The sequence below is a fragment of the Caulobacter sp. GW821-FHT12F03 genome, assembly GCF_058806855.1.
On record NZ_JBXAQC010000003.1, the window covers coordinates 54,542 to 496,930 of the forward strand.

Sequence of the window (442,389 nt, forward strand, 5' to 3'; positions counted from 1 at the left end):
GGACAGGGCGTTGACCACCGAGGCGCCCACGCCGTGCAGGCCGCCGGAGGTCTCGTAGGCCTTGCCGCTGAACTTTCCGCCCGCGTGCAGGACGGTCATGATCACTTCCAGCGCCGACTTGCCGGGGTGCTTGGGGTGCTCGTCCACGGGCATGCCGCGGCCGTCGTCCTTGACCGTCAGCGAGCCGTCCTCGCTGAAGATCACCTCGATCAGCCGGGCGTGACCGGCGACGGCCTCGTCCATCGAGTTGTCGAGGATTTCCGCGAACAGGTGGTGCAACGCCCGCTCGTCGGTGCCGCCGATGTACATCCCCGGCCGCTTGCGCACCGGCTCCAGGCCTTCGAGCACCTCGATGTCGCTGGCCGTGTAGCCGCCGGCGGCGGGCGCCTTGGCGGCCGGCGCGGGCGCCGGAGCCGGCTTCGCGGCGACAGGCTCGCTGGCTTGGGCCAGCGGCGCGGCCGGCGCCGGGTTCAGGGCGTCGTCGAACAGGGAGGATTGCACGGGGGAAGCGGACATGACGCTGGGGAGTTTCGGTCGATTCGGGGACCGTGAGGTATGCGGCGTTGGGCCTCGCGCGGCAAGGATCAGATGGTCGCCGGCTCCGGCCGGGGCGTGAGTATGCGGGCCAGAGGCCGGCCGAACACCACCAGGAAGACCAGCCCCGCGCCGGCCACCGCCGTGTGCAGCAGCCAGAACTGCGCCGGGGTCATGGCTTCATAGAACCGGCCCAGCCAGCCCAGCAAGAACTGGCAGACGGCCGCGGCCAGGTAGTAGACGCCCATCATCGTCGTGTTCACCGCCGCCGGCGCCGAGCGCGAGAAGGCCGACATCGTCACCGTGTCGACGAAGGGGATCATCAGATCCTGGAAAACGAAGAAGACCACCGGGAAGAACAGCGCCACGGGGTGGGCGCCCGCCAGCCAGGTTCCGGCCGTCAGGATGCCGAAGCCGACCACGCCCAGCAACAGTCCGAACTGGATCTTGCCGATGTCGCCCGGCTCGCGGTTGCGCTTGGCCTGCCAGGCCCAGACGCGGACAGCCACGATCACGGCGACGATGGTCAGGATGCCGTCCAGCGTCGCGAACCAGGTCACCGGCGCGCGGAAGCCGAGGATGTTGAGGTCGACATGGGTGTCGGCCCAGATGGTGAAGATGTTCCAGGCCTGGTTGTAGGCGCTGAAGACCAGAATGTAGGGAATCAGCAGCAGCAGCAGGCCGAGGATGATCCGGCCGTCTCCCGGCTTCAGGCGCGGGGCCGCGACATGGCCGTCGGCAGCCTTGCGCAGGGCGTCGGGCGGCAGGTGTTTCTGGCCGACCAGATAGGTGACCAGCGAGACCAGCATGCCGATGCCGGCCGCGCCGAAGCCCCACTCGAACCCGACCTTCTCGCCGAGCGTCCCGCAGACAAGGGGGGCGGTGAAAGCGCCGACGTTGAGCGCGATCAGATAGATGCCGAAGGCGCGGGTGCGACGTGTGTCGTCCGGGCCGTAGAGCCGGCCGACCTGCACGGCCATGTTGCCCTTGATGAAGCCGGCGCCGCAGATCAGGCTGAGCAGGGCCGGCAGGAACAGCGCCTCCGCCGTCATCATCAGATGGCCGGCGGCCATCAGCAGCGTGCCCAGAACCACCGCCCGCCGCTGACCCAGCACGCGGTCGCCGATCAGGCCGCCCAGGATCGGCGTGGCGTATATGCCGGCGGTGTAGAGGCCGAAGATCTGTGAGGCGAGGGCCAACGGCGTGAGGTGGCCGAAGACGCTTTCCATGCCGGCGCGAAAGGCCGTGAAGCCCAGCACATGCTCCACATGGCCCGGCAGCAGCAGCTGTTTGGTCATGTAGAGGGTCAGCAGACCCATCATGCCGTAGTAGGAGAACCGCTCCCACAACTCGGTCAGAGACAGGGTCGTCAGGCCGAGCGGATGGCCGAGAAACTGTCGCCCGCCGATGCCGCCCGCGCTCGCCGGAGTGTCGGCCGATTCAGACCCCGCCTGCATGTCCGTCCCCCCGGACGGACTCGCCGTCTCAGCGACCCTGACAGCCGGCAGGGCGGACGACAAGCGCGCGACCGCAGGGCGCGATCCGGTAGACCGGCAGCCCGTCTGGCGGGCGCCTACTGATACGCGGGCGGATACCCGCTCGCGGCGGGCTTCAGGTAGCGGTCGCGCAGTTCGAAGGCGCGGGTGCTCCTGGGCTGTTCGACGCCGTCGATGAACACCGTGACCGGCCAGGTCGAGGTTTCCAGCGGATCGCCGGTCCACAGCACCACGTCGGCCTCCTGGCCGGCGGCCAGGGTCCCCACGCCGGTCATGCCCCACATCTTCGCCACGTTGGCGGTCAGGGTGGCCACCGCCTGGTCGCGCGGCAGGCCGTTGGCCACGGCGAGACCGGCGTTGAAGCGTTGCTGGCGCATGTTGTTGAGGTCACGGCTGCCCATGATCGCGACGGTCACGCCGGCGGCCTGCAGCCGGGCGGCGTTGTCCAGCCGCGCGCCGAGGCTCTCGAAGCTGTCCGGCAGGTCGGCCTGGCTGTCGACGATCACGCCGACGCCGGCCGCCGCGATCTGCGGCGCGACCAGCCAGGCCTCCTCGGCCCCCTCGAGGATGACCTTGATCTTCTCCTCGCGGGCAAGGCGCAGCACCTGCAGGATGTCGCTGGCGCGGTGCACGCGGACGAGCAGGGGCGTGCGTCCCTCGACCACCGGGATCAGGGCTTCCAGGTCGATGCGCGACAGGCCGAACTCGCGGCTCTCGCCGCGGTCATAGGCCGAGCGGTTGCGGGCGAAGGCGCGGGCGTCCTCGAAGGCGCCCTTGACCAGCACCAGCGCCGCGCCGCGCGAGCCGCCGGCGTTGCGGGCGCCGGTCTCGCCGAGGTCGAGCGTCACGGCCACGCGGGCGCGGACCACCGGATCCTGGTCGCCGGCCGCGAGGCTGACGATGGCCGCCTGGCCGGCGAACATGGCCGGATCGCCCTCGTCGCCGCCGCCGCCGCCGGCGAAGTCCTCGGCGCCGCTGTCGTCCTTGTGGCCGTCGCCGCCGCCGCGCGAGAGCACGGGCGTGGCCACCACGCGGGTCAGGCCGGTCTGGCGGGCCAGCGGGATCATCGTGCTGTTGGGATTGACGCCGTAGCTGATGTCGAAACCGGCCGAGAGCTTGCCCGAGCGGTCATCGCGCGTGGACGTGACCTGCTCGACCTCGGTGACGGTCAGGCTGGAGGAGGGCGCGATCAGGCCGGGCGTGACAGTGCCGCCATGGGCGTCGATGACCCGGGCGCCGGCCGGGGTCGCGATTCCGGCGCCGACGGCGACGATCTTGCCGTCCCTGAGCACCAGCGCGCCGTTCGGGATGATCCCGGCGGGACCGGCGGTCTCGATCCGGGCGTTGACGATGGCCACGGTCTCGGCGGCGGCCGGGGTGGCGAGCACCACGGCGGCGAAGGCGAAAAGGGCGCGTTTCATGGGTGGAAGGCCCCTTCGCCGGGCTGGCCGAGTTCGAAATCGGATTTGGGCTGATAGCGCGGGTCGTGCCGGTCGTAGATCAGCGCCCCGTCGATGAACACCTTGTCGGCCTGGGCGTAGATGCTGAACGGGTCAGCGCTCCACAGCACCACGTCGGCCCGCTTGCCCGGGACCAGCGAGCCGGTCTGGCCGTCGATGCCCATGGCCTTCGCCGGGTTGGCGGTGATCCAGGTGATGGCCTCGGCGTCGGTGATGTTCAGGCCGATGCGGTTGCCCGCCGCCATGGCGATGGCCGCTTCCTGGTTCAGCCGCTGGGTGATGGTCGCGTCGTCGGAGTGGATCACGACGCAGGCTCCCGAGCGGAACGCGATCGCGGCGTTGGCCTCGATGCCGTCGTAGGACTCCATCTTGAAGCCCGCCCAGTCGGCCCAGGTGGCGATGCAGACGCCTTCCTTGGCCAGCAGCGGCCCGATCTTGTAGGCCTCCGAGGCGTGGTGGAACATGCTGATCTTGTAGCCGAACTCTTTGGCCACATCGAGCATCACGGCCATCTCGTCGGCGCGGTAGCAGTGGTTCTGGACGAGGATCTCGCCGCGCAGCACGCCGACCAGGGTGTCGAGGCCGAGGTCGCGTTTGGGCGGATCGGCCTTCTCGCCCTTGGCGATCTTGGCGCGGTAATCGTCCCAGCGGCGGCCGTAGTCGGCCGCGTCGATCCAGGCGCGGCGGTAACCGGCCACGTTGCCCATGGCCGTGGAGGGCGAGCGGCCCTTGTTGCCGTAGACCCGCTTGGGGTTCTCGCCGCAGGCCATCTTCAGGCCGTAGGGCGCGCCCGGCATCTTCATGCCCTGCATGGTCACCGAGGGCACGTTGCGCAGGGTGATCGAGCGGCCGCCGAACAGGTTGGCCGAGCCCGGGAGGATCTGCAGGGTCGTCACGCCGCCGGCGCGGGCGCGGTTGAAACCGGGGTCCTGCGGCCAGACGCTGTGCTCGGCCCAGACATTGGCCGTGACCGGGTCAGTGGCCTCGTTGCCGTCCGAGCGCGAGGCGACGCCGGGGGAGGGGTAGACGCCCAGGTGGCTGTGGGCGTCGATGATGCCCGGCGTGACCCACTTGCCGCGGCCGTCGATGACCGTGACGCCGTCGGGAATAGCCGTGTCGGCGCCGCCGACGGCGAGGATTTTGCCGCCCTGCAGCACGATGACCCCGTTGTCGATCTGCTGGCCGGTGGCGGTCAGGATGGTCGCGCCGCGGATCGCCGTCGCCCCGGCCGGGAACGGCGCATAGGTCGAGGGGAAGGGGTCCGGCCGCGCCGCCGGATCCAGGCCCGCGGGCACCGGTTTGGCCGGGGTGGAACTGGCGGCCGGTTTGGCCGGCGTCGCCGTCGTCCCGGTCGTGGCGCAGGCGGCCAGCAGCGCCGCCGTCGCGGTGGCGGCGAGCGCCGCCCCGAATCTGAATGTCATGACCCCGTCCCAAACGCGAAGGTCGGGAGATCAGACCAAATGGGCGCGCGGATCAAGGGTGGTTGAACCGGTCTCGACAGTCTGGCGTTGAAGGCACAGATTTGCGGCGAGGGACGCCGACGGAGAAGATCATGACGCGCTTCATCAAGATCGGCCTGGCGGCGGCCCTGCTGTTGGGTCTGGCCGCCGCCTGCGAATCCGCCGGCGACAGCGGACCGACCCCAACCCCGCCGGGCCGTACGCCGGTCGCCGAGGGCGGCATGTGCGGCGGCTTCGCCGGCTTCCAGTGCCAGACGGGCCTCTACTGCGCGATGACGCCGGAAATGCAGCACGTGGCTGACGGCTCGGGAACCTGCCGCAAGCGGCCGCAGATGTGCACGCGCGAGTACCGGCCGGTCTGCGGCGCCGACCGCAAGACCTACGGCAACGCCTGCACGGCCGCCGCCGCGGGCGTCAGTGTCGCCAGCGCAGGCGAATGTCCCGCCGGCTGACCGCGGCGCCGCAAAACCGTTGAAGGCGGACGCCCGGCGAGGCAGTCTTCAACCATGAAACGTGTTGTGCATCCTCTCGTTCTGGCGGCCGGGCTGGCGGCGGCGTCCCTGCCGGGCGCGGCGCTGGCCTCCGGCGTGAAGTCGCCCTGGCAGTTGCATCTGCTCGAGGCCTGCCAGTCCGAGCGCTTCGTCGAGACGACCAAGGCCCAGGCCGCGGCGAAGGATATCGAGGCCATGGCGGCGCTCGGCTACCTCTATTCGGAGGCCTGCGGCGTGCCGTGGGACGCGGAGGAGGCGGTGCGGCTGTGGCGGGCGGCGGCCGAGGCCGGCCAGGCCGACGCCATGGCCTCGCTTGGCTACGTCTACGGCGAGGGCATCGGCGTCGAGGAGGACGCGGCCGAAGCGATCCGCTGGACCCGCGCGGCGGCGGAGAAGGGCAATGTCCGCGGCATCTTCAATCTGGCCGTCAGCTACGACGTCGGCCTGGGCGTCGCCGAGGACAAGGTCGAGGCCGTCCGCTGGTACAAGGCCGCCGTCGCCCAGGGCGACACCGACGCCATGCACAATCTGGCGATCCTCTACATGCGCGGCGAGGGCGTGGAGAAGGACGAGAAGGAAGCCCTGCGCCTGTGGACCCGCGGCGCCGACCTGGGCGACTCCGCCAGCATGGCCCAGCTGGGCACCATGGCCTACTGGGGCAAGGGCGGGGACAAGGACCTGGCCGCCGCCTTGCGCTGGTGGCGCGCGGCCGCCGACAAGGGCGAGTCCTCGGCGATGTTCTTCATCGGCCTGCTCTACGAGACCGGGGAGGGCGTCGCGACCAACGACGCCGAGGCGATGAAGTGGATCCGCAAGGCCGCTGACAAGGACGAGCCCGGCGCCATGGTCAACATGGGCATCCGCTTCATCTCCGGCAAAGGCGTCTCCCGCGACCCGCGCCAGGCCCGCCGCTGGTGGCTGGCCGCGGCCGACAAGGGCGACGGAGACGCCATGTACTACCTGGGCATGCTCTATTCGGACGGCGACGAGGGCATACCCGAAGACCAGGGCGAGGCGGTCAAATGGCTGCGCCAGTCGGCCCAGTCCGGCAACGCCGAAGCCGCCCGCGTCCTGCGCCAGAGCGGCATCGGCGTGGTCGCCCCGGCGGAGGTGATGTAGGGCGCAGGCAAAAGGGCCGGAGCATGCGCGCCGGCCCTTCGCGTTCGTGGCTATGGCCGCCGATCAGGGCAGACGGGCGCTCAGCGAGAGGCCGATGACCCGCGGCTCGTTGACGAAGCCGGTGTTGTTGTTGAAGTCGATGCCGCCCTTGAGGTTGTCCTCGTCGGTGATGTTGCGGGCGAACAGCGCCACTTCCCAGGAGCCGTCGTCGCGGGCGTAGCCCAGCTTCAGACCGCCCTCGAAGTTGCCGTCGGTCTGGAATTCCTTCGTCTCGTAGAGGAACAGGTTGGTCTTGCCCTGGACGTTCCAGTCGGTGAAGGCGAACAGCGAGCCGCCGTTGTTCAGCGGGTAGGCGAAGCGGGCGGTGAAGTCGAAGATCGACTCCGGCGCGTTGGGGAACGGGTTGCCGTCGACGAACACCTTGCCGGCGCCGGCCGAGGGATCGGTCGGGGTGCAGGCGCCGGAACCGCAGGTGGCGACCTTGAGGGCAGAGTCGTTGATCTCTGTGTTGTTGTAGCTGTAGCCGGCGGTCAGAACGAGGTTCTCGTTGACCACCCACTCACCGTCGATCTCGAAGCCCCAGGCGTTGCCCTCGTCGGCGTTGAGCAGGATGGTGTTGTTGCCGGCGCCGCCGATGGCGCTGAACTGCGGGTCGCTGATCGTATAGGTGAACAGCGCGCCGTTGAGGCGGACGCGACGGTCGAACAGCTCGCTCTTCACGCCCGCTTCCCACGACAGGATGGTCTCGGACTGGGCGACCGACGGCGCGCCGAAGAAGGCCACGTCGCGGCCCTGGATCGAGGGGCCGCGGAAGCCGCGGGCGGCGCGGGCGTAGAGGCTGACGTCCGGCGCGACGTCATAGAACAGGCTGACGTCCCAGCTGACCTGCTCGTCCGAGACGCTGACCTTGGCGAACGGGATCGGCGCGACGACGTTGGTCAGGTCCTTGTCGTCGCTGGTCCAGCGCAGGCCGCCGGTCAGGCGCAGGGCGTCGGTGAGCTGGTAGGTCGCCTGGCCGAACACCGCCCAGGAGGTGTTCTCGTGACGCAGGGTGGTCGGGGCGACGAAGCCCGGATCGGTGAACACCACCAGCTTCGACTTGAAGTAGTAGGCGCCGACCTGCCAGGTCAGCGGGCCGCCGGCGTCGCTCGCGAGGCGCAGTTCCTCGCTGTACTGGTCCAGGTCGCGGATGCCGTCGGTGGTGTCGGACGGGAAGGGGATGAAGCCCGGACCCGTGACCATGTTGCCGCCGTCGATGTCGCCGCGGCTGGAACCGTTGGTCGTCTCGTAGGCCGAGATCGAGGTCAGGGTCATGTCGCCGAGGTCATAGTCGATCTTCAGCGAGGAGCCCCAGCCGTCGTAGGCCTGCGGATTGTTACCGCCGCCGTCGTAGTAGACGGTGTCGCGCTTGTAGTTGGCGTTCAGGCTGTTGCTGCCGGTCGTGACGATGTTGGCGCGGAACACGGCCGAGGTGCCGTCCAGCGAGCGGGCGTGGACGTTGAACAGGGCCGACAGCTGTTCGGTGGGGGTGAACAGCAGCTGGAGCCGGGCGGCGGCTTCGTCAAAGCCGCCGAGGACGTCGCTCTTGCCGGTGAAGCCGTTGCTGATCCAGTCGTCGCGGTGCTGCACCAGCAGCGAGGCGCGTGCCGACAGCTTGCCGGGGATCAGCGCCCCGCCGATGCCGCCGTCGAAGGTCAGGGTGTTGTAGCTGGCGATCGTGCCGGTGGCGCGGGCGCTGAAGGTCTCGGACGGCTTGACGCTGTCGAACTTGACGATGCCGGCGGTGGTGTTGCGGCCGAACAGCGTGCCCTGCGGCCCGCGCAGGATCTCGACGCGGTCGAGGTCGAACAGCGGCGAGCTCTTCAGCACGACGTTTTCCAGCACCACGTCGTCCTGGATCACCGAGACCGGCTGCGAGGCGGCGACGTCGAAATCGGTGTTGCCGAGGCCGCGGATGTAGAAGCGCGGCGCGATCCGGCCGTTGGAGGATTCGGTGTAGAGGGCCGGGACCTTGGAGCCGAGGGCCAGGATGTCGTCGCCGGCGGCGAAGATCGCCTGTAGCTGTTCGCCTTCGAAGGTGGCCACCGAGACCGGCACGTCCTGCAGGTTTTCACTGCGCTTCTGGGCGGTCACGATGACCTCGCCTACCGTGGTTTCCTGGGCCGAGGCCGGTGCGGCCGCGGCCAGCGCCGCCGTCAGCGCGGCGACTCCGCAGGACAGGGCGAGCGCATACCGCGCCGCCGATCGGGTCTTGCTCATGAACTATCCTCGTCTTGTCCGCCGCCTGCGCGGCCGCCCGAGCTGAGGCCCCCCAGCCCTTCGAAGCGTGGCCCCAAGCGCTAGGCAGGACAAAACGGGGCATCTATCGCGCGGACACCCGAGCCTGTGGATAAGTTGCCGATTGCGACAATTCTGTTGCCGTGATGCGACATTACGGGCGCCCCGGTCTTCCGGCCGCGGTGAGGCAATCAAGCAAAAGGGCCGGAGATCGCTCTCCGGCCCTTCGTATTTCGGGGACCTGCACCGAAGGCGCCTGTCCGCCATTCAAGCGGTCACGGGTTTGGGGGACACGTACCTGCGGTACATGTCCCCCAACGCCGCTAGCACTTGTAGTACATGTCGAATTCGACGGGGTGCGGGTGCAGTTGCAGGCGCATCACCTCTTCCATCTTCAGCTCGATGTAGCTGTCGATGAAGTCGTCATCCATGACGCCGCCCTTCTTGAGGAAGGCGCGATCCTTGTCGAGGTTCTCGAGAGCCTCGCGGAGCGAGCCGCAGACTTCCGGGATCTTCTTCTGTTCGCGCGGCGGCAGGTCGTAGAGGTTCTTGTCGGCGGGCGCGCCCGGATCGATCTTGTTCTCGATGCCGTCGAGGCCGGCCATCAGCAGGGCCGTGAAGGTCAGGTACGGGTTGCCCATGGGATCGGGGAACCGGCATTCCAGACGCTTGGCCTTGGGGCTGTCGACGTGCGGGATGCGGATCGAGGCGGAGCGGTTGCGGCTGGAGTAGGCCAGCTTCACCGGCGCTTCGTAGCCCGGGACCAGGCGCTTGTAGCTGTTGGTCGTCGAGTTCGAGAAGGCGTTGATCGCCTTGGCGTGCTTGATGATGCCGCCGATGTACCACAGGCACATCTGCGACAGGCCGGCGTACTCGTCGCCGGCGAACAGCGGCTTGCCGTCGCCCCAGATCGACTGGTGCACGTGCATGCCCGAGCCGTTGTCGGCGAACATCGGCTTGGCCATGAAGGTCGCCGTCTTGCCGTAGGCGTGGGCCACGTTGTGGATCACGTACTTGTAGAGCTGCAGGCGGTCGGCCATCACGACCATGGTGTCGAACTTCAGGCCCAGCTCATGCTGCGCGGGCGCCACCTCGTGGTGGTGCTTTTCCGGCTTCATGCCGAGCTCGCCCATCACGGCCAGCATTTCGCCGCGCAGGTCCTGGGCGCTGTCGACCGGGTTCAGCGGGAAGTAGCCGCCCTTGGGGCCCGGGCGGTGGCCCATGTTGCCCTCGGCGTAGCTGCGGCCCGTGTTCACCGGCAGTTCGGTGGAGTCGTAGCTGTAGCCGGTGTTGTGCGGGTCGGTGGACCACTTCACGTCGTCGAAGATGAAGAACTCGGCTTCCGGGCCGAAGTAGACCGTGTCGCCGATGCCCGAGGCCTTCACGTAGGCGAGGGCGGTCTTGGCCATCGAGCGCGGGTCGCGGTTGTAGGGGGTGCCCGTGTCCGGGTTCACCACGTCGCAGAACAGGCACAGGGTGGTCTGCTGGTAGAAGGGGTCGATGTAGGCCGTCGACAGGTCGGGACGCAGCTTCATGTCCGACTCGTTGATCGCCTTCCAGCCGGCGATCGACGAGCCGTCGAACATGGTGCCGTCTTCAAGGAAGTCCTCATCGACCAAGTCGATGTCGAACGTCACGTGCTGCATCTTGCCGCGAATGTCGGTGAAGCGGACGTCGACGTACTTGACGTCCTTGTCCTTGATCATCGCCAGAATGTCTTTGGCCTTGGCCATGTGCCCTATCCCCTGAGCTGGATGGTTCGAAACGTTATTGTTTGAGGTGATCAGACCGCCGCCGCGCCGCTCTCACCCGTGCGGATGCGAACGACGTCCGTGACTTCGGACACGAAAATCTTGCCATCGCCGATGCGGCCGGTGCGGGCCGCGGTCTGGATGGCCTCGAGGGCGCCGGCCAGCTGGTCATCGGAGACCACGACCTCGACCTTGATCTTGGGCAGGAAGTCCACGACGTACTCGGCGCCGCGGTACAGCTCCGTGTGGCCCTTCTGGCGCCCGTAGCCCTTGGCCTCGAGCACGGTCATGCCCTGCACGCCAAGCTCCTGGAGCGCTTCTTTGACTTCATCGAGCTTGAACGGCTTGATGATCGCTTCAATCTTCTTCATGCGGGCCTCTGTGGCGCATTTGTCGCGACGGAGCACGGGGCCTTGCGACGGTTCAAGAGCCGTCGCTCCGCACGTGCGTTGCAGCGCAGCGTAAAGGATGGGGCGCCCATCAAACAGGCGCCCGGCGCCCAAGACAAGAGCAATGCGCCAAAGGCCTTGGATGACCTCGGGGCAGGGCGTTACCGAGACCGAAATGCACGCTGAAGGGAGCCGAACCATGCGCGACGACACACCTGTGATCATCGGAGTGGGTCAATTCACGTACCGGGGTCAGGCCGACACCTCGCCGTCCCCGCTCGACCTGCTCAAGATCGCGGCGGATCGCGCCGTCGCCGACGCGGGACTGCCCGAAGGAACCCTTTCGCAGCTCGACGGCGTGGCCGTGGTCGGCTTCACCATCGACGCGCCGGGCGGTTTCCAGCAGCTGCCGTTCCCGCGCCTGAAGAACCCGCCGGCCAGTTTCGCCAGGTCCGTCGGCGCCGACCCCGCCTTCGAAATCTACACCCACATGGGCGGCAACAGCCCCCAGCAGCTGGTCAACACCCTGTGCGAGCGCATCGCGCGCGGCGAGAACGAGCTGACCATAGCGCTGGGCGCCGAGTTCCTCGGCTCGCTGATGAAGCGGCTCAAGGGCGGCAAGGGCTTCGCCGGCTGGGAAGATCCCTATGCGATCGAGGATGAGCCGAAGCGCATGGGCGACCCGCGCCCCGGCACCACGCCGCAGGAGAACGCCCACGGCCTGAACCGGCCGATCAACGTCTATCCGATGTTCGAGAACGCCCTGCGGGCCCGCGACGGCCGCTCGATCGAGGATCACCAGAAGCGCCTGGGCAAGCTGTTCGCGCCGTTCAGCAAGGTCGCCTCGGCCAACCCGCACGCCTGGTTCCCGACCGAACGCAGCGAATCGGAGCTGATCACGGTCACCGACCAGAACCGGATGATCAGCTTCCCCTATCCCAAGTACCTCAACGCCATCATGGAGGTGGACCAGTCCGCCGGGGTGATCATCGCCAGCGTCCGCAAGGCGCGCGAGCTGGGCGTCCCCGAGAGCAAGTGGGTCTATCTGCACGGCTGCGCTGACGCGTCCGATCTCTGGTATCCGTCGGACCGGCAGGACTTCCACTCCAGCCCGGCCATGCGCCTGACCGGCAAGCGCGCCTTCGAGATGGCCGGCATCGGCCCGGACGACCTTACCTACATCGATCTCTATTCCTGCTTCCCGATCGCGGTCGAGGTTGGCGCCGAAGAGCTGGGCCTGTCGCTCGACGACCCGCGCGGCCTGACCGTCACCGGCGGGCTGCCCTACATGGGCGGGCCGGGCAACAACTACGCCATGCACTCGATCGCCACGATGATCGGCAAGCTGCGCGACCATCCGGGCAGCTGGGGCCTGTGCACCGCCAACGGCTGGTACCTGACCAAGCAGTCGACCGGCATCTATTCGACGACGCCCGTCGAGGGCGTGTGGGAGCGGGAAGACCCGGCGGTCATCCAGCGCCAGATCGACGCCCTGCCGCATCCGGCGCTGGTCGAGCATCCGGAAGGCCCGGCGACCATCGAGGCCTACACCGTGGTGCACACCCGCGACGGCTACCACATGGGCATCGTGTTCGGCCGCGACAGCCACGACCGCCGCTTCATCGCCGTGACCCCGGACGACGAGGCGACCCTGAAGGATCTCGAGGCCCTCGAGGGCGTCGGCCGCTCTGGCACGGTCGGCCGGCATCCGGACGGCAAGCGGAACCTGTTCGTTCCGGACTAGGTGCGGACCGCTCCCTTCGCCGTCATGGCCCGGCTTGTCCGGGCCACCCATGCGCGGCGAGGCGAGACGACCGGCCACAAACGCGGCATCTTGCGGTGTTCTTGGGTGGCCCGGACAAGCCGGGCCATGACGGAGTTTGGTTCACATGCGCACCTACATGATCCGCCACGGCAAGCCCTCGGCCACCTGGGGCGACCAGGACGACGATCCGGGGCTTGACGAGACCGGCCAGGCGCAGGCGCGGGCGGCCGCCGAGGCGCTTCTGGCGCTGCCGGCGGGCGAGCGGCCGACGAAGGTGATCAGCTCGCCGCTGCGGCGCTGCCGCGAGACGGCCATGCCGTTCGCCGAGGCGCTGGGCGTTGAACTGGTCATCGACCCGATGGTCGGCGAGATCCCGACGCCGAAGGCCGTCAGTCACGAGGATCGCGGCGCCTGGCTGCGGGCCGCGTTCGGCGGCCGCTGGCAGGAGATCGAGGGCGATCTCGACTATGATGTCTGGCGTCGCGGCGTCGCCGCGGCGGTGGCCGGCTATCCCGGCGCGGCCGTGTTCAGCCACTATGTGGCGATCAACGCGGCCGTCTCCACGGCCACGGGCGACGACCTGGTCATGGGCTTCCGGCCCGACCATTGTTCCATCCAGGTGTTCGAGGCCGTCGATGACGGCTTGATCCTGATCGCCAAGGGGCGCGAAGCTTCCACCCAGGTTCTCTGAGAGGGCAGGCTTTGGGTTCGGCGCCGGAAATTCTGACGGTCGAGGCGATGACGGCGGCGGACCGGGCCGCGATCACCGACGGGACGTCCGGCGTGAAACTGATGGAACGGGCGGGCAGGGCGGTGGCCGAGGCCATCCGCCGGCGCTACCGCCCCTGCCGCACCGTGGTGCTGTGCGGCCCCGGCAACAACGGCGGCGACGGCTATATGGTCGCGCGCATCCTCAAGCGGCGCGGCTGGCCGGTGTGGGTTGAGGCCCTGTCGCCGCCGACGACCGCTGACGCGAAGGCCGTGGCCGCCCGCTGGCGCGGCGACACCCTGCCGCTGTCGGCGACCGAGCGGCCGGCGGACCTGATCATCGACGCCCTGTTCGGCGCGGGCCTCAGCCGCCCTCTGGAGGGCGCCGCGCTCAGCCAGGCCCGGGCCTCGCACCAGTCGAAGGTCCCTGTCGTGGCCATCGACATTCCGAGCGGCGTCGACGGCGACACCGGCCGGGTGCTGGGCGACGCCGCCTTCCGCGCCGACCTGACCGTCACCTTCCACCGCCGCAAGATCGGCCATGCGCTGGAGCCCGGCCGGTCGGCCTGCGGCGAGCTGGTGGTGGCCGACATCGGCCTCGGCCCCACGACCTCGACCGTGATCGAGAACCGGCCGTCGCTGTGGCTGGACCGGTTCCCCTGGCCGACCGCCGCCTCGCACAAGCACGCCCGCGGGGCGCTGGCGGTGGTCAGCGGCGATACGTTCCATACCGGCGCGGCGCGGCTGGCGGCGCGCGGCGGGCTGCGCATCGGCGCGGGGCTGGTGACCGTGCTGGCCTCGCCCGCCGCGGCGCAGGTCAACGCCGCCCATCTGGAAGCTGTGATGCTGGGCGTGTTCGACACCGAGCAGGCGCTGACCGAAGCCGCCGGCCGGGCCGACGCGGTGATTATCGGCCCGGCCGCCGGCATCACCCCCGCCACCCGGGCCAACCTGTTCGCCCTGGCGCGCACCGGCGCGGCGCTGGTGGTCGACGCCGACGCGCTGACGGTGTTCCGCGACAAGCCGTCGGACCTGTTCAGCGCGCTGGACCGCGACGACGTGCTGACGCCGCATGTCGGGGAGTTTGAGCGGCTGTTCCCCGGCCTGCTGGCGTCCAGCCCGCACAGGATCGCGGCGGCGCGGGAGGCGGCGAAGCGGGCCGGGGCGATCGTGTTGCTCAAGGGACCGGACACGGTCATCGCCGCGCCCGACGAGCGGGCGGCCGTCTGCCTCGACGACGCGCCCTGGCTGGCCACGGCCGGATCGGGCGACGTGCTGGCCGGCTTCATCGGCGGGCTGATCGCCCAGGGCATGGACAGCTTCGAGGCCGCCTGCGCCGGGGCCTGGATCCACGCCGCCTGCGCCCGCCGCTTCGGTCCGGGCCTGATCGCCGAGGACCTGCCGGGGCTGGCGCCCGCCGTGCTGAGCGAGCTCTACGCCAGCCGATAAACCCGCTTCGCCGTGCCCGAGAACAAGGCGGCCTTCTCCGCGTCGGAGGCGCCGGCGGCGATGCGCTTGAACGCGTTCCACAGGGTGGCGTAGTCGCTGCCCCAGCGGTCGACGGGGAAGTTGCTCTCGAACATGCAGCGCTCGGCGCCGAAGGCCTCGATGCAGGGTTCGATGTACGGCCGCCAGAGGTCGGCCAGGGTCTGCGACGACGACCGGCTAACGCCGTCCAGGCCCGCGAAGCCCGGGAAGGGCATGCCCAGCCCGCCCAGCTTGACGCTGACCTTCGGCGACCGGGCCAGGTCGCGGATGTTGGCCAGCCAGACGTCGTAGCGCTCGTCCCGCTTGCCGGCGTGGGCGCCGATGCCGAGCGGCGTGCCGACGTGGTCGAGGATGATGTCGGCGTCCGGGAAGGCGCGGGCCAGATCGATGACCTCCGGCAACTGCGGCTCGAGCACCCAGGCGTCGTAGGTCAGGCCCATGCCCGTCAGTCGGCTAAAGCCTGTCCGGAAGGCGCTGTCGGCCATCAGCCCGGCGGGGGTGTGGGCCATCGGCCCCAGCACGGCCGGATCGGCGTCACGGGCGGTGATGTGCCGGATGCCCTTGAAGCGTCCGCCGCCGGCCCGGAGTTCAGCCTCCAGCACCGGCGCGACGCCGTCGCCGAGCAGCAGGTCCGCGTGGCCGACAATGCCGTCGCAGGCGCGGAACGGACCGTACAGCCCGCTGGCGCTCATCGCCGCGACGCCGTTGACGAACTCGACCTCGCCGACCGGCGCCAGCGCCGGCGCCGCGTCGGCGCGATAGAAGGCCCCGCACTGGACGTAGACCGTGGCCGTGACGTTGTGGCCGCTGCCGGCGTCGGCGCGCAGCTCGTCGAGCAGATAGCGCGGCGTCAGCCGGATCACGTCCTCGAACGGATGGCCGCCCGGGCGGGGCGGCGGCAGGGACGGGCGGTCCCACAGGTGATGGTGCGGATCGACGATCGGCAGGTCCGGCTCGAGAATGGCTTCCGGCGCGGTGTCTGACTGGCTCATCCCGGTTCCTCGACCCGTTTTTCGTTGCCGGCATCGTCGCCAGCGGCGGCAGGGACGACAAGCGCAAATCCTGGCCCGCGCGGGACAATCTCGACTGGATCAAAGCGGGCCGGGCCCGCGCGGCGCAGAGTGGCGGCGCACGAGACCGCGCGCCGGGGCGTCGGAGCGTTGCGCGGACGGTCCCATGACGCAGCAGGTCGACGCCATTTTGGAGAAGATCCAGGCGCTGGAGCTGGAGCTGGAGGTCGAGTTCGCCAAGGCGCGGGCCGGGCTGAGCTATGGCCTCGAGCACGGCAAGGCCCGCTTCGAGGAAGAGGTGAAGCGCCGCCACGAGGCGCTGCGCAAGGGGCTGGGCAAGTATCTCGCCGGGGCCAGTCCGCTGGTCGTGTTGACCGCGCCGGTGATCTATTCGCTGATCATTCCATTCGTGGTGATGGACCTGTGGGTCTCGCTCTACCAGGCCATCTGCTTTCGCGTTTACGGCATCCCGCAGGTCAAGCGCAGCCAGTACATCGTCTTCGACCGGTCGGGGCTGGCCTATCTGAATCTGATCGAGAAGCTCAACTGCGGCTACTGCTCCTACGCCAACGGCGTGGCCGCCTACGTCCGCGAGGTCGCGGCGCGGACCGAGCAGTACTGGTGCCCGATCAAGCACGCCCGCCGTGTGCTCGGCGCCCACGCCCGCTACGTTCATTTCGCCGAATATGGCGACGGCGAGCACTATGCCGACGCGCTGAAACAGGCGCGCGAGCGGCTGCGGGCGCTGGAGGACGACGCGCCGGACCGCGGCGGCGCCTGACGCCCGCGTTGACAGCGCCTCGGTCCGGCGCGTCATGATGGCGGTCATGACAAGGGCGAGGCGATCCGTTCCGCGGGCAGAGCTGTTGGGCCTGGTGTGCGCTCTGGCCTGGGCCCCCGGCGCGGCGCAGGCCTGTTCGATCGCCCTCCTGCCGCCCGGCTACAAGCCGCCGACGCCGGAACAGCTCGTCGCGCAGCAGCTGGCCTATGACCGCGAGGCCCAGCACGACCTCTGGCTCAAGGCCGACCATGTCTTCACCGTCCGGATCGTCGATCCCGACGATGTCCGGGAGCCGCCGCGCCGCCGGGGTCCGATCCCGCCGCCCCGCGCCGTGCGCTTCCATTTGCTCGGCGAAGGCAAGACCCTCATCATGCTGGAGGCTGTCGCGACCTTGAAGGGCGCCCTCCCGACCCGCCGCTTCGACCTGCGCGACGCCGAAGGCTGGACCAGCTGCGGGCCGCCGCGGCAGTTCGATGTCTTTACGCCCGGCCGGGATGACGCGCTGTTCGTGGTCTTCATGTCCGGAGCCTATCCGACGCAGGACGGGATTCTGGAGGCGATGGCCGTCGAGCGCGTCGCCGACCCGGACCTGCGCGCCGCCCTGGAGGCGTCGGGCGCGGGCCGATAACTTGCGTCCCTGACCGCGCTCGCCTAAGCCGCTGCGGAGAACCTGCGGATGTGGCGGAACTGGTAGACGCACTGGATTTAGGTTCCAGCGCCGCGAGGCGTGGAGGTTCGAGTCCTCTCATCCGCACCATTCTGCTTCGCCCTCCGGGCTTCGCAGAACAAGCCCTTCGCCAGCATTCGAAGCAGGATGCCCTCCGAAGCCTTGGCGAAGGAGGGCTATGTCCGCGTCACGCCGTGACTCGCCCTTTCGCAGAACAAGCCCTTCGCCTGCATTCGAAGCAGGATGCCCTCCGAAGCCTCGGCGAAGGAGGGCCGGCTCAGCTACCGCGCCCCTCGGGCCCCGGTTGGCGGCGGTCAGGCGGAGTTCCAAACGGGGGCTTGGCCGGAAATGGCCCGCGTGACATAAGGGCCCCCGCTTTGCGCCGCCCCTGATCCGGGCGGCGATCCCATTTCCATACCTGGCGGATGACTCGGCCCCGGCTGCTCGTCCGAGACTCTTGAGAATGTCGATGCAAATCGTTGAAAAGTCTGTCGAAGGCCTGAGCCGGATTTACGGCGTCACCGTTCCCGCCGGCGAGCTTGCCGCGCGTCTGGACGCCCGGATCACCGAGCTGGCCCCGCAGATGAACCTGAAGGGCTTCCGCAAGGGCAAGGTGCCCGCGTCCCACGTGCGTCGCGTGCACGGCAAGGCCCTGATGCAGGAAGTCATCCAGGAAACGCTCAGCGAGACGACCCAGAAGATCCTCGACGACAACCAGCTGCGTCCGGCCTCGCAGCCCGACCTGAAGCCCGAATCCGACATGAACGCCGTGCTCAACGGCGGCGCCGACCTGGCCTATGAACTGGCGGTCGAGCTGATGCCGGACTTCGAGCCGCTCGACACCTCGACACTGAAGCTGAAGCGCCCGGTCTACACCCCGACCGAGAAGGAAGTGGACGAGGCCTTGGCCGAGCTGGCCAAGCAGGCCGGCACGTTCGCGCCGCGCACCGGCAAGTCGGTGAAGGCCAAGGACGGCGATCAGGTCCTGATCGACTTCCTCGGCAGCGTCGACGGCGTGCCGTTCGACGGCGGCAAGGGCGAGGGCTTCGAGCTGACCCTCGGCTCGGGCCAGTTCATCCCGGGCTTCGAAGCCCAGCTGGTCGGCGCCAAGCCCGGCGACGACGTCGTCGTCAAGGTGACCTTCCCCGAGCCGTACCAGTCGGCCGAGCTGGCCGGCAAGGCCGCCGAATTCGCCGTGAAGGTCCATGAAGTCCGCGCTCCGGTCGAGGCCGAGGCCGACGACGCCCTGGCCCAGCGCCTGGGCCTGTCGGACCTGGCCACGCTGCGCGAGACGGTCACCAAGAACCTCGAGCAGGGCTACGCCAACCAGTCGCGCTTCAAGCTGAAGCGCGCGCTGCTCGACGAGCTGGACAAGGGCCACGACTTCCCGCTGCCGCCGCGCATGGTCGACGCCGAGTTCGCCGGCATCTGGCAACAGGTCGAGGGCGACAAGGCCGCCGGCAACCTGCCGCCGGAAGACGCCGGCAAGAGCGAAGACGAGCTGCGCACCGAGTACCGCAAGATCGCCGAGCGTCGCGTCCGTCTGGGCCTGGTGCTCGCCGAGATCGGCCGCGTCAACAACGTCCAGGTCACCGACCAGGAGCTGACCCAGGCCATGCAGCGCGAAGCGATGCAGTACGGCCAGCAGGCCCAGCAGGTGTTCGACTTCTTCCGCAGCAACCCGCAGGCCCAGGCCCAGCTGCGCGCGCCGCTCTACGAGGACAAGGTGGTCGAGCTGATCTTCAGCAAGGCGACCATCACCGACAAGAAGGTCTCCAAGAAGGAGATCGAGGCTGACGACGATCTCCCGGACGGCTACTAGGGCTAGACGACGTCGCGATAGCGCGGCCTGATTGCGTTTTGGGGGGCGAGTAATGTCCAAGTGGATCGCGGCGGCGGTAGCCGGCCTGGTGCTGACCGTTCAACCGGCGCTGGCCGCGCCGCGCGCGACCACCTCGCCGGAGGGCAACCCCGTCGGTCCCGGCGCCGCCGCGCCGGCGACCATGCCCGCCGCGCCCCGGACGCCGCCGCCGCCTCCGCCGCCGACCCAGGTCGAGGGGCTGGTGATCACCGCCCGCCCGACCGCCCCGCCGGTCGACACCGTCTCGGACTTCGTGGCCCAGGTCTCCGCGCCGACCGCCAACGGCCGTCTGGCCCGCTGGGACCGCAAGATCTGCCCGGGCGTGGTCGGCCTGAAGGCCCCTTACGGCCAGCGGCTGATTGATCGCATCGCCGCCGTGTCCGCCGCCGTCGGTCTCGAGACCGGCGCGCCGGGCTGCCGGCCCAACATGGTCATCATCGCCACCGACGACTCCCAGACGCTGGCCCGGTCGATCGTCGACGCCAACCCGCAGGCCTTCGCCCGCTGGGAGCGCGGCATGAGCCGCGGCGACAGGGCGCTGAAGGCGTTCGCCGAGACGCCCAGCCCGGTCCGCTGGTGGCACGTGACGCGCACGAAGACCGCGGACGGTGAAACCTACACCCAGGGCACCAGCGTCCGCGTCCGGTCGATGGGGCGCCTGCGGGCCACCACCCGCGACGACTTCGACCATGTGATCATCCTGGTCGATGTGAACCGTATCGGCGTGATCCGGTTCGACGCCCTTGCCGACTACATCACCATGGTCGCGCTCGCCCAGATCGAGCCGGACGTCGAGGTGGACGGGGTGCAGTCGATCATCGGCCTGTTCGCGGCCCGCGACCACGGCGCCGAGCCGCCGCAGGGTCTGACCGAATGGGACGCGGCCTATCTGCTCGGGCTCTACGGCACCAACCGCGACGTCGTGCGCGGCAGCGCCCAGGAGCGGGATATCGCCCGCACCATGCTCAAGCAGCTGGGCGCCGCGACGCCGGCCCCGCCGCCGCAGGACTGAAGACCCGCGCCGACAATGGTTCGGCTACTTGCATCCCCTTAACCTCCGCCCGATATCCCGGGGGCGGGGATGGCGCGGCATGATTCGCGACAGACCGTTCCATTTGGAGAAGGGCACTATGAGCAACTACTTCCAGTCGGCGATGTCGGACCCGGTCCAGACCGCCATGAATCTCGTGCCCATGGTGGTCGAGCAGACCAGCCGCGGTGAGCGGGCGTTCGATATTTTCTCCCGCTTGCTGAAGGAGCGGATCATCTTTCTGACCGGTCCGGTCGAGGACGGCATGAGCGCCCTGATCTGCTCGCAGCTGCTGTTCCTGGAGTCCGAGAACCCCAAGAAAGAGATCAGCATGTACATCAACTCGCCGGGCGGCGTGGTGACCAGCGGTCTCGCGATCTACGACACCATGCAGTACATCAAGAGCCCTGTGTCGACCGTCTGCATGGGCATGGCCGCCTCGATGGGCAGCCTGCTGCTGTGCGCCGGCGCCGCCGGCCAGCGCGTCGCCCTGCCCAACGCCCGCATCATGGTGCACCAGCCGTCGGGCGGTTTCCGCGGCCAGGCGTCGGACATCATGCGCCACGCCGAGGACATCCTCGCCACCAAGAAGCGGCTGAACGAGATCTATGTGAAGCACACCGGCCGCACCTACGACGAGGTCGAAACGACCCTCGACCGCGACCACTTCATGGGCGCCGAAGACGCCAAGGCCTGGGGCATCGTCGACCACGTCTACGAAACCCGTGAAAGCGCCGAGGCCGCCGCGGCGACCTAAGAACCTGCCGCCATCAGACGGAAAAGGCCCGGCTCGCGCCGGGCCTTTTTTGTTTTGACGACTACCCGATGGTCCGCTGCCTTCAGGGACGGCCCTTGAACACCCGGTAGCCCTTCTCGTCGGCGATGCGCAGCATTTCGCGGTCGCCAGAGGTGTCGCCGTAGGCGGCGGCGAGGCGCACGTCCTCGCCGTAGACTTCCTTGAGCCGGCGGACCTTTTCCGGGCCCCGGCAGTTGGGGCCGGCCAGCATGCCGAGGACGCGATCGTCCTTGTCGAAGGCGAAGGCGCTGGCGATCAGCTTGTCGCAGCCCAGGCCCCGGGCGAACGGCGCGATGATGATGTCGGGCGAGGCGCTGACGATGATCGTCTTGGCCCCGCTGGCCCGCCAGCGCCGCCAGGTCATCAGGGCGTCGGGGCGGAACAGGCGCGGCGCGGCCACCTCGGCGAAGGTGCGGGCGTCGGCTTCAAGCCGCTCGCGGCTGACGCCCTTGAGGAACTCGCGGATGGCGGCGGACTTCATGCGCCCGCGATTGCTGTGGATCAGATAGGCGATCGCCGACGGCAGCAGGCGGAAACAGCCCCAGGCCCAGCGCAGCGAGCCCGCGCGCCATTTGAGGAAGGCGGTGAAGCTGTCCTCGACCGTCAGCGTGCCGTCGAAATCGAAGGCGACCAGCGCCGGCTCGTCGAGCGGGTCGGCCATGACCGGCCTTGAGGCCGATAGCCCCTGCGCCAGCAGTGATCTGCGTCCCATGCTTTACCAGTCCCGCCCCGCTTGAGCGCCGTTTCGATCACGATTCCGGGAGTCATGACACCGATGTGACGCGGCCGTGACCGTCGCCAACCGGTGCGAGCCCCCGTCTCGCTTGTGCCACAGCGGGTCAATTCCCATCTGTTTGTTCGAGAGCGACGCAATCACCGTGCCGTGTCCTGGGCGTGTTTCATCCCCGTTGTGACGTCTGGACGCTTGTCCCGGAAGGCCGGATCGGGGATTGTCAAGGATTGGAAAACCCCCGGCGCGTATCCTGCATGTTCGATTGCGGGATTGGCCGTACAGGGGTGGGCGAGTTCGGACGTGGTCCGCGGCCGCCGGAGCGTGAGAAGAGCAATGACAAAGGCCGCCAGCGGCGACTCGAAAAGCACCCTGTATTGTTCTTTCTGCGGAAAGAGCCAGCATGAGGTGCGCAAGCTGATCGCCGGACCGACCGTGTTCATCTGTGATGAATGCGTCGAGCTCTGCATGGATATCATTCGCGAAGAGCACAAGATCGCCTTCGTGAAGTCCAAGGACGGCGTTCCGACCCCGAAGGAAATCCGGGAAGTGCTCGACGATTACGTCATCGGGCAGAGCCACGCCAAGAAAGTACTCTCCGTCGCGGTGCACAACCACTACAAGCGGTTGAACCACGCGCAGAAGAACAACGACGTCGAACTGTCAAAATCCAACATCATGCTCGTGGGCCCGACGGGCTCGGGCAAGACGCTGCTGGCCCAGACCCTGGCCCGAATCATCGACGTTCCGTTCACGATGGCCGACGCCACGACCCTGACCGAAGCCGGTTATGTCGGCGAAGACGTCGAAAATATCGTCCTCAAGCTGCTCCAGGCCGCCGACTACAATGTCGAACGGGCCCAGCGCGGCATCGTCTACATCGACGAAATCGACAAGATCAGCCGCAAGTCGGACAACCCCTCGATCACCCGCGACGTGTCGGGCGAGGGCGTCCAGCAGGCGCTTCTGAAGATCATGGAAGGCACCGTCGCCTCCGTGCCGCCGCAGGGCGGGCGCAAGCATCCGCAGCAGGAGTTCCTGCAGGTCGACACGACCAACATCCTGTTCATCGTCGGCGGCGCCTTCGCCGGCCTGGAGAAGATCATCTCCGGCCGCGGCCAGGGCACCTCGATCGGCTTCGGCGCCAAGGTCGCCGATCCGGACGAGCGCCGCACGGGCGAGATCCTGCGCCAGGTTGAGCCGGAAGACATGCTGCGCTTCGGCCTGATCCCGGAATTCATCGGCCGTCTGCCGGTCATCGCGACCCTGGAGGACCTCGACGAGGAAGCCCTGGTCAAGATCCTGACCGAACCGAAGAACGCCCTGATCAAGCAGTACGCCCGTCTGTTCGAGATGGAGAACGTCGGCCTGAAGTTCACCGACGACGCGCTCAACGCGGTCGCCCGCAAGGCCATCCTGCGCCGCACCGGCGCGCGCGGCCTGCGCTCGATCATGGAAGGCATCCTGCTCGAGACCATGTTCGAACTGCCCAGCTACGAGGGCGTCGAGGAAGTGGTGGTCAACGCCGAGGTTGTCGAAGGCCGCGCCCAGCCGCTGGTCATCTACGCCGAGAAGAAGGCGGGCGGCGCGAGCGCCTGACACCTTCCGCCGGAGGGGACTGGAAAGGGCGCGGAGCAATCCGCGCCCTTTTCTTTTGCGCCGAAACCTTGGAAGCGCGGTCGGCGTAAGGTTCTATTCGGCGCGCCTTCCTCCGGGACCCGTCATGCTGCAAACCTTCGCCCAGGACCTCTGGATCGTCGACGGGCCGATCGCGGACGTGGCCGGGTTTCGCTATCCGACGCGCATGGTGATCATCCGGCTGGAAGACGGCGGGCTGTTCGTCTGGTCGCCGACGGCGCTCGATGACGTCCTCAAGGCGGCGGTCGATGCGCTCGGCCCGGTCCGCCACCTCGTCGCGCCCAATTCACTGCATCACATCCATCTCGACGCCTGGCGCTGCGCCTACCCGAACGCCCGCTTCACCGCGCCGCCCGGCCTGCGCCGGAAGCGTCCGGACCTGTGGTTCGACGACGATCTGGCCGACGGGTCGGTCCATGACTGGTCGGCGGAGATCGATCATGTGCTGGTGCACGGCAACCTGATCACCACCGAGGCGGTGTTCTTCCATCGCGCCAGCCGGACGGCGATCTTCACCGACCTGATCCAGCACTTCCGGCCTGACTGGTTCAGCGGCTGGCGGGCGATCATCGCCCGGCTGGACCTGATGACCGCGCCGCTGCCGGAGGTCCCGCGCAAGTTCCGCAACGCCTTCGTCAATCGCCGCGCTGCGCGCGAGTCGCTGCGTCGCATCCTCGCCTGGCCGGCCGAGCGGGTGCTGATGGCCCATGCGCTGCCTGTGGTCCAGGACGGGCAGGCCTTCATACGCCGTGCGTTTCGCTGGCTGGGAGAGGGCGCCTGAAATCAGGGGGCTCGCGGCCGCCTGCATCGAAAAACCACAGGCGCCCCCGATGGTCCTGCACGCGCCCGGGGCGGTATAGAGGGCCAAGGGAGACAGCATCGTCATGCAGGACACGAAGGCCGGAACACGCATTCGCCCCTGGCGGATCGCCGTCTGGGGAGGCGCGGGTCTGCTGCTGCTGGCCCCGCTGGTCGCGATGCAGTTCACCGACGAGGTGGCGTGGACCGGCTCGGATTTCGCGATCATGGGCGTGATGCTGGCGATCGTCTGTGGCGGCCTCGAACTGACGGTGCGCCTGTCGCGCAATCACGCGGCGCGCGCCGGCGCGGCCGTGGCGCTCGCCGCGGGGTTCGTGCTCACCTGGATGAACCTCGCGGTCGGCTTCATCGGCAACGAGAACAATCCGCTGAACCTGATGTTCTTCGGCGTGATCGCCACCGCGGCGGTCGGCGCGGTGGTCGCCCGACTGCGCCCGGCGGGGATGGCGACGGCCATGATCACGACGGCCGCGGCCCAGACCCTCGCCGCGGTTGTCGCCCAGGCGTACGGCCACTTCACCTGGATCCTGACGGCGGGGTTCGTGGCGCTGTGGCTCGGGTCGGCCTGGCTCTTCCGGAAGGCGGCCCGCGAGCAGGCGGCGGCCTGAGGCGTCATCCCGACCGTTGCCCGGTCGCACGTCCTGCGCATAACTGCCCCGTCTTGATCCGGCAGGGGTGTCCATGGCCAGTCGTCGCACGATCCTTTTCGGCCTGACCGCCGCCGCCCTCGCGTCACCGGCCCTCGCCAGGCCACGCTTCAGGCCGCTGTTCAACGGCCGCGATCTCGACGGCTGGACGCCGGTCGGCGACGCGAACTGGACGGTCGGGGGCGGGGTGCTGTCGGCCGACAGGGGCGGCATGAGCTTTCTGGTGTCGCGGGACAGCTTCCGGGACTTCGACCTGCGGGCGGAGATCTGGGTCAGCGACGACGCCAACTCGGGCATCTTCATCCGCTGCGCCGATCGCACGGCGATCACGCCCGCCACCGCCTATGAGGTCAACGTCTTCGACCGGCGGCCCGACCCGACCTACGGCACCGGCGCGATCGTCAATATTGCGCCGGTCTCGCCCATGCCCAAGGCCGGCGGGCGCTGGAGCCGGATGGAGGTCCGGGCGCGGGGCGACGCCTTCACGGTCGTGTTCAATGGCCAGACGACGGTCGACGCCGTCCGCGACGCCGCCCACGCGGAGGGGCCCATCGCCCTGCAATACGGGGCGGGCGTGGTGAAGTTCAGGGCGGTGGAGGTTCGGGCGGTCTAGGGGACATGTACCGGAGGTACGTGTCCCCTAAACCCGCAGCCGCTCGATTGGGGGACACGTACCTGCGGTACATGTCCCCGGGCTTACGCCGCTTCCAGCGGGCAGCCCGCCAGGGTGATGCGGTGCATCAGCCGGTAGTGGCCGTGATAGTCGTTCTTCGCGAAATGCCACGTTGCGCGGTTGTCCCAGATGGCCACTGTGCCCGGCTCCCAGACCAGGGTGTGAACCCGGTCCATGTTCATGGCGTGGGCGTAGAGCTTCATCAGCAGGGGCATGCTCTCCTCGCGGGTCATGCCCTCGAAGCGCAGGGTGAAGCTGGGGTTCACGTACAGCACGCTCTTGCCGCTGCCGGGGTGTCTGATGACCACCGGATGGACCGTTTCCGGCGTCTCGACGCCGCCCTTGGCCAGTTCGGGCTGGTCGGTCTTCGCGTAGACGCCCTTTTCGCCGAACACATGGTCGGAGCCGTGCACGGCGCGCAGGCCGGCGATCTGCGCCTTCGTCCCGGCGTCGAGCGTGTCGTAGGCGGCGTACATGTCGGCGAACAGGGTATCGCCGCCGCTGGGCGGCAGGTCGCGGGCGACCAGCACCGACCCCATGGCCGGCGCGACGTCGTAGCTGTGGTCGGTATGCCAGCCGCCGCCGATGTTGGTCGTCTGCTCGGCGGTCTTCTCCACCTTGGCGATGACCGGATAGCCGGGGGCGGCCGGGAAGAAGCGGTTCACGTCGATCGGCGCGATACGCTCGGCCAGGGCGATGTGCTGTTCCGGCGTCAGGCTCTGGCCGCGGAAGATCAGCACGCCGTGGTCGAACAGCGCCTGGCGCAGGGTGTCGACCTCCGCCGGGGTCAGGCGGGCCAGATCGACGTCCTTCACCTGGGCGCCGCAGCCGGGCAGGGGGTCGATGCGAAGGGCGGTCGTGATCATGGCGGGCTCCGGTTGTCGTCGGGAGTGGGCCACAGGTCTGGCGCCTTGAATGTCACTGAAGTTACAGTGAGCCATGAACGCCGATCCCCTCGACCGCGTCGCGGCTATCCCGTGGTTCGCCCGCCAGCCCGCCGCCCGCCGCGAGGCCCTGTTGCGCGCCGGCCGGCTGTCGCGACGGGGCGCCGGCGAGTGGATGCACGGCGAGGGCGACGAAGAGACCGGCGTGCTGGCTGTCGTCGATGGGGGGCTGAAGGTCTATGGCCAGGCCCCCGGCGGGCGGGAGGCGCTGATCGGCCTGCTGCCGCCGGGCACGGTCATCGGCCAGAGCGCGGCCTTCGGCGGCGGCCCGCGCATCGTCACGGCCATCACGGCGGCGCCGTCGCTGATCTTCACCCTGTCCGACAGCGCCCTGCGCCGGGTCGCGGCGGGTCATCCCGACCTGTGGGAGGCCCTGACCGCGCTGGTCTACGGCCAGCTGCGCATCAACGCCCAGGCGGTGGCGGAGTTCGTGGCGCTGAGGCCGCGCGAGCGGCTGGTCTCGCGCCTGCTGCAGATGGCCGCCCAGACCGTCGGCGACATCCCCGTCTCGCAAGGCGACCTGGCCGAGATGATCGGCGTGACCCGCAAGGCGGTGAACGGCTGGTTGGGGGAGCTCGAGGCGGCCGGGCTGGTGGTGCGGGGCTACGGGGTGATCCGGGTGCTGGATACGGGGCGGCTGGAGCGGATGCTGGAAGGATGATGGCCATGGCGCCCTGCGTCCTTCGAGACGCTGCTCCGCTGCTCCTCAGGATGACGAACAGGGTTTGGTTGCACTAAAGCTCGTCAGGGTGAGGAGCGAGCCATCAGGCGAGCGTCTCGAACCGCGCAGAGACCCATGACCAACCTCTTCGACACCCTGACCGCCAACGGCGCGCCCGCCGCGCCCTTCCTCGAACGGCCCGATGGTGCGGTCGACACCTACGCCGACCTGCAGGCGCACACGGCGCGCTACGCCCACGCCCTGCGCGCGCTGGGGGTGAAGGTCGGCGACCGGGTGGCGGTGCAGATCGAGAAGAGCCCGGAGAACCTCTACCTCTACCTCGCCGTGGTGCGGGCCGGCGCGGTGTTCCTGCCGCTGAACACGGCCTACACGATCCGCGAGCTCGACTACTTCATCGGCGACGCCGGGCCTTCGCTGGTGGTCTGCGATCCGTTGGTCGAGGAGGAGGTGGCGGGGCTGGTCGACGCCCTCGACGCCCGGGTCGTGACGCTGGACGCGGGCGGGGAGGGGAGCCTCGCCGACATCGCCGCCACCCGGCCGACGACGTTCCCGACCGAGCCGCGCGAGGCCGGGGATCTGGCCGCCATCTGCTACACCTCCGGCACAACGGGCCGGTCCAAGGGCGCCATGCTGACCCACGGCAACCTGGCCAGCAACGCCGCGACCCTGGTCGACCTGTGGCGGTTCACGGCGGATGACGTGCTGATCCACGCCCTGCCAATCTATCATGTGCACGGGCTGTTCGTGGCGACCAACGTGACCCTGATGGCCGGGGCCTCGATGCTCTTCCGGCCGAAGTTCGACGCGGCTGAGGCGCTGTCGCTGTTCCCGCGGGCCACGGCCCTGATGGGCGTGCCGACCTTCTACACCCGGCTGCTGGCCCAGCCCGGGCTGACCCGCGAGGCGGTCGCCGGCATGCGGCTGTTCATCAGCGGCTCGGCGCCGCTGCTGGCGGAGACGCATGACCAGTGGCGCGTGCGCACCGGCACGGCGATTCTCGAGCGCTACGGCATGACCGAGACGGGGATGAACACCTCCAACCCCTATGACGGCGACCGCGTGGCCGGCACGGTCGGGCCGCCGCTGCCGGACGTGGCCCTGCGCATCGCCGATCCCGAAACGGGCGCGGCGCTGCCGCCCGGCGAGATCGGCATGATCGAGGTGAAGGGGCCCAACGTCTTCGCCGGTTACTGGAACATGCCGGAGAAGACGGCCGCCGAGTTCCGCACCGATGGCTTCTTCATCACCGGTGACCTGGGGAAGATCGACGAGCGCGGCTACGTCCACATCGTCGGGCGCGGCAAGGACCTGATCATCTCCGGCGGCTTCAACGTCTATCCCAAGGAGGTCGAGGCGGAGATCGACGCCCTGCCGGGGGTGGTCGAGAGCGCGGTCATCGGCCTGCCGCACCCGGACCTGGGGGAGGGCGTCACCGCCGTGGTCGCCACCGGCGGCAAGGGCGCGTTCAGCGAAGCGGCGGTGATCGCCGCGCTGAAGGACAGGCTGGCCCGGTTCAAGCAGCCGAAACGCGTCCTGTTCGTCGACGACCTGCCGCGCAACGCCATGGGCAAGGTGCAGAAGGCGCTGCTGCGCGAGCGGCACGCCGGGCTTTACAAGACCGACGCGTAAGTTTCTATTCGCAACCCAATGCGGAGTTGCCGACATGTCGAAGAAGGTCGTGCTGGTCATCGGGGCCGGGGACGCCACCGGCGGGGCCGTGGCGCGGCGGTTCGCCCGCGAAGGGCATGTCGCCGTGATCGTGCGTCGCGACGCGGACAAGCTGACGGCCCTGACGGAACAGATCACCGCCGAAGGCGGGGAGGTTCACGCGTTCGGCGTCGACGCCCGCAAGGAAGACCAGATCGTCGACCTGTTCGCCAGGATCGAGGCAGAGATCGGCGAGCTGGACGTGGTGGTGTTCAACATCGGCGCGAACGTCAACTTCGGCATCGTCGACACCACGGCCCGCGTCTACACCAAGGTCTGGGAGATGGCCGCCTTCGCCGGCTTCCTGACCGGGCGGGAGGCGGCGAAGCACATGCTGCCGCGCGGGCGGGGCACGATCCTGTTCACCGGGGCCACGGCCTCGCTGCGCGGCGCCAAGGGCTTCTCGGCCTTCGCCGGGGCCAAGTTCGCGCTGCGGGCCCTGGCCCAGTCGATGGCCCGAGAACTGGGCCCGCAGGGCATCCATGTGGCCCATCCGGTCATCGACGGGGCCATCGACACCGCCTGGATCGCCGAGAATTTCCCGCAGCGCTACGCGCTCAAGGACCAGGACGGGATCCTCGACCCCGACCACATCGCCGACGCCTACTGGATGCTGCACAGCCAGCCCCGCGACGCCTGGAGCCATGAGCTGGACCTGCGGCCGTGGATGGAGACCTTCTGATGACCAAGACCGTAGACTTCCTGTTCGATGTCGGCAGCCCGACGACCTACCTGGCCCACAAGCGCATGCCCGGCCTGATCGAGCGGACCGGCGCGACGGTCCACTACGTGCCCGTGCTGCTCGGCGGGATCTTCAAGGCCACCGGCAACGCCTCGCCGGTCACCGTGCCGGCCAAGGGCGTCTGGATGGGCGCCGATATGGCGCGGTTCGCGAAGCGGTTCGACGTCACGCTGAACATGAACCCGCACTTCCCGATCAACACCATCACCATGATGCGCATGGTGGCGGGGCTGGTCGGGGATGAGCGCTACCCGGCCGTGGTAGATACGCTGTTCGACGCCATGTGGAAGGGGCGGAAGAACATGGGCGATCCGGCCGTGCTGGCCGAGGTGCTGACGAAGGCCGGCTTCGACGCGCCGGCGCTGATCGCGCTGGCCGAGACGCCGGCGGCCAGGGACGGGCTGAAAGCCAACACCGAGGCGGCCGTGGCGCGCGGGGTGTTCGGCGCTCCGACCTTCTTTGTCGGCGACGAGATGTACTTCGGCCAGGACCGGCTGGACTGGGTGGAAGAGGCGGTCGTCGCGAGCTGAAGCAGATTGCGTGGTTCGACACGCGCTTCGCGCTGCTCACCATGACTTGGAATAAATGCATGTGATCCTGAGTAGGCCCGAAGGGCCGTGTCGAAGGACGCACCTAATAGGCCTTCCCGTTGACCTTCTTCACCGGCACGGCGTCGAGGTCGAAGTCCTCGATGAGGCGGGCGTTGATCGAGAGGCGCGGGTCGTTGAAGTCCGGCGCGCCGCTGTCGAAGCTGGGGAACTCGCTGTAGGTCCCGCAGCCGCAGACGCCGCAGTGGTGATGCTGGCCGAGGTAGTGACCCCACTGATAGGTCGAGACCCGGTCGCGGGCCGTGGTCAGGCGGAACTGCGCCGGCCGGTAGTAGGCCCACAGCGCGCCTCGCTTCGAGCAGAACGAGCAGTTGCAGCTCGATACCTCGGTCGGCGGGCTGTCGATCTCGAACTGTGTCGCGCCGCAATGGCAGCGGGCCTTGAGGGTCATGGTCATCTCCTGGATCGTCCGGCGTTGAGGGATAGCGCGCCTCTGTTGTCAGCGTCCTGTCAGCACGCTGTCACGGCATGCTGGACTCGGTCGACCGCGTTTTGCGAGGCTCGGGGTCAGGGACCAGGGAGACGGCCATGACGGACACGCTCACCACCACCGATCTCGCGGACGCCACGGCCGGGGAGACCGCGCGGGCGATCGCGGCAGGCGCCATCAGCGCGCTGGAGGCGACCGACGCCGCCATCGCCCGCATCGAGGCGCTCGACGGGGCGATCAACGCGGTGGTCGTGCGCGACTTCGACCGGGCGCGGTCGGCGGCGAAGGCGGCTGATGCGGCGGTAGCGCGGGGCGAGCGCCGGCCGCTGCTCGGCGTGCCGATGACCGTCAAGGAGGCCAACTGGGTCGCCGGCCTGCCGACCACCTGGGGCATGGAGCACTGGGCGAACTGGAAGGCGCCCGTCGACGGCGTCGGCATCGCCCGGCTGAAGGCGGCGGGCGCGATCATCCTCGGCAAGACCAACGTGCCGCCGATGCTGGCCGACTTCCAGAGCGACAACCCGGTCTATGGCCGGACCAACAACCCCTGGGATGTGACGCGCGGACCGGGCGGCTCGTCGGGCGGGAGCGCCGCGGCCCTCGCGGCCGGGATGGTCCCGCTGGAGTTCGCCTCGGACATCGGCGGCTCGATCCGCATTCCGGCAGGCTTCTGCGGCGTCTACGGCCACAAGCCGAGCTACGGCCTCGTGCCGCTGCGCGGCCATACGCCGCCGGGACTGGAGGGCGTCGACGTGCCGGTCGCGGTGGTCGGGCCGATGGCGCGGACGGCGGCGGACCTCGCGCTGGCGCTGGGCGTGCTGGCCGGGCCGGACGCGATGGAAGCGGTCGGCTACCGCCTGGCCTTGCGGCCGCCGCGGCAGGAGCGCCTGGCCGACTTCCGCGTGCTGATCCTTGACCATCATCCGCTGGCGGCGACGGACGACGAGATCGTCGCGGCGCTGAACGGTCTGGGCGACCGGCTGGAAGAGCTCGGCGCGCGGGTCGACCGGCAGACCGAGCTGCTGCCCGACCTGGTCGAGGCGCAGGGCGTCTACGGCGCGATCCTCAATGTCGCCATGACCCGCGGCCAGCCGGGCGCGCGGCCGCCCAGCGCCCACGACTGGATGGGGCTGCTCGACGCACAACTGGGCATCCGCCGCCAATGGGCGCGGTTGTTCGAGGGCTTCGACGTGGTGCTGGCGCCGACGCTGGGCACGCTGGCGTTTCCGCACGACGCCAATCCGGATCCGGGCGCGCGCACCCTGCTGATCAACGGCGAGGAGACGTTCTATTTCAGCCAGATCGCCTGGTCGGGCGTCGCCACCCTGGCGCACCTGCCGGCCACCGCGGCGCCGATGGGCCTTAGCAGGGCCGGCCTGCCGATGGGGGTTCAGATCATCGGGCCCTACCTTGAGGACCGCACGACCATCGCCTTCGCCGGCCTGCTGGAGCAGGTGTTCGGCGGTTTCGTGAAGCCGCCGGGGTACTAGCCGGCGATCAGCGCCGCTCTCTCCTCCGGCGCCAGCGGACGCCAGCGGCCCTCGGGCAGGGCGCGCAGCGTGATCGGGCCGATACGGGTGCGCAGCAGGTCGACGACGCGCAGCTCGACGAGGTCGCACATGCGGCGGATCTGGCGGTTGCGGCCTTCCTTGAGCACGAAGCTCAGGGTCTGCTTGCCCGACAGGTTGACCTGGGCCTGCTTCAGCTGGCGGCCGTCGAGTTCGAGGCCGAAGCGCAGCAACTCGATCTTGTCCTGGGTGATCTCGCCGACGACCTGGACGCGGTATTCCTTCTCCAGGTCGGAGTCGGGGCCGATGACCGCCTTCGCCACCACGCCGTCCTCCGAGAGGATCAGCAGGCCGCGGCTGTCCATGTCGAGCCGCCCGATCGGGGCCAGCCGGCTGTCGCGGCCGGGGATGGCCGTGCCGGGCCCCCAGAGGGTGCTGCGGTTGATCAGCCGCACGGCCGGGATCTGATCGCCCTCGGGCTGGGACGAGACGATGCCGACCGGTTTGTGGAACATCAGGGTCAGGCTGGACGACAGCTCGCCGGTGGCCTTGTCGGCCAGGGTGAGGGTCTGGCCGGGCAGGATCTTGCGCCCCGCGTCCTCGACCACCTCGCCGTCGATCGTCACCAGCCCGCGGCCGATCAGCGCCTCGGCCTCGCGGCGCGAACAGACGCCGCTCTGCGCCAGCCAGCGGTTCACCCGCTGGGGTTCGGGTTCTTCGTAGAGACGGGTCCAGGCCATGGTTGTGTGTCTAGGCCCGGACCCGGGGGCGTCAAGCCGCTTCCGCCGCCGCCTTCATGTCGCGCAGGCCCTGTTCGAACACCGGACCCATCATCTTCTCGGTGTTGAACACCAGGCTCATCAGCTTGGCGATCAAGGGCTGCGGGCCGTACATCGCCCAGGTCACGCGCGTGCCGCCGGCCTCGGGAGTCATGGTGAACTCCGCCATGTTGTGGGCCTCGAACGGCTTGAGGAAGTCGAGCTTGATCAGGACCGTCTGGCCGGGTGCGGCTTTGATGATCTCCATGGCTCCCACCCCGGTCTTGGGGCCCTCCCAGCCGTACTTCGCGCCCAGGCCGCTGGCGGCTCCGCTGTAGCTGCGCTGCAGGGCGCCCTCGGCGTCCATCTTTTCGAACGGCGACCAGACGGTCCAGCGATGGAAGTCGCTGATCAGGGGGTCGATCGCCGTGGCGGGGGCGTTGATGAGGGTGCTGCGCTCCAGCCGGAAGCTGTCGGGGCGTGTCGCGACAAGCACCGCGAGGGCCAGGAGGAGGATGCCGCCGACGAGGGCGACAATGACGGGCAGGCTCATGACATATCTCCGATCAGGCCTGGTCGGCCGGCTGGTTCATCGCCCAGTGGACGCCGAAGCGGTCCTTCAGCGAGCCCCAGCGATCGCCCCAGAACATCAGCGCCACCGGGTTAATGACCTCCAGGCCCGCGTCGGCCGCGCGGTGGAACCAAGCGTCGATGTCGTCGACCACCAGCTGCATGGTGAAGCTGTGGGACGGCTGGTGATCGTAGCCGCTCTCGGGGAAGCAGTCGCTGAGCATCAGCGAGCCGCCGTTGATCTCCAGATGGCAGTGCATCAGGCGCTTGCCGTCCTCGGCCGGCATGCGCCGGTGCTCGATCGCGCCGAAGGCGGCCTTGTAGAGCTCGGCCGCGTCGGCCGCGCCGACGACGTTGAGATAGGGGATGACGCCCTTCATGGGCGGGGCTTGCTCGGACATCTCGGGACTCCGTGGATCGGACTGGTCAGAAGGTCGGCAGGAGGGCGGCCAGCTGGTCGGCGCACTGGCCCCAGCCTTCGAGGAAGCCCATCTGCTCATGCTGGGCCTTGGCCTCGGCCGTCCAGTGGCGGGCGCGGGCGGTGTACTTCGTCCGGCCGTCCTCGAGCGGCTCGAACTCGACGATGGCGACCATGAACGGGCCGGCCGGAACCCAGTCGCCGACGAAGGCGTCGGTGAACACCAGCCGGCGGCCGGGTGCGACCTCGAGATAGACGCCGGGGTTCGGATACTCATTGCCGTCCGGGTCGCGCATGGTCACCGAGGACGAGCCGCCGGGGCGGATGTCCTGCTCGATCTTCGAGATCGTCCAGGGGGCGGGGACGAACCACTGCCTCAGCAGCTCAGGCTCGGTCCAGGCCCGCCAGACCTTCTCCGGGGGCGCGTCGAAGATGCGTTCGAGAACCAGTTCATGCTCGGGCGTCATGGGCGAGGTCTTCCTCTGTGGTGTCGTCCCAAGGACGACCGGGCGGGCGGCGATCCGACAGACCGGCGCGAAAATTCGTCAGTCCGTGGCGCTGCGCTGGAGCAGCTGGTCGAGGTGGCGGCGGATATGGGCGGCCTCGGCGGGCGTGTTGGCCAGCGCGATCGCCTGGTTGAAGGCGACGCGGGCGCCGGCGTCGTCGCCCAGCTGCTGCAGCAGGGCGCCGCGCACGCCGAAGAAGTGGAAGTAGCCGGCGAGACGGGACTCCAGGGGCGCGATCAGGTCGAGCGCCGCCTGCGGGCCGTCAGTCTTGCTGACGGCCACCGCGCGGTTCAGCGTGATCACCGGCGAGGGGGTGAGCCGCTCCAGCGCGCCATAGAGGGCCGAGATCCCGGCCCAGTCGGTATCCGCCGACGTCGGGGCGCGGGCGTGCAGGGCGGCGATGGCGGCCTGGATCTGATAGGGACCGGGCCGCCGGTGGCGCATGGCCTTGTCGACCAGGGCCAGGCCCTCGCTGATCAGCCGCCGGTCCCACAGCGCGCGGTCCTGGTCGTCGAGCAGCACGATCTCGCCCTCGGCGTCGAAACGCGCGGCGGCGCGGGCGTGCTGCAACAGGAGCAGGGCGGTCAGGCCCATGATCTCCGGCTCGGTCTGGTACAGACGCAGCAGCAGCCGGGCCAGGCGGATGGCCTCGTCGGCGAGGCGGGCCCGGTCGTCGTGCCGCCCGCCGGCGGAATAGCCCTCGTTGAAAACGAGATAGATCATCGCCGCCACGGCCGCGACCCGTTCGGCCCGTTCCGCGGGGCCGGGGGTCTCGAACGCCACGCCGGCGCCGGCGATCTTCGCCTTGGCGCGGGTGATCCGCTGTTCCATCGCGCTTTCACCGACCAGGAACGCCCGGGCGATTTGCCGGACCGACAGGCCCGAGACGATCCGCAGGGCGAGCGCGATCTGCTGGGTGGCCGGCAGATCGGGGTGACAGCAGATGAACATCAGCCGCAGCACGTCGTCGCGGTAGTCCGCGCCGTCGAGCCGCTCGGCCATCGGTGTCTCTGCGTCATCGGTGTCGGACAGCACCGTCTCGTCGGGCAGGACGGTCTGCTTCGCGCGGCGACGCGCGCCGTCGATGCCGGCGTTGCGACCGACCATGATCAGCCAGGCCGCCGGATCACGCGGCGGACCGTTGACCGGCCAGGCCTTCAGCGCTCGCAGACAGGCGTCCTGGTAGGCTTCCTCAGCCGTGTCGAGATCGCGGAAATAGCGCAGCAGCGCGCCGACCGCCTGGGGCCGCGCGCCGGTCAGGGCGGCGTCGATCCAGGCGAGGTCGGTCACCCGAGCGCCTTGCCCGGCCGGAAATAGCCGATCGGCCGGATCTCATAGGCGCCGCCCGGGTTGGCGGCCGCCAGCTCCCGCGCGATCGCCAGGCCCTCCTCCAGGCCGTCGATGTCCAGCAGGTAGAAGCCGAGCAGCTGTTCCTTGGTTTCGGCATAGGGACCGTCGATGACCAGGTCCTGATCCTTGCGCAGGGTGGTGGCCGCGGTCGTCGGCAGAAGCCGCAGCGAAGGGCCGAGCTTGCCGGCCTTGTCGAGCGTCTGCTGAACGGCTTCGAGGCGCGCCATGACGGCGGCGTCCTGATCCTGGTCCCAGGCGAACACCTCGGCCTCGTTGTTGTAGCAGAGCAGGGCGTAGAGCATCGGCGCGGTCTCCTTGTGCACGAAGGACGAAGCAGTATGCCGCGCTCCGACAGGGGCGGTTAGATTTTTGCCGGCCGGATGGACGCCCGTCATGGAACTTCGGTCGCCGCGGCGGGTTCCTGCTGCAGAGGTCAGGGCGATACGCCCGACCGGGAGCTCCCCAATGCGAAAACATTTTCTGGCCGCCGGCATCGCCGCGGCCGCGCTGATTCCGTCGTTCGCGATGGCGCAGCAGCAGACCTGTGAACAACAGCGCAGCAACCGCGTCGCCGGCACCGTGGCCGGCGCCGGCATCGGCGCGATCGTCGGCAGCGCCGTCGCGGGCCGCGACGACCGCGGCAAGGGCGCTGTCCTCGGCGGCGTCGCCGGGGCCATCATCGGCGCCCAGGTCGCCAAGTCCCAGGGCGACTGCGCCCATGCCTACGGCTACTACGACAGCAATGGCCTGTGGCACGCCAATGACGTCCAGCGAGCGGACGCAGCCGGCTACTATGACCGCGACGGCGTCTGGATGCAGGGCGCGCCGAACGGCTACTACGACACCAACGGCCGCTGGGTCGCCGCAGCCTCGAACGGTTCGAACGGCTACTACGACGCCAACAACCGCTGGGTTCCCGCGTCTTCGAACGGCTACTACGACAGCCGCGGCCAGTGGGTCGCCGGCGCCGCCAGCGGCTACTACAACACGCGCGGTCAGTGGATCGCCGGGCCCGCGACCGGCCACTATGACCGCGACGGTCGCTGGATGGCCGGCCAGGCCAGGGGCCGCATGAACGCCGACGGCGTCTGGGTCGCCGACGCCCAGCCCGGCTATTACGACGCCAACGGTCGCTGGCGCGCCGGCGACGTGTACGGCTACTACGACAACGCCGGCCGCTGGACGGCCACGCGCGCGACGCCGGTCAGCGATCGCCCGGCCTATGGCCGTTACGACAGCAACGGCGTCTGGCACGCCAGCGACGAGCCTCGCGCCAACGCGGCCGGCTACTATGACCGCAACGGCGACTGGGTCGCCGGCGCGCCGAACGGCCACTACGACGCCTCCGGCCGTTGGGTCATGAACCCGTCGGGGTCCGACGCGAGCGGCTACTATGACACCAGCGGACGCTGGGTCCCGGCTTCCGCCGCCGGCTACTACGACAGCCGCGGCCAGTGGGTCGCCGGCGCCGCCAGCGGCTACTACGACACCCGCGGTCAGTGGATCGCCGGCCCCACGACCGGTCGCTACGATCGCGACGGACGCTGGATGCCAGGCCAGGCTTCGGGTCGCCCCAACGCCGACGGCGTCTGGGTTCCCGACGCCCAGCCGGGTTACTACGACTCGAACGGCCGCTGGCGCGCCGGCGAGGCCTACGGCTACTACGACGCCCGTGGCCGCTGGGTGGCCACCGCGACCCCGCCCGCGCCGCAGATGACCTACAACGCCGACGGCGCCTGGGACGGCGCCCCGGCCGACCTGCGCGGCCGTGAAGTCTGGCTCGACCAGCGCATCCGCTCGGGCATGCGCCAGCGCACGCTCGGCGTCAGCGAAGGCAACGAAGCCCTGCGCCAGCTGTCGATGATCCGTCGCCAGGAACTGCGCATGCCGCACAGGGGCGGCCGGCTGAACCGCAGCGACACGATGCGGATCCAGGAGCGTCTGGACCGTCTGGCCAACAGCCTCCACTGGAAGCGCCCGAGCCAGGGGCCGCGCGGCTACTAGGGTCTGATCGGTCGTTCAGACAAAGGCGCGCCCGCCGGACGGTGTCCGGCGGGCGTCGCTGTATTCAGGGTCTGGCGTCAGGCGGCGGCGCGTTCGGCGCGGCGCAGCTGGCGCAGCTGGCGGAAGGAGATCAGCCGGCGGCTGCCTTCGTCCCACAGGGCCAGCGACACCGTCTTGAAGCTGTCCACCAGGCCGAGACGGCTGACGTCGCGCAGCTCGGGATGGTCCTTCAGCACCTTGGTCAGGCGGTAGTAGGGGATGCGGCTGTTGACGTGGTGCACGTGGTGCACGCCGATGTTGGCCGTCATCCAGCGCAGCGGGGCCGGCAGGTCGTAGTGCGAACTGCCGTGCAGGGCCGCCTCGGTGTGGTCCCACTCGCCCTTGCGGGCCCAGTAGCCGTTCTCGAACTGATGCTGGACGTAGAACAGCCACACGCCGATCGAGGCCGCCAGCAGAATGGTCGGTAGATGGATCAGCAGCAGCCCCTTCCAGCCGCCAGCCCAGATCACCAGTCCCACCAGCACGGCGATGGTCACATTGGTGCCCATGGCGCTGAGCCAGGGCTTCCAGCCTTCCTTCATCAGGCCCATCGGCATGCGCTGCTCAATGACGAACACCCAGGCGGGGCCGATGATGAACAGGACGATCGGGTTGCGATAGAGGCGGTAGCCGATCCGGCGCAGCAGCGGCAGGGCGCGGTACTCGGCGACCGTCAGGGTGGCGATGTCGCCGAGACCCCGGCGGTCCAGGTCGCCGGAGGTGGCGTGGTGGATCGCGTGCGACCGGCGCCAGCAGTGGTAGGGCGTCATGGTCAGCACGCCGATCAGCCGGCCGGTCCAGTCATTGGCGGCGGGGCTGCGGAAGAAGGACTGATGGCTGCAGTCGTGCTGCACCATGAACAGTCGCACCAGGAAGGCCGCCGCCGGGATCGACAGCAGCAGCGCCAGCCACCACAAGCCGAAGATCGCCGCCATCCAGGCGGCGGTCCAGATGGCCAGCAGGGGCGCGGCGCTCAGCACGATCTCGAGGATCGAGCGGCCGTGGCTGGGTTGCTGATAGGCGGTGAGGATCTTGCGCCAGCGGCGCGGCTCGGAGGAATGCGTGGTCAATGTTTCTTCCCGACTCGCGCCAACCGTTTCTGCGAACGGTCTAGCCCGACAATGCGACGGAGATGTTTAAGCCCGCGTGTCGAGTCGCGCGAGGCGTCGTGGCGACGCAGGACGCGGAACAGGGGGGCTGTGCGGGTCTCCGGATACGCCCCGAGTGAGGCTTATTGCGGGCAGACGTGGACCTTCGCCGCTGTCCCTCGGACGTGCAAATGGGCTAGCGCTTGCGGAACGCCTTCGCGTCGCGGGCCAGGCTGCTGGCCCAGTCGTCGCTCGCCTCGGCGGGCGGGGCCTGGAACGGCAGTTCCCCGGCGACGCCGCGGATCGCCAGCCACAGGGGCAGGGCGTAGTGGCCGAGCATGCGCAGCGGACGGCGCTTGTCGGTCACGTCCCAGCCGGCGTCCTCGAAGGCGAACACCTGCTGGGCTGGCGGTTTGCGGTCGACGCCGTCCCAGTCGGCGGGCAGGTCTATCGCCTCCGCCTCGTCCGGCGTCAGCCCGAAACTGCCCCGGCAAACGGCGTCGATCTCCGGAACCTCCGCCCGCGCCTCGGGCTCGGCGAGCGAGGGCTTCATCAGCGCCCGGGATTCCAGGTCGGCGATACCGGGCAGATCGATCAGACGGCGCAGGAGCTGGGTCATGCGGGCAGGGTAGCGGCGGAGCAGGCAGGGCGCCAATGCCGCGTGGTTCGAGACGCCCGCTTTGAGGCTCGCTCCTCACCATGACGGGCTTTGGTGTTTGTCATCCTGAGGAGCGGACCCTCAGGTCCGCGTCTCGAAGGACGCAATCCTGTTCCCGCCGCCCGCTTCGGCGTATCCTGCACGCGCAAACCCCGTGAGGACCCCATGGCCGGCCTGAAAGACAAACGCGGCTTCATCGATCGCGACCGGCTGGACCTCTCCGAGCGTCAGGCTGTCGAGTACTGGATGAAGCGCTGGGGCGTGACCAGGGAGCAGCTGATCGCCGCCCACCGCGCCGCCGGCCGCATGACCAAGGACATCGCCGCCCATCTCGGGAAGAAGCGCTGAGGCCGGAATATCGGGCGATTGCTGGGGAAAACCCCGCTTTTCCCTGCGTCCGTCCGCCGCGCCGGGTCCCGTGCGCTTGAATGCGCCGACGAAGCGGCCACATATCCTTCACAAAGGCCGCTCAGTGTAGGGTTGCCTGCGCGGCGCCGACAGGGCCGCGCGTAGGAGAATGGTATGACCGACATCCGTACGCTTCCGGTGTTGCCGCTGCGGGACATCGTTGTGTTTCCCCATATGGTCGTTCCCCTGTTCGTGGGGCGCGACAAGTCGGTCCGCGCGCTTGAAGAAGTGATGCGCGGCGACAAGCAGATCCTTCTGGCCACCCAGAAGAATTCCGCCGATGACGATCCGGTCACCGACGACATCTACGATGTCGGCGTCGTGGCCACCGTGCTGCAGCTGCTCAAGCTGCCCGACGGCACGGTCAAGGTTCTGGTCGAGGGCAAGCACCGCGCCGCGGTGATCAAGTTCACCGACCGCGAGGACTACTACGAGGCCGAGACCGCCCTCATCGACGAGGACGGCGGCGAGGAGCACGAGGCGGAAGCCCTGTCGCGCGCCGTGGCCGAGCAGTTCGAGAACTACGTCAAGCTCAACAAGAAGATCCCGCCCGAAGCCCTCGCATCGATCCCGCAGATCACCGAGCCGGGCAAGCTGGCCGACAGCATCGCCGCCCACCTGTCCGTCAAGATCGGCGACAAGCAGCAGCTGCTGGAAATCTTCAATGTCGTGAAGCGCCTGGAGAAGGTCTTCTCGCTGATGGAGGGCGAGATTTCCGTCCTGCAGGTCGAGAAGAAGATCCGCTCGCGCGTGAAACGCCAGATGGAGAAGACCCAGCGCGAGTACTATCTGAACGAGCAGATGAAGGCGATCCAGCGCGAGCTGGGCGACCAGGACGACGGTCGCGACGAACTCATCGAGCTGGAAAAGCGCATCAAGAAGACGCGCCTTTCGAAGGAAGCCCGCGCCAAGGCCGAGGGCGAGCTCAAGAAGCTGCGCAACATGAGCCCGATGTCGGCCGAGAGCACGGTCGTGCGCAACTACCTCGACTGGCTGCTGTCCATTCCGTGGGGCAAGGCCAAGCCGAAGAAGATCGACCTCGCCCGCGCCGAAGCGATCCTGGAAGAGGATCACTACGGCCTGGAGAAGGTGAAGGAGCGCATCCTAGAGTACCTGGCTGTCCAGGCCCGGACCAACTCGCTGAAGGGGCCGATCCTGTGCCTCGTCGGCCCTCCGGGCGTCGGCAAGACCTCGCTCGGCAAGTCGATCGCCAAGGCGACCGGCCGTGAGTTCGTGCGTCTGTCGCTCGGCGGCGTGCGTGACGAGGCCGAGATCCGCGGTCACCGCCGCACCTACATCGGCTCGATGCCCGGCAAGGTCATCCAGTCGATGAAGAAGGCCAAGGCGGTCGACCCGTTCTTCCTGCTCGATGAAATCGACAAGATGGGCAGCGACTATCGCGGCGACCCGTCCTCGGCCCTGCTGGAAGTGCTCGACCCGGCCCAGAATTCGACCTTCGCCGACCATTATCTGGAGGTCGACTACGACCTGAGCCAGACGATGTTCGTCACCACGGCCAACAGCCTGAACATGCCCCAGCCGCTGCTGGACCGCATGGAGATCATCCGCATCCCCGGCTACACCGAGGATGAGAAGGTCCAGATCGCCATCCGCCACGTGCTGCCCAAGCTGACCAGGGACCACGGTCTGAAGGACAGCGAGTTCGTGGTGCCCGAGCAGGCGATCCGCGACCTGATCCGCTATTACACCCGGGAAGCCGGCGTGCGGTCGCTGGAGCGGGAGCTGGGCAACCTGGCCCGCAAGGTCGTCCGCGACCTGGCGCGCGAGGGCGTCGAGTCGATCACCATCGATGACGAGCGCCTGGCCAAGTACGCCGGGGTCAAGAAGTACCGCTACGGCGAGACCGACGAGGAAGACCAGGTCGGCATCGTCACCGGACTGGCCTGGACCGAGTTCGGCGGCGACATCCTGACCATCGAGGCCATCCGCATGGCCGGCAAGGGCAGGATGGCGATCACCGGCAACCTCAAGGACGTGATGAAGGAGTCGATCTCGGCGGCGAACAGCTACGTTCGCTCACGGGCCCCGGCCTTCGGCATCAAGCCCTCGGTGTTCGAGAAGACCGACATCCACGTGCACGTGCCTGACGGCGCGACGCCCAAGGACGGTCCCTCGGCCGGCGCGGCCATGGCCACGGCGATGGTCTCGGTGCTGACGGGCATCCCGATCCGCAAGGAAATCGCCATGACCGGCGAGATCACCCTGCGCGGTCGCGTGACGGCCATCGGCGGCCTGAAGGAAAAGCTGCTGGCCGCCCTGCGGTCCGGCGTGAAGACGGTGCTGATCCCTCAGGAGAACGAGAAGGATCTGGCCGACGTACCTGAAAACGTGAAGCGCGATCTGGAGATCATCCCGGTCTCGACGATCGATCAGGTGCTCGCCCTGGCCCTCGTCGGACCGCTGACGCCCATCGAATGGACCGAAGCGGACGAATCGATTGCTGCACCTGCGAAGGTCGATGACGGGCTGGATGACGCGGTAATCACGCACTGATCCCGAACCATCCTGAGTTATCAACGATAATGTGGGCCGTCCGGGTGATTCCCGGGCGGCCTTTCGTTTGACGCAGGGGCGCCATCCGCCATAATCCCTTGCAGGCGCACGGCTCGCCCTTGGGGGGAACGCCGCGCCGCACAACATCTGGCTGGGAGAAATCAATGACCAAGGCCGAACTGGTCGCCGCTATCGCTGATAGCGCGGGTCTCAATAAAACGCAGGCCGCCGCGGCGCTGCAGGCGTTCGTCGACTCGGTGACCGCCTCGCTCAAAAAGGGCGATGACGTTCGCCTGGTGGGCTTCGGCACCTTCAAGGCCGTGAATCGGGCCGCCGGCACCGCGCGCAACCCGCGCACCGGCGAGACCGTCTCGCGTCCGGCCTCCAAGACCGCCCGTTTCCAGGTCGGTGAAGGCCTGAAGACCACCCTGAACGGCTAATCGCCGCTTCAAGGTCACAAGAGATCGCGGGGGGCGGTCGCCGAGAGGCGGCCGCCTCTTTGCTTTTCCGGACCGTCGGGTCCGGCTAGAAGGCCGATAACGGGCGGCTAGCTCAGCTGGTCAGAGCATCTCGTTTACACCGAGAGGGTCGGGGGTTCGAACCCCTCGCCGCCCACCATCCTGCTTCGCCCTCCGGGCTTCGCAGGACAAGCCCTTCGCCTTCATTCGAAGCAGGATGCCCTCCGAAGCCGTGGCGAGGGAGGGCGGTTCGCACGCCGTGGCGATCCAGTCGCGCCCCTCGCGCGTATCTCCTTCCATGATCCTCCTGATCCTCGCCGTTTCGCTCGGTCTGTCGCTGGCCATGATGCTCGTCTGGGCCGTCCAGAGAGCCGTCGGCAACGGCGGCTGGACCGACGTGGGCTGGACCTTCTTCACCGGCGCGGCGGGCGTGGCGTACGCCCTGTGGCCGCTCGATGGCCCGCCGACGGCGCGGCAGATCCTGTGCGCGGTGTTGATCGCGGCCTGGTCGCTGCGCCTGGGCATCCACCTGGCGCGCCGGGTCGGCGGCTCGCCCCATGAGGACGCGCGCTACGCCCGCTTCCGTCAGGACTGGGCCCCCCGGTTCCAGGCGCGGATGTTCAGCTTCCTGCAGACCCAGGCCGTCGCCGGCGCCCTGCTGGCGCTGGCCGTGCTGGCCGCGGCGCGCAACCCGGCGCCCGGCCTCGGCTGGCGCGACGCGGCCGGGGCCGGGCTGATGCTGCTGGCCATCCTCGGCGAGGGCCTCGCCGACGCCCAACTGGCCCGCTGGAAGCGCGATCCGGCCAACCGGGGCGGGATCTGCGAGGCCGGCCTGTGGGGCTGGTCGCGTCATCCCAACTACTTCTTCGAATGGCTGGTCTGGCTCGGCTGGCCGCTGATCGCCATCGCGCCCGGACATCCCTGGGGCTGGAGCGCCCTGATCGGTCCGGCCTTTATCCTGCTGCTGTTGCTTCGGGTGTCCGGCCTGCCGCCGCTGGAGGCAGCCATGCTGCGCTCGCGGGGCGAGGCGTGGCGCGACTACCGGCGGCGCGTTTCCGCCTTCATTCCACTGCCGCCGAAAAAGGACCGCCCATGAGCCTGCTCGCTGCCGCCCTCCACGCCGCCGAAGGCCTCCCGGCGCCCGACGCCCTGCGCCGCGCGGCCATCTCCTGGCTGGTCGAGGGACAGCGCCGCGAACTGCTGGCCCTGCCGGACGGCGCCGCCGCCGAATTCGCACGCGACATGCGGGGCCGGCCGATCGCCGAGCACGTCGACGCCGCCAACGACCAGCACTACGAGCTGCCGCCGGCCTTCTTCCGCCTCGTTCTCGGTCCGCGGCTGAAATACTCAAGCTTCCTGTACCGCGCCGGATCGACCCTCGCCGAGGCCGAGGAGATCGCCCTGGAGGAGACCTGCGTCCACGCCGGCCTGGTCGACGGTCAGCGCATTCTCGAGCTGGGCTGCGGCTGGGGCTCCCTGAGTCTGTGGATGGCCGAGCGCTATCCGCACGCGCGCATCACCGCCGTGTCGAACTCGCACGGCCAGCGCCGTCACATCGAGGCCCAGGCCCGTGATCGCGGTCTGACCAACCTGACGATCGTGACCTGCGACGCCAACCTGTTCGAGCCTGAGGGCCGCTTCGACCGCATCGTCTCGGTGGAGATGTTCGAGCACATGGCCAACTGGGACCAGCTTCTGGGTCGCGCCCGCGGCTGGCTGGAGCCCGACGGCAGGCTGTTCCTGCACGTCTTTTCAAGCCGCACGGCGCCGTATCGCTTCACCCATGAAGATCCCAGCGACTGGATCGGGAAGTACTTCTTCACCGGCGGCTTCATGCCGAGCCACGATCTGATCCGCGACTTCTCCGACCTGTTCACGGTCGAAGCCGACTGGCGCTGGAACGGGCGGCACTATGAGAAGACGGCCCTGGACTGGCTGGCCAACATGGACCGTCACGACCTCGAGATCCGCCGTATCATGCGCGACGTCTACGGCGCGGACGCCGGCTTGTGGCGCCGGCGCTGGCGGCTGTTCTTCCTCGCCACCGCCGGCCTGTTCGGCCATCGCGGCGGCGAGGAGTGGGGCGTCAGCCACTACCGGCTGAAACCCGCCTAGAGCATCGCCTCGAGTTCGCTTTCCGCCGAGCGGCCGGCCAGATCGGCGCCGATCGCCGCACCGAGACGGGCGGCGGCGTCGCGGAAGGCCGGTTCGGCCAGCAGGCGCGCGACGGCCTCGGCGATCTTCTCCGGCGTCGCGTCGCGTTCCAGCATAAGGCCGGCGCCGCGCGCCGTGACCCGCCGGGCGTTGTCGCGCTGGTCGCGCAGCCCGGGCGTCACCAGCAGCGGCAGGCCGGCCATCAGCGGCCGGATCACCGAGCCGTGGCCGCCGTGGGTGATGAACAGGGCCGCGGAGTCGAACAGGGGCCCGTGCGGCGCGCCGGCGACGATCTCGACGTTGTCTGGCGCCGCGAACCGCGCCGGATGCAGCGCGGGGCCGAGGGTCACCAGGGCGCGGACGGGCAGGGCGCCCAGCGCCGCGATCACGCGCTCCAGCAGGGCCTCCTGCGCCTCGTAGAGGCTTGAGGAGGTCACCACCACCAGCGGTCGCGCGTCATCGGCGGGCCAGGGTGACCGCCAGTTGTCGCCGAGGTCCACCGGATCGCCGACGTAGGGGCCGACATAGCGGAACGGCTCGGCCAGCGGCGCGGGCGCGAAGTCGAAGGCCCGGCTGGTCGCCAGCAGGATGCGCCGGGCGACGCCGATCTGGTCGAACAGGTCGGCCAGCGGCGGCAGGCCCAGGTCCTCGCGCGCCGCGTTGACGGCCGGCAGGCCGGCCTGGAACAGAATGCGCGTGGTCTGGCCGACCATCTGGTGCAGCATCACGTCCTGGTCCGTCGCGGCCGGGGCCATGCCCGCGCCGAACGGCGGCAGACCGGGCAGGGTGGGGAAGGGCCAGACGTTGGCGCACAGCAGCGCCAGCGGGACGCCCGCCTTCTCCGCCGCCATCATGGATCCGAACAGCAGTTCCTGGGTCACCACCGCGTCGAAGGCCGCCGAATCGAGCGCCTCCAGCACGTCGCGCGCGTAGAGCGCCGCCGGGCCGGCGATCAGGCGGGCGCAGAGATTCTGGATGCCCTCGGCGGGATTGTCGGCCTCCCAGTCGCGCAGCAGATCGCTGGCGGCGGTCTTGTCCGGCTTGGACGGCGCGTGCCGCCAGGGTCTGAAGGGCAGGTCGAAGGCCGCCGCGTCGGAGGCGTTGCAGGCGTCGCTGAGCACCAGCACCTGATGCCCGCGATCGCGCAGGCCGCGCGCGACCAGCAGCATCGGCTGGACGTGACCGCCGCCTTCCCAGGTGGTGAACAGATATCGCGCCATGGGTCCCTCGCAGGCCTCTGGCCTAGCCGCTCGCGTGGGCGCCCGGCAAGGCCGTTGACGGTGTGGCGAAAAGTGATATCACTTTGATACCAGTCAAGGAGGGGCCGATGGCCGAACATGGAAGCATCAACCGCACGGGCGAACGCCCCGGCGGCGGCGTCAACGGTGGACTGATCCTGCTCGTCATGCTGGGTCTGCTCGGGAGCGGCGTCTGGCTGCTGACGCATCTGAAGCAGGACGGCGGCGAGATGCTCGGCCTCCTGGGGGTGTTCACGATCGCCCTCTCCGCGTTCGGCTTCGCCGGCTTCTATTCGCTGCAGCCGAACGAAGGCGCGGCCATCACCCTGTTCGGCGCCTACAAGGGCACCGATCGCACGACGGGCCTGCGCTGGGTCGTGCCGTGGTACGGCCGCAAGAAGATCAGCCTGCGGGTGCGCAACGTCACCAGCGAGATGCTCAAGGTGAACGACAAGCGCGGCAATCCGATCGAGATCGCCGCCAACGTCGTGTGGCGCGTCGAGGATTCGGCCCAGGCCCTGTTCGACGTCGATGACTATGCCGCCTTCATCAACATCCAGATCGAGACCGCCCTGCGCGAGACGGCGCGGCACTACGCCTATGATCACGCCGAGGACGACGAGCCCACCCTGCGGGCCGACGCCGAGGTGGTCGGCGACAAGCTGAAGGAGGACCTGCAGTCCCGCGTGGCCGTGGCCGGCATCGCCGTCGACGAGACCCACCTGATGCACCTGGCCTACGCGCCGGAGATCGCTGGCGCCATGCTGCGCCGCCAGCAGGCGGAGGCGGTGCTGTCGGCCCGCCGGACCATCGTCATGGGCGCGGTCAGCATGGTCGAAAGCGCCCTGCAGCAGCTCAGCGAGCGCGACGTCGTGCACCTGGACGACGAGCGCAAGGCGGCCATGGTGTCCAACCTGCTGGTGGTGCTCTGCGGCGACCGCGACGCCCAGCCCGTGGTCAACGCCGGCACCCTTTACGGGTGAGGCGTGGCCAGTCCGGGCAAGCGTAATTTTCTGCTGCGGGTGAAGCCCGAGGTGCTCGAAGCCGTCGAGCGCCTCGCGGCGGCCGAACTGCGCAGCGTCAATGCGCAGCTCGAGGTGCTGCTGCGCGAGGCGCTGGCGCGGCGCAATGTCGGTCGGCCCGCGCGGGAACCGGAGGAAGACTGAGGATTTGATCCGGGTGACCTCCCTGTCGCATCCCGGATCACCGCCTTGCCGTCGTCCGATTCCTCCCGGCCCCGCCTCGTCGACACCACGATGCTTTACGCGCCGCGCAGCGGCGGGGTTAAGCGTTACCTCAACGCCAAGCGGGACTGGCTGGCCCGCGCCCGCCCGCGCGTACGTCACACGCTCGTCGCCCCGGGTCCGCGCGACCGGCAGAAGGTGTCGGGCGAGGTGTCGATCTACGCCGCGCCGCTGCCGTTCGGCGACGGCTACCGCTGGCCGATCAGCAAGACCATCTGGATGGACCGCCTGATCCGTCAGCAGCCGGCGATCATAGAGGCCGGCGATCCCTACACCCCCGGCCTCGCCGCCCAGCGGGCGGGCCAGAAGCTCGGCGTTCCGGTGGTCGGCTTCTGTCATACCGATCTGGCCGCCCTGGCCGCCCTGCATATCGGCGACTGGGCCGAGAAGCCCGTCCGGCGACGCTGGGCGGACATCTACGGCCGCTTCGACCTGGCCCTGGCCCCCAGCCGGTACGTGGCGGAAAAGCTGCTCGACGCGGGGGTCGAAGGGGCCGTGGCCGTGCCGCTCGGCGTTGATCTGGAGACCTTCAATCCCGGCCGCGCCGACCGCGCGGCCGTGAGGGCGGAACTGGGTCTGTCGCGCCATCACCGACTGCTGGTGTTCGCCGGCCGGCCGGCCCGCGAGAAGCGCATCGACGTACTGGTCGAGGCGGTTGAGCAGCTGGGCGATCCCTATGTGCTGCTGCTGGTCGGGGCGGGGCAGGGAGCGCCGGCGTCCGACCGCGTCATCGCCTGGCCCTACCAGCGCGACGGCATTGCGCTCGCGCGGCTGCTGGCCAGCGCCGACGCCTTCGTCCACGCCAACGACGCCGAGCCGTTCGGCCTGGCGGTGCTGGAAGCCATGGCCTGCGGCCTGCCGGTGGTCGGGATCGACGCGGGCGGTGTCGCCGAGACGGTCGACGAGGCGGTCGGGCAGCTGGCGCCGCGCTCTGACGGACGGTCGATGGCCGAGGCCGTCACGGCCCTGTTCGCCCGGGGCGCGGCGCAGATCGGTCGCGCCGCCCGGCTGCGGGTCGAGGCCCGGCATGGCTGGAACAGCGTGTTCGAGCCGCTGGCGGCGATCTATGCCCGGCTGACCGGCGACGCGGCCTTTCTCGACGCTAGGCCCGCGACTCCGCGAACCGCTGGATGAGCACGCGCAGTCCGGGCTCCTCGACCATGCGGGCGGCTTCGAGCGCGGGAACCCAGCGGCGCTGACGCTGGCGCTTTTCCGGCCAGTCCTTCGCCTCGGTCTTCACGGACAGCGGGAAGACGTCGACCCGGCACCGCTGCGGCGGACCCATCTTCATCCGCTTGTGATAGCGGAAGGCGCCGATCGGCGTGGCCAGCACCTCGCCGCGCACGCCGGCCTCTTCCCAGGCCTCCTGGGCCGCGGCGTCGTGCGCCGCCAGGGTGATCATCGGCCAGCCCTTGGGGATCACCCAGCGGCGCGTCTCGCGCGATGTAATCAGAAGGATTTCCAGCCCGTCCTTGCCCTTGCGCCAGGGAAGGGCGGCGTACTGTTGCCGGTGGGCGACCCAGGTCAGGCCGCGCAGCCGCTCACGGACCCGGCCGACGAGGCCGCGCCCCCTGCGCAGGCGGGATCTGAGTTGCTGCAACACCTTCCAAGCCTTCGAATCGACTCTTGAACCGCCAAGCATGGGTCCCGCCGGGCGGGGGGTCCATAGGCGACGGGATCGCGGCGGACGCCGGCGGAAACGTCGGTCTCAGCGGAAGAGCTGCGACAGGCCGTAGAACAGGGCGCCCATGGCGGCCGCGGCGGGCAGGGTGATGACCCAGGCCCAGACGATCTGGCGGGCGATGCCCCAGCGCACCGCCGACACCCGGCGGGCCGCGCCGACCCCGACGATGGCCCCGGTGATCGTCTGGGTGGTCGAGACCGGCACGCCGAGGTTGGTCGCCAGGAACAGGGTGATGGCCCCGCCGGTCTCGGCGCAGAAACCCTGCATCGGCGACAGGCGGGTGATCTTGCTGCCCATGGTGTGGACGATCTTCCAGCCGCCCAGCAACGTGCCCATGGCCATGGCCGTGTAGCAGCAGAGGACCACCCAGAACGGGATGATCAGGCCGTGCTCGCCATGGGTCAGGCCGCGGGAGGCGAGCAGGGCGGCGATCACACCCATGGTCTTCTGGGCGTCGTTGCCGCCGTGTCCGAGCGAGTAGAGCGCCGAGGAGAACAGCTGCGCCACGCGGAAGAAACGGTCGGCCCAGGCCGGATTCGACCGGAGGAACAGCCACGACACCAGCAGCACGAGCGCGAGGGCCAGGGCGAAGCCCACCGCCGGCGAGAGCACGATGGCGGTGACGGTCTTGTTCAGGCCGCTCCACAGGATGGCGTGGACCCCGGCTTTGGCGACTCCTGCGCCGACCAGGCCGCCGACCAGGGCGTGCGAGCTGGACGAAGGAATGCCCAGCCACCAGGTCAGGATGTTCCAGACGATGGCCCCCATCAGCGCGCCGAAGATCAGGCCGTCGCTGATCAGCTCGGGCGCGACCAGCCCGCTGCCGACCGTCTTGGCCACATGCGTGCCGAAGAACAGGAAGGCGGCGAAGTTGAAGAAGGCCGCCCAGGCCACGGCGCCGGCCGGCGGCAGAACGCGGGTGGCCACGATGGTGGCGATCGAGTTGGCGGCGTCGTGCAGGCCGTTGAGGAAATCGAACAGCAGCGCGACCGCGACCAGGAAAACCAGGATCAGGAGGGCGGAGTCCACGACCGGGCCCTAGAGGTGTTCGATCAGGATGCCGCTGATGCCGTTGGCGACATCCTCGAACCGGTCGACCACCTTTTCCAGGTGGTCGTAGATCTCGGCGCCGACGATGTAGCCCATCGCGTTGCCGTCGCGGTGCTTGAGGTACAGCGCCTTGAGCCCCGCGTCGCAGACGTGGTCCGACTGGTCCTCGAGCTTGACGATCTGCTCGGCCAGGGCGTTCAGCCGGGCCGCGTTCTGGCGCATCTTCGGCAGCAGGGCGACCATCTCCCCGGTCAGGCCGGCGCACTGCACGATCAGGTCGGCCATCTCGCGCATCTCAGGCTCGAAGCTGGTGGCCTCGAACAGGATGATCGCCTTGGCCGTCTTCTTCATCTGGTCGATCGAATCGTCGAGCGAGCTGAACAGCGCCTGGATGTCGATGCGGTCGAACGGGGTGATGAAGGTCCGGCGCACGGCCAGGATGCCCTCGCGGGCGATCGCGTCCGCCTCGTCCTCATGCCTGAAGATCCGGTCGCAGCAGGCCTGGACGTTGTCGCCCCCGTCGACCAGCTCGCGCAGCGCCGCCGCGCCGAGCGCCAGCGTCGCCGCGTGGCGCTGGAACATGTCGAAGAAGCGGTCCTCCTTGGGCATGATCGCCTGGAACCAGCTCAGCATGGGGGGTCTCCGCGGGGGTGTCGCTTGCGCGCGCTAATAGGGACAGGCGCGCGGAAAGGCGAGCGGTGAATTGACCGCAGGCGGATGAATTGTGGGGAAATGGCGCGAATGACGGGACTCGAACCCGCGACCTCCGGCGTGACAGGCCGGCGCTCTAACCAACTGAGCTACATCCGCTAAGATGCCCGCCTCGCGGCGAGGGGCGTCTGATAGGTGCGTCCCTCGGGCCTGTCAACAGTCAGGATGGGATCAGGTAGTGAAACGGCGCCGCCGGTCCCGTGGCGAGCCCCAGCGCGGCCCAGATCCCCGTCATCGCCAGCCCCGCGACGAAGAAGCCGATGGCGTAGGGCGTCAGCGCCGCGAGCAGCCCGCCGACGCCGAGGCCCGGCCGCCAGCGCTGGGCGAACCCCAGCAGCAGAATGAAGTAGGCGCTCATCGGCGACATGATCACCAGGCTGGAATCGCCCATCCGGTAGGCGGCGGTGGTCATCTCAGGACTGACGCCCAGCAGCATCAGCATCGGCACCAGCACGGGGCCGAGCGCGGCCCATTTGGCCGAGGCGGAGGAGATGAACATGTCCAGCCCGGCGCCGAGAATCGTCACACCCATCAGAATCAGGGCCAGCGGCAGGCCGGCGGACTTCAGGGCGTCGGCGCCGTTGATCGCCGTGATCGCGCCGAGGTTCGACCAGTTGAACATGGCGATGAAGTGCGAGGCGATGAAGGCCAGCACGATGTAGGGAGCCATGGCGGCGATCGACTCGCCCATGTAGCGCACCACGTCGCTGTCCTTGCGGATCAGGCCGGTCTTCATCCCGTAGACGCAGCCGCTGAGCAGGAACAGCAGGAAGAAGCCGGCCACCAGCGAGCGGAAGAACGGCGTCCAGCGGGCGGGGCCCTGCGCCGTGACGTCCTGAAGCGGCGCGCCCGGCGCCAGCGCCAGGGTTGCCCACAGCAGGATCACCGCCAGCGCCGCCAGCCCCGACCACACCAGGGCGCCGCCGGGCGCCGTCGGGGGCGGGGCGTCCTCGTCCGGTGTGGCGGCCATTGGCGGCGTCCAGACGCCCAGGCGCGGCTCGACGATGCGGTCGGTGATCCACCAGCCCACGGCGATGAACACTGCCCCGCCGGCGGCGGTGAAGTACCAGTCGCCGGCCAGGTTGGCGGTCCAGTGCGGGTCGAGCAGCCGCGCGGCCGGTTCGGTGAAGCCGAGAATCAGCGCGTCGAACTGGCCGGGCAGGGGATTGCCCGCGAAGGAGGCGATGGCCGCGGCGTAGGCGCAGGCGAGGCCCGCGATCGGATTGCGACCGGCGGCGGCGAACACCACCGCGGCCAGCGGCGGCAGCACGACAATGCCCGAATCGGCGGCGTGGTTCGACAGCAGCCCGATCAGCAGCACCATCGGCGTCAGCAAGGCCCGGGGGCTGGCCTTCACCAGGGCCTCGATGGCCGCGTTCAGCAGGCCGACCCGTTCCGCGACGCCCGCGCCGAGCATGACCAGCAGCACCAACCCGAGCGGCGCGAAACCGGTGAAGGTCTTGGCCATCTCCGTCAGCAGGGTGCGCAGGTTGTCGGCCGACAGCAGGCTCCTGGCCGTCAGGACTTCGTGCGTCACCGGGTTGGTGGCGCTGACGCCGAGGGCCGCGCAGATCACGCTGGCGACGATCAGCCCGCCGATCAGCCAGACGAAGATGAACACCGGGTCGGGCAGCCGGTCGCCGAACCGCTCCACCGCGTCAAGGAATCGAAGGCCGGTGGATTTGCGGGGCGGGGGCGTGTCCGTCATCCCGGAAGTCTGCACGCGGGGGACCCCGCCGCAAGACCCGCGTTATGTCGCCGTCCGCCGAGCCGGGGCGTTCACACGGCGCCGCGCGCCTGCCGGGGATGACGCGGGTTGGGGCATGTTCCGGCGATTGATCGGTCATCACCCATGGACCTGATCCCGAGCGGCCCGCGAGGCGGGCGTGTCGAACGACACAGCATGCAATACGCCGTTTGAACCCCTCACGGCCTTGAGCTAGAAGGGCCGCGACTCCTTTCCGGGAAGCCCATGAACGCCTTTCTCCTCCAGTACCTGCCGATCGTGATCCTGCTGGGGATCGCGGGGGCGCTCGGCCTGGCCTTTATCCTCGCCGCCGCCGTGTTCGCGCCGAGCGCGCCGGACACCGAGAAGCTGTCCGCCTACGAGTGCGGCTTCAACGCCTTTGACGACGCGCGGATGAAGTTCGACGTGCGGTTCTATCTGGTCTCGATCCTGTTCATCATCTTCGACCTGGAAGTGGCGTTCCTGTTTCCGTGGGCCGTCACGCTGATGAAACTGCCGCACGAGCAGACGATCTTCGCCTTCTGGTCGATGGTGGCCTTCCTCGGCGTGCTGACCGTCGGCTTTGTCTACGAGTGGAAAAAGGGAGCCCTGGAATGGGAGTAATCGTTCCTGCGGGCGCCGCCGGTCGCACGACCGTCGAGGGCTACGACCCCCGCCTCCACGACCCGTATTTCGACGGCGTCTCGCAACAGCTGGCCGACAAGGACTTCGTCACGGCCGCCGCCGACGACCTGATCACCTGGGCGCGCACCGGCTCGCTGATGTGGATGACCTTTGGCCTCGCCTGCTGCGCGGTCGAGATGATGCAGGCCTCGATGCCGCGCTATGACCTGGAACGCTACGGTTTCGCGCCGCGCGCCAGCCCGCGCCAGAGCGATGTGATGATCGTCGCCGGCACCCTGACCAACAAGATGGCTCCGGCCCTGCGCAAGGTCTACGACCAGATGCCGGAGCCGCGCTACGTCATCAGCATGGGCAGCTGCGCCAACGGCGGCGGCTATTACTATTACAGCTACAGCGTCGTGCGCGGCTGCGACCGCGTGGTGCCGGTGGACATCTACGTCCCGGGCTGCCCGCCGACCGCCGAGGCGCTGGTCTACGGCGTGCTGCAGCTGCAGAAGAAGATTCGCCGCACGGGGACCATCGAGCGATGAGCACGGACCTCAACGCGCTCGGCCAGAGCATCGTCGCCAACAGTGCCGGCGCGATCACCACCTTCGAGGTGGCCTTCGGCGAGCTGACCGTCACCGGCCCCGCCGGCCGTGTGGTGGAAGCCCTGACCTTCCTGCGCGACCATCCCGACTACCGTTTCCACCAGTTGGTGGACCTGACCGGCGTCGACTACCCGGAACGGGCGCTGCGCTTCGACGTGGTCTACCACCTGCTGTCGATGGTGAAGAACCACCGCATCCGGCTGAAGGTGCAGACCGACGAGGACACGCCCGTGCCCAGCGTCGCGAGCGAATTCCCGGCGGCCAACTGGTTCGAGCGCGAGGCGTTCGACATGTACGGAATCTTCTTCAGCGATCACCCGGACCTGCGCCGGCTGCTGACCGACTACGGCTTCCACGGCCATCCGCTGCGGAAGGACTTCCCGATGACCGGCTATGTCGAGGTCCGCTACGACGACGAGCTCAAGCGCGTGGTCTACGAACCGGTGAAGATCGCCGAATTCCGCCAGTTCGATTTCCTTTCGCCGTGGGAAGGCGCGACCTACGCGCTGCCGGGCGACGAGAAGGCGGGGAGCTGAGAACCATGGCTGACGACGGCTCGAACGTCCCGACGATCCCGGAAACTCCGGTTCGCAAGTTCAACATCAACTTCGGCCCGCAACACCCGGCCGCGCACGGCGTGCTGCGCCTGGTGCTGGAGCTGGACGGCGAGGTCGTGGAGCGGGTCGACCCGCACATCGGCCTGCTGCATCGCGGCACCGAGAAGTTGATGGAGGCCCGCACCTACCTCCAGAACATCCCGTACTTCGACCGCCTCGACTACGTCGCGCCGATGAACCAGGAGCACGCCTTCTGCCTGGCCATCGAGAAGCTGCTGGGCGTCGAGGTGCCGAAGCGCGGCTCGATCATCCGCGTGCTCTACAGCGAGATCGGCCGGATCCTGAACCATCTGCTCAACGTGACGACCCAGGCCATGGACGTCGGCGCCCTGACGCCGCCGCTCTGGGGCTTCGAGGAGCGCGAGAAGCTGATGATCTTCTACGAGCGCGCCTGCGGCGCTCGTCTGCACAGCAACTACTTCCGTCCGGGCGGCGTCCACCAGGACCTGCCCGAGGCGCTGATCGAGGACATCGACGCCTGGGCGGTCGGCTTCCCGAAGATCTGCGATGACATTGAGACGCTGATCACCGGCAACCGCATCTTCAAGCAGCGCAACGTCGACATCGGCGTGGTGACGAAGGAAGACGCCATCGCCCGCAGCTTCTCCGGCGTGATGGTGCGTGGTTCGGGCATCGCCTGGGACCTGCGCCGCAACCAGCCCTACGAGGGCTACAGCGAGTTCGAGTTCGACATCCCGCTTGGCGTCAACGGCGACTGCTACGACCGCTACCTCTGCCGCATGCAGGAGATGCGCGAATCGACGAAGATCATCCGCCAGGCCTGCGCCATGCTGCGCGGCACGCCCGGTCCGGTGATGACCCTGGACAACAAGGTCACCCCGCCGCGCCGCGCCGAGATGAAGTCGTCGATGGAAGCCCTGATCCATCACTTCAAGCTCTACACCGAGGGCTTCCGCACGCCCGAAGGCGAGGTCTACGCCTGCGTCGAGGCCCCTAAGGGCGAGTTCGGCGTGTTCCTCGTCAGCGACGGCACCAACAAGCCCTACCGCTGCAAGATCCGCGCGCCGGGCTTCCCGCACCTGGCGGCGATGGACTTCCTCAACCGCGGCCACATGCTGGCCGACGTCAGTGCCATCCTCGGCAGCCTCGACATCGTGTTCGGGGAGGTCGACCGGTGACGCCTGCCGAGGTCGCCCAGGCGCAGCTCGACGCCTACAACGTTCAGGATCTCGACGGTCACTGCGCGTGTTTCGCCGATGACATCGCGATCTACGACCTGAACGGCGAGCGGAACCTGCAGGGCATCGACGCCTACCGGGACCGCTACAAGGGCGTGTTCGCGCAGTTTCCGCAGAACCGGGCCGAGCTCGTCGCGCGGATCGCCATCGGCAATACCGTCATCGACCACGAACGCGTCTCGCGCGGCCCCGAAGGTCCGGTGTTCGAGGTCGCCGCCATCTACACCATCGCGGACGGCAAGATCGCCCGCGTCGATTTCGTGAAAGCCTGACGCATGTCCGTTCGCCGTCTCGCCAAAGAGCAGCCCGCCAGCTTCGCGTTCAGCGCCGAGACGCTGAAGACCGCGCAGTGGTGGATCGCCAAGTACCCGCCCGAGCGCAAGCAGTCGGCCGTGCTGCCGATCCTGTGGCTGATCCAGAAGCAGGAAGGCTGGGTGTCCGAACCCTCCATCCGCGCCGTCGCCGAACTGCTCGGCATGCCGGTGATCCGGGTGCTCGAAGTGGCGACCTTCTACACCATGTTCCAGCTGGAACCCGTTGGTAAGGTTGCGTTTGTCCAGCTGTGCGGCACCACGCCCTGCATGCTGTGCGGCGCCAATGACCTGAAGACGGTTCTGTACGAGAAGATCGGCCCGAAGAACCATGTCTCGGCCGACGGCAAGTTCAGCTGGGAAGAGGTCGAGTGCCTGGGCGCCTGTTCCAACGCCCCGATGGCCGCGATCAACGACTACTACTACGAGGACCTGACGCCCGAGAGCCTGGCGACGATCCTCGACGAGTTCGCCGCGGGCAAGTCGCCCAAGCCCGGGTCGCGCATCGGCCGGGGGGCTTCGGAGCCGCACGGCAAGATCCAGACCCTGCTCGATCCGAAGCTGTACGACGGTTCGGCGGCGAAGAAGATCAAGATCCCCAACCTTCCCGAAAAGCCGAAGAAGGCCAAGGCGGAGCCGGCGGCCTGATGGATGACGCCGACCTGAACGCAAAACGGATCGCCTACATCGACCTGCTCCGGTCGCTGTATCGCCGCGAGCGTCTGGCCGGCCTGGTCCTGATCCTGACCGGCTTTCTGCTGATCCTGCCCTCCTGGGGCGTCTACAGCTGGTCCCATACCCTGATCTTCGCCGGTTACGGCCTGATCGCTCTGGGGTGGGTCCTTTTCATCTACGTGATCTGGCGCCGCACCGCCTGGCGGCGCGCCAATCCCTTCGATCCGAAAGCCTAGAGAACCATGGTCGGCATCCTCGAAGACAAGGACCGCATCTTCACCAACCTTTACGGGCTCCACGACTGGGGTCTGGAAGGCGCGAAGCAACGCGGCTGCTGGAACGGCACGAAGGACATGCTCGACGCCGGCCCGGCGTGGATCATCGACAACATCAAGCAGAGCGGCCTGCGCGGCCGCGGCGGCGCCGGCTTCGGCACCGGCCTGAAGTGGTCGTTCATGCCCAAGGAAGTGAAGGACGGCCGTCCGCACTATCTGGTCGTCAACGCCGACGAGTCCGAGCCCGGCACCTGCAAGGACCGGGAGATCATGCGCCATGATCCGCATCTGCTGATCGAGGGCTGCCTGATCGCCTCGTTCGCGATGCAGGCGCACGCCTGCTACATCTACATCCGCGGCGAATATGTGCGCGAGCGCGAGGTGCTCGAGGCGGCGATCAAGCAGGCCTATGAGGCGAAGCTGATCGGCAAGAACAACGTCCATGGCTGGGATTTCGACCTCTACGTCCATCACGGGGGCGGGGCCTATATCTGCGGCGAGGAAACCGCACTGCTCGAGAGCCTCGAGGGCAAGAAGGGCCAGCCGCGCCTGAAGCCGCCGTTCCCGGCCGGCGCAGGCCTCTACGGCTGCCCGACCACGGTCAACAACGTCGAGTCGATCGCTGTCGCCGGCACCATCCTGCGCCGCGGCGCCGGCTGGTTCGCGGGCTTCGGCCGCGCCAACAACACCGGCACCAAGCTGTTCTGCGTTTCCGGGCACGTGAACCTGCCCTGCAACGTCGAGGAGGCGATGAGCATCCCGTTCAAGCAGCTCATCGAGGACCACTGCGGCGGCATTCGCGGCGGCTGGGGCAACCTCAAGGCCGTCATTCCGGGCGGCTCGTCGGTGCGCATGATCCCGGCCCACGAGGCCGAGGATGTGCTGATGGACTTCGACTCCCTGTCGGCCCTGAAGTCGGGTCTCGGCACGGCGGCGGTCATCGTCATGGACAAGTCCACCGACCTGATCCGCGCCATCGCCCGGCTGAGCTACTTCTACAAGCACGAGAGCTGCGGCCAGTGCACCCCGTGCCGTGAAGGCACCGGCTGGATGTGGCGGGTGATGGAGCGCATGGCCACCGGCGAGGCGGACATGAAGGAGATCGACATGCTCCTGGATGTCACCACCCAGGTCGAAGGCCACACCATCTGCGCCCTCGGCGACGCGGCGGCCTGGCCGATCCAGGGCCTGTTCCGCCACTTCCGCCATGAGGTCGAAGAGCGCATCACCAGCTACCGCGCCGGCAAGCCTCACGTTCAGGGGGCCAGCCTGATCGCGGCGGAGTAGCTTCTTGCCCGAGGCCCAGGAACTCGACATCGAGGTTTCCGCGCCCGCTGAAGAGAGGTCGTGGCTGAGGTCGACGGCTCTGTGGTCCGTTCTCGGCGGCCTCGCCACCATCGTGACCGCGATCACAGCGGTGCTCGCCGTCTATGTCGGAATCGACCAGATCAAGGTCGCCCGGCAGGTCCAGGTGATGGACTCGACCTACGCCAGCTGGAACGCCTTCAACCAGGTGACGATCGCCAATCCAGAGCTGGCCTGCCCGAATACCGACAAGGCGTTCAACACCCTGATGTCGACGCCCGATCCGGCGTCGAAGACCGGCGGCACCTACCAGGACCGCTATACCGCCTACAGCTATATGCTGATCACCACCTCCGAGCAGGTGCTGCAGATGGCGCCGGACGATCCGCGCTGGGAGTTCCTCATCGCCGAGCGGATCAAGTGCCATGCACCGGCGTTCCGCCGCCTGCAGACGGAAGGCTCCTACGAGAAGCGCTACTCCTGCCGGCTGCGGGGCGTAATCGCAGGGGCCCTCGACCAGCCGGCTCCCGAGTGCCGCAAGGACGGCCGGTGAGCATCCGCATCCATCCGCTCCACTGCGGCGACGTCACGGCGCCCGGCGAGCTGTTCGAGGTCGGGCTGAGCGGGCCGCGCACGGTCCCCGTGATGGCCTTCCTGATCACCCATCCGACGCGCGGGCAGGCCGTGTTCGACACCGGCCTGCATCCCGACATGGACGGCCGGACGCTGTATCGCGACTATGTCTGCAGCCTGCCGGCCGGGCACGACCTTGCGTCACGCTTGCGGGCGCTGGACATCGATCCAGCCGGGGTCCGGCGGCTGGTCGCCTCGCACAGCCATTTCGACCACATTGGCGCGGCCGACCTGCTCCCCAACGCCGACCTCTACATTCATGCGGCCGAGCTCGACCGGGCGCTGAACAGCCATCCCCGGGACCACGGCCGCCGGGCGCTGGAAGTCGGCCACCGGCGGGTGCTGACCGGCGACTCACACGACCTGTTCGGCGACGGCAGCTGCGAGATCTTCGCCACGCCGGGCCACACCTGCGGCCACCAGTCGCTGCGGGTGAAGCGGGCAGGGGGCCATGACGTGCTGGCCGGCGACGCCTGCTATTTCTGCCAGACGCTGGAAGCCGGGGGCGAACAGCCCCGGCCCGACGACGCCGGCGTTTATCGCGCCACCCTGATGCGGCTGAAGGCCATGGCGGAGGCCGGCGACTTCATCGTTCCGGGCCACGATCTGAGCTTCGCCGACGCGATCCCCGTGGACAGCGCCCTGCATGGCGCGTTTTCCCGCACTTCGGGGGCCCCGGATGGTTGACGCGAGGCGTGAAGCGATAGAGACAGCGCACCAACGCGGCGCCCGCTCCAACGGGCGCTGGCGCGCCCATGCTCAGGTAGTGCAGCCCATATGCCCATAGCCAAGGTCAACGGCGTCGAGGTCGAATTCGAGCCCGGGATGACGGTCCTCCAGGTGGCCGAGCTGGCGGGCGAGGAGATTCCGCGCTTCTGCTATCACGAGCGCCTGTCCATCGCCGGCAACTGCCGCATGTGCCTCGTAGAGGTGAAGCCCGGGCCGCCGAAGCCGCAGGCCTCGTGCGCGCTGCCCGCCGCCGAGAACCAGGAGATCTTCACCAACACGCCGATGGTCAAGAAGGCCCGCGAAGGCGTGATGGAATTCCTGCTGATCAACCACCCGCTGGATTGCCCGATCTGCGACCAGGGCGGCGAGTGCGACCTGCAGGACCAGGCCATGGGCTATGGCCGCGACGACAGCCGCTATTCCGAGAACAAGCGCGCCGTCGAAGAGAAGGAGATGGGCCCGCTCATCAAGACCGTGATGACGCGCTGCATCCAGTGCACTCGCTGCGTGCGGTTCATCACGGAAGTCGCGGGTGTCCCGGCGATCGGCCTGATCTCGCGCGGCGAAGATGTTGAAATCACCACCTATCTCGGCGCGGCCGTGACCAGCGAGCTGTCGGGCAACGTCAACGACCTGTGCCCGGTCGGCGCGCTGACCCACAAGCCCTGGACGTTCAACTACCGGCCCTGGGAACTGAAAAAGACCCAGAGCGTCGATGTGATGGACGCGCTCGGCAGCGCGGTGCGCATCGACAGCCGCGGCGCCCAGGTGATGCGCGCCCTGCCGCGGATCAACGAGGACATCAACGAGGAGTGGCTGAGCGACAAGAGCCGCTACGCCGTCGACGGCCTCGGCCGTCAGCGCCTCGACCGGCCGTACGTCCGTGTGAACGGCAAGCTGGCCCCGGCGACCTGGGGCGAGGCGTTCGCCGCCGTCGCCGGCAGGATCAAGGCGACCAGCCCTGAGAAGATCGGCGTCATCGCCGGCGATCTGCAGGACGCCGAGTCGATGAAGGCCGCGCTGGACCTGTTCGGCGCCCTCGGCGTGAAGAACCTGGACTGCCGCCAGGACGGAACTGCGCTCGGCGCGGGGCCGCGCGAAAGCTGGCTGTTCAACACCACCCTGGCCGGCATCGAGCAGGCCGACGTGGTGCTGCTGGTCGGGACCAACCCGCGCACCGAGGCGCCGGTGTTCAACGCCCGCCTGCGCAAGCTGTGGCTGGCCGGCAAGACCCGCTTCGGCGTGATCGGCCCGCAGGCCGACCTGACCTACGACTACGACTACCTCGGCGCCGGTCCGGCCTCGATCACCGGCCTGGCCAGGAGCAAGTCCGACTTCGTCGCCGCGCTGAAGGCCGCGAAGAACCCCGCCATCATCATCGGCCAGGGCGCCCTGACGCGGGGCGACGGCGGTGCGGTGCTCAAGGCGCTGGCCGGCGTGGCGAAGAGCTTCAACATTGTCCGCGAGGGCTGGAACGGCTGGAACGTGCTGCACAGCGCGGCCGGCCGCGTCGCGGGCCTGGACCTCGGCTTCCTGCCGGGCGAGGGCGGCCTGGCCACGGCGGAGATGCTCAAGCCGGGTGCGCTGGACCTGCTGTTCCTGCTCGGCGCCGACGAGTGCGAGGCCTCGGCCTCGGGCGCCTTCACCGTCTATCTGGGCAGCCACGGCGACCGCGGGGCCCACAAGGCCGACGTGATCCTGCCGGGCGCCGCCTACACCGAGAAGAACGGCCTCTACGCCAACACCGAGGGCCGGGTGCAGATGGGCGAGCGCGCGGTGTTCCCCAAGGGCGACGCCAAGGAAGACTGGTCGATCCTGCGGGCCCTGTCCGAGCATGTCGGCCAGAAGCTGCCCTACGACAGCCTCGACCAGTTGCGGCTGAGGCTGTTCGCCGACCATCCAACCTTCGGCCAGATCGACTTCGCGCCGGGCTCGATCCCGACCGTGTTCGACCTGTCCGCCGTCGGCGACGCCGGCGCGCTGTCCGACGCGCCCTTCGCGGCCGCCGTGACGGCCTTCCACCTGACCAACCCGATCGCGCGGGCCAGCGTGACCATGGCCGAATGCGCGGCCCTGGCCTCCGGCGCCGCCAAGATGGCCGCGGAGTAGGCGAGTGCCCGAGCAAGCCGTCTCCCCCCTTCTCTGGTTCGGTCTGGCCGTCGGCCAGATCGCCCTGGTCCTGATCTGGGTCCTGCTCAGCCTGGCGTTCCTGCTGTGGGGCGACCGGAAGATCTGGGCCGGCGTGCAGATGCGCAAAGGGCCCAACGTGGTCGGGCCGTTCGGCCTGTTCCAGTCGTTCGCCGACTTCCTGAAGTTCGTGCTGAAGGAAATCGTCATCCCGGCCGGCGCCGACAAGGTCGTGTTCCTGCTGGCTCCGCTGCTCAGCTTCGTGCTGGCCTTCGGCGCCTGGGCGGTGATCCCGCTGGCTCCCGGCTGGGTGATCGCCAACCTGAACGTCGGCATCCTGTACCTGCTGGCGATCAGCTCGCTCGGCGTCTACGGCATCATCATGGGCGGCTGGGCGTCCAACTCGAAGTATCCCTTCCTCGGCGCCCTGCGCTCGGCGGCCCAGATGGTCTCCTACGAAGTCTCGATCGGCTTCGTGATCATCACCGTGATCCTGCTGGCCGGCACGATGAACCTCAGCGAGCTGGTGTCGAAGCAGGCCGGCTGGTTCTGGAACTGGAACGTGTTCGGCGGCGGCCTGAAGAACCTGCCGCTGGCGCTGATCATGGTTCCGATGATGGTGGTGTTCTACATCTCCGCCCTGGCCGAGACGAACCGCCCGCCCTTCGACCTGCCCGAAGCCGAGTCCGAACTGGTGGCCGGCTACCAGGTCGAATACAGCTCCACGCCCTACCTGCTGTTCATGATCGGCGAGTACTCGAACATCGTGCTGATGTGCGCGATGCTCAGCGTGCTGTTCTTCGGCGGCTGGAACCCCGGCTTCCCGACGCCCTTCCTCGAGAGCTGGCCGGCGACCGCCGCGAGCGCGTTCCTGTTCCTGGTGTTCTTCGCCAAGATCATCGGCTGGTTCTTCATGTTCGCCATGGCCAAGGCCATTGTGCCCCGCTACCGCTACGACCAGCTGATGCGCCTGGGCTGGAAGGTCTTCCTGCCGATGACCCTGGTCGCCGTGCTGCTGGTGGCCGGCTGGCGGGTCTATGGAGGGGCGCTCTGATGCGCGCCGCCGTCGCCCTTTCCCTGCTGCTGATGCTCGGCGCCTGCGCCAGCCTCGAGGCCAAGGCCCAGAGCTACCCGCTCGGCCGGGGCCTGGTGACCTACGACGAACTGCGCCGCGCCAAGGAGCAGTGCGCGGCCGCCGGCGGCATTGTCCGTCCGGTCGACGCGGGCGGCGACATGTCGCTGCTGTCCAACTACCTGTGCGAAATCCAGCCCAAGAAGGCCGCCAAATCATGATGCAGCGCATCGGACAGGCCATCAAAGGCGCGGCCCTCCTGGACTTCGTGGGCGCCTTCGGGCTGGCCATGAAGTACATGGTCGCCCCGAAGAAGACGGTCATCTATCCCAACGAGCGCGGCCCGCAGTCGCCGCGCTTCCGGGGCGAGCACGCCCTGCGCCGCTATCCCTCCGGGGAAGAGCGCTGCATCGCCTGCAAGCTCTGCGAGGCCGTCTGCCCGGCCCAGGCGATCTATATCGAGGCCGAGCCGCGCGCCGACGGCAGCCGCCGCACGACCCGCTACGACATCGACATGGTCAAGTGCATCTACTGCGGCCTGTGCCAGGAGGCCTGCCCAGTGGACGCCATCGTCGAGGGGCCGAACACCGAGTTCGCCACCGAGACCCGCGAAGAGCTCTACTACGACAAGGAGCGGCTGCTGGATAACGGCGACCGCTGGGAGCGAGAGATCGCGAGGAACCTGGAAATGGACGCGGCCTTCCGATGACCCTGCAGGCGATCGCCTTCTACATCATGGCTGTGACGACGATCACCTCGGCCCTGGCCGTGGTGTTCGCGCGCAACCCCGTGCACTCGGTGCTGTTCCTGATCACGGCCTTCTTCAGCGCCGCCGGCCTCTTCGTCCTGATGGGCGCGGAGTTCCTGGCCATGCTGCTGGTGGTCGTCTACGTCGGCGCGGTCGCGGTGCTGTTCCTGTTCGTCGTCATGATGCTCGACGTCGACTTCACCCAGCTGCGCGAGGGCTTCTCGCGCTACCTGCCGGTCGGCGGGCTGGTCGCCGGCGTGCTGACGGTCGAGATGATCATCGTGGCCACCACCGTGGCGACCCAGGGCGCGGCCGCCGCGTCGCCGGGGCCGAACGCCTCCGCCGGCGCCGACGTGACCAACGCCGAGGCCATCGGCCGGGTGCTCTACACCGACTATGTCTACTTCTTCCAGGCGGCGGGCCTGGTCCTGCTGGTGGCGATGATCGGGGCGATCGTCCTGACCCTGCGCCACAAGCCCGGCGTCAAGCGCCAGGTCATCGCCGCCCAGAACGCGCGCACGCCGGCCACCGGCATGACGATCGTCGACATCAAGCCCGGCGAAGGAATCTCCGAATGATCGGGTTGACCAACTACCTGACCGTCGCCGCGATCCTGTTCACGATCGGCGTCTTCGGCATCTTCGTGAACCGCAAGAACGTCATCATCATCCTGATGTCGATCGAGCTGATCCTGCTGGCGGTGAACATCAACCTGGTCGCCTTCAGCGTCTATCTGCACGACGTGGTCGGGCAGATCTTCGCCATGTTCGTGCTGACCGTCGCCGCGGCCGAGGCCGCCGTCGGCCTGGCCATCCTGGTGACCTTCTTCCGCAACCGCGGCGACATCGCCGTGGACGACGCCTCCGTGATGAAGGGCTGATCCGTTGCAACAGCTCGTCACCGTCCTTCTCTTCGCCCCGCTGCTGGGCGCCCTGGTCGCAGGGCTGTTCGGCCGTCGCCTGGGCGACCTCGTCTCGCAGAGCGTCACCACCGGCCTGCTGCTGCTGACCTGCGGCCTCAGCTGGTACGTCTTCAGCCAGTGGACCTGGGGCGGCCTGGAGCCGTTCACCGTCGCGCTGGCGCCGTTCATCAACGTCGGCGACTTCCACTCGGCCTGGTCGTTCCGGCTCGACGGCCTGAGCGCCGTGATGCTGGTGGTCGTGACCACGGTCTCGGCCCTCGTGCACCTCTACAGCTGGGGCTACATGGCCGAGGACGACAGCCGTCCGCGGTTCTTCGCCTATCTGTCGCTGTTCACCTTCGCCATGCTGGCGCTGGTCACCGCCGCCGACTTCATGCAGCTGTTCTTCGGCTGGGAAGGGGTGGGGCTGGCGTCCTATCTGCTGATCGGCTTCTGGTTCAAGAAGCCCACGGCCAACGCCGCCTCGATCAAGGCCTTCGTGGTCAACCGCGTCGGCGACTTCGGCTTCGCGCTCGGCATCATGACGGTGTTCTGGGCCTACGGCACGATCCAGTTCGCCGACCTGTTCCCGCTGATCGCCGGCAGCGCCCAGAAGACCTGGACCTTCGCCGGCCACACCCTGCCGCTGGTCGATCTGGCCTGCGTGCTGCTGTTCATCGGCGCGATGGGCAAGTCGGCGCAGTTCTTCCTGCACACCTGGCTGCCGGACGCCATGGAAGGCCCGACCCCGGTCTCGGCCCTGATTCACGCCGCGACCATGGTCACCGCCGGCGTCTACATGGTCTGCCTGCTGTCGCCGATGTTCGAGTACGCCCCGGTGGCGCGCAACGTCGTGACCCTGATCGGCGCCATCACGGCGCTGTTCGCGGCGACGGTCGGCCTGGCCCAGAACGACATCAAGCGGGTCATCGCCTATTCGACCTGTTCGCAGCTCGGCTACATGTTCTTCGCCGCCGGCGTGGGCGCCTACCAGGCGGCCATGTTCCACCTGTTCACGCACGCCTTCTTCAAGGCCCTGCTGTTCCTCGGCGCCGGCTCGGTGATCCACGGCATGCACCATGAGCAGGACATGCGGAAGATGGGCGGCCTGTGGAGGTACCTGCCGTTCACCTGGGCGGTCATGACCATCGGCACCCTGGCCATCACCGGCTTCGGCATCCCGGGCGTCGACCTCGGCTTCGCCGGCTTCTACTCCAAGGACACGATCATCGAGGCGGCCTGGGCCGCGGGCCGCGACAACGGCATCGCCAACTTCGCCTTCGTGGTCAGCCTGCTGGCCGCCGGCCTGACCGCCTTCTACAGCTGGCGCCTGGCCTTCATGACCTTCCACGGCACGCCCAAGTGGGGCGAGCACGCCGAACACGGCCATGACGACCACCACGCCGACGCCCATGCGCACGCCGCCCATGACGACCATGGTCACGACGATCACGCGCACGGCCACGCCCACACCCCGCACGAGAGCCCGCTGGTCATGCTGGTCCCGCTGCTGGTGCTGGCGGTCGGCGCGCTGGCGGCCGGCTACGTGTTCGTCGAGAACTTCGTCGGCGAGAAACAGGTCGAGTTCTGGCGCGGGGCCATCTTCAACGGTCCGCACAACCACATCCTGCACGAGATGCACGCGGCGCCGGCCTGGGTCATCTGGGCCCCGCTGGTCGTGTCGATGGCCGGCCTGGCGATCGCCTGGTACGTCTACATCCTCAAGGAAGGCATGGGCGCACGGATCGCGGCCCGCCGCGGCCTGGTGTGGACCTTCCTCTACAACAAGTGGTTCTTCGACGAGCTCTATGACGCCACCTTCGTGCGGGCGGCCCGGTTCCTGGGCGACCTGTTCTGGAAGGGCGGCGACCAGAAGCTGATCGACGGTCTGGGTCCGGACGGCGTCTCGGCCGTCTCCCTGGCGGTGGGCAAGCGCACCGGCCGGCTGCAGACCGGCTACGTCTACCACTACGCCTTTGTCATGCTGCTGGGGGTCGCCGGTCTGTTGTCCTTCGCGCTCTATGCGTTCTCGCGGGGAGGCTGATCGATGACCGGCCTTCTCTCCCTCGTCACCTTCCTGCCGCTGGCCGGCGTCGCCGCCATCCTGGCGCTGCGCTTCTTCGGCCAGCCCGGCGAAGCGCGCGACACCGCCGGCAAGTGGATCGCCCTGGCGACCACGCTTGCGACCTTCGCCCTGTCGGTGAAGCTGACGCTCGACTTCGACCCGGCCAACCCGGGCTTCCAGTTCCTTGAAGAGATCCCCTGGTTCGCCGGGCTCAGCTACCGCATGGGCATCGACGGCATCTCGGTGCTGTTCGTCCTGCTGACGGCCTTCCTGCTGCCGCTGTGCATCATCGCCAGCTGGAAGACGATCGAGAAGCGCGTCCTCGAGTACATGATCGCCTTCCTGATCCTCGAGACCCTGGTCATCGGCGTGTTCTGCGCGCTGGACCTGGTGCTGTTCTACCTGTTCTTCGAAGCCGGCCTGGTGCCGATGTTCCTGATCATCGGCATCTGGGGTGGCAAGAACCGGGTCTACGCGGCCTTCAAGTTCTTCCTCTACACCCTGCTGGGCTCTGTGCTGATGCTGGCGGCGATCCTCGCCATGATCGGCATCTCGGGCACCAGCTCGATCCCCGAGCTGATGCGCTACCACTTTGATCCGGCGATCCAGACCTGGCTGTGGCTGGCCTTCTTCGCCAGCTTCGCGGTGAAGATGCCGATGTGGCCGGTGCACACCTGGCTGCCCGACGCGCACGTCGAGGCGCCCACGGCCGGCTCGGTGATCCTGGCGGGCATCCTGCTGAAGATGGGCGGTTACGGCTTCCTGCGCTTCAGCATCCCGATGTTCCCGCAGGCCAGCCACCTGTTCACGCCGCTGGTCTTCGGCCTGTCGGTCATCGCCATCATCTACACCTCGCTGGTCGCCTTCCGGCAGACCGACATCAAGAAGCTGATCGCCTATTCGTCGGTCGCCCATATGGGCTTCGTGACCATGGGCATCTTCAGCGGCAACGTGCAGGGCGAGCAGGGCGCGATCTTCCAGATGCTGAGCCACGGGGTGATCTCCGGCGCGCTCTTCCTCTGCGTCGGCGTGGTCTATGACCGCATGCACACCCGCGAGATCGCCTTCTACGGCGGCCTGGTGAACCGCATGCCGTTCTACGCGGCGGTGTTCATGCTGTTCACCATGGGCAACGTCGGCCTGCCGGGAACCAGCGGCTTCATCGGCGAGATCCTGACCATGGCCGGGGCCTACGGCGCCTCGACCTGGACGGCGCTGTTCGCGGCCACCGGCGTGATCCTGTCGGCGGTCTATGCGCTGAGCCTCTATCGCCGGGTCATCTTCGGCGAGATCACCAATCCGGCCCTGGCCCAGATCACCGATCTGACCTGGCGCGAGATGGTGGTGTTCGCGCCGCTGATCGTCTCGACCCTCTATCTCGGCGTCCAGCCGGACGTCGTGTTCCACATCACCGGAGCGTCGGTCGACGCCCTGGTCGGCGCCTGGCGCGCCGCGATCGCCGGGTGAGCCGCCGATGACCCTCACCGATCTCAATCTCGTCCGGCCGGAGCTGATCCTCGCGATCGGCGCCCTGGTGTTGCTGCTGGTCGGCGCCTTCCGCAGCAAGGGCGGCCCGGTGTTCGACGGCCTGGCCATGCTGGTGCTGGCGCTCGCCGGCGCGGCGGCCGTGACCGGCGACCATGGCCGCGCCTTCGCGGGCGGCGTGGTGGTCGACAACCTGTCGACCTTCGCCAAGGTGGCCATCTACGCCGCCAGCGCCCTGGCCATTCCGCTGGGCGGCGGCTGGCTGCGCGCCCGCGGCGACGACAAGTTCGAATTCCCGGTCCTGGTCGTGCTGGCCGCGCTCGGCATGGGCATGATGGCCTCGGCCGGCGACCTGATCTCGCTGTACGTCGGCATCGAGCTGCATTCGCTGGCGCTCTATGTGCTGGCCGCCTTCCGCCGCGACGACGCGAAGTCGTCGGAAGCGGGCCTGAAGTACTTTGTGCTCGGCGCGCTTTCGTCCGGCCTGCTGCTGTACGGCGCCTCGCTGATCTACGGCTTCGCCGGCTCGACCCACTTCGACGTCATCGCCGCCTCGATCCAGGGCGGCCAGGCGCACACCGGCGTGCTGTTCGGCCTGGTGTTCCTGATCTGCGGCCTGGCCTTCAAGGTCTCGGCCGCGCCGTTCCACATGTGGACGCCGGACGTCTACGAAGGCGCCCCGACCCCGGTCGTCGGCTTCTTCGCCGGCGCGCCCAAGCTGGCGGCCATGGTGTTGCTGGCCCGGGTGCTGTCGGAAGGCTTCGGCCAGGCCATCGGCCAGTGGCAGCAGGTGATCGTCGTGGTCGCCCTGCTGTCGGTGTTCGTCGGCGCCTTCGCCGGTCTGGCCCAGCGCAATCTCAAGCGCCTGTGGGCCTACAGCTCGATCGCCAACATCGGCTACGCCCTGCTGGGCCTGGCCGCGGGCGGCGAGGCGGGCGTGCAGGCCATGCTGATGTTCATGGTCCTCTACATGGTCGACGTGACCGGCTTTTTCGCCTGCCTCAGCGCCCTGCGGCGCAACGGCCGGCCGATGGAGACGATCGACGACATGGCGGGCCTGTTCAGGGAACAGCCGGGCATCGCCCTGGCCATGACCGCCTTCGCCCTGTCGGCGCTCGGCCTGCCGCCGTTCAGCGGCTTCTTCGCCAAGTACTTCGTGTTCAAGGCGGCGATCGGCGCGCATCTGGAATGGGCGGCCGTGGCCGGCCTGGTCGGCAGCGTGGTGGCGGCCTTCTACTACCTGCGCCTGATCAAGGTGATGTGGTTCGACCCCTCGGTCGGCCCGGTCGAAAAGCCGCCGCTGACGGCGAAGACCATCGCCATGGTCGCAGCGCTGTTCTCCTTCCCGGTCGGCCTGGTGGCCCTGCACTGGCTGGAGCCCCTGGCCCTGGCCGCCGCCGCGGCCTTCGGCTGACGTGACCGCTCCGCGGATCGAGGCGCTGGAGGAAGTCGATTCCACCAACGCCGAGGCGCGTCGCCGGGCCGAGGCAGGGGAGGCGGGTCCCCTGTGGATCACCGCCGCCCGCCAGACCGCCGGTCGCGGCCGCCGGGGTCGCGCCTGGGAAACCGGGCAGGGCAATCTCGCCGCGACCCTGCTGTTCGTCACCGACCGGCCGCCCGCCGAGGCGGCGCAGATCAGCTTCATCGCCGCCCTTGCCGTTGCCGACCTGGCCGACGCCTTCGTGCCGGCCTCGAAGGTCAGCCTGAAATGGCCCAATGACCCGATGATCGACGGCCGCAAGGCCAGCGGCATCCTCGTCGAGTCCGGCCAGCACGCCGGCGGCGGCCTGTGGGTCGCGGTCGGCGTCGGGGTCAATCTGGCCTCGCCGCCGGAAGCGCCCGAGCGGCCGGCGACCGCCTTCGCCGAGCACATGGCCGGCCCGCCGCCGAAGCCGCTCGAAGCGCTGGCCCTTCTGGCCGAGGCCTTCGAACGCTGGCGCCGGGTCTGGCAGACCTCCGGGTTCGCCGTCATCGCCGACGCCTGGACCCGGCGCGCCCATGGCCTGGGCGAGACCTGCGTCGCCCGTCTGGGTCATGAAACGGTCACCGGAACAGCCGAAGGCCTCGACCCTGACGGCGCGCTGCGTCTGCGCTTGCCAGACGGCATGCTGCGGCGCATCACCGCCGGCGACGTCTTTTTCGGGAATATCTGAATGCTTCTCGCTATCGAGCAGGGCAACACCAACACCCTGTTCGCCGTCCATGACGGCGAGACCTGGATCGCGCAGTGGCGCTCGGCGACCGAGAGCACCCGCACGGCCGACGAGTACGCGGTCTGGCTGTCGCAGCTGTTCGAGATGAACGGCCTGAGCATGAAGAGCCTGACCGGCTGCATCATCTCCAGCGTCGTGCCGCAGTCGATCTTCAACCTGCGCAACCTGTCGCGCCGCTACCTGGGCGTCGAGCCGCTGATCATCGGCGAGAACGCCGAGCTGGGCGTCGACGTCCGCATCGACAAGCCGTCCGAGGCGGGGGCCGACCGCCTCGTGAACGCCATCGGCGCGCACATCGTCTATCCGGGACCGTTGATCGTCATCGACAGCGGCACGGCGACCACCTTCGACATCGTCGCCGCCGACGGCGGCTTCGAGGGTGGCGTGATCGCGCCCGGCGTGAACCTGTCCATGCAGGCGCTGCACGACGCGGCCGCCAAGTTGCCGCGCATCGCCATCCAAAGGCCGGAACGCAACCGCGTGGTCGGCACCGACACCGTCTCGGCCATGCAGTCCGGGGTCTTCTGGGGCTATATCGGCCTCATCGAAGGCCTGATCCGGCGGATCAAGGACGAGCGCGGCGAACATTTGACCGTTGTGGCCACCGGCGGCGTTGTATCTCTGTTTGAAGGCGCTACCGACATGATCGACTTCTTCGACCCGGACCTGACGATCCGCGGTCTGCTCGAAATCCACCGCCGCAACACGGCCAAGGGCGCCTGATGGCCGCCGCGAAGAACGACGAGCTCGTCTTCCTGCCGCTCGGCGGGTCTAACGAGATCGGCATGAACTTCAACCTGTACGGCTTCGGTCCGCCGAATGCCCGCAAGTGGATCGTCGTCGACCTGGGCATCACCTTCGGCGACCAGACGACGCCCGGCGTCGAGGTCATTCTGCCCGACCCCGAATTCGCCGAGAGCATCGCCAAAGACATCCTCGGGATCGTGCTGACGCACGCCCACGAGGACCACATCGGCGCGGTCGCCTGGCTGTGGCCGCGGCTCAAGGCGCCCGTGTTCGCCACGCCGTTCACCGCCTTCCTGCTGCGCGAGAAGCTGCGCGACGCCGGGATCCTCGACGAGGTCGACATCACCGAGGTGCCGCTGAGCGGGTCCTTCTCGCTCGGGCCGTTCGATCTCGAGCTGATCACCCTGACCCACTCGATCCCCGAGCCGAACGGTCTGGCGATCCGCACGCCGCTGGGGACGGTGCTGCACACAGGCGACTGGAAGATCGATCCCGATCCGCTGCTCGGCGGCGTGACCGACGAGGACGCCATCCGCAGGCTCGGCGACGAGGGCGTGCTGGCCATGGTCTGCGACAGCACCAACGTGTTCGTCGAGGGCGAGGCCGGGTCCGAAGCCGGCGTGCGCGACGCGCTCGCGGCGCTGATCAAGCCGCTCAAGGGCAAGGTCGCCGTGGCCTGTTTCGCGTCCAACGTCGCGCGCATGGACAGCGTCATCCGCGCCGCCCAGGCCGCCGGACGCCGCGTCTGCCTCGCGGGCCGGTCGATGCATCGCATGACCGCGGCGGCCAAGTCCGTCGGCCTGCTCAAGGGCGTGCCGGACTTCATCAACGACAAGGAGGCCAAGAGCTTCCCGGACGACAAGATCCTGTTCCTCTGCACCGGCAGCCAGGGCGAGGTCCGCGCGGCGCTATCGCGCATCGCCCACGGCGACCATCCGCATGTGAAGCTGGGCAAGGGCGATCACGCGATCTTTTCCTCGCGCGTTATCCCGGGCAACGAGATCCCGATCCGCAACCTGCAGAACGGCTTGGCCGATCGCGGCGTGCGGCTCTACACCGAGCGCGACCACCCGGGCATCCACGTCTCCGGCCACCCCTGCCGGGGTGAGCTGGCGCGGATGTACGCCTGGGCCCGGCCGCAGATCGCCGTGCCGACGCACGGCGAGCGCCGCCACCTGCTGGAACACGCCGCCTTCGCCACCGACCTGCAGGTCAGCCAGACGGTCGCGCCGCGCAACGGCGACATGGTCCGCCTGGCCCCGGGCCGCGCGGCGATCATCGATGAAGTCACCGCCGGACGCCTCTATGTCGACGGCGGGGTGATGACGCCCGAGAACGGCGACGCCCTGCGCGAACGCCGCCACGCCGCGCACAACGGCGTGCTGATCGTGTCCATCGCCCTCGACGGCAAGGGCCGCATCGTCTCCGGGCCGCAGGTGCTGGCGCTGGGTCTGCCCGGCGACCGCGAGAACCCGCTGGAAGACACGCTCGACAGTCTTGCCGAGGAAGCCGAACAGGCGATCAAGCGGCTGCCGGCCGAGGAGCGCGACCACGACGAAGTCGTCGAGACGGCGATCTCCCGCGCGGTCAAGAAGGCGGCCTTCCGCGTCTGGGACCGCAAGCCGGTCGTCGAGACGACGGTGCTGAGGGTCTAGGAGCCAGTGTGCGTCCTTCGACGCGCCTGCTTCGCAGGCCGCTCAGGATGACGTAGAGGGGCTGCGAAAATGGACGTCATGCTGAGCAGCGCCGCAGGCGCGTGTCGAAGCACGCAAGGAGAGGCATTCCCATGATCGGCAAACTCAACCACGTCGGCGTCGCCACGCCCTCCATCGACGAGTCGCTGAAGATGTACCGCGACCTGCTGGGCGCGACGTCGTTCACCGACAAGTGGGCCATGCCCGAGCAGGGCGTGTGGGTCTGCTTCGTCAACCTGCCCAACAGCCAGATCGAGCTGATCGAGCCCTACGGCGAGAAGAGCCCGATCCACGGCTTCCTGGCCAAGAACCCCAAGGGCGGCCAGCACCACATCTGCTTCGAGGTGGAGAACATCTACGAGGCCCGGGATGCGCTGGTGGCCAAGGGCGCGACCGTGCTGGGCGAGCCGCGCATTGGCGCCCACGGCACCCTGATCATTTTCGTGCATCCCAAGGACATGGGGGGCATGCTGGTCGAGCTGATGGAAACGCCCAAAGAGGATCACCACGCATGAGCCTGTTCACCGGAGTCGCCATCTACCTGACCATCTGGTGGACGGCCCTGTTCGCCATTCTGCCGCTGGGCACCAAGACCTACGCGGAATCCGGGATCGTGGTGAAGGACGGCGGCGACCCGGGCGCGCCGGTCAATCCGAACCTGAAGCGCAAGTTCATCACCACGACCTGGGTTTCGGCCCTGCTGTGGGGCGTGCTGTTCCTGGTGGTGAAGTTGCACCTCGTTTCGCTGCCGACCTTCCCGGCGGCCTGAGCAAAATCGCCCACGGTTTCGGCACGCGGCGCACGCGGCGGTCTCACGCGCCCAAAAACTGGGCGATTGTCACTGCGTGACGCGTTCGGCGCCGGTCAACACTGCCCGCCGGGCGAGTCGCGGCTAGCTTCGGGTCATGGCAAACCGGTTCTCCGGTCTTGCTCCGTGGCGTTTTTCCCCGACGATGACTTGCAAGGCCGCCGGCTCCCCCGGCGGCCTTCTTTTCGTCGCCGCGTTGCCAACGCGGGCGACCAGAGGCTAAGTCAGCCCCGTCCATTCAAGGGGTTGCCATGCGCCTGTCGCGCTATTTCCTGCCTGTGCTCAAAGAGGCGCCGTCCGACGCCCAGATCGTCTCCCACCAGCTGATGCTGCGCGCCGGCATGATCCGCCAGGAGGCGGCCGGCATCTACGCCTGGCTGCCGCTGGGCCTGCGAGTGCTGAAGAAGGTCGAGCAGATCGTTCGCGAGGAGATGGATCGCGCCGGCGCCGTCGAGCTGCTGATGCCGACGATCCAGCTGGCCGACCTGTGGCGCGAGAGCGGCCGCTACGACGCCTACGGCGACGAGATGCTGCGCATCACCGACCGCCACAAGCGCGACCTGCTCTACGGGCCCACGGCCGAGGAGGTCGTGACCGACATCTTCCGGGCCTATGTGAAGAGCTACAAGGACCTGCCGCTGAACCTCTACAATATCCAGTGGAAGTTCCGCGACGAGCGCCGCCCGCGCTTCGGCGTGATGCGCGGCCGCGAGTTCCTGATGAAGGACGCCTACAGCTTCGACCTGACCGAGGCCGACGCCCGCAAGGCGTACAACCGCATGTTCATCGCCTATCTGAACCTGTTCGCGCGCATGGGCCTGAAGGCCGTGCCGATGAAGGCCGACACCGGCCCGATCGGCGGCGACCTGTCCCACGAGTTCATCGTGCTGGCCGACACCGGCGAGAGCCAGGTGTTCTGCCACAAGGACCTGGTCGAAATGGGCGCGCCCGGTCCCGACGTCGACTGGTACGGCGACCTGCAGCCGCTGGTCGACCAGCGCACGGCCCTCTATGCGGCCACCGAGGAGATGCACGACGAGGCGGCCTTCGCCGCCGTGCCGGCCGACGACCAGCTTTCCGCCCGCGGGATCGAGGTCGGCCATATTTTCTACTTCGGCCAGAAATACTCCTTGCCGATGAAGGCCAGCGTCACCGGCCAGGACAGCCAGGAGCACACCGTGCACATGGGCAGCTACGGCGTCGGCGTCTCGCGCCTGCTCGGCGCGATCATCGAGGCCAGCCACGACGACGGCGGCATCATCTGGCCCGAGAGCGTGGCGCCGTTCGACGTGGCCCTGATCAACCTGCGGCCGGGCGACGAAGCCTGCGACGCGGCCTGCGAGCAGGCCTACGCGGCGATCCACGCGGCGGGCAAGTCGGCCCTCTACGACGACACCGGCGAACGCCCGGGCGGCAAGTTCGCCAAGGCTGACCTGATCGGCCTGCCCTGGCAGTTGATCATCGGCCCCAAGGGCCTGGCCGAGGGCAATGTCGAGCTGAAGAACCGCGCCACCGGCGAGCGCTCGACCGCGCCGCTGGCCGAGGTGCTGGCCCGCCTGACGGCGAAGGCGGCCGCGTGAGCAAGCCCGCCGGGACCGCCGCGGCGCCCTTCGGGGCCTGGGAGCGCGCCATCGCCGGCCGCTATCTGCGCGCCAAGCGCAAGCACGGCGGCGTCGGCCTGATCTCGGTCATCTCCTACGTCGGCATCACCCTGGCGGTGCTGGCGCTGATCACCGTGATGAGCGTGATGAACGGCTTCCGCACGGAATTGCTCGATCGCATCCTCGGCTTCAACGGCCACGCCTATGTCACGGGCGCGCCGCTCTCCAGCCCGGACCGCGCGGCCGTGGTCAAACGCCTGCGCGCCGTGCCGGGCGTCAGGCAGGTGATCCCGGTGGTCGAGGGCCAGGCCATGGTGCTCGGCCCCAACCAGATCGCCGGCGCCATCGTCCGCGGCGTGACGCCGGAGGATCTGGCGGCGACCACGATCGTGGCCGGCAACATCAAGGCGGGCTCGCGCGACGGCTTCGGCCAGGGCGACTACGGCGGCGAACTGGTGCTGCTGGGCGACCGGCTGGCGGCCAGCCTGGGCGTCGCGCCCGGCGACTCCGTGGCCCTGATCTCGCCCACCGGCGCGGCCACCGCCTTCGGCACCAGCGTGACGCAGAAGGACTACACCGTCGGCGGCGTGTTCTCGGTCGGGATGAGCGAGTACGACCAGGCCTTCATCTATATGCCGCTGCAGCAGGCCCAGCTGTTCTTCGGCCGCGACGACACCGTCGACGCCATCGAGATCATGCTCGACGATCCCGACACGGTCGAGGCGATCAAGCCCATGCTGGCCGGGGCGGCCGGACCCGGCGCGATCGTCACCGACTGGACCCAGAAGAACCAGAGCTTCTTTGAGGCGCTCCAGGTCGAGCGGGCCGCCATGCGACTGATCCTCATGCTGATCGTCGCCATCGCGGCGATGAACATCATCTCCGGCCTGATCATGCTGGTGAAGAACAAGGGCCGCGACATCGGCATCCTGCGCACCATGGGGGCGGGGCAGGGGTCGATCATGCGCATCTTCTTCATGTCGGGTGCGGCCATCGGCGTCGCCGGCACCGCCAGCGGCCTGCTGCTGGGCGTGCTGCTCTGCCTGAACATCGAGGCGGTGCAGAAGGCCGTCGAATGGGTCACCGGCGCCAATGTGTTCAACGCCGACGTCTATTTCCTGACCCACGTCCCGGCGAAAGTCGAATGGAGCGAGGTGGCCCTGATCACCGGCTGGTCGCTGTTCATGAGCTTCGTCGCCACCCTGTTCCCGGCCTGGCGCGCGTCGCGCATCGATCCGGTCGAGGCCCTTCGCTATGAGTAGCCCCGTCCTGTCCCTGCGCGGGGTCACGCGCACCTACGTCACCGACGCCGGCGAGCTGCCGGTGCTCAAGGGCGTCGATCTCGATGTCTCGCCCGGCGAGATCGTCGGCCTGATCGGCCCGTCGGGCTCCGGCAAGTCCTCACTGCTGCACGCCGCCGGCCTGCTGGAAAAGCCCGACGGCGGCACGGTGACCGTCGCCGGCCAGGATTGCACGAAGCTGGGCGAGCGGCCGCGCACGCGCATGCGGCTGGGCACCATCGGCTTCGTCTACCAGTTCCACCATCTCCTGCCCGAGTTCTCGGCGCTGGAGAACGTGGCCATGCCGGCGATGATCGCCGGCCGCAGCCGCGCCTGGGCCGCCGAGCGGGCCGAGACCCTGCTGACCCGCCTGGGGCTGGCCGAACGCCTGCATCACCAGCCCGGGCAACTGTCCGGCGGCGAGCAGCAGCGGGTGGCCATCGCGCGGGCCCTGACCAACGAGCCGCGCCTGCTGCTGGCCGACGAGCCGACCGGCAACCTCGATCCCGAGACGGCGGCTTCCGTGTTCCAGGCGCTCTACGACCTGGCGCGCGACACCGGCGTGGCGGCGCTGATCGCCACCCACAACATGGAGCTGGCGCGCTACATGGACCGCGTGTTCGCCCTCAAGGACGGCCATCTGGAAGCCCGGACACCGGGGTTCTGACCCGCCGCCGGTCACGCTTTCGTCAGCGCCCGACTTTCGCCCAGATCGGCGGGCCTTTCAGCCGCCTGTGTTTAACGGCTGGGAGCGTGCATTGACCCGCCAGATCGATATCGCCGGACAGTCCGGGACCCTCTATCGCTACAAGGCCCTCGAAGAGATGCGTCCGGTGCCCCCGGGCGGGGCCAACTTTCTCTATGTGAAGTGGGACGGCGACGCCCCGAAGATCGTCTACGCCGGCGAGACCGACAGCCTGCATCGCAGCGTCTTCGAGACCTGGGAGGAAGCCCAGGCCCAGTTCGGCGCGACGGAGATCTTCGCGCGGCTGAACATCACCGGCGTGGTCCGCCGCGGCGAGCATGACGACATCATCGCCCAGCACCAGCCGCCGATGAACACCGGCGGCGAGCCGCTGGCCGGCCGGCGCAAGACGGGCCGCACGCCCGTCTGAATTCCCTCTGTATGGAACTGTTGAGGGCGAAAATTCGTTTTGACACGGGCGAACTTACGTTTTGGCACGGCGCAAACCCTTAGCCCGTAAGGGCTAGAGGGGCATTGCGGAACCGATTGGGAAACCACCGAGGTTCCTCAATTTGGACCGGCGGAAAATCTAAAATGATTCAACGCCAGCCGCCACGCTGGCTAGACCGCCAATCGGGCATTGCGGAACCAGATCGGGAACCTAGTCAGCGGTGCTTTTGATCAGAATCTGGATGACCTCGGCTTCGTGCGTTTCCATGGCCTCGACCAGCCGGTCGTAGTCTTGGATGCTCTCGCAGTACCGCTTGCCGAGGTGAATTGTTGTCGAGACCTGAGCGAGGTTCATAAGCAGCATGAGTAGGTTCTCGCGGACCACTCCCAGGCGCTGCGGCCCCGCGCCTGGTGGTGTGGGGAGCATGGCAGGCATAAATGCCAAGCCGGCCATTAGGAAATAGTGGTTCTCATAGCGGCCGAGCAGGTGATGCCGCCAAGCGTTGAATTCGCGGGCGAAGTGAGTCGACGCCCCGCCCGGCTCTAACAGGGCATGGTATTTGGGCGGCACGCCGCCTCGCCTTTTCCATTGAGCAATTGTCGAGCGCTCGATGCCGAGCGCGTTCGCCAGGTCAACGTCGCTCTGGACGCCGAGCGCTTCCTTTAGCGCGCGTATGTCGGACTCGGCCATCACGCCCCGTTGACAAGTGACAACCGTTAAGCGATGTGACAAGTGACATCGCTTAACCGGTTTGATCGAATGGCCACTATCACAAACAAGGCGACAAGTGACGAGTTGCTTCGCGCAGCGCGGGCGGCCTTCGTCAGCAAGGGGCTGACCCTGAACCAGTGGTGCCTCGCCAACGGCGTTCAACATTCCTACGCTCACCGGGCCCTTCGCGGCATGACGAACGGTCCGGCCGCACGCGCATTGCGAGATCGCATCATGCGCGCCGCCACGGAACAGGCGGCGGCGTAAGATGGGGCCGCGCGGCGATTGGCTTTCTGCCGAAGAGTTCGCGGAGGTGGCGGAAATGACCGCCCGCGCCGCGCGGAAGGCACTGGCCCGCGCGGCAGATGGCCACCTTTGGCGCGGGCATCCGCTCAAGGTCCGCGAGCAACGCGGCCGGGGCGGCAAGAACGGCAAGCACTATGAGGTCTCCCTGAGCAGCCTCTCAGAGGCCCTTGGGGACGATCTGAGCGGGCGCGTGACGCCCCTCGATCTCGACGACCTGGCCCCCCACCAACTGATCGACCTGGCGACCGTGGCCGAAAGTCCGGCGGACAGGGTCAAGATCATCGCGGCATGGCGCCAGCAAACCGGGAAGAGCCGAGAGACCGCCTACCGCTTGATCCGGAAGGTTGAGGCCGGCGGGCATGTGGCGACTCTGCGCAAGAAGCCCGCCAACGCGGGTCAGCCGCGCGTCGCGGTGTCTCGGGCGTTTACAAGGGCGTGGCTCGCCGATGGCCGCGACCTGGACGCCGCCTTCGTCCTTCATGAGCAGCTAGAGCAATTGATCGCCGCCATGTGGTGCGACCGCTACGCGAACGCCGGGGCGGGACGGATCGCTAAGGATGCGGCCAAGGCGCTCCGGAAGTGGTGCAGGGAGGTTGATTTCGAGTCTACCGGCAAGGCTGCGCGCCAGGTCTTTGAAGTGCCGCGACGGCTAGCGGAAAGGTCACGCGGCAATGCTGTGGTTCACCGGAAGAACACAGACGCCGCCGCGCATTACAATGCTGGGCCCTACCGTCAGTCTGACCTCAACGCACTCAAGCCCATGGAAATTCTCATGGGTGACGTTCACCATATTGACGTCAAAACTCACCGCGAAGACGGGTCGGCGGCATGGTGCATCAAAATGATCACCTGGATGGACGTGGGAACGCGCCGCGTGTGGGTGAATCTCAAGACGTGCAAGAAGGGCGAGAGCGTCACCAAGGCGGACGTGAACGATTCCCTGGCGGCTCTGTTCATCCATCCGGATTGGGGATCGCCTGACTATCTCCTCGTCGACAACGGCAAGGAATACGCCCTCCGCGACGGATTGCTTGAGCCCATGCGCCTGGCCGCTGAGGCCGGCGGCCGGTCGCCCGTCATTAGGTCCAGGGCGTACAATGCGCGGGGCAAGGGCCTGATTGAAGGCTGGTTCGGACGGTTTGAGAGGGGCTACCTGTCCCTTATGCCCGGCTGGGGCGGCGGCGATCGGATGCGGACCCCGACCGCCAACCAAGGCAAAGAGATAGAGGCCTTCCCCGGCTCTCCCGAGCTTGCGGAAGCCGTGATCCTGCAAGCAGTGGGCGTTTACAATCGGGAGCCACAGAAGCCACTTCACGGACTTTCTCCGGTCGAGGCGCATGACGAGCGGCGGGATGAACGCCCCGCCGTGACGTGGTCTGTTGAGGCCGTCGCCTACGCCCTGGCCGATCGCACCGAGCGGACGAACCGAAAGTGCCGGGTCAGCATCGGAAACCGGTCCTACGAACTGCACGGCGCGGCGATGGCTGCGGATACGGTCACCGTCCTGCACGGTCCCTACATTCAGGGCGGCGTGTTGATCGAGTACGCCGGCGAGCTGGTGTTCGCGGAGGATAGCCCGGTCTTTGATCCGAAGGACAAAGCCGGGGCTCGTTACACGGCGCAGCGGACGCAGGAATTCAACGCCGTGGTCCGAAAGCTCGGCGAAGGCAGGCCCGCCGTTGATCCGCTCATGGACCTGATCGAGCACCATCAGCCGACCATAGACCTGCTGGCGGCACAAAAGGCGACCGTCCAGCGGGCGATCTCGCCGAAGGAGCGCAAGGCGCAAGATCAGCTCGCCGTAGATGCTCAGCGGGCGAAGAACGATGAAGTCACCTCGATATTGAAGCGGTTGCCGGCGCCCCAAAGGGCCAGGGTAGCGTGAGGGACCCGCGATGAACGATCCGCACCCCTTTGCCGAGACAAGCGTCTCTGAACAGGTCATGGCGGCGCTGGGCGCGGCTCAACGCTTGAGGTTCATGGCGTCTATCCAAGGGCCGCCCGGCATCGGTAAGACCACGTCGATCCGCGAATACGAGCGCACCGCTTCCGCGCCAGTTTGGGTATTTACAGCCTCTCGCGCCACGGGGGCGATGGGGCCGCTCATGAGGGCCTTGGCGCGAGAGTTCGCGGGCACCGCGGATGTGCGGCCCGCTGAGAACTTCCGGGCCTTGACGATTGCGGTCAACTGGAGCGCGGGCATCGACCACAGCGTCCTGTTGATCGTTGATGAGGCCCAGCATCTAAATCCCGAAGCCCTTGAGCAACTGCGAGCCCTTTTCGACCAAAAGGACGACCCCGCCGCTGACTGCAAGGGGCTGGGCCTCGCCTTCGTCGGAAATCACAGCTTCGTCGATCGGTTCAATGGCGAGCGGCGGAACGTAGCGACGTCTGAACAATTCCGGTCGCGGATTGCTATCAAGCTCGACCTAGCCCCGGTGAGTCATTCGGACGTCGACCTGGTCGCCCGTTCCCGGGGCATCAATGACCGAGCCCTGATCAATCGACTCGCCCTCATCGCGAACGGCAACCGGGGCCTTCGCGCCGTTGCTGGCGTCTGCGACCTCGCGGCCGACCTCGCCGGAAACTCACCACCTTCGGCGGACCACTTCCGGTCCGCCCTAACAGTCCTTGGACACGGTTGAAGGGAACACCCATGAACGCTCACGCCTCAATTCGCCCCATCCCCGACGCGGAGGCGGTTCGCAGTCGGACGGTCGAAAATTGGAGCCTGAAGGTGATCAAGATCGAACGACTGCTGGAACTGGCGAGCGACCAGGTCGGGGAAGATATCCCCTACAGCGCCACCACGGCGCCCGGCCTTGATCGGCTGGACGCCACGATTGACGGAATCGCGGCGCTGGTCCGCGAGTTGCGGACGGAGCTGGTCGATGGCGCGTCCGATGACCAAGGCTAGGCTCGCCCTATTGAGGGTGGCCAAGTCGCGCCTCGCGCTCAGCGAGGACGACTACCGCGCCACACTCGAGAACTACGGAGGATCTCGCAGCGCTGCGGATCTCGACGACCGGGGCTTTGACGCGGTGATGAACCGCTTCCGCGCCCTGGGCTTTACGAGCGAGCGCCAGAAGCGCTCCTACGGTGAGCGCGGCGGCATGGCGTCGCCGGAACAGGTGGAGCTGGTCCGTTCCCTGTGGCGCGAGGTCGGCGGGAAAGACGAAGGCCACCTGAACGCGTGGTTGGCTGATACCCACAAGATCAGCGCGCTCCGCTTCGCGACCACGGCAAAGGTCGGCCAGGTGATCGCCGCGCTGAAGCACTGGAAGGCTCGATTGAGGAATGCGCCCCATGCCGATTGATCGGAATGACCCTGAAATCCGCGCCTTCGTCGCGGCCAGCAAGGCAGCGACTTTCAGCGCCATGGAAGCCGACTGCCTCGCCCGGTTCGGCGCGGATCGCGCTTGGCCGGCCGCGCTGCTGGCGACCGTGCGACGGGAGGTCCGGCCGACGATTTCGGGTGGTTCTCCCTACGAGGCCGACGCGGACGTGGTGGCCTTCGTTCGCGACAGGGCTGACCTCATGACACTAGACGCCCTGCGCACCGCCGGCCGCGCCGTGTTCGGCGACAGGTTTCCCACCAGGTCGCCATTGCACCGTCTCATCATCAAGCTGCGCAGCCTGGACCGCTTCGCCTGGAGCAAGGCCGGGGAAATCGAAATCGACGACAGCAGGGCCGAAGGCAAGGCCTTCGATTTGCGGGCCGCTGGCGGCCCCGACGGTAACGATGGCGGCTAGCGCCATTGCCGGCCCGCAAAGCGGCTCTCACGCCTCTTACGGCCTCTCACGGGGGCAATCGGCGCGAAGGCTCAAACCTTCCATCCCGACCGTGGGCGGAATACGATCAGCCGACGTTACGCCGCCGGGCCATGGAGACTCGTTTGACCAGCATCCGAATTCACATGCGCGATGAGAAGGGCCTCATCTTCGACTCGGGCCGGGACTTCGATCTTGAGGAGTTCGGCGGGGTCTGTCCGATCATAGGCGACACCATAGTCGATCCGGGCGCGAGGAACGGCGCTGATCGGCACTTGCCCGAAAATCGCACCGTCTGGAAAGTCACGGACCGAATCTTTCAAGCGAAGGGCCATGATGATTACGTGGTCCTGGTCGTGTCAGAGCGGGCGGCGACCGATGCTGAAGTGAACCTGCTGTAGGTCGCGCCTAGCGCCTGCATTGGCTCCCGCCAGGCTCCCTGTTGACCACCCGCCGCGCGCGCCAAGCCCGCCTACCTGAATAGCTTCAGGTTGGATCGCCTGAACAATTTCATCGTGAATGCTGCTCATGGGAGCAGCCTCCGACACACCTGAATTCGACCACAACGACCTCTTGGGCGCGGTGGAACACATCTGCGGAAGTGAAGCGGCCGACGCCCTTTGCGCCGCGATGGGCGGGACGCTGATCTATGTTCCCGAGCGGCCTCGGCCTGACAGCAAGCTCGCTGAAATCCTCGGCTTTGACGGCCTGACAAGGCTCGTGAACGAGTTCGGCTGGGGCAACTTCTCCATTCCCCTCCGCAACCAGAAGCGGCGGGCGGCGATCATTCTTGAACGCACTCTCGCCGGCGTCCCGATCAACACCATCGCCCGCGAACTGCATTGCAGCGTCCGGCATGTGAGCGCGGTTCGCGCGTCGCTTCGCGCGGCCGGCAAAATCGGCCCGGCGCGCCGGGGCACTTCCAAGTCCTCTCCCCATGCCGGCCAGGTGGCCGGCAGAACCATGGAACCATAATGCTCATCACCTCCACCGCCCTCGCCGGCATCTACACCGGCTTCAACGCGAAATTTAACCAGGGCTTCGGCGGTGCGCCGACCCGTTTTGCCGACGTCGCCATGACGGTCCCCTCGTCGACCGGCGAGAACGTCTACGCCTGGCTCGGCCAACTGCCCCGCATTCGGGAATGGCTCGGGGATCGACACATCAAATCGCTCGCCGCTCACGGCTACAGCATCAAGAACCGCAAGTTCGAGCTGACGGTGTCGGTTCCGCGCGAAAGCATCGAAGACGACACTTACGGCGTCATGGCGCCGCTGTTCTCGGAAATGGGCCGCTCCGCCGCGACCCACCCGGACGAACTGCTGTTCGGCCTGCTGAAGGCGGGCTTCGAAACACCCTGCTACGACGGCCAGAATTTCTTCGACGCCGAGCATCCGGCCGATGTCTTCGGCAGCGATGGCTCCGTCGTCTCGAACATGCAGGACGGCGCGGGCGAGCCGTGGTTCCTCCTGGACACCTCGCGCGCCATCAAGCCACTGATTTGGCAAACTCGCACCGAGTACAAGCTGACCACGCTCAACAACGACAGCGACGAAAACGTCTTCTTCAAAGACGAATATATCTATGGCGTGCGGGCGCGCGTGAACGCCGGCTTCGGCCTCTGGCCGCTGGCGTTCGGATCGAAAGCCGCCCTCAACGCCGAGAATTATGCCCTCGCTCGCGCGGCCATGGCGAGCATGAAGGGCGAGGCGGGAACGCCGCTGGGTATCACCGCCGACACCCTCGTCGCCGGGCCGGCGCTGGAAGAGGCGGCGCTTCAGCTTCTCAACGCCGACCGCACGGCGGACGACACGTCAAACGTCTGGAAGGGCACGGCGAAACTCATCCTCACGCCCTGGCTGGCCTGAGCCTCCGATAGCCATGACCGACCTTAGCCTCAAACTGGTCATTCAGACGCTCGACAAGGGCGCTGGGGCGGGCCTTCGCCGGTTCCGCTATGAGGTGAAGGGGCTCACTCAGGAGGTGCGGTCAGCGCCGCCAAGCTGGATCAAGACGGGCGCGGCGATCGACGAGACGACCGCCGCCGCCAAGCGCTTCAGCGAAGCCGGCCGCACCGGCGGCAAGACGCTGGATGCGCTCATTGATCGGCAGCGCCGCCTTCGTCAGGAAGCGTCTCGCACCGAGTCGTCCTGGACCCGGATGACCCGCGCGCTGCGCTTCGGTCGCGGCCCTGGCGCTGGCGTTGCCGGCGGCCTTGGTCGCGCGGGCGCGGGTGTTGGCATGGCCGGCTTGGCTGGCGGTGCTGGCGCTCTTGTCGGGACGGCCGTCGTCGCCGGTGGAGCCGCCGCCGTGGGTGGAGCCACGGCCTTCGGGCGAGGCGTGATCGACACAGGCGCGCAAAACGAAAGCTGGCGCGCCACGCTGAAGGTGCTCGAAGGCAGCGGTGACAAGGCCGAACAGTCGATGGATTGGGTGAAGAAATTCGCCCGCGAGACGCCCTATCAAACCGACCAGGTCATGGATGCGTTCATTCGACTGCGGTCCTACGGCATCGAGCCGACGGACGGCACCTTGCGCTCGCTGGGAGATACGGCGTCGGCGAAAGGTAAGGAGCTGATGGCGGCCGTCGAGATGATGGCCGACGCCCAAACCGGCGAGTTCGAACGCCTGAAAGAGTTTGGCGTTGTCGCCACTCAGCAGGGCGACAAGGTGACCTTCTCCTACGAACGCGGCGGCCGAATGATGACGGCGACCAGCAAGAAGACGGCAGGCGAGATCCGGCGAACCTTGCGAGGCATCTTCGACGGCGGTTTTGCCGGTGCGATGGATGAACAGTCCCGCACCTGGAACGGGATGATGTCGAACCTGGCCGGCAGTTGGAGCGACTTCAAAGGAAAGGTCGCGGATGGCGGGGCGTTCGACGCCGCCAGAGGCCACCTGGCCAAGCTGCTCGAATTCCTCGCCAAGGCTGAGGAAGACGGTCGCATGGACAAGTGGGCTGGCGACCTCTCCAGGAGCCTCACGACGCTCATCAATACCGGCGCGGAACTGGGGAAAGAGGTCAACTGGGTGCAACTGGCGCAGGACGTCGGGACGCTCGCGAACGCCATGCTGAAGCTGGCCGAAGCAGGCAATGCGGTCGGGAAGGCGTTTCACCCCAACGCCTGGAACCCGAACTTCGGTTTGGACTTCGCCGGTCGCAAAACGCCGGTGGCGGCGGCCATGAATTTTACCAGCAACCCTTGGGTCTATGACCGATCCGGCCGGACTGGCGAGGAACGTGCGAGGGCGGCAGCTGCGGCGCGCCCCATCCTGAACGGCAACCGGCCGTTGCCCGGCCTTGGCGGTGGTCCGCTTCCGGGCGCGCCGGCCAAGCTGAAGGGCGATATCAGCATCGGCCTCGCGCCGGGCCTTGAAATCCGCCGGGCGGACTTCGGGGCGGACATCGATTGGCGGCGCGGCAAGCCGGGAGACCGCCCGTAGGGAGATAGATTTGAATTCGGCCCCCTTACAGCATGGGGGGGCCGGCTAGAGGGGCTTCCTCCCCCTCGCCAGGGCGTCCGCTAAGGGGTTGGCGGACAATGGGGAGCGTCGCTGTGATGGGTCGGCGCTCCCCACCCTGAGAACGACATCGAATCGGCCGGCAGATCGCCATGAGCGACCGACCGGCCGCCAGAGGGGTTTCTCCAGTTTCCCCCTCGCTTGGGTGGCCGGTGTGGGAGCCGGTCGGGGGAGCGTCTTTGTGATGATCGGCGCTCCCCACCCTGAGAACGCATTCGGATCGGCGCGCTGTGCAGCGTGCCGTTAGAGGGGCCGACTCCCCCCTCTACTGGGATGGCCGAAGAGACAGCGGCCAAGAGGGACGTCGGGGACTTAGATCACCCCGGCGTCCCTACCCAAGAGGCTTCGCCGGCCAATTTTTTTTAGGGCCTTACGGGTCTCTGAGGGGCCTCTGAATGGTCGATCAGAGCCGGTTCTTATCCCACGGTGGCTCGGCGTATCTCATCGTATCCCGTGTCAAATCGTAGGTTCAGTGTCGGATCGTATGTGCAGGGTCACTGTGGACCGTTCGCCGAAAACCCGGTTGACGGATGAGAACAAAACAGGAATAAGAACAAACAGGCAACTTGAATCGGGAGGCCCGAATGGCCCGCATCGCTCGTGAATCGCTCGCTCTGGCCTCCGTCGCCGGATTTGTGTGGATGATGTGCTCGGTGGCCATGGCCGTGGCCTGATCGCCTCTGGATCGGCAGCGCCCGGCGGGCGATGGTCGGTCCAGGTGACTCGTTGTTGTCCGGCCGCAAGGGCCGGGCCGGGTGAACTCCAGGGAACAGCGCCATGGCGCGGGACAGGGCAGGGAGCGGCGCCGACGGCGGGTTCGTTCACCTGCGGGTCCGGTCGGCCTATTCGCTGCTGGAAGGGGCCATCAAGGCCGAGGCCGTGGGCAAGATGGCCGCCGAGGCGGGCATGCCTGCGGTCGGCGTCACTGACCGGGCGAACCTCTTCGGCGCCCTGGAATTTTCCGTCACGGCCAAGGATGCGGGGGTTCAGCCCCTGATCGGCGTGGCGCTGCCGGTGACCGGCGTGGGCGAGGGGCAGTCCGACCGCTGGGCGCGGACCCCGACCATCGTGCTGATCGCCCAGAACGAAACCGGCTATCTCAATCTCTCGGCCCTCTCGTCGATGGCCTATCTGGACAGCGACGGCATCGCCGAGCCCTGCGTGCCCTGGACGCGGGTGGTCGAACATTCGGACGGGCTGCTGCTGCTGAGCGGCGGCACGGACGGCCCGGTCGATCCGCTGTTCGCCGCCGGCAAGACGGCCGAGGGCGCGGCGGCCCTGGCCGAGATGCACCGGGTGTTCGGCGACCGCTTCTATGTCGAGCTGCAGCGGCACGGCCTGCCCAGCCAGGCGGCGGCCGAGCCGGGTCTGGTGCACTGGGCCTACGATCACGACGTCCCGCTGGTGGCCAGCAATGACGTTTATTTCGCCAAGCCGGACATGTACGCGGCGCATGACGCCCTGCTGTGCATTTCCGACGGCGCGTTCGTCGGCCAGGACGAGCGCCGTCGGGTGACGCCCGAGCACTGGTTCAAGCCGGCCAAGGCCATGCGGGCGCTGTTCTCCGACCTGCCGGAAGCCTGCGACAACACCATCGACATCGCCCGGCGCTGCGCCTTCATGGTGTCCAAGCGCGACCCGATCCTGCCCAGCTTCCCGACCACGGCCGGGCGCGACGAGCCGGCCGAGCTGGCCTGGCAGGCCGCCGAGGGGCTGAAGGCCCGGCTGCAGGGTCTGGAGCTGGCCGCGCCGGAGGCGGACTACTGGGCCCGGCTGGAGCGCGAGATCGGCGTCATCCAGACGATGGGCTTCTCCGGCTACTTCCTGATCGTGTCGGACTTCATCAAATGGGCCAAGGCCCAGGGCATCCCCGTGGGGCCGGGGCGCGGCTCGGGCGCCGGCTCGCTGGTCGCCTGGGTCTTGACCATCACCGACCTGGACCCGCTGCGGTTCGGCCTGCTGTTCGAGCGCTTCCTCAATCCCGAGCGGGTCTCGATGCCCGACTTCGATATCGACTTCTGCCAGGAGCGGCGGGAGGAGGTCATCGAGTACGTGCAGGACAAGTACGGCCGCGGCCGCGTGGCCCAGATCATCACCTTCGGCACCCTGCAGGCGCGGGCCGTGCTGCGCGACGTCGGCCGGGTGATGCAGCTGCCGCTGGGCATGGTCGACCGTCTGGCCAAGATGGTGCCCAACAACCCGGCCCAGCCGGTGACCCTGGCCCAGGCGATCAACCTCGAACCGCGCCTGCGCCAGGCGCGCGACGAGGACGCCTCGGTCGGCCAGCTGCTCGAGGTCGCGCTGCGGCTCGAGGGCCTCTATCGCAACGCCTCGACCCACGCCGCCGGCGTGGTCATCGGCGACCGGCCGCTGGTCGAGCTGACGCCGCTGTACAAGGATCCGCGCTCGGAGCTGCCGGCGACCCAGTTCAACATGAAGTGGGTCGAGTCCGCCGGCCTGGTGAAGTTCGACTTCCTCGGCCTCAAGACGCTCACGGTGCTCGACCGGGCGGTCAAGCACATGGCCAAGCGCGGAGCGGCGGTCGACCTGTCGAAGCTGCCGCTCGACGACACGGCCTCCTACGAGCTGATGGCCTCGGGTCAGACGGTCGGCGTGTTCCAGCTGGAAAGCCAGGGCATGCGCGACACCCTGCGCAAGATGCGCCCGGGCACCATCGAGGAGATCACCGCCCTGATCTCCCTCTACCGGCCGGGCCCGATGGACAACATCGACCTGTTCGTCGACACCAAGTTCGGCCGCCGCCCGATGGACGTGATGCACCCCTCTCTCGAGGAGGTGCTCAAGGAGACTTACGGCGTCATCGTCTACCAGGAACAGGTGATGCGCATCGCCCAGGTCCTGGCCGGCTACAGCCTCGGCGAAGCCGACATGCTGCGCCGGGCGATGGGCAAGAAGAAGAAGGAGGAGATGGACCAGCAGAAGGCCCGGTTCGTCTCCGGGGCCATCGAGCGCGGGGTCGACGGCGACAAGGCCGGGGCCATCTTCGAACACGTCGAGAAGTTCGCAGGCTACGGCTTCAACAAGTCGCACGCCGCCGCCTACGCCCTGATCGCCTACCAGACGGCCTGGCTGAAGGCCAACGCGCCGGTCGAGTTCCTCGCCGGCTCGATGAGCCTGGACCTCTCCAACACCGACAAGCTGGCGGTGTTCTACCAGGACGCGCGCAAGTTCAAGATCACCGTGCGGCCGCCGGACATCAACCGCTCCGGGGCCGACTTCGAGGTCGAGGACGGCGAGGTGCTCTACGCCCTGGGCGCCGTGCGCAACGTCGGCTTCGCGGCGATGGAGCATGTCGTCGCGGTGCGCAACGAGGGCGGACCGTTCCGCGACCTGTTCGACTTCATCGAGCGGGTCGACCCGCGGCAGGTCAACAAGCGCGGCCTAGAGGGCCTGGCCCGCGCCGGGGCGTTCGACAGCCTGCATCCGAACCGCGCCCAGATCATCGCCGCCGCCGACATGCTGATGGCCCATGGCCAGAGCCTGGCCGCCGACCGCGCCAGCGCCCAGGTCAGCCTGTTCGGCGGCGAACAGTCGGACGCCTCGCGTCCGCGCCTGCCGCGCACCGAGCCCTGGGACCAGATCCGCCGGCTCGACGAGGAGCTGGCGGCGGTCGGCTTCTATCTGACCGGCCACCCGCTTGAGGACATGATCGACGTGCTGCGCCGCCGGCGCACGACCATGCTCAGCGACGCCATCGTCCAGGCCGAGGCCGGCACCGAGGCCTTCCGCATGGCCGGCATGGTCCGCCGCCGCCAGGAACGCACCCAGCAGAGCGGCGAGCGGTTCGCCTTCGTCTCCCTGTCCGACCCGACCGGCGAGTACGAGGTGCTGTTCCCGCCCGAGGCGCTCAAGCGCTGCCGCGACATCCTCGAGCCGGGCAAGGCCGTGGCCATCAAGGTGCGCGCCAAGTCCCGCGACGGCGAGGTGCGCTTCTTCGGCGACGACGCCGAGCCGATCGACAAGGCGCTGGAGTCCGTCGCCGCCAGCCTGCGGGTGCATGTCTCGCCCCACTCGATGGAGATCGAGGCGCTGAAGAAGCGCCTGTCCGGCGCCGCGGCCCAGCGGGGCGGGGAGGTGGTCCTCGTCGCCGGCCTCGGCGGCGGCCGCGAGGTCGAGGTCAAGCTGCCGGGGTTCTACACGCTGGACGCCAGCCTGCGCGGCGCGCTGAAGACCGCGCCAGGGGTGGCGTATCTGGAGGATGTGTAGGGGTGCAGAGCCTCGACCAGATCGCCATCGCGGCGGCAGCCAGTTTGTTGCTCGGCTGCGCGCCGGTCGGGTCGCCGCCTCAGTCGAAGGTTAGCTTGGACGGTGAGTTCGGGATCGAATTCGCGAAGAGCTTTCCTTCCCTCGAGCTGGTTGAAACGGGCCGTGGTCCCGATGGTGCGAACTACGAAGTTGTTCGGGGTAATACTCGCCTCCTGTTCGTGGTCGAAGGGTCGGCTCTGGGCTTTCCGCTCGTTTCGGGCGGAACGATCCGGCGTCAATCTGCCAATCCGGTGGCCGTGAATATCGTGAATGGTCGGGTGAAGGAGTATCGCTTCCGATATCACCGCGCCGGTGAGCAGAATATCTATGTGGCGGTGGTGGTGGTTCCGACGGCTGGACCCGATCGCGATCTGGCGGAACAGGTTGCGCGATCCATTCGCGTTGATTGAGCCCAAGCCCGAAGGCGCACCGCCCCTGATGTCATGACGGCCAGTTTTGCTCTGTCGGCGGCCTTGCTCAAGGACCGCCTTCGGCGGCCGCGCAGCGGCTGCCCGCCGGGCCGTACTTGACCAGGGTCGTCGCCAGAGCTCCAACTCCATCAAGGCCTTCAGGGCTCCCTGACATCATTCCTTCCGCCGAGGCCGGGGAGGGGACCGCCCGCAGGGCGGCGGAGGGGGGCGGCGCGGGCCCGGTCCGGAAAGTCCGGATTTCAGAATTTGCCGGCCCGGTGGGCTCTGTCCTCTCCACCATGCTCCGCATGGTCCCCCTCTCCCTGGCGGGAGAGGAAAGTGGGCGAAGGTCCCGCCCCCGCTTGCATTTCCGGCCCTCATCCCCTACATGCCCGCCCATCACGCACGCGGACGTTCGGGCCGACCGGGGAGAAATCCTGGTCAGATCCGTTCCGGTCCCTGGAATTCCAGGGGTTTGTCCGCGGAGGCGATAACCGGAAAAAGGACAAGACCACATGGCTCTCCCCGAGTTCTCCATGCGTCAGCTGCTTGAAGCGGGCGCCCACTTCGGCCACCAGACGCACCGCTGGAACCCGAAGATGGACCGCTACATCTTCGGCTCGCGCTCGAACATCCACATCATCGATCTGTCGCAGTCGATCCCGCTGCTGCACCAGGCCCTCGTGAAGGTCCGCGAAGTCGCGGCCGCCGGCGGTCGCGTGCTGTTCGTCGGCACCAAGCGTCAGGCTTCCGATCCCGTCGCCGTGGCCGCCAAGCGCTGCGCCCAGTACTACGTCAACCACCGCTGGCTCGGCGGCACCCTGACCAACTGGCGCACCATTTCCGGCTCGATCTCGCGCCTGCGCGAACTGGAAGGCGTTCTGGACGGCGGCGGCGAAGGCCGCACCAAGAAGGAACTGCTGCAGCTGACGCGTGAGCGCGACAAGCTGGAGCTGTCGCTGGGCGGCATCAAGAACATGGGCGGCATTCCCGACATCATGTTCGTGATCGACACCAACAAGGAAGCGATCGCGATCCTCGAGGCCCGCAAGCTGAACATCCCGGTCATCGCGATCCTGGACACCAACTGCGACCCCGACGGCATCACCTATCCGATCCCCGGCAACGATGACGCCGCCCGCGCCATCCAGCTGTACTGCGACCTGATCGCCGACTCCGTGCTCGACGGCATGGCCGCCGGCGTGGTCGCCAGCGGTATCGATATCGGCGCCTCGGAAGCCCCGGTCGAGCCCACGCTCGCCCGAGAGCTCACGCCGGAGCCCGCGCCCGTCGCCGCTGAAGCCCCCGCTGAACCGGAGGCCGTCGCGGCCCCCGAGGCGGCTCCGGCCGAAGCCCCCGCGGCCTCGGAGTAATCCGCGGCCGACTGAACGCGCTCCGCCCGGAGCGCCTCAGCGTCACACCGTTTTCGCAGCCCGGTCGTAAGGCCGGGCCGCACCCCTATAAGTCCCAACTCAGGAGGACATGACATGGCGGAAATCACCGCGGCGCTGGTCAAGGACCTGCGCGAAAAGACCGGCGTCGGCATGATGGACTGCAAGCGCGCCCTCGTTGAAAACGACGGCGACATGGACGCGTCCATCGACTGGCTGCGCGCCAAAGGCCTCAGCAAGGCCGCCAAGAAGGCTGACCGCGCCGCCGCCGAAGGCCTCATCGCCATCGCCACCCGCAAGGACGGCGACGGCATGACCGCCGCCGTCATCGAGCTGAACGCCGAAACCGACTTCGTCGCCCGCAACGAACTGTTCCAGACGGCTGCCCGCAAGACTGCGCAGACCGCCCTGGACGTCGCCGGCGGCGTCGAGGACATCGTCGCGGCCAGCACGGCCGACGGCGAGAACATCGGCGAGATGGTCACCCAGCTGATCGCCACGATCGGCGAGAACATGATGGTCCGCCGTTCGGCCTGCTTCACGGTCTCGCCGGGCGCCGTCGGCGCCTATGTGCACAACGCCGTCGCGCCGGACCTCGGCAAGATCGGCGTGCTGGTGGCCATCGAGGGCGCCGGCGACCAGGCCGCGATCCAGGAACTGGGCCGCAAGATCGCCATGCACGTGGCCGCGACCAACCCGATGTCGCTGTCGACCGACGACCTGGACCCGGCCAACGTCGAGCGCGAACGCGCGGTCTTCACTGAACAGGCCCTGGCCTCGGGCAAGCCCGAGTCGGTGGTCGAGAAGATGGTCGAGGGCCGGATCCGCAAGTTCTACGAGGAAGTCGTGCTGCTGAAGCAGGCCTTCGTCATGAACCCGGACCAGACCGTCGAGCAGCTGGTCGAGGCGACCGCCAAGGAACTTGGTTCGCCGCTGAAGGTCGTGGGCTTCGTGCGCCTCGCCCTCGGCGAAGGCGTCGAGAAGGAAGTCTCCGACTTCGCCGCCGAAGTCGCGTCGATGACCGGCGGCGCCTGATCCTGGTTCTGAATACCTGATTGGGGGCGCTCCCGGCTGACGCTGGGGGCGCCCTTGGTCTATGTTGAGCCCGACTGACTCGCCAACCCGCCGGAATCCCATGCCGACCAAACCCTACAAGCGCATTCTGGTGAAGGTGTCCGGCGAAGTGCTGATGGGCGACTCCGCCTTCGGCATCGACATGCCGACGGTCGAGGCGGTGGCCCAGGACCTCAAGCAGGTCGCCGACAGCGGCATCGAGCTGTGCCTGGTGATCGGCGGCGGCAACATCTTCCGCGGCCTGGCCGGGGCGGCCAAGGGCATGGAGCGGGCCAGCGCCGACTACATGGGCATGCTGGCGACGGTGATGAACGCCCTGGCGATGCAGGACGCGCTGGAGCGCATCGGCGTCTCCACCCGCGTGCAGTCGGCGATCCCGATGCCGACCGTCTGCGAACCGCTGATCCGTCGCCGAGCCGAACGCCATCTGGAAAAGGGACGGGTGGTGATCTTCGCCGCCGGGACCGGCAATCCGTTCTTCACCACCGACAGCGGCGCGGCCCTGCGCGCGGCGGAGATGAAGTGCGACGCCCTGTTCAAGGGCACCAGCGTGGACGGCGTCTACACCGCCGACCCCAAGAAGGACAAAAGCGCCGAACGCTTCGACCATCTGACCTATCACGACGTGCTGTCCAGGGACCTCAAGGTCATGGACGCCTCGGCGATCAGTCTGATGCGCGAGAACGGCATTCCGATCGTGGTCTTCTCGATCCGCGAACGGGGCAATCTGATGAACGTGGTGCGCGGCGAAGGCGTACACACCGTCATCTCCGAACCTGCATAGGAAGAAGAGGGAGCCTGCATATGGCCGCCGGCGAAAAACCCGTGCTGAGCAACTACAAGGGGCGGATGGACAAGGCCGTCGCCGCCCTGAAGGACGAATTCGCCAGTCTCCGGACCGGCCGGGCCTCCGCGGGCCTGCTCGACCAGGTGCATGTGGAAGCCTATGGCAACACCGTGCCGCTGAACCAGGTCGGGTCGGTCAGCGTCCCCGAACCGCGCTCGATCAGCGTCAGCGTCTGGGACCGCGCCCTGGTGGTGTCGGTCGAGAAGGCCATCCGCAACTCCGGCCTGGGCTTCAACCCGGTCGTCGAGGGGCAGAACCTGCGCATTCCCGTGCCGCCCCTGACCGAAGAGCGCCGCAAGGACCTGGTCAAGGTCGCCGGCAAGTACGCCGAGCAGCAGAAGATCGCCATCCGCAACGTCCGTCGTGACGCCATGGACGACCTGAAGAAGGCCGAAAAGGCCGCGATCATCACCGAGGACGAGCATCGCCGGATGGACGTCGAGGTGCAGAAGATGACCGACGAGGCCGTCAAGCGCGTGGACGAGACCTTGAAAACCAAAGAGCAAGAGATCATGCAGGTTTGAGCTGTACGTTCCGCGGGGGATGACGCGCGACGGACAGGAGGGAGTGGCGATGACGCCGACGGACGGGCCGCTGCATGTCGCCATCATCATGGATGGCAACGGGCGCTGGGCCAAACAACGCGGCCTGCCACGCACTTTCGGTCATCGGGAGGGCGTGAAGGCCCTTATCCGGACGGTCGAGGCGGCGCCCGCGCTCGGCATCGGGGCCCTGACCGTGTTCGGTTTCTCGACCGAAAACTGGCGCCGGCCGATGGCCGAGGTGTCGGAACTGATGAGCCTGCTCAAGGCCTACGTCGAAACCGATCTCGAGCGGCTGGTCCGCGAAGGCGTGAAGGTCCGTATCATCGGTCGGCGCACGGGCCTGCGCCCCGACGTGCTGGCGGTGATCGACCGGGCCGAGGCGCGCACCGCGCACAATGACCGTTTCCTGCTGCAGGTCGCCTTCAACTACGGCGGCCAGGCCGACATCACCGACGCGGCCCGTCGCTTCGCCGAGGCCGTGGAGCAGGGCAGGGCCCGCGCCGCCGATCTCGATGAGTCGATCTTCGAACAGTATCTGTCGACCGCCCGCACGCCCGCGCCCGACATCATCGTGCGCACCAGCGGCGAGCGGCGGCTCTCCAACTTCCTGCTCTGGGAATGCGCCTACGCCGAGCTGGTGTTCCAGGATGTCTACTGGCCCGACTACGGGGCCGAGCATCTGAAGGCGGCGATCGACGAATACCGGGCCCGTGAGCGGCGTTATGGCGGAGCCGCGTCTGATGACGTCCTCGCCGCCGGCTAGGCGCTTCGACTGGAACAATCTGGGTGTCCGCGTCGCCTCGGCGAGCGTGCTGATTCCGGCTGTCATCCTGGCGCTGTGGTTCGGTGGCTGGGCCTGGCTGTTGCTGGTCTCGATCGGGGTGGCCCTGCTGGCCAACGAATGGGGCGTCATGAGCGCCCCCGTGGCCCCGGTGCGCATCTCCACGGCGGTGACCGTCGGGGTGCTGACTACGGTCTTCGCCATGTACCTGCACCAGCACGCGCTGGCCTGGACGCTGGTCGTGGTCGGCGCGGCCCTGGCGGCCCTGGTGGCGCGCGGCACGGCCGAGCGCCCGGCCGACGCGGCCTATGGCGTCATCTACATCGCGCCCTGCGCCATCGCCCTGCTGTGGCTGCGCGGCGAGGAGCACGGCCGCAGCTGGGCGACCATGCTGTTCGCGGTGACCTGGTCGGCGGACATCTGCGCCTTCCTGGTCGGCAGCGCGCTGAAGGGCCCCAAGCTCTGGCCGCGCTTCTCCCCCAACAAGACCTGGTCGGGCTTCTTCGGCGGGCTGGTCGGGGCGATGATCGCGGCGGTCCTCGTTGCGACGTTTTCCGATGCGACGGTGGTCTGGTACGCGGCGGCCCTCATCGGCCTGGCCGGCGGTCTGGCCACCATGGCCGGCGATCTGTGGGAGTCGGCCTTGAAGCGACGGTTTGGCGTAAAGGATTCCGGAGACCTGATCCCCGGACATGGCGGTCTGCTCGACCGCGTCGACGGTCTGATGTTCGCCTCCGTGGTCATCGCCGGCGCGCGGCTGATCGATCACTGGGGCTGGCCGGTTTGACCGCCGCCCGCACCGTCGTCGTCCTGGGCTCGACCGGCTCCATCGGCGTCTCGACCCTCGACCTGTTCGACAAGTCCGGGGCCGAGGTCGAGATCCTTGCTCTTACGGCCGGCCGCAACGTCGAGAAGCTGGCCGAGCAGGCCCTGCGCTGGCGCCCGCGCGTCGCGGTCATCGAGCAGGAGTCGCTGCTGGGCGAGCTGCGCGAACGTCTGACGGGCAGCGGCATCGCCTGCGCCGGCGGGGCCCGGGCGATCGAGGACGCCGCCGCCATGGGCGCTGACTGGGTGATGTCGGCGATCGTCGGGGCCGCGGGCCTCGCGCCGACCCTGGCCGCCGCCCGCACCGGCTCGGTCATCGCCCTGGCCAACAAGGAAAGCCTCGTCTGCGCCGGGCCGGCCCTGCTGGAAGCCGCGCGGCGGGCCGGCGGCAAGGTGATCCCCGTTGATTCCGAGCATTCGGCGATCTTCCAGGTGCTGCAGCCCGACTGCATCGACCGCGTCGCGCGGCTGATCCTGACGGCGTCCGGCGGGCCGTTCCGCACCTGGACGCTCGACCAGATGCGACTGGCGACCCCGGAGCAGGCCGTCGCCCATCCCAACTGGAGCATGGGCGCCAAGATTTCGATCGATTCCGCGACCATGATGAACAAGGGCCTGGAGATGATCGAGGCCTCGTACCTCTTCGCCACGCCCGCCGAGCGCATCGACGTGCTCATCCATCCCCAGTCGGTGATCCACAGCATGGTCGAGTATCAGGACGGCTCGACGCTCGCCCAGCTGGGACCGCCGGACATGCGCGCGCCCATCGCCTGCGCCTTCTCCTGGCCCGACCGGCTGGCCTGGCCCGCGCCGCGGCTGGATCTGGCCGCCATGGGCCAGCTGACCTTCGAGGCGCCTGACGATGCACGCTTCCCGGCCATCGAAATCGCCCGCGCGGCGCTGCGGGCCGGGGGCGGGGCGCCTGCGGCGATGAACGCCGCCAACGAGATCGCTGTCGCGGCCTTCCTTGACCGCAGGATCGGCTTTCTCGATATTGCCCCGCTGGTCTCGGATACACTCGCCCGCATGAACGGCGCGGGGGATCTGACAGCCAGCGTGGGGGACGGCGCTCTCGAGAGCGCGATGATGGTCGATGCGAGCGCCCGCCGGGTCACGGCGGAAGCGGTTTCGCGGCGGCCCGTTCACCACCGAGCGTAGGGGAGTAGCCGGCGTTGTCGTGGATTCTGCCGTTCCTGTTCGTGCTGACGCTCGTGGTCACGATTCACGAGCTCGGCCACTATTGGGCGGCGCGCGCCTTTGGCACCGTGATCGACAGCTTCTCGATCGGCTTTGGCCGGGCGATCTTCAAATGGCGCGACAAGCGCGGCGTTGAGTGGCGGATCGGCTGGATCCCGCTGGGCGGCTACGTCCGCTTCGCCGGCGACGAGAACGCCGCCAGCATCCCCGACCATGACGATCTGGCCGAGATGAAGGCCAAGATCCTCGAGCACAACCCGGCCTCGGCGCTGAAGAAATTCTTCCATTTCAAGCCGGTCTGGCAGCGGGCGATCATCACCGTCGCGGGCCCGGCCGCCAACTTCATCCTTGCGATCCTGCTGTTCGCCTTCTTCTTCGGCGTGTTCGGCGAGGTGCAGGTGACGCCGCGCATCACCGGCGTGACGCCGGGCAGCGCCGCCGAACAGGCGGGCTTCCAGGCCGGGGACATTCTCCGCACCGTCAACGGCAAGGCGATCAACGACTTCAAGGAAATCATGCCGGTGGTCGCCATCCGGGCCAACCAGCCGATCACCTTCACGGTCGATCGCGGCGGCCGGGCGATCGAGCTGGTCGCGACCCCGGCGCAGAAGCTGATCACCGATCCCACCGGCGCCCGCCAGCGGATCGGCGTCCTGGGGCTCGAGCATGTCGACCGGCGCGAGGACGCGGTCCGGGTGCGCTACAATCCGGTTCAGGCCGTGGCCATGGGGACGGGCCGGACCTGGGAGGTCCTGTCGACCTCCCTCTACTACATGGGCCGTCTGGTCCGCGGCCAGGTTCCCGCCGACCAGCTGGGCAGCTTCATCGGCATCGCCAAGGCGTCTGACGCCGTGGCCAAGGCCGGCGCCCAGGGCGCGCCCAACCCGGCCATGGGTGTCTTTGGATCCTTCCTCGCCCTGCTGCAGCTGTCGGCGATTCTTTCCGTCAGCGTGGGCTTCCTGAATCTTCTGCCGATCCCTGTTCTGGATGGCGGACATCTGCTGTTTTACGGCTATGAAGCCGTTGCGCGCAGGCCACTGGCGGCAAATGTCCAGGCTGTAGGCTATCGCCTTGGTCTTGCCTTGCTGTTGGGATTCATGCTGTTCGCGGTCTGGAACGACCTGCAGCGCTACAACGTGTTCAACTTCCTTGGTGGTCTGTTCTCATGAGCACCCACCGACCGCCAATGGCAGACCTTATGAAGCATGCTCGTGCGCACGGCGCAGCGATTGTTACCCTTGCTGCGCTCCTCATGGGGTCGACAGCGCTAACCGTGCCGACCGCGGCCTACGCCCAGGTCGAGTCCGGGGTGGTCCAGCGCGTTCTCGTTCAGGGGAATGAACGCATCGAGGCGGGTACGGTTCTCTCGTATCTGCCGATCCAGGTCGGCGACCAGGTCGACTCGGCGCGCATCGACGTGGCGCTGAAGACTCTGTTCCGCACCGACCTCTTCGCCGACGTGAAGATCGACCTGCAGCCGAACGGCGATCTCGTCGTGCGCGTGGTCGAGAACCCGATCATCAACCGCGTGATCTTCGAGGGCAACTCGGCCGTCAAGGAAGAGAAGCTGCGCGATGAAGTGACGATCCGCCCGCGCGGCATCTTCACCCGCGCCCGCGTCCAGTCCGACGTCCAGCGCCTGATCGAGCTCTACCGCAAGTCCGGCCGTATCGGCGTGACCGTCACGCCCAAGGTCGTCGAGCTGCCGCAGAAGCGCATCGACCTGATCTTCGAGATCAACGAAGGCCCCAAGAGCGGCGTGCTCGACGTCAACATCCTCGGCAACGTCGCCTTCTCGGACAGCGACCTGAAGGACGTGATCGTCACCGAGGAGTCGCACTGGTACAAATTCCTGTCGAACAACGACAACTACGATCCCGACCGGATCGAGTACGACAAGGAACAGCTGCGCAAGTTCTACCGCAACAAGGGCTACTACGACTTCCGCATCATCTCGGCCGTGGCCGAGCTGTCGCCCGAGCGGAACGGCTTCGTCGTCACCTACACGATCGAGGAAGGCGAGAAGTACAAGTTCGGCAAACTGTCGGTCGAGACCGAGCTGAAGAAGCTCGACGGCACGGTCCTGCAGCAGCTGCTGCCGATCCGCTCGGGCGAGGTTTACCAGGACGAGCGCATCGAACAGGCGACGGACTCGCTGACCTTCGCGGCTGGCGCCGCCGGGTTCGCCTTCGTCGACGTCCGCCCGCGCTATATCCCGAACCGCGAAACCCACACGGTAGACGTGGTCTTCCAGGTCAAGGAAGGCCCGCGCGTCTACATCGACCGCATCGATATCGTCGGCAACACCCGCACGCTGGACGCGGTCATCCGCCGCGAGATGAACGTCACCGAAGGCGACGCCTACAACCGCGTGCTGGTCGACCGCTCCAAGCAGCAGATCCGCGCGCTGGGCTTCTTCAAGGACGTGACCATCGAGGAAGTGCCGAGCGGCGTTCCGGATCGCACGGCCCTGCGGGTTTCGGTCGAGGAGCAGCCGACCGGCGAACTGTCGTTCAGCGCCGGCTACAGCTCGGTCGACCAGCTGATCCTCGACCTCGGCGTCAGCGAGCGCAACTTCCGTGGCCGCGGCCAGAACGTCCGGGCCCGGATCTCGGTCGGTTCGCTGCGCCAGCAGATCGATTTCTCGTTCACCGAGCCCCGCTTCCTCGGCCGCGACCTGCGGGCGGGCGTGGACCTCTATTCCTATCGCTATGACTTCAGCCAGCAGACCGCGTTCGACACGCGCTCGACCGGCATGGGGCTGCGCCTCGGCTTCCCGCTGACGACCAACGCCTCGATGGGGCTGCGCTACACTCTGCGGACCGACGACGTGGTCGTCGACGACTCCTACTGCATCCCCGGGCAGGAGCTCGTTTCGGCGACCCTCTGCGCCCAGCGCGGGTCGAACATCACCTCGCTGGTCGGCTACACCGTGCGGCTGGACCGCCGGAACGACGCCCTCAAGCCGACCCGCGGCTTCTACGTCGAGCTGAACCAGGATCTGGCCGGCGTCGGCGGCGACGTGAACTACCTCAAGACCGAGACCAACGGCGGCTGGTACCACGGCTTCAACAAGGACTTCGTCCTCAGCGCGACCGGCTCCTTCGGCTACATCGACGGCTGGAACGGCGACAACGTCCGCATCAACGACCGCTTCTACAAGGGCGGCAACAGCTTCCGCGGCTTCGAGGTCGCCGGCATCGGTCCGCGCGACATCAAGTACGGCCGCAAGGACGCCCTCGGCGGCAAGCTGTACGCGATCGGCTCGCTGGAGCTGTCCGTGCCGACGTTCCTGCCCGAGCAATACGGCATCAAGGCCGCGCTGTTCAGCGACTTCGGCACCGTCGGCCTGCTCGACGACGCCGACCTGCGGGACCGCTTCGGTGTGATCGACATGACCTGCGGCACGGGCACGGAACAATGTATCCGCGACGACCTCAGCCTGCGCGCATCGGCCGGCCTGTCGATCTTCTGGCGTTCGCCGATGGGTCCGATCCGCTTCGACTTTAGCCAAATTCTGGCCAAAGAAGAGTACGACAAGACGGAAACGTTCCGCTTCTCAACCTCCACAAGGTTCTAGCCTCCATGCACTTCAACAAGACCTTCGCGGTCGCGGCCGGCGCGGCCGCAGCTCTCGCTTTCGCCTCGGCCGTCGCGGCCCAGACGCCTCCGCCGCGTCCGGCCGCCGCGCCCCTGGCCGCCGCGCCCGCCGCCGCCCCGATCAAGCATGGACCGGCCCTGCCGGGCGTCTGCACCTACAACGGCGACCAGGCCGTCCAGGCGTCGGAAGTCGGCAAGTATGTCGCCACCCGCATGCAGCAGATCATCACCGAGGTGAACGCTGAACTGACCGCCGAAGACACGGCGATCAAGAACGAAGCCAAGGCCATCGACGCCGCCCGCGCCGCCGGCCCGACCGACGCGCTGGAGGCCCGCGCGGCCAACCTGCAGGTCCGCTTCAACGCCTTCAAGCGCAAGCAGCAGCTGCGTCAGGCCGAGGTCCAGCAGACCGAACGCAAGGCGCTGATGCGCGTCCTGCAGGAGCTGGATCCGATCGCCGTGGGCGTCTATCAGGCGCGCAACTGCTCGCTCCTGCTGGGCGACGGCGTTCTGCTCGGCAACCCGGCCATGGACATCACCCCGCAGGTGGTTACGGGTCTGAACGCCAAGATCAAGACGTTCACCTTCAACCGCGAGCGCCTGGACACGCCGCCCGCCGGTGGGGCCGCCGCGCCCGCCACGCCGCGCGCGAACTAGACCGACTCGCTTTATCGCGGGTCTGTGCGAGGAATTCATGCCGGACCCGCGATTCTACCTCAGCCGAGGCCCCCTTTCCGTGGGGGACCTGGCCCGTCTGACCGGCGCCGTTGCGGCGCCGGCCGATGCTGACGATCTGCCGATCATCGGCGTGGCCCCCCTCGACCGGGCGGGCCGCGCCGATGTCGCGTTTCTGGGCGACAGGAAGCATCTGGCCGCGCTGCGGACCACCAGGGCGGGCGCCTGCTTTGTCCACGAGGCCCACGCCGCCGACGTCCCGGAGGGCTGCGTCGCCCTGGTGACGCCGCGGCCGCAGGCGGCATGGGCGATGACCGCCGCCGCCCTGCATGAGCCGCGGGGCTACGACTTTGGCGTGGCGGCCATTCATCCCGACGCGGATCTCGAGGACGGCGTGCTGCTGGCGCCCAGCGTGACGATCGGCGCCGGGGCGAAGATCGGACGCGGAACGCGCATCGCGCCTGGCGCCGTCATCGGCCCGGGCGTCGCCATCGGCCGCGACTGCGAGATCGGCCCCAACGCCACGGTGACCTTCGCCCTGCTGGGCGACCGGGTGCGTGTCTACGCCGGCGTACGCATCGGCGAGGCCGGTTTCGGCGCCACGGGCGGCGCCGCCGGCGTCATCGACGTACCGCAGCTGGGCCGGGTGATCCTGCAGGACGGCGTGACCATCGGGGCCAACAGCTGCGTCGACCGGGGCGCCTGGGAGGATACGGTCCTCGGCGAGAACACCAAACTCGACAACATGGTGCACATCGCCCACAACGTGCGCGTTGGACGCAACTGCGTCATGGCGGGGTTCACCGGCATCTCCGGCAGCGTGACCATCGGCGACGGATGCGCCTTTGGCGGCCGGGCCGGAGTCGCCGATCACGTCATCATCGGTGACGGTGCGCAGATCGCCGCCGCCGCCGGCGTGTTCCGCGATGTCCCGGCCGGCGAGACCTGGGGCGGTACGCCGGCCCAGCCGATCAGGAACTGGCTGCGCGAGACGGCGATGCTGTCGCGCATGGCAAAGGAAAAGAAGAAGGACCGGCCATGAGTGATGGCGATACCGCCCTGCCGACGATCGAGATCGGCGAGGTGCTCGCGCGTCTGCCGCACCGCTATCCGTTCCTGCTGGTCGACCGCGCCGAGGATTACCGGCCCAGCGAGTCGCTGGTCGGCATCAAGTGCGTGACGATCAACGAGCCGTTCTTCCCCGGCCACTTCCCGGGCAACCCGGTGATGCCCGGCGTGCTGGTCATCGAGGCCCTGGCCCAGGTCGGCGCCCTGCTGATGTCCAAGACCTGGGACATCGACATCAGCAAGACGACGATCTTCTTCATGTCGGTCGACGGCGCGCGCTTCCGCCTGCCGGTTCGGCCCGGCGACGTGCTCAAGCTGCACGTGGACGTGGTCAAGATCCGGGCGCCGGTGGTCAAGTTCAAGGGCCGCGCCCTGGTCAACGGCAAGCTGGCCGCGGAGTGCGAGTTCTCGGCCATGAAGGCGGACAACCCCCAGTGACGAAGATCCACCCCACGGCCATCGTCGACAGCGCGGCCCAGATCGATTCCAGCGTCGAGATCGGGCCCTACTGCCTGGTCGGACCGGGCGCGACCCTGCACAAGGGCGTGCGGCTTCTGTCGCACGCCATCATCGAGGGCGTCACCGAGGTCGGCGAGGACTGCGTCCTGCACCCGTTCGCCTGTCTCGGCGGTCCGCCGCAGCATTCGGCGCACAAGGGCGAGCCGACCCGCGTGGTCGTCGGCCCGCGCAACATCTTCCGTGAGCACGTCACCGTCCACGCCGGCACGGCGGTCGGCCGCGGCGTGACGACCATCGGCGCGGACGGCCTGTTCATGGTCAGCGTCCACGTCGGCCACGACTGCATCATCGGCGACAAGGTCACGATGGCCCCCAGCGTCGCCGTCGGCGGCCATGTGACGGTCAACGACTTCGTCTTCCTCGGCGGCCTGGCGGCGATCCACCAGTTCACCCGCATCGGCCGCTACGCCTTCGTCGGCGGCGGCGGCATCGTCACCAAGGACGTGATCCCCTACGGCTCGGTGTGGGGCAACCACGCCCACCTCGAGGGCCTGAATCTCATCGGCCTCAAGCGCCGGGGCTTCACCCGCGAGCAGATCGCCACGCTTCGGGCCGCTTACCGCCTGCTGTTCGCGGACGAAGGCACCTTCCAGGAGCGGCTCGAGGACGTCACCGAGACCTATCCGGACGTGCCCGAGATCATGGAGATCGTCGCCTTCATCCGTGACGACGCCACGCGGCCGCTGTGCCTGCCGGAACGCGAGGTCTGAGCGTGAAGAAGCTCGGGATCATCGCCGGGGGCGGGGGCCTGCCGGCTGAAATCGCCGAACGCTGCCGCCGCACGGGCCGGCCCTATTTCGTCGTGCGCCTGCGCGGCTTCGCCGACGACGGCACGCTGGGCCATCCCTCGGCCGACATCGGCCTCGGCGAACTGGGCAAGGTGTTCAAGACCCTGCGCAGCGAGCGCTGCGAGGCCGTCTGCCTCGTCGGCACGGTCGCGCGGCCCGACTTCGGCAAGCTCAAGCCCGACATGCGCGGCATGGCCGCCCTGCCGTCGATCATCGCCGCCGCCCGCAAGGGTGACGACGCCCTGCTGCGGGCCGTGCTCGACGAGTTCAGCAAGGAAGGCTTCGCCATCGAGGGGGCTCATGAGGCCGCCGAGTCGATGACCCTGCCGCTCGGCCGACTCGGGACCATCGCGCCCGACGATCGCCACGCCGAGGACATCCAGCGCGCCCTGATCGCGGCCCGCGCCATCGGCCGGCTCGACATCGGCCAGGGCGCCGTCGTCTGCGACGGCCTGGTGCTGGCCGTCGAGGCCCAGGAGGGCACCGACGCCATGTTGCGCCGGGTGCGCGAGCTGCCCGAAGCCATCCGCGGCGTGCCGGGCGCGACGCGCGGCGTGCTGGCCAAGGCGCCCAAGCCGATCCAGCACGCTGACGTGGACATGCCGACCATCGGCGTCGCCACCGTGCGCGGCGTGGCCCAGGCGGGCCTGGCCGGCATCGTCGGCGAGGCGGGGCGTCTGCTGATCGTCGACCGAGAAGAGACGCTGGCCATGGCCGACGATCTCGGCCTGTTCATCCTCGGCGTCGAGGCGAAGGACGAATGAGCCGCCCCCTGACCGTCATGCTGGTGGCCGCCGAGGCCTCGGGTGACGCTCTGGGAGCCGGCCTCGCCCGCGCCCTGAAGGCCCGGCTGGGCGACAAGGTGCGCCTGGTGGGCGTCGGCGGTCGCCGCATGGCCGCCGAGGGCATAGACAGTCCGTTCGACATCGCCAGCCTGTCGATCCTCGGCATCTTCGAGGCCGTGGCCGCCTACAGGACCGTCGTGCAGCGCGTGGCCGACACGGCCGCGCTGGCGCAGCGCGAGACGCCCGACGTGGCCATCCTGATCGACAGCTGGGGCTTCACGCTCCGCGTCGCCCAGGCCCTGCGCAAGCGTTTCCCGAACATGCTGCTGGTCAAGTACGTCGGGCCGCAGGTCTGGGCCACGCGGCCGGGCCGGGCCAGGACGCTGGCGGCCTCCGTGGACCACCTGCTGTCGATCCACAGCTTCGACGCGCCATGGTTCGAGAAGGAGGGTCTCAAGACCACCTTCGTCGGCAACCCGGCCCTGGCGAAGGACTTCTCCCACGCCGACCCGGCCCGCCTGCGCGCCGCGATCGGGGCGGGGGAGGGCGAGGACATCCTGCTGGTCCTGCCCGGCAGCCGCCCGGCCGAGATCAAGCTCGTCATGCCGGTGTTCGAGGAGACGGTGAAACGGCTCAAGGCCGCGCGTCCCGGCCTGCATGTCGTCATCCCCGCCGCCGGTACGGTGGTGGAGTCGGTGCGCGCCAGGGTCGCCGGCTGGCCGTTCCGCGCCCATGTCATCGAGGACGAGCAGCTCAAGGACGACGCCTTCGTCGCCGGCACGGTGGCGCTGGCCTGCAGCGGCACGGTGACGACGGAGCTGGCCCTGGCCGGCACGCCGATGGTCGTCGCCTATCGCATCGGCGGCGCCACCTACGCCATTCTCAAGCTGATCTTCAAATCCCCTTGGGTGACGATGTTCAACATCGCCGCCAGGGCCTTCGTCGCCCCCGAATTCCTGCAGGCCGACTGCACTCCGGCCAACCTGGAAATGGCTATCGCCGAACGCCTCGACGATCCGGCCCTGCGCACAGGCCAGATCGCCGCCCAGAACGCCGCCCTCGAGATGATGGGGAAGGGCGGGCCCGATCCCTCCGAAGCCGCCGCCGACGCCGTGCTCAGGCTGCTCGCGGAGCGGGGGCTGAAGCCCTCTTGAAGCCCTCAATGCCGGCGGCGGCAGCGCTGCGGATGCTCCCCTCTGGGGGAGCTGTCAGCCCGAAGGGCTGACTGAGGGGGCTTCCCCGATGCCGCGCTGACCCCCTCCGTCTCGGCTTCGCCGAGCCACCTCCCCCAGGGGGGAGGATCTTGCCCTCCAACCGACGCAAAGCTCGCCGAGCAGGCCAGGACGGCGTAGAACCGGCCCATGCGCATCGCCCCCCTCGCCATCCTCCTGCTCGCCCTGGCCGCCTGCACCCCCGTCGCGGGACCTGCGCCCGCGCCGATGTCGCCGACGCCGGTCGCGCTGGCCGCAGATCCGGCCGCCTGCCAGGCCGCCGGCGGGACGATCCGGCCCGTCTGCCGCATGCAGAAGCCGGCCTGCGTCATCGCCTACAGGGACGCCGGCAAGGCCTGCACCGACAGCGGCCAGTGCGACGGCCGCTGCGTGGCCGACGACGGCTACAGCCCCAAGGCGCCGGGCCCGGTCGCCGCCCATTGCGAGGCCGACAGCGACCGCTGCGGCTGCGCCACCGAGGTCATCGGCGGCCAGGCCCAAGCCACCCTCTGTATCGACTGACCATGCAGACCTTCGACGTCGTCATCGTCGGGGCCGGCGCGGCCGGCATGATGTGCGCGGTCGAGGCAGGCCGCCGCGGCCGCTCGGTGCTGGTCGTCGACCACGCGAAGGCGCCCGGCGAGAAGATCCGCATCTCCGGCGGCGGCCGGTGCAACTTCACCAACCTCAACACCGACCCCAAGAGCTTCCTGTCGCAGAACCCACGCTTCGCCCTGTCGGCGCTGCGCCGGTACACCGCACGCGACTTTATCGCCGCCGTCGACGCGCGCGGCATCGCCTGGCATGAGAAGGCGCTGGGCCAGCTGTTCTGCGACGGCTCGGCGATGCAGATCGTCACCATGCTGACCGACCAGATGGCCGAGGCCGGCGTCGAACTGCGCCTCAACACCGGTGTCGAGCGGGTCGACCGGGAGGGGGAGGGATTCGCCCTGACCCTGTCGGACGGCGCTAGGGTCGGCTGCGCCGCGCTGGTCGTGGCCACGGGCGGCAAGTCGATCCCCAAGATGGGCGCGACCGGCTGGGCCTATGACATCGCCCGACAGTTCGGGCTGAACGTCATCGACACCCGTCCCGCGCTCGTTCCCCTGACCTTCGAGGTCGGCCTGCTGGAGCGCTGGAAGGACCTGTCCGGCGTGGCGGTCGACGCCGTGGTGGCCAGCGGCAAGACGAAGTTCGCCGAGGCCATGCTGTTCACCCATCGCGGCCTCAGCGGGCCGTCGATCCTGCAGATCTCGTCCTACTGGCGCGAGGGGCAGGAGATCGCCGTCTCCATGGCCCCGGGGGCCGACATCTTCGCCGCGCTGAAGGCCGCCAAGGGCTCGAACCCGCGCCAGGCGGTCCATACCGCGCTTGGGGCCTTCCTGCCGGACCGGCTGGCCCGGAAGCTGGCCGAGGACGCCGGCGCGCGCGGCAATCTCGCCGACACGCCGGACGCGGTGCTGCGGGCGCTGGATACGGCGGTGAACCACTGGCGGGTCAAACCGGTGGGCTCGGAGGGCTATCGCACGGCCGAGGTGACCCTGGGCGGGGTCGACACCCGCGACCTCAACTCGACCACCATGGCCGCCAACGCTGTTCCGGGGCTCTATTTCATCGGCGAATGCGTCGACGTCACCGGCTGGCTCGGCGGCTACAATTTCCAGTGGGCCTGGTCGAGCGGCTGGGCGGCCGGGCAGGTGGCTTAAGTTCCTCTCCGAACGGGAGAGGGAAAAGAACTACTTAAGCAGCTTGTGGCCTTCGTCCTTGAGCTGGCCGCCGATCTTGCCGGCCAGCATGCCGAGCAGGCCGGGCAGGATCACCTCGATGCGGACGGCTTCGGCCAGCACGTCGAGCGTGCCGCGGATGTCCTGGCCGGCGATGAGGGCGGAGAAGACCAGGCGGTCGCCGTCCCAGCGCTGGTCGATCTTCGCCGCGCTGCCGGGCAGTTTCGCTGTCAGCTCGGCGAAGCCGGTTTCGATGCGCTTGCGGGCCTCGGCGACGCCGAGCTGGTGGGGAATGGAGACGGTGAGTGGTTTGGCCATGATCCTGCAACGAACAGGGACCGGAAATGCTCCCGGTCACAGCGGATTGGAGCCTCCCTTTAGCCCCAAAATCGCGTTCAGTATCCGGCCACGAACAGGGACGGGTGGATATGCGAGTCTTGAGAACGCTGGCGTTGACGGTCGCGGCGCTGATCGCCTGCGGCGGGGCCGCGTCGGGGCCTGCCGACGACCCCGAGGCGACCATCGTCGAGGAACTTGTCGTCCAGGCCGCCGCGCCCGGGCCGGCCTGGTGGCGGGTCAAGGACGGCGACTCCATCGTCTACATTCTCGGCGCGCCGGAGAGCCCGATGCCGCCGGGGGTGACCTGGGACCGGAGCGTGGTCGAACGGCGGCTGACCGGGGCCAATGCCCTGCTGATGGACTCGTCCGTGACCGCCGGCCTGCGGGATCTGCCGGCCCTGCTGAAGATCCGCGCCCAGCTGAAGTCGAAGACCCCGCTTGAGGCCGGTCTGTCGCCGGCCCTGCGGGCGCGGTTCGTGGCCGCGAGGGAACGTCTCGGCCAGACGGCGAGCCGCTACGCCGGCTGGACGCCGCTGGTCGCCGGCGCCCTGGTCTACGGCGACAGCCGGGCGCGCAAGACGGGGTGGACCTACACCCGCGGGGCGGTGGTCCAGGCGGCGAAGAAGCGCCGGGTGAAGGTTGTCTACGCGGCGCAGTACAAGGCCGTGCCGCTCGCCAGAACAGCCATCGCCGGCCTGACGCCGGCGATCCACCAGCAATGTCTCGCCAGCGCCCTGGACGACATCGAGACGCCTGAGTCCCGCGTGCGCGCATCGGCGGCCGGCTGGGCCCGGGGCGACGTCGCCGTCGCCCTGACCGCGCCGCGCAATTTCGATCGCTGCCTGCTGCTGCTGTCCGGCGGCGCCGAGCTCTGGCGGCGACAGGCGCGGGACGACGTCAACGCGATCACCACCGCGCTGCAGAAGCCCGGCAAATCGGTGGCGGTGATCGGCCTGCGCCGCCTGCTGGCCGAGGATGGCGTGCTGCAGCAGCTGCGCGCGAAGGGGTTGACCGTGGCGGGACCCGGCGAGGTGCTGCCTTAACGGGGACACCTACCTTCGGTACATGTCCCCGCGTGATCAGCCGCGCTTGTCGACCGGCGTGTAGTCGCGCTGGGTGGCGCCGGTGTAGAGCTGGCGCGGGCGGCCGATCTTGCGGCCGGGATCCTCGAACATTTCCTTCCACTGGCTGATCCAGCCAACGGTGCGGGCCAGGGCGAACAGCACGGTGAACATGTTGGTCGGGAAGCCCATCGCCCGCAGGGTGATGCCGGAATAGAAGTCGATGTTCGGGTAAAGCTTGCGCTCGATGAAGTAGGGGTCGCTGAGCGCGATCCGCTCCAGCTCCATGGCGACTTCCAGCAGCGGGTCGTTGACGCCCAGCTCGCCGAGCACCTCGTGGCAGGTCTTCTGCATGACCTTCGCCCGCGGGTCGAAGTTCTTGTACACGCGGTGGCCGAAGCCCATCAGCTTGTACTTGCGGGCCTTCACGCCCTCGATGAACTCGGGGATCTTGTCGACCGTCCCGATGGTCTCGAGCATCTCCAGCGCTTCCTGGTTCGCGCCGCCGTGCGACGGGCCCCAGAGGCAGGCGATGCCGGCGGCGATACAGGCGAACGGGTGGGCGCCCGACGAGCCGGCCAGGCGCACCGTCGAGGTCGAGGCGTTCTGCTCGTGGTCGGCGTGCAGGATGAAGATGCGGTCCATGGCCCGCGTCAGCACCGGGTTGGCCTTGTAGTCCTCCGCCGGCACGGCGAAGCACATGCGCAGGAAGTTCTCCGCGTAGGTCAGGTCGTTGCGCGGGCTGATGAACGGCTGGCCGATGGTGTACTTGAACGCCCGGGCCGCGATGGTCGGCATCTTGGCGATCAGGCGATGGGCGGAGATCTCGCGCTCGACCGGGTCATCGACGTTGATGCTGTCGGCGTAGAAGGCCGACAGGGCGCCGACCGCGCCGGTCATCACGGCCATCGGGTGGGCGTCGCGGCGGAAGCCCTCGAAGAAGCGGTCGAACTGGGCGTGCAGCATGGTGTGCCGCGTGATCGTGGTCTCGAACTTTTCGCGCTCGGCCGCCGTGGGCAGCTCGCCGTGCAGCAGCAGGTAGCTGACTTCCAGGAAGCTCGACTTCTCGGCCAGCTGGTCGATCGGGTAGCCGCGGTGCAGCAGGATGCCGGCGTCGCCGTCGATGAAGGTGATCTTGCTTTCGCAGGACGCCGTCGAGGTGAAGCCCGGGTCGAAGGTGAAGGTGTCGGAGTCGGCGTACCACTTGCGTACATCGACCACGTCCGGGCCGGTCGTTCCCTTGATGATCGGCAGCTCGTAGCTGTTGTCGCCGATCGTCAGCATCGCCTTATCGGTCATGCCTGAATCCTCTTGAAGACACACATAGGCCCGAACGGGCGTTTGAAGGGGTTATAGCGGTTCACGCGGCAGGCGAAAGCGCGTCTTCGATCCGGGCCAGACTCTCGTCGCGGCCAAGGGCGGAAAGCGTGCGTCCGAGGTCCGGCGATGCCGCCCCGCCGGTCAGAATCGCCCTCAAAGCGGGGCCAAACTTCCCAAATCCCACAGCTTCCGACTCGGCGAAGGCCTTGAGCAGCGCTTCGAGCGCTTCGGCGCTCCAGTCATTGGCCGCCGTCAGCAGCGCGGTGAGTCGCGCCAGGCGGGCGCGGGTCTCGTCGGTCAGCTGGCCGCGCGCCCTGTCGTCGAGCAGGATCGGGCGGCCGCGGAACAGGAAGGTCAGCTGGTCGGCCAGCTCGACGATGGTCTTGGCGCGCTCCTTGACCAGCGGGATGGCGCGCAGGGCATGGGCGCGGCGGGCCTCGTCCAGCGGATCGCCGCGCGTGGCGAACACCTCGGCGACGAGGCTCGTCAGCCGCGCGTCGTCGGCCAGCCGGATGTAGTGGGCGTTGACGAAGTTCAGCTTGTCCCAGTCGAGCCGCGAGGCGCCCTTGTTGGCGTCGGCGATGTCGAACCAGGCGATGGCCTGCTCGTCGCTGAACAGCTCGTCGTCGCCGTGGCTCCAGCCGAGCCGCGCCAGATAGTTGCGCATGGCCTCGGGCAGGTAGCCGAGGGCGGCGAAGTCGGTCACCGCCGTGGCGCCGTGGCGCTTGCTCAGCTTGGCCCCGTCCTCGCCGTGGATCAGCGGGATGTGGGCGAAGTGCGGAACCTCCCAGCCCATGGCCTGGTAGAGCAGGCTCTGGCGGGCGGCGTTGTTCAGGTGGTCGTCGCCGCGGATGATGTGGGTGATGTCCATGTCGTGGTCATCGACGACCACGGCGAGGTTGTAGGTCGGCGCCCCGTCCGAGCGGAGCAGGACCAGATCGTCCAGATCGCGGTTGCGGAACGTCACCTCGCCCTGGACCAGGTCGTGGACCACGGTGTCGCCGTTCTTCGGGCCGCGGAAGCGGATGGCGTGCGGCTTCGCCAGGTCGGCGGGCGCGGGGTCGCGGTCGCGCCAGGGCGAGCGCAGGGCGTGGCCGGCGGCCTGGGCCTCCTCGCGGGCGGCGGTGAGCTCGTCGCCGCTGAGCCAGCAGCGATACGCCTTGCCGGCCTCCAGCAGTTCCATGACCACGGCGCGGTGACGATCAGCGCGCGACGCCTGGAACACCGGCTCGCCGTCGAACGGCAGGCCCAGCCACTTCAGGCCGTCGAAGATCACCTGCACGGCGGCCTCGGTCGAACGCTCGCGATCGGTGTCTTCCACGCGCAAAAGGAAGCGCCCGCCCGTGTGTTTCGCGTATAGGTAGTTGAACAGCGCGGTGCGCGCGGTCCCGATGTGCATCGAGCCGGTCGGCGAGGGGGCGATACGGGTGACGACGGGCTTGGAGTCGGACATCTCGGTGGGGTCTGCTGGATTGGGGCGGCCTCTTAACACGGTCGCTCGCGCCGCACATAGCCTCGCGGCGCTACGGGCCGAATTCGCCGCGCAGGCCAGTCGCTGGACGCTGTGGACGCCGGTGGCGTTCGGTCTCGGCGCGGCCGGTTACCTGACCCTGCGGGTCGAGCCGCCGTTGTGGCTGGCGCTGGCCCTGGCCGCGCTGGCGATCGGCGGACGGGTGCTCGCCGCCCGGCGCTGGGGCGCGGGCGCGCCGGTGATCGCCGCCACGCTGCTGGCCTTCGCCGCGGCGGGGTTCCTGGCGGGAAAGGGGCGCGCCGATCGCGTCGCTGCGCCGATCGCGCCGGCGGTCCAGACCGCGCGGGTCATCGAGGGCTGGGTGGTCGATGTGCCGAGCCCCGGCGCCGGCGGCATGCGGCTGCTGCTGGCGCCGGTGAGGGTCTCGGGCGTGGCGCCGGCGGAGACGCCGGTGCGGGTGCGGGTCACACTGCGCGACGGCATCGCGCCCGCGCCGCCGGGATCGGCCGTGCGGGTGCTGGCCATGCTCGGCCCGCCGCCGGCGCCGGCCAGCCCGGGGGCCTATGACTTCGCCCGTGACGCCTGGTTCGATCGCGTGGGCGGGGTCGGTTTCAGTCTCGGCGCGCCGTCTGAGGCGACGCTGCCGCGCGCGCCCCTGCGGCTGCGGCTGGCGATGGCCGTCAATGCCGCCCGCTGGCGGCTGGCGCAGCGCATCGTCGCCCGCATGGGCCCGACCAGCGGCGGCATCGGCGCGGCCATGGTCACCGGCCATGAGGCCTGGGTGCCGGCGCAGCAGACGGCCGACATGCGCGCCTCGGGGCTGGCGCACATTCTCTCCATCTCCGGCCTGCACATGGCCATCGTCGGCGGCTTCGTGTTCGCGGCGGTGCGGCTCGGCATCGCCCTCGTGCCCTGGCTGGCGCTGCGCCTGCCGGGCAAGAAGATCGCCGCCCTGGCCGGACTGCTGGCCGTGGGCACCTATCTGGTGATGTCCGGCGCGCCGCCGCCGGCCGAGCGCGCGGCGATCACCGCCGCCGTGGCCTTCGCCGCCGTCCTCGTCGACCGGCAGGCGATCAGCCTGCGCGCGCTGGCCGTGGCGGCGCTGATCATTCTCGCCCTGCAGCCCGAGGCCGCGGCCGCGCCGGGCTTCCAGATGTCGTTCGCCGCCACAACGGCGCTGGTCGCCCTGGCCGAGGCCTGGCCGCGCACCGTGCGCGAGATCTCTGCTCCTTGGTGGATTCGCGCGCCGCAGGCGGCGGCGCTGTGGCTGACGGCGGCCGTCGCGGCCAGCTTCGTCGCCGGCCTGGCGACCGGACCGTTCGCCATGCACCACTTCAACCGCATGGCCAGCTACGGCCTGATCGCCAACCTGCTGGTCTCGCCGCTGTCGAGCTTCGTCATCATGCCGTTCCTGGCGCTCGGCGCGGCGCTGGAGCCGCTGGGGCTGGGCGGGCCGTTCCTGTGGGTCGCCGGGCAGGGCATCGACGCCATGACCGCCGTGGCGCACCAGACCGCCGCCCAGCCCGGCGCCCAGGTGACCATCGCCAGCGGCCCGGCGGCGGCCCTGCCGACAGCTTTCCTCGGCATCATGCTGCTGTGCCTGTGGAAGGGTCGCCTGCGCTGGCTTGGCGCGCCGATGGCGATGGCGGTGCTGGTCTGGCCGAGGCCCGCGCCGCCCGACGTGTGGATCGCCTCGGACGGCGCGGCCGCGGCCGTGCGTGTGGAGCGTCAGGCCGTCCTGTTGCGCCCCGACGCCCGCCGCTTCGCCGCCGATCTGTGGAGCCGGCGACGCGGACTCACGATCGCCGAGGACCCGGAGGCCGCGCGGGACGCCCTGTTCGCCTGCGACCGCTTCGCCTGCCTGCCGGGCAAAGGGCCGGACGTGGCGCTGTGGGCGCGAAAGAAACCGCCGAAGCCGGCTGAATTCGATGAGCTTTGCGCGCCGGGACGGCTGGTCGTGCTGCGCTCGACGGGGCCCTGGCGCGGCTGCGAGGGGGCGTTCCTGCTGACGGCCGACGACTTCGCGGCCGGCGGCGCGGCGGAGCTGTGGCGGACGCGGGACGGGTGGCGGGTGCGCTGGGCGAACGACGTGCGCGGGCGGCGGCCGTGGACAGACAGGTCAGACGACGCGCGGCGGACTCCGCCCTGATGTCTTGACGGCCAGTGTTGCTCCGGCGGACGACCTGCTCAAGGACCGCTTCGCGGCCGCGCAGCGGCGAGCCCGGAGGGCTCGTCCTTGACCAGGACGACCGACCGGAGCTTCAATTCCATCAAGGCCTTAAGGGCGTATCATCATTCCGGATCAGGGCTGATGGCTTCCGGCCTGCGTTCCGCCTAGGCGCCGTACCCCAGCGCCACCCCTCAGTCACGCTCCGCGTGACAGCTCCCCACGACGTGGGGAGCAATATCGGCGGCCGTCAGTGATACTTCCTGATCAGCCCGACCAGCTTGCCCTGGACCTCGACCTGGTCGGGGCCATAGACCCGCGTCTGGTACTTGGGGTTGGCCGCTTCCAGCGCGATCGAGGCGCCCTTGCGGCGCAGGCGCTTGAGGGTGGCTTCCTCGCCCTGGACCAGGGCCACGACGATCTCGCCGCTGTGGGCGGTGTCAGTCTTGCGGATCAGCACGAAGTCGCCGTCGAGGATGCCGGCCTCGATCATCGAGTCGCCCTGGACCTCGAGCACATAGTGTTCGCCGGCGCCGAGCATGCTCTCGGACACCAGCATCTTGTCGCGTTCGACCTGCAGCGCCTCGATCGGCGAGCCGGCGGCGATGCGGCCGAGCAGCGGAATTTCGCGCACATCATTGGCGATGGCCGACGGCGGCGGGGTCGTGAGCTTGTCGCCCGGGACCACCTGCGGCTTGAACGCCTGCCGGCCGCCGGATGGCGCCGAGGTCGTCGCCTGCTGCGGCAGCTTGGTCACTTCCAGCGCCCGGGCCCGGTGCGGCAGGCGGCGCAGGAAGCCGCGTTCCTCCAGCGCCGTGATCAGCCGGTGGATGCCGGACTTGGAGGCAAGATCGAGCGCCTCCTTCATTTCGTCGAACGACGGGGAGACGCCGGTCTCCTTGATCCGCTCGTGGATGAACATGAGCAGTTCGTGCTGCTTGCGGGTGAGCATGACCGGCCTCGCTGGCGAATCTGTCGCGGAACAAACCGCTAACAACCTTGGATGTTCTCTAGGTGTTCTTGGTTTCTGTCAAGTTAACGGCCGGAATGTCGAAAAAAGTCCAAGGAACACGGGCGCTTGCGGATCGTTCTCGAAGGGAACCCCAGCCCCTGAGAGACCATGTCGTTCACCGAACTCCACAGCCCGATTCCCATGACCGTCGAGGGCAAGGGCCCCGGCCAGGCCATCGCCGTCATCGACTACGGCCCCGAACACCATCTGATCTGGGTCGTGGCGCTGGATGACAGCGGCGAGATCTGGAGCGCGCCCAATCCCAAGGTGCGGATGCAGTCCAACTGGACCATGGGCCGGAAGGTCCGCCCGCCCGGCGAGGTGGAATCCCTGCGGCCGGCGGCGGTGAGGGCCGGGTAGGGCGGAAGGTCGGCTGGTGGCCTAACCCAGCAGCGCCCGCGTGGCCGATTCCACGTCGGCCTGACGCATCAGGCTCTCGCCGACCAGCATCGCCCTGGCGCCGCAGGCTTCCAGCCGGGCCGCGTCGGCGGCGGTGAACAGGCCGCTTTCGGTGACCAGCAGGGCCTCCTTCGGCGCCCGCCTGGCGAGGCGCTCGGTGATGGCCAGATCGACGGTGAAGGTGCGCAGGTCGCGGTTGTTCACGCCCACCAGCGTCGCGCCCAGGGCGCCGGCGCGGTTCATCTCGGCATCGTCATGCACCTCGACCAAGGCGTCCATGCCGAAGCGGGCGGCTTCTGACATGAGGTCGGCGGCCAAGTCGTCGTCAATCATCGCCAGGATGACCAGGATGGCGTCGGCGCCGAGTGCCCGGCTTTCGGCCACCTGCCAGGGGTCGACGAGGAAGTCCTTGCGGATGCAGGGCAGGGCGACCGCCGCCCGGGCGGCGACCAGATAGCTGTCGGCGCCCTGGAAGCTCGGGCCGTCGGTCAGCACCGACAGGCAGGCCGCACCGCCGGCCTCGTAGGCGCGGGCGAGGGCCGGCGGGTCGAAATCGGCGCGGATCAGGCCTTTGGACGGGCTGGCCTTCTTGATTTCCGCGATCAGCGCCAGTTTTCCCGGCGCGTGATGGCGCTCCAGCGAGGCCTTGAAGCCGCGCGGCGCGCTCGCGGCCTTCGCGGCCGCCTCGACCTCGCTCAACGGCCGGGCGCGCTTCCGTTCGGCCACCTCGTCGCGCTTGTAGGCGGCGATCGTCGCGAGGATATCGGTCATGCGGTCACCGCGATCAGGGTCTCGAGCGCCTTGAGCGCCCGGCCGTCGTCGATCACCGTCCCGGCCAGCTCGACGCCTTCGCGCAGGGTCTCGACCGTGTCGGCCACGAGGAAGGCCGCGGCGGCGTTGAGCAGCACGATGTCGCGATAGGCCCCGGTCTTGCCGTTCAGCAGGTCGCGCAGGGCGGCGGCGTTGAACGCCGGGTCTCCGCCCGTGAGGTCGGCGAGCGAACCGCGAGGCAATCCAACGGCTTCCGGCGTGATCTGGAAGCGCCGGACGCCGCCGTCGCGCCACTCGGCGACCTCGGTCTCGCCGGTGGTGGTCAGCTCGTCCATGCCCTGGCCGTGCACCGACCAGGCCCGCACGGCGCCGAGCGCGCCCAGCGCCTGGGCGATCGGTTCGACGAAGCGCGGGGCCGAGACCCCGACCACCTGCCGCCGCGCGCCGGCAGGATTGGTCAACGGCCCCAACAGGTTGAAAATCGTACGGAAACCCAGTTGCTGGCGGATCGGCGAGACGTGCTTCATCGCCCCGTGATGGGCTTGGGCGAACAGGAAGCAGATGCCGGCCTGGTCGAGGGCCGCGCGCTGCTTGTCGAGGCCCGGATCGATGTTGACGCCCAGCGCCGCCAGCACATCGGCCGTGCCGGACTTCGAGGTGATCGCCCGGTTGCCGTGCTTGGCCACCTTGAGCCCGCCGCCTGCGGCCACAAAGCCGACCGCGGTGGAGATGTTCAGGGTGTGCAGGCCGTCGCCGCCGGTGCCGCAGACGTCGACCGTCTCGTAGGGCAGGTCGAGATTCACCGCGGCCCGGCGCATGGCCCGGGCGCAGGCGACGATCTCGCCGACCGTCTCGCCGCGCAGGCGGATGGCGGTGACCGCCGCGGCGACCTGGGCCGGGGTCGGCTCGCCGCGCAGGCAGGCGCTGAAGAAGGCCTCGGCGTCGGCCTCGGACAGGGTCGCGCCGTCGGCCAGACGGCTCAGCAGGGGCTTGAAGGCGTCGGACACGGTCTAGACCGTCTCGCCGCGCTTCACGCCGGCCAGGTCGAGGAAGTTGGCCAGCAGATGGTGGCCGCCCTCGGTGGCGATGGACTCGGGATGGAACTGCACGCCGAACACCGGCCGGGTCCTGTGCTGGAAGCCCATGATCTCGCCGTCGTCGGTCCAGGCGGTGACTTCCAGCACGTCGGGCAGGCTCTCTTTCGGCACCGCCAGGCTGTGGTAGCGGGCCGCCGTGAACGGGTTGGGCATGCCCTTGAAGACGCCCTTGTCGGCGTGATGGATCAGGCTGGTCTTGCCGTGCATGATCGACTTGGCCCGCACGACCTCGCCGCCGTAGGCCTGACCGATGGCCTGGTGGCCGAGGCAGACGCCGAGGATCGGCAAATCTTCCGGGGCGCCGCGCAACAGCGGCAGGCAGATCCCCGCCTGGTCCGGCGCGCACGGGCCCGGCGACAGCAGCACCGCCTCGGGCTTTAGCCCCAGCGCCTCCTGCACCGTCAGGGCGTCGTTGCGGTACACAGCCGTCTCCGCCCCCAGTTCGTTCAGGTAGTGAACGAGGTTGTAGGTAAAGCTGTCGTAGTTATCGATGACGAGGATCATGGCGCGGTTGTTCTAGAGCCATTCCCCCCGTCCGTCATCGTTCCAATCTCGCGCCGCTTCCCCTTTTCCGTCATCGTCGGACTTGTTCCGACGACCCATGCACACGGTGCGGACAGTCCGTGGCGCCGCGCCGTCAGCTCACTCCCGGCGAACAGTCAGGCCCTGGGTCGTCGGAACAAGTCCGACGATGACGGGGTTTGAATGCTCGCTAAGGTGGTGATACCGTCTGACGCATGGTTTCGCGCGACGGGATCATCGCGGTCTACATTATGGCCAGCGGCCGGCACGGCACGCTCTACATTGGTGTTACGAGCAATCTCTCGCGCCGTGTCTGGGAGCATCGCGAAGGCCTGATCCCGGGGTTCACCCGCGACCACGGCTGCAAGCGGCTGGTCTGGTATCGTTCGTTCGAGCTGATGACGGGCGCCATCCGCACCGAAAAGACCATGAAGCGCTGGATTCGCGACTGGAAGATCAACCTGATCGAGCGCGAGAACCCGCACTGGGATGATCTGTACGGGGTGTGGCTGTAGGGGCGCGATCCCCAATCTTCCGTCATCGTCGGACTTGTTCCGACGACCCATGGCCTAGCTGTGCAAAGGGGAGTTGCGGTGGACACCGCGTCACGAACTGCACCCACCGCGTGCTTGGGTCGTCGGAACAAGTCCGACGATGACGTTGTGTGGGATAGCGGCGCGCTCCATCTTCCCGTCATGGCGCACGCTGATTCCGTTCTCGACCATGAGGCCCTGGCCTACGCCAAGGGGCTGCTCAAGCCGCCGATCGAGCGGGAGAACCTGCTGGGCGCGCTGGGGGCGGCGCTGTTCGCGGCGGTCTCGGCCCTGGCCTTCGCGGTGGCCATGGTCATGGCCCCGCCGGTGACCACCAGCAAGCTGGCGCTGGAGCCGTCGCCAGCGAGCGTCGAGGTCGTGTCGGCCAGCGAGAACAACTAGCCGAACCGCCACGCCTCCGCCGCCGCCCGCCGCAGGGCGTTCGACTTGTGCAGGGTCTCGTCGTACTCGGCGTCCGGGTCGCTGTCGGCGACCACGCCGCCGCCGGCCTGGACATACATCGTTCCGTCCTTGAGCAGCGCCGTGCGCAGCACGATGCAGGTGTCGACCGAGCCGTCGGCGCCGAAGTAACCGACCGCGCCGGCGTAGCCGATGCCGCGCTTCTCGATCTCCAGCTCGTCGATGATCTCCATCGCCCGCACCTTCGGCGCGCCCGACAGGGTCCCGGCGGGCAGGGCGGCCATCAGCACGTCGACCGGGTCGAGGCCCTCGGGGGCGTCGCCCTCGACGTTGGAGACGATGTGCATCACGTGGCTATAGCGCTCGATGATGAAGCTCTCGGTGACCCGCACGGCCGGGCCGCGGCGGGCCGTCGCCGGTTCGTTGCGGCCGGGCTCGCGCAGGCGGGCGACGCGCCCCACATCGTTGCGGCCAAGGTCCAGCAGCATCAGGTGCTCGGACCGTTCCTTGGGATCGGCGAGCAGCTCCTGTTCCAGCGCCAGGTCCTGCTCGGGCGTGGCGCCGCGCGGGCGGGTGCCGGCGATCGGCCGGATGGTCACCTTGCCGTCGCGCAGCCGCACGAGGATCTCGGGGCTGGAGCCGACCAGCTGGAACGGGCCGAAGTTCAGGTAGAACAGGAACGGCGAGGGATTGGTCCGCCGCAGCGATCGGTAGAGGGCGAACGGGGCGCGCTTGAACGGCGCGCGGAAGCGGTGGCTGGGCACCACCTGGAAGATGTCGCCGGCGCGGATGTAGGCCTTGGCCTTCTCGATGATGTCGGCATAGGCCTTGCGGCTGACGTTTGTCTCGAAGACGTCGGGGCCGGGCGCGCCGTCCGTGGCCGGCGCGGGCAGGGGCAGGCGGAGGTCGGCCATGACGGCGTCGAGCCGCGCGTTGGCCTCGGCGTACGCCGTTTCGGCGCTGACGCCCTTCACCGGCCGGGCCGGGGTGACCAGTACGATCTCCTGGGCGATGGCGTCGAACACCGCCACGATCGACGGACGGATCATCACCGCGTCGGGCAGGCCCAGTTCGTCGGCGTTGACGTTGGGCAGCTTTTCGACCAGCCGGACCATGTCGTAGCCGATGGCGCCGTAGATGCCGGCGGCGGGCGGCGGCAGGCCGGCCGGCAACTCGATGCGCGAGCGGGCGACCAGGTCGCGCAGGCTGTCCAGCGCCCCGCCGGACTGCGGCGTGAAGCGGTCGGCGGCGATGGCCTCGCCTTCGGCCACCTCGGCGGCGTCGCCGCGACAGCGCCAGACCAGGTCCGGCTTCATCGCCACGATGGAGTAGCGGCCGCGCCAGGCGCCGCCTTCGACCGACTCGAACAGGAAGGCGTAGGGCCGCTCCCGGGCGATCTTCAGATAGGCCGAGACCGGCGTCTCCAGATCATCGATCAGGCGACGGAAGACGACCTGGGGCCGTCCCGCCTCCCATGCCGCCCTGAAGCTGTCGAAGGACGGCTCGGTCGTCACTGGCCCTTGCCCGCCGGAGCGGCCGCGCCCTGGGCCGCGTCGGCCGGATCGATGCCGATGGCGATGCGGGCGCGGGTCAGGTCGGTCTTGGCCTTCAGCCGCTTGCGGGCGTAGCCGCGGGCTGACTCGCCGATGTCGCCGAACAGCTCCTGGGTGAACTGTTGCCGGGCCTGTTCGGTGGCCTGGGCGACCTGTTGCGGGTCCCCGGCGCGCACGGCCGTGACCACCGCGACGGCGACGCTGAAGTCGGACGCGGCGGCGGTGAAGGGCTCGCCCTTCTTCGAACCGAGGGCGCCGCCCAGCAGTTCGCGGCCGAGGGCCTGGTGGGCCTGCAGCGTGGCGCGGCTCAGACCGTTGACCCGCACCACCTGGGCGCCGGCCGAGGCGGCGACCGCCTCGATCGTCTCACCCTTGCGGACGCGGGCGGCGAGGCTCTCGGCGCGGGCCTTCATCGCGTCGGCTTCGCGCTTCAGCATGATGGTCTTGACCAGCTGCGGCCGGATCGCGGCCATCGGCGGCAGGGCCGGCGGCACGACGCGGTCGAGGCGAACGGCGAAGTAGGAGCCGTCGCCGGCGTCCTGGATGTCGCTTTCGCCGCCCTGGCTCAGGTCGAAGGCGGCCTTGAGGATCGCCGGGTTGACGCCGGCGACCGGCTTGCCGTCCATGCCGCGACCGTCGCTGGAGACCGGTGCAAAGACCGTCGTGGGGACGCCGGCCTTGACGGCGGCCTCGGGCAGGGTGGCGCCGGCTTCGTGCGCGTCCTCGTAGACCTTGGACAGGTCGGAGACCTTGGCGCCGGCCAGATCGCCGCGGATCTTCTTCTCGATCTCGGCGCGGTGGGCCGCAAGCGTCGCGACCTCGCCGGCGGTGACCTTGCTGACCTTGATCACGGCCAGGCCGAACTGGCCCTTCAGCGGGGCGCTGACGCCGCCCTGGGGCAGGCTGAACGCCGCCGCCGCAATGGCCGGGTCGAAGAAGGCCGAGCGCGGTTTGTCGGCGTAGGTCACGGCCCGCACGCCGAGCGAGGCGGCCACGGCGGCGGGATCCTCACCCTTGTTCAGCCGGGCGACGATGGCGGCGGCCTGGGCGGCGTCCTTGGCCGGGATCTGGGCGACGGTGCGCAGCTCGGGCTTGGACAGGCTGTCCTTCATGAAGTCGAACTGCTTCTGCACCTCGGCCTCGGTTACGGTCACCTGGGACTCGTAGGCCTTGGCGTCGAAGCGCACGACCGTGAAGGCGCGGAATTCCGGCATCGACAGGCGGGCGGCGTTCTCCTTGACGAAGGCGGCGACGTCGGCCTCGGTCGGTTGCGGGACCGGACCGACGCTGGCGGGCGTCACGGTGAAGTAGGCGAGGTCGCGCTGTTCGAGCGCGAACAGGCCGCCGATGGCCGAATAGGCGCGCGGCGCCCGCAGGCCGGAGACGGCCGCGGAGATGAACTGGTTGCGGCGCATCTCGTCGGTCAGGATGCCTTCGAACACCGCCGGGGTGAGGCCCTTCTCGCGCAGCGCCGAGGCGTACTTGGCCTCGTCGAACTGGCCGGTGACCTGGTCGAAGAACACCGGCGCCTTGCGCAGTTCCTCGGTCAGCATCCGGTCGGACGCGCGCAGGCCCATGCGGGACAGCAACTCGTCGAGGGATTCGCGGTAGGCGAGCTCTTCCAGCACGCGGCGGTCGAGACCCTGCTGCTGCGCCAGTTCGGCGGTGATCGGCTGCTGGAAGCGCTGCTCGAGCTGCTCCTTGTAGCTGTCGAATTCACGCTTGAAATCGTAGGCGCTGATGGTCCGCGACCCGACCTTGACGACATAGGTCTGCGGGCCGCCGGACAGGATGTCCTTGTTCACGCCGAACACGGCGAAACCGATCAGCAGCGGAACGAACAGCAGCAGCGCGAGCCAGGATTTGGCGAACTTCCGCATAAAGGCGAGCATGAACAGACGAACCCTCAGGAGCGCGGGGCGTTTGCGCCGCCCCGGCGGTATAGTGGAGGCGTATCCAACCCTGCAAGCGTGGCGCGGATGCGGCGTGACAGGCGTAGCGCCTTCGCGTAGGTCGCCGGACGTCATTTCCTGAACCACGAGGGCTCCCTTCATGACCGCGCCACGTCCGCTGATCGCCGGAAACTGGAAGATGAACGGGCTGGCCGCCTCGCTCGACGAGGCGCGGGCGGTGGCGGCGGCGCTCGATGAGCGGCCGCCGGCGGCGCGGGTGGCCATCTGTCCGCCGGCCACCCTGATCAGCCGTCTGGCCGACGCGATCGGCGGCACGGGCGTCGAGATCGGCGGCCAGGACTGTCGCGCCGAACTGGCCGGCGCCTTCACCGGCGACGTCTCGGCCGAGATGCTGGCCGACGCCGGGGCGGCCCTGGTCATCCTCGGGCATTCCGAACGCCGGGCCGGCTACGGCGAGACCGACGCCCTGGTCGCGGCCAAGGCCGGCGCGGCCCATCGCGCGGGCCTGGAGCCGATCGTCTGTGTCGGCGAGACCCTGGCCGATCGGGAAGCCGGCCGGACGCTGGACGTCGTGACCGGGCAGGTGAGGGGCTCCCTCCCGGAGATTCTCGCCGGCCAGGCCTTCTCGGTCGCCTATGAGCCGGTCTGGGCCATCGGCACCGGCCTGACCCCGACGCTGGACCAGATCGAAGAGGTGCACATGGCCATCCGCGCGGTGCTGGTCGAGCTGTTCGGCGAGCACGGCGAGAGCGTGGCGATTCTCTATGGCGGCTCGGTGAAGCCCTCGAATGCGTCGGACATCCTCAAGCTGAAGGATGTCGGCGGGGCCCTGGTCGGCGGGGCGTCGCTCAAGGCGACCGATTTTCTCGGGATCATCGAGGCGGCCTGATCCCGCGCGGACGTGCGCCTCAGGGCGCGCGCCCATGCCTGCAGGTTCCGTCATCCTCGGGGCAAGCCCGAGGATGACGCGTTGGGGGGCTGTGGGAGCGGGACCTTCCACGGCGTGTTGAGGATCGTTCTTATCCAGCTTGCCCCTCGGCAAACCGGCGTTACCTTGCGGTCAAACGGCTGTTCGAAGGCCTGGGGGAGTGAGTTATGAGCATCTGGCGCAAGAGCCTGACGGCGGCCGCGGCCGTCCTGACGCTGGCGGCGTCCGCGCCGGCGTTCGCCGCGCCGAAACCCGCCGTCGCCGCGGCGCCGTCCGCCCAGGGCCTGCCCACGGCGACGCCGGAATCGGTCGGCTTCTCGTCCGAGCGCCTGCGCCGCCTGCACGGCGTGATGGACGCCTTCGTCGACCGGGGTTACGTCCCGGGCGTCGCCACGGTGGTCATCCGCCACGGGCGGATCGTCGACACCCACATGTACGGCAAGACCGACCTGACCACCGGCGCGCCGGTGGCCCAGGACACGCTGTGGCGCATGTACAGCCAGACCAAGCCGGTCACCGGCGTGGCGATGATGATCCTCTACGAAGAGGGCAAGTGGCGGCTCGACGACCCGGTCACCAAGTACGTCCCCGAGTTCGCCGGCCTGAAGGTGTTCAAGGGGCTCGACAAGGACGGCAAGCCGATCCTCGAGCCGATCGCCCGCTCGGCCACCATGCGCGAGCTGATGACCCATACCGCCGGCTTTGCCTACGGCCTGGTCGCCGACAACTATGTCGACAAGGTCTACCAGGAGTCCGCCCTGCAGCGGCAGGGCTCGCTGAAGGACGCGATGGGGGTGCTGGTCACCCTGCCGATGGCCCATCAGCCGGGCGAGGCCTGGAAGTACAGCGTCGCCGTCGACGTCCAGGGCTACATCGTCGAGAAGCTGTCGGGCCAGACCCTGCCGGACTTCATGCAGAGCCACATCTTCGGCCCGCTGAAGATGAACGACACCGCCTTCTGGGTGCCGGAGGCCAAAAGGGGCCGGCTGGCCAGCCTGTACATGATCGACCGCGAGACCCGGACCCTCAAGCCGGCCGAGGGCTTCATGATCATCCCGATGGACAAGGAGCCCGGCGCGGCCAACGGCGGCGGCGGCCTCGTCTCGACGATGGCCGACTACAGCCGCTTCGCCGCCATGCTGGCGGGGGGCGGTCAGCTGGACGGCGTGCGCATCCTCAGCCCCTCGACGATCAAACTGATGGCGTCCAACCATCTGACCGACGTCACCCTGCCTACCTATCAGGCCAACAACCCCGGACACGGCTTCGGGCTCGACGTCGATGTGATCATGGATCCGGCGCAGGCCGGCGTCACGGCGGGCAAGGGCAGCTTCAGCTGGGGTGGCGCGGCCGGCACCTGGTTCTGGGTCGATCCCGAGAACGATGTGGTCGTGCTCGGCTTCATCCATGTGCTGGGCGGCGGCAGCTACCGGCTCGACGAGCGGTCGGCGCAACTGGTCTACCAGGCGCTGGTTGATCCGTCGAAGTAGTGGAGCGGCGACGGGCGCCTATATCTGATCCACCGCATTCCATCGGCGGTGGAATGGTTCTAGCGTTCGCCGGCTTCCGCAGAGAGATTCCATGGTCCTGATCATCATTCTCGTCGTCGTCGTCGTGCTCGGCCTGATCGCGGTCGGCCTCTACAACCGGCTGGTCGCGCTCAACACCCGGGCGGACCAGGCGTTCGCCGACATCGACGTCCAGCTGAAGCAACGCCGCGACCTGATCCCCAATCTGGTCGAGACCGTGAAGGGTTACGCCACGCACGAGAAGGGCACGCTGGAGGCGGTCATCGCCGCCCGAAACGCCGCCTCGGCCGCCGGCACCGTGGCCGACAAGGTCCAGGCCGAGAACGCCCTGAGCGGGGCCCTGCGCCAGATGTTCGCGGTCGCCGAGGCCTATCCCGACCTCAAGGCCAACACCAACTTCCTCAGTCTGCAGGCCGAACTGTCGGACGTGGAGAACAAGCTGGCCGCGGCCCGCCGCTTCTTCAACAACGCGGTGACCGAGTTCAACGCCGCGCGGCTGTCATTCCCGGCCGTGCTGATGGCCGGCGCCTTCGGTTTCAACGCCCGCACCCTGTTCGACCTCGGCGAGCAGCGGGCGGCGCTCGATGTCGCCCCCGAGGTCAAGTTCTGAACCCCGCGCCGATGAGCGGAGAGTGATCATGGGGGCCGTCGGCCTCTACACCCACATCCAGAGCAACAATGTCCGGTCAGCCGTGTTGCTGGCCGGATTTCCCGTGCTTCTGATGGTCCTGACCTACTGCCTGACGCTCGGGCTGATCGGGTTCGGCATGCTGCCGTCGACGGGCAGCACCGGCGGCGACTTCGCCGAGGCCGCCGGCTTCATGCTGGCCGGAGCGCCGCTGGCGCTGATCGTATCGGGCGTCTGGTTCGTCATCGCCTATTTTGGCAACCAGACGATCATCGACCTGGCCACCGGCGCCCGGCCGGTGACGCGCCAGGAGGAGCCGGAACTCTACAACCTGCTGGAAAACCTGTGCATCTCGCGCGGCATTCCGATGCCCAGCCTGAGGATCATCGACAGCGACGCGCTCAACGCCTTCGCCACGGGCCTGAATGAGAAGCAGTACAGCATCACCGTCACCCGCGGGCTGATGGCCGTGCTCGACCGCGACGAGATGGAGGCGGTGCTCGGCCACGAGCTGACCCACATCCTCAACCGCGACGTCCGCACCATGGTCATCGCCGCCGTGTTCGCCGGGATCATCACCCTGGTCGCCGAGATCCTGTTCCGCTCAGTGCAGTTCGGCGGGCTGGGACGCCGCCGCGACAACGACAAGGGCGGCAACGGCCTGTTCATCGTCATCGCCTTCGCCGCCGCCGCGATCGGCTATCTGCTGGCCATCGTCATCCGCATGGCCCTGTCGCGTACGCGCGAGTTCGTCGCCGACGCGGGCGCGGTGGAGCTGACGAAGAACCCGGATGCGATGATCGGCGCGCTGCGCAAGATCGACGGCCACAGCGCCCTGCAGGCCCCCGAGACGGTGCAGGGCATGTTCATCGACAACCAGGAGACCGGCTTCTACAGCCTGTTCGCCACCCACCCGCCGATCAAGGCGCGCATCGACGCCCTGGTGAAGTTCGCCGGCGGCCGCGACAGTCCCGCGCCGATCATGGAGAGCCTGTCGGCGTCCTCCGCGCCGATCGTCGAGCCGGTCCGCACCGGGCCGTGGTCGAAGAAGGGGCCGTGGGGGTAGGGGCTAGAACCCCAGGTGCAGAAACTGGTTGAAGGGGCTGGCTTCGTAGTCGCTGAACGCCGCCCCGTTCTCGAAGCCGCGCTTGCGATACAGCGTCAGCGCGGGTTCGAAGCTGTCGCCGACGCCGGTCTCCAGACTGACCCGGTGGTAGCCGCGCGTCGCCGCCTCATCGAGGATGTGGTCCAGCAGGGCGGCGGCGACGCCCTTGCGCAGATGGTCGGGATGGGTGCGCATCGACTTGATCTCGCCGGTCCCGTCGCCGAGCGCCTTGAGCGCCCCGATGCCGGCCAGCACGCCGCCGTCGCGCAGGGTCCAGACGGTGATGTCCGGCGTCCGCAGCCCCGAAAGGTCGAGCGCGAACACATGCTCGGGTGGGGTGTTCTCGGCCATGCCGGCCAGGTGGATCGCCAGCAGCGCCCGCACATCCTTGCCGGAGAGATCGTCCTGGCGGATGACGAACACGGCTACGGCGCCTTGCTGCCCAGCTTGACGGTCGCCGGCCCGCGCATGCGGCGCTCGCGGGCGAGACTTTCCTCGGCGTCGGCGCGATCGCGCGAGGACATCAGCATCCAGCCCTGCGGCCGCAGCACCTCCAGCGGCGAGAAGCGCGCCTTGTAGGCCATCTTCTCGCTGCCCGGGACCCAGTAGCCCAGATAGACGTAGGCCAGCCCGTTGAGGCCCGCCTGGACCACATGATCGAGGATGATGAAGGTGCCGAGGCTGCGCTTCTCCAGGCGCGGATCGTAGAAGCTGTAGACCATGCTCAGGCCGTCGCTCATCACGTCGATCAGCACGCAGGCGATCAGGTCGCCGGGGCCGTCGTCGGTCGAGGCCAGCCGGTATTCGATGAGGTGGGTGCGGACCGCCGTGTCCTCGACCATGGCGACATAGTCGGGCCAGGTCATTTCGGCCATGCCGCCGTCGGCGTGGCGGGCCAGCAGGTAGCGGCGCAGCAGGTCGAACTGCTCCATCGTCGCCTCGGCCTCGACCAGGTGGCGGCGCAGGTCGCCGTTGCGGGCCAGGACCTTCCGTTCCGACCGGGAGAAGGCGTAGTCCATCACCGGCAGCCGCGCCGAGGTGCAGGACGAGCAGGCTTCGCAGGCCGGGCGGTAGGCGATGTGCTGGGAGCGGCGGAAGCCCGACTGGGTCAGGCTGTCGTTGACCGACGGGCCGTCCGAGGCCGGCAGATGGGCGAACACCTTCCGCTCTTCGCGGCCCGGCAGGTACGGGCAGGGCGACGGCGCGGTCAGGAAAAAGCGCATCCGTCGCGATGTGAAGTGATGCGTCACCTGCCCCTATGCCTTGCGGCTCTCCTCTTCCCCACAAGGATTAGGAAGCAGGATGCGCTCCCGTGCAAGCAGGGTTTGATCGATCATCGTTCACCGATCCGGTGGAAGAACAGGGGCTTCGCGCAGCAGGATAATCGAGATGCGGCGATTTCCCGCCAGCATCGGGTCATCCGGATAGAGGGGGTCGGAATTGGCCTTGCCGGCGACCTGGTAGACCCGGTCCGGACTGACGCCGGCGCCCTGCAGCAGCTGGCGGGCCACGTCGGCGCGGGCCGAGGACAGGGCCCAGTCGCTCGACTGGGTGCGGCCGTCGGCGCTGATGCTCGTGTGGCCGCTGATCGAGATGCGGTTGGGCAGCTGGTTGATGATCCGGGCGACCGCGCGCAGCAGGATGCGGGCCCGGTCGTTGGGCATGGCTGCGCCGTCCTTGAACATCGAGCGGCCATCCTGGTCGACCAGCTGGATGCGCAGGCCTTCGGGCGTCTGGTCGATGAGGATCTGCTTCGACAGCTCGGCCAGTTCCGGCATGTCCTGCAGGGCCTGGCGCAGGGACTGGGCGGCGGAGGCGAAAGACGCGTCCTCGCGGGCCTGCAGCTCCTTGCGCAGGGCCTGTTCGCTGGCTGATTCGAGGTCGGTGGAGCCCGGCATGCTGTCGCTCTGGCCGGACACCTGGGCGTCGGTCGGCGACTCCGGAGCCATCTGCTCGACGGAGCTGACCGAGCCGGACGACTTGGCCCCGTCGTCGCCGAGCGCCGTGCCGCCGAGGATGCCGCCGGAGCCGCTGGTGGTCTCCGAAACGCTGGCCGGGGCGAAATAGTCGGCGATGCCGCGCTTCTGCTCCGGGCTGGTGGTGTTGATCAGCCACATCAGCAGGAAGAAGGCCATCATGGCGGTCACGAAGTCGGCGTAGGCGACCTTCCAGGCGCCGCCGTGGTGTCCGCCACCGACGACCTTCTTGACCTTCTTGATCATGATGGGCTGGTCGCTGCCCAAAGCCATGGTGAATCCCCGCTTAACCTGACTGCGAACCTCGCCTGCGGTCGTTAAGATGGCGTTGCAGCGCGGCGCTGGATTCGGAGTTCGGACATGAAAATCGCCTTTGTCGGTCTTGGCGTCATGGGTTTCCCCATGGCGGGGCATCTGGCGAAGGCCGGTCATGCGGTCAGCGTGTTCAACCGCAGTCCCGCCAAGGCGGCCCGCTGGGTCGAGACTCACGGCGGGAAAGCCGGCGCGACGGTGGCCGAGGCCGCCGCCGGATGCGAGGTCGTGGCCCTCTGCGTCGGCAATGACGACGATGTCCGCGGAGTGGTTCCCGAAGCGCTGGCGGCCATGGCCCCGGGCGGGATCATCGTCGATCACACCACGACCTCGGCCGTGGTCGCCCGAGAGATGGCGGAATTGGCCCGCGCGTCCGGCCGGTGGTTCGTCGACGCCCCGGTCAGCGGCGGCCAGGCGGGGGCCGAGAACGGCCAGCTGACGGTCATGGCCGGCGGCGACGCGGACGCCGTGGCGCGGCTGGAGCCGGTGCTGGCGGCCTACGCCAGGGCCATCAGGCGCATCGGCGAGGCCGGCAGCGGCCAGCTGGCCAAGATGGTCAACCAGATCTGCATCGCCGGCGTGGTCCAGGGCCTTGCCGAGGCGGTCCATTTCAGCAAGCGGGCGGGCATCGATCCGCAGCTGGTGTTCGAGGCCATCAGCAAGGGCGCGGCCCAGTCCTGGCAGATGGACAACCGCTGGGCGACGATGGTCCAGGGCAAGTTCGACTTCGGCTTTGCCGTCGACTGGATGCGCAAGGATCTCGGTCTCGTGCTCGACGAGGCCAGGGCCAACGGCGCCCGGCTGGACATGACCGCGCTGGTCGACGGCTACTACGCCGAGGTCCAGGCCATGGGCGGCAACCGCTGGGACACCTCGAGCCTGGCGGCCCGTCTCGACAGGCCGGACTGATCCAGCGCGTGGCGCGCCTCGCCCTGACCTAGGCCGCGGCCGTCCAGGTCACGATGGCGGTGATCAGGGCCCGGGCGTCGATCGGCTTGGGCACATGGCCGTCGAAGCCCGCGCCCATCAGGCGTTCGGTCGCCTGACCGTCGACATCGGCGGTGAAGGCCAGGATGGGGACGTCTGCGTTCGGCCCGCCGCCGGCGCGGATCTGGCCCATGGCTGCTTCGCCGCCCATGCCGGGCATGCGGATGTCCATCAGGATCAGGTCGAACGGACCCTTGCCGGCCACCTCCACGGCCTGTTCGCCGCTGGTGGCGAAGGTCATGTCCATGTCGAGCGGCGCGAGCAGGTGCGAGACCAGCTCCCGGTTGGCCTCGTTGTCATCGACGATCAGCAGCCGCGCCCGCTCGCCCGCGGCCTGGTTCTGTGAGGCGGGCAGGGCGTCGACCGCCGCGGGCGCTTCGGCCCGGGGGGCGGGCAGGCGGAACCAGAAACGGCTGCCCTGGCCGACCGCGCTCTCGACGCCGATCTCTCCGCCCATGGCCTCGACCAGGCCGCTGCAGATGGCCAGGCCGAGTCCGGTGCCGCCCTCCAGGCGGTTGGAGGCCTGGTCGACCTGGGAAAAACGGCGGAACAGCCGGGCCTGACCGTCCTCGGAAATGCCGGGACCCGTGTCCTGGACGCTGACCTTCAGGCCGGCGGTCTGGGACCAGTCGGCCCGCACCATGACCGATCCGGCGGCGGTGAACTTCACGGCGTTGCCGGTCAGGTTCAGCAGGATCTGACGCAGCCGGTCCGGATCGACCATCGCCCAGTCGACCAGACTGTCCGACAGCTCGACGCCCAGGTTCACGCCCTTTTCGGCCGCCTGGGCCTCGAACAGGCCGGCGACGTCGAGGATCAGCGCGCGCAGGGCCGTCGGCCGCGGCTCGATGCGCGCCTGGCCGGCCTCGATCTTGGAGAAGTCGAGCACGTCATTGACGATCGCCAGCAGCGACTGGGTCGCGGTGACGATCCGCGTGGCGAAATTGGTCGAGGTCGCCGACAGGTCGGGTTGTTCACTGAGCAGGCGCGAGAACCCGACGATGCTGGTCAGCGGCGTGCGGATCTCGTGGCTCATGTTGGCCAGGAATTCGGACTTCACCCGGTCGGCGCGCTCGGCGCGGTCGGCGGCGGCGACAAGGCGGCGCTGCAGGCGCGTCTGAACGAACAGCGAGGCCACGGCCGCGATCAGGGCGATGGCGACGATGCCGACCAGCAGGCTGATCTGCATGGTCTGCCGCCGCTGCGCCTTGAGCAGGGCCTGGGTGTCGTCGATCTCGTCCTCGAGGCTGGCGCGCATGTCGTGCAGGCCCTCGACGGCCGACGTCGTGGTGTCGCGCAGCTGCTGGTCGTGAAACGCCTGCAGGGCTTCGTAGGCCTGGGCCAGCCGGCCCTCGCTGCGCAGCACCTCGGCCTCGGCCTGGACGATGGCGTGCATCAGCAGCGGATCGCCGCGCTTGCGCGCCAGCGCCTGAAGTTCGGTCAGCTGTCGGCGGGCTTCGACGGGACGACCCAGCCGCGCCAGCGCCTCGACCTGAATCAGCATGACCTTGGGCCGGTGTTCCGGAGCCATCGCGGGATAGTCGAGCGCCGCGTCGGCGCAGCGCAGGGCCTCGGCATAGTCCCGCGCGCGGATCTTCACCGTGGCGCAGACTTCGTTGGCCCAGGCGATCTCGGTGGCGTCGCCTGTGGCGTTCGACAGTCGCTGGAACTGCCGCAGGAGGTCGGACGCGAGGGCGTCACGGCCCAGCGTCGAGTTGAGAATGGTCAGGTTGTAGAGCGCCGTGCGTCCGTCCAGCGGCTGGTCGGTCTTCGCCGCGGCGGCGATCTCGATATCGATGTTGTCGATGAAGGCCGGCAGATCGTTCAGCTGCCGCGCCGTATAGGCGCCGGCGTCGGCCAGCCCCAGCTTCAGGGCGGCGCTCTCGTCGGACTGGTCGGCGTCGCGCAGGCCGGAGCGGATCACCTGCAGCGCCTGAACCGGCAGGCCGGCGTCGGCCAGCGAATAGGCCAGCAGGCGCGCGCCGTTGGCCCGCAGGAACGGATCGCGCTCCCCGGCCAGCAGCCGGGTCAGTTCGGCGGCCGCGCCGCCGAAATCGCCGTCGAAGCCGCGTTCATAGGCGCGCAGATGTTGCAGAACCCGGGCGTGGCGCTCGTCCTTGCGAAGCCGGATCTCCGCCGCGTAGAGGCTCATCCAGCGGTGGGCGCGGGCGACGTCGGAGGCGGTCAGCGCCTCGATCGATATGCGCCGCAGCTGTTCCAGGCGACCCGGACCGCTTGTTCCCGCCGCCCGAGACTCCCAGGCCGAGATCTGCGCCGGCGGGGTCATCAGCCCGCGGGATTCCAGGGTGCGGGCGAGCTCGCGCACGCGTTCGTCCTGGGCGGCCTGGCTCGATATGGGGAGGGGCGCCGAAGCGGCCGCATGGGCCTGCCCAAACGTCAGCGCGGTGAAGAAACCAAGAAAAAGTACGAAACGCAGCCGCATTGGCCCCACGGATCACAGACGCGGGTCAAACTGCGCGGCGTCGCCGAATTAAGCGTTAACGGCGACCGCGGCGGCGGCCTGTTCGGCGGCTCTGCGACGATAGGCCCGCCCGGCCTCGATGCGGATCGATCCGTACTCGGCGATGAACAGCGCCAGCTTCGAGCCCACGCCCCAGACGGTCAGAATCAGGGCCCAGGTCTTCACGTCGACCAGCGCCACCAGCGCCAGGTTCCCTGCGGCTGAAAACAGCATCAGCCCCGCCCAGACGTAGCCCCAGAAGACGAACCGCCGCTCCGGCACAAGGTCCAGCGCGATCGGCGGGACGTAGGCCGCCTGCCAGCCGCGCTTGAGCATGACGACGCCGATCGCCGCGTAGCCGACGCTGGGTTTGATCATCACGAAGCGGGGGTCATGCAGGATGAGACTCGCGCCGCCGAGCGTGACGACGAGAAACAGGCTCGCCGCCTGCATGATGCTGATCTTCCTGTGGCGCACCACTTCCCAGGCGATCTCGGCCACGCCGACGGCGATGCCGATGAGGATGGCGACGCGCACGTCATGAACGAGGCTCAGCGCGATCAGGAAGGCGATGGTCGACAGGAAGTCGAGCAGGATGGGTCTGACGCTCTGGAAGAAGTACTTCATGACGGACGCTCTCCGGGCGCTTCCTCATCGTGGCCTTCGGCGGCCGCGCGGTCCAGAACCGTGGAGATGAAGTCGCCCTTGGCGGCGGTGTAGGCCTCGCGGTCGTCGCGGAAGCGCCGGGCCAGGTCCTGCTTCAACGCCGCGTAGGCGGCGGCCTCCGCGGGATGGTCGCGCAGGTGGTTGCGAAAGGCGATGTGCCGCAGGGCGCCGGGGCCGTTCTCCATGATGTGCAGGTGATGGGTCCGGTGCGGCGCGGACGGAGGCAGGCCCTTGACGAAGAACAGGCGGTCCGTGTCCGGGTTCTCCGCCCGGAACGCGTAGCCCGCGGCCTCGAGCGGGGCGACGAGGCGGGCCCGGGCGGCCTCCAGGTCCGTGACCGTCGCCTGGATGTCGATGACCGGCTTGGCCGGCAGACCCGGCACGGCCGTGCTGCCGATGTGGTCGAGGGCCACGAGCAGGTCGGCCGGGATGATCGCCCGCAGCCGTGCGGCCTCCTCATCGAACAGCCGGGGCCAGGCGGGATCGGACGGGACGAGCCTGATCTCGTCCATGGACCGTCAGGCGCCCAGCAGTTTGGCCGCCCGCGGCGCGAAATAGGTGATCACCCCGGCGCAGCCGGCGCGCTTGAAGGCGCCCAGGCTTTCGAGGATGGCCCGCTCCTCGTCGATCCAGCCGTTCCGGGCCGCGGCCATGATCATGGCGTACTCGCCACTGACCTGGAAAGCGAAGGTCGGCATGGAAAAGGTCTCGACAACCCGTTGAATGATATCGAGATAGGGCATTCCCGGCTTGACCATGACCATGTCCGCGCCCTCGGCGATGTCGAGGGCCACCTCGCGCAGGGCCTCGTCGCTGTTGGCCGGGTCCTGCTGGTAGGTCTTCTTGTCGGACGGCCCCAGCGTGCCGAGCTTGCCGGAGCCGATCGCGTCGCGGTACGGGCCGTAGAAGGCCGAGGCGTACTTCGCCGCGTAGGACATGATCATAACATCCTGAAAACCTTCAGCTTCCAGCGCCTTGCGCAGGATGCCGACCCGGCCGTCCATCATGTCGGACGGGGCGAGGATGTCGCAGCCGGCGCGGGCCTGGACCAGCGCCTGTTCGACCAGCGCGGCGATGGTCGAGTCATTGTCGATGCGGCCGTCGACGATCAGGCCGTCGTGGCCGTGGTCGGTGAACGGGTCGAGCGCCACGTCGCACATGATCCCGACCTCGGGCGCGGCGGCCTTCATGGCGCGAACGGCCCGGCTGACGACGCCGTCGGGGTCGGCGGCGCGGGAGCCGCTGGCGTCCTTGGTCGATCCGTCGATGTAGGGGAAGACGGCGATCGCCGGGATGCCCAGCTCGCGGGCCTCGACGGCCGCTCTTGCGCAGTCCTCGACCGACAGCCGCTCGACGCCGGGCATCGAGGCGACGGGGATGCGGCCCTCGCCCTCGTGCACGACCATCGACCAGATCAGGTCGGCCGGGGTCATCACGCTTTCGCGGACCAGACGGCGGCTCCAGTCGGCCTGACGCGGGCGGCGGAGACGCAGGGCGGGGTAGGCGGCGAGGGGGGGCAGGCTCATGAGGGCGCGGTCTCGCTCATGTGCCGCGCCGAGGCAAGCCGGATGAAGCCGATGACCGGCGCGAGGATCATCCACACTGCGCCCAGAAGGGCGGAGGCGAGGGCCACGCCGGTCGCGACGACCACCAGCGGCGTGATCCGCAGGCCGCTCAGATCGATCGTGCGGCCCCACAGGTCGAGCGTGCGCACCATGTCCGCCGGCGGGGCCCGGTGCAGCAGGCTGCCCAGTGATCCGACGGCCGCCACGACACCCGCCACGACGGCGAGGGCGACGCAGCCCACCCCGATCCAGAAGATGCGGATCTGGAAGCGGAAGTGGCGCGACAGGGTCTCGTTCGCCGCATCGTGAAGGGTATAGGCGATGATCACCGCCACCAGCGCCGTGATGCCGGCGAAGAACACCGAAACGCCCAGCAGGCCATAGGCCAGCAGGGCCAGGTTGCGTTCGGCCTCGGTCCGGATCGGGCCGGCGGGACTGTTCAAGGCGCGTCTCCAGGCAGGTCGCGGTCGTTGACAGGGTGCGCCGTGGCCGTCAGGTCATCAACCCGCTACAACCGCGGCATTGAATTGCCTCCCAGGAGCTCCGCCCGCATGGATTTCTCCCTGTCCGACGATCAGCGCGCGATCCAGGAGATGGCCCAGGCCTTCGCGCGGGATGAACTCGCCCCGCATTCGGCCAAATGGGACGAGGACAGCCATTTTCCGGTCGACGTCATGCGCGCGGCCGCCGCGCTCGGCTTCGCCGGCATCTATGTCCGGGACGACGTCGGCGGCTCGGGCCTCTCGCGGCTCGACGCGTCGATCATCTTCGAGGCCCTGAGCTACGGCGACGTATCGACCGCCGCCTACATGACCATCCACAACATGGCTTCGTGGATGATCGACCGGTTCGGCTCGGACGACCTGCGTCACCGCTACCTGCCGCGCCTGACGACCATGGCGCTGATCGCCAGCTACTGCCTGACCGAGCCGGGCTCGGGCTCGGACGCCGCGGCCATGCGCACCACGGCGACGAAGAACGGCGACCACTACGTCCTGAACGGCTCGAAGGCCTTCATCAGCGGCGGCGGGGTGTCGGACATCTATGTCGTCATGGCCCGCACCGGCGAGCCGGGCGCCAAGGGCGTCTCGGCCTTCGTCGTCGAGAAGGGGACGCCGGGCCTCAGCTTCGGGGCCAACGAGCGCAAGATGGGCTGGAAGTCGCAGCCGACCGCCCAGGTCAACTTCGACGGCGTGCGCGTGCATGAGTCGAACCGCATCGGCGGGGAGGGCGAGGGCTTCCGCTTCGCCATGATGGGCCTCGACGGCGGCCGGCTGAACATCGCCAGCTGCTCGCTCGGCGGCGCGGCCTTTGCGCTCGACACGGCCAAGGCCTATCTGGAGACCCGCAACCAGTTCGGCAGGCCGCTGAAGGACTTCCAGGCCCTGCAGTTCAAGATCGCCGACATGGCCACCGAGCTGGAGGCCGCCCGGCTGATGGTGCGCAACGCCGCCGACGCGCTGGACCGTCGCGATCCCAACGCCACGAAGCTCTGCGCCATGGCCAAGCGCTTCGCCACCGACGCCGGCTTCGAGGTCGCCAACCAGGCGCTGCAGCTGCACGGGGGCTACGGCTACCTGCAGGACTATCCGCTGGAGCGCGTGGTCCGCGACCTGCGCGTCCACCAGATCCTCGAAGGCACCAACGAGATCATGCGGGTGATCATCAGCCGGGAGATGTTCCGCCAGTGACCGACGCCCTCGAAGTCCTCTGCCGCGTCGAATCCGGCGTCGGGCGGATCACGCTGAACCGGCCCAAGGCGCTGCACGCCCTGACGCTGGTGATGTGCGAGGACATGATCGATGCCCTGTCGATCTGGCGCTACGACGAGCAGGTCCAGTGCATCCTCATCGACCACAGCGGCGAGCGCGGCTTCTGCGCCGGCGGCGATATCCGCATGCTGGCCGAGAGCGGGGCGGGCGACGCCGTCGCGGCCCGGAAGTTCTTCCACACCGAGTACCGGCTGAACCATCTGCTGTTCACCTATCCCAAGCCGGTCATCGCGGTGATGGACGGAGTGACCATGGGCGGCGGCGTCGGCCTCTCGCTGCCGGCCGCGGTGCGCATCGCCACCGAGCGGACCACCTTCGCCATGCCCGAAACCGGCATCGGCCTGTTCCCCGATGTCGGCGGTGGCTGGTTCCTGCCGCGGCTGCCCGGCAAGACAGGCCTGTGGCTGGCCCTGACCGGCGCGCGGATCAAGGCGGCCGACTGCTGCGCCCTAAGCATCGCCACCCACTACATGCCGTCGGACAAGGTGGACGCCTTCAAGGCGGCCCTGCTGGCCCATCCGGGCAGCGTGGCCGCCGCGCTGGCCGGCTTCGTCGAGGACGCCGGCCATCCGCCGATCGCCGCGCACCAGGCCGACATCGACCGGCTGTTCGGCGAGGGCGATGTCGAGGCGATCCTCGCCAATCTCGAGGTCGAGCCCGGCGACTGGGCCGCGTCCCAGCTGGCGACGCTCAGGACCAAGTCTCCGCAGACGCTGAAGGTCGCCTGGCGCCAGCTCAGGACCGGCGCGGCGCTGGACGACTTCGCCGCCAACATGGCCATGGAATACCGCATCGGATCGCGGGTCGTGCGGCGTCATGACTTCCTTGAGGGCGTGCGGGCGGTCATCATCGACAAGGACAACGCGCCCAGCTGGGATCCGCCGACGGTTGAGGCCGTCTCCGACACCCTGCTGGACGACATCTTCGCGCCGCTGCCGCCCGAAGAGGAATGGACGCCGCTGACTTGAGGCCGGAACCGGCGTAGGACAACAGCCGGGTCGGGGTAACACCATTGGGGAAGACATCAGGATGAAGTTCCAAGCCCGTTGGCTCGCCGTTGCGGCCGTTCTGGCGCTCGCCGCCTGCGAGACCGTACCGCCGCCCCCGCCGCCGCCGCCCGCGGATGCGCCGGTCACGCTGCCCGCGTTCCTCGCGGCGGCGCTGTCCGATCCGTCCCGGCCCGAGGCCGACCGCGCCCGCGACGCCAATCGCAAGCCCGGCGAAGTGCTGATGTTCGCCGGACTGCGTCCGGGCATGAAGGTCGTCGATCTGGTGCCGGGCTCGGGCTATTTCACCCGTATCCTGTCGCGCGCCGTCGGTCCGAACGGCCGGGTCTACGCCTATGTGCCGGACGAGCTGACGGCCATCGCCAAGGGCCGCCCGCCGTCGGTCGCCGCCTTCGTCGGCAAGCCGCCCTATGGCAACGCGAAGATGATCCTGCAGACCCTGCCGACCTTCTCCGCCCCGGAGAAGGTGGACCTGGTGTTCACGGCCCAGAACTACCACGACATGCACCTGAGCTTCATGGGGCCGGCCGACCTGTCGGTGGTCAACCGCCGCATCTTCGCCGCGCTCAAGCCGGGCGGCGTCTATCTGGTGCTCGACCACTCGGCCAAGGCGGGCAGCGGCCTGCGCGACACCGAGAGCCTGCACCGCATCGACGCGGCCCTGGTGCGCCGTGAAGTCGAAGCCGCCGGCTTCATCTACGAGGGCGAAAGCCGGGTGCTGCGCAATCCGCGCGACTCCCTGACCGTCAACGTCTTCGATCCGTCGATCCGCGGCCAGACCGACCAGTTCATCTACAAGTTCCGCAAGCCGAGGAGCGCCCGCTGATGGCCCGTCGTTTCACCGCGCCGCTCGCCGGCATCCTGGCCCTGGCGCTCGGCGCCGCCGCCATGGCCGCCGATCTTCCGGCCAACATCACCGCCGCCGTGGCCGACGGCGGCCGTCCGGCCAAGGACACCGCGCGCGACGCCGCGCGGCATCCCGCCGAAATTCTCGCCTTCGCCGGGGTCAAGCCCGGCGACCGCGTCGGCGACTTCCTGATGGGCGGCGGCTACTTCACCCGCCTGTTCGCCAGGGCGGTCGGCGACAGCGGCAAGGTCTACGGCATGCAGTCGACCGAGTTCATCCGCTACAGCGCCGACTACGCGACGTCTCAGGACGCGGTCGCGGCGGCCTATCCGAACGTCGCACCGGTGCGGGTGTCGCTGGGCGCGGTGGCCTTCCCCGAGCCGCTGGACGTTCTGTTCACGGCCCAGAACTACCACGACCTGCACCTGGGCTTCATTCCGGCGCCGGGCATCGCGGCGATCGACAAGGCGCTGTTCAACAGCGTCAAGCCGGGCGGCGTGCTGATCGTCATCGATCATTCGGCCGTCGACGGAACGGGCGACAGCCAGTCAAAAGCCCTGCATCGCATCGACATCGCCACGGTGAAGGCCGAGCTGACCGCGGCCGGCTTCGTGCTTGAAGACGAGAGCCAGCTGCTGCGCAATCCGGCCGACCCCCGCACGGCGAGCGTCTTTGACGACGTCATCAAGGGCAAGACCGACCAGTTCGTGCTCAAATTCCGCAGGCCCGCGTAGCACCATGACCCGTATTGCTTTTATCGGCCTCGGCAACATGGGGGCCGGTATGGCCGCCAACCAGGTGAAGGCCGGCCATGAGGTCCGGGCCTTCGACCTGTCGCAGGCCGCCGTCGACAGGGCGGTGGCCGCCGGCTGTCGGCCCGCCGCGTCGGTCGCCGAGGCCGTGAAGGACGCCGACGCCGTCATCACCATGTTGCCCGCCGGGCCGCATGTCCGCTCGGTCTATGGCGAGCAGGTGCTGGCGCACGCGCCGACCTCGGCGCTGCTGATCGACTGTTCGACGATCGATATCGACAGCGCCCGCGCCGTCGGCGAGCAGGCGAGGGCGAAGGGCTACCGCTTCGCCGACGCGCCGGTCAGCGGCGGCATCATGGCGGCCGAGGCCGGCACCCTGGCCTTCATGGTCGGCTGCGAGGCCGATGACTATGCGGCCTTCGAGGCCATCCTGCAGCCGATGGCCAGGGTGGTGTTCCATGCCGGCGCGGCCGGTTCGGGCCAGGCGGCCAAGATCTGCAACAACATGCTGCTCGGCATCTCGATGATCGGCGTCTGCGAGGCCTTCGCCCTGGCCGAGAAGCTCGGGCTGGATCCGGAGCGATTCTACGAGATCGGCTCGAAATCGTCGGGTCAGTGCTGGTCCCTGACCACCTACTGCCCCTGGCCGGGGCCGGTCGAGACAGCGCCGTCGAACCGCAACTACGAGGGCGGCTTCCTCAGCGCCCTGATGCTGAAGGATCTCAAGCTGGCCCAGGAGGCCGCGGCGCGCGCCGGGGCGTCGACGCCGATGGGCGCCCAGGCCGAGGCGCTCTACGCCCTGTTCGACGGCCTGGGACATGGCCAGAAGGACTTTTCGGCCATGCTGCAGATGTTCCGCGGGCGCCTCGATGAATTGAAGACCTGATCGCCGCTTTTGCGCTGGATCAATTCACGGCGGCGCGGGACCGGCCATCCTGAAACCCGTTACCTGAGAGCCGTTCGCGAAAGACCTGCGGCGATTCACGTAATACGTTGCCAGATGAAACTCCCATAAGTGGACATGGGAGTCCGGGGGCGCCTATAAGCCCCGCGAAACAGAAAACAGGAGCCGGCCGGGGCGGGGCGACCGTCACATCGGGGCCGGGCGTTGTCGATGGATTACAAGGCCGCTTTCGAGACCGCCGTGGCGAAGGTTCGCGACGAAGGCCGTTACCGGGTTTTCGCTGATCTCAAGCGCCATCGCGGCGACTTCCCGCGGGCGACCTGGACGCGTGACGACGGGTCGGAGTCCGAGGTCATCGTCTGGTGTTCCAACGACTATCTCGGCCAGGGTCAGAACCCGGTCGTCGTCAACGCCATGCACGAGGCCATCGACGCGACCGGCACCGGCTCGGGCGGCACGCGCAACATCTCCGGCACCACCCATTTCCACGTCGAACTCGAACGCGAACTGGCCGACCTGCACCACAAGGAATCAGCCCTGTTGTTCACCTCCGGCTACGTCTCCAACGAGGCGACGCTGGCGACGCTGTACAAGATCCTGCCCGGGCTGATCATCTTCTCCGACGAGCTCAACCACGCCTCGATGATCAGCGGCATCCGCAACGGCGGCGGCGCGCGCAAGATCTTCCGCCACAACGACCTGGCCCACCTCGAGCAGCTGCTCGCCGAGGCCGATCCGGATGCGCCCAAGCTGGTGGCGTTCGAGAGCGTCTATTCGATGGACGGCGACATCTCCGACATCCGCGGCACGGTCGCGCTGGCGAAGAAGTACGGCGCCATGACCTACATCGACGAAGTCCACGCGGTCGGCCTGTATGGCCAGCGCGGCGGCGGCGTCTCCGAGCGCGACGACATCGCCTCCGAGATCGACATCATCGAGGCCACGCTCGGCAAGGCCATCGGCGTGATGGGCGGCTACATCGCCGCCGACGCGGTGATCGTCGACGCGATCCGCTCCTATGCCTCGGGCTTCATTTTCACGACCTCGCTGCCGCCGGCCCTGACCGCCGGCGCGCTGGCTTCGGTGCGCTGGCTCAAGGAGCACAACGAGGTCCGAGACCAGCACCAGGAGCGCGCCGCGACCCTGAAGGCCATGATGAAGGCCGCCGGCCTGCCGGTCATGGACAGCTCGGTCAGCCACATCGTGCCGGTGATGGTCGGCGACGCCGTCCACTGCAAGATGGTCTCCGACATGCTGCTGGAAGACCACGGCATCTATGTCCAGCCGATCAACTTCCCGACCGTGCCGCGCGGCACAGAGCGACTGCGTTTCACGCCGACGCCGTTCCACACCGATGCGATGATGCGCGATCTCGTGCGGGCGCTGGAAAATCTCTGGGCCCACTGCAATATCGCCCGCGTGGGCGGATACGCCGCCTAAAGGATCAAGCCCGCCGCCTCACACCCTTGCCCAGTCCGATTCGCTTGGCGAAGTCAGAGCGTCGCTCGGCGTAGGCCGGCGCGACCATCGGGTAATCCGGCGGCAGGCCCCACCGGCGGCGGTATTCCTCGGGACTCAGGTCGAAGCGCGAGCGCAGGTAGCGCTTCAGCATCTTCAGGTGCGCGCCGTCTTCCAGGCAGACGATGTAGTCGCGTTGCACCGATCGGGAGATCGGCACGGCCGGCTTCTGCTTTTCGCGCGCCACCGGTTCCGGCGCGCCGGACAGACCGGCCAGCGAACTGTGAACAGTGCGGATCAGGTCGGGCAGGGCGCTGGCCCCTACGGCATTCCGCCCCACATAGGCGGCCACGATCTCCGCAGAGCACATCAGGATGTCCGCATCCAACGGGGCCTTGTCGCTGGTCTCGTCGGTCATCGCGGGGACTCCTCACACTTTGCACGCCATTTCCCGTCGAGCGTTCGCGAACCGACAGGTTTGACGTCCAACGCCCCCGGCGCCGCCGGGTTCCGATTGATCATGGCGACATGATCGCTAAAGAGGGCGCGCCAGCCAGCGCGCCGCAGCCAGCAGGGGTATGCCCATGAACGCTTCCACATCGATCCGCCCCGCCTTCTTCGGCGCCGACCTCGCCACCGCCGATCCGGCGATCGCCGAGGCCATCGCGCATGAACTGAAGCGCCAGCAGAACCAGATCGAGCTGATCGCCTCGGAGAACATCGTCAGCAAGGCGGTGCTCGAGGCCCAGGGCTCGATCCTGACCAACAAGTATGCCGAAGGGTATCCGGGCAAGCGCTACTACGGCGGCTGCGAGTACGTCGACGTGCTGGAGACCCTCGCCATCGAACGGGCCAAGGAGCTGTTCGGCGCCGGCTTCGCCAACGTCCAGCCGCACTCGGGCGCCCAGGCCAACCAGGCGGTGTTCATGGCCCTGCTGACGCCGGGCGACACCTTCATGGGCATGGATCTGGCCGCCGGCGGGCACCTGACCCACGGCAGCCCCGCCAACCAGTCGGGCAAGTGGTTCAAGCCGGTGGCCTACACCGTGCGCCAGCAGGACCAGTACATCGACTACGACAACGTCGCCGAAGTCGCCGAGCGCGAGCGGCCGAAGCTGATCATCGCCGGCGGCTCGGCCTATGGCCGCGCCATCGACTTCAAGCGTTTCCGTGAGATCGCCGACAGCGTCGGGGCCCTGCTGATGGTCGACATGGCCCATTACGCCGGTCTGGTCGCCGGCGGCGCCTATCCCAACCCGGTGCCGCACGCCCACGTGGTCACCACCACCACCCACAAGACCCTGCGCGGTCCGCGCGGCGGCCTGATCCTGACCAACGACGAGGCCATCGCCAAGAAGATCAACTCGGCGGTGTTCCCCGGCCTGCAGGGGGGGCCGCTGGAGCATGTCATCGCCGCCAAGGCCGTAGCCTTCGGAGAGGCGCTGCAGCCCGACTTCAAGGCGTACGCCGCCCAGGTCGTGGCCAACGCCAAGGCCCTGGCCGACACCCTGATGGCGTCGGGCGTCAACATCGTCTCCGGCGGCACCGACAGCCACGTGATGCTGGTCGACCTGCGGCCCAAGGGCGTGACCGGCAAGGACACCGAAGCCTCGCTCGAGCGCGCCAACATCACCTGCAACAAGAACGGCATTCCGTTCGACACGGCCTCGTTCACCGTGACCTCCGGCGTGCGGCTCGGCACCCCGGCCGGCACGACCCGCGGGTTCGGCGAGGCGGAGTTCCGCCAGATCGGCCAGTGGATCGGCGAGGTCGTCGACGGCCTGTCGGCCAACGGTCCGGAAGGCAACGCGGCGGTCGAGGCGAAAGTCCGGGAACAGGTGCTGGCGTTGACGGCGCGCTTCCCTATCTACAACTAATAGGGACGGCCGCCGGGAGGGGCCCAACATGCGCTGCCCGTTCTGCGGTCATATGGAAAGCCAGGTGAAGGACAGCCGCCCGTCGGAAGACGGCGCGGCCATCCGTCGGCGTCGGCTCTGCCCCGAATGCGGCGGCCGCTTCACCACCTTCGAACGCGTGCAGCTGCGCGAGCTGACCATCGTCAAGCGGTCCGGGCGGCGCACGCCGTTCGACCGCGAGAAGCTGGCCCGTTCGGTGGCCCTGCCGCTGCGCAAGCGCCAGATCGACGCCGAGCGCGTCGACCGGCTGATCAACGGCATCGTCCGTCAGCTGGAGAGCATGGGCGAAACCGAACTGCCGTCATCGGTGGTCGGCGAGATGGTCATGAAGTCGCTCAAGGCGCTCGATGACGTGGCCTACGTCCGCTACGCCTCGGTCTACCGCGACTTCCGCCATACCGACGACTTCGCCCAGTTCCTCAGCGCTGAAGGCTTGTCCGAAGATCTGGAGGACTGAGCTTGGGCGTAACGCTCAAACTCGCCACATCTCTGGACGGTCGCATCGCCACCGCGTCGGGGGAGAGCCGCTGGATCACCGGGCCGGCGGCGCGCGAGGAGGTGCATCGCATCCGCGCCCTGCACCAGGCGGTGCTGGTCGGGATCGAGACGGCGATCGCCGACGATCCCGAGCTCACCGTGCGGCTGCCCGGCTTTGTCGGCATCCAGCCCGTGCGGGTGGTGCTCGACAGCCGTCAGCGGCTGCCGCTGACCTCGAAGCTGGTGCGGGACGCCGGACGGCTGCCCACCGTGGTCGTGACGATCGAGAATCCAAACAACCGTTTGACTGACGCTGGGGTCACCGTGCTGCAAGTGGCCCAGAACGAGGGGCGTCCCGATCCCCAGGCGGTGGTCGAGGCGCTGCAGGCGGACTTCGACCGCCGGATCGGCGAGCGGTTCGGCGTTGGGCCCGCGGGGGCCATGGAGCTGAACCTGATGATCGAGGGCGGCGGACAGGTGGCGGCGAGTTTCCTCAGCGCCGGGCTGATCGACCGGATCGAGTGGTTCCGGGCGCCGATGATCCTCGGCGACGAGGGCCGGCCGGCGATCGGCGCCTTCGTGTTGAAAGATCTGGCCGCCGCCCCACGTTTCAGGCGGTTGTCGGTCGAGGCGGTCGGCGACGACCTGTGGGAACGGTACGAGAAGGTCTGATGTTCACCGGAATTGTCACCGACGTCGGCCGGGTGCGCAGCGTGCGCGAAACCAACCGCGACCGCCGCTTCGAGATCGAGACGGCCTATGACATGGCGACGGTCGATCTCGGCGCGTCGATCTCCCATGCCGGCTGCTGCCTGACCGTGGTGGAGAAGGGTGAGGGCTGGTTCGCCGTCGAGGTTTCGGCCGAGACCCTGTCGAAGACCACGCTCGACCAGTGGGCCGAGGGCGCGCCCGTCAACCTGGAGCGCGCCGCGCGGCTCGGCGACGAGATGGGCGGCCATATCGTTTCGGGCCATGTCGACGGCCTGGGCGAGGTGCTGTCGATCACGCCCGAGGGCGGCTCACACCGCCTGCGCATCCGCGCGCCGAAGCCGCTGCACCGGCTGATCGCCCCCAAGGGCTCGATCACCGTCGAGGGCGTCAGCCTGACCGTCAACGAGGTCGAGGGCGACGTCTTCGGCCTGAACATCATTCCCCACACCTGGGATGTGACCACGCTCGGCCGCCTGACGGTCGGGGCGCGGGTCAATCTCGAGATCGACATGCTGGCGCGTTACCTCGCCCGGTGGCAGGAGACAGCCGATGAGTGAAGACAGCCCCATCTCGCCGATCGAGGACATCATCGAGGACGCCCGCAACGGGCGGCCCTACATCCTGGTCGACGCCGAGGATCGCGAGAACGAGGGGGATGTCATCATCCCCGCCCAGTTCGCCACGCCCGACCAGATCAACTTCATGGCCCGCCACGCGCGGGGCCTGATCTGCCTCAGCATCACCAACGAGCGGGCGCGCCAGCTGCGCCTGCCGCCGATGGCCGCCGAGAACCGCGAGAGCATGACGACCGCCTTCACCGTCTCGATCGAGGCGAAGGAGGGAGTGACCACCGGCATTTCGGCGCATGACCGGTCGCACACGGTGGCCGTGGCCATCGACCCGACCAAGGGCCCGGACGACATCGTCTCGCCCGGCCACGTGTTCCCGCTGGTCGCCCGCGACGGCGGCGTGCTGGTCCGCGCCGGCCACACCGAGGCGGCGATCGACATCTCGCGCCTGGCCGGCCTGAACCCCGCCGGGGTGATCTGCGAGATCATGAAGGACGACGGCACCATGGCCCGGCTGCCGGACCTGGTCTCGTTCGCCCAGCTGCACGGGCTGAAGATCGGCACCATCGCCGACCTGATCGCCTATCGCCGCCGCACCGAGCGGCAGGTGGAACGGGCGCTCGAGACGCCGTTCACCAGCGTTCACGGCGGCGAATTCCGCATGATCGTCTATCGCAACACCATCGATCGCTGCGAGCATGTGGCGCTGGTCAAGGGCCGCATCGAGGCCGACAAGCCGACGCTCGTGCGCATGCACCAGGTCGATCTGGCCGCCGACATGCTGGGATTCGTCGGCGCGCGGCGCGACTATGTGCCGGCCGCGCTGCAGGCGATCGGCGACCATGACGGCCCCGGCGTGGCGGTGTTCATCCGCGATCCGAACCCGGCCTGGCTTTCCGAACGCTACGGCGGGGAGTATGCGGCAGGGAGCCAGTACCGGAGCAACGCCATCCGCGATTACGGAGTGGGGGCGCAGATCCTGCTGGACCTGGGGGTGCGGGAAATGGTCCTGCTCACTTCCAGTCCGTTCAAACCCGCCGCCCTCGAGGGCTACGGGCTCAGGATCGTCGGGCGCCAGCCCATCGTGACGCCCAAGGAGTAGTGCATGTCCGCTGACAAGGTCCGCATCCTCATCGTGGAAGGCCGGTTCTATTCGGACCTGTCCGACGAGCTCCTGCGGGGCGCGGCCGACGCCATCACGGCGGTCGGGGCGGAGTACGAAGTGATCACCGTGCCGGGCGCGCTGGAGATTCCGGCCGTCATCGCGCTCGCCGAGGAGGCCGGACGCCGCCCGACGGGCCGTCCGTTCGACGGCTATGTCGCCCTGGGCTGCGTGATCCGCGGCGAGACCTATCACTTCGAGATCGTCTCCAACGAATCGTCGCGCGGCCTGATGGACCTCGCCGTGCGCCACGGTCTGGCCATCGGTAACGGCATCCTGACCGTCGAGGACGAGGAGCAGGCCTGGGCCCGCGCCCGCGTGTCCGAGGGCGACAAGGGCGGCGGCGCGGCGCGCGCCTGCCTGGAAGTCCTGAGCATCAAGAACAGCCTGGACCTGGGTCAATGAGCGGCGACGCCAAGCCCGCCAGCCTGCGTGAGGCTTACGACCGCCTGCTGGCGGCGACCGAGGACAAGCCGGCGAACCTCAGCGCCAAGGAACGCCGCGCCCGCACCGTCGCGCGTCTGGCCGCCGTCCAGGCGCTGTACCAGATGGAACTGGCCGGGGCCGGCGTCGACGCCGTCGTGCGCGAATTCGTCGATCACCGCTTCGACGGCGACCTCGAGGGGGAGACCCTCGCTGAGGCTGACGAGACCTTCTTCTCCGAACTGGTGCACGGCGTCGTCGGCGCCCAGGCGGCGATCGATTCGGCGATCACCCATCGTCTGGCCGCCGGCTGGCGGCTGGAACGGATCGACGCGACGTTGCGGGCCATCCTGCGCGCCGGCGGCTGGGAGCTGATGCGCCGGCCGGACGTGCCGGTCGAGGTGGCCATCGACGAGTACGTCGAGATCACCAAGTCCTTCTTCGAAGGCCCGGAGCCCGGCTTCGTCAACGGCGCCCTCGACGGCATCGCCCGCGATGCCCGGGGGTGAGTTCGACTGGATCGCGCGGCTTCTGCGCCCGCTGACGCGGGGCGCGCCCGAAGCGCTCGATCTGCTCGACGACGCCGCGGTGATTCCCTCGCGGCCCGGTTTCGACCTGGTGGTGACCAAGGACGCCCTGGTCGCCGGGGTGCATTTCCTGCCCGACGACCCGCTCGACCTGGTGGCCCGCAAGCTGTTGCGGGTGAACCTGTCCGATCTCGCGGCCAAGGCCGCCGAGCCGTACGGCTATTTCCTCACCACCAGCTGGCCGACCGGAACGACCTGGGCGGAGCGTGAACGGTTCGCGCGCGGCCTGGCCGAGGACGGCGCGACCTGGGACCTGACCCTGCTCGGGGGCGACACGACGTCGACGCCGGGGCCGCTGACCCTGACCGCGACGATGCTGGGATGGGTTCCGCAGGGTCGGGCGGTGCTGCGCCGGGGGGCGAAGCCAGGCGATCTGCTGGCCGTGTCCGGGCCGATCGGTGACGGCTGGCTGGGGCTGAAGGCGGCGCGGGGCGAGCTCGACAGCCCGGCGCTGGCCGCGCGCTACCGCCTGCCGACCCCGCGCACCGACCTGAGGGACCTGCTGCGCGACCAGGCCCGCGCGGCGGCCGATATTTCCGACGGTCTGCTGGCCGACGCCGGCCACCTCGCCACGGCCAGCGGTTGTGCGGTCGAGATCGATCTGGGCCGCACGCCGGTGTCGGTCGCCGCCGCGGACTGGCTGGCCCGCCAGCCCGACACCCTGGCGGCCCTGACCGGGCTGGCCACGGGCGGCGACGACTACGAAATCGTTTGCGCCCTGTCGCCGGACGCGGCCTTGCCCGACGGCTTTGTCGCCGTCGGCGGCTTCACGGCGGGGCAGGGCGTGTCGGCGACCCTGCGTGGCGCGGTCGTTCCCCTGGACCGCCTCGGCTGGACCCACGGTTAACGCGGCTTTCACCAGGCGTTGGCGACAACAGGCCATGCGCCGTCGTCAGATCCTCACCGCCCTTCCGTTCGTCCTCGCCGCCGGGACCGCCTCGGCCAATGCGCCGCCGAAGAAGGAATCGGGCGGGCAATACGTCGATCTTTCGCCGGTGGCGCTGCCGATCGTGCTGAACAACCGGCTGATCAACTACGTCTTCGCCCAGATCCGCATCAACCTGACGCCGACCGCCGACGCGCCCAAGCTGCGCGAGCGCGAGCCCTGGTTCCGCGACGCCCTGGTGCGCGCCGCCCATCGCACGCCATTCACCAACCCGCGCGACTACACGACGATCGACGAGGCGCGTATGAAGGCGACCCTGATGCGTGAGGCGGGACTGATCACATCGCCGCGGAATCTGCTCTCGGTGACGCTGGTTTCGCAGACGCCGAAGCAGCGCAGCCGGCTGCCGCGTCCGGCCGCCTAGGGCCGCGGGTTTCCCCAAACGGAACAGGCGGTTGCTTAGACCGCCCGCATTTGGCAAAGACGGTCGTCTTTTCGCAAAGGGGACGCCGTCTGTCGGCGTCTGTTCATAAGGAAATCGGGGGATCCGTACGCCGGCCAACGGCGGCGTGGAAACCCCCGGTGTCAAACAAAGGGGCTCTTGAAACTAATGGGCATCGACTTTCTCGTACTGGCGATAGTCGCTGGTCTGGCCGCCGTGATCTACGGCGTGATCCAGACCCTCGGGCTGTTGCGCAAGTCCGCCGGCAACGCGCGGATGCAGGAAATCGCCGCGGCCATCCAGGAAGGCGCGCAAGCCTACCTGAACCGCCAGTACACCACGATCGCCCTCGTCGGCGTGGTCGTGATCGCCTTGCTGGCGTGGTTCTTCAAGAGCTGGGAACAGCCTGTCGGCTTCGCGCTCGGCGCGATCCTGTCGGGCGGCGCCGGCTTCGTCGGCATGCTGATCTCGGTCCGCGCCAACGTGCGCACGGCCCAGGCCTCCTCGGAAAGCCTCGGCAAGGGCCTCAGCGTCGCCTTCACCTCCGGCGCCATCACCGGCATGCTGGTGGCCGGCCTCGCCCTGCTGGGCGTCGCGGGCTACTACTACGTGCTGACCCGCGTCATGGGCCTCGACCCGACCAGCCGTCCGGTGATCGATTCGCTCGTCACCCTCGGCTTCGGCGCCTCGCTGATCTCGATCTTCGCCCGTCTCGGCGGCGGCATCTTCACCAAGGGCGCCGACGTCGGCGGCGACATGGTCGGCAAGGTTGAAGCCGGCATTCCGGAAGATGACCCCCGCAACGCGGCCACGATCGCCGACAACGTCGGCGACAACGTCGGCGACTGCGCCGGCATGGCCGCCGACCTGTTCGAAACCTACGCGGTGACCACGGTCGCCACCATGGTTCTGGCCGCCATCTTCTTCCGCGGCGACGCGGCGCTGGTGTCGTCGATGATGGTCCTGCCGCTGGCCGTCTGCGCCGTCGGCATCTTCACCTCGATCATCGGGGCCTTCTTCGTCCGCCTCGGCAAGAGCCAGAACATCATGGGCGCCCTGTACCAGGGCCTGATCGTCACCGGCATCCTGTCGGCCGTCGCCCTGTACTTCCTGTTCCCGCACTTCGTGTCCGCCCCGATCGAGTTCACGCCCTTCGGCGGCGAGCCCAAGACCTACGGTGCCATGGAGCTGTTCTGGTGCGGCATCAGCGGCCTGGTCATCACCGCCCTGATCGTCGTCATCACCGAGTACTACACCGGCACCGGCTTCCGCCCGGTGAAGTCCGTCGCCCAGGCCTCGGTCTCCGGCCACGGCACCAACGTGATCCAGGGTCTGGCCATGTCGCTGGAGGCCTGCGCGGCCCCGGCCATCGTGATCATCGCCGGCATCATCGTCACCTACGGCCTCGCCGGCCTGTTCGGCATCGCCATCGCCGTGACCTCGATGCTGTCGCTGGCCGGCTTCATCGTCGCCCTCGACGCCTTCGGCCCGGTCACGGACAACGCCGGCGGCATCGCTGAAATGGCGGGTCTGCCCCCGGAAGTGCGCGTCACCACCGACGCCCTCGACGCCGTGGGCAACACCACCAAGGCCGTCACCAAGGGCTACGCCATCGGCTCGGCCGGTCTCGGCGCCCTGGTGCTGTTCGCCGCCTACACCGAAGACCTGAAGTTCTTCACCACCGAAGGCCTCGGCAAGGGCGGCTTCTTCGACGGCCTGGGCGCGGTCTCCTTCGACCTGTCCAACCCGTACGTCGTGGTCGGCCTGCTGTTCGGCGGCCTGCTGCCGTTCCTGTTCGGCGGCATGTCGATGACCGCCGTCGGTCGCGCCGCCCAGGCGGTCGTGGTCGAGGTTCGTCGCCAGTTCCGCGAGAACCCCGGCATCATGACCGGCGAAGTGAAGCCCGAGTACGGCAAGGCCGTGGACATCCTGACCAAGGCCGCGATCCGGGAAATGATCATCCCGTCGCTGCTCCCGGTCGCGTCCCCGGTGATCCTGTTCTTCGTGATCAATTCGATCGCCGGCAAGATCAACGCCTTCGCCAGCCTCGGCGCCATGCTGATGGGCGTCATCGTCACCGGCCTGTTCGTGGCCATCTCGATGACCTCGGGCGGCGGCGCCTGGGACAACGCCAAGAAGGTGATCGAAGAAGGCTTCACCGACAGCGACGGCGTCACGCACGGCAAGGGCTCTGAAGCCCACAAGGCCGCCGTGACCGGCGACACCGTCGGCGACCCCTACAAGGACACCTCCGGCCCGGCCGTGAACCCGATGATCAAGATCGCGAACATCGTGGCCCTGCTGCTGCTGGCCGTGCTGGCCCACGGCTAGGACCTGAAGGGCGGATCTCCGGATCCGCCCCGACCGTCACGGCCATCCAGATACGACGACGCCCCGGAGAGCGATCTCCGGGGCGTTTTCGTTGTCCGCCGTATGCGGTGGAAAGGGGGGGGGGCTACTGGCGGCCGTCGCCCGGCCGGGTGCCCGGGACACCCTCGCTGTCGTCGCGCGGCAGCATGCCGCCGCGGCCGACGTTGCCGAGCAGCTGCTCGAGGATGCTCAGCTCGCGACCACGGGTCGGCGTCTCGCGGCTGTTGTAGGCGAACACCTTGCCGTCGCGCAGGGTGTAGGCGTTGACCGCCACGACCTGCTCGGTGGTCTTGTCGAAGGTGATGGCGAACACGTTCCGGGCCGCGACGCGCGGCTGGTAGAAGGCCACCCGGTCGGTCACCTGGCTCATGTAGAACCAGATGTTCGGATCGAAGGTCGAGGTCGCCGACGGCGAGCCCAGCTTGCCCAGCACGGTCGATTTGGTGTCCTCGCCCGACTTGATGTCGGCGGGATTGACCTCGATGGCCTGGAAGCCCGAGTAGTTGGTCATCGGCATGCAGCCGCCGGTCGTCGCGAGGACGATAACGGAGGCGGCGGCGAGGGCGGCTTTACGAAACATATCGGCTCCCGGGTGCGCGCGCGTGGCGCAGCTCTTTGACCTATCGCCCGCGGGGGCTTAGTTCAATGCCCGCTGTAGGCTCTCCTGGCGGCGAAAACGAGGCGATACCGACGATGCTGCAGCGGCTGTTCCGGCCCAACCCCGCGAAACTGGCCGGCGAGGCGCTCTACGCCGCCGCGGCGGGGCAGGCGCGCACGCCTGATTTCTACACCCGCGGCGGTGTGGCTGACACGCGGGAAGGGCGGTTCGAGCTCTATACCCTGCACGTCATTCTGCTGGTCGAGCGGCTCAAGGGCGAGACCGGCCTGGCCGGCGACGCGCGCCAGAGCCTGTTCGACCGCTATGTGAAGGGGCTCGACGACGCCTTTCGCGAGCTGGGCGTGGGCGACCTGTCGGTGGCCAAGCGGGTCAAGAAGCTCGGGGAGGCCTTCTACGGCCGGCTGAAGGCCTATGAGGAGGCCGTCGCCACCCTGCCGGACGCCGCGGCCCTGACCGATGTGCTGACGCGCACCGTCCTGGAAGACCGCGGTGAAACCGCCGGCGCGCTGGCGAACTATGTCATCCGGGCCCGTGACGCTCTGTCGCGCCAGCCCGTCGACGCCCTTCTGGCGGGTGAACTGCAGTGGGAGACTCTGTGATGGTCGGCGAATCGCCCTGGCGCGAGGTGGTCCGGTTCGGCGAGGTCAGCCGCGGACCGGTGAAACGCACGATCGAGGCCGACGCCAAGGCGCGGACGGCGATCGCGCGGCTGCTCGGGCTGGTCGCCGTCGATTCGCTGAAGGCCGACCTCACCGTCCGGCCGTGGATGGACGGGGCCGAGATCGAGGGCAGCTTCACCGCCGACATCACCCAGACCTGCAGCGTCACGGCGGAACCCTTCGAGGAAACCGCCGAGGCCGACTTCGTGGTGCGCGTCCTGCCGCCCAACAGCCCCAACGCGCCGCAGGAGCCGGTCGAGGAGATCGAGCTCGATCTCGAGGCCGATGATCCCCCGGATGTGCTCGAGGGCGAGGACATCGACCTGGGCGGCTATGTGGTCGAGCATCTGGCGCTGGAGCTGGATCCCTTCCCGCGCAAGCCGGGGGCGGAGTTCCTGGCGCCGAAGGATGACGCCGATCTGTCGCCGTTCGCGGTGCTGCGGATGCTCAAGAAGGATGATGCGCCCGAATAGGGCGTTTGGAGGCCGGGCTTGCATCGCCGCCGTGCGGGGGTAAGTTCCGGCGGCTTCGGCCCCGAACCGGGGTCTGCAACGGAATCGCGACCGGCCATTGTCCCAAGACATCGTCATTTCCATTGACGCCATGGGCGGCGACCACGGTCCCGCCGTTGTCGTTCCCGCCGTCGACATCGCCGCCCGGGCCAATCCCGACCTGCGGTTCGTGCTGCACGGCGACGAGGCGCGCATCAACGCCGAGCTGGCGAAACTGCCGGCGGCCAGGGCCGTCAGCACGGTGCGCCACACCGACAAGGCCATCTCGATGGACGAGAAGCCGGCCCAGGCCATGCGCCGGGGCAAGGGCTCCAGCGTCTGGAACGCGATCGAGGCGGTGAAGGCGGGCGAGGCGAAGGCCGCCGTGTCGGCCGGCAACACCGGCGCCCTGATGGCCATCTCCAAGCTGGTGCTGCGCATGGCCGCCGGCGTCTCGCGCCCGGCCATCGTCGCCAGCTGGCCGACCATGAACGGCGTCACGGCGGTGCTCGACGTCGGCGCCAACGTCGAATGCGACGCCGAGCAGCTGGTCGAGTTCGCCATCATGGGCGCGGCCTTCCACCACGCGGTGCACGGGTCGACACGCCCGACGGTCGGCGTGCTCAACGTCGGCTCCGAAGAGGAAAAGGGCCACGACGAGGTGCGCGGGGCCAACGCCCTGCTGCGCGCCACCACCCTGGATCTCGACTACCGCGGCTTCGTCGAGGGCAACGACATCGCCAAGGGCACCGTCGATGTCATCGTCACCGACGGCTTCACCGGCAACATCGCCCTCAAGACCGCCGAGGGTCTGGCGCGGTTCTTCGCCGGCGAGCTGAAGGCCACCTTCACGTCCGGGCCGCTGGAGCTGCTCGGGGCGCTGCTGGCTTCGGGCGGGCTGGGGCGGATGCGCAAGCGGATGGACCCGGGCGCCGTCAACGGCGGCCCGCTGCTGGGCCTCAACGGCATCGTCGTGAAAAGTCACGGCAGCGCCGACGCGAAGAGCTTCGCCAGCGCGATCAAGGTCGCGGCCGATCTGGCGCGCAGCGACTTCGCCGGCGAGATCGACCGCAACATCCAGCGTCTGACCGCGACGCTGTCCGAATCCACAGCCACGGCCCAGGCCGAGGGAGTCGCCGAGTGACCGTACTGCGTAGCGTCGTGACCGGCGTGGGCGGCTATCTGCCCGAAACCGTCGTGACCAATGCCGACCTGTCGAAGATCGTCGATACGACCGACGAATGGGTGCAGGAGCGCACCGGCATCCGCCAGCGCCATCGCGCGGCCGAGGACCAGGCGGTCTCCGACCTGGCGGTCGAGGCGGCGAAGAAGGCGCTCGAGGCGGCGGGCCGGACGGCGGCCGACGTCGACCTGATCATCGTGGCCACGACCACGGCCGACCTGACCTTTCCGGCCACAGCGGCCATCGTCCAGCGCAAGCTGGGCTGCCCGGTCGGCATCGCCTTCGACGTGCAGGCCGTCTGCTCGGGCTTCGTCTACGCGCTGACGGTCGCCGACGGCTTCGTCGGGCGGGGCCATTCGAAATGCGCGCTGGTCATCGGCGCCGAGACCATGACCCGGCTGATGGACTGGACCGACCGCGGCACCTGCGTGCTGTTCGGCGACGGGGCCGGGGCCATCGTGCTGGAGCCCGGTGAAGGGCAGGGGACCACCGAGGACCGCGGCCTGCTGGGCTTCGCCCTGCGCTGCGACGGGACCAAGCAGGACCTGCTCTATGTCGACGGCGGTCCGTCGACCACCGGCACGGTCGGCAAGCTGCGGATGCTCGGCAACCAGGTGTTCAAGCACGCGGTCGTCAACATCTCCGAGGCCGTCGTCGCCGCCGCCGCCCAGGCCGGGGTGGCCGTGTCGGACGTCGACTGGTTCATCCCGCACCAGGCCAACGAGCGGATTCTCAAGGGCGTGGCCCATCGCCTGGGCATCGATGAGCACAAGGTCATCCAGACCGTGGGCGAGCACGCCAACACCTCGGCGGCATCGATCCCGCTGGCCTGGGCCGAGGGCATGGCCGACGGCCGGATCAAGAAGGGCGATCTGCTGCTGATCGAGGCGATGGGCGGCGGCCTGACCTGGGGCGCCTGCGTCGTCCGGCTCTAGTCCGGAGAATCGGGAACCGGCGGGAACCCTTTGACTTGACGGACCAATCGGCTCATGCACCGATAGACTTAAGGGTCTGGGAGCGGGGCATGAAGGGCGAAACCCTCACGCGAGCGGAGTTGACGGAAGCGGTCCACGAGGAAGTGGGCCTGACCCGTCAGGATTGCGGTGGACTGGTGGAGCGCACGCTCGACCTGGTCGCCGAGGCGCTTGAGCGCGGCGAGACCGTGAAGCTGTCCGGCTTCGGCGTGTTCCAGGTGCGCGCCAAGAGCGCCCGCATGGGCCGCAATCCCAAGACCGGCGAGCCGGCCGAGATCGAGCCCCGCCGGGTGATCGGTTTCCGCGCCTCGCAGGTCATGAAGGCGCGGATCGACCGCGCGCTGAGCGACTGACGGCCCCGGTGGCGAAGGGCCCCAACGCCTTCCGCACGATCTCGGAAGCAGCCGAGGAGCTGGGCGTGCCCCAGCATGTGCTGCGTTTCTGGGAGACCAAGTTCTCGTTCATCCGCCCGATGAAGCGGGCCGGCGGCCGTCGCTTCTACCGGCCGCAGGACATCGCCGTGCTGCGCGGCGTGCGCGCGCTGCTGCACGACGAAGGCTACACCATCAAGGGCGTGCAGAAGCTGCACAAGGACCAGGGCATCCGCCGCCTGGCCGCCGCCGGCGAGGGCGGGGCGACCGCCGGGACCGATGCTTCCGAAGACATTTTCCGCGCTGAAGAGGCCGTCGATATCGGCGGCGAGGCGCGCGACCGGCTGAGCTTCGCGCTCGCCGACCTGGAGGCGGTTAAAGCCCGTCTCGACGGGCTGTTGAAAGGCCGCTGAATTCGAGTTGCCGCGCCGGGGTGCGGTCCCTATAAGGGCGCTCCCCACGGCGGTCGTTCGCGAGCGCCGAGAGAAGATGTCGGAGCGTGGCGCAGCCTGGTAGCGCACTTGACTGGGGGTCAAGGGGTCGCAGGTTCGAATCCTGTCGCTCCGACCATCTTCTCCCGCCCTGGCCCTAGGGCTTGGGCTCCCGGTTCATCCAGGCCATCAAAGGAAACAGCGGCACGCCCCAGGCGATGCCGACGACGGCGAAATACAGCAGCGACACCGCCGGATGCTTCGGCAGGTGACCGGCGATGGCAATGGCCGCGACGACGTAGAAAAACAGGAAGACGAGCATGGCCAGCATGCCGACGAGCTTCCTGATGCGCGGGTTCATGGGCGGGCCTCCGGCGGCCTGTTGAGCCGGCCGCCGGGGTCCTATGCCAGACCTAGCGGCGTTTGAAGAGGCCCAGCACGAACAGCAGCACCACGGCGCCGAGGACGGCGACCAGGATGCTCGGCAGCAGGCCGGTGTAGGCGAAGCCGAACGCGCCCGCGAGCCAGCTGCCGATGAAGGCGCCCAGCAGGCCGACGATGAGGTTGGTCAGGATGCCGTGGTTGCGGTTCATCAGCCGCTCGGCGATCCAGCCGGCGAAGATGCCGGCGATGATGATGACGATCCAGTTCAGTCCGTGCATGCCGTTTTCTCCTGAAAGCCCGGACGCCTGAAATGCGGCGCGGCCTGACAAGGTTCCGCGCTCAGCGACGACGCAGCAGCAGGGTGAACGGCAGCAGGACGACGGCGCCCGCCAGCGCCGCCAGCGCGATCTGCCACAGGGCGGTGACGGGATAGCCGAGGGCCCCCGCCGCCGGCGGTCCCGCGATCGCCCCGGCGACGCCCGCCAGCAGGGCGGCGAAGCGCGTGGGACGGCCCAGCAGCACGGCGCGGCCGATCGCGCCGGCGAACAGGCCGATGACCGCGATGATGAACAGGCCTGGCGTCCCCATGGGATCAGCATGACAGGCGCGCGACGCGACGTCACCGCTCTGGACGGTATCGCGCGAGGGGCGTAGGGATCGCCGCCCTTATCTGGCTGTGAAACCCTTCTAGATAGCTCGCCATGACCTCGTTTCTGCGTTCCGACCGGTCCCGCCCGGTCGCTGTCTGGCTGCTGGCGGTGGCTGTGCTGGTGCTGGCGATGGTGGTGGTCGGCGGCGCGACGCGCCTGACCGGCTCGGGCCTGTCGATCACCGAATGGAAGCCGGTCACCGGCGCCCTGCCGCCGATGGGCGAAGAGGCCTGGGGCAACGAATTTTCCAAGTACCAGAAGATCCCGCAGTACCAGCAGGTCAACCGCGGCATGACCCTGGCGGAGTTCAAGTCGATCTATCGCTGGGAGTGGGCGCACCGCCTGCTGGCCCGCCTGGTGGTCGCCGCCTTCGCCATCCCGCTGGTGGTGTTCCTGGTCCGGCGACAGATTCCCAGGCGGCTGATCTGGCGCTGCGGCGGCATGTTCGGCCTGCTGGCGATGCAGGCAGTGGTCGGCTGGTGGATGGTCGCCAGCGGCCTGGCCGGCCGGGTCTCGGTCGCGCCGGAACGGCTGGCCACGCACCTGGGCCTGGCGCTGGCCCTGTTCGTGCTGCTGGTCTGGACCGCGCTCGACGCCGACGCCGGGCAACCGCGTCAGGACAATCCCACCCGCTGGCGGGCCGGTTCGCTGGTCTTCCTCGGCGCGGTCTACGTCCAGAGCCTGCTCGGCGCGCTGGTCGCCGGGGCGCACGCGGGCTTCATCTACAACGACTGGCCGCTGATGAACGGCCGGCTGTTCCCGAAGGACTACGTCGGCGAGGGCCTATGGGCGACGCTGGCGCACAACCAGGCCTCCGTGCAGTTCCATCACCGGATCGGCGCCTATCTGCTGCTGGCGGCCGGCATGACCGTCGCCGGCATGGCCTGGCGGGCGCGTTACCTCGCCGCCGAAGCCCGTGTGCTCGGGCTGGCCGTGGGCGGCGTGGTGCTGATGCAGGCGGGGCTCGGCGTCGCCACGCTGATGGCGGGCGTGCCGCTGTGGCTGGGCATCCTGCACCAGCTCGGCGCGGCGGTTCTGCTGGCCACCGCGACCGCCTTCGCCTGGCGCGTCCGCCGCACCTAGCTCCTGAGCGACGCCCAGGGGCCGGTCACGGCCAGGGTGACGCCGGGGGTGTAGATGTTGACGAACAGCGTGCCGCCGTCGGGCGAGAAGCAGACCCCGGCCAGCTCGGCGTTGTCCTTGTAGACGTTGCGGCCCAGCGTATAGACCCTGCCCTCCGGCGTGACGCCCCGCAGGTGGTTGCGCAGCACGTCCGAATAGCGGTCCTCGCAGACCATCAGATGGCCGTTCGGGGCCACGGTGATGTTGTCGGGGTAGTCGAGCACCCGGTCCTCGACCGATTCCAGGAACAGCTCGACCGAGCCCGGCGCGTCGGCCTCGCCCGGGCGCCCCTCGTGGGGGCTGGGACGGTAGCGCAGAATCTGGCCGTGCTTGCCCGGTCCGCTGTTGGTGCAGCTGAACCAGGCCTCGTTCCTGCCCCAGAAGATGCCTTCGCCGCGACCGACGATGACCGCGCCGTCGGCATGGCCGCGGAAGCGCAGGTCGTCGTTCGGCGATTCGACGTCCTTCAGCTCGACCCAGGCGGCCGGCCGGACGTCGCCCTGCTTCCAGATGACCTTGCCGTCCCAGTTGCGCGCGTCGGCGCCGGGCGCGTCCCTGAACGCCAGCGCCTGCAGGCGGCCGCCCTCGGCCAGCTTGCCGGGGACGTTGGGGAGGAAGCGGTAGAACAGGCCGGCGCGGTCAGGGGCGGGCGCGTCCTCGGTCATGTAGACGATGCCGGTCGCCGGATCGACGGCGGCCGCCTCGTGGAAGAAGCGGCCCATGGCCTTGAGCGGAACCGGATCGACGAGACCGCGGCCCCTGGCCGGCACCTCGAACACCCAGCCGTGGTCCTTGCCCAGGCCCTGCCTGGGCCCGTCGGCCGTTTCCTCGCAGCTCAGCCAGCTGCCCCAGGGCGTCGGTCCGCCGGCGCAGTTGGTCGAGGTGCCGAACAGGGCCATCTCGGCCTTGACCAGCTTGCCGGCCTCAACGTCGTAGACCAGCCGGGAGACTCCCCCGGTCAGCGGATTGCCGGCGGCGTCGACGTCGAACACCTTGTCCGGCTTCGGCCGCTTCTTCACCGCGCGGCCGATGCCCAGCGGCCCGAGATTGGGTTGCTTGTAGCTGTTCTCGTGGTTGCGCATCAGGATCACGCGCGACCCGCGCCCTGGGAAGCAGGCCATGCCGTCGGCGCGTCCCGGAACAACGTAGCCGTCATCCATCGTCTGGCCCGCGAAGGAGACGACGCGATAGGAGAAGCCTTCAGGCAGGTCGAAGATGCCGTTCGGATCGGGCCTGAGCGGTCCGTAGCCCTCGATCTCGTTGAGGTAGGTCTCCGGTGCCGTCTGGGCCCGGGCGAAGCCGGCGAAGGCCAGGGAGGCGGCCGTGGCCCCGAGAAGCGAGCGGCGATTAAGCGACATGGGTCGGACTCCGGAATAGACTGTCCGGCTAGGCCGCGTGCGTGACGCTGTCACTACAATGACGATGAAAGTTTTCGGTATTATATTACCGAACGATAGTTTTCCCTTACGCGGTAACGGTTTCCGGCGAAAACGAAACGCGCCTGTGTTGACAGGTCCGATCGTCGCAGGTAACAGCGCGCCCTCACGTCGGGGACCGCTTGTCTCCGCCTGCAACGGATCAGTCCCATGATGAAGACCACGGCTTCTTTGAAGCCCGCCGAGGTCGAGAAGAAGTGGATCGTGATCGACGCCGAGAATGTGGTCGTTGGCCGCCTCGCGTCGTTCATCGCCATGCGTCTTCGCGGCAAGCACCGTCCTGACTACACCCCGAACGTCGACTGCGGCGACTACGTCGTCGTCGTCAACGCCGACAAGGTGAAGTTCACCGGCCGCAAGCTCGAGCAGAAGATCTACTACCGCCACACCGGTCACCCGGGCGGCATCAAGGAAATCACCGCCGGAAAGCAACTGGCCGGTCGTTTCCCCGAGCGCGTCCTGGAAAAGGCCGTCGAGCGCATGCTGCCGAAGGAAAGCCCGCTTGCCCGCAAGCAGCTGACCCATCTGCGCATCTTCAACGGCGCCGAGCACACCCACCAGGCGCAGAGCCCTGAGCCCGTCGCGTTCGCTGAACGCAACAGCAAGAACGTCCGGAGCCAATAGATCATGGCCGAAGCTCAAGGTTTCGAGGCTCTCCAGAGCCTGTCGTCCTCGCCCGAGGCCGCGCCCGCGGTCCAGAAGCTGGACAAGTACGGTCGCGCCTATGCGACCGGCAAGCGCAAGAACGCCATCGCCCGCGTCTGGATCAAGCCGGGCAAGGGCACGATCACCATCAACGGCCGGGACCAGGAAGTTTACTTCGCCCGCCCCGTGCTGCGCATGATGCTCGCCCAGCCGTTCCAGGTCACCGACCGGGTCGGCCAGTTCGACGTCATCGTCACGGTTGAAGGTTCGGGCCTGTCGGGCCAGGCCGGCGCCGTGCGTCACGGCATCTCCAAGGCCCTGACCTACTACGAACCGGCGCTGCGCACGGCCCTGAAGCCGCATGGCTTCCTGACCCGCGACAGCCGCGTCGTCGAGCGGAAGAAGTACGGCAAGGCCAAGGCCCGCCGCTCCTTCCAGTTCTCGAAGCGCTAGTCGTTCGCGAACCAGGTTTGCGAAAGGGCGCTTCGGGAAACCGGAGCGCCCTTTTTCTTTGCGCGTTGCGGTTCCGATCATCCCGGCGACCCGAAGGGCGGCGCAAGGCGCCAACGCCGGGACCCAGATCGGAGGTCTATGTGTTTGAAGTCTGGACCCCGGCCTACGCCGGGGTGAGCGGAGTCTGAAATGGGTAAGCCCAGGGTCTTCATCGACGGCGAAGCCGGCACCACCGGGCTGCAGATCCGCGAGCGGCTGGTCGGCCGCACCGATCTCGAACTGCTGTCGATCGCCGAAGAGCGCCGCAAGGACACCGACGCCCGCGCCGAGCTGCTCAACGCCGCCGACCTGGTGATCCTCTGCCTGCCGGACGATGCGGCGCGCGAGGCGGTCAGCCTGATCAGCAATCCGGCCGTGAAGGTGATCGACGCCTCGACGGCGCACCGCACGGCCGACGGCTGGACCTTCGGCTTCCCCGAGCTGTGCAAGAGCCAGCGGGCGGCGATCAAGGCGGCGAAACGGGTGTCCAACCCCGGCTGCTATTCGACCGGCGCCATCGCCCTGGTCCGCCCACTGGTGCAGTCGGGCCTGATGCCGGCCGACCATCCGGTCAGCGTCAACGCCGTCAGCGGCTACAGCGGCGGCGGCAAGCCGATGATCGCCGAGTTCGAGGACGAGACCAGCCCGACCTATACCAAGGTCCCGTACCGCATCTACGCGATGGGCCTGGAGCACAAGCATGTGCCGGAGATGCAGGTGCGCTCGGGTCTGCTGACCCGGCCGCTGTTCACCCCGGCGGTCGGCCGCTACGCCCAGGGCATGCTGGTCGAGGTCCCGTTGCACCTCGGGGTGCTCGGCAATGGCCCGTCGCTGAAAGACGTCCATGACGTGCTTGAGAAGCATTACCGCGGCGAGCAATTCGTCGAGGTCGTGCCCCTGAAGGAGTGCGAGGCGCTCAAGACGCTCGATCCGGAGGGGCTGAACGGCACCAACCGCATGAAGCTGTTCGTGTTCGGCTCCGAGGAAGGCCGCCAGGCCCGGCTCGTGGCGCTGCTCGACAACCTCGGCAAGGGCGCGTCCGGCGCGGCGGTGCAGAACCTCAACCTGATGCTCGGCCTGCCCGAGGCCGCCGGCCTGTGACGATCCGGCGGGCCGTCCCCGCCGACACGCCGGTCCTGCGGGCGATGATGGCGGGCAGCAACGGCTACGGGCGACCCGAGGCGCGGGCGATGATTGTCGCCTTCGCCGCCGGCTGGTCCGTGCCCGAAGCCGGCCATGAAGTGTGGCTGGCGGAAGAGGGCGGCGCGGTCGCCGGCTTCTACGCCCTGATCCCGCACGGCGCGGACCGGGAGCTGGACCTGTTCTTCACCGGCAACACGACCCAGGGGACCGGCCTCGGCCGCCGCCTGTTCGCGCACATGGCTGAACGGGCGAGGGCGCTGGGCGCCAGCCGGGTGGTGATCAGCTCCAACCCGGAGGCCGCCGGGTTCTATCGCCGGATGGGCGCGGCGGATGTCGGCGTGACCCCGCCGGGCGACGGGATCATCTGGGAACGGCCGAAATTCGAGTTGATCCTCCCCGCGTAGCGGGGAGGAAAGCCTAGCTCCGCACCTTCACGAAGCTTCCCGGCGCGTCCTCGAGCGGCTTGCCGAGGGGGCCGGTGGACGGATCGCGCGCCGGGACCATCTCGCCCGAGCGCTCGTTGAGCCAGGCGGCCCAGTGCGGCCACCAGCTGCCCGGGTGCTCGACGGCGCCGGCCTGCCATTCCTCGATGGTCGCGGGCAGGGCGGGGTTGGTCCAGTGCTGGTACTTCTTCGCGTCCGGGTGGTTGATCACCCCGGCGATATGGCCGCTGCCGGCCATGGTGAAGGTCACCGGCCCGCCGAACAGCTTCGCGCCGCGATAGATGCTGCGGAACGGCGCGATATGGTCGTCGCGCGAGGACTGCACGTAGATCGGCGTCTGGACCTTGTGCAGGTCCAGCTTGACCCCCGCCAGCGTCAGGTCGCCCTTCGCCAGCGCGTTGTCCTTGTAGAAGTTGCGCAGGTAGAACAGGTGCAGCGCCTTGGGCATGCGCGTCTGGTCGCTGTTCCAGAACAGCAGGTCGAACGGCTTGGGCTCCTTGCCCATCAGGTAATTGTTGACGAAGAACGACCAGATCAGGTCGTTGCCGCGCAGGGCGTTGAAGGTGTCGGCCATCGACTTGCCGGGCAGGAAGCCGCCGGACTGGTCCATGGTCTCCTCGATCGAGCGCAGCCAGGCGTCGTCGACGAACAGCTTCAGGTCGCCGGCCTCCTCGAAATCCTGCTGGGCCGCGAAGAAGGTCGCCGAATTGATGCGCTTGTCGCCCTTGGCCGCCATGTGGGCGAGGGCGCAGGAGAGCAGGGTGCCGCCGATGCAGTAGCCGACCGTGTTCACCCGGTCGGTGCCGCACTGCTTCATGACCTGGGTCGTGGCGTCGTAGATGCCTTCGACGAGGTAGTCCTCGAAGGTCTTGGCCGCGAGTTTCTCGTCCGGATTGACCCAGCTGGTGACGAATACCGTGAAGCCCTGGGCCGTCAGCCAGCGGATCAGGCTGTTATCGGGCCGAAGGTCGGTGATGTAGAACTTGTTGATCCACGGCGTGAACAGCAGCAGCGGGATCTCGCGGACCTTGTCCGTCGTCGGCGCGTACTGCAGCAACTGCAGGATGTCGTTCTGGTAGACGACCTTGCCCGGCGCCGTGGCGACGTTCTCGCCGACGATGAACTGCTCCATGTCGGTCTGGCTGATCTGCAGCTGGCCGCCGCCGCGAGTCAGGTCGGCGGCGAAGTTCTCCATGCCGCGCACAAGGCTCTCGCCGCCGCTGGTCATGGCCTCCTTGAGGGCCGCCGGGTTCGACATCAGGAAGTTCGACGGCGAGATCGCGTCGGTCAGCATCTTGATGAAGAACTCGACGCGGCGCTTCTCCAGCGGGTCGACGCCGTCGACCTCGGACACGAGGCTGTTCAGCCAGTTGCTGGTCAGCAGATAGGACTGCTTCATCACGTCGTAGACGGGGTGGGCGCCCCATTCGGGATCGTTGAAGCGCTTGTCGCCCTTGCCCGGCGTGACGACAGGCTCGACCTGTTCGCCGCTCATCTTGCGGGCCGTGGTCTGCCACAGGTCGAGATAGCGCGAGAACAGGTCGGCCTGGGCGCGCAGCAGACGATCGGGCTGGGCGGCCAGACGGCCCATGACGTCGGTCAACGCCGGCGCCACGTGGAAGGGGTCCGGGCTCAGGGCGGCGGGGCTGTCCGCCTGGCGCAGGGCGGCCTCGGCGATCGCGCCCTGGGCGGTGACCGCGGCGCGGGCCAGGTTGGCCGACAGCTTCTCCAGCGCCTCGCGCTGTTCCGACGACAGGAAGGCGGCCGGATCGGGCGCGGCCGCATAGTCAGGCGTCCGGGGCGGCGGCGTCGCGGCCTTCGGCGATTCGGCGGGCGCGGGCCTGGCGGCCTTCGCCGGGGCCTTGGTCGCGGCGGGCTTGGGAGCGGCTTTCGCGGCGGGTTTCTTCGCCGAAGGCTTCCTGGCCGCCGACTTTGAGGGGGTAGTCTTGCCGCTAGAGCCGGCCATGCGCGCGTCCTTCCCGGTGCGTGGGCGTCCGGCGCCCTTTCGCTGTCGCCGATCATGGCATAAGACCGTGACCGATATGAACGGCGATGCGCGAACTTTCTGGCGAACCTTGCGGCTGGCGCTCCTGGCGGGCGCTGCGAGCGGCCTGACGGCCTGCGCCGACCTGCCGAAACTCGAGCCCGGAAGCAGCGCGCAGATCGATCCGAAGTCGCCGGCCGCCGCCCGGGTGGAAGAGGCGATCAAGCATCCCGGCCCCTGGCCGACCTTCGCCGGCATTCCCGAAGTTCCGGACGACGTGCGCAATTCCGCCGCCTGGCGCGCCGCCGTCGAGGACCAGCAAGCCGAGGGCGTCTACACCAGCCGTAACGGCGCCGAGGACACCTGGAGCCTGACCGCCACCGAGGCCTTCGAGGCCGAGGCGCGCGCCCAGGCCAACCCGCTCGGCCTGCATGCCCCGACCGACGCCGAGATGGCCGAGTCGGAGGCCTATGCCCGCGCCCTGCGCAAGCGAGCTACCCCGCCTCCGTCGCCGAGGTAGATCCGGCGCGGCGGAGGCAAGAAATTCCCTGAACCCGCTTGGAGTCGCCTCTTCCGGGGGTTATCCATGCGCGACCTCCGCTCGCAGAGCGCCGGTGATGGCGCAGAGAGCCCTGACATGACCACCGAGTTCCACCGTATCCGGCGTCTGCCACCCTACGTCTTCGAGGAAGTGAACCGCATCAAGGCCAAGCTCCGGGCCGAGGGTACGGACATCATCGATTTCGGCATGGGCAACCCCGACATGCCGACCCCCAAGCACATCGTCGACAAGCTGATCGAGACCGCCCGCGATCCCAAGGCCGGCCGCTACTCCGCGTCCAAGGGCGTGATCGGGCTGCGCCGGGCCATGGCCGGCTACTACGAGCGGCGCTACGGCGTGAAGCTGAACCCCGACACCGAGGTCGTGGCGACGCTCGGGTCGAAGGAGGGCTTCGCCAACCTGGCCAACGCCCTGACCGCGCCCGGCGACGTGATCATCTGCCCCAACCCGGCCTATCCGATCCACGCCTTCGGCTTCATCATGGCCGGCGGGGTGATCCGCCACGTGCCGGCCCTGTCGCCGGAAGAGTATCTCGCCGGCATCAGCCGCGCGGTGAAGCACTCGGCGCCGCCGCCCAGCATCCTGATCCTCAGCTATCCGTCGAACCCGACGGCCCAGTGGGTCGACCTGGACTTCTACCGCGACGCGGTGGAGCTGGCCCGCAAGCACGACATGCTGATCATTTCCGACGTGGCCTATTCGGAAATCTACTTCGACAACAACCCGCCGCCGTCGATCCTGCAGGTCGAGGGCGCCAAGGACCTGGCCGTCGAGGTCAACAGCCTGTCGAAGACCTACGCCATGGCCGGCTGGCGCGTCGGCATGGTGGTCGGCAACGCCCGCATGTGCGCGGCGCTGGCGCGGGTGAAGTCCTATCTCGACTACGGGGCCTTCCTGCCGATCCAGGTGGCCGCCGCCGCGGCCCTCAACGGCCCGCAGGACTGCGTCGAGGAGATCCGCGGCATCTACAAGAGCCGCCGCGACACCCTGGTCAGCAGCATGAAACGCGCCGGCTGGGACATCCCGGCCCCGCCGGCCTCGATGTTCGCCTGGGCCAGGCTGCCCGAGCCGTACAAGGATGTCAGCTCCATGCAGTTTTCCAGGATGCTGATCGAGGAGGCCGGCGTCGCCGTGGCGCCGGGCTCTGGCTTCGGCGAGTATGGCGAGGGCTATGTGCGCATCGGCCTGGTCGAAAACGAACACCGCATCAGACAGGCGGCCCGCAACGTGAAGAAGTTCCTCGCCGATTCCGAGCGCATCCTGGCCAAGGCCCACAACGCCGTGGCCGCGCAATGAGCCCGCGCACCTGGCGTATCGGCGTCGCGGGCCTGGGCACGGTCGGCGGCGGCCTGCTGCAGTTCCTGGCCGAGCGGCCCGACTTCGCGCCGGCCGGGGGCAGGGCGGTGATCACCGGCGTGACCGCCCGCTCGCGCTCGCGGCCGCGCAGCATCGACATCTCCGACATCGCCTGGTTCGACGACCCGGTGGCCCTGGCGACCTCGCCGGACATCGACCTGTTCGTCGAACTGGTCGGCGGCTCCGACGGCCCGGCCAAGGCCGCGGTCGAGGCGGCGCTGAAGGCCGGCAAGCCGGTCGTCACCGCCAACAAGGCCCTGATCGCCGAGCACGGCGCCGAACTGGCGGCGCTGGCCGAGGCGTCCGGCGCGCCGCTGCTGTTCGAGGCCGCCGTCATGGGCGGCACCCCGGCGGTGAAGATGCTGCGCGAGGCGATGGTCGGCGACGACGTGGTCGGCGTGGCCGGCATCCTCAACGGCACCTGCAACTTCATCCTCAGTGAGATGGAGCAGCGCGGCGCGTCGTTCGCCGACGTGCTCGCCGAGGCCCAGCGCATGGGTTACGCCGAGGCCGACCCGACGATGGATGTCGGCGGCTTCGACGCGGCGCACAAGGTGACGATCCTGGCCGCCCTGGCCTTCGGCTGCGCGCCCAACTTCGCCGCGGCCGAGATCGAGGGCATCGACGAGGTCGACCTGCTCGACATCAGGCTGGCCAAGGATCTCGGCTATCGCATCCGGCTGATCGCCTCGGCCGATCGGACGGCCGATGGCGTGGCGGTGCGGGTGCACCCCTCGCTGGTCGCCCAGGGCCATCCGCTGGCCGAGACGCGCGGGGCGCTCAACGCGCTGTTTATCGAGGGAACGCGAATCGGGCGGATCTTCATCCAGGGACCGGGCGCCGGGGCCGGGCCGACGGCCGCCGCCGTGGCCGCCGACATCGCCGACGTCATGACCCTGCCCACGCGGCCGGTGTTCCAGCGTCCGGCGGGCGACCTCAAGCCGTTCATCGCAGTGGCCCCCACGCGCCGCGTCGGCAAGGCCTATCTGCGGCTGCTGGTGAAGGACCAGGCCGGCGTCATCGCCGCCGTTTCCGAAACTCTCGCCGAGTGCGGCGTGTCGATCGACAGCTTCCTGCAGAAGCCCGTCGAGGACGCCGGCGGCGTCCCGATTGTCCTGACCACCCACGCGATCGCCGAGTCGGTGCTGACCGATGCGATAAACCGCATCGAAAAGCTGCCGTCCGTGCTAGAGCGTCCGCGCCTGTTGCGCATCGCGCGTATCTGAGAATCCTCCGACAATAGCGGAGAGCGCCCCGGCAAGGGGCCGGGAGACTGACTTTCATGAGTTCTGAGACGCTGGACCGGGGACTGGTTCTGGACGCGGTCCGTGTGACCGAAGCGGCGGCGATCGCCGCCTGGCATCTGGTCGGCCGCGGCGACGAGAAGGACGCCGACCAGGCGGCCGTCGACGCCATGCGCAACGCCCTGAACGAACTGGCCATCGACGGCGAGATCGTCATCGGCGAGGGCGAGCGAGACGAGGCCCCGATGCTTTACATCGGCGAGAAGGTCGGCACCGGCAAAGGGCCGCGCGTCGACATCGCGCTGGATCCGCTGGAAGGCACGACCCTGACGGCCAAGGCGATGGCCAACGCCCTGGCGGTGATGGCCTGGGCCCCGGCCGGCACGCTGCTCAACGCGCCCGACACCTACATGGACAAGATCGCCTGCGGCCCCGGTTACGCCGAGGGCGTGATCGACCTGGACGCCTCGCCGGCTGACAACGTCCGCGCCCTGGCCAAGGCCAAGGGCGTCGAGCCGGACCAGATCACCGTCTGCGTGCTGGACCGTCCGCGCCACACCGAGATCATCAACAGCCTGCGCTCCGTCGGCGCGCGGGTCTATCTGATCACCGACGGCGACGTGGCCGGGGTGATAAACACCGCCGACCCCCTGACGGGCGTCGACCTGTACATCGGCCAGGGCGGCGCGCCCGAGGGCGTGCTGGCCTGCGCGGCGCTCAAGTGCGTCGGCGGCCAGTTCCAGGGCCGTCTGGTGTTCCGCAACAACGACGAGCGCGCCCGCGCCGCCAAGTGGGGCATCACCGATCTCGACCGCAAGTACATGCTCAATGAGATCGTCCGCGCCGACGCCATCTTCGCCATGACCGGCGTGACCAACGGGGCCCTTCTGGACGGCGTGAAGCTCGACGGCGGCTTCGTGCACACCCACACCCTGGTGATGAACTCCTCGACCCGCACCGTGCGTGAAGTGCGGATGAAGCGGCCGCTCTGACGATGGCTGACGGCGCGCTCGAGGCAGGCTTCCTCGGTGTGCGCCGCTCGCTGTCCGGACGGGCCTGGCGCTGGCGTCCCGCCGACGCCGCGCTGATCCGCGACCACCAGATGCGTCACGGCCTGAGCGAACCGCTCGCCCGGGCCCTGGCCGGGCGCGGCGTCGACACGGCCGGCGCGCCCGACTACCTGACGCCGACGCTCAAGGCGCAGTTCCCCGACCCCTCGACCTTCGCCGACATGGACCTGGCGGCCGCGATTCTCGTCGACGCCGTGGAGAGCGGCCGGCCGACGGCCGTGTTCGCCGACTACGACGTCGACGGCGCCTCGAGCGCGGCCCAGCTGGTGCGCTGGTTCCGCGCCATGGGCCGCGAGCTGGCCATCTATGTGCCCGACCGGATCATCGAGGGCTATGGCCCCAGCCCGGCCGCCTTCCGGCATCTGCAGGAGCAGGGCGCCGACCTCGTCGTCACCGTCGACTGCGGCGCGGCCGCCACCGACGCCCTGCTGGCGGCGCGCGACATCGGCCTCGACGTGGTGGTCATCGACCACCACCTGATGCGCGGCGACCCGCCGCCGGCCGCCGCCCTGGTCAACCCCAACCGGCCCGACGACACGTCAGGGCAGGGGCATCTTGCAGCCGCGGGGGTGACCTTCGTGCTGTTGGCCGCCCTGAACCGCGAGGCGCGGCGCAGGGGGCTGTTCAGGGACCGTCCGGAGCCCGACATCCGCCAGTGGCTCGATCTGGCCGCCATGGGCGCCGTCTGCGACGTGACGAGCCTGACCGGCTTCAACCGCGCCATTGCCGCCCAGGGCCTCAGGACGATGTCCGGCTGGGCCAACCCGGGCCTCAAGGCGCTGCTCGACGTCGCCAAGTCGCAGGGGCCGGCCACCACCTTCCACGCCGGCTTCATTCTCGGCCCGCGCATCAACGCCGGCGGGCGGATCGGACGGTCCGACCTCGGCGCCCGCCTGCTGTCGACCGACGACCCGCAAGAGGCGCGCGATCTGGCCGAACAACTCGACGCTCTCAACGCCTCGCGCAAGGACGTCGAAAAGGGCGTGATCGACGAGGCGGTGTTGTCTCTGGAGCGCGATAGCAACTTCGATCCCGACGCCCCGGCCATCGTCGTCGCCGGCGACGGCTGGCATCCGGGCGTGGTCGGCATCGCCGCCGCCCGCCTGCGCGAGCGCTATCGCAAGCCGGTGGTCGTCATCGGCGTCGACCGGCCGTCGGACACAGGCAAGGGCTCGGGTCGCTCGCAACCCGGGGTGAATCTCGGCCGGGCCGTGCAGGCGGCCTTCGACGAGGGGCTGCTGCTGGCCGGGGGCGGCCACGCCATGGCCGCGGGCCTGACGATCCGTCCGGCGATGATTCCCGACCTGCGCGCCTTCCTCTGCGAGCGGCTGGCGGGCGAGATGGTCGAGGCGGCCGGACAGGACGCCATCGAGATCGACGCCCTGGTCAGCCCCGGCGGGGCCACGCGGGGCCTGTATGCGGAGTTCCAGCGGCTGGCTCCGTTCGGTCCCGGCAATCCGGAGCCGACCTTCGCGGTGGCCGACGCGCGAATCGAGCGGCCGATGATGCTCAAGGGCGGCCATGTGCGCTGTACGCTGATGGATTCCTCCGGCGGCCGGCTGAAGGCCGTGGCCTGGCGGGCCGGAGAAACCGAGATGGGCGCGCGGATCATAGCCGGGGGCGGGGCGATGCACTTCGTCGGCCGGCTGAAGCCCGACGACTGGCAGGGCCGCGGGAGCGTGGAGCTCGAAATCGAGGACGCCGCCGATCCCCGGATGGTGCTCTGAAGCGGCCGTCCGCGGCTTTGTTCGCTTCCATGCGAAAAGTCGTTCGCTTGGGGGCTTGCGCCTCCCGGGAGTCGCGAATATACAGCCGCTTCCTCGCGACCGGGCGCCCTTCGTCTATCGGTTAGGACCCCAGATTTTCAATCTGGTAAGAGGGGTTCGACTCCCCTAGGGCGTACCACCGCCGCGAGTGACTATTCCCAGAACATTGCGACTAATTGTCGCGGGCAGGCCCCGAGTCATCGCTCGCGCGAATTCACGCATTGACGGCTCTCGTCCTACGAGAACAGTGTTATGTTCGAGACCTCGTCCACACTGCACTTGGGGCGGGGCAGAGGGGCGGAATGTCTGGTTACGATTTCGAGGCTCAGGATCCGCACGAGGAGTCCGTGCGGATCAATGGCCGTGTGAAGTGGTTTGACGCGGGAAAGGGGTACGGTTTCATCGTGCCCGACGATCCCAGCCAGACCGGATTGAAGGATGTGCTGCTGCACATCACCTCGCTGCGCAACGCCGGACGCGAGTCGGCGCTGGAAGGCTCTGTGATCATTTGCGACGTCGTGCGCCGGACCAAGGGCTGGCAGGTGTCGGACATCGTCGACCTCGACGAGACCGCGGCGCCGCCCGTCGGCGAGCGGCCGCAACGCCGTTTCGAGCACGACGCCGGCGGGTTCCGCCGCGAGCGTGACCGTTTCGAGGGCGGCTTCGGCGGCGGCCATCGCGACGCGCCGCGCCGCGCCCCGCCGCTGCGAGCCGACGGACCGCTCGAACACTGCACGGTGAAATGGTTCAACCGCACCAAGGGCTACGGTTTCGTGGTGCGCGACGCCGAGCCGGGGGATATCTTCGTCCACATCGAGACCCTGCGTCGCAGCGGCCTTGATGACCTGCAGCCCGGCGACGGCGTGATGGTGCGCTTCGCCGAGGGGCCCAAGGGTCTTGTCGTGGCCGAAATCGCGGCGTCCTGACGTCCGACGTTCCTGGAGTACCCCGTTGATCCTGAACATGCGTAACGCCGGTCGGACCGCCGTCCTGGCCGCGGCGATGCTCGCCCCCATGCTGTCGGGCGCCTGCCGCGCCGAGACGCCGCCGGCGGCCGCCGCCGCGCCGCCCGTCAACGCCGTCGTCACCGAGCCGCTGACCATCGACACGATCCGGGGGAGCGTGGCCTTCAAGGTCGAGATCGCCGACAGCGACGCCGAGCGCGAACAGGGCCTGATGTACCGCACCACCCTGGCGCCCGACGCCGGGATGCTGTTCATCTGGAATCGGGCCGCGCCGCGGGCCTTCTGGATGAAGAACACCTACATCCCGCTCGACATCCTCTACATCGGCGCCAACGGCCGGATTATCTCGATCGCCGCCAACGCCCAGCCGTTCGACGAGACGCCGATCCCCTCGCGCGGCGACGCCAAGGCCGTGCTCGAGCTGGCCGGGGGCCGCGCGGCCGAGCTGGGCATCGACCTGGGCGACCAGGTCCACCACAAGATGTTCGGCCAGTGACGGACGAGACCGTCCCGGCGCCGCCGGAGGGGTTCAAGCCGAGCGCGCGCGGGCCCTACACCACCCACAACGGGCCGTTCTTCCATCGCGTCGCGGACGACCGGCTCGAGCACGCCTTCTTCGTGCTCAAGCGGCACTGCAACAGCCTGGGCATCGTCCACGGCGGCATGCTGTCGACCTTCATGGACGGGGTGCTGGCCAATGCGGTCGGCCGTGAGACCGGCACGGCCTCCGTCACCGTGCACCTGTCGCTGGATTTCCTGTCGATGGCCCGGGCCGGCGACTGGGTCTACGGGGAGGGCGTCGTCACCCGCAAGACCAAGGACCTGATCTTCGTCGAGGGCCGCATCCACACGGGGGCCCGCGACGTGATGCGCGCCGCCGGCATCTTCAAGCCGGTGCACCGGCGTGCGGACCAGCCGGCGCCGGGCTCCAGGCCCAGGCCAGACTGACGGCCTAGTCCAGGCTGAGCACGACCTTGACGCAGTCGCCGTGGTGCTGCGCGGCGATGGCCGCGTTGATCTCGGCGAACGGGTAGGTCTTCACCAGTTTCTCGACCGGCAGGCGGCCGGCCTTCCAGTGGGCGATCAGCTGCGGCAGGAAGACGTCCGGGTCGCTGTCGCCCTCGATGATGCCGCGCACCGTCTGGCCGAAGGTCAGGACGGTCCCGAGATCGCCGGGCAGGGGCGTGCCGGCCGGCGGAATGCCGACGATGCCCAGCACGCCCTTGGGGGCCAGGGCGCCCATGATGGCGGTCAGGGTGTCGGGGCGACCGGTGGTGTCGAAGGCGTAGTCCACGCCCTGGGGCAGGATGGCTCGCACGGCGGCGGCGAGATCCGGGCTCTCGGCCGGGTCGATGACGTGGGTCGCGCCGAGCTCGGTGGCCAGGGCGCGGCGGGCGGCGTGCGGCTCGACGACGATGACCACGCCGCAGCCCTGGATCTTCGCGCCCATGACCGCCGAAAGGCCGACAGCCCCGCCGCCGGTGATCAGCAGGCTCGAGCCCTTCGGACAGGCCAGGGCCAGCATGATCCCGCCGGCGCCCGTCTGGACGCCGCAGCCGAGCGGCGCGGCCAGTTCGAACGGGATGTCGCCCGGGATCTTGAGCACATTGCGCTCGTAGGCGAGGGCGTAGGTGGCGAACGACGACTGGCCGAAGAAGTTGGACGACACGGCCGTCTCGCCCTGGGCCAGGGCCTTGGAGCCATCCGGCCGCATGCCGATGTAGTTCAACGCGGGCATCAGGTAGCAGTAGGCCGGGTCGCCGCTCTTGCAGCGGTCGCACTGGCCGCAGGAGCGGAAGGTCAGGGCCACCCGGTCGCCGGCGGCGACCTTGGTCACGGCCGCGCCGACCCGCTCGACGACGCCGGCGCCTTCATGGCCGAGCACGGCGGGCATCGAGAAGGGCATGCCACCCTCCCGCGCCACCAGGTCGGTGTGGCAGACGCCGACGGCGGCGATGCGCACGAGGATCTCGTCGGCGCGCGGCTCGTCCAGGTCGACGGTCTCGAGGGTGAAGTCCTGGCCCGGGGCGCGGGCGACGGCGGCGGTAACCTGCATGGTCTTGATCCTCAAGCGGTCCAGAGGGCGAAGGTGTCGTGGTCGAGGGCCTGGGCGCAGGCACCGCGGGTCATGGCCAGGAACAGGGCGTCGCCGCGCTCGGTGCGTTCGACGGCGATGGCCGAGAACACGCCCATGAACACGCCGTGCACCGCCATGCGGCGGTAGTCGGTCCAGCAGTCTTCCAGGCCGTAGTCGCTGACGCCGAGGCGGCGCAGTTCGTCGTGATAGAGGGTGATCAACTCGCGCTCATGCGCGCGGCGCGCCTCGGGCGAGACGCCGGCGCTGAGGAAATAGGTCACGTCGGTCAGGCCGTGGCCGATGGCCAGGGTCTGCCAGTCCAGCGTGCCCATGCGGCGGCTGCCGCCCTGGATGTCGAACAGGATGTTGTCGAGCCGGAAGTCGCCGTGCTGGACCGTGAACGGGCCCTCGGCCACGCCCTGGAACAGCGGCATGATCTGCGGCAGGCGCTCGACCAGCGCCATGTGCTCGTCGGCCAGCACGCCGTCGTAGCGCTCGCGGAAGGCGGTGATGATGCCGGGCAGGGCGGCGATGATCGCCGGGAACATGTCGGCGCCCGAGGCGAGCCAGGCGATGTCCTTCAGCGACGCGTCGTTCCAGCGCGGGGCGTGCAGGGCGGCGGCCTCGAGCAGGGCCGTGCGGGCGTCGGCGATCGAGCAGCCGGTCAGCTGGTCGCCCGGGCGGGCCGGGCCGAAGTCCTCGAAGATCAGGGTGAAGGCCGAGGTTTCCGGATCAATCTCGGCGAAATGGGTCTTCGGGGTGATGATGCCGACCGTCGAGGCGACCTCGCGATAGAAGCCCACTTCCCGGCCATAGAGGTTGAACGCCGCGCCCGAGGCCCGGCTGGCCGGATCGGCGGCGGCGAACTTGCCGACCACGCTGGCGGGGGCCGCGGCCGGCGCGCCGTCATAGGTCAGGGTGAAGCGATAGCTGTCGCCGACCAGGCCGTTGCCGACCGGCTTGACGTCGAGCGCGGTCACCGACCCCGTCGGCAGGGTCCCGGAGGCGCGCAGCACGGCGGTCATCCAGGCGGGGTCGACGGCGTCGACGGTGGCGGCGATGGCAGGCTTGGTCATGTCTTGTTTCCCGATCGCCGGCGGACTTGGCGCCGCCTGGCGAAAGCTGGTCCCTGATCGTCACCGCTAGAGCATCCCCGGCGGCGCGGGAACCATCTTTAGGCCGGTCACCCAGCGGAACCGCAACCGTCTTGCGCAATACGTTTGCCCCTGGCCGCGAAGCTTTGTAGAGCAAGCCCTTCCGTGATCGCGGGGTGTGGCGCAGTCTGGTAGCGCATCTGGTTTGGGACCAGAGGGTCGGAGGTTCGAATCCTCTCGCCCCGACCACGGAAGAGCTGACCCCAGGAGGCCCCGCATGCTCGCGCGCATCTATCGTCCCGCCAAGACCGCCATGCAGTCGGGCAAGGCCAAGACGAGAGACTGGCTGCTCGAGTTCGAACCGGCGGCCGCCAAGCGCACCGACCCGCTGACCGGCTGGACCCAGTCCACCGACATGAACGGCCAGGTGCGCTTGACCTTCGACACGCGCGAGGAGGCGGTCGCCTACGCCCAGCGCCACGGCATCGCCTTCCGGCTGTTCGAGCCGAAGGAGCCGAAGAAGATCATCAAGGCCTACGCCGACAACTTCGCCACCAACCGCCGGCAATCCTGGACGCACTAGGGTCGAGCGGGGTGCGTGGTTCGACACGCGCTTCGCGCTGCTCACCATGACGTGCAGAGAGGTACGTCATCCTGAGCAGGCCCAGAGGGCCGTGTCGAAGGACGCACGCTGGGGCCACCTTCACCCGCCAGCCGAACCCCGCTACACCACAGTCGAAGACCCCATAGCTCAACCGGATAGAGCACCTGCCTTCTAAGCAGGGGGTTGCAGGTTCGAGTCCTGCTGGGGTCGCCAGGTCAGGCGTTGTAGGCGTCCAGCGCCTTGCGCAGGTCGGCGATCAGGTCGGCGGGGGTTTCCAGACCGATGTGCAGGCGGATCAGCGGACCGCCGTAGGCGATGTCGACCGTGCGCGAGGTCAGTTGCGGGTCACAGCTGATGGCCAGGCTTTCGAAGCCGCCCCAGGAAAAGCCCAGCCCGAAGATCTCCAGCGCGTCGAGGAAGGCCTCGACCTTCGCCGGTGATCCCGGCTGAAGCACGAAGCCGAACAGGCCGCAGGCGCCGCCGTAGTCGCGCTTCCAGAGATCGTGGCCGGGCGCGCCGGGCAGGGCGGGGTGCAGGACGGTCAGCACCTCCGGCTGGTCGGCCAGCCAGCGGGCCACCGTCAGGCCGTTCTCGCCGTGGCGGGCGAGGCGGGTGGCCAGGGTGCGCAGGCCGCGAAGGGCCTGGTAGGCGTCGTCGGGCGCCACCGACCAGCCATGGTCGGCGATGGAGGCCTTGATCAGCGCGCCGGTCGCCGGGTCGCCCGTGGCGACCGAGCCGAGAAAGACGTCCGAATGGCCGCAGATATATTTGGTCAGGGCCTGGACGCTGATGTCGACGCCCTGCGCCAGCGGCTTGAACAGCAGGCCAGCGCCCCAGGTGTTGTCGGCTATGGTCAGGACGCCGCGCGCCCGCGCCGCGGCCGCGATGCCCGCCACGTCCTGCAGCTCGAAGCTCAGCGAGCCGGGCGACTCCAGCACGATCGCCCGCGTCGCCGGGCTCGCCATGGCCAGCACGCCGGCCGCGTCCAGCCGGGAGTCATAGTACCGCACCGTCACGCCGAAGCGCGTCAGGACCCGGTCACAGAAGTAGCGCACCGGCCGGTAGACGGTGTCCACCACCAGAAGATCGTCGCCGGCCTTGAGTACGGCCAGGATCGCCGCCGTCATCGCCGCAAGCCCCGAGGGGTAGAGCTGGACCGCCGTGGCGCCTTCCAGGTCGGCGAGGGCGTCCATCAGCGCGAACTGCGCCGACAGGCCGGCCCGGCCGTAGCCGAGCGTGCCGTCGTAGAGGGCCCTGGCGTTGGGCAGCAGCACCGTCGAGCCGCGCTGTATCGGCGGACTGACCGTTTGCGCGCGCAGGGCCTCGACGTGCCCGGCGTGGATCAGGCGTGTTTCTTCGTCCATGCGGCTTGCCAGTCTTGACGTCGGGAGGCGATGGTTGGGTTCTCCCATAGGGCGGCGAGGCGCCGCCGATCAAGGACGCCGCGCCGTGAAACGACTCGCCCTGGCCCTGTTGCTCGCCCTGACGGCGACGGCCTGCGAGCGAAAGGCGCCGGTTTCGGGCGCGCCCGACAAGGTTCCGGTCGTCGACGACAGCGGCGCGGCCACGCCGGCCAGCCGGACCCTGGCGGCGGTGAAGGCGCGCGGGGCCCTGCGCTGCGGCGTCAACCCCGGGCTGGCCGGCTTCTCCCACCAAGACGGCCAGGGGCGCTGGACCGGGTTCGACATCGACTTCTGCCGGGCGCTGGCGGCGGCGGTCGTCGGCTCGCCCGACCGGGTGGTGTTCGTGCCGCTGGCCAACGACGTGCGGCTGGCGGCGCTGAAGGCGGGGCAGGTCGACGTCCTGTCGCGTAACACCAGCTGGACCTTCAGTCGCGACGCCGGCGAGGGCGTCGACTTCGCCGGGGTCAGCTACTACGACGGCCAGGGCTTCCTGGCGCCGCGCGACCTGTCGCTGCAGAGCGCCTCAGAGCTGTCCGGCGCGAAGATCTGCGTGCAGTCCGGCTCGACCAGCGAGCTGAACCTGCGCGACTGGTTCGGCGCGCGGTCGATCAACTGGATGCCGGTGCTGGCGCCGACGCTGGAACGCGCGCGGGCCGACTATGAGCAGGGCGTCTGCGACGTGCTGTCGGCCGATATCTCGGCGCTGGCCTCGGCTCGGGCGACCCTGGCCGACCAGAACGCCCATGTGCTGCTGCCGGACGTGATTTCCAAGGAGCCGCTCGGCCCGGTCGTTCGCCAGGGCGATCCCGGCTGGACCGACATCGTGCGCTGGACGCTGAACGCGCTGGTTCTGGCCGAGGAGGCGGGGGTCACCCGCGACACCGTCGATCGCCAGCGCCGGGAGGCGACCGCCCCGGAGGTGCGGCGGCTGCTCGGGGTCGACACCGGCTATGGCGGCATGCTCGGCCTGGACGACGCCTGGGCCTGGCGGGCGATCAAGGCCGTCGGGTCCTATGGCGAGGTGTTCGACCGCAATCTGGGCAAGGACTCGGCGCTGAAGCTCGAGCGCGGCCAGAACGCGCTGTGGAACGCGGCGAAGCCGGGCCTGCTCTATTCGCCGCCGCTGCGGTAATCAGGCCGGGCCGGTCACCACCGGAACGTCCTCGCGGCCGCCCCATTCGGTCCAGGAGCCGTCGTAGAGCGCTGTGCGCTCCCTGCCCAGGCGGGCGAGGGCCAACGCCAGGATGGCGGCGGTGATGCCGGAGCCGCAGGTGGTGATGACGGGCTTGTTGATGTCCACGCCCGCATTTTCAAAGATTTCAGCCAGTTGGGCCGGAGTCTTCATGGTTCCGTCCGGGGCCAGAAGGTCGCTGGCCGGCACGTTGCGCGCACCCGGCATATGGCCGCCGCGCAGACCGGCGCGCGGCTCGGGCGTCTCGCCGGTGAAGCGGCCGGCGGGCCGGGCGTCGACGACCTGCTCGCGGCCGGTCTCCAGCGCCTTGCGGACCTGGCCCAGGTCGCGGACCAGATCGTAGCTGAGCCGCGGCGTGAAGTGGCGCTCGCGCGGCGGGGCCGGCATGTCGGAGATCGGCCGACCTTCGGCGATCCACTTGGGCAGGCCGCCGTCGAGCACGACCACGTCCAGATGGCCCATGGCGCGGAAGGTCCACCAGACCCGCGCGGCCGAACGCAGCCCCAGTTGGTCGTAGATCACCATGCGGGCGCCGTCGCCGAGACCCAGCTTGCGGACCCGCGAGGCGAACTTGACCGCGCTGGGCAGCATGTGCGGCAGGGGCGAGGTCTCGTCGGCGATGTCGTCGATGTCGAAGAACACCGCGCCCGGAATGTGGGCCAGGGCGTACTCGGCCTTCGCGTCCCGCTCCTCGTGCGGGAAGTACCAGCTGGCGTCGATGATCCGCACATCGGGCGCCTGGAGGTGTTCGGCGAGCCAGGCGGTGGAAACGAGCGGATCAGACATCGGAAAGCTCCCCTAGAGCCAGCCGGGAACCGGAAGGCCGCGTTCCCCGAGGAACGCCGGATTAAACAGTTTGCTCTGATACCGCGATCCGTAGTCGCACAAAATGGTCACGATGGTGTGGCCGGGCCCCAGATCGCGGGCCAGCCGCATGGCGCCCGCGATATTGACGCCGGTTGACCCGCCCATGACCAGCCCTTCGTGCTCGGCCAGCTCGAAGATGATGCGCAGCATCTCCTCGTCATCGATGCGATAGGCGTGGTCGACCTTGAGACCTTCGAGATTGGCCGTGATACGGCCCTGTCCGATGCCCTCGCTGATCGAAGTCCCCTCGGCCTTCAGCTCGCCGGTCGTGTAGTAGCTGTAGAGCGCCGCGCCGTGCGGGTCGGCCAGGCCGATGGCGATGTCCGGCTTCCTGGCGCGCAGGGCCGCGGCCACGCCGGCCAGGGTGCCGCCCGAACCGACCGCGCAGATGAAGCCGTCGACCCTTCCGCCCGTCTGCTCCCAGATTTCCGGGCCGGTCGAGCGCTCGTGGGCCTGGCGGTTGGCGACGTTGTCGAACTGGTTGGCCCAGATGGCGCCGTTCGGGTCGGTTCGGGCCAGTTCCTCGGCCAGGCGGCCGGAATAGCGCACGTAGTTGTCGGGGTTGGAGTAGGGGACCGCGTCGACCTCGACCAGCTCCGCGCCGGCGAGCTTGATTGCGTCCTTCTTTTCCTGGCTCTGGGTGCGCGGGATGACGATGGTGGTCTTGTAGCCCAGCGCGCTGGCGACCATGGCCAGGCCGATGCCGGTGTTGCCGGCCGTGCCCTCGACGATCCGGCCGCCCGGGCGCAGCAGGCCCCTGGCCTCGGCGTCGCGGATGATGCCCAGGGCGGCGCGGTCCTTGACCGACTGGCCGGGGTTGAGGAACTCGGCCTTGCCGAGAATCTCGCAGCCGGTGGCCTCGCTGGCGGCTTTCAGCCGGATCAGCGGGGTGTTTCCAATGAGGTCCAGGACGCTGGCGGCAGCGGACATGCGAGCGGTTCCGACGGCCGCGAACGGCCCGATGATCCTGCCTACATCATGCGCCGCGCACCGATCGCAACCCCAGAATATCTGAAGGCCGGCACACAGGCGGCGATCATAGTGCGCCGCGACGGATAATAATACCCGGATATATATTGCCTGTTAATTTACCCGGGTATATTAGCGCGGCGTGGCGGAGACGGTCCGCCGGCAATCGCCCGGGAGGCGGTGATGAAGTTTAGCGACGGACAGGTGGCGATTGTGACCGGCGGCGCGAGCGGCATCGGACTGGCGTTGGCCCGCGCGCTCGCCACGCGCGGTTTGCAGGTCTGCCTCGTCGATGTGGAAGGCCCCGCGTTGACGGAGGCCGTCGTCGGACTTCGACAGACGGGCCTAACCGTCGAGCCGTTCCTGGCCGACGTCGCGGACGCGGCCGGGATGATGGCGCTGGCGCGACTCATCATCGACCGTCACGGCCGCGTGGACCTGCTGGCCAATAACGCGGGGGTCGGCGGTTTGCTCTCGCCGATCTGGGCCTCGCCGCCCGAGGACTGGGCCTGGGTCACGGGCGTCAACCTGCTGGGCGTGGTCAACGGCCTTCGCGCCTTTGTTCCGGCCATGCTGGAGCGGGGCTCGGGCCATGTGCTCAACATGGCGTCTCTGGCCGGGCTCAGCGCCCCGCCGTTCCTGGCCCCCTATGTGGCGACCAAACATGCGGTCGTGGCGCTGACGGAATGCCTGGCGGCGGAGTTCGCGATCACAGGCGCGCCGCTGAAGGCGTCCGTGGCCTGTCCCGGCAATGTCGAGTCGCGCATTGGCGCCGCCGATCGCAACCGGCCCGAGGCGCTCAAGGCGGCGCCGTCGGCGTCGCCGGAGATGCTCGCGCGCCTCGATCAGGTGTTCGACTCGGTGCGGCGCCAGGGCCTGATCCCGGCCGAAGATGCCGCCGAGCGGATCATCGCGGGCCTGGAGGCGGACCGGCTTCACATCCTGACCCATCCCGAAGACCATGGGCCGGTGCGGGAGCGGCTTGCGCGGGTCGAGGCGGCGCTGGCCGCCGCCTAGGTCCGCGCCAGACCCAGCTGGATCACGTTGGTCCGTTCGGTGCGGAAGCCGGCCTCGCAGTAGGCGAGATAGTAGCGCCACATCTTGCGGAACCGTTCGTCGAAGCCGAGCCCACGGATTTCGTCCCAGGCCGACTCGAAGCGGCGGCCCCATTCGGCGAGGGTGTCGGCGTAGTGCTGGCCGTAGGCCGGGGCCTGCTGCCAGACCAGACCGGCGCGGTCGGTCTCCTGGCGCAGCCGGGTCTCGCTGGGCAGCATGCCGCCCGGGAAGATGTACTTCTGGATGAAGTCGGCGTGGCGGCGGTAGCCCTCGAACAGCTCGTCGCGGATGGTGATGATCTGGAGGCCCGCGCGGCCGCCCGGCGACAGCACGTCGTGGATCTTGCGGAAATAGGTCGGCCAGTACTCCTCGCCGACGGCCTCGAACATCTCGATCGAAGCGACACGGTCGAAGCGGCCTTCGACGTCGCGGTAGTCGATCAGGCGGATATCGGCCTTCTCCGCGAGGCCCTTCTCGAACAGCCGTTTCTTCGCGAAATCATACTGTTCCCGGGAAATCGTGATGCCCGTGACCTTGGCGCCCACCTCGGCCGCGGCGAACTCGGCGAAGCCGCCCCAGCCGCAGCCGATCTCCAGCACGCTCTGACCCTGCTGCAGGTCCATCGACCGGGCGAGGGCGGCGTACTTGTGGGTCTGGGCGAGGTCGAGCGGCTCGCCCGGCTTCTCGTAGACCGCCGAGCTGTAGGTCATCGTGCGGTCGAGCCAGCGCTCGTAGAAGTGGTTGCCCAGGTCGTAGTGGGCGTGGATGTTCTTCTGCGACCCCTTGCGGTCGTTGCGGTTCAGAAGGTGGCTGATGAAGTTGATCGCCCGCATGACCGGATTGCCGTGCACGAGGGCCTCGAGGCGGTCGAAGTTCAGGGCGAAGGCCGTCAGCAGGGCCGACAGATCCGGACTGTCCCACTCGCCGGCCATGTAGCCTTCGGCGAAGCCGATAGAGCCCGACATGAGGCAGCGGCGAATGAAGCGGTAATCCCTGACGATGAGCCGGGCGTCCGGCCCGGGCGCCCGGCCGTGGCAGGGAATTTCGGTTCCGTCGGGCAGCACCCAGGTCAGGGTCCCCTCGCGCCAGTTGTCGGCGCAGATGCGCACGGCCGTACGGAACACCGCCGGCGCGCCTTGCAGGGCGCGGGACTCCGGCGCGTGGCTAGCGCCGTTCAGGTCCGTGAACGTCATGGCCGCTCCTTTCCGTCCTGCCGAGAGTAGCATGAATTTTTCCCGTCGCGCGAGTGTGGAGAACAGCCCGGCTGAAGCCGATGTCGGGTGAGGCCGGCCGGCTAACCAGCGGAATCCCTTTCAGGAAAAGCCGGAGCGCCTCCCAGTGGATCGCCGCCACGACCTTGAGGGTCATGAGCGGCATGCGGACGAACAGGCCCAGCAGTCTGCGGTCGTTGAGCGGCTTCCGCAGCGCCGTCAGGGTGGCGGTGAATACCGGACGACCGTCCGTCGACCTGACGATCGACAGGTTCAGGCGCCGGGTCGGCGGCGTTACGTCGAACCTGTAGTCGCCGTCGACCGCGAAGAAGGGCGAGACGAACAGCCGCTTGTCGGCCACCTGGCGCTGGGGGCCGTGGCCGGCCGCCGGCGCCACGTAGGCGTGGGTCTGGCCGAAGGTGCTGTTGACCTCATAGATCACCGCCTCGAGCGCGCCCCCGGCGTCGCGCACGTACAGCAGCGAAATGGGATTGAAGACGAACCCGAGCACGCGGGGGAAGGTCAGCAACTGGATGCGATGGGCCGTGGCCGGAACGCCCGTTTCGGCCAGCCGGGTCTCGACCCAGGAGCGCAGCGAACGGCTGTCGCGCCAGCCGTGGTCGCGATCGTCGATCGAGAACAGGCCAAACCTGCCGCGGCGCAGCATCCTCAGCCCGGCCAGGTCCTCGTTGAGGTGGTCGATATCGAGCAGCAGCTGGAACAGGCTGTAGCGAAATTTGTGCGGTTTCGGCGAAAGCCGCCGATGGACCGTCTCGCCGACGTAGAGGGCCGCCGTCACGCGGCCGTCGCCAGCGGGGCGGGCGCTCCGTCCAGGCTGGCCACGCGATGATCGACGAAGACCCAGGGAACCTTGCCGCCGAGGGCCAGGGCGGCCTTCACGCCGGACGTCACGCCGTCCTCGTGGAAGCCGTAGCCCAGCCAGGCTCCGGCGTACCAGACGCCGCCGCGGCCCTGGATGCGGCCGAACCGCCGCTGGGCGGCGAGGGCGGCCGTGTCGAACTGCGGGTGATCGTAGTCCCAGGCGCCGAAGGTCAGGGCCGGATCGGGCTCCGGCGAATTGAGGCTGACGAACAGAGGCCGCGCGGCGTCGATGCCTTGCAGGTTGTTCATCCAGTAGGTGACGTAAGGCTCTGTGATTCCGTCGGAATTGGTCACGTAGTTCCAGCTGCCCCAGGCCGACTCCCGGCTGGGCATCAGCGCCGGGTCGCGGTGCAGGAAGGCGCGGTTCGGCGCATAGCGGATGGCCCCCAGCAGCGCGCGCTCCTCGGGATCGGCGTCCCGCAGCAGGGCGAGGGACTCCGGCGCGTGGCAGGCCAGGATCACCTGGTCGAACAGGTCTTCCTGGCCGAGGTGGTCACGGACCAGCACGCCGGCGTCCGTGCGGCGTACGGCGACGACCTTTGCGTTGAGGCGAACGCTGGCGCCCAGCGCGTCGCCGATCCTGCGGACATAGGTGCGGCTGCCGCCGACGACGGTGCGCCACTGCGGCGGCTTGAACTGCAGCAGGCCGTGGTTCTGCAGGAAGCGCAGGAAGCTTTCGGCCGGGAAGTCGCCGATGCCGCCCTCGGTCGTCGACCAGATGGCGGCGCCCATCGGCAGCAGGAAGCGATCGCGGAAGCCGCCGCCGAACCGGCGCAGCCTGAGCCAGGCGCTGAGGGTCAGGTCATCGAACTCGCCGCGCATGAGGTCTGAACGCGCGACGGCGTAAAAGCGGCGAATGTCGTTGAGCATGCCGAGGAAGTCAGGCCGCAGCAGGTTGCGCTTCTGGGCGAAGACGCCGCGCGGGAAGTTGGACGACCACTCCACCCCGCCGCCGGCGCAGGCGAAGCTCATGTCCGTCAGGCGGGTCTCGACGTCCAGCGCGCTGAACAGGCCGCGCAGGTTGGGGTAGTTTTCCTCGTTGTAGACGATGAAGCCGGTGTCGACGTCGATGGCCTTGCCGGCGTAGTCGATGGTCACGGTGTTGGCGTGGCCACCCAGGCGGTCGTCCGCTTCGTAGACCACCAGCTCGTGCAGGCCTTCCAGCGCCCAGGCGGCGCCCAGCCCGGCGACGCCGGATCCGATGACGGCGATTTTCATGAGACGCTCCTGACGGCGGAATAGGCGGCAAGCGCGCGGTCGCGGGCCCGGGCGTGATCGACGATGGGGTGGGGGTAGGTCTGGCCGAGCACGACGCCGGCCTGACGCAGATCCAGCGGCGACGCGGTCCACGGCGCGTGGATCACGTCGTCCGGCAGCTTCGCCAGCTCCGGAACCCAGCGGCGCACATAGACGCCGGCGGCGTCGAACTTCTCGCCCTGGGTGATCGGGTTGAAGATGCGGAAATAGGGCGAGGCGTCGGCGCCGGAGCCCGCGACCCACTGCCAGTTGGCGGCGTTCTGGGCGATGTCGGCGTCCAGCAGGGTGTCCCAGAACCACCGCTCGCCCTCACGCCAGTCGACCATCAGATCCTTGATCAGGAACGAGGCGACAATCATCCGCACGCGGTTGTGCATGTAGCCGGTGGTCCACAGCTCGCGCATGCCGGCGTCGACGATGGGGTAGCCGGTCCGGCCGCGGGTCCAGGCGCGGAAGCCCGCGTCGTCGCCGCGCCAGGGGAAGGCGTCGAAGGCAGGCTTGAAGTTGGCCGTCGGCAGGTCGGGCCAGTGGAACAGGATATGGTGGTTGAACTCGCGCCAGCCGAGCTCGGCGAGGAACTTGTCGGCCTGGGCCTCGGGCGCCGCGCCGGCGGCCGTAGCGGTCTGGACCGCGCGCCAAACCTGACGCGGGCCGATTTCGCCGAAGTGCAGGTGCGGCGACAGGCGCGAGGTCCCCTCGACGCCCGGCCGGTCGCGGTCGGCGCCGTAGCCGGACACCGCGCCGGACAGGAAGGCGTCCAGACGCCTTGCCGCGCCGGCTTCGCCGGGGTTCCAGTCGGAGAAGCCCGTCGACCAGTCCGGGGCGGTCGGCTGCAGGCCCCAGTCGGCCAGGTCGTCGCTGCCCGGCCAGCGGGCGGGGGCGGGAAGGCGGCCCGGCGCCGGTTGCGTCGGCCCGACCACGGTCGCGGCGCGGGCCGCTCGCCAGTAGGGGGTGAACACGCGATAGGGCTCGCCCGAGCCGTTCTTCACCGCCCAGGGCTCGTTCAGCAGGCCGCCGATGCAGGAGATGACGGTGATCCCGTCGGCGGTCAGGTCAGACTTTATGGCGCTGTCGCGGGCGACGGCATGCTTGTCGTAGAGGCGGTTCCAGAAGACCGAGTTCGCGCCGGTCGCGGTGATGATTTCCTGAAGCTGGTGAGCCGGGTCGCCGCGCCGCAGGATGAGTCGCGATCCGGGCGCCTCCAGGTCGGCGGACAGGGCCTTCAGCGACCGGTTCAGCCACCATCGCGTCGCGCCGCCGAGGGGACGCGCGCCCGCGCTCTCGTCGAGAATATAGACCGGGATGACCGGGCGACCGCCGGCGAGGGCTTCGGTCAGCGCGGGATTGTCGGTCAGCCGGAGGTCCTGGCGAAGCCAAAGGATGGCGGGTCGGTCAATCGGGGACTGGTCGGCGGGCTGGGTCACGGAAGCTCTACGCCGGCGCGCGCGGGGCGGATCACAGGTCGGTTGAGACGCGCACCGTCTTGACCACCCCCACGTCAACGCTCACACCCTGACGTTATGGATCTGGCTTCCCTACAGTCACTGCTGACCGCCGTTTCCGGCGTGCGCGTCGCCTGCGTCGGCGACGTGATGATCGACCGGTTCGTCTATGGCGAGGTCAACCGCACCTCGCCCGAGGCGCCCGTGCCCGTGCTGGCCCGTGGTCGCGAAACGACCATGCTGGGCGGCGCCGGCAATGTGGCCCGCAACGTCGCGGCGCTGGGCGGACTGGCGGCCCTGACCGGCGTGATCGGCGATGACGCCGCCGCCAACGAGGCGCTCGGCCTGATCGGCGCCGAGGCGGGCATGGAGGGACATCTGGTCGCCGACCGCGGCCGGCCGACCACCGTGAAGACCCGTTATGTCGCCGCCGGCCAGCAGCTGCTCCGCGTCGACTCCGAGGACGCCCGGCCGGCCGGCAAGGACGTCGAGGCCCGTCTCGTGACCGCCGTCCGCCACGCCGCCGGCGAGGCGGGGGCCATCCTGCTGTCCGACTACGGCAAGGGCGCGGTGACGCCGGCGGTGATCGAGGCCTGCCTCGCGGCCGCGAAGGCGTCGGGCGCCATCCTGATCGTGGATTCCAAGGCCCGCAGCTTCGCCCGCTACGGCGCGGCCGACATCGTCAAGCCGAACGCCTCCGAACTGGCCGCCGCCACCGACATGCCGACCGAGACCAACGCGCAGGTCGAGGCGGCCCTGGAGCGGGCGCTGGACCTGTCGCGGGCGAAGGCCGTGCTGGTCACGCGCGCCGCCAAGGGCATGAGTCTCGCCGTGCGCGGGCAGGCGGTGCGCCATTTCCCCGGCCGGCCGCGCGAGGTGTTCGACGTCTCGGGCGCGGGCGACACGGCGCTGGCGGCCCTGGGCCTGGCGCTGGCCGCCAGGGCGAATCCGGAAGACGCGGTGACCTTCGCCCTGCTGGCGTCCGGCGTCGTTGTCGGCAAGGCCGGCACCGCGGTGGCCACGCCGCAGGACCTGATCGAGGCCGAGATCGCCGCCCACATGGCGCCGGCCGAGGCCAAGGTGGTGCTGCCGGCCCAGATGGCCGAGAAGGCCGCCGCCTGGCGCGCCCAGGGCCTGAAGGTCGGCTTCACCAACGGCTGCTTCGACATCCTGCACAAGGGTCACGTCGCCTATCTGGCCCAGGCCCGCGCCTGGTGCGACCGGCTGATCGTGGGCGTCAACAGCGACCGCTCGGTGCGCGCCCTGAAGGGCGACGGCCGGCCGGTCAACGACCTGGAATCGCGCGCGCTGGTCCTGGCCGGCCTCGGCTCGGTCGACCTCGTCGCGCCGTTCGACGAGGACACGCCGGTCGAGCTGATCAAGGCCGCCCGGCCCGACGTCCTGATCAAGGGCGCCGACTACACCGTCGAAGGGGTGGTCGGGCACGACCTGGTCGCGTCCTGGGGCGGGGAGGTCAAGCTGGCCGCCATCGTCGAGGGCTATTCCACCACCGCCGCCATCGCCCGCATGATCGAGAAAGCCTGAGCACCATGAGCCGCCGCATTGTTTTCGTCACCGGCGGGGCCGGCTTCATCGGCTCCAACATCATCGCCAGGCTGGCCGAGGACCCCTCGCTGGACCTGGTGGCGTGCGACTGGCTGCACGAAGCCGACCTCGGCAAGTGGCGGAACCTGGCCAAGCATCCGATCGGCGACTTCGTGGCCCCCGAGAACATGATGGAGTGGCTGGAGAAGCGCTGGCAGGACGTGGCGCTGGTCATCCACATGGGCGCGATCAGCTCGACCACCGAGCCCGACGCCGACAAGATCATCCACCAGAATTTCGGCCTGTCGCGCGACCTGTTCCGATGGTGCGCCGACCGCCAGCGGCGGCTGATCTACGCCTCCTCGGCGGCGACCTACGGCGACGGGGCCCAGGGCTTCGACGACCGCGACGACATCGACAGCCTGAAGGCGCTGCGGCCGCTGAACACCTACGGCTGGTCCAAGGCGCTGTTCGACCTGTTCGCCGCTCGCCAGGCCGCCCGCGACTACGCGCCGCCGCAGTGGGTCGGCCTGAAGTTCTTCAACGTCTATGGCCCCAACGAGGAGCACAAGGCGTCCATGAAGTCGGTCGCCTCGCAGATCTGGCCGCATGTGAAGGACGGCCGGTCGGTGCAGCTCTTCAAGTCGCACAACCCCGCCTATGGGGACGGCGGCCAGCTGCGCGACTTCGTCTATGTGCGCGACGTCGCCGACGTGGTGCAGTGGCTGAGCCAGAACGAACAGGTCAACGGCATCTACAACCTGGGTTCGGGCAAGGCCCGCTCGTTCCGCGACATGGCCGAGAACGTGTTCCGGGCCGCCGGTCGCGAGCCGCAGATCGACTACATCCCCATGCCGACCTCGATCCGCGACAAGTACCAGTACTTCACCGAAGCGAAGATGGACCGTCTGCGCGCGGCCGGTTACCCGGGCCAGATGACGCCGCTGGAAGACGGCATCGCCGACTACGTCGGCGGCTATCTGAACACCGCTGATCCCTACCGCTAGGGTTCTCGCCGCCCGGTCCCTCGTGTAACGCTGGCGCCATGGCCGTGAAGGGTTTCAAACGCTGGATTGCGCTGGGGGTGGCTGTCCTGGCCGTGCTGCTGGCCGTGGCGGCGTTCGCCTTCCGCGTCGACATCCTGCGCACGGCGCTCGACCCCAAGGTCCCGTTCCAGGCCTACACCCCGCCGCGGGCGCCCAACTACGCCGAGGCGCGGGCCTGGGTCCTGCCGATCGAGGCGCATCCGCCGGCGACCCTGCCGGCCGATGTGTTCTTCATCCATCCCACGACCTTCAACGGCGGCGCCCACTGGAACGCGCCGTTCCGCGACCAGGAGGCGTCACGGCTGCTCGACCGGGTCATGCTGCCCAACTACGCCGGGCCGTTCGCGCGGGTCGGGAGGATCATCGCGCCGCGCTATCGCCAGGCCAGCCTCTATTCGCAGCTGACCCTGCGCGAGGACGCCCGGGCCGCGCGGGTCTTCGCCTACACCGATGTGCGCGCCGCCTTCCGCGCCTATCTCGCCCGTCAGGACAGCGGCCGGCCGCTGGTCGTCGTTGGGGTGGAGCAGGGCGGTCTGCTGGCCGAACGGCTGCTGCGCGAGGAGATCGCGCCCGATCCGGCGCTCCGCGCGCGTCTAGCCGCGGTCTATCTGATCGAGACGGTCGCGCCCGCGGCCAGCTACGGCGCCGACGCTCCCGTTCCCGCTTGTCAGCGCCGCAACCAGGCAGGCTGCGTGGTCGCCTGGGCCACCCCGCGCGATGGCGACCGCAGGCAGACGCGGCAACGCGCGCTGGTCTGGGACGCCGACGGCGCTCTGGTGGACCTGGGCGACCGGGCGGCCCTGTGCGTCAATCCGCTGACCGGCGCCCAGAGCAACGATCCGGCCGGAGAAAAGGACAGTCTCGGCGCGGCGAACGCCACCGGGATGGGCTGGGGCGTGCAGCCGCCGTTCCTCAAGCGCGAGGTGCGCACACGTTGCGTCGAGGGGTTCCTCGACGTGTCGAAGCCGAAGTCGACGGCCTTCCGGCCCGCCCGGAGTTGGGCCGACCGGCTGAAGGTGGCGCCGTTCAACCTGTTCTACGGTGATCTGGAAGCCGACGCGCAGGCGCGGGTGTCGGCCCTGATGGGCCGGCAGATGTACGGCCACCCGGCGCCGCCGATCACCCGGTCAGTCCCTGTCAGGACCTCGCCGGTCCACCGGATCGACCGTTGAGCGGGACGCTGTTCTCCGGCCGCCTCTGGCGTCACTCCGACTTCATGAAGCTCTGGACGGCCCAGAGCATCTCGGCGGCCGGCGCGCGGATTACCCGGGAAGGCCTGCCGATGGCGGCGGTGATGACGCTGCAGGCCACGCCGGCGCAGCTGGGCATTCTGGCGGCCCTGTCCCTCGGCCCGGGCATGATCGTCGGACTGCTGATGGGCGGCTTCGTCGATCGGGCCAGCCGGCGCACGATCCTCATCGGAAGCGACCTGTTCCGCTTCGTCGTGCTGATGACCGTGCCCGCGGCGGCCTGGCTGCATGTGCTGACCGTGGAGCAGCTCTATGTCGTGGCGGCGCTGGTCGGCGCGGCGACCGTGCTGTTCGACTTGGCCGACCGCGCCTTCCTGCCGGTCCTGGTCGGGGCTGACGATCTGATGGAAGGCAACACCAAGCTCAGCGTCACCCAGTCGACAGCAGAGATCGGCGGTCCGGCGCTGGCCGGTCTGCTGTTTCAATGGCTGACGGCGCCGTTCGCCATCGCCGTCGACGCCGTGACCTATCTCGTCTCGGCCGTGATCCTGGGCGGGGTGAAGGCCCGGGAGACGGTCAGCGAGTCGCCGGCCGAACGCCAGCACTGGGCCGCCGACCTGGTCTTCGGCTGGCGGACGGTGATGGCCGAACCGCGCGTGCGACCGCTGCTGTTCCTGTTCACCCTACAGATGATGTTCTTCGCCGCGTTCGGCAGCCTCTACGCGCTGTTCGCGCTCAGGACGCTTCACCTGAGCCCGACGGCGCTCGGCGTGACCATCGCCGTCGGCGGCGTCGGCGCGCTGCTGGGGGCGGTCATCGCCCCGTGGTTCACGCGCGTTCTCGGCGTCGGCCCCGCGATCATCGGGTGCGGAGCCATCGCGGCGGCGTCCTTCCTGTTGATCCCGCTGGCCCCGGCCGATCCGCTGGCGGGCATGCTGTTCCTGATGGCCTCGCAGCTGATCGGCGACGCCTTCGGGGTGGCGGCGATGATCCCGACGACGACCCTGCAGCAGAGGTTGATCGCGCCGGACGCGCTCGGCCGCGCGGGTGCGATCTTCCAGGTCGCGCGGGGCGCGGGCTGGATCATCGGGGCGGGCCTCTGCGGCGTCCTGGGTTCGACGCTCGGCGTGCGGGAAACCCTCGCCGCAGCCTGCGCGGGCCTGCTGCTGGCGGAGCTGATTCCGCTGCTTTCGCCGCTGCGGCGGCTTCGGGATCTGCCCTGACGTGCAGCCGATCAGGCGGTGAGCGTCTTCAGCCCCGCGTACTGCGGCTGGTCGATGCGGACCTGATCGATGATGCTGGCCTTCATATGGGCCAGCACCGCCGGATCGAGCGGGTCGATCGAGCCGTCCGCGATGCCGTCGCACAGGGCGGCGTTGAGGGTCTCGAAGTCCTCGTCGCGGCCGATCAGGGCGCGCAGGCGCTCCCGGGCGGCGTCCTCGGCGGCCGGGCCCTGCTGGATTTCCCGCTTCACGGCGGCCAGGGCGTTGACGGCGACGCGGCAGAGGAAGGCGTCGCGGTCCTTGAGTTGCGGCGCGGCGCGCTCCTCGATGAACCGGATCACCGAGTCGATCAGTTCGGGCGCGGTGGGGTGAGTGATCATGCGGCGCGCTCCAGCAGGGCCATCAGGTCGATCTCGCATTCCGACGTGCGGCGGCCGATCATCGCCCGCTCCACCGAGGGGTCGGTTCCGTTGGCGAACGAGGCGTACATGCCCTCGCACATCACGCCCCACTTCAGCGAGCCGAGCATCTGCCAGTAGAGCACCCGCTCCAGCGCGATCGGGGTTCCGCCGGCCGCCTCGTAACCGGCCAGGAGGTCGGCGTAGTCGCCGAAGCCGCCGACCGGCTTGGCCCCGCCGAACCGCCAGGAGGCCGTGCACAGCCAGCCCATGTCCTCGGCCGGATCGCCGATGTGGACCAGCTCCCAGTCAAGCACGGCGGCGAGCCCCGTGTCCGGGCTGAACATGATGTTCCCGTTGCGAAAGTCGCCGTGCAGCATGACCGGCCGGTCCAGCGGCGGGGCGCGGTCCTTCAGATAGCGGAACGCCGCCTCGAGGATCGGCCGCCGGGCGCCGAGATTGCGGTAGACCGTCTCGTACTTCTCCAGTTCGTCCAGCGCGCTCGACCGGTTGAGCGGCGGCAGGCTGTCGTCGAGCGGGATGGCGTGAATCCTGGCCAGGGCCTCGCCGCACTGGAAGGCCAGCTTCGGCCGGATGGCGGCGAAGTTGTCGTCGCGGGCGATGCGTTTGCCCAGCGTCTCGCCGGCGACCGAGCCCATCACATAGGCCTCGCCGATGGCGCTGTCGGGCTCGCAGATGGCCAGCACCTCGGGCACCGGCGCACCCTGTTTCGCCGCGGCGCGGATCAGGGCGGCCTCGGTCGCCAGCGGCGTCTGCGTCCCGGTCACGCCGGAGGTCCCGGGCGGCTTGCGGCGCAGGATCAGCGGCCGGCCCGTGTCGAGGCTGAAGGCCCAGGTTTCCTGGCTGGCGCCGCCGGACAGGCGACGCAGGCCGGAGATGGCGGTTCCGCCCAGCTGCGGGGCGATGTCGTTAAGGGCCTGGTTCAGGTCGGTCACTGGCACGTCCGGTCTTGCGTCCTTCGAGACGCCCGCTGGCGCGGGCTCCCCAGGATGACGTCGTCGGTGGGTTGCACGGAGTTCGTCACGGTGAGGCGCGAGGCGCAAGCCTCGCGTCCCGGACCACGCACGCCTTCACCCGGCGTCAGTCAAACCGCCAGCGCGCCAGTCGAACAGTTCCTGCAGCAGGCGCACCGCCTGGCCCCGTTCGGAGGTCAGCTCGGGGTCGCGGTTCAGGATCAGCCGGGCGTCGTCGGCGGCCGTGGCGATCATCGTCCGGTGCGCCACCGGGTCGGCGAGGCGATAGGCCGGGAAGCCGCTCTGCTTCAGGCCCAGCGGGTCGCCGCCGCCGCGCAGCTCAAGGTCCTTCTCGGCGATCAGGAAGCCGTCGTCGGTGCGGCGCAGGATATCGAGCCGCTGCTGGGCGGTGTCGGACAGCGGCGGATCGTAGAGCAGCACGCAGGCGCTCTCGCGGCGGCCCCGGCCGACCCGACCGCGCAGCTGGTGCAGTTGGGCCAGACCGAATCGCTCGGCCTGTTCGATGACCATGATGGTGGCGTTGGGCACATTGACCCCGACCTCGACGACCGTGGTCGCGACCAGCACCGGCAGCCGGCCCTCGGCGAACTCGGCCATCACCGCGTCCTTCTCGGCGGCCGGCATCTGGCCGTGCACCAGCCCGACCTGGGCGCCCATGACCTTCTGCAGCTCGCGGGCGCGGATCTCGGCGGCGGCGAGGTCGGCGAACTCGCTCTCGCTGACCATCGGACAGATCCAGAAGGCCTGGGCTCCGCCGCGGACGGCCTCCTGCAGGCGGGCGATGATCTCGCCCATGCGCGGGGAGGGGACGGCGCGGGTGGCCACCGGCGTGCGGCCGGGCGGCTTCTCGTCGATGCGGCTGACGTCGAGGTCGCCGAACACGGTCAGCTCCAGCGTCCGCGGGATCGGCGTCGCCGACATGGCCAGCAGATGGACGCTCTCGCCCTTGTCCTGCAGCCGCTTGCGCTCGCTGACGCCGAAGCGGTGCTGCTCGTCGATCACGGTCAGGCCGAGCGCGCGATAGCGGACGTCGTCCTGGAACAGGGCGTGGGTGCCGACGGCGACGTCGGCCGTGCCGTCCAGCAGGGCCATGAGCTTTTCGGTCCGCACGCCGCCCTTGTCGCGGCCGGTCAGCAGCACGACCCGCAGGCCCTGGGCCTCCAGCGGCGCGGCGATGGTCTCGAAATGCTGGCGGGCGAGGATTTCGGTCGGGGCCATCAGCACCGACTGCAGCCTGGACGCCGCCGCGTCGGCCATGGCCAGCATGGCGACGATGGTCTTGCCGGCGCCGACGTCGCCGTGCAGCAGCCGGCTCATCCGCTCGCCCGACTGCAGGTCGCCGCGCACCTCCGACAGGGCGCGGATCTGGGCGCCGGTCAGCTTCCACGGCAGGGCGGCCTCGATGCGGTCGGCGAGCGGCCCGGCCGGAATCACCGGCGCGGGCTGGGCGCGCCGCGCCGCCTTGCGCTGGGCCAGCGCCAGCTGGTGAGCCAGCAGCTCGTCATAGGCCAGCCGCCGGCGGTGCGGCGCCAGCGGCGACAGGTCGGCGTCGGTCTGCGGGTTGTGAAACCGCTCCAGCGCCGCGCGCCAGCCGATGAAGCCCTCGCGGGCGACCCAGGCGCCGTCCTGCCATTCGGGCAGCTCGGGCGCGCGTGACAGGGCCTCGAGCGCCAGCTTGCGCACCGTGCGGGCCGGCAGGCCGGCGGTGGCGGGATAGACGGCCTCGGTCTCGGGGATCTCGGCGGCCCGCTCGACCGGCAGGATGTAGTCCGGATGGGCCATCTGGATCTCGTTGCCCCAGCGCTCGATCCTCCCGGAGACCGCGCGCCTTGCGCCGACCGGGTGCTGGCGCAGCAGATGGTCGCCGTGGCCCTTGAACCAGATCAGCGTCAGGAAGGCCGTGCCGTCGAAGCAGCGGATCTTGTAGGGGATATCCATCCGGGGCGGCTTCTGGTGCGTCTCGACGTCGACGATCAGGGTGTGCACCTGGCCGTCGACCACGCTGTCGACCGTCGTCGGCGTGCGGTGGATCAGCGACGCCGGCCCAAGGAACAGCACATCGCGCACCAGCGGCCCGGCGACCCGTTCCACCAGCGGCTCGACCTTCGGCCCCACGCCTTTCAGCGTGCTGACCGGAGCGAACAGGGGGAACAGAATCTCGGGGCGCATCGGGGGGAGTGTAGCGCGGAGTTGGTGCGTCCTTCGAGCCCCGGACCTGATCCGGGGGATCCTGACGGATCGCTCCTCAGGATGACGGACAGGGGCGATGCGCCCTTTTGTTCGTCATGGTGAGGAGCGAGGCCTCAGCCGAGCGTCTCGAACCACGCACACTGGCGCCGCGCCCCAACCCGCTCTATATCCGCCGGCTTCGCATGGACGAGCACCGCCTCAAGAAGATCAGGCTGCGGGCCTGGCGCCGTGGCTTCCGGGAAGCGGACCTCATTCTGGGGCCGTTCGCGGACCGGCATGTCCCGACCATGACGCCCGCCCAGCTCGACGCCTTCGAGGCGCTGATGGAAGAGGCCGACCAGGACATCTACGACTGGTACCTCGGCAAGTCGCCGGTGGCCGACCACATCGATCCCGAGATCTTCGCCCTGCTGCAGGCCTTCGACCCGTCCGGGAGGCCCGCGGGTGGCTGACCTGAAACAGGTCGCGAGGGCTGACGGCCGTCTGGACCTGACTGGCGCGCCGGAGGGGTTCGACGCCCTGGTGATGGCCGACATCGCCCGCGCCCGCGGCGGCCTGACGGTGTTCGTCGCCCGCGACAGCGCCCGGGCCAGCGCCTTCATCGACGCGATGCGCTTCTTCGCGCCCGAGATCCCCATCCTGCAGCTGCCGTCCTGGGACTGCCTGCCGTACGACCGGACCGGTCCGTCGGCGGGTATCGCCGCCCAGCGCATGTCGACCCTGGCCCGGCTGGTGAAGGGCGAGGAGGGCGGCAAGGCGACTCTTCTGGTGACCGCCGCCCCGGCCGTGCTGCAGCGGATGCCGTCGCGCGAGGACGTCTCCCGCGCCGGCTACAGCGCCCGGCCCGGCCAGGAGGTGGCGATCGCCGACCTGGAACGCTATTTCGCGGTCAACGGCTACAGCCGGGCCTCGACGGTGTCCGAACGCGGCGAGTACGCCATCCGCGGCGGGGTCATCGACGTCTTCCCGCCGGGCGGCGAGGAGCCCGTTCGGCTCGACCTGTTCGGCGACACGCTGGAGTCGATCCGCGCCTTCGATCCCGAGACCCAGCGCTCGACCAAGCAGCTGAAGTCCATCGACCTGCTGCCGGTCAGTGAGGTGCTGCTCGACGCCGACGCGATCGCGCGGTTCCGCAAGGGCTATGTCTCGCGGTTTGGCGCGCCGGGCGACGACGCCCTGTACGACACGATCAGCGCCGGCGGCCGCCGCGCGGGCATGGAGCACTGGCTGCCGCTCTACTACGCGAAGCTGGAGACGCTGTTCGACTACCTGCCCAGGGACACGCTGGTGGCCATGGACCATCTGGTCGGCGAGTCCGAGGCCGAGCGGATGGCGATGATCGCCGACGCCTACGACGCGCGGGCCAGCGCCGACCGCAAGTCCGCCTATCGTCCGCTGGAGCCGGAGGCCCTCTATCTGACGGCCGATGAACTGGCCTCGCGGATCGCCGAGCGGCCCAACCGCTGGTTCTCGCCGTTCCAGAGCGACGCCATCGGCGCGGTCGACATGGGCGCCAAGCTCGGCCGGACCTTCGCCGCCGAGCGGGCGCAGGACAGCGTCAACCTGTTCGAGGCGACGGCCGACCACGCCCGCAAGGCCAGCGCGGAGGGCAAGCGGGTGCTGTTCGCCAGCTGGTCGGAGGGCTCGTCCGAGCGCCTCGGCACGATGCTGGCTGACCACGGCCTCAAGCGCATTCCGTTCGCGCCCTACTGGCAGGCGGCCAAGGCGGCCGATCCCAAGACGCCGCAACGCGTGGTGCTGCCGCTGGAGTCAGGCTTCGAGACCGACAGCCTGGCGGTCATCTCCGAGACCGACATCCTCGGCGACCGGCTGGCCCGGCCGCGCCGCAAGCGCCGCGCCGCCAACTTCCTCGCCGAGGCCACGGCCCTGACCCAGGGCGACCTCGTCGTGCACATCGACCACGGCATCGGCCGCTACGCGGGCCTCAAGACCCTCGATGTCCAGGGCGCGCCGCACGACTGCCTCGAGCTGCACTACGCCGGGGAGTCCAAGCTCTACCTGCCGGTCGAGAACATCGACCTGCTGACCCGCTATGGGGCCGACGGCGAGAACATCCAGCTCGACAAGCTGGGCGGGGCGGGCTGGCAGAGCCGCAAGGCCAAGGCCAAGGAACGGCTGCGGGTCATGGCCGAGGGCCTGATCCAGATCGCCGCCGCCCGTCAGCTGAAGGCGGTTGAGGAGATCGATCCGCCGTCCGGCCTGTTCGACGAATTCTGCGCCCGCTTCCCCTACGAGGAGACGGACGACCAGCTGAACGCCATCGGCGACGTGCTGACCGACCTGACCAGCGGCAAGCCGATGGATCGGCTGATCTGCGGCGACGTCGGGTTCGGAAAGACCGAGGTGGCCCTGCGCGCGGCCTTCGTCATGGCCATGAGCGGCAAGCAGGTGGCCGTGGTCTGCCCGACCACCCTGCTGGCGCGGCAGCACTTCAAGACGTTCAGCGAGCGGCTGCAGGGCTGGCCGATCAAGGTCAGCCGGCTGTCGCGGCTCGTGCCGGCCAAGGAGGTCGCCGAGACCCGCGCCGGCCTCGCCGCCGGTGAGATCGAGATCGTCGTCGGCACCCATGCGGTGCTCAGCCAGCAGGTCAGCTTCAAGGACCTCGGCCTGGTGATCGTCGACGAGGAGCAGCACTTCGGGGTCAAGCACAAGGAGAAGCTCAAGGAGCTTCGCGCCGACGTGCACATGCTGACCCTGACGGCCACGCCGATCCCGCGCACCCTGCAGATGGCGCTCAGCGGCATCCGCGAGATGAGCATCATCGCCACGCCGCCGGTCGACCGGCTGGCGGTGCGCACCTACATCACGCCCTGGGATCCGGTGACCCTGCGCGAGGCGCTGCTGCGCGAGAAGTATCGCGGCGGCCAGGCCTATTTCGTGGTGCCGCGGATCAAGGACCTGACCGACATCGAGCGGTTCCTGCGCGAGCAGGTGCCTGAGGTGAAGTTCGTCGTCGGCCACGGCCAGATGAGCCCGACCCAGCTCGAGGAGGTGATGAGCGCCTTCTATGACGGGCAGTACGACGTGTTGCTGTCGACGACGATCGTCGAGAGCGGCCTGGACATCCCGACCGCCAACACCCTGATCATCCATCGCGCCGACATGTTCGGCCTGGCCCAGCTGTACCAGCTACGCGGTCGGGTCGGCCGGGCCAAGGCGCGCGCCTATGCCTACTTCACCACCCCGGTCGAGAAGCAGCTGACCCTGTCGGCCGAGAAGCGGTTGAAGGTGCTGCAGTCGCTCGACAGCCTGGGCGCCGGCTTCCAGCTGGCCAGCCACGACCTCGACATCCGCGGCGGCGGCAATCTGCTGGGCGACGAGCAGAGCGGCCACATCAAGGAAATCGGCGTCGAGCTGTACCAGCAGATGCTCGAGGACGCGGTCGCCGAGCTGCGCCAGAAGCAGGGCGCCGAGGCGCTGGCCGACCGCGGCTGGTCGCCGCTGATCAACACCGGCGCGGCCGTGATGATCCCCGAAGCCTATGTGCCCGACCTCAACGTGCGGCTGGCGCTCTACCGCCGCCTGTCCGAAGCCGAGCAGGCGCAGGACCGCGAGGCCCTGGCCGCCGAACTGATTGACCGGTTCGGTCCGATTCCGCCCGAGGCCAGCAGCCTGCTCAAGGTCGTGGCCATCAAGGGCCTGTGCCGCGAGGCCAACGTGGCCAAGATCGACGTGGGGCCGAAGGGCGCCGTGGCCAGCTTCCGCGATGACCAGTTCGCCAACCCGCTGGCCCTGGTGAAGTTCATCCAGGCCAACCAGATCGTGTGGAAGCTGCGGCCCGACCAGAAGATCGTCATCAAGGGCGAGTGGGACACCCCCGCCCAGCGGCTCGACGCCGCCGAGCGGATCCTGACCACGCTGGCGAAGCTGGCGAAGGCCGGCTGACTAGGTCGCGGTGGCCGGCGCGCTCGCCGGCGCCGAGGCGGGTTCCGTGATCGCCGTCGGCGCCGCGGCCGCCTTCGAGGGGTTCATCATGCCGAAGCCCGCGAACAGGAACCCGAGCAGCGGCACGATGAAGGCCCAGTACCGCGTGGGGATGAAGAAGAACGAGCCCGCGCTCGGCTTGACGGTGAAACGCTGGTTGGTCTGGGCGTCGATGAAGTCTCGGCCGGGCCGTGATTCCAGCTTCAAGGCCGTCAGATAGATCGCGCCGCCGGCCAGGGCGCCGGCCAGGCCGATCGAGGCCGCCGTCTCTAGGCCGGCCGCGAGATGCAGCGGCGTAAGACCCAGGGTCGCCAGGAAGAAGGCGAGCACGACGTAGAGGGGGACCTGAATCCCCCAGCCAGACCAAACCATAATCATGTAAGTCCCCCGGACCCCGAACTGACCCGCTCCCCGCGGGCAAGCCGTGATCATGCCCGATCGGGGCGACCCCGCAAGAGGGCTCGCCGGGACGTTGTGCGGTCAGCCGGCCCTGGCCGCCCGCGCCGCGGTCAGTAGCCGGCGGGCGCGGATGAACATCTCCAGCCGGGTCACGCCCAGCAGGCCGACGGCGAAGACCACGAACACGTCGGTGACGAAGGCCAGCGACAGGTGCAGCGCCGAGGCCTCTTCGGTCAGCACTTCGCGCAGGCCGAAGCGCACCGCCACGATCGCCAGCAGGAAGACCACCGCCGCGCGGGACTGGGTCTGGCTGAGGGTGTGCGTCTCCGGATCGACCGTGATGGCCATCATGCGACCGCGTTGCCAGCCGATCGCGCCGCCGAGCCCGGCCGCCAGGGCCAGCCAGAGCCACTCGAGTCCGGTGGGCGGCATCTGCCAGACGAGCAGGGCGGCCATGAGAAGCAGAACCGCGGGCATGATCCACAGGTATTCCAGCTTCAGCGGCCGGGCCGTGTTGGCCCGGGCGAGGCGAAGCCCCATGACCGCCAGCAGCACCAGAACGCCGACCAGCGGGCCGACGACATTGGGGTCCTTGAAGTCGATCACGCGGCGAGCTCCCGGGCCTTGTCGATGGCCTTGACCAGACGCTCCGGGGGCTCGGCGCCGGAAACGGCGATCTTGCCGTCGAAGATCATGAACGGGACGCCCGAGACGCCGGCCTGGTGGGCCTGGAAGTGCTCGCGGGCGACGGTGTCCTTGTCGACGCCTTCGGAGAAGGCCTGCAGCAGGCGCAGCCGGTCCATGCCGGCCTTCTCGCCGATGTCGGCCAGCACCACCGGATCGCCGATGTCGCGCAGCTCGGTGAAGTAGGCGGCCAGCACGCCCTCGAGCACAGGGCCCTGCAGGCCCTCGCCCTGGGCCCAGCGGATCAGGCGATGGGCGGCGTTGGTGTTGGGCGAGACCGGGATGTCGGCCAGGTTCCAGCTGATGCCGTCCTCGGCGGCGGCCTGGTCCAGCACCTTGCCGACCTCGGCGCGGCGTTCGACGTTCGGGAACTTGGCCGCCATGTAGTTCCTGCGGTCGACACCTTCCTCGGGAAGCGTCGGATCGAGCTGGTACGGCCGCCAGGTCACCGTGGCCTGCAGGTCCGGCCGCATGGCCAGCGCCTTCTCCAGCCGTCGCCAGCCGAGATAGCACCAGGGACAGACGACGTCGGCGATGAAGTCGATCTGCATGGCGGGATCTCCCGTTGAGGCTAGCTGGCTTCGCGCTGCAGGGCGCGGCTGGCGGCCCGCTCCAGCGCCCGGGCGGCGTTCTCGCCTGGCTCGATCTGGGCGATGCCGATGTCGAAGTCGACGGTGAACGGCGTCCGGCCTTCACCGGCCTCGAAGGCGGTGCAGGCGATGACGGCGGTGATCCGCTCGGCCGCCGCGCGGGCCGCGGCCTGGGGCGTGGCGGGCAGGGCGAGGGCGAACACCTCCGGACCGAGCCGGGCGGCCGTGTCCTCGACGCGAACGAGCCGGCCGATCATCGAGCCGATCTGCGGGATGGCGCGGTCGAGATAGCCGCCGGCGCGGGCGGCCGAGGTCTCAGGCCGGTCGGCCAGCCGCAGCACGCAGACGCTCATCGGCCGGTTACGGACGCGCGAGGCGTGGGCCAGCCGCACCAGATGGCCGGCGAACAGGTCGCGCGTGAACAGGCCCGTCGCCGCATCCATCAGGCCGCTGCTGCGCGCGCGCTCCAGCGCCTTGCGGATGGAGACCGCGCGACGATAGCTGCGCGCCAGCTCGATGACCCGCTTGGCGGTTTCGGTTTCCGGCGTCTCGGGCGAGGCCACGTCGGACACGCCGCGGTGGAAGGCCTCCGACGTCGTGACGTAGCTCTCGCCGCGCAGATAGAGCAGGGCGGGGATATGATAGAGGCGCGTGTTCCGCCGCATGCCGGCGGCGATGCTCAGCGCCTCGGAGCTGTTGTCGCCGGCCCAGAGCACGACGGAGTCGAAGTCACGCTCGTGCAGGTAGTCGAAGGCCGTGAAGGCCGTGAAGGCGCCGACCACGTCGGCACCGCTGCGCGTGAGGGCGTTGCTCAGGGCGAGGAACTGCGGCGCCGGCTCGCCGACCGCCAGGATGCGATAGGGGTCGGCCTTGGGCTCGGGCAGGTCGAGGCGGCGGCCGCGCTCGGCGAAGGTCTCCAGCCGCAGCTCGAACTCTTCCTCGGCCACGGCCATGCGCACCAGCGACTCCAGCCGGAGCACGGCCTGGGCCGGATGCAGCGGCGGCGCGAGCGTCAGGTCGAAGGCGTAGCCGTCCAGCTGCGGATCGGGATCGCCGATGGCGATGACCGGCAGGCGACGCGGCGCGCAGGCGGCCTTCAGCCGCCGGGCCAGGGACAGGGCTTCGTGGCCGCCGCTGGCGACGTCGACAATCGCCGCCTCGATGGCCAGGTCGCCGAGCGCCGCGATGGCCGCGTACGGGCCCCGGGCCGTGATCGTGCGCCAGCCCAGACGGTCGAGCCCCTCGGCCAACGGTCCTGCCAGCGCGTCGTCCCGCGCCACGATCAAAATGCGGGCCTGAATTGACAAGCCGACTGAACTCCCGCCCTTGACGCCGCCGGGCCCCCGCCGGCTATCCGCTGCGCGTCAGGATTCGCAACGCTGCACCATAGCAGAGGCGAGGGACCGGCATAGGGATACAGCGCCGCAGGAGAGCGAAGATGAGCGATAAACCACTGGCCGGACGCGTCGCGGTCGTCACCGGGGCGTCCAGCGGGCTCGGACGGCGCTTCGCCCACGTGCTGTCGGACGCCGGCGCGGCCGTGGCCCTGATGGCCCGGCGCACCGACCGGCTGGCCGCCGAGGTCGCCGCGATCACCGCGAAGGGCGGCAAGGCCGTGGCGATTCCGCTCGACGTTCAGGACGTCGCCGCGATCGGTCCGGCGTTCGACGCCGTCGAGGCCGCGCTGGGACCGATCTCTATCCTGGTCAACAACGCCGGCGTCGGCGGCGACGGCATGGCCATGGACATGAGCGTCGAGACCTTCGACCAGACCTTCGCGGTCAATGTCCGCGGCGTCTATTTCGGCGCGGTGGAGGCGGCGAAGCGGATGATCGCCAGCGGCGTGGCCGAGGCCGGCGACGCGCGGATCATCAACATCGCCTCGATCGCCGCCTTCAACCAGCTGCCGGGCCTGAGCGTCTACTGCGCCTCGAAGGCCGCCTGCGCCTCGCTGACCAAGGGCCTGGCGCGCGAGTGGGCCCGGCCGCGCATCGCGGTCAACGCCATCTGCCCGGGCTACATCGAGACCGAGATCAATTCCGACTGGTTCCAGACCGAGGGCGGCCAGAAGCAGATCAAGGGCTTCCCGCGTCGCCGGCTGATGGATGAGGACGTTCTGGACGAGGCCCTGCTGATGCTGGCCGGCCGGCGGGCGCACTTCATCACCGGCACGCTGATCAGTCTCGACGACGGGCAGACGCTGTAGGCCGCTTGCCTGACCGAACGTCACCGCCTCTAGTCCTCTCCCAAACGGGAGAAACACCATGGGCAAGGGTCCGCTTTCGGGTCTGAAGATCGTCGAGTTCGCCGGCATCGGGCCGGGGCCGTTCTGCGGCATGCTGCTGTCGGACCTGGGCGCCGATGTCGTGCGGGTCGACCGCAAGGGCGCCGGGCGGGCCTCGCCCGCCGACGTCACGAGCCGCGGCCGCCGTTCGGTGGCGCTGGACCTGAAGTCGCCGGACGCCATCGAGGCGGTGCTCAAGCTGCTGGAAAGCGCCGACGGCCTGATCGAGGGCTTCCGGCCGGGCGTAATGGAACGCCTGGGGCTCGGCCCCGACGTCGTGCTCAAGCGCAATCCCAAGCTGGTGTTCGGCCGCATGACCGGCTGGGGCCAGTTCGGGCCCTACGCCAAGGCCGCCGGCCACGACATGAACTACATCGCCATCACCGGCGCGCTGCACGCCATCGGCACCAGCGACAAGCCCGTGCCGCCGCTCAACCTCGTCGGCGACTTCGGGGGCGGGGCCCTCTACCTGGCCTTTGGTCTGATGGCCGGCATCATCAGCGCCCGCGAGACCGGCAAGGGCCAGGTCATCGACTGCGCCATGAGCGACGGCGCGGCCTCGCTGATGGCCATGTTCTACGGCTTCAAGGGCGCCGGCATGTGGAAGGACGAGCGCCGCAGCAACCTGCTCGACGGCGGGGCGCACTTCTACGACACCTACCAGTGCGCCGACGGCAAGTGGATCTCGATCGGCTCGATCGAGCCGCAATTCTATGTGCTTCTGCTTGAAAAGACGGGCATTACCGACCCGCAGTTCGCAAACCAGATGAGCCGCGACGAGTGGCCCGAACTGAAGGCCAAGCTGGCCGCCGTGCTGGCGAAGAAGACCCAGGCCGAATGGTGCGAGATCATGGACGCCACCGACATCTGCTTCGCGCCGGTGCTGGATCTCGAGGAAGCTCCCAAGCACCCCCACAACGTCGCCCGCGAGACGTTCGTGACGATCGAGGGCGTGGTCCAGCCGGCGCCCGCGCCGCGCTTCTCGGCCACGCCGGGCGCCATCCAGGGCCCGCCGCCGAAGATCGGCGCGCACAACGACGAGGCCCTGTCCCAGTGGGGCTTCTCGGCCGCAGAGATCGAGTCGCTGAAGGCCAAGGGCGCGCTGTAGCAGCTTGCGTGGTTCGACACGCACCCTGCGGGTGCTGCTCACCATGACGTACATATTTGCACGTCATCCTGAGCAGGCCCGGAGGGCCGTGTCGAAGGACGCAATGGCCTCTCCAACCCTCAACAATAGCTGATACCGTCGTTCAGCCACGGTTCAGCCGGCCGATTCCATCTTCATCCTCGTAGACAGCCGTTGAATTCTCCCGTCCCTCGAAGCGGCGGTTGACTACACAGGACGAAGGCAAGGTCTTCCTGTCAGGCGCGTCGCGGCCCGAACACCCGCGGCGCGCCTTTGACGTTGCGCTCCGGCGCCGTCGCGGGCAGGTTCCGCCCATGACGCGTACACCCCGCCCGTCGGGGCTTCCCAGCACCCTCGACCTCGACCCCGTCCACTGGGCGCGGGCGACCGTCGACGTGATCGGCAAGGCGCTGACCCGCCTCTGGGGCCGCGACGTGATGCTGTATGTCGGCGGCGTGTCCTTCTGGATCATGCTGGCGGTGTTCCCGCTGCTGGTCATCGCGGTCGGGCTGTACGGCATGCTGGTGACGCCCGAGCAGGTGGCCAACCAGGCCGAGTCGCTGGCCCGCATGCTGCCGGCCGACGCCCGCGTGCTGTTCCAGGATGAGCTGCAGCGGCTGGCGCACGCCCCGCACGTGGCCGTCTCGACCCAGAGCGTCATCGCCCTGTTCATCGGCGGCTACGCCTCCCACCGGGGTTACAAGGCCCTGCTGGCGGGGTTGTCGTTCATCCACGACGAGGAGAACCAGCGCGGTTTCGTCAGCTTCAACGTCATGGCCCTGCTGGTGCTGATCGCCTCGCTGGTGCTCGTCGGCCTGGTGTCGGTGCTGTTCCTCGGCCTGCGGGTCATGGCCGTAGCCTGGAACCTCAAGCCGCTCGCGGGCCTCAGCTGGCTGTACAGCGAATGGACCTGGACCAGCGTCTGCATGCTGCTGGCCATGAGCCTGATCTACCGCTTCGCCATGTCGCGCGAACCGGTCGCCTGGCGCGCGTCGATCGCCGGCGGCGTGGCCTCGGCGGTGCTGGCGCTGATCGCGTCCTGGCTCTGCGCCATCTATGTCGAGCAGGTGGCGCACCTGGGCGCGACCTACGGCTCGGTCGGCACCGTGGTGGTGTTCCTGATCTGGCTGAGCTGGAACGTGAACGCACTGTTCTTCGGCGGGGCGCTGGCGACCGAGATGGAAATCGCCCTGCACACCCGGAAGATCAAGCCGGTCTTGAAACGACGAAAAAAAGCCCCGCGGGACTGAGCGGTCCGCTCTCGATCAGCTGAAAGCCCGCCTGGGCCGCGAAGTGCGGCACGTCGATGCGCGCCATCGGGTCGTCGGCCAGCAGGCGCGCCACCGCGCCAGGGCCGGCCTGTTCCAGGGCCCGCCGCAGCCGCAGCGTCGGCACCGGACAGTGGTGTCCCAGCGCATTGACGAGAATCTCCCCGGCAACCGGCTCGCCCGGCGCCGCGTTGAGCGGAGGTCCTTGTCCTTCGGAGGCCGTCATGGCGTCACGTCCAACCTGGCAGGGTCACCTGCGCCTGTCGCTGGTGACCTGTCCCGTGGCTCTCTACACCGCCACCAGCCCCGCGGGCGATGTGTATTTCAACCTGCTGCACAAGGACACCCACAACCGCATCCGGATGATCCCGACCGACCCGGAGCTGGGCGCGGTCGAGCGGTCCGATCTGGTCAAGGGCTTCGAGTACGAGAAGGGCCACTACATCGTCGTCACGCCCGAAGAGATCGACTCGGTGCGGCTGGAAAGCACGCGGACCATCGACATCGAGCGGTTCGTCGACCGGGACGCCATCGACCGGCTCTACTGGGACAGCCCGTACTTCCTCGCCCCGGACGGCAAGCTGGCGGTCGAGGCCTACACGGTGATCCGCGAGGCCATGCGCAAGACGGACAAGATCGCGCTGGGCCGGCTGGTCATGCACCAGCGCGAGCGGCTGATCGCCATCGAGCCGCAGGACCGCGGCCTGGTGGCCTGGAGCCTGCGCAGCAAGGACGAGGTGCGCGACGCCGACGACATCTTCGGCGAAATCCCGGCGCACAAGGCGGACGCGGGCATGATCGCCATCGCCGAGAAGATCATCGCCCAGCAGGAGGGAGCCTTCGACCCCTCGCAGTTCAACGACCGGTACGAGGACGCCCTGCGCGCGCTGATCGCCGAGAAGCAGAAGGGCAAGGGCCGCAAGGTGGTCGCCGCCGAGCCGGCCGACACCAATGTGGTCGACCTGATGGACGCCCTGCGTCGCAGTCTCGGCAAGAGCGGCGGCTCGGCGCCGGCGAAGAAGGCGGCCGCGAAGCCCAAGGCGAAGGCCGCGCCGAAGCGCAAGGCCTCCTAGCCGAGCTTTCGGATGGCGGCTGTCAGCGAGCGCTCCGACTCCGCGTAGTCGCTCCAGGCGGTCATCTTCGCCACAAGCGCCGGGGCTGTGCGGATCGTGAACCGCTTCGGATCGAGCCCCGTGCGCACCTGCGTCCAGGTCAGTGGCATCGAGACGGTCGCGCCCGGGCGGGCGCGGGGCGAGAGCGGCGCGACCGCCGTGCTCAGCCGGTCGTTGCGCAGATAGTCGAGGAAGATCCGACCCTTGCGCAGCTTCTTGGCCATGTTGACGACGTAGCGCTCGGGGCTGTCGGCGGCTATCTGGTCGCACAGCGCTTTGGCGAACGCCTTGGCGGTCGGCCAGTCGGTGCGATCCTTCTTCGCGCCCGACAGGGGCGTGACCACATGCAGGCCCTTGCCGCCGGTCGTCTTGCAGAAGGCGACCAGACCGACCGCCTCCAGCCGTTCGCGGACTTCCTTCGCGGCGGCGATCACGTCGTTGAAGTCGAGGCCCTCGTCGGGGTCGAGGTCGAACACCAGCCGGCCGGGGACTTCCGGCTCGCCGGGACGGCAGTTGGACGGATGCAGTTCCGTCGCGCCGATCTGCGCCAGCGCCGCCAGCGCCTCCTTCCGTTCTATGCGCAGATAGGGCTTGTGGTCACCGGCCAGGGCCACCTCGTCGAGCAGGGCGGAGGAGCCCTTGCCGGCATGGCGCTGGAAGAAGCGCTGGTCGCCGTTGATGCCGTCGGGCGTGCGGATGATCGAGCAGGGGCGGCCCGCCAGATGCGGCAGCATCCAGTCGCCGATCGTCTCGTAGTAGCGGGCGAGATCCAGCTTGGTCACCGGCCGGCCGTCGTCCGCATCGGGCCACAGCGGCTTGTCGGGACTGGAGATGGTCACGCCCATGACGACATTGCCCTGGGCCTTGCGCGGCGTCGGGACGGCGAGGGCGGTGTTCGCGGCGGGGGCAGGGGTCTCGGCCTCGACCTCGGCGGCCGGCTTGTCCGCGCGCAGGCCCTTGAACGCCGCCTGGCGGATGGCGCCGTCGCCGGTGAAGCCAGCGTACTCGATCTCGGCGACGAGTTCCGGCTTCACCCAGTGGGTCTCGCCCTGGCCGCGCGGCAGGCGGCTCTCGAACGGCGAGCGATCGGTTTCCAGCGCCTTCAGCTTCGGCAGCAGGCGGCTGACCTTGTCGCGGCCGAATCCCGTGCCGATCCGCCCGACATGCACCAGTTTGCCGTCGCGCATGACGCCGGCGATCAGTGACCGGAACGCGCCGCCGGTGGTCGTCCAGCCGCCGATGACCACCTCGTGGCCGGCGCGGCACTTCGACTTGATCCAGGTTTCGCCGCGGCCGGAGCGGTAGGGCGCGTCGATCCGCTTGGAGACGATGCCTTCGAGCGACATGCGGCAGGCCGAGCTCAGCACCGCATCGCCGCCGGAGGCGAAGTGCTCGACATAGCGCAGGCGGCCAGTCTTCAGCGGCTTGAGCAGGGCCTGCAGCCGCGCCTTGCGCTCCGACAGGGGCAGGGCGCGCAGGTCCTGCTCGCCCTCCGTCATCAGGTCGAAGGCGAAGAACACCAGATCCTTCGTCTGGCCGTCCGACAGGGCCGCCTGCAGGCCGGCGAAGTCGGGCGACCCGTCGACGTCGAGGGCGACGATCTCGCCATCGATGACGCCATCCGGCAGGCGGGCGGCGTCGCCGGCGATCTCGGGGAATTTCGCGGTCCAGTCGAGGCCCTTGCGGGTGCGAAGGGTCGCCTTTCCGTCCGCGACGCGCAGCTGCATGCGATAGCCGTCGAACTTGATCTCATGCACCCAGCCCGCGCCCTGCGGCGGCCGGTCGACCAGCTTGCAGAGCTGGGGCTCGATGAAGGCCGTCGTGGCCTTCGCCGTCTTCGCGGGCGGTTTCGGGCGCTTGCGGGCCTTCGGCGCGTCATGAATGACGGCGGCCTTCTCGGCGCTGGCCTCGGGCGAGGGGCGACTGTTCCACACGGCGTCGGCCTTGCGCTTCTTGCCGGTGATGAACGGCGTCGGCCCCTTGCCCTTGCCGGCGGCGATGTCGTCCATCGTCCGGCCCGAGGCGACCGAAAAGGCCGTGTCCTTGAGGAAGCGGTCCTTGTCGCCTTCCCGGGCGAAGTCGTCGCGGTGCTTGATCAGCAGCCAGTTGGAGCGCTTGCCGCCGGTCCGGTCATTGCGGATCCGCACCAGCACATAACCGCCCTGCATCCGTTCGCCGGCGAACACGACCTTCAACTCGCCCTTCTTCAGGCCCTTCTCGACATCGAATCCGGGCTCCGGCGCCCAGTAGCCGCGGTCCCACAGCATCACCGTGCCGCCGCCGTACTGGCCTTCGGGGATCGTGCCCTCGAAGTCGCCATAGTCGAGCGGATGGGGTTCGACCTCCACGGCCAGCCGCTTGTCGGCCGGATCGAGCGACGGGCCGCGCGTCACGGCCCAGGACAGGAACACGCCTTCATGTTCGAGGCGCAGGTCGTAGTGCAGGCGGGTCGCGGCGTGCTTCTGGATCACGAACCGGCGACGCTGCGCGGCGGCCACGGCGACATCGCCGCTCGGCTCGGCGGTGACGCCGAAGTCACGCTTGGCGCGATAGGTCTCGAGTCTGTCGAGGGCCACGTTTCGATCTCCGGCGTTCGCCGATTGAAGTCGTGGCGACAGTCCAGGGTTCCAGCCGATCGGGCAAATTGATCTGCACGGGCCGCTCGGGACCGGCAGGGCGGCTCATGTCTTCGCGAGAACGGGCGCGTCGCCGAGCGTGACCAGATCCGTGTGGCCAAAGCCCTTCTCGTAGGTCAGCACCGACGCGATGAACGGCGTGGCGCGCATGAACCCCATGCCGCTGGTGTCGACGTCCTTCATCATCGCTTCGTACTCGGGATAGCGCTTGAACATGAGGCCCATGGCGCGCGCCTGTTCATCGGCGTCCGTCACCTCTTCGACCGTCGCGGCCATCGAGGCGCCGCCGATGGTCATGGGGTCGGCGACGTCCTCGCCGATGCAGATCGAGACGCGCGGGTCGGCCTTCAGGTTGGCGAACTTCTGGCCTTCCCGCGAGATCATGAAGTAGATCGCCGCGCCGTCGTTGACGTAGCCGACGATGGTGGCCTGGGGCCATCCGTCGGGGCGCAGGGTCGCGAGAGACAGAACCCGGCGTTTGTCGAGCTCGGCGATCAGTCGGGCTTTCAGGTCTTCCATGGGTCACCTCCTCGGGCGGCCCATAATGCGCCGGGGCCCGTCGGGGCGACTTGAGCCAGATCACGCCCGTCGCCGCCTGCGCCCTTCTTTTTTCCGGCAGGCGGCGTAAGGCTTGCGTGTGTGTATTGAGGGAGACAGACCCATGATCAGGGATCGCATGGCCGTTCTGACCGCGATGATCGACCAGGGGGTCATCCCCGTCTTCTATCACCCGGACGCCGAGACCTGCGTCAACGTCATCCAGGCCTGCGCCAACGGCGGCGCGCGCTGCATCGAGTTCACCAACCGCGGCGACTTCGCGGCCCACACCTTCCTGGAGGTGACACGACATTTCGCCGGGGCCGACCCGCGGGTGATCATGGGCGTGGGCAGCATCGTCGACGCGCCGACCGCCGGCCTCTACATCGCCAACGGGGCCAAATTCGTCGTCGGGCCGATCCTCAACGCCGAGGTGGCGAAACTCTGCAACCGGCGCATGGTCCCCTACAGCCCCGGCTGCGGCAGCGCGACGGAGATCAGCGATGCCCAGGAACTGGGCAGTGAGATCGTCAAGGTCTTCCCCGGCGAGAGCGTCGGCGGCCCGGCCTTCGTCAAGGCGGTGCTCGGACCGATGCCGTGGAGCAAGATCATGCCCACCGGCGGGGTCGATCCCGACGAGGCGTCGCTACGGGCGTGGTTCGGCGCGGGCATCGTCGCCGCCGGCATGGGCAACAAGCTGATCAGCAACGACCTTGTCGCGGCGGGCGACTGGGCCGGCATTGAGGCCCGCGTGCGCCGGACCGTCGATCTGATCGCCAGGATCCGGAGCGAGCTGGCCTGAGCCTATGCTCTCATGCGCGCGGCGATGCCGCTTCACCGGCTGAACCGGTGAAGGGGGGAGGGCGCGGCGTGCTCCGGTCTGCCCGGATGTCTGTTGGGCAGGTTTTGCAGAGGGACAGGCCGTCACACGCCGCGAAGTCCGTTATCCGGCAGCCGCCGGTGGGCAGCGGTTTTAACGCTTAGCCGGCAGAAGCCTCCGGCGGGCGGGTGGCGGCTGACCATCCCCGGACCGTGAGCGTAACCCCCGCTCACCTGACCCCGCTCGAACTCCACCCCGCCGCCGCATCGGATCGCCTGGCCGAGACGCCCTCCCCGTGCGGCGGGATGAGGTGAGTATGCGGGCGGGCCGGAAGGGGAGGCGGATTTCGTGTTCGCCCCGCGGGCAGTGCTGAAATTACCGCGCGATATCAAGGCGATGGAGATTTTCGACCCGATTGGCTCCGCGGCGTCCGCGCGTTCCGACGCCGCGCGGGCGCGGAACGCAGGGTCGGCCAGGGTCAGCGGCGCCCCCCCCCGGTCAGGGACGCCAAGTCAGCGACGCCTGGGCCTCGCCGTCCGGCGCCTCCCCGGTAAATCCCAGGCCCCTGAACATCCCCAGGGACGCGGCGTTGCTGACGACAACCATGGCCGTGACGGGCAGACCGCGCGCTTTCGCCTGCCGTTGAAGATCGGCGATCACGGCGCGGCCGACCCCCTGTCTCCGGACCGACGGGAGCAGGGCGATATCGATCACATGCAGGGCGGCGTCGACGTCCGCCTCGATCAGGCTGCCGACCGGCGCTCCCGCCGCCTCGATCACCCAGCGGCGCGCGTCCGGCCAGGCGCTGGTGTAAGTCCGCTCGCGCCCCTGATGCTGCGCCTCCAGCAGCGGCGCCAGCCCCGCTTCCCCCGGCAGTCCCATCGCCGCCAGGCTGGTGGTGAAAAACAGGCCCTTGAGGAACGGCCCATCGGCCGGCGCCTGCGGCCGGAGCCATAGATCGGCGCCCAACTGACGCGGGGCAGGGCCCGGATCGTTCCGGCTTTCGGCCTCGCTTGTCGACTCTCGCATTCCGTGCACCTATGGCTGTCACCCGCGTCGTTGTCGGCGTTTCCAGCGAAGAGGCAGGCATTGCACCCGCTCCCCAGGTTCGGTCAGTTGCTGACCATCGATGATTTCAAGCCGCATGTCGGGGAGGCCTTCGCGGTCGATGCGACGCCGGAGCCGATCCGCATCCTGCTCGACAAGGTCACGCCCCAGCCCGGCCCCAGCTGGCTGCCCCGTGAACCGTTTTCGCTCGTCTTCTCCACGCCCTGGGGAACCCTTCTCGCGGAGGGCTCCTATCGCATGAAATCACCGCGCGGGGACCTGCTCGAGGTCTACGTCATTCCGACCCAGACCCTGCCAGGTCCCCGGCGATACTATCACTCCGTATTCAACTGACGCGGTCTCAGCTGCGCGAAGGGAAGATTCCGTACAGCGCGATCGAGGTGTTGATCGTCAGCAGTGGCTGAAGCACCGGCACCGGAGTGTTGTTGCCGGTCACCGCCACGCTGGTCGGGGACAGAATCCCGGTGGGTGGCGCCGGCGCGTAGTCCTTCACGGTCACAGGGGCGAGATCCGCGTCCTCGCCGTTGGGGGCGCCCAGAACGACGGTCCCATCGGGCGTGGTGGCGGTGGCGGCCGCCGTGCTGGCGTTGAGGCCATGAACATGCTGGGGCATGTTGGAGACGAGCATGTACTCGATCTCGACTCCAATCTGCTCTCCCATGATGTACTGCGACAGGCCCGGCCCCTGGCCCTGATTGACCATCACCCGGCTGCGAAGGTCGGGCAGGGCGTAGGTCACCCGGCCGTCGCCGCCGAAGGTGGTTCCCAGCAGCGAGAACAGCGCCACGTTCTGGGAGATCGCCATGAGCTGGCCGCGACACTGCATCCAGTTACGCGGCGCGAAGTCGAAGGCGAACGTCTCGATGGTTCCGATGAATACTTGCATCCGTAAGTCCCCTGATCTGTCTCGATCTGAAGACCCTCGCGGCGGGCGAGGGTCCGGCTGACGATGTCGCGGCCTTAGCTGCGGCTGGGGAAAATCCCCTCCATCGCGATCGAGTAGTTGATGCAGAGCAGGGGCTGGATGACCGACATGGGGATCGAGCCGCCCGCCACGCCGATGCTCGTGGGCGACAGGGGCACCATGCCCGTTCCGGCCGGGGCGTACATCTTGACCGTCACCGGGGCGAGGTCCGCGTCCTCCCCGTTGGGCGCGCCGAGCACGTCGCCGCTGGCCGGGGTGGTGTCCGTGGCCGCGACCGTGCTGGCCATCAGCATATGGGTGTGGGTCGGCAAGTTTTGCGAGGTCAGGCCGACCTGTTCGCTGCCGGTCGCTTCACCGATGACGTAGTTGGACAGCCCGGGTCCCTGGCCCTGACCGACCGCGACGCGGCTGCGCAGATCCGGAAGGCCGAAGGTGACCGTGCCGTCGCCGCCGAAGTTCGTGCCCAGGAGCGAAAACAGCGCGGAATTCTGGGAAATCGAGATGAGCTGGCCACTGCAGGTCTGCCAACCGCGCGGCGCGAAATAGAAGCCGAACGCCTGGATGGTGCCCATAAAAACGTCCATGGATAGTTCCCCCTATCGCCTGGCGCGTGCCTGCGCCTCACGGCAACCTACAGGTCCCATTAAAACAATCAATGGTTGTTGTGGCTTCCCCAATGCGCGCTATGTGATACGACTCCCCATGCGTGCGTACGTGTAATCGGCGCCCGGGGGTTGCACCCGCTCCGTATACGGAGGGCGTCGCCGCCAAGGCCCAAGCTGCGCTCGCCAAGCGGCGGCAGCCGTCAGTGCAGCAGCGCGATCAGGCCGGGGAGGCCTGGCCGGGGAGCAGGGATAGTAACATGGCCGTCACCTTCACCAGCGGTTCGACCGCAACCTTTCCGTCGCCCGCCGCCGGCGCGCGGATGCTCCTGGGCGACTTCGACGGTGATGGCGACGTCGACATCCTCTACCAGACCGGGGCCAACGGCTCGGCGTTCCAGTACGCCCGGTCCAACGGCGACGGCACCTACACGATCCTGACCCTGGCCTCGTCGCCGTTCGCGGGCCTGACCCTTCCGGACCACAACGGCGGCAACTACTGGTACGTCGATGTCGACGGCGATGGCGATCTCGACGTCTGGGCCGGCGTCAACGGCGCCACCGGCTCCTGGTTCCGCAACAACGGCGGGTCTTTCTCCAGCCAGTCGACGTCCGGCTTCCCGGCGCCGGCGGCGGCGACGCGGACGGCGTTCGGCGACTTCGACGGCGACGGCGACGCCGACGTTCTCTACCAGACCGGCGGCAACGGCACGGCCTTCCAGTATGGCCGCTCGAACGGCGACGGCACCTACACCCTGCTGAGCCAGGCGTCCTCGCCGTTCGCGGGCCTGTCCCTGCCGGACAACGGCGGCCGCACCTACTATGTCGGCGACTTCGACGGGGACGGCGATGTGGACGTCTGGGCGGCCGTGGCCAACGCGACCGGCAGCTACTTCCGCAATGACGGCGGGACCTTCACCAGCCAGTCGTCCGCGACCTTCCCGGCGCCGGCGGCGGCCGGCCGGGCCGTGGTCGGCGACTTCGACTCCGACGGCGACACCGACATTCTCTACCAGACCGGCGGCAACGGCACGGCCCTGCAGTACGCCCGCTCCAACGGCGACGGCACCTTCACCATCCTCAGCCAGGCCTCGTCGCCGTTCGCCGGCCTGACCCTGCCGGACCTGTCGGCCTACCGGGTCGGCGATGTCGACGGCGACGGCGATGTGGACCTGATCGCCGGCGTGAACGGCTCGACCGGTTCGTTCTTCCGCGCCTCGGGCAAGCCCCCGGCCATCTCGACCTTCTCGCCCAGCGACAACGGCGCGAACGTCTCGACGACGGCCAACATCGTCCTGACCTTCGACGAGAGCGTGTCCAAGGGCGCGACCGGCAACATCTATATCGTCCGCACCAGCGACAACGTGGTCGTCGAGACCATCGCCATCGGCAGCAGCCAGGTCACCGGCTCCGGCACGACCTGGACCATCGACCCCTCGATCACCCTGGCCGCCTCGACGGACTACGCGATCCGCATCGACGCCAAGACCTTCGTCGACAGCGACGGCTCGATCTATTTCGGCATCAAGAACAACACCACGCTCAACTTCACCACCGCGGCCGCCGGCGGGGGAACGGCGGGCCCGGACTCGCTTACCGGCACGGCGGGCGTGGACAGCCTCAGCGGCCTGGACGGGGACGACTACCTCGACGGCGGGGCCAGCAATGACACCCTCTCCGGCGGCGAGGGCAACGACTACCTGAAAGGCGGGACCGGCGCCGACACCATGATCGGCGGCAATGGCAACGACACCTATATCGTCGACAACATCGGTGACAGCACCGACGAATCCACCGGCAGCGGCACCGACCTGGTCTGGTCCGGCATCTCCTGGACCCTCGGCACGGGCCTCGAGAACCTGACCCTGGCCGCGCCGGGCGGAGCGATCAACGGGACCGGCAACGGGCTGGACAACGTGATCCTCGGCAACAGCTCGGCCAACACCCTCAGCGGCCTGGACGGCAACGACACGCTGAACGGCGACGGCGGCGCCGACACCCTGTACGGCGGCAACGGGGCCGATACGCTCGACGGCTCCTCGCAGAACGACGTGCTCTACGGCGAGGCCGGCGTCGACACCCTGATCGGGGGGCTGGGCCATGACACGCTCGACGGCGGGACCGGGGCCGACAGCATGACCGGCGGCCTGGGCAACGACAGCTATGTCGTCGACGACGCCGGCGACACCGTCACCGAGGCCTCCGGCGAGGGGACCGACACGGTGACGGCCTCGATCACCTACACCCTGGGAAGCAACCTCGAGAACCTGACCCTCAGCGGGGCCGGGTCGATCAACGGCACGGGCAACGCCCTGCGCAACACGATCATCGGCGGCGGCGGGGCCAACGTCCTGCACGGCGGCGGCGAGGTTGACACCATCACCGGTCTCGGCGGCGCCGACACCCTCTACGGCGATGACGGCAACGACGTGCTCGACGGCGGCGATGCCGACGACCTGCTCTACGGCGGCAACGGAACCGACCGGCTGACCGGCGGGGCGGGGGCAGACACCTTCGCTTTCACGGACCTGGACATCCACCGGTTCAGCGCCGGCGCGGGCCTCGTCGAGAAGGACACCATCGTCGACCTCAGCTTCGCCGCCAACGACCGCATCGACCTCTCGGCCATCGACGCCAATGTGAACAGCGGCGGCGACCAGGCCTTCACCTTCGTCTCTGGCTTCACCAGCGTCGCCGGCCAGGCGGTGCTGTCCTACAACGGCGCGGTGACCACCCTGCAGCTCGACGTCGACGGCGACGGCAAGGCCGACTTCCGCATCGAGATCAACGGCAACCTCACCGCCACCACCGGCAACCTCTACACCGGCGGCGGCGACACCGACGGCGGCTGGGTGTTGTAGGGGCGCGATCGGCCTGACGGTCCGCGGTTGCGGCGGCGCTAGCCGCCGCCGTAGCCGCCGATGACCGGCAGGATCTCGCCGGTGATGTAGCTTCCGGTGTGGGGCGAGGCCAGGAACACGTAGGCCGGCGCGATTTCTTCCGGCTGCGCCGGTCGCTTCATCGGCGTATGGGCGCCGAACCGGGCGATGTCCTCGGGGGTCTTGTCGCTCGGATTGAGCGGCGTCCAGACCGGTCCGGGGGCCACCGCGTTGACCCGGATGCCCCGGGGGATCAGCTGCGTCGACAGCGCGCGGGTAAAGGCGTGAATGCCGCCCTTGGTCATCGAATAGTCGATCAGGTCCTTGTTGCCCATCAGGCCGGTCACCGAACCGGAATTGACGATGGCGGCCCCCGGCTTCATGTGCGGCACCGCCGCCTGGGCCATGTGAAAATAGCCGTAGAGGTTGGTTTTCAACGTCTCGTCGAAATGCGCCTCGGTCAGGTCCTCGAAGGTGGCGCTGTGAACCTGGAAGGCGGCGTTGTTGACCAGCACATCGAGCCGCCCGAACGCCTTCACCACCTGGTCGACGGCGTCGAAGCAGAAGGCGCGGTCCCGTACATCGCCCTTCAGCACCAGGCATCGGCGGCCCTCCTTCTCGACGGCCAAGCGGGTCGCCTCGGCGTCCTGCGCCTCGTCGAGGTGCAGGATGGCCACGTCCGCGCCCTCCCGGGCGAACAGCACGGCCACGGCCCGTCCAATGCCGGAGTCGCCGCCGGTGATGATCGCCACCCGCCCGCGCAGCTTGTTCGATCCCTCGTAGTAGGGGGCGTCGTACATCGGCTGCAGGTCCAGACCGGCTTCGGAACCCGGCTTGGCCTGGTGGCCCGACGGCATCGGCGGTTCGGGGTAACGCCGCGCGCCGGCCTGCATCGCGGAACCGGTCTCCGTCGGCCGGCGCGCGTCGGCCAGCGCCACCTCGTGCTGGATGTCGCGTTGACGCGCGACCGTGGGATTTGCGGGGTCAGCGGTGGACATGCCGGCCTCCGTCAGGGTTTGCGCTTGAAGGTGTCGCCGATCACGTCGGGGTCGACGCCGTCCGGCCCCGGCCGGGAAATGGCCGACTGGCCGATCTCGCGGGTCTTGCGTTCGGAGGTCAGGCCGTCGCGGCGCCCGGGCGGCAACGCCGCGTTCGCCGCCCGCCCGTCACTCTGCTGCTTGTCCTTGCTCATGCCGCCACTCCTGTCTTTCGGGAACCGGCGCGGGCGGGCCGGTCCGGGTCCCAGGTGATGACCAGCGTCGGTCCGACGTCGGCCGTGCAGGTGAGGGCGCCGTCCCGCCGTCCGGCGACCGCGCCGTCGATCCTGACGCCGGCCAGGGATCCGCCGCGCGGCGTCAGACGGATCATCCCGCGGTAGCCCGCCGCCCCGTCGAGGCGGAACGAGACCCTTCCGGGCGACAGGACCAGATCGGCCAGCCGGTATTCGGCGAATAGCCGGAACGGCGCGCCCGGCAGGTCGTGGAAGGCGCGTGTGACAAAGGTGAAGGGCGCGCCGCAGCCGTAGATCTCCTGGCCGACCTGACCGGGGTTCTGGCCGTCGCCGTAGAGATCCTCCACCGGGAAGGAGAGGGCGCGGTCGATATGCCCGTTCCGCACCTCCGCGTCGGGCGGAAACAGCGCCGCGGGCAGGGCGTCGGGGAAGTAGAACCAGGCGCGGCTGAGGGCATGGCGACGGTATTCGCCGAGCAGCAGGCGGACCGGGTCGGGCAACTCGGGACCACCCCGTCGCAGGATCTCCTCGAAGGCGTCGAACGTCTCGAAGCATTCGTAGAGCGCCATGTAGGGGCCGTCATGGAGGCAGGTGGCGCCCAGGAAGTTGGGGTAGTGGACGGCCGCCACGATCTGCGACTCCCACATAAGGCTGTTGTGGAAGACGCCGGCCAGCAGGGCGCCGGCCGTGCCGAGAAACTCGGCCCGGCCCGTGTCGCGCCAGAGGCGCACCGCCGCCGCCGCGCCCCAGGCGCTGAGGTTGGCCTGGTAGAGCAGTTCAAACCGCCACCCCTTGAGGGCGCGCAGGGCGGCCATGGCCTCGTCGCGGTAGCGCGGCTTGCCGGTCAGGTCCTGCGCCAGCAGCATGACGTAGGCGTAGATGCCGCCGACGTCCGACTGACCCATGCCCGGGTGGCCCCGGTCGGCCGTGATGACGTCCAGTGTCCTGACGTTGAACTTGATCGGCCAGTCGTAGCGGAAATGCCGGGCGACGTTGATCGCGTATTCGAGACAGTCGAAGAACAGAGTCCGGCAACTGTCGTCGCCCGCCAGCGCCAGGCGGCCGAGGTTCAGCAGCGGATGGTAGAGGTACCAGCTGTCGACCTCGTCGGCGTTCTTGTCGTCGCCGACGTTGGGGAGATAACGGCGCAGCGAGCCGAGCTCCGGATCATGGAATTTCCGCATGCCCGCCAGCAGCCTCGCCTCGAGCGCCACCGGCTTGCCGCGCCAGACCGCGTATTCGTGCAGGGACTGGGCGACGCTCAGCTGGACCATGCAGTCCGGGTATTCGGCGGCCGTGTAGGGATGCAGGTAGGTGTGTCCGTAGTGCTGGATCGTCGCCTTGGGCGACCGCGCCAGATGGCGCAGCGTCCGCTCGCACCGATCCGGCCAGTCCCGGAACTCCGTCGCCGGCGCATCGTCCAGACGGCTGCAGAGACGCGCCAGCAGCGTCAGGAAGGCGCCCGCCCGGTCGGCTTCGGCGCCGGCGTCGCCGGGCGTCCAGGTCAGCAGGGCATCGGACAGGACGAGGCTCTCGCCCGCTGGAAGGGCCTTGTCCGTAAACGGTTGAGGACGATAGCCGAGCTCGGGCCACTCGCCGCCGACAACCCCGTCCGGGGTCGTGCCCGACGCCTGGAACCAGGCGTTCAGCGCGGTCAGGTTCTGCAGATACATCACCGTGCCGAACGTTGAGCCGGGCAGGGTCAGGAACACCAGGCCGACGTTGAGCCCGCGCTGGGCCGCCTCGACCCGGCCTTCCGGCGGAGGGTCGCAGGGACGACCGGCCGGGTTCAGGACGTAGAGGTCGCGCGGCCAGTGAGCGACCACCAGGTCGGCGGCCGGCGTGAACCGCGTGGTGACGCGCACAAGGCTTTCCGCCGGTTCGAGCGCGATATCGACGACAAACCGGCCGAGGGAGCTCTCCGCCTCGAAGCAGCGATCACCGACCCGCCGGACCACTAGATCGCCACCGGGCGCCCAGGCGGTGCGCAGCGCCAGCCGCTCGCCGAGAAAGACCCACAGGGCGTCGCGGCCCTGTCGACAGTCGAGGGAGACCTCGCCGAACGGGATGGAGCCCAGCGGCTCCATCCCGCCCGCGGCGAGTTCGGCGTCCAGGGCCAGGGCCCCGACAGGCAGGCCCGGCGCACCGGGTTCGATGTCGGGAACGCGCCTGGCCATGGTTCAGGGTCGCGGCGCGGCGTCGCGCGGTTCGGCGGGCTGCTGGTCATCATCGACTGGCGCGCCTTCTTCCAGGTCGTGTCCCGAGAAGGTGCGCGTCTCCGGCGCCGGCAGGCCGTCCCGCTCGAAGGTCTCGGTCAGCTGGGCCTTGCGGGCGCGCATCTGTTCGCCGAGCAGGTCCATGTCGAGGCCGGCCTTGCGGGCCTGGGCGAACATGCCCTCGGCGCGCTTTTCCTCTTCCTCGACGTGGTGCTCGATCTGCTCGCTGAGCACCTTGACCTTGGCGTCGTAGAAGGCCTCGTCGGGCGCGCTGGCCATGAGTTCGGCGATCAGCACCTTGGCCCCGTCGTGCTCGACGTAGGCTTCCTCGAGCAGGTCTTCCTCGATGGCCCCCTTGCAGGCCGGATAGAAGATCTCTTCCTCGATCATCGCGTGGACGGTCAGTTCGGTGCAGATCTGCGTGACCAGCTTCTGCTTGCGGTCGGCGTCGCGGGCGTTCTCGAAGCTGGCGAACAGGTCCTCGACCTTGCGGTGATCGGCTTTGAGGAGCGCGATGGCGTCCTGGGTGTCGGCGGCCGTGGCCATGGCGATGATCCTTCCTGCGTCGACGCGGACTGCGTCAGACCCGGAAAATCGCGGCGCGGAATTCCGTTCCCGTAAAACGGTCGGGGCGTCGGATAGCCGACCCAGGGCTGCGCCGGTGACGATGTCCGGATCCCGCGAGCCGCCCGCGGGGCGGGCTGCCAGGATCGGGCGATATCCACAGAGGGACCGGACCATGGCCACCATCCGCATCGAAATCCCCGTCAAGGCGCCGGCCGCTGTCGTGTGGGACGCGATCGCCGACTACGGCGCGCTGCACACGCGGCTCGTGCCGGGGTTCGTGACGGACACGCGGCTCAAGGGCGACAGCCGGCTGGTGACCTTCGGCAACGGCATGACCGTGCGGGAACGGATTGTCGGCCTCGACCCGGGGTCGATGCGGCTGGCCTACGGCGTGGTCAGCGATCGGCTCACGCATCACAGCGCCTCCAACCAGGTGATCCCGGACGGCGAGGGCCGATGCCGCTTTCTCTGGATCGCCGACGTGCTGCCCGACGCGGCGGCCGGAGCGATGGAGGCGATGATGCGTCAGGGCGCCGAGGTTCTGCGCGCCACGGCCGAGGCCGCCGCCCGTTAGGACTGGAGGCGGGGGGCGGGCGCTGTTAGAAGCGCCGCCAACGGACGGGTGGTCGAGTGGTTTAAGGCAGCGGTCTTGAAAACCGCCGTAGGTGGAAGCCTACCGTGGGTTCGAATCCCACCCCGTCCGCCACCAACGCCGGCGCCGGCCCGACGGCGCGATCTGCGCCGGGTTCAGGCCGGCTTCCGGAAGCCAGCCGCCGCCATCACAGTATCCGCTCGAATAGCCGATGGACCCGAGCAGGGCGATGATGTCGCGTCGACAGTCTTTCCTGACGCTGTCTTCCAGCTCGACGAGCAGCGTCGGCTTGTCGCGCAGGATGGTGTCCCAGCCCCCGCGAAGGGCCTTCTCCTCATAGCCCTCCACGCCGATCTTCATGAAGGTGACGGGGGGCGAGATTCAGGCCCTCGATCGTGCGGACCGTCACCGGGATGCGCAGGCCGTCGCCTGCGTGACGATCGAGAGCCGCCCCCGAACCGTTCCAGCGGGCCCCGCCGCCCTTGTGCCGGCGCGGAACGACGAGTTCGGCCTGTCCGTCTATGTCGCCGATGGCCGTCTGGTAGGCCGTTACGCGCGGCAGCGCCGCCGACCGGATGCGGTTGGCCAGGGAGCCGGTGTTCGACGAACAGGTTGACCCCCGCGACGGTCCCGGCGACCCTCTTTTGCCGTCAAGGGGAGCCGTCGAATCATGGGTGTTGTGAGTTCTGTCCGGGGAGCGCTGCTCGGACTGTGCCTTGTCGCGGCCGCCGCCACGACGGCCGCGGCCGCAACGCCGGTCGAGCCGATCATCGACATGCACATGCACGCGCTGACCGCCGACGACCAGGGGCCGCCGCCGCTGGCGATGTGCACGCCGATCCAACCCATGCCGACGTGGGATCAGACAACCGACTACGCCGACCGTCTGATGGATTTCTTCAAGCATCCGACCTGCGCCGACCCGATCTGGTCACCGATGACCGACGGCGAGATATTGTCGCGCACGCTGGCCATCATGCAGCGCCGCAATGTCATCGGCGTGGTCAGCGGCCGGTACGCCCAGGTGAAGGTCTGGCAGACGGCCGCGCCGGACCGGGTGATCCCCAGCCTGATGCCGGACTTCCCGGTGCGCGGGAACCTCACCGCCGAACTCGCCGACGGCAAGAAGAAGGGCATGCTGGCCGTGGTCGGCGAGCTCGGCTTTCAGTACGAAGGCATCGCCCCGAACGATCCGCGGCTGGAGCCGATCTGGGCTGCGGCGGAGGCGAACGATCTTCCCGTCGCGATCCATGTCGGTCCGGGACCGCCCGGCGTCGCCTATCTGCCGGGTTCAGGCTATCGCGCGCGCCTCAGCAGCCCACTGCTGCTCGAGGATGTGCTGGTCAGGCACCCACGCCTGCGGGTCAATGTGATGCACGCCGGCTATCCGATGCTCGATGACACCCTGGCGCTGCTGTATGCCCATCCGCAGGTCTATGTGGACACTGGTGTGATCGTCTATTCGCAGCCGCGTCCGGCCTTCTATCGCTATCTGCAGGCGCTGGTGGACGCGGGCTTCGGCAAGCGGATCATGTTCGGCTCGGACCAGATGGTCTGGCCGGAAACCCTCGATCGCGCGATCGACGTGATCGACGCGGCGCCGTTTCTCAGCGCCGAGCAGAAGCGCGACATCTTCTACAATAACGCCGCCCGCTTCCTGCGACTGGACGCGGCCACGCAGGCGCGTCACCGGGCGATGGGCGGCGCGGAATAGAGGAGGCGACGGACGCCAGGCGTCCGCCGCCCCCGTCTCGCGGCCTACTGGCTGACGGCCGTGATCGTCGCCGTGCCCGAATTGCCGGCGGTGTCGGTGTAGCTGGTGGTGAAGCCGACGGCCGAGCCCATCTCGCCGAAGGTCACGCAGAGCTCCTGGCCCTGGACCTGGCCGCAGATCTTTTTCGCGGCCTGGTCGACGGTGTAGGCCGAGGCCGGACCGCCGTTGGCGCTGGCCGTGCCGTCGGAGTTGAACACGACGGTGCTGGTCTGGCCGGTGGCGCTGTTGGCGAACTCGACCGTGGTCGAGGCGGCGAGCGCCGGCGTGGCCATGAGCGCGAGCCCGGCGATGGCGATGAGCAGTCTGGTCTTCATGGGTGGTCCCCCTCGTTTCCTCGCGGCGAAGTGTCTCGCCGGCGCGGGGGAGGTTAGGCGCCGCTTCGGCGAACGGCAATCGATCAAACGCATCGACCCGGGCTCAAACCGGGCCGCGCCCGCCGCGGCCGGTTGCGCCCGGATCGGGATTGGCTGACCCTGACGTCGGGGTCGCGCCGCGTCGGCCGGGGAGGATGCATCATGAGCCGTTTCACCGGTCCGGTCCGTCAGAACGGCTATGTCGTGCGCGACGTGGAAGCGTCGATGAAGCACTGGATCGAGGTGCTCGGCGTGGGGCCGTTCTTCTACATCGAGAAGGTCCCGGTCGACTGGTTCCGCCATCGCGGCGTGGCCTACGACATCGACCTGTCGATCGCCCTGGCCAACAGCGGCGACCTGCAGATCGAGCTGATCCAGCAGCGCAACGACGTCCCGTCGCTCTACCGCGAGTTCGAGGCCCGGCACGGCGAGGGGCTGCAGCACATGTCCTGGTGGTCGACGACCTACCAGGCCGACTACGACGCCGCCCTGGCCCGCGGCCTGACGGTCGGCCACGAGGGACAGATCAACGGGCCCAACGGGCGCTTCGTCTATTTCGACACCGACCAGGCGCACCCCGGCACAGTGATCGAGCTGTCGGATGTCAGCGGAACGAAGATGCGCTTCTTCGACCATATTCGGCGCGCGGCCGTCGACTGGGACGGGCATGATCCGATCCGGCCGGTGAAATAGGCGCGCGCGCCTTGCGGTCAGCCCCTGACCTGTAGGATGGCTGCATGATGAACCCCACTCACGTCGGTCTGCTGCAGAACCTGATCCTGGCCACCGCGATGGTCGGGGTGACGGTGCTGATCCACTTCTGGGGGCTGATCCTGCTGTTGCGGATCATGGGCCATACCGGCCACCGGCTGCGGGCGGACCGGAGCCACACCGGCCAGGCGATGCTGGTGCTGATGGTGGTGTTCGGAATCTTCGCGCTGCACACGGTGCAGATCTGGCTCTACGCCATGCTGTACCTGGCGCTGCACGCCCTGCCGTCGCTTGAGCCGGCGCTGTACTTCTCGACCGTGACCTTCGTCGCGGTGGGCTATGGCGACGTGGTCCTGCCGGTGACCTGGCGTATGCTGAGCGCGATCGAGGCGGCCAACGGCGTGATCCTGATCGCGTGGTCGACCGCCTTCCTGTTCTCGGTGACCGGTCGGCTGCGGCTGCTCGAGCACAACTGGCTGGAGCCGCGGAGGCCACGCGCCGCCCCGCCGGCCGTCGGCGCGAACGCCGCCGACCGGCAGGACGCCGGGGATCAGTCGACCACGGCCCAACTGCCGTCGGGCTGACGGCAGGCCCGGCCCGTCGCGGTCTGCGGCCGGCCCTGGATATAGATCCGCTGGGTGAAGGTCGTGCAGCGGAAGCCGGCGCGATCCTGGTAATAGTTGCCGATCACCACATCGCCGCGATGGTCGTTGGCCGGATTGCGCCAGCTGTAGCGGCTTCCCGGACGGCCGGAATTGAAGCCGTCATAGTAGCTGCGATAGGCGTAGCTGCGGTCGGCGCAGTCGAGATTGCTGGTCAGTTTCGCGCCGACGGCCCCGCCGATGATGACCCCGGCCACCGTGGCGCCGCGATTGTGGTCGCCGCCCGCGGCGTTTCCGATCAGGCCGCCGATCAGCGCCCCGAGCAGCACGCCGCCGGGATCGGCCGAGTTGCGGCATTCCCGATAGTAGATGTCGTCGTTGTAGGTGTAGCGACGCGAGTAGCGCTGATCCCAGGTCCGGTCGCGGTCATCGCGATAGACGGTCTCAAGCACCAGGCCGGTGGCGATGGCCGCAAGGATGTAATTGTTGTCGCCGTAGCTGTACCAGCGATAGCCACGCGGCGGCTGACGCAGTCCGCGCTGGCGCCAGTCCTGGGCGTAGTGCTGGTTCTGCCGGTACTCCGGCGGCAGGCGATCGCCGCGCGACCAGCGCGGACCACCGGGGCGGTAGTCGTGAGACGGCCCGCGGCCCTTGAAATCCGGCCGGTCCCGGTCGGGATGGGCCGGCTGCGCCACGGCGGCCGAGCCGCCGGCGACGAGCGCCAGGACAAGGGCGGATGTGAGGACAGGTTTCATGATCGGCTCCTGAGGCCGTCCCGTCACGCGCCTGGATCCGTTGATCGGGCTTGTGCGGCGGGGCGGCCACAACCAGAGCCTGATCCCCGAAACGGGCAGACGCCTTGACCCACGTCAACCGCGCCGCGCGCTACCGCGCGTAGCCCACCGCCGCCGTCGCGCCGCTCTTTCCGCGCGCCGCGTCCGTGGCCCAGTCGAGATCCGACAGATATTGTTCCGCCACAGACAGATGGACCGGCGACAGCATCAGATGCAGCCCGCGCGGCTGGCTGGTTGCGCTGGTCACCCAGCCGCGTTCGTACAGCTTGCCGAGGATGGCCATGCAGTCGACGTCGTCGCGGGTGAAGGCGAGGATGCCGAGCTTCGGCGCGCCGATGACAGTGAAGCCCCGCGCCTTGACCCCGGCCTCGATGATCTCGCGCGCCTTGGTCACCTGGCCGTGCTTGTCGCGGTAGCCGTCGACCCCGAGCACGTTCATAACCGCCCAGGCCGCGGCGATGGCGCCGCCGGGGCGCGTGCCGGCCAGGGTCGGGGTGGTCATCTTGCCCGCCGGCCAGTCGCCGACCTCGAAGATCATGTGCTTCTTCAGGTCCTCTGACCGGAAGAACACCGTCGAGGCCCCCTTGGCGCAGTAGCCGTACTTGTGCAGGTCGGCCGACATCGACCGCACGCCGGGGACCTGGAAGTCGAACGGCGGGATGTCCGCGCCGTTCATCCGCACGAACGGGGCGATATAGCCGCCGACGCAGGCGTCCACGTGCAGCCACAGGTCGCGCCGCCCGGCCAGCGCGCCGAGGGCCTCGATCGGATCGATCAGGCCGTAGGGAAAGCAGGGCGCCGAGCCGACGATCATGATCGTGGCGTCATCGACCGCCGCCTCCATGGCGACCGGGTCGGCGAGATAGTCCTTCAGCGCCGTGCGGCGCACCTCGATCTCCATCACCCGGCAGGCCTTGTCGAAGGCCGGGTGGGCGGAGAAGGGCAGCACCAGGTTGAGCGGTCCGGTCACGCCGCGGACCTTGCGGGCGTAGTCGCGGGCGGCCTTCACCGCCATCAGGATGGAATCGGTGCCGCCGCTGGTCATCGACCCGGCCGCGCCCTCCGGTCCGTGCAACAGGGCGAGGCCGCCCGCCACCACCTCGCGCTCCATGCGCGCCAGGCTGGGGAAGGCCGCGGGGCCGAGGCCGTTCTCGGAGGCGAACATCGCGTAGGCCTCCTTCTGGACCCGTTCGACGTCCACCCCGGCGTTGAACACGTAGACGGCGGCCTTGCCGTCGCGCCATTTCACATCGCCGGCGGCCATCTCCAGCATCCTGGCGCGGGTTTCCGCCCACGCGGCGCCGTGCTCGGGGAGTGACTGGCTCATTGGTGTTTCCGTCCCTGGTCTTTCGCCCAGCCTAGCCTGCCGGCCGGCCGCGTCGAGCGGTTCTCGCGCCCGAACAGGGTTTTCGCGCTCTTAACCACGCTGAAAACCCTTTGCATCAGTCTGACGGTCAATGAACCGGGGAGGGGCCATGACCGCCTCACGCCAAAGACTGTCGACGGGCGCGCTGGCGGTGCTGCTGGCCTGCCTGGCCCTGGCCGCCTGCGCCTCGCCGCGCTACGCCGTCCGCGGCCCGGAGCCGTCAGGACCACCGCAACGCACCGCCCCGGGCGGACGGGTTCCGGGGACCATGAAGCCCTACCAGGTGCGGGGGGTCTGGTACACGCCACGCTACGACCCGGACTATGACCAGAAGGGCCTCGCCAGCTGGTACGGCGAGCAGTTCCACAACCGCAACACCGCCAACGGCGAGACGTTCGACATGGACGTCCCCTCGGCCGCCCACAAGACGCTGCCGCTGCCCTGCATCGTCGAGGTCACCGACCTGGAGACCGGGCGCAAGATCCGCGTGCGGGTCAACGACCGGGGTCCGTTCGTCGACGGGCGGATCATCGACCTGTCCAAGGCCGCCGCCGAGCAGCTGGGCATCGCGCGCAAGGGCGTGGCCCGGGTGCGGGTGCGCTATCTCGGCCCGGCGCCGCCGGCCAGATAGTCCACAGCTCAAAGCCCGCTCATTCTGGACATCGCGCCCGTTCCGTCCGATTGAGAGCGTCGTGGCGCGCGGAAAATTCATCACCTTCGAAGGCGGGGAGGGGACCGGGAAATCGACCCAGTCCCGCACCCTCACGGCCCGGCTCATGGCCGAGGGCCGAACGGCCATCCGCACCCGCGAGCCGGGCGGTTCCGACGGGGCCGAGGCGCTGCGCAGCCTGCTGGTCGAGGGCAAGGCCGACCGCTGGTCGCCGATGTCCGAAACCCTGATGATGAACGCCGCGCGGCGCGACCATCTGGAGCGGACCATCGTGCCGGCGCTTGAACTGGGCGAATGGGTGGTCTGCGACCGTTTCGCCGACTCGACCCGCGCCTACCAGGGCGCCGGCGGCGGCGTGCCGGCCGATTTCATCGCCACGGTCGAGCGGGCCGTCGTCGGCGACAACCGGCCGGACCTGACCCTGGTGTTCGACCTGCCGCCCGAGATCGGCCTGGAGCGCGCCTTCGGCCGCGACATGTTCGAGGTGCGGTTCGAGACCAAGGACTTCGACTTCCACACCCGGCTGCGCGCGGCCTACCTGGAGATCGCCAGGGCCGAGCCCGGGCGCTGCGTGGTCATCGACGCCTCGGGGACCGAGGACGAGGTCGCCGCCCTGGTCTGGACCGCCGTGACCGACCGGCTGGGCCGATGAGCGCCGAGCCCGTCCATCCGCGCGACGCCTTCCGGCTCGACGGCGCGGAAGAGCAGGAAAACGCCTTCCTAGACGCGATCAATCGCGGACGGCTGCATCACGCCTGGCTGCTGACCGGCCCCGAAGGCGTGGGCAAGGCGACCTTCGCCTTCCGCGCGGCGAGGCGGCTGCTCGGCGCCAGGCCTGATCCGGCCAACGGCGTCCTAGGCTCGCTGGGCTCCGATCCGGTCGTGCGCCAGGTCTCGGCGCGCTCGCATCCCGACCTGATGGTGCTGGAGCGCGTCGGCGAGGACGGCAAGCTGCGCAAGGTGATCCCGGTCGACGAGGCGCGCCGCCTGCCGGAGTTCTTCTCCCAGACCCCGGCTGTCTCCCCGTTTCGCGTGGCCATCATCGACGCGGCCGACGACCTGAACGTCAACGCCGCCAACGCCATTCTCAAGACGCTGGAGGAGCCGCCGCCGCGCGGGGTGATCTTCCTCGTCAGCCACGCGCCGGGCCGGCTGCTGCCGACCATCCGCTCGCGCTGCCGTCGGCTGGCCTTCACGGCTCCCGGCGAGGCGATGACGGTCGACTTCCTCACCGCGCAGAGCGACCTGACCCACGACCAGGCCGCGCGGCTGGCGCATATGGCCGGCGGCGCGCCGGGTCTGGCCCTGCGGCTGGCGGCGGCCGACGCCCTCGGCGCCGACGACGCGGCGCACGAGATCCTGCGCAACCTGCCGCGGCTCGATGAAGGCGCGCTGATGGTGCTGGCCGACAGCTTCCGCGGTCCGGAGGGGCAGGGGCGGTTCGACCTGCTGTTCGACCGGCTGTCGGCGCAGATTCACACCATGGCCACGACCCAGGCGATGGCCGGCGTGGGCGAGGGGCTCGACCGCTGGGTGCTGGCCTGGGAGCGGCTGCGGGTGCTGCCGTACCAGACCGAGGGCGTGAACCTCGACCGCGCCGACGCCTTCTGGACGGCCATGCGCGAACTGCGCGCCGCGGCGGCCGCCTGATGCTGATCGACAGCCACGTCAATCTGCACGCGCCGCAGTTCGCCGAGGATCGCCAGGCGGTGATCGACCGCGCCCGCGCCGCCGGCATCGGCCTGATGGTCAACATCAGCGACAAGGTCTCGACGTTTGACGTGACCTACGCGGTGGCCGAGTCCAACCCGGACATCTGGGCGACCGTCGGAACCCATCCGCACGAAGCCAAGGAAAATCCGGACCTTAAGGCCGATGTCCTCATCCGGCTGGCCGAGCGGCCGAAGGTGGTCGGCATCGGCGAATGCGGCCTCGACTTCCACTACGACCTCAGCCCGCGCGAGGTGCAGGCCGCCGTGTTCCGCCAGCACTGCATCGCGGCGCGCGAAACCGGCCTGCCGCTGGTCGTGCACACCCGCGAGGCCGACGACGTGATGGCGCAGATCCTCGAGGAGGAACACGCCGCCGGGCCGTTCCGCCTGCTGATGCACTGCTACACCAGCGGCCCCGAGCTGGCGCGGCGGGCCGCGGCGCTGGGATCGTGGTTCTCGGTGTCGGGCATCGCCACCTTCAAGGCGGCCCAGGAGGTGCGCGACATCATCGCCGACATGCCGGCCGACCGGATCATCGTCGAGACGGACTGTCCCTATCTCGCGCCCGTGCCCATGCGCGGCCGCCGCAACGAGCCGGCTTTCCTGCCGCATGTGCTGGCCAAGCTTGCGGAAATCCGCGGCTGGACGCCGGAAGACGCCGAGCAGCGCACCGAGGACGCCTTCTTCGCCCTGTTCGACCGGATTCCCAGGCCATGAGCGGCGTGCTGGAGGTGACCATCCTCGGCAGCGGCTCGTCCGGCGGCGTGCCGCGGGCCGACGGCGACTGGGGCGTCTGCGACCCGGCCGAGCCGCGCAACCGCCGCACCCGCTGCGGCCTGCTGCTGCGCCGCAAGGGGGAGGGTGCGCAGACCACGGTGCTGATCGACACCTCGCCGGACCTGCGCGAGCAGCTGATCGCCGCGCGGGTCCAGCGCATCGACGGCATCCTGTTCACCCACGACCACGCCGACCAGGTGCACGGCATCGACGACGTGCGGGCCTTCTTCCTGCGCCAGCGGGCGCGGATCCCGGCGTGGATGGACGCGCCGACGCGTGACGTTCTGTTGAAGCGTTTCGGATATATCTTTGAAAATACGGGCGGTTATCCGGCCATCCTCAACGCCGTGCCGCTGCCGCCGTACGGCCAGGCCTTCAGCGTCGACGGACCGTCCGGGGCCATTCCGGTCAACACCTTCGACCAGGAACACGGCCACATCCGCTGCGTCGGCTATCGCTGCGGGCCCGTGGCCTATTCGCCGGACGTCAACGGACTGCCGGAGGCCGCGTTCGAGGCGCTGGCCGGGGTCGACACCTGGATCGTCGACGCGCTGCGCCACACGCCGCATCCGACGCACGCGCATCTGGAGCAGACCCTGAAGTGGATCGCACGCGTGAAGCCGCGCCGCGCCATCCTGACCAACATGCATATCGATATGGATTACAGGGCTTTGCTGGCCGAACTTCCGCATGGTGTGGAACCGGCGTACGACGGCATGACTCTCGAGGTCGGGCTATAAAACGGCCGCGCCGGCCCTGACGTCTATCCCATATTTCCGATAATATTCCTTAGGCGCAATATCGATCCATCCGCCGCTGACCGGACCCGACCCCATGAAGACCTATCGTTTCGACACCCTGGACGGCCTGGACGGCCTGCGGCTGCATGACGAACCGATGCCGACGCCCCAGCGCGGCGAAGTGCTGGTCAGGGTCCACAGCGTGGCGCTGAACTACCGCGATCTGGCGCTGGCGCTCGGCCGCTACATCGGTCCGGCGACGGCCGGCCTCATCCCCTGCAGCGACGCCGCCGGCGAAATCGTCGCCTGTGGCGACGGCGTGTCCGCCTGGAAACCCGGCGACCGGGTCATCAGCACGTTTCACCCGCGCTGGTTTGGCGGCCGACCGCCGCGGACCCTGAGCCGCGACAGCTACGGCGCCGGCCAGGACGGCTGGCTGAGCGAATTCCGTGTCGTGTCCCAGGAGGCGCTGGTCGCCCTGCCGGGCGGCCTGACGTTCGCGGAAGGGGCGACCCTGCCCTGCGCCGCCACCACGGCCTGGACCGCCCTCTCCGGCCAGACCCCGATCCGCGCCGGCCAGACGGTGCTGACGCTCGGCACGGGCGGCGTGTCGATCTTCGCGCTGCAGCTGGCCAAGGCGCTCGGCGCGACCGTGATCAGCACCACGTCCAGCGCCGCCAAGGCCGGGCGGCTGAAGGCGCTGGGCGCCGATCATGTGGTCAACTACGTCGAGACGCCGGCCTGGGGCCGCCACATCCGAAAGACCCTGACCGGCGGCGCGGGCGTCGACTGCGTCGTCGAGGTCGGCGGCGCGGGCACGGTCGGCGAGTCGCTGGCCGCCGTGCGCTGGGGCGGCGAGGTCGTGCTGATCGGCTTCCTGAGCACCGACAATCCCGGCCTCGACTACTTCCAGCTCAAGAACAGCGGCGCGACGGTCCGCTCGATCGGGGTCGGCGACCGCGCCGCGCTGGAGGATCTGGTCCGCGCGGTCAGCGCCGCCGGCATCCACCCGGTGATCGACCGGGTGTTCGCCTTCGACGAGGCCCGCCAGGCCTTCGAGCACCTGCAGGCCGCCGCCCATGTCGGCAAGGTGGTCATCCATGTGGCCGGCGAGAGTCTCGCAGGCGATATCGCGCGGAACGCGTGACGCCGCGGTCATTCGTCCCTATCTTCGGTTCCTGAGGGACACTGTGACTTATCGCGGAGAAGACCCATGCGTCTGGCCACCCTACTGACCACCACCCTGGCGGCGACGGCCGCCGCTTTCGCGGTCCAGGCCGCCCCCCTCGGCCCGGTCGCCGAGGTTCACGTGGCCATTGGCCCCGCGCTGCAGGACAAGGCCGACAAGTACGGGCAGCGCGAGCTGGACTACCTGGCGACCGACCTGCGGGACTCGGTCATCCAGGCGATCAACCGCCAGGGCGGGCTCACGCCGTCGGGCGGCACGCTCGACCTGGTCATCGAGGACGCCGTCCCCAACCGGCCGACCATGCGCGAGATGAGCGCCACCCCGGGCCTGTCGTACGAGAGCTTCGGGCTCGGCGGCGCCAGGGTCACGGGCGTGCTGACCACCCCGGACGGCCAGACCGTTCCCGTCAGCTACCGCTGGTACGAGACCGACATCCGCTGGGCCCAGAGCGCCGGCACCTGGTCGGACGCCCAGACCACCTTCGACCGCTTCGGTCGCCAGCTGGTCGCCGGCTCGCTCGTCGCCGAACGGTAGATCGGACCAGCTTTCACTTGCGTCGTCGCCGTTCGCGGGCTCTCTTCCGTGAACGGCGATTACTCATAACGCCGACCCGTATTAGTGAGGCGACATGGCCGGCGGCCGACGATCCACCCTGACGCTCGCGGCGTTCGCCGCCCCCTGCCTGCCCCTCGCGGCCTTCGGCCTGCCGCTGACGATCAGCCTCCCCCACTACTATTCGGAAACGCTCGGCCTCGACGTCGCCGCGGTCGGTCTGGCCTTCACGCTGGTGCGTCTGGTCGACATCGGATTCGACCCGATCTTCGGCACGATCCTGGACCGCACACGCTGGTCCTTCGGCCGCTTCAAGGGCTGGATGGCGATCAGCGCCCCGATCCTGATGCTGGCCGTCTACATGCTGTTCATGGCCAGGCCCGGGGTCACGACCGGCTATCTCTGGCTGTGGCTGATCGTCGTCTACGGCGGCTACTCGATTGGCGTGCTGTCCCATACGTCCTGGGCGGCCAAGCTGACCACCGACTACCACGAGCGGTCGCGCATCTACGGCTTCTGGCAGACGGGCAACGTGGTCGGGATGATCATGATCCTCGCCATGCCGCTGGTCCTGAGCCTGATCAGCAAGGGCATCGGCCAGGAGGGCATCCTGCATGGCCAGGGCTGGTTCATCGTCCTTCTGCTGCCCGTGATGATGCTGCTCGCGCTCTGGCGCGTGCCGGAGCCCAGGCCCGTCGAGAGCACGGCGGTGAACAGCGCCGGCGAGACCGTCTCGGGCCACGCGACGCTGGCCGACTATTTCCGGCTGCTGGCGCGACCGACGGTGATCCGCATTCTGGCCGCCGATCTGGCGACGGGGCTGGCTCCGGGCATCGCCGGCACGCTGTTCTTTTTCTACTTCATCCGCGTCAAGCAGTTCAGCTTCCTGGAATCCTCGGCCCTGCTGCTGATCTATTTCGTCGCCGCCATCTTCGGCGCGATGATCTGGACCCGCCTGGCCCGGCGGACCGGCAAGTCGAAGGCGTTGATCGCTTCCTGCGTCACCTATGCCGCCGTCCAGTTCGGCGTGGTCTTCCTGCCGGCGGGCAACTTCTGGCTGGCGACGCCGTTCCTGATCGCGGCCGGCATCCCCTACTCCGCCGGCGCCCTGCTGCTGCGCTCGATGATGGCCGACTACGGCGACGAGGAGCGTCTGATGACCGGCGTCGACCGCACGGGCCTGCTGTTCGCCATCCTGACCGGCACCGTGAAGATCGGCTCGGCCCTGGCCGTCACCAGCCTGATCCTGCTCGGCGCCCTCGGCTTCGACGCCCATACAGCCGCCAACAGCACGCCGCTATCGATGATGGGCCTGCAGGCGCTGTACGCCTTCGTGCCCGGGATCGTGGGGCTGTTGGCGGCGGCGGTGATGATCGGCTATCCCCTGACGGAGACGAGGCACGCGGAGATTCTCCGCCAGCTCGGCGAGAAGGACGGCGCGCTGCCGCCCGTCGTTCCGGAAGATGTCGCGGGGACTGAACCCAATGTCGCAAACCCCGTCGTCACCTGAGGCCGGACACCCCCTCTTCCGCCTGCTGGAGATCATGGACCGCCTGCGCGACCCGGTCGGCGGGTGCGCCTGGGATCTGGAGCAGACCTTCGCGACCATCGCCCCCTATACGGTCGAGGAGGCCTATGAGGTCGCCGACGCGATCGAGCGGAACGACCTGACGGACCTGAAGGAAGAGCTGGGCGACCTGCTGTTCCAGGTCGTCTTCCACGCCCGCATGGCCAGCGAACAGGGCGCGTTCGACTTCGCCGACGTGGCAGCCGCGATCAGCGACAAGATGATCCGCCGCCACCCGCACGTGTTCGGCGACGAAAGCCACCGTACCGCGGGCGAGCAGACCGTCGCCTGGGAAGCGCTCAAGCAGCAGGAGCGGGCCGGCAAGGCGCGCCACGGCATCCTCGACGACGTGCCGGTCGGCCTCCCCGCCCTCACCCGCGCGGTGAAGCTGTCAAAGCGCGCGGCCCGGGTCGGCTTCGTCTGGCCGAGCGTCAACGAGGTGCTCGACAAGCTCGACGAGGAGGTCGCCGAGCTGAAGGCGGAAGTGGCCGGCGGCGATCTCGACAGGCTGCGCGGCGAACTGGGCGACGTGCTGTTCGTCATCGCCAACCTGGCCCGCACCCTCGACATCGAGCCCGAGGACGCGCTGCGCGCCACCAACGCCAAGTTCGTCCGCCGGTTCGGCTTCATCGAGGCGGCGCTGGCGGAGCGTGGGAAGACGCCGGAGATGTCGGACCTGGCCGAGATGGACGCCCTCTGGGACGAGGCCAAGGCGGCTGAAAAACGCGGCTAGCTGGCCGCTTCCGAAACGGTCGCGTCGGGGAACATGCGCTCGAACCGGCCCAGCGCCTGGCCGTCGAGGCGGACTCGCAGGTGCAGGTCCCCTTCCCCGCTGTCGTGGCGACCGACGACGCGGCCATGGCGGTAGAGCCAGGCCAGGGCTTCGCCGGCGTTGACCGACAGCCGGACGTCGATCTCGGGCGTCTCGTCGACCATCTCGGCGAGCTTGTTGAGCAGGGCCTCGCAGCCCTCGCCGGTGATCGAGGAGACCAGCATCGCGCCGACGCGGCGCGCGGCGCCTTCGGCCTCGTCGCGGGCGTCCGCGTCGAGCAGGTCGGCCTTGTTCCACACCTCGACCAGCTTGCGGCCGGACTCGGGCGTGACGCCCAGCTCGGCCAGCACCTTCTCGACGTCACGCTTCTGGGCCTGGGTGTCGGGATTGGCGATGTCGCGGACATGCAGGATCACGTCGGCCTCCTGCACCTCCTCGAGGGTGGCGCGGAACGACTCGATCAGCTCGTGCGGCAGGTCGGAGATGAAGCCCACGGTGTCGGACAGGATCGCCGGGCGGCCGTCCGGCAGCTTCACATTGCGCAGGGTCGGGTCGAGCGTCGCGAACAGCATGTCCTTGGCCACCACCCCGCCGGCGGTGATCTTGTTGAACAGCGTCGACTTGCCGGCGTTGGTGTAGCCGACCAGGGCGATGGTCGGGAACGGCGTCTTCTTGCGCTGGGTGCGGTGCAGGGCGCGCGTGCGGCGGACCTCGACGAGGTCCTTCTTCATCCTGATGATGCGGTCGGCGATCTGGCGCCGGTCGAGCTCGATCTGGGTTTCGCCGGGGCCGCCGGTGCTGCCCGTGCCGCCGCGCTGGCGTTCCAGGTGGGTCCAGGTGCGGACGAGGCGGGACTTCTCGTATTCCAGCCGCGCCAGCTCGACCTGCAGCACGCCTTCCTTTGTGCGCGCCCGCCGGCCGAAGATCTCGAGGATCACGCCGCTGCGGTCGACGACCTTGGCGTTCCAGGCCTTCTCGAGATTGCGCTGCTGCACCGGCGACAGGGCGTCGTCGACCACCACCACGTCGATGGTCTCGACCTCGCAGAGCAGCCGCAGTTCCTCGACCTTGCCCTTGCCGAACAGGGTCGCGGGCGAGCGCTCGCGCAGGGGCACGATCCGCGATTCGACCACGTCGAGGTCGAGCGCCAGGGCGAGCCCGGTCGCTTCCTCAAGCCGGGCCTGGGGATCGCGGTTGTGGGCCTGCTGGGGCCGAACGGGGTGAAGAACCAGCGCCCGTTGGACGGGGTCTTCATGATCTATGAGTTGGGTCAATCGTCTTGGTCGGAGGGTTCGTACAGCTGAACCGGCTGCGCGGGCATGATCGTCGAGATCGCGTGCTTGTACACCAGTTGCGACTGGCCGTCGCGGCGCAGCAGCACGCAGAAATTGTCGAACCAGCTGACGACGCCCTGCAGCTTCACGCCGTTCACGAGGAAGATGGTCAGGGGCGTCTTGGACTTGCGAACGCTGTTGAGGAAGGTGTCCTGCAGGTTCTGTTTTTTCTCGGTCACGGGGGTTCCCCTCATTGGTCGGAAGGCAACAGGCCCTCCACACACATCAGTTGATCTAGGCCCGGGCTGACGCTGGCGGCAACCTCTGGCGAGGTCTCAAACCGTCAACTGTTCGAAGCCTGGGCATTCTCGATATAGAGCGCCCGAAGCCGTTGCGCCACCGGGCCCGGTTTGCCTGTCCCGATCGGCGATCCGTCGATGGCCACCACCGGCAGGACCAGGGCCCCGGCGCCGGTGATGAAGGCCTCGCGCGCGTTGCGGGCCTCTTCCGGCGTGAAGGCGCGCTCATCGAGGCGAACATTGACCTCGCCCAGCAGGCCCAGAACGCTCTTGCGCGTCACGCCCCGCAGGATGTTGGCCGTGAGGTCGCGGGTGCGCAGCACCCCTTCGGCGTCGACGATCCAGGCGTTGCTCGAGGCGCCCTCGGTCACCAGGCCGTCGGCGTCGACGAACCAGGCCTCGCCCGCGCCCTGGTCGCGCGCGGCCGTCTTGGCCATGGCGTTGGGCAGCAGGCCGATGGTCTTGATGTCGCAGCGGCCCCAGCGGTTCTCCGGCGTGGTGATCACCGAGATGCCCCTGGCCGCGCGGGCTTCGGCCGCCGCGGCGTCGGTCGACTTGGCGGTGATGACGATGGCGGGCGGCGGCGCGGGGTCGGGAAAGGCGTGGTCGCGCCGGGCGACGCCGCGGGTGACCTGCAGATAGACCAGGCCGTGCCTGACCCGGTTGCGCCGGATAGCTTCGCGCAGCACCAGCTCCAGCGCCTTGCGGCTCATCGGCCGGACGATGCCCAGCTCGCCGAGACTGCGTTCCAGCCGCTCGAAATGCCCGTCGGAATCCACCAGCCGGCCCCCGAACACGGCCCAGACCTCATAGATCCCGTCGGCCAGCTGGTAGCCGCGATCCTCGATATGGACGGCCGCCTCGCCGTGACGAACGAAGCGGTGGTTCACATAAGCCCAGCGTGACATCAGTCCTCGACCTCTTCACTGGCCCGCGCCCCGGCCAGACCCAGCGACTTCAGCTTCCTGTGCAGCGCCGACCGCTCCATGCCGATGAAGGCGGCGGTGCGCGAGATATTGCCGCCGAAGCGCAGGATCTGGGCGTTGAGATACTCGCGCTCGAACAGCTCGCGCGCCTCGCGCAGCGGCAGGGCGATGATCCGCTCGGTGCCGATGGAGCCGTTCTGCGAGGCGCTGGGCGTCTCGGCCGGCAGCATGTCGGCGGTGATCGGCTCGTTGGGATCGCCCGAGGCCAGGATCATCATCCGCTCGACGTTGTTGCGCAGCTGCCGGACGTTGCCCGGCCAGTCGTGGACCTGCAGCGTGGCGATGGCGTCCTCGCCGAGCCGCCGGCGCGGCAGGCCGGTGGCCTCGGCGATGCGGTCGATGAAGTAGTTGACCATTTCCGGCACGTCGTCGCGGCGTTCGGCCAGGCCGGGCACCCGGATCGGCACGACGTTCAGCCGGTGGAACAGATCCTCGCGGAACCGGCCGGCGGAGATTTCCTCGCGCAGGTCGCGGGAGCTGGACGAGATCACCCGCACGTCGACCTGCACGTCCGCGTCGCCGCCGACGCGGCGGAAGCGTTGTTCGACCAGCACCCGCAGGATGCGGCTCTGGGTCTCGCGCGGCATGTCGGCCACCTCGTCGAGGTAGAGGGTGCCGGCGTGGGCGCGTTCAAACACGCCGATCTTGCCGGGCTTGCTGCCCTCGCCTTCCTCGCCGAACAGTTCCAGGTCCATGCGCTCGGGCGCCATGCCGGCGGCGCTGATGGCGACGAACTCCCCCTTGGCCCGCGGACTGGCCGCATGGATCATGCGGGCGACCATCTCCTTGCCCGAACCGGCCGGGCCGGCGATCAGCACGCGGCTGTTGGCCGGGGCGACCTTGGCGATCAGCTGGCGCAGCTGCTGCGCGGGCAGCGACTTGCCGATCAGGCCGTCTGGCGTAAGGGCCTGGGTGCGCAGGCGGCGGTTCTCGCGGCGCAGGCTGGCCGACTCGATGGCCCGCTCGACCATCAGCAGCAGCCGGTCCGACTTGAACGGCTTCTCGAGGAACTCGTAGGCCCCGCGCTTGATCGCGCTGACCGCCGTCTCGATGTTGCCGTGGCCGCTGATCATGATGACCGGCAGGTCCCCGTCGAGCGCCTTGACCAGATCGAGCAGCTCCAGCCCGTCCATGCCGCCGCCCTGCATCCAGATGTCGAGCACGACCAGCGTCGGCTTGCGGGCGCGGATCGCCAGCAGGGCCTGTTCGGAGTCGGCCGCCGTTCGCACGGCGTAGCCCTCGTCCGTGAGTATGCCGGAGACGAGTTCGCGGATGTCCGCCTCGTCGTCGACGACCAGAATATCAGCCGCCATGGGCCGTCTCCTTCTTTGCCGTTACGGGCGCGGCCGTCGAACGTGCGGTGGGGAAGTTCAGACAGACGCGGGCCCCCGGCAGCGTGCCGGCGTCGGCCAGCGCCAGGTCGCCGCCATGGTCCTCGAGAATGCGTTTGACGATGGCCAGGCCGAGGCCCGTGCCCTTTTCGCGGGTGGTCACATAGGGTTCGGTCAGCCGGTCGCGGTCGCGCGACGGCAGGCCCACGCCGTTGTCCTCGACGCGGAAGGACAGGCCGGCAAGGTCCTGCACCAGGGCGGCCGAGATGCGGCCCTCCTTCGACGGCAGGCCGCGGGCGGACACCGCCTCGGCGGCGTTCTTGAGGATGTTGGCCAGGGCCTGGCCGACCATCCGGTCGTCGCAGAGCAGGCTGAGGCCGGCGGGCGGCTCGTCCATGTCGACGGTCAGCTCCGGACTGGCCACGCGCTGGGCGAACACCGCCTGGCGCAGCAACTCGGCCGGATCATGCTGGGCGAACCTCGGCACCGGCATGCGGGCGAAGGCGGAGAACTCGTCAACCATCCGGCCGATGTCGCCGACCTGGCGGATGATGGTCTCGGTGCAGCGGTCGAAGGTCTCGACGTCCGAGGTGATCTCGGCGCGATACTTCTTGCGGATGCGTTCGGCGGACAGCTGGATCGGGGTCAGCGGGTTCTTGATCTCGTGGGCGATGCGGCGGGCGACGTCCTTCCAGGCGGCGTTGCGCTGGGCGGTGATCAGCCGGGTGATGTCGTCGAACGTCAGCACCACGCCGTCGGACGCGCCGCTGGCGCGCACGCGCAGACGGCGGGTGTCCCCGCCCCGCACGATGTCGACCTCTTCCTCGGCCTCGCCGCCGATCTCGACGGCGCGCTGCGCCACGGCCGCCAGTTCCGGCGCGATGACGGACAGGGCCTGGCCGGTCATGCTGTCGGGATCGGCGTCCAGCAGCACGGCGGCCTGGTGGTTGGCGGCCGACAGGTTGCCGGCGGCGTCCAGACCGATGACGCCGGCGCTGACGCCGAGCAGCACGGTCTCGATGAACTGGCGGCGGGACTCGGCGTCGAGGCTGGCTGTCCGCAGGGCGACCTGCTGGACCTGAAGATCATGCGTCATGCTATTGAAAGCACGGGACAAGACGGCCATTTCTTCAGGTTGATCGGTCGTATCCACGCGGGCGCTGAGGTCGCCGGTCGCCACCCGTCCGGCGGCCTGAACGAGGCGGGCCACCGGGGCGGCGATCGAGTTGGCCGCCGCGATGGCCAGCCAGGCCGCGCCGACCAGCACCAGCAGCGCCGTCTCGATGTAGGTCAGCAGGAAGGCGCCCTTGATCCGTTCGCGGTTGTTGGCCGCCTCGCGCAGCGCGACCAGCGCCGCCTCGGCGTCACGCAGCTGGCTGATGATCCCCGTGCCGACCGGCCGGGCGACGTAGAGGTAGGCGTCCGGGTAGGCCTTCAGGCGATAGAGGCCGCGAATGACGTTCTGGGCCTCGAAGGTCTCGGCCGTGATGATCCCCTCGTCGGCAGCCTTGAAGCTCGACGGCGGCGGCGCGACGAACGCCGGCCCGTTCGGCTTCTCGGCCCGCGCCAGGATCCGCCCGTCGCGGTCGAGCACATAGACGGCGGCGAAGGTGTTGGAGGAGATCTGCGCCAGGTAGTGGCCGTAGGCGACGGGCGCCGTCTCCAGCGCCCGCGAGGCGTCGTTCAGGTCGACCGCCACGAGGGTCATGTTGTCCCGCAGGATCAGCTGCTGCTCGGCGACCACGGAGCGGGCCGTGTCGGCGGAGTTCTCGACCAGGGTGCTGATCTTGTCGCCAAACCAGGTCTCCACGCCCGTGAGCACGAAGCCGCCGAAGAAGATGGCCACGATGATCGCCGGGGCCACGGCGGCCAGGCCGAACAGGCCCATGAAGCGCAGGTGCAGGCGCGCGCCGGCGTCGACGTTGCGGTCGCGCAGCAGCCGGGCCACGCGCAGGCCGACCAGCAGGGCCAGGCCGATGATGAGGATCAGGTTGAGCCCCAGCACCACCAGCATGGCGGTGACCGCGGGGCCGATCGGGCCGGTCGCCGGAGGACTGGACACCAGCAGGGCGCCGGTGATCGTCAGGGCGGCCGCGACCGCGTAGCCGCCGCCCACCACGTAGCGGGACTCGACCGCCCGCCGCCACGCCGGCAGCGGTGCCTCGCCGCTCGCAGCGGTTTCGGAGGCGGACAAACTCATGGACGCAGCCTAGGTCGAACTGCGCCCTTCCTGCAACAGTAATGTGGCGCGACTACGTCAGCGCTTGGCGCCCCGGGCCATCTCCACGCCGAGGTCCTGGATCTTCTTGCGCAGGGTGTTGCGGTTGAGGCCGAGGATCTCGGCGGCCCGCACCTGGTTGCCGCGCGTGGCCGACAGGGTCAGCTGGATGAGCGGCCGCTCGACCTCCTCCAGCACCCGGTCATAGAGGCCCGGCGCCGGCACGCCGTCAGGCTGGTCGGCGAAGTGGCTGGCGAGGTGGCGCTCGACGATCTGCGACAGGGTCAGGGGACCGCCCTCGCCGACCACCGGGGCCGGATCCTGCAGCTCGCGCTCGATGATCCGGGCGGTGATCTGGTCCTCGCCGTAGAGGGCGCAGATGCGCCGCACGAGGTTCTCCAGCTCGCGCACGTTGCCCGGCCAGTCGTGGGTCTTCAGCCGGTCGAGCGCCGACTGGTCGATGGTCTTGGAGGGCAGGCCCTCGCGGGCGGCGCGCAGCAGGAAGGAGCGGGCCAGGTCGGGGATGTCCTCGACGCGGTCGCGCAGCGGCGGCAGCCGCACCGGCGCCTCGTTGAGCCGGAAGAACAGGTCTTCGCGGAACAGGCCCTGCTGGATCAGGCCGCGCAGGTCGCGGTTGGTGGCGGCGATGATCCGCACGTTCGGCGCCCGGCCCGTGCGCGGGTTGAGGGCGGGCTCGGCGCCGTCGATGACCCGCAGCAGGCGGCTCTGGGCGTCGAGCGGCATGTCGCCGATCTCGTCGAGGAACAGGGTGCCGCCGTCGGCCTCGACCAGCTTGCCGAGGTCGCCCTCGCCGCGGCCGAACAGTTCGGTCTCGACGCGTTCGCGGGGCACGGCCGCCAGGTTGATGACCACGAACTTGCCGTCGCGGCGACGACCGAGGTCGTGCAGGGCGCGGGCGACCAGCTCCTTGCCGGTGCCGGATTCGCCGAGGATCAGCACCTTCAGGTCGGCGCCCACCAGCCGCGCGACCGTCCGGTAGACCTCCTGCATCGGGGCCGAGCGGCCGATCAGCGGCAGGCGCTCGTCCTTCATCGCCCGGGCCTGCGCCTTGGCGGCCTCGTTGTCGGCCGGCCGCGACAGGGCCCGGCGGGCGGCGGCGGTGACGTCGTCCAGGTCGAACGGCTTGGACAGGTATTCGAACGCCCCCGCGTCGGCGGCGTTGACCGCCGTCAGCAGGGTGTTCTGCGCGCTCATGACGATGATCGGCAGCTTGGGCCGTTCCTTGCGGATCTTCGGCAGGACGTTGAACACGTTCTCGTCCGGCATCATCACGTCGGTGAGGATCAGGTCGCCCTCGCCTTCCTGGACCCATTTCAGCAGGGTCGAGGCGTTGCCCGTCGCCCGCACCTGGTAGCCCAGGCGGGTGAAGGCCTGGCTCAACACCAGCCGCACCGAGCTGTCGTCGTCAGCGATGAGAATCTTCTTGGTGGCGGGGTTCATTCGGAGGTCCCGGAGGGAGCAACGGGCAGGAGGACGCGGAACACGGTCCTGCCGGGCTCGGATTCGAAATCGATGAGGCCGCCGTGGCCGGCGACGAGTTTGGCGACCAGCGCCAGGCCGAGGCCCGCGCCGAAGCTCTTGGAGGTCACGAACGGCTGGAACAGGTGGTCGCGCATGTGCGGCGGCACGCCCGGGCCGTTGTCCTGGATCTTCACCTCCAGCGGCGCGCCCTGCTGCAGCTGCCCCCTGGCGTCGCGGATGCGCACGCCGGGCCGCCAGGCGGTGGAGATGGTGATCTCGCCGCCGCCGTCGCTGCGCATGTTGGCGGCCTCGGCGGCGTTCTTGACCAGGTTGAGGAAGATCTGGATCAGCAGGTCCTCGTCGCCCCAGGTCAGCGGCAGAGACGGATCGTAGCGCTCCTTGAGCACCAGGTCCTCGGCCACGCCGTTGGCCACCAGCGCGCGGACGCGATCCAGCACGCTGTGGATGTTGATCGGCACGCGCTCTGGCGGGGCGTCGTCGGAGAAGGCCTCCATCCGGTCGACCAGCCGGCGGATCCGCTCGGTCTCGTCGACGATCAGCTGGGCCAGCGGCTGATCCTCCGGAGCCGCGCCGGTCTTGAGCAACTGCGCCGCGCCGCGGATGCCCGCCAGCGGGTTCTTGATCTCGTGCGCCAGCATGCGGCCAAGGCCCACCACCGAGCGCAGGCCGGCCGGATCGGCGGCCCGTTCGGCGCCGAGCGCGCCGCGCACATGCAGGGTCAGCAGAACCGCGCCGTCGCCCAGCGGCGAGGCGGCGCAGTCGGCCTCGAAGCCGGCGTGACCGAAGAGCGAGATCTCGACGCCGTGCTCGCGGACGCGGACGCCCTCCTCCACGGCCCGGGTCAACAGGGCCATCAGCGGCGAGGACGCCGGCAGAACACCGCTGAGGCGCCCCCGCGACAGCAGGCCGAGGCCCTGGCCGAACAGCGCCTCGGCCGCCTCGTTGGCCGCCGCCAGGGCGCCGTCGGCGCCGATCAGCAGCGCGGGTTCGGGACTGAGGTCGAAGGCCGCGGCCTTGAGCGCCGCCGCCGACGCGGGCGAGAGGTGCGAGAGCCGGCCGGTCATGCCGCCAGCCTTTCCGGCTCGCCTGACCACAGGGCGGTCAGGGCCGCTTCGACCTCGGCCGGATCATCGAGCCGGCAGAGCCGTGCGCGCGCCTCGCGGCGGGCCTCGGCCGACGCGGGCGCCGGGGCGTTCTCGACATAGGCGGCCAGATGCTTGCGGAACATGCGCAGGCCGAGCTTCGGGCCATAGAAGGCGACGCTGTCGCGGAAGTGATCGAGGACGATCTTCAGCCGCTCGGCCAGCGGCGGCTCAACGTCGGTGGCGCCCTGCAGCTGGGCCTCGATGGCGCGGGCGATCCACGGACGGCCCAGAATGCCGCGGCCAACCATCACCCCGTCGGCGCCGGACTGTTCCAGCGCGCGGGCGGCGGTCGCGCCGTCGACGATGTCGCCATTGACGATCACCGGGATCGAGACGGCCTCCTTGACCGCCCGCACGGCGGTCCAGTCGGCGGCGCCCTTGTAGAACTGGCAGCGGGTGCGGCCGTGCACGGTCAGGGCCTTCGCCCCGACGGCCTCGGCGCGGCGGGCGAACTCCGGCGCGTTGCGCGTGGCGTCGTCCCAGCCGAGGCGCATCTTCACGGTGATCGGCACGTCGACGGCCTCGACGGCGGCGGCGACCAGCGACTCGGCGAGATCGAGATCGCGCATCAGGGCCGAACCGGACTGCACCCCGGTCACTTCCCGCGCCGGGCAGCCGAAATTGAGGTCGATGACGTGGGCCCCGGCTGCGGCGGCCAGACGGGCCCCCTCGGCGATCCAGCGCGCCTCGCGGCCGACCAGCTGGACGACCATCAGCGGGTGGCCGTCGCCGATCGCCGCGCGCCGGACCACATCGGGCCGATGGCGCGCGAACTCGGCGCAGGCGACCATCTCGGTCGCGGCATAGGCGGCGCCGAGCCGTCCCGCGGCCTTGCGGAAAGGAAGGTCGGAAATGCCGGTCATCGGCGCGATCCACACGCGCCCCGGCACTTCCACGTCACCAATCGTGAGCATTGTGCTCATTCTGTAATCACCCCGAACGCTGCCTTTTTAGGCATATTGTGCGGTGCAGTAAAGGTTGGAGATGAGGCTTTCGCGCCCTAGACAGGGCGGATGAGCTTTTCGGTCGTCATTGTCGCCGCGGGCGGCGGCACGCGGGCGGGTCCCGGCCTCGCCAAACAGTGGCGCGCGGTCGCCGGCAAGACGGTGCTGCGCTGGTCCGTCGAAGCCCTGCTGGACGCGGGCGCGCGCGAGGTCGTGGTGGTCGTCGGCCCCGATGGGGAGCCCCTCGCCGCACAGGCGCTCAAGGGTCTCGCGGGCTGGCGCACGGCGCCGGGCGGCGCGACGCGCGCCCTGTCGGTGCAGGCGGGCCTGAAGGCGATCGACGGCCCCGCCGACGAGCCGGTGCTGGTGCATGACGCGGCCCGTCCGTTCGTCACGGCGGCCCATGTCGCGGCGCTGCTGGAGGCGCTCGGGACGGCGGACGGCGCGATCCCCGCCCTGCCCGTCGCCGACACCCTGAAGCGCGAGAGCCCCGGCGGCCTGACCACCACGCCGCGCGACGGTCTGTGGCGCGCCCAGACCCCGCAGGCCTTCCGGCGCGACCGGCTGCTGGCCGCCTACGCCGCCTGGCGCGAGGGCGAGCCGACCGACGACGCCCAGGTGGTCGAGGCGCACGGCGGCCGCGTGGCGCTGGCGCCGGGCGATCCGCGGCTGATGAAACTGACCTACCCCGAGGACTTCGACATGGCCGAACGGCTGGCGGGCTGCGCCCGCATGACCCGCATGGGCCACGGATTCGACGCCCACCGCTGGGGGCCCGGCGAAGCGGTCTGGCTGTGCGGCGTGCGCATCGACCACGACCAGACCCTGATCGGCCATTCCGACGCAGACGCCGGCCTGCACGCCCTGACCGACGCGATCCTGGGGGCCATCGGCGAGGGCGATATCGGCGACCACTTCCCGCCGACCGATCCGAAGTGGAAGGGCGCGCCGAGCGACCTGTTCCTCGAACACGCCGCGTCGCTGGTGGCCGCGAAGGGCGGCCGGATCATCAACGTCGACGTGACGCTGATCTGCGAGCGGCCGAAGATCAAACCGCACCGCCAGGCCATGCGCGACCGGCTGGCGGCGATCCTCGGCCTCCCTGTCGACCGGGTCAGCGTCAAGGCGACGACCACCGAGGGCATGGGCTTCACCGGCCGCGGCGAGGGCCTCGCGGCCCAGGCCATCGCGGTGGTGGAGGTCTAGCCAGGGACATCGGGGACATGTACCAAAGGTACGTGTCCCCCAATCCAGATTCAGCGGCGGTTGGTTTAGGGGACACGTACCTTCGGTACATGTCCCCGATGTCCCCTACTTTCCCTCCAGCGCCGCCTTGAGGTTCCGGAACACCGGCCGCTCGCCGATCCGCCGCAGCATCGCGCCGACGAGATTGGTGTAGTCGTCGGTCCATGGCCGCACGAGATCGGGGCGGGTGGCGCGCCAGCGTGGATCGGATTCATAGTCCATCAGCGCGGCCGGCGATTTCGCCACGATCAGGGCCGACTCGGGCGATTCCCACATGCTGGGCGAGTTGCTCGGGATGATGTGCTCCTGGAACAGGGCGTAGCCGCCGGCGGCCTTCGCCACGGCCATGGCCGGCGCGTCGAGGTCCAGGTTCCGGTTCGACAGGTGCAGGATCAGGACGCCGTCGGGCTTGAGCCGGGCCAGGTAGCCCTTCACCGCCTCGACCGTCAGCAGGTGCGCCGGCACCGCGTCGGACGAGAAGGCGTCGATCAGCAGGATGTCGAATTCGTCCCGCGGCTGCTTCGCCAGCGACAGCCGCGCGTCTCCGAGCACGAAGTCGACGGCCCCCCTGGCGCATTTCGTCGTGTAGTCGAACTGGCCGCTGTCATGGGAGATGCGGATCACCAGCGGATCAATCTCGAAGAAGGTCAGGTGGTCGCCGGGCCGCACGTAGCCCGCGACCGAGCCCGTGCCCAGGCCGACCGCGCCGATGCGCAGGGCCGGGCTCATCGCCTGCGAGGCGGTGAACACCTGCCCGATCGGCGTCTCGGGGGCGTAGTAGACCAGCGGCCGGCAATGGTAGCGCGGATTCACGGCCTGGGCCCCGTGCAGGGTGGTGCCGTGGGCCAGCAGGCGCAATTCGCCGCCCGAGAAGCTGGCCATCTCTTCCGGCGGCGTCGGCCAGGTCGGCGGCACGGTCATGCGCGACTGCCGCAGCACGCCGAAGAAGCTGCGGTCGGTGCGGATCACGTTGACCCGGTCGCCGACGATGTTGCCCGCGACGAGCAACACGACGATCAGGCCGAACATGACCAGGGCGCGGTCGCGCAGCATGAACACCGCCACCGTGGTCGTCGCGAGCGCCAGCTTGACGATCATCCCGGGCCCGATCTGTCCGACCGCCACGGCCGCGCCCATGGCGGCCAGCAGCCCGATGGAGACCAGAAACGCCTGGAGGGTCGACAACGGTCCGCGTCCCCACGGCCGCGCCAGGCAGGACAGGGCGAGCATCAGCGGGTACTCGACCACGGAGCGGAAGATGACAGGCGCGACGAAGGCGTTGAACGAGCCGCCGACCACCCCGCCCAGCGACATGCAGAGATAGAATTCGGTCAGGTGCTCGGGATCCGGCCGCCGCGCGACCAGCGCCTGATGGCAGACGAGCGCCGTCAGGAAGAAGCAGGTCAGGTGGACCAGCATCTGCAGCTCGATGGCGTTCGATCCGAACTGGATCGTCGCGGCGCAGGCGGCCACCGCCGCGGCCTGGAAGGTCAGCACCGCCCAGCGCGGGATCACCGGCCGGACCTGGAAGGCGATGATGAAGGTGATCAGGTAGAGGGCCAGCGGCACGACCCACAGGAAGGGCGCGGAGGCGACATCGGTCGCGAGGTGGGCGGTGACCCCGAGCATCAGGCTGGACGGAATGGCCGCCAGCGCCACCCAGATGGCCCGCTCGCGCCAGGTCGGGGCCGGCGTGGCCCTGGCCGGGGCGACCGCGGCTTCGCCGGCCGGGAGCTCCGACCGCTTCCAGATCATCATCGCCAGCCCGCCGAGGATCAGCACGAACAGCCAGTAGCCGCTGCTCCAGCTCCAGCGCTGGCTGTGCAGGGTCAGCAGCGGCTCCATGACGACCGGATAGGCCAGCAGGGCGATCAGGCTGCCGAGGTTGCTGGCCGCGTACAGGCTGTACGGCTCTTCCGCCCCCTGCCCGCGGTATGTCCGGGCATGCCAGGCCTGGACCAGCGGGGCCGTGGCGGAGAGCACGGCGAACGGCAGGCCGACCGACAGCGTCAGCACGGCCAGCAGCCAGAGCGCCGGATGGGTCGACGACGGCTCGCCCGCCAGTTTCGAGATGCTCAACGGAAAGAGCGTCAGCCCGGCGAGGACCAGGGCGCTGATGTGCACCGTGATCTGTCGCCGCACCCGGGGGATCTTCTGCAGCAGGTGGGCGTAGCCGTAGCCGGCCAGCAAGGCGATCTGGAAGAACGCCATGCTGGTGTTCCACACCGACGGCGCGCCGCCGAGCAGCGGCAGCACCAGCCGGGCGACCATCGGCTGGACCATGAACACCAGCGCCGCGCTGGTGAAGACCGCGGCCACAAACAGCGGCGGCGTGCGGACGGCCGGGCCGGAAACACCGTCGATCGTGTCGCTCATGGCTCGAATCGGCTTGTCAGTCGGAGGTGGGCGATGTTGGGCTGTCGCTCATCGACTGACCAGCCCTCGGAGACCGCCGGCATGTTCCCCATCGAGATCGAGACGCACGCCCGGCTGCTGATCGAGGAGGTGCGCGACCGGCATCTGCGCATCGTCACGGCCGAGAGCTGCACCGGCGGCCTGGTGGCGGGAGCGATCTGCTCGATCGCCGGGGCCTCGGACATCTTCGACCGGGGTTTCGTGACCTACACCAACCGGGCCAAGGAAGAGATGCTCGGTGTGCCCGGCGACATGCTGGCCGACTTCGGCGCGGTGTCGGAGCCGGTGGCGCGGATGATGGCCGAGGGCGCTCTGGCCAACTCCCGCGCCCACATCGCCGTGGCCATCACCGGCGTGGCCGGCCCCGGCGGCGGCTCGCCGATGAAGCCGGTCGGCACCGTCCATCTGGCGACCGCGCGCAGCACGGCGGGCATCCGGCACCGGCATGAGCTTTACGAGGTCGACACCCGCTGGGACGTGCAGATGGCGGCGGTCGCGACGGCGCTGCAGATGTTGCGCGAGGCGATCTAGGGCGCGTGCGTCCTTCGAGACGCGGACCTGAGGGTCCGCTCCTCAGGATGACGAATACCTTTGCCCGTCATGGTGAGGAGCGAGCCTCAAGCGAGCGTCTCGAACCACGCACCCCGCCTACCGCACCCCGTACAGCGCCCTCGCCCGGTCGTCGAAGCACTGGATCAGCCGGTTCACCGCGTGGTCGAAGTTGGCGTTGAGGATGCGGTCGAGGAAGCCGACCTTGAACTCGAAGTCGATCTCGAACTCGACACAGACGCCCTCTGGGTGGTCGGCGAAATGCCAGCGGTTCTGCAGCCGACGGAACGGGCCGCTGAGCAGGCTGACCTCGATGGTCCGGGCGCCGGCGTCGCGCCGCACGCGGGTCGAGAAGCGCTCCTTCAGGAACGAGAAGCCGACGGCCGCCTCGGCGTCGAGCAGGGTCACGCCGCCGCCGGGGTCCTGGCGGTTCCAGACGCGCAGGGCGGTGATCCAGGGCACGAACTCGGGATAGCGTTCCACGTCGCCGACAAGCTGGAACAGCTGGTCCGGCGTGTAGGGCAGGATGCGGGTGAGCCTGTGTTTCAAACCGCCCCGTCCCGGACCTAGCGGGCGTCGAGCGCTTCGCGCGCGGCCTTGAGCTGCGCGAAGTCCTCGCCGGCGTGGTGCGAGGAGCGGGTCAGCGGGCTGGCCGAGACCATCAGGAAGCCCTTGGCCCGGGCGATCGCCTCATAGGCCGCGAACTCGTCGGGATGGACGAACCGGTCGACGGCCGCGTGGCGGCGGGTCGGCTGCAGATACTGGCCGATGGTCAGGAAATCGACGCCGGCCGAGCGCATGTCGTCCATCACCTGCATGACCTCTTCCCTCGTCTCGCCCAGGCCGACCATCAGGCCGGACTTGGTGAAGCGGCGCGGGTCGCGTTCCTTGACCCGGTCGAGCAGGCGCAGGCTGTTGTAGTAGCGGGCGCCCGGGCGGATGGTCAGATAGAGCCGCGGCACGGTCTCGAGGTTGTGGTTGAACACGTCCGGCGCCGAGTCGATGACGATCTCGGCCGCGCCGTCCTTGCGCAGGAAGTCGGGCGTCAGGATCTCGATGGTCGTGTCCGGCGCCGCGGCGCGGATCGCATGGACCACGGCCGCGAAATGGGCCGCGCCGCCGTCGTCGAGATCGTCCCGGTCGACCGAGGTGATGACCACATGCTTGAGGCCCATGGTCGCCACGGCTTCGGCCACGCGGGCCGGCTCGGTCGGGTCCAGCGGGTTGGGCTTGCCGGTGGTGACGTTGCAGAACGCGCAGGCGCGCGTGCAGATCTCGCCCATGATCATCATGGTCGCGTGCTTCTGGGTCCAGCACTCGCCGATGTTCGGACAGGCCGCCTCCTCGCAGACCGTGGTCAGGCCGAGCGAGCGGACGATGTCGCGGGTGTCGTTGTAGCCCGCGGAGCCCGGCGCGCGCACGCGCAGCCAGTCGGGCTTGCGCAGCAGCGGCGTCTCGGGCCGGTTCTGTTTCTCGGGATGGCGCGGTCGCGCCTTCAGGGTGTCGATCACCGTGGCCATGGGGCCTAGATCGTCCTTCCGGGGCGCTGGATCAAGCCTTGAGCGACACGGGACAGGTTAAGCAGTCCCAAGGGACAGCTTAACCTGTCCCTGACGGCATTCGGGGACTGTTCTAGCTGTCCCTCGGGACTGCTTGAACTGTCCTCGGCAGCGCGTAAGGCGAACGGTCTTGCGGCTGCCCGCCAAGCCCCCGACACTCCCGGTCAATGCTTCGCCGCCTCGCCCTGGCCGGTCTTCTGCTCCTTCTCGCGGCCTGCGGCGGCGAGGGCGACGGCCGCGCGCCGTTCGTCGAGAGCCGCATTCCGCAGCAGTTGGGGCCGCGCTTCTGGGCGCCGCAGGGCTGGGCCTGGGGGTTGCTCAAGGTCGGTGACGCTCCGGCCCAGCGTTACGGCGTCTCCTCGACCCTGGTGACGCCGCAGGCGCAGATCCTGATCCTCACCGGCTACGGCGAATCGGCCGAGGCCTGGTTCGAGACGGCGACCGACCTGAACCGGCGCGGCTACAGCGTCTGGGTGCTGGAGCGGGCCGGCCAGGGCGGATCGGAGCGCTACGTGCTGCCCCGTGACCTCGGCCATGCGCCGCAGTTCCAGGATGATGTCCGGGCGGTGAAGACCCTCAGCCGGATGATGGCCGCCGCCGCGCCGGACACGCCGATCATCCTGCTCGGCCATTCGGTCGGCGGGCTGATCGCCGTGGCCGCCGTGGAACAGGGCGCGCCGGCCGAAGGACTGATCCTGTCGGCCCCGGCGTTCGCGGCGAAGGACCCGATCGACAGCACCAAGGCGGCGCTGGTGAAGGCGGGGCTCGGCCGCCTGCCCGCCGCCTGGAACAGCGGCTGGTCGCGTGGCGGCCCGGACGGCGTCGCCGCCGGCCTGACCGGCGATCCCTGGCGGGGCAAGGTCCAGCTGGCCTGGGAGCTCGCCAACCCCGACCTGCGCATGGGCGGCCCGAGCCTCGGCTGGCTGGCCAGCTTCCGGGCGACCTCGAAGGCCATCCAGCCCGGACTTAACGCCGTCGAGACCCCTGCCCTGTTGCTGAACGCCGGCGCCGACCGCAAAGCGGACGCCACGGCGCAGGCCGAGGTCTGCCGGGAGATGGCCCGATGCCGCCTCTACAGCTTCAGGGGCGGCCGCCACGCGCTGCATCTCGAACGGGACGCGATCCGCGGCCCCTGGCTGGCCGCCGTGGACAGCTTCGTGCGCGCCCGGGCCGGCTCCCGGCCCATCCTGGTGGGCCCCGCCGTCGATCACGGTCTGTAACGGACCTTTTCAACGCCGGACCCGGACGATAGGGTCAGCCAACGATACTGGTGGGAAACATCCGGGGAGTTTCACCCATATGCCGCGTGCTTACGACGCGCGGGCTGGCGAGCGGTCCGTCTTTGACGCCCTGCTCGAGGCCCGCGACCGATACGGGGCCAAGAAGCCGATCCTTGAGGATCAGAACCGTACACCGCTCAGCTACACCGACCTGATCCGCGGGGCGTTCGCGCTCGGCCGCAAGATCGCGGGCATCACCGCCAAGGGCGAGCACGTCGGCGTGCTGCTGCCTTCAAGCGCCGGGGCGGTCGTGACCTTCTTCGGCCTGCATGCCTTCGGCCGCATTCCGACGATGCTCAACTTCACGGCCGGGCTGCGCAACCTGCGGGCGGCCTGCAGGCTGGCCGGCGTGAAGACGGTGCTGACGGCGCACGCCTTCATCGAGCAGGGCAAGCTGCACGACCTGGTGGACTCGCTGGAGACCGGCGGCTGCAAGATCGTCTACCTCGAGGACCTGCGGGCGCAGATCGGCCTGGCCGACAAGCTGTTCGCGGCCACGGCGGGCCTGTTCCCGCACCAGTTCCGGGCCAAACTCGGCTACGACGAACCCGGCGTGATCCTGTTCACCTCGGGCAGCTTCGGCGCGCCGCGCGGCGTGGTGCTGAGTCACAAGAACCTCGTCACCAACGTGCACCAGATCGAGGCGCACATCGATCTCGATCCCGACTGGGTGATGTTCAACCCGCTGCCGACGTTCCACTGCTTCGGCCTGACCGGCGGCGTGCTGCTGCCGATCCTGACCGGGATGAAGGCGTTCCAGTACCCCTCGCCCCTGCACATCAAGCAGATCCCGACGCTGATCCGTGAGTCGAAGGCCTCGATCCTGCTGGCCACCGACACCTTCGTGAACCAGTACGCGCGGTCGGCCGATCCGGGCGACCTGTCGGGCCTAAAGTTCATCGTCTGCGGCGCCGAGAAGGTCCGCGACGAGACGCACAACCTGATCGCCGAGCGTTTCGGCGACGTGCCGGTGCTGGAAGGCTACGGCGCGACCGAGGCCTCGCCCGTGGTGGCGGTCAACAAGCCGACCGACAACCGCCGCGGCACCGTGGGCGGCATGCTGCCGGGCATGGAGACGCGCATCGAGACCGTAGAGGGCATCGCCGGCGGCGGCCGCCTGTTCCTGCGCGGGCCGAATGTCATGGCCGGCTACCTGAACGACAAGGGCGGCGTCGATCCCCTGCCCGACGGCTGGCACGACACCGGCGACGTGGTGACGATCGAGGGCGAGGACCGCTGGGTCACGATCAAGGGCCGGGTCAAGCGCTTCGCCAAGATCGGCGGGGAGATGGTCTCCCTGACCGCCGCCGAGGACCTGGCGGTCGCCGTCTGGCCGGAAGGCCGCCACGCGGTGATCTCGATGCCCGACAAGAAGAAGGGCGAGCGGCTGATCCTGTACACCGACCGGACCGACGCCTCGGTCGCGCCGTTGCTGGCCCACGCCCAGAGCCTGGGCGCGCCCGAGCTGTCGGTGCCGCGCCGGATCATCACCATTCCGGAAGTCCCGGTGCTGGGCACCGGCAAGACCGACTACGTCGCCATCCAGCGCATGGCCGAGACGGACACGAGGGCGGCTTAGGGGACCCGTACCGCAGGTACGCGTCCCCCAAACGGTGCTGCTCGATCAGGGGACACGTACCTTCGATACAGGTCCCCGTCGGTCAGATGTGCAGCGCCCTGCCGTAGGCGTCGAGGACCGACTCGTGCATCGCCTCGCTCATCGTCGGATGGGCGAAGACGGTGGCCATCAGGTCTTCCTCGGTGGCTTCCAGCGTCATCGCCACGGCGAAGCCCTGGATCATTTCGGTGACCTCGTGGCCGATCATGTGGGCCCCGAGCAGCGCGCCGGTCCTGCCGTCGAACACCGTCTTGACGAAGCCCTCGATCTCGCCGGCCGCGACGGCCTTGCCGTTCACGCGGAACGGGAAGCGGCCGACCTTCGGCTCATGGCCGGCGGCCTTCGCCGCCGCTTCGGTCAGGCCGACCGAGGCGATCTGCGGATTGGAATAGGTGCAGCCGGGGATCGGCGCGGTCAGGTTTACGGGCTTGAGCCCGGCGATGTGCTCGACGCAGTGGACGCCCTCGTGGCTGGCCTTGTGCGCCAGCCAGGGCGGCCCGGCGATGTCGCCGATGGCGTAGAGACCCGGAACGTTGGTCCGGCCGTGATCGTCGGTGACCACATGGCCGCGATCGACGGTCACGTCCAGCGCCTCGAGGCCGAGATTCTCGACATTGCCGGTGATGCCGACGGCGACGATGGCCACATCGGCGGTCAGGGTCTCGGCCTTGCCGCCGGCCTCCAGGGCCACGGAGACGCCGGTCTTGCTCTTGCTCAGCTTCGTGACCTTGGCCGCGACGCGGAATTTCAGGCCGCGCTTCTCGAACGCCTTGTGGGCCGCCTTCGACACCTCCTCATCCTCGACGGGCAGGATGCGGTCGAGGGCTTCGATCACCGTAACGTCCGCGCCCAAGGCCCTGTAGAAGCTGGCGAATTCGATGCCGATGGCGCCTGAGCCGATGACGATCAGGCTCTTGGGGCAGGCCTTCGGAACCAGGGCGTCGCGGTAGGTCCAGACGCGGTCGCCGTCGCTCTCCAGGCCGATGGCCGGGATCGTCCGGGCGCGGGCGCCGGTGGCCAGGATCACATGTCTGGCCGTGATCGTCCGCTTGCCGCCGGCGTTGAGGGCGACGGTCACCTTCGGCGCCGGGGCGCCCTTCTCCAGGGTCGCGGTTCCGAAAAGCACTTCGATCCTGTGCTTCTTCATCAGGAAGGCGACGCCGCCCTCCATCTTCTTCGCCACGCCGCGCGACCGCTCGATGATCTTGGGAAAGTCGAAACTCGCGCCGCCGGCCGACAGGCCATAGTCGGCCAGATGCGACAGCTGCTCATAGACCTCGCCGCTCTTGAGCAGGGCCTTGGTCGGGATGCAGCCCCAGTTGAGGCAGATGCCGCCGAGCTCCGCCCGCTCGACGATGGCGGTCTTCAGGCCCAGCTGGCTGGCGCGGATGGCGGTCACATAGCCGCCCGGGCCGGAGCCGATGACGATGACGTCGAAATCCATGGTCACGGCCTCAAACGATCATCGTCAGGGGATCTTCGATCAGCGCCTTGAAGGCGGCGAGGAAACGGCCGCCGATGGCGCCGTCGACCGCGCGGTGATCGCAGGTCAGGGTCACGGTCATCACGGTGGCGACGGCCAGGGCGCCGTTCTTCACCACCGGGCGCGGCTCGCCGGCCCCGACGCTGAGGATGCACGCCTGCGGCTCGTTGATGATCGAGGCGAAGGACTTGATGCCCATCATGCCCATGTTGGAGATCGAGAAGGTGCCGCCCTGGAATTCCTCGGGCTTGAGCTTCTTGTCGCGGGCGCGCGCGGCCAGGTCCCTGGCCTCGGTGGCGATCTGGGCCAGGCCCTTGGTCTCGGCGGCGCGGATGATCGGGGTGATCAGGCCGCCGTCGATGGCCACGGCCATGGCGATGTCGGCGTGGTGGTGCAGGGCGATGCCTTCCGGCGTGTAGCTGGAGTTGGCCTCCGGCACGCGCTTCAGCGCCACGGCCACGGCCTTGATCACCAGGTCGTTGACGCTGACCTTGACCCCGTCCTTCTCGAGCATGGCGTTGATCTTCGCCCGCGCCGCCAGCAGCGTGTCGATCTCAAGATCGATGGTCAGCGGGAAGTGCGGCACATCGCGGAAGCTGTCGGTCATCCGCCGGGCGATGGTCTTGCGCATGCCGTCGAGCGGGACCAGGTCGTAGCTGCCGGCGGGGATGCCCTGCTGCTCCAGCGACTGGACCTGACGAGCCGGAGCGACGGCGGGCTTGTCCTCCGAAGCCCTGGCGGAGGAGGAGAGCTTGCCGCGCGCGGCGTCGACGTCGGCCTTGATCACCCGGCCATGCGGGCCGGACCCGGCGATGGATTTCAGGTCGAGGCCGGCCGCCTGCGCCAGCCTGCGGGCCAGGGGCGAGGCGAACACACGCTCGCCGGACGCGCCGTTAAACTGGGGCGGCGCCGTCGTTGCGTCCTTCGACACGGCGCTTCGCGCCTGCTCAGGATGACTTAGAGGGGTGGTTTCGGGCGCGGCTTTGGCGGCGGGCGCGGGAGCACCCTTCTTGTCATCCTGAGCAGCCGGCGAAGCCGGCGTGTCGAAGGACGCAACCTCCCCCTCCCCGGCCAGCCGCGCGATCACCGCGTTGACCTTGACGTTCTCGGTCCCGGCGTCGACCAGCAGGGCCTCGACCACGCCCTCGTCGACGGCCTCGACCTCCATCGTCGCCTTGTCGGTCTCGATCTCGGCGATGACGTCGCCGGCCTTGACCGTGTCGCCCGCCTTCACGTGCCATTTCGCCAGCGTCCCTTCCTCCATGGTCGGGGACAGGGCGGGCATGAGGATGTCGATGGACATTCAGTCTTCCTTACTGAGATGCGCCAGGGCGGCCGCGTGGACCTCCCAGTTCTGGCCGTCGAAGGCCTCGATGCGCAGATCGAGTCCCTCGGTGGTGTCGAGGCAGCGGGCGTTGACCGACCAGCCGTCCGGGTTGGAGCGGGGCCGGTAAAAGCTCTTCACGCCGCAGACCTTGCAGAAGGTGTGCTTCGCGACGCCGGTGTTGAACGTGTAGGTCGTGATCTGGTCGCCGCCCGAGGTCAGACGGAAGCGGTTTTCCGGCACGATGATGTGGATGAAGCCGACCTTCTCGCACATCGAGCAGTTGCAGGTCTGGGCCTCGACCACGGCCGGCAGGTCGGCCTCGAAGCGCACCGCGCCGCAGTGGCAGCCGCCGGTGTTGACGTGGGTTTTGGAAGTCATCGCTGACACCCCTTGCGTGGTTCGAGACGCTCGGCTGGGGCCTCGCTCCTCACCATGGCGTAGAGAGGTGCTACCCACCCCTGCCCGTCATCCTGAGGAGCGGCGCAGCCGCGTCTCGAAGGACGCAGGGCCGGATGTGCCGGCGACAGCATCACCGGTAACACACCGCCTTCACCGCCCGGACGATCTTGTCCGGACCGGGCAGCGACAGGGCTTCGAGGTTGGCGGCGTAGGGCAGCGGGACGTCTTCCTGGTGGACGCGCAGGGGCGGGGCGTCGAGGTAGTCGAAGGCGTGCTCGACGACCCGGGCGACGATCTCGGCGCCGACGCCCATCGGGCCCCAGCCTTCCTCGGCGCTGACCAGGCGGTTGGTCTTGCGCACGCTTTCGAGGATCGTCTCGTGGTCCAGCGGGCGCAGGGTGCGCAGATCGATGACCTCCGCCTCGATGCCCTCGGCGGCGAGGGTCTCGGCGGCCTTCAGCGCCAGGCCGACCATGCGGCTGTGGGCGGTGATGGTCACGTCCTTGCCTTCGCGGCGGACCTTGGCCTTGCCGATCGGCACGACCCAGTCGTCCACCTCGGGAATGTCGAACTCCACGCCGTACATCATCTCGTGCTCGAGGAAGACGACGGGGTTGGGGTCGCGGATGGCCGCCTTGAGCAGGCCCTTGGCGTCGGCCGCGTCATAGGGCGCGATGACCTTCAGGCCGGGGATCTGGGCGTACCAGGCGCTGTAGTCCTGGCTGTGCTGGGCCCCGACGCGGCTGGCCGCGCCGTTGGGGCCGCGGAACACGATCGAGGATTTGATCTGGCCGCCGGACATGTAGAGCGTCTTGGCGGCCGAGTTGATGATCTGGTCGATGGCCTGCATGCCGAAGTTCCAGGTCATGAACTCGACGATGGGTTTCAGGCCCGCCATGGCCGCGCCGACGCCGAGGCCCGCGAAGCCGTGCTCGGTGATCGGGGTGTCGATGACCCGACGCGGGCCGAACTCCTGCAGCAGGTCGCGGGAGACCTTGTAGGCTCCCTGGTACTGCGCCACCTCCTCGCCCATCAGGAAGACGTCGCCGTCACGGCGCATCTCCTCGGCCATGGCGTCGCGCAGGGCGTCGCGCACGGTGATGCGGACCATTTTGGAGCCAGCGGGGATTTCGGGGTCGTTGAGAGGCTTGGGTGCGGCCGTTGCGGGCTTCGACACGGCCGCTGGCGCGGCCTGCTCAGCCTGACTGGCCTTTTTGCTACCCTCCAGGTCATCCTGAGCAGCCTGCGGAGCAGGCGTGTCGAAGGACGCAGAGGCGCTGGCCTCGCCCTCGCCCAGCCGGGCGATCGGCGTATTCACCTTCACGTTCTCGGTCCCGGCGGGCACGAGGATGGCGCCGATGACGCCCTCGTCGACGGCCTCGACCTCCATGGTCGCCTTGTCGGTCTCGATCTCGGCGATGACATCGCCGGCCTTGACCGTGTCGCCCGCCTTCACGTGCCATTTGGCGAGGGTGCCCTCCTCCATCGTCGGGGAAAGCGCGGGCATGAGAATCTCGACCGAACTCACTGCGCGGCCTCCAGATAGACGTCGGTGTACAGTTCGGACGGGTCGGGTTCGGGGCTGGTGCGGGCGAATTCGGCGGCGGCGGCGACGATGGCCTTCACCTCGGCGTCGATGACCTTCAGCTCGTCCTCGGTGACCTTCACCGCCGCCAGCTTTTCGCGCAGGTGATCAATCGGATCGCGGGTCTTCTTGACCTCGTCGACCTCTTCCTTGGTGCGGTATTTGGCCGGGTCGCTCATCGAGTGGCCGCGGTAGCGGTAGGTCTTCATCTCGAGGATGTAGGGGCCCTTGCCGCTGCGAGCGTGCTCGGCGGCCTTGGCGCCGGCGGCGGCGACCGCCTCGACGTCCATGCCGTCGACTTCCTCGCCCGGAATGTTGAACGAGATGCCGCGCTTGTGCAGCCGGGTCTCGGCGCTGGCCCGCTCGATCGAGGTGCCCATGGCGTACTGGTTGTTCTCGATCACATAGACGACCGGCAGGGACCAGAGCTCGGCCATGTTGAAGCTCTCGTAGACCTGGCCCTGGTTGGCCGCGCCGTCGCCGAAGTAGGTGAAGCTGACGGCGCCGTTGTCGCGGTACCTGTCGGCCAGGGCGAGGCCCGTGCCGAGGCTGACCTGCGCCCCGACGATGCCGTGGCCGCCGTAGAAGCCCTCGGCCGTCGAGAACATGTGCATCGAGCCGCCCTTGCCCTTCGACGAGCCGCCGGCCCGGCCGGTCAGCTCGGCCATGACTTCGTTCGGGTCCATGCCCGCGGCCAGCATGTGGCCGTGGTCGCGGTAGCCGGTGATGATCTGGTCGCCGGGCCTGCGGATCGCGTCCATGCCGACGGCGATCGCCTCCTGGCCGATGTAGAGGTGGCAGAAGCCGCCGATCAGGCCCATGCCGTACAGCTGGCCGGCCCGCTCCTCGAAGCGGCGGATCAGCAGCATGTCGCGGTAGTACTTGAGGAGGGTCTCCCGGCTCCCGGCGCCGGACGCCTCGCCCGAAACGGCCTCCGCCTTACGCGTCCGCGCCATTCACTTCTCCCTTGAACCGTATCATCGCGGCCAGATCGTCCCTCGCATTGCGGCCGGGACGAAACATTCGACCCGGATCAGGGCTTGGTTCGGATCACATAATCCTTCGGATCGGCGAAGCCCAGAAGAGAACGCGCGCGCTCCTCAAGAAGGTCCGCCGACAGGCTGCCATCCCGTAATAGCCGCGCCCGGGCCTCGAGGTCCACCCTGCGGCTGTGCAGTTCGGCGTACTCGCGCGTTCTTTCGGCAAGCAGCGCCCGGCGCTGCGATCCCAGCAGCAGTCCCCGCTCCCCGGTCAGGCCGTGGGACACGAAATAGACGATCAGCCCGAGCAGGGCGAAGGTCGGAAGAAGGGGCTGCAGGCGTTGGAACACGCTGGCGAATCCGGGCGGCGGTACAGTTGGCACCTTGCCGACGGCGTGGTTAAGGGGTCGCTAATCTTCGCGACCGATCGGCGGATGTGACCCCATGCCGTCATCCTGGGCCTTGTGCCCAGGACCCCTCTCGACGCGTTCCGACCCCGTCAGGACGGAAACCCGCTCTTGCGGCGGATCGAGGGATCCTCGCCACGGGGGCGAGGATGACGGCGGTTTGTCGGATCGAGGGTGAATCAGCGCTGCTTGATCGCCTTGCGGCCGAGGTAGATCGCCTGGTCGTCCAGCTGCTCCTCGATGCGCAGCAGCTGGTTGTACTTGGCCGTCCGGTCGGAGCGGGCCAGCGAGCCGGTCTTGATCTGTCCGCAGTTGGTGGCCACGGCCAGGTCGGCGATGGTCGAGTCCTCGGTCTCGCCCGAGCGATGGCTCATGACGGCGGTGTAGCCGGCGCGGTGGGCCATATCGACGGCGTCCAGCGTCTCGCTGAGCGTGCCGATCTGGTTGACCTTGACCAGGATCGAGTTGGCCAGGCCCCTGTCGATGCCCATGGCGAGGCGCTCGGGGTTGGTCACGAACAGGTCGTCGCCGACCAGCTGGATCTTCTTGCCGAGGGCGGCGGTCAGCAGGCCCCAGCCCTCGAAGTCGTCTTCCGAACAGCCGTCCTCGATAGTCACGATCGGGAACTTGCTCACCAGGCCTTCGAGGTAGGCGACCATGCCGGCCGGATCGACGGTCTTGCCTTCGCCTTCAAGCACATACTTGCCGTTCTTGAAGAACTCGGTGGCCGCCACGTCGAGGCCGAGCACGAAGTCCTCGCCGGCGCGATAGCCGACGGATTCGCCCGCCTTCATGATGAAGGCCAGCGCCTCCTCGGCCGAGCCGATGTTGGGAGCAAAGCCGCCCTCGTCGCCGACGTTGGTGTTGTGGCCGGCGTCCTTGAGGGCCTTTTTCAGGCCGTGGAAGATCTCCGCGCCCATGCGCAGGCCTTCGGAGAAGGTCGCGGCGCCGGTCGGCAGGATCATGAACTCCTGGATGTCGATCGGATTGTCGGCGTGGGCCCCGCCGTTGATGATGTTCATCATCGGCACCGGCAGCACGCGGGCCGAGACGCCGCCGACGTACTTGTACAGCGGCAGGTCGGCGCTGACGGCGGTGGCCTTGGCCGTGGCCAGCGAGACGCCGAGGATGGCGTTGGCGCCGAGGCGCGCCTTGTTCTTCGTGCCGTCCAGCTCGATCAGCAGGCTGTCGATGCGGCGCTGGTCCTCGGCGTCGACGCCGCTCAGGGCGTCGTAGATCTCGCCGTTGACCGCGGCGACCGCGTCCAGCACGCCCTTGCCGCCGTAGCGGTTCTTGTCGCCGTCGCGCTTCTCGACCGCCTCATGGGCGCCGGTGGAGGCGCCCGACGGGACGGCCGCGCGGCCGAACGAGCCGTCTTCCAGCACCACATCGACTTCGACGGTCGGGTTGCCGCGGCTGTCGAGGATTTCGCGGGCGATGATGTCGACGATCTCGGTCATGGGGCGTCCTTCATAAAAAGCGCGCCCCGATTAGCCTTCCGACCGGGGAATCGCAACCGAAGGGCCGTTGCGTCCTTCGACACGGCCCTTCGGGCCTGCTCAGGATGACTTGCATTTGTGGTTGTCATCCTGAGCAGCCCGCGCAGCGGGCGTGTCGAAGGACGCACCCTGCAACAGCACCCCGCTTGACTGCCCCTCCGTCGCCCGGTCATGCCGGAGGCAAACAGAGGAACGCCCCCATGCTGCTGCTGGTCGAGAAACAGGACGGGATCGCCGTCGTCACCCTGAACCGCCCCGAGGCGATGAACGCCCTGTCCAAGGCCATGCGGTCGGAGCTCTACAAGGCCATGGTCGCCCTGGACGCCGATCCGGAGGTCAGCGTGGTGATCCTGACCGGCGCGGGCGAGCGGGCCTTCACGGCGGGCCTGGACCTGAAGGAGCTGGGCTCCGATCCCAGGGCCATGAGCGCGGCCAACGCCGACGGCGCCGACGAGAACCCGGTCAAGGCCATCGAGCTTTGCACCAAACCGGTGATCGGCGCGATCAACGGCGTGGCCATCACCGGCGGCTTCGAGGTGGCCCTGGCCTGCGACGTGCTGATCGCCTCGGAGAACGCCCGCTTCGCCGACACCCACGCCCGCGTCGGCATCATGCCGGGCTGGGGCCTGTCGCAGAAGCTGTCGCGCCTGATCGGCATCTACCGGGCCAAGGAGCTCTCCCTGACCGGCAACTTCCTCGACGCGCAGACCGCCTGCGAGTGGGGCCTGGTCAACCGGGTCGTGCCGGCGGCCGACCTGCTGACCGTGGCGAAGAAACTGGCGGCCGACATGGCCACCATCCCGGTCGAGACCCTGACCACCTACAAGCGGATCATCGACGGCGGCGCTGCCCCCTCCACCATCCTTCGGATGGTCCCCCTCCCCCTGCGGGGGAGGATCACGTGCGGCCTACGCCAGCCAGATCTGCGGGTCTGCGCCGACGCGGAACATCATCCGCTTGCGGCTGTAGTCCATCTCGACCCGCGAGAAGAGCCGCAGCACGTTGACGCCCAGCAGCAGCGACGGCTTGTCGGCCATGCCCCAGTGGGTGAACAGGTCGAGGTCGGCGACGATCATCGGCACGCCGGTGAAGCGCAGGCCGCCCAGCCGCAGGGTGTCGAGCACCCTCACCTCGCCCTCCGTCACATGGCTTGTCACGCCGTAGATCGGCACTGACGGGGCCAGGTCGCGCCAGGAGCCGCGCGCCTGGACCGCGCGGGCCAGCGCCCGGTTGCCGATGGTCATGCCGGCGCCGGAATCGACGAAGGCCCCGATGTCGGCGGTGTTGGCCGTGGCGTCGATGACCACCAGCCGGCCGAACTTGTCGCGGGCCGGGACATACATGTCGCGCGGCTGGGCGTAGCCAGCCGCCGGCTCGCGGCCCGGCAGGATCTCCAGCCGCCGTTCGCGGAAATCCATCACCAGCCGGCGCTTCTGCAGCGCGTCCACGCCGAGCAGGCCGTCCACGCCGAGCCGCTCACGCGGCAGCACCGGCAGGTCGAGACTGCGCAGGGTGATGCGGCCGAGGTTGATCGGCGGGGCCTGCACCGTGCGGGCCCGCTCCGCGCCGGTGACGCCCTGGATCATCACCTCGGGGCCCGGCGGCAGGCCGAGCGCGTCGGCCACCGTCTCGGACAGCACCGTGCGGTCGGCGCCGGTGTCGACGACAAAGTCGAACGGGCCCTGGTCGCCGATCATCACCGGAATGGTCAGGCGGTCGTAGCGGTCGATGCCCGCGCCGATGACCTGGTCCGGGTCGACCGGCTGCGAGGGCGTGGACGGCAGGTCGCGGGCGAGCGCCTGGCGGGGCGCGAGGGCCGCGCCGGCAAGGGCCAGGGCGAGCTGGCGGCGGTCAAGCATGGGGATTCCCCCTGTTGCGGACCCTTTCAGCCTAGCACAACGAGGATCGCCGGTCGCCCAAATGCGAACGGCGCCCGGAGGGGATCCCCCGGGCGCCGTTCAAATCCGATCGTCCAGTCTCGTGAGAGACTAGTCTTCCTTGGGCGTGATGACCTGACGGCCGCCGTACATGCCGGTCTTCAGATCGACATGGTGCGGACGACGCAGCTCGCCGGTGTCCTTGTCCTCGATGTACGAGTTCGCGCCGAGGGCGTGGTGCGAGCGGCGCATGTTGCGACGCGACGGGGAGACTTTGCGTTTAGGAACGGCCATCGGAGTAACTCTGCTCGCTGAGCATGAAAAACGGTGACGGCGGCCGTGGGGCCGCCGCGTGAGGGCGGGTATATGCCTCAAGCGCCCGGGAAGTTCAAGCCGCCCTGTCAGGCCGCGGTTCTAGAGCGGAAAGCGGCTTCCCCGCCACTCGCCGGCGACCGTCTCGCCGTCCATCAGCCGGACCAGCGGCTGGCGCCAGTCGCGGCCCTTGAGGTAGCCCACGACCAGCGGGCGGCCCGAGTCCAGCGTCCCGATGGCGATATCCTCCTCCGGGAAAACCACCGTGGTGCGGGCGCCGGCGTAGACCAGTACACAGCCGGTCCGGTCACGCACGGCCTGGGCCCAGCGCTTGATCAGCGGATAGTAGGCCGGCTTCTTCCAGGCGTCCGGAAAGCCCGGATCGACGTCGATGCACAGGCGGCGCGCGTCCGATTCGTCGCGCAGCACGAAGCGACTGACCTCGGGCTTCCACTCGGGTCCGAGATCCATCGCCGTCAGCCAGCCGCAGGCGAAGGCCTGGCAGTCGGCCGGATGCCGGCCGTGGATGCCGCAGCCGCGGCCCTGGACGACATGGGCGCACCACTGACCGGGCGGCTTGGCGAGCGAAGGGACCTCGAGGACCTTGCAGCAGAGGGTGCAGGTTCCGCAGGTCCGCATGTCAGACCAGCCGGCTCTGTTCCTTGGCCGCCGCGATGAAGCTGGCGAACAGCGGATGCGGGGCGAAGGGCCGGCTCTTCAGTTCCGGGTGGAACTGCACGCCGACGAACCAGGGATGGTCTGTGCGCTCGACGATCTCGGGCAGCACGCCGTCCGGCGAGCAGCCGGTCAGCTTGAGGCCGGCGGCCTCCATGCGCTCGCGATAGCCGATGTTGACCTCGTAGCGGTGCCGGTGACGCTCGAAGATGTCGGTCGAGCCGTAGATGTCGGCCACCCGCGACCCGGGCGTCAGGACGGCCTCGTAGGCCCCCAGGCGCATGGTGCCGCCCAGGTCGTCGCCTTCGCGCCGCTCGACGCGCTGGTTGCCCTGGGTCCATTCGGTCATCAGGCCGACGACCGGCTCGCTGGTCGGGCCGAACTCCGTCGAGGAGGCCCCGGCGACGCCCGCGACGTTGCGCAGGGCCTCGATGACCGCCATCTGCATGCCGAAGCAGATGCCGAAGTACGGCACGTTGTGCACCCGGGCGAATTCCGCCGCCAGAATCTTGCCCTCGCTGCCGCGCTCGCCGAAGCCGCCGGGCACGAGGATGCCGTGGACGCCCTCCAGCCGGCTGGCGGCCGCGCCGTCCTCGTTCTCGAAGGTCTCGCTCTCGACCCAGTCGAGGTTGACCTTGACCCGGTTGGCGACGCCGCCGTGGCTGAGCGCCTCGATCAGGGATTTGTAGGCGTCCTTGAGCACCGTGTACTTGCCGACGACGGCGATGGTCACCTCGCCGTCCGGGTTGGCCAGGGTGTCGCCGATGGCCTGCCAGCGCGACAGGTCGGGCTCGGGCGCGTCGGCCAGGCCGAACACGTCGAGCACTTCGCGGTCGAGGCCCTGCTCATGGTAGTCGAGCGGCACGGTGTAGATCGAACTGGAGTCCATCGCCTGGATCACGGCGCTGGAGCGGACGTTGCAGAACTGACCGATCTTGCGCTTTTCCTCGGTCGGGATCGGCTGCTCGCAGCGGCACAGCAGGATGTCCGGCTGGATGCCGATCGACCGCAGTTCCTTGACCGAGTGCTGCGTCGGCTTGGTCTTCATCTCGCCGGCCGTCTTGATGAACGGCAGCAGCGTCAGGTGCACGAAGCAGGTCTGGCCGCGCGGCAGGTCCTGGCCCAGCTGGCGGATCGCCTCGAAGAACGGCAAGCCCTCGATGTCGCCGACCGTGCCGCCGATCTCGACCAGCACGAAGTCGGCTTCCTCGCCGTGCTCGTCGAGCGCCGGCGAGAGGACGAATTCCTTGATCTCGTTGGTGACGTGCGGAATCACCTGGACGGTCGCGCCGAGGTAGTCGCCGCGGCGCTCCTTCTCGATGATCGTCTTGTAGATCTGGCCGGTGGTGATGTTGTCGGCGCGGGTGGCGCTGACGCCGGTGAAGCGCTCGTAGTGCCCCAGGTCGAGATCGGTCTCCGCGCCGTCGTCGGTCACGAAGACCTCGCCGTGCTGATAGGGGCTCATCGTCCCCGGATCGACGTTGAGATAGGGGTCGAGCTTGCGCAGGCGGACCTTGTAGCCACGCGCCTGGAGGAGCGCGCCGAGCGCGGCGGACGCGAGACCCTTACCCAGTGAGGAGACCACGCCGCCGGTGATGAAAATGTACCGGGCCATGGGAATCCAGAATAGCGCCGATTCGGCGTCGGCGCCTGCTTCAACGACAGAATGCGGAACTTACTTGCCCGGCGGGGTCTGGGCAGGCGCGCCAAGGCCCCCCAGCGCGCCGTCAACGGCCGAACCCGGAGCGCCCGGGGTCGTCGCCGGCGCGGCCGGCAGGCCCCGCAGCTGCGGCGCGGGCGCGGCGCCCGTCGGCGCGGCCGGGGCCGGCGTCACGGGACGCGGCGCGGCCGTCAGGCCCTTGAGATTCTCGCGACCGACCACCGAGGTTCCGGCGGTCATGTGGCCCTGGATGATGGTCAGGGCGATGCACAGCACCAGGAAGATCGAGAACAGGATCCAGGTCGACCGGGTCAGCAGGTCGCCCTGCCCGCGCGCGGTCATGAAGCCCGACGGGCCGCCGCCCATGCCCAGGGCGCCGCCCTCGGAGCGTTGCAGCAGGACCGCGCCGCCGAGCAGGAAGGCGACGATGATCTGGATCGTAAGCAGGATGGTCAGCAGCATTGCGGTCTATCAGGGTCCGTGGAGCGACGCGCGCCCGGGCGAAACAAGCCGGCCCCTCTAGCACCACGCAGGCGGCCGCGCCATAGCTGGGCATTCTTCCCAGCCGTGCAAGCCCATGATTCTTGAAACCGAACGCCTCAAGCTGACCCCGGTGACCCTAGAAGACGGGGCGCTGCTGCAGCCGATCATGGCCGATCCGGAGGTCATGGCGCACATGGACAGCGTGGCCATCGACGATCCCGACGTGGTCGAGGCCTTCCTGCACGGCCGGCTGATCGAGATGGCCAACGAACAGGCCTTCTACTGGACGGTGCGCCTGGCCGACGGCGACCGCTACCTCGGCAGCGTCGACCTGTCGGACATCGACTGGCGGCACCACCGCGCCGAGGTCGGCTTCATCCTGGGCAAGGACGCCTGGGGCAAGGGCTACGGCTATGAGGCCATGCAGGCGGTGCTGGGCCACGCCGCGACGCTGGGCTTCAAGCGGCTGTGGGCCCGCACCCATGTCGGCAACCTGGCCTCCGAGGCGCTGCTGCGGAAGCTCGGCTTCGAGGAGGAAGGCTACCTGCGCGGCCACGTCGACCGCGAGGGCGAGCGCCGCGACTGCCGGCTGTGGGGGCTGTTGCTGTAATCACCGCCACGCCTCCCCACGACGTGGGGAGGGGGACCATGCGGAGCATGGTGGAGGGGCCAGCGCAGGGCACGCCGGATAGTCCGGAATTCAGAATGGGGCCGTCTGTCGTCGCGCCGCCCCTCCACCGCCCTCCGGGCGGTCCCCCTCGCTGCGCTCCGGGGAGGAAGGCCCCTACTTCGGTCTGAACCGCTTGCTGGTCGGGAAGCCCTTGGGAGCCAACTTGCCGGCGGCGGCGCGACGGCCTTCCCACTCTTTCCACTCCGGCCAGTCGCGCGTGCGGCCGGCCGCGTCGATCCAGGCCGCGCCGGCGGCGGCGTCGAACACCAGCGCGTCGCGCAGGCCGCCCTCGCGGTAGGTCTGCAGCTTGACGCCCTTGCCGCGCGGCATTTCCGGAAGTTCATCAAGGGCGAAGATCAGAATCTTGCCATTGTCGCCGACCACGCCGATGCGGTTCCCGGTCACTTCCAGCGAGACCAGGGCCTCGCCGTTGAGCACCTGCTTGCCGGCCTTGCGGAAGGCCAGGGCCTCCTCCTCGGGCAGGACGAAGCCGTAGCCGGCCTTGCTGGCCAGCACGCGCTTGCGGCCGGCCTTGTGCGGAAAGACGTCGATGATCTTCACCCGGTCGTCGATATCGACCATCAGCCGCAGCGGCTCGCCATGCCCCCGCGCGCTGGGCAGCTTGCTGCAGTCGAGGGTGAAGAAGCGCCCGTCGGACGCGAAGATAAGCAGCTTGTCCGTTGTTTCTGCTGGAACAAGGAAGCCCAGCTTGTCGCCTTCCTTGAACTTCAGCTCCGACGGATCCTCGACCTTGCCCTTGGCCGCGCGGATCCAGCCCTTGTCGGACAGGATGACGGTGATCGGCTCGCGGACCACAAAAGCCTCGACCGAGGCCTCGATCGACACCGTCGGGGCGTCGGCGAAGTCCGAGCGGCGCTTGCCGACGGTCGTGTCGGGGCCCAGCACCTTGCGCACGTCCTTGAGCCCCTCCCCGACCAGCTTCCACTGCAGTCGTTCGTCGCCCAGCATGGCGATGATGCCGTCGCGCTCCTCGGCCAGCTCGGCGTGCTCGCGGCGCAGCTCCATCTCTTCCAGCTTCGCCAGCTGGCGCAGGCGGGTGTTGAGGATGGCGTCGGCCTGGATGTCGGTCAGGGCGAAGGCGGCGATCAGCTTCTGCTTCGGCTCGTCCTCGTAGCGGACGATGCGGATGACCTCGTCGAGGTTCAGGAAGGCGATCAGCAGGCCGTCGAGGATGTGCAGCCGGGCCTCGATCTTGCCCAGCCGGAAGCGCGCCCGGCGCACCAGCACCTCGCGGCGGTGGGCGAGGAAGGCCAGCAGCGCCTGTTTCAGCCCCATGACGCCAGGGGTGCCCCGGGCGTCCAGCACGTTCATGTTGACCGGGAAGCGGTTCTCCAGGTCCGAGAGCCGGAACAGGCTCTCCATCATCACCTCGGGCTCGACGTTGCGGCTCTTGGGCTCAAGCACCAGCCGGACGTCCTCGGCGCTCTCGTCGCGCACGTCGCCGAGCAGCGGGGCCTTCTTGCTCTCGATCAGGTCGGCCAGCTGCTCGACCAGTTCGGCCTTCTTCACCTGGTAGGGAATCTCGGTGATCACGATCTGCCAGCCGCCGCGGGCCTGGTCTTCCTTCTCCCAGCGGGCGCGGCAGCGCACGCCGCCGCGGCCGGTCTCGTAGGTTTCGAGCATCGAGGCCGCCGACTCGACGATCACCCCGCCGGTCGGGAAGTCCGGGCCGCGCACATGGGTCATCAGGTCGGCGGTGGTCGCCTCCGGCTGCTTGAGCAGCAGCAGGCAGGCGTCGATCAGCTCGGCGGCGTTGTGCGGCGGGATCGAGGTGGCCATGCCCACGGCGATGCCCGAGCTGCCGTTGGCCAGCAGGTTGGGGAAGCCCGAGGGCAGCACGACCGGCTCTTCGTCCTGGCCGTCGTAGGTCGGGCGGAAGTCGACCGCGTCCTCGTCGATGCCGTCCAGCAGCAACATGGCCGCCGGCGTCATCTTGCACTCGGTGTAGCGCATGGCCGCGGCGTTATCGCCGTCGATGTTGCCGAAGTTGCCCTGGCCGTCGACCAGCCGGTAGCGCTGGGCGAAGTCCTGGGCCAACCGCACGAGGGCGTCGTAGATCGACTGGTCGCCGTGCGGGTGGAAGTTGCCCATCACCTCGCCGACCACCTTGGCGCACTTGCGGGCGGCCGCTTCGGGGCTCAGCCGCATGTTGCTCATGGCGTACATCAGCCGGCGGTGCACGGGCTTGAGTCCGTCGCGCACGTCGGGCAGCGCCCGCGAGCTGATGGTCGACAGGGCGTAGGCCAGATAGCGCCGCGACAGGGCTTCCGACAGCGGCTCGTCGATAATGCGGTCGCCGTCACCGGGCGGAGGCGTGTGAACAGTCATGGTCGAATCGCAAACTCAGGGAATCCGTTGTTTAGCGCGCGGGCGGCGGCGTTGTCCCTGCGTCCATTGCTTCCCGCTCCCGGCAGGTGACGCATGCACGCGCGTTGTCAGGCGCCGCGCCCGGGGGCACACTGAACGGACGAAGGGCGAAGCACGCCCCGCCCCGAGGAAACACCGATGTCAGAGACGCCGCCGAGCATCCTGCAGCTGACCGCGCTCAATCCCGAATACAACGCCGACCCGCATGTGTTTCTCGACGACCTGAGAAGCCGGTGCCCGGTGCAGCATGACACGGTGTCCGGCAGCCTGATGCTGAGCCGCTACGAGGACGTGCGCGCGGTGGTCAGCGACCGGACCCTGTGGCGGGACCCGATCAAGGCCGACGAGTCGGCGGTGATGCAGCGACGGTTCCTCGAGGCCTACGATCCGTCCGTGCCGCGCAGCAGCACGACCAGCATCCTGATGCTCGACGACCCCGACCACGCCCGGGTGCGCCAGCCGCTGGCCCAGGCCCTCTATGCCCGGGTGGCGAAGTTCCGGCCGGAGATCGAGCGGATCGTCGACCAGGCGCTCGACGCCGTCGACGGCGAGGCCGAGTTCGACCTGATGGATAGGCTGTGCGTGCCGGTGCCGATCGACGCGATCGCCGCGATTCTCGGCGTCGACCCCGAGCGACTGACCGAGTTCCGCAGCTGGTCCGAAGGCATCATCCAGAGCCTCAATCCGTTCCGCACCCCGGCGCAGACCAAGGCGATGATGGCCGCCAGCGAGGCGCTGGAGGTGTATTTCACCGACGCGATCAACGACCGGCGGACCAGCCCGCGCGACGACCTGATCAGCGACATGGTCCGGCTGCAGGCGTCTGGCGTCGACCTGTCCGACGACGAGCTGCGCATCAACCTGGGCGCCCTGCTGGTCGGCGGCAACCTGACCACCACCGACCTGATCGGCAACGGCGTGCGGCTGCTGCTGCTGAACCCGGACCAGCTGGCGACCTTCAAGGCCGACCCGAAGCTGGCGAGCGCCCTGGTCGAGGAGATCCTGCGCTACGAGCCGCCGATCGACATCACCGCGCGGCTGGCCTCTAGCGACATGGAGATCGGCGGCTGCCCGCTGAAGGCCGGCCAGGCGATGACCGTCTGGCTGCGCGCCGCCAACCGCGATCCGGCCGTGTTCGAGGACCCGCACCGCTTCGACATCACCCGCAAGCACCGCCCGCACATCGCCTTCGGCGGCGGGGCGCATATCTGCATCGGCGCGCCGCTGGCGCGGCTGGAGGCCCAGGTGGCGCTGGTGAAGCTGTTCCAGCGGTTCCCGAACCTGCATCTGGCCCGGCCCGACGAGCCGGCGCAGTGGCGAACGCTGCCGTTCTTCCGCGGGCTCGAGCGGCTGGACGTGGCGCCCTGATTGCGTGGTTCGACACGCGCTCTTCGAGCGCTGCTCACCATGACGTAGAGCAATTGCACGTCATCCTGAGCAGCCGCGAAGCGGCGTGTCGAAGGACGCACGGGTGCTACAGCACTTCGGCCTTCAGACCCGGAAACACCTTGCCCACCTTGCCGAGCAGGTAGTCGCCGTAGGGGCCGGTGATGGCCCCGAGGTCGGCCGCGTCCCAGCGCGCCTCGCGCTTGATGTCGGCAGCCAGGGGCAGGGGTTCGACCACCGCCTCGAAGCCCGGATCGAGGAACAGCGGCCAGCTCAGCCGGTCGCGGCCGCTGGTGTTGGCCACCCGGTGCGGCGCCGAGCGGTAGAGGCCCTGGGTCAGGCGGTCGAGCATGTCGCCGATGTTGATCACCAGGGTCCCGGGGATCGGCGGGGCGTCGAACCAGACGCCGTCGCGGCCCTTGACCTGCAGCCCGCCGTTGTCGTCCTGGGCCAGCAGGGTCAGCAGGCCGTAGTCGGTGTGTTCGCCCACGCCCCAGGCGTAGTCGGCGCCGTCGCCGGGCGGCGTGGCCGGATAGTGGAAGATGCGGAACAGCACCGTCGGCTCGGCCGTGTAGTGCTGGCGGAAATAGCTGTCCGGCAGGCCGAGGCTGAGGGCCACGCCTTCGAGCAGCGCCTGGCCGGCGCGGGTCATCGCCGCCATCCAGGCGGTGACCACCGGCTCCAGCGACGGCTGGGCGGCCGGCCACTGGTTGGCGCCGTGCATCGGCCAGCCGGCGGCCACGCGCCGGTCCTCCGGTCCGAGTTCCTCGCCGAGGTAGAGGCCCTGCTTCAGGTCGGGCTTGCCCGAGGTCAGCTCGCCGCCGACCGGGAAGAAGCCGCGCCAGGCCGGGCCGCCGTTGGCCATGGATATCGCCATGCGGTCGGCGATCGGCAGGACGAAGAACCGCTCGCTCTCGGCCTTCAGGGCCGGGAACAGCCCCTCCCCGCCATGGCCGGAGACGTAGAAGAAGCCGTCGCGGCGGCAGGCCGCGCCGATCTGGTCGGCCACGGCGGCGCGGGCGGCCGGGTCGGACCCGAACAGCGGCGCGATGTCGATGACCGGCAGGCTCACGGCTGGAAATCGCCCACGTCGCCGAACGGGTCGTCGAGGCTGAACTGCGGCTGCGTGAACCACTTCGGCCCGTCAGCGGTCATGTGGAAGTGGTCCTCCAGCCGGATGCCGAAGGCGCCGGGAACGACGATCATCGGCTCGTTGGAGAAACACAGGCCGACCTCGAGCGGAGTCGTGTCGCCGCGCACGAGGTAGGGGCCCTCGTGGATGTCCAGGCCGATTCCGTGGCCCGTGCGGTGCGGCGTGCCGGGCAGCTGGTAGTCGGGGCCGAGGCCATGGCTGACCAACACCGCGCGGGCGGCGGCGTCGACGCTCTCGCAGGGCCGGCCGAGGGCGGCGGCGGCGAAGGCGGCGGCCTGCGCCTCCTTCTCGATGTCCCAGATGCGGCGCACGCGCGGCGTCGCCTCGCCGAAGACATAGGTGCGGGTGATGTCGCTGTTGTAGCCGTCGATCGTCGTGCCGGTGTCGATCAGCACCAGGTCGCCCTCGGCCAGAATCCGGTCGGTCTCGCCGCCGTGCGGCAAGGACGTGTCCGGGCCGAACGAGACGATGCAGAAGCTGGAGCCGGTCCCGCCGTTGAGGGCGCGGTGCTGGCTGTCGATGAAGGCCTCGACCTCGGAGGCCCGCACGCCGGCCGTCAGGCTCTGCCAGGCGCGGCGGTGCACCTCGATGGTGATGGCCTTGGCGCGGGTCATCAGCGCGATCTCGGCCGGCGACTTGGCGCGGCGCAGACGGTGGATCAGCGGCCCGGCGTCGGCCAGGCGGGCGTCACCGATGGCCCTGCGCAGGTCGAGGAACATGAACAGGGCGATCTGGTCATCGACGGCCAGCCGGCCGGTCGCGCCGAGACGGTCGGCGACCAGGGCGTACGGACTTTCGTGTTCCTCCCAGGTGAGGATATCACCCGGAACGCCGACGATGCCGGCGACCTTCTCCCGCTCGAAGGCCGGACAGATGTACTCCAGGCGTCCGTCGGCATGAATGAGCGCCCCGCACAGCCGCTCGGACGCGTGCCAGACCAGGCCGGTGAAGTAGCGAAGACTGGCGGTGGCCCCAAGCAGGACGGCCGAGACGCCGGCCGCGTCCATCTGCGTCCGCAGGGCCGTGAGGCGCGTCTGGCGCTCGGCGAGGGTGATCGGGGCGGGATGGGGCATCGGAGACTCCTTGGCGGGCAGTCTAGGAGCAAACGCGGGGAAGGTCACAGGCGGGAAGATGCTCCCCCCTTTGGGAGAGCTGTCCGTGAAGCGGACTGAGGGGGGCCGGGTCAAATTACGGGTGACCCCCTCCGGCCCTGCTGCGCAGGGCCACCTCCCCCGATGGGGGAGGATCTTCAGAGCCGTCCCGCGTCGGCCAACCGTTCCAGCAGCCAGACTCGCGCCGGCGGCAGGGGGCGGTTGAGCGGGCCGAAAACGAACTGCTCAAGAAAGTGGCCGGTCAGGTCGAAGCCGGCCTTGATGTCGCCGTCGCGCAGGCCGCCCTGCGAACCGAGCAGGAAGCCCGGCAGGGGCAGCAGGCGGTCGGCGTAGGGCTCGCCCGCCGCGCGGCTGACGGCCCGGCCGGTGCGCGGACTGACCCAGACCAGATCGTCGGTCACGCCGGTCGAGGCGCAGCGGCTGAGGTCGAGGCCGAAGCCCAGTTCCTGCAGCAGCCCGGCCTCGAAGCGGACGAAGATCGCCGGCCAGATGTCGGGCAGAACGAAGGCGTTGGAGAGGGCGTCGAAGGCGTAGTAGGCGCCCGGATGCGGCTCGCGCTCCGGCAGGGCCCCGGCGGCCACGGCGGCGGCGGCGGCGAGACCGGCCAGCGCCATCGGGTCATCGAACAGGGCCGAGGGCCCCTCCCCGACCGGCTCGAGGATCGCCGAGCCCAGCTGGTCCGACACCCGCGCGCGATACCCGGCCCGCACCCGCGCTCCGGCCTGCAGGAACGGCTTCATCCGCCGCGACGCCCCGCCGGCCACATGGGCGGCGAACCGCCCGTGCGCCTCGGTCAGCAGATCGACGATCGCGCCGGTCTCCCCGTGCGCGCGCGCCGACAGCACGAAGGCGTCGTCTTCCCATTCCATCAGTGCGCCCTGGCCTCGAACGCCTTGATCTGCGCCGTCATGTCCTTGGCTAGGTCGTTGGGGATCGGGAAGGTCAGGGCGTACTGGCTGACCTTCCATCCCTGTTGCGTGAGGACCAGCGTGCCGGTCCCACGGCTCGTGCCGTAGCTGGCGCTGTCGAGCAGCTCGTCGAACCAGGCCACGCAGCGGCAGTCGATCGGGGCGATGGTGATGTGCCGTTCGCGGGGGACGTAGGTCCAGCCCTGGCCCTTGGCGAAGAACGGGTTCGCGTAGGCCTTGAAGGCGGCGATGTCCCAGCGCTCGGCGGCGTCTGTGCCGATGAACACCGCGCCCGGCGCGTAGAGCGCGAAATAGGCCGGGCCGTCGGCCTTCGCCGCGGCGGCGTGCAGGGCGTCGAGGGTGGCGGCGATCTGCTGTTCGGGGGTGGCCGCGTGGGCAGGGGCGGTTGCAACGGCCACCAGAAATGCCAGGGTGAGAGCCAGCGTGCGCATATTACCTCCGCTCATCCCGGCGAAGGCCGGGACCCAGGTGTTTTTGAAGCAGCGGCCCATGTGTCCGGCAAGCCCAGGCTTCATCTGAACCGTGAGCCGAAGCTCTGAAAAAGCCTGGGTCCCGGCTTTCGCCGGGATGAGCGGATTTTTGGAGCGAAGGGCTAGACGTCGAAATCCAGGCCGAGGCCTTCATACGTCTCCCGCTCGTCGGCCCAGTTTTCGCGGACCTTCACGTGCAGGAACAGGTGGACCTTGCGGTCGAGCAGGTCGCTGAGTTCGGTGCGCGAGGCTGAGCCGATCCACTTCAGGGTCTGGCCGTTCTCGCCGATGATGATGGCGCGCTGGCCGTCGCGCTCGACGAAGATGGTCTGTTCGATGCGCACCGAGCCGTCGCGGCGCTCCTCGAAGGCGGTGGTCTCGACGGTGGCCGCGTAGGGCAGCTCCTCGTGGACGCGCAGGTAGAGCTTCTCGCGGGTCAGTTCGGCGGCCAGCAGGCGCACCGGCAGGTCGGCGGTCTGGTCTTCCGGATAGAGCCAGGGGCCTTCCGGCATCAGGCCGGCCAGGCGGTCGCGCAGGTCCTCTACCCCGGCGCCGGTGGCGGCGGAGATCATGAACACCTCGGAATAGACGCCGGTGTCGAACAGCTGCTGGGCCACGGCCAGCATGCGCTCGCGCTTGACGCCGTCGATCTTGTTCAGCGCCAGGATGGCCTGGCGACCGGCGCCCTTGAGGCCCTCGATGATGGTCTGGACGTCCTGGACGGCCTTCTTGTCGGCCCCGGCGGCCTTGCCCTCGCCGCTGACGGCCAGTTCGGCCTGGACGTCGACCAGATGGACGATGGCGTCGGCGTCCTCGGCGCCCGACCAGGCGGAGCGGACCATGGCGCGGTCCAGCCGGCGGCGGGGGGTGAAGATGCCGGGCGTGTCGACCAGCACGATCTGGGACTGACCGGCCATGGCGACGCCGCGCACGGGGAAGCGGGTCGTCTGCACCTTGCGGGTGACGATGGAGACCTTGGCGCCGACGAGGCGGTTGGTCAGGGTCGACTTGCCGGCGTTCGGCGCGCCGATGATCGCGGCGAAACCCGCGCGGGTGGGGGATGAAGAGCTCATTGCGGCGGCCTGTAGCACAATGATCGCGTCAATGCCCCCGTTGTGTGGACGTAAGCGGATCAGCGCCGGTCTGGACGCTCCCCCACTGGAGGAGCTGTCGCCGCGTAGCGGTGACTGAGGGGGTCGTCGAGGCGACACCGGCGCCGGCCCCCTCCGTCTCGGCTTCGCCGAGCCACCTCCCCGGGGGGAGGATCCGAAGCAGCGACCTTTCCTCTAGTCCTCGCGGCCTTCCCGCCGCAGCAGCATGGCCAGGGCGGCGGCCTTTTCGGCCTCCTGGCGGGACTTGCCCTCGCCGCGTTCGGGCTCGAAGCCCTCCAGGGTCACCGCGACCGTGAAGGTCGGGGCGTGGTCGGGGCCGGTGCGCTGGACGACGGCGTAGTGCGGCAGCGGCAGGCCGCGGCCCTGGGCCCATTCCTGCAGCCGGGTCTTGGGATCGTGGGCGCGGGTGTTCGACGGGGTATCGAACTCCTCCTGCCAGGCGTCGTTGAAAAAGGTTCGCGCGGCGTCGAGGCCGCCGTCGATGTAGAGCGCCGCCATCAGGGCCTCGCAGGCGTCACCGAGCACGCCGTCCGACTCGCGGGCGCCGATCTTGGTCGCCGAGCCCGACAGGCGCATGGCCGGCGCCAGGCCGATGCGGCGGGCCACCCGGGCGCAGGCCTTGCCGTTGACCAGGGCGGCCAGCAGCGGCGACAGCGCGCCTTCCTTGGCCTCGAGATCCAGCGCCAGCAGCCGCTCGGCCGCCAGCAGGTTCAGCACCCGGTCGCCGAGAAACTCCAGACGCTCGTTGTGATGCACCTTGCGCGCGCCGTCGCCGACGCTGGAATGGGTCAGGGCCCGCTCCAGCAGTTCGCGGTCCTGGAACACGTGACCGATCCGCGCCTCGAGCGCGGTGATCGCCTCGACGCGGGCGTTCATTTGAGGACGTGGAAGAACCGGCTGGGCCGCGCGTCGAGGAACCAGGTCCAGGGCTTGAACAACGCCGCCTCGCCGTTCCAAGACAACAGGATGATCCGCGCGTGGCCGACGAGGTTTTCGGCCGGGACATAGCCGACGCCGCTCGACTCCGGGGCCACCCGGCTGTCCAGCGAGTTGTCGCGGTTGTCGCCCATGAAGAAGTAGTGGCCTTCGGGCACGACATAGACGCCGGTGTCGTCGACATCGCCGCGCGGACCGCAGTCGTAGGTGATGTAGGTGCGGTCGATCGGGTTGGTCTCGCGGAAGCGCTGCACCGTCGAGCCGTTCCAGCAGGTCCCCGGATCGCCGGGGCCGTCATAGATGCGCGTCAGCACCTTGCCGTTGACCGAAACCACGCCGCCGGTGACCTGGATGCGGTCGCCCGGCAGGCCGATCAGGCGTTTGATGTAGTCGGTCTTGTTGTCCGACGGCAGCTTGAAGACGATGATGTCGCCGCGCTTGGGCGCGCTGAAGAAGATGCGGCCCTTGAACAGCGGCGGACTGAACGGGATCGAGTGCCGGCTGTAGCCGTAGCTGTACTTCGAGACGATGATGTAATCGCCCTTCAGCAGGTTCGGCTCCATCGACGCCGAGGGAATCGTGAACGGCTGGAACAGGAAGATGCGCAGGACCAGCGCGATCAGCAGGGCGTAGACCACCGTCTTGACGATCTCGATCGTCTCGTCGACCGCGCCGCTCATGGAGTCATCGCCGGCCTTGTCGTCGTCGTGGCGCCTGTCGAGCGACAGCGGCTCGGAGTCGGACACGGTCTCGACCTTCGGTTCGGCGGCGTCAGTCATTGCGCGCGCGGCTCTCTTCTCGATGATGCGGGATAAGGCCCGTGGGTCTGGTTAGTCCGGCAATACGACACGGGCAAGGGTCGCGCCCGTTAACTCGCCTTCGTGGCGTAAAGCGGGCCGCCCGCGCCGCGCCCCTAGTGGCGCAGCGAGTGGAAGAAGCGGTTCCAGCGCAGGTTCAGCCAGGTCCAGGGCTTGTAGAGGGCCGAGCCCTCCTTCCACGAGACCATCACCGTCTCGGCCTTGCCGATCAGGTTCTCCGCCGGCACGAAGCCGACGCCGCCGGCTTCCGCGGCCACGCGGCTGTCGAGCGAGTTGTCGCGGTTGTCGCCCATGAAGAAGTAGCTGCCCTCGGGCACCAGATAGACCGGCGTATTGTCCAGCGGGCCGTCGCCGCAGTCGTAGGTGATGTAGCTGCGGCCGGCCGGGTTGGTCTCGAGATAGCGGGCCGGGGTGGCGAGGTTCGGGCAGGCTTCCGAATCGCCCTCGGCCAGGCCGGCCGGGACACGCTTGAGCGGCTTGCCGTTGATCGACAGCACGCCATTGGTCACCTGGATTTCGTCTCCCGGCAGGCCGATCAGGCGCTTGATCAGGTCCTTGTGGCCCTCGGCCGGGGTCTTGAACACGACCACGTCGCCGCGCTTGGGCACGCCGGCGAACAGCCGCCCGTGGAACAGCGGCGGGCTGAACGGGATCGAGTTGCGGCTGTAGCCGTAGCTGAACTTCGAGACGATGACATAGTCGCCGATCAGCAGGTTGGGCCGCATCGACGACGAGGGAATGGTGAAGGGCTGGAACAGGAAGACGCGCAGCAGCAGCGCGATCAGCAGCGCATAGACCACCGTCTTGACCGTCTCGAGGATCTCCTCGCGGCTGGCGGCATTGTCCTGCGCTTCGGTCGACGCGGATTCGGCTTCGGTCTCGACGGCCTCGGTCATGCGACGCGCTGGCTCCAGAAAGGTTCGGGCGCCCCCGCCCAGGTCCGGGTTGTAGGATAGCGCGTAACGCCGCGCCCGTTAACTCGTCGTCACGTCGACGCCGGCAGCGCCTCGATGATGACGAAGGCCTGGGCGTAGGGATGGTCGTCGGTCAGCGACAGGTGGATCACCGGGACCATGCCCTCGGGCGTGATCTCGGCCAGCCGCAGGGCCGCGCCGCCGGTCAGGGCCATGGTCGGCTTGCCGCTGCGCAGATTGATCACCCCCATGTCGGCCCAGTGGACGCCACGTCGCGGCACGCCGGTGCCGAGCGCCTTGGCGCAGGCCTCCTTGGCCGCGAACCGCTTGGCGTAGCTGGCCGCGCGCCCGCCCTGGGCGTTGACCTTGCGCTCGGACCGCTCACGCTCGATGGCGGTGAAGGTGCGAGCCGTGAACCGGTCGCCAAACCGTTCCAGCGTCTTCTCGATGCGCCGGATGTCGCTCAGATCCGAGCCGATGCCGATGATCACGCGGCCAACTCGGCGCGGGCGGCGACCATCAGGGCCCGCATGCGCTGGATGGCGGGGGCCAGGCCGGTGAAGATCGCCTCGCCGATCAGGAAGTGGCCGATGTTCAGCTCCATCAGTTCGGGGATGGCGGCGACCGGCCGGACCGTGGCGAAGTCGATGCCGTGGCCGGCGTGGACTTCCAGTCCGAGGTCGGCGGCCTGGCGGGCGCCCGCGCGCAGCCGCTGCAGGATGGTTTCGGCCCGGTCGGCCTCCCCGGCGCGGAAGGCGTCGCAGTAGGAACCGGTGTGCAGTTCGATCACCTGGGCGCCGATCTCGGCCGAGGTGCGGATCTGGGCCGGATCGGCCTCGATGAACAGCGACACCCGGCAGCCGGCTTCGCGCAAGCGCTGCACGGCCGGCGCGATGCGGCCCAGACCGCCGACCACATCGAGACCGCCCTCGGTGGTGACCTCCTCGCGGCGCTCGGGCACCAGGCAGGCCGCGTGCGGCCGGTGGGCCACGGCGATGCCAAGCATCTCGTCGGTGACCGCCATCTCGAGGTTCAGCGGCTTGCCGCGCTTGAGGCAGAGGTCGGACAGCTCGTCGATGTCGCGATCGGAGATGTGCCGGCGATCCTCGCGAAGGTGGGCGGTGATGCCGTCCGCGCCGGCCGCAAGGGCGAGATCCGCCGCGCGCAGCGGCTCGGGATAGCTGGCGCCCCGGGCGTTCCGGATGGTCGCCACATGGTCGATGTTCACGCCGAGGCGCAGGCTGTTCATCGCAATAGGATCCGCTCGTCCCGATGAAGATTGGGACCCAGGCGCCTTATGTAGAGCGCCGCGCGTCCCAGAAAAAGCCTGGCTCCCGGCCTTCGCCGGGATGAGGGGCGGATTTATCGCAGCCGGCGGCTGCCCGGGTCCTGCACCGGGATGGCGGCCAGCTCGGGCGGCAGCTTGTCGGCCTCGTAGGCCGGAACGTCGAGGGTCGCGAGCGCGATCAACGGCACGCCGACATCGGCCCGGCCGCCCGAGCGGTCGACGATACAGGCCGCGGCGATGACCTCGCCGCCGGCTTCCTTGATGGCGGCGATGCATTCGCGCGACGACAGGCCGGTGGTGACGATGTCCTCAACCATCACGACCTTCGCGCCGGGCTCGATCGAGAAGCCGCGGCGCAGCTTGAAGGCGCCGCCCTCCCGTTCGACGTAGAGCGACCGGACCTTCAGGTGCCGCGCCGTCTCGTAGCCGGGGATGATGCCGCCGACGGCCGGGCTGATGGCCACATCCGGCTGGCCGACCTGTGCGATGATCTTCTCCGCCAGCGCCCTGCACAGCCGCTCGCAGCGGTCGGGCTGGGCGAACACCAGGTTCTTCTGCAGGAACACCGGGCTGTGCAGCCCGCTGGAGAGCACGAAGTGGCCTTCGCGCAGCGCGTCGGCGGCGCGGAACTCGTCGAGAACGTCGTCCTGGGTCATGGCGGTTAGATAGCGGTGTCGTCCGCGTTCGTCACCCTCATCACCACAATCCCGTCATCCTCGGGCCTGTCCCGAGGATCCCTCGTTCGGCGGCAGGGTGCGTCCTTCGACACGCGCTCTCCGAGCGCTGCTCAGGATGACGAATACAACGGCAAGTCATCCTGAGCAGCGGCCGCAGGCTGTGTGTCGAAGGACGCACAGGCGGAACCCGTCGAGAGGGATCCTGGGCGCGAGGCCCAAGGATGACGGCGACTGGATTGGCGCATGGCGAAAGACTACGAACCACGCATGTCCGAGTCCCACCCCATCCCCCGCGTCGGCTGCGGCGCCGCGATCCTGCGCGACGGCGCGCTGCTGCTCGTTAAACGGCTGAAGGAGCCCGAGGCCGGGTTCTGGGGGCTGCCGGGCGGCAAGACCGACTGGGGCGAGACCACGCGCCAGACCTGCGCCCGCGAGATCGCCGAGGAACTGGGCCTGACCATCACGCCCGGGCGGCTGCTGTGCGTGGCCGACACCATCGACCTGGGCGACGGCGGCCACTGGGTCGCGCCGGTCTATCTGGTGGAGGACTGCGTCGGCGAGCCGGTGGTGCTGGAGCCCGACAAGCTGGGCGGCTGCGGCTGGTTCCCGCTGGACGCCCTGCCCTCGCCGCTGACCGCGGCGACCGTGGCGGCGCTCAGGCAATTGGCGCCTTGACCGGGTGGTAGATGGTCATGGTCCGGAGCGTTCCGCAGCCGGCGCAGTGTCCCACCGTTCGCTTTTTTCCGAAGGCCTTGTAGCGGATACCGCCCGTTGACCAGATGGATCGCTCGCGGCCACAGCGATCACAGCGGATCATCCATTCCCGGGACTCCCGGGCAATGTCGTCGCCCAGTCTTCCCAGAAGCTCTCTGATCCGCCCGAGCAGGGCGCCTATCCCTTGGCGCGGTCGACCGTCTCGATCGACGGGTTGGCGCGCAGGGCGGCGACGATGTTGGTCGCGTGGCGGGCGTCCTTCACGTCGAGGTCGAAGTCGACGTCGAAATGGTCGTCGCTCCGGTGGTGCATGTTGAGATTGACGATGTTGCCGCCGGTCTCGCCGATGATCGTGCAGGCCTCGCCCAGAACGCCCGGCGCGTTGCGGATCGTCGCGCGCAGGCGGGTGCGGGAGACGGTGTTGCGCTCGGCCTCGGCCGTCCAGTGCAGGTCGCGCCAGAGGTCCTGGCGCTCGTCGTACTGTTCCAGCGTCGGGCAGTCGATGGCGTGCACCTCGATGGCCTTGTCGACCGAGATGCCGACGATGCGGTCGCCCGGCACCGGCCGGCAGCAGGTGGCGAAGCGGATCATCGATCCGACGCGAACCTTGTCGCCGATGACGAAGTCATGGGCGTCGCGGCCGTCGGTGATGCGCCGACGGGCGCTGACGGCCGCCTTTTCCGAATCCTTGAGGCCCGGGAACAGCACTTCCAGCACCTGGGCCGGGGTCACGCGGCCGCGGCCGACGGCGTCGAACAGCTCGTCCTCGCTGGCGACGGCGAACCGTTCCAGCGCCCCGCGCAGGGTGACGCCCGAGCGCGTCTTGCCGACCCGGGCGAAGGCCTGGTCCATGGCCGCGACGCCGAGACGGAGGAATTCCTCCTTCTCGGTCTGGCGGATGTGGCGGCGGATCGCCGAGCGCGCCTTGCCGGTCACCGCCAGCGAGCGCCAGTCGGGCAGCACGGCCGGCTTGGGCCCGCGCACGATCTCGACCACGTCGCCGTTGGCCAGCTCGGTCCGCAGCGGCTTGAGCTCGCCGTTGATCTTGGCCCCGACCGTGGTGTCGCCGACGTTGGTGTGGACGCCGTAGGCGAAGTCGAGCGGCATCGAGCCGCGCGGCAGGGTGATCAGCTTGCCCTTGGGCGTGAAGACGAACACCTGGTCGAGGAACAGCTCCATCTTGGCGTGTTCGACCAGTTCCTCGGAGTCGCCGCCGTGCTCCAGCACCTGGACCAGCTGGCGCAGGCTGGCCAGAGGATCGCGGCCGCCCTCGGCCTCCATCGCCTCGCGGTCGAAGCCGTAGGACTGGTTCTTGTAGCGCCAGTGGGCCGCCACGCCGTCCTCGGCCACGCGGTCCATCACCTCGGTGCGGATCTGCATCTCGACCCGCATGCCGCGCGGGCCGATCACCGTGGTGTGCAGCGAGCGGTAGTTGTTGCGCTTGGGCGTGGAGATGAAGTCCTTGAACCGCTCGGGCACGCAGGGCCACTGGCGGTGGATAAGGCCGAGCGCGCGGTAGCAGTCGTCCTCGGTGTCGACGATCACGCGGAAGGCGTAGATGTCGCTCATCTGCGAGAAGCCGATCGATTTGCGCTGCAGCTTGCGCCAGATCGAGAACGGATGCTTCTCGCGGCCGAACACGCGGGCCGGGATGTGTTCGGCGTCGAGGATGCGGCTGATGTCGCCGCTGACCTGCTGCACGGCCTTGCCCTGGTCGACCCGCATGGCCTCCAGCCGGCGCAGGATGGCGTTGCGCGCGACCGGGTTGAGGTGCTCGAAGGCCAGTTCCTCGAGCTCGGTGCAGATGCGGTGACAGCCGATGTTGCGCGCCAGCGGGGCGTAGATGTCGAGGGTCTCGCGGGCGATCCGCTCGCGCTTGGCCGGGCTCTTGATGAAGCCGAGCGTGCGCATGTTGTGCAGCCGGTCGGCCAGCTTGACCATCAGGACGCGCACGTCCTTGGAGATGGCCAGGATGAACTTGCGCAGGTTCTCGGCCTGGCGGGCATGTTCGGCGGCCAGTTCCAGCTTGGACAGCTTGGTGACGCCCTCGACCAGTTCGGCCACTTCCGGGCCGAACAGCTCGCTGATGTCGGCGCTGGAGGCGTGGGTGTCCTCGATGACATCGTGCAGCAGGGCCGTGACGATCGAGGCCGTGTCGAGCCGGTACTCGGTGAGAATGCCGGCCACCTCGATCGGGTGGGCGAAATAGGGGTCGCCGGAGGCCCGCGTCTGCGAGCCGTGCATGCGCACGGCATAGACATAGGCGCGGTTCAGCAGGCCTTCGTCGGCGGTGGGGTCATAGGCCCGGACCCGCTCGATCAGCTCGTACTGGCGCAGGAACTTCGGCCCGGACGCTCTGGCGCGGGCGGCCGAACGCGCCGCCATTTCAGGCGATTCCGAGGGCGTGCTTGTGGGTGGGGCGGCCGGGGCCGCCTCGAGGATATCAGTCGGTTCTGGGCCTTCCGGACTCAGTACCGCTCCTCCTGACCGCCGTCGCGGTCGCTCTGCAGAGCGCGGATCAGTTCCTGCTCGCTCATCTGCATGTGGGTCGGATCCGACAGCAGGGCGATGGTTTCGGCCTCTTCCTCGGCTTCCGTCCGTTCGTCCACGCGCTGCAGGGTGCCGATCAGGCTTTCCTTCAGACCGTCATTGTCCACCACGTCGTCGGCGATTTCGCGCAGGGCGACGACCGGGTTCTTGTCGTTGTCGCGGTCGACCATCAGCGCCGAACCGGCCGAGATGGCGCGGGCGCGGTGGGCGGCGACGAGGACCAGACCGAAGCGGTTGGGGATCTTCTCGACGCAATCTTCGACGGTGACGCGGGCCATATTGGATTCTCTGGTTCCGGTGGGACCGGGGTACATAGAGTTTTGCGCGCCATTGTGCAACGCCGCAAGCGCGATCAGGCCGGTGTGGCGTCGCGCCCCACGGTCGCGGCCGCCGCCAGCGTCGCCGCGGCCTCGCCCGTCACCGGATGGATCCAGTCCGGGGCGATCTGCGCCAACGGGCCCATGACGAACAGCCGCTCATGCGCCCGGGGATGCGGCAGTCGCAGGCCAGGCGTGTCGAGGACCTGCCGGCCATGGGCGATCAGGTCGAGGTCGAGAGTGCGGGCGGCGTTGGCTTCGTGGCGTTCCCGGCCGAACGCGCGTTCGATCGTGTGCAGCGCCGTCAGAGTCTCCGCCGGGGTGAGAACCGTCTCGACCAGCGCCACGCCGTTGGTGAAGGCGGGGGCCGACGGGTCCGGCCAGGCCGCCGAGCGCCACCAGCCCGACCGCGCCGTCACCGTGAGCCCGTGGGAGGGAAAACAGGCCAGCGCCGCGTCGAGCAGGGCCTCGCAGGAGCCGTGCGCTCCCGCTAGATTGCCGCCGAGGGCGATGACGACGGATTCGTCCGATTTAAGATGTGATATTGCGTTCAAGGATTTGAAAAGATGACGTTTTACCCGACAGACCGGCTCGCGCTGTTCATTGATGGGGCCAATCTCTATTCCCAGGCCAAGGCGCTGGGCTTCGACATCGACTACCGCAAGCTGCTGGACGAGTTCCGCAAGCGCGGGGTGCTGATCCGAGCCTACTACTACACCGCCCTGGCCGAGAACGGCGACGACTTTTCCCCGCTGCGGCCGCTGGTCGACTGGCTCGACTACAACGGCTTCACCGTGGTGACCAAGCCGGCCCGCGAGTACACCGACGCCCAGGGCCGCAAGCGGTGGCGCGGCGACATGGACGTCGAGATCGCCGTTGACATGATGGAGATCGCCGACAAGGCCGACCATCTGGTGCTGTTCAGCGGCGACGGCGACTTCCGCGCCCTGGTCGAGGGCGTGCAGCGCAAGGGGGTGCGGGTGACCGTGGTCTCGACCGTCAAGTCGCAGCCGCCGATGGTCAGCGACGACCTGCGCCGGCAGTGCGACGCCTTTGTCGACCTCGCCGACCTCGGCGACATCATCGGCCGGCCGCAACGCGTACATCAGCCGAGGTTCCTCGCCGACCCCCCTGCCCGCTCGCGCGCGGAGATCGAGGCTGACGATGAGGTTTGAGAGACATCACCGCAGCGGACACAAGGGCCGTGGCGTGGCCAGCCGGGCCTTGCCTCGTCCGGACCAGCAGCTCGCATGAACATCGAAGAACGACTTAAGGGCGTGGAGGCCGAGTTTCAGGCCTATCGGGGTCCGCACGCCAAATGGGTGTGGCTCAGGGGCGCCTGCTATTTTGTCGGAATGGCGTCGATGCTGGCCTCGTACGGCCTGATCGAACTGGATTCCCGAACCGATGGGCACGGGATCGACATAGAGCTGCCGTTTCCCATCAAGATCGCGCCGTTGATCTTCGGGATCACCCTGCTCGTCTTGACCATTGTTGTGAGCGGCGTCGTGAAGCGCGCGCGCAAGAAAGAGCGGGCGCTTTGACATGACCCGATCCAGTTCTGAAGGACGGCCTCCCTTGGACAGCGCCGTGAGCGCCTCCGAACCGCCGCGCGACTGCCCGCTGTGCCCGCGCCTTGTCGCCTACCGGATGGAGAACCGCCGGCAGAACCCCGACTGGTGGAACGGCCCCGCGCCGTCGTTCGGCGACCCGGCCGCACGGCTGCTGATCGCCGGCCTGGCGCCCGGGCGCACCGGGGCCAACCGCACGGGCCGGCCGTTCACCGGCGACCATGCCGGCTGGCTCCTCTACGACACCCTTAAGAAGACCGGCTTCGCCACCGGACACTATGATCCGAACGGCGAGGACGACCTGGCGCTGACTGGGGCGATGATCACCAACGTGGTGCGCTGCGCCCCGCCGCTGAACAAGCCCGAGACCTCGGAAGAGAAGACCTGCAGCCCGTTCTTCGCCAACAAGCTGGCCGAACTGCCGAACCTGAAGGTCATCGTCACCCTCGGCGACGTGGCCCGGCGCAGCGTGCTGCGGGCCATGGGGCTCAAGGCCTCGCTGGGCGAGCCGGGCCATGGCTCGCAGTTCACGGCGGGACCCTACACGGTGATCAACAGCTATCACTGCTCGCGGCTCAACACGAACACCGGCCGGCTGACGCCGGCCATGTTCGAGGCGATCTTCCTGCGCGTCCGCGCGTTGCTGGAACCGTAACCCCGAACGGAGCGAGGCCGATGAAGACTCCCCTGCCCTGGACCGGCGGCTGCCGCTGCGGCCAGGTGCGGTTCGCGATCACCGCGCCGCCGATGCTGACCATGGCCTGCCACTGCACCGGCTGCCAGAAGATGAGCGCCAGCGCCTTCTCGCTCAGCATCGCCATCCCGACCGCCGGCTTCGCGGTGACGGCGGGCGAGCCGGTGATCGGCGGGCTGCACAACCCCGACCTGCGGCACAACTTCTGTCCGCATTGCCTGAGCTGGATGTTCACCGAGCCGAAGGGCGCGCCGTGCTGGGCGGCCAGGGTGCGCTGCTCGGTCTGGGTGCGCGCCTCCACGGCGGCCGTGACGCTCGGCGGATAGCGGATCGTGCCGACCCACTCCATCTGGCTGATCTCGACGCCCTCGGCGGCCCATTTGCTGCGCACGCGCTGGAAGGCGCGCTGGATGACCACCTGGCGGCCGGCGCCCATCAGCGAGCCGGTGCAGGGCGTCGCGGCGGCCGGCGACGCGGCCGGGGTCGGCGAGACGCCCGAGCCGGTCGTCACCGGGTTGAGGTTGCAGGACACAGGCACCTGCTCGGTCTCCTTGGCGATGGCCGAGCGCACGTCGTTGCGGATCTGGCCGTCGAGCAGGTCGTCGAACGGCTGGCGCCAGCGGGCGTAGAGCTCGGCGGCGCGGTCGTCGCGCACGCGGATGGTCAGGTTGACGTCGGCGGTCATTGGCAGGCCGGTCTGGTCGGCGAAGGCGATTTCCTCGTTCTCCTTGCCGTCGGAATTGGGCTCGCGCGTGTAGCTGTAGGTCCGCTGACGGGTCGGATAGATGATGATGTTCTCGCCGATGCCCTTCCAGTGCCAGCCGGGCCGAAGCTCGGTCGGCTGGACGCCCGGATTGCGCCCGAACTTGGTGGTCTTGATGCCGGCCTCGCCGCTCTCGACCGTGGTGCTGCAGGCGGTGACCGTGCAGCCGCCGCCGACCAGCACGAACACCAGGGCCGCGACCGTCAGGCCGAGGCGGGCCACGCGGGGCGCGTCGGATGAAATCCTCGAAATCCGATGACCACTGTCGCTCATGCGTCCCTCCCTGGACGGGCCGCCGGTCGGTCCGGCGCTGCCCGTGAGGCGGGTATCAAGTCATGAGTCGCCCCGCCCGTCCGGGCCGCCGACCTCAATTGATTGGGGGCCCAAGACCTGCCGGTCGCGCTATCGTCCGTAGATCGTCACGACGTGATAGCTGGTCACCGTGGTCACCGAGAGCTGAATCTCGGCGAGTTGCCAGGGCATTGTCTTGTGAACCCGATAGCTGACGACGCCATCGTCATCGACGCCGAGGACTTCAACATCCACGCCTTCGCCGACCAGGTGAACCGGCGCGTTCGGGCGGACCATGCCCACGGCGAACTCTCGACCGATGCGATGCCATTTGGCGCCTGACTGAAGCGCGGGATAGAGCGAGGCGCGATAGCTCCCGCCGGGGCCGACCTGTTTCGCCTCGAACATGACCGCGAACTGCATGTGCGGTCCGTCGAAGGCTTTGAGGCGCTTGAACGGGACGGCAGGTTTGAGGACCTTCATCGGCCCGCACTGGTAGACCAGGACCTCGAAGCCGAAAGGTGCGGTCGTGCAGTCCGCAACCAGGATCAATTCATCGCCCGCTGCAGCGAAACAGGCCGTGCTGCCCCCCGCATTGGCGCAGTAGTTCAACAAGGTCAGGCCGGATCCGTACATCCGCGTTCCTGCGGCATAGGAACCGAACGAGAAGAGAAAGGGCGGGCGAACGTCTGCGCCCAGTTCCGCGCCTGTCGGGGCGGTGGCGGGCTGAACGAACAGGGGTTCGCCCGCGCGCGCGGACCTCACATCATCGGTCAGGAAAACCGGGTGGATGACGAAAGACCGGGGGCGGGTCTCGGTTTGCGCCTGCGCTTGGGCCTCTCGGGCAGGGAGTCCCAGCAGGAGGCCGGCCAGAACAATGATCACCAGGCGCCGCATTTCCCCCTACCCCGTCCGGTCGCCCTTCATCAGGCGGGCCTTGTCGCGCTGCCAGTCGCGCTCGGCGCTGGTTTCGCGCTTGTCGTGCAGCTTCTTGCCCTTGGCCAGGCCGATCTCGAGCTTGGCCAGGCCCTTTTCGTTCCAGTAGAGCTTGAGGGGGATGATCGTGCGGCCCTCGCGCTGGACCGCGCCGATCAGCTTGCCGATCTGCTTGCGGTGCAGCAGCAGTTTGCGGTGCCGCCGGGGCTCATGGTTGAAACGGTTGCCGCCGCTGTAGGGCGGGATGTCGGCGTTGATCAGGACGATCTCGTCGCCTTCGACCGCCGCGTAGGACTCGGCGATGTTGGCCCGGCCATTGCGCAGGCTCTTCACCTCGGTTCCGGTCAGCATGATGCCGGCCTCGACCACGTCGTCGATGAAGTAGTCGAACCGCGCGCGGCGGTTCTCGGCGATGGTCTTGCCGACCTGGGTCATCAGATCACGCCTGCTTCCCGCATGGCGTCGAGGATCACCGGCTTGATCGCGTCGGCGCAGGGGGTGATCGGCAGGCGGCAGTCCTCGGTGCACAGGCCCAGGTGCGCCAGGGCGAACTTCGTCGGGGCCGGCGAGGAATCCATGAACAGCGCCTTGTGCAGGCGGACCAGACGGTCCTGCCAGTCGCGCGCCGCCGCCCAGTCGCCGGCCATGCAGGCGTTGAAGAAGGCCGCGCAGGCCTCGGGCGCCACATTGGCCGTGACCGAGATGCAGCCGTGGCCGCCGTGGGCCATGTAACCCAGGGCCGTGGGGTCGTCGCCGGCCAGCATGACCCATTCGGGACCGCACATCAGCCGCTGCAGGCTGACCCGCGTCATGTCGCTGGTCGCGTCCTTGATGCCGATGATGTTGGGCAGCGAGGCGAGCCGGGCCAGGGTGTCGTTGCTGATGTCCACGGCCGTGCGTCCCGGCACGTTGTAGACGAACACCGGCAGCTGCACCGCGTCGTTGATGGCGCGGTAGTGCTGGTAGAGGCCCTCCTGGCTGGGCCGGTTGTAGTAGGGCGTGACGCACAGGGCCGCGTCGGCGCCGACCGCCTTGGCGTGGGCCACCAGCTCGATCGCCTCGGCCGTGGCGTTGCTGCCCGCCCCGGCGATGACCGGCACCCGGCCTTTCGCCGTGGCGATGCAGAGCTCCACGACGCGCTTGTGCTCGTCATGGCTCAGGGTCGAGGTCTCGCCGGTCGTGCCGACAGGCACGAGGCCGTGCACGCCGCCGGCGATCTGCCGCTCGACGAGCGCGACGAACGCGGCCTCATCGACCGCGCCGTCGCGAAAAGGAGTCACCAGGGCGGGGAAGACGCCCTTGAAGGGAAACTGGACCATGCCTTGCAAAAAGCCGTGAGATCGCCGCTTTCGTTTGCGGCTGTGTGTCGGAGCCGGACAATATGTCCCCGCGTGGCGCCTCGGCAACCGCCGCGGAGACGGTTTGACGAGTTGGAGACAATGGTTTGACGGGTTTTGCACGGAAGCTGGCGGTCAGCGCGGCCATCACGGCGATTCTCGGCGGCGCCGCGGGGGCGCAGTCGATGCAGCCGGACGCCGGCCCGCAACTGGTGACCACGCCCCAGATCGCCTACCGGCAACCCCTGTCCGACAGTGACGCCAGCTACCTGAGCACCGCCCTGACCGCCGCCCGCGCCGGCGACGGCGACCGGGTGCGGCTGGCGATGGATTCGATCCAGGACCCGGTCGCGAAGAAGATCGCCCTGTGGGCCCTGGCCGACGGCGCGCCCGATTCGCTGAGCTTTTTCGAGGCCGACTCCGTCCGGCGCGACCTGAACGGCTGGCCGCGCGGCGCCAAGCGCCAGGCCACGGCCGAGAAGCTGCTCGAGACCTCCGGCATGCCGCCCGAGCGGATCATCGCCTGGTTCGGCGGAACCCAGCCCGAGACCGTGCAGGGCGCCATGGCCCTGGCCGGCGCGCTGCGCGCCTCCGGCCGCGGCGAGGAGGCCCGCGCCCTGATCCGCCGCTGGTGGCGCGAGGAACTGTTCGACTCGGCGCCGCAGATCGCCATGCGCGACCGCTTCGGCGCCTACATCACCGCCGACGACGACCTGACCCGCGCCGACATGCTGCTGTACGGCCCCCAGGGTCCGGCCGCGCGCGAGATGGTCGACCATATTCCGGAGTCCTACCGGCCGGTGGCCAATGCGCGGATCGCGCTGCGCTCCAACCTGTCGAACGGCAACGACCTGATCGCCAACATGACGCCCGAGCAGCGCCAGGATCCGGGGCTGATCTATGAGCAGGCGGCCTACTTCCAGCGCAAGGGCCTGACGACCATGGCGCTGCAGCTGGCGCGCGGCTTCAAGCCGGCCCCGGCGCAGGACGTGGCGGCCCGCGCCTGGACCACCGACCGCCGCAAGATGGTCGTCGCGGCGCTGGCCGCCGGCGACTACCAGGGCGCCTATGGCGCGGCGGCCAACACCGGCCTGACCGTCGGCCCGGACGCGGCCGAGGCGGAATTCTACGCCGGCTGGATCGCGCTGCAGAAGCTGAAGAACCCGACGGCCGCGGCCGACCACTTCGCGCGGCTGGCGGCGGCGGGCACCTCGCCGATCACCCAGGGCCGCGCCCTCTACTGGCAGGGCCGCGCGGCCGAGGCGCTCGGCGACAAGGCCGGGGCCCAGGCCTTCTACCAGAAGGGCGCCCAGTACATCACCGTGTTCTACGGCCAGCTGGCCGCCGAGCGCGCGGGCATCAAGACCATCACCCTGCCGAAGGACCCGGTGGTCACCCAGGCCGACCGGGCGCGGTTCGAGGGCCGCGAACTGGTCCGCGCCCTGCGCATCCTGTTCGAGACCGGCAACAAGGACACCTTCAGGGTGTTCGCCCTGCATATCGACGACACCCTGCCGACGGCCGCCGAATGCGCGCTGCTCGTCGACCTGGCGCGGGGCTACGGCGACCCGGACACGGCCATGCGGGCCGTGCGCACGGCGGCCCAGCGCGGCATGCTGCTGCCCGAGCGCGGCTATCCGCTGCTGACCGCGCCGGTGGTCCAGGGCGGGGCCGAGCCGGCGTTCGTCTTCTCGATCACCCGCCAGGAAAGCAACTTCGACGCCCGCGCCCGCTCCTCACCCGGCGCCCGCGGCCTGATGCAGCTGATGCCGGCCACCGGGGCCATGACCGCCCGGTCGCTCGGCGAGAGCTACACCGTCGACCGGCTGTTCGAGGCCGACTTCAACATGCGCCTCGGCGCCCGCTACCTCGGCGACATGGTCGGCACGTTCGGCGGCTCCTACGTGATGGCGGCGGCGGCCTACAACGCCGGTCCGGGCCGTCCGGCGCAGTGGACCGCCCTCTGCGGCGACCCGCGCGGGGCCTCGACCGACCCGCTCGACTACATCGAGTGCATCCCGTTCGTGGAGACGCGCAACTACGTCATGCGGACGCTGGAGACGACGCAGGTCTACCGGGCGAGGCTGGCCGGCGGCTCGGCGCCGCTGATGCTGTCGAACGACCTCAAGCGCGGGGCGTGGGGGGCGTATGTGCCGTCCGCCGCCCCGGCGGCGGCGCCGGGAGCGCGGTAGGGCGGCGGGATAGGACGCCGCGACGTCACGGAATTGGCCCGTTCTTGAATGTCTGACCTTCAGGCGGGAGCCTAACGGCAGCTTTCGACCCGTTGCGGACATAGCGAGTTGAGGCGTTAGGTTACGGATGCGCTATGATCTCCCCTTCCTGCACGATTATGCAGTCGAGCTTGGCTTCAGCGCCGAGATTGACAGTACTTCGCTATTGATTGACCTCGGCGAGGGGGCCCGCCTTTCGTTCGTCAACGCAGAGCGGGACGAGGATTGTCTGATCGGCTTCATGGATGCCCCTTGGCATTTTCACGGCGCCACGCTGACGTTTGCTGATCCGCGTGGTAACTACGCCGAACTTGACCACCTCGCACTCCTAGACGGTCTCGCGCGGGGCTCTGTGCTGATCTGCACTCGATTGTTGGCGGGGGAGGTCAATGATCGGTGGCTGTCGCACGCCGAGTTCAACGACGAGTTCAGGTTCTTGGAGCCGGTGGACCATCTATTTGTTCGGCGCGCCTTGGTACTTATGGGTGCTGACGCGAGCGGTGAATAACCACCCGTTGCCGACCTAAGCACCTCGCGAAATGCTGACGGACTGGTGACCCTAATCCCCTTTTCTTCCGCTCATCCTCGCGGAAGCGAGGACCCAGGTTTACGGCCGGTGCACTCACGGTCGGGGATGTCTGGCGCTCAGCAAATCTCCGGGTACAGGTCCCGCCATCCGGGATTGGTCTTCTCGATCAGTTCGATTTTCCGAGCCCGCCTCCAGACCTTCATCTGCCGCTCCCGGCGGAAGGCGTCGTCGCGGGTGTCGAAGGCCTCGCACCGGACCAACAGCTTCAAGGCGTAGCGGTGGCCTGACCGGAGCCAGACATCCCTTGACGTGCGTGCACCGGCCGTAAGCCTAGGTCCTCGCTTCCGCGAGGATGAGCGGATTTGGGGGATTGGGCCCTAAGATCCGGCCCGCCGCGCGGACACCACCGGGCCCGTCGGGGTCTCGATCAGCTCTCCCTCCAGGCCGAACACCGTGCGCAGGACCGTCGGCGTCAACGCCACGGACGCCGCTCCCTCGGCCGCCACCTGCCCTTGCGCCAGCACCACCAGCCGGTCGCAGAAGCGGGCGGCGAGGGTCAGGTCGTGCAGGGTGACGACCACGGCCGCGCCGCGCGCCGCCTCGGCCCGCAGCAGTTCGAGGGTCAGCAACTGGGCGTCGGGGTCGAGGCCGGCGGCGGGCTCGTCGGCGACCAGCAAGGGGGCGCGGGTGGCCAGCAGGCGCGCGAGCAGCACCCTCGCCCGCTCGCCGCCGGACATCTCCAGCACGCCGCGCTTCTCGAAGCCTGAGAGGCCGACGCGGGCCAGGCAGGTCCCGGCGACCTCGCGGGCGGCGGCGGGCGACAGGTCGGGGGCGCCGAGGGCGACGATGTCGAGCGAGGCCAGGTTCCAGCCGACGCGGCGCTCCTGCGGCAGGTAGCCGACCAGCCGGGCGCGGGCGGGCTCGGGAATGGCGTCGACCGGCCAGCCGGACAGGGCGGCGGTCCCGCTGTCCCGCCGCAGCAGGCCGAGGCCGGACCGGATCAGGGTCGTCTTGCCCGAGCCGTTGGGGCCGATGACGCCGACCATCTCTCCCGACGATACGGTCAGGCCCGCGCCTCGCAGCGCCGGGCGGCCGCCCTGGCGCACGACGAGGTCCTGGAGGTCCCAGGCCGGGGTCATGCGCGCCAGCTCCGCGCCGCGCGCCAGGCCACCAGCGCGAACAGCGGCGCGCCGAACAGGGCCGTGACCACGCCGAGCTTCAGCTCCTGCTCGGTCGGGATCACCCGCGCGGCCAGATCGGCCAGCACCAGCAGGCCCGCGCCCGCCAGCGCCGAGGGCAGCAGGGTCTTGCCCGGATCGTCGCCGGCGAAGCGGCGCACCAGGTGCGGCGCGGCCAGGCCGACGAAGCCGATGATGCCGGCCGCCGCCACCGAGGCCCCGGCCAGAAGCGCCGCGCCGCCGACGGCCGCCGCCCTGAGGCGCGCCATCGGCAGTCCGGACAGGGCGGCCGTCTCCTCGCCGAGTGTCAGCATGGTCAGGCCGCGCGCCGACCAGGCCACCAGCAGGGCTCCGATCGCGGCGGGGATTGCGGTGCTGATCAGGTCCGGCCAGTCGCGGTTGGCCACCGAGCCCAGCATCCAGGACAGCACCTCGGCCGTGGTCACCGGCGAGGGCGAGAGGTTGTAGACCAGCGAGCTGAGCGCCCCGGCGAAGGCCGAGATCGAGACGCCCAGCAGGATCAGGGTCTCCGGCTCGCGGAAGCGGGCGGCCAGGACCACGACCAGCGCCCCGGCGACCAGCGCCCCGGCGAGGGCCGACAGCTCGATGGCGCCCGGAAGGGCGGCGAGGCCCAGCGCGATGGCCACGCCGGCGCCCAGCCCCGCACTGGCCGAAACGCCGAGCACGCCCGGGTCGGCCAGCGGATTGCGCAGCAGCCCCTGCAGCGCCGCGCCGGAGAGGCCCAGAGCCGCCCCGACCAGGGCGGCCATGCAGGCGCGCGGCGCGCGGATGGTCCAGAGTATCTCGCCCGGCGCCGAGCCCGGCCGGGTCAGGGCCGTCCAGTAGTCGCCCGGCCGCAGCGTCGTCTCGCCGACCAGCACCGCCAGGACCACCGCCGCCAGCAGCAGCAGCGTCAGGATGAGCAGTCCCCGGCCCCGGCTCATCGCGGCGCCGCCCGGGCCAGCAGCTCGGCTCCGTCGGCCGCGAACCAGGCCGGACAGCCGAGGATGGCGGACGGCAACGAGGCGGCCGTGCGGCCGGCCAGTCTCTTGCGCAGGGCCGCGTGCCGTCCCGGGCCCCAGCGCTGCATGGCCACGGCGAAGGTGTCGAAAAAGCCGAGCACGAAGGCGCTCGGCGGCGTCATCACCAGCCGCTCCATCGGGATCGGCTTCCAGGTCGAGCCGGTCGCCAGATTGCGCATCCCGGCCGCGCGCATCATCGCGTCGACGAGGCTGCCCGGGCCGGTGGTGAAGCCCGTGGGGGTGAAATAGAGGGCCGGCGCGCCCTTCCAGGCTCCGCCGGCGTGCGTGAGCTTCGCGTCCATCCGCGCGACCAGCGCCTCCCCGGCCGCCGGGTGGCCGAGGGCCGTCGAGACCGCGCGAACATTGGCGCGCACAGCGTTGAAATCGGTGGCTTCTCCGATCTTCACCGTGCGCACGCCGCGGCGCGCCAGGGCGCCCTCCAGCCGGGCGTCGCCGCCCCAGTAGCGGACGACGATGTCGGGCCGGATGGCCAGCACGGACTCAGCGGTCGCCCGGCGCACGGGCAGGCCGACGGCGCGAGCGCGCAGATAGCTGTCGGGGTCATCGGCGCGGGCCGACAGGCCCACGATCGAGTCCCGGGGGGCCAGCGCCAGCACATACTGGTCGGCGCAGCTGTCGAGCGACATGACCGTCGGCGCCGCCGCGGCCTGACCGGCGAACGCCAGCACCGCCAGGGCGGCGGTCACAGCTGGCGCCCGTCTCATCGGTTCAGTCCGTCACAAGGCCGTGGAAAAGTCCGTCCAGCAGAACCCCGCGCAGCTCGTCGGTCGGGGACCAGTGGAAGGTCGGCTTGGTCAGCAGCAGGGCGACAAGGCCGTGGCAGGCCGCCCACATCGCCTGGGCCGCGCTCTCGACCGTGCCCGTGCGCAGCCGGCCGGAGGCGCCGATCTCGCGCACCGCGCCAAGAAACTTCTCGTAGCAGCGGTCGCCGAGCGCCTCGGTGGCCGCCTGCTTGTTCTCCGACAGCACGCCGCTGTGGCCGCAGAAGACCAGCTGGTAGGCGTTCGGGTTCTCGAGCGCGAAGGTGATGTAGGCGTCCAGCATCAGCCGGACCCGGGCGACGGCGTCGATCGGCCGGGCGGCGATCTCGCTGTTCTGCCTGAGCAGCACCGCGATGGCGCTGTCGCAGATTTCCAGCAGGATCTCGTCCTTGTCGCGGAAGTGCATGTACAGCGCGGTCGAGGACACCCCGACCTCGTCGGCGATCTTGCGGATCGTCGCGCCCTGGTAGCCTTCCGCGAGGAAGATTCTTTCGGCCGCCTGCAGGATCTCCCCCCTGCGCATATGGCCATCGCCTTTGGGCTTACGCGCCGATCGTTGCGGCTTCTTCAAGGTAGTCGTCACTCGACTCGCCTTTCCCCTGGGTTCCCCGAACTCTACTAAACGGCAATCACCCAGAGGCCGCAAGCCGCGTGGCCGTACGGACGAATTTCCCGCTTTGGTTGAGATCTGACATTTTCCCTCTTGGCGGGATTTTGGCGCTCGGGCTGATTCGCCTCGAAACGGCCCCGGGGACGACATGGCGCGGGAACAGGCCAGGACACGGACCATCGCGCGGCCCCGGCGGTCACCCGTCCGCCCGCTCCGGCCGCGCCCCCGGCTGGTCGAAGCGGATGACGCCGCCGGACGCCGGGGCGCCGCCCTGCCGGCGACGGCGGCGCAGCGCCTCGCCGCCGCGGCCGCCCTGTCCCTGCTGGCCGCCGGCCTGCTGCTGACGCCGACGCTGGTGCACGACCTGGTCTTCGGCCTGTTCGCGCTGACGGCCCTGACCCGTCTGGTCGCCGCGTTCGCTCCACCCGCCGCGCCACCGGTTCAGCCGCTGCCGGATGCCGCCCTGCCCGCCTACACGGTGATCGCGCCGCTCTATCGCGAAGCCGCCATCGCCCCGGACCTCGTAGCGGCCCTGTCGGCCCTCGATTATCCGGCGGACCGACTACAGACGCTGATCGTGGTGGAAAGCGACGACCGCCCCACGCGCGAGGCGCTGGACGCCCTGACCCTGCCGGCCGGGATGGATGTGCTGGTCGCGCCGCCGGGCTGGCCGAGGACCAAACCGCGCGCCTGCAACATCGCCCTCGAGCAGGCGACGGGCGAGCTGCTGACCATCTACGACGCCGAGGACCGGCCGGACCCGGGCCAGCTGCGCGAGGCGGCGGCCCGCTTCGCGGCGGCGACGCCCCGGCTGGCCTGCCTGCAGGCGCCGCTGCGCATCGATCCCGACCGGAGAATGCTGCCGGCGCAGTTCGCGCTGGAATACGCGGTGCAGTTCGAGGTGCTGATGCCGGCGCTGGCGCGGCTGGGCCTGCCGTTCCCGCTGGGCGGGACCAGCAACCACTTCCGCGTCGCGGCGCTGCGCGCCGTCGGCGGCTGGGACGCCTGGAACGTCACCGAGGACGCCGATCTGGGCTTCCGGCTGGCCGCGGAAGGCTTCGACATGGGGGTGCTGGCTTCCCCGACCCATGAGGCCGCGCCGGACACGCTGCGCGACTGGATCCCCCAGCGCAGTCGGTGGGTGAAGGGCTACATGCAGACCTTCGGGGTCCAGTCGCGCCAGCCGCCGCACTGGCGGACCGGCGCGGCGCTGTCGTTTGCCATGACGCTCGGCGCGGCGATCGCGGCGGCCTTCCTGCACGGGCCGCTGGTCGCCTGGGCCCTGGCGGCGACGGCGCTGGGGCTGATCGAGGACGGCGCGCCGTGGATCAGCGCCGCGGACGGCGCATTGCTGACGGTCGGCTGGATCGGCGCGGCGGTCGCCGGGATGGTCGGCTTGCGCCGCGCGGGCCTGCCCGTGCGGGCCCGCGACCTGCTCCTGCTGCCGCTCTACTGGCCGCTGCATTCGATCGCCGCCGCCCATGCGCTGGCCCAGCTGGTCGACCGGCCGTTCCACTGGGACAAGACCCCGCACGTCGCGCGGACTGGACAGGGCGCCGCCTGAGCCGGTATCGCCCGGAGATGACCGGGCCGATCATCGCAGACACACCCGCCCTGATGCGCACCACGGGCTGGGCCGACTACGCGCTGGTCGACAGCGGCGGCGGGCGCAAGCTCGAGCGCTACGGGCCCTATCACGTGGTCCGGCCCGAGCCGCAGTGCCTGTGGACGCCACGCTTGCCCGCCGCGCGCTGGGACAACGCTGACGCGGTGTTCGACCCGACCGACGAGGACGAGGCCGGTCGCTGGCGGTTCAAGGGCGCGCCCGTCGACAGCTGGGAGCTCGGCTGGGGCGCGGTGAAGTTCCACGGCCGGTTCACCAACTTCCGCCACCTGGCCTTCTTCCCCGAACAGGCGGCCAACTGGGAATGGCTCGACCAGCGCCAGCGCGCGGCCGGCCGGCCGCTGAAGATGCTCAACCTGTTCGGCTACACCGGGGTCGCCAGCCTCGTGGCGGCGGCGGCCGGGGCGCAGGTGACGCACGTCGACGCGTCCAAGCAGTCGGTGCAGCGGGCCCGCGAGAACGCGACCCTGTCCGGCATCGACAACGTCCGCTGGATCGTCGAGGACGCCCGCCGCTTCGTCCAGCGCGAGGACCGGCGCGGCAACCGCTATGACGGCATCATCCTCGATCCGCCGAAGTTCGGCCGGGGTCCCGACGGCGAGGTCTGGCGATTGTTCGAGGACCTGCCGGAAATGGTCCGGCTGTGCGCCGGCCTGCTGTCGGACGACGCCTCGTTCCTGATCCTCAACGCCTATGCGGCGCGCATCTCCGGCGCCTCGATGGCCGGGCTGATGGCCGAGGTGACCGCCGGCCGGGCCGGCCGCATCGACTGGGGCGAGCTGGCGCTGGTCGAGGAGTCAGGCGACCGGCAGGTGGGCCTCAGCTTCTTCGCGCGGTGGTCGGCATGAGCCGGGTCGTCACGTCGCACACCAACCCCACGGTCAAGGCGGTCAAGGCGCTGCACATGCGCAAGGCCCGCGAGGAGACCGGCCAGTTCCTCGCCGAGGGGCTGAAGATCGTCACCGAGGCGATCGAGCTGGGCCACACGCCGAAGATCCTGATGTTCGGCCAGGACGGCGGCGACCACCCGTTGCTGGTCAAGGCCATCGGGGCGACCGGCATGGCCGGCGGCGATGTCATCGAGGTCAACCGCGAGATCCTCGAGAAGGTCGCTCGGCGCGACAATCCGCAGGCCGTGCTGGCTGTCTTTGAGCAGAGGTTCACGCCTGCCGGGGCGCTGGCGCCCGCGAGCGCCGGCGTCTGGGTGGCGCTGCACAGGGTGCGCGATCCGGGCAACCTGGGGACCATCATCCGCACGGCCGACGCGGCCGGCTGCGGCGGGGTGATCCTCGTCGGCGAGTGCTGCGATCCCTATTCGGTCGAGGCCGTGCGGGCGACCATGGGTTCGATCTTCGCCGTGCCGATCGTCAAGATGACCGAGGCCGAGTTCATCGCCTGGCGCGGCGCCTGGCCGGGCTCGGTGGTCGGAACCCTGCTGACCGCCACGGTCGACCACCGCTCGGCCGACTACCGGCGGCCGACCCTGATCCTGATGGGCAACGAGCAGGCCGGGCTGACGCCGGACCTGGCGGCGCTGTGCGACGTCAACGTCAAGATCCCCATGCGCGGAAGGGCCGACAGCCTGAATTTGTCGGTGGCCACGGGCATCATGATCTACGCGGCGGGGGACTAGCCCGTGCGTCCGGCGCTCCCGATCCTGGTGGTTCTGCTCGCCGCGGCGCCGGGCCTGGCGAGCGCCGAACCCCCGACCCTGACCTTCGAGAACGCCACGGGCCAGAAGGTCATTCACCTCTACGCGGAATGCCTCACGGTAACCGACTGCGACTGGGACGACCTGCTGGGCGACAGGGTTCTTGAACCCGGCGAAACGATCCGGCTGCCCGCGGTTTCACAGGACGATCGCGCCGGCTGCGCCCGCCACTACCGCGCCGAGCTCCCCGATCTCGCGACGGTGCGGGTGAACAACGTCGACTCCTGCCGATCGACGGTGATCCGCTTCGGCCCGCCGCCGGCCCGTTGACGACAAGGCCGCTGATCCCACGGCGCCGGCCGGCTCAGGCCGCGTAGACACGCCGGCCGCCGACCCAGGTCTCCAGCACCCGCACCGATCCGACATCCTCCGGCGCGATGGCGAGCGGATCGCGGTCCAGCACCACGAAGTCGGCGAACTTGCCGGCCTCCAGCGTGCCGATCTCGTGCTCGGAATGGCACTGCCAGGCGGCGTCTCGGGTCAGGGCGATGATCGCCTGTTCGACGCTGACCCGTTCGGCCGGGTTCAGCACGCCCCCCGGCTCGCGCCACAGGCTGCGGTTCACCGCGTTGTCGATCAGCCGCAAGGGGTCCATCTCGGTGACCGTGTCGTCCGAATGCATCGTCCAGCGGATGCCGGCCCTGCCGCAGGATCCGGCGCGGCAGAGCAGATCGGCCTTGTCCGGGCCGAAGATCTCGTCGCGGAACGCCTTGCCCCAGTAATGAACGTGGCCGATCAGGAAGCTCGGACTGACGCCGAGCGCCGCGATGCGGGCGATCTGTTCGTCGTGCAGCACCGAGCAGTGCTCGATGCGGAAGCGCAGGTCGCGCGAGGCCCCGGCGGCATAGGCGGCCTCGAAGGCGTCGAGCGCCCGGTCGATGGCCAGGTCGCCGTTGGCGTGGACCGTCACCTGCCAGCCCTGCAGCGCCCGTTTGACGACGATCTCGCGCAGGGCCCCGGCCTCGACATAGGCGATGCCCGAGCCGCCGACGCCGTCGAAATAGGGCTCGCGCTGCAGGCCCGTGCGACCCTGGTTGGAGCCATCGGAGACGATCTTCCAGCCGGTGGCGCGGGCCATGGCGTCGCCGTCGCCGGGGCTCAGCCCCTGCTCGTCCCAGGCCGCGTGCCCGGCCTGGATCAGCGAGTAGCGCAGGCGGGCGGTCATGTGGCCGGAGGCGGCGAAGGCATGGAAGGCCGCCATCTCGCGCCGTCCCTGGAAGCCGCCGGACGCCTGGTCGCAGAAGGTCGTCACCCCGACCCTGTTGGCCTTGTCGCAGACCCTCCTGCAGGCCTCCGGAACGTCGTCCAGCGCCATGGCCGACAGGTTGTGGCCGAGCACGGTGAACATCGGGACCTGCCCCTGCAGCACGCCGTTGGGGCGGCCGTCGGGGTCGCGGGCATAGGCGGCGCCGGGCGGGTCAGGCGTCCCGGCGGTGATCCCGGCGATCTCCAGCGCGCGGCTGTTGCAGTAGCCGATGTGCAGCGAGGCATTGAACAGGAACACCGGCCGGTCGGGCGCGACCTGGTCCAGGGTGTGGCGCGTGATGCGCTCGGCCCCGGGCTGCAGCGACGGGTCGAACTGGCGGGCGACGATCCAGTCGCCGGCCGGCGCGGCCGCGGCCAGGGCGCCGATCCGCGCGATCACCGCCTCGGCGTCGACGCAGGCCGTCGGGCCGACATCGGGATAGCGGCCGAGAATTGCGATCGGGAAGAAGTGCATGTGGGGCTCGATGAACCCCGGCAGGACCGTGCGGCCGCCGCAGTCGATGATCTGCGCGTCCTCGCCGGCCTGCGCCATGACCTCGGCGCGCGTCCCGACGGCGATGATCCGGCCGTCGCGATGGGCCAGCGCCTCGGCGGTGGAGAAGGCGGCGTCGACCGTCAGGACCCGCGCGTTGACCAGGACCCGGGTTCCCACCGGCGTCGCCGGTCGCGGGCCAAGCCCCTGCCAGGCCCTCTCGCCGCTCGCGGCCGCCATGTAGGGCAGCGACAGCCGGGCGATGTCCCCGAGAATCGGCGCGCAGCACGGGCAGCCATGCAGACGAAAGTCCCGGGGCTGGAACGGTCGTCGCGATATCCCGGCCGGATCTGGCGTCCGGTCCCTGATGCTGGCGTCCAATGAAGCCTCCCGATTGAACGCGCGCACCATGACCATGACCCGCCCTCCGCGCCAGCGCGGCTTGCCCCCAGATCAGGTTCCGCGCGGTTTCGCCCGCGTCACCGGCGCGGCGGCAGCGGGGTCTTCCGGCCAGACGTGTTTGGGATAGCGGCCGCGCATGTCCTTGCGGACGTCCGACCACGACCCCTTCCAGAAGCCCGGGATGTCCTTCGTGGTCTGGATCGGCTTGTGGCCTGGCGACAGCAGGCTGAAGGTCAGGGGCACGCCGGCGACGGTCGGATGGACGGCCAGGCCGTAAAGCTCGCCCACCCGCACCTCGACCTTCGGCCCGCCCTCGGCGGCGTAGTCGATGGCGAAGCTGTTGCCGGTCGGGGCCGTGAAGCGGGTCGGGGTCTCGGCGTCGAGTCGGCGCTGGACCTCCCAGGGGATCAGCGCCCGCAGCGCGTTTTCGAGCTGGCCGTCCGACAGCTGGGCGAGGCTGGACTTGCCGCTGAGCAGCGGCGTCAGCCAGTCGTCGAGACCGGCGATCAGGGCCTCGTCGGTCAGCGGATGGCCGATGAAGGCCAGCCGCGCGCGGAGCCGTCCGCTGGCCTCGCCCAGCGGCAGGGCGGCGAGGCCCTCGCGGCGGACCTTGTCGGCCAGGGCGCGGGCGATCGTCGCCGGGTCGGGCTTTTCGATGCGCCGGTCCTCGACGGTCAGTCTGTCGAGCCGCAGCAGGCGCCGGCCGCGCACCTTCCCGTCGGCCTCGACCTCCAGCCGGTCCTCGGCGACCAGACGGTCGGCGAAGGCCTCGCGCAGGGCCGCCTCGTCGAGCGGCGCGGCCAGCAGGATTCGGTCGCGCGCCGCGCCGCCGCCCAGCTCGCCGATGGCGATCCACCTTTCGCGGGCCAGCACGTCCGTCGGTTCAACATGGGCGCCGCGTCCGGTGGCCAGCTGGAACTCGCCGTTCGCGCCGCGCGCCTTCGCCACCCGCTCGGGGAAGGCCTCGGCCAGCAGCAGGGCCTCGTCGAGCGGCGGCTGCTTCGGCGGCGATCCGGCGCTCTTCGCCCAGCGTTCGGCCAGCTGGCGCGCGTCGCGGGCGCGGGGACCGCGATCGCGATCGAAGGCTTCCAGCCGGTGACCCAGATGGACGTCGCGACCGCCGAGGCCGCGCTCGGTCAGCAGGGCCGCGATCCTGGCCGCCAGCAGCGCCTGGCCGCCGGCCGCGCCGCGCACGACCATGTGCGCCAGCCGGGGCGGCAACGGCAGGCGGGCCAGGGCCTCGCCATGCGCGGTCAGGGCGCCCTCCCCGTCCAGCGCCCGCAGCCGCACCAGCAGCGACCGCGCCTCGTTGAAGGCCGCGGCCGGCGGCGGGTCGAGAAACGCCAGACCCGAGGCGTCGCGCGCGCCCCAGCGGGCCAGATCGAGCGCCAGACCCGACAGGTCGGTCTCGAGGATCTCCGGGCGGGCGAAGGCCGCCAGCGCGCGGGTCTCGGCCTCTTCCCACAGGCGGTAGCAGACGCCGGGTTCGGTGCGGCCGGCGCGGCCCCGGCGCTGGTCGGCGGCGGCGCGGGACACCCGCACCGTCTCCAGCCGGGTCAGGCCGCTGGCCGGATCGAAACGCGGCACGCGCGACTGGCCCGCGTCGATGACCACGCGCACGCCCTCGATGGTCAGGCTGGTCTCGGCGATGGAGGTGGCCAGCACCACCTTGCGGCGGCCCGGCGGCGAGGGGCTGATGGCGCGGTCCTGTTCGGCCGGGTCGAGCGCGCCGTACAGCGGAGCCAGGTCGACGTCCAGCCGGCGCATCCGCTCGGCCAGCCAGTCGCGGGTGCGCAGGATCTCGCCCTGCCCCGGCAGGAACACCAGCAGGCTGCCAGTCTCTTCCGCCAGCGCCTTCTCCACGGCACGGCCGACCTGCTCCTCCAGCCGGTGGGCGGGATTGCGGCCGAGGTAGCGGGTCTCGACCGGGAAGGCCCGGCCCTGGCTCTCGATCACCGGCGCATCGCCGAGCAGCCGCGCCACCGCCGCGCCGTCGAGCGTCGCCGACATGACGAGGATGCGCAGGTCGTCGCGCAGCAGCGCCTGACTGTCCCGCGCCAGCGCCAGGCCCAGATCGGCGTCGAGACTGCGCTCGTGGAATTCGTCGAACAGCACCGCCGCGACGCCGTCGAGGCCGGGGTCGTCCTGGATCATGCGGGTGAAGACGCCCTCGGTGACCACCTCGATGCGCGTGCGGGCGCTGACCTTCGACTGCAGCCGCACCCGGAAGCCGACCGTCTCGCCGACCGGCTCGCCGAGGGTCGAGGCCATGCGCGCCGCCGCCGCGCGGGCCGCAAGACGCCGGGGCTCGAGCACGATCAGCCTGCCGTCGCCGACCCAGGCCTGGTCCTTGAGGAACAGGGGAACGCGCGTGGTCTTGCCGGCGCCCGGCGGGGCGACCAGCACCGCGCTGGCCCCTTCGGCCAGCGCCTCTCCCAGACGGGGCAGGATTTCCTCAATCGGCAGCATTGGGGGCAGTCCTAGTGCGTCACAAGCCCCTCGTCACCGTAAGCCGTTGCGCGAGACGGCTTTGCTGCTAACGTCCCCGACCTGTAACAGCGCCGGCGGGGGTCGCCGGCCATTGGGGGAGCGAGACGAATGTCCGCAGATACCGCGTCACGCGGGAACCGACTGTTTCTCAAGAAATCCATCGAGCAGGTCCAGCGCGAGTCGAACAATCACCAGCTGAAGCGATCGCTCGGCAAGTGGAACCTGCTGTTCCTCGGGATCGGCTGCATCATCGGCGCGGGCATCTATGTGATGACCGGCAACGCGGCGGCGAACTTCGCCGGCCCGGCCGTGATCCTGTCGTTCGTCGTGGCCTTCTTCGCCTGCGTGTTCGCCGGCCTGTGCTACGCCGAACTGGCCTCGACCATGCCGGTCGCGGGCTCGGCCTATACCTACAGCTACACCACCCTGGGCGAGCTGTTCGCCTGGGTCATGGGCTGGCTGCTGGTGCTGGAATACGGCGTGGCGGCCTCGACCGTGGCGGCCGGCTGGTCCGGCAACGTGGTCAGCCTGCTGCACAATTTCGGGCTCGAATTCCCGGTGCAGTGGACGACCTCGTTCGTCCAGGCGGTCCAGGGTGAAGGCGGGCTCAGCTTCGTCGCCGGCGGCGGGGCCAACCTGCTCGGCGCGGCCGGCATTCTCGCCGTGACCGCCCTGCTGGTGCTCGGCATTTCCGAATCCGCCAGCGTCAACAACGTCATCGTCGCCATCAAGGTCGGCGTGCTGCTGCTGTTCATCGGCGTCGGCGCGATGTTCATCTTCCAGCACCAGCCTGACGCCATCGACCACTGGACGCCGTTCATTCCGGCCAACGAGGGCGGGTTCAAGTACGGCATGCCCGGCATCTTCCGCGCCGCCTCGGTGATCTTCTTCGCCTACGTCGGCTTCGAGGCCGTCTCGACCGCCGCGGCCGAAGCCAAGAACCCGCAGAAGGACATTCCCTTCGGCATCCTCGGCAGCCTGCTGGTCTGCACCGTGATCTACATGATGATCGCCGCCGTCCTGACCGGCATCGTCGACTTCCGCGAACTGGGCGTGCCCGCCCCGATCGCGCTGGCCGTCGACCGCATGGGCACCGACTGGTTCTCGATCCTGATCAAGGTCGGCGCCGTGGCCGGCCTGTCGTCGGTCATGCTGATCCTGACCTACGGCCAGACCCGCGTGTTCTACGCCATGGCCCGCGACGGCCTGCTGCCGAAGTTCTTCGCCGCCCTGCACCCGAAGTTCCGCACCCCGTGGATCGGCACCATCGTGCTGGGCATCATCATCTCGGTGGCCGCCGCCTTCCTGCCGATCGAAATCCTCGGCGACCTGGTCAGCCTGGGCACCGCGACGGCGTTCGGCATCGTCTGCCTCAGCGTGATGTACCTGCGCACGCGCGAGAAGCAGCTTGAGCGTCCGTTCAGCATCCCCGGCGGCGGCGGCATGGTTCCGCAGTTCGTCATGGTGATCGTCGCGGCGATTGTCGTCGCCGGCTTCCTGGCGTTCTTCCAGTTCCTGCTGAAGTCGACCTGGGTCGGCACCGGCGTGAAGGTCATGGCCGTGGTGCTCGGCCTGTGGTTCGTCTTCGCCCTGTTCCAGAAGAACAAGGTGTGGATCGGCCCGGTGCCGGTGCTGGGCATCTTCTTCGCCCTGATCATGACCGGCCCGCTGGTCGAGGACATCTTCACCAAGGCCGCCAACGGCGACCCGATCCCGGCCATCCTGCTGAGCGGCTACGCCGGCGTCGGCGCGCTGATCTACATCTTCTACGGCTTCTGGAACTCGCGCCTCGGCAAGGGTCTCCCGCAGCTGGAAGACGACAGCGCCGGCCCGGGTCCGATGCAGGCCGAAGTGCACGGCATCGGCGACGACCACGCCTGATCTCGGGGGGACATGCCCCTTCGGCACCTGTCCCCATCGGCGTTCAGCGGCAGGGGACGCGTACCGGAGACGGTTCCTGTCCCCGGGAAACAACGGAAAGGCCCGGGAGCGATCCCGGGCCTTTTTCGCATCCGCCCCTTTATTCCGGACGCCTGAACACCGATCATGTGACGGTCCGCCGTCGCAGGAGCTTTGCGTGTCCTCTTCCCCGATCAAGGCCTTCATCGCGCCCGTCACCCCGTTGCAGCAGAACTGCACGGTGGTCTGGTGCGAGAAGACGAAGAAGGCCGCCGTCATCGATCCGGGCGGCGATATCAAGCGCCTGATGGCCGCGATCACCGAACAGGGCCTGACGGTCGAGAAGATCTGGATCACCCACGGCCACATGGACCACGCCGGCGGCACGGCCGAGCTGAAGGCCCTGACCGGCGCGCCGATCGAGGGCCCGCACCCGGACGACCAGTTCTGGATCGACCAGATCCCCGAGAGCGGCGCGCGCTACGGCATCCCGGGCGCCCAGGCCTTCACGCCCGACCGCTGGCTGGGCGACGGCGACACCGTCCAGGTCGGCGAGACCGAGTTCGAGGTCATCCACTGCCCGGGCCACACGCCCGGCCATGTCGTGTTCTTCAATCGTGAGGCGCGCTTCGCCCAGGTCGGCGATGTCCTGTTCAAGGGCTCGATCGGCCGCACCGACTTTCCGCGCGGCAATCACCAGCAGCTGATCGACTCGATCACCCGGAAGCTCTGGCCGCTCGGCGACGACGTGGCCTTCGTGCCCGGCCACGGCCCGATGAGCACCTTCGGTTTCGAGCGTAAGGCCAACCCGTTCGTTTCGGACATCGCGCTCGGCGTTGAAGAGGGCAGCTTGCCCGAGATGGACGGCGTGCCCAAGCGCTACAGCTGAGCGCGGGGACTTGTTGCAGGGCTGAAATTCTCCGGCCACGTCCGGTTGTCATGACGGCGGCCATGGAGCTCGTGATGGACAAGACCGCCCACAGCGTCGCCGAGGATCCCGGCGCCCGCATCCTGATCGTCGACGACGACCCGGGCATTCGCGATGTGATCGCCGACTTCCTCGCCCGGCACGGCTATCGCGTCGACCAGGCGTCCGACGCCCGGTCGATGGAACTGGCGATGCAGCGCCAGCCGCCCGACCTGATCGTGCTGGACGTGATGATGCCCGGCGAGGACGGCCTGTCAGTGTGCCGGCGCCTGTCCGGCCAGCCGGGCGGCCCCGGCATCGTCATGCTGTCGGCCATGGGCGAGGAAACCGACCGCATCGTCGGACTGGAGCTGGGGGCGGACGACTACCTGCCCAAGCCGTGCAATCCGCGCGAGCTGCTCGCCCGGGTGCGGGCCGTGCTGCGCCGACGGCAGGAGCCGCGGCCCGCCGACACCGCCATGGGCGCCACCTGCGAGTTCGCCGGCTGGCGGCTGGACCTGGTCCGGCGGGAGCTCCGCTCGCCGCAGGGCGTGATCGTCAACCTGTCGAGCGGCGAGTTCTCGCTGCTGCGCGCTTTCGTCGAACGCCCGCAACGCGTGCTGACCCGTGACCAGCTGCTCGACATGGCGCGCGGACCCGACACTGAGGCCTACGACCGCGCCATCGACGTGCAGATCAGCCGCCTGCGCCGCAAGCTCGACGACGACCGCGGCGTGGAGATCATCCGCACCATCCGCAGCGAGGGCTATATGTTCTCGCCCAAGGTCGTCCGCGCGTCATGAAGACCCCCTGGCGCGGCGCGCCCATCTTCGTCCAGGTGCTGGCGCTGGTGGTGGTCTGCCTGGCCGCCTCGCACGCCATCACCTCGGCCATCGTGCTGCACCTGCCGCCGCCGCCGCCCGAAATCTATCGCCTTTCCGACGTCGCCCGCGCCCTGCGCAGCCCCGGCCTGACGCCGGTGCCCGAAGCCCGACCGCTGGTCGTCGCCCTGCAGGGCTCGGCGCCCCGGGAGCAACCGCTGCGGCTGCGCGGCAGCCGCTGGCGGGAAGATGTCCGAAAGGGCCTGGCCCAGGCCCTGCAGGTCACGCCCGACCGGATCGTCATCGAGACCGACGGCCCCCGCCGCATGTTCCTCAGGTCGCGCTCCGTCGAGTCGACGTTCGAGGTGCGTGTCTTCCGCGGCGGGCCGATGACGCCGCACGGCGCGCCGCCGCCGGGCGGCCCGATGATGCAGCGCGTCCCGCCGCCCGGCGCGGGACCCGACGGCCCCGGCCCGGGTCCCGGCGGCCCCCCGCGGTTCGAGGAGCGGGTGCTGTTCGCGCCGTTCAAGATCGGCGTGCGGCAGGACGACGGCCGCTGGCTGGTCGCGCGGCCACAGCCGAGCTTCCAGTGGAATTCCTGGCAGGGCCATATCGTGATCACCCTGCTGATCTCGATCCTCGCGGTGACGCCGCTGGCGTGGTGGTTCGCCCGCCGGCTGGCCGCGCCGATCGCCGTCTTCGCCAAGGCCGCCGACCGCCTCGGCCGCGACCCTCGTGCGCCGCCGCTGGAACTGGCGGGGTCGAGCGAGGTGGTCGCCGCCGCCGAGGCCTTCAACCGCATGCAGGAACGTCTGCGCCGCTATGTCGAGGACCGCACCGCCATGGTCGGGGCGATCGCCCATGACCTGCGCACGCCCCTGACCCGCCTCAGGTTCCGCATCGAGGCCGCCCCCGACGACATCCGCGCCCGGCTGGCCGCCGACATCGACCAGATGGACGCGATGATCTCCGCCACGCTGGGCTTCGTCCGCGACGCCACGCGCGCCGGGCCGCGCGAGAAGCTGGAACTGTCGTCACTGGTCGAGAGCGTGCTCGACGAGGCGGCTGAAACCGGCGCCGACGCCGTCGCCCTACCGTCGGAGCGGCTGGTCGTCGAGGGCGATCCCCTCGCCCTGCGGCGGCTGATCGCCAATCTGGTCGGCAACGCCCTGAAGTACGGCCTGCGGGCGCGGGGCCGGGTGTTCGCCGAGGGCGGCGAGGCGGTCATCGAGATCGAGGATGACGGCCCGGGCATCCCCGTCGAGGAAGCCGAGCGGGTGTTCGAGCCCTTCTTCCGCGGCGAGCCTTCCCGTAGCCGGGAAACCGGCGGCGCCGGCCTGGGGCTGGCCGTGGTGCGGTCGATCGCCCGGGCGCATGGCGGCGACGTGATCCTGACCTCCCGACCGGCGGGCGGCCTGACCGCCCGGGTCACGCTTCCGCTCTAGAGATGTTGCCGTCGCGCAAACCACGGGCCTTACTGGAGCCACGGGCGGACCACAGGCTGACTCGTCCCGTCACGCCGGAGTCGTTCATGCTCGCCCGTCTTGCCTGTTTGCTGCTGCTCGCCGCGGCCACCCCGGTCCTGGCCCAGGATCCCGGCGCGCCCATCAGCATCCCGGGCGGCGGACCGCCCGAGGCCGCGCCGCCGCCGGGCCCGCCGCCGCTGCAGGTGTTCATCAGTCCGGCCGGCGAGCCGTTTCACGCCGAGCCCGGACAGCCCTACCCGGTCGCCGACTGGTTCTCCCGCGCCGACACGAACCATGACGGCGCCCTGTCGCGCGACGAATTCCTCGCCGACTCCCTGGCCTTCTTCGACCGGCTGGACACGGACAGGGACCACATCGTCGACGGCTTCGAGGTGGGCGACTACGAGCGCAACGTCGCGCCGGAGATCACGGGCCTGCTGCCGCGCCGCGACCGTCCGGAGGGCGACCGGCCGCCGATAGCTACCCTGCCGAGCCGCGCCGACGAGATGTGGGGCGCCCTGCCCCCGATGCCGATGAAGGGCAAGCCGAAGCCGCGCCCCCGTCGCCAGGGCGCCGCCCAGTATGGTCTGCTCAACGAGCCGCATCCCGTCCGCGGGGCGGACGCCGACCTGGACCAGCGGGTCAGTCGTGCGGAGGCCGAAGCCGCGGCCCGCCGCCGCTTCGACCTGCTGGACGCCGACCACGACGGCCGGCTCACCCTCGCTGAACTGCCCGTGACCCCGGCGCAGGCGATCGGCGAGGCGCCGCCCGAGGGCCGACGGCGGAAAGCGCCGCCCAGGCGCGTTGAAATGCCACTGCAACCTAAGACAGCTATTTCCATTGAGGTTGCGGCGCCCGCCGCCCTGTCCAGTCACGAGACCCCATGAGCCTGCACACCGCTCCGATCCGTCGCAAAGGCGGCCTGCCGCGACCCGTCGTCTACGCCCTCGCCGCCGCCGGCGCGCTGCTGGCCGTTTGGGGCGGCTGGCAGGCGTTCAAGCCCAAGGCCCCGAAGGATCCCTATCGCACCGAGCAGGTGCAGCAGGGCGACATCACCAAGTCGGTGTCGGCGTCGGGCTCGCTGCAGGCGCTGGTGACCGTCGACGTCGGCTCGCAGATTTCCGGGCAGATCCTCAAGGTGCTGGTCGACTTCAACGACCAGGTCCGCGCCGGCCAGCTGATGGCGACACTCGATCCGCAGACCTACATCAGCCGGCTGCGCCAGGGCGAGGCGCAGATCGCCGCCAACCAGGCCCAGGTCGCGCAGGCCCAGGCCCAGGCCGAGCAGGCCCGCGCCGCCTACAACCGTACCAAGTCGCTGTTCGACCAGGGCATCATGGCCCAGGCCGCGCTGGACACGGCCATGGCGTCCTGGAAGTCGACCCAGGCCAACGTCCAGGCCGCCCGCGCCGCCGTGGCCCAGAGCCGCGCCTCGCTGGACAGCACCCGCACCGATCTGGGGCGCACCAACATCGTCGCCCCGATCAGCGGCGTGGTGATCAACCGCAGCATCGAACCCGGCCAGACCGTGGCCGCCAGCTTCACCGCGCCGGTGCTGTTCCAGATCGCCCAGGACCTGTCCAAGCTCGAGGTGAAGATCAGCGTCGACGAGGCCGACATCGGCCAGGTGCAGGAGGGCCAGTCGGTCCGCTTCACCGTCGACGCCTTTCCGGACGACACCTACACCGGCGTCGTGACCCAGGTGCGCAAGCAGCCGGAGACCGAATCCAACGTCGTCGCCTATATCGTCATCGCCCAGGCCGACAACCCCGGCGGCAAGCTGATGCCGGGCATGACGGCCAACGCCGACATCGTCATCCAGCAGCTGCGCGGCGTGCTGAAGGTTCCGGCGGCGGCCCTGCGGTGGACCCCGCCCGATCAGGCCGACTCGACGACGCGCCGCGCCACCGGTCCGTCCATGGGCGGTCCCGGCGGCGGCCCGCCGGGCGGCCAGCGCCAGAACGGCTCCGGCCAGCGCGGCGCGATGGGCGCGCGGCTGATCGAACAGCTCGACCTCGACGCCGGCCAGAAGGCCAAGGTCGAGGCGATCCTCGCCGAGGAGCGCACCAAAGCCCTGGCCAAGGCCTCCGGCGACCCGACCGCCATGCGCCAGGCCATGCGCGGGATGATGCAGACGGTGCTGACCCGCATCGAACCGATCCTGAAGCCGGCCCAGAAGGAAAAGCTCGTCGCCCTGCGCGCGCGCATGGCCGCCGCCGGCGGGGGCCGCGGACGCGGCGGCATGACGTCCGGCGTCGTCTATGTCCTGCGCGACGGCAAGCCGACCGCCGTGCCGGTGCGCGTCGGCGCGTCCGACGGCTCGTTCACCCAGATCGTCGGCCCGCTGACGGCCGGTGACACGGTCATCGTCGGCGGCGGTCCCAAGGCCAAGGCCAAGGCGGCCACGGGCGGCCCCATGGGCGGCGGCGCCGTCCGGGTCCGGATGTAGGCCCCGCGCGATGATCGAAATCCGTGACCTGGAAAAGGTCTACCAGATGGGCGAGGAGACGGTGGCCGCCCTGGCCGGCGTCTCCATCGACATCACCCGCGGCGAGCACATCGCGATCACCGGCGCATCGGGGTCGGGCAAGTCGACCCTGATGAACATCATCGGCGGCCTGGATCGTCCGACGGGCGGCCGCTACCTGTTCGACGGCGAGGACGTTTCCGGCTTCGACGACGACGACCTGGCCAATTTCCGCTGCCGGCGGATCGGCTTCGTGTTCCAGTCCTTCCAGCTGCTGCCGCGACTGACGGCGTTGCAGAACGTCGAACTGCCGATGGTCTACGCCGGCCTGCCGCCGGTCGAGCGGCGGGCCCGCGCGGCGACGCTGCTGGAGCGGGTCGGCCTCGGCGCCCGCACCGGCCACCGGCCGACGCAGATGTCCGGGGGACAGCAGCAGCGCGTGGCCATCGCCCGGGCCCTGGCCAATTCGCCCGATCTGCTGCTGGCCGACGAGCCGACCGGCGCCCTCGACAGCGCCACCGGCAAGGACGTGCTGGAGCTCTTCCGGACGCTGAATGACGAAGGCCTGACGCTGGTGCTGGTGACCCACGACCAGAAGGTGGCCGACCAGGCGCACCGCCGCGTGACCTTCCAGGACGGCAGGATCATCTCCGACAAGTCGGGAGCCGGCCAATGAGGCGGATCGATCTGGTCGGCTTCGCGGCGCGGGCCATCATCGCCCATCCCACGCGCAGCGCCCTCACCTCGCTGGGCGTGGTCATCGGGGTGGCCGCCGTGGTCATGATGACCTCCATCGGCCTGGGCGCGCAGCAGCGGGTGACCAGCGCCATCGGCGGGCTGGGCTCCAACCTGCTGATCGTGTCGCCCGGCGCCTCGCGCGGTCCGGGCGGCGGCTTCGTCAGCCAGGGGGCCGGCAGCAGCCAGACCCTGACCGAGGACGACGCCAAGGCCATGGCCACCCAGATCGACGGCGCCGCGGCCGTCGCTCCCAGCGTCCGGGGCGGCGCGCAGCTGACGGCCGAGGGCGCCAACTGGCAGACCCGGGTCGAGGGCGTGACGCCCGACTATCTGACCGCCCGGGATCTGACGATCGCATCAGGCCGGATGTTCGACGAGACCGAAGCCCGTCAGGGCCGCAAGGTCATCGTCATCGGCCAGACCGTCGCCACCGAGCTCTACGGCGCCGACGTCGACCCCGTCGGCAAGCGTATCCGCGTCGGTTCGGTGCCGTTCGAGGTGATCGGGGTGCTGGCGTCCAAGGGCCAGAGCGGCTTCGGCCAGGACCAGGACGACATCGTGCTGGGACCCCTGCAGGCGGTGCGGTCTCGGGTCGTCGGCAAGCGGGTCCAGGGCAGCAACGTCCAGACCATCTACGTCAAGGCGGACAGCGCCGACGACATGGACCGCCTGCAGGAGGACGTGACCAACCTGCTGCGCGAGCGCCACCGCATCCGCCAGGGCGCCGACGACGACTTCAGCGTCCAGAACATGGCCTCGATCATGGAGGCCATGCAGGCCTCGGTGAAGACCTTCACCTCGCTGCTGGCGGCGGTGGCGGCCGTGTCGCTGGTCGTCGGCGGGGTCGGCATCATGAACATCATGCTGGTGGCCGTGACCGAGCGGACCCGCGAGATCGGCCTGCGCATGGCTGTCGGGGCGCGGCGCAACGACGTGCTGTTCCAGTTCGCGCTGGAGGCCATAACCCTGTCGGTGGTGGGCGGCATCATCGGCCTGATCATCGGCATCGGCGGCGGCTTCCTGATGGCCAAGCTGGGGGACTGGCCGGTGGCCATCGCCGGCTGGTCGATCCCGGTGTCGCTGGGCTTCTCGCTGCTGGTCGGACTGGTGTTCGGGGCCTATCCCAGCTGGCGGGCCGCGCGCCTGGATCCGATCGAGGCGCTGCGGCGGGAATAGTCCCCGACGGATTGACGCGGCTCAAGGACGCGGATCGCCGGCCGGTGGTCCATGCGTCGCCGACCGCGCCGGCCGGCCCCGTGGAGGACACCCTCATGCGAGCCCTGATCCTGTGGACGCCCCGCCTGCTCGGGCTGGCGTTCGCCCTGTTCGTCGCCGCGTTCGCGCTGGATGTCCTCGACGAGCCGGGACGGCGCGGTCTGGCCCTGGCCGTGGCCGCGCATCTCGCGCCGGCGGCGGCGGTGCTGGCGGCCACGCTCGTCGGCTGGCGGTGGCCGGTCGTCGGCGGCGCGCTGTTCGCCGTTCTGGCGGTCGGCTACCTCCTGATGGCGGGACCGGACCGCCCGGTCAGCTGGTACGCGGTCATCGCGGGACCGGCGCTCGTGATCGGGATGCTCTTCGCCGGCGGGCCGTTCGCCGCCTCCGGGCTCCGAGGGGGGCCAGGCCGATCCCCGACGATCGGCCCCCGGCCGCAGCCCCTCGATTGAGGGGTGAGACGCCCATATCGGGCGCCGCAACCTTCCGGTCTTCTCCATCCGTCTGTTAACCCGCCGCCAGACCGCCCCGTGGTCGCACAGAGCCAGAGCATGCCTGCCGCTGTCCCGCCCCAACGCAAGAAGCCCCGCGTCGACCACGCCGCCCGGCGCGACGAATACCTGCGCGTGGCGGCGCGCGTCCTGCTCGAGAAGGGCCTGCATACCGCGACCATGAGCGACATCGCCGAGGCCGCCGGGGCGGCCAAGGTGCTGTTCTACCGCCTCTTTCCGTCCCGCGAGGCCCTGGTCGAGGCGGTGTTCGACAGGGTGGTCCGCACGATCGAGGCGGCCGAAGCCGTCAAGTGGGAGGGCTACGGCTCGATTATCGCCAGGGTGCTGGCGGCCGCGCGGGAGGAGCCTGCGCCGTTCATACTGGTGGTCCGCAACTGCCGCGCCGGGCAGTCCGAGTGGGAGTCGCGGCTTCGCCCGCTGCTGACCCGCACCGCCCTGCCGCTCTTCGCGCCGGGGCCGAACGCCCCCGCCGGGGCCGAGGCCCGGGCGGAGATGGCCGCCAGCGCCCTGTTCGGCCTGCTGCTCGACTGCATGATCCGCTGGCTGGAAGACAACGACGGCCTGACCGACGCCGAGCGCATCCGCTGGTGGGGCCGTATCGTGCGCGCGAACAGGGATGCCGGCCGCGAGGCCTACCGGCTGGATTGACTTGCGCTTCGGGCGCCGCTGATCCTTAAGACGGGGCAAGAAACGACAAGGAGGAAGCGCGCCGTGATCCCCGGACTGATGCAGGACGTCCCGCTGCTGACCACAGCCATCCTGACGCACGCGGAAACCGCGCATGGCCGGGTGGAGGTGGTGTCCCGCACCGTCGAGGGCCGCATCCATCGCTATGACTACGCCGGCATGGCCGCGCGGACGCGCCGGCTGGCGCGCGCGCTGCAGGCGCTGGGCGTGAAATCAGGCGACCGCATCGCCAGCCTTGCCTGGAACACCCACCGGCACATGGAGCTGTTCTACGCCGTTCCGGGCCTGGGCTGTGTGCTCAACACCGTCAATCCGCGGCTGTTCGACGAGCAGATCATCTATGTGCTCGAACACGCCGAGAGCACGGTGCTGTTCTACGACCGCACCTTCGCGCCGCTGGTCGAACGCCTGGCGGACCGCCTGCACACGGTGAAGACCTTCGTGCTGCTGTCGGACGCTGACGGCCACGACGCCGGAACCGTCGGGGCGCTGAACTACGAGACCCTGCTGGACGCGCAGTCGGACCTGCCGTTCGCCTGGCCGCGGCTGGACGAGAATAGCGGGGCCTTCCTCTGCTACACCTCGGGCACCACGGGCGATCCGAAGGGCGTGCTCTACAGCCACCGGGCGGTCGTGCTGCACGCCATGGCCGCGGGCCTGGCCAGCGCTTTCGGCCTGACGGCGTTCGACGTGGTGATGCCCTGCTCGTCGCTCTATCACGCCACCGCCTGGGGCCTGCCGTTCATCTGCCCGATCAACGGCTGCAAGCTGGTGCTGCCGGCCGAGAAGATGGACCCGGCCAGCCTGCAGGAACTGATCATCGGCGAGGGCGTGACCTTCTCCGGCGGCGTGCCGACCATCTGGACCATGTATCTCGACTGGCTGGCCCAGACCGGCCAGACCGTCGGCGCGCTGAAGAAGGTGATCATCGGCGGCTCGGCCGTGCCGCGCGCCATGGCCGAGACCTTCAAGGTCAAGCACGACGTCCAGGTGCTGCAGATCTGGGGCATGACCGAGACCTGTCCGCTGGGCGTGGTCGCCACCGCGACGCCGTCGATCGCCGCCCTGGGCGAGGACCAGGTCGACGAGATCATCTGGACCCGTCAGGGCCGGCTGCAGTTCGGCATCGAGCTGAAGATCATGCTCGACGACGGCAGCGAGGCGCCGCGCGACGGCGAGACCAGCGGCGCCCTGATGGTGCGCGGCCCCTGGACCATCAAGCGCTACTTCCGCAAGGACGCCGACGCCATCGACGACGACGGCTGGTTCGACACCGGGGACATCGCCACCCTCGACGAACACGGGTTCATGCGCATCACCGACCGGGCCAAGGACGTGATCAAGACCGGCGGCGAGTGGATCAGCTCGATCGACCTGGAGAACATCGCCGTCGCCTGTCCGGGGGTGAAGATCGCCGCCGTGGTGGGCATTCCGCACCCCAAGTGGGAGGAGCGCCCCCTGCTGGTCATCGAGGTCCACGAAGGCCGCACGGTGACCCGCGACGAGGTGCTCGACTTCCTGCGCCCCCGGATCGTCAAGTGGTGGATGCCTGACGACGTGGTGTTCGCCCCCGTGCCGCTGACCGCCACCGGCAAGATCGACAAGAAGACCCTGCGGACCGCCTGGAACAACCACCTGCTCGACTGAGGCGGTCCCTAGGCCGTCCCGGCCGGCGCCTTGAACGCCACGCGGCCGGGCAGGTCCAGCGGCGCGGTGTTGCGTTCGATCAGGGTGACGCCGGCGAGGGAGAAGGTCGCCTCCCCGCCGCAGCGGCCCGCAGTGATGTGGTGCAGCCGCCCGCCGCCGATCATCAGATGGACGCCGCTGAGCTTGAGCGACACGGCCGTCCTGAAGGTCAGCCGGTTGAGGATCTGTGGACCGATCATCAGGTCGATGTGCGGCTTCTGCGCCGACGAGATCTTGTGGTCCATCATCGGGAACGGGATCAGCTTCTCCGGCTCGGCGCGGCTGGCGGCCTTGATGTCGCGCACCGCCTCGACCCGGTCCCATGCCGACTCGAAGATGTCGTCGAGACCGATCTGGAAGAACTGGTCGAGCGCGCCGGCGACGTTCTTCAGCATGGTCTTGCGCGACAGCGGCGGCAGGCCGTTGCCCGCCGATTCAACGGCCTCGCGCACCGCCTCCATGTCGCTGCTGTCGGCGATCGGCGCTTCGGGATCGGCGCAGAAGAAGTGTTTCAGGGTCAGGGGCCGGTCGCTCATGGTCAGCCCGCCAGCCGCGCTTCGGGCGCGGCCTCGAAGCTCGTGCCGAGCTCGCCCGGATCGAGGGACACCCGGGCATGCACGACCGGCGCGCCCCAGGCGGTGAAGCGGCGCGCCGTCCAGGCCAGGGCCCCGAGCAGCAGCAGGGCGAGCAACAGGGCCAGGTTCGGCCGCGGCGCGGGGACCGCCGGTGCAACGGGCGCCGCAGCCGGCGGGACGACCGGCGCCACGGTCGGCGCGGCGACGACCGGCGCCGCCGGCGGAGCGACGGCGGGCGGCCGAGGCGCGGTCGCCACGACGGGCGCGGTCGCCGGAGTCGCCGGACGCGGGACCGACGCCGAGGGGGCGGGCGGCCGGGTCGCCAGATGTCCGGCCGCGGACGGCGGCGTCGCGACGACGGGCGCCGGCGCCGGCGTGACGACCACAGGGGGCGCGGGCGACCGGGTCCGCGAGGGCGACGACAGCCGGGCCGCAGGGTTGGGCGACGGCGGGGTCGCCGAGGGACGCGGCTGCGCCGTCGGCAGGTCGGTCGGCGGCGGATCGCGCGTCTGGGCGGGGGTCGGGTCGGCGACAGGCTGGCCCGCGGGCGGCGCGGCGGCGGCGCGGCGGGCGGCCTCCTCCTGCTCGCGCTTCTTGCGCGCCTCCTCGGCCTTCTTCTTCGCCTCGGCCTCGCGGGCCTTGCGGGCGGCCCAGACGAGACCGCCGATCACCGCCGTGGCCGTGCCGACATCGGACCCGCCGCCGCCGCTTCCGCCGCCGTTGGGATTGCGTGTCGGCGCCTGGCTGGGGCGGTCCTGCGCGCCCGCGAGGCCGGGGGCGACCGCCAGACTGAGCGCCAGCAGCAGGCAAAGGCCCCGCCGTCCGTCCGTTCCACTTCGACCCGAGGTCATGCCGCCCTCCCCCGTCACCCGGTGGCGACGGAACCGCGAGCCCCATCCTGCGTCGTTCCGGCGCGAAGGGCCAGCCCGAATATCACCGGTCTCCGGTCAGCGCCGCTCGGTCACCGCGACGCCGTCGGCCAGCCGGTCGCCGGGATAGGCGACGATGCGGTCGCCCGGCGACAGGCCGCCGAGCACCTCGACGACGTCCTCGTTGCGATGCCCGACCTTCACCTTCGTCAGCGACGCCCGACCGGAGGCCACGCGGTAGACCATCCAGTCCTCGCCCTCGCGGAACAGGGCGCTGGCCGGGGCCAGGACCACATCCTTCGCCGACCAGGTGACAATCCGGGCGGTGACCCGATAGTCATGGCCCAGCCGGCCCCAGGCCTCTTCCGGGCGGACGAAGTCGAGATAGACCAGCACCCTCTGCTCCTCGATCCCGAGGGCCGAGACCTTGGTGAAGCCGGCCGGTTCAATGCGCGAGACCCGCGCGGGGAGCGGATCGCCGCCCCAGTCCCGGATGGTCGCCGGCGAGCCGACCTTCACCTGCACCGCGTCGCTCGACAGCAGTTCGACGACGACATCCATGTCGGCCGGATCACCGATCTCGAGCAGCGGTTCGCCGGCCTGGACGACCTGGGCGCTTTCGCGCGTGACCTTGAGGACGCGACCACCGACCGGCGCGCGGACCGTCTCGCAGCAGCGACCGGCGCCGACCTCGGCGGGGTCGGCCAGCCGGCTGTGGGCGCTGTCGCGCTCCCGCTCGCGCACCACCAGGGCGGCGTTGGCCGAGGCGACGGCCGCGGCGGCGGTGTCCCGCGCCAGACGCCGCTGGTCCAGCCCCTGGGGCGCGAGAAAGCCGCCGCGGGCAAGGGCCTGGCCCCTCGTCCACTGGCCTTCGGCGAACGCCAGTTCGGCGCGGGCCCGTTGCAGGTCGGCGCGCGCGAGGCCGACGGCCGCGTCGGCCGCCGCCGCCGCCGCGACGAGGTCCTTGCGTGAGCGGGTATCGATCAGCGGCGAGGCGGCCGGCCGGATCAGCACGACCGGCTGGCCGGCCTTCACCGGGTCGCCGGCGTGCAGCAGCTCCCGCTCCGTCTGCCCGGCGAGCGGCGAGGACACGACATAGACCTCCCGCACCCGGGTGCGGCCGAGGTCCTCGACCCAGACCTCCTGCGGGCCGCGCGCGACGACGGCTGTCTCGACCGGCACCGGCTGGGGCCGCAGCATCCAGGCCAGGCCGGCGGCGGCCGCCACGCCGGCGGCGATCATCACAAGGGTGCGACGGGAAACAGGCGGCATGGTCAATCCCGGGTCTTGAGGACGGAGACGAGGTCGAACCGCGCGATGCGGTCGCGGATCACGAAGGCGGAGACGAAGGCCGACCCGAGCACGACGAGGGCGGCCTTGGCGTAGGTGGCGCTGGAGACGATCAGCGGAATGCGGAACAGCTCGCTGTCGAAGGCCCGGGTCATCACCGCCGCGAAGCCGTAGCCGAGCGCCCAGCCCAGCGGGATCGACAGGATCACCAGCACGCCCAGCTCGATCAGCGCCACGCGCGAGGCCTCGCTGGCGGTGAAGCCGAGCACGCGCAGGCTGGCCAACTCGCGCGCGCTCTCCGACAGCTGGATGCGGGCGCTGTTGTAGATCACCCCGAGCGCCACGGTGACGGCCAGGCCGAGATAGGTCGCCATCATGACGTTGATGTTGCGGGCCATGGTCTGGCGGAAGGTCAGCAGCGCCCGCTCCTGCAGCTGCAGCGAGCCGATCGCGGGGCTGCCCTTCACCGCCGAGAAGAAGGCGCGGGAGCGGGCCTCATCGTAGCGGACATAGGCCCCCGACAGCCGCGGCCCTTCGCCCAGCAACACCCCGAGGGCCCTGGGATCCATGAAGGTGGCAAGGCCGAAATAGCTCTCGACCACGGCGCTGACCGGCACCAGGGCGCGGCGGCGGCGGCCGTCGAGCACCTCGACCTCGACCCGGTCGCCCGGCGCGACGCCGAGGATCTCGGCCAGTTTGGCGCTGAGCACCAGGCCGTGCGGGGGGATGGCCACCGGCGCGCCGTGAGAGTCCAGCGCGCGGCTGAGCTGGCCGTCCGGAGACTTGGCGATGATCGCCGCCCGCCGGCTGACCAGGCCGTTGCGCAGCCGCACCGGCGCGGCGCGGAACGGCTCGGCGCGCAGGACGCCCGGCAGGCGGCGCACGACCGGCAGGGCGGCCGGTCCCCTCGCCTCGACGAAGCCGATCGTCGCGTTCTGCCGGTCGGCCTGGTTGAAGGTCAGGTCGATCATCGTCTCCAGCGAGTCGAGCGAGAACAGCGAGGCGACCAGCAGCGCGGCGGCGAACGACAGGCCGAGCGCCGTCAGACCCGAGCGGACGGGCCAGCGCACCACGCGCCGCAGGGCCATCATCGTCAGCTGGGACGGGTGGAATGGCGTCAGCAGCAACTCAAGACCCGAGCGCGAGAAGCGCGGCGGCGCGGCCGGCGCCATGGCGGCGGCGGGGGCCAGGCGGACGATGACGCTGACCGCGCGCACCGCGCCGAGCGTCGCGGCGCCGCCGGCCGTGACCACCGCCAGCAGCCAGGACCGCGTGTCCTGGACGAAGACCAGGAACGGGAAGTGGAAGAATTCGCCGTACAGCCGCGTGACACCGTGGCCCAGCCAGGCGCCGGCGGCCAGGCCCAGCACCACCCCGACGGCCGAGATCAGCAGGGCCAGCTTCAGATAGTGCCAGGCGATCGGCCAGTCGGAATAGCCGAGCGCCTTGAACAGGCCGATCTGCTCCCGCTCCAGCGTCAGCAGCCGCGAGAGGGTCATGTTGATCAGGAAGGCCGAGACCAGCAGGAAGATCGGCGGCAGCACCCGGCGCATGGCGTTCAGCTGCTGCAGTTCGCTGTCGAGGTAGGCGTTGGACGACTGGTCGCGACGGCCGTAGGCCCCGGCCCCGCCGTAGGGCGCCAGCAGGTCGTCGAGACGGCGGATGACCTCCGATTCCCGGGCGCCCCGCGCGAGCGTCAGGCTGACGCTGTTGAACGCCCCGTCGAGGTCGAAGGCCCCGGCCAGCGCCTTGCGCGACATCCAGACCACGCCGAAGCGCCGGTCGTCCGGCACGAGATCGCCCGGACCGATGGCGTAGACATACTCCGGCGACAGGGCCACGCCGACGATGGTCAGGGTGCGCCGGCGGCCGTTGAGGATGGCGTCGAAGCGGTCGCCGGCGTGGAAGCCGTGGGCCTGGGCGAAGGCCTCGCTGACCACCGCCTGGCTGGTCGACAGCGGGTCGGGCAGCCGCCCGCCGCGCAGGGTCAGGCGGTTGAGGCGGGCCGGCCCGTTGTCGGGCAGAGACTGCAGGACGGCCGAGGCCGGTTCCGGCAAGTCGGGCAGATCGAGCAGCGCCGCCTGGACGATGCGGGTCTCGGCCACGGCCACGCCGGGCAGGCGGGCCATCTCGCGCGCCAGGCCTTCGGGCGCCCGCCGCGCCTGGGCGAACACCTCGGCGAAGCCGCCGCGGTCGTAGTAGGCCGCGCGCGTCTCGTCGATCGACCGGTAGGCCCCGTCGCCGATCGCCAGCGTCGCCACGCCCGAGGCCATGACCAGGGCGATCGCCAGGCCCTGGGCCCACAGGCGGCGGAAGTCCCGCGCGAGCTTGCGGTCGAGGACGCTCACCAGCTGAGGTCCTTCGGATTCTTGCGGTCCGGATTGACCTCGACCCGCGAAACCCGGCCGTCGCCGAAATAGAGCACCCGGTGCGCCATCTCGCGGATCGAGGTGTTGTGGGTGATCACCGCCGTGGTCGCCCCGAGCGTCTCATTGACGAAGGCCAGCGCCTCGAGCACCCGCACGCCGGTCGCCAGGTCGAGCGCGCCGGTCGGCTCGTCGCACAGCAGCACCTCGGGCCGTTTGGCGATAGCGCGGGCGATGGCCACCCGCTGCTGCTCGCCGCCCGACAGCTGCGCTGGGAAGTGGTCGGCGCGATCGGACAGGCCGACCATCTCCAGCGCCTCGCCCGGGGTCATCGGATTGTCGGCGATCTCGGTGACCAGGGCGACGTTCTCGAACGCCGTCAGGCTGGGCACCAGGTTGTAGAACTGGAACACGAAGCCGACGTTGCGGCGGCGGAAGCGGGTCAGTCCCCGGTCATCGAGGGTGGTCAGCTCCAGTCCTTCGAACCGGGCCGAGCCGCTGGTGGCCCGGTCGAGGCCGCCGAGGATGTTGAACAGGGTCGACTTGCCGCTGCCGGACGGCCCGAGGAACACCGCGAACTCGCCCGCGTAGAGATCGAGATCCAGCCCGCGCAGGGCCTGAACCTCGACCTCGCCCGTGCGGTAGATCTTGGTCAGCCCCCGCGCCGTGAAGACGGGTGTCTGGTCGCCCGGAATCGCCACGCCGCCGCTCCGCCTGTGGCCGCATAGAATGCGCGAGAAGGCTGCGGTGCGATTTGATCGAACGCAAGGTGGCGCAAGGGATTGTCGTCGGAGCGACGATCTCCCGCCCCTCGCCCGCGCGCCGTCCGGGACTAGCGGTGCTCGCCGGTCAGGACGGCCAGGCTGAGCGCGTTTTCGGCGGCCGCGCCGGAGGCGGTGTTGTCGAAGATGCACCAGGCCTCGCCCGAGGCCCGTCGGAGCTCGTCCGCGAGATGGCGCAGGGTCTCTCCGGAATAGGCCGAGTAATAGAGGCGCGGAGACCCGTGCAGCCGCCAGTAGGCGAGGCCCGGCCAACCGCCCGGCCGTCCGGCGGTCGGATGACGGGCCGGGTCGGCGCCGACCCGGCCAATGCGGAGCGCCGCCAGAAGCTGGTCGGCCGACGCGCCGAACCAGCTGGCGTGACGCGGTTCACAGGCGACCGGACCGGCGTGACGATCCCTCAGGTCGGCGAAGAAGGTCTCCGCGACCCCGGGCTCGAAGGCGAGACTCGGCGGCAGCTGGACCAGGACGGGACCGAGCTTGTTTCCGAACCGGCCAATGTCCGCGAGAAAGTCGACCAGCGCCGCGCCCGGCGGCGTCAGCCGCCCTTCGTGGGTGATCTGGCGGGGCATCTTCACGGCGAAGCGGAAGTCGTCCGGCGTGCCGGCGGCCCAGCGGTCGAAGGTCGAGGGGCGATGCCTGCGATAGAAGGTCGAGTTGATCTCGACCGCCGAAAGGCGAGCCGCATAGCGCGCCAGGCCGACGCCCGCCTCCGGAAAGGCGGCGGCCACGTCGCGCGGGATGCTCCAGCCGGCCGTGCCGATCCGCGGCAGGGCGCCCGAGGGTCGCGGGGCCGTAACGGCAGTCACGTCCTCTTGCCCGGGTCCAGTTGCTCCATGGCGTCCATGACGGCCCCGGGATCGACCGGCGTGGCCATCTCGTCGGCCTCCGGGTCGTCAGCGTCGGCGACCTCGGGCAGATCCCGCCGGAAGTCCTGCAGCAGGCTGATGATCCGGGCGTTCTTGGCGTCGGTCAGCAGGGCCAGTTGCAGGGTCAGCTCCGCGCGACGTTCCGCCAGCAGGTCGCCCCGGCGCTGGCTGACGAAGATCAGCAGGGCGATCACCAGGGCCGCAAGGGTCGCAGCCAGCTCCAGCCAGATGGCGAACGCATCGTCGAGGCGTCCCTGCGACCGCACGGCGGCCACCACCAGTCCCGCGGCGAAGGCGAGGACCAGGCCGATCGCCGCGTACGGCCGGCCGAGGCGATCGGTTACCCCGTCGACCGCGCGTTGCAGCGCCGTCGCCTTCTGATCATGCCGGGCCCGCAGCCTCGCCACGGTGTCGACGGCCGTGACCTCGTGCTCGGCGAGATCGCCTTGCCCACCGCTCGGCGTCGCCGGGTCGCGCTCATCCATGCGGCCGCTCCCGGTACGGGTCGCGGCCCAGGCGGTTGTGAATCGCCGTCGCGGCGATCGCCGCCTCGCCCTGGGCGGTGCTGATCTGGTTGAGGCCCCGGACCATGTCGCCGGCGGCGAACAGTCCGGGCACGCTGGTCTCCTGATGCTCGTCGACGACCAGGCGGCCATCCTCGGCAAGGCGCGCCCCGGCCTGCACGGCCAGTTCCGAACGGGGACGAACGCCGAGCGCAGAATAGACCGCGTCGAAGTGCAGGACCTCGCCCGCCGTCATGCAGACCGCGTCCCGGGCTTCACTCTCGAACGACAGCGACGACAGGGGCTGTTCGACGACGTTGATGCCGGCTTCGGCCAGATGCGCCCGCTCGTCGGTCGGAAGCGCGTCCGGACGTCCGGCGTGAATCAGGGTGATGGCGTCGCTGTAGGTGCGCAGGAACAGCGCCTCCCGGGCGCCCCGCGCGTCGTCGCCGATCACGGCGACGCGCCGGCCGATGACCTCGAACCCGTCGCAGATGGGGCAGATGCGGAGCAGGCTGTCACGCACCGCGTCCTCCACGCCCGGCAGATCCGGCGTGATATCCACCACCCCGGTGGCCAGAAGCACCGTGCGGGCCCGCAGCGTCTTGCTGGCGAGGACCACCTCGAAGACGCCGTCGACCTGGGTCAGGCCCTCGACCCGGCCGGTCAGCACCGGAGCGCCGTACGCTTCGGCCTGGGCCTGGATTCTCGCCAGCAGGTCGGGCCCGCTGACGCCGCCTGGAAAGCCCGGGTGGTTGCGGGTGAGGGGGATCCACCCTGCCCGGCTTTTGTCATCGTGGACGACGGTGAAGCGGCGCCGGAACCGCGCCAGGTAGATGGCTGCTGTCAGGCCCGCAGGCCCGGCCCCGACAATCAGGGCGTCGAGACTCTCGTCGGCGATGGGTCGCCCTGGCATGCCTCTGTCGCTCCCGGTCTGTGTTCCAGGAGCGCCAACGGCCCCGGCCTCGACCAAATCCGGCGTGCGGGCAGGTGGTTCCGGCGCGTTCGGTCAGGTCGGGCGAATTTGCGCTCGTCGCCCGCGCGCCGACACGGCCGTCAGAGGGCCTCGCCGGGAAGAGGCGGGCCCTGGCGCGAGATTACATTCCGGCGGCGGGAAGAATGGCGGAGACGGTGGGATTCGAACCCACGGTACCCTTTTGGGGTACGCTCATTTAGCAAACGAGTCCCTTCGGCCACTCGGGCACGTCTCCATCCCGCTTTCGCGGGACGCTCCTCATATCCAAGAGGCGCGCGCTTCGCAATCGGGACTGAACATGCTTTCGCGGAACGCCGTTAACCGGTCGCTCAGCCGAGAGTGAGAGACTGGCGGGGATGAAGTCCGCGCCCATCCCGCTGCGTCCGCCCGCCGACCTGCCTGAAGAGGGCTGGGTCGACGCCGTGCGCGCCCTGCACAGGGTGCTGGAAACCCAGTTCGGCCCCGACGAGAACAGCGGCCCGGTCGAGGATCCGCGCGACCGGCGCGGGCCGTTCCGGCCCAACCGGCTGGTGCCCGTGCGCTCGCGGCTGCAGCTGCGCCATGTCACCCGCACCTTCCGGCTGATCGACGCCACGGTCATCACCCTGACCAGCCTGCTGGCGACACGGGCCATGGCCACCCACGGCGTGCTGCAGCTGACGCTCGGCGAGATTCTGCCGCTGGCGCTGAGCCTCGGCCTGCTTCTGTGGGGCCTTCGGGTGCTCGACACCTACGCCTTCACCCTCAGCGAGGGACTCGGGCGCCATTTCATCCGCGTCTGCGCCGCCCTCAGCCTCGCCGGCCTGCCGATCGGCATCATGGGCCTGGTGCGGCCCGGGACGGATCCGACCCTGCCGGTGTGGTTCGCCGCCGGCGCGGCCGCCCTGCTGGTCCTGCACAGTCTGTGGTGGTCGATCGTCAGCGGCTGGCGTCGCCAGGGCAAGCTGACCCCCAACATCGTCATCGTCGGCGCCACCGACGCAGCGCGCAAGCTGATCGAAACGGCCCTGGCCACCCGCGAGGTCGCGGTGCTCGGCGTGTTCGACGACCGGCTGGGCCGCGCGCCCAAGGAAATCGCCGGGGTCCCGGTGCTGGGCGACACCGCCGATCTGCTCGGCCACAAGATCATGCCCTACGTCGATCGCATCGTGATCGCCGTGAACCCGTCGGCCCAGCCGCGCATCCGCCAGCTGATCGACCGCCTGCGGGTGCTGCCGAACGACGTCAGCCTGGTGCTCGACTCGGGCAGCGAAGACGGCCGCCAGCGGGCGCTGTCGCGCATCGCCGACGCCCAGCTGGCCCAGGTTTCCGGCGAGCCGAAGGATATTCACCGCGCCGGGGTCAAGCGCGCGCAGGATCTGGTGGTCGGCACGGTCGCCCTGCTGCTCGGCTGGCCGGTGATGGTCGCCGTGGCGGTCGCGATCAAGCTGGACAGCCCGGGTCCGATCTTCTTCCGCCAGCGTCGCCACGGCTTCAACAACGAGGAAATCCTCGTCTGGAAATTCCGCTCGATGCGCGCAGAGGCCGCCGATTTCGCCGCCGTGCAGCAGGTCCGCGCCGGCGACGACCGCGTGACCCGCGTGGGCCGGTTCATCCGCAAGACCAGCCTCGACGAGCTGCCGCAGCTGTTCAACGTCCTGACCGGCGAGATGAGCCTGGTCGGCCCGCGGCCGCACGCCGTGGGCATGAAGACCGGCCAGACGGAATCCGCGCGCCTCGTCGCCGAATACGCCCACCGCCACCGCATGAAGCCCGGCATGACCGGCTGGGCCGCCATCAACGGCTCGCGCGGGCCGGTCGACACGCCCGAACTGGTCCGCCGCCGCGTGGCGCTGGATATCGAATACATCGAGCGCCAGAACTTCTGGTTCGATCTCTACATCATGGCCATGACCATCCCCTGCCTGCTCGGGGACCGGGACTCGGTGCGCTAGGCCGATGTTCCGTCGCGGCCTGATCGGCTACCTGCCCGCCAACATCACCCAGGGCGTCGTCGGCCTGCTGACCATCGTGGTCTTCACCCGCATCCTGACGCCCGAGCAGTACGGCGGCTACGCCCTGGCCCTGTCGGCCATGACGCTGGCCCACACCACCCTGTTCACCTGGATCGAGGCGGCGCTGGCGCGGTTCCAGGCCCGCGCCGTCGAGCGCGGCGAGGTGGCGACCCACCTGACAACCCTGCTGCGGGCCTACTTCTGGCTGGCGGTGATCTTCCCGGTCGTCGCGGCCGTCGCCGTGTGGCTGGCCCCGATTCCCGGACCGCTCAAGATCGCCGTCGGCGTGGGCCTCGGATCGATCGTTTTCCGCAGCCTGATCCGGCTGGTGCAGGAACGCCGCCGCGCCGACGGCGAGGTGATGGCCGCCTCCGCCCTCGACATGGCCCAGACGGCCGGCGGCTTCGCCATCGGCGTGCTGGCCATCACCCTCGGTGCCGGCGCGGCCGGGCCGATGATCGGCATGGGCGCCATCGCGGTGATCTGCCTGGCCTTCACCCTGCGCAAGGAACTGACCCTCGCACGCGGCGGCGAGGTCGAGGCGGCCCGGCTGCGCGACTACGCCAGCTACGGACTGCCGGTGGCCTTTTCGCTGATCCTGTCGCTGGTCATCGCCACCACCGACCGCTTCCTGCTGGCGGCCTTCCTCGATGAGCGGGCGGTCGGCGTCTATCACGCGGGCTACAGTCTCGCGAACCGAACGCTCGACGTGATGTTCATCTGGCTGGGCATGGCGGGCGGCCCGGCGATGGTCGCGGCCCTCGAGCGCGGCGGCCGTCCGGCCCTCGACGCCACCGCGCGGGAGCAGGCCTCGTTCATGATCCTGCTGACCCTGCCCGCCGCCGTCGGCGTGGCGCTGGTCGCCCGGCCGCTGGCCCAGCTGATGGTCGGCGGGGCCCTGTCCGAGGGCGCGGTCGCCGTCACGCCGTGGGTCGCCTTCGGCGCCTTCTTCTCGGGCATGACCACCTACTATTTCCACCAGGCTTTCACGCTCGGCCGGCGCACCCACCTGCTGTTCGCGGCGATGATCGCCCCGGCGGCGGCCAACCTGCTGCTGAACCTGATCCTGATCCCGCGCCACGGTATCGCCGGAGCCATGTGGTCGACGGCCGCCAGCTATGCGCTCGGGGCGGTCATGTCCTGGCTGCTGGGCCGTCGGGCCATGCCCCTGCCCGTCCCGCTGGACGTCATCTGGCGCGCGGCGCTGGCCTGCGCGGCCATGGCCGCCGTGGTCAGCCGGATTCCGGCCTTCGGCGGCCTCCTCGAACTGGCGCTCAAGGCGAGCGCCGGCGGCCTGGTCTATGGGCTCGTGGTCCTGCTGCTCGACGCCGGCGGCCTGCGCAGCCGCGGCGCCGGCCTGCTGCAAGGGCTGCGCGCCCGGGTGGCGACATGACCGCGGCGATCAGCGACTGGACCCTCGACAACGCCGCCTGGGCCGGCGCCACGCCGCGCCTGTCGGTGCTGATCCCGTTCATGCGCGATGACCCCACGCCGCTGCTGCGGGCGCTCGATCGCGAGACCCAGCCCGTGGAGGTGGTGCTGCTCGACGACGGCTCCGGCGACCCGGGCCTGGCCACGCGGGTCAGCGACGCGGTCGGGGCCCTGCGCCTGCCCGCGCGGTTCGTGCGGCTGACGGTCAACGAGGGCCGCTCGAAGGGTCGCAACCGCCTCGCCCGCCACGCGCGCGCGGGCCGCCTGCTGTTCATCGACGCCGACATGCTGCCCGACAGCGACCATTTCCTCGCCGACTGGCTGGCGCTGATCGACGCCCGGGACCCGGCGGCGGCGTTCGGCGGCTTCTCGCTCGACCAGACCCCGCGCACCCGCGAGAACGCCCTGCACCGGGCCATGGCGCTGCGCAACGACTGCCACACCGCCGCCGAGCGCGCCCGCGACCCGGCCAAGCATGTGTTCACTGCCAATCTGATGGTCCGGCGCGACGTGTTCGACAGCATCGGTTTCGACGAGCGATTCACCGGCTGGGGCTGGGAAGACGTCGAATGGGGCATCCGCGTCGCCGCCCGCTGGCCGATCGTCCACGCCGACATTCCCGCCAGCCATCTGGGCCTCGATCCCGCGCCGGTGATGGCGCGCAAGTACGAGCAGTCGGCGGCCAACTTCGCCCGGGTCGTCGCCGACCACCGCGCCGTGGTCGAGACCTATCCGAGCTATCGCGTCGCCCGGCTGCTGAAGCGCCTGCCGCTGCGCGGACTGTGGCGTCCGCTGATCAAGACCTTCGCCCTGGCCGACGCCCTGCCTGTCGCGCCGCGCGCCTTCGCCCTGCGCCTGTACCGCGCGGCCCTCTACGCGGAGGCCGTCTGATGGAGGCCTACAGCGCCGACCGCTCCCTGAAGGGCAAGCTGCGCCGCCGCCTGGCCCTGCTGTCGCACCGCCGCCCGGTGCGCGTGGCGCTGGACCGGCCGATGATCACCTTCAGCTTCGACGACGCCCCGGCCACGGCCGCTGACGCGGGCGCGCGCGTGCTGGATGTGCGCGGGATTCGAGGGACCTGGTACTTTTCGGCCGGGCTCGCAGGCCAGACCGGGCCGATGGGCGTCTACGCCACGGCGGCGGACGCGAAGCGACTCGCGGACGCCGGTCACGAGATCGCCTGCCACACGTTCAGCCATCTTGATTGCGGGAAGGCTAACGCAGAGGCGATCCGCGCCGACGTGGAACGCAACGCCGAGGCGCTGAAGGCCTGGGGCGCGGCGCCGTCGGAAAGCTTCGCCTATCCCTATGGCGACGTCTCCACGGCCGCCAAGGCGACGCTGGGCGGGCGCTACCGCACGCTGCGCACGGTGCAGGCCGGACTGGTGGAAACGGGCGCGGACGCCAACCAGCTGCCATCGGTCGGCATCGAGGGCCCGGACGGCGAGGCTGTCGCCCTGCGCTGGCTGGGCCGCGCCGCGGATCGCAAGGCCTGGCTGATCCTTTACACCCACGATGTGGCGGCCAGCCCGTCGCCCTGGGGCTGCACGCCCGAGGCGCTCGGACGCCTGGTCGACGCGGCGCAGGCGCGGGGGTTCGATGTGGTGACCGCGGCCGAGGGCGCGCGGCGTCTGGGGCTGTAACAGCCCGCAGGCTAGGCGCCCGCGTCGCCGCCCTTCAGCGCCGACATCCGCCAGCGGATCAAGTCCAGCGCCAGTTCGCGGGTTCTGCCCGCCGGCCGGCCGAGCAGCTCGGCCAGCGACGGCCCGAACAGCCCCACCCCGAGGGCCAGGGCCACGCAGACGAGGATAAAGTCCTCCGCCGCCTCCGCGTCGACGGCGCCGTCCCGGGCCAGGCGGTTGGCCACGACCTCGCGCACCGCCTCGCGGACCACCGTCAGCCGGCGCGACTCGCCGGTCAGCTCCAGCCAGGCGGCCAGCCGCGCGGCGCCACGCGACTCGAAGGCGTCGAACAGCGCCCGCGCGCCGGCGTCGGCCTGCCGCAGGGGATCATCGCCGGCGACAGTGCTGTCGAGGATGGTCGCCACCAGCCGGCGGATCATCCGCTCCATCAGCGCGGTCTGGACGTCGTCGATCGAGCCGAAGTGGTGCAGCACCGTGGCGTGGACCACCCCGGCGGCGGCGGCGACATCGGCCAGCTTCAGCGCCTGCGGCCCTTTGTCGATCAGCAGCGATTCCGCCGCCGCGAGGATGTTCTCACGCGCCGCCTCGGGCGAGCGGCGACGGCGGGTTGGACTGGCGGGCGCTTCTATTGACATTTTTGTTGGTAGTCGCGATCTTGAGGACAGAACGGGCTCGCCCCTTCCCTAGCCTGCCGCACGGAACCACGCCATGACCGCCAAGACCACGCCCGCCGACGTCGACGTCCATCCGCGCGACATCCGCTTCGATCTCGAGGCCGCCCGCAAGGGTCACTGGCTGGGCGGCGACCCGGTCGGCACGGCGGTGTTCAACGCCCTGTCGTTGACCTTCCCCGACGGCGAGCGCCTGTTCATGGACGCCGTCCGCCACTACCGCCCGCAACTGAAGGGCAAGCTGCTCGACGACGTGAAGGGCTTCATCGCCCAGGAAGCGATCCATTCGCGCGAGCATCACGCGCTGAACCTGCTGATCGACCGCGACCGCTATCCGGCCGCCGAGGTCGAGGCCGAGATCCGCCAGCGCACCACCTTCGCCCGCACGCGCGGGCCGATGGCCATGCTGATCTCGACCATCGCGCTCGAGCACTTCACCGCCATGATGGCCGAGATGCACATGGCCCATCAGGACCTGTTCGACGACGCCGATCCCGGCATCGAGAAGCTGTGGCGCTGGCACGCCATGGAGGAGACCGAACACAAGGCCGTGGCCTATGACGTGTTCATGGAGGTGACCAAGGACTGGTCGCCGTTCCTGCGCTACCGCCGCCGGGTCATCTCGATGGCCATCATCAGCTTCATGTTCACCCGCAACATCACCCGCTACGCCGCCCGCCTGCTCGAGGCCGACGGCTATGAGCCGAAGGCCGCGCTGAAGGCGGTGAAGACGTACGTCTGGAAGACGCCCGGCCTGTTCGCGCGCGGCTGGAAGACCTACTTCGCCTGGTACCGCCCCGGCTTCCATCCGTGGGACCAGGACAACCGCCCCGAGCTGGCCGGCTGGAAGGCCGAATTCGACGCGGCGGCCTCCCCGCTCGCGGCCTGACGCGGGACAGTCGCCCGAACACCTCGACCCTGCCATGCTGGGCTCCTGATTCAGGAGCCGGCATGGTCTCTGCCTCCAAGCCCAAACCCAGCGCCTCCGCCGTCCAGGCGCAGGGCGGCTGCGCCTGTGGCGGCGTGCGGTTCGAGATCGACGTCCCGGCGGTCTGGGCCTGGCATGACCATGGCGAGGCCAGCCGCCGGGCCATGGGCGGGGCCTACGCGACCTTCGTCGGCAGCTGGCGCAGCCGGTTCCGCTGGCTCGAGGGCGAGGATCTGCTGACGCGCTATGAGGATTCCGAGGCCCGCACCACGCGCAGCTTCTGCGGCCGTTGCGGCACGCCGGTGCTCTATGAGCGCGCCCGGTCGCCGAAGATGGTCAACATTCCGCGCGGACTGTTCACCGGCCGCACGGGGCGTGAGCCGCGCTATCACATGAACCTGCCGCAGCAGACCGACTGGACCTGGGCCGGCGAGCCGCTGGGCCCGCTGAAGGGCTATCCGGGCGTGATGGTCGAGCGCGCCCGGCGCAAACCACGCGTGCTGACCCCCGACGACATCCTCTGATCGCGCATGACCATTCGCTCACGTGACGACGGCGGCGGGATGTGCAGACTGACCCGGGAGATGTGGCGGGGGGATCAGAATGTCATCCGTATTCGCGCGCCTGGGCGCGCCGATTGATCTCGGCGAGCGCCGGTTCCTGCACCCGGGACCGCTGCGCTGGCTGCGCGCAACGGCCTGGATGGTGGTCTTCTTCCTGCTCGTCGCGGTCGCCAGCTACGGCGTGGAGGGCGTGCTGGGCGACCACTGGCCCAAGACCAACGCCCCTGCCCAGTTCCTCGCCAATGTCGCCGGCGCCCTCGCCGCCCTGGCGGCCTATCCGCTGCTGGTCTGGCTGGCCGAAGGCCGGACGGCCGGTGAGCTGGCGCCGCGCGCGGCCCTGCCCGGCCTGACCGCGGGCTTCGCCATCGGCTGCGCGGTGTTCGCCTCGGTCATGCTGACCCTGATCGGAACGGGCCTCTACAGCTTCGTCTGGCTCGGCCCGGCCCCGGCCTGGACGGGCGCGGGCCTCAGCATCGAGTCCGGCTTCATCGAGGAGATCATGGCCCGCGGCGTGATCCTGCGCCTGACCTGGCGGGCGTTTGGTCCGTGGGCGGCCTTCATCTTCTCGGCCGCCCTGTTCGGCGCGGGCCACTTCGGCAACCCCAACGCCTCGGCCTGGGCGGCCCTGTGCATCGCCGTGGAAGCCGGGATCATGCTGGGCGCCTTCTACGCCCTGACGGGCCGGCTGTGGGTGTCGATCGGCCTGCACGCGGGCTGGAACTTCACCCAGGGCTACCTGTTCGGCGCGGTGGTGTCGGGCACGGACTTCGGGCCGGCCATCGCCCGCAGCCTGGCGCGGGACGGCTTTCCGCTGTGGCTGAGCGGCGGGCGGTTCGGGCCGGAGGCCTCCCTGCCCGCCCTGGTGATCTGCACCTCGGTCGGGCTGCTGGCGCTCTGGATGGCGGCGAAGGCCGGCCGGTTCGCCCGGCCTATTCCCGCCCCCGCCACGCCAGCTTGACGGCCAGGGCGACGAAGATCGACCAGCGGATGTCGTTGTAGGTGACGGCCACGCTCTCGGTCAGGGTCAGCAGCGAGTAGATCACCAGGAACGGCAGCGCGAGGTAGGCCCCTGGCCGGCTGAACACCGCCGCGATCGCCGCGCCCATGGTCTGCAGGTAGAACAGGCCCCAGGCGACGACCCCGGCGTAGCCGAGGCCCAGCCACTGCTCGAGCCAGGCGTTGTGAGCGTGGCTCGGCTTGAACCCGGCCTCCTTGGTGATCCAGGCCAGCGGGCCCCAGCCCGACTTGTCGTCCCAGACGGCCGCGTATCCGTACCCGGTCCACGGCCGCAGCTCCGCCTGTCGCAGGGCCGCGGCCCAGATCTTCGTGCGTCCCGTCAGCGTCGCGTCCTTGCCGAGAATCTCGAGGAAGACGTCCGAGGCGAACAGCAGGAAGCCGGCCAGCAGCAACGCGCCCAGCACCGCCGCCCAGGTCGCGGCCACGCCCGACACCGGCCCGCGCCGGGCGAACCAGACGAAGCCGACCGCCCCGGCCCCGAGGATCAGCGAGACCAGCGAGGTCTTCGAGGTCGACAGCAGCACCAGACCGAGGGCGGCCACGGCGAAGGCGCCCCACAACCACCGTCGGCGCGGGTTGAGCATGGCCGCCCCGGCGAAGATCGTGAAGGCCATGGCCATGTTGCCGCCGAGGGCGTTCTTCTCGGTCCACAGCCCGCGCCAGGCCCCCGGAAACAGCTCGGTCATGATGCCGTTGTGCGGCGGCAGCAAGGCCCAGGCGATCGACCCCAGCACCAGCAGGGCGTTGGCTGTCGCCAGCACCTCGGCCATGGTCGCCCAGCGGAAGCGGGTGGCCAGGGCGATGCCGCCGATGGTCGTGGCGTAGACGGCGACGATGCGGCGCAGGGTCTGGTCCGGCGCGATCGACCACAGGGTCGAGGCCGCGACGATGGCCAGCAGCAGCAGCAGGAACGGCTGGCGGATCATCGCCTGGAAGGCCGCCGCCGGGACCATGGCCAGCAGGGCGATGCCCGCGGCGTAGGCGGGGAAATAGACGTTGCGGATGGCTCCGGACGCGCCGGCGTCGATCTTCACCCCGAACACCGGCGCGATCCACGCCTGGCTGTAGATCAGCACGATGAAGACCGCGAGACCGAACGCCAGCCAGTCCCAGACGTCGGCCCGCTCGACCGCGCGGCCAGGCCAGGCCTCGGCGGGGATGCTCACCGCAGGAAGGCCCGCAGGAAGCCGGGCGTCTCGACCTGGGCGCGGTTGAAGAACACCCCGGCGACGCGCCCCCCGGCGGCGGTCAGCCCGTCGCGCAGCCGCGCGGGAGCCTGTACGTCGGGCTGGTCGGCGGCGACCACCAGAACGGTCTGGTCCATAAACGGGGCCTCGGTCAGCGCCGCCTGCGAGCGGTCGGCCGACGGGCAGTCGACGACGATCAGGTCGGCGTGGCGCTTGAGCGCGCTCCAGTAGTCGGCGCTGGGCAGGATGTGCACGTTCTGGCTGCCCTTCAGCACGTCGGCGCGGAAGCGGGTGACCCACCATTTGTGCTGGCCGACCGCATGGGCGACGAGGAAGCGGGAATCCGGCGCGGCCGAGCCGTCCGGCATCAGGGTCGGGGGCTGGACCGTGAAGAAGGTGGCGCCGTCCGCCGGCGTCGCCGCCACGGCCTTGCCGAGCGAACCGTACATCTCCGGTCTGGCCGCGATGGCGGCGTGCTGCGGCGAGGTGAACAGGTCGAGATCAACGAGCCAGACGGAGCGGCCGGCGCGGCTGGCGGCGTAGGCGGCGAACTCGCGGGCGACCGTGCTGGTCCCCTCCCCGCGACGGGCGGCGACGAACTGGACAGCGCGCGCGCGTCCGGGCGACGTCCCGCCCAGCGACGCCCACAACTCAGCCATCTCGGCGCTCAAGTCCACCATCTCACGAATCGCCGCGCGCCCAATCCCTGCAGGCTAGACTATTGCGCGGCCAACAGGGACCTAGCGCGTCTTGAACCCTGCGGCGCCGAGCACCGGAAGGTCGAGTGTGCGCTGCGCTGCGGCCCGCGTCGGCAGGCCCGGCCGCAGGATCATCCGCACCAGGCCGGCGCAGAGGGCCGAGAACAGCCCGAACAGGAAGGCCAGGACGACCACCGGCTTGCGCAGGCTCTTGCCCTTGGTGGTCGGGGTGGCGCGGTCGACGATGCGGATGTTGTCGTTGGTCTCCGAGGCGATCTGCCGCGCCGCCTCGTCCTGGCGCTCGCGCACCGTGAAGTCGCGCACGCTGGTCTGCAGCACGTCGCGGTCCATGGTCAGGGCCTGGAATTGCGGTTCAAGCGCCGCCAGCCGCTGCAGCTGGCTTGTCGCCTTGGCCGACTGGGCCGCGTAGGCGACCAGCGACTGCTGCAGGGCGGCGATCTCGGCCGCCGTCTGGATGCGTTCGGTCTGCAGGGTCTGGTGCACCGGGTTGACGCCCATGCGGCGGGCGCTGTCGCCGGCCGTGCGGCCCGCGGTCATGCCGGCTTCGAGCTGGGCGATCTGGGCGTCCACATCGCGCACCGGGTCGGCGTCGGCGCGATAGCGGGACAGCAGCTCCTCGCGCTGCACCCGCATTGCCGCCAGCCGCGTCGCGGCCGTGGAGTCGATGTCGCGATAGAGGCCGATCTCGGGGGCGATCTGGGTCAGCTGGGCGTCCAGCGTGGCCAGCCGCGCCTGGCGGTCCTGCAGGGTCACCTCGGCGGCGTAGCGCTGGGCCTCGATCTGGCCGATCAGCTGCGTGGCGGCGGTCTTCTGGGCGTTGAAGTCGCCGATGTCGTTGCTGGCGAGGAAGTCCTGGTAGGCGGCGTCGGCCTTGTCGAGCTGGTCCTCGAACATCACCCGCTGGCGCTCGAACACCGGCGAGGTCGGGTGGATCAGCACCGAGCGGCGGTAGATCAGGTATTCCTCGAGCAGGGTGTTCACGACGCGGGCGGCCATCACCGGGTCGTCGTGCTCGAACGAGACACGCACCACGGGATTGTCGGGGGCCGAGCCGATGGTCAGGGTCTTGCCCATGGCGTCGATCGCCTTGGACATGATCAGCGCCTTGTCGGCCGGCGACGCGCCCGCGTACTTCGCGGCCAGGTCGGGATAGACGACGCCAAGGCCGATGCGGCGGATGACCCGCTCGCGCAGTTCGCCGCTCTGCAGGATCTCGACTTCCGACTGGACCAGGGAATCGGTGTCCGGCACCGCGCCGCGTCCGGCGTCGCCGGCGCGCGGTTCGTAGACATACTCCTGGCCGAGCTGGATCAGGATGCTGGAGGTCGCCGGATAGGTCTTTTTCAGCGTCAGGGCGAAGCCCAGGCCCACAAGGCAGATCAGCGCGAACACCGCCAGCATAAGGCCGCGCTCGCGCCACAGCAGGGTGATGAAGTCGCTGGGCGCATAGCGCGGCCGGGCGGCCCAGTCGGCGCGGGCCGGCTGGTCGTGCGGTACGGTCCTCCAGGCGCTTTGCGTGCTCATGCGAATCCGGGGCTTTCTGGCCTTGTTCCGGACCCTCGCCGGAGCGCGCTTAACACTCCGTTACCCATTCTCGTTAACGTTCGGCCCATGCGCAAAGCCGCCCCGTTCCAAGTCGCCCTTCTGCTGACCGCCGCCCTGGCCGTCGGCACGCCGGCGCAGGCATGGTGGCCGTTCGGCGAGAGCCGCCGCGCACCGCCGCGTCCAAGCCAGCCGGCCGAGCCGCGCCCGGCGCCGCGCGAGGCGGAGAGCTTCCCCGACATCGGCTACGCCGACTGGAGCGACGAGGAGCCCGACTACCGGCTGTACCCGGGCGACACGATCGACATCACCGTGCCCTCGGCCCCGGAACTGTCGAAACAGGGGATCGTCATCCAGCCCGACGGCCGCGTCAGCATGCCGCTGATCGATCCGGTCATGGCCGCCGACCGGACGATTCCGGAATTCCAGGCCGAGCTGACCCGCGCCTATTCGCGCCAGTTGCTACGGCCGCAGGTGTCGGTGACGGTCAAGACCGCCTCCCCGCTCAAGGTGTTCGTCGGCGGCGAGGTCGGGGCGCCGGGCGTCTATGACATGCCGGGCGACATCAACAGCCTGCAGGCGGTGATCCAGGCCGGCGGCTTCAAGACGGGCGCCAAGGCCGACCAGGTGGTGATCATCCGCCGGGGCCCGGGCGGCCGGGCGATGATGCGGACGGTGAATCTGAAGTCGGCGATGAAGTCGCCGGCGGGCGCGGACTTCGTGCCGCTGCGCCGCTTCGATATCGTCTATGTGCCGCGCAGCAGCGTGGCCGAGGCCGGGCTGTTCGTGCAGCAGTGGCTGCGCGACCTGTCGCCGGTCCAGTTCAGCTACGCGCTGAACGGCACGACCGGCCGGTGAACCTGCTTTAGCCCTGGGCCAGCCACTGGCGCGCCTGGCGCTGGGCGTCGGCGACATCCGTCGGATCCATCTCGGCGCTCAGTTCCTTGCGGTAGATCTTGGCTTCCACCGACCCGCGCATGGCGGCGAGGTTGAACAGCATGTGGGCCGACACGTAGTCGAGCGGCGCGCCGCCCTGGCCGGTCGAATAGAGCAGGCCCATGCGGAACAGCTCGTCGCCCGACGTATCGGGACCCGGCAGAGGCATGGTCGCGTGAGCTTCGCCTTCGATGCTCGCAAACATGGTTTTCTTCCCTTCAAAACCCCCTCCGGACCGTTCTGTCCGAAGCCGATATCGAGAGAAGAATACCTTTCCCCTGAACACAGGGTTAATCGCGCAAATCCTTTGTATTCAACGACCAATACAGGATTCGTTCATCCCGGTTACTGGCCGTAAAGGTCCCTCTCCGGCCGGTTAACAGCGCCGGCCGCGCGCCCTGGCGACGCCCCGCGGCGCGGGGGATGGAACGCCCTTCCTGACCGGACCGTTCAGCCGGGGTTCAGGCGCGCCGATTCATCCTGCGGGCCTGTCGAGGGAACCACCCGCGGCCCGACAAGCCGCCGAAAATCGAAGGAGACCTTCCTCATGAAGCGTCTGATCTTGACCCTGGCCGCCGCCGCCGCCGTGGCCGGCCCGATGGCCGCCGTGTCGACCGAGGCGATGGCCCAGGACCACGGTCGCTACGATCGCCGCGATGACCGTCGGGACGACCGCTGGGACCGTCGTGACGAGCGGCGCGACGACCGCTGGGACCGCCGGGACCACCGCCGCGACGATCGCCGTGACCATCGCTGGGACAGCCGCACCCGCTGGGATCGCGGCCACCACAACGGCTACTACTACAACAACCGCTGGTACTACGGCCCGCCGCCGGCCGCCTACTACGGCCGTCCGGGCTACTACCCGGGCTACAACGCCTGGCGTCGCGGCGCCTACCTGCCGCCGTCGTACCGGGGCCGCGGCTACGTGGTCTACGACTACGGTCGCTACCGCCTGCGCCCGCCGCCCCGCGGCTACTACTGGTACCGTGACGGCAACGACTTCCTGCTCGCCGCCGTCGCGACCGGCCTGATCCTGGACGTGATCATCAACAACTAGGCCAGGTCACGCCGGACATGAACGCCGCCCCGGAGGAGACTCCGGGGCGGTTTTCACTGGCGCCTAGAGCCCCAGCTTCGCCTTGAGGATCTCGTTGACCGCGGCCGGGTTGGCCTTGCCGCCGGTCTCCTTCATCACCTGACCGACGAACCAGCCGATCGCCTGGGGCTTGTCCTTCACGGCGGCGGCCTTGTCGGGATTGGCCGCGATGAGGGCGTCGACCGCCGCCTCGATGGCGCCGGTGTCGGTGATCTGGACCAGGCCGTGCTTCTCGACGATGGCCGAGGGCGCGCCCTCACCCGCCCACATGTGCTCGAACACCGTGCGGGCGATCTTGCCGGAGATGGTGCCGTCCTCGATCAGCGCGACGAGCGCGGCGATGTCGGCCGCCGAGATCGGCGAGTCCTTGATCTCCAGACCGTCCTTGCCGAGGCGACCCAGCAGGTCGTTCAGGGTCCAGTTGGCCACCAGCTTGGCGTCGCGGCCCTTGGCGGCTTCCTCGAAGAAGGCGGCCACGTCGCCGTCAGAGGTCAGCACGCCGGCGTCGTAGGCCGACAGGCCGTAGTCGGCCATCAGCCGCGCCTTCTTGGCGTCCGGCAGCTCCGGCAGCGAGGCCTCGATCTCCTTGACCCAGGCCGCATCGAGCACCAGCGGCAGCAGGTCGGGATCGGGGAAGTAGCGGTAGTCGTGCGCTTCTTCCTTGCTGCGCATCGAGCGGGTCTCGTTCTTCGTCGGATCGTACAGGCGCGTTTCCTGGTCGATCACGCCGCCGTCCTCGAGGATCTCGATCTGGCGGCGGGCCTCGTAGTTGATGGCCTGCTGGATGAAGCGGTAGCTGTTGACGTTCTTGATCTCGCAGCGCGTGCCCAGGTGGCTGAAATCGCCTGTGGCGCGGTACTTCTCGTACTGGCCCGGTCGGCAGACCGAGACGTTGACGTCGGCGCGCAGGTTGCCCTTTTCCATGTCGCCGTCGCAGGTGCCGAGCGTCACCAGGATGGCGCGCAGCTTCTTGACGTAGGCGGCCGCCTCTTCCGGCGAGCGCATGTCGGGCATGGAGACGATCTCCATCAGCGCCGTGCCCGAGCGGTTGAGGTCGACGTAGGTCTCGTTGGGCGACAGGTCGTGGATCGACTTGCCGGCGTCCTGTTCCAGGTGCAGCCGCTCGATGCGCACGGCGAAGGTCGTGCCGTCGTCACGGTCGACCGTGACCACGCCCTCGCCGACGATCGGCGACTTGAACTGGCTGATCTGATAGCCCTGGGGCAGATCGGGGTAGAAGTAGTTCTTCCGGTCGAAGGTGCTCTTCAGGTTGATCTGCGCCTTGAGGCCCAGGCCCGTGCGGACCGCCTGCTCGACGCAGAACCTGTTCAGCACCGGCAGCATGCCGGGCATCGCCGCGTCGACAAGGCTGACCTGTTCGTTGGGGCCGGCGCCGAAGCCGACGGCCGCGCCGCTGAACAGTTTGGAACGGGAGGCGACCTGGGCGTGGACCTCGAGGCCGAGGACGATTTCCCAGGGGCCGGTGCGGCCTTGCAGTGTTTTCGAAGAGTCGGACATGGCCGCTCAATACAACGCCTTCGCGTCCAGTGGGAGAGCGTTGATTGTCCCCACCCTGAGCGCGACCGATTGACACGCACGCCGCGTGTTTTGATCTGCCTCATCTTTTCAGCGTCCTGATGGGACAGGTTCGATGAACCAAGGTCCGGGGAGGCCCGAAAACATGCTGTCCGTTCTGAACTGCCTGCACGAGCAGCATGACCTGCGCCTGGTGCTGATCGCGGCGGTGATCTGCATCGCCTCGGTGCTGACCGCGTTCAGCGTCTATGACCGCGCCCTGCGGTCCAGCGGGGTCTATCAGGCCGTTTGGGTCACCTTGACCGCCGTTATCGCCGGCTGCGGCGTCTGGGCCACGCACTTCATGGGCATGCTGGCCTATCAGCCTACGCTGCTGATCGGCTACGAGGCGGTCGGCACGGTTCTGTCGCTGTTCACCGCCCTCGCCAGCCTCGGCCTGGCCTTCACCCTTCCGGTCGTGTTCAGCGGTCGCGGCGCCTTCCTGGCCGCCGGACTGGTGGCCGGGGCCGGCGTCGCCGTCATGCATTTCCTCGGCATGTCGGCCGCCATCATGCCGATGCAGGTCCTGTGGCATCCCGGCTATATCATCGCCTCTGTCACCGCCGGGGCCGCGCTGACCGCCGCGGCGATGCTGGTCTTCGCCCATCGCAGCGACCTGGCCGGACGCACCGCCGGAGCCCTGCTGTTCGCCGGTGCGATCCTGATCCTGCACTTCACCGCCATGGCCGCCGTCACCCTGCTGCCCGACAGCACCCTGCCGCTGCACGGGGCGATGCTGGACCGCGGCGAGCTGGCCCTGATGACCGGCGCCTTCGCGGCGGGCCTGTTGCTGGCCTGCCTCGGCCTGCTGTGGGTCGAAAGCCAGAGTCATCGCGGCGCCCTGACCAGCCTGAGGACGTCGCTGGACTCCCTCCCGACGGGCCTGGCCTTCATGGATTCCGCCGACCGGCTTCTGGTCTGGAACACCGCGTTCCGCGACTTCGTCGGCTACTGGGGCGTCGTCCCCGTCCCGGGCATGGCCGGCGAAGCGCTGCTCCGGGGGTGCTTCGGCGAAGCCGGCCCCGGCGAGGCCGATCAGCGCCGCGAGGACGGCGTCTGGATCCGCGCCCGGATCAGCGCCACGCCCGAGGGCCGCCGGGCCTTCATCCTGCGCGACGTCACCGTCGAATGCGAACACGCCAGGGCGATGGCCACGGCGCGAGACGAGGCCGAGGCCGCCAACCGCGCCAAGAGCGAGTTCCTCGCCAACATGAGCCACGAGATCCGCACGCCGCTGAACGGCGTGATGGGCGCGGCCGAGCTGCTGGCCCGCGAGCCGCTGATCGGACATCAGGCCGAACTGGTGCAGATGATCCACGACTCCGGCGACACCCTCAATCGCCTGCTCAGCGACATTCTCGACCTGACGCGGGTCGAAACCGGCAAGCTCGACATCGTGCAGGAGCCGTTCGACCTGGCCGAGGCGGTGCGCACCGCCGCCGCCCTGTTCCGACTCAAGGCCGAGGAGAAGGGCGTGACGTTCACCCTGGCGATCGCGCCGGAGGCCGAGGGGCGGGTGATCGGCGACCCGATCCGGCTGCGCCAGATCCTCGGCAATCTGCTGAGCAACGCGGTCAAGTTCACCCAGCAGGGCGAGGTGGCGCTGAGCGTCGATCGCGCCGACGGACTGGGCGGCCCGTTCCGCTTCCAGGTGACCGACACCGGCCCCGGCTTCGACGCCGCGACCCGCGCGCGCCTGTTCAACCGCTTCGAACAGGCCGACAGTTCGATCGCCCGGCGCTACGGCGGCAGCGGCCTGGGCCTGGCGATCTGCCGCGAGATGACGCTGGCGCTCGGCGGCAAGCTGTCCTGTCGCAGCGCGCCGGGACAGGGCGCGACCTTCACCCTCACCCTGCCGTTGACGACCGCGGCGGACCAGGCGGCCTCGTCGCGCGACCTGTCCACCGCCGCCGCCTCGGACGCCGCCGGAGCCGACCAGCCGATGCGGGTGCTGATCGTCGACGACCATCCCAACAACCGGCGCTTCCTGGAGATTCTGCTCGGACACGCGGGCGTCGAGACCGTCAGCGCCGACGACGGTCAGGCCGGCGTGGACGCCTGGCGAAAGGGCGGCTTCGACGCCATCCTGATGGACATGCAAATGCCGGTGATGGACGGCCTGGCCGCCACGCGGGCGATCCGGGCGCTCGAACGCGCCGAGGGCCGGGCGCGTACGCCGGTGTTCGTCATCTCCGCCAACGCCCTGGCCGAGCACCGGGTCGCCAGCCACGAGGCCGGCGCAGACCTGCACCTGGCCAAACCGGTGGTGGCGGCGGAACTGTTCAGCGCCCTGTCGGCCATCCCGTCGGCGGCGCTCCAGGCCGTGGCCTGACGCGGATCACTTGGCGCGGCGGGCCGGATCGGCCACCGTTCTCCGACACGGAGGATTCGCCATGGTCGCCCGCTTCAGCCTCGGCAAACTGCTGCTGACCCTCGCCGGCGCGATCGGCTTCGTCGTGCTGAGCCTGTGGATGATCGGCCGGCCTGATTTCACCGACACGGTGAAGTTCTTCTGCGTCGTCGGCGTGGCCTTCTTCGGCGCGGTCGCCCTGTACGCCGCGCGCAGCCTGTTCGACCGCCGCCCGGTGCTGGTGATCGACGCCCAGTCGATCTTCGACCGGCGCAGCATGGACGCGCCGATCCCCTGGAGCGAGGTGCGCGGCATCGCCACGGTGACCCTGCGCAACCGCGAGTTCTACTACCTCGACATCGGCGAGCCGGCCGACCGTTTCACGCGCGGCGCGCTCAAGCGCTGGCTGCTGAACGTCAACCAGAACTACGGTCCGGGCGTGACGGTCTCGCCCCATTCGCTGGACGTTAAGCCGGCCGAGGTCCGCGAGGCCCTGGCGCGGTGCGCGCCGGTGACCTAGGCGGCTACCACCACTTCTCCGCCTTGCCCCGGAAGGCGGCGGCCTTTTCCAGCGCGCCGGCGACCGAGAACACCGTGCCTTCGTCGAGCGCCTTGCCGATGATCTGCAGGCCGAGCGGCAGGCCGCCGGCGTCGAGACCGGCCGGCACGCTGATCGACGGCAGACCGGCCAGGTTGGTCGTCACCGTGAAGACGTCGTTGAGGTACATGGCGATCGGATCGGCGTTGCGTTCGCCGAGCGCGAAGGCCGCCGAGGGGGCCGTCGGCGTGAGCAGCACGTCGCAGGTCTCCCAGGCCTTGTCGAAGTCGTCGGCGATGCGCCGGCGGACCTTCTGGGCCTTGAGGTAGTAGGCGTCGTAGTAGCCGGCGCTGAGCACATAGGTGCCGATCAGGATGCGGCGCTTGACCTCGTCGCCGAAGCCCTCGGCGCGGCTGTTCTCGTAGACCTCGGTCAGGCTCTTGCCCTCGCCGCGGTGGCCGAAGCGCATGCCGTCGTAGCGGGCGAGGTTTGACGACGCCTCGGCCGGAGCGACGATGTAGTAGGCCGGCAGGGCGTACTTCGTATGCGGCAGCGAGACCTCGACGATCTCGGCGCCAGCCTCCTTCAGCCAGTCGATGCCGTCCTGCCAGAGCTTCTCGATCTCCGCCGGCATGCCGTCGACGCGGTACTCCTTCGGCACCCCGACGCGCAGGCCCTTGACCGACTTGCCGACGAACGGCGCGTAGTCGGGGATCTCGACGTTGAGGCTGGTGGAGTCCTTGGGATCGTGGCCGGCCATGCTGGTCAGCAGGATGGCCGCGTCCTCGACGGTCTTGGCGATCGGACCGGCCTGGTCCAGCGAGCTGGCGAAGGCGACGATGCCCCAGCGCGAGCACAGTCCGTAGGTCGGCTTGATGCCGACCGTGCCGGTGAAGGCCGCCGGCTGGCGGATCGAGCCGCCGGTGTCGGTGGCCGTGGCCCCCAGGCACAGGTCGGCCGCGACCGCCGCCGCCGAGCCGCCCGACGAGCCGCCGGGGGTCAGGGCGCGGTTGCCGCCGGCGGCGGACTTCCACGGGTTGATCACCTTGCCGAAGGCGCTGGTCTCGTTCGACGAGCCCATGGCGAATTCGTCAAGGTTCAGCTTGCCCAACATCACCGCGCCGTCGCCGAACAGGTTGGCGGTGACGGTCGACTCATACTGCGGAATGAAGTTGCCGAGGATCTTTGAGGCGGCCGTCGAGCGGACGCCCTCGGTGCAGAACAGGTCCTTGATGCCGAGCGGCGCGCCGTCCAGCCGGCCGGCCTCGCCCCGGGCGATGCGCGCGTCGGAGGCGGCGGCCATCTCCAGCGCCTTGTCCGGCGTCTCGAGGATGAAGGCGTTCAGCTCGCGCGCGCCCTCGACGGCGTCGATATGCGCGCGGGTGATCTCGGTCGCCGAGAACGACTTGCTCTTCAGGCCGTCGAGCGCGGCCTTGAGGGTCAGGGAAGTAAGCTCGGACATGCTACTCGACCACCTTCGGCACCACGAAGAACCCGTCGGCCGACTTGGGCGCGTTGAACAGCACCTTCGCCGCGTCGCCGCCGTCGTTGACCACGTCCTCGCGCAGCGGCGCGGCCATGGCCACGGCCGAGGTCATCGGTTCGACCCCGTCGGTGTCGACCTCGTTGAGCTGCTCGATCCACGCGATGATTCCGTTGAGTTCGGCGGCCAGCGACTCCAGTCGCGCCTCCGGTTCGGCGATGCGGGCGAGCCGGGCGACCTTGCGGACGGTCGCGGCGTCGATGGCCATCGTGGCCTCCTTTGTTTCTAACGTGCGGGTTAGCCGCCGGAGGGGCCTGTTTGCAAGCCGTTCGCCGCATTAAGAGGGCGCATGGCCATCCTTGATCTGCTCGACCTGCCCGCCGCCCTGCCCGCCTATGCGCCGATCGTCGGCCTCGATCCGGGCGAGAAGACCATCGGCGTGGCGGTTTCCGACGTCACCCGCACCGTCGCCAGCCCGCTGGAGACCATCGAGAAGGTCCAGTTCACCAGGGACGCCGCGCGGCTGTTCCAGCTGATGGAGAGCCGCGGCGCGGCCGGCATCGTCATCGGCCTGCCGATGAACATGGACGGCACCGAGGGCGCCCGGGCCCAGTCCAACCGGGCGCTGGCGCGCAACCTGCTGCGGCTGAAGGACATCCCGATCGCCTTCTGGGACGAGCGCCTGTCGACGGCCGCCGTGACCCGCGTGCTGATCGACGAGCACGACGTCAACCGCAAGCGCCGGGCCGAGGTCGTCGACAAGATGGCCGCGGCCTGGATCCTCCAGGGCGCGCTGGAGCGGCTGAGGAACGCGGCGGGATGAGCGCCATTCTCCTCGGGGTTCTCCCGGTCTTCGCCATGATCGCCCTGGGCTGGAGCCTGAAGGCGTCGAAGTTCATTCCCGAACCCAGCTGGCCGCCGATCGAGCGGCTGACCTATTTCGTCTTCTATCCGGGCTTCCTGATGCCGGCGGTGTGGAAGGCCGACTTCGGCAGTCTGTCGGCCGGGCCGCTGGGGCTGGCGACCGTGGGGGCGATCGTCATCGTCTCGCTGGCGGTGCTGGCCGCCAAGCCGCTGCTGCCGATCTCCGACGCCAGCTACACCAGCGTGTTCCAGGGCAGCCTGCGCTGGAACACCTTCGTCTTCCTGCCGCTGGCGGCGCTGGTGTTCGGCCATGAGGGCGCGGGCCTTGGCGCGATGATCATGGGCGCGCTGATCCCGGCCATCAACGTCATCTGCGTGCTGGTCATGAGCCACTGGGGCGAGGGCCAGGGCGGCGGACTGCGCACGGCCCTGCGCGGGCTGGCGCAGAACCCGGTGCTGTGGGGCTGCGGCGTGGGGGCGCTGTTCAACGTGCTGCATGTGCCGAAGCCGCCGGTGGTGATGAGCACCCTGGACCTGCTGTCGGACGCGGCCCTGACCATGGGCCTAGTGGTCGCCGGGGCGGGCCTTAACTTCGCCTATGTCCACAGCCGCCGCTGGCTGATCGCCTCGGTCAGCGCGGTCAAGCTGCTTGTCCTGCCGGTGCTGATGTGGGGGCTCTGCCGGCTGGCGGGCGGCGACCACACGGCCCAGGGCGTGGCTCTGCTGGTCGGCTCGGCCCCCGGCGCGGCGGCGTCCTATGTGCTGGCCCGGCAGATGGGCGGCGACGCGCCACTGATGGCGGGAATCGTCGCGTTCACCACGGCGGCCAGCCTGGTGACCATTCCGCTGCTGCTGGTGGTTTTTCACGTCAGATAACCCTCTCCCAACGGGAGAGGGAGGGGCCCGCAGGGTTGCGTCCTTCGAGACGCGGACCTGAGGGTCCGCTCCTCAGGATGACGAACACAGGTGCGCGTCATGGTGAGGAGCGAGGCATCAGCCGAGCGTCTCGAACCACGCACGAAGACGCGAACGCGCTTGGCGGAATCTGTCCCCTCCCGTATGACCACGGCTTATGACGGCTTTCGCACCGGGAATTGATGACGTCCGCGCGCGGACCTTTCCGTTTCCCCGCCGCCATTTCCTGTCCGCCATGGATGTCAACGTCGTCGAGGCCGAGCGGCTGCTCGACCTGGCCGACGGCTTCGTGGCGCTGAACCGGCAGACGACCAAGAAGCTCGACCTGCTCAAGGGTCGCACGCTGATGAACCTGTTCTTCGAGAACTCGACGCGCACCCAGGCCAGTTTCGAGCTGGCCGGCAAGCGGCTCGGCGCCGACGTCATGAACATGAGCGTCAAGACGTCGTCGGTAGCCAAGGGCGAGACCCTGATCGACACGGCGGTGACGCTGAACGCCATGCAGCCGGACCTTCTGGTGGTGCGGCACGCCTCGTCCGGCGCGGCGGCCCTGCTGTCGCAGAAGGTCGGCTGCAGCGTGATCAACGCCGGCGACGGCCAGCATGAACATCCGACCCAGGCCCTGCTCGACGCCCTGTCGATGCGCCGCGCGTTCGGCCATGTGGCCGGCCTGACCGTGGCCATCTGCGGCGACGTGATGCACAGCCGCGTGGCGCGCTCGAACGTCAATCTTCTCAACATCCTCGGCGCGGAAGTTCGCCTGGTCGGGCCGCCGACCCTGATGCCCGCCGGAGCCGAGCACTGGGGCGCGACCGTCTATCACGACCTCGAAAAGGGCATCGCCGGCGCCGACGTGGTGATGATGCTGCGGCTGCAGTTGGAGCGCATGCAGGGCGCGCTGGTCCCCTCGACCCGCGAGTACTTCCGCTTCTGGGGCCTCGACCGCGAGAAGCTCAAGGCGGCGTCCGGCGGCGTGCGCGTGATGCACCCCGGACCGATGAACCGCGGCGTGGAGATCGACTCCGACGTGGCCGACGACCCGGCCGTCAGCCTGATCCAGGACCAGGTCGAGATGGGCGTCGCTGCCCGCATGGCCGTTCTGGCCTCGCTCGCCGCCCGGCTGGACAATCACTGATGGCCCGCGCCCGTCCGATTGCTTTCCAGAACGCCCGGCTCGTCGATCCGGAGAGCGGCTACGACGGCCCCGGCGCGCTGGTGGTCTCCGGCGAAACCATCGTCGACGTCTCGAAGGGCAAGGATTTCAGCAACCTGTCGGGTGATCTTCAGGTCATCGACTGCGCCGGCGGCCTGCTGGCGCCCGGGCTGATCGACCTGCGCGTCAAGACCGGCGAGCCCGGGGCCGAGACCCGCGAGACCCTGCGGTCCGCCGCCCAGGCCGCCGCGGCCGGCGGGGTGACCAGCTTCGTCGTCCAGCCCGACACCGACCCGGCCGTCGACGATCCCTCGGTGGTCGACTTCATCCTGCGCCGGGCGCGCGACATCGACTCCTCCCGCATCCTCTGCGCCGGGGCCGCCACCCGGCGGCTGAAGGGCGAGCAGATCGCCGAGATCGGCCTGATGCGCGAGGCCGGCTGCGTATACGTCACCGATGTCGACCACGCGATCGTCGACAGCCGCGTGCTGCGGCGGGTGATGGCCTATGCGAAGACCTTCGACATGGCGGTGGCGCACCGGCCGGTCGATCCCTGGCTGACGAAGGGCGCGGCGGCGACCGAGGGCGAGTTCGCCGGCCGCCTGGGCCTGCCGTCCGGCCCGGTGATGGCCGAGCGGATCGGGCTGGAGCGCGATCTGGCCCTGGCCGAACTGACCGGCGCGCGGCTGCTGGTCGACCAGATCACCAGCGCCGGGGCGCTCGAGGCCCTGGCCCGGGCCAAGGCCCGCGGCGTGAAGGTCACGGCCACCGCCTCGATCAACCATCTGAGCTTCAACGAACTGGACATCGGCGACTACCGCACCTTCGCCAAGCTCGATCCGCCGCTGCGCAGCGAGGACGACCGCCAGGCGCTGATCGAGGCGCTGGCCTCCGGCTTGGTCGACATCGTCGTCTCCGCCCATGCCCCGGCCCCGGCCGAGGACAAGCGCCTGCCCTATGACGAGGCGACGCCCGGCGGCGTGGGTCTGGAGACCCTGCTGCCGGCGCTGCTGGTTCACTATCACGACGGCCGCGCGCCGCTGATCGACCTGCTGCGCGCCGTGACCCTCGCCCCGGCGACCTTCCTCGGCCTCAGCAGCGGCCGGCTGACGCCCGGCGCGCCGGCCGATCTGGTGCTGTGCGACCTCGGGGCCCCGGTGATCATCGACGCCGACAGGCTGGTGTCGAAGTCCAAGAACTCGCCGTTCGACGGTCGCCGGCTGCAGGGCCAGGTGCTGCGCACCGTCGTGGCCGGGAAGATGGTCTACAGGGCGGCTGAGTAAAGTCCCGGCGTTGCGAGCCACCCGCGACGCGGGCTAGCGTCGTGGCACAAGACAAGAACAACCTAACCGGGTAAAAGGGGCGACCATGGAATCTCTGGCGAGCGCTGTCTGGCTGACACTCGGTCTGATCGTCGTGGGCGGGTATCTGCTCGGCTCGATCCCGTTCGGCCTGATCGCCACGCGGCTCGGCGGCGCGGGCGATATCCGCAAGATCGGGTCGGGCAACATCGGCGCGACCAACGTGCTGCGCTCGGGCCGCAAGGACCTGGCGGCGATCACCCTGATCGGCGACGCCGGCAAGGGCGCGGTGGCGGTGCTGCTGGCCCATCTGCTGACCCACGGCAACGCGGCGGCCGTGGCGCTGGCCGGCGGCAGCGCCTTCGTCGGCCATCTGTTCCCGGTCTGGCTGAAGTTCAACGGCGGCAAGGGGGTGGCGACCTTCTACGGCGTGCTGCTGGCGGCGGCCTTCCCGGTCGGCGGTCTGGCCGCCCTGACCTGGATCGCCATGGCGGCGCTTTTCCGGATCTCGTCGCTCGCGGCGCTGACGGCCGCCGCGCTGGCGCCCGTGTTCGCCTTCTCCACCGACGCGCCCCGGCCGATGATCCTGCTGGCGGCCTTCATGGCCGTGCTGATCTTCATCCGGCACCATGAGAACATCCGTCGCCTGCTCAAGGGCGAGGAGCCGAAGATCGGCGCCAAGAAGGCGGAGGCGTCACCTCCGACCCCGGGCGCGTGACGGCCGGGCCGCCGTCCGACGCCGAACGGGTCGACTGGCTGCGTCTGGCCAGAACCCCGAACGTCGGACCGGTGGCCTTCGAACATCTGCTGCAGCGCTGCGGCTCGGCCGCGGCGGCGATCGACGCCCTGCCCGGCCTCGCCCGGCGCCCCGTCGACATTCCTTCCAAAGCCGAGGCCGAGCGCGAGCTTGAGGCCGGGGCCCGGCTCGGCGCGCGGCTGATCTGCGGCGCCGACCCCGCCTTCCCGCCCCTGCTGGCCGCGCTCGACCCGCCGCCGCCGCTGATCTGGGTGCTCGGCCGGGCGGAACTGCTGACGGCCCCCGCCGTGGCCATCGTCGGCGCGCGCGTCGCCTCCGCCGCCGGACAGCGCTTCGCCCGCACCCTCGCCGCCGATCTTGGACAGGCCGGAAAGGTCATCGTCTCGGGCATGGCGCGCGGCATCGACGGCGCGGCCCATGACGGGGCGCTGCCTACCGGCACGGTGGCCGTGCTCGGCGGCGGCGTCGGCGACATCTATCCCCCCGAGCACGCGGACCTTCACGCGCGGCTGGCGGCGCAGGGCGCGATCGTCTCCGAGAGTCCGCCCGACCACCGGGCCCAGGCTCGCGATTTCCCCCGTCGCAACCGGCTGATCAGCGGCCTGTCGCTGGCCGTGGTGGTCGTCGAGGCCGAACTGAAGTCCGGCTCGCTGATCACCGCCCGGCTGGCCGCCGAACAGGGCCGCGAGGTGCTGGCCGTGCCCGGCTCGCCGCTCGATCCCCGGGCGCGCGGGACCAACGATCTGCTGCGCCAGGGCGCGACCGTCTGCGAGGGGGCCGAGGACGTGCTGCGGGCGCTGGAGGGGCTGGGCGGCCTGCGCGAACGGGAGCGGCCGCCCTGGGCCGGGCCGGCGCAGCCCCCGCCCGACGACCTGCGCGAGCGGGTGGCGGCGCTGTTGTCGCCGACGCCGGTGACGCTCGATGACCTTGTCCGCGCCGCCGGCGGCCCGGCCCCGGCGGTGTTCGCTGCCGTGGTCGAGCTGTCGCTGGCCGGCCTGGCCGAATTCGGCCCCGGCGGGACCGTCAGTTCCGGCTAGTCTTCGCCCCGGCGCAGGACCATCGGCGCGTCGGGATCGGGGGCCGCGCGCGGCGGGGCCGGCGGCGGCGCGGGCTTCGGCGCCGGGGCTTCGACCACGGGCGGGATCACCACTGGCGTGGGCTCGGCCAGCACCGGCGGCGCAATCGTCGGGACAGGCCCGGTTGCTTGCGGCGGCGGCGAGGCGATCGCCGGGGCCGGCTGCAGACCCGGCGCGCCTGCCGGCGGCGTGGCGCGGTAGATCGGGGCGGTGGGCAGCGCCGGCGTCAGTGACGTCGGCGCCGGGGCCGGGGCCGTCTCCGCCGACGGCGCGGCCGGCGCGGCGGCGGCGGCCGCTTCCGGCGTGGCCTCATCCGGCTGGTCGCGCCGCGACAGCAACAGGGCCGCCACGCCGATCAGGGCGATGACGCCGAGGGCCACGCCTCCGATCAGCAGGCGGCGGCCCTGCGGCGGGCGGGGTTCGGCTTCGATCGCCGCCAGTCGCTCGATGATCTCGGCGGCGTCGATCGGCGGCGGCGGCGGCTGGGCGGGGGCGGATCTGGCCGCCGGCGCCGCGGATGCGACCGGCGCGGCGGCGGGAACCACGGCCGGCGCGGGCGCGGAGGTCGGCGTCGGCGCGGGCCTGGTCGATCGCACGGGCGTCGCCTTGGCCTCTGGCGGCTGGATCAGCGGCGAGACAGGGCCGGCGGCGCGGGCCGGCATCAGGGGCGAGCCGCCGAGGATGCCCTCCCCCGGGCCCGGCAGGTCGCCGCCGCGCGGCTGGCGCATGGGCGGCGGCTTCGGCGTGGGCGGCTTGCCGGAGATCGGCGCGGCCCCGGGTCCCACCCCGACCTTGAACGGCTGGGCCTGGACGCGGCCCCACGGCGTTCGACGGGCGTAGGGGTTGGCCGCGCCCTTGTTGTCGGAAGGTGGCTTCATGCTCTGGTCCGCACGGTTCGGGCGAGTCAATCGCCCCTGATTACACGCTCCGGGGCTCGACGCGAACGCCCGCGAGCGCCGCCTCGATAGGCCCCGACTTGGCCGGTTCTATGACACGGAGGCCTCAGGGACGGTCATTCGCATGACGGAATCCTTTGACTTCCACGCCCCGCGTTGACATTGGCCGTGCCCCGCCCCCACTTTCCGCGCTCGCTCGAAGGGCGATCTTTCCCTCCATTGTCATCGAGACCGCATGCACGTCGTCGTCGTCGAGAGCCCGGCCAAGGCCAAGACCATCAACAAGTACCTGGGCTCGGACTACAAGGTTCTGGCGTCCTACGGGCACGTCCGCGACCTCCCGTCCAAGGATGGCTCGGTCAAGCCGGATGACGATTTCTCGATGAGCTGGGAGGTGGACGCCAAGTCCGCCAAGCGCCTGAACGACATCGCCGACGCCCTGAAGGGCGCCGACACCCTCTATCTCGCGACCGACCCCGACCGCGAAGGGGAAGCGATCAGCTGGCACCTGCTGGAGGTGCTGCAGAAGAAGAAGGCGCTGAAGGGCGTCAGCGTCCAGCGCGCGACCTTCAACGCCATCACCAAGACCGCCGTCCTCGACGCCATCGCCCACCCGCGCCAGATCGACATGGAGCTGGTCGAGGCCTACCTGGCGCGCCGCGCCCTCGACTACCTGGTCGGCTTTACCCTCTCGCCCGTGCTGTGGCGCAAGCTGCCGGGCTCGCGCTCGGCCGGCCGCGTGCAGTCGGTGGCCCTGCGCCTGATCGTCGACCGCGAGCTGGAGATCGAGCGCTTCCGGACCCAGGAATACTGGACCGTCGAGGCGGACGTCTCGGCCGGCGCCGAGCCCTTCCTCGCCCGCCTGGTCAAGCACGACGGCAGGAAGCTCACCAAGTTCGACCTCAATACCGAGGCCTCGGCCACGGCCGCGCGGGCCGCCGTGCAGGCCTGCAGCTTCAAGGTCGCCTCTGTCGAGAAGAAGCCGGCCCGGCGCACGCCGCCGCCGCCCTTCACCACCTCGACCCTGCAGCAGGAAGCCTCGCGCAAGCTCGGCTTCTCGGCCCAGCGGACCATGCAGGCGGCGCAGAAGCTGTATGAAGGCGTCGACATCGGCGGCGAGACCGTCGGTCTGATCACCTACATGCGGACCGACGGCGTGCAGTCGGCGCCCGAGGCGCTCGACGAGGCGCGCAGGGTCATCGCCGGACTGTACGGCAAGGACTACGTCCCCGAGACCGCCCGCCTCTACAAGACCAAGGCCAAGAACACCCAGGAAGCGCACGAAGCGATCCGGCCGACCTCGCTGGAGCGCAACCCCGGCAAGCTGAAGCTCGAAAGCGACATGGGCCGGCTCTACGAGCTGATCTGGAAGCGGATGATCGCCTCGCAGATGGAGGCCGCCCGCATCGAGCGCACCGCCGTCGAGCTGGAAGGCAGCGACGGCAAGACCGGCCTGCGCGCCACCGGCCAGGTGATCCAGTTCCCCGGCTACCTCGCCGTCTACGAGGAAGGCCGCGACGATCCGGAGCAGGACAAGGCCGCCGCCGGCGAGGACGCCGACTTCGCCGGCAAGCTGCCGGTGATCAACGAGGGCGCCGACGCGCGGGTGATCGCCGCCCGCGCCGACCAGCACTTCACCGAGCCGCCCCCGCGCTTCTCCGAAGCCAGCCTCGTCAAGCGGATGGAAGAGCTCGGCATCGGCCGCCCCTCGACCTACGCCTCGGTGCTGACCGTGCTGCGCGACCGCGCCTATGTGCGGATGGACAAGAACCGCTTCATTCCCGAGGACAAGGGCCGGCTGGTCACGGCCTTCCTCGAGCAGTTCTTCCTGCGCTACGTCGAGTACGACTTCACCGCCGCGCTGGAGGAGAAGCTCGACCTGGTCTCCGACGGCAAGCTGGACTGGAAGGAATTCCTGCGGGACTTCTGGAAGGACTTCCACGCCGCCGTGGGCGAGATCGCCGAACTGCGCGTCACCAACGTGCTGGACGCCCTCAACGAGGCGCTCGGCCCGCACATCTTCCCGGCCAAGGCCGACGGCTCCGATCCGCGCCTGTGCCCGACCTGCGGCGTGGGCCAGCTGAGCCTGAAGACCGGCAAGTTCGGCGCCTTCATCGGCTGCTCCAACTATCCCGAATGCCGCTTCACCCGGCCGATCGCCCAGCCTGACGGCGAAGGCGAGGCCGCCGAGGGCGATCGCGAACTGGGTATCAACCCGAGGAACGGCCAGACCGTCTGGCTGAAGAACGGCCGCTTCGGCCATTATGTCGAGGAGACGCCGCCGGAGGGCGAGAAGCCCAAGCGCTCCAGCCTGCCCAAGGGCTGGCCGCCGGCCTCGATCGACATCGACAAGGCCCTGCGCCTGCTGGAGCTGCCGCGCGAGGTCGGGATGCACCCCGAGGACGGCAAGGTCATCGTCGCCGGCATCGGTCGCTACGGCCCGTTCGTGCTGCACGACGGCACCTACGCCAACCTGGAGAGCGCCGACGAGGTGTTCGACGTGGGCCTCAACCGCGCTGTCACCGTGCTCGCCGAGAAGCGGGCCGGCGGCAAGGGCGGCCGGGCCACGGCCGCGGCCCTGAAGGAGCTGGGCGCCCACCCCGAGGACGGCCAGGCGATCAAGATCCTGTCCGGTCGCTTCGGCCCCTACATCAAGCACGGCGCGACCAACGCCAACGTCCCGCGCGGCAAGGAGCCGACCGAGATCACGCTGGAAGAGGCCGTGGCCCTGCTGGCCGAACGCGTCGCCAAGGGCGGCGGCAAGAAGCCGGTCAAGAAGGCCGCCGCGAAGAAGGCGGCCGCGCCGAAGAAGCCCGACGCCCTGACGGCCAACACCGTGAAGGCCAAGAAGAAGGCGCCGGCGAAGAAGAAGCCGGCGGGCAAGGCCAAGGCCGCGGCCGAGTAGCGCGATCTGGATGCTCCCCCCTCGGGGGAGCTGTCCGCGAAGCGGACTGAGGGGGGCCAGCGCGACGAGGAACGGCCCCCTCCGTCGCTGCTGCGCAGCGCCACCTCCCCCGGCAGGGGAGGATCTTGGGCTTACACTCGACACGCTCGCGCGTTATCCCAGCACATGGCCAAGCCTCCCCGTCCGCCGAAACCGGCGACCAAGCCTGTGAAGACCGCCCGCCCGCCGCCCGGCCTGCCGGATCGCGAGACGCTGATCGCCTACCTGCGCACCGCCGGTGAGCAGGACAAGGGCGACATCGCCCGGGCTTTCGGGCTGAAGGGCGAGGGCCGGCGCGCGCTGCGCGACATGCTGCGCAAGCTCGAGGACGAGGGCGCGCTGGGCAAGCGCGGCCGCAAGGGCTTCGCCGAGGCCGGCGCCCTGCCCCCGGTCGGCGTGGCCGACGTGGTCGAGCGCGACGCCGACGGCGAACTCTATGTCCGGCTGGTCAAGGCCGGCGAGGACGCGCCGCTGGCCCGGCTGGCCCCGGCCAGGGGCGAGGCCGTCGCCGGCGCGCCCGGCATGGGCGACCGCGTGCTGGTCCATTTCGACCGGCTCGAGACCGGCGAGTTCGAGGCCCGGCTGATCAAGAAGCTCGGCCAGAGCGCGCACCGCATCCTGGGCGTGATCCGCAAGTCGAACCGCGAGGTCCGCGTCGAGCCGGTCGACCGCAAGTCCAAGGACAGCCTGGTGCTGTCGTACGCCGACGGTGAGAAGCTCAAGGACGGCGACCTGGTGCTGGCCACCGTCGGCGCCCAGACCCAGCGCTACGGGCCCAAGCACGGCAAGCTGCTGGAGGTGGTCGGCCGCGAGGACGAACCCCGGGCCGCCTCGCTCATCGCCATCCACAGCCACGGCATCCCGACCGGCTTTTCGCCCGAGGCCGAAGCCGAGGCCGAAGCCGCCGAGCCGCCGACGCTCAAGGGTCGCGAGGACCTGCGCGACCTGCCGTTCATCACCATCGACCCGGCCGACGCGCGCGACCATGACGACGCCGTCCTGGCCCACCCCGACCCCGCGCCCGGCAACCCCGGCGGCTGGATCGTCTGGGTGGCCATCGCCGATGTCGCCGCCTACGTCCGCCCGGGCACCGCGCTCGACATCGTCGCCCGCGACAAGTCCAACAGCGTCTACTTCCCCGACCGGGTCGAGCCGATGCTGCCGGAGGTGCTGAGCAACGGCCTCTGCTCCCTGCGCGAGGGCGAGAACCGCGCGACCCTGGCCGTGCGGATGGTGTTCAACAAGGACGGCCGCAAGATCAGCCACCGCTTCGTGCGCGGCCTGATGCGGTCGGCGGCCAAGCTCAGCTACGAGCAGGCCCAGATGGCCATCGACGGCCATCCCGACGACAAGACCGGCCCGATCCTCGAGGGCATCCTCAAGCCGCTGTGGACCGCCTACCACGTGATGCTCAAGGGCCGGAACAGCCGCTCGCCGCTCGCCATCGAGAGCGACGAGCGCCGCATCATCATCTCGCCCGAGGGCAACGTCGCCTCGATCACCAAGCGCGCCTCGCTGGAGGCGCACCGGCTGATCGAGGAGATGATGATCCAGGCCAACGTCAGCGCCGCCGAGACCCTGGAGCAGAAGAAGACCCCGCTGATCTACCGCATCCACGACACGCCCTCCCCCGAGAAGATGATGGCGCTGACGGACTTCCTGCAGACGCTGGAAATCCCCTGGGCCAAGGGCGAGGCGCCGCGCACCGACCGGTTCAACAAGCTGCTGGCCGAGACCCACGAGGGGCCGCACGCCGACATCGTCAACGAGGTGGTCCTGCGCACCCAGATGCAGGCCCAGTACAACCCCGACAACATCGGTCACTTCGGCCTGAACCTGCAGCGCTACGCCCACTTCACCAGCCCGATCCGCCGCTACGCCGACCTGGTCGTGCACCGCGGCCTGATCCGCGCCCTGGGACTGGGAACCGACGGCCTGACCGACCAGGACGTCAAGCAGATGAAGGACACCGCCGAGCGGATCACCTTCGCCGAACGCCGCGCCATGGCCGCCGAGCGCGACGCCAACGACCGCTACGTCGCCGCCTTCCTGGCCGACCAGGTGGGGGCCGACTTCCACGGCCGGATCACCGGCGTCACGCGGTTCGGCCTGTTCATCCGCCTGACCGACACCGGCGCCGACGGCCTGGTTCCGGTCTCGTCGCTGGGCAGCGAGTTCTTCGTCCACGACGACCGCACCCACTCGCTGGTCGGCGAACGCACCGGCGCCCGCTGGCCGCTGGGCATGCCCGTCGAGGTGCGCCTGCGCGAGGCCACCCCGGTCACCGGCGGCCTGCTGTTCGAGATGCTGTCCGAGCCGATGCCGGCCGACCCGAACGCCCCGCGCGTGCGGCTGGGCGTCCGCCGAAGGATGGATCCGGGCCGGGGCGGCCCCAAGCGCGGCGGCACGCCCAAGGGCGTGCGCAAGGGCAAGCGGCGGTAGCCCCTACTCGACGATCTGCTTCGCCCGCACAGTAAAGCCGGCCAGGTCGGCCCGGCCGAAGGTGTTGGCGATGGCGACGTCGGTGGCGTCGCGGCCGCGGGCGATGAGGATGCGGCCGATGCGCGGAATGTTGTTGCGCGCATCGAAGGTGTACCAGCGGTCGCCCAGCCAGACTTCCATCCAGGCCGCGAAGTCCATCACGCCGACCTCCGGCACGCCGATGTCGGGCATGTAGCCGGTGCAGTAGCGGGCCGGGATGTTCATGCAGCGGCAGAAGGCGATGGCCAGGTGGGCGTAGTCGCGGCAGACGCCCTGCCCCTCTTCCCAGGCCTCGTAGGCGCCCTTGGTGGGGCGGGCCTGCTGGTAGTCGAAGCGGATGTGGTTGTGCACGTAGTCGCAGATCGCCTGGACCCGCGCCCAGCCGAGCGGCGTATGGCCGAACAGCGACCAGGCCAGGTCGCTCAGCCGGTCGGTTTCGCAGTAGCGGCTGCCGAGCAGGTAGACGAGCGTCTCGTCGGGCAGGTTGTGGGCGGCGATCTGGATGGCGTCCGGGGCGTAGTCATCGACCTTGCCGGTGTCGCGGATGATGTAGTCGCCCGACAGGGTGATGCGGCCCGCCGGGGCCAGGATACGGCTGACGATGTTGCCGAAGCCGTCGAGGTACTGGCGCACCTCGACGACGGGGTCCGTGCGCAGCCAGTCGGCCGTCTCCAGATCGTCCCGCCGCGAAGGGTGAACGCTGAGGGTCAGCAGCATCGGGACCGGCTCGGGGCAGTCGTAGATGACCTCAAAGCCCGCCTTGATGCGCATGGATGTTCTGCTCTTTGACTAACTGGCCATGCCAACGGACCACGACGGCGAAAGTTGCCCGGCGATGTCGAAATCGGACCTCACGTCGACCTCGACGTCCATGCCCAGGTAGTCCGAGGCCAGCCCTGACCAGGCGCCGTGCAGCGGCACGGCCTGACGGGGATCGCGGGCGATGGCCACCCGCACCAGATCGGCGTTGCCGACAATGCCGTTGGTCGGATCGAACTCGACCCAGCCGCAGGCCGGCAGATAGACGCGCACCCAGGCGTGGGTGTGGCCGCCGCCGACACGCCCCGGCGCGTCGGGATTGTAGTGCGGGCTGTAGATGTAGCCCGAGACGAACCGCGCCGCGAGGCCGAGGCTGCGCACCGCGTCGATCATCAGCACCGCGAAGTCGCGACAGCTGCCCGTGCCCAGGGTCAGGGTCTCGACCGGCGTCTGCGCGCCCCCGACGAGACGGGTGTTGTAGCGGAAGTCGGCGTAGATGGCCTGGGTCATCTCGCTGAGCAGGGTCTGCAGACGGGTCTTGCCGACCGGGCGCACGAAGCGGCGCGCCCAGGCGTCGACCAGCCCCTGCGGATCGGCGTGCTGGCGGTCGAGCGACGACAGCAGGTCCGGCAGGTCGTCCGGGCTGTAGGCGAACGGCATGGCCCCCGTATAGACCTCGATCTCGCCGTCCGGATCGGCGAACGCCGGCAGCGGCGTGTGCTCCAGCCGGACGCGGCTTTCGAAGGTCAGCTCGGTGGTCCGGCCGGTGAACCCGGCCACGCCGACGCAGTTGCCGAACACGTCCTGCACCGTGTGATGCCGCGCCGGCGTCGGGGAAATCGTCAGCTCGTGCGACAGCAACCGCTGGTCATGACTCTCGCGGGGCCGGAACATCATGCGATGCTCGCCCAGAGCCACCGGATTGCGGTAACGGTAGCGGGTAAGATGACGGATCGTGAGGATCGGCATTTGGACCAGCGTTGCGCCGATTCACCGGCCCGGTCGAACCGATTGCTCGGTCCGGACGATTTGCCGCCCCTTGTGATCACAAACCGGGACGGTCGCTCGCCCTTTCTGCTTCTGGGCGATCACGCGGGCCGGGCGATCCCCCGGGCGCTCGGCGATCTGGGCGTGCCGGCGGCGGAGATGGACCGCCACATCGCCTGGGACATCGGCATCGCCGCGACCGGCGAGCGGCTGGCGGCGGCGCTCGACGCCTGCTTCATCCGCCAGACCTATTCGCGGCTGGTGATCGACTGCAACCGCAAGCCGGACGCGCCGGACCTGGCCCCGGCGGTCAGCGACGGGACGACGATTCCGGCCAATGTCGGCCTGACGGAGGCCGACCGGGCCCGGCGGCTGGCCGAGATCCATCAGCCCTATCAGACGGCGATCGCCGACGGCATCGCCGACCGTCTGGCGCGCGGCCGGCCGACGGTGCTCGTGTCGCTGCACAGCTTCACGCCGAACATGGCCGGCTTCGACCGGCCGTGGCTGTACGGGGTTCTGCACCGGCACGACTCGCCCTTCTCGGAGGCTGTGCTGGCGGCGCTTCGATCGCGGTTCGCCGACAGGGTCGGCGACAACCAGCCCTATGCGATGGACGGCCGCGACAACACCATCCCCCGCCATGCCGACGGGAACGGCCTCGACTACCTCGAACTGGAAGTCCGCCAGGACCTGATCGCCGGAGCGGACGGCCAGGCGGAGGCCGCCGCCCTTCTGGCCGGCCTGCTTCCGGAGGCGCTGGCCGCCATGGCCGCAACGGAGCGCGCGCGATGATCCTCGACCTGGACCACATCAACATCGCCACCGACCGGCTGACCGAGACGCGCGACTTCTGGCGCGACGTGCTGGGCCTGACCGAGCGCTGGCGGCCAGCCTTCCCGTTCGACGGCCACTGGCTCTACAGCGGCGACAAGCCCGTGGTGCATCTGATGAGCCGGCCGACGCCGGGCGTCGGCTCCGACCAGGCGACGCTCAACCACGTGGCTTTCGCCATCGGCGACCTGGACGCGGCGAAGGCCCGGCTGACGGCGCTCGGCGTGCCGTTCCGCGAGATCGGCGTGCCGGACGCCCCGATCCGGCAGCTGTTCCTGCAGGACCCGAACGGCATCGCCATCGAGCTCAACTATCTCGGCGCGGAAACGGCGAAGGCCCGCTCGAGGTAGCCGCGCCGCCCGCGTCGGGCGAGGCGCCGGTACACTGCCGCTCACCCCGTGCTAGCCTTTCCTCCCCGGGAGGCTGACGCCATGAAGAAGACCGTTCTCGCCGCCGTGCTGGCGGCCTTGCTGGCCGCGCCCGCGCTGGCCAATGACTCGACGGCGGAACTGGCCGCGGGCGGTCTGGTGCTGACAAAGACCGCCGCCATAGAGATGCGCACGGAGGACCTGTTCATCTCCGAACAGGCGGTCAGGGTCCGCTACGTGTTCGTCAACACCTCGGCCGCGCCGGTGACCACCCGGGTTGCCTTCCCGATGCCCGACATCGGCGGCGAGGACTTCGGCTTCCACGACACCGCCATCCCCAATCGGGAGGATCCGGCCAACATCCTCGACTTCAGGACCACGGTGGACGGCAGGCCCGTCGCCATGGCGGTCGAGCAGCGCGCCTTCGCCAGGGGCGTCGACCAGACGGCCTGGCTGAAGGCCCACGGCGTGCCGCTGGCCCTGCAGCTGGACGGAGTGATCGCCCGGCTCGACGCCCTGCCCAAGGCGGCCCGGGACGAGGCCGTGGCCCTCGGGCTGGCTGTTCCCGACGAGTACGACGCCGGCAGGGGCTGGGAGACGCACCTGAACCCGGCCTGGATTCTCAAGACCACCTTCCACTGGGAACAGACCTTCGCCCCGGGCGCGGAGGTCGTGGTCGAGCACAGCTACAGGCCCGCCGTCGGCGGTACGGTCGGCACCATGGTCGGCTCCCCCGGGTACCTGTCCGACGCCGAGGGCGCGGCGCAGCGGGCGCGCTACTGCATCGACGCCTCGTTCATGGCCGCGGTGGCCAGGGCAAAGGGGGCGAGAGACTATGCGCCGTTCACGGAGACCTGGATCGCCTACATCCTGCGCACGGCCGGCAACTGGGCCAAGCCGATCGGCGACTTCCATCTGGTGATCGACAAGGGCGCGCCGGAAAACCTGGTCAGCTTCTGCGCCAGCGGCGTGAAGAAGATCAGCCCCACGCGGTTCGAGGTGCGCAAGACCAACTGGCGGCCGGACCGGGACCTGTCGATCCTGATCCTGAAGCCGCTCCCGCCGGCGGAGTGACGCTAGGTCATACTTCCCAGCGTAGTTGAGCGGCCTATCCTGACGCGATGACAGGACAGGTTCTCGACCCCGACTACGATCCCCGCTCCGACGGCGCCATGCGCGAAGGCGGCCACAAGCTGGTCAAGCCGCGCCACGCCGCCACCCTGATCATCGTCCGGCGCGACGCGAGGAAGCCGCGGCTGCTGATGGGCCGGCGCAACCGCGGCCACGCCTTCATGCCCGACAAGTGGGTGTTCCCCGGCGGCCGGATCGACCGGGGCGACTTCACGGCGCCGGCGGCCAACGACCTTCGGCACGACGTGGCCGCGCGGCTGGCCCTGACGGCCCGTCACGCCAGCCCGCTGCTGCCCAGAGCCCTGGCCATGGCGGCGATCCGCGAGACCTTCGAGGAGGCCGGCCTGCTGCTGGCCAGGGAGGCCCCGCCCCGCCCCGGCGTCGGCGGCTGGCGCGAGTTCCTCGAGATCGGCGCCCTGCCCGATCTGGCGGCGCTGGACTTCGTCGCCCGCGCCATCACCCCGCCCTACCGGCCGCGCCGCTTCGACGCCCGTTTCTTCATGGCCGAGGCCGAGTCGCTGCTGAGCCTCGACCGGCGGCCCGACTGCGGCGAACTGGACGAGATCGCGTGGGTCGACCTTGACGAGGCCCTCGCCCTCGACCTGCCCAACATCACCCGCTTCGTCGTCTCCGAGGTGGCCGAGCGGCTGCAGCACGGCGCGCGGCCGGTCCCCTTCATGCGCTTCCTCAACGGCGCGCGGCGGCTGGAGCATCTGTGACCGCCGACAGCCCCGCCCGACCGGTCCGGCCGCGCCACGCCGCCAGCCTGATCCTGCTGCGCAAGACCGCCGCCGGACCGCAGGTGCTGATGGGCCGGCGGCCGGCCAGGTCGCGCTTCGCCCCCGATGTGTTCGTGTTTCCCGGCGGCCGGCTGGACGCGGCCGACTTCGCCCGCCCGGTGCTCGCGCCGCTGGCCGCCGACTGCGTGCGGCGCACCGGCGCGGACGCCCGGCTGGCCGCGGCCCTGGCCAGCGCCGCGATCCGCGAAACCGAGGAAGAGACCGGCCTGACACTGGCCAACGACCATGCGCCCCTGACCCTCGCGGCCCGGGCCATCACCCCGACCATCAGCCCCGTGCGCTTCCACGCCCGGTTCTTCGCCGCCGACGCAGACATCGCCTCGGGCGAGGCCGCCGACAGCAGCGAACTGGCCGACCTGGCCTGGCGGAGCCTTGATGACGCCCTGCGCCTGCCCCTGTTCGACATCACCGAAGAGGTCCTGCGGGTGCTTCAGAGACAGGGCGCGCCGTTCATGATGACCTATCGCGCCGGAACCACGCGGGTGCGGCCCCTGCCGTGATTGACTTCGCGCGGATGATGAGTATGTTCCGCGCCTCTCAGTTTCGGCCCTCGCGGCTACCCAAGGATTCCCACGATGGCCAAACCGGCTTCCATCAAGATCCGCCTGAACTCCTCGGCGGACACCGGCTTCTTCTACGTCGCCAAGAAGAACGCCCGCACCATGACCGAAAAGCTCGTGCTGAAGAAGTACGACCCGGTCGTGCGCAAGCACGTCGAGTTCAAGGAAGGCAAGATCAAGTAAGAGCCCTTCCAGGCCTTGCAGGATTTAGGGAAACCCGGCCTCAGCGCCGGGTTTTCTGCTTTTCGGGCCTTGTGCCGACGAACGGCCGGCGCTTGCTGGGCAGGCTGACGGCGACGCCGGTCAGGGCCATCAGGAAGGCGATGACGGTCAGGATCAGGGCGACGCCGGGCAGGGCGCTCCAGTCCTCCGGACGGGGATGAAGGCCGGCCTGGGTCTCGAACAGCGATCCCCAGAGCACGGCCGCCGCGACGCCGAGCGCACCGGTCAGAAGACGGCCGCGCAGGCTGTCCTGTTCGCTATGGGCGAAGATGGCCGCCGCGATCAGCAGCAGCCCGGCGACGATGTCGTCCAGCCAGAACGGGGCGGCGGCCCAGCCGTGCCAGTTTCGCAGCACGACAGCGGCGATAACCAGCGGGCCAAGAAGGCCGGCAATAGGCACCGACAGACGCCGCCAAACCATTGAGACCACTCCCCCGACACAACCACGCATAGCAGACGGTCCGTCGGGTTCCAGACGGAAGTTTGCCCAAATCGGGTATCGAGACGACGATTTCTGTGGAAATCAGGCCGCGCGGGAGATGACGCGATTCCGGCCGGCCGCCTTGGCCTCGTAGACCGCCTCGTCCGCCCGCTTCAGCAGGGCGTCCGGCGTGTCCGATTCGCCCAGGGTGGTGGCGACGCCGACCGAGATGGTCACGGTCAGCAGCTCGCGGCCCCCGGCGACGCGGAAGGGCGAACCCGCCACGTGCAACCGGATGCGCTCGGCGACGCGCTGGGCGTCCTCGAGCCGCGCGCCGGGCATGATCACCGTGAATTCCTCCCCGCCGTAGCGGCAGGGCAGATCGATGGCCCGGACATTGGACGCCAGGCGCACGGCGAACTCGCGCAGCACCTCGTCGCCGATGTCGTGGCCGAAGGCGTCGTTGATCTTCTTGAAGTGGTCGATGTCGATCATCAGCGCCGAGACCGGATCGCCGCCGTGCGCCGCCCGCTTCACCAGGGCGCCCAGCTGCCCTTCCATGTAGCGGCGGTTGTGCAGGCCGGTCAGCTGGTCGGTGACGGCCAGTTCCAGCGAATGGTCGAGATTGTCGCGCAGGAAGTCGGTGTAGCGCTTGCGGCGGATCTGGGTCCGCGCGCGGGCCGACATCTCCTGCGGGTCGAGCGGCTTGGTCAGCAGGTCGTTGACGCCGATCTCCAGCGCCTTGACCAGCCGGTGGCGTTCGTCGGCGTCGACGATGGCCAGGATCGGCAGGTGCCGGGTCGCCTCGTCCGAGCGGATGGTGGCGGCGAAGCGCAGGCCGTCAAAGGCGCGGGCCGTGGCGTTGACGATGATCAGGTCGACCGGACCGCGCGCCGTCAGGTGCGCCTTCTCCGGATCGGTCTCGAACACCGGTCGGTGCTCGATGGCCAGCTCGGCCATCAGACGCTGGGCCTGCCGCTCGTTGTCGTCGACGATCAGCACCCGGCCGCCCGTGCCGCCCAGGCGCGCGGCGGCGCCGGCGATCACGCCGATGCGCCGTCCGGACGCCTCGCGGGCGCGCAGCTCGTCCATCACCTGCTTCAGGCGGGTCAGGCTGCGCACGCGGGCGAACAGCATGACGTCGTCGATCGGCTTGGTCAGGAATTCGTCGGCCCCCGCTTCAAGCCCCTCGATGCGGTCGGACCGGCCGTCGAGCGCGGTGACCAGCACCACCGGGATGTGACGCGTGGCGGGATCGTCCTTCAGCCGGCGGCAGACGGCGAAGCCGTCCATGCCGGGCATCATGACGTCGAGCAGGATGATGTCGGGGCTTTCCGCCGCCGCGATCGCCAGGGCCGTGGGGCCGTCGTTGGCGGTGAGCACGTCATAGTACTCGGCGGCCAGCTTGGCCTCGAGCAGCTTCACGTTGGCTTCGATGTCGTCGACGACCAGGATCCGCGCGCTCATGTCCCGTCTCCCTAGCCCAGCAGCCGCTTGATCGTGTCGAGGAAGTGCACGACCGAGATCGGCTTGGAAATGTAGGCCTCGCAGCCGCCCTCGCGGATGCGTTCCTCGTCGCCCTTCATGGCGAAGGCGGTAACGGCCACCACCGGGATGTGGTTCAGCTCGTCGTCTTCCTTCAGCCACTTGGTGACCTCCAGGCCGGAGATCTCCGGCAGCTGGATATCCATCAGAATGAGGTCGGGACGATGCTCGCGCGCCAGGGCCAGGGCGGAGAGACCCTCGCGGGTCTGCAACGTCTCGTAGCCCTGCGCATCGAGCAGGTCGTGGAAGAGCTTCATGTTGAGCTCGTTATCCTCGACAATGAGGACCTTCTTGGCCATTCGGCGACCCGTACCCTCAACCTGTTTCGACGTGGCGGGCGATCAGGTGACTCGCCGCTGTCGTGTTCCTGCCAGTAATCGGCGAATATCCTTAAACCCGAGCTAACCCCCCGAGCCGACCACGAGACCGCCTTGCAGCCTGTCGCCCTAGAAGATCTGGTCACCCGCCCCGCCGCGCCGCTGCTGATCGTCGACGTCGACGAGGTGCTGGCCCACTTCATGGCCGGGTTCGAACGCTATGTCGGCCGCTACGGCTACGAGATGCGGATCGACCGTTTCGCCTTGTTCCAGAACCTTTACCGGCCCGGCGAGACCGAGCACATCGACCTCGAGACCGGCAAGAAGCTGTTCGACGACTTCTTCCATCACGGAGCCGACGATCTCGATCCGGTGGAGGGCGCGGCCGAGGCGCTGGCCACATTGTCGCAGCGGGCCGGCGTGGTGATTCTGACCAACGCCCCGGCCCATGCGCTCGAATCACGCACCGGCTGGCTGTCGAAACACGGATTCGACTACCCGATGATTCTCCATTCCGGCCTCAAGGGGCCGACCATCGCCGGCATGGCCGCCCGCACCAGCGGCCCGGCGGCCTTCATCGACGACCTGCTGCCCAATCTCGACTCGTCGGCCCAGTCGGCCCCGGCCGTGGCGACCTTCCAGATCATCGCCGACCAACGCCTGCGGCCCTATGCGCCGACGATCCCGGACAAGCATGACCTGCACGAGGACTGGGCGACGCTCGGGCCGGCGCTGGCGGCGGTGATCGCGTGATCCGCATCGGCGTCGACATCGGCGGCACCAAGATCGAGGCGGCGGCGCTGGACGCCGGCGGGGCCTTCGTGGCGCGCGTGCGCCAGGCCAATCCGGGCGACTACGACGCCTTCCTGCAGGTGGTGGAGGACCTCGTCGCCGAGGCCGAGCGGCAGGCGGGCCAGACGGTCGGCCGGGTCGGCATCGGCATGCCCGGCTCGATCTCGACGAAGACCGGGCTGATGCGCAACGCCAACTCCGTCTGGATGAACGGCCGGCCGATGCACGAGGACCTCGCGCGCGTGCTGGGCCGGCCCGTACGGATGGAGAATGACGCCAACTGCTTCGCCCTGTCCGAAGCGACCGACGGCGCGGCGGCCGGCGCGCGGGTGGTGTTCGGGGCGATCCTCGGCACCGGCTGCGGCGGCGGCATCGTCGTCGACGGCCGCACGGTCGAGGGCCGCAACGGCGTGGGCGGCGAATGGGGCCACACGCCCCTGCCCTGGCCCGCGCCCGACGAATTCCAGGCCCACCGCTGCTGGTGCGGCCGTGTCGACTGCCTCGAGACCTGGACCTCCGGTTCGGCCTTCGTCGAGGACTACGAGCGGGCGACCGGGCTCAAGCGCGACGGCGCGACCATCGTCGTCGCCGCCCGCAAGGGCGAGGCCGCCGCCGAGGCGGCGCTGGACCGCTACATCAGCCGGCTGGGCCGGGCGCTGGCCTCGCTGTGCACCCTGCTCGACCCGGACGTCATCGTGCTGGGCGGCGGCATGTCCAATGTCGACGAGCTCTACGACCGGCTGTCGCCGGTGGTGGCCCACTACATCTTCTCGGACAGCTTCGAGACGCCGATCCGCAGGGCGATGCACGGGGATTCGTCCGGCGTGCGGGGCGCGGCGTGGCTGTGGCCGCTGGAGGCCTAGCCCCGCCCCCATCCCGGCGGCGGCGCGGTCGCCTCGCGGCTCTGCGGGATCAGGTCGCGCATCCGGCGGGTGAAGCTCTTCAGCGCCACCTCGTTCACGCTCAGCGGGCCCATGCCGTAGCTGGACGAACTCATGCCGGCCTGGACGCGCTCGATCAGCGCCTTGTCCTCGATGTTGACCTGCCGGTTCACCCGCCAGTTCAGGTAGCGGGTCGCGCGCATCTCGCGGCGGTCGTCGGGCAGGATGTAGGCGATCTCGCGCAGCACCGTCTTCGTCGGAGACACCGGCAGGAACTGCATGAAGTCGATCTGGTCGGGATAGATGTCGAAGGCGCAGTTGGGCCAGAGCTTGAAATAGGTCCACAGCCGGCGCCGCTCGGGTGGCAGGTGCTCGACCACCGGCAGGAAGGCCTGGTAGCGCCGCTCCGACCAGTTGTCGGACGGCGTGTCGCGCAGACCGCCCCACATCTTGTCGCACCAGTCTCCGGCCTCGAGGCCGTAGCCGGCGCCGAACAGCCGCGTCAGGCCCGGATGGGCGACGGTGATGTGGAGGCTGTCCGAATAGTTGTCCGAGACGTTCTTCCAGTTCACCTCGCGCTCGCGCAGCGTGACCCGGCCGAGCGGCTGGAGCTCCTCCATGCGGTAGGGCTCCATCTCGGCGTAGTAGGGGCCCAGCATTTCCCGCACCGACGGCAGGCCACCCTCCAGCCGGATGAACACGAAGCCGAGGCAGATTTCGATCTCGACCGGCACAAGGTTGTGCGCCGCCTGGTCGAAGCCCTCGAAGGCCTTCACGTGCGGCACCCCGGCCAGCCGGCCTTTCAGGTCGTAGCTCCAGGCGTGATACGGGCAGGTCATGCGCAGGCCGCAGTTGCCGGCCGGCCCGTCGACCACGCGCGAGGCCCGGTGGCGGCAGACGTTGTGGAAGGCGCGAACCTTCTGGTCGTCGCCGCGCACCACGACGACGCTCTCGCCGAGGAACTCCAGGGTGTGGAAATCGCCGGACTCCGGGATGTCCGACAGGTGGCAGACGATCTGCCAGCTCTGGCGAAACACCGCGCGCTTCTCCGCCTCGAAGAAGTCGGGGTCGCTGTAGATCCAGCCCGGCAGGCCGGTGTGGTCGTCCGCCGCCTCGGGGTGGTTCGCCGCTGGCCGGATCGCGCTCATGTCTGCCCTCGCCTCTGCAGGCCTAGTCACTCCGCCGCCCGCGCGAGGTCAAGACATCCTGACACCCCGAGGCGGGGAGCCTTGTGTATGCTGACGCCATGACCGCTCTCTGCCGCGACTGCTTCTGGACCGGGGACGGCGCGCCGCGCCGCTGCCCGGCCTGCGGCTCGCCGCGGATGCTGGCGCATGCCGAGTTGTCGAGCCTGTCGATGGCGCATCTCGACTGCGACGCCTTCTACGCCTCGGTGGAGAAGCGCGACCGGCCGGAGCTGCGCGACGTGCCGCTGATCGTCGGCGGCGGGGTGCGCGGCGTGGTCACAACCTGCTGCTACATCGCCCGGATGAGCGGCGTGCGCTCGGCCATGCCGATGTTCAAGGCGAGGGCCCTGTGCCCGCAGGCGGTGATCCTGCCGCCGGAGTTCGCCAAGTACCGCGCCGAGAGCAAACGCATCTTCGACAAGGTGCGGGCCCTGACGCCGCTGGTGCAGCCGTTGTCGCTGGACGAGGCCTGGATCGACCTGTCGGGCACCCAGCGGCTGCACGGGGCGCCGCCGGCGATGATGCTGGCCCGGCTGCAGGCGGAGATCGAGGCCGAGATCGGCCTGACCGTCTCGATCGGCCTGGCGGCCAACAAGTTCATGGCCAAGATCGCCTCGGAGATCGACAAGCCCCGCGGCTTCTCGGTGATCGGCGGCGCCGAATCCCAGGCCTTCCTCGCGCCCCGGCCGGTGCGCATCCTGCCGGGCGTCGGGCCGGTGATGGCCGACTCGCTCGAAAAGGCCGGCTTCCGCACCATCGGCGACATCGCCGCCGCCGACCTGAAGGCGCTGGCGGACCGCTTCGGCCAGCACGGCCTGCATCTGCACAGGCTGGCGCACGGCCAGGACGCGCGGGTCGTCAATCCCGACCAGAGCCGCAAGACGATCAGCGCCGAGACCACCTTCAACACCGACCTCAGCGCGACCGGCGACCTCGAGGACCGGCTGTGGCCCCTGTGCGAGAAGGTCGCGCGACAGCTGCGGGCCGAGGGCATCGCCGGGCGGGTCGCCAGCCTCAAGCTGCGCACGCCGGACTTCAGGATCATCACGCGGCGACGCACCCTGCCCGTCCCGACCCAGACCGCCCGGACGCTGTTCGCCGTGGCGCGGGAACTTCTGGCGGCCGAGCCGGCCGGCCGCTCCTACCGCCTGATCGGCGCGGGCCTGTCGGACTTCATCGAGGCCGGGGCGGCAGAAGGCGACTTCTTCGCCGAGACCGAGACCCGCAACCTCAGGAGCGAAACCGCGGTCGACGCGCTGCGCGCGAAGTTCGGCAAGGGCGCGGTGGTCACCGGCCGTGCCCTCGGTCGCGAGGAGCGCGACTGACCGGCGACTCGCCCGCCCGCGACTCAGACCTTTTTGCGGGTGCGAAGAGCGGCCGCACGCCAGACGGGCCCCGCGAAGCGGGAGAGAACACCTCCGCAAAGCTCGCCCAGAGCGGGAAACCTGATCACGACCGCGCCAAACCGACGCGCCGGGGCTCGTCAGCCCTTCCAAAGCGACGATGTTTCCATATCTAATCGAGGCATGAGGCGGTCCGATCGTTGGACCGCCCTGGATGGACGACGAATGGCGGAGAAGAAGTCAGGCGCTGGATCGAACGGCACGGGATCGGCGGTCGTCACACAGACGAAGCCGAAAACGGCGAAGCCGTCGCTATATCGCGTGCTTATTCTCAATGACGATTACACTCCGATGGAGTTCGTCGTTTACGTGATTGAGCGCTTTTTCAACAAATCGCGCGAAGATGCGACCCGCATCATGCTTCACGTGCACCAGAACGGCGTCGGCGTCTGCGGCGTCTACACCTACGAAGTGGCCGAGACCAAGGTGGCCCAGGTGATCGACTCCGCCCGCCGGCATCAGCATCCGTTGCAGTGCACCATGGAAAAGGATTGAGGAGCCACAGCTTGCCCTCGTTTTCGCGCAATCTCGAAGAAACCCTGCATCGCGCCGTCGCTTACGCGAACCAGCGAAAGCACGAATACGCGACCCTGGAGCACCTGCTCCTGTCGCTCACCGACGACGAGGATGCGTCGGGGGTGATGGGCGCCTGCGACGTTGATCTCGCCGCGCTGAAGAAGACCCTGACCAACTATCTCGACACCGAACTGCGCAGCCTGATCGTCGAGGACGGCGATGACGCCAAGCCGACGGCCGGCTTCCAGCGCGTGATCCAGCGCGCGGTGATCCATGTGCAGTCCTCGGGCCGCGACGAGGTCACCGGCGCCAATGTGCTGGTCGCCGTCTTCTCCGAGCGCGAAAGCCACGCCGCCTACTTCCTGCAGGAGCAGGACATGACGCGGTACGACGCGGTCAACTTCATCGCCCACGGCATCGCCAAGAAGGCCGGCGCCTCGGAAGCCAAGCCGGCCAAGGGCGCGACCGTCGAGAACGACGAGGAAAAGGCCACGGTGAAGACCGGCGGCGAGGCCCTCGAGGCCTACTGCGTCGACCTCAACGAGAAGTCCCGCCAGGGCAAGGTCGATCCGCTGATCGGCCGCACCGCCGAAGTCGAGCGCTGCATCCAGATCCTCTGCCGCCGGACCAAGAACAATCCGCTGCTCGTCGGCGACCCCGGCGTCGGCAAGACGGCGATCGCCGAGGGCCTGGCGCTGAAGATCGTGCGCCACCAGGTGCCCGAAGTGCTGGAAGGCGCGACCATCTTCTCGCTCGACATGGGCGCGCTGCTGGCCGGGACCCGCTATCGGGGCGACTTCGAGGAGCGCATCAAGCAGGTCGTCAAGGAGCTGGAGAACCACCCCAACGCCATCCTGTTCATCGACGAGATCCACACGGTGATCGGCGCCGGCGCGACCAGCGGCGGGGCGATGGACGCCTCCAACCTGCTGAAGCCGGCCCTGGCGTCGGGCACCCTGCGCTGCATGGGCTCGACCACCTACAAGGAGTTCCGCCAGCACTTCGAGAAGGACCGCGCGCTGGTTCGCCGGTTCCAGAAGATCGACGTCAACGAGCCGACCGTCGAAGACACCCTGAAGATCCTCAAGGGCCTCAAGGTCTACTACGAGGAATTCCACAAGCTGAAGTACACCAACGACGCGCTGAAGACTGCGGTGGACCTGTCGGCCAAGTACATCACCGACCGCAAGCTGCCGGACAAGGCGATCGACGTGATCGACGAGGCCGGCGCCGGCCAGATGCTGCTGCCCGAAGGCAAGCGCAAGAAGACCATCGGCGTGAAGGAGATCGAGGCCGTCGTCGCCAAGATCGCCCGCATCCCGCCGAAGTCGGTCAGCAAGTCGGACACCGAGGCCCTCAAGGAACTCGAGAACGACCTGAAGCGCACGGTGTTCGGCCAGCCCGAGGCGATCGTCCAGCTGTCCAGCGCCATGAAGATGGCCCGCGCCGGCCTGCGCGACCCGAGCAAGCCGATCGGCTGTTACCTGTTCAGCGGCCCGACCGGCGTCGGCAAGACCGAGGCCGCCCGCCAGCTGGCGCACACCCTCGGCATCGAGCTGCTGCGGTTCGACATGTCGGAATACATGGAGCGCCACACCGTCAGCCGCCTGATCGGCGCCCCTCCGGGCTACGTCGGTTATGACCAGGGCGGCCAGCTGACCGACGCCGTCGACCAGCATCCGCACGCAGTGGTGCTGCTCGACGAGATCGAGAAGGCCCACGCCGACGTCTACAACATCCTGCTGCAGGTCATGGACCACGGTCAGCTGACCGACTCCAACGGCAAGAAGGTCGATTTCCGCAACGTGGTCCTGATCATGACCACCAACGCCGGCGCGGCGGACTCGCAGCGCCAGACCATCGGCTTCGGCCGCGGCAAGGCGGACGGCGAGTCCGAGGAGGCGATCAAGCGCATCTTCACGCCGGAGTTCCGCAACCGCCTCGATGCGGTGGTGGCCTTCAAGCCGCTGACCCAGGAGATCATCCGCCAGGTCGTGCAGAAGTTCGTGCTGCAGCTGGAAGCCCAGCTGGCCGACCGCAACGTGACCATCGAGACCAGCGACGAGGCCGCCGACTGGCTGGCCAAGAACGGCTTCGACGAGCTCTACGGCGCGCGCCCCCTCGCCCGCGTCATCCAGGAGCACATCAAGAAGCCGCTGGCCGACGACATCCTGTTCGGCAAGCTGGCCAAGGGCGGCCACGTCCGCGTCGTGCTCCGCGACGGCAAGATCGCCTTCGACTTCGAGGTCGACGACAAGCCGCGTGAGCCCGGTGCGCCGGAGATCGAGGAACCCGCGCTGGCCGAATAGGCCTGTCGCGACCCGGATCGGGTAAACCCCATCTAAGCGGCCGATCGCCGAAACCCCTGATACCGTAGGTATCAGGGGTCACGCATGAGTCTGTTCCGGGTCGCACAGACGCAGCGCCATCCTCTCCTGCCCGCCCTTCTGCTCGCGGCCTACGTCACGAGCACGGCGGTGGCCTACGTCCTGACCCGGGGCACCGGCGGCCTTGCCGTGCTGTGGATCAACAACGGGCTGCTCGCGGCGTCCCTGCTGTTGCTGCCGCGCGCCCCGGCGATCCAGCTGGCCATTCTCTGCACCATCGCCGACGGACTGGGCGCGGCCATCGGCGGAAGTCCGCCCGCCCAGGCGATGCTCATCGCCGGCTGCGACCTGACCGAGGCGCTCGGCGTCGCCCTGCTCGTCCGCAAGGTGGCCGGCGCCCGGCTGGACATGACCAGCCTTTCCCGTTTTCGCCGGGTGGCGCTGATCGCCGTGCTGCCCACGACGCTCGTCATCCCCACCGTGGGATCCCTTCTGTCGACCTGGATGTTCAACGCCGACCTGTCCGCGCTCTGGCCGGTCTGGGCCGTGGGTGACGTGCTCGGCATGATGATCGGCCTGCCCGGCGCCCTGGTGCTGATCCGGTTCAACCAGTTCAACCACGGCGCCCCGGCGGGCCCGATCGAGCGGCTCGCCATCCTCGGCGTCGCCGTGGCGACCGGCGTGGCGATCTTCCTGTTCGGCAGGGAGCCCCTGCTCTACCTGATCTTCCCCGTCGGCCTCCTGCTGGTGCTCCGGCTCACTCCGCCCTTCTCGCTGGCGGGAATCCTCGCCTTTTCCCTCGTCGCGGCCGGTGCGACGGTGTCCGGCCACGGCCCCATCGCCGCCTTCGCCGAGCGGATGTCGGACCGCATTCTCTGGCTGCAGCTCTATCTGGCCTCGCTGCAGTTCAGCGCCCTGGTGCTGATCAGCGTCCTCACCCAGCGCGACCGGGCCCAGAGCGCCCTCAAGCGCGCGCTCCGGACGGCCCGTGAAACCCGCTCGGCGGCGATCGAGGCGGCCGGCGCCAAGGGGCGCTTTCTGGCCGTGATGAGCCACGAGATGCGCACGCCGCTCAACGGCATCGCCGGCTACGCCCAGTTGCTCGCCACTCGCCAGGACCTGCCCTCGGACGCGCGCGATCAGGTCCGGACCATCGGCCACTCAAGCGAGGTCCTGCTGGCGCTGATCAGCGACGTGCTCGACTATTCCCGCGCGGAATCCGGCGGCCTGCTGCTGGTCGAGCAGCCGTTCCGGCTGGCCGAGGTGGTGGACCGCTCGATGGACATCGTGCGCCCGATGCTGGCCGGCCGGGCCATCGACCTGCAGATCGACGCCCCGGGGGTGCGCGACCAGGTCTATCGCGGCGACGAACGACGCCTGACCCAGGTTTTGATGAACCTGCTCGCCAACGCCGTGAAGTTCACCGAGCAGGGCAGCATCCGCCTGACGATCGACTGCCGCCCCGCCCGCGCCGGCGAGGCCGATGATCTGGTCATCTCGGTGACCGACACCGGGATCGGCATTCCGGCCGACAAGCTGGACCGGCTGTTCACCCCCTTCTCCCAGGTCGACGTGTCGGACCGCCGAAGCTTCGCCGGCGCCGGCCTCGGCCTTGCGATCTCCCAGACGCTGATCCAGCGCATGGGCGGGACCATCGGCGTCGAAAGCCGCGAGGGCGAGGGCTCGCGGTTCTGGTTCGCCTTGACCCTGCCCCGCTGCGCGCCGGCGGCGATCGTGGCCGCCGACGCCCCCGACGAGGTCGATGGCCGCGCCATCCGGGTGCTGGTGGTCGACGACCACGCCGTCAACCGGCAGGTGGCGACCCTGATGCTCGAGGCCGCCGGGTTCGAGGTCTCGACCGCCGAGAATGGCGCGCTGGCGCTGACGGCCCTCCAGGGGTCTCCGTTCGACCTCGTGTTCATGGACCTGCACATGCCGGTGATGGACGGGCTGACCGCCTGCCGGGCGATCCGCGCCCTCGACGGCCCGGCCGCGGGCGTGCCCGTGATCGCCATGACCGCCGCCGCCATGCCCGAGGACATCGAGCGCTGTCTCGCCGCCGGCATGAGCGGCCACATCGCCAAGCCCATCCGTCAGGACGAGCTGCTGCAGACCGCGCTCGGGGCGCTCTCGGCCCGGGACCTGACCGAAGCGGCCTGATCGCCCTTGCGCCGCACCACCACGAGCGCCGATGCTCGGGCCATGTCCACGACCCTTCTTCCCTGGCAGGCCTGGGCGCTGCTCGCCGCCGCCTTCGCCGCCCTGACGGCGATCTTCGGCAAGGTCGGGGTAGAGGCGATAAATTCCGATTTCGCCACCCTGATCCGCACGGCGGTCATCCTGGCCGTGACGGCGGCGATCGTCGCCTCGACCGGCGCCTGGCAGCCGCTGGCCTCGGTTTCGGGCAAGAGCTGGATTTTCCTGACGCTGTCGGGCCTCGCCACCGGGGCGTCCTGGCTCTGCTACTACCGCGCGCTCAAGCTCGGCCCGGCGGCGCAGGTGGCGCCGATCGACAAGCTCAGCGTCGTGCTGGTGGCGGTGTTCGCCACCCTGTTTCTCGGCGAGCGGCTGACGCCGAAGAACTGGCTGGGGGTGGTGCTGGTCGCGGCCGGCGCCCTGCTGGTGGCGACAAAGCGCTGATCGCGACTACGGGTTCGGGGCTTCCGTGGAGGCAGCCGGCGCATCGGCGGGCTGCGGGTCCGCGGACGGCGGGGCCTCAGCCGGGGCCGCCTCGACCGGCGGCGTCAGGGCCGCGCGGCGGGCCAGATAGCGGGCGACGATGGCCTTCACCTCGCCGGCGTCGGCCTTTGGCAGCGCCTCGCCCTTGCAGGCATAGGCGCCGGCGCGGCTGAACGGCGAGTCCGGCACGATGTCGCGCCAGCTGTACTGCACCGTTCCGCGCTGGATCGGAGCCATCTCGGCCGTGAAGGTGCTCGACGCGCCGACCTTGTAGCGCGCGCCGGCGCAGTCGAAGAGGATCGTCGAGCTGACCACCTGGGTGCTGCCCGGGCCGTTCACCGGGGCGGAAAAGCCAATGAAGAACACCGTCTCGCGGTGACCTTCGGAGTCGGTCTTGATGGCCGCCTCGATGAGGCTGATGGCCCGTTCGTCCTCGCCCATCACCCGGTAGTCGGCCGCCTGGGCGGTCAGCGGGGCCAGGGCCAGGGCGGCCGTCAGGGCCAGGAACGGTCGAACAGGCATCGGGCTACTCCTCGCGGCGCGTACAGATGGCCGGCGCAGGCCCTTGGCGTAGCAGGAACCCCCGCCGGTGTCCCCGGGTTCCCGCCTGTCCGGCGACCGGCCGCATGTCAGCCCTCCAGCCGCGCCGCGATCTCGGCGGCCAGCGCCCTGAGCTCGTCCGGGTCGGCCATGCCCTCGGCATGGCGTCCCAGCGGCACGCCGTCCCAGCGGGGAATGATGTGGAAGTGCAGGTGAAACACGGTCTGGCCCGCCGGGGCGCCGTTGAACTGCGTCACGACCAGACCATCGGGGTTGAGCGCCGCCTTCACGGCCCGCGCCGTCTTCTGCACCGCGCCGATCAGGCGGCCGATGGTCTTGGTCTCGGCGTCGAGCAGGTTGCGGGCCTTCGAGGTCTTCGAAATGACCAGCACATGGCCCTTCGCCTGGGGAAAGGCGTCCATGAAGGCCAGCACCTGGTCGTCTTCCCAGACCTTCACGCTGGGGATCTCGCCGCGCACGATCTTCGCGAAGATGTTGTCGTCGTCGTAGGCGCCGTCGAGGCTCATTGATGCGCTCCCTGCATGGGGCCATGTTCTAGCGATCGCAGCGGAGAGCGCAAACGATGGGCGCGAGCACCCCTCTTCCCGGCAAGGACCATCTGACGGAGCGGCAGCGAAAATGGTTCGCCTCGGTGCAGGCCAGCCTCGAGCGCGACACCGGCAAGAGCCTCGATGAGTGGGTGGCCATCGCCCGCACCTGTCCCGAAACCGCGCCAGGGAAGCGCGTCGCCTGGCTGCGCGAACACCACGGCCTCGGCGTCAACCGCATCGCCCATATCCTGTCGGAGGCCTTCCCGCCGGAGACCGGCTGGGACGACGCCGACGCCCTGCGCGCGTCGCTGTGGAAGGACCCGGCCTCGGCGGCGATCCTCGCGGCCGTCGAGGCGGCTGTGGCGGACTTCCCCGGCCTTGTCACCGGGCAGCGCAAGGGCTTCTCCGCCTGGTCGCGCAATTTCCAGTTCGCCGCTGTCCGGCCGCTCAGGGGTGGCAAGGCGCGGCTGGGGCTGTGCGTCCCGGTCGAGGCGGACCCGCGGTTCGTGGAGCCGAAGAACGAGGGCTGGTCGGAACGGCTGAAATCGGCCGTAACCCTGGAGACGCCGGCGGATGTGGACGGGGGGATCAGGGCGCTGCTGCGGCAGGCCTTCGAGCGGTCCTGACCGGTACGGGGACCGGCTTTCCTGTCCCTTGGGACTGGATAGCCTGTCCCGGATCACGCTGGCGGGGACAGGACAAGCAGTCCCAAGGGACAGCTTGGCCAGTCCCCTTACCCCTCCGCCTTGAACGGCGAATATTCCTCGGCCAGCCAGTCCATCTCCTCGCGGACGGCGGCGCGTTCCTGGTCAAGGTAGCGGCGCACGGGCTCGAGCAGGGCCGGATCGGCGATCCAGTGGGCGGAGTAGACCTCGGCCGGCAGGTAGCCGCGGGCGATCTTGTGCTGCCCCTGCGCCCCGGCCTCGACGCGCGGAAGGCCCAGGCGGATCGCGTGCTCGATTGCCTGGTAGTAGCAGAGCTCGAAATGCAGGAACGGGATGTCCTCGACGCAGCCCCAGTTGCGGCCGATCAGGCAGTCGCCGCCGATCAGGTTCAGGGCCCCGGCGACCCAGCGCCCGCCCCGCCTCGCCATGATCAGCAGCACCCGGTCGGCCATCCGCTCGCCCAGCAGCGAGAAGAACGCGCGGTTCAGGTAGGGCCGGCCCCACTTGCGGCCGCCGGTGTCCATGTAGAAGCCGTAGAAGGCGTCCCAGTGCTCCTCGGTCAGGTCCGCGCCGGTCAGGGCGACGATCTCGTCCACGGCGTCCTGCGCCAGGCGGCGCTCGCGCCTGACCGTCTTGCGCCGGCCCGACGACAGGTCCGCCAGGAAGGCGTCGAAGTCGGCGTAGCCGCGGTTGAACCAGTGATACTGCTGGTCCTGCCGCTGCAGCAGCCCGGCGTTGCCGAGGAAGTCCCAGTCGGTCCGGTTCGGAAAGGTGACGTGCAGGCTGGAGGCGCCGAGCTTCTCGCACAGGGTCAGGGCCCCGCCGAGCAGCATGCGCCGGCCCTCGTCCGGGTCGACGTCCGGCCGCACAAGCAGCCGCGGACCGGTCACCGGCGAGAACGGCGAGGCGCACTGGAGCTTGGGATAATACCGCCCGCCGGCCTTCTCGTAGGCGTCGGCCCACGACCAGTCGAACACGTATTCCCCCTGGCTGTGGGTCTTCAGATAGAGCGGCATGGCCGCCGCCACCCGCCCGGCCTCGTCGTCCACGGTCAGGTGGTAGGGCCCCCAGCCCGTGCGGTCGCCGACCGAGCCGGATTCCTCCAGCGCGTCGAGGAAGTCGAACGCCACGAACGGGTTGTCAGGCCCGGCGCAGGCGTCCCACGCCTCGCGGCCGACCTCGCGGATGCGGCGGTGGATGGCGACCGCCGGCGTCAGTGTCACGCGGCGAAGCCCTCGAAGATCAGGTTGTCGCAGTGGTCCCTGAGCCGGTCCCACTCCTCGGCCGAACGCACGGTCCAGGCGATGACCGGCATGCCCCTGGCCCGGAAAAGGTCGGCGCGCGGCGACGGCAGCATCTTCGCGTCCAGCGCCAGGAAGTCGGGCCGGGCCAGCTCGACGTGCTCGAGGTTGGCGAACGACTTGCGGATCTCCGGCGTCAGCTTGCTGGCCGCGCCGTCCTTCCAGTCGTAGCTGTCCAGGCCCCGGAGGATCTGCGGGTGGTGATCGGCGAACCAGGCGTGGCTGTAGGGGTTGAAGCCGATCACGCAGGTCGGGCCGTTGTGATCGAGCAGCACCTCACTGACGCGCTTCTCCAGCGGGCCCACCTCGCCGAAGGGAGTCTTCAGCTCGATGTGGACCATCGCCCGGTGCCCGACCTCGACCAGAACCTCGCTCAGCGTCGGCATGGCTTCGTCCGTGCCGGCCAGCCGCAGGGCCTGAAGATCGGCGAGCGTTCGGTCAGCCACCCTGCCCTCGGCGCCGGTCATCCGCGACAGGCTGAAGTCGTGGAACACCACGGCCTCGCCGTCGGCGGTGATCTGAACGTCCAGCTCGATGCCGTAGCCGGCGGCGCAGGCGGCCTGGAACGCGGCCAGGGAGTTCTCCGGCGCGCCCGTGGGCGACCACAGGCCGCGGTGGGCCACCGGCGGGTCGAACAGCAGTTCCCAGGCTTCGCCGAAGGCGCTGGGCTCGGGGCGGGCTTTCGCCTTCATCACGCGATCTCCACGATGGCGTCGACCTCGACGGAAAAGTTGCGCGGCAGGCGATAGACGCCAACCGCCGAGCGGGCATGGCGGCCGGCGTCGCCGAACGCTTCGACCATCACGTCGGAGCAGCCGTTGATCACGGCGGGGATGTCGAAGAAGTCCGGGCCGGCCTGGACGAAGCCGCCGAGCTTGACCACCCGCGTCACGCGGTCGAGGTCGCCGTCGCAGGCGGCGCGCATCTGGGCCAGCAGGTTGACGCCGCACAGGCGGGCGGCGCGGACGGCCGTGGCCATGTCGACGTCGACGCCGACCGTGCCGGTGATCCCGCCCGAGGCGTCGAGCGACACCTGGCCGGAGATGTGGACGAGGCTCCCCGCCCTGACGAACGGCACATAGTTGGCGATCGGGGCGACGGGATCGGGCAGGACGATGCCCGCGGCGGTGAGGCGGTGTGCGACTTGAGACATGGCCGGAAGCTAGCGCGCCCGGGCGGGCGGCGGAAGCGATGTCAGGACGTAAAAAGGCCCGGACCGTCGCCGGTCCGGGCCTTCACAGGAACTTGAACGCCAGGGGGTCTTACCGGGGGAGGATGCCCGCCCGGCGTTCAGGCTCTTACTTCGCGGCTTGCAGCTTCTCGACGGTCGCGGTGACGCGTTCGTTCAGCGGCTTGACCGAGTCCTTGACGGAGGCGGCGACCGTTTCGCCCCACTTGGCGAATTCGGACATGTAGCCTTCCAGCGAGGACTTCATCCAGGCGGTCTGGAGCTCGACGGCTTCCTGAACGCTCTTGGCGCCGGCCAGGGCCTTGGCGGCCGCGACCTGGTCTTCGATGCTCTTCTTGGAGAAGGCCATCGCCTGGGCACCCAGGACTTCCGCGCCCTTGGTGGCGGCGGTGACCGAAGCGACGACGGCTTCGAGGTTCTTCTTGGAATAGGCGTTGGCTTCGTTGAGCGACGCGAGGGACTTCTCGACGTTGTCCTTGAAGGCCTGGTTGCCCGCGGTGGTGAACTGCTCGACCGTGGACTTCAGAGTTTCGGCGCCGGTGGCCATCGGAATGTCTCCTGTGTGGTCGGGGAGGACCTGAATGGGGTTTCTGCGGCGAACGAGTCGCTGCTGACGCTCCTGTGTCTCATGTTGCAGTGCAGCGGTCAACGAATTTTTGTGCACTGCAACATGAACTGTTTGCGACGCACCATGGCCAGGTTTCCCCTGCGGCGGATTCGCTCAACAGGTGTTTACTTTGGCGAAAGGCGAAACAATGCATGCTACTTGAATGCCGCAGTGTCGCCTCGGGGCCGCCCTGTAAAATGTGACCTTTTTCGACGGACGCCGCATGTTCGAGCTCGCCCGCCGCCTGACTTTCGCACTTGCACTGGTCGCCACACTGGCGACGGGCCTGGGTGCGCCCACCGTTGCGGCGGCGCAGGTGCCTTACCTCACGCTGCCGGCGACGGAACCGAAGTACGCAGCCATCGTCGTCGACGCGAATACCGGCGAAGTGCTCTACGCCAAGCGCGCCGACAGCCCCCGCTATCCGGCCTCGATCACCAAGGTCATGACCCTCTATCTGGCCTTCGAGGCCATCTCCGAGGGCCGCCTCAAGCCGACCGACATGATCACCGTCTCGACACGCGCCGCCTCGCAGCCGCCGAGCAAGCTGGGCCTCGCGGCCGGCGAACAGATCAGCGTCGATGACGCCATGCGGGCGATCGCCGTGAAGTCGGCCAACGACATGGCCGTGGCCCTCGCCGAACACCTCGGCGGCACCGAACAGCGGTTCGCCGCCCTGATGACCCTGCGCGGCCAGGAGCTGGGGATGTCGAACACGCGCTACGTCAACGCGTCCGGCCTGCCCGACAGCCGGCAGATCTCCACCGCCCGCGACATCGCCATCCTGTCGCGCGCCGTGATGCGCGACTATCCGCAGTACTACAGCTACTTCAGCCTGCGCTCGTTCACCTTCCGCGGCGTGACGGTGGCCAACCACAACCACCTGCTCAGCCAGATGTGGGGCGTGGACGGCCTGAAGACCGGCTACACCAACGCCTCGGGCTTCAACCTCGCGGCCTCGGCGGTGCGCGACGGCCGGCGGCTGATCGCGGTGGTCCTCGGCGGCCGCTCGACGGCGACCCGCGACGACCACGTGGAAGACCTGCTGCTGACCGGCTTCACCGTGCTCAAACGCCGGTCGCTGGGTGAGAACATCACCGTCGCCCAGTCGATGTTCGAGCCGGCGCCTGACGGCGCGATCGACCGCCCCTCGACCGAACAGGGCGACGGTGAGCAGGAAGGCCTGCGCGTGGTGCTGACTGACGGCCCGCCGTCGACGACGCCCTATACCGTTCAGCCGCGCATGGACGTCGTGCCGCCGGCCCGTCGCGCGGCGGCGGCGCCGCCCAAAAAGGTCGCGCCGAAGAAGGCCCGCGGCCAGTGGGCCATCCAGGCCGGCGCCTTCAAGTCCAAGTCCCAGGCCCGCGAGCAACTCGCCCTGATCCAGCGGCGCTTCGCCTCGGCCGTCGACGACGGCGAGGCCGCCATCGGCAATGCGGTCGGCGGCTATTTCCGGGTGCGTTTCGAAGGCATGACCGCCGAGGCCGCCCGCTCCGCCTGCAAGGCGCTCAAGGCCAAGAAGCAGACCTGCATGGTCGTGGCGCCCTGATACCCGCTCATCCCGACGCAAGTCGGGACACGGCTGGACCCCGACTTCCGTCGGGGTGATCGCTACGCGATCACTTCTTCAGCAGCCTGTCCCGCGCCGCGTTGATGCGCGCCGCAAGGCCGCTCGTGCCGCCGGCGTCGGGATGCACGGCGCGGATCAGCCGGGCGTAGGCGGCCTGGATCTCCTCCCGCGAGGCGTTGGCGGCGACGCCGAGGATTTCGCGCGCCTCGGCCAGGTCCGTGGCGTCGAGCTTCGGCGTCGGCAGGTCGCCGCGTCGGGCCGTCACCGCCATGACCAGTCCGCCGGCGGCCAGGGCCAGGCCGATGGGCCACTCCCCCCGCAGGGCGACGAAGCCGCCGCCGACGATGGCCAGCACCGACAGCGTGCCCGAGGCGATCTTCCATTCCGGTTTGGCGAGCGCCGGCCGCGCGCGCCGACCGGCCCAGACCAGCAGGGCGAAGGCGGCGAGGCCGAGCAGAAGATAGGGCATGCGGTCGTGCTCCCCGCCCTATTCGGCGGCGAGCAACTCTTCGCCCGAGAACTGCGAAAGTCCAACCGAATGCACCAGGGCGCGCAGCTCCTGGCGGGCCGAAACATGCACCAGCGACACCGGCACCGGCCGCACCTTGGCCGACAGATCGGCGACGGTCAGGCCGAACGGGAACAGCTCGCGATAGATGACCCGGTCGCGCAGGCCGGCGCCGATGCGGAAGCCGACCCGTTTGGCCAAGGCCGTCAGCCGTTCGTCGACGCGCTTGCGGTTGCGGGCCTCGACGCTGGCCAGACGGTTGCGCAGCACGATCCAGTCGAGCGCCTGGCGCTGGCCGGTCAGGGCGCGGGCCTTGCGGGCCTCCCAGACGGTCTCGGAATAGATGCTCGGCTTGAGCAGATCGAGGGTCACCGGGTCGACATGGCCCAACACATCGAAGTCGACGAAGCTGTCGTTCATCGGCGTGACGATCAGGTCCGCGCGGGCGTGGGCCATCCGCGACAGCAGGGAATCCCCGCCCGGCGTGTCGATGATCACGAAGTCGGCGTCCTGGTGCGCGCGGGCGAAGGCTTCCTCGAACCGTGTCAGCTGCTCGGCCTCGCCGGCCCTGGCCAGGGCGATGCCGTCGTCGGCCGCGTGACGGACCAGCGGCTCGGGCAGCACCTCGCCCTGCGAGGCCAGCCAGGCCCGGCGGTTGGTGAAGAAGCGGGCCATCGACGACTGGCGCAGGTCCAGGTCCATGACCGCCACGCTGGCCCCGCCGTGCAACAGCGCGGTGGTCAGGTGGACGGCGATGGTCGACTTGCCCGCCCCGCCCTTTTCATTGCCCACCACGATGACATGCGGCTGCGTCGCCATAGGTCGCCCCAGTTCACGTTTCCCTCACCGATGCGGCGGGGTTTTCACCCGACGAGACACCCGCAGGGTGAGTCGGGGCAATCGCGGCGCCGAAGTTGTCCACAGCTGTAAGGTCGCGGCTGGACCCCCGCCCCCCTGCGCGATATGCCGCCGGGCATGAGTGAAACGCCCCTTCCCGTCGTTCGCACCGTGGCCGAGCTGCGCGCCGTCGTCGCCGGCTGGAAGGCCGCCGGTGAGCGGGTGGCGATGATTCCGACCATGGGGGCGCTGCACAGCGGCCACCTGTCGCTGATCGCCCTGGGCCGCGAACAGGCCGACCGGACCGTCGCCTCGATCTTCGTCAACCCGGCCCAGTTCGCCCCGCACGAGGACTTCGACGCCTATCCGCGCGGCGAGGCCGAGGACGCGGCGAAGCTGGCCGGGGCCGGCTGCGACCTGCTGTTCGCACCCACGGCGCGTGAGATGTACCCCGACGGCTTCGCCACAACGGTCAATGTGGCGACGGGCGTGTCCGAGCCGCTGGAGGGCATATCGCGGCCACACTTCTTCGGCGGGGTGGCGACGGTGGTGGCCAAGCTGCTGATCCAGTGCGGGCCCGACGTCGCGATCTTCGGCGAGAAGGACTACCAGCAGCTGCTGGTGATCCGGCGCATGGCGAAGGACCTGGACCTGCCGGTGGAGATCCTCGGCGGGCCGACGGCGCGGGAGGCGGACGGCCTGGCCCTGTCCTCGCGCAACGCCTACCTCAGCCCCGAGGAACGCAGGGCCGCCGGCGCCCTGCCCGCCGCCATGCGCTACGCCCTGGCCGCCCTGCGCGACGGCGAGCCGGCGGCCGACGTCGAGGGCGCGGTGTCGGCCAGCCTGACCGGCGCCGGCTTCCGCCAGATCGACTATGTCGAGGTCCGCGACGGCGCGACGCTGGAGCGGCTGGGCCCCGGTCCGGTCAAGGCCGGCGCGCGGATGTTCGTCGCGGCCTGGATGGGCCGGACGCGGCTGATCGATAACTGGGGGGTGTAAATCGTGCGTCCTTCGAGACGCTCGCTTGAGGCTCGCTCCTCCGGATGACTTTGAGGGGTGGACTTCACCTCTTTTCGTCATGGTGAGGAGCGAGGCGTCAGCCGAGCGTCTCGAACCACGCACTCACCACGCCCCCAGCTCCCTCAGCTGCTTCGCCAGCTCCGGAGAAATCGCCTCGCCCTCGCCCGTCGGCAGGTCCGGCGGGGCGTCGGCGGCGGTCAGGTAGCGCCAGCCCTGGAAGGCGCGGCGCGGCTGGGGCGCGGTCTCGATCAGCTCGGGCTTGAGGTAGATGCGGCAGGGTTGATGGCCGCTGTCCTCGGTGACGATCTCCTCGATCGCCTGGCGCACCAGCACCTGGCCCTTGATCACCCAGTAGAGCGACCCGCCCTCGAGCAGTTCCGCCGCCCGCTTGGGCGTCTGGCGCGTCGGGCAGACCGACCGAAACCCCTGCGCCGCCCGCTGCGCCCGCCAGGCGCGCAGGTCCTCGACGCTCTCGACGCCGACGCAAAGTTTGATCAGGTGGAGGGGCATGGAGAGAGGGCCTAGGGATTAGGGGCCAGGGATTAGTCGAGCAGAGATGCGGCGTCGACCGTGACGCGAATTTTCTAGCCCCTAGTCCCTAGCCCCTCACTTGCTTCCAGCCGCACCAGCACCACCCCCTCGCTCACCTGCCCGCCGGCGACGGCGGTCAGCTCGGCGACCACGCCGTCGAACGGCGCGGCCAGCGCGTGCTCCATCTTCATCGCTTCGAGCACCAGCAGGGTCTGGCCCTTGGTCACGGTGTCGCCGGCCTTGACCGAGACCGAGACGACCTTGCCGGGCATCGGCGAGAGGATGGCGCCGTCGGAGGCCGCTTCGGCGCGGTCGTGGGCGGCCGAGGCGAAGCTGAACTCGCGCACGTCGCCCGCCTCGAAGACATAGACCGGGTCGTCGCCCCAGGTCGTCGGCAGGGTGTAGAGATCCTCGCCCGGAACCTGGCCGTCGACGGCGATATCCCAGGCCCAGTCCGGCCCGGTCCCTGATACGGCGACGCGCAGGGGCACGGCGCGGCCGTCGACGCTCATCGGCAGGTCCATGGCGGCGCGCGGCGCGTTCATGCGGAAGCCGAGCAGGCCCGACGGGGCGCTGTCCCAGACGCCGCCCTTGTCGTCGGCGTACATAAAGGCCTCAAGCCGCTCGCTGACCGCCGCGAGCGTCGCCGCGTCGCTGAAGGTCCGCGCCGTCAGGTCCTCCAGCCGCCGCTCGATGAAGCCCGTGTCCACGTCACCGGCGACGAAGTCCGGATGGCCGGCGCAGCGGGCCAGGAAGGCGGCGTTGGTCCTGACCGGCCAGACCTCGACGCTCGCGCAGGCCTCGGCCAGCGTCTCGGCGGCGGCCTCGCGGTTGTCGGCGTGGACGATCAGCTTGGCGATCATCGGGTCGTAGAAGGGGCTGACCTCGCCGCCCTCCTCCACCGCGCTGTCGACCCGGATGTCGTCGGGCAGGCGGAAATGGGTCAGCGGCCCCGTGCTCGGCAGGAAGCCCGTGGCGGGGTTCTCGGCGTAGAGGCGGGCTTCCATGGCCCAGCCGCTGATCATGATCTGGTCCTGGGTCAGCGGCAGCGGCTCGCCGGACGCGACGCGCAGCTGCCATTCGACCAGGTCCTGGCCGGTGATCATCTCCGTGACCGGGTGCTCGACCTGCAGCCGGGTGTTCATTTCCATGAACCAGATGCGGTCGGCGCGCAGGCCCTCGCTGGCGTCGGCGATGAACTCGATGGTGCCGGCGCCTTCGTAGTTCACGGCCTTCGCCGCCTTGACAGCGGCGTCGCAGACGGCGGCGCGGGTGGCCGCGTCCATGCCGGGGGCCGGGGCTTCCTCGATGACCTTCTGGTGGCGGCGCTGCAGCGAGCAGTCGCGCTCGAACAGGTGGACGACGTTGCCGTGGCGATCGCCGAACACCTGCACCTCGATATGGCGCGGGCGGGTGACGTACTTCTCGATCAGCACCCGGTCGTCGCCGAAGCTGGCGGCCGCCTCGCGACGGCAGCTGGCCAGGGCGGCCTGGAAGTCGGCGGCCGCGTCGACCTTGCGCATCCCCTTGCCGCCGCCGCCGGCCACGGCCTTGATCAGCACCGGATAGCCGATGGCCGCGGCTTCCTTTTCAAGCCTGGTCTCGCTCTGGTCGTCGCCGAGATAGCCGGGCGTGGTCGGCACGCCGGCGGCGATCATCAGGCTCTTGGCCGCGTCCTTCAGGCCCATGGCGTTGATCGCGGCCGGCGGCGGGCCGACCCAGATCAGGCCCGCGTCAAGCACGGCCTGGGCGAAGGCGGCGTTCTCCGACAGGAAGCCGTAGCCGGGGTGGATCGCCTCCGCGCCCGTCTGCTTCGCGGCGGCGAGGATCCTGTCGGCCACCAGATAGCTCTCGCGGGCCGGGGCCGGCCCGATCAGCACCGCCTCATCGGCTTCCAGCACGTGCGGCGCGCGGGCGTCGGCCTCGGAATAGACGGCGATCGTGCGCACGCCGAGCGACCGGGCGGTGCGGATGATGCGGCGGGCGATCTCGCCGCGATTGGCGATGAGCAGGGAGCTGAGCATCAGTGCGCGGCGACCTCGTTGAAGCCCAGGATCATCAGCAGGATCATGATCAGGGCGGCGCCGGCCATCGAGCCGACGAACAGCAGAAACATGCGGACCAGCGTGCCCGGGACGCCTGTCCCGTAGACGCCGCGCATGTGCACGAACAGGTGGACCGGCGCGGCCAGCATCAGCAGGTCGCCGAGCTGGCCGGGCGCCAGGTTGATCAGGAAGGACAGCGACAGCAGCAGCCCCTGGAACGACAGGGAATGCATCGAGAAGATCAGGTGGTCGAACAGATAGAACCGCTTCTGGAACACGAACAGCAGCCCCAGCAGCAGGGCGGCCAGCGGCAGCGACAGCACCGCCAGCCGGTGGCCCCAGGCATGGAGGCTGTGGGAGAAGGATTCCGGATTGCGCATCGCCGCGTTGGCGCCGCGCTCGAACCAGGACTCGAAGGCGCTGGTCGCGGGAGCCGCCGCCTTGCCCAGGTCGATATCGATGTCCGCCGGCCTGGCGGCGCCGTGGACCGCCGCCGGCCGGGCGCCGCCGTCCTGCGGGTCGACGATGACCAGGCCGGGCTTGCTCGCCCCGCCGAGGCCGCCGGTGAAGAACACCAGCAGCACCACCACGAGGAACAGCCGGAAGGGCGGGATCTGCGGCGCGCGGCGGCCGTCGAGGAAGTCGCGCGTCAGCTTGTGGGGCTTGAGGATCAGGTCCGGGACCGTGCGCCAGAAGCGACCGTCGAAATGCGTCAGGCCTTCGAACGCCTCGGCGGCCAGATGGCCGATCGAGCGGTGGAATTCCTCGCCCTTCTGGCCGCACTGGTGGCACCAGGGCCCCTCCAGCGGCGTCTCGCAGTTGGGACAGGGCGTGCCCACCGGCAGGGCGTGCTTCGGCTTGCGGGAAAAGAACCCGCCGACCGACTCCGCCGCCGCCGCTTCAAGCTCGTGAGACACGCCCCCTCCCCGTGCGCCTAGAGCGCCCAGCCGGGCTTGCGCTTCTCGAGGAAGGCGGCGACGCCCTCGAGGCCTTCGTCGCTCAGACGCTGGTCGGCGATCAGGCGGGCGGTCAGCTCCAGCAGTTCGTCGTCCATCGGCACGCCGGCGACGTCCTCGACCAGCGCCTTGGACAGGGCCACGGCGCCGGGGGCGCAGGCCATGATCTCGGTCGACAGCCGCTCCATGGCGTCGTCGAGGTCGGCGGCCGTGTCGACCAGTTCATCGACCAGGCCGATCTTCTCGGCGAAGGCCGCGTCGAACATGCGGCCGGTGGCGAACAGGCTCTTGGCGCGGCGCGGGCCGATGGCGGCGACCACGTGCGGGCTGATGGTCGCGGCGACCAGGCCCAGCTTGACCTCCGAGAAGGCGAACTTCGCGTCCCTGGCGGCCACGGCGTAGTCGCAGGCCGCGACCAGACCGGCGCCGCCGCCGAAGGCCGGCCCCTCGACCAGGGCCACGGTCAGCTGCGGCAGCTCGCGCAGGGCCAGCAGCATCTCGGCCAGCGCCATGGCGTCCTGGCGGTTCTCGTCCTTGGTGAAGCCCGTGGCGGACTTCATCCACTCCAGATCGGCGCCGGCGCTGAACGCCCCGCCGGCCCCGCGCAGGAAGACGATCCGCACGCCATCGGCGTCGCGCAGGGTCTCGAAGTGCTGCGCCAGGGCCGCGACGACCTCGGCGTTGAAGGCGTTCTTGCGGTCCGGGCGGTTGATGGTGACGACGGCCACGCCCGACGGACTGGCGTCCAGCTCGACCAGCGAGCTCAGGACGTCGGTGTCGGGGACCTCGACGAGGGGATCGGCGATGGGATTGGTCATCTGGGCTCCTTGGATAAGGTAGCTATACTCCGACCCACAGTGTGATTGTTAGCGGGATCGGCATGCAAATTCAGGCCAGCGACGGATGGGAAGATCTCATCCCCGGCGGCGACTTCGAAGCGATCCCTGACCCGTTCCGGTTCCGGGAGTCGCTTCGCTTCGCCTATCTCATCGACGGCTACCAGATCGCCGGCAGCTTCGAGGCCCTGTCCGATCTGGCGACCGCGACGGGCAAGGCCGCCGGCGCGGCCGGCATGTGGTTCGGCGACGCCGCGACCCTGTGGCTGACCCTGTTCTTCGAGCATCGGCGCTACCGTCACTTCGGAACGCCGCCGACCGGGGATACCGAGCTTTGGCTCGACGAGCTGTGCCAGACGCTGCGCAACCAGCTGCTGGCCATTCCGCCGGAAGACCGGGGCGTCTTCCTGTCCCAGCTCATGCCCGCGCCCGCTACATCCTGAACACGCCGAACGTCGTGTCCGGGATCGGCGCGTTCAGCGAGGCGGAGATGGCCAGACCCAGCACGTCGCGGGTCTGGGCCGGGTCGATGATGCCGTCGTCCCACAGGCGCGAGGTGGCGTGGTACGGGTTGCCCTCGTCCTCGTACTTCTGGCGGACCGGGGCCTTGAAGGCTTCTTCCTCTTCCTTCGTCCACCTGTCGGCGTCGCGGTGGACCGTCGCGAGGACCGAGGCGGCCTGCTCGCCGCCCATCACGCTGATGCGGCTGTTGGGCCAGGTGAACAGGAAGCGGGGCGAATAGGCCCGGCCGCACATGCCGTAGTTGCCGGCCCCGAAGCTGCCGCCGATCAGGACGGTGAACTTGGGCACGTTGGCGCTGGCGACAGCGGTGACCATCTTGGCCCCGTCCTTGGCGATGCCGCCGGCCTCGTACTTCCCGCCGACCATGAAGCCGGAGATGTTCTGCAGGAAGACCAGCGGGATCTTGCGCTTGCAGGCCAGCTCGATGAAGTGGGCCGCCTTCAGCGCCGCCTCGCTGAACAGCACGCCGTTGTTGGCCAGGATGGCCACCGGGTAGCCCCAGATGCGCGCGAAGCCGGTCACCAGGGTCGTGCCGTAGAGCGGCTTGAACTCGTCGAACTCGCTGCCGTCGACGATGCGGGCGATGACCTCGTGCACGTCGTAGGGGGCGCGGACGTCGGCCGGCACCACGCCGTAGAGCTCGGCCGGGTCGAACTTCGGCGGCTTCGGCTCGCGCACGTCCATGTCGACGCGTTTGACCGTGTTCAGGTTGCCGACGATCGAGCGGACGATCTCCAGCGCGTGCTCGTCGTTGGCGGCGACGTGGTCGACCACGCCGCTGCGGCGGCCGTGGACGTCGGCGCCGCCGAGGTCGGTCGCCGAGATGACCTCGCCCGTGGCGGCCTTCACCAGCGGCGGGCCGGCGAGGAAGATGGTGCCCTGACTCTCCTCGCCCGCGCCGCGGACGATGACCGTCTCGTCGCTCATGGCCGGGACATAGGCCCCGCCGGCGGTGCAGCTGCCCATGACGCAGGCGATCTGGGCGATGCCCTCGGCGCTCATCCGGGCCTGGTTGTAGAAGATCCGGCCGAAGTGGTCGCGGTCGGGGAAGACCTCGTCCTGGTGCGGCAGGTTGGCCCCGCCGCTGTCGACCAGATAGACGCAGGGCAGCCGGTTCTGCAGCGCGATCTCCTGCGCCCGCAGGTGCTTTTTGACCGTCATCGGGTAGTAGGTGCCGCCCTTCACCGTGGCGTCGTTGGCGACGATCATCACCTCGCGGCCCGACACCCGGCCGATGCCGGTGATGATGCCGGCCGCGGGGATCTCGCCGTCGTACAGATCGAAGGCGGCCAGCTGGCCGATCTCGAGGAACGGCGAGCCGGGATCGAGCAGCCGCTCGACGCGCTCGCGCGGCAGCAGCTTGCCGCGACTGGAATGGCGCTGGCGCGAGGCCTCGTTGCCGCCGAGCGCGGCCTTCGCCGCCCGCTCGCGCAGCTGGGCCGCCAGGGCGGCGTTGACCGCGACATTGGCGCGGAAGGTGTCGGCGTTGGGATCGAGATCCGAGGTCAACCTGGGCATGGCGGAGGCATAGCCGGAAGCTGTCGCCACGTCACCATCGACGGGGGGTGATCGAGGGCGACGCCCCCCTGTACCGTCATCCTCGCGACGAGCGCGAGAATGACGGTGTTTAAGGAACGCCACGACTCACATCCCTTGTTACTCTCCGGTTCGTGGGCAGCCTCGTCGACCTTTTGCATGAGACAGCGCTGGAACGGCTCTTCGATGAGGCGCGCCAGACGGGGGACGCCCGCTGGTTCTCGCTGCCGGGCGGCGAGATGCTCTACGGACCGGGCGAAGCGGCGCGGGAGCTGTACTTCGTCCGGGCCGGGCGGTTGGGGGCTTTCCGCCGCGAGGAAGGCCAGGAGCGGCACTTCCTCGGCGTGATCCGCCCGGGCGAACCGGCCGGAGAGATGGCCCTGATCGCCGGCACGCCGCACTCGGCCCAGGTCGTGGCGCTGCGCGACTCCGAGATTCTGGCGCTGTCCCGCGAGGACTTTTTCGACGCCGCCGACCGCGATCCGGCGGTGATGACCGAACTGGCGCGGCTGATGATCCTGCGCACGCGCCAGGCCGCGACCCAGGCCTCGATCGGCGAGCCGACCGTGTTCGGGTTCGTGGCCGCCGACGCCGGCCGCAAGATCCGTCCGCTGGTCGACCGGATCGCGCTGGAAATCGCCCGCATGGGCCAGTCGGTGACCGTCGCCGGCGCAGAGTCGACCCACGCCCCGACCGAATGGTTTTCCAACGTCGAGGCCGACCACGACTATGTCCTGTACGCGGCCGAGCACGCCGAGACGGCCTGGAAGTCGATCGTCGGCCGCCAGGTCGACCGGCTGTTCCGCGTCGGGCGCGGAGACCGGCCGCCGCCGGCCAATGTCTCGGGCTACGCCTCCGAGACGCTGCAGCAGCAGCAGCTGGTCGACCTGATCCTGGTGCAGAAGGCCGACGCGGGGCGCCCGTCAGGCTCGGAGGCCTGGCTGGATGTGACCGGCGCGGCGCGGCTGTTCCATGTGCGGGACGGCAATGCGGCCGACGCGGCGCGCATGGCCCGGGTGCTGACGGGCCGGTCGGTCGGGCTGGTGCTGTCGGGCGGCGGCGCGCGGGCCTACGCCCATATCGGCGCGATCCAGGCCCTGCGCGAGCGCGGGGTGCCGATCGACTTCGTCGGCGGCGCGTCGATGGGGGCCATCGTCGCGGCCGGCGTGGCCATGGGCTGGGACGAGGCCGAGATGGACGTCCGCATCAAGGACGCCTTCGTCACCTCCAGCCCGCTGGACGACATCGCCTTCCCGCTGATCGCCATGACCCACGGCGACAAGGTGCGCGAGCGCCTGCGGGTGCATTTCGACGACACCGAGATCGCCGACCTGTGGCTGCCGTTCTTCTGCGTCTCGTCGAACCTGACCACCGGAGCCTATCACCTGCACCGGCGCGGCACGCTGCGGCACGCGTTGCGGGCGTCGATCTCGCTGCCCGGAATCATGCCGCCCGCCATCGACAACAACAACGTGCTGGTCGACGGGGCGGTGATGAAGAACTTCCCGTCCGACGTCATGCGGTCGCTGCAGCTGGGACCGATCGTCGGGGTCGACGTCACGCGCGGCCGCAGCATCACCGCCGACGACGTCGCCCGCCCCTCCTCCGTCTGGCGCTGGATCCTGTCGGGCGACTGGCGCAAGGGCCCGCCGATCGTGGCGCTGCTGATGCGCGCGGCGACGGTGTCCACCGGCCGCGACCTGCTGGCCGCCCGCGAGGCGACGGACCTGCTGATCATGCCCAACGCCGATGGCATCGATATCCGCGACTGGAAGGCCTACGAGCCCGGCGTCGACGCCGGGTATCGCGCGGCCATCGCCGCCCTCGACAAGCTGGATCGCCCCGTCACCGAGATGCGCAAGGCGCGGCCGAAGGGGTGAGCGGCGCTTGCTCCCCGCTTGCCGGGGAGCTGTCACGCGGAGCGTGACGGAGGGGGCAGAGCCGGTAGATCTGATCGGCGGCGAGCACCGGCATTCGGGATCGTCCTGCCTAACCCGCGCAGCCCCCTCCTCCGCCTTCGGCGGTCCCCCTCCCCGGCTTCGCGAGGGAGGATTCGGGACAACTACCGCACCGCGACCATGAACAGGCGGGGGAACGGGAACAGCGTGACGCCGTCGGCGCGTGGCGGGAAGGCCCCGGCGATGCGGGCGCGGAAGGCGCCCAGGAAGGCGTCCAGCAGGGATTCATCCCCGGCCAGTACGTCGAGATAGGGCCGCAGGGCGGTGCCGCGCATCCAGTCGACCACCGGGTCCTCGCCCTCCAGCGCATGCAGGTAGGTGGTGATCCAGAGGTCGACCTCGCCGCAGAGGGCCGACAACCAGTCGTAATAGGCGTCCAGCGGCGGGGTCGGGTTGATGCGGCGGGCGTCGCGGGTCAGGGCGGCCCAGGGGCCCTCCTCCGCCGTCTCGCGCAGGATGCGGTGATGGTCGGTCTCGAAGGCCATCGGCATCTGGCAGGCGAACACCCCGCCCGGCGCCAGCTGACTGACAAGGCGCGGAAACAGGGCCTGGTGGTCGGGCAGCCACTGCAGGGCGGCGTTGGTGAAGATCAGGTCCGGCGCCGCGGCCGGGGCGAACGCCTCGATGCCTGACAGCACCCAGTCGACGTCGGCCTGGCGGTTCTTCGCCTGGCGCAGCATGTCGGGGCTGGAGTCGAGGCCGTGCACACGGGCCATGGGATGGCGCAGGGCCAGCAGGGCCGCGTGCTCGCCGGTTCCACAGCCGAGATCCCAGATCTCGCGGTAGCGCCGGTCGGGAATCTGCACCATCAGATCCAGCGCCGGACGGTCGCGATACGCCTTGTAGCGCTCGTAGAGGTCGGGATCCCAGCTCGGCATGTCCATGCCCTACACCGGTTGCACGTGGTGGTCATCGCCCGTTCATTCGGGTTAGGTCAGAAAGTCGCCACGCATCGCCTTGAGACTGGACCCATGAAGACGACCCGACTTTTCGCCGTGATCGGCCTCCTCGGCCTCGCCGCCGCGCCCGCCATGGCGCGCGAGGGCGCCGGCGCCAGCGCCATCCAGCCCGGCTGGTGGGAAAGCACCAACACGCTCAATCTGATCATCAGCAACACCGAGGTCGAACGCCGCTGCATCACGCCGGCCGACGTCGACAAGGTGCTGTCTGGCCGGATCAACCACCACTACACCTGCACCTATCCGGAAAAGCGGGTCGCCGACGGCAAGATGTATTTCAAGGGCACCTGCGTCGACAAACGCGGGCGGACCGTCAACGTCACCGCGCGCGGCACCTATTCGCAAACGGCCTTCACCCTGAGCGCCAATCTGTCGGGCAAGGTCGCCGGAGTGCCGCTGTCGGCCACCGCCACGACCAACGCCAGGCGACTGGGCGACACCTGCCTGGGCAAGCCGCAGAAGATCAAGAGCTAGTCAATTTGTCGCGTACCGCGTGCGGAGGGTTGGCGGCGGCCGATTCTGCCCCACATAGTGGAGGTCCTGTTTCAACAGCTGAAAGGAGGTGATCCGGTGTCTCATCGTATGAACCCGCGGTCGCAGTGCGTGACCCTGAAATCCGTCTCGACGGAGGTCAGCGCCTGATCAGCGCCTAAGCGTTTCGCCGTAACCGCGGCATGACGATGGAAAGGCCGCCGGGGCGCCCCGGCGGCCTTTCGCATGTTCGGGAGCTACGGAGACATGCACTTCAGTGTGTGTCCCCGTCGGCCCTAGCCCTTCACGTGCTCAGGCTTGCCCTTGCGTTTGGTGTGGGCGAAGTCCTCGAGCTCCTTTTCGCTCATCGACATCATCGACTTGCTGGCGCCCTTGAGCTTCGATTTCGGGGTGTCGCCGCGCTTGGCGGACAGGGCGGCGCCGGCGGCCTTCTGCTGGGCGGCGGACTTGGCGGGCATGGTCTCACTCCTTCACAGGCCCCCGACGAAGGGCACAACGAAGCAGCGCCGGCCGCGTTCCTAAAAGCCGACGCAGGCCGGCCGTTCGATCAGCAGGACCGATTCCTGGCGAAAGCGCGCCTGGTAGGCGGAGCGGATCGCCTCGACCTTGTCGTGCTCGCCCGGCGCGCCGGCGAGCACCAGCAGCAACACCTTGGAAGCCTCGCGGGTGATCCCCTCGCCCGCACCGCGCCACTGGCCGGCGGCGTCCAGCACGGTCAGGCCGTCGGGAAAGCGCGGCGTGACCTCCTGATCGACGAAGGCCCTCCAGTCGGCGTCGCTGACGCCGGGCGCGTCGCCGATGTTGCGGCCGAAGACCAGTTCGGCCGTGGTCGCGGGCCTGAGGCCGCCCCGGCAGGTCGGGGGCGCGTCCACATCGACGCTGACGCAGCCCGTCAGCGCCACGGCGGCGATCAGGCCCGCGAGCGCCCTCACCCCCCGACCAGCTCCCGCCCGATCAGGAAGCGGCGGATCTCGTTGGTCCCCGCGCCGATGTCGTAGAGCTTGGCGTCGCGGACGTAGCGCTCGACCGGCCATTCGCGGGTGTAGCCCGCGCCGCCGAGGGCCTGGACGGCCTCGTTGGCGACCTTCACGGCGTTCTCGCTGGCCATCAGAATCGCGCCGGCGGCGTCGAAGCGGGTGGTCTTGCCGGCGTCGCAGGCGCGCGCCACGGCGTAGACGTAGGCGCGGGCCGAGTTAAGCGCGACATACATGTCGGCCACCTTGCCCTGCATCAGCTGGAAGCTGCCGATGGCCTTGCCGAACTGCTTGCGGTCGCGGACGTAGGGAAGGACCACGTCGAGGCAGGCCTGCATGATGCCAAGCGGCCCGGCGGCCAGGACGGCGCGCTCGTAGTCGAGGCCGCTCATCAGCACCCCGACGCCGCCGTTGAACGGGCCCATGATGTTCTCTTCGGGGACCTCGCAGTCCTCGAACACCAGCTCGGCCGTGTCGGACCCGCGCATGCCCATCTTGTCGAGCTTCTTGCTGACACTGAAGCCCTTCATGCCCTTCTCGATCAGGAAGGCGGTGATGCCGCGGCTGCCCTCCTCCGGCGCCGACTTGGCGTAGACCACCAGGGTGTCGGCGTGCGGCGCGTTGGTGATCCAGAACTTCGTGCCGTTGAGCACGAAGCGGTCGCCCCTGCGGTCGGCGCGCAGCTTCATCGAGACCACGTCCGAGCCCGAGCCGGCCTCGCTCATGGCCAGGGCGCCGACATGCTCGCCGCTGATCAGTTTCGGCAGGTAGCGCCGCTTCTGCTCGGGCGTGGCCCAGCGGCGGATCTGGTTGACGCAGAGGTTGGAGTGGGCGCCGTAGCTGAGGCCGACCGAGGCGCTGGCGCGGGAGATCTCCTCCATCGCCACGACATGTTCGAGGTAGCCGAGGCCGAGGCCGCCGAACTCTTCCTCGACGGTGATGCCGTGCAGGCCGAGTTCGCCCATCTGCGGCCAGAGCTCACGGGGAAAGGCGTTGTCACGGTCGACGGCGGCGGCGATCGGCGCGATGCGGTCAGCGGCGAAGCGCGCGGTGGTTTCGCGGATGGCGTCGGCGGTTTCGCCGAGGCCGAAATCCATGGCGGGTCCGGTTTGGGTCATGGCCGGGAAATAGCACGATGACGCCGGGGCGCCACGTTTGAACGGGGACATGCACCGCAGGTACGTGTCCCCAACGCACGACGCCCCGCGAGCAAGCCCGCGAGGCGCCAACGCTATCCCCTTACTGTACGCACATACCCCCTACGCTACGCGGGTTACGCCTGAGGCTCCGACTCCGCCTCGGTCACTTCCTCGTCCTCGTCGTCCACCGGCGCGCCGAGGAATTTGTTCAGGGCCACCCAGACCGACACGCCGGTCAGGCTCGCGCCCCCCACGGCCACCAGCCAGCCCAGGTTGCTGACGCTGAGCAGGCCGTCGCCGGCGCCGGCGGAGAAGCCCACGGCGATGCCGCCGGCCATCAGGGCCAGGCCGCCGATTCCGGCCGCCAGCAGCGGCAGGCCGTTGATGCGCACCGGCTCCAGGTCCGCGTCGGCGAAGGTGGGATCAAAGCCCAGCTCGGCCATCTCGTCCTCGCGGACCAGACGGCGGACATAGTCCTCGTTGACCAGCGGCCGGCTCGGCGCGCCTTCGAGCACGAAGTTGGACGGGGCGACATCGAACAGGCCCGGGCCCGCCTCGGCGACCGGCTCGGGCAGCTCGGCCCGCAGGGCGTCGTCCGGCGCACGGTCGATCGAGATTTCCGGCGCCGGCGTCAGGGCGAAGGCCGGATCGGGCGTGGCGTAGGCCGCGTTGGCGCCGAGCACGATCGGCTCGGGCTGCGGATAGCTGTCCTGCGTCTGCCAGGCCGGGAACGGCTCGGGTTCGGGCGCGGGCGACACCTCGGCCGCCGTCTCCACCGCCGGCGCGGGTTCCGGCTCGGGCTCGGGCTCGGGCTGCGGCTCGGGCGCCAGCTCGACCACGGTCATGGTCGGCGCGGGCTCGACGGCCGGCTCGACCGGAGCGGCTTCCGTTTCGGGCAGAAGCTGCTCCAGCCGGGCGCCGACGCCGGCCGCGGCGATTTCGCTGGCCAGGGGCGCGTCCGGCCGCGGCTCGGGCCGCGGCGCGGGCGTGTCATCGCGGGTCACGCTGGTGCGGTCGCCGGTCAGCGAGGCCTTGACCGCCGTCGGCGCCTGGCGCGGCACGGAATTGACCGCGTCGTAGTCGACCTTGGGGGCCAGCACCGGCGACGGGGCCGGAATCCAGCCATTGGCCGGGGTCAGGAACAGCGTCTTTTCGGCCGCGCGGCGACGGACCAGGGCGTCGATGACGATCCGTTCGCCCTCGAAGTCGGCCTTGCGCCACATCTCCATGGCGCAGGCGGCCTGCAGCATCTGGCCTTCATTGACCCGGCGCAGCACCGACGAGCGGCGGAAGTTGTCCACCCCGATGTTGAAGGCGAAGCAGCACAGGGAATCGAACTGGTTCTGGGTCAGCGGCGTGTAGCTGTACTCGTTGACTGCGTGCGCCACCGCGATCAGGTCGTACATCAGCAGGGCCTCGGCGTCCGACTCGGACACCTCGGCGCCCTGGCGGGCGGTCAGGGTGTGGCCGTAGCCGATCGTCCAGCGCCCGTCGGGGAGCTGGGCCGCTTTCTGGCGATAACCCTCGAACGTCTTGATCAGTTCGATGGCGGCGCGGGAGACCTGGTGGCGGGGTTTCATCGGCCTTCTTGATCCGAAATGAGACAGTCACGGCTGCGTTCCACCTCACTCCCGCAAAAGGGATGCCGGTTGGCCGCGAAGAACGCCTGAGAGGAGAATTGGAGCCGCCGCGCCATGGGCGTGACGGCTAGCCCCGGATTCGGTCACGAGCGTGGCCGGCCGGGATCGCTCCCACCCTGGACGCCGGTTCAGGCGAAGAGAAGGGAGGCGATCAGCAGAACGGCGAAGAAGCCGGTGAAATCGGTGAGGAACGTCACGAAAATCGAGGACGACACCGCCGGGTCACGCCCCATCCGCTCGAGCAGCAGCGGTGCAAAGATCCCGCCAAGCGCCGCCGTGAAGATGTTGACCACCAGGGCCAGGGCGACGGTGATCGCCAGCCGGCTGTTGGTCGCCGTGTCGTGGTCGAGCAGCTGGTAGACGCTGAACACGGCCACGCCCATCACGGCCGCCAGGCTAAGCCCGTTGGTCAGGCCCACCGCCAGCTCGCGCAGCACGATGCGCTGGGCGTTGGCGGCGCTCAGCTCGCGGCTGGCCAGGGCGCGCACCGCGACGGCCAGGGTCTGGGTCCCGGCGTTGCCGCCCAGCGAGGAGACGATCGGCATCAGCACCGCCAGGGCCACGACCTTGGCGATCTGGGCCTGGAACAGGGCCACGCCGCTGACCGCCAGGGTGGCGGTGAACAGGTTGAGCATCAGCCACGGCAGACGGGCGCGGACAATGTCGATGATGCCGGCGTCGCGACCGGCGTCGGACACGCCGGCGAGGGCCAGGATGTCCTCCTCGGACTCCTCCTGGATGACGCCGATGATGTCGTCGACGGTGATCTGGCCGACCAGCCGGCCGCCCGGGTCGATCACCGGCGCGCTGATCAGGTGATACTTGTCGAAGATGTAAGCGACCTCTTCCTGGTCCATGTCGACGGTGATCTCGGTCACCGGCTCCATGATCTCGGCCAGGGTGGTCTCGCGCCGGGCCCGCAGCAGCTGGCTGATCGGCGCCGCGCCGATCGGGCGGTAGGCCGGATCGACGATGTAGATGTCGAAGAACAGCTCGGGCAGCTCGTCGCCGGCCTGGCGGACGTGGTCGATGGTCTGGCCGACGGTCCAGAACTGCGGCGCGGCCAGCACCTCGCGCTGCATCAGGCGGCCGGCGGTCTCGTCCTCGTAAGCCAGCGAGGCCTCGACCGCCGCGCGGTCGGTCTCGTCCATCTCGGCCAGCACCTGGGCGCGCTTCTCGCCCTCCAGGTCGTCGATGACGTCGGCGGCGTCGTCCGAATCAAGTTCCTCGAGGGCCCGCGCCAGCGCCGTCGGGTGGACGGTCTCGAGCACCTCCTCGCGCAGGTTGTCGTCCAGCTCGGACAGCACCTCGGCGAGGGTCTCGGAGTCGAGGCAGGGAATGATCTCCTCGCGGTAGTCCGCGTTGAGGAAGCCCATCAGGTCGGCCACGTCCTCGGAACGCAGCGCCCCGACAAGTTCGCGCAGCCGCTCGGCGTCGCCGCGGTCGGCGGCGTCGATGACCATGTCGACGTAGGCGGGATTGAGGGCGTAGTCGTCGCCGAGCGCGAGATCCTCGAGATCTTCGGGCGGGGCGGTGTTCAGGGGGCCTGCAGGGATCGAGAGGTTATTCTCCTCGAGCAGGTCGGCTTTATCCCGGGTCATGTCGGGGCCTCCTGAACGAAGAAATCAATCCTGCAGTGCTTCTTGCCTCTGATTCACCCTGCTTCGCCAAGGGTTCGCGGGGCGATCCCGCGAAAAACCCGGCCAAGAGGCGTGTTCCACCAAGGTATCCCCCAGAGCTCCGAAGGAGCGAAGGAGGATGGTGCGGTCGAGAAGACTCGAACTTCCACTCCGGTTAGGGAACAGCGACCTCAACGCTGCGCGTCTACCAATTCCGCCACGACCGCCCGTGGTGAGGCGCGGGGGGTAGCAAAAGCCGAACCGTATGGGAAGTCCTGATTAGAACCGATCGCCCCTGCCGAGCGGATCGGGCAGCGGTTCGCCGTCGCCGACGAAGGTCAGCGAGATCGAGTTGATGCAGTAACGCAGGCGCGTCGGCGGCGGGCCGTCGGGGAAGACGTGGCCCTGATGGCTGCCGCACCGGGCGCACAGCGTCTCGATACGGACCATGCCGTAGCTGGTGTCGCGCACCTCGGCGACGTGGTCGGGATCGTAGGGCGCATAGAAGCTGGGCCAGCCCGTGCCGCTCTCGAACTTGGTCTCGAAGCGGAACAGCGGCAGGCCGCACTCCCGGCAGCAGTAGGCCCCGGGGCGTTTCTCGCCGAGCAGGCCGCCGCAGAACGGGGCCTCCGTGCCGTGATGCAGCAGGACCTCGGCCTCTTCGGGCGTCAGGTCGGCCTCGAGGCGCTCGCGTTCGGCGTCGGTGGGCGGCGTCAGGTCGAAACCCGAGGCGGAGGTTGTCTTGTCGGTCATTCGACCAATGTAGGGCCGGACACGCCTTCCGGAAAGACGAGCCCGCGACGACATGACCGATTTAACAGACGCTGCCGGGGCGGCGATCATCGTCGGCGCCTCTGGCGGCCTGGGCGCGGCCATGGCCCGGGCGATCGTAGAGAGCGGGCGATTCGTAGAGGTTCACGCCATGAGCCGGGGCGGAACAGCCGCGCCGGACGGCGCTATCCCCTCGGCCGTCGACCTGACCGATGAGGCCTCCGTCGCCGCGGCGATGGCCAGGCCGGTCGCCGCGCCCCGGCTGGTAATCGTCGCCAGCGGCCTGCTGCACGGTCCCGGCGTCAGCCCGGAAAAGGCGCTCCGGGCGCTGGACCCGGCGGCGATGGCGCAACTGTTCGCCGTCAACGCGATCGGTCCGGCGCTGGTGGCCAAACACGCCCTGCCCCGCTTCCCGCGGGAGGATCGCGCCGTGTTCGCCGCCCTGTCGGCCCGGGTCGGCAGCATCGCCGACAACCGGCTGGGCGGCTGGCACGGCTACCGGGCGTCCAAGGCGGCGCTGAACATGCTGATCGCGACCATGGCCATCGAGCTGGCGCGCACGCGGCCGCGGGCCCTGTGCGTCGGCCTTCATCCGGGGACGGTCGATACCGGCCTCAGCCGGCCGTTCCAGGCCGGCGTGCCCGCCGAACGGCTGTTCAGCCCCGCGGTCAGCGCCGCGCATCTGCTGCGGGTGCTGGACGGCCTGACCCCGGCCGACAGCGGCGGGGTGTTCGCCTGGGACGGGTCGAGGATCCCCGCCTGACCGCCTCGTGAACGGACAAGCGCGCAGGGCGACGTTGCGGCGCCGTTGCAAAGCCGCCCCGTGCGGGCTAACCCGACGCGGCAAAATCGTGCGTAAGGGGCGTGGCCAGGCCGATGTTCTCGAAAATTCTGATCGCCAACCGCGGTGAAATCGCGGTCCGGGTCATCAAGACCTGCCGTCGGATGGGGATCAAGACGGTCGTCGTCTACTCCGAAGCCGACGCCGACAGCCTCGCCGTCGAGATGGCCGACGAGACCGTGTTCATCGGTCCGGCCCCGGCGTCCGAGTCCTATCTGGTGCAGGACAAGATCATCGCCGCCTGCCTGCAGACCGGCGCCCAGGCCGTGCACCCGGGCTTCGGCTTCCTGTCGGAGAACGCCGGCTTCGCCCAGCGCTGCGCCGACGAGGGCATCGTGTTCATCGGTCCCAACCCCGGCGCGATCAGCGCCATGGGCGACAAGATCGAGTCCAAGAAGTTCGCCGAAAAGGCCGGCGTCAGCTGCGTGCCGGGCCACATCGGCGAGATCGACGACACCGCCCACGCCATCCGTATCTCCGAGGAGATCGGCTATCCGGTGATGATCAAGGCCTCGGCCGGTGGCGGCGGCAAGGGCATCCGCGTCGCCCACACCCGCCAGGACGTCGAGGAAGGCTTCCCGGCCGTGCGCTCGGAAGCCAAGTCGAGCTTCGGCGACGACCGCATCTTCATCGAGAAGTTCATCACCAGCCCGCGCCACATCGAGATCCAGGTGCTGGGCGACAAGCACGGCAACGTGGTGCACCTGTTCGAGCGCGAATGCTCGATCCAGCGCCGCAACCAGAAGGTCATCGAGGAGGCCCCCTCCCCGCTGCTCGACGAGGCCACCCGCGCCGCCATGGGCGCCCAGGCCGTCGCCCTGGCCAAGGCCGTGGGCTACGACAGCGCCGGCACCGTCGAGTTCGTCGCCGGCCAGGACAAGAGCTTCTACTTCCTGGAGATGAACACCCGCCTGCAGGTCGAACACCCGGTCACCGAGCTGATCACCGGCCTGGACCTGGTCGAGCAGATGCTGCGCAGCGCCGCCGGCGAGGTCATGGCCTTCGGCCAGTCGGACCTGAAGATCAACGGCTGGGCCATCGAGAGCCGGATCTACGCCGAGGACCCCTACCGCAAGTTCCTGCCGAGCATCGGCCGCCTCGTGCGCTACGACCCGCCCGTCGAGGGCCAGCATGACGGCTACGTCGTGCGCAACGACGCCGGCGTCCGCGAGGGCGACGAGATCTCGATGTTCTACGACCCGATGATCTCCAAGCTGTGCAGCTGGGCGCCGACGCGCCTGGCCGCCGTCGCCGGCATGGGCCGGGCGCTGGAAGACTTCCACATCGAGGGCCTGGGCCACAACATCCCGTTCCTCGCCGCCGTGATGGACCAGGAGCGGTTCCGCTCCGGCAAGCTGTCGACCAGCTACATCGTCGACGAATTCCCCGACGGCTTCACCGGCACCACGCCGACGCCGGCGCAGATCGACATCCTCACCGCCGCCGGCATGGCCATGCACAGGATGGTCACGCGCCGGGCCGGCGGCTCCGACCGCCGCGACTGGGTCGTGCTGGTCGGCCACGCCAAGCGCCGCGTCGACGTCGACGAGACGGACGGCGTGACCAGCCTCTATCTCGAGGGCGAGGACCGCACCCTGACGCTGGAAGGCGTCAACTGGCGGCCGGGCAAGGCGCTGCTGCGCGGCGTGCTCAACGGCAAGGCCTTCACCGTCAACGTCGCGCCCGCCGCCGAGGGCTTCGTCATCCGCCACCGGGCCGCCAAGGCCAAGGTGCTGGTGCTGAGCCCGCGCTCGGCCGAGCTGCACGAGAAGCTGCCCGAGAAGCAGGCCGCCGACACCAGCAAGATGATCATCTCGCCGATGCCCGGCCTGGTCGTCAGCATGGACGTCGAGGTCGGCCAGACCGTGCGCGAGGGCGAGGTCGTCTGCGTCATCGAGGCGATGAAGATGCAGAACATCATCCGCGCCGAACGCGAGGGCGTGGTGAAGACCGTCTCGGCCAAGGGCGGCGACAGCGTCGCGGCCGACGAGGTGCTGGTCGAGTTCGGCTGATCCGTGCAGACTTCCTTCCGGTTGTGGAGGGGAGTCGGTCCTGTGTCGACCATCGAGACGCTGTTCAGCTTCACGGGCCGAATGCGGCGACAGGACTGGTGGGTCTGGTCGCTGAGCCTGATCGTGACCAAGATCGCCGTCGCCTTCTCGATCAATTGCGCGATCGACCCGGGCGGTCTTCTGGCCGCGTCCCGCATGACCTCCTACGTGATCGGCGCCGAGAGTTATCTTCCCAAGGCCGTCCGCGCTGGCCTCGACATCCTGTTCCTCTGGCCGGTGCTCGCGCTGGGCGTGAAGCGCCTGCATGACCTCGGACGGTCCGGCTGGCCCGTCCTGGCCGTGAACGCTTTCGGCCTGCTGTTTCCCCGAATACCCGCGCCCTACGTCGACTGGCTGGACGACGCGGCCCCCGGCTTCATAACCCTACCGATCTTCGCGCTCATCATCGGGGCCATCCTGTGGGTCCTCTTCGACCTGGCGTTTCGTGACGGAACGCCCGGCCCGAACCGCTTCGGCCCCTCGCCCAAGGAACTCGGCGCCGTCCCCGTGACGCCGTGATCCGGCGCCACGACATTCACAGGGCGCTGTCGTTCAGCGGCCGGGCGGCCCGGCCCGAATTCTGGACGGTCGTCTGCGTCATCGCCCTGGCCAAGATCGCCGTGCTGCTGGCGGCGGCGGGCGCTCACCGGGCGCTCGACCTGCCGCCCGAGCGCTGGCGCTGGACGGCCTGGCCCGCGATGGCCGCCTCGGACACGATCCTGGTGTGGCCGCTGCTGGCCCTGTTCGTCCGCCGCGCCCATGACAGAGGCTCCGATGGCCGTTCCGCCGCCATCGCGCTGGGACTGGCGACGGTCATCGGCCTGATCCCTCCCTGGACGCTGCAGGACCTGCCAGCCGGGATCGGAGGAATGCTGCCGGGTCTCGTGGCGGGCTGGCTCGGGCTGACACTCTTCGGGCTGGGCCTTATCCCCAGCGCGCCGGGCGACAACGCCTACGGGCCGGAGCCGACCGACGCCGACCGGCCGGCCGGGGACGTTCGCGCCTAGCGCAGCCTCTCCCGGCAGGTCCCGTCTACGGCCCGCCCAGTCGGTAGGTCAGCGAGACCCGCGCCATCGGGCCGGCGCCGCGGAAGGTGGTTTCCTGGTCGTAGGCGGGCGTCGTCAGCCGGGTACGGCGTTCGCTGCTGTCGAGGATGTCGGAGAGGGTCAGGACGCCGGTGATCTTCTTCGTGAAGGGCCGCTTCAGCGTCACGTCGGCGCGGAGGAAGCCGTCGGCCTCGCCCTGGTAGGTGGCGGTGGGGCCCTGGTAGCGCAGGCTGAGCTGGACCTGGTCGCCGCTGTCCGGCGTGGCCGGCGTCTCCCGCCAGGTGATCTGGGCGTTGCCGGTGTAGCTGAACCGGCTGTCCGTGCGCGGCGCGCCGCCGACCAGCACCTGTTGCTCGCGCCAGAACAGGTTGGTCGTCACCGCGTACTGCCAGTTGACGGCGACCTTGCCGCGCAGGGCCAGTTCGGCGCCGCGATTGGCGCTCTGCCCGGCGTTGATCATCGTCGACAGCCGTACGCCGGCGGGGGTGACGGTCGAATAGCTCGACCAGGTTCCGGAGGATTCCCGGTCGTAGAAGGTCAGGCCGGCATTGAAGCCGCCGGTCGTGTAGTCGAGGCGCGCCTCGTAAGCATCCACCGAGACTGGGTCGAGCTGCGGATTGCCGCGCCAGGCCGTGTCCACGCCGCTGAAGTGGATGGCCGGATCCAGCTCCGCGAGCCCCGGCCGCTCGATGCGCCGGCTGTAGCTGAGGCCGAGTTTGAGGTCCGGGCCAAGGTCGCGCGTGATGTGCAGGCTCGGATAGGCGTAAACGTCGCGCGAGCCGCCGGTCGCGCCGGCCGATCGCACATCGAAGGTCTCGGACTCGACACGCAGGCCCGGCATGACGGTCCAGCGGCCGGCGGGAAACTGATAGGTGGCGTAGCCTGACCAGATGTCCCGGACCCCGTGGATCGACTGGTCGAGATCGCGCACCGGGTCGGGGCCGACGAGGTTCTTGAACAGCATCGCCAGGGTCTTGTCGGCGCGGGTCCAGGCGGAGCCCAGGGCCAGGATGCGAGAGCCGCTGAGCGGGCGGCTGTAGTCGGCCTTCAGCTCCACATCGAGATCGTCGAGGGCCGTGGTGTCTCGGTACCGGCGGGCGGGAAGCGTGGGATCGTCGAAGCGGTCCTCGGTGTCGCCGCCGTAGTGGTTCGACGACGGATTGACCGACAGCGACAACGAGAAGGTCTCGCCTTCCCTGGGGCCGGTCCAGTCATAGCCGGCGTCGACGTCGAGGCTGCGGTAGCGCACGGGACCGTCGCTGATCTCGGTGTAGGGCGCGAAGCCGGCGGAGTCCGCGGTGGCGCGAAGGCGTCCCCGGCTGTCGCCCGGCGCCTGGAAGGCCTGGGCGTTGAGATAGAAGCGCTGGCGGTCGTTGCGCCGGTAGGCCAGCTTGAAGCCGCCCTGCAGGCTTTCGGTGCGGTAGGTGTACCGCCCGGCCTCACGGACGTTGAGCGTCCCGCCCAGCCCGTCGGACTGGCGCCGACGCACGTCGGATTCGCTGTCGTTGTCCTGGAGGCTGACCCCCAGCGAGCCGCCGACCGTCCACCGGCCGCGCACCCAGGTGGGACCGGCGTTGACGAAGGCGCCGCCCTGGCTGTCGACGCCCGCGGTGGCCGTGCCGGTCAGGCCCTGGCGGCGGTCCTTCCGGGTGATGATGTTGATGATCCCGGCCGCGCCCTGCGGGCCGTACTGGGCCGAGGGGTTGGTCATCACCTCGACACGGTCGATGTCGCCGCCGCGCAGGCCGCGCAGGTTGCCCGGCTTGCCGTCGACCAGAACGGTGACGCCCGATTGCCCGAGCAGCAGGATCGTACCGTTGGGCAAGGTGGTGACGGACGGAATCTTGCCCAGGATGTCGGTGACCGACGCCGTCTGGGCCTCAGGATCCTTGCGCACGTCGTAGACCTGCCGGTCGATCCTGTTGACCACCGCCGGTCGCTCGGCGACCACCACGACCTCGGAGACGGCCTTCTCGTCCGCGGGCGGACTCCGGGCCGGCGGCGGGGTCGCGGGCGGCGTGGCGGGCGGCGGCGCGGGATCGGCGGCCACGCCGGACCCGGCCGCAGCCAGGGCGGCGAACAGACCTGTAGAGACCACCCCCGTCACTCCCCCCAACTACACCCGACCTCATACGGGGCGTTCCCCGCGCCCCGGGTGACCATCGCCCCGAAGACGCCGGCAACCTCTCGCCCCATGGTGGCAAGTCCGTGGCCGCGGGTGATCTACGGCGAGAACCAATCGCGGTCGAGCGCGTTAACCTCGCGGGCCCGGGAGGAACCGCCGTGCGTGCTGTTCTGGACATCTACAGCTTCAGGGGACGGATGGGCCGGCTCGACTATGCGCTCAGCCAGATCGCCCTGTTCACCGGCAGCTATGTCGCCATCTTCCTGCTGATCGTGCTGAGCGGCGCCGGCGACGAGCCGATGGCCCGGGTGACCGGGCTGAGCCGCGGGCTGGTGGCCAGCCTGGCCTCGGTGCTGCTGTGCAACGCCGTGATCATCGCCCTGGCCTGCGCGGTGAAGCGCTGCCACGACCGCGACCGCTCCGGCTGGATGCTGCTGTTCGTCATGCCGCCGCTGCTGGGCCAGCTGTGGCTGGTGCTCAGCCTGATCACCGGGCCCGGCACGCCCGGTCCGAATCGCCATGGCGTCCGCGCCGGCGCCGATGACCTGTCGGGTCGCTGGGCGGCAAGCCTTTCGCCGCGCGCCGCTCTCGCCTAGATAGGGACTGAAGACCCTGTTCGAGAGTCGGAGCGAGCGATCCCATGGGCGGCCAGATTGACTGGGTGGAGCTGTTCTTCTCCTCCACCGGCCGCGTGGGGCGCACGCCGTTCCTGATCGCCGTGGCGGCCCTGACCGTGCTGGCGGTGATCTACGAGGCGTCGGTGGTGTCCGCGCTGCACTGGCTGACCGGCTGGTTCGTCTATCCGGGCCTGCTGTTCAGCGCCGCCTGCGTGCTGTCCAAGCGGCTGCACGACCGGGGCCGGTCCGGCTGGCTGGCCGCCATCGTCATCCTCGCCCTGATCGCCGTCTGGTCGCAGCCGTTCAACTTCATCGACTTCGTGTTCACCATCATCATCCTGTGGGCCGCCGTCGAGCTGGGCGCCATGCCCGGCGAACAGGGGGCCAACCGCTACGGCCCCAACCCCGTCAAACCCGTCACCGTCTAGGAAACGCCCGCATGCGCGCCGGTCTCGCCCTCTCGCTCGTCCTCGCCCTCGCCGCCGCTTCGCCCGCCCTGGCCGGCCAGCCGATCCCGCCCGAGGCCCAGGGCGGCATCGACGCCGTCAAGGCCATGCTGAAGAGCGACAAGTCGGCCAGCTTCCGCAAGATCAAGGTGTCGCCGGCCGGCGACGTCTGCGCCATGGTCAGCCCCAGCGCCGGCAGCGACGACATCGCCTTCACATGGACCAAGGTCACCGGCGAGGTGTGGATCAACGAGTCGCCGCAGAACGGCTATTCCGAGTTCGTCTGGGGCAACCCCAGCCTCAAGCGTTCCACCGAGCGCGCCGACTACCAGGCGTGGAAGGCCTGCCAGAAGGGCTGACGGCCTTCCCCGGGACCCGGCGCCGCGCCGGGTCCCTAAAGCGGCGTCGATACGTCGACCGTTTCCCCGAACACCCGCCGGAACGCCGCCTTCAGGGCCGCGTCGGCCTCGTCCATGGTGACCGGCAGGCCCTGGTCGACGAGGCTGGTGACGCCGTGCTCGGTCACGCCGCAGGGGACAATGCCGCCGAAGTGGTCGAGGTCCGGCTCGACGTTGAGGCTGACGCCGTGAAAGCTGACCCAGCGGCGCAGCTTGACGCCGATGGCGGCGATCTTGTCCTCGCGCGACCAGCCGGGCCCCTTGCGCTCGACCCAGACGCCGACCCGGCCCTCGCGGATCTGGCCCTCGAGGTTGAAGGCGGCCAGCGCCTCGATGACCCAGGCTTCCAGCGCCGCGACGAAGGCCCGCACGTCCTTCCTGCGCTTGCCGAGGTCGAGCATGACGTAGGCCACCCGCTGGCCGGGGCCGTGGTAGGTGTACTGGCCCCCTCGCCCGCTCTCGAACACCGGGAAGCGGTCCGGCATGATCAGGTCGGCCGCCCTGGCCGAGACGCCGGCGGTGTAGAGTGGCGGATGTTCCAGCAGCCAGACGAGCTCGCCCGCCTCGCCCTTCGCGATGGCCTCGGCGCGGGCCTCCATGGCCGCCACGGCCTGCGGATAGGGCACGGGCGACCGCGACACGGCCCATCCGGCCGGCAAACCGTCGGCCCGGCCGAAAAGAAACGCGGCATCGACGTCCGGGGCGGCGGGATTTAACGGCTGATCAAGCATGACGGCCCAATGTGGCGTGTCGGCGCTCATTGCGCGAGGGGCCAAGCGTTTCGTGAGTCAGGTCAAGTCGGTCAACGTCGAGATTTCGGTCGTCCTGGGACGGTCCACCCTGCCCATGTCGCAGCTGCTGCGGATGGGCCGCGGAGCCGTGATTCCGCTCGACGCCAAGGCCACCGACGAGGTGTGGATCCTGGCCAACAACCACCCGGTCGCGCGCGGCGAGATCCAGATCAACGACGACAAGATCAGCATCGCCGTGACCCGCGCCGCCGACGTCTACGACTTCATGGCCGGCGGCGCGGCGTAGTCCGCAGACCGCAACCTTGGCGGTCAGGACCTCGCGTGCTACTCCCCGAACTGGGGGGGATGTTCATGTTGCCATTTTCGGCCTTTCTGGGCTTGAGCCTGCTGCTGCTCGCCGAGCCGGCCGAGCCCTCTCCCGTCAGCGAGGCGACGCCGCCGCCAGCCGTGGCCGCCGTGGCGGCCCCCGGGACCATTCACATCCCCGCCGGAACCCAGATCGAGATCGAACTCGTCGATGGCCTGAGTTCCGCAACCAGCCAGCTCTCCGACCGCTTCGCCATCCGCCTCGCCGAGCCGATCAGCGTTGACGGCGCCGTCGTCGCGCCCGCCGGCGCGACCGGCCAGGGCGAGGTGATCGACGTGGCCAAGGCCGGCATCAACGGCAAGCAAGGCAAGCTGAACATTTCCGCCCGGTTTCTCGACCTGGGCGGCGCGCGGGTGCGCATTCGCGGCATGGCGCTGATCACCACCGGCAAGAGCCGGGTCGATCTGGCGACCGGTATGATGCTGGTTCCGTATGTGGGCCTGGCCACCGTGTTTGTCCGGGGCGGAGACATCATCCTGCCGGCCGGAACGCGGGCTACAGCCCGACTGGCCGAAGACGTCGAACTGCAAGTCAACGTGACCGGTGTGTCCGGGGGAGAAGTGAAATGAAGAAGTTTGTCATCCTCGCGGCGGGCATGGCCCTGTCGCTGGCGTTCGGCCCGGCCGCCTTCACCCAGGACGCCCCGGCGCCGACGCCCGACGCCGCCCCGGCCGAGACGACCGCGCCGCCGCCCACGCCCGAAACCGCGCCGGTTCCTGAAGTCGCCGCGACGCCCACCCCCGCCGCCGTCCCCGCGGAGAAGGGCAAGATCATCTTCTTCCGGCCGGGCCGCCTGCCTGGCGCGGTCTACACCTACTACGTCGTCGAAACCGGGGATGACGGGAAGGTGGCCAAGGACGCCCCGCACCTGGGCGGTCTGCCCAACGGCGGCGCGTTCGTCGCGGAGATCGAGCCGGGCGTGCACAGTTTCAACGTCACCGGCCCGATGGCCGTGAACTACGCTGACGACCGGATCCGGATGGATGTCGAGCCCGGCGAAACCTACTACGTCGAGATGACGTTCCGCATGGGCGTGGTCACCAGCGGGTTCCGCCTCGTGCCGGCCGATGAGGCCCGGTTCACCAAGTCCAAGGCGAAGATCGGCAAGGGCGGCAAGTAAGGGCCGACCGGCCTCCGACGCGCCCAGGCGCGGCCGCCTTCACCAGCGAGAATGGCGTGCATCCCTCGATGCGCGCCGTTTTTTTCGGGCCGGGGACCTCATGGTCTCGGCCCGGCGCGGACCTTCCGGCGCGTGCGGTCGAGCGCCTCCAGCCTTTCCTGCGACGCCGGATATCAGCGCGTTCATCCCGCTCGCCGGCGCTTCACTCTCCACCCTGCTCCGCAGGGTCCCCCTCTCCCTCGCGGGAGAGGCACGATTCAGAGCGGGATGTTGTCGTGCTTCTTCCAGGGGTTGCTCAGCTGCTTGCCCTTGAGGCTGCGCAGGGCCCGGACGATGCGGCGGCGGGTGCCGTGGGGCTTGATCACGTCGTCGATGTAGCCGCGGCTGGCGGCGACGAACGGGTTGGCGAAGCGGTCCTTGTATTCGGCTTCGCGGGCGGCCAGGGCTTCGGGATCGTTCATCTCGGCGCGGAAGATGATCTCCACCGCCCCCTTGGCGCCCATGACCGCGATCTCGGCGGTCGGCCAGGCGTAGTTGACGTCGCCACGCAGGTGCTTGGAGCTCATCACGTCATAGGCGCCGCCGTAGGCCTTGCGGGTGATGACGGTGACCTTCGGCACGGTGGCCTCGGCGTAGGCGAACAGCAGCTTGGCGCCGTGCTTGATCAGGCCGCCGTACTCCTGCTTGGTGCCCGGCATGAAGCCCGGCACGTCGACCAGGGTGATGATCGGGATGTTGAACGCGTCGCAGAAGCGCACGAAGCGCGCGGCCTTGCGGCTGGAATCGATGTCCAGAACCCCGGCCAGCACCTGCGGCTGGTTGGCGACGATGCCCACCGACTCGCCGTCCATGCGGGCGAAGCCACAGATGATGTTCTTGGCCCAATCGCTTGAAATTTCAAAGAAATCGGCTTCATCGACAATCTTGAGGATCAGCTCCTTCATGTCGTAGGGCTTGTTCGGGTTGGCCGGGATCAGGGTGTCCAGGCTCATCTCGTCGCGGAACGGCTCGTCGAAGCTTTCGCGCGGTTCGGCCTTCGCGCGGTTCGACGACGGGAGGAAGTCGACCAGCCGGCGGACCTGGGTCATCGCTTCCAGATCGTTGTCGAACGCGCCCTCGGCGACGCCGGACTTGGCCGCGTGGACCCGGGCGCCGCCCAGTTCCTCGGCCGTGACGATCTCGTTAGTCACCGTTTTGACCACGTCCGGGCCGGTGACGAACATGTAGGAGGTGTCCTTCACCATGAAGATGAAGTCGGTCATGGCCGGCGAATAGACGTCGCCGCCGGCGCAGGGGCCCATGATCACGCTGATCTGCGGCACCACGCCCGAGGCCAGCACGTTTTCGAGGAAGATGTCGGCGTAGCCGGCGAGGCTGTCGACGCCTTCCTGGATGCGGGCGCCGCCCGCGTCGAACAGGCCGATGATCGGCGCGCCGACCTTCATGGCCTGGCGCTGGACCTTGACGATCTTCTGCGCGTGCGCGCCGCTAAGAGAGCCGCCGAAAACGGTGAAATCCTTGGAGAAAACGTAGACCACCTTGCCGTTGATCGTGCCCCAGCCGGTGACCACGCCGTCGCCGGGAACGCGCTGGTCCTGCATGCCGAAGTCGTGGCTGCGGTGTTCGACGAACATGTCGAACTCCTCGAAGCTGTTCTCGTCGAGCAGCAGGTCGATGCGCTCGCGGGCGGTCAGCTTGCCCTTGGCGTGCTGGCTGGCCACGCGCTTTTCGCCGCCGCCGGCCCGCGCCTGATCGCGCCGCTTTTCGAGTTCTTCCAGGATGTGCTGCACGCCGTCATTCCCCTTGCATCGAACGGGACCGGGTTAAAGCCGCGACGCGGGCGTGACAAGTGCGGAAAACCCTTCTCCCGGAGGGAGAAGGAGGGGCCCGCGCGCCTTGGCGCGCGGGAGGTTGAGGGCTTACGGAGGGTCAGGTTTCGCGGGACGTAACGTAAGCCCTCACCCTCCCGCCGCAGCGCGGCGGGCCCCTCCCTCTCCCGCTGGGAGAGGGTTCAGGAAAGCGCCCTGAACCAGCGCTCCAGCAGCACCGCTTCGGCCAGGCGGCCTTCGGTGCGGATCGCCGCCTCGGCGTCGACGCCCCAGAGGCGTTCCTGGAAGGCCTCGTCGAGGCGGGCGAGGTCGTGGGCCTCTTCGCCCGTCAGTCGGCCGCGCTGCAGGGCCAGCGCCAGCACCGCCGAGCCGAGCAGGCCGGCCGCATGGGCCAGGGCCGTCAGGGCGAAATCGTCGCAGGCCAGGGCCAGGGCCTTCACCCGCGCCAGCGAGTCGGCCGGCTGCTGGCGGTGGATGACGCCCGTGGTCGGCTCCAGCGCCACGCCGAGCTCCGTCCGGGCCCAGTCGAGCAGCGGATCCCAGGCGGCGGCCTGTTGCGCGATCAGCTCGCGCGGCCCCTCGGCGCGGTAGCAGAGCAGGTCCGAGCCGGCGTAGCGGGCGATCTCGTCGGCCACGGCTTCGCGGGCGGCGTTGATCTTTTCCAGCGCCGTGAAGGCCAGCCGCACGCCGGGCATGGAGGTCATGACGATGTGCGGGTCCTGGGCGTCCCATTCGGCGCCCAGCAGCTCGGCCAGCGCCGCGGTCGGCAGCACCAGCGGCGCGCCGCCCGGGGCCCTGGGCGTACGCCCGTCCAGCAGCACGGCATGGCCCTCGCCCACCGGCCCGGTCGTCACCGCGCGATAGAACCGGCGCGGATGCTGGACCCCGTCTCCCTTGCCCGTCACGGTCATGCTCCCGATCGCGCGACGGAAGCGCCGCGTCCGGTCGTGCAAGTGAACGAACCGCCCCGTCAGTGCAAGGAGGCGAAGCGCTTGGCCGTTTCCAGAGAGATGATGTCCGCGATCGCGGTGACCCGCTTCGGTCTGGGGGCGCGGCCGGGCGAACTGGCGGCCGTGGCGTCCGACCCGGCCGGCTGGCTTCACAGCCAGATCCGCCCGGCCGAGGGCGCCGACCAGCCCCAGGCCGACCCCGAGACGGCCGTGACCCGGCTGCAGGCGTTCAACGCCTACCGGCAGGACCGCGCGGCGGCCCGCCGCGGCGGCGATGGGCCGGCGACCCGCGACCCGGTGCAGATCGCCGCGCGCATGCTGCGCGACGACACCGCCGTCGACTTCCTGGCCCGCGCGCGGCTGGCAGCGACCACGCCGGCGGGCTTCCGCGAGCGCTGGACGCTGTTCTGGGCCAACCATTTCACCGTCTCGGCGGTCAAGCTGATGACGGCGACGCTGGTCGGGCCGTTCGAGCAGGAAGCCATCCGGCCGCATGTGTTCGGCCGGTTCGAGGACCTGCTGGTCGCCTCGACGGCGCACCAGGCGATGTTGCTGTATCTCGACCAGGCCCAGTCAATCGGGCCCGACAGCCCGGCGGGCCAGGTCCTGAAGCGGCGACCGATGGCCAGGGTGCGCGGCGGGATCAACGAGAACCTCGCCCGCGAAATCCTCGAACTGCACACCGTCGGGGTGAACGGCGGTTACAGCCAGGCGGACGTGACAGAATTCGCCCGGGCCCTGACCGGCTGGAGCGTCGGCGGGCTGCGCGAGGCGCCGGGGCGACAGGGCGCCTTCCTGTTCCGGGTCAACGCCCACGAGCCGGGCGCCCGGACCATCATGGGCAGGACCTATCGGCCCGGCGGCCTCGAGCAGGCCGGGACGGTGCTGAGGGACCTGGCCGGGCATCCGGCCACCGCCCGCCACGTCTGCACCAAGATCGCCCGGCATTTCGTCGCCGATGACCCGGCGCCGGCCCTCGTGGCGCGGCTGGAAGCGGCCTGGACCGCGTCCGGCGGGCATCTGGCCCGGGTCGCCGAGGCGCTGATCAGTGCGCCCGAGGCCTGGGATCCGACCCCGCGCAAGTTCAAGACGCCCTACGAATTCCTGATCTCCAGCTGGCGGGCCATCGGCGGCCAGCCGGCGGCCATCGAGCACCTCGCGCCGCCGCTGAAGGCCATGGGCCAGCAGGTATTCTCGCCGCCCTCGCCCAAGGGCTGGCCGGACGAGGCCGCCCCCTGGGCCGCGCCGGACGCGATCATCAAGCGGATGACCTGGTCCGAGGGCTTCTCGGCCATCGTCGCCGCCGACCTCGATCCCAACGCCATCGCCGCCGGGGCCCTCGGCGCGCGGCTCGGCGAGCCCGTCCGCAAGGCCGTGGCCCGCGCCGAGTCGCGCCAGGAAGCCCTGTCGATCCTGCTGATGAGTCCGGAGTTCCAGCGCCGATGACCCGTTCCGCCCCCACGCGCCGTTCGATCCTCGCCGCCGCCGGCGGTCTCGGCCTCGGCGTCAGCTTCATCGGCCGGGCCGCCTTCGCCGATGAGGCCGTCGGCCGGAAGAAACTGATCACCATCGTCGCCCGCGGCGGCATGGACGGATTGTCGGTTTCGCCGCCGGTCGGCGATCCCGACTACGCAGGCCTGCGCGGCCGGATCGCCATCCCGTCCGGAGCGGCGCTGAAGCTGGACGACACCTTCGGGCTGCATCCCGCGCTGGCGTCGGTGCACGCGCTGGCGCTGAAGGGCCAGGCGCGCATCGCCCCGTCCATCGCCAGCCCCGACCGGGCCCGCTCCCACTTCGAGGCGCAGGACGTGCTGGAGAGCGGCGGGACGGTGGTCTACGGCGCGGCGTCCGGCTTCCTCAACCGCGCCCTCCAGGCGGCCGGCGGGCGGAGGATCGCGGCCCTGTCGGTCGGGGCCACCGCGCCGCTGATCCTGCGCGGGCCGGCGCCCACCGCCTCCTGGTCGCCCGGCCCCGTCGGTCAGGGCAGCCCCCGTCTGCCCGGCATCCTGGCGGACCTGTACGCGGGCGACGCCCTGCTCGCCCCGGCGCTCGCCAGCGGGCTGGAGACCGAGGCCATGGCGGCGACGGCGACCCGGGACGGCATCGAAGACGGCGCGGCCGGCATGATGGCGCCCGGTCAGGGCGGCGTGACCGGCTTCGTGCGTCAGGGCCAGGCCACGGCCCGAAGCCTCGGCAAGACCGTCGCCGGCTTCATGACCCAGCCGAACGGCCCGCAGGTGGTGGCCATCAGCGTCGACGGCTGGGACACCCACGCCAACCAGGGCGCGGCCGAGGGTCAGCTGGCCACCCGGCTGTCGTACCTCGACGCGCTGATCGGCGGCCTCAACGAGGGTCTCGGCGAGGCCTGGCGCGACACCGTGGTCGTTGTAGCCACCGAGTTCGGCCGGACGGCGCGGGTCAACGGCACCGGCGGCACCGATCACGGCACCGGCTCGTCCGCGCTGGTGCTGGGCGGGGCGCTGAAGCCCGGCGGGATCATCGGCGACTGGCCGACCCTGCGGGCCGAGGCCCTGTTCGAGAACCGCGACACCCGCCCGACGCTGGACATGCGCGGCCTGTTCAAGGGCGTGCTGGCCGACCATCTCGGCGTCGATCGCGCGGCGCTGGACAGCACGGTGTTCCCGGACAGCGCCGGGGTGCGGGCGGTGGCGGGGGTGGTTTAGGGGTTAGGGGTTAGGGGTTAGGGGTTAGGGGTTAGGGGTTAGGGGTTAGGGGTTAGGGGTTAGGGACTAGTAGAGCGCGGATGCCGCGACAGCACCGCATCACTAACCCCTAGTCCCTAGTCCCTAGTCCCTAGTCCCTTCCGCTACGCCGGCACGATATCGAACGCGATGGTCATGCGGGTCTCGTCGGTCGTGAAGGCCTGGGTGCCGTGCCACATGTAGGACGGGAACAGGGCCAGCAGGCCGGGCTCTGGCCGCACGGCGTGGTCGGCTTCAAGGGCCGGGATCGTGGCGAAACCCGGCTTGTTGAAGGCCAGCCAGCCCTGCCGGTCGCCGGCGTCGACCGCGGTGGTCGGCGTCTCGACGTAGAAGGCCGACGACAGCCAGCCCTCCGGGTGGATGTGGTTCACGTGGTAGCCGTTGGGCCGCAGGCGGACCGACCAGGCGCCCTTGATGCGATGGCGGCCGGTGATGCGGGCGCGGACCGGATCGTCGCCCTCCCCCAGCCAGGCGACATGGTCGGCGATCACCCGGTCGACCGAGCGGAAGAAGGCCTGGATCACCGGATCCTCCGAGGCCAGCACGCCCTGAGCCTGGCTGCCGCCGCGCAGCGACTGCTGCAGCGGATGGGCCGTCAGGCCGTGCAGCGCGTGGGCCGAGCGGCGCAGGTCGGCGAGGAACGCCTCGCGGCTGGCCCAGCCGTCCGGCGTCGGCAGATGGTGGGCGCGGACGAAGCGATCGGGCGCGATCAGGCTGTCGGCGCGCGGATCGCCCTGCAGCCGCCAGGCCGTCGCGCGCAGCATCAGGGCCATCTGGTCGTACGGCGCCCCGACCAGCAGCTGGTCGGCGATGCGTCCGGCCTCGGCCGCCTCGCCCGCCGCCAGACAGGCCTGGCCGAGGACCTCCAGCGCCGGGCGCAGGCCCGGGACGTCGGCGGCCAGCGCGCGGGCGATGGCCAGAGCCTCCGCGCCCTGCCCGGCGTCGATGCGCAGGGCGGCCAGGTCGAGCCGAAGGGCGGGATGGGGCTGGCGGGCGGCGGCCGCTTCCAGGGTGGCGATGGCCGCCGGCAGGTCGCCGGCGAACTGCAGCACCGTGGCCCGGGTGCGGGTCAGGGCGACATCGCCCGGCGCCCCGGCCAGGGCCGCGTCGAGCCGCGCCAGCGCCCGGCCGACATCGCCGGTGCGCATCCAGACCAGCTGGGCCAGGTCGCGGTGGGCGGCCGGATTCAGGGGCTCGCGGGCCAGCACGCGGCCGAAGCGGTCCTCGGCCTCGTCGAACCGCTGAAGCAGGGTCATGGCCCGGGCCAGCACCAGATCGACCTCCGGCCGGTCGAGGCCCCGGCGCGTGGCCTCGGCCATGGCCGCCTCGGCGTCGGCCGCGCGGCCAAGGTCGCCGAGGGTGGCGGCGTAGTTGTACCAGCCGATGCGGTCGTCCGGCGTCAGCTCGGTCACCCGGCGATAGACCGGCAGGGCGTCGGCGCCCCGCCCGACCGCGTTCAGCGCCGCCGCGTGGGCCGACAGCAGGGCCGTCGGCGCGTCCGTCAGCGCCGCCAGCGGAGTCGTCAGGACCAGCGCCTCGGCCGGCCGTCCCGCGCCGGTCAGCGCCCGCGCGGTGCGGGCGACCTCCAGCGCGTCGCTCATCGTGTCTTGCCGCCCTTGCCGCCGCCGAGCTTGCCGCCGCTGCTCCTGGCGCCGCTCCTGGCGCCGCCGCTGCTCTTCACGGCGCCGCTCCTGGCGACCGGGCTGACCTTGCGGGCGAAGGGCTCGGGGTCGGCCTCATGCTCGTCGAAGCCGAAGCGGGCGAAGCCCTCCTTCATCTCCTTGCTCAGCGGCGCCTCGATGGCCAGCAGGCCCTGCGAGGGATGCGGGATCACCAGCCGGCGGGCGTGCAGCTGGAGCTGCAGGCCGGCGGACAGGGCGTTGCTCTTCTCGTCGCCGTACTTGGGGTCGCCGAGGATCGGGTGGCCGATGGCCTTCATGTGGGCGCGCAGCTGGTGCGTGCGGCCGGTGTGCGGACGCAGGGCCATCCAGGAGACGCGCGGCCCGGCGCGGCTGATGGTGACGAACTCGGTCTCGGCGGCCTCGGCCTTGGGATCCTTGGGGTCGACCGGAACGACCATCTCGCGGTCGTTGATGCCCTTCTTGGCCAGAGGCACGTCGATGATGCCCTCGGTCGGATGCGGCGTGCCGACGACCAGCGCCCAGTAGGTCTTCTGCGCCTTGTGGCGGGCGAAGGCGCCGGACAGGCGGGCGGCGGCGGCGGGCGTCTTGCCCAGCACCAGCACGCCGGAGGTGTCGCGGTCGAGCCGGTGGACCAGACGCGGGCGTTCAAGCCCCTCCCCCCAGGCCGACAGCAGGCGGTCGACGTGCTGGCTGGTCTTGGTGCCGCCCTGGACGGCGAGGCCGGCCGGCTTGTTGAGCACCAGCACCTCCTCGTCCTCGTAGAGCACCAGCGAGCGGGCGAACTTGGCGTCGCGGTCGGACAGGGCGAAGCGTTCGCCCGCCTCGGGCGCATCGGGCAGCGGCGGCACGCGGACCTGCGAGCCGGCCTGCAGCCGGGTGTCGGCCTTGGCGCGCGAGCCGTCGACGCGGATCTGGCCCGAGCGGGCCATCCGCTGGATCTGCACCTGGGTCAGGTGCGGCCAGCGGCGGCGGAACCAGCGGTCCAGGCGCACGCCGTCCTCGCCGGCCTCGGCGGGATCGACGAACAGGGTCTTCACTTCACGGGCGGTCATGCGGCGGTCAGCTTTCGCGCCAGCATCAGGCCGGCGAACAGGGCGGCGACGGACAGCACGACCGACAGGGTCGCGTAGCCGAACGCCTGGGGCGTCTGGCGTCGCTCGATCATCAGGGCGACCTCCAGGGAGAAGGCCGAAAAGGTGGTGAAGCCGCCGAGCACGCCGACGCCGAGCAGGACGCGCCAGCGCTCCTGGTCGGCCCCGCCCCGCTGCGCCAGCACCCCGGCGAGCAGGCCCATGGCCAGACCGCCGACGACGTTGACCGTCAGGGTGCCGTACGGCCAGCCCGTCCCGAGGGCGCGGGTCATGCCCACGCCGGTCAGGTAGCGCATCACGGCGCCGGTTGCGCCGCCGACGGCGACGAGGAAGAGCTTGTCCATGGACCTCTTATGCGACGGGAGCGTTCCCCTGTCGAACATCGCAAGGTTCGCAGAACGATCCGGCCGGGCTTTGGCGCGCGACCGGGCGGTTCACCGCAACGTCACGTTAAGCGAAGCGGCCCATTGTGGGGGACACTGACGCACGATGCGCGAAGGCTCATGAGTACTGCCCCCGTTGATCGCCTGAACGCCGCGGATGTCGCGGCGATGCTGGAACGTTTCGGCGGCCACGACCTGATGGGTCGCGGCGCGGTCAACATCATCAGCCTGGCGGCCATCCGGGATCGGAGCGGCGACCGCTGGGCCCGCAAGCGGCCGGATGTCTGGGCCTATGTCGAACGCAAGCTGGCCGAGCACCTGACCTACCAGGACCTGGCCCAGCGGGTCGGGGAAACCGACTACCTCATCGCCATGACCAGCGAGGAAGGCGTCGCGGCCCAGGCCGTGGCCCTGAAGGTGCTGGAGGAGGTGCTGATGCACTTCCTGGGCGCCGCCGAGCCGCGCGACATGTCGGTGCGGGCGGTGACCTCGCTGTCGGACGGCGAGGTGTCCTGCGCCCCGCTCGATCCGGTGTTCATCCTGCAGACCCGGGCCCGCGAGCCCGTCGAGCATGCGCCGGTCGAGCGTCCCGAGGTCGATCCCGAGGAGATGCGCAAGCGCAATCCGTTCAGCTTCCAGGCCGCGACGGGCCTGGCCCTGCGCATCGACTTCGCCATCGAGGACGTGCGCAGCCTCAAGCACGCCATGACCGCCGCGCTGCGCATCGAGCCGACGGTGACCGAGACGACCACGGGCCGCGTCATCCCCGCGCGCGCCTTCGTCCGGCTGTCGGACGATGACCTGCTGAAGATAGACCAGGCGACGCTCGACTTCGCCGCCCTGTTCCTGCCGCGCGTCGACGGCCGCAACCAGCCGGCGCTGATCGTGCCGGTGTCGTTCCGCAGCATGGCCACCCGCAAGGGCCGGGCGATGCTGATCAACTGCGCCGGCGTCGCCGCCGGACGGGTCAAGGCCAGCATGATGCTGGAGCTGGTCGATATCGACCGCGGCGCGCCGCTGGCCCGGCTGATCGAGGTGGTGGGGCTGCTCAAGAGCGTCTGCCGCGGCGTGTTCGCCCGGGTCCAGCCGGGCAAGGCCGCCATGGCTCCGCTGGCCGGCGTGCGCCTGCTGGGGGTGACGCTGGACGCCGCCGACCTGCCCGGACCGGACAGCCGCGTCGCCAGCCAGATCCTCGAATTCGGCCGCCAGGGACGCGGCCTCGCGCCAGCGCTGACGGTCCAGGGCCTGCCGTCCGACGGCTTCTTCGCCGTGGCCGAGACGGCCGGCCTGACCCATGCCTCGCTGCGCGTGGCCTCGATGACGCTGGAGCAGCAGCCGGCGGCCTAGCGGCCCGCGCGGGGCCCGATGTCGCGGATCACGGCGCGCGCGTCGTAGACATCCCGCTCGCGGGGCGGCTCGCCCTTGCCGGCCAGCACCTCGATGGTCCGGCTCCAGGCCGGCCCGCCGCCCAGATCGATGGTCGTGCCGAGCCCCACGCCGACGGACGAGCGCCGCCCGCCGCTGAACGAGCCCGTGCCGAGGGACAGGGTCGAGCCCCCGCCGCCGCCGGCGCGCTGGTCGACGCGGTCGACGACCCGGAACCAGTCATAACCGTCGCGCAGGGCCAGCTCGGCCGCGCGCAGCAGGGCGTAGTCGGCCACCTGGGCGATCGGCGCGCCGCCGCCGCCGGTGAAGGTGACGCGGTAGCGGCCCGCCTCGATGCGATAGTCGCTGAAGCCGACGCGGGCGGCGTCCGTGGCCGGCGCATAGACGGTCGGCGTGGCGCAGGCGCCGAGCGCCAGGGCGGCGGTGATGGCGATCAGACAGGGCTTCATGGTCGTGGCCTCCTCGGACCGGGCTGCCTGTTCTACGCGCTGTCGGGGGTTCCGGTTCCCGGCAGCGCCAGCCCCAGTCCGGCCGCCAGCCGCTGGAAATCCTCCGGCGGCGGGGCCTCGATCGTCATCGTCTCCCCGTCCGGATGCGGAAAGGTCAGCTTCACGGCGTGCAGCATCAGCCGGGGGACCGGCAGGCCGCCGGCCATCAACGCCCCGCCGTAGCGGGCGTCGCCGATGATCGGCCGGCCGAGGCTGGCCATGTGCACGCGCAGCTGGTGCATGCGGCCGGTCTCGGGGCTGAGCTCCATCAGCGCCGCCTCGGGCGTCGCCGACAGGGTGCGGTAGCGGGTCTTCGCGGTCTCCGAGTCGGGATGGTCAGGCGCGGAGATGCGCATGTAGGCCTCGCGGCCGATGCTCTCGCGGCGCAGCGGGCTGTCGATGACCCCGCCCTTCGGCGAGGGCGCGCCGGGCGCGACGATGGCCAGGTAGGTCTTGCGAAAGCGCTTCGCGATCATGGCCTTGCCGAGGAAACTTGCGGCGGGCTGGGTGCGGGCGGTGAGGATCACGCCCGAGGTGTCGCGGTCCAGCCGGTGCACCAGCCGCGGCCGCGATCCGCCCGGGCGGGCGAAGGCCCAGGTCAGCTCGTCGAGCGTGTTGGCGTTGATCCGCCCGCCCTGGCTGCTGAGGCCCGCCGGCTTGTTCAGGGCGATGATGTGGGCGTCCTGCGCGATCACGATGCCCTGGATGAAGGCGATCTCCTCCGGCGTGAGGATGATCGGCTTTTCCTGGGCCTTTTGCTTTTTGGGAGAGCGGGGAGACATCTTACCTCTCCCTCTTGGGAGAGGGGGACCAGCCGCAGGCTGGTGGAGTGGGAAGCACAGGGGTTTGCAGGGACATTCGGGACGAGGTTGTGAGGTCGGATCGGGGATGGCACACAACAGCGCATCCCACTCCACCATGCTTCACATGGTCCCCCTCTCCCAAGAGGGAGAGGATGATCATCTGTTCTTTTCCCGGCGCATGCCGGCCCAGCGCTCCAGCCGCTCGCGCACCTTCGCCTCGTGACCCTCGCCTTTCGGCTTGTAGAACTGGCGACGCTCCATGCCGTCCGGGAAGTAGTTCTGGCCGCTGAAGCCCTCTTCCGTATCCGGGTCGTAGGCGTAGCCCGCGCCGTAGCCGAGGTCCTTCATCAGGCGGGTCGGGGCGTTGAGGATGTGGCTGGGCGGGGCCAGGGAGCCTGTCTCCCGGGCGGCTTTCCGCGCCGCGCCGAAGGCCTTGTAGACGGCCACCGACTTGGGCGCGCAGGCCATGTGCACACAGGCCTGGGCCAGGGCCAGCTCGCCCTCGGGGCTGCCGAGAAAATCGTAGGTATCCTTCGCCGCGTTGCACAGCAGCAGGCTCATGGGGTCGGCTGCGCCGATGTCCTCGCTGGCCATGCGCGTCAGACGGCGGGCGATGAACAGCGGGTCCTCGCCGCCTTCCAGCATGCGCGCCAGCCAGTAGAGGGCCGCGTCCGGATCGCTGCCGCGCACCGACTTATGCAGGGCGCTGATGAGGTTGTAGTGCTCCTCGCGGTCCTTGTCGTAGGCCGGGCTGCGCTTCTGCAGCACCTGCCCCAGCTCGGCCGGGGTCAGCGGTTTGGGCGAGCCGATGGCCAGCAGGGTCTCGGCCAGGGTCAGCAGATAGCGGCCGTCGCCGTCGGCCATGGCGATCAGGGTCTCGCGGGCGGCCGGCTCGAGCGGCAGGGTCAGACCCGTCTCGGCCTCGGCCCGTTGCAGCAGCTGTTCCATCGCCGCCTCGTCGAGCCGGCGCAGGACATAGACCTGGCAGCGCGACAGCAGGGCGCCGTTGAGCTCGAAGCTGGGGTTCTCGGTCGTGGCTCCGACGAGGGTGATGGTCCCCTCCTCCACGAACGGCAGGAAGCCGTCCTGCTGGGCGCGGTTGAAGCGGTGGATCTCGTCGACGAACAGCAGGGTCGACTGGCCGGCGGCGCGGCGCATCTTCGCCTGCTCGAAGGCCTTCTTCAGGTCGGCGACGCCGGAGAAGACCGCGCTGATCTGCTGGAACTCATAGCCGGCGGCCTTGGCCAGCAGCCGGGCGATGGTCGTCTTGCCGGTGCCCGGCGGGCCCCAGAGGATCATCGAGCCCAGGCGATTGCCGGCGATCATCCGCCGGATCGGGCCGCCCTCGCCGAGCAGGTGGTCCTGGCCGACGACGTCCTCGAGCGCATGCGGCCGCAGCCGCTCGGCGAGCGGGGCTGGGGCATGGGGAGTCAGGCCGGCGGCCTCGAACAGGTCGGACATGGGGATGGTGTAGCATCTGAATCACGGTCGATGCTCCCCACTTGTGGGAAGCTGTCGCGCGGAGCGTGACTGAGGGGTGGAGCCGGCGTCGACCAGCGGGCGCCAGAACGTGGATACCCGCTGCCCGACGGCGCTGCCCCTCCACCACGCTCCGCGTGGTCCCCCTCCCCACTGCGTGGGGAGGATCGCTCAGGTCCGGAACGCGGCCGAGATCATCTGGCCGCCGCGCTGGATGGTCACGCGCCAGACCTTGCCGCCGGCGCCGAGGGCGGCGTTGAGGTCGCCCATCGAGGTGATCGGGCGGCCGTTGATTTCGCGGACCATGTCGCCGGGTTTGAGGCCGGCCTGCTGGGCGAAACCCTGGGCCACGCGGGTGACCACCACCCCGCCGCCCTTGCCGGCGAAGGGATCGACGCCGATCTCGTCGGCGATGGCCGGGGACAGGTTGGCCACCGTCGCGCCCTGGAAGGGGTTGGCGCCGGAGATGGTCCGCTCGTCGCCGCGACCGCCGGGGGCCGGTTCGGCGCGCACCGTCAGGCTGCGTTCGGCGTTGTCGCGCAGGATCTTCACCGGAACCGTCTCGCCGGGCCGGCGCGAGCCGAACTGGTAGGTGGCGCCGCCCTCGTCGTTCACCGCTTCGCCGCCGACGTCGAGAATCACGTCGCCGATCTTCAGGCCCGCGCGCTGGGCCGGGCCGCCTGGCCAGACATCGGTGATGACCACGCCGCGCGGCGCCGGCAGACCGAGGCTGCGGGCGACGTCGGGCGTCACCGCCTGGGTGCGGGCGCCGAGCCAGGGCCGGATCACCGCGTGTTCGCCGCCGAGCGCGGCGGTGACCACCTGACGGGCCATGGCGGCGGGAATGGCGAAGCCGACGCCGGACGACTGGCCCGAGCGCGACAGGATGGCGGTGTTCACCCCGACCAGGTCGCCATCCATGTCGACCAGCGGCCCGCCGCTGTTGCCCGGATTGATGGCCGCGTCGGTCTGCAGGAAGAAGCCGTAGTCGGTGATGCCGACGTTGGAGCGGGCCGTGGCCGAGATGATGCCGTTGGTCACCGTCTGGCCGACGCCGAACGGGTTGCCGATGGCCAGCACCAGGTCGCCGACCTCAAGGGTCTCGTCGTCATCGATGGCGATGACCGGCAGCCGTTCGCCGCCGGTGTCGATCTTCAGCACCGCCAGATCCGAGCGCGGGTCGGCCAGCAGCACCTTGGCCGGAAACTCCCGCCGGTCGGCCAGCTGGACCATGATCTCGTCCGCGCCCTCGATGTTGTGGTTGTTGGTCAGGATCACGCCGTCGGCGCGCACGATCGCGCCCGAGCCGAGCGACTGGGCGATGCGGGCCTGGGGCACGCCGCCGCCGGTGAACATGTCCCAGAAGGGATCGACGCGCTGGCGCACGACGCGCTTGCTCGAGACGTTGACCACCGCCGGCGCGGCCCGCTTCACCACCGGGGCGAAGGAGGTCTTCAGGCCCTCGACGCTGGACGGCGGGGCCTTGGTCGGCTGGGCGAGGCCCGCGTCCTGGGCCGAGGATTTGGGCGCCGGGCCGGAACAGGCGGCCAGCAGCACCAGGGTCGGGAGAATCAGTCGTGTCGCGCGCATGAGGTCTTTCAGGTCAGCATTGCCCCGTTCGCAGAACAGCCAAGATTTCTGGCGCAATGATGGCGCGGGCCTCCCTCATGCTCCCCACCTGTGGGGGAACTGTCACGCCCGAGGTCCGGCCGCGGGCCGACCCGAGGATAAACTCCGCCGTGACTGAGGGGAGTCGGTGCACGGACTCCCCTCCACCACGCTCCGCGTGGTCCCCCTCCCCGCTACGCGGAGAGGATCGGTTCGGGTTTCGCCGGCCGGGCCACCGTCAGGCCGATCAGGAAGGCGGCCAGCATCAGGCCGGCGGCGAGGAAGATCGCCAGGCCCGGCTGGTGCAGGGTCGCGTCGTGACGCACCGACCAGGCGAAGGTCAGGCCGTACAGCACCGGACCGAGCATCGAGGCGATGCCCTGCAGGCTCTGGTTGGCGCCCTGCAGCTGGCCCTGTTCCTGCGGCAGGACGCGGCGGCTCATCAGACCCATCAGGCCCGGCTGGAGAAAGCCCATCAGGGCGAACACCGGCGTGCCGACGAGGTACAGCGCCCCGGTCGGCGCCGCGCCGTAGATGGCGAAGCCGAGGAAACCGAACATCGCCCCGACCAGCAGGGCGCCCTTCTCGCCGATGCGCTTGACCACCGGGCCGACCAGCAGGAATTGCACGACGATGCCGAGGATGCCCGTCAGGGCCATGGTCATGCCCATGGTCGAGGGGCTCCAGTCGTAGCGGTAGCCGACGTAGAGCACGAAGATCGACGGCAGCACCGTGTGCGCCAGCTGGAACAGGAAGCCGACCGTGGCCAGGCCCGCCAGATCGACGTGCGAACGCAGCAGGATCAGCGAGCCGAGCGGATTGGCCTTCAGCCAGTTGAAGCGGGTGGCGCGCTTGTCGACGTCGAGCGACTCCGGCAGCACGAACGCGCCGTAGAGCAGGTTCAGCAGGGTCAGGCCCGCCGCCACATAGAAGGGCAGGCGCATGGCCATGTGCAGCGTCACGCCGAAGATCACCGGGTCGGCCATCTTCAGGCTGAGGTCGCCGAGCCAGCCGCCCAGCGCCGGGCCGACGAGGAAGCCGAAGCTGAAGGCCGAGCCCATGATGCCGAACACCCGCGCCCGCTGGTCCGGCGGGGTGACGTCGGCGACATAGGCGTTGGCCGTCGAGAAGGTCGCCGCCGTCATGCCGTTGAGGATCCGGCCGACCAGCAGCCAGGCGAGGCTCGGCGCGAAGGCCATGAACAGGAAGTCGACCCCCAGCCCGAACAGCGACAGCAGCAGGACCGGCCGGCGGCCATAGCGGTCCGACAGCATGCCCAGGATCGGGCCGATGACGAACTGCATCACGCCCCAGGTGGCGCCGAAGACGACGTTCCAGTCGGCGGCCGTGGCCGTGTCGCCGCCGGCCAGCAGCTTCACCAGGTTGGGCAGGATCGGGATCATGATCCCGAACGAGACGCTGTTGAGCAGCGCCGAAAAGAAGATGAAGCCGAAGGCCGCGCGGCGGCCCGCGGGCGCCGCCGCCTGGTGTTGATCGGTCATGGTCGCTCCCCGGCGCTCAGGCTCTTCGGCGCGACCTGTCGCCAGGCGAGGCGCACCAGATCGGCCAGTTTCTCCCCGTCCATGCGCCCGATGTCGAGTTGCGTCCAGCCGCCCTTGTCCCAGTTTCCGAGCGACACGATGGCGCTGCTGTCAGTCTGCTGCAGGCTCTCCTTGACCAGTTCCGGCAGCTTGAGGACGACCTTGCGCACCCCGTCCTCGCCGACCGGCGGCAGGGTGGCGAAGATCTTGCCGCGCACGCGGAACGAGGCGCGGTCGAAGTGCGGGTGTTCCTCGGCTTCGGGGAGCGAGAGGGCGAGGGTGCGGATGGTGGCGGGGGTCATTGGATTGCCCTGACAGGGAGCGTCCTTCGAGACGCGGCTTCGCCGCGCCTCAGGATGACGCCGAGGGTTGGACGGCACAGCTGTGCGTCATGGTGAGGAGCGAGCCTCAGGCGAGGGTCTCGAACCACGCACATCATCCCACATACGCCCCCAGCCGCCCCAGCAGCGCCCGCCACCATTCGCCGTGGCGCGCCAGGAAGGCTGTCTCGGGGAAGCCGTGTTTGGCGACATGGGCCTGGGGCACGCTGTCCCAGCCGGTATGGGTGACGGTGACGCGGGTCTCCTCGCCGACCGGTTCGAAGGTCACCTCGACCTCCGTGGCCATGTCCGGCGTGAAGCTCGCCTGGCGCCAGCCGACCACGAGGCGGACGCCCGGCTCCCAGACGCTGACCCGGCCGATCTCGAACACCTTGCCGCCCGCGCGGGTCTCGATCAGGCGATCCTGACCGTCGAACGACAGCACCCCCGGCTCGCGCGGGGTGAAGGCGAACAGGCTGTTGGGCGTCCACCACTGGCCGATCTCGGCCGTGAAGGCCTCGAACGCCCGGGCCGGGGTCGCCCGGACCCGCAGCGAGACCAGCACCCGCGAGGCCATCAGTCGGCCTGCTCGACATGCGCCTTGAAGGCCGCCAGCTGGGCGGTCCACAGCCGCTCCGTCTCTTCCAGCCAGCGCAACAGATGAACCATCGGCTCGGGCCTCAGGTGATAGACGCGCACGCGGGCGTCGAAGTCGGGCGAAGTCTCCTCGACCAGGCCCGACTGGCGCAGGGTGCGCAGGTGGCGGCTCATGGCCGGGGCCGTCAGGCCGGCGGCCTGGGCCAGCTCCCCGGCCCGGCGCGGCCGCTCGCGCAGCAGCTCGACCACCCGGCGACGGTGCGGATCGGCCAGCGCCGCGAGGGTCGCGTCGAGACGGGCGGCCTGGGGCATCAGGCTTTGTAGATCGTCGTCTTCAGGCCCATGTCCGCCGTGTGCCAGTCCTCGGGCCCCTTGATCTCGACTGTCTGGGCGACGGTCCAGACGTGGCCTTCCAGATCCTTGCAGCGGTAGGTGCGGTCGCCATAGAACTGGGTCGAGGGTTCGGCGACGATCACCGCCCCGGCCCTGCGGGCGCGCTCGCAGTGGTCGTCGACGGTCCCCTCCCCGTCGGCCAGCTGGATGTGCACCGTCTGGGTCATCAGGCCGTCGATCGAGGCCGGGCTGCGGTGCTCGTCGGTCCATTCGTTGCCGATCATGACCAGGCTGTCGCCATAGACCATCTGCGAATGGGCCAGATTGCCAGCTTCGTCCTCGATCAGCAGGGTGGTCTCGAAGCCGAAGGCCTCTTCCAGCCATTTCAGCGCCGCCATGGGGTCGCGATAGACGACGGCGGACGAGAGGGCGCGTTTGGCGGCCATGACGATCTCCTGCGCAAAACAGGCAATATTTAATGCATGGGGAAACTATCTCGTCAAGCCGGGCGGCGCGGCCGCTGGTTGGGCGAAATCGACTTGATGATCATCCGGCCGGGCGTCGCCGGGTCCGCCAGTTGCGGCGCATGGGCCATGGCGCGGGCCATCAGCTCGACCACCCGCGGATCGTCGAGCCGGTCGACCGGCGTCAGGACGATGTGACGAACCCGGCTCCCCGCCCCCCGCAGCAGACCGTGCGGGTCGTCCAGGCGCGCGCCCTGGCCGAAGAACAGGCTGACCCAGAGCGGATAGACAGCCAGGGAAAACACCATGTCGCCGACCCGCTCGCCCGTGCCGAAGCCGATCGCGAGGGCGTTGTAGTTGTCATAGACGGCGATGACCGCGCCCGGCAGGCGACGGCGCATGCGGCCGACCGCGTCGCGCGCCTGCGCCGCCACGCTGTCGCTGAATTTGCCGATGAAGCCCTCAAGCTGGTCCTCGGCGTCCATGGCGTCACCTCAGGGCGCGGGCGGTATCCTTCGCGCGGCCGTCGTTGGGGCGGGGCTTGAGCCCCAGCAGCCGCATGATCAGCGGATAGACCGAGACATTGTCAAACACCGGCAGCCGCACGCCCGGGCGGAAGGCGGGGCCATGGGCGACGAACAGGGCGCGCATCTCGACCGCGTCGGGATCGTAGCCGTGCGAGCCGGCCGGGCCGGTCATCGGCCGGCGCGCGGCCCAGTCGCGCGTCGTCAGCAGCCAGCCCGTCTCGGGCAGGCAGATGACCGGCGGGATGCGCCGGTGGGTCCCGTAGTGGAAGCGCTTCGGCAGCTCCGCCTTGCGCCAGCACTCGACATGCGGATGCCTGCCGACCAGCGCGGCCTCGGCGGCCGGGGTGCGCGGGATCAGGCCCGACACCGTGCCGAGGGTCACGGTCGTGATGTCGCCGATCGGGACCAGGTCGTCGAGGAAGACGATCCGGTCGGGCGAGGTCCCAGCCATGCCGTGATCGGCGACGATGACCAGGTTGACCCGGTCGTACAGCCCCCTCGCCTTCAGGCCGGCGACAAGGCGGGCCAGGGCCGCGTCGACCTCGCCGAGCGCCTGGTTGAGATCGGCCCCCTCGGGGCTGACCCGGTGGCCGACGGTGTCGATGGCCTCGAAATAGAGGGTCATGAAGTCCGGCCGCTGGTCCGCCGGCAGATCCAGCCAGCCAAGCACCCGGTCGACGCGGGCGAACGCCGGGTCCTTTTCGTCATAGACGAACCACTGGCGGGGATGGACGCCGTGGATCGCCGCCTCCGAGCCCGGCCAGTACATGGTGAAGGCGCGCAGGCCGTGCTGCTCGGCCGTCACCCAGACCGGCTCGCCGTCGTCCCACCAGAAGCGGTCCTGCACCTGGTCGCGGGCGCTCATGCTGAACTTCACCCCCGGCCGGCCCTCGTCGTAGAGGGTGTTGTCGGTGATGCCGTGGTGGTCGGGCCGCAGACCGGTGACCAGCGTGTAGTGATTGGGGAAGGTGTTGACCGGGAACGAGGGCCGCATGCCGTCCGGCGCGGTGGCCCCGTCGGCCGCCAGCGCCGCGAGCGTCGGTGTCAGGCCCCGGGTGGCGTACTCGGCGCGAAAGCCGTCGATCGAAATCAGCAGCACCGGCGCCCGGTCGGCGGCCAGCGCCGGCGCGCCGGCGAACAGCAGGACAAGGATCGCCAGGCAGGCGCGGCGAAGGACGGCGATCATCAAAACACTCCAGCAGGGGATCATCTGCGCCCACGCGCTTGGCGGACTCAAGCGCGGTCGTCATAGTCGCGCTCTATCACCCGTATATGACCGTGAGCGAACCCCAGGATGCCCCAATGAGCTTCGCCCTCGAGGCCGTCGACGTCGGCAAGGCCTACGGCACGGTCAAGGCCCTCGACGGGCTGACGCTGAACATCCCGCGCGGCGGGATCTTCGGCATCCTCGGCCCGAACGGCGCCGGCAAGAGCACCCTGTTCCGCATCGTGCTGGGCCTGGTGCGGCCGACCACCGGCGAGACCCGCCTGCTCGGCGCCCCCGCCGGCGACATCAAGGCGCTGCGGCGGATCGGAGCGGTCATCGAGACGCCGCGCTTCCTGCCGTGGCTGACCGCCCGAGACACGCTGCAGATGCTGGCGCTGGAATCAGGCCTCAAGACCCCCGACATCGACGGCTGGCTGCAACGGGTGGGCCTGACCGAGGCCGCCGACCGCAAGGTCAACGGCTACTCCGTCGGCATGAAGCAGCGGCTGGCGCTGGCCGCCGCCCTGCTGACCAAGCCGGAAGTGCTGATCCTCGACGAGCCGACCAGCGGCATGGACCCGGCCGGCATCCTCGAGATGCGCGCCCTGATGCGCGAGCTGGCCGACAAGGACGGGGTGACCATCATCCTCGCCAGCCACCAGCTCGACGAGGTTCAGCGGGTCTGCGACTCCGTGGCCATTCTCGACCGCGGCAAGCTGGTGAAGGACGGCCGGGTCGACCAGATGACCGCCGTCAACGAGCGGCTGCGGCTGCTCGCTTCGCCGCGGGACAAGGTCCTCGAACTCCTGGGCGCGAAGGGCGCGGCTGACGGGGCGGACGCCGCCTTCGCCGCCATTCCCCGCGCCGACGCGCCGGCGCTGATCGCGGCGCTGGTCAAGGCCAAGGTCGACATCACCGAGGCCCGCTGGATCGGCGGCGATCTCGAGACGGTGTTCCTCGATTCCACGGGAGACGCGGATGCTCGCTGACGCTTTCGCCGCCGAGCGGCTGCGCTTCTTCAAGGCGCGCGGGACGGTGTTCTGGAGCCTGGCCTTCGTGCCGCTGGTCAGCATCGTCATCGGCCTGATCCAGGGGCTGCTGATGCGCCACCTGATCGGCAAGGCCATCGCCGAGGGCAACCCGGCCGCCGCCCTCGCCCGCGCGCCGGTCTCTCTGCTGAACCAGGCGGTCGAGGCCGTCTCCGGCTCCAACTTCTTCATCGTGCAGCTGTTCTTCCTGATCGCCGCCTCGGCCATCCTGGCCGGCGACTATCGCTGGGAGACCTGGCGGTTCCTCACCCCGCGCAACACGCGCGCCAACCTGTTGCTGGGCAAGATGGCGACGTTCGGCCTTGTCACCGTGATCGGTCTTTTGTTGCTGGCGGTCGGCGGGATCGTCGCCGCAATGCTGTCGGGCCTCCTCACCGGCAGCGGAGTCGTCTGGTCGACGGCCGAGGGCAACACCAACGCCCAGCTGGCCGGCATGTTCGGCATCGCCTTCCTCGAGATGACGGCGCTCGGCGCCCTGGCGGCGGTGATCGCCGTGGCCACCCGCGCCGGCCTCGCCGCCCTGCTGGTTCCGGTCGGCGTGTGGATCGTCCAGGGCTTCGCCGTCAGCCAGCTGCAGAAGGGCTTCGACAACCCGCTGGACCCGCCGCTGCAGTATCTGCTCGGCTTCCCGGTGCTTCAGTCGGACCTGCTGAAGGCGGCCATGTCGCCGCCGCAGATGGGCGTCGCGCCGGACATCAACTGGCCCGTGGCGCTGGTCGCCCTGATCGCCTGGATCGCCGCCCTGACCGCCCTCGCCGTCTGGTTGTTCCAGAGACAGGATCTCACGCGGGAGTAGTGTTTCGGCTGGCGTCGGAGCGGAGCGGACCGTGGCGCAGGGATCAAGGCTCGAATCGCGCGTGCAGCGGACGCCAGGATGGTCGCCTGCCTCGCAGCCGCCGTCGCCACCATGGCTCGGGGGTGTTAGGCGCCCCGCGTCGGCGAGGACGTTCTTCGAAATTGCTGGGGGGTAAGTCCCGTCTCGGCCTTGAACGCCCTGTTGAAGGGACCGATCGAAGCAAACCCGCAATCGTAGGCGATTGTGAGGATGGGAAGGTGATCATAGGCGGCATCCGCCAGACGCCGTTTGGCTTCCTCGACACGGAAATAGTTGGCCATCTGGTTGAAGTTTCGGAAGCCCAGAGGACCGGTGATGCACTGCGTGATCCTGTATTCGGGCTCGCCGAGGCGGCGGGCCACATCCGCAACCTTCAGGCTCTGCCGGCTGTGGAGGGCCTCGTGCACCATGAGAGTTCGAACGGACGCGGCCAGGCCACCCTCAACGGCCGGTCTGTCGCGCCGCCGGTCGGGGCGAGGCGCCGCCAGAGGGTGACGATGGCGGTACCAGATGGCGTACGCCATCCCCAGCAAGGCGCAGGCCGCACAGAAGGATTTGATCGCCATTTTCCAATGGGCCGGCGCCGCGCCCGCCGGGGCGCCATCGACCCAGATGACCGCAATGGCCAGCAACGCAACGTAGCCGGCCGAAAAGATCATGCGAAAGCGTCGCTCGCCCCGACCCATGCGCGGGTTCAGCCCCCTCAAGGGTTCAATGGCGGCCAGCAGCAGAAGAGTGGAACTGACCAACTCGCCCAGGTTCGCCACCATACGCGGCACAGGCTCGGCGCTGCCGCCAACAAGGCGCAGCACGGCGCCGGACGCTACCAGGAACAGCACCAGCAACAGGGGCGATGACTCGCGTGGAGCCTTGGCGGATCGAAAGAGCGCCCGGACCAGCAGCCACGACCAGCCGCATGTCGCGTCGCCCGCAATGGCGATGATGTCCGAGACCAGCCCGAGCCGATGTCCGATGATCTGGGTGAAGCAGAACGCGCCCACCGCCCCCGCGAAGAGCCCGCCATACAGAGAGATGTCATCCGGACGACCGCCGGGACGGGATGTCGAGATCAAGCCTTCAGCGCTCATCAAACGCCAGTTCCTCTGACCACGCCGCTCACAAGCCCGCTCCTAAATCCCTAGCCGATTTCCAAATCGGCGAGATCGCCGCCGCAAGATCCCGCACACCCCGGCCATCGACAACGCGCCAGGAGCAAAGCGACGTGACGACCTTAGAACCTCCAAGCCCTTCGGTCACGGCTTCGCCGGACGGGACCCTTCTGCGACGGGCCGGCCTGGCCTGGTTCCTGGTCGCGGCGGCAGGCCAGGGCGCCTTCATCTGGATGATCATCGCCCATTATGGCCGCAAGACCATGGGCGGCGATCTGGCCGGTTGGAACGACAAGCCGATCATCAAGGGCTACGTTCCGGGAGATCACCCGGGCAACCTGATGTTCGCCATCCATGTGCTGCTGGCAGCGGTGGTGACGCTGGGGGGGCTCCTGCAACTCCTTCCGGCGATCCGCCGGAGGGCGCCAGCCTTGCACCGCTGGAATGGGCGACTGTTCTTCGTCATCGCCTACGTGATGGCCCTGGGCGGGCTGTGGCTGACATGGGTGCGCCACACATATCTTTCGCTCATCTCGGCGGTGTCGGTGTCCCTGAATGGCGTGCTCATCCTGGTCTTCGCGGCGCTGGCGTGGCGGTTGGCCGCCGGACGGAATTTCGAGGCCCACCGGCGCTGGGCCATGCGCGCCTTCCTAGTCGTCAACGGCGTCTGGTTCCTGCGGGTGGCGATCATGGCCTGGGTGCTGGTGTCGGGCGGAGGCCTTGGCATGAACCGCACGCTATCGGGCCCGGCAGATATCCTGCTTCAGTTCGGCTCCTATCTGATCCCCCTGGCCGTGCTTGAGGTCTATCTCCGCGCGCAGCGGAGTACGAAGCCCAACGTCAAACGCCGCACCGCCCACCTGGTGATCGCCATGACGCTCGTCACGGCCGGAGGCGCCGTCGGCGCTGTCGTCTTTATGTGGGGGCCCTACATGATGTGACGGCGCATGCGCGGCCGGTGCAACGGCGCGCAAGGCCGTTGCACCGGAGCTCCGCGAAGAACACCCGACTCGCCGCCCCTTCAAGCCGACCCGGATTCCATTCAGGGTGGCTGCGGTCCCGCCACCACCCCAAAGCAAAAGGCCCCGGATCGCTCCGGGGCCTTTCAGTGTCTCAGTCTGTCGACGCGAAGATCAGTCTTCGCCGAAGGTCTGGACCGGACCGGAGTCCTTGCCCTTTTCGGCGGGGTCGCGGTCGACGAATTCGATGATCGCCATGGCGGCGTTGTCGCCGTGGCGGAAGCCGGCCTTCAGGACGCGGATGTAGCCGCCGTTGCGGGCCTTGTAGCGCGGGCCGAGCACCGAGAAGAGCTTGCCGACCTGTTCGATGTCGCGAACCTGGCTGATGGCCTGGCGACGGGCGTGCAGGTCGCCGCGCTTGCCGAGCGTGATCAGCTTCTCGACGATCGGGCGCAGTTCCTTGGCCTTGGGCAGGGTGGTGACGATCTGCTCGTGCTTGATCAGGCTCGCCGACATGTTGGCGAACATCGCCATCCGGTGAGCGGTCGTACGACCCAGTTTACGGTGTGCCTTACCGTGACGCATGTTGGTCTCTCCTGGGCCTCAAGCCCGCAGTGTTGTCACCCATCCCAGCCTGTTTCCCGCCTGGGTCAGAACGAAGCGCCGGGGCCCTCGACCGCTGTTGCGGCGTCTCAAGGCCCCGAACCGCCCTTTCAGGCGATCCGGGAGATAGCGCGAGGTAAGCGAACTAGATCTGGTCTTCGAACTTCTTGGCCAGGTCTTCGATGTTTTCCGGCGGCCAGTTGGGCACGTCCATGCCGAGATGCAGGTTCATGCCCGCGAGCACTTCCTTGATCTCGTTCAGCGACTTGCGGCCGAAGTTCGGGGTGCGGAGCATTTCCGCTTCCGTCTTCTGGATCAGGTCGCCGATGTAGACGATGTTGTCGTTCTTCAGGCAGTTGGCCGAACGGACCGACAGCTCCAGCTCGTCGACCTTCTTCAGCAGCGCCGGGTTGAACGGCAGCTCCGGCTTCGCTTCGCCGTCGGTCTTGGCCTTGGGCTCTTCGAAGGTGATGAAGATCTGCAGCTGGTCCTGCAGGATGCGGGCGGCGTAGGCCACCGCGTCCACGGGACCGACGGCGCCGTTGGTTTCGACTTCCAGCACCAGCTTGTCATAGTCGAGCGACTGACCCTGACGGGTCGGCTCGACGCGGTAGGCGACGCGCTTGACCGGCGAGTAGAGGGCGTCGACGGCGATCAGGCCGATCGGCGCGTCTTCCGGACGGTTCTGCTCCGACGGGACGTAGCCCTTGCCGTTGTTGACCGTGAACTCCATGCGCACGTTAGCGCCGTCGTCCAGGGTGCAGAGCACGTGGTCGGGGTTGAGGATCTCGATGTCCGACGGGACTTCGATCTGGCCGGCCGTCACGACGCCGGGGCCGGTGGCCCGCAGGGTCATGCGCTTGGGGCCTTCGGAGTGCATCCGCAGGGCCAGCTGCTTGATGTTGAGGACGATGTCGACGACGTCCTCACGCACGCCTTCCAGCGAGGAGAACTCGTGAACCACGCCGTCGATCTGGACGGCGGTCACGGCCGCGCCTTGCAGGGAGGAGAGCAGAACGCGACGGAGCGCGTTGCCGAGCGTCACACCGAAACCACGCTCGAGGGGTTCGGCGACGATGCGAGCCTTGCGGCTGGCGTCGGCGCCGGTCTCGATCATCGGCTTTTCGGGGCGAATGAGCTCGTTCCAGTTTCTTTCGATCACGGGCGGATGTCCTTGGAACGCATTTTCGCCGGCCGCGAAACGCACGGCCGGCGACGGGAGGGTCGGCTAATAGAACTCAGACTCGCCGGCGCTTCGGCGGCCGGCAGCCGTTGTGCGGAATCGGGGTCACGTCACGGATGGTCGTGATCGTCATGCCGGCGGCCTGCAGCGCGCGCAGGGCCGACTCACGACCCGAACCCGGACCGGAGACGTTCACTTCCAGGGTCTTCACACCGTGCTCGGCGGCCTTCTTGCCGGCGTCTTCGGCGGCCATCTGGGCGGCGTAAGGGGTCGACTTGCGCGAACCCTTGAAGCCCATGGCGCCGGCGCTCGACCAGGAGATCGTATTGCCCTGGGCGTCGGTGATCGTGATCATGGTGTTGTTGAACGAGGCGTTCACGTGCGCCACGCCCGAGGTGATGTTCTTGCGTTCGCGCTTCTTTACGCGAGCCGGTTCCTTGGCCATCGAGGCTCTCTCTACTTCTTCTTGCCGGCGATCGGCTTGGCCGGACCCTTGCGGGTGCGGGCGTTCGTGTGCGTGCGCTGACCGCGGACCGGGAGGCCCTTGCGGTGACGCAGGCCGCGGTAACAGGCCAGGTCCATCAGACGCTTGATGTTGGTCGACGTCTCGCGGCGCAGGTCGCCCTCGACGGTGAAGTCCTTGTCGATCGCTTCACGGATCTGGAGGACCTCGGCGTCGGTCAGCTGGTTCACCCGGCGCGCATCGTCGATGCCCACGCGGGCGACGATGTCCTTGGCGGACTTCTGGCCGATGCCATGAATGTACTGAAGCGCGATCACTACGCGCTTGTTCGTCGGAATGTTGACGCCTGCGATACGGGCCACGTCTAATCTCTCTTTTGTCGCGCCCTGTAGGACGCACGCGCAAAACGGAACGCGACCATCACACCGGCTCTAAGCTTGCACTTCGAGCCGACGCGGGAGTCGCGCCTTTCGCGGAAGCGCACCGTTATAGGGATCGGTGCGCCGCCGTCAATGCCGGAAACGGTTGATTTTCAACCTATCCGGCCAGCCATCAGATCGTTTCGAGCGCGGCGGCGATGGCGGCGGAAACCGCATCCATCGTGCCCATGCCGTCAACGGCTACAAGTTTCCCCTGCCCTTCGTAGTAGGGCAGCAGCGGGGCCGTCTGGGCATTGTAGGCGCCCAGGCGGGTCTTGAAGGTCTCCGGATTGTCGTCCGGACGGCCCTGTTGTTCGAATCGGCCGGTGACCCGCTCCAGCAGGACCGACTCATCGACCAGCAGCCGCAGCACGACATCGATCTTCTCGCCGCGACCGGCCAGCATCGAATCAAGCGCCTCGGCCTGGGCCACGGTGCGCGGGAAGCCGTCGAAGATGGCGCCGCCCGCGGCTTCCGCCTCCGGCAGACGTTCCTCGATCAGGGCGATGACGATCTCGTCCGAGACCAGGTCGCCCCGCGCCAGCACGCCCTTGACCCGTTCTCCGAGATCGGAGCCCGAGGCGATGGCCGCCCGCAGCATGTCGCCCGTCGAGAGCTGGACCATGCCGCGCTCGTCGACGAGACGCTTGGCCTGGGTGCCCTTACCGCACCCCGGCGGCCCGAACAGGATCAGATTCATCGAAGTCTCCCCTCGCCCCGATCTTGCGCCGGGACGCCTTCCGAACTCGCGGTCTACTTACGACCACCCCGCAGTTTCGACTTCTTGATCAGCCCCTCGTACTGGTGCGCCAGCAGGTGCGACTGGATCTGAGCCACCGTATCCATGGTCACCGACACGACGATCAGGATCGAGGTGCCGCCCAGGGCGCGGGTCTGCTGCGGACTGCCCATGAAGCTCGTCAGGGCTTCCGGGATCAGACAGACGGCGGCGATATAGGCCGCGCCGATCACCGTCAGGCGGGTCAGGACGAAATCGAGGTACTCGGCCGTTCGCTTGCCCGGGCGGATGCCCGGCATGAAGCCGCCGTACTTGCGCAGGTTCTCCGCGGTGTCGTCCGGATTGAACACCACCGACGTGTAGAAGAAGCAGAAGAACACGATCAGCAGGCCGTACAGCACCATGAACAGGGGCTGGCCGTGCTGCAGGCTGGCCACCGCGCCGGGCAGCCACTGCAGCCACGACGGCAGGGCGTCGGCCTGGAGGAAGCCCGCCGCCGTCGCCGGCAGCAGCAGAAGCGAGGAGGCGAAGATCGGCGGGATCACGCCCGAGGTGTTGATCTTCAGCGGCAGGAAGGAGCTTTCGCCGCCGACCGAGCGGCCGCCCCGCTGCTGCTTGGGATACTGGATCAGCAGGCGGCGCTGCGAGCGCTCCATGAAGACGATGGCCAGGATGATGCCGACCGCCAGGGCCAGCAGCATGAAGACCGCCACGCCGCTGACCGAGCCGACCTGGACCTGTTGCAGCAGCTGGTAGACGCTGCGCGGCAGGACGGCGACGATGCCGGCGAAGATGATAAGGCTGATGCCGTTGCCCACGCCGCGGCTGGTGATCTGCTCGCCCAGCCACATCAGGAACAGGGTGCCGCCCGTCAGGGTGACGACCGTCGAGGCGAAGAAGAAGCCCGGCGCGATGCCCGGAACGACCACGCCGCTCTTCATCATGCCGAAGGCGATGCCGGCCGACTGGACCAGGGCCAGGACCACGGTCAGGTAGCGGGTGTACTGGTTGAGGGTCTTGCGACCCGCCTCCCCGCCTTCCTTGCGGAGCTTTTCCCAGGGCGGATAGACCGTCCCGAGCAGCTGCACGATGATCGAGGCCGAGATGTACGGCATCACGTTCAGGGCGAAGATCGCCATGCGCTGGACCGCGCCGCCCGAGAACATGTTGAACATGCCCAGGATGCCCTGGTTCTGCCCTTCGAAGATCTTGGCGAACTGGACCGGATCGATGCCCGGGATCGGGATGTAGGTGCCGAGGCGATACACGACCATCGCGATGATGGTGAACATGATGCGCTTGTGCAGCTCCGTCGCCTTCTGGAAGGCGCCGAAGTTGAGGTTTGCGGCTAGCTGCTCTGCGGCCGAAGCCATGTAGGTCCCCGCGACTCTTTAAGGAGCGTCACAAATAGGGACGGCGCCGGGCGTTGTCACCGGGCGCCGCCTCTCTGCGTCAGGCTTCGGCTTCAACCTTGGCCGGGCGGGTCAGCGTCAGCTTGCCGCCGAGCTTCTCGACCGCCGCCTTGGCGGCGTCCGAGGCGTGATAGACGGTGATCTCGATCTTCGAGGTCAGCTCGCCCTTGCCCAGCAGCTTGATGCCGTCGAGCTTGCGACGGATGACGCCGGCGGCGACGAGCACGTCGCCGTCGATGGCCTTCGAAGCGTCGAGCTTGCCGGCGGCGATCGCCTGCTCGAGACGCCAGAAGTTCACTTCAGCGAGCTTCTTGGCGTTGGGATTGTTGAAGCCGCGCTTGGGCATGCGCATGTGCAGCGGCATCTGGCCGCCTTCGAAGCCGGCGATCGAGACGCCGGTGCGGGACTTCTGGCCCTTCACGCCGCGACCGGCGGTCTTGCCCTTGCCCGAGCCCGGGCCGCGGCCGACGCGCATGCGGTTCTTGGTGGAGCCTTCGCGCGGGGCGAGTTCGTTGAGCTTCGTCATTTTGAGTGCCTCTCCTTGGAGATCAATCGCCCGGACCAGGTCCGGACTCGGCGTTGCAGAAATAGAGTCCGCCCGTCCTGCGGTTCGCGGGACGGGCGGCGCTCTGTAGCGGGTTTAGTCGACCACTTCCACCATGTGGGCGACCTTGGCGATCATCCCGCGGATCGACGGGGTGTCTTCCAGGACGCGGGTGCGGCCGATCTTGTTCAGGCCCAGGCCCGCGAGGGTCGCGCGCTGGTCGCCTTTGCGGCGGAGCGGGCTGGCCGTCTGGCGGACGGTGACGGTTTTCTTATCAGCCATGACTAGCCCTCGATCGAGTCAGGCGCCGAAGCGCCGTCGGCCCGACGACCCAGGACATCGCTGACCTTCTTGCCGCGCTTGGCGGCGATCTGGCGGGGCGAGGACTGGGCCTTGAGCGCCTCAAACGTGGCGCGGACCATGTTGTAGGGGTTGGACGAACCGGTCGACTTGCCGACGACGTCCTGGACGCCGAGGGTTTCGAGAACCGCGCGCATCGGACCGCCGGCGATGACGCCGGTGCCCGGAGGCGCCGCGCGGACCATCACCTTGCCGGCGCCCCAACGGCCATTGCCGTCGTGGTGCAGCGTGCGGGATTCGCGAAGCGGAACGCGGATCATCGTCTTCTTGGCTTCTTCCGTCGCCTTGCGGATGGCTTCCGGCACTTCACGCGCCTTGCCATGACCGTAGCCGACGCGGCCCTTCTGGTCGCCGACCACCATGAGGGCGGCGAAGCTGAAGCGACGGCCACCCTTCACGGTCGCGGCGACGCGGTTGATGTGCACCAGCTTCTCGACGATGTCGCTGTCGGCGCGGTCGTCGGTCGGGGCGTTGCGGTCCCGGCGGTTCCGGCCTTCGCCGCCACCACCACCACTGCGGGGTTCACGAGCCATATGCTGGGTTCCCTTAGAAGTTCAGGCCGGCTTCACGCGCGGCATCCGCCAGCGCCTTGATCCGTCCGTGATAGATGTAACCGCCGCGATCGAAGACGACGTCCTTGACGCCTTTTTCGATAGCGCGTTCGGCGAGGAGCTTGCCAACCAGGGCGGCGGCGTCCTTGTCCGCCCCCTTGGTCTTGCCTTCGCCTTCCAGCGACGACGCGGCCGCCAGGGTCACGCCCTTCTCATCATCGATGATCTGGGCGTAGATGTTCTTGCTCGAACGGAAGACCGACAGACGCGGGCGGCCGTTGGAGAGCGCCCGGAGGCGAGTGCGGTTGCGCTGGGCGCGGCGCACATGGGATTCGCGAGGAGAGAGCGCCATGACTACTTCTTCTTGCCTTCCTTGCGGCGGACCTTTTCGCCGGCATACCGAACACCCTTGCCCTTGTAGGGCTCCGGCGGACGGATGCGGCGGATCTTGGCCGCGGTTTCACCGACCAGCTGCTTGTCGATGCCGACAATCTTCACTTCGGTCTGCTTGGGCACCGCGAAGGTGATGCCGGCCGGAGCGGGGATGTCGACGTCGTGGCTGAAGCCCAGCGCCATCGAAAGGTCGGAACCCTTCAGCGCGGCGCGATAACCCACGCCGACCAGTTCGAGCGTCTGCTCGAAGCCGGCCGTGACGCCCTGCACCATGTTGGCGATGAGGGTGCGCGAGAGGCCCCACATCGACCGGGCGCGCTGGGTGTCGGCGCGGGGCGAGAGCGTGATTTCCGCGCCCTCCTGCTTGACCTCGATCTCTTCGGCGATCGTCCAGGCGAGCTGGCCCTTGGGCCCCTTCACCGTGACGGTCTGGCCTTCGAGCGTGACGGTAACCCCTGCGGGCACGGCCACGGCCTTCTTTCCAATGCGGCTCATATCAGTAGACCCTGCAGAGCACTTCGCCACCGACGTTAGCGTCGCGGGCGGCAGTGTCGGACATGACGCCCTTGGGCGTCGACAGGATCGAGATGCCGAGGCCGTTCTTGATCGGCTTCAGGTCCTTGATCGAGGAGTACACCCGGCGGCCAGGCTTGGACACGCGGGCGATGTCGACGATCACGGGCTCGTTGTCGAAATACTTGAGCTCGATCTCGAATTCGGGGAACGCGCCGGGCTTCTCGACGAGCGAGTAGCCGCGGATGTAGCCCTCACCGGCCAGCACGTCGAGGACGCGCGCGCGCATCTTCGAGGCCGGGGTGGAGACTTTCGCCCGCTTGCGCATGGCGGCGTTTCTAATGCGGGCGATCATATCGCCAATGGGGTCGTTGACCATTTTACGATCCCTCCCTTACCAGCTCGACTTGACGAGGCCGGGGATCAGACCGGCGGAGCCAAGCTCACGCAGGGCGATCCGGCTCATCTTCAGCTTGCGATAGTAGGCGCGCGGACGACCTGTCACCTCGCACCGGTTACGGATGCGGATAGCGGCCGAATTCCGCGGCAACTTCGCCAGCTTCAGTCGGGCATCGAAACGTTCTTCGAGCGGCAGGGTCTCGTCGTTGGCGGTAGCCTTCAGCGCGGCGCGCTTGGCGGCGTACTGCTTGACGAGCTTCTTGACCATCTCGTTACGGTTGACGGCGCTTTTCTTGGCCATGAGTTCTTTCCTTCCCGTCCGTTACGCGGTGAACGGGAACTGGAATTCCTTGAGAAGCGCGCGCGCTTCGTCGTCGGTCTTCGCAGTGGTGCAGACGATGATGTCCATGCCCCAGATCTGGTCGATCTGGTCGTAGTTGATCTCCGGGAACACGATGTGTTCCTTCAGGCCCATGGCGTAGTTGCCACGACCGTCGAAGGAGGTCGGCTTGAGACCCCGGAAGTCCTTCACCCGCGGAAGGGCGATGGTGATCAGGCGATCGAGGAATTCATACATGCGGTCGGCGCGCAGGGTGACCTTGGCGCCGATGGTCATGCCTTCCCGGATCTTGAACTGGGCGACGGACAGGCGGGCCTTGGTGGCGACGGGCTTCTGACCGGCGATCGCCGCCAGGTCCTTCATCGCCGTGACCGCCTTCTTGGAGTCCGCAACCGCTTCGCCGATGCCCATGTTCAGGACGATCTTGTCCAGCTTGGGAACCTGCATCTCGTTGGAATAGCCGAACTGTTCCTTCATCGTGGCGCGGATGCGCTCACGATAAATGGTCTTCATCCGGGGTTCGTAAGCTTGATCAGCCATTGATCGCCTCGCCCGTGGTCTTGGCAAAACGCACCTTCTTGTCGCCGTCCATGCGGAAGCCGACGCGGGTGGGTTTACCGTTGGAATCGACGATGGCGACGTTCGAGACGTGCACCGGCGCTTCCTTGTGCTTGATGCCGCCCTGCGGGTCCGCCTGGGTCGGCTTGGTGTGGCGCTGGACCATGTTCAGGCCGCCGACGACGACGCGCTCTTCCTTCGGAAGCACGCGCACGACGTTGCCGGACTTGCCCTTGTCCTTGCCGGTGAGGAGGACGACCCGGTCGCCCTTCTTGATCTTGGCAGCCATTACAGCACCTCCGGCGCGAGGGAGATGATCTTCATGTGGTTCTTCGCGCGCAGTTCACGGGGAACCGGGCCAAAGATCCGCGTGCCGATCGGCTCCGCCTGCTTGTTGACGATCACGGCCGCGTTCTTGTCGAAGCGGATGACCGAGCCGTCCTTGCGCTTGATGGCCGAGGACGTGCGAACGACGATGGCTTGCAGCACATCGCCCTTCTTCACGCGGCCGCGCGGAATGGCTTCCTTCACGGAGACAACGATCTTGTCCCCGACGTGCGCGTAGCGGCGCTTGGCGCCGCCAAGCACCTTGATGCACATGACCCGGCGTGCGCCCGAATTATCGGCGACTTCCAGGTTAGTTTGCATCTGGATCATGGTTCAATACCTTCCAGAAACTAGCTGACGGCCTTGGGAAGGACTTCCCAGGTCTTCAGTTTGGACTTGGGCGCGCACTCGACGATCTTGACGATCTCGCCGGCCTTGTGGGCGTTGGCTTCGTCGTGAGCATGATACTTCTTGGACCGGCGCACGGTCTTCTTCAGCAGCGGGTGGAGGAACGTGCGTTCCACCTTGACCACCACCGTCTTGTCGCCCTTGTCGGAGACGACCACGCCTTCAAGAATACGTTTGGGCATATCGGTCTCCTACGCGGCCTTCTTGGCGCGCAACACGGTCTTGATCCGCGCGATGTCCTTGCGGATCTCGTTCACGCGGTGGGTCTTTTCGACCTGGCCCGTCGCCGCCTGGAAGCGCAGGTTGAACTGCTCCTTCTTCAGGTTCAGCAGGGCTTCGGCCAGCTGGTCGGGCGTAAAGCCCCGAACTTCATCGATCTTCATCTCAGTGCTCCGCGGCCACGCCGCTATCGATGCGGGACACGATGCGCGTCTTGATCGGCAGCTTGGCGGCGCCGAGCTTGAGCGCGTCACGGGCGATATCGTCGGCGACGCCGTCGATCTCGAACATGATGCGGCCGGGGTGAACACGAGCGGCCCAGTAGTCGACGGCGCCCTTGCCCTTACCCATCCGCACTTCGGCCGGCTTGTCGGTGACCGGCAGGTCCGGGAAGATACGGATCCAGACGCGGCCCTGGCGCTTCATGTGACGCGTGATCGCGCGGCGAGCCGCTTCGATCTGACGCGCCGTGATGCGCTCGGGTTCGACGGCCTTGAGGCCGTAGGAGCCGAAGTTAAGCAGGGTGCCGCCCTTGGCGGTCCCGTGGATCCGGCCCTTGAAGGCCTTCCGGTACTTGGTTTTCTTAGGTGACAGCATGACTGTTACGCCTCAGCTCCACGACCGCGGTCGCGGCGCGGGCCGCGGGGTCCGCGATCGTCACGGTCACGTCCACCACCTTCGCCGGCGGGGCCGGATTCAGTGGCCAGGCGCTTGTCCAGCGCCATGGGATCGTGGTCCAGCACTTCGCCTTTGAAGATCCAGGTCTTCACGCCGATGATGCCGTAGGTGGTCTTGGCTTCAGCGAAGCCGTAGTCGATGTCCGCCCGCAGGGTGTGCAGCGGCACGCGACCTTCGCGGTACCATTCCATGCGCGCGATTTCCGCACCGCCCAGACGACCCGAAACGTTGATCCGGACGCCCTTGGCGCCCAGACGCATGGTCGACTGCATGGTGCGCTTCATGGCGCGACGGAAGGCGACGCGGCGCTCGAGCTGCTGGGCGATGTTCTCGGCCACCAGCTGGGCGTCGGTCTCGGGCTTGCGGATCTCGACGATGTTCAGGTGAACCTCGACGCCGACCATGGACGCGATGTCCTTGCGCAGCTTGTCGATGTCCGCACCCTTCTTGCCGATGATCACGCCGGGGCGCGCGGCATAGATGGTGACACGGCACTTCTTGTGCGGACGCTCGATGATGATCCGCGAAATGCCGGCCTGGTACAGGCGCTTCTTCAGTTCACGACGGACCTTGATGTCCTCGTGCAGAAGGCGACCGTATTCCTTGCCGTCGGCGAACCAGCGGCTGTCCCAGGTGCGGTTGATGCCGAGCCGAAGCCCGACCGGATTGACTTTCTGACCCATCAGGCAGCCTCACCCAGTTCGCGGACCACGATGGTGAGTTCGCTGAACGGTTTCTCGATGCGCGACGAGCGACCCCGCGCGCGGGCGGAGAAACGCTTCATCACGAGGTTCTTGCCCACGAAGGCCTCCGACACGACGAGCGAGTCGATGTCGAGGTTGTGGTTGTTCTCGGCGTTCGAGATGGCGCTGTAGAGCGCCTTGCGGACGTCCTTGGCGATGCGCTTGTGGCTGAACTCGAGTTCGTTCAGCGCCCGTTGCACCTTCAGGCCGCGGATCGACTGGGCCACGAGGTTGAGCTTCCGGGCCGAGGTGCGCAGCGTGCGCAGCTTGGCCTGAACCTCAGTTCCTGGCAGTCGACGGGCTTTCGCTTTCTTCGACATGCTACTTCCTCTTGGCCTTCTTGTCGGCCGCGTGACCCGGGAAGTTCCGCGTCGGAGCGAATTCGCCGAGCTTGTGGCCGACCATGTCTTCCGACACGGAAACCGGCACGTGCTTGAGACCGTTGTGAACGCCGAACACCAGGCCGACGAACTGCGGCATGATGGTCGAGCGGCGCGACCAGGTCTTGATCACATCCTTGCGGCCGCTGTTCTGCGCGGTCTCTGCCTTCTTCAGCAGGTAACCGTCGACGAACGGGCCCTTCCAGACTGAGCGTGTCATGGCTTAACGGCCCTTCTTCGCTTTATGGCGCGACCGGATAATGAACTTATCCGTGGCCTTGTTGGTGCGGGTCTTGGCGCCCTTGGTCGGCTTGCCGGCCGGGGTCACCGGGTGGCGACCACCGGAGGTGCGGCCTTCGCCGCCGCCGTGGGGGTGGTCGACCGGGTTCATGGCCACGCCGCGAACGTGCGGACGGAAGCCCATGTGGCGGACGCGGCCGGCCTTGCCCAGAACCTGGTTCATATGGTCCTGGTTGGAGACGGCGCCGACCGTGGCCATGCAGGTGTCCTGCACCATGCGCAGCTCGCCCGAACCCAGACGGATCTGGGCGTAGCCGCCGTCACGACCCACCAGTTGGGCGTAGGCACCGGCCGAGCGGGCCAGCTGGCCGCCCTTGAGGGGCTTCAGCTCGACGTTGTGAATGATCGTGCCGATCGGCAGACCGCTCAGCGGCGCGGCGTTGCCCGGCTTCACGTCGACCTTTTCCGAGGCGAGGATTTCGTCCCCGACCTTGAGGCGCTGCGGAGCCAGGATGTAGGCCAGTTCGCCGTCGGCGTACTTGATCAGGGCGATGAAGGCCGTCCGGTTCGGATCGTACTCCAGACGCTGGACCGTGCCGACCACGTCGAACTTGCGACGCTTGAAGTCGACCATGCGGTACAGACGCTTGGCGCCGCCGCCGCGGAAGCGGACCGCGATACGGCCACCACCGCCACGGCCGCCCGACTTGGTCAGGCCTTCAACGAGCGACTTCTCCGGGCGGCCCTTGTGGAGCTCGCTGCGGTCGATCAGCACCAGGCTGCGGCGACCGGGAGACGTCGGATTGTAATGCTTCAGAGCCATCTCTTAGAGCCCCGTCGTGATGTCGATCGACTGGCCGTCGGCCAGCGTCACGATGGCTTTCTTGACGTCGGACCGATGTCCGACGCGACCGCGGAAGCGCTTAGTCTTGCCCTTGACGTTCAGGGTGTTGACCTTGGTCACCTTGACCTTGAACAGCGCTTCGACCGCGGCGGCGATCTCGTCCTTCGTCGCGTCGTCGGCGACCCGGAAGACGACCTTGTTCTGTTCAGACAGATAGGTCGCCTTTTCGGTGATCACCGGGGCGAGGATGGTGTCGTAATGGCGAGCGGTTGCGGTCATTACGCGGCTTCCTTCTGAGCGAAGCGAGCCGAGATGCCTTCGATGGCCGACTTGGTCAGGACCAGGGTCCCGCGGCGCAGCACGTCATAGACGTTCAGGCCGGCGTTCGGCAGCACATCGATGTTCGGAATGTTGCGAGCCGCCAGCTTGAAATTGGCGTTCACTTCCGGCCCGGCGATGATCAGGGCGTTCTTGAGGCCCATCTTGTCCAGGGTGGCGCGCAGACCGGCCGTCTTCGGATCGGTCAGCTCGGCGGAGTCCAGGACGACCAGCGAACCCGACTTGGCCTTGGAAGACAGCGCGTGGCGCAGGGCCATGGCGCGGATCTTCTTGTTCAGGCCAAACTCGTGGCTGCGGACGACCGGGCCGTGCGCCTTGGCGCCGCCGACGAACTGGGCCGCACGGCGCGAACCGTGACGGGCGCCGCCGGTGCCCTTCTGCTTGTACATCTTCTTGCCCGTACGAGAGACCTCGTTGCGGACCTGAATCTTGTGGTTCCCGGAGCGGCGCTTGGCCAGCTGCCAGGTGACGACGCGCTGAAGGATGTCCCCGCGGATCTCGTCGATGCCGAAGATGGCGTCGTCGAGATCGACCGAACCGGCCTTGGCGCCGTCAAGCTTGATGACGTCGAGTTTCATTATTCAGCGCCCTCTTGCGTGGCTTCGGGGGCCGCGGCCTCGGTGGCCTCGGGCTCCTCGGCCGGCGCGGCGGCGGCAGCCGCCTCGCCCGACTTGCGGAAGGCGCCCGGACGCGGCAGGTCG

General features: G+C 69.4%; 455 protein-coding genes, 10 tRNA genes and 3 pseudogenes (2 of these 468 only partly in view). 250 read left to right on the forward strand and 218 right to left on the reverse strand.

Annotation, left to right across the window (positions count from 1 at the left end):
- The 4 genes from parE to AC1RN0_RS08825 form a co-directional block, all read right to left on the reverse strand.
- A protein-coding gene (gene parE / locus AC1RN0_RS08810) for a DNA topoisomerase IV subunit B (RefSeq protein WP_492787070.1) crosses the window boundary here: on the reverse strand, positions 1-516 show its beginning. It extends 1,557 nt beyond the left edge of the window; the window shows 516 of its 2,073 coding nt (coding positions 1-516); the start codon lies at positions 514-516; the stop codon falls past the left edge of the window.
- Positions 517-584: 68 nt separating this feature from the next.
- The gene (locus AC1RN0_RS08815; RefSeq protein ID WP_492787071.1) at positions 585-1,991 is read right to left on the reverse strand and encodes a peptide MFS transporter; all 1,407 of its coding nucleotides are present in this window, start codon (positions 1,989-1,991) and stop codon (positions 585-587) included.
- A gap of 116 nt (positions 1,992-2,107) precedes the next feature.
- Positions 2,108-3,451, reverse strand: a complete 1,344-nt coding sequence (locus tag AC1RN0_RS08820; protein WP_492787072.1) for an amidohydrolase family protein — start codon at positions 3,449-3,451, stop codon at positions 2,108-2,110.
- Positions 3,448-4,911 carry an amidohydrolase gene (locus tag AC1RN0_RS08825; protein WP_492787073.1) on the reverse strand — a complete coding sequence of 488 codons (1,464 nt, stop codon included), beginning with the start codon at positions 4,909-4,911 and terminating at the stop codon, positions 3,448-3,450. The genes AC1RN0_RS08820 and AC1RN0_RS08825 overlap by 4 nt, the downstream gene beginning before the upstream one ends.
- Before the next feature lie 131 nt (positions 4,912-5,042).
- On the opposite strand from AC1RN0_RS08825, the gene AC1RN0_RS08830 reads away from it, so the two are divergent.
- Positions 5,043-5,402, forward strand: coding sequence for a Kazal-type serine protease inhibitor domain-containing protein (locus AC1RN0_RS08830; RefSeq protein WP_492787074.1), 360 nt, complete (start codon positions 5,043-5,045; stop codon positions 5,400-5,402).
- A gap of 66 nt (positions 5,403-5,468) precedes the next feature.
- Positions 5,469-6,560: a tetratricopeptide repeat protein gene (locus tag AC1RN0_RS08835; protein WP_492787075.1), complete on the forward strand. Its 1,092-nt coding sequence runs from the start codon at positions 5,469-5,471 to the stop codon at positions 6,558-6,560.
- Positions 6,561-6,623: 63 nt separating this feature from the next.
- Here the strand turns inward: AC1RN0_RS08835 and AC1RN0_RS08840 are convergent, their stop codons facing one another.
- The 3 genes from AC1RN0_RS08840 to AC1RN0_RS08850 all read right to left on the reverse strand — a co-directional run bounded on the left by AC1RN0_RS08840 (position 6,624) and on the right by AC1RN0_RS08850 (position 10,959).
- Positions 6,624-8,819, reverse strand: coding sequence for a TonB-dependent receptor (locus AC1RN0_RS08840; protein WP_492787076.1), 2,196 nt, complete (start codon positions 8,817-8,819; stop codon positions 6,624-6,626).
- A gap of 341 nt (positions 8,820-9,160) precedes the next feature.
- A complete protein-coding gene (gene glnA / locus AC1RN0_RS08845; RefSeq protein WP_492787077.1) occupies positions 9,161-10,570 on the reverse strand; it encodes a type I glutamate--ammonia ligase in 1,410 nt (469 codons plus the stop codon).
- Between the two features lie 50 nt (positions 10,571-10,620).
- Positions 10,621-10,959 carry a P-II family nitrogen regulator gene (locus AC1RN0_RS08850; protein ID WP_488902318.1) on the reverse strand — a complete coding sequence of 113 codons (339 nt, stop codon included), beginning with the start codon at positions 10,957-10,959 and terminating at the stop codon, positions 10,621-10,623.
- 217 nt (positions 10,960-11,176) lie between these two features.
- Between AC1RN0_RS08850 and AC1RN0_RS08855 the strand changes: the two genes are divergently transcribed.
- The 3 genes from AC1RN0_RS08855 (at position 11,177) to AC1RN0_RS08865 (ending at position 14,899) form a co-directional block, all read left to right on the forward strand.
- On the forward strand, positions 11,177-12,721 hold the full coding sequence (locus AC1RN0_RS08855) for an acetyl-CoA acetyltransferase (RefSeq protein WP_492787078.1): 1,545 nt from the start codon (positions 11,177-11,179) through the stop codon (positions 12,719-12,721).
- A gap of 145 nt (positions 12,722-12,866) precedes the next feature.
- Entirely contained in the window at positions 12,867-13,433 is a 567-nt protein-coding gene (locus tag AC1RN0_RS08860) for a histidine phosphatase family protein (RefSeq protein ID WP_492787079.1), read from the forward strand.
- A gap of 47 nt (positions 13,434-13,480) precedes the next feature.
- Positions 13,481-14,899 (forward strand): NAD(P)H-hydrate dehydratase, encoded by a 1,419-nt coding sequence (locus tag AC1RN0_RS08865; RefSeq protein ID WP_492787503.1) that lies wholly within the window; start codon positions 13,481-13,483, stop codon positions 14,897-14,899.
- Here AC1RN0_RS08865 and AC1RN0_RS08870 read toward each other — a convergent pair.
- On the reverse strand, positions 14,884-15,930 hold the full coding sequence (locus AC1RN0_RS08870; RefSeq protein WP_492787080.1) for an amidohydrolase family protein: 1,047 nt from the start codon (positions 15,928-15,930) through the stop codon (positions 14,884-14,886). The two genes, AC1RN0_RS08865 and AC1RN0_RS08870, sit on opposite strands and share 16 nt — an antisense overlap.
- Positions 15,931-16,114: 184 nt before the next feature.
- On the opposite strand from AC1RN0_RS08870, the gene AC1RN0_RS08875 reads away from it, so the two are divergent.
- The 6 genes from AC1RN0_RS08875 to AC1RN0_RS08900 all read left to right on the forward strand — a co-directional run bounded on the left by AC1RN0_RS08875 (position 16,115) and on the right by AC1RN0_RS08900 (position 21,044).
- Positions 16,115-16,729, forward strand: a complete 615-nt coding sequence (locus AC1RN0_RS08875; protein ID WP_492787081.1) for a hypothetical protein — start codon at positions 16,115-16,117, stop codon at positions 16,727-16,729.
- Between the two features lie 85 nt (positions 16,730-16,814).
- Positions 16,815-17,357 (forward strand): hypothetical protein, encoded by a 543-nt coding sequence (locus AC1RN0_RS08880; protein WP_492787082.1) that lies wholly within the window; start codon positions 16,815-16,817, stop codon positions 17,355-17,357.
- Positions 17,358-17,401: 44 nt separating this feature from the next.
- Positions 17,402-17,486: transfer RNA gene (locus AC1RN0_RS08885), tRNA-Leu, on the forward strand.
- Between the two features lie 379 nt (positions 17,487-17,865).
- Complete coding sequence (gene tig, locus AC1RN0_RS08890) at positions 17,866-19,218, forward strand: trigger factor (RefSeq protein ID WP_492787083.1); 1,353 nt, start codon at positions 17,866-17,868, stop codon at positions 19,216-19,218.
- 52 nt (positions 19,219-19,270) lie between these two features.
- Positions 19,271-20,269 (forward strand): hypothetical protein, encoded by a 999-nt coding sequence (locus AC1RN0_RS08895; protein WP_492787084.1) that lies wholly within the window; start codon positions 19,271-19,273, stop codon positions 20,267-20,269.
- Positions 20,270-20,411: 142 nt separating this feature from the next.
- Complete coding sequence (locus AC1RN0_RS08900) at positions 20,412-21,044, forward strand: ATP-dependent Clp protease proteolytic subunit (RefSeq protein WP_492787504.1); 633 nt, start codon at positions 20,412-20,414, stop codon at positions 21,042-21,044.
- A gap of 82 nt (positions 21,045-21,126) precedes the next feature.
- Here the strand turns inward: AC1RN0_RS08900 and AC1RN0_RS08905 are convergent, their stop codons facing one another.
- Positions 21,127-21,795, reverse strand: coding sequence for an HAD-IB family hydrolase (locus AC1RN0_RS08905; protein WP_492787085.1), 669 nt, complete (start codon positions 21,793-21,795; stop codon positions 21,127-21,129).
- Positions 21,796-22,149: 354 nt separating this feature from the next.
- Here AC1RN0_RS08905 and clpX point away from each other — a divergent pair, with 354 nt between their 5' ends.
- From clpX to AC1RN0_RS08925, 4 genes are all read left to right on the forward strand, one after another.
- Positions 22,150-23,412: an ATP-dependent Clp protease ATP-binding subunit ClpX gene (gene clpX, locus AC1RN0_RS08910; RefSeq protein WP_488902329.1), complete on the forward strand. Its 1,263-nt coding sequence runs from the start codon at positions 22,150-22,152 to the stop codon at positions 23,410-23,412.
- A 124-nt stretch (positions 23,413-23,536) separates the two neighbouring features.
- Positions 23,537-24,232: a DUF4336 domain-containing protein gene (locus AC1RN0_RS08915; protein ID WP_492787086.1), complete on the forward strand. Its 696-nt coding sequence runs from the start codon at positions 23,537-23,539 to the stop codon at positions 24,230-24,232.
- Between the two features lie 103 nt (positions 24,233-24,335).
- Complete coding sequence (locus AC1RN0_RS08920) at positions 24,336-24,878, forward strand: hypothetical protein (RefSeq protein ID WP_492787087.1); 543 nt, start codon at positions 24,336-24,338, stop codon at positions 24,876-24,878.
- 73 nt (positions 24,879-24,951) lie between these two features.
- Positions 24,952-25,530, forward strand: a complete 579-nt coding sequence (locus tag AC1RN0_RS08925; RefSeq protein ID WP_492787088.1) for a 3-keto-disaccharide hydrolase — start codon at positions 24,952-24,954, stop codon at positions 25,528-25,530.
- Between the two features lie 83 nt (positions 25,531-25,613).
- On the opposite strand, the gene AC1RN0_RS08930 is transcribed toward AC1RN0_RS08925, so the two are convergent.
- Entirely contained in the window at positions 25,614-26,456 is an 843-nt protein-coding gene (locus tag AC1RN0_RS08930) for a TauD/TfdA dioxygenase family protein (RefSeq protein ID WP_492787089.1), read from the reverse strand.
- 73 nt (positions 26,457-26,529) lie between these two features.
- Between AC1RN0_RS08930 and AC1RN0_RS08935 the strand changes: the two genes are divergently transcribed.
- The 4 genes from AC1RN0_RS08935 (at position 26,530) to AC1RN0_RS08950 (ending at position 30,195) form a co-directional block, all read left to right on the forward strand.
- Entirely contained in the window at positions 26,530-27,195 is a 666-nt protein-coding gene (locus AC1RN0_RS08935; RefSeq protein WP_492787090.1) for a Crp/Fnr family transcriptional regulator, read from the forward strand.
- A 135-nt stretch (positions 27,196-27,330) separates the two neighbouring features.
- Positions 27,331-28,845: a malonate--CoA ligase gene (locus tag AC1RN0_RS08940; protein WP_492787091.1), complete on the forward strand. Its 1,515-nt coding sequence runs from the start codon at positions 27,331-27,333 to the stop codon at positions 28,843-28,845.
- Positions 28,846-28,879: 34 nt separating this feature from the next.
- Positions 28,880-29,605 carry an SDR family oxidoreductase gene (locus AC1RN0_RS08945; RefSeq protein ID WP_492787092.1) on the forward strand — a complete coding sequence of 242 codons (726 nt, stop codon included), beginning with the start codon at positions 28,880-28,882 and terminating at the stop codon, positions 29,603-29,605.
- Positions 29,605-30,195 carry a 2-hydroxychromene-2-carboxylate isomerase gene (locus AC1RN0_RS08950; RefSeq protein WP_492787093.1) on the forward strand — a complete coding sequence of 197 codons (591 nt, stop codon included), beginning with the start codon at positions 29,605-29,607 and terminating at the stop codon, positions 30,193-30,195. The genes AC1RN0_RS08945 and AC1RN0_RS08950 overlap by 1 nt, the downstream gene beginning before the upstream one ends.
- 103 nt (positions 30,196-30,298) lie before the next feature.
- Here AC1RN0_RS08950 and AC1RN0_RS08955 read toward each other — a convergent pair whose 3' ends face one another.
- Positions 30,299-30,664 (reverse strand): GFA family protein, encoded by a 366-nt coding sequence (locus tag AC1RN0_RS08955; RefSeq protein ID WP_492787094.1) that lies wholly within the window; start codon positions 30,662-30,664, stop codon positions 30,299-30,301.
- Positions 30,665-30,801: 137 nt separating this feature from the next.
- Here AC1RN0_RS08955 and AC1RN0_RS08960 point away from each other — a divergent pair, with 137 nt between their 5' ends.
- On the forward strand, positions 30,802-32,193 hold the full coding sequence (locus AC1RN0_RS08960; protein ID WP_492787095.1) for an amidase family protein: 1,392 nt from the start codon (positions 30,802-30,804) through the stop codon (positions 32,191-32,193).
- Here the strand turns inward: AC1RN0_RS08960 and AC1RN0_RS08965 are convergent.
- From AC1RN0_RS08965 to AC1RN0_RS08990, 6 genes are all read right to left on the reverse strand, one after another.
- The gene (locus AC1RN0_RS08965; protein ID WP_492787096.1) at positions 32,190-32,951 is read right to left on the reverse strand and encodes a pseudouridine synthase; all 762 of its coding nucleotides are present in this window, start codon (positions 32,949-32,951) and stop codon (positions 32,190-32,192) included. The two genes, AC1RN0_RS08960 and AC1RN0_RS08965, sit on opposite strands and share 4 nt — an antisense overlap.
- Before the next feature lie 31 nt (positions 32,952-32,982).
- On the reverse strand, positions 32,983-33,522 hold the full coding sequence (locus tag AC1RN0_RS08970) for an SRPBCC family protein (protein WP_492787097.1): 540 nt from the start codon (positions 33,520-33,522) through the stop codon (positions 32,983-32,985).
- Between the two features lie 13 nt (positions 33,523-33,535).
- Positions 33,536-33,940: a VOC family protein gene (locus AC1RN0_RS08975; protein ID WP_492787098.1), complete on the reverse strand. Its 405-nt coding sequence runs from the start codon at positions 33,938-33,940 to the stop codon at positions 33,536-33,538.
- A 25-nt stretch (positions 33,941-33,965) separates the two neighbouring features.
- The gene (locus AC1RN0_RS08980) at positions 33,966-34,424 is read right to left on the reverse strand and encodes an SRPBCC family protein (protein WP_492787099.1); all 459 of its coding nucleotides are present in this window, start codon (positions 34,422-34,424) and stop codon (positions 33,966-33,968) included.
- 78 nt (positions 34,425-34,502) lie between these two features.
- A complete protein-coding gene (locus AC1RN0_RS08985) occupies positions 34,503-35,753 on the reverse strand; it encodes an RNA polymerase sigma factor (protein WP_492787100.1) in 1,251 nt (416 codons plus the stop codon).
- Positions 35,750-36,115 carry a YciI family protein gene (locus tag AC1RN0_RS08990; RefSeq protein ID WP_492787101.1) on the reverse strand — a complete coding sequence of 122 codons (366 nt, stop codon included), beginning with the start codon at positions 36,113-36,115 and terminating at the stop codon, positions 35,750-35,752. Before AC1RN0_RS08990 ends, AC1RN0_RS08985 begins: the two co-directional genes overlap by 4 nt.
- 163 nt (positions 36,116-36,278) lie before the next feature.
- Here AC1RN0_RS08990 and AC1RN0_RS08995 point away from each other — a divergent pair, with 163 nt between their 5' ends.
- Positions 36,279-37,817, forward strand: a complete 1,539-nt coding sequence (locus AC1RN0_RS08995; protein WP_492787102.1) for a YMGG-like glycine zipper-containing protein — start codon at positions 36,279-36,281, stop codon at positions 37,815-37,817.
- A 77-nt stretch (positions 37,818-37,894) separates the two neighbouring features.
- On the opposite strand, the gene AC1RN0_RS09000 is transcribed toward AC1RN0_RS08995, so the two are convergent.
- Positions 37,895-38,926, reverse strand: a complete 1,032-nt coding sequence (locus AC1RN0_RS09000; protein ID WP_492787103.1) for a fatty acid desaturase — start codon at positions 38,924-38,926, stop codon at positions 37,895-37,897.
- A gap of 214 nt (positions 38,927-39,140) precedes the next feature.
- Positions 39,141-39,563 (reverse strand): hypothetical protein, encoded by a 423-nt coding sequence (locus tag AC1RN0_RS09005; protein WP_492787104.1) that lies wholly within the window; start codon positions 39,561-39,563, stop codon positions 39,141-39,143.
- A gap of 204 nt (positions 39,564-39,767) precedes the next feature.
- On the opposite strand from AC1RN0_RS09005, the gene AC1RN0_RS09010 reads away from it, so the two are divergent.
- The 6 genes from AC1RN0_RS09010 to AC1RN0_RS09035 all read left to right on the forward strand — a co-directional run bounded on the left by AC1RN0_RS09010 (position 39,768) and on the right by AC1RN0_RS09035 (position 45,097).
- Entirely contained in the window at positions 39,768-39,950 is a 183-nt protein-coding gene (locus AC1RN0_RS09010) for a DUF3606 domain-containing protein (RefSeq protein WP_492787105.1), read from the forward strand.
- A 174-nt stretch (positions 39,951-40,124) separates the two neighbouring features.
- Entirely contained in the window at positions 40,125-42,524 is a 2,400-nt protein-coding gene (gene lon, locus AC1RN0_RS09015; protein WP_492787106.1) for an endopeptidase La, read from the forward strand.
- A 164-nt stretch (positions 42,525-42,688) separates the two neighbouring features.
- Positions 42,689-42,964, forward strand: a complete 276-nt coding sequence (locus AC1RN0_RS09020) for an HU family DNA-binding protein (protein WP_492787107.1) — start codon at positions 42,689-42,691, stop codon at positions 42,962-42,964.
- Between the two features lie 101 nt (positions 42,965-43,065).
- Positions 43,066-43,142 (forward strand) — tRNA-Val (locus AC1RN0_RS09025).
- 138 nt (positions 43,143-43,280) lie between these two features.
- Positions 43,281-44,078, forward strand: coding sequence for a DUF1295 domain-containing protein (locus AC1RN0_RS09030; RefSeq protein ID WP_492787108.1), 798 nt, complete (start codon positions 43,281-43,283; stop codon positions 44,076-44,078).
- Positions 44,075-45,097, forward strand: coding sequence for an SAM-dependent methyltransferase (locus AC1RN0_RS09035; RefSeq protein WP_492787109.1), 1,023 nt, complete (start codon positions 44,075-44,077; stop codon positions 45,095-45,097). The genes AC1RN0_RS09030 and AC1RN0_RS09035 overlap by 4 nt, the downstream gene beginning before the upstream one ends.
- On the opposite strand, the gene AC1RN0_RS09040 is transcribed toward AC1RN0_RS09035, so the two are convergent.
- A complete protein-coding gene (locus tag AC1RN0_RS09040; RefSeq protein WP_492787110.1) occupies positions 45,094-46,356 on the reverse strand; it encodes a glycosyltransferase in 1,263 nt (420 codons plus the stop codon). The two genes, AC1RN0_RS09035 and AC1RN0_RS09040, sit on opposite strands and share 4 nt — an antisense overlap.
- Before the next feature lie 107 nt (positions 46,357-46,463).
- On the opposite strand from AC1RN0_RS09040, the gene AC1RN0_RS09045 reads away from it, so the two are divergent.
- The 3 genes from AC1RN0_RS09045 to AC1RN0_RS09055 are packed head-to-tail and all read left to right on the forward strand — an operon-like array spanning position 46,464 to position 48,752.
- Entirely contained in the window at positions 46,464-47,357 is an 894-nt protein-coding gene (locus AC1RN0_RS09045; RefSeq protein WP_492787111.1) for an SPFH domain-containing protein, read from the forward strand.
- 3 nt (positions 47,358-47,360) lie between these two features.
- Entirely contained in the window at positions 47,361-47,540 is a 180-nt protein-coding gene (locus AC1RN0_RS09050; protein ID WP_492787112.1) for a type II toxin-antitoxin system antitoxin, read from the forward strand.
- Positions 47,541-47,576: 36 nt separating this feature from the next.
- Positions 47,577-48,752, forward strand: coding sequence for a glycosyltransferase (locus AC1RN0_RS09055; protein WP_492787505.1), 1,176 nt, complete (start codon positions 47,577-47,579; stop codon positions 48,750-48,752).
- Here the strand turns inward: AC1RN0_RS09055 and AC1RN0_RS09060 are convergent.
- From AC1RN0_RS09060 to AC1RN0_RS09080, 5 genes are all read right to left on the reverse strand, one after another.
- Positions 48,721-49,221, reverse strand: coding sequence for an NUDIX hydrolase (locus AC1RN0_RS09060; protein ID WP_492787113.1), 501 nt, complete (start codon positions 49,219-49,221; stop codon positions 48,721-48,723). The genes AC1RN0_RS09055 and AC1RN0_RS09060 overlap by 32 nt on opposite strands.
- 105 nt (positions 49,222-49,326) lie before the next feature.
- On the reverse strand, positions 49,327-50,331 hold the full coding sequence (locus AC1RN0_RS09065; RefSeq protein WP_492787114.1) for an inorganic phosphate transporter: 1,005 nt from the start codon (positions 50,329-50,331) through the stop codon (positions 49,327-49,329).
- A 9-nt stretch (positions 50,332-50,340) separates the two neighbouring features.
- The gene (locus AC1RN0_RS09070; RefSeq protein ID WP_492787115.1) at positions 50,341-50,985 is read right to left on the reverse strand and encodes a DUF47 domain-containing protein; all 645 of its coding nucleotides are present in this window, start codon (positions 50,983-50,985) and stop codon (positions 50,341-50,343) included.
- Between the two features lie 100 nt (positions 50,986-51,085).
- Positions 51,086-51,162 (reverse strand) — tRNA-Asp (locus AC1RN0_RS09075).
- A 61-nt stretch (positions 51,163-51,223) separates the two neighbouring features.
- Complete coding sequence (locus tag AC1RN0_RS09080) at positions 51,224-52,771, reverse strand: AbgT family transporter (protein ID WP_492787116.1); 1,548 nt, start codon at positions 52,769-52,771, stop codon at positions 51,224-51,226.
- A 264-nt stretch (positions 52,772-53,035) separates the two neighbouring features.
- Here AC1RN0_RS09080 and AC1RN0_RS09085 point away from each other — a divergent pair, with 264 nt between their 5' ends.
- From AC1RN0_RS09085 to AC1RN0_RS09220, 28 genes are all read left to right on the forward strand, one after another.
- Positions 53,036-53,413, forward strand: coding sequence for an NADH-quinone oxidoreductase subunit A (locus AC1RN0_RS09085; RefSeq protein ID WP_492787117.1), 378 nt, complete (start codon positions 53,036-53,038; stop codon positions 53,411-53,413).
- Positions 53,383-53,964, forward strand: a complete 582-nt coding sequence (locus AC1RN0_RS09090) for a NuoB/complex I 20 kDa subunit family protein (protein WP_492787118.1) — start codon at positions 53,383-53,385, stop codon at positions 53,962-53,964. Before AC1RN0_RS09085 ends, AC1RN0_RS09090 begins: the two co-directional genes overlap by 31 nt.
- The gene (locus AC1RN0_RS09095; protein ID WP_492787119.1) at positions 53,961-54,560 is read left to right on the forward strand and encodes an NADH-quinone oxidoreductase subunit C; all 600 of its coding nucleotides are present in this window, start codon (positions 53,961-53,963) and stop codon (positions 54,558-54,560) included. The genes AC1RN0_RS09090 and AC1RN0_RS09095 overlap by 4 nt, the downstream gene beginning before the upstream one ends.
- 5 nt (positions 54,561-54,565) lie before the next feature.
- Positions 54,566-55,780, forward strand: coding sequence for an NADH-quinone oxidoreductase subunit D (locus AC1RN0_RS09100; protein WP_492787120.1), 1,215 nt, complete (start codon positions 54,566-54,568; stop codon positions 55,778-55,780).
- On the forward strand, positions 55,777-56,112 hold the full coding sequence (locus tag AC1RN0_RS09105) for a nuclear transport factor 2 family protein (protein WP_492787121.1): 336 nt from the start codon (positions 55,777-55,779) through the stop codon (positions 56,110-56,112). Before AC1RN0_RS09100 ends, AC1RN0_RS09105 begins: the two co-directional genes overlap by 4 nt.
- Positions 56,113-56,115: 3 nt before the next feature.
- Positions 56,116-56,799 (forward strand): NADH-quinone oxidoreductase subunit NuoE, encoded by a 684-nt coding sequence (gene nuoE / locus AC1RN0_RS09110; RefSeq protein WP_492787122.1) that lies wholly within the window; start codon positions 56,116-56,118, stop codon positions 56,797-56,799.
- Positions 56,799-57,062, forward strand: coding sequence for a hypothetical protein (locus tag AC1RN0_RS09115; protein ID WP_492787123.1), 264 nt, complete (start codon positions 56,799-56,801; stop codon positions 57,060-57,062). Before nuoE ends, AC1RN0_RS09115 begins: the two co-directional genes overlap by 1 nt.
- Before the next feature lie 6 nt (positions 57,063-57,068).
- Positions 57,069-58,388 (forward strand): NADH-quinone oxidoreductase subunit NuoF, encoded by a 1,320-nt coding sequence (gene nuoF, locus AC1RN0_RS09120; protein WP_492787124.1) that lies wholly within the window; start codon positions 57,069-57,071, stop codon positions 58,386-58,388.
- 4 nt (positions 58,389-58,392) lie between these two features.
- Complete coding sequence (locus AC1RN0_RS09125) at positions 58,393-58,959, forward strand: hypothetical protein (RefSeq protein WP_492787125.1); 567 nt, start codon at positions 58,393-58,395, stop codon at positions 58,957-58,959.
- Entirely contained in the window at positions 58,956-59,726 is a 771-nt protein-coding gene (locus tag AC1RN0_RS09130) for an N-acyl homoserine lactonase family protein (protein ID WP_492787126.1), read from the forward strand. The genes AC1RN0_RS09125 and AC1RN0_RS09130 overlap by 4 nt, the downstream gene beginning before the upstream one ends.
- 90 nt (positions 59,727-59,816) lie before the next feature.
- Positions 59,817-61,877: an NADH-quinone oxidoreductase subunit NuoG gene (gene nuoG, locus AC1RN0_RS09135; protein ID WP_492787127.1), complete on the forward strand. Its 2,061-nt coding sequence runs from the start codon at positions 59,817-59,819 to the stop codon at positions 61,875-61,877.
- 4 nt (positions 61,878-61,881) lie between these two features.
- Positions 61,882-62,949, forward strand: coding sequence for an NADH-quinone oxidoreductase subunit NuoH (gene nuoH / locus AC1RN0_RS09140; protein ID WP_492787128.1), 1,068 nt, complete (start codon positions 61,882-61,884; stop codon positions 62,947-62,949).
- Positions 62,949-63,188, forward strand: coding sequence for a hypothetical protein (locus AC1RN0_RS09145; protein ID WP_492787129.1), 240 nt, complete (start codon positions 62,949-62,951; stop codon positions 63,186-63,188). Before nuoH ends, AC1RN0_RS09145 begins: the two co-directional genes overlap by 1 nt.
- Positions 63,185-63,676, forward strand: a complete 492-nt coding sequence (nuoI, locus tag AC1RN0_RS09150) for an NADH-quinone oxidoreductase subunit NuoI (RefSeq protein WP_492787130.1) — start codon at positions 63,185-63,187, stop codon at positions 63,674-63,676. Before AC1RN0_RS09145 ends, nuoI begins: the two co-directional genes overlap by 4 nt.
- Entirely contained in the window at positions 63,673-64,293 is a 621-nt protein-coding gene (locus AC1RN0_RS09155; RefSeq protein ID WP_492787131.1) for an NADH-quinone oxidoreductase subunit J, read from the forward strand. The genes nuoI and AC1RN0_RS09155 overlap by 4 nt, the downstream gene beginning before the upstream one ends.
- Positions 64,290-64,595, forward strand: coding sequence for an NADH-quinone oxidoreductase subunit NuoK (nuoK, locus tag AC1RN0_RS09160; RefSeq protein WP_488902374.1), 306 nt, complete (start codon positions 64,290-64,292; stop codon positions 64,593-64,595). The genes AC1RN0_RS09155 and nuoK overlap by 4 nt, the downstream gene beginning before the upstream one ends.
- 4 nt (positions 64,596-64,599) lie before the next feature.
- Positions 64,600-66,660, forward strand: coding sequence for an NADH-quinone oxidoreductase subunit L (nuoL, locus tag AC1RN0_RS09165; RefSeq protein WP_492787132.1), 2,061 nt, complete (start codon positions 64,600-64,602; stop codon positions 66,658-66,660).
- 3 nt (positions 66,661-66,663) lie between these two features.
- On the forward strand, positions 66,664-68,148 hold the full coding sequence (locus tag AC1RN0_RS09170) for an NADH-quinone oxidoreductase subunit M (RefSeq protein WP_492787133.1): 1,485 nt from the start codon (positions 66,664-66,666) through the stop codon (positions 68,146-68,148).
- 7 nt (positions 68,149-68,155) lie between these two features.
- Positions 68,156-69,580: an NADH-quinone oxidoreductase subunit NuoN gene (nuoN, locus tag AC1RN0_RS09175; RefSeq protein ID WP_492787134.1), complete on the forward strand. Its 1,425-nt coding sequence runs from the start codon at positions 68,156-68,158 to the stop codon at positions 69,578-69,580.
- Between the two features lies 1 nt (position 69,581).
- Positions 69,582-70,319, forward strand: coding sequence for a biotin--[acetyl-CoA-carboxylase] ligase (locus AC1RN0_RS09180; RefSeq protein ID WP_492787135.1), 738 nt, complete (start codon positions 69,582-69,584; stop codon positions 70,317-70,319).
- Positions 70,320-71,102 carry a type III pantothenate kinase gene (locus AC1RN0_RS09185; RefSeq protein ID WP_492787136.1) on the forward strand — a complete coding sequence of 261 codons (783 nt, stop codon included), beginning with the start codon at positions 70,320-70,322 and terminating at the stop codon, positions 71,100-71,102.
- Entirely contained in the window at positions 71,102-72,781 is a 1,680-nt protein-coding gene (locus tag AC1RN0_RS09190; protein ID WP_492787137.1) for a ribonuclease J, read from the forward strand. Before AC1RN0_RS09185 ends, AC1RN0_RS09190 begins: the two co-directional genes overlap by 1 nt.
- A gap of 131 nt (positions 72,782-72,912) precedes the next feature.
- Entirely contained in the window at positions 72,913-73,335 is a 423-nt protein-coding gene (mce, locus tag AC1RN0_RS09195; protein ID WP_488902381.1) for a methylmalonyl-CoA epimerase, read from the forward strand.
- Positions 73,332-73,589: a DUF1467 family protein gene (locus tag AC1RN0_RS09200; protein ID WP_492787138.1), complete on the forward strand. Its 258-nt coding sequence runs from the start codon at positions 73,332-73,334 to the stop codon at positions 73,587-73,589. Before mce ends, AC1RN0_RS09200 begins: the two co-directional genes overlap by 4 nt.
- 290 nt (positions 73,590-73,879) lie before the next feature.
- Positions 73,880-75,208 (forward strand): proline--tRNA ligase, encoded by a 1,329-nt coding sequence (proS, locus tag AC1RN0_RS09205; protein WP_492787139.1) that lies wholly within the window; start codon positions 73,880-73,882, stop codon positions 75,206-75,208.
- The gene (locus tag AC1RN0_RS09210) at positions 75,205-76,491 is read left to right on the forward strand and encodes a lipoprotein-releasing ABC transporter permease subunit (protein ID WP_492787140.1); all 1,287 of its coding nucleotides are present in this window, start codon (positions 75,205-75,207) and stop codon (positions 76,489-76,491) included. The genes proS and AC1RN0_RS09210 overlap by 4 nt, the downstream gene beginning before the upstream one ends.
- A complete protein-coding gene (locus AC1RN0_RS09215; protein ID WP_492787141.1) occupies positions 76,484-77,176 on the forward strand; it encodes an ABC transporter ATP-binding protein in 693 nt (230 codons plus the stop codon). The genes AC1RN0_RS09210 and AC1RN0_RS09215 overlap by 8 nt, the downstream gene beginning before the upstream one ends.
- Before the next feature lie 91 nt (positions 77,177-77,267).
- Positions 77,268-77,624 carry a hypothetical protein gene (locus tag AC1RN0_RS09220; RefSeq protein ID WP_492787142.1) on the forward strand — a complete coding sequence of 119 codons (357 nt, stop codon included), beginning with the start codon at positions 77,268-77,270 and terminating at the stop codon, positions 77,622-77,624.
- Positions 77,625-77,855: 231 nt separating this feature from the next.
- Here the strand turns inward: AC1RN0_RS09220 and AC1RN0_RS09225 are convergent, their stop codons facing one another.
- The gene (locus AC1RN0_RS09225) at positions 77,856-78,335 is read right to left on the reverse strand and encodes a helix-turn-helix domain-containing protein (RefSeq protein ID WP_492787143.1); all 480 of its coding nucleotides are present in this window, start codon (positions 78,333-78,335) and stop codon (positions 77,856-77,858) included.
- 69 nt (positions 78,336-78,404) lie between these two features.
- Between AC1RN0_RS09225 and AC1RN0_RS09230 the strand changes: the two genes are divergently transcribed.
- The 30 genes from AC1RN0_RS09230 to AC1RN0_RS09375 all read left to right on the forward strand — a co-directional run bounded on the left by AC1RN0_RS09230 (position 78,405) and on the right by AC1RN0_RS09375 (position 107,643).
- Positions 78,405-78,623, forward strand: a complete 219-nt coding sequence (locus AC1RN0_RS09230; protein ID WP_492787144.1) for a hypothetical protein — start codon at positions 78,405-78,407, stop codon at positions 78,621-78,623.
- A 55-nt stretch (positions 78,624-78,678) separates the two neighbouring features.
- Positions 78,679-80,547, forward strand: coding sequence for a hypothetical protein (locus tag AC1RN0_RS09235; RefSeq protein WP_492787145.1), 1,869 nt, complete (start codon positions 78,679-78,681; stop codon positions 80,545-80,547).
- Between the two features lie 10 nt (positions 80,548-80,557).
- Positions 80,558-81,307, forward strand: coding sequence for an AAA family ATPase (locus tag AC1RN0_RS09240; protein WP_492787146.1), 750 nt, complete (start codon positions 80,558-80,560; stop codon positions 81,305-81,307).
- A 92-nt stretch (positions 81,308-81,399) separates the two neighbouring features.
- Entirely contained in the window at positions 81,400-81,579 is a 180-nt protein-coding gene (locus AC1RN0_RS09245; protein ID WP_492787147.1) for a hypothetical protein, read from the forward strand.
- Complete coding sequence (locus tag AC1RN0_RS09250; RefSeq protein ID WP_492787148.1) at positions 81,554-81,979, forward strand: regulatory protein GemA; 426 nt, start codon at positions 81,554-81,556, stop codon at positions 81,977-81,979. The genes AC1RN0_RS09245 and AC1RN0_RS09250 overlap by 26 nt, the downstream gene beginning before the upstream one ends.
- Complete coding sequence (locus AC1RN0_RS09255; protein WP_492787149.1) at positions 81,969-82,415, forward strand: hypothetical protein; 447 nt, start codon at positions 81,969-81,971, stop codon at positions 82,413-82,415. Before AC1RN0_RS09250 ends, AC1RN0_RS09255 begins: the two co-directional genes overlap by 11 nt.
- Before the next feature lie 143 nt (positions 82,416-82,558).
- The gene (locus tag AC1RN0_RS09260; protein ID WP_492787150.1) at positions 82,559-82,834 is read left to right on the forward strand and encodes a hypothetical protein; all 276 of its coding nucleotides are present in this window, start codon (positions 82,559-82,561) and stop codon (positions 82,832-82,834) included.
- A gap of 118 nt (positions 82,835-82,952) precedes the next feature.
- On the forward strand, positions 82,953-83,408 hold the full coding sequence (locus AC1RN0_RS09265; RefSeq protein ID WP_492787151.1) for a hypothetical protein: 456 nt from the start codon (positions 82,953-82,955) through the stop codon (positions 83,406-83,408).
- The gene (locus AC1RN0_RS09270; RefSeq protein WP_492787152.1) at positions 83,408-84,301 is read left to right on the forward strand and encodes a Mu-like prophage major head subunit gpT family protein; all 894 of its coding nucleotides are present in this window, start codon (positions 83,408-83,410) and stop codon (positions 84,299-84,301) included. The genes AC1RN0_RS09265 and AC1RN0_RS09270 overlap by 1 nt, the downstream gene beginning before the upstream one ends.
- A 13-nt stretch (positions 84,302-84,314) precedes the next feature.
- Positions 84,315-85,877, forward strand: a complete 1,563-nt coding sequence (locus AC1RN0_RS09275; protein WP_492787153.1) for a tape measure protein — start codon at positions 84,315-84,317, stop codon at positions 85,875-85,877.
- Positions 85,878-86,539: 662 nt separating this feature from the next.
- The gene (gene sidA, locus AC1RN0_RS09280) at positions 86,540-86,629 is read left to right on the forward strand and encodes a cell division inhibitor SidA (protein WP_488902387.1); all 90 of its coding nucleotides are present in this window, start codon (positions 86,540-86,542) and stop codon (positions 86,627-86,629) included.
- A 103-nt stretch (positions 86,630-86,732) separates the two neighbouring features.
- The gene (dnaE, locus tag AC1RN0_RS09285; protein ID WP_492787154.1) at positions 86,733-90,182 is read left to right on the forward strand and encodes a DNA polymerase III subunit alpha; all 3,450 of its coding nucleotides are present in this window, start codon (positions 86,733-86,735) and stop codon (positions 90,180-90,182) included.
- A 2-nt stretch (positions 90,183-90,184) separates the two neighbouring features.
- Entirely contained in the window at positions 90,185-90,631 is a 447-nt protein-coding gene (locus AC1RN0_RS09290) for a hypothetical protein (RefSeq protein WP_492787155.1), read from the forward strand.
- Positions 90,632-91,146: 515 nt separating this feature from the next.
- Positions 91,147-92,004, forward strand: a complete 858-nt coding sequence (rpsB, locus tag AC1RN0_RS09295; protein WP_492787156.1) for a 30S ribosomal protein S2 — start codon at positions 91,147-91,149, stop codon at positions 92,002-92,004.
- Positions 92,005-92,118: 114 nt separating this feature from the next.
- On the forward strand, positions 92,119-93,057 hold the full coding sequence (tsf, locus tag AC1RN0_RS09300; protein WP_492787157.1) for a translation elongation factor Ts: 939 nt from the start codon (positions 92,119-92,121) through the stop codon (positions 93,055-93,057).
- Positions 93,058-93,157: 100 nt separating this feature from the next.
- Complete coding sequence (gene pyrH / locus AC1RN0_RS09305; RefSeq protein ID WP_492787158.1) at positions 93,158-93,880, forward strand: UMP kinase; 723 nt, start codon at positions 93,158-93,160, stop codon at positions 93,878-93,880.
- A 20-nt stretch (positions 93,881-93,900) separates the two neighbouring features.
- The gene (gene frr, locus AC1RN0_RS09310; RefSeq protein ID WP_492787159.1) at positions 93,901-94,467 is read left to right on the forward strand and encodes a ribosome recycling factor; all 567 of its coding nucleotides are present in this window, start codon (positions 93,901-93,903) and stop codon (positions 94,465-94,467) included.
- Positions 94,468-94,486: 19 nt separating this feature from the next.
- Entirely contained in the window at positions 94,487-95,251 is a 765-nt protein-coding gene (gene uppS, locus AC1RN0_RS09315) for a polyprenyl diphosphate synthase (protein WP_492787160.1), read from the forward strand.
- A complete protein-coding gene (locus AC1RN0_RS09320) occupies positions 95,229-96,056 on the forward strand; it encodes a phosphatidate cytidylyltransferase (RefSeq protein WP_492787161.1) in 828 nt (275 codons plus the stop codon). The genes uppS and AC1RN0_RS09320 overlap by 23 nt, the downstream gene beginning before the upstream one ends.
- The gene (locus tag AC1RN0_RS09325; protein ID WP_492787506.1) at positions 96,044-97,252 is read left to right on the forward strand and encodes a 1-deoxy-D-xylulose-5-phosphate reductoisomerase; all 1,209 of its coding nucleotides are present in this window, start codon (positions 96,044-96,046) and stop codon (positions 97,250-97,252) included. The genes AC1RN0_RS09320 and AC1RN0_RS09325 overlap by 13 nt, the downstream gene beginning before the upstream one ends.
- 14 nt (positions 97,253-97,266) lie before the next feature.
- Positions 97,267-98,460 carry a M50 family metallopeptidase gene (locus AC1RN0_RS09330; RefSeq protein WP_492787162.1) on the forward strand — a complete coding sequence of 398 codons (1,194 nt, stop codon included), beginning with the start codon at positions 97,267-97,269 and terminating at the stop codon, positions 98,458-98,460.
- A gap of 17 nt (positions 98,461-98,477) precedes the next feature.
- Positions 98,478-100,871 carry an outer membrane protein assembly factor BamA gene (gene bamA, locus AC1RN0_RS09335; RefSeq protein ID WP_492787163.1) on the forward strand — a complete coding sequence of 798 codons (2,394 nt, stop codon included), beginning with the start codon at positions 98,478-98,480 and terminating at the stop codon, positions 100,869-100,871.
- Between the two features lie 5 nt (positions 100,872-100,876).
- Entirely contained in the window at positions 100,877-101,548 is a 672-nt protein-coding gene (locus AC1RN0_RS09340; protein WP_492787164.1) for an OmpH family outer membrane protein, read from the forward strand.
- Between the two features lie 37 nt (positions 101,549-101,585).
- Positions 101,586-102,608 carry a UDP-3-O-(3-hydroxymyristoyl)glucosamine N-acyltransferase gene (lpxD, locus tag AC1RN0_RS09345; protein WP_492787165.1) on the forward strand — a complete coding sequence of 341 codons (1,023 nt, stop codon included), beginning with the start codon at positions 101,586-101,588 and terminating at the stop codon, positions 102,606-102,608.
- Positions 102,605-103,072, forward strand: a complete 468-nt coding sequence (gene fabZ, locus AC1RN0_RS09350; protein ID WP_492787166.1) for a 3-hydroxyacyl-ACP dehydratase FabZ — start codon at positions 102,605-102,607, stop codon at positions 103,070-103,072. The genes lpxD and fabZ overlap by 4 nt, the downstream gene beginning before the upstream one ends.
- Entirely contained in the window at positions 103,069-103,863 is a 795-nt protein-coding gene (gene lpxA, locus AC1RN0_RS09355) for an acyl-ACP--UDP-N-acetylglucosamine O-acyltransferase (RefSeq protein WP_492787167.1), read from the forward strand. Before fabZ ends, lpxA begins: the two co-directional genes overlap by 4 nt.
- Positions 103,864-103,865: 2 nt before the next feature.
- The gene (gene lpxI, locus AC1RN0_RS09360; protein ID WP_492787168.1) at positions 103,866-104,705 is read left to right on the forward strand and encodes a UDP-2,3-diacylglucosamine diphosphatase; all 840 of its coding nucleotides are present in this window, start codon (positions 103,866-103,868) and stop codon (positions 104,703-104,705) included.
- Positions 104,702-105,880: a lipid-A-disaccharide synthase gene (gene lpxB, locus AC1RN0_RS09365; protein WP_492787169.1), complete on the forward strand. Its 1,179-nt coding sequence runs from the start codon at positions 104,702-104,704 to the stop codon at positions 105,878-105,880. Before lpxI ends, lpxB begins: the two co-directional genes overlap by 4 nt.
- Positions 105,881-106,087: 207 nt before the next feature.
- The gene (locus AC1RN0_RS09370; RefSeq protein WP_492787170.1) at positions 106,088-106,459 is read left to right on the forward strand and encodes a hypothetical protein; all 372 of its coding nucleotides are present in this window, start codon (positions 106,088-106,090) and stop codon (positions 106,457-106,459) included.
- A gap of 2 nt (positions 106,460-106,461) precedes the next feature.
- Complete coding sequence (locus AC1RN0_RS09375) at positions 106,462-107,643, forward strand: BaiN/RdsA family NAD(P)/FAD-dependent oxidoreductase (protein WP_492787171.1); 1,182 nt, start codon at positions 106,462-106,464, stop codon at positions 107,641-107,643.
- Positions 107,644-107,673: 30 nt separating this feature from the next.
- Here AC1RN0_RS09375 and AC1RN0_RS09380 read toward each other — a convergent pair whose 3' ends face one another.
- Complete coding sequence (locus AC1RN0_RS09380) at positions 107,674-107,979, reverse strand: polyhydroxyalkanoic acid system family protein (RefSeq protein WP_492787172.1); 306 nt, start codon at positions 107,977-107,979, stop codon at positions 107,674-107,676.
- Between the two features lie 110 nt (positions 107,980-108,089).
- Here AC1RN0_RS09380 and AC1RN0_RS09385 point away from each other — a divergent pair, with 110 nt between their 5' ends.
- Positions 108,090-109,043 (forward strand): TraB/GumN family protein, encoded by a 954-nt coding sequence (locus tag AC1RN0_RS09385; protein ID WP_492787173.1) that lies wholly within the window; start codon positions 108,090-108,092, stop codon positions 109,041-109,043.
- A 36-nt stretch (positions 109,044-109,079) separates the two neighbouring features.
- Here AC1RN0_RS09385 and gltA read toward each other — a convergent pair whose 3' ends face one another.
- Both gltA and gltX read right to left on the reverse strand, forming a co-directional pair.
- Entirely contained in the window at positions 109,080-110,360 is a 1,281-nt protein-coding gene (gltA, locus tag AC1RN0_RS09390; RefSeq protein ID WP_492787174.1) for a citrate synthase, read from the reverse strand.
- Positions 110,361-110,421: 61 nt separating this feature from the next.
- Positions 110,422-111,834 (reverse strand): glutamate--tRNA ligase, encoded by a 1,413-nt coding sequence (gene gltX, locus AC1RN0_RS09395; RefSeq protein ID WP_492787175.1) that lies wholly within the window; start codon positions 111,832-111,834, stop codon positions 110,422-110,424.
- Between the two features lie 19 nt (positions 111,835-111,853).
- On the opposite strand from gltX, the gene AC1RN0_RS09400 reads away from it, so the two are divergent.
- Positions 111,854-114,001: a ComEC/Rec2 family competence protein gene (locus AC1RN0_RS09400; RefSeq protein ID WP_492787176.1), complete on the forward strand. Its 2,148-nt coding sequence runs from the start codon at positions 111,854-111,856 to the stop codon at positions 113,999-114,001.
- A gap of 268 nt (positions 114,002-114,269) precedes the next feature.
- Here the strand turns inward: AC1RN0_RS09400 and lexA are convergent, their stop codons facing one another.
- A complete protein-coding gene (gene lexA / locus AC1RN0_RS09405; protein ID WP_492787177.1) occupies positions 114,270-114,971 on the reverse strand; it encodes a transcriptional repressor LexA in 702 nt (233 codons plus the stop codon).
- 168 nt (positions 114,972-115,139) lie between these two features.
- Here lexA and AC1RN0_RS09410 point away from each other — a divergent pair, with 168 nt between their 5' ends.
- Positions 115,140-115,391, forward strand: a complete 252-nt coding sequence (locus AC1RN0_RS09410) for a hypothetical protein (RefSeq protein WP_492787178.1) — start codon at positions 115,140-115,142, stop codon at positions 115,389-115,391.
- A 21-nt stretch (positions 115,392-115,412) separates the two neighbouring features.
- On the opposite strand, the gene trpC is transcribed toward AC1RN0_RS09410, so the two are convergent.
- The 3 genes from trpC to AC1RN0_RS09425 are packed head-to-tail and all read right to left on the reverse strand — an operon-like array spanning position 115,413 to position 117,802.
- Positions 115,413-116,201, reverse strand: a complete 789-nt coding sequence (gene trpC / locus AC1RN0_RS09415) for an indole-3-glycerol phosphate synthase TrpC (RefSeq protein WP_492787179.1) — start codon at positions 116,199-116,201, stop codon at positions 115,413-115,415.
- The gene (gene trpD, locus AC1RN0_RS09420) at positions 116,198-117,208 is read right to left on the reverse strand and encodes an anthranilate phosphoribosyltransferase (RefSeq protein ID WP_492787180.1); all 1,011 of its coding nucleotides are present in this window, start codon (positions 117,206-117,208) and stop codon (positions 116,198-116,200) included. The genes trpC and trpD overlap by 4 nt, the downstream gene beginning before the upstream one ends.
- A gap of 3 nt (positions 117,209-117,211) precedes the next feature.
- Complete coding sequence (locus AC1RN0_RS09425) at positions 117,212-117,802, reverse strand: aminodeoxychorismate/anthranilate synthase component II (RefSeq protein ID WP_492787181.1); 591 nt, start codon at positions 117,800-117,802, stop codon at positions 117,212-117,214.
- 233 nt (positions 117,803-118,035) lie between these two features.
- On the opposite strand from AC1RN0_RS09425, the gene AC1RN0_RS09430 reads away from it, so the two are divergent.
- Complete coding sequence (locus AC1RN0_RS09430; RefSeq protein ID WP_492787182.1) at positions 118,036-118,335, forward strand: GIY-YIG nuclease family protein; 300 nt, start codon at positions 118,036-118,038, stop codon at positions 118,333-118,335.
- 180 nt (positions 118,336-118,515) lie between these two features.
- Positions 118,516-118,755 (forward strand): hypothetical protein, encoded by a 240-nt coding sequence (locus tag AC1RN0_RS09435; protein WP_492787183.1) that lies wholly within the window; start codon positions 118,516-118,518, stop codon positions 118,753-118,755.
- Here AC1RN0_RS09435 and trpE read toward each other — a convergent pair.
- Positions 118,752-120,287 (reverse strand): anthranilate synthase component I, encoded by a 1,536-nt coding sequence (trpE, locus tag AC1RN0_RS09440; RefSeq protein ID WP_492787184.1) that lies wholly within the window; start codon positions 120,285-120,287, stop codon positions 118,752-118,754. The genes AC1RN0_RS09435 and trpE overlap by 4 nt on opposite strands.
- Positions 120,284-122,218 carry a peptidylprolyl isomerase gene (locus AC1RN0_RS09445; protein ID WP_492787185.1) on the reverse strand — a complete coding sequence of 645 codons (1,935 nt, stop codon included), beginning with the start codon at positions 122,216-122,218 and terminating at the stop codon, positions 120,284-120,286. Before AC1RN0_RS09445 ends, trpE begins: the two co-directional genes overlap by 4 nt.
- A gap of 160 nt (positions 122,219-122,378) precedes the next feature.
- On the opposite strand from AC1RN0_RS09445, the gene tpiA reads away from it, so the two are divergent.
- From tpiA to AC1RN0_RS09465, 4 genes are all read left to right on the forward strand, one after another.
- Positions 122,379-123,128: a triose-phosphate isomerase gene (tpiA, locus tag AC1RN0_RS09450; protein ID WP_492787186.1), complete on the forward strand. Its 750-nt coding sequence runs from the start codon at positions 122,379-122,381 to the stop codon at positions 123,126-123,128.
- 206 nt (positions 123,129-123,334) lie between these two features.
- Positions 123,335-124,657: a serine hydrolase domain-containing protein gene (locus AC1RN0_RS09455; RefSeq protein ID WP_492787187.1), complete on the forward strand. Its 1,323-nt coding sequence runs from the start codon at positions 123,335-123,337 to the stop codon at positions 124,655-124,657.
- Positions 124,658-124,748: 91 nt separating this feature from the next.
- On the forward strand, positions 124,749-125,306 hold the full coding sequence (locus AC1RN0_RS09460) for a LemA family protein (protein WP_492787188.1): 558 nt from the start codon (positions 124,749-124,751) through the stop codon (positions 125,304-125,306).
- A 28-nt stretch (positions 125,307-125,334) separates the two neighbouring features.
- Positions 125,335-126,390 carry a M48 family metallopeptidase gene (locus AC1RN0_RS09465; protein WP_492787189.1) on the forward strand — a complete coding sequence of 352 codons (1,056 nt, stop codon included), beginning with the start codon at positions 125,335-125,337 and terminating at the stop codon, positions 126,388-126,390.
- 3 nt (positions 126,391-126,393) lie between these two features.
- Here the strand turns inward: AC1RN0_RS09465 and AC1RN0_RS09470 are convergent, their stop codons facing one another.
- From AC1RN0_RS09470 to AC1RN0_RS09480, 3 genes are all read right to left on the reverse strand, one after another.
- The gene (locus tag AC1RN0_RS09470; protein ID WP_492787190.1) at positions 126,394-126,852 is read right to left on the reverse strand and encodes a GNAT family N-acetyltransferase; all 459 of its coding nucleotides are present in this window, start codon (positions 126,850-126,852) and stop codon (positions 126,394-126,396) included.
- A gap of 2 nt (positions 126,853-126,854) precedes the next feature.
- A complete protein-coding gene (locus AC1RN0_RS09475; protein ID WP_492787191.1) occupies positions 126,855-127,679 on the reverse strand; it encodes an arginyltransferase in 825 nt (274 codons plus the stop codon).
- 90 nt (positions 127,680-127,769) lie between these two features.
- On the reverse strand, positions 127,770-128,678 hold the full coding sequence (locus AC1RN0_RS09480; RefSeq protein ID WP_492787192.1) for a flagellar motor protein MotB: 909 nt from the start codon (positions 128,676-128,678) through the stop codon (positions 127,770-127,772).
- Between the two features lie 87 nt (positions 128,679-128,765).
- Between AC1RN0_RS09480 and AC1RN0_RS09485 the strand changes: the two genes are divergently transcribed.
- Positions 128,766-129,626: an NAD(P)-dependent oxidoreductase gene (locus AC1RN0_RS09485; protein ID WP_492787193.1), complete on the forward strand. Its 861-nt coding sequence runs from the start codon at positions 128,766-128,768 to the stop codon at positions 129,624-129,626.
- Between the two features lie 28 nt (positions 129,627-129,654).
- Here the strand turns inward: AC1RN0_RS09485 and AC1RN0_RS09490 are convergent, their stop codons facing one another.
- The 5 genes from AC1RN0_RS09490 to AC1RN0_RS09510 all read right to left on the reverse strand — a co-directional run bounded on the left by AC1RN0_RS09490 (position 129,655) and on the right by AC1RN0_RS09510 (position 134,839).
- The gene (locus tag AC1RN0_RS09490; RefSeq protein ID WP_492787194.1) at positions 129,655-132,030 is read right to left on the reverse strand and encodes a hybrid sensor histidine kinase/response regulator; all 2,376 of its coding nucleotides are present in this window, start codon (positions 132,028-132,030) and stop codon (positions 129,655-129,657) included.
- A gap of 165 nt (positions 132,031-132,195) precedes the next feature.
- On the reverse strand, positions 132,196-132,792 hold the full coding sequence (locus AC1RN0_RS09495; RefSeq protein ID WP_492787195.1) for an inner membrane-spanning protein YciB: 597 nt from the start codon (positions 132,790-132,792) through the stop codon (positions 132,196-132,198).
- Positions 132,789-133,343, reverse strand: a complete 555-nt coding sequence (locus AC1RN0_RS09500; RefSeq protein ID WP_492787196.1) for a GrpB family protein — start codon at positions 133,341-133,343, stop codon at positions 132,789-132,791. Before AC1RN0_RS09500 ends, AC1RN0_RS09495 begins: the two co-directional genes overlap by 4 nt.
- 6 nt (positions 133,344-133,349) lie before the next feature.
- Positions 133,350-134,357, reverse strand: coding sequence for a porphobilinogen synthase (gene hemB / locus AC1RN0_RS09505; RefSeq protein ID WP_492787197.1), 1,008 nt, complete (start codon positions 134,355-134,357; stop codon positions 133,350-133,352).
- Positions 134,354-134,839: a hypothetical protein gene (locus AC1RN0_RS09510; RefSeq protein ID WP_492787198.1), complete on the reverse strand. Its 486-nt coding sequence runs from the start codon at positions 134,837-134,839 to the stop codon at positions 134,354-134,356. Before AC1RN0_RS09510 ends, hemB begins: the two co-directional genes overlap by 4 nt.
- A 108-nt stretch (positions 134,840-134,947) precedes the next feature.
- Here AC1RN0_RS09510 and AC1RN0_RS09515 point away from each other — a divergent pair, with 108 nt between their 5' ends.
- The 6 genes from AC1RN0_RS09515 to hemA all read left to right on the forward strand — a co-directional run bounded on the left by AC1RN0_RS09515 (position 134,948) and on the right by hemA (position 141,118).
- Entirely contained in the window at positions 134,948-136,087 is a 1,140-nt protein-coding gene (locus AC1RN0_RS09515; protein WP_492787199.1) for an isobutyryl-CoA dehydrogenase, read from the forward strand.
- Positions 136,084-137,136, forward strand: a complete 1,053-nt coding sequence (locus AC1RN0_RS09520) for an enoyl-CoA hydratase/isomerase family protein (protein ID WP_492787200.1) — start codon at positions 136,084-136,086, stop codon at positions 137,134-137,136. Before AC1RN0_RS09515 ends, AC1RN0_RS09520 begins: the two co-directional genes overlap by 4 nt.
- A gap of 61 nt (positions 137,137-137,197) precedes the next feature.
- A complete protein-coding gene (locus AC1RN0_RS09525; RefSeq protein ID WP_492787201.1) occupies positions 137,198-138,001 on the forward strand; it encodes a class I SAM-dependent methyltransferase in 804 nt (267 codons plus the stop codon).
- Positions 138,001-138,756 (forward strand): class I SAM-dependent methyltransferase, encoded by a 756-nt coding sequence (locus tag AC1RN0_RS09530; protein WP_492787202.1) that lies wholly within the window; start codon positions 138,001-138,003, stop codon positions 138,754-138,756. The genes AC1RN0_RS09525 and AC1RN0_RS09530 overlap by 1 nt, the downstream gene beginning before the upstream one ends.
- A 4-nt stretch (positions 138,757-138,760) precedes the next feature.
- Complete coding sequence (gene mmsB / locus AC1RN0_RS09535; RefSeq protein ID WP_492787203.1) at positions 138,761-139,660, forward strand: 3-hydroxyisobutyrate dehydrogenase; 900 nt, start codon at positions 138,761-138,763, stop codon at positions 139,658-139,660.
- A 228-nt stretch (positions 139,661-139,888) separates the two neighbouring features.
- On the forward strand, positions 139,889-141,118 hold the full coding sequence (gene hemA, locus AC1RN0_RS09540) for a 5-aminolevulinate synthase (protein WP_492787204.1): 1,230 nt from the start codon (positions 139,889-139,891) through the stop codon (positions 141,116-141,118).
- A gap of 4 nt (positions 141,119-141,122) precedes the next feature.
- On the opposite strand, the gene AC1RN0_RS09545 is transcribed toward hemA, so the two are convergent.
- On the reverse strand, positions 141,123-141,554 hold the full coding sequence (locus AC1RN0_RS09545) for a Ros/MucR family transcriptional regulator (RefSeq protein ID WP_492787205.1): 432 nt from the start codon (positions 141,552-141,554) through the stop codon (positions 141,123-141,125).
- A 166-nt stretch (positions 141,555-141,720) separates the two neighbouring features.
- On the opposite strand from AC1RN0_RS09545, the gene glyA reads away from it, so the two are divergent.
- The 10 genes from glyA to AC1RN0_RS09595 all read left to right on the forward strand — a co-directional run bounded on the left by glyA (position 141,721) and on the right by AC1RN0_RS09595 (position 150,640).
- Complete coding sequence (glyA, locus tag AC1RN0_RS09550; RefSeq protein WP_492787206.1) at positions 141,721-143,013, forward strand: serine hydroxymethyltransferase; 1,293 nt, start codon at positions 141,721-141,723, stop codon at positions 143,011-143,013.
- A 28-nt stretch (positions 143,014-143,041) separates the two neighbouring features.
- Positions 143,042-143,509, forward strand: a complete 468-nt coding sequence (nrdR, locus tag AC1RN0_RS09555) for a transcriptional regulator NrdR (RefSeq protein WP_492787207.1) — start codon at positions 143,042-143,044, stop codon at positions 143,507-143,509.
- A gap of 2 nt (positions 143,510-143,511) precedes the next feature.
- A complete protein-coding gene (locus AC1RN0_RS09560; protein WP_492787208.1) occupies positions 143,512-144,201 on the forward strand; it encodes a RibD family protein in 690 nt (229 codons plus the stop codon).
- Positions 144,201-144,797: a riboflavin synthase gene (locus AC1RN0_RS09565; RefSeq protein ID WP_492787209.1), complete on the forward strand. Its 597-nt coding sequence runs from the start codon at positions 144,201-144,203 to the stop codon at positions 144,795-144,797. Before AC1RN0_RS09560 ends, AC1RN0_RS09565 begins: the two co-directional genes overlap by 1 nt.
- A complete protein-coding gene (gene ribB / locus AC1RN0_RS09570) occupies positions 144,790-145,911 on the forward strand; it encodes a 3,4-dihydroxy-2-butanone-4-phosphate synthase (protein ID WP_492787210.1) in 1,122 nt (373 codons plus the stop codon). Before AC1RN0_RS09565 ends, ribB begins: the two co-directional genes overlap by 8 nt.
- A gap of 3 nt (positions 145,912-145,914) precedes the next feature.
- On the forward strand, positions 145,915-146,376 hold the full coding sequence (gene ribH / locus AC1RN0_RS09575) for a 6,7-dimethyl-8-ribityllumazine synthase (RefSeq protein WP_492787211.1): 462 nt from the start codon (positions 145,915-145,917) through the stop codon (positions 146,374-146,376).
- Entirely contained in the window at positions 146,373-146,903 is a 531-nt protein-coding gene (nusB, locus tag AC1RN0_RS09580) for a transcription antitermination factor NusB (protein WP_492787212.1), read from the forward strand. The genes ribH and nusB overlap by 4 nt, the downstream gene beginning before the upstream one ends.
- Positions 146,890-147,828 (forward strand): thiamine-phosphate kinase, encoded by a 939-nt coding sequence (gene thiL, locus AC1RN0_RS09585; RefSeq protein ID WP_492787213.1) that lies wholly within the window; start codon positions 146,890-146,892, stop codon positions 147,826-147,828. Before nusB ends, thiL begins: the two co-directional genes overlap by 14 nt.
- Positions 147,829-147,862: 34 nt before the next feature.
- The gene (locus AC1RN0_RS09590; protein WP_492787214.1) at positions 147,863-148,291 is read left to right on the forward strand and encodes a hypothetical protein; all 429 of its coding nucleotides are present in this window, start codon (positions 147,863-147,865) and stop codon (positions 148,289-148,291) included.
- 186 nt (positions 148,292-148,477) lie between these two features.
- Positions 148,478-150,640, forward strand: coding sequence for a sodium-translocating pyrophosphatase (locus AC1RN0_RS09595; RefSeq protein WP_492787215.1), 2,163 nt, complete (start codon positions 148,478-148,480; stop codon positions 150,638-150,640).
- A gap of 124 nt (positions 150,641-150,764) precedes the next feature.
- Here AC1RN0_RS09595 and AC1RN0_RS09600 read toward each other — a convergent pair whose 3' ends face one another.
- Positions 150,765-151,259 (reverse strand): outer membrane protein assembly factor BamE, encoded by a 495-nt coding sequence (locus AC1RN0_RS09600; protein ID WP_492787216.1) that lies wholly within the window; start codon positions 151,257-151,259, stop codon positions 150,765-150,767.
- A 113-nt stretch (positions 151,260-151,372) separates the two neighbouring features.
- Here AC1RN0_RS09600 and AC1RN0_RS09605 point away from each other — a divergent pair, with 113 nt between their 5' ends.
- The 7 genes from AC1RN0_RS09605 to AC1RN0_RS09635 all read left to right on the forward strand — a co-directional run bounded on the left by AC1RN0_RS09605 (position 151,373) and on the right by AC1RN0_RS09635 (position 155,546).
- Entirely contained in the window at positions 151,373-151,897 is a 525-nt protein-coding gene (locus AC1RN0_RS09605) for a ubiquinol-cytochrome C chaperone family protein (protein ID WP_492787217.1), read from the forward strand.
- A complete protein-coding gene (locus AC1RN0_RS09610; protein ID WP_492787218.1) occupies positions 151,897-152,430 on the forward strand; it encodes a YceD family protein in 534 nt (177 codons plus the stop codon). Before AC1RN0_RS09605 ends, AC1RN0_RS09610 begins: the two co-directional genes overlap by 1 nt.
- Before the next feature lie 97 nt (positions 152,431-152,527).
- Positions 152,528-153,592, forward strand: a complete 1,065-nt coding sequence (gene plsX / locus AC1RN0_RS09615; protein WP_492787219.1) for a phosphate acyltransferase PlsX — start codon at positions 152,528-152,530, stop codon at positions 153,590-153,592.
- The gene (locus AC1RN0_RS09620) at positions 153,589-154,566 is read left to right on the forward strand and encodes a beta-ketoacyl-ACP synthase III (protein WP_492787220.1); all 978 of its coding nucleotides are present in this window, start codon (positions 153,589-153,591) and stop codon (positions 154,564-154,566) included. Before plsX ends, AC1RN0_RS09620 begins: the two co-directional genes overlap by 4 nt.
- Positions 154,567-154,655: 89 nt before the next feature.
- Positions 154,656-154,958, forward strand: a complete 303-nt coding sequence (locus tag AC1RN0_RS09625; protein WP_492787221.1) for an integration host factor subunit alpha — start codon at positions 154,656-154,658, stop codon at positions 154,956-154,958.
- 8 nt (positions 154,959-154,966) lie between these two features.
- Positions 154,967-155,389, forward strand: a complete 423-nt coding sequence (locus AC1RN0_RS09630) for a MerR family transcriptional regulator (protein WP_492787222.1) — start codon at positions 154,967-154,969, stop codon at positions 155,387-155,389.
- A gap of 80 nt (positions 155,390-155,469) precedes the next feature.
- Positions 155,470-155,546 (forward strand) — tRNA-Pro (locus AC1RN0_RS09635).
- 18 nt (positions 155,547-155,564) lie between these two features.
- Here the strand turns inward: AC1RN0_RS09635 and AC1RN0_RS09640 are convergent.
- The 3 genes from AC1RN0_RS09640 to AC1RN0_RS09650 form a co-directional block, all read right to left on the reverse strand.
- On the reverse strand, positions 155,565-155,768 hold the full coding sequence (locus AC1RN0_RS09640; RefSeq protein ID WP_492787223.1) for a DUF2842 domain-containing protein: 204 nt from the start codon (positions 155,766-155,768) through the stop codon (positions 155,565-155,567).
- Positions 155,769-155,820: 52 nt separating this feature from the next.
- On the reverse strand, positions 155,821-156,069 hold the full coding sequence (locus AC1RN0_RS09645) for a GlsB/YeaQ/YmgE family stress response membrane protein (protein ID WP_492787224.1): 249 nt from the start codon (positions 156,067-156,069) through the stop codon (positions 155,821-155,823).
- Between the two features lie 61 nt (positions 156,070-156,130).
- Complete coding sequence (locus tag AC1RN0_RS09650; protein ID WP_492787225.1) at positions 156,131-156,379, reverse strand: hypothetical protein; 249 nt, start codon at positions 156,377-156,379, stop codon at positions 156,131-156,133.
- A 113-nt stretch (positions 156,380-156,492) separates the two neighbouring features.
- On the opposite strand from AC1RN0_RS09650, the gene AC1RN0_RS09655 reads away from it, so the two are divergent.
- Positions 156,493-157,524 carry a COX15/CtaA family protein gene (locus AC1RN0_RS09655; protein WP_492787226.1) on the forward strand — a complete coding sequence of 344 codons (1,032 nt, stop codon included), beginning with the start codon at positions 156,493-156,495 and terminating at the stop codon, positions 157,522-157,524.
- Here the strand turns inward: AC1RN0_RS09655 and AC1RN0_RS09660 are convergent.
- Positions 157,521-158,921: an alkaline phosphatase PhoX gene (locus tag AC1RN0_RS09660; RefSeq protein WP_492787227.1), complete on the reverse strand. Its 1,401-nt coding sequence runs from the start codon at positions 158,919-158,921 to the stop codon at positions 157,521-157,523. The genes AC1RN0_RS09655 and AC1RN0_RS09660 overlap by 4 nt on opposite strands.
- A gap of 228 nt (positions 158,922-159,149) precedes the next feature.
- Here AC1RN0_RS09660 and rplM point away from each other — a divergent pair, with 228 nt between their 5' ends.
- The 4 genes from rplM (at position 159,150) to AC1RN0_RS09680 (ending at position 161,683) form a co-directional block, all read left to right on the forward strand.
- Positions 159,150-159,623: a 50S ribosomal protein L13 gene (gene rplM, locus AC1RN0_RS09665; RefSeq protein WP_492787228.1), complete on the forward strand. Its 474-nt coding sequence runs from the start codon at positions 159,150-159,152 to the stop codon at positions 159,621-159,623.
- Between the two features lie 3 nt (positions 159,624-159,626).
- The gene (rpsI, locus tag AC1RN0_RS09670; protein WP_492787229.1) at positions 159,627-160,097 is read left to right on the forward strand and encodes a 30S ribosomal protein S9; all 471 of its coding nucleotides are present in this window, start codon (positions 159,627-159,629) and stop codon (positions 160,095-160,097) included.
- Positions 160,098-160,286: 189 nt separating this feature from the next.
- Entirely contained in the window at positions 160,287-161,237 is a 951-nt protein-coding gene (argC, locus tag AC1RN0_RS09675; RefSeq protein ID WP_492787230.1) for an N-acetyl-gamma-glutamyl-phosphate reductase, read from the forward strand.
- Positions 161,234-161,683: a GNAT family N-acetyltransferase gene (locus AC1RN0_RS09680; RefSeq protein WP_492787231.1), complete on the forward strand. Its 450-nt coding sequence runs from the start codon at positions 161,234-161,236 to the stop codon at positions 161,681-161,683. The genes argC and AC1RN0_RS09680 overlap by 4 nt, the downstream gene beginning before the upstream one ends.
- Positions 161,684-161,696: 13 nt before the next feature.
- On the opposite strand, the gene phaC is transcribed toward AC1RN0_RS09680, so the two are convergent.
- Positions 161,697-163,688, reverse strand: coding sequence for a class I poly(R)-hydroxyalkanoic acid synthase (gene phaC, locus AC1RN0_RS09685; RefSeq protein ID WP_492787232.1), 1,992 nt, complete (start codon positions 163,686-163,688; stop codon positions 161,697-161,699).
- Between the two features lie 67 nt (positions 163,689-163,755).
- Between phaC and AC1RN0_RS09690 the strand changes: the two genes are divergently transcribed.
- The 9 genes from AC1RN0_RS09690 to AC1RN0_RS09730 all read left to right on the forward strand — a co-directional run bounded on the left by AC1RN0_RS09690 (position 163,756) and on the right by AC1RN0_RS09730 (position 171,617).
- On the forward strand, positions 163,756-164,226 hold the full coding sequence (locus tag AC1RN0_RS09690; RefSeq protein WP_492787233.1) for a hypothetical protein: 471 nt from the start codon (positions 163,756-163,758) through the stop codon (positions 164,224-164,226).
- Positions 164,227-164,343: 117 nt separating this feature from the next.
- Positions 164,344-165,564: an LL-diaminopimelate aminotransferase gene (locus tag AC1RN0_RS09695; RefSeq protein ID WP_492787234.1), complete on the forward strand. Its 1,221-nt coding sequence runs from the start codon at positions 164,344-164,346 to the stop codon at positions 165,562-165,564.
- Positions 165,561-166,850, forward strand: a complete 1,290-nt coding sequence (locus tag AC1RN0_RS09700; RefSeq protein ID WP_492787235.1) for a homoserine dehydrogenase — start codon at positions 165,561-165,563, stop codon at positions 166,848-166,850. The genes AC1RN0_RS09695 and AC1RN0_RS09700 overlap by 4 nt, the downstream gene beginning before the upstream one ends.
- A 56-nt stretch (positions 166,851-166,906) precedes the next feature.
- Positions 166,907-167,860: a class II fructose-bisphosphatase gene (gene glpX / locus AC1RN0_RS09705; protein ID WP_492787236.1), complete on the forward strand. Its 954-nt coding sequence runs from the start codon at positions 166,907-166,909 to the stop codon at positions 167,858-167,860.
- A gap of 2 nt (positions 167,861-167,862) precedes the next feature.
- Positions 167,863-169,665, forward strand: coding sequence for a single-stranded-DNA-specific exonuclease RecJ (gene recJ / locus AC1RN0_RS09710; RefSeq protein ID WP_492787237.1), 1,803 nt, complete (start codon positions 167,863-167,865; stop codon positions 169,663-169,665).
- Positions 169,666-169,768: 103 nt separating this feature from the next.
- Positions 169,769-169,843: transfer RNA gene (locus AC1RN0_RS09715), tRNA-Glu, on the forward strand.
- A gap of 163 nt (positions 169,844-170,006) precedes the next feature.
- Positions 170,007-170,630, forward strand: a complete 624-nt coding sequence (locus tag AC1RN0_RS09720) for a cold-shock protein (RefSeq protein ID WP_492787238.1) — start codon at positions 170,007-170,009, stop codon at positions 170,628-170,630.
- A 37-nt stretch (positions 170,631-170,667) separates the two neighbouring features.
- The gene (locus tag AC1RN0_RS09725) at positions 170,668-171,165 is read left to right on the forward strand and encodes a DUF192 domain-containing protein (protein ID WP_492787239.1); all 498 of its coding nucleotides are present in this window, start codon (positions 170,668-170,670) and stop codon (positions 171,163-171,165) included.
- Positions 171,162-171,617 (forward strand): PaaI family thioesterase, encoded by a 456-nt coding sequence (locus AC1RN0_RS09730; RefSeq protein ID WP_492787240.1) that lies wholly within the window; start codon positions 171,162-171,164, stop codon positions 171,615-171,617. Before AC1RN0_RS09725 ends, AC1RN0_RS09730 begins: the two co-directional genes overlap by 4 nt.
- Positions 171,618-171,621: 4 nt before the next feature.
- Here the strand turns inward: AC1RN0_RS09730 and AC1RN0_RS09735 are convergent, their stop codons facing one another.
- Entirely contained in the window at positions 171,622-172,725 is a 1,104-nt protein-coding gene (locus AC1RN0_RS09735; RefSeq protein WP_492787241.1) for an NAD(P)-dependent alcohol dehydrogenase, read from the reverse strand.
- A gap of 11 nt (positions 172,726-172,736) precedes the next feature.
- The gene (locus tag AC1RN0_RS09740) at positions 172,737-173,822 is read right to left on the reverse strand and encodes a phosphotransferase (protein ID WP_492787242.1); all 1,086 of its coding nucleotides are present in this window, start codon (positions 173,820-173,822) and stop codon (positions 172,737-172,739) included.
- 190 nt (positions 173,823-174,012) lie between these two features.
- Here AC1RN0_RS09740 and AC1RN0_RS09745 point away from each other — a divergent pair.
- The 3 genes from AC1RN0_RS09745 to AC1RN0_RS09755 all read left to right on the forward strand — a co-directional run bounded on the left by AC1RN0_RS09745 (position 174,013) and on the right by AC1RN0_RS09755 (position 174,657).
- Positions 174,013-174,089 (forward strand) — tRNA-Pro (locus tag AC1RN0_RS09745).
- A 28-nt stretch (positions 174,090-174,117) separates the two neighbouring features.
- Positions 174,118-174,423 (forward strand): ETC complex I subunit, encoded by a 306-nt coding sequence (locus tag AC1RN0_RS09750; protein ID WP_492787243.1) that lies wholly within the window; start codon positions 174,118-174,120, stop codon positions 174,421-174,423.
- A 157-nt stretch (positions 174,424-174,580) separates the two neighbouring features.
- Positions 174,581-174,657: transfer RNA gene (locus tag AC1RN0_RS09755), tRNA-Arg, on the forward strand.
- 2 nt (positions 174,658-174,659) lie between these two features.
- Here AC1RN0_RS09755 and metC read toward each other — a convergent pair.
- Positions 174,660-175,808, reverse strand: coding sequence for a cystathionine beta-lyase (gene metC / locus AC1RN0_RS09760; protein ID WP_492787244.1), 1,149 nt, complete (start codon positions 175,806-175,808; stop codon positions 174,660-174,662).
- Positions 175,809-175,893: 85 nt separating this feature from the next.
- Here metC and AC1RN0_RS09765 point away from each other — a divergent pair, with 85 nt between their 5' ends.
- Positions 175,894-176,979 carry an amino acid ABC transporter substrate-binding protein gene (locus tag AC1RN0_RS09765; protein ID WP_492787245.1) on the forward strand — a complete coding sequence of 362 codons (1,086 nt, stop codon included), beginning with the start codon at positions 175,894-175,896 and terminating at the stop codon, positions 176,977-176,979.
- Here the strand turns inward: AC1RN0_RS09765 and sseA are convergent, their stop codons facing one another.
- Both sseA and AC1RN0_RS09775 read right to left on the reverse strand, forming a co-directional pair.
- Positions 176,980-177,825: a 3-mercaptopyruvate sulfurtransferase gene (gene sseA, locus AC1RN0_RS09770; RefSeq protein ID WP_492787246.1), complete on the reverse strand. Its 846-nt coding sequence runs from the start codon at positions 177,823-177,825 to the stop codon at positions 176,980-176,982.
- A 12-nt stretch (positions 177,826-177,837) separates the two neighbouring features.
- The gene (locus AC1RN0_RS09775) at positions 177,838-178,836 is read right to left on the reverse strand and encodes a cysteine synthase A (RefSeq protein WP_492787247.1); all 999 of its coding nucleotides are present in this window, start codon (positions 178,834-178,836) and stop codon (positions 177,838-177,840) included.
- 222 nt (positions 178,837-179,058) lie between these two features.
- Here AC1RN0_RS09775 and AC1RN0_RS09780 point away from each other — a divergent pair, with 222 nt between their 5' ends.
- Positions 179,059-179,892, forward strand: coding sequence for an SDR family NAD(P)-dependent oxidoreductase (locus tag AC1RN0_RS09780; protein WP_492787248.1), 834 nt, complete (start codon positions 179,059-179,061; stop codon positions 179,890-179,892).
- On the opposite strand, the gene AC1RN0_RS09785 is transcribed toward AC1RN0_RS09780, so the two are convergent.
- Genes AC1RN0_RS09785 through AC1RN0_RS09800 form a run of 4 tightly spaced genes read right to left on the reverse strand, consistent with a single transcriptional unit; the run spans position 179,889 to position 184,705 of the window.
- On the reverse strand, positions 179,889-181,124 hold the full coding sequence (locus AC1RN0_RS09785) for a class I SAM-dependent methyltransferase (protein ID WP_492787249.1): 1,236 nt from the start codon (positions 181,122-181,124) through the stop codon (positions 179,889-179,891). The genes AC1RN0_RS09780 and AC1RN0_RS09785 overlap by 4 nt on opposite strands.
- Positions 181,096-181,941 (reverse strand): DUF1365 domain-containing protein, encoded by an 846-nt coding sequence (locus AC1RN0_RS09790; protein WP_492787250.1) that lies wholly within the window; start codon positions 181,939-181,941, stop codon positions 181,096-181,098. Before AC1RN0_RS09790 ends, AC1RN0_RS09785 begins: the two co-directional genes overlap by 29 nt.
- Entirely contained in the window at positions 181,938-183,242 is a 1,305-nt protein-coding gene (locus AC1RN0_RS09795; protein WP_492787251.1) for an NAD(P)/FAD-dependent oxidoreductase, read from the reverse strand. The genes AC1RN0_RS09790 and AC1RN0_RS09795 overlap by 4 nt, the downstream gene beginning before the upstream one ends.
- Positions 183,239-184,705, reverse strand: a complete 1,467-nt coding sequence (locus tag AC1RN0_RS09800; RefSeq protein WP_492787252.1) for a cryptochrome/photolyase family protein — start codon at positions 184,703-184,705, stop codon at positions 183,239-183,241. Before AC1RN0_RS09800 ends, AC1RN0_RS09795 begins: the two co-directional genes overlap by 4 nt.
- A gap of 96 nt (positions 184,706-184,801) precedes the next feature.
- On the opposite strand from AC1RN0_RS09800, the gene rfaE2 reads away from it, so the two are divergent.
- From rfaE2 to AC1RN0_RS09820, 4 genes are read left to right on the forward strand one after another with little or no spacing between them, the layout of a single operon-like run.
- Positions 184,802-186,268: a D-glycero-beta-D-manno-heptose 1-phosphate adenylyltransferase gene (gene rfaE2, locus AC1RN0_RS09805; RefSeq protein ID WP_492787253.1), complete on the forward strand. Its 1,467-nt coding sequence runs from the start codon at positions 184,802-184,804 to the stop codon at positions 186,266-186,268.
- A 5-nt stretch (positions 186,269-186,273) separates the two neighbouring features.
- Positions 186,274-187,275: an ADP-glyceromanno-heptose 6-epimerase gene (gene rfaD / locus AC1RN0_RS09810; RefSeq protein WP_492787254.1), complete on the forward strand. Its 1,002-nt coding sequence runs from the start codon at positions 186,274-186,276 to the stop codon at positions 187,273-187,275.
- A gap of 38 nt (positions 187,276-187,313) precedes the next feature.
- Complete coding sequence (locus AC1RN0_RS09815) at positions 187,314-188,486, forward strand: DUF3089 domain-containing protein (RefSeq protein WP_492787255.1); 1,173 nt, start codon at positions 187,314-187,316, stop codon at positions 188,484-188,486.
- On the forward strand, positions 188,483-189,727 hold the full coding sequence (locus AC1RN0_RS09820) for an MFS transporter (RefSeq protein WP_492787256.1): 1,245 nt from the start codon (positions 188,483-188,485) through the stop codon (positions 189,725-189,727). The genes AC1RN0_RS09815 and AC1RN0_RS09820 overlap by 4 nt, the downstream gene beginning before the upstream one ends.
- A gap of 11 nt (positions 189,728-189,738) precedes the next feature.
- Here the strand turns inward: AC1RN0_RS09820 and AC1RN0_RS09825 are convergent, their stop codons facing one another.
- The 3 genes from AC1RN0_RS09825 to recG form a co-directional block, all read right to left on the reverse strand.
- On the reverse strand, positions 189,739-190,107 hold the full coding sequence (locus AC1RN0_RS09825; protein WP_492787257.1) for a DUF6285 domain-containing protein: 369 nt from the start codon (positions 190,105-190,107) through the stop codon (positions 189,739-189,741).
- A complete protein-coding gene (locus tag AC1RN0_RS09830) occupies positions 190,104-191,081 on the reverse strand; it encodes a phosphotransferase family protein (protein WP_492787258.1) in 978 nt (325 codons plus the stop codon). The genes AC1RN0_RS09825 and AC1RN0_RS09830 overlap by 4 nt, the downstream gene beginning before the upstream one ends.
- 135 nt (positions 191,082-191,216) lie before the next feature.
- Positions 191,217-193,289, reverse strand: coding sequence for an ATP-dependent DNA helicase RecG (recG, locus tag AC1RN0_RS09835; RefSeq protein ID WP_492787259.1), 2,073 nt, complete (start codon positions 193,287-193,289; stop codon positions 191,217-191,219).
- A gap of 203 nt (positions 193,290-193,492) precedes the next feature.
- On the opposite strand from recG, the gene AC1RN0_RS09840 reads away from it, so the two are divergent.
- Both AC1RN0_RS09840 and mfd read left to right on the forward strand, forming a co-directional pair.
- Positions 193,493-193,762 (forward strand): FAD assembly factor SdhE, encoded by a 270-nt coding sequence (locus AC1RN0_RS09840; RefSeq protein ID WP_492787260.1) that lies wholly within the window; start codon positions 193,493-193,495, stop codon positions 193,760-193,762.
- Entirely contained in the window at positions 193,755-197,216 is a 3,462-nt protein-coding gene (gene mfd, locus AC1RN0_RS09845; protein ID WP_492787261.1) for a transcription-repair coupling factor, read from the forward strand. The genes AC1RN0_RS09840 and mfd overlap by 8 nt, the downstream gene beginning before the upstream one ends.
- Here mfd and AC1RN0_RS09850 read toward each other — a convergent pair whose 3' ends face one another.
- The 4 genes from AC1RN0_RS09850 to AC1RN0_RS09865 form a co-directional block, all read right to left on the reverse strand.
- Positions 197,217-197,633 carry a hypothetical protein gene (locus tag AC1RN0_RS09850; protein ID WP_492787262.1) on the reverse strand — a complete coding sequence of 139 codons (417 nt, stop codon included), beginning with the start codon at positions 197,631-197,633 and terminating at the stop codon, positions 197,217-197,219.
- A 102-nt stretch (positions 197,634-197,735) separates the two neighbouring features.
- Complete coding sequence (locus AC1RN0_RS09855; protein WP_492787263.1) at positions 197,736-198,260, reverse strand: CcdC protein domain-containing protein; 525 nt, start codon at positions 198,258-198,260, stop codon at positions 197,736-197,738.
- The gene (locus tag AC1RN0_RS09860; protein WP_492787264.1) at positions 198,257-198,889 is read right to left on the reverse strand and encodes a DsbA family oxidoreductase; all 633 of its coding nucleotides are present in this window, start codon (positions 198,887-198,889) and stop codon (positions 198,257-198,259) included. The genes AC1RN0_RS09855 and AC1RN0_RS09860 overlap by 4 nt, the downstream gene beginning before the upstream one ends.
- A gap of 20 nt (positions 198,890-198,909) precedes the next feature.
- Positions 198,910-200,235 carry a diguanylate cyclase domain-containing protein gene (locus tag AC1RN0_RS09865; RefSeq protein ID WP_492787265.1) on the reverse strand — a complete coding sequence of 442 codons (1,326 nt, stop codon included), beginning with the start codon at positions 200,233-200,235 and terminating at the stop codon, positions 198,910-198,912.
- Positions 200,236-200,366: 131 nt separating this feature from the next.
- On the opposite strand from AC1RN0_RS09865, the gene AC1RN0_RS09870 reads away from it, so the two are divergent.
- The 3 genes from AC1RN0_RS09870 (at position 200,367) to AC1RN0_RS09880 (ending at position 203,588) form a co-directional block, all read left to right on the forward strand.
- Positions 200,367-201,134, forward strand: coding sequence for an SDR family NAD(P)-dependent oxidoreductase (locus tag AC1RN0_RS09870; RefSeq protein ID WP_492787266.1), 768 nt, complete (start codon positions 200,367-200,369; stop codon positions 201,132-201,134).
- 58 nt (positions 201,135-201,192) lie between these two features.
- Positions 201,193-202,320, forward strand: a complete 1,128-nt coding sequence (locus AC1RN0_RS09875; RefSeq protein ID WP_492787267.1) for a CaiB/BaiF CoA transferase family protein — start codon at positions 201,193-201,195, stop codon at positions 202,318-202,320.
- 332 nt (positions 202,321-202,652) lie between these two features.
- Entirely contained in the window at positions 202,653-203,588 is a 936-nt protein-coding gene (locus tag AC1RN0_RS09880; RefSeq protein ID WP_492787268.1) for a YihY/virulence factor BrkB family protein, read from the forward strand.
- On the opposite strand, the gene AC1RN0_RS09885 is transcribed toward AC1RN0_RS09880, so the two are convergent.
- A complete protein-coding gene (locus AC1RN0_RS09885; protein ID WP_492787269.1) occupies positions 203,545-203,832 on the reverse strand; it encodes a sulfurtransferase TusA family protein in 288 nt (95 codons plus the stop codon). The two genes, AC1RN0_RS09880 and AC1RN0_RS09885, sit on opposite strands and share 44 nt — an antisense overlap.
- Here AC1RN0_RS09885 and ku point away from each other — a divergent pair.
- Positions 203,831-204,679 (forward strand): non-homologous end joining protein Ku, encoded by an 849-nt coding sequence (gene ku / locus AC1RN0_RS09890; protein WP_492787270.1) that lies wholly within the window; start codon positions 203,831-203,833, stop codon positions 204,677-204,679. The genes AC1RN0_RS09885 and ku overlap by 2 nt on opposite strands.
- Here the strand turns inward: ku and ligD are convergent.
- Both ligD and AC1RN0_RS09900 read right to left on the reverse strand, forming a co-directional pair.
- On the reverse strand, positions 204,676-207,294 hold the full coding sequence (ligD, locus tag AC1RN0_RS09895; protein ID WP_492787271.1) for a DNA ligase D: 2,619 nt from the start codon (positions 207,292-207,294) through the stop codon (positions 204,676-204,678). The two genes, ku and ligD, sit on opposite strands and share 4 nt — an antisense overlap.
- A gap of 105 nt (positions 207,295-207,399) precedes the next feature.
- The gene (locus AC1RN0_RS09900) at positions 207,400-207,873 is read right to left on the reverse strand and encodes a pyridoxamine 5'-phosphate oxidase family protein (protein WP_492787272.1); all 474 of its coding nucleotides are present in this window, start codon (positions 207,871-207,873) and stop codon (positions 207,400-207,402) included.
- Positions 207,874-208,015: 142 nt separating this feature from the next.
- Here AC1RN0_RS09900 and AC1RN0_RS09905 point away from each other — a divergent pair, with 142 nt between their 5' ends.
- Positions 208,016-208,693: a bifunctional 4-hydroxy-2-oxoglutarate aldolase/2-dehydro-3-deoxy-phosphogluconate aldolase gene (locus tag AC1RN0_RS09905; RefSeq protein WP_492787273.1), complete on the forward strand. Its 678-nt coding sequence runs from the start codon at positions 208,016-208,018 to the stop codon at positions 208,691-208,693.
- 516 nt (positions 208,694-209,209) lie between these two features.
- On the opposite strand, the gene AC1RN0_RS09910 is transcribed toward AC1RN0_RS09905, so the two are convergent.
- Positions 209,210-209,740: a GNAT family N-acetyltransferase gene (locus AC1RN0_RS09910; protein WP_492787274.1), complete on the reverse strand. Its 531-nt coding sequence runs from the start codon at positions 209,738-209,740 to the stop codon at positions 209,210-209,212.
- 87 nt (positions 209,741-209,827) lie between these two features.
- Between AC1RN0_RS09910 and AC1RN0_RS09915 the strand changes: the two genes are divergently transcribed.
- Positions 209,828-210,112: a DUF6916 family protein gene (locus tag AC1RN0_RS09915; RefSeq protein WP_492787275.1), complete on the forward strand. Its 285-nt coding sequence runs from the start codon at positions 209,828-209,830 to the stop codon at positions 210,110-210,112.
- A gap of 7 nt (positions 210,113-210,119) precedes the next feature.
- On the opposite strand, the gene AC1RN0_RS09920 is transcribed toward AC1RN0_RS09915, so the two are convergent.
- Positions 210,120-210,665, reverse strand: a complete 546-nt coding sequence (locus tag AC1RN0_RS09920) for a phage tail protein (protein WP_492787276.1) — start codon at positions 210,663-210,665, stop codon at positions 210,120-210,122.
- A gap of 74 nt (positions 210,666-210,739) precedes the next feature.
- The gene (locus AC1RN0_RS09925) at positions 210,740-211,288 is read right to left on the reverse strand and encodes a phage tail protein (protein ID WP_492787277.1); all 549 of its coding nucleotides are present in this window, start codon (positions 211,286-211,288) and stop codon (positions 210,740-210,742) included.
- A 278-nt stretch (positions 211,289-211,566) separates the two neighbouring features.
- Between AC1RN0_RS09925 and AC1RN0_RS09930 the strand changes: the two genes are divergently transcribed.
- Positions 211,567-214,167 (forward strand): FG-GAP-like repeat-containing protein, encoded by a 2,601-nt coding sequence (locus AC1RN0_RS09930; protein WP_492787278.1) that lies wholly within the window; start codon positions 211,567-211,569, stop codon positions 214,165-214,167.
- Positions 214,168-214,205: 38 nt separating this feature from the next.
- Here the strand turns inward: AC1RN0_RS09930 and AC1RN0_RS09935 are convergent, their stop codons facing one another.
- The 4 genes from AC1RN0_RS09935 to AC1RN0_RS09950 are packed head-to-tail and all read right to left on the reverse strand — an operon-like array spanning position 214,206 to position 218,178.
- Positions 214,206-215,183: an SDR family oxidoreductase gene (locus tag AC1RN0_RS09935; RefSeq protein ID WP_492787279.1), complete on the reverse strand. Its 978-nt coding sequence runs from the start codon at positions 215,181-215,183 to the stop codon at positions 214,206-214,208.
- 11 nt (positions 215,184-215,194) lie between these two features.
- Positions 215,195-215,377, reverse strand: coding sequence for a hypothetical protein (locus AC1RN0_RS09940; protein WP_492787280.1), 183 nt, complete (start codon positions 215,375-215,377; stop codon positions 215,195-215,197).
- On the reverse strand, positions 215,374-217,593 hold the full coding sequence (locus tag AC1RN0_RS09945) for a hypothetical protein (protein WP_492787281.1): 2,220 nt from the start codon (positions 217,591-217,593) through the stop codon (positions 215,374-215,376). Before AC1RN0_RS09945 ends, AC1RN0_RS09940 begins: the two co-directional genes overlap by 4 nt.
- Positions 217,594-217,596: 3 nt before the next feature.
- Complete coding sequence (locus tag AC1RN0_RS09950) at positions 217,597-218,178, reverse strand: hemerythrin domain-containing protein (RefSeq protein WP_492787282.1); 582 nt, start codon at positions 218,176-218,178, stop codon at positions 217,597-217,599.
- A 193-nt stretch (positions 218,179-218,371) separates the two neighbouring features.
- On the opposite strand from AC1RN0_RS09950, the gene AC1RN0_RS09955 reads away from it, so the two are divergent.
- Both AC1RN0_RS09955 and AC1RN0_RS09960 read left to right on the forward strand, forming a co-directional pair.
- Entirely contained in the window at positions 218,372-218,773 is a 402-nt protein-coding gene (locus tag AC1RN0_RS09955) for an SRPBCC family protein (protein ID WP_492787283.1), read from the forward strand.
- Between the two features lie 42 nt (positions 218,774-218,815).
- Positions 218,816-218,905 (forward strand) — tRNA-Ser (locus AC1RN0_RS09960).
- Here the strand turns inward: AC1RN0_RS09960 and AC1RN0_RS09965 are convergent.
- Complete coding sequence (locus AC1RN0_RS09965; RefSeq protein WP_492787284.1) at positions 218,873-219,151, reverse strand: hypothetical protein; 279 nt, start codon at positions 219,149-219,151, stop codon at positions 218,873-218,875. The genes AC1RN0_RS09960 and AC1RN0_RS09965 overlap by 33 nt on opposite strands.
- A gap of 310 nt (positions 219,152-219,461) precedes the next feature.
- On the opposite strand from AC1RN0_RS09965, the gene AC1RN0_RS09970 reads away from it, so the two are divergent.
- A complete protein-coding gene (locus tag AC1RN0_RS09970; protein WP_492787285.1) occupies positions 219,462-220,505 on the forward strand; it encodes an amidohydrolase family protein in 1,044 nt (347 codons plus the stop codon).
- Positions 220,506-220,549: 44 nt separating this feature from the next.
- Here the strand turns inward: AC1RN0_RS09970 and AC1RN0_RS09975 are convergent, their stop codons facing one another.
- The gene (locus AC1RN0_RS09975) at positions 220,550-220,879 is read right to left on the reverse strand and encodes a hypothetical protein (protein ID WP_492787286.1); all 330 of its coding nucleotides are present in this window, start codon (positions 220,877-220,879) and stop codon (positions 220,550-220,552) included.
- A gap of 201 nt (positions 220,880-221,080) precedes the next feature.
- Here AC1RN0_RS09975 and AC1RN0_RS09980 point away from each other — a divergent pair, with 201 nt between their 5' ends.
- Both AC1RN0_RS09980 and AC1RN0_RS09985 read left to right on the forward strand, forming a co-directional pair.
- Positions 221,081-221,611, forward strand: coding sequence for a VOC family protein (locus AC1RN0_RS09980; RefSeq protein ID WP_492787287.1), 531 nt, complete (start codon positions 221,081-221,083; stop codon positions 221,609-221,611).
- Between the two features lie 44 nt (positions 221,612-221,655).
- The gene (locus tag AC1RN0_RS09985) at positions 221,656-222,213 is read left to right on the forward strand and encodes an ion channel (protein ID WP_492787288.1); all 558 of its coding nucleotides are present in this window, start codon (positions 221,656-221,658) and stop codon (positions 222,211-222,213) included.
- Here AC1RN0_RS09985 and AC1RN0_RS09990 read toward each other — a convergent pair.
- Together AC1RN0_RS09990 and AC1RN0_RS09995 are read right to left on the reverse strand one after the other, a co-directional pair.
- Positions 222,180-222,986, reverse strand: coding sequence for an RT0821/Lpp0805 family surface protein (locus AC1RN0_RS09990; RefSeq protein ID WP_492787289.1), 807 nt, complete (start codon positions 222,984-222,986; stop codon positions 222,180-222,182). The genes AC1RN0_RS09985 and AC1RN0_RS09990 overlap by 34 nt on opposite strands.
- A 130-nt stretch (positions 222,987-223,116) precedes the next feature.
- Positions 223,117-224,352 (reverse strand): pyridoxal-dependent decarboxylase, encoded by a 1,236-nt coding sequence (locus tag AC1RN0_RS09995; RefSeq protein ID WP_492787290.1) that lies wholly within the window; start codon positions 224,350-224,352, stop codon positions 223,117-223,119.
- A gap of 148 nt (positions 224,353-224,500) precedes the next feature.
- Between AC1RN0_RS09995 and AC1RN0_RS10000 the strand changes: the two genes are divergently transcribed.
- From AC1RN0_RS10000 to mazG, 9 genes are all read left to right on the forward strand, one after another.
- Positions 224,501-225,022 (forward strand): septal ring lytic transglycosylase RlpA family protein, encoded by a 522-nt coding sequence (locus AC1RN0_RS10000; protein WP_492787291.1) that lies wholly within the window; start codon positions 224,501-224,503, stop codon positions 225,020-225,022.
- Positions 225,023-225,083: 61 nt separating this feature from the next.
- Positions 225,084-225,713 carry a dTMP kinase gene (gene tmk, locus AC1RN0_RS10005; protein ID WP_492787292.1) on the forward strand — a complete coding sequence of 210 codons (630 nt, stop codon included), beginning with the start codon at positions 225,084-225,086 and terminating at the stop codon, positions 225,711-225,713.
- Entirely contained in the window at positions 225,710-226,711 is a 1,002-nt protein-coding gene (locus tag AC1RN0_RS10010) for a DNA polymerase III subunit delta' (RefSeq protein WP_492787293.1), read from the forward strand. The genes tmk and AC1RN0_RS10010 overlap by 4 nt, the downstream gene beginning before the upstream one ends.
- Positions 226,711-227,490 carry a TatD family hydrolase gene (locus AC1RN0_RS10015; protein ID WP_492787294.1) on the forward strand — a complete coding sequence of 260 codons (780 nt, stop codon included), beginning with the start codon at positions 226,711-226,713 and terminating at the stop codon, positions 227,488-227,490. The genes AC1RN0_RS10010 and AC1RN0_RS10015 overlap by 1 nt, the downstream gene beginning before the upstream one ends.
- Positions 227,487-228,290: an MBL fold metallo-hydrolase gene (locus AC1RN0_RS10020; RefSeq protein WP_492787295.1), complete on the forward strand. Its 804-nt coding sequence runs from the start codon at positions 227,487-227,489 to the stop codon at positions 228,288-228,290. The genes AC1RN0_RS10015 and AC1RN0_RS10020 overlap by 4 nt, the downstream gene beginning before the upstream one ends.
- Positions 228,291-228,384: 94 nt before the next feature.
- A complete protein-coding gene (locus tag AC1RN0_RS10025; protein ID WP_492787296.1) occupies positions 228,385-229,437 on the forward strand; it encodes a zinc-dependent alcohol dehydrogenase family protein in 1,053 nt (350 codons plus the stop codon).
- A 66-nt stretch (positions 229,438-229,503) separates the two neighbouring features.
- The gene (locus AC1RN0_RS10030) at positions 229,504-230,013 is read left to right on the forward strand and encodes a hypothetical protein (RefSeq protein WP_492787297.1); all 510 of its coding nucleotides are present in this window, start codon (positions 229,504-229,506) and stop codon (positions 230,011-230,013) included.
- A 94-nt stretch (positions 230,014-230,107) separates the two neighbouring features.
- The gene (locus AC1RN0_RS10035) at positions 230,108-231,541 is read left to right on the forward strand and encodes an MFS transporter (protein ID WP_492787298.1); all 1,434 of its coding nucleotides are present in this window, start codon (positions 230,108-230,110) and stop codon (positions 231,539-231,541) included.
- Complete coding sequence (mazG, locus tag AC1RN0_RS10040; protein WP_492787299.1) at positions 231,516-232,331, forward strand: nucleoside triphosphate pyrophosphohydrolase; 816 nt, start codon at positions 231,516-231,518, stop codon at positions 232,329-232,331. Before AC1RN0_RS10035 ends, mazG begins: the two co-directional genes overlap by 26 nt.
- Here the strand turns inward: mazG and hflX are convergent.
- From hflX to dusB, 8 genes are all read right to left on the reverse strand, one after another.
- Positions 232,328-233,644, reverse strand: a complete 1,317-nt coding sequence (gene hflX / locus AC1RN0_RS10045; protein ID WP_492787300.1) for a GTPase HflX — start codon at positions 233,642-233,644, stop codon at positions 232,328-232,330. The two genes, mazG and hflX, sit on opposite strands and share 4 nt — an antisense overlap.
- Positions 233,641-233,898, reverse strand: a complete 258-nt coding sequence (gene hfq, locus AC1RN0_RS10050; protein WP_492787301.1) for an RNA chaperone Hfq — start codon at positions 233,896-233,898, stop codon at positions 233,641-233,643. The genes hflX and hfq overlap by 4 nt, the downstream gene beginning before the upstream one ends.
- 89 nt (positions 233,899-233,987) lie before the next feature.
- A complete protein-coding gene (locus AC1RN0_RS10055) occupies positions 233,988-234,851 on the reverse strand; it encodes a D-amino-acid transaminase (protein WP_492787302.1) in 864 nt (287 codons plus the stop codon).
- Complete coding sequence (ntrX, locus tag AC1RN0_RS10060; protein WP_492787303.1) at positions 234,851-236,242, reverse strand: nitrogen assimilation response regulator NtrX; 1,392 nt, start codon at positions 236,240-236,242, stop codon at positions 234,851-234,853. Before ntrX ends, AC1RN0_RS10055 begins: the two co-directional genes overlap by 1 nt.
- Complete coding sequence (locus AC1RN0_RS10065; protein ID WP_492787304.1) at positions 236,232-238,460, reverse strand: sensor histidine kinase NtrY-like; 2,229 nt, start codon at positions 238,458-238,460, stop codon at positions 236,232-236,234. The genes ntrX and AC1RN0_RS10065 overlap by 11 nt, the downstream gene beginning before the upstream one ends.
- A 57-nt stretch (positions 238,461-238,517) precedes the next feature.
- On the reverse strand, positions 238,518-239,939 hold the full coding sequence (locus AC1RN0_RS10070; protein WP_492787305.1) for a sigma 54-interacting transcriptional regulator: 1,422 nt from the start codon (positions 239,937-239,939) through the stop codon (positions 238,518-238,520).
- Positions 239,936-241,045: a two-component system sensor histidine kinase NtrB gene (locus tag AC1RN0_RS10075; protein WP_492787306.1), complete on the reverse strand. Its 1,110-nt coding sequence runs from the start codon at positions 241,043-241,045 to the stop codon at positions 239,936-239,938. Before AC1RN0_RS10075 ends, AC1RN0_RS10070 begins: the two co-directional genes overlap by 4 nt.
- Positions 241,042-242,049 carry a tRNA dihydrouridine synthase DusB gene (gene dusB / locus AC1RN0_RS10080; RefSeq protein WP_492787307.1) on the reverse strand — a complete coding sequence of 336 codons (1,008 nt, stop codon included), beginning with the start codon at positions 242,047-242,049 and terminating at the stop codon, positions 241,042-241,044. Before dusB ends, AC1RN0_RS10075 begins: the two co-directional genes overlap by 4 nt.
- A gap of 90 nt (positions 242,050-242,139) precedes the next feature.
- On the opposite strand from dusB, the gene AC1RN0_RS10085 reads away from it, so the two are divergent.
- Positions 242,140-243,276: a bifunctional 2-C-methyl-D-erythritol 4-phosphate cytidylyltransferase/2-C-methyl-D-erythritol 2,4-cyclodiphosphate synthase gene (locus tag AC1RN0_RS10085; RefSeq protein WP_492787308.1), complete on the forward strand. Its 1,137-nt coding sequence runs from the start codon at positions 242,140-242,142 to the stop codon at positions 243,274-243,276.
- A gap of 105 nt (positions 243,277-243,381) precedes the next feature.
- On the opposite strand, the gene AC1RN0_RS10090 is transcribed toward AC1RN0_RS10085, so the two are convergent.
- Positions 243,382-245,691, reverse strand: a complete 2,310-nt coding sequence (locus AC1RN0_RS10090) for a fused MFS/spermidine synthase (protein WP_492787309.1) — start codon at positions 245,689-245,691, stop codon at positions 243,382-243,384.
- 81 nt (positions 245,692-245,772) lie between these two features.
- Here AC1RN0_RS10090 and AC1RN0_RS10095 point away from each other — a divergent pair, with 81 nt between their 5' ends.
- Positions 245,773-246,261 (forward strand): CinA family protein, encoded by a 489-nt coding sequence (locus AC1RN0_RS10095; protein ID WP_492787310.1) that lies wholly within the window; start codon positions 245,773-245,775, stop codon positions 246,259-246,261.
- A 117-nt stretch (positions 246,262-246,378) separates the two neighbouring features.
- Here AC1RN0_RS10095 and AC1RN0_RS10100 read toward each other — a convergent pair whose 3' ends face one another.
- Together AC1RN0_RS10100 and lipA are read right to left on the reverse strand one after the other, a co-directional pair.
- A complete protein-coding gene (locus AC1RN0_RS10100; protein ID WP_492787311.1) occupies positions 246,379-246,828 on the reverse strand; it encodes a type II toxin-antitoxin system RatA family toxin in 450 nt (149 codons plus the stop codon).
- 17 nt (positions 246,829-246,845) lie between these two features.
- Entirely contained in the window at positions 246,846-247,799 is a 954-nt protein-coding gene (gene lipA / locus AC1RN0_RS10105) for a lipoyl synthase (RefSeq protein ID WP_492787312.1), read from the reverse strand.
- Positions 247,800-248,005: 206 nt separating this feature from the next.
- On the opposite strand from lipA, the gene AC1RN0_RS10110 reads away from it, so the two are divergent.
- Both AC1RN0_RS10110 and AC1RN0_RS10115 read left to right on the forward strand, forming a co-directional pair.
- The gene (locus AC1RN0_RS10110) at positions 248,006-249,058 is read left to right on the forward strand and encodes an alpha/beta fold hydrolase (RefSeq protein WP_492787313.1); all 1,053 of its coding nucleotides are present in this window, start codon (positions 248,006-248,008) and stop codon (positions 249,056-249,058) included.
- 79 nt (positions 249,059-249,137) lie between these two features.
- The gene (locus tag AC1RN0_RS10115; protein WP_492787314.1) at positions 249,138-250,697 is read left to right on the forward strand and encodes an AMP-binding protein; all 1,560 of its coding nucleotides are present in this window, start codon (positions 249,138-249,140) and stop codon (positions 250,695-250,697) included.
- Between the two features lie 82 nt (positions 250,698-250,779).
- Here the strand turns inward: AC1RN0_RS10115 and lpdA are convergent, their stop codons facing one another.
- The 7 genes from lpdA to eno form a co-directional block, all read right to left on the reverse strand.
- A complete protein-coding gene (lpdA, locus tag AC1RN0_RS10120) occupies positions 250,780-252,186 on the reverse strand; it encodes a dihydrolipoyl dehydrogenase (RefSeq protein WP_492787315.1) in 1,407 nt (468 codons plus the stop codon).
- A gap of 4 nt (positions 252,187-252,190) precedes the next feature.
- Positions 252,191-253,522 carry a pyruvate dehydrogenase complex dihydrolipoamide acetyltransferase gene (locus AC1RN0_RS10125; RefSeq protein ID WP_492787316.1) on the reverse strand — a complete coding sequence of 444 codons (1,332 nt, stop codon included), beginning with the start codon at positions 253,520-253,522 and terminating at the stop codon, positions 252,191-252,193.
- Positions 253,523-253,924 carry a GFA family protein gene (locus AC1RN0_RS10130; RefSeq protein ID WP_492787317.1) on the reverse strand — a complete coding sequence of 134 codons (402 nt, stop codon included), beginning with the start codon at positions 253,922-253,924 and terminating at the stop codon, positions 253,523-253,525. It lies immediately after the preceding gene.
- A gap of 151 nt (positions 253,925-254,075) precedes the next feature.
- Positions 254,076-255,452 (reverse strand): pyruvate dehydrogenase complex E1 component subunit beta, encoded by a 1,377-nt coding sequence (locus AC1RN0_RS10135; RefSeq protein ID WP_492787318.1) that lies wholly within the window; start codon positions 255,450-255,452, stop codon positions 254,076-254,078.
- A 17-nt stretch (positions 255,453-255,469) separates the two neighbouring features.
- A complete protein-coding gene (gene pdhA, locus AC1RN0_RS10140) occupies positions 255,470-256,486 on the reverse strand; it encodes a pyruvate dehydrogenase (acetyl-transferring) E1 component subunit alpha (protein WP_492787319.1) in 1,017 nt (338 codons plus the stop codon).
- 77 nt (positions 256,487-256,563) lie between these two features.
- Positions 256,564-256,860 carry an FtsB family cell division protein gene (locus tag AC1RN0_RS10145; protein ID WP_488900853.1) on the reverse strand — a complete coding sequence of 99 codons (297 nt, stop codon included), beginning with the start codon at positions 256,858-256,860 and terminating at the stop codon, positions 256,564-256,566.
- A gap of 236 nt (positions 256,861-257,096) precedes the next feature.
- Positions 257,097-258,377, reverse strand: coding sequence for a phosphopyruvate hydratase (eno, locus tag AC1RN0_RS10150; protein WP_492787320.1), 1,281 nt, complete (start codon positions 258,375-258,377; stop codon positions 257,097-257,099).
- Between the two features lie 242 nt (positions 258,378-258,619).
- Between eno and AC1RN0_RS10155 the strand changes: the two are divergent.
- A pseudogene (locus AC1RN0_RS10155) lies at positions 258,620-259,267 on the forward strand (enoyl-CoA hydratase); the annotation flags it as partial.
- Positions 259,268-259,324: 57 nt separating this feature from the next.
- Here AC1RN0_RS10155 and AC1RN0_RS10160 read toward each other — a convergent pair.
- The 5 genes from AC1RN0_RS10160 to secG all read right to left on the reverse strand — a co-directional run bounded on the left by AC1RN0_RS10160 (position 259,325) and on the right by secG (position 263,402).
- Positions 259,325-260,275, reverse strand: coding sequence for an aspartyl protease family protein (locus AC1RN0_RS10160; protein ID WP_492787321.1), 951 nt, complete (start codon positions 260,273-260,275; stop codon positions 259,325-259,327).
- 129 nt (positions 260,276-260,404) lie between these two features.
- Positions 260,405-260,587 carry a 50S ribosomal protein L32 gene (rpmF, locus tag AC1RN0_RS10165; RefSeq protein ID WP_488900849.1) on the reverse strand — a complete coding sequence of 61 codons (183 nt, stop codon included), beginning with the start codon at positions 260,585-260,587 and terminating at the stop codon, positions 260,405-260,407.
- 120 nt (positions 260,588-260,707) lie between these two features.
- Positions 260,708-261,244, reverse strand: a complete 537-nt coding sequence (locus AC1RN0_RS10170; RefSeq protein ID WP_492787322.1) for a YkgJ family cysteine cluster protein — start codon at positions 261,242-261,244, stop codon at positions 260,708-260,710.
- Between the two features lies 1 nt (position 261,245).
- Positions 261,246-262,895 (reverse strand): CTP synthase, encoded by a 1,650-nt coding sequence (gene pyrG, locus AC1RN0_RS10175; protein WP_492787323.1) that lies wholly within the window; start codon positions 262,893-262,895, stop codon positions 261,246-261,248.
- A gap of 60 nt (positions 262,896-262,955) precedes the next feature.
- Positions 262,956-263,402, reverse strand: a complete 447-nt coding sequence (secG, locus tag AC1RN0_RS10180) for a preprotein translocase subunit SecG (protein WP_492787324.1) — start codon at positions 263,400-263,402, stop codon at positions 262,956-262,958.
- 115 nt (positions 263,403-263,517) lie between these two features.
- Between secG and AC1RN0_RS10185 the strand changes: the two genes are divergently transcribed.
- Positions 263,518-264,033, forward strand: a complete 516-nt coding sequence (locus AC1RN0_RS10185) for a GNAT family N-acetyltransferase (protein ID WP_492787325.1) — start codon at positions 263,518-263,520, stop codon at positions 264,031-264,033.
- Positions 264,034-264,207: 174 nt separating this feature from the next.
- Here AC1RN0_RS10185 and parC read toward each other — a convergent pair whose 3' ends face one another.
- Positions 264,208-266,442 carry a DNA topoisomerase IV subunit A gene (parC, locus tag AC1RN0_RS10190; RefSeq protein WP_492787326.1) on the reverse strand — a complete coding sequence of 745 codons (2,235 nt, stop codon included), beginning with the start codon at positions 266,440-266,442 and terminating at the stop codon, positions 264,208-264,210.
- Between the two features lie 177 nt (positions 266,443-266,619).
- Here parC and AC1RN0_RS10195 point away from each other — a divergent pair, with 177 nt between their 5' ends.
- Positions 266,620-267,849: a cytochrome P450 gene (locus AC1RN0_RS10195; protein ID WP_492787327.1), complete on the forward strand. Its 1,230-nt coding sequence runs from the start codon at positions 266,620-266,622 to the stop codon at positions 267,847-267,849.
- A gap of 106 nt (positions 267,850-267,955) precedes the next feature.
- On the opposite strand, the gene AC1RN0_RS10200 is transcribed toward AC1RN0_RS10195, so the two are convergent.
- From AC1RN0_RS10200 to pyrE, 11 genes are all read right to left on the reverse strand, one after another.
- On the reverse strand, positions 267,956-268,939 hold the full coding sequence (locus tag AC1RN0_RS10200; RefSeq protein ID WP_492787328.1) for an isopenicillin N synthase family dioxygenase: 984 nt from the start codon (positions 268,937-268,939) through the stop codon (positions 267,956-267,958).
- The gene (locus AC1RN0_RS10205) at positions 268,936-270,093 is read right to left on the reverse strand and encodes a M24 family metallopeptidase (RefSeq protein ID WP_492787329.1); all 1,158 of its coding nucleotides are present in this window, start codon (positions 270,091-270,093) and stop codon (positions 268,936-268,938) included. The genes AC1RN0_RS10200 and AC1RN0_RS10205 overlap by 4 nt, the downstream gene beginning before the upstream one ends.
- Positions 270,094-270,269: 176 nt before the next feature.
- The gene (gene recO / locus AC1RN0_RS10210) at positions 270,270-271,001 is read right to left on the reverse strand and encodes a DNA repair protein RecO (RefSeq protein WP_492787330.1); all 732 of its coding nucleotides are present in this window, start codon (positions 270,999-271,001) and stop codon (positions 270,270-270,272) included.
- Positions 271,001-271,492, reverse strand: coding sequence for a nuclear transport factor 2 family protein (locus tag AC1RN0_RS10215; RefSeq protein WP_492787331.1), 492 nt, complete (start codon positions 271,490-271,492; stop codon positions 271,001-271,003). The genes recO and AC1RN0_RS10215 overlap by 1 nt, the downstream gene beginning before the upstream one ends.
- Before the next feature lie 161 nt (positions 271,493-271,653).
- Positions 271,654-272,604 (reverse strand): GTPase Era, encoded by a 951-nt coding sequence (gene era, locus AC1RN0_RS10220; protein ID WP_492787332.1) that lies wholly within the window; start codon positions 272,602-272,604, stop codon positions 271,654-271,656.
- 213 nt (positions 272,605-272,817) lie between these two features.
- Positions 272,818-273,519 carry a ribonuclease III gene (gene rnc / locus AC1RN0_RS10225; RefSeq protein WP_492787333.1) on the reverse strand — a complete coding sequence of 234 codons (702 nt, stop codon included), beginning with the start codon at positions 273,517-273,519 and terminating at the stop codon, positions 272,818-272,820.
- The gene (gene lepB, locus AC1RN0_RS10230; protein ID WP_492787507.1) at positions 273,516-274,259 is read right to left on the reverse strand and encodes a signal peptidase I; all 744 of its coding nucleotides are present in this window, start codon (positions 274,257-274,259) and stop codon (positions 273,516-273,518) included. Before lepB (AC1RN0_RS10230) ends, rnc begins: the two co-directional genes overlap by 4 nt.
- Positions 274,260-274,492: 233 nt before the next feature.
- Positions 274,493-275,293 carry a signal peptidase I gene (gene lepB / locus AC1RN0_RS10235; RefSeq protein ID WP_492787334.1) on the reverse strand — a complete coding sequence of 267 codons (801 nt, stop codon included), beginning with the start codon at positions 275,291-275,293 and terminating at the stop codon, positions 274,493-274,495.
- An 89-nt stretch (positions 275,294-275,382) separates the two neighbouring features.
- Entirely contained in the window at positions 275,383-275,802 is a 420-nt protein-coding gene (acpS, locus tag AC1RN0_RS10240) for a holo-ACP synthase (RefSeq protein ID WP_492787335.1), read from the reverse strand.
- Positions 275,799-276,560 (reverse strand): pyridoxine 5'-phosphate synthase, encoded by a 762-nt coding sequence (locus AC1RN0_RS10245; protein WP_492787336.1) that lies wholly within the window; start codon positions 276,558-276,560, stop codon positions 275,799-275,801. The genes acpS and AC1RN0_RS10245 overlap by 4 nt, the downstream gene beginning before the upstream one ends.
- Positions 276,561-276,673: 113 nt before the next feature.
- Positions 276,674-277,255, reverse strand: a complete 582-nt coding sequence (gene pyrE, locus AC1RN0_RS10250; protein WP_492787337.1) for an orotate phosphoribosyltransferase — start codon at positions 277,253-277,255, stop codon at positions 276,674-276,676.
- A gap of 264 nt (positions 277,256-277,519) precedes the next feature.
- Here pyrE and AC1RN0_RS10255 point away from each other — a divergent pair, with 264 nt between their 5' ends.
- On the forward strand, positions 277,520-277,951 hold the full coding sequence (locus AC1RN0_RS10255; RefSeq protein WP_492787338.1) for an NUDIX hydrolase: 432 nt from the start codon (positions 277,520-277,522) through the stop codon (positions 277,949-277,951).
- A 216-nt stretch (positions 277,952-278,167) separates the two neighbouring features.
- Here AC1RN0_RS10255 and AC1RN0_RS10260 read toward each other — a convergent pair whose 3' ends face one another.
- The 3 genes from AC1RN0_RS10260 to folK form a co-directional block, all read right to left on the reverse strand.
- On the reverse strand, positions 278,168-280,375 hold the full coding sequence (locus AC1RN0_RS10260) for a RelA/SpoT family protein (RefSeq protein ID WP_492787339.1): 2,208 nt from the start codon (positions 280,373-280,375) through the stop codon (positions 278,168-278,170).
- 83 nt (positions 280,376-280,458) lie between these two features.
- A complete protein-coding gene (gene rpoZ, locus AC1RN0_RS10265) occupies positions 280,459-280,818 on the reverse strand; it encodes a DNA-directed RNA polymerase subunit omega (protein ID WP_492343503.1) in 360 nt (119 codons plus the stop codon).
- Positions 280,819-280,892: 74 nt separating this feature from the next.
- Positions 280,893-281,411: a 2-amino-4-hydroxy-6-hydroxymethyldihydropteridine diphosphokinase gene (folK, locus tag AC1RN0_RS10270; RefSeq protein WP_492787340.1), complete on the reverse strand. Its 519-nt coding sequence runs from the start codon at positions 281,409-281,411 to the stop codon at positions 280,893-280,895.
- Positions 281,412-281,423: 12 nt separating this feature from the next.
- Between folK and AC1RN0_RS10275 the strand changes: the two genes are divergently transcribed.
- The 4 genes from AC1RN0_RS10275 to AC1RN0_RS10290 all read left to right on the forward strand — a co-directional run bounded on the left by AC1RN0_RS10275 (position 281,424) and on the right by AC1RN0_RS10290 (position 283,448).
- The gene (locus AC1RN0_RS10275; RefSeq protein ID WP_492787341.1) at positions 281,424-282,032 is read left to right on the forward strand and encodes a LabA-like NYN domain-containing protein; all 609 of its coding nucleotides are present in this window, start codon (positions 281,424-281,426) and stop codon (positions 282,030-282,032) included.
- Positions 282,033-282,107: 75 nt separating this feature from the next.
- Positions 282,108-282,401, forward strand: a complete 294-nt coding sequence (locus tag AC1RN0_RS10280) for a hypothetical protein (RefSeq protein WP_492787342.1) — start codon at positions 282,108-282,110, stop codon at positions 282,399-282,401.
- Between the two features lie 106 nt (positions 282,402-282,507).
- Positions 282,508-283,083: a uracil-DNA glycosylase gene (locus AC1RN0_RS10285; RefSeq protein WP_492787508.1), complete on the forward strand. Its 576-nt coding sequence runs from the start codon at positions 282,508-282,510 to the stop codon at positions 283,081-283,083.
- Positions 283,084-283,184: 101 nt separating this feature from the next.
- Positions 283,185-283,448, forward strand: a complete 264-nt coding sequence (locus tag AC1RN0_RS10290) for a GFA family protein (protein WP_492787509.1) — start codon at positions 283,185-283,187, stop codon at positions 283,446-283,448.
- Here the strand turns inward: AC1RN0_RS10290 and AC1RN0_RS10295 are convergent.
- The 4 genes and pseudogenes from AC1RN0_RS10295 to dapA form a co-directional block, all read right to left on the reverse strand.
- Positions 283,391-284,158 (reverse strand): annotated as a pseudogene (locus tag AC1RN0_RS10295) (SPFH domain-containing protein); the annotation flags it as partial. The gene AC1RN0_RS10290 and the pseudogene AC1RN0_RS10295 sit on opposite strands and share 58 nt — an antisense overlap.
- Positions 284,159-284,287: 129 nt before the next feature.
- Positions 284,288-285,061 (reverse strand): hypothetical protein, encoded by a 774-nt coding sequence (locus tag AC1RN0_RS10300; protein WP_492787343.1) that lies wholly within the window; start codon positions 285,059-285,061, stop codon positions 284,288-284,290.
- Positions 285,062-285,079: 18 nt separating this feature from the next.
- Positions 285,080-285,547: an SsrA-binding protein SmpB gene (smpB, locus tag AC1RN0_RS10305; protein WP_492787344.1), complete on the reverse strand. Its 468-nt coding sequence runs from the start codon at positions 285,545-285,547 to the stop codon at positions 285,080-285,082.
- Positions 285,547-286,431 carry a 4-hydroxy-tetrahydrodipicolinate synthase gene (dapA, locus tag AC1RN0_RS10310; protein ID WP_492787345.1) on the reverse strand — a complete coding sequence of 295 codons (885 nt, stop codon included), beginning with the start codon at positions 286,429-286,431 and terminating at the stop codon, positions 285,547-285,549. Before dapA ends, smpB begins: the two co-directional genes overlap by 1 nt.
- 125 nt (positions 286,432-286,556) lie before the next feature.
- Between dapA and AC1RN0_RS10315 the strand changes: the two genes are divergently transcribed.
- Both AC1RN0_RS10315 and AC1RN0_RS10320 read left to right on the forward strand, forming a co-directional pair.
- Entirely contained in the window at positions 286,557-288,641 is a 2,085-nt protein-coding gene (locus AC1RN0_RS10315) for a lytic transglycosylase domain-containing protein (RefSeq protein ID WP_492787346.1), read from the forward strand.
- A 127-nt stretch (positions 288,642-288,768) separates the two neighbouring features.
- Positions 288,769-289,188 (forward strand): hypothetical protein, encoded by a 420-nt coding sequence (locus AC1RN0_RS10320; RefSeq protein ID WP_492787347.1) that lies wholly within the window; start codon positions 288,769-288,771, stop codon positions 289,186-289,188.
- Between the two features lie 398 nt (positions 289,189-289,586).
- Here the strand turns inward: AC1RN0_RS10320 and AC1RN0_RS10325 are convergent, their stop codons facing one another.
- From AC1RN0_RS10325 to AC1RN0_RS10340, 4 genes are read right to left on the reverse strand one after another with little or no spacing between them, the layout of a single operon-like run.
- The gene (locus AC1RN0_RS10325; RefSeq protein WP_492787348.1) at positions 289,587-290,348 is read right to left on the reverse strand and encodes an ABC transporter ATP-binding protein; all 762 of its coding nucleotides are present in this window, start codon (positions 290,346-290,348) and stop codon (positions 289,587-289,589) included.
- Complete coding sequence (locus tag AC1RN0_RS10330; protein ID WP_492787349.1) at positions 290,345-291,331, reverse strand: FecCD family ABC transporter permease; 987 nt, start codon at positions 291,329-291,331, stop codon at positions 290,345-290,347. The genes AC1RN0_RS10325 and AC1RN0_RS10330 overlap by 4 nt, the downstream gene beginning before the upstream one ends.
- Positions 291,328-292,134: an ABC transporter substrate-binding protein gene (locus AC1RN0_RS10335; RefSeq protein ID WP_492787350.1), complete on the reverse strand. Its 807-nt coding sequence runs from the start codon at positions 292,132-292,134 to the stop codon at positions 291,328-291,330. The genes AC1RN0_RS10330 and AC1RN0_RS10335 overlap by 4 nt, the downstream gene beginning before the upstream one ends.
- Before the next feature lie 4 nt (positions 292,135-292,138).
- Positions 292,139-292,714, reverse strand: coding sequence for a TetR/AcrR family transcriptional regulator (locus AC1RN0_RS10340; protein WP_492787351.1), 576 nt, complete (start codon positions 292,712-292,714; stop codon positions 292,139-292,141).
- Positions 292,715-292,949: 235 nt separating this feature from the next.
- On the opposite strand from AC1RN0_RS10340, the gene AC1RN0_RS10345 reads away from it, so the two are divergent.
- From AC1RN0_RS10345 to AC1RN0_RS10360, 4 genes are read left to right on the forward strand one after another with little or no spacing between them, the layout of a single operon-like run.
- Positions 292,950-294,365 (forward strand): glycosyltransferase family 2 protein, encoded by a 1,416-nt coding sequence (locus AC1RN0_RS10345; RefSeq protein WP_492787352.1) that lies wholly within the window; start codon positions 292,950-292,952, stop codon positions 294,363-294,365.
- A gap of 17 nt (positions 294,366-294,382) precedes the next feature.
- Complete coding sequence (locus tag AC1RN0_RS10350) at positions 294,383-295,273, forward strand: class I SAM-dependent methyltransferase (RefSeq protein ID WP_492787353.1); 891 nt, start codon at positions 294,383-294,385, stop codon at positions 295,271-295,273.
- Complete coding sequence (locus AC1RN0_RS10355; protein ID WP_492787354.1) at positions 295,270-296,058, forward strand: TrmH family RNA methyltransferase; 789 nt, start codon at positions 295,270-295,272, stop codon at positions 296,056-296,058. The genes AC1RN0_RS10350 and AC1RN0_RS10355 overlap by 4 nt, the downstream gene beginning before the upstream one ends.
- Before the next feature lie 3 nt (positions 296,059-296,061).
- Positions 296,062-296,406, forward strand: a complete 345-nt coding sequence (locus AC1RN0_RS10360) for a hypothetical protein (protein ID WP_492787355.1) — start codon at positions 296,062-296,064, stop codon at positions 296,404-296,406.
- A gap of 34 nt (positions 296,407-296,440) precedes the next feature.
- Here the strand turns inward: AC1RN0_RS10360 and AC1RN0_RS10365 are convergent, their stop codons facing one another.
- Together AC1RN0_RS10365 and hrpB are read right to left on the reverse strand one after the other, a co-directional pair.
- Positions 296,441-298,054 carry an amidohydrolase gene (locus AC1RN0_RS10365; protein ID WP_492787356.1) on the reverse strand — a complete coding sequence of 538 codons (1,614 nt, stop codon included), beginning with the start codon at positions 298,052-298,054 and terminating at the stop codon, positions 296,441-296,443.
- Positions 298,055-298,327: 273 nt separating this feature from the next.
- On the reverse strand, positions 298,328-300,745 hold the full coding sequence (gene hrpB, locus AC1RN0_RS10370; protein WP_492787357.1) for an ATP-dependent helicase HrpB: 2,418 nt from the start codon (positions 300,743-300,745) through the stop codon (positions 298,328-298,330).
- 129 nt (positions 300,746-300,874) lie between these two features.
- On the opposite strand from hrpB, the gene AC1RN0_RS10375 reads away from it, so the two are divergent.
- The 11 genes from AC1RN0_RS10375 to AC1RN0_RS10425 all read left to right on the forward strand — a co-directional run bounded on the left by AC1RN0_RS10375 (position 300,875) and on the right by AC1RN0_RS10425 (position 313,122).
- Positions 300,875-302,647, forward strand: coding sequence for an amino acid permease (locus AC1RN0_RS10375; RefSeq protein WP_492787358.1), 1,773 nt, complete (start codon positions 300,875-300,877; stop codon positions 302,645-302,647).
- Between the two features lie 196 nt (positions 302,648-302,843).
- Positions 302,844-303,554: an MBL fold metallo-hydrolase gene (locus AC1RN0_RS10380; protein ID WP_492787359.1), complete on the forward strand. Its 711-nt coding sequence runs from the start codon at positions 302,844-302,846 to the stop codon at positions 303,552-303,554.
- A 62-nt stretch (positions 303,555-303,616) separates the two neighbouring features.
- Positions 303,617-304,375, forward strand: a complete 759-nt coding sequence (locus AC1RN0_RS10385) for a response regulator (RefSeq protein ID WP_492787360.1) — start codon at positions 303,617-303,619, stop codon at positions 304,373-304,375.
- Positions 304,372-305,838: an ATP-binding protein gene (locus AC1RN0_RS10390; RefSeq protein WP_492787361.1), complete on the forward strand. Its 1,467-nt coding sequence runs from the start codon at positions 304,372-304,374 to the stop codon at positions 305,836-305,838. The genes AC1RN0_RS10385 and AC1RN0_RS10390 overlap by 4 nt, the downstream gene beginning before the upstream one ends.
- A gap of 86 nt (positions 305,839-305,924) precedes the next feature.
- Positions 305,925-306,746, forward strand: a complete 822-nt coding sequence (locus tag AC1RN0_RS10395) for a hypothetical protein (protein ID WP_492787362.1) — start codon at positions 305,925-305,927, stop codon at positions 306,744-306,746.
- The gene (locus tag AC1RN0_RS10400; RefSeq protein WP_492787363.1) at positions 306,743-308,308 is read left to right on the forward strand and encodes an efflux RND transporter periplasmic adaptor subunit; all 1,566 of its coding nucleotides are present in this window, start codon (positions 306,743-306,745) and stop codon (positions 308,306-308,308) included. Before AC1RN0_RS10395 ends, AC1RN0_RS10400 begins: the two co-directional genes overlap by 4 nt.
- A 10-nt stretch (positions 308,309-308,318) precedes the next feature.
- Entirely contained in the window at positions 308,319-309,002 is a 684-nt protein-coding gene (locus AC1RN0_RS10405) for an ABC transporter ATP-binding protein (protein ID WP_492787364.1), read from the forward strand.
- Complete coding sequence (locus AC1RN0_RS10410) at positions 308,999-310,240, forward strand: ABC transporter permease (RefSeq protein ID WP_492787365.1); 1,242 nt, start codon at positions 308,999-309,001, stop codon at positions 310,238-310,240. The genes AC1RN0_RS10405 and AC1RN0_RS10410 overlap by 4 nt, the downstream gene beginning before the upstream one ends.
- 95 nt (positions 310,241-310,335) lie before the next feature.
- Complete coding sequence (locus AC1RN0_RS10415; protein ID WP_492787366.1) at positions 310,336-310,728, forward strand: DUF7670 domain-containing protein; 393 nt, start codon at positions 310,336-310,338, stop codon at positions 310,726-310,728.
- Positions 310,729-310,827: 99 nt separating this feature from the next.
- A complete protein-coding gene (locus AC1RN0_RS10420; protein WP_492787367.1) occupies positions 310,828-311,436 on the forward strand; it encodes a TetR/AcrR family transcriptional regulator in 609 nt (202 codons plus the stop codon).
- Positions 311,437-311,499: 63 nt separating this feature from the next.
- Positions 311,500-313,122, forward strand: coding sequence for a long-chain fatty acid--CoA ligase (locus AC1RN0_RS10425; protein WP_492787368.1), 1,623 nt, complete (start codon positions 311,500-311,502; stop codon positions 313,120-313,122).
- An 8-nt stretch (positions 313,123-313,130) separates the two neighbouring features.
- Here AC1RN0_RS10425 and AC1RN0_RS10430 read toward each other — a convergent pair whose 3' ends face one another.
- From AC1RN0_RS10430 to AC1RN0_RS10470, 9 genes are all read right to left on the reverse strand, one after another.
- Positions 313,131-313,697: a hypothetical protein gene (locus AC1RN0_RS10430; RefSeq protein WP_492787369.1), complete on the reverse strand. Its 567-nt coding sequence runs from the start codon at positions 313,695-313,697 to the stop codon at positions 313,131-313,133.
- A gap of 2 nt (positions 313,698-313,699) precedes the next feature.
- Positions 313,700-314,587 (reverse strand): hypothetical protein, encoded by an 888-nt coding sequence (locus AC1RN0_RS10435; RefSeq protein ID WP_492787370.1) that lies wholly within the window; start codon positions 314,585-314,587, stop codon positions 313,700-313,702.
- A gap of 96 nt (positions 314,588-314,683) precedes the next feature.
- Positions 314,684-315,877: an efflux RND transporter periplasmic adaptor subunit gene (locus AC1RN0_RS10440; RefSeq protein ID WP_492787371.1), complete on the reverse strand. Its 1,194-nt coding sequence runs from the start codon at positions 315,875-315,877 to the stop codon at positions 314,684-314,686.
- Positions 315,878-315,879: 2 nt separating this feature from the next.
- Positions 315,880-318,243: an ABC transporter permease gene (locus AC1RN0_RS10445; protein ID WP_492787372.1), complete on the reverse strand. Its 2,364-nt coding sequence runs from the start codon at positions 318,241-318,243 to the stop codon at positions 315,880-315,882.
- The gene (locus AC1RN0_RS10450; RefSeq protein WP_492787373.1) at positions 318,240-318,962 is read right to left on the reverse strand and encodes an ABC transporter ATP-binding protein; all 723 of its coding nucleotides are present in this window, start codon (positions 318,960-318,962) and stop codon (positions 318,240-318,242) included. Before AC1RN0_RS10450 ends, AC1RN0_RS10445 begins: the two co-directional genes overlap by 4 nt.
- Positions 318,963-319,093: 131 nt before the next feature.
- Complete coding sequence (locus AC1RN0_RS10455; RefSeq protein ID WP_492787374.1) at positions 319,094-319,849, reverse strand: DUF72 domain-containing protein; 756 nt, start codon at positions 319,847-319,849, stop codon at positions 319,094-319,096.
- Positions 319,846-320,394 (reverse strand): DUF1003 domain-containing protein, encoded by a 549-nt coding sequence (locus AC1RN0_RS10460; protein WP_492787375.1) that lies wholly within the window; start codon positions 320,392-320,394, stop codon positions 319,846-319,848. The genes AC1RN0_RS10455 and AC1RN0_RS10460 overlap by 4 nt, the downstream gene beginning before the upstream one ends.
- Positions 320,387-321,328, reverse strand: coding sequence for an NAD(P)/FAD-dependent oxidoreductase (locus tag AC1RN0_RS10465; protein ID WP_492787376.1), 942 nt, complete (start codon positions 321,326-321,328; stop codon positions 320,387-320,389). The genes AC1RN0_RS10460 and AC1RN0_RS10465 overlap by 8 nt, the downstream gene beginning before the upstream one ends.
- 204 nt (positions 321,329-321,532) lie before the next feature.
- Positions 321,533-321,623 (reverse strand) — tRNA-Ser (locus tag AC1RN0_RS10470).
- A gap of 121 nt (positions 321,624-321,744) precedes the next feature.
- Between AC1RN0_RS10470 and AC1RN0_RS10475 the strand changes: the two genes are divergently transcribed.
- Genes AC1RN0_RS10475 through hfsH form a run of 4 tightly spaced genes read left to right on the forward strand, consistent with a single transcriptional unit; the run spans position 321,745 to position 326,456 of the window.
- Complete coding sequence (locus AC1RN0_RS10475) at positions 321,745-323,322, forward strand: exopolysaccharide biosynthesis polyprenyl glycosylphosphotransferase (protein WP_492787377.1); 1,578 nt, start codon at positions 321,745-321,747, stop codon at positions 323,320-323,322.
- A 4-nt stretch (positions 323,323-323,326) separates the two neighbouring features.
- On the forward strand, positions 323,327-324,775 hold the full coding sequence (gene hfsF, locus AC1RN0_RS10480; RefSeq protein WP_492787378.1) for a polysaccharide biosynthesis protein HfsF: 1,449 nt from the start codon (positions 323,327-323,329) through the stop codon (positions 324,773-324,775).
- Entirely contained in the window at positions 324,772-325,704 is a 933-nt protein-coding gene (gene hfsG, locus AC1RN0_RS10485) for a polysaccharide biosynthesis protein HfsG (protein WP_492787379.1), read from the forward strand. Before hfsF ends, hfsG begins: the two co-directional genes overlap by 4 nt.
- On the forward strand, positions 325,704-326,456 hold the full coding sequence (gene hfsH, locus AC1RN0_RS10490; RefSeq protein WP_492787380.1) for an oligosaccharide deacetylase HfsH: 753 nt from the start codon (positions 325,704-325,706) through the stop codon (positions 326,454-326,456). Before hfsG ends, hfsH begins: the two co-directional genes overlap by 1 nt.
- A gap of 11 nt (positions 326,457-326,467) precedes the next feature.
- Here the strand turns inward: hfsH and AC1RN0_RS10495 are convergent, their stop codons facing one another.
- Positions 326,468-327,091 (reverse strand): TetR/AcrR family transcriptional regulator, encoded by a 624-nt coding sequence (locus AC1RN0_RS10495; protein WP_492787381.1) that lies wholly within the window; start codon positions 327,089-327,091, stop codon positions 326,468-326,470.
- Positions 327,092-327,164: 73 nt separating this feature from the next.
- Here AC1RN0_RS10495 and AC1RN0_RS10500 point away from each other — a divergent pair, with 73 nt between their 5' ends.
- The 3 genes from AC1RN0_RS10500 to AC1RN0_RS10510 all read left to right on the forward strand — a co-directional run bounded on the left by AC1RN0_RS10500 (position 327,165) and on the right by AC1RN0_RS10510 (position 329,576).
- Positions 327,165-328,016 carry a metal-dependent hydrolase gene (locus AC1RN0_RS10500; RefSeq protein WP_492787382.1) on the forward strand — a complete coding sequence of 284 codons (852 nt, stop codon included), beginning with the start codon at positions 327,165-327,167 and terminating at the stop codon, positions 328,014-328,016.
- 62 nt (positions 328,017-328,078) lie between these two features.
- Positions 328,079-328,579, forward strand: coding sequence for a GFA family protein (locus AC1RN0_RS10505; protein ID WP_492787383.1), 501 nt, complete (start codon positions 328,079-328,081; stop codon positions 328,577-328,579).
- A gap of 79 nt (positions 328,580-328,658) precedes the next feature.
- On the forward strand, positions 328,659-329,576 hold the full coding sequence (locus tag AC1RN0_RS10510) for a CPBP family intramembrane glutamic endopeptidase (protein WP_492787384.1): 918 nt from the start codon (positions 328,659-328,661) through the stop codon (positions 329,574-329,576).
- Here the strand turns inward: AC1RN0_RS10510 and AC1RN0_RS10515 are convergent.
- The 3 genes from AC1RN0_RS10515 to AC1RN0_RS10525 all read right to left on the reverse strand — a co-directional run bounded on the left by AC1RN0_RS10515 (position 329,548) and on the right by AC1RN0_RS10525 (position 333,065).
- The gene (locus AC1RN0_RS10515; protein ID WP_492787385.1) at positions 329,548-330,801 is read right to left on the reverse strand and encodes an O-antigen ligase family protein; all 1,254 of its coding nucleotides are present in this window, start codon (positions 330,799-330,801) and stop codon (positions 329,548-329,550) included. The two genes, AC1RN0_RS10510 and AC1RN0_RS10515, sit on opposite strands and share 29 nt — an antisense overlap.
- Positions 330,798-331,481, reverse strand: a complete 684-nt coding sequence (locus AC1RN0_RS10520) for a P-loop NTPase family protein (RefSeq protein ID WP_492787386.1) — start codon at positions 331,479-331,481, stop codon at positions 330,798-330,800. The genes AC1RN0_RS10515 and AC1RN0_RS10520 overlap by 4 nt, the downstream gene beginning before the upstream one ends.
- 81 nt (positions 331,482-331,562) lie before the next feature.
- Positions 331,563-333,065, reverse strand: coding sequence for a GumC family protein (locus tag AC1RN0_RS10525; RefSeq protein WP_492787387.1), 1,503 nt, complete (start codon positions 333,063-333,065; stop codon positions 331,563-331,565).
- A gap of 87 nt (positions 333,066-333,152) precedes the next feature.
- Here AC1RN0_RS10525 and AC1RN0_RS10530 point away from each other — a divergent pair, with 87 nt between their 5' ends.
- A complete protein-coding gene (locus AC1RN0_RS10530; RefSeq protein ID WP_492787388.1) occupies positions 333,153-333,941 on the forward strand; it encodes a polysaccharide biosynthesis/export family protein in 789 nt (262 codons plus the stop codon).
- 7 nt (positions 333,942-333,948) lie between these two features.
- Here the strand turns inward: AC1RN0_RS10530 and AC1RN0_RS10535 are convergent, their stop codons facing one another.
- The gene (locus AC1RN0_RS10535) at positions 333,949-334,224 is read right to left on the reverse strand and encodes a sel1 repeat family protein (protein ID WP_492787389.1); all 276 of its coding nucleotides are present in this window, start codon (positions 334,222-334,224) and stop codon (positions 333,949-333,951) included.
- A 342-nt stretch (positions 334,225-334,566) separates the two neighbouring features.
- Between AC1RN0_RS10535 and AC1RN0_RS10540 the strand changes: the two genes are divergently transcribed.
- On the forward strand, positions 334,567-335,079 hold the full coding sequence (locus AC1RN0_RS10540; RefSeq protein ID WP_492787390.1) for an RcnB family protein: 513 nt from the start codon (positions 334,567-334,569) through the stop codon (positions 335,077-335,079).
- Positions 335,080-335,142: 63 nt separating this feature from the next.
- Here the strand turns inward: AC1RN0_RS10540 and gatB are convergent, their stop codons facing one another.
- Positions 335,143-336,636: an Asp-tRNA(Asn)/Glu-tRNA(Gln) amidotransferase subunit GatB gene (gene gatB / locus AC1RN0_RS10545; RefSeq protein ID WP_492787391.1), complete on the reverse strand. Its 1,494-nt coding sequence runs from the start codon at positions 336,634-336,636 to the stop codon at positions 335,143-335,145.
- 163 nt (positions 336,637-336,799) lie between these two features.
- On the opposite strand from gatB, the gene AC1RN0_RS10550 reads away from it, so the two are divergent.
- Both AC1RN0_RS10550 and AC1RN0_RS10555 read left to right on the forward strand, forming a co-directional pair.
- Entirely contained in the window at positions 336,800-339,025 is a 2,226-nt protein-coding gene (locus AC1RN0_RS10550) for an ATP-binding protein (protein ID WP_492787392.1), read from the forward strand.
- Positions 339,026-339,086: 61 nt separating this feature from the next.
- On the forward strand, positions 339,087-339,563 hold the full coding sequence (locus tag AC1RN0_RS10555; RefSeq protein WP_492787393.1) for an STM3941 family protein: 477 nt from the start codon (positions 339,087-339,089) through the stop codon (positions 339,561-339,563).
- Between the two features lie 4 nt (positions 339,564-339,567).
- On the opposite strand, the gene gatA is transcribed toward AC1RN0_RS10555, so the two are convergent.
- Positions 339,568-341,043, reverse strand: coding sequence for an Asp-tRNA(Asn)/Glu-tRNA(Gln) amidotransferase subunit GatA (gatA, locus tag AC1RN0_RS10560; protein ID WP_492787394.1), 1,476 nt, complete (start codon positions 341,041-341,043; stop codon positions 339,568-339,570).
- Position 341,044: 1 nt separating this feature from the next.
- Entirely contained in the window at positions 341,045-341,332 is a 288-nt protein-coding gene (gatC, locus tag AC1RN0_RS10565; protein WP_492787395.1) for an Asp-tRNA(Asn)/Glu-tRNA(Gln) amidotransferase subunit GatC, read from the reverse strand.
- Positions 341,333-341,413: 81 nt separating this feature from the next.
- Here gatC and ruvX point away from each other — a divergent pair, with 81 nt between their 5' ends.
- From ruvX to dprA, 6 genes are all read left to right on the forward strand, one after another.
- Complete coding sequence (gene ruvX / locus AC1RN0_RS10570) at positions 341,414-341,887, forward strand: Holliday junction resolvase RuvX (protein WP_492787396.1); 474 nt, start codon at positions 341,414-341,416, stop codon at positions 341,885-341,887.
- Positions 341,884-342,804, forward strand: coding sequence for an AEC family transporter (locus AC1RN0_RS10575; protein ID WP_492787397.1), 921 nt, complete (start codon positions 341,884-341,886; stop codon positions 342,802-342,804). Before ruvX ends, AC1RN0_RS10575 begins: the two co-directional genes overlap by 4 nt.
- A 196-nt stretch (positions 342,805-343,000) precedes the next feature.
- Positions 343,001-343,978 (forward strand): aspartate carbamoyltransferase catalytic subunit, encoded by a 978-nt coding sequence (locus tag AC1RN0_RS10580; protein ID WP_492787398.1) that lies wholly within the window; start codon positions 343,001-343,003, stop codon positions 343,976-343,978.
- Positions 343,978-345,279, forward strand: a complete 1,302-nt coding sequence (gene pyrC / locus AC1RN0_RS10585; RefSeq protein WP_492787399.1) for a dihydroorotase — start codon at positions 343,978-343,980, stop codon at positions 345,277-345,279. Before AC1RN0_RS10580 ends, pyrC begins: the two co-directional genes overlap by 1 nt.
- Positions 345,280-345,364: 85 nt before the next feature.
- The gene (plsY, locus tag AC1RN0_RS10590; protein ID WP_492787400.1) at positions 345,365-346,015 is read left to right on the forward strand and encodes a glycerol-3-phosphate 1-O-acyltransferase PlsY; all 651 of its coding nucleotides are present in this window, start codon (positions 345,365-345,367) and stop codon (positions 346,013-346,015) included.
- Entirely contained in the window at positions 346,012-347,091 is a 1,080-nt protein-coding gene (gene dprA, locus AC1RN0_RS10595; RefSeq protein ID WP_492787401.1) for a DNA-processing protein DprA, read from the forward strand. The genes plsY and dprA overlap by 4 nt, the downstream gene beginning before the upstream one ends.
- On the opposite strand, the gene AC1RN0_RS10600 is transcribed toward dprA, so the two are convergent.
- Positions 347,088-348,008 carry a hypothetical protein gene (locus AC1RN0_RS10600; protein ID WP_492787402.1) on the reverse strand — a complete coding sequence of 307 codons (921 nt, stop codon included), beginning with the start codon at positions 348,006-348,008 and terminating at the stop codon, positions 347,088-347,090. The genes dprA and AC1RN0_RS10600 overlap by 4 nt on opposite strands.
- Positions 348,009-348,261: 253 nt before the next feature.
- On the opposite strand from AC1RN0_RS10600, the gene topA reads away from it, so the two are divergent.
- Both topA and rnr read left to right on the forward strand, forming a co-directional pair.
- Positions 348,262-350,931: a type I DNA topoisomerase gene (gene topA / locus AC1RN0_RS10605; RefSeq protein WP_492787403.1), complete on the forward strand. Its 2,670-nt coding sequence runs from the start codon at positions 348,262-348,264 to the stop codon at positions 350,929-350,931.
- A gap of 165 nt (positions 350,932-351,096) precedes the next feature.
- Positions 351,097-353,412 carry a ribonuclease R gene (gene rnr, locus AC1RN0_RS10610; protein WP_492787404.1) on the forward strand — a complete coding sequence of 772 codons (2,316 nt, stop codon included), beginning with the start codon at positions 351,097-351,099 and terminating at the stop codon, positions 353,410-353,412.
- A gap of 3 nt (positions 353,413-353,415) precedes the next feature.
- Here rnr and AC1RN0_RS10615 read toward each other — a convergent pair whose 3' ends face one another.
- Together AC1RN0_RS10615 and AC1RN0_RS10620 are read right to left on the reverse strand one after the other, a co-directional pair.
- Positions 353,416-354,222: a transglutaminase-like domain-containing protein gene (locus AC1RN0_RS10615; protein WP_492787405.1), complete on the reverse strand. Its 807-nt coding sequence runs from the start codon at positions 354,220-354,222 to the stop codon at positions 353,416-353,418.
- An 18-nt stretch (positions 354,223-354,240) separates the two neighbouring features.
- Complete coding sequence (locus AC1RN0_RS10620; protein ID WP_492787406.1) at positions 354,241-355,179, reverse strand: transglutaminase family protein; 939 nt, start codon at positions 355,177-355,179, stop codon at positions 354,241-354,243.
- A gap of 72 nt (positions 355,180-355,251) precedes the next feature.
- Here AC1RN0_RS10620 and AC1RN0_RS10625 point away from each other — a divergent pair, with 72 nt between their 5' ends.
- The 6 genes from AC1RN0_RS10625 (at position 355,252) to rpmG (ending at position 359,073) form a co-directional block, all read left to right on the forward strand.
- Positions 355,252-355,992, forward strand: coding sequence for an N-formylglutamate amidohydrolase (locus tag AC1RN0_RS10625; protein WP_492787407.1), 741 nt, complete (start codon positions 355,252-355,254; stop codon positions 355,990-355,992).
- Positions 355,989-356,381 carry a VOC family protein gene (locus tag AC1RN0_RS10630; protein WP_492787408.1) on the forward strand — a complete coding sequence of 131 codons (393 nt, stop codon included), beginning with the start codon at positions 355,989-355,991 and terminating at the stop codon, positions 356,379-356,381. Before AC1RN0_RS10625 ends, AC1RN0_RS10630 begins: the two co-directional genes overlap by 4 nt.
- 81 nt (positions 356,382-356,462) lie before the next feature.
- Positions 356,463-357,473 (forward strand): DUF4424 domain-containing protein, encoded by a 1,011-nt coding sequence (locus tag AC1RN0_RS10635; protein ID WP_492787409.1) that lies wholly within the window; start codon positions 356,463-356,465, stop codon positions 357,471-357,473.
- Positions 357,474-357,520: 47 nt separating this feature from the next.
- Positions 357,521-358,249, forward strand: a complete 729-nt coding sequence (locus tag AC1RN0_RS10640; protein WP_492787410.1) for an NUDIX hydrolase — start codon at positions 357,521-357,523, stop codon at positions 358,247-358,249.
- On the forward strand, positions 358,246-358,830 hold the full coding sequence (locus tag AC1RN0_RS10645) for an NUDIX hydrolase (protein WP_492787411.1): 585 nt from the start codon (positions 358,246-358,248) through the stop codon (positions 358,828-358,830). Before AC1RN0_RS10640 ends, AC1RN0_RS10645 begins: the two co-directional genes overlap by 4 nt.
- A gap of 75 nt (positions 358,831-358,905) precedes the next feature.
- Complete coding sequence (gene rpmG / locus AC1RN0_RS10650) at positions 358,906-359,073, forward strand: 50S ribosomal protein L33 (RefSeq protein ID WP_488901074.1); 168 nt, start codon at positions 358,906-358,908, stop codon at positions 359,071-359,073.
- A 40-nt stretch (positions 359,074-359,113) separates the two neighbouring features.
- Here rpmG and AC1RN0_RS10655 read toward each other — a convergent pair whose 3' ends face one another.
- The 3 genes from AC1RN0_RS10655 to AC1RN0_RS10665 all read right to left on the reverse strand — a co-directional run bounded on the left by AC1RN0_RS10655 (position 359,114) and on the right by AC1RN0_RS10665 (position 361,377).
- Positions 359,114-359,533 (reverse strand): hypothetical protein, encoded by a 420-nt coding sequence (locus AC1RN0_RS10655; protein WP_492787412.1) that lies wholly within the window; start codon positions 359,531-359,533, stop codon positions 359,114-359,116.
- Positions 359,534-359,635: 102 nt separating this feature from the next.
- Complete coding sequence (locus AC1RN0_RS10660) at positions 359,636-361,000, reverse strand: PleD family two-component system response regulator (protein WP_492787413.1); 1,365 nt, start codon at positions 360,998-361,000, stop codon at positions 359,636-359,638.
- Positions 361,001-361,011: 11 nt separating this feature from the next.
- Positions 361,012-361,377 carry a response regulator gene (locus tag AC1RN0_RS10665; protein ID WP_492787414.1) on the reverse strand — a complete coding sequence of 122 codons (366 nt, stop codon included), beginning with the start codon at positions 361,375-361,377 and terminating at the stop codon, positions 361,012-361,014.
- Positions 361,378-361,509: 132 nt separating this feature from the next.
- Between AC1RN0_RS10665 and AC1RN0_RS10670 the strand changes: the two genes are divergently transcribed.
- On the forward strand, positions 361,510-362,148 hold the full coding sequence (locus AC1RN0_RS10670; RefSeq protein ID WP_492787415.1) for a 5' nucleotidase, NT5C type: 639 nt from the start codon (positions 361,510-361,512) through the stop codon (positions 362,146-362,148).
- Positions 362,145-363,050 (forward strand): ROK family protein, encoded by a 906-nt coding sequence (locus AC1RN0_RS10675; protein WP_492787416.1) that lies wholly within the window; start codon positions 362,145-362,147, stop codon positions 363,048-363,050. The genes AC1RN0_RS10670 and AC1RN0_RS10675 overlap by 4 nt, the downstream gene beginning before the upstream one ends.
- Here the strand turns inward: AC1RN0_RS10675 and AC1RN0_RS10680 are convergent.
- Entirely contained in the window at positions 363,047-364,216 is a 1,170-nt protein-coding gene (locus AC1RN0_RS10680; RefSeq protein ID WP_492787417.1) for an aromatic ring-hydroxylating oxygenase subunit alpha, read from the reverse strand. The two genes, AC1RN0_RS10675 and AC1RN0_RS10680, sit on opposite strands and share 4 nt — an antisense overlap.
- Before the next feature lie 98 nt (positions 364,217-364,314).
- Here AC1RN0_RS10680 and AC1RN0_RS10685 point away from each other — a divergent pair, with 98 nt between their 5' ends.
- The 5 genes from AC1RN0_RS10685 (at position 364,315) to AC1RN0_RS10705 (ending at position 371,141) form a co-directional block, all read left to right on the forward strand.
- Entirely contained in the window at positions 364,315-365,580 is a 1,266-nt protein-coding gene (locus AC1RN0_RS10685) for a DNA polymerase IV (RefSeq protein ID WP_492787418.1), read from the forward strand.
- Positions 365,581-365,823: 243 nt separating this feature from the next.
- A complete protein-coding gene (gene clpS, locus AC1RN0_RS10690) occupies positions 365,824-366,153 on the forward strand; it encodes an ATP-dependent Clp protease adapter ClpS (RefSeq protein ID WP_488901082.1) in 330 nt (109 codons plus the stop codon).
- Between the two features lie 11 nt (positions 366,154-366,164).
- Positions 366,165-368,483: an ATP-dependent Clp protease ATP-binding subunit ClpA gene (clpA, locus tag AC1RN0_RS10695; RefSeq protein WP_492787419.1), complete on the forward strand. Its 2,319-nt coding sequence runs from the start codon at positions 366,165-366,167 to the stop codon at positions 368,481-368,483.
- An 84-nt stretch (positions 368,484-368,567) separates the two neighbouring features.
- Positions 368,568-370,661, forward strand: a complete 2,094-nt coding sequence (locus AC1RN0_RS10700; protein WP_492787420.1) for a hybrid sensor histidine kinase/response regulator — start codon at positions 368,568-368,570, stop codon at positions 370,659-370,661.
- Positions 370,662-370,703: 42 nt separating this feature from the next.
- On the forward strand, positions 370,704-371,141 hold the full coding sequence (locus AC1RN0_RS10705) for an EamA family transporter (protein ID WP_492787421.1): 438 nt from the start codon (positions 370,704-370,706) through the stop codon (positions 371,139-371,141).
- 6 nt (positions 371,142-371,147) lie between these two features.
- Here AC1RN0_RS10705 and AC1RN0_RS10710 read toward each other — a convergent pair whose 3' ends face one another.
- On the reverse strand, positions 371,148-371,702 hold the full coding sequence (locus tag AC1RN0_RS10710; RefSeq protein ID WP_492787422.1) for a hypothetical protein: 555 nt from the start codon (positions 371,700-371,702) through the stop codon (positions 371,148-371,150).
- A 107-nt stretch (positions 371,703-371,809) separates the two neighbouring features.
- On the reverse strand, positions 371,810-372,247 hold the full coding sequence (locus AC1RN0_RS10715) for an HIT family protein (RefSeq protein ID WP_492787423.1): 438 nt from the start codon (positions 372,245-372,247) through the stop codon (positions 371,810-371,812).
- Positions 372,248-372,303: 56 nt separating this feature from the next.
- Here AC1RN0_RS10715 and AC1RN0_RS10720 point away from each other — a divergent pair, with 56 nt between their 5' ends.
- Positions 372,304-372,897, forward strand: a complete 594-nt coding sequence (locus tag AC1RN0_RS10720; RefSeq protein ID WP_492787424.1) for a DUF4287 domain-containing protein — start codon at positions 372,304-372,306, stop codon at positions 372,895-372,897.
- A gap of 107 nt (positions 372,898-373,004) precedes the next feature.
- On the opposite strand, the gene AC1RN0_RS10725 is transcribed toward AC1RN0_RS10720, so the two are convergent.
- The 4 genes from AC1RN0_RS10725 to AC1RN0_RS10740 all read right to left on the reverse strand — a co-directional run bounded on the left by AC1RN0_RS10725 (position 373,005) and on the right by AC1RN0_RS10740 (position 375,973).
- Positions 373,005-374,159 (reverse strand): GNAT family N-acetyltransferase, encoded by a 1,155-nt coding sequence (locus AC1RN0_RS10725; RefSeq protein WP_492787425.1) that lies wholly within the window; start codon positions 374,157-374,159, stop codon positions 373,005-373,007.
- A complete protein-coding gene (locus AC1RN0_RS10730; protein ID WP_492787426.1) occupies positions 374,156-374,929 on the reverse strand; it encodes a glycerophosphodiester phosphodiesterase family protein in 774 nt (257 codons plus the stop codon). Before AC1RN0_RS10730 ends, AC1RN0_RS10725 begins: the two co-directional genes overlap by 4 nt.
- Complete coding sequence (locus AC1RN0_RS10735) at positions 374,929-375,390, reverse strand: RidA family protein (RefSeq protein WP_492787427.1); 462 nt, start codon at positions 375,388-375,390, stop codon at positions 374,929-374,931. The genes AC1RN0_RS10730 and AC1RN0_RS10735 overlap by 1 nt, the downstream gene beginning before the upstream one ends.
- A 145-nt stretch (positions 375,391-375,535) precedes the next feature.
- Positions 375,536-375,973 carry a phasin family protein gene (locus AC1RN0_RS10740; protein WP_492787428.1) on the reverse strand — a complete coding sequence of 146 codons (438 nt, stop codon included), beginning with the start codon at positions 375,971-375,973 and terminating at the stop codon, positions 375,536-375,538.
- A 283-nt stretch (positions 375,974-376,256) separates the two neighbouring features.
- On the opposite strand from AC1RN0_RS10740, the gene AC1RN0_RS10745 reads away from it, so the two are divergent.
- Entirely contained in the window at positions 376,257-377,582 is a 1,326-nt protein-coding gene (locus AC1RN0_RS10745) for a D-alanyl-D-alanine carboxypeptidase (protein ID WP_492787429.1), read from the forward strand.
- 70 nt (positions 377,583-377,652) lie between these two features.
- On the opposite strand, the gene AC1RN0_RS10750 is transcribed toward AC1RN0_RS10745, so the two are convergent.
- Together AC1RN0_RS10750 and mipZ are read right to left on the reverse strand one after the other, a co-directional pair.
- On the reverse strand, positions 377,653-378,072 hold the full coding sequence (locus tag AC1RN0_RS10750) for a J domain-containing protein (protein WP_492787430.1): 420 nt from the start codon (positions 378,070-378,072) through the stop codon (positions 377,653-377,655).
- Between the two features lie 18 nt (positions 378,073-378,090).
- Positions 378,091-378,930 (reverse strand): division plane-positioning ATPase MipZ, encoded by an 840-nt coding sequence (mipZ, locus tag AC1RN0_RS10755; protein WP_492787431.1) that lies wholly within the window; start codon positions 378,928-378,930, stop codon positions 378,091-378,093.
- Positions 378,931-379,086: 156 nt separating this feature from the next.
- Here mipZ and panC point away from each other — a divergent pair, with 156 nt between their 5' ends.
- Positions 379,087-379,947 carry a pantoate--beta-alanine ligase gene (gene panC / locus AC1RN0_RS10760; RefSeq protein WP_492787432.1) on the forward strand — a complete coding sequence of 287 codons (861 nt, stop codon included), beginning with the start codon at positions 379,087-379,089 and terminating at the stop codon, positions 379,945-379,947.
- 123 nt (positions 379,948-380,070) lie between these two features.
- Here panC and AC1RN0_RS10765 read toward each other — a convergent pair whose 3' ends face one another.
- From AC1RN0_RS10765 to AC1RN0_RS10780, 4 genes are all read right to left on the reverse strand, one after another.
- Complete coding sequence (locus tag AC1RN0_RS10765) at positions 380,071-380,478, reverse strand: DUF1489 family protein (RefSeq protein WP_492787433.1); 408 nt, start codon at positions 380,476-380,478, stop codon at positions 380,071-380,073.
- 74 nt (positions 380,479-380,552) lie between these two features.
- A complete protein-coding gene (locus AC1RN0_RS10770) occupies positions 380,553-382,523 on the reverse strand; it encodes an acetyl/propionyl/methylcrotonyl-CoA carboxylase subunit alpha (protein WP_492787434.1) in 1,971 nt (656 codons plus the stop codon).
- Positions 382,523-383,461 carry a DUF3667 domain-containing protein gene (locus tag AC1RN0_RS10775; RefSeq protein WP_492787435.1) on the reverse strand — a complete coding sequence of 313 codons (939 nt, stop codon included), beginning with the start codon at positions 383,459-383,461 and terminating at the stop codon, positions 382,523-382,525. Before AC1RN0_RS10775 ends, AC1RN0_RS10770 begins: the two co-directional genes overlap by 1 nt.
- A gap of 17 nt (positions 383,462-383,478) precedes the next feature.
- Complete coding sequence (locus tag AC1RN0_RS10780; RefSeq protein WP_492787436.1) at positions 383,479-384,318, reverse strand: enoyl-CoA hydratase-related protein; 840 nt, start codon at positions 384,316-384,318, stop codon at positions 383,479-383,481.
- 62 nt (positions 384,319-384,380) lie between these two features.
- Between AC1RN0_RS10780 and AC1RN0_RS10785 the strand changes: the two genes are divergently transcribed.
- Positions 384,381-384,779, forward strand: a complete 399-nt coding sequence (locus tag AC1RN0_RS10785) for a hypothetical protein (RefSeq protein WP_492787437.1) — start codon at positions 384,381-384,383, stop codon at positions 384,777-384,779.
- Here the strand turns inward: AC1RN0_RS10785 and AC1RN0_RS10790 are convergent.
- A complete protein-coding gene (locus tag AC1RN0_RS10790; RefSeq protein ID WP_492787438.1) occupies positions 384,769-386,376 on the reverse strand; it encodes a carboxyl transferase domain-containing protein in 1,608 nt (535 codons plus the stop codon). The genes AC1RN0_RS10785 and AC1RN0_RS10790 overlap by 11 nt on opposite strands.
- Before the next feature lie 152 nt (positions 386,377-386,528).
- On the opposite strand from AC1RN0_RS10790, the gene AC1RN0_RS10795 reads away from it, so the two are divergent.
- A complete protein-coding gene (locus tag AC1RN0_RS10795) occupies positions 386,529-388,274 on the forward strand; it encodes a patatin-like phospholipase family protein (protein ID WP_492787439.1) in 1,746 nt (581 codons plus the stop codon).
- 182 nt (positions 388,275-388,456) lie between these two features.
- On the opposite strand, the gene AC1RN0_RS10800 is transcribed toward AC1RN0_RS10795, so the two are convergent.
- Positions 388,457-389,236: a methyltransferase domain-containing protein gene (locus tag AC1RN0_RS10800; protein WP_492787440.1), complete on the reverse strand. Its 780-nt coding sequence runs from the start codon at positions 389,234-389,236 to the stop codon at positions 388,457-388,459.
- A gap of 87 nt (positions 389,237-389,323) precedes the next feature.
- Between AC1RN0_RS10800 and AC1RN0_RS10805 the strand changes: the two genes are divergently transcribed.
- Positions 389,324-389,785, forward strand: coding sequence for a DUF3617 domain-containing protein (locus AC1RN0_RS10805; RefSeq protein WP_492787441.1), 462 nt, complete (start codon positions 389,324-389,326; stop codon positions 389,783-389,785).
- Positions 389,786-390,078: 293 nt separating this feature from the next.
- On the opposite strand, the gene AC1RN0_RS10810 is transcribed toward AC1RN0_RS10805, so the two are convergent.
- The 7 genes from AC1RN0_RS10810 to msrB form a co-directional block, all read right to left on the reverse strand.
- The gene (locus AC1RN0_RS10810; protein ID WP_492787442.1) at positions 390,079-390,261 is read right to left on the reverse strand and encodes a DUF3008 family protein; all 183 of its coding nucleotides are present in this window, start codon (positions 390,259-390,261) and stop codon (positions 390,079-390,081) included.
- Between the two features lie 60 nt (positions 390,262-390,321).
- Complete coding sequence (locus AC1RN0_RS10815; RefSeq protein WP_492787443.1) at positions 390,322-390,735, reverse strand: DUF3574 domain-containing protein; 414 nt, start codon at positions 390,733-390,735, stop codon at positions 390,322-390,324.
- Entirely contained in the window at positions 390,732-391,895 is a 1,164-nt protein-coding gene (locus tag AC1RN0_RS10820) for an isovaleryl-CoA dehydrogenase (protein WP_492787444.1), read from the reverse strand. Before AC1RN0_RS10820 ends, AC1RN0_RS10815 begins: the two co-directional genes overlap by 4 nt.
- A 155-nt stretch (positions 391,896-392,050) precedes the next feature.
- Positions 392,051-393,496, reverse strand: a complete 1,446-nt coding sequence (locus AC1RN0_RS10825; RefSeq protein ID WP_492787445.1) for a lysozyme — start codon at positions 393,494-393,496, stop codon at positions 392,051-392,053.
- A gap of 188 nt (positions 393,497-393,684) precedes the next feature.
- Entirely contained in the window at positions 393,685-395,157 is a 1,473-nt protein-coding gene (gene mgtE, locus AC1RN0_RS10830; protein WP_492787446.1) for a magnesium transporter, read from the reverse strand.
- A gap of 158 nt (positions 395,158-395,315) precedes the next feature.
- A tRNA-Leu gene (locus AC1RN0_RS10835) sits at positions 395,316-395,402 on the reverse strand.
- Positions 395,403-395,454: 52 nt separating this feature from the next.
- Positions 395,455-395,928, reverse strand: a complete 474-nt coding sequence (msrB, locus tag AC1RN0_RS10840) for a peptide-methionine (R)-S-oxide reductase MsrB (RefSeq protein ID WP_492787447.1) — start codon at positions 395,926-395,928, stop codon at positions 395,455-395,457.
- 52 nt (positions 395,929-395,980) lie between these two features.
- On the opposite strand from msrB, the gene AC1RN0_RS10845 reads away from it, so the two are divergent.
- From AC1RN0_RS10845 to AC1RN0_RS10860, 4 genes are all read left to right on the forward strand, one after another.
- Positions 395,981-396,709: an SDR family NAD(P)-dependent oxidoreductase gene (locus AC1RN0_RS10845; RefSeq protein WP_492787448.1), complete on the forward strand. Its 729-nt coding sequence runs from the start codon at positions 395,981-395,983 to the stop codon at positions 396,707-396,709.
- Between the two features lie 113 nt (positions 396,710-396,822).
- Positions 396,823-398,799, forward strand: coding sequence for an acetyl-CoA carboxylase biotin carboxylase subunit (locus AC1RN0_RS10850; protein ID WP_492787449.1), 1,977 nt, complete (start codon positions 396,823-396,825; stop codon positions 398,797-398,799).
- Between the two features lie 42 nt (positions 398,800-398,841).
- On the forward strand, positions 398,842-399,357 hold the full coding sequence (locus tag AC1RN0_RS10855) for a DUF805 domain-containing protein (RefSeq protein ID WP_492787450.1): 516 nt from the start codon (positions 398,842-398,844) through the stop codon (positions 399,355-399,357).
- The gene (locus AC1RN0_RS10860) at positions 399,354-399,845 is read left to right on the forward strand and encodes a DUF805 domain-containing protein (protein ID WP_492787451.1); all 492 of its coding nucleotides are present in this window, start codon (positions 399,354-399,356) and stop codon (positions 399,843-399,845) included. The genes AC1RN0_RS10855 and AC1RN0_RS10860 overlap by 4 nt, the downstream gene beginning before the upstream one ends.
- Positions 399,846-399,870: 25 nt before the next feature.
- Here AC1RN0_RS10860 and AC1RN0_RS10865 read toward each other — a convergent pair whose 3' ends face one another.
- Entirely contained in the window at positions 399,871-401,982 is a 2,112-nt protein-coding gene (locus tag AC1RN0_RS10865; RefSeq protein WP_492787452.1) for a TonB-dependent receptor domain-containing protein, read from the reverse strand.
- Between the two features lie 185 nt (positions 401,983-402,167).
- On the opposite strand from AC1RN0_RS10865, the gene AC1RN0_RS10870 reads away from it, so the two are divergent.
- From AC1RN0_RS10870 to AC1RN0_RS10880, 3 genes are read left to right on the forward strand one after another with little or no spacing between them, the layout of a single operon-like run.
- Positions 402,168-402,605, forward strand: a complete 438-nt coding sequence (locus AC1RN0_RS10870) for a DUF805 domain-containing protein (RefSeq protein ID WP_492787453.1) — start codon at positions 402,168-402,170, stop codon at positions 402,603-402,605.
- Positions 402,606-402,649: 44 nt separating this feature from the next.
- Positions 402,650-403,054, forward strand: a complete 405-nt coding sequence (locus tag AC1RN0_RS10875) for a DUF805 domain-containing protein (RefSeq protein ID WP_492787454.1) — start codon at positions 402,650-402,652, stop codon at positions 403,052-403,054.
- A gap of 11 nt (positions 403,055-403,065) precedes the next feature.
- Positions 403,066-403,431 carry a hypothetical protein gene (locus tag AC1RN0_RS10880; protein WP_492787455.1) on the forward strand — a complete coding sequence of 122 codons (366 nt, stop codon included), beginning with the start codon at positions 403,066-403,068 and terminating at the stop codon, positions 403,429-403,431.
- A 35-nt stretch (positions 403,432-403,466) separates the two neighbouring features.
- On the opposite strand, the gene lipB is transcribed toward AC1RN0_RS10880, so the two are convergent.
- On the reverse strand, positions 403,467-404,201 hold the full coding sequence (lipB, locus tag AC1RN0_RS10885) for a lipoyl(octanoyl) transferase LipB (RefSeq protein WP_492787456.1): 735 nt from the start codon (positions 404,199-404,201) through the stop codon (positions 403,467-403,469).
- On the opposite strand from lipB, the gene AC1RN0_RS10890 reads away from it, so the two are divergent.
- The 3 genes from AC1RN0_RS10890 (at position 404,200) to AC1RN0_RS10900 (ending at position 405,709) form a co-directional block, all read left to right on the forward strand.
- Complete coding sequence (locus tag AC1RN0_RS10890) at positions 404,200-404,508, forward strand: FliM/FliN family flagellar motor switch protein (RefSeq protein ID WP_492787457.1); 309 nt, start codon at positions 404,200-404,202, stop codon at positions 404,506-404,508. The genes lipB and AC1RN0_RS10890 overlap by 2 nt on opposite strands.
- A gap of 65 nt (positions 404,509-404,573) precedes the next feature.
- Positions 404,574-405,158, forward strand: coding sequence for a hypothetical protein (locus AC1RN0_RS10895; protein ID WP_492787458.1), 585 nt, complete (start codon positions 404,574-404,576; stop codon positions 405,156-405,158).
- Positions 405,155-405,709, forward strand: coding sequence for a hypothetical protein (locus tag AC1RN0_RS10900; RefSeq protein WP_492787459.1), 555 nt, complete (start codon positions 405,155-405,157; stop codon positions 405,707-405,709). Before AC1RN0_RS10895 ends, AC1RN0_RS10900 begins: the two co-directional genes overlap by 4 nt.
- A 257-nt stretch (positions 405,710-405,966) precedes the next feature.
- Here AC1RN0_RS10900 and AC1RN0_RS10905 read toward each other — a convergent pair whose 3' ends face one another.
- Together AC1RN0_RS10905 and AC1RN0_RS10910 are read right to left on the reverse strand one after the other, a co-directional pair.
- Positions 405,967-407,499: an acyl-CoA carboxylase subunit beta gene (locus AC1RN0_RS10905; RefSeq protein ID WP_492787460.1), complete on the reverse strand. Its 1,533-nt coding sequence runs from the start codon at positions 407,497-407,499 to the stop codon at positions 405,967-405,969.
- Between the two features lie 221 nt (positions 407,500-407,720).
- Positions 407,721-408,443, reverse strand: coding sequence for an ATP12 family chaperone protein (locus AC1RN0_RS10910; RefSeq protein ID WP_492787461.1), 723 nt, complete (start codon positions 408,441-408,443; stop codon positions 407,721-407,723).
- A gap of 87 nt (positions 408,444-408,530) precedes the next feature.
- Between AC1RN0_RS10910 and AC1RN0_RS10915 the strand changes: the two genes are divergently transcribed.
- Both AC1RN0_RS10915 and AC1RN0_RS10920 read left to right on the forward strand, forming a co-directional pair.
- On the forward strand, positions 408,531-409,934 hold the full coding sequence (locus AC1RN0_RS10915) for a DUF1800 domain-containing protein (protein ID WP_492787462.1): 1,404 nt from the start codon (positions 408,531-408,533) through the stop codon (positions 409,932-409,934).
- Entirely contained in the window at positions 409,931-411,172 is a 1,242-nt protein-coding gene (locus tag AC1RN0_RS10920; RefSeq protein ID WP_492787463.1) for a DUF1501 domain-containing protein, read from the forward strand. The genes AC1RN0_RS10915 and AC1RN0_RS10920 overlap by 4 nt, the downstream gene beginning before the upstream one ends.
- 143 nt (positions 411,173-411,315) lie before the next feature.
- Here the strand turns inward: AC1RN0_RS10920 and AC1RN0_RS10925 are convergent, their stop codons facing one another.
- The 3 genes and pseudogenes from AC1RN0_RS10925 to crcB form a co-directional block, all read right to left on the reverse strand.
- Positions 411,316-412,812, reverse strand: coding sequence for a putative 2OG-Fe(II) oxygenase (locus AC1RN0_RS10925; protein ID WP_492787464.1), 1,497 nt, complete (start codon positions 412,810-412,812; stop codon positions 411,316-411,318).
- 107 nt (positions 412,813-412,919) lie between these two features.
- Positions 412,920-413,906, reverse strand: a pseudogene (locus AC1RN0_RS10930) (RluA family pseudouridine synthase); the annotation flags it as partial.
- On the reverse strand, positions 413,903-414,289 hold the full coding sequence (gene crcB / locus AC1RN0_RS10935; RefSeq protein ID WP_492787465.1) for a fluoride efflux transporter CrcB: 387 nt from the start codon (positions 414,287-414,289) through the stop codon (positions 413,903-413,905). The pseudogene AC1RN0_RS10930 and the gene crcB, both read right to left, overlap by 4 nt.
- Before the next feature lie 159 nt (positions 414,290-414,448).
- On the opposite strand from crcB, the gene AC1RN0_RS10940 reads away from it, so the two are divergent.
- Complete coding sequence (locus tag AC1RN0_RS10940; RefSeq protein ID WP_492787466.1) at positions 414,449-415,675, forward strand: hypothetical protein; 1,227 nt, start codon at positions 414,449-414,451, stop codon at positions 415,673-415,675.
- Here AC1RN0_RS10940 and AC1RN0_RS10945 read toward each other — a convergent pair.
- From AC1RN0_RS10945 to AC1RN0_RS10995, 11 genes are all read right to left on the reverse strand, one after another.
- A complete protein-coding gene (locus AC1RN0_RS10945) occupies positions 415,672-416,163 on the reverse strand; it encodes a CC0125/CC1285 family lipoprotein (RefSeq protein WP_492787467.1) in 492 nt (163 codons plus the stop codon). The genes AC1RN0_RS10940 and AC1RN0_RS10945 overlap by 4 nt on opposite strands.
- Positions 416,164-416,195: 32 nt before the next feature.
- Positions 416,196-416,984 (reverse strand): RluA family pseudouridine synthase, encoded by a 789-nt coding sequence (locus tag AC1RN0_RS10950; RefSeq protein WP_492787468.1) that lies wholly within the window; start codon positions 416,982-416,984, stop codon positions 416,196-416,198.
- A gap of 177 nt (positions 416,985-417,161) precedes the next feature.
- On the reverse strand, positions 417,162-418,466 hold the full coding sequence (locus AC1RN0_RS10955; protein ID WP_492787469.1) for a replication-associated recombination protein A: 1,305 nt from the start codon (positions 418,464-418,466) through the stop codon (positions 417,162-417,164).
- Between the two features lie 189 nt (positions 418,467-418,655).
- Positions 418,656-420,074: a Do family serine endopeptidase gene (locus AC1RN0_RS10960; RefSeq protein ID WP_492787470.1), complete on the reverse strand. Its 1,419-nt coding sequence runs from the start codon at positions 420,072-420,074 to the stop codon at positions 418,656-418,658.
- 212 nt (positions 420,075-420,286) lie between these two features.
- A complete protein-coding gene (locus AC1RN0_RS10965) occupies positions 420,287-421,594 on the reverse strand; it encodes a TCR/Tet family MFS transporter (protein WP_492787471.1) in 1,308 nt (435 codons plus the stop codon).
- Positions 421,591-421,935 carry an MmcQ/YjbR family DNA-binding protein gene (locus AC1RN0_RS10970; RefSeq protein WP_492787472.1) on the reverse strand — a complete coding sequence of 115 codons (345 nt, stop codon included), beginning with the start codon at positions 421,933-421,935 and terminating at the stop codon, positions 421,591-421,593. Before AC1RN0_RS10970 ends, AC1RN0_RS10965 begins: the two co-directional genes overlap by 4 nt.
- A gap of 133 nt (positions 421,936-422,068) precedes the next feature.
- Entirely contained in the window at positions 422,069-422,530 is a 462-nt protein-coding gene (locus AC1RN0_RS10975) for an SRPBCC domain-containing protein (RefSeq protein ID WP_492787473.1), read from the reverse strand.
- Entirely contained in the window at positions 422,530-422,862 is a 333-nt protein-coding gene (locus AC1RN0_RS10980) for an ArsR/SmtB family transcription factor (RefSeq protein WP_492787474.1), read from the reverse strand. The genes AC1RN0_RS10975 and AC1RN0_RS10980 overlap by 1 nt, the downstream gene beginning before the upstream one ends.
- On the reverse strand, positions 422,862-423,329 hold the full coding sequence (locus AC1RN0_RS10985) for a VOC family protein (RefSeq protein WP_492787475.1): 468 nt from the start codon (positions 423,327-423,329) through the stop codon (positions 422,862-422,864). Before AC1RN0_RS10985 ends, AC1RN0_RS10980 begins: the two co-directional genes overlap by 1 nt.
- Before the next feature lie 53 nt (positions 423,330-423,382).
- A complete protein-coding gene (locus AC1RN0_RS10990) occupies positions 423,383-423,832 on the reverse strand; it encodes a hypothetical protein (RefSeq protein ID WP_492787476.1) in 450 nt (149 codons plus the stop codon).
- Between the two features lie 4 nt (positions 423,833-423,836).
- Positions 423,837-425,060, reverse strand: coding sequence for an alkaline phosphatase family protein (locus AC1RN0_RS10995; RefSeq protein ID WP_492787477.1), 1,224 nt, complete (start codon positions 425,058-425,060; stop codon positions 423,837-423,839).
- Between the two features lie 116 nt (positions 425,061-425,176).
- Here AC1RN0_RS10995 and AC1RN0_RS11000 point away from each other — a divergent pair, with 116 nt between their 5' ends.
- Both AC1RN0_RS11000 and AC1RN0_RS11005 read left to right on the forward strand, forming a co-directional pair.
- Entirely contained in the window at positions 425,177-426,070 is an 894-nt protein-coding gene (locus AC1RN0_RS11000) for an ABC transporter ATP-binding protein (RefSeq protein ID WP_492787478.1), read from the forward strand.
- Positions 426,060-426,926, forward strand: a complete 867-nt coding sequence (locus tag AC1RN0_RS11005) for an ABC transporter permease subunit (RefSeq protein WP_492787479.1) — start codon at positions 426,060-426,062, stop codon at positions 426,924-426,926. Before AC1RN0_RS11000 ends, AC1RN0_RS11005 begins: the two co-directional genes overlap by 11 nt.
- A 125-nt stretch (positions 426,927-427,051) precedes the next feature.
- Here the strand turns inward: AC1RN0_RS11005 and AC1RN0_RS11010 are convergent, their stop codons facing one another.
- A complete protein-coding gene (locus AC1RN0_RS11010) occupies positions 427,052-428,053 on the reverse strand; it encodes an AraC family transcriptional regulator (RefSeq protein WP_492787480.1) in 1,002 nt (333 codons plus the stop codon).
- A 134-nt stretch (positions 428,054-428,187) separates the two neighbouring features.
- Here AC1RN0_RS11010 and AC1RN0_RS11015 point away from each other — a divergent pair, with 134 nt between their 5' ends.
- Positions 428,188-429,015 carry a DUF2306 domain-containing protein gene (locus AC1RN0_RS11015; RefSeq protein WP_492787481.1) on the forward strand — a complete coding sequence of 276 codons (828 nt, stop codon included), beginning with the start codon at positions 428,188-428,190 and terminating at the stop codon, positions 429,013-429,015.
- Between the two features lie 192 nt (positions 429,016-429,207).
- Here AC1RN0_RS11015 and rplQ read toward each other — a convergent pair whose 3' ends face one another.
- From rplQ to rplC, 26 genes are all read right to left on the reverse strand, one after another.
- Positions 429,208-429,618: a 50S ribosomal protein L17 gene (rplQ, locus tag AC1RN0_RS11020; protein WP_488901147.1), complete on the reverse strand. Its 411-nt coding sequence runs from the start codon at positions 429,616-429,618 to the stop codon at positions 429,208-429,210.
- A 163-nt stretch (positions 429,619-429,781) separates the two neighbouring features.
- Positions 429,782-430,798: a DNA-directed RNA polymerase subunit alpha gene (locus AC1RN0_RS11025; RefSeq protein ID WP_488901148.1), complete on the reverse strand. Its 1,017-nt coding sequence runs from the start codon at positions 430,796-430,798 to the stop codon at positions 429,782-429,784.
- Between the two features lie 76 nt (positions 430,799-430,874).
- On the reverse strand, positions 430,875-431,264 hold the full coding sequence (rpsK, locus tag AC1RN0_RS11030; protein WP_007662706.1) for a 30S ribosomal protein S11: 390 nt from the start codon (positions 431,262-431,264) through the stop codon (positions 430,875-430,877).
- An 11-nt stretch (positions 431,265-431,275) separates the two neighbouring features.
- A complete protein-coding gene (gene rpsM, locus AC1RN0_RS11035) occupies positions 431,276-431,644 on the reverse strand; it encodes a 30S ribosomal protein S13 (protein ID WP_492787482.1) in 369 nt (122 codons plus the stop codon).
- Positions 431,645-431,834: 190 nt separating this feature from the next.
- Positions 431,835-432,401: an adenylate kinase gene (locus tag AC1RN0_RS11040; protein ID WP_492787483.1), complete on the reverse strand. Its 567-nt coding sequence runs from the start codon at positions 432,399-432,401 to the stop codon at positions 431,835-431,837.
- 53 nt (positions 432,402-432,454) lie between these two features.
- On the reverse strand, positions 432,455-433,813 hold the full coding sequence (gene secY, locus AC1RN0_RS11045) for a preprotein translocase subunit SecY (RefSeq protein WP_492787484.1): 1,359 nt from the start codon (positions 433,811-433,813) through the stop codon (positions 432,455-432,457).
- Positions 433,814-433,892: 79 nt separating this feature from the next.
- Complete coding sequence (gene rplO, locus AC1RN0_RS11050) at positions 433,893-434,378, reverse strand: 50S ribosomal protein L15 (protein ID WP_492787485.1); 486 nt, start codon at positions 434,376-434,378, stop codon at positions 433,893-433,895.
- A 114-nt stretch (positions 434,379-434,492) separates the two neighbouring features.
- Positions 434,493-434,678 (reverse strand): 50S ribosomal protein L30, encoded by a 186-nt coding sequence (rpmD, locus tag AC1RN0_RS11055; RefSeq protein WP_492787486.1) that lies wholly within the window; start codon positions 434,676-434,678, stop codon positions 434,493-434,495.
- Positions 434,679-434,680: 2 nt separating this feature from the next.
- Positions 434,681-435,289: a 30S ribosomal protein S5 gene (gene rpsE, locus AC1RN0_RS11060; RefSeq protein WP_492343366.1), complete on the reverse strand. Its 609-nt coding sequence runs from the start codon at positions 435,287-435,289 to the stop codon at positions 434,681-434,683.
- Positions 435,290-435,302: 13 nt separating this feature from the next.
- Entirely contained in the window at positions 435,303-435,659 is a 357-nt protein-coding gene (rplR, locus tag AC1RN0_RS11065) for a 50S ribosomal protein L18 (protein WP_492787487.1), read from the reverse strand.
- 2 nt (positions 435,660-435,661) lie between these two features.
- Positions 435,662-436,195 (reverse strand): 50S ribosomal protein L6, encoded by a 534-nt coding sequence (rplF, locus tag AC1RN0_RS11070; protein WP_492787488.1) that lies wholly within the window; start codon positions 436,193-436,195, stop codon positions 435,662-435,664.
- A gap of 1 nt (position 436,196) precedes the next feature.
- Positions 436,197-436,592, reverse strand: coding sequence for a 30S ribosomal protein S8 (rpsH, locus tag AC1RN0_RS11075; protein WP_488901157.1), 396 nt, complete (start codon positions 436,590-436,592; stop codon positions 436,197-436,199).
- A gap of 15 nt (positions 436,593-436,607) precedes the next feature.
- Positions 436,608-436,913 (reverse strand): 30S ribosomal protein S14, encoded by a 306-nt coding sequence (gene rpsN, locus AC1RN0_RS11080; RefSeq protein ID WP_488901158.1) that lies wholly within the window; start codon positions 436,911-436,913, stop codon positions 436,608-436,610.
- Positions 436,914-436,934: 21 nt separating this feature from the next.
- Positions 436,935-437,492: a 50S ribosomal protein L5 gene (gene rplE, locus AC1RN0_RS11085; protein WP_488901159.1), complete on the reverse strand. Its 558-nt coding sequence runs from the start codon at positions 437,490-437,492 to the stop codon at positions 436,935-436,937.
- Positions 437,485-437,799, reverse strand: coding sequence for a 50S ribosomal protein L24 (gene rplX / locus AC1RN0_RS11090; RefSeq protein ID WP_492787489.1), 315 nt, complete (start codon positions 437,797-437,799; stop codon positions 437,485-437,487). The genes rplE and rplX overlap by 8 nt, the downstream gene beginning before the upstream one ends.
- Complete coding sequence (gene rplN / locus AC1RN0_RS11095; RefSeq protein WP_487298383.1) at positions 437,799-438,167, reverse strand: 50S ribosomal protein L14; 369 nt, start codon at positions 438,165-438,167, stop codon at positions 437,799-437,801. The genes rplX and rplN overlap by 1 nt, the downstream gene beginning before the upstream one ends.
- A gap of 20 nt (positions 438,168-438,187) precedes the next feature.
- A complete protein-coding gene (gene rpsQ, locus AC1RN0_RS11100) occupies positions 438,188-438,427 on the reverse strand; it encodes a 30S ribosomal protein S17 (protein ID WP_488901161.1) in 240 nt (79 codons plus the stop codon).
- Positions 438,428-438,436: 9 nt separating this feature from the next.
- Entirely contained in the window at positions 438,437-438,628 is a 192-nt protein-coding gene (gene rpmC, locus AC1RN0_RS11105) for a 50S ribosomal protein L29 (RefSeq protein WP_488901162.1), read from the reverse strand.
- A 1-nt stretch (position 438,629) separates the two neighbouring features.
- Positions 438,630-439,061, reverse strand: a complete 432-nt coding sequence (gene rplP, locus AC1RN0_RS11110; RefSeq protein ID WP_488901163.1) for a 50S ribosomal protein L16 — start codon at positions 439,059-439,061, stop codon at positions 438,630-438,632.
- A gap of 5 nt (positions 439,062-439,066) precedes the next feature.
- Complete coding sequence (gene rpsC / locus AC1RN0_RS11115; protein WP_488901164.1) at positions 439,067-439,825, reverse strand: 30S ribosomal protein S3; 759 nt, start codon at positions 439,823-439,825, stop codon at positions 439,067-439,069.
- A complete protein-coding gene (gene rplV / locus AC1RN0_RS11120) occupies positions 439,825-440,205 on the reverse strand; it encodes a 50S ribosomal protein L22 (RefSeq protein WP_488901165.1) in 381 nt (126 codons plus the stop codon). Before rplV ends, rpsC begins: the two co-directional genes overlap by 1 nt.
- Position 440,206: 1 nt before the next feature.
- Complete coding sequence (rpsS, locus tag AC1RN0_RS11125) at positions 440,207-440,485, reverse strand: 30S ribosomal protein S19 (protein WP_492787490.1); 279 nt, start codon at positions 440,483-440,485, stop codon at positions 440,207-440,209.
- 3 nt (positions 440,486-440,488) lie between these two features.
- The gene (rplB, locus tag AC1RN0_RS11130; protein ID WP_492787491.1) at positions 440,489-441,328 is read right to left on the reverse strand and encodes a 50S ribosomal protein L2; all 840 of its coding nucleotides are present in this window, start codon (positions 441,326-441,328) and stop codon (positions 440,489-440,491) included.
- A gap of 3 nt (positions 441,329-441,331) precedes the next feature.
- A complete protein-coding gene (locus AC1RN0_RS11135) occupies positions 441,332-441,628 on the reverse strand; it encodes a 50S ribosomal protein L23 (RefSeq protein ID WP_488901168.1) in 297 nt (98 codons plus the stop codon).
- Complete coding sequence (gene rplD / locus AC1RN0_RS11140) at positions 441,628-442,266, reverse strand: 50S ribosomal protein L4 (protein ID WP_492787492.1); 639 nt, start codon at positions 442,264-442,266, stop codon at positions 441,628-441,630. The genes AC1RN0_RS11135 and rplD overlap by 1 nt, the downstream gene beginning before the upstream one ends.
- Positions 442,266-442,389 carry the final stretch of a 50S ribosomal protein L3 gene (rplC, locus tag AC1RN0_RS11145; protein ID WP_492787493.1) on the reverse strand. 656 nt of this gene lie beyond the right edge of the window, so the window shows 124 of its 780 coding nt (coding positions 657-780); the start codon falls outside the window, past its right edge — the gene reads right to left on this strand; the stop codon is at positions 442,266-442,268. Before rplC ends, rplD begins: the two co-directional genes overlap by 1 nt.

Coding starts and splice junctions, on each gene's coding strand:
- AC1RN0_RS08815 (WP_492787071.1), bottom strand. CDS start 1,991: ATGCAGGCGGGGTCTGAATCGGCCGACACTCCGGCGAGCGCGGGCGGC.
- AC1RN0_RS08820 (WP_492787072.1), bottom strand. CDS start 3,451: ATGAAACGCGCCCTTTTCGCCTTCGCCGCCGTGGTGCTCGCCACCCCG.
- AC1RN0_RS08825 (WP_492787073.1), bottom strand. CDS start 4,911: ATGACATTCAGATTCGGGGCGGCGCTCGCCGCCACCGCGACGGCGGCG.
- AC1RN0_RS08830 (WP_492787074.1), top strand. CDS start 5,043: ATGACGCGCTTCATCAAGATCGGCCTGGCGGCGGCCCTGCTGTTGGGT.
- AC1RN0_RS08840 (WP_492787076.1), bottom strand. CDS start 8,819: ATGAGCAAGACCCGATCGGCGGCGCGGTATGCGCTCGCCCTGTCCTGC.
- glnA (WP_492787077.1), bottom strand. CDS start 10,570: ATGGCCAAGGCCAAAGACATTCTGGCGATGATCAAGGACAAGGACGTC.
- AC1RN0_RS08850 (WP_488902318.1), bottom strand. CDS start 10,959: ATGAAGAAGATTGAAGCGATCATCAAGCCGTTCAAGCTCGATGAAGTC.
- AC1RN0_RS08855 (WP_492787078.1), top strand. CDS start 11,177: ATGCGCGACGACACACCTGTGATCATCGGAGTGGGTCAATTCACGTAC.
- AC1RN0_RS08860 (WP_492787079.1), top strand. CDS start 12,867: ATGCGCACCTACATGATCCGCCACGGCAAGCCCTCGGCCACCTGGGGC.
- AC1RN0_RS08865 (WP_492787503.1), top strand. CDS start 13,481: ATGACGGCGGCGGACCGGGCCGCGATCACCGACGGGACGTCCGGCGTG.
- AC1RN0_RS08870 (WP_492787080.1), bottom strand. CDS start 15,930: ATGAGCCAGTCAGACACCGCGCCGGAAGCCATTCTCGAGCCGGACCTG.
- AC1RN0_RS08875 (WP_492787081.1), top strand. CDS start 16,115: ATGACGCAGCAGGTCGACGCCATTTTGGAGAAGATCCAGGCGCTGGAG.
- tig (WP_492787083.1), top strand. CDS start 17,866: ATGCAAATCGTTGAAAAGTCTGTCGAAGGCCTGAGCCGGATTTACGGC.
- AC1RN0_RS08895 (WP_492787084.1), top strand. CDS start 19,271: ATGTCCAAGTGGATCGCGGCGGCGGTAGCCGGCCTGGTGCTGACCGTT.
- AC1RN0_RS08900 (WP_492787504.1), top strand. CDS start 20,412: ATGTCGGACCCGGTCCAGACCGCCATGAATCTCGTGCCCATGGTGGTC.
- AC1RN0_RS08905 (WP_492787085.1), bottom strand. CDS start 21,795: ATGGGACGCAGATCACTGCTGGCGCAGGGGCTATCGGCCTCAAGGCCG.
- clpX (WP_488902329.1), top strand. CDS start 22,150: ATGACAAAGGCCGCCAGCGGCGACTCGAAAAGCACCCTGTATTGTTCT.
- AC1RN0_RS08915 (WP_492787086.1), top strand. CDS start 23,537: ATGCTGCAAACCTTCGCCCAGGACCTCTGGATCGTCGACGGGCCGATC.
- AC1RN0_RS08920 (WP_492787087.1), top strand. CDS start 24,336: ATGCAGGACACGAAGGCCGGAACACGCATTCGCCCCTGGCGGATCGCC.
- AC1RN0_RS08925 (WP_492787088.1), top strand. CDS start 24,952: ATGGCCAGTCGTCGCACGATCCTTTTCGGCCTGACCGCCGCCGCCCTC.
- AC1RN0_RS08930 (WP_492787089.1), bottom strand. CDS start 26,456: ATGATCACGACCGCCCTTCGCATCGACCCCCTGCCCGGCTGCGGCGCC.
- AC1RN0_RS08935 (WP_492787090.1), top strand. CDS start 26,530: ATGAACGCCGATCCCCTCGACCGCGTCGCGGCTATCCCGTGGTTCGCC.
- AC1RN0_RS08940 (WP_492787091.1), top strand. CDS start 27,331: ATGACCAACCTCTTCGACACCCTGACCGCCAACGGCGCGCCCGCCGCG.
- AC1RN0_RS08945 (WP_492787092.1), top strand. CDS start 28,880: ATGTCGAAGAAGGTCGTGCTGGTCATCGGGGCCGGGGACGCCACCGGC.
- AC1RN0_RS08950 (WP_492787093.1), top strand. CDS start 29,605: ATGACCAAGACCGTAGACTTCCTGTTCGATGTCGGCAGCCCGACGACC.
- AC1RN0_RS08955 (WP_492787094.1), bottom strand. CDS start 30,664: ATGACCCTCAAGGCCCGCTGCCATTGCGGCGCGACACAGTTCGAGATC.
- AC1RN0_RS08960 (WP_492787095.1), top strand. CDS start 30,802: ATGACGGACACGCTCACCACCACCGATCTCGCGGACGCCACGGCCGGG.
- AC1RN0_RS08965 (WP_492787096.1), bottom strand. CDS start 32,951: ATGGCCTGGACCCGTCTCTACGAAGAACCCGAACCCCAGCGGGTGAAC.
- AC1RN0_RS08970 (WP_492787097.1), bottom strand. CDS start 33,522: ATGAGCCTGCCCGTCATTGTCGCCCTCGTCGGCGGCATCCTCCTCCTG.
- AC1RN0_RS08975 (WP_492787098.1), bottom strand. CDS start 33,940: ATGTCCGAGCAAGCCCCGCCCATGAAGGGCGTCATCCCCTATCTCAAC.
- AC1RN0_RS08980 (WP_492787099.1), bottom strand. CDS start 34,424: ATGACGCCCGAGCATGAACTGGTTCTCGAACGCATCTTCGACGCGCCC.
- AC1RN0_RS08990 (WP_492787101.1), bottom strand. CDS start 36,115: ATGCTCTACGCCCTGCTCTGCTACAACAACGAGGCCGAGGTGTTCGCC.
- AC1RN0_RS08995 (WP_492787102.1), top strand. CDS start 36,279: ATGCGAAAACATTTTCTGGCCGCCGGCATCGCCGCGGCCGCGCTGATT.
- AC1RN0_RS09005 (WP_492787104.1), bottom strand. CDS start 39,563: ATGACCCAGCTCCTGCGCCGTCTGATCGATCTGCCCGGTATCGCCGAC.
- AC1RN0_RS09010 (WP_492787105.1), top strand. CDS start 39,768: ATGGCCGGCCTGAAAGACAAACGCGGCTTCATCGATCGCGACCGGCTG.
- lon (WP_492787106.1), top strand. CDS start 40,125: ATGACCGACATCCGTACGCTTCCGGTGTTGCCGCTGCGGGACATCGTT.
- AC1RN0_RS09020 (WP_492787107.1), top strand. CDS start 42,689: ATGACCAAGGCCGAACTGGTCGCCGCTATCGCTGATAGCGCGGGTCTC.
- AC1RN0_RS09030 (WP_492787108.1), top strand. CDS start 43,281: ATGATCCTCCTGATCCTCGCCGTTTCGCTCGGTCTGTCGCTGGCCATG.
- AC1RN0_RS09035 (WP_492787109.1), top strand. CDS start 44,075: ATGAGCCTGCTCGCTGCCGCCCTCCACGCCGCCGAAGGCCTCCCGGCG.
- AC1RN0_RS09040 (WP_492787110.1), bottom strand. CDS start 46,356: ATGGCGCGATATCTGTTCACCACCTGGGAAGGCGGCGGTCACGTCCAG.
- AC1RN0_RS09045 (WP_492787111.1), top strand. CDS start 46,464: ATGGCCGAACATGGAAGCATCAACCGCACGGGCGAACGCCCCGGCGGC.
- AC1RN0_RS09070 (WP_492787115.1), bottom strand. CDS start 50,985: ATGCTGAGCTGGTTCCAGGCGATCATGCCCAAGGAGGACCGCTTCTTC.
- AC1RN0_RS09080 (WP_492787116.1), bottom strand. CDS start 52,771: ATGACGGACACGCCCCCGCCCCGCAAATCCACCGGCCTTCGATTCCTT.
- AC1RN0_RS09085 (WP_492787117.1), top strand. CDS start 53,036: ATGAACGCCTTTCTCCTCCAGTACCTGCCGATCGTGATCCTGCTGGGG.
- AC1RN0_RS09095 (WP_492787119.1), top strand. CDS start 53,961: ATGAGCACGGACCTCAACGCGCTCGGCCAGAGCATCGTCGCCAACAGT.
- AC1RN0_RS09100 (WP_492787120.1), top strand. CDS start 54,566: ATGGCTGACGACGGCTCGAACGTCCCGACGATCCCGGAAACTCCGGTT.
- nuoE (WP_492787122.1), top strand. CDS start 56,116: ATGTCCGTTCGCCGTCTCGCCAAAGAGCAGCCCGCCAGCTTCGCGTTC.
- AC1RN0_RS09115 (WP_492787123.1), top strand. CDS start 56,799: ATGGATGACGCCGACCTGAACGCAAAACGGATCGCCTACATCGACCTG.
- nuoF (WP_492787124.1), top strand. CDS start 57,069: ATGGTCGGCATCCTCGAAGACAAGGACCGCATCTTCACCAACCTTTAC.
- nuoG (WP_492787127.1), top strand. CDS start 59,817: ATGCCCATAGCCAAGGTCAACGGCGTCGAGGTCGAATTCGAGCCCGGG.
- AC1RN0_RS09145 (WP_492787129.1), top strand. CDS start 62,949: ATGCGCGCCGCCGTCGCCCTTTCCCTGCTGCTGATGCTCGGCGCCTGC.
- nuoI (WP_492787130.1), top strand. CDS start 63,185: ATGATGCAGCGCATCGGACAGGCCATCAAAGGCGCGGCCCTCCTGGAC.
- AC1RN0_RS09155 (WP_492787131.1), top strand. CDS start 63,673: ATGACCCTGCAGGCGATCGCCTTCTACATCATGGCTGTGACGACGATC.
- nuoK (WP_488902374.1), top strand. CDS start 64,290: ATGATCGGGTTGACCAACTACCTGACCGTCGCCGCGATCCTGTTCACG.
- AC1RN0_RS09170 (WP_492787133.1), top strand. CDS start 66,664: ATGACCGGCCTTCTCTCCCTCGTCACCTTCCTGCCGCTGGCCGGCGTC.
- nuoN (WP_492787134.1), top strand. CDS start 68,156: ATGACCCTCACCGATCTCAATCTCGTCCGGCCGGAGCTGATCCTCGCG.
- AC1RN0_RS09185 (WP_492787136.1), top strand. CDS start 70,320: ATGCTTCTCGCTATCGAGCAGGGCAACACCAACACCCTGTTCGCCGTC.
- AC1RN0_RS09190 (WP_492787137.1), top strand. CDS start 71,102: ATGGCCGCCGCGAAGAACGACGAGCTCGTCTTCCTGCCGCTCGGCGGG.
- mce (WP_488902381.1), top strand. CDS start 72,913: ATGATCGGCAAACTCAACCACGTCGGCGTCGCCACGCCCTCCATCGAC.
- AC1RN0_RS09200 (WP_492787138.1), top strand. CDS start 73,332: ATGAGCCTGTTCACCGGAGTCGCCATCTACCTGACCATCTGGTGGACG.
- proS (WP_492787139.1), top strand. CDS start 73,880: ATGCGCCTGTCGCGCTATTTCCTGCCTGTGCTCAAAGAGGCGCCGTCC.
- AC1RN0_RS09215 (WP_492787141.1), top strand. CDS start 76,484: ATGAGTAGCCCCGTCCTGTCCCTGCGCGGGGTCACGCGCACCTACGTC.
- AC1RN0_RS09225 (WP_492787143.1), bottom strand. CDS start 78,335: ATGGCCGAGTCCGACATACGCGCGCTAAAGGAAGCGCTCGGCGTCCAG.
- AC1RN0_RS09230 (WP_492787144.1), top strand. CDS start 78,405: ATGGCCACTATCACAAACAAGGCGACAAGTGACGAGTTGCTTCGCGCA.
- AC1RN0_RS09235 (WP_492787145.1), top strand. CDS start 78,679: ATGACCGCCCGCGCCGCGCGGAAGGCACTGGCCCGCGCGGCAGATGGC.
- AC1RN0_RS09240 (WP_492787146.1), top strand. CDS start 80,558: ATGAACGATCCGCACCCCTTTGCCGAGACAAGCGTCTCTGAACAGGTC.
- AC1RN0_RS09250 (WP_492787148.1), top strand. CDS start 81,554: ATGGCGCGTCCGATGACCAAGGCTAGGCTCGCCCTATTGAGGGTGGCC.
- AC1RN0_RS09255 (WP_492787149.1), top strand. CDS start 81,969: ATGCCGATTGATCGGAATGACCCTGAAATCCGCGCCTTCGTCGCGGCC.
- AC1RN0_RS09265 (WP_492787151.1), top strand. CDS start 82,953: ATGCTGCTCATGGGAGCAGCCTCCGACACACCTGAATTCGACCACAAC.
- AC1RN0_RS09270 (WP_492787152.1), top strand. CDS start 83,408: ATGCTCATCACCTCCACCGCCCTCGCCGGCATCTACACCGGCTTCAAC.
- AC1RN0_RS09275 (WP_492787153.1), top strand. CDS start 84,315: ATGACCGACCTTAGCCTCAAACTGGTCATTCAGACGCTCGACAAGGGC.
- sidA (WP_488902387.1), top strand. CDS start 86,540: ATGGCCCGCATCGCTCGTGAATCGCTCGCTCTGGCCTCCGTCGCCGGA.
- dnaE (WP_492787154.1), top strand. CDS start 86,733: ATGGCGCGGGACAGGGCAGGGAGCGGCGCCGACGGCGGGTTCGTTCAC.
- rpsB (WP_492787156.1), top strand. CDS start 91,147: ATGGCTCTCCCCGAGTTCTCCATGCGTCAGCTGCTTGAAGCGGGCGCC.
- tsf (WP_492787157.1), top strand. CDS start 92,119: ATGGCGGAAATCACCGCGGCGCTGGTCAAGGACCTGCGCGAAAAGACC.
- pyrH (WP_492787158.1), top strand. CDS start 93,158: ATGCCGACCAAACCCTACAAGCGCATTCTGGTGAAGGTGTCCGGCGAA.
- frr (WP_492787159.1), top strand. CDS start 93,901: ATGGCCGCCGGCGAAAAACCCGTGCTGAGCAACTACAAGGGGCGGATG.
- uppS (WP_492787160.1), top strand. CDS start 94,487: ATGACGCGCGACGGACAGGAGGGAGTGGCGATGACGCCGACGGACGGG.
- AC1RN0_RS09320 (WP_492787161.1), top strand. CDS start 95,229: ATGACGTCCTCGCCGCCGGCTAGGCGCTTCGACTGGAACAATCTGGGT.
- bamA (WP_492787163.1), top strand. CDS start 98,478: ATGGCAGACCTTATGAAGCATGCTCGTGCGCACGGCGCAGCGATTGTT.
- AC1RN0_RS09340 (WP_492787164.1), top strand. CDS start 100,877: ATGCACTTCAACAAGACCTTCGCGGTCGCGGCCGGCGCGGCCGCAGCT.
- lpxD (WP_492787165.1), top strand. CDS start 101,586: ATGCCGGACCCGCGATTCTACCTCAGCCGAGGCCCCCTTTCCGTGGGG.
- fabZ (WP_492787166.1), top strand. CDS start 102,605: ATGAGTGATGGCGATACCGCCCTGCCGACGATCGAGATCGGCGAGGTG.
- lpxB (WP_492787169.1), top strand. CDS start 104,702: ATGAGCCGCCCCCTGACCGTCATGCTGGTGGCCGCCGAGGCCTCGGGT.
- AC1RN0_RS09370 (WP_492787170.1), top strand. CDS start 106,088: ATGCGCATCGCCCCCCTCGCCATCCTCCTGCTCGCCCTGGCCGCCTGC.
- AC1RN0_RS09375 (WP_492787171.1), top strand. CDS start 106,462: ATGCAGACCTTCGACGTCGTCATCGTCGGGGCCGGCGCGGCCGGCATG.
- AC1RN0_RS09380 (WP_492787172.1), bottom strand. CDS start 107,979: ATGGCCAAACCACTCACCGTCTCCATTCCCCACCAGCTCGGCGTCGCC.
- AC1RN0_RS09385 (WP_492787173.1), top strand. CDS start 108,090: ATGCGAGTCTTGAGAACGCTGGCGTTGACGGTCGCGGCGCTGATCGCC.
- gltA (WP_492787174.1), bottom strand. CDS start 110,360: ATGACCGATAAGGCGATGCTGACGATCGGCGACAACAGCTACGAGCTG.
- gltX (WP_492787175.1), bottom strand. CDS start 111,834: ATGTCCGACTCCAAGCCCGTCGTCACCCGTATCGCCCCCTCGCCGACC.
- lexA (WP_492787177.1), bottom strand. CDS start 114,971: ATGCTCACCCGCAAGCAGCACGAACTGCTCATGTTCATCCACGAGCGG.
- AC1RN0_RS09410 (WP_492787178.1), top strand. CDS start 115,140: ATGTCGTTCACCGAACTCCACAGCCCGATTCCCATGACCGTCGAGGGC.
- trpC (WP_492787179.1), bottom strand. CDS start 116,201: ATGACCGATATCCTCGCGACGATCGCCGCCTACAAGCGCGACGAGGTG.
- AC1RN0_RS09425 (WP_492787181.1), bottom strand. CDS start 117,802: ATGATCCTCGTCATCGATAACTACGACAGCTTTACCTACAACCTCGTT.
- AC1RN0_RS09430 (WP_492787182.1), top strand. CDS start 118,036: ATGGTTTCGCGCGACGGGATCATCGCGGTCTACATTATGGCCAGCGGC.
- AC1RN0_RS09435 (WP_492787183.1), top strand. CDS start 118,516: ATGGCGCACGCTGATTCCGTTCTCGACCATGAGGCCCTGGCCTACGCC.
- AC1RN0_RS09445 (WP_492787185.1), bottom strand. CDS start 122,218: ATGCTCGCCTTTATGCGGAAGTTCGCCAAATCCTGGCTCGCGCTGCTG.
- tpiA (WP_492787186.1), top strand. CDS start 122,379: ATGACCGCGCCACGTCCGCTGATCGCCGGAAACTGGAAGATGAACGGG.
- AC1RN0_RS09455 (WP_492787187.1), top strand. CDS start 123,335: ATGAGCATCTGGCGCAAGAGCCTGACGGCGGCCGCGGCCGTCCTGACG.
- AC1RN0_RS09460 (WP_492787188.1), top strand. CDS start 124,749: ATGGTCCTGATCATCATTCTCGTCGTCGTCGTCGTGCTCGGCCTGATC.
- AC1RN0_RS09465 (WP_492787189.1), top strand. CDS start 125,335: ATGGGGGCCGTCGGCCTCTACACCCACATCCAGAGCAACAATGTCCGG.
- AC1RN0_RS09480 (WP_492787192.1), bottom strand. CDS start 128,678: ATGGCTTTGGGCAGCGACCAGCCCATCATGATCAAGAAGGTCAAGAAG.
- AC1RN0_RS09485 (WP_492787193.1), top strand. CDS start 128,766: ATGAAAATCGCCTTTGTCGGTCTTGGCGTCATGGGTTTCCCCATGGCG.
- AC1RN0_RS09495 (WP_492787195.1), bottom strand. CDS start 132,792: ATGAAGTACTTCTTCCAGAGCGTCAGACCCATCCTGCTCGACTTCCTG.
- AC1RN0_RS09500 (WP_492787196.1), bottom strand. CDS start 133,343: ATGGACGAGATCAGGCTCGTCCCGTCCGATCCCGCCTGGCCCCGGCTG.
- hemB (WP_492787197.1), bottom strand. CDS start 134,357: ATGAGCCTGCCCCCCCTCGCCGCCTACCCCGCCCTGCGTCTCCGCCGC.
- AC1RN0_RS09515 (WP_492787199.1), top strand. CDS start 134,948: ATGGATTTCTCCCTGTCCGACGATCAGCGCGCGATCCAGGAGATGGCC.
- AC1RN0_RS09525 (WP_492787201.1), top strand. CDS start 137,198: ATGAAGTTCCAAGCCCGTTGGCTCGCCGTTGCGGCCGTTCTGGCGCTC.
- AC1RN0_RS09530 (WP_492787202.1), top strand. CDS start 138,001: ATGGCCCGTCGTTTCACCGCGCCGCTCGCCGGCATCCTGGCCCTGGCG.
- mmsB (WP_492787203.1), top strand. CDS start 138,761: ATGACCCGTATTGCTTTTATCGGCCTCGGCAACATGGGGGCCGGTATG.
- hemA (WP_492787204.1), top strand. CDS start 139,889: ATGGATTACAAGGCCGCTTTCGAGACCGCCGTGGCGAAGGTTCGCGAC.
- AC1RN0_RS09545 (WP_492787205.1), bottom strand. CDS start 141,554: ATGACCGACGAGACCAGCGACAAGGCCCCGTTGGATGCGGACATCCTG.
- glyA (WP_492787206.1), top strand. CDS start 141,721: ATGAACGCTTCCACATCGATCCGCCCCGCCTTCTTCGGCGCCGACCTC.
- nrdR (WP_492787207.1), top strand. CDS start 143,042: ATGCGCTGCCCGTTCTGCGGTCATATGGAAAGCCAGGTGAAGGACAGC.
- AC1RN0_RS09565 (WP_492787209.1), top strand. CDS start 144,201: ATGTTCACCGGAATTGTCACCGACGTCGGCCGGGTGCGCAGCGTGCGC.
- ribB (WP_492787210.1), top strand. CDS start 144,790: ATGAGTGAAGACAGCCCCATCTCGCCGATCGAGGACATCATCGAGGAC.
- ribH (WP_492787211.1), top strand. CDS start 145,915: ATGTCCGCTGACAAGGTCCGCATCCTCATCGTGGAAGGCCGGTTCTAT.
- nusB (WP_492787212.1), top strand. CDS start 146,373: ATGAGCGGCGACGCCAAGCCCGCCAGCCTGCGTGAGGCTTACGACCGC.
- thiL (WP_492787213.1), top strand. CDS start 146,890: ATGCCCGGGGGTGAGTTCGACTGGATCGCGCGGCTTCTGCGCCCGCTG.
- AC1RN0_RS09590 (WP_492787214.1), top strand. CDS start 147,863: ATGCGCCGTCGTCAGATCCTCACCGCCCTTCCGTTCGTCCTCGCCGCC.
- AC1RN0_RS09595 (WP_492787215.1), top strand. CDS start 148,478: ATGGGCATCGACTTTCTCGTACTGGCGATAGTCGCTGGTCTGGCCGCC.
- AC1RN0_RS09600 (WP_492787216.1), bottom strand. CDS start 151,259: ATGTTTCGTAAAGCCGCCCTCGCCGCCGCCTCCGTTATCGTCCTCGCG.
- AC1RN0_RS09605 (WP_492787217.1), top strand. CDS start 151,373: ATGCTGCAGCGGCTGTTCCGGCCCAACCCCGCGAAACTGGCCGGCGAG.
- AC1RN0_RS09610 (WP_492787218.1), top strand. CDS start 151,897: ATGGTCGGCGAATCGCCCTGGCGCGAGGTGGTCCGGTTCGGCGAGGTC.
- AC1RN0_RS09625 (WP_492787221.1), top strand. CDS start 154,656: ATGAAGGGCGAAACCCTCACGCGAGCGGAGTTGACGGAAGCGGTCCAC.
- AC1RN0_RS09640 (WP_492787223.1), bottom strand. CDS start 155,768: ATGAACCCGCGCATCAGGAAGCTCGTCGGCATGCTGGCCATGCTCGTC.
- AC1RN0_RS09645 (WP_492787224.1), bottom strand. CDS start 156,069: ATGCACGGACTGAACTGGATCGTCATCATCATCGCCGGCATCTTCGCC.
- AC1RN0_RS09650 (WP_492787225.1), bottom strand. CDS start 156,379: ATGGGGACGCCAGGCCTGTTCATCATCGCGGTCATCGGCCTGTTCGCC.
- AC1RN0_RS09655 (WP_492787226.1), top strand. CDS start 156,493: ATGACCTCGTTTCTGCGTTCCGACCGGTCCCGCCCGGTCGCTGTCTGG.
- AC1RN0_RS09660 (WP_492787227.1), bottom strand. CDS start 158,921: ATGTCGCTTAATCGCCGCTCGCTTCTCGGGGCCACGGCCGCCTCCCTG.
- rplM (WP_492787228.1), top strand. CDS start 159,150: ATGATGAAGACCACGGCTTCTTTGAAGCCCGCCGAGGTCGAGAAGAAG.
- rpsI (WP_492787229.1), top strand. CDS start 159,627: ATGGCCGAAGCTCAAGGTTTCGAGGCTCTCCAGAGCCTGTCGTCCTCG.
- argC (WP_492787230.1), top strand. CDS start 160,287: ATGGGTAAGCCCAGGGTCTTCATCGACGGCGAAGCCGGCACCACCGGG.
- phaC (WP_492787232.1), bottom strand. CDS start 163,688: ATGGCCGGCTCTAGCGGCAAGACTACCCCCTCAAAGTCGGCGGCCAGG.
- AC1RN0_RS09695 (WP_492787234.1), top strand. CDS start 164,344: ATGACCACCGAGTTCCACCGTATCCGGCGTCTGCCACCCTACGTCTTC.
- AC1RN0_RS09700 (WP_492787235.1), top strand. CDS start 165,561: ATGAGCCCGCGCACCTGGCGTATCGGCGTCGCGGGCCTGGGCACGGTC.
- glpX (WP_492787236.1), top strand. CDS start 166,907: ATGAGTTCTGAGACGCTGGACCGGGGACTGGTTCTGGACGCGGTCCGT.
- recJ (WP_492787237.1), top strand. CDS start 167,863: ATGGCTGACGGCGCGCTCGAGGCAGGCTTCCTCGGTGTGCGCCGCTCG.
- AC1RN0_RS09720 (WP_492787238.1), top strand. CDS start 170,007: ATGTCTGGTTACGATTTCGAGGCTCAGGATCCGCACGAGGAGTCCGTG.
- AC1RN0_RS09725 (WP_492787239.1), top strand. CDS start 170,668: ATGCGTAACGCCGGTCGGACCGCCGTCCTGGCCGCGGCGATGCTCGCC.
- AC1RN0_RS09735 (WP_492787241.1), bottom strand. CDS start 172,725: ATGCAGGTTACCGCCGCCGTCGCCCGCGCCCCGGGCCAGGACTTCACC.
- AC1RN0_RS09740 (WP_492787242.1), bottom strand. CDS start 173,822: ATGACCAAGCCTGCCATCGCCGCCACCGTCGACGCCGTCGACCCCGCC.
- AC1RN0_RS09750 (WP_492787243.1), top strand. CDS start 174,118: ATGCTCGCGCGCATCTATCGTCCCGCCAAGACCGCCATGCAGTCGGGC.
- metC (WP_492787244.1), bottom strand. CDS start 175,808: ATGGACGAAGAAACACGCCTGATCCACGCCGGGCACGTCGAGGCCCTG.
- sseA (WP_492787246.1), bottom strand. CDS start 177,825: ATGTCTGATCCGCTCGTTTCCACCGCCTGGCTCGCCGAACACCTCCAG.
- AC1RN0_RS09775 (WP_492787247.1), bottom strand. CDS start 178,836: ATGTCCGCTGCCGCCAGCGTCCTGGACCTCATTGGAAACACCCCGCTG.
- AC1RN0_RS09780 (WP_492787248.1), top strand. CDS start 179,059: ATGAAGTTTAGCGACGGACAGGTGGCGATTGTGACCGGCGGCGCGAGC.
- AC1RN0_RS09785 (WP_492787249.1), bottom strand. CDS start 181,124: ATGACGTTCACGGACCTGAACGGCGCTAGCCACGCGCCGGAGTCCCGC.
- AC1RN0_RS09795 (WP_492787251.1), bottom strand. CDS start 183,242: ATGAAAATCGCCGTCATCGGATCCGGCGTCGCCGGGCTGGGCGCCGCC.
- rfaE2 (WP_492787253.1), top strand. CDS start 184,802: ATGGATCTGGCTTCCCTACAGTCACTGCTGACCGCCGTTTCCGGCGTG.
- rfaD (WP_492787254.1), top strand. CDS start 186,274: ATGAGCCGCCGCATTGTTTTCGTCACCGGCGGGGCCGGCTTCATCGGC.
- AC1RN0_RS09815 (WP_492787255.1), top strand. CDS start 187,314: ATGGCCGTGAAGGGTTTCAAACGCTGGATTGCGCTGGGGGTGGCTGTC.
- AC1RN0_RS09825 (WP_492787257.1), bottom strand. CDS start 190,107: ATGATCACTCACCCCACCGCGCCCGAACTGATCGACTCGGTGATCCGG.
- recG (WP_492787259.1), bottom strand. CDS start 193,289: ATGCGCCCCGAGATTCTGTTCCCCCTGTTCGCTCCGGTCAGCACGCTG.
- AC1RN0_RS09840 (WP_492787260.1), top strand. CDS start 193,493: ATGGACGAGCACCGCCTCAAGAAGATCAGGCTGCGGGCCTGGCGCCGT.
- AC1RN0_RS09850 (WP_492787262.1), bottom strand. CDS start 197,633: ATGATTATGGTTTGGTCTGGCTGGGGGATTCAGGTCCCCCTCTACGTC.
- AC1RN0_RS09860 (WP_492787264.1), bottom strand. CDS start 198,889: ATGCAGATCGACTTCATCGCCGACGTCGTCTGTCCCTGGTGCTATCTC.
- AC1RN0_RS09870 (WP_492787266.1), top strand. CDS start 200,367: ATGAGCGATAAACCACTGGCCGGACGCGTCGCGGTCGTCACCGGGGCG.
- AC1RN0_RS09875 (WP_492787267.1), top strand. CDS start 201,193: ATGGGCAAGGGTCCGCTTTCGGGTCTGAAGATCGTCGAGTTCGCCGGC.
- AC1RN0_RS09880 (WP_492787268.1), top strand. CDS start 202,653: ATGACGCGTACACCCCGCCCGTCGGGGCTTCCCAGCACCCTCGACCTC.
- ku (WP_492787270.1), top strand. CDS start 203,831: ATGGCGTCACGTCCAACCTGGCAGGGTCACCTGCGCCTGTCGCTGGTG.
- AC1RN0_RS09885 (WP_492787269.1), bottom strand. CDS start 203,832: ATGACGGCCTCCGAAGGACAAGGACCTCCGCTCAACGCGGCGCCGGGC.
- AC1RN0_RS09900 (WP_492787272.1), bottom strand. CDS start 207,873: ATGGAAGACCTGAAAGCCCGACTGATCGCCGAGCTCGACAAACGCCGG.
- AC1RN0_RS09905 (WP_492787273.1), top strand. CDS start 208,016: ATGATCAGGGATCGCATGGCCGTTCTGACCGCGATGATCGACCAGGGG.
- AC1RN0_RS09910 (WP_492787274.1), bottom strand. CDS start 209,740: ATGCGAGAGTCGACAAGCGAGGCCGAAAGCCGGAACGATCCGGGCCCT.
- AC1RN0_RS09920 (WP_492787276.1), bottom strand. CDS start 210,665: ATGCAAGTATTCATCGGAACCATCGAGACGTTCGCCTTCGACTTCGCG.
- AC1RN0_RS09925 (WP_492787277.1), bottom strand. CDS start 211,288: ATGGACGTTTTTATGGGCACCATCCAGGCGTTCGGCTTCTATTTCGCG.
- AC1RN0_RS09930 (WP_492787278.1), top strand. CDS start 211,567: ATGGCCGTCACCTTCACCAGCGGTTCGACCGCAACCTTTCCGTCGCCC.
- AC1RN0_RS09935 (WP_492787279.1), bottom strand. CDS start 215,183: ATGTCCACCGCTGACCCCGCAAATCCCACGGTCGCGCGTCAACGCGAC.
- AC1RN0_RS09940 (WP_492787280.1), bottom strand. CDS start 215,377: ATGAGCAAGGACAAGCAGCAGAGTGACGGGCGGGCGGCGAACGCGGCG.
- AC1RN0_RS09945 (WP_492787281.1), bottom strand. CDS start 217,593: ATGGCCAGGCGCGTTCCCGACATCGAACCCGGTGCGCCGGGCCTGCCT.
- AC1RN0_RS09950 (WP_492787282.1), bottom strand. CDS start 218,178: ATGGCCACGGCCGCCGACACCCAGGACGCCATCGCGCTCCTCAAAGCC.
- AC1RN0_RS09955 (WP_492787283.1), top strand. CDS start 218,372: ATGGCCACCATCCGCATCGAAATCCCCGTCAAGGCGCCGGCCGCTGTC.
- AC1RN0_RS09965 (WP_492787284.1), bottom strand. CDS start 219,151: ATGAAGATCGGCGTGGAGGGCTATGAGGAGAAGGCCCTTCGCGGGGGC.
- AC1RN0_RS09970 (WP_492787285.1), top strand. CDS start 219,462: ATGGGTGTTGTGAGTTCTGTCCGGGGAGCGCTGCTCGGACTGTGCCTT.
- AC1RN0_RS09975 (WP_492787286.1), bottom strand. CDS start 220,879: ATGAAGACCAGACTGCTCATCGCCATCGCCGGGCTCGCGCTCATGGCC.
- AC1RN0_RS09980 (WP_492787287.1), top strand. CDS start 221,081: ATGAGCCGTTTCACCGGTCCGGTCCGTCAGAACGGCTATGTCGTGCGC.
- AC1RN0_RS09985 (WP_492787288.1), top strand. CDS start 221,656: ATGATGAACCCCACTCACGTCGGTCTGCTGCAGAACCTGATCCTGGCC.
- AC1RN0_RS09990 (WP_492787289.1), bottom strand. CDS start 222,986: ATGAAACCTGTCCTCACATCCGCCCTTGTCCTGGCGCTCGTCGCCGGC.
- AC1RN0_RS09995 (WP_492787290.1), bottom strand. CDS start 224,352: ATGAGCCAGTCACTCCCCGAGCACGGCGCCGCGTGGGCGGAAACCCGC.
- AC1RN0_RS10000 (WP_492787291.1), top strand. CDS start 224,501: ATGACCGCCTCACGCCAAAGACTGTCGACGGGCGCGCTGGCGGTGCTG.
- AC1RN0_RS10010 (WP_492787293.1), top strand. CDS start 225,710: ATGAGCGCCGAGCCCGTCCATCCGCGCGACGCCTTCCGGCTCGACGGC.
- AC1RN0_RS10015 (WP_492787294.1), top strand. CDS start 226,711: ATGCTGATCGACAGCCACGTCAATCTGCACGCGCCGCAGTTCGCCGAG.
- AC1RN0_RS10020 (WP_492787295.1), top strand. CDS start 227,487: ATGAGCGGCGTGCTGGAGGTGACCATCCTCGGCAGCGGCTCGTCCGGC.
- AC1RN0_RS10025 (WP_492787296.1), top strand. CDS start 228,385: ATGAAGACCTATCGTTTCGACACCCTGGACGGCCTGGACGGCCTGCGG.
- AC1RN0_RS10030 (WP_492787297.1), top strand. CDS start 229,504: ATGCGTCTGGCCACCCTACTGACCACCACCCTGGCGGCGACGGCCGCC.
- AC1RN0_RS10035 (WP_492787298.1), top strand. CDS start 230,108: ATGGCCGGCGGCCGACGATCCACCCTGACGCTCGCGGCGTTCGCCGCC.
- mazG (WP_492787299.1), top strand. CDS start 231,516: ATGTCGCAAACCCCGTCGTCACCTGAGGCCGGACACCCCCTCTTCCGC.
- hfq (WP_492787301.1), bottom strand. CDS start 233,898: ATGAGGGGAACCCCCGTGACCGAGAAAAAACAGAACCTGCAGGACACC.
- AC1RN0_RS10055 (WP_492787302.1), bottom strand. CDS start 234,851: ATGTCACGCTGGGCTTATGTGAACCACCGCTTCGTTCGTCACGGCGAG.
- ntrX (WP_492787303.1), bottom strand. CDS start 236,242: ATGGCGGCTGATATTCTGGTCGTCGACGACGAGGCGGACATCCGCGAA.
- AC1RN0_RS10065 (WP_492787304.1), bottom strand. CDS start 238,460: ATGAGTTTGTCCGCCTCCGAAACCGCTGCGAGCGGCGAGGCACCGCTG.
- AC1RN0_RS10070 (WP_492787305.1), bottom strand. CDS start 239,939: ATGAACCCCGCCACCAAGAAGATTCTCATCGCTGACGACGACAGCTCG.
- AC1RN0_RS10075 (WP_492787306.1), bottom strand. CDS start 241,045: ATGACCGGCCGGCTCTCGCACCTCTCGCCCGCGTCGGCGGCGGCGCTC.
- dusB (WP_492787307.1), bottom strand. CDS start 242,049: ATGAGCACAATGCTCACGATTGGTGACGTGGAAGTGCCGGGGCGCGTG.
- AC1RN0_RS10085 (WP_492787308.1), top strand. CDS start 242,140: ATGAGCTTTTCGGTCGTCATTGTCGCCGCGGGCGGCGGCACGCGGGCG.
- AC1RN0_RS10090 (WP_492787309.1), bottom strand. CDS start 245,691: ATGAGCGACACGATCGACGGTGTTTCCGGCCCGGCCGTCCGCACGCCG.
- AC1RN0_RS10095 (WP_492787310.1), top strand. CDS start 245,773: ATGTTCCCCATCGAGATCGAGACGCACGCCCGGCTGCTGATCGAGGAG.
- lipA (WP_492787312.1), bottom strand. CDS start 247,799: ATGGCCACGGTGATCGACACCCTGAAGGCGCGACCGCGCCATCCCGAG.
- AC1RN0_RS10110 (WP_492787313.1), top strand. CDS start 248,006: ATGCTTCGCCGCCTCGCCCTGGCCGGTCTTCTGCTCCTTCTCGCGGCC.
- AC1RN0_RS10115 (WP_492787314.1), top strand. CDS start 249,138: ATGCCGCGTGCTTACGACGCGCGGGCTGGCGAGCGGTCCGTCTTTGAC.
- AC1RN0_RS10125 (WP_492787316.1), bottom strand. CDS start 253,522: ATGTCCATCGACATCCTCATGCCCGCCCTGTCCCCGACCATGGAGGAA.
- AC1RN0_RS10130 (WP_492787317.1), bottom strand. CDS start 253,924: ATGACTTCCAAAACCCACGTCAACACCGGCGGCTGCCACTGCGGCGCG.
- AC1RN0_RS10135 (WP_492787318.1), bottom strand. CDS start 255,452: ATGCCCGCGCTTTCCCCGACGATGGAGGAGGGCACCCTCGCCAAATGG.
- pdhA (WP_492787319.1), bottom strand. CDS start 256,486: ATGGCGCGGACGCGTAAGGCGGAGGCCGTTTCGGGCGAGGCGTCCGGC.
- eno (WP_492787320.1), bottom strand. CDS start 258,377: ATGACCGAGATCGTCGACATCATCGCCCGCGAAATCCTCGACAGCCGC.
- AC1RN0_RS10160 (WP_492787321.1), bottom strand. CDS start 260,275: ATGCTTGACCGCCGCCAGCTCGCCCTGGCCCTTGCCGGCGCGGCCCTC.
- rpmF (WP_488900849.1), bottom strand. CDS start 260,587: ATGGCCGTTCCTAAACGCAAAGTCTCCCCGTCGCGTCGCAACATGCGC.
- AC1RN0_RS10170 (WP_492787322.1), bottom strand. CDS start 261,244: ATGCGGACCTGCGGAACCTGCACCCTCTGCTGCAAGGTCCTCGAGGTC.
- pyrG (WP_492787323.1), bottom strand. CDS start 262,895: ATGGCCCGGTACATTTTCATCACCGGCGGCGTGGTCTCCTCACTGGGT.
- secG (WP_492787324.1), bottom strand. CDS start 263,402: ATGCTGCTGACCATCCTGCTTACGATCCAGATCATCGTCGCCTTCCTG.
- AC1RN0_RS10185 (WP_492787325.1), top strand. CDS start 263,518: ATGATTCTTGAAACCGAACGCCTCAAGCTGACCCCGGTGACCCTAGAA.
- parC (WP_492787326.1), bottom strand. CDS start 266,442: ATGACTGTTCACACGCCTCCGCCCGGTGACGGCGACCGCATTATCGAC.
- AC1RN0_RS10195 (WP_492787327.1), top strand. CDS start 266,620: ATGTCAGAGACGCCGCCGAGCATCCTGCAGCTGACCGCGCTCAATCCC.
- AC1RN0_RS10205 (WP_492787329.1), bottom strand. CDS start 270,093: ATGCCCCATCCCGCCCCGATCACCCTCGCCGAGCGCCAGACGCGCCTC.
- recO (WP_492787330.1), bottom strand. CDS start 271,001: ATGGAATGGGAAGACGACGCCTTCGTGCTGTCGGCGCGCGCGCACGGG.
- AC1RN0_RS10215 (WP_492787331.1), bottom strand. CDS start 271,492: ATGCGCACGCTGGCTCTCACCCTGGCATTTCTGGTGGCCGTTGCAACC.
- era (WP_492787332.1), bottom strand. CDS start 272,604: ATGAGCTCTTCATCCCCCACCCGCGCGGGTTTCGCCGCGATCATCGGC.
- rnc (WP_492787333.1), bottom strand. CDS start 273,519: ATGAACGCCCGCGTCGAGGCGATCACCGCGCTCGAGGCGCGGATCGGT.
- lepB (WP_492787507.1), bottom strand. CDS start 274,259: ATGAGCGGCGCGGTCGACGAGACGATCGAGATCGTCAAGACGGTGGTC.
- lepB (WP_492787334.1), bottom strand. CDS start 275,293: ATGACCGAGGCCGTCGAGACCGAAGCCGAATCCGCGTCGACCGAAGCG.
- AC1RN0_RS10245 (WP_492787336.1), bottom strand. CDS start 276,560: ATGAACAGCCTGCGCCTCGGCGTGAACATCGACCATGTGGCGACCATC.
- pyrE (WP_492787337.1), bottom strand. CDS start 277,255: ATGACCCAGGACGACGTTCTCGACGAGTTCCGCGCCGCCGACGCGCTG.
- AC1RN0_RS10255 (WP_492787338.1), top strand. CDS start 277,520: ATGGCGAAAGACTACGAACCACGCATGTCCGAGTCCCACCCCATCCCC.
- AC1RN0_RS10260 (WP_492787339.1), bottom strand. CDS start 280,375: ATGGCGGCGCGTTCGGCCGCCCGCGCCAGAGCGTCCGGGCCGAAGTTC.
- rpoZ (WP_492343503.1), bottom strand. CDS start 280,818: ATGGCCCGCGTCACCGTCGAAGATTGCGTCGAGAAGATCCCCAACCGC.
- AC1RN0_RS10275 (WP_492787341.1), top strand. CDS start 281,424: ATGACGTTTTACCCGACAGACCGGCTCGCGCTGTTCATTGATGGGGCC.
- AC1RN0_RS10280 (WP_492787342.1), top strand. CDS start 282,108: ATGAACATCGAAGAACGACTTAAGGGCGTGGAGGCCGAGTTTCAGGCC.
- AC1RN0_RS10285 (WP_492787508.1), top strand. CDS start 282,508: ATGGAGAACCGCCGGCAGAACCCCGACTGGTGGAACGGCCCCGCGCCG.
- AC1RN0_RS10290 (WP_492787509.1), top strand. CDS start 283,185: ATGGCCTGCCACTGCACCGGCTGCCAGAAGATGAGCGCCAGCGCCTTC.
- smpB (WP_492787344.1), bottom strand. CDS start 285,547: ATGACCCAGGTCGGCAAGACCATCGCCGAGAACCGCCGCGCGCGGTTC.
- dapA (WP_492787345.1), bottom strand. CDS start 286,431: ATGGTCCAGTTTCCCTTCAAGGGCGTCTTCCCCGCCCTGGTGACTCCT.
- AC1RN0_RS10320 (WP_492787347.1), top strand. CDS start 288,769: ATGCGCTATGATCTCCCCTTCCTGCACGATTATGCAGTCGAGCTTGGC.
- AC1RN0_RS10325 (WP_492787348.1), bottom strand. CDS start 290,348: ATGACCCCGGCCTGGGACCTCCAGGACCTCGTCGTGCGCCAGGGCGGC.
- AC1RN0_RS10330 (WP_492787349.1), bottom strand. CDS start 291,331: ATGAGCCGGGGCCGGGGACTGCTCATCCTGACGCTGCTGCTGCTGGCG.
- AC1RN0_RS10335 (WP_492787350.1), bottom strand. CDS start 292,134: ATGAGACGGGCGCCAGCTGTGACCGCCGCCCTGGCGGTGCTGGCGTTC.
- AC1RN0_RS10340 (WP_492787351.1), bottom strand. CDS start 292,714: ATGCGCAGGGGGGAGATCCTGCAGGCGGCCGAAAGAATCTTCCTCGCG.
- AC1RN0_RS10345 (WP_492787352.1), top strand. CDS start 292,950: ATGGCGCGGGAACAGGCCAGGACACGGACCATCGCGCGGCCCCGGCGG.
- AC1RN0_RS10350 (WP_492787353.1), top strand. CDS start 294,383: ATGACCGGGCCGATCATCGCAGACACACCCGCCCTGATGCGCACCACG.
- AC1RN0_RS10355 (WP_492787354.1), top strand. CDS start 295,270: ATGAGCCGGGTCGTCACGTCGCACACCAACCCCACGGTCAAGGCGGTC.
- hrpB (WP_492787357.1), bottom strand. CDS start 300,745: ATGCTGCCGATTGAGGAAATCCTGCCCCGTCTGGGAGAGGCGCTGGCC.
- AC1RN0_RS10375 (WP_492787358.1), top strand. CDS start 300,875: ATGTCCGCAGATACCGCGTCACGCGGGAACCGACTGTTTCTCAAGAAA.
- AC1RN0_RS10385 (WP_492787360.1), top strand. CDS start 303,617: ATGGAGCTCGTGATGGACAAGACCGCCCACAGCGTCGCCGAGGATCCC.
- AC1RN0_RS10390 (WP_492787361.1), top strand. CDS start 304,372: ATGAAGACCCCCTGGCGCGGCGCGCCCATCTTCGTCCAGGTGCTGGCG.
- AC1RN0_RS10395 (WP_492787362.1), top strand. CDS start 305,925: ATGCTCGCCCGTCTTGCCTGTTTGCTGCTGCTCGCCGCGGCCACCCCG.
- AC1RN0_RS10400 (WP_492787363.1), top strand. CDS start 306,743: ATGAGCCTGCACACCGCTCCGATCCGTCGCAAAGGCGGCCTGCCGCGA.
- AC1RN0_RS10405 (WP_492787364.1), top strand. CDS start 308,319: ATGATCGAAATCCGTGACCTGGAAAAGGTCTACCAGATGGGCGAGGAG.
- AC1RN0_RS10410 (WP_492787365.1), top strand. CDS start 308,999: ATGAGGCGGATCGATCTGGTCGGCTTCGCGGCGCGGGCCATCATCGCC.
- AC1RN0_RS10415 (WP_492787366.1), top strand. CDS start 310,336: ATGCGAGCCCTGATCCTGTGGACGCCCCGCCTGCTCGGGCTGGCGTTC.
- AC1RN0_RS10420 (WP_492787367.1), top strand. CDS start 310,828: ATGCCTGCCGCTGTCCCGCCCCAACGCAAGAAGCCCCGCGTCGACCAC.
- AC1RN0_RS10430 (WP_492787369.1), bottom strand. CDS start 313,697: ATGAGCGACCGGCCCCTGACCCTGAAACACTTCTTCTGCGCCGATCCC.
- AC1RN0_RS10435 (WP_492787370.1), bottom strand. CDS start 314,587: ATGACCTCGGGTCGAAGTGGAACGGACGGACGGCGGGGCCTTTGCCTG.
- AC1RN0_RS10440 (WP_492787371.1), bottom strand. CDS start 315,877: ATGCCGCCTGTTTCCCGTCGCACCCTTGTGATGATCGCCGCCGGCGTG.
- AC1RN0_RS10460 (WP_492787375.1), bottom strand. CDS start 320,394: ATGGATGAGCGCGACCCGGCGACGCCGAGCGGTGGGCAAGGCGATCTC.
- AC1RN0_RS10465 (WP_492787376.1), bottom strand. CDS start 321,328: ATGCCAGGGCGACCCATCGCCGACGAGAGTCTCGACGCCCTGATTGTC.
- AC1RN0_RS10475 (WP_492787377.1), top strand. CDS start 321,745: ATGAAGTCCGCGCCCATCCCGCTGCGTCCGCCCGCCGACCTGCCTGAA.
- hfsF (WP_492787378.1), top strand. CDS start 323,327: ATGTTCCGTCGCGGCCTGATCGGCTACCTGCCCGCCAACATCACCCAG.
- hfsG (WP_492787379.1), top strand. CDS start 324,772: ATGACCGCGGCGATCAGCGACTGGACCCTCGACAACGCCGCCTGGGCC.
- hfsH (WP_492787380.1), top strand. CDS start 325,704: ATGGAGGCCTACAGCGCCGACCGCTCCCTGAAGGGCAAGCTGCGCCGC.
- AC1RN0_RS10495 (WP_492787381.1), bottom strand. CDS start 327,091: ATGTCAATAGAAGCGCCCGCCAGTCCAACCCGCCGTCGCCGCTCGCCC.
- AC1RN0_RS10500 (WP_492787382.1), top strand. CDS start 327,165: ATGACCGCCAAGACCACGCCCGCCGACGTCGACGTCCATCCGCGCGAC.
- AC1RN0_RS10505 (WP_492787383.1), top strand. CDS start 328,079: ATGGTCTCTGCCTCCAAGCCCAAACCCAGCGCCTCCGCCGTCCAGGCG.
- AC1RN0_RS10510 (WP_492787384.1), top strand. CDS start 328,659: ATGTCATCCGTATTCGCGCGCCTGGGCGCGCCGATTGATCTCGGCGAG.
- AC1RN0_RS10520 (WP_492787386.1), bottom strand. CDS start 331,481: ATGGCTGAGTTGTGGGCGTCGCTGGGCGGGACGTCGCCCGGACGCGCG.
- AC1RN0_RS10525 (WP_492787387.1), bottom strand. CDS start 333,065: ATGAGCACGCAAAGCGCCTGGAGGACCGTACCGCACGACCAGCCGGCC.
- AC1RN0_RS10530 (WP_492787388.1), top strand. CDS start 333,153: ATGCGCAAAGCCGCCCCGTTCCAAGTCGCCCTTCTGCTGACCGCCGCC.
- AC1RN0_RS10535 (WP_492787389.1), bottom strand. CDS start 334,224: ATGTTTGCGAGCATCGAAGGCGAAGCTCACGCGACCATGCCTCTGCCG.
- AC1RN0_RS10540 (WP_492787390.1), top strand. CDS start 334,567: ATGAAGCGTCTGATCTTGACCCTGGCCGCCGCCGCCGCCGTGGCCGGC.
- gatB (WP_492787391.1), bottom strand. CDS start 336,636: ATGTCCGACTCTTCGAAAACACTGCAAGGCCGCACCGGCCCCTGGGAA.
- AC1RN0_RS10550 (WP_492787392.1), top strand. CDS start 336,800: ATGCTGTCCGTTCTGAACTGCCTGCACGAGCAGCATGACCTGCGCCTG.
- AC1RN0_RS10555 (WP_492787393.1), top strand. CDS start 339,087: ATGGTCGCCCGCTTCAGCCTCGGCAAACTGCTGCTGACCCTCGCCGGC.
- gatA (WP_492787394.1), bottom strand. CDS start 341,043: ATGTCCGAGCTTACTTCCCTGACCCTCAAGGCCGCGCTCGACGGCCTG.
- gatC (WP_492787395.1), bottom strand. CDS start 341,332: ATGGCCATCGACGCCGCGACCGTCCGCAAGGTCGCCCGGCTCGCCCGC.
- ruvX (WP_492787396.1), top strand. CDS start 341,414: ATGGCCATCCTTGATCTGCTCGACCTGCCCGCCGCCCTGCCCGCCTAT.
- AC1RN0_RS10575 (WP_492787397.1), top strand. CDS start 341,884: ATGAGCGCCATTCTCCTCGGGGTTCTCCCGGTCTTCGCCATGATCGCC.
- AC1RN0_RS10580 (WP_492787398.1), top strand. CDS start 343,001: ATGACGGCTTTCGCACCGGGAATTGATGACGTCCGCGCGCGGACCTTT.
- pyrC (WP_492787399.1), top strand. CDS start 343,978: ATGGCCCGCGCCCGTCCGATTGCTTTCCAGAACGCCCGGCTCGTCGAT.
- plsY (WP_492787400.1), top strand. CDS start 345,365: ATGGAATCTCTGGCGAGCGCTGTCTGGCTGACACTCGGTCTGATCGTC.
- AC1RN0_RS10600 (WP_492787402.1), bottom strand. CDS start 348,008: ATGAAGCCACCTTCCGACAACAAGGGCGCGGCCAACCCCTACGCCCGT.
- topA (WP_492787403.1), top strand. CDS start 348,262: ATGCACGTCGTCGTCGTCGAGAGCCCGGCCAAGGCCAAGACCATCAAC.
- rnr (WP_492787404.1), top strand. CDS start 351,097: ATGGCCAAGCCTCCCCGTCCGCCGAAACCGGCGACCAAGCCTGTGAAG.
- AC1RN0_RS10615 (WP_492787405.1), bottom strand. CDS start 354,222: ATGCGCATCAAGGCGGGCTTTGAGGTCATCTACGACTGCCCCGAGCCG.
- AC1RN0_RS10620 (WP_492787406.1), bottom strand. CDS start 355,179: ATGCCGATCCTCACGATCCGTCATCTTACCCGCTACCGTTACCGCAAT.
- AC1RN0_RS10630 (WP_492787408.1), top strand. CDS start 355,989: ATGATCCTCGACCTGGACCACATCAACATCGCCACCGACCGGCTGACC.
- AC1RN0_RS10635 (WP_492787409.1), top strand. CDS start 356,463: ATGAAGAAGACCGTTCTCGCCGCCGTGCTGGCGGCCTTGCTGGCCGCG.
- AC1RN0_RS10640 (WP_492787410.1), top strand. CDS start 357,521: ATGACAGGACAGGTTCTCGACCCCGACTACGATCCCCGCTCCGACGGC.
- rpmG (WP_488901074.1), top strand. CDS start 358,906: ATGGCCAAACCGGCTTCCATCAAGATCCGCCTGAACTCCTCGGCGGAC.
- AC1RN0_RS10655 (WP_492787412.1), bottom strand. CDS start 359,533: ATGGTTTGGCGGCGTCTGTCGGTGCCTATTGCCGGCCTTCTTGGCCCG.
- AC1RN0_RS10660 (WP_492787413.1), bottom strand. CDS start 361,000: ATGAGCGCGCGGATCCTGGTCGTCGACGACATCGAAGCCAACGTGAAG.
- AC1RN0_RS10665 (WP_492787414.1), bottom strand. CDS start 361,377: ATGGCCAAGAAGGTCCTCATTGTCGAGGATAACGAGCTCAACATGAAG.
- AC1RN0_RS10680 (WP_492787417.1), bottom strand. CDS start 364,216: ATGAGCGCGATCCGGCCAGCGGCGAACCACCCCGAGGCGGCGGACGAC.
- AC1RN0_RS10685 (WP_492787418.1), top strand. CDS start 364,315: ATGACCGCTCTCTGCCGCGACTGCTTCTGGACCGGGGACGGCGCGCCG.
- clpS (WP_488901082.1), top strand. CDS start 365,824: ATGGCGGAGAAGAAGTCAGGCGCTGGATCGAACGGCACGGGATCGGCG.
- AC1RN0_RS10700 (WP_492787420.1), top strand. CDS start 368,568: ATGAGTCTGTTCCGGGTCGCACAGACGCAGCGCCATCCTCTCCTGCCC.
- AC1RN0_RS10705 (WP_492787421.1), top strand. CDS start 370,704: ATGTCCACGACCCTTCTTCCCTGGCAGGCCTGGGCGCTGCTCGCCGCC.
- AC1RN0_RS10710 (WP_492787422.1), bottom strand. CDS start 371,702: ATGCCTGTTCGACCGTTCCTGGCCCTGACGGCCGCCCTGGCCCTGGCC.
- AC1RN0_RS10715 (WP_492787423.1), bottom strand. CDS start 372,247: ATGAGCCTCGACGGCGCCTACGACGACGACAACATCTTCGCGAAGATC.
- AC1RN0_RS10720 (WP_492787424.1), top strand. CDS start 372,304: ATGGGCGCGAGCACCCCTCTTCCCGGCAAGGACCATCTGACGGAGCGG.
- AC1RN0_RS10730 (WP_492787426.1), bottom strand. CDS start 374,929: ATGAAGGCGAAAGCCCGCCCCGAGCCCAGCGCCTTCGGCGAAGCCTGG.
- AC1RN0_RS10735 (WP_492787427.1), bottom strand. CDS start 375,390: ATGTCTCAAGTCGCACACCGCCTCACCGCCGCGGGCATCGTCCTGCCC.
- AC1RN0_RS10740 (WP_492787428.1), bottom strand. CDS start 375,973: ATGGCCACCGGCGCCGAAACTCTGAAGTCCACGGTCGAGCAGTTCACC.
- AC1RN0_RS10745 (WP_492787429.1), top strand. CDS start 376,257: ATGTTCGAGCTCGCCCGCCGCCTGACTTTCGCACTTGCACTGGTCGCC.
- AC1RN0_RS10750 (WP_492787430.1), bottom strand. CDS start 378,072: ATGCCCTATCTTCTGCTCGGCCTCGCCGCCTTCGCCCTGCTGGTCTGG.
- mipZ (WP_492787431.1), bottom strand. CDS start 378,930: ATGGCGACGCAGCCGCATGTCATCGTGGTGGGCAATGAAAAGGGCGGG.
- panC (WP_492787432.1), top strand. CDS start 379,087: ATGAGTGAAACGCCCCTTCCCGTCGTTCGCACCGTGGCCGAGCTGCGC.
- AC1RN0_RS10765 (WP_492787433.1), bottom strand. CDS start 380,478: ATGCCCCTCCACCTGATCAAACTTTGCGTCGGCGTCGAGAGCGTCGAG.
- AC1RN0_RS10770 (WP_492787434.1), bottom strand. CDS start 382,523: ATGCTCAGCTCCCTGCTCATCGCCAATCGCGGCGAGATCGCCCGCCGC.
- AC1RN0_RS10780 (WP_492787436.1), bottom strand. CDS start 384,318: ATGACCAATCCCATCGCCGATCCCCTCGTCGAGGTCCCCGACACCGAC.
- AC1RN0_RS10785 (WP_492787437.1), top strand. CDS start 384,381: ATGCAAATTCAGGCCAGCGACGGATGGGAAGATCTCATCCCCGGCGGC.
- AC1RN0_RS10790 (WP_492787438.1), bottom strand. CDS start 386,376: ATGCCCAGGTTGACCTCGGATCTCGATCCCAACGCCGACACCTTCCGC.
- AC1RN0_RS10800 (WP_492787440.1), bottom strand. CDS start 389,236: ATGGACATGCCGAGCTGGGATCCCGACCTCTACGAGCGCTACAAGGCG.
- AC1RN0_RS10805 (WP_492787441.1), top strand. CDS start 389,324: ATGAAGACGACCCGACTTTTCGCCGTGATCGGCCTCCTCGGCCTCGCC.
- AC1RN0_RS10810 (WP_492787442.1), bottom strand. CDS start 390,261: ATGCCCGCCAAGTCCGCCGCCCAGCAGAAGGCCGCCGGCGCCGCCCTG.
- AC1RN0_RS10820 (WP_492787444.1), bottom strand. CDS start 391,895: ATGACCCAAACCGGACCCGCCATGGATTTCGGCCTCGGCGAAACCGCC.
- AC1RN0_RS10825 (WP_492787445.1), bottom strand. CDS start 393,496: ATGAAACCCCGCCACCAGGTCTCCCGCGCCGCCATCGAACTGATCAAG.
- mgtE (WP_492787446.1), bottom strand. CDS start 395,157: ATGACCCGGGATAAAGCCGACCTGCTCGAGGAGAATAACCTCTCGATC.
- msrB (WP_492787447.1), bottom strand. CDS start 395,928: ATGACCGACAAGACAACCTCCGCCTCGGGTTTCGACCTGACGCCGCCC.
- AC1RN0_RS10845 (WP_492787448.1), top strand. CDS start 395,981: ATGACCGATTTAACAGACGCTGCCGGGGCGGCGATCATCGTCGGCGCC.
- AC1RN0_RS10850 (WP_492787449.1), top strand. CDS start 396,823: ATGTTCTCGAAAATTCTGATCGCCAACCGCGGTGAAATCGCGGTCCGG.
- AC1RN0_RS10875 (WP_492787454.1), top strand. CDS start 402,650: ATGGGCGGCCAGATTGACTGGGTGGAGCTGTTCTTCTCCTCCACCGGC.
- AC1RN0_RS10880 (WP_492787455.1), top strand. CDS start 403,066: ATGCGCGCCGGTCTCGCCCTCTCGCTCGTCCTCGCCCTCGCCGCCGCT.
- AC1RN0_RS10890 (WP_492787457.1), top strand. CDS start 404,200: ATGACGGCCCAATGTGGCGTGTCGGCGCTCATTGCGCGAGGGGCCAAG.
- lipB (WP_492787456.1), bottom strand. CDS start 404,201: ATGCTTGATCAGCCGTTAAATCCCGCCGCCCCGGACGTCGATGCCGCG.
- AC1RN0_RS10895 (WP_492787458.1), top strand. CDS start 404,574: ATGTTGCCATTTTCGGCCTTTCTGGGCTTGAGCCTGCTGCTGCTCGCC.
- AC1RN0_RS10900 (WP_492787459.1), top strand. CDS start 405,155: ATGAAGAAGTTTGTCATCCTCGCGGCGGGCATGGCCCTGTCGCTGGCG.
- AC1RN0_RS10920 (WP_492787463.1), top strand. CDS start 409,931: ATGACCCGTTCCGCCCCCACGCGCCGTTCGATCCTCGCCGCCGCCGGC.
- AC1RN0_RS10925 (WP_492787464.1), bottom strand. CDS start 412,812: ATGAGCGACGCGCTGGAGGTCGCCCGCACCGCGCGGGCGCTGACCGGC.
- crcB (WP_492787465.1), bottom strand. CDS start 414,289: ATGGACAAGCTCTTCCTCGTCGCCGTCGGCGGCGCAACCGGCGCCGTG.
- AC1RN0_RS10940 (WP_492787466.1), top strand. CDS start 414,449: ATGAGTACTGCCCCCGTTGATCGCCTGAACGCCGCGGATGTCGCGGCG.
- AC1RN0_RS10945 (WP_492787467.1), bottom strand. CDS start 416,163: ATGAAGCCCTGTCTGATCGCCATCACCGCCGCCCTGGCGCTCGGCGCC.
- AC1RN0_RS10950 (WP_492787468.1), bottom strand. CDS start 416,984: ATGTCTCCCCGCTCTCCCAAAAAGCAAAAGGCCCAGGAAAAGCCGATC.
- AC1RN0_RS10955 (WP_492787469.1), bottom strand. CDS start 418,466: ATGTCCGACCTGTTCGAGGCCGCCGGCCTGACTCCCCATGCCCCAGCC.
- AC1RN0_RS10960 (WP_492787470.1), bottom strand. CDS start 420,074: ATGCGCGCGACACGACTGATTCTCCCGACCCTGGTGCTGCTGGCCGCC.
- AC1RN0_RS10965 (WP_492787471.1), bottom strand. CDS start 421,594: ATGACCGATCAACACCAGGCGGCGGCGCCCGCGGGCCGCCGCGCGGCC.
- AC1RN0_RS10970 (WP_492787472.1), bottom strand. CDS start 421,935: ATGACCCCCGCCACCATCCGCACCCTCGCCCTCTCGCTCCCCGAAGCC.
- AC1RN0_RS10975 (WP_492787473.1), bottom strand. CDS start 422,530: ATGGCCTCGCGGGTGCTGGTCTCGCTGCGGGTCCGGGCGACCCCGGCC.
- AC1RN0_RS10980 (WP_492787474.1), bottom strand. CDS start 422,862: ATGCCCCAGGCCGCCCGTCTCGACGCGACCCTCGCGGCGCTGGCCGAT.
- AC1RN0_RS10985 (WP_492787475.1), bottom strand. CDS start 423,329: ATGGCCGCCAAACGCGCCCTCTCGTCCGCCGTCGTCTATCGCGACCCC.
- AC1RN0_RS10990 (WP_492787476.1), bottom strand. CDS start 423,832: ATGGACGCCGAGGACCAGCTTGAGGGCTTCATCGGCAAATTCAGCGAC.
- AC1RN0_RS10995 (WP_492787477.1), bottom strand. CDS start 425,060: ATGATCGCCGTCCTTCGCCGCGCCTGCCTGGCGATCCTTGTCCTGCTG.
- AC1RN0_RS11000 (WP_492787478.1), top strand. CDS start 425,177: ATGAGCTTCGCCCTCGAGGCCGTCGACGTCGGCAAGGCCTACGGCACG.
- AC1RN0_RS11005 (WP_492787479.1), top strand. CDS start 426,060: ATGCTCGCTGACGCTTTCGCCGCCGAGCGGCTGCGCTTCTTCAAGGCG.
- AC1RN0_RS11010 (WP_492787480.1), bottom strand. CDS start 428,053: ATGAGCGCTGAAGGCTTGATCTCGACATCCCGTCCCGGCGGTCGTCCG.
- rplQ (WP_488901147.1), bottom strand. CDS start 429,618: ATGCGTCACGGTAAGGCACACCGTAAACTGGGTCGTACGACCGCTCAC.
- rpsK (WP_007662706.1), bottom strand. CDS start 431,264: ATGGCCAAGGAACCGGCTCGCGTAAAGAAGCGCGAACGCAAGAACATC.
- AC1RN0_RS11040 (WP_492787483.1), bottom strand. CDS start 432,401: ATGAATCTGATCCTGTTCGGGCCGCCGGGGTGCGGTAAGGGCACCCAG.
- secY (WP_492787484.1), bottom strand. CDS start 433,813: ATGGCTTCGGCCGCAGAGCAGCTAGCCGCAAACCTCAACTTCGGCGCC.
- rplO (WP_492787485.1), bottom strand. CDS start 434,378: ATGACGAAGCTCAACGAACTCGCCCCGCGCGAAGGCTCCACCAAGAAC.
- rpmD (WP_492787486.1), bottom strand. CDS start 434,678: ATGGCTGATAAGAAAACCGTCACCGTCCGCCAGACGGCCAGCCCGCTC.
- rpsE (WP_492343366.1), bottom strand. CDS start 435,289: ATGGCTCGTGAACCCCGCAGTGGTGGTGGTGGCGGCGAAGGCCGGAAC.
- rplR (WP_492787487.1), bottom strand. CDS start 435,659: ATGGCGCTCTCTCCTCGCGAATCCCATGTGCGCCGCGCCCAGCGCAAC.
- rplF (WP_492787488.1), bottom strand. CDS start 436,195: ATGAGCCGCATTGGAAAGAAGGCCGTGGCCGTGCCCGCAGGGGTTACC.
- rpsH (WP_488901157.1), bottom strand. CDS start 436,592: ATGGTCAACGACCCCATTGGCGATATGATCGCCCGCATTAGAAACGCC.
- rpsN (WP_488901158.1), bottom strand. CDS start 436,913: ATGGCCAAGAAAAGCGCCGTCAACCGTAACGAGATGGTCAAGAAGCTC.
- rplE (WP_488901159.1), bottom strand. CDS start 437,492: ATGGCTGATCAAGCTTACGAACCCCGGATGAAGACCATTTATCGTGAG.
- rplX (WP_492787489.1), bottom strand. CDS start 437,799: ATGGCTGCCAAGATCAAGAAGGGCGACCGGGTCGTCCTCCTCACCGGC.
- rplN (WP_487298383.1), bottom strand. CDS start 438,167: ATGATCCAGATGCAAACTAACCTGGAAGTCGCCGATAATTCGGGCGCA.
- rpsQ (WP_488901161.1), bottom strand. CDS start 438,427: ATGCCCAAACGTATTCTTGAAGGCGTGGTCGTCTCCGACAAGGGCGAC.
- rpmC (WP_488901162.1), bottom strand. CDS start 438,628: ATGAAGATCGATGAAGTTCGGGGCTTTACGCCCGACCAGCTGGCCGAA.
- rplP (WP_488901163.1), bottom strand. CDS start 439,061: ATGCTGTCACCTAAGAAAACCAAGTACCGGAAGGCCTTCAAGGGCCGG.
- rpsC (WP_488901164.1), bottom strand. CDS start 439,825: ATGGGTCAGAAAGTCAATCCGGTCGGGCTTCGGCTCGGCATCAACCGC.
- rplV (WP_488901165.1), bottom strand. CDS start 440,205: ATGTCGAAGAAAGCGAAAGCCCGTCGACTGCCAGGAACTGAGGTTCAG.
- rpsS (WP_492787490.1), bottom strand. CDS start 440,485: ATGACACGCTCAGTCTGGAAGGGCCCGTTCGTCGACGGTTACCTGCTG.
- rplB (WP_492787491.1), bottom strand. CDS start 441,328: ATGGCTCTGAAGCATTACAATCCGACGTCTCCCGGTCGCCGCAGCCTG.
- AC1RN0_RS11135 (WP_488901168.1), bottom strand. CDS start 441,628: ATGACCGCAACCGCTCGCCATTACGACACCATCCTCGCCCCGGTGATC.
- rplD (WP_492787492.1), bottom strand. CDS start 442,266: ATGAAACTCGACGTCATCAAGCTTGACGGCGCCAAGGCCGGTTCGGTC.